The following is a 461,373-nucleotide window of genomic DNA, read 5'->3' as shown; positions in this document are numbered from 1 at the left end:
TGGCACAAGCCGGTGGTGTTTTGGCATTTAAAAGCACAACAGATGAAGATTTAAGCGAAAAAGTTGTTTATTTTATGAGTATCGATAAGGCTAAATTTAGAAAACCTGTCCGCCCAGGAGATAGACTAGAATACAAAATCAGTGTTATCAAACACAAAGGTAGAATTTGGGTGCTTAAAGGCGAAGCCTATATCGACGGCGTTTTAGCCACAGAAGCTGAACTTCAAGCGATGATAATGGATAGATAAAATGAAACAAATTCACAAAATGGCGATTGTCGAAGACGGAGCGATTTTAGGTGAAGATTGCGTAGTCGAAGCCTATGCTTTTGTAAGCAAAGACGCTAAAATCGGCAATAATGTTTGTATAAAGCAAGGCGCTAGGATTATCGGCGATACCACTATCGGCGATAATAGCACGATTTTTTCGTATGCGATTGTCGGAGAAATTCCACAAGATATGAGCTTTGAGATCGGCGAAAAAACAGGGCTTATAATCGGCAAAAACGCTACAATCCACGAATTTACAACCATTAGCTCTGGCTCTCACAAGGGGGACGGCTACACGCACATAGGCGATAATCTTTTTATGATGTCATATTGCCACATAGCGCATGATTGTATCTTGGGGGATAATATCATTATGGCAAATTGCGCTACACTAGCAGGGCATGTCCAAATGGGCGATTATGCTGTTATTGGCGGACTAACGCCTGTTCATCAATTTGTCAAAATCGGCGAAAGCTGCATGATAGCAGGAGCTAGTGCTTTAAATCAAGATGTGGTGCCGTTTTGTTTAGCAGAAGGCAATCGCGCTTATATCAGGGGATTAAATTTAACAGGACTTCGCCGTAGATTTGATAGAGAGCAGGTTGAGATCATAAATAAAGCTTATAAATTTTTGTTTAATACTGGCGGGGATTTGAAGTATCAAGCAGGTGTTTTGCTTAGTGAAACAAAAGATGAAAATGTCAAAAAAATGTGCGAATTTATACTAAATACAAAACGGGGAATTCCGCTAAATAAAGGTAGGGATTAATGGAGAAAATTTGCAGTTTTTGTAATGTTTCAAGTAAAGACGGAAGACGAATTTTTCCTAACGAAAAAGAGAATTCTTTCATCTGCGAATACTGCGTAGATGCAGCTTATGAAGTGCTTCACGGCGGAGAAAATGCAGAAAATTTAACGCAAAAAGAAAATATAAGCGAAATAAATTATGATGATATAAAGCCAAAAAAACTAATGGAAGTTTTAAATAACTATGTTATCGGGCAAGAAAGAGCCAAAAAGGCTTTTAGCGTGGGCGTTTATAACCACTACAAAAGAATTTTTAAACAAAATGAAATCAAAGACGATGATACAGAAATCGCAAAATCAAATATCTTGCTAATTGGTCCCACAGGAAGCGGAAAAACGCTTATGGCTCAGACTTTGGCAAGATTTTTAGATGTTCCAATCGCCATTAGCGACGCAACCAGCCTAACAGAAGCAGGATATGTCGGCGAAGATGTGGAAAATATCCTAACACGCCTACTTCAAGCAGCGGGTGGCGATGTCAAAAAGGCGGAGCGGGGAATAGTTTTTGTCGATGAAATCGATAAAATTTCTCGTATGAGCGAAAATCGCTCGATTACAAGAGATGTTAGCGGTGAAGGCGTGCAACAAGCGCTTTTAAAAATCATCGAAGGAAGCGTAGTTAATATCCCGCCAAAAGGCGGCAGAAAACATCCAAACCAAGATTTTATACAAATCGATACGACAAATATTTTGTTTGTTTGTGGGGGTGCGTTTGACGGATTAAATGAGATTATCGCTCATAGAATCGGCAAAAATGTTCTTGGTTTTGGGCAAGAAAAACGAAGCAAAAAAGAAAATGAGAATTTGCTTTTTATGGTTGAGCCTGATGATTTGGTTCATTATGGTTTGATACCAGAACTCATCGGCAGACTTCATGTAACGGCAACTCTTGAAGCAATCGATGAAGCAAGTATGGTTAAAATTTTAACCGAGCCAAAAAATGCTATTTTAAAACAATACCAAAAACTTTTTGCTATTGATGGCGTGAATTTAAAATTTGATGATGAAGCTTTAAAAGCAGTAGCAAATTTAGCGATAAAACGCAAAACAGGAGCTAGGGGCTTACGAAGCATAATGGAAGATATTATGACAGATATTATGTTTGAGTTGCCTGAACTTGCAGGTTATGATGTTATCATTTCAAAAGATGTCGTTTTAAAGACGGCAAAACCGATTTTAGTAAAACTAAGTGCTTAATAAAGGAAAAAAATGTTGTTAGATTCAGTTTTAGGACTATTTTCAAGCGATATGGGGATAGACTTGGGGACGGCTAATACTCTGGTATTAGTCAAAGACAAAGGTATTATCATTAACGAACCAAGCGTTGTAGCTGTGCAAAACGAAAAATATGGCAAACAACGAATTCTTGCAGTCGGTCATGAAGCAAAAGAGATGGTCGGAAAAACTCCGGGCGATATAGAAGCTATTCGCCCTATGAAAGACGGCGTTATAGCGGACTTTGATATGACTGAAAAGATGATTAGATATTTTATTGAAAAAACGCATAAACGCAAATTTTTTATCAGCCCACGCATTATCATTTCTGTTCCTTACGGACTAACACAAGTTGAGCGAAAAGCCGTCAGAGAAAGTGCGATGATAGCAGGAGCAAGGGAAGTTTTTTTAATCGAAGAACCTATGGCAGCGGCAATTGGTGCAGGACTTCCTATAAAAGAGCCAAAAGGATCGCTTGTGGTTGATATTGGCGGTGGAACGACCGAAATCGGCGTTATTTCTCTTGGCGGACTTGTTATTTCAAAATCTGTTCGCACAGCAGGTGATAAAATCGATAGTAGCATTGTAAATTATGTAAAAGAAAAGTATAACTTGCTTATCGGTGAAAGAGTCGGCGAAGAGATAAAAATCAAAATAGGAACAGCAATTCAACTTCCAAAAGAGCTTGAAATGAGCGTAAAAGGACGCGATCAAGTGCGCGGTCTTTTAAGTAGAATCGACATAACTAGCGAAGATGTTAGAGAGGCTATGAGAGAGCCTTTAAAAGAGATAGCCGATGCCTTAAAAACAGTATTAGAAATGATGCCGCCTGATCTTGCAGCCGACATCGTAGAAAACGGCGTTGTGCTAACAGGTGGTGGGGCTTTGATAAGAGGAATTGATAAATATCTAAGCGATATAGTTAAACTTCCTGTTTTTGTCGCAGATGAACCGCTTTTAGCAGTCGCAAAAGGAACAGGCAAGGCGCTTGAAGAAATAGGTTATTTAAAACAACTAACACATGAATAATATAAAGCCGCTTTTTATAGCCGTAGCTTTTGTTATTTTATCGCTTGTTTTCGGATCGCAGATAAGAGGTAGCGTGGTTGAATTTTCCGGTTTTGTTATAAATAAATATTACGAAACAACCGCTTTTATAAAAAATACGATAAACGAGCATTTTAGACAAGCCGAAGAGATAAAAATTTTAAGAGAGCAAAACAAAGAATTAGAAAAATCCGCCGCTTTGCTCTCAACTTTTGCTTGGGAGTTAAATCAAATTTTAATAGATAAAAATTCATCTAAATTTGCTCCCGATGTAAGGCTTGTAAAAATTTTAAGCTACGCCCAAACGAGCGATTATAATAAATTTTGGGTTGAATTTCCCGAATTTAAGCAAGATAAAGTCTATGGACTTATTAGCGAAGGTAATACAGCAGGGATTTTGCTAAATAAAGATAATAAGCCCTTAGCGATTTTGCAAAGGGACGAAAAAAGTGCTTTTTCTGTATTTGTAGGAGAAAATAAAATTCCCGGACTTGCAAACGGAAATTCAAATGGTATAAGTGTTAAATTTATACCTCAATGGTTAGAGCCAAAAGTAGGAGATGAGGTCTTTACTAGCGGACTTGATGGTGTATTTTTCGCAGGAGTGCCGGTTGGAAAAGTAAAAGAGATAAAAGATGAACAGCTATACAAAAGTGCCGTCGTTGAGCCGTATGCAGGGCAGAGTATGCCGACATTTTTGTATGTTGTTACAAAGGATAAATAATGCCAAAAAGAAGCGATATTAAAACAATTTTGTTGATAGGTTCTGGTCCTATCGTCATCGGTCAAGCGTGTGAATTTGATTATAGCGGAACGCAGGCTGCTAAGACACTAAAAAATTTAGGTTATAGAGTAGTTTTGATAAATTCAAACCCGGCTACCATTATGACAGATCCTGATTTTGCCGATGCGACATATATCGAACCGATAACAAAAGAGAGCATTTTGCGAATTATCGAAAAAGAAAGCGTTGATGCGATACTTCCTACTATGGGCGGTCAGGTTGCGCTTAATGTCGCAATGGAAGTCTATGAGAGCGGAAAACTAGGTGATGTTAAATTTTTAGGCGCTAAGCCAGAAGCCATTAAAAAAGGCGAAGATCGCGTAGCTTTTAAAGAAGCGATGATAAAAATCGGTATGGATTTACCAAAATCAAAATATGCTTATAATATCGAAGAAGCGATGAATGCTGCTAGTGAAATTGGCTTTCCTTTGATAATTCGTGCTAGTTACACGCTAGGCGGAGCTGGTTCAGGTGTGGCATATAATATAGATGAATTTAAAGAAATCGCGCAAAACGGCATTGATATAAGTCCGATTCACGAAATTTTGATTGAAGAGAGTTTGCTTGGCTGGAAAGAGTATGAAATGGAAGTTATCAGGGATAACAAAGATAACTGCATTATCGTTTGCTCTATCGAAAATTTAGACCCTATGGGTGTGCATACGGGCGATAGCATTACGATTGCACCGGCTCTAACTCTTACAGATAAAGAGTATCAACGAATGCGTGATGCAAGTTTTGCGATTTTGCGTGAGATTGGCGTTGATACGGGCGGTAGCAATGTCCAATTTGCCATAAATCCAAACACCGGTCGTATGATAGTAATTGAGATGAATCCGCGTGTTAGCCGTAGCTCAGCCCTAGCTAGTAAGGCCACAGGCTATCCGATAGCCAAGGTCGCTACCATGCTAGCTGTGGGATTTAGCCTAGATGAGATTAAAAACGACATCACGGGAACTCCTGCAAGCTTTGAGCCTGTGATTGATTATATCGTTACAAAAATTCCGCGTTTTGCGTTTGAAAAATTCCCGGGTTCAAATCCATATCTTGGCACTGCGATGAAAAGTATCGGTGAAGTAATGGCGATAGGTCGCAGTTTTAAAGAGAGTATCCAAAAAGCCTTGTGTTCTATGGAAAAGAGTTTTTACGGATTTATCGAGCTAAATTTAAGCAAAGATGATTTGATTTTTGGGCTTAGAAACGCACAGGAAGCTAGAATTTTGTATATCGCACAAGCTTTTAGAAATGGTTTTTCGCTTGATGAGGTCTTTGAATTTACAAAAATTGACCCTTGGTTTTTACGCCAAATTCACGAAATAGTTGAATTCGAAAGCAAAATCGATATGGATATTATAAATAACCCTGAGTTGCTTAGAAGGGCTAAAACTATGGGCTTTTCAGATCGTATGATAGCGTATTTGATAAATAAAACAGATAATGTCGAGCTAACGCAAAATGATATTTATTTTGCTAGAACTAAGCAAAATATCACTCTTGAATATAACGAAGTCGATACCTGTGCGGGAGAATTTAAGGCGCTTACGCCATATTTGTATTCTAGCACAAATATAACGGCTGGGATTCCAAGCAGAGTGGTTGATAGCTCAAATAAAAAAGTTTTAATAATCGGCGGCGGACCAAACCGCATAGGACAGGGCATTGAGTTTGATTATTGTTGTGTTCATGCAAGTTATGCGCTAAAAGATATGGGTATTACAACCATTATGTATAATTGCAACCCTGAAACGGTTTCAACTGATTATGACACTAGCGATATTTTGTATTTTGAACCTATTGATTTCGAGCATGTTAGAAGTGTAATCGAAGCAGAAAAGCCTGATGGTGTAATTGTGCATTTTGGTGGTCAAACTCCGCTTAAATTCGCAAAAAGACTAAATATAATCGGAGCTAAAATCATAGGAACTAGTGCAAGAACAATCGACATGGCAGAAGATCGCAAAAAATTTAGCGAATTTATAAATAAAATCGGCGTAAAACAGCCTAAAAACGACACAGCTATAAGCGAAGCCGAAGCCATAGAAAAAGCTAATGCTATTGGCTATCCGGTATTAGTAAGACCAAGCTATGTGCTTGGCGGTAGAGCGATGAGAAGAGTGCATAATGAAACCGAGCTAAAAGCCTATATGAACGAAGCAGTAAGCGTTAGCTACCACTCGCCTGTGCTAATCGATAAATTTTTACTTGATGCCGTTGAGCTTGATGTCGATGCTATAAGCGACGGAAAAGATGTCTATATCGGCGCGATTATGGAGCATATCGAAGAGGCAGGAATTCACTCAGGCGATAGCGCTAGTATCTTGCCGCCGATGAGTTTAAGCGAAGACATGATTGATTTGGTAAATCGCCAAACAAAAGAAATCGCCATAAATTTAGGTGTTGTGGGGCTAATGAATATCCAGTTTGCCATTTATGAAAACGAACTTTATATGATAGAAGTAAATCCTCGTGCTTCTAGAACCGTGCCGTTTGTAAGCAAAGCAACGGGAATTCCTATGGCAAAGGTCGCAACGCGTGTAATGTGGCAAGGAAATTTAAGAGAAGCCTTGAAATTTTACGATCAATTTGGCGTTCTAAGCGAAGAAAAGGGAATTTTAAAACCAAAAATCAAAAACCATATCTGCGTAAAAGAAAGCGTTTTTCCTTTCAATAAATTAACGGGAGCGGATTTGATTTTAGGACCCGAGATGAAAAGCACTGGCGAAGTTATGGGTATCGGCGAGAATTTTGCTAAAAGTTTTGCAAAAAGCCAAATCGCTGCAAACAATGTCTTGCCAAGCGACGGGCTAGTATTTTTGTCTTTGGCAGAACATGACAAGCTTAGAGCCGTCGAACTTGCCACTGCTCTAACCAAAATCGGCTTTAAAATTTGCGCTACAAGCGGAACGCACAAGCTTTTAACTGCTAACGGCGTTGAGTGCGAATTTGTTTATAAGATTAGCGAAGGCAGACCAAATATCGAAGATAGGCTTAAAAACGGCGACATTGCGTTAGTGATAAATACAAGCGACAGCAAATCTAGTAGTAGCGATGCAGCTAAAATTCGCCAAAGCGTATTAAGATTTAAGTTGCCGTATTTTACGACGGTCAAAGCTGCCCTTGCTGCGACACTTTCTGTTTGCTCTATGCAAGATGGCTCTGCACTAGAAGTAAAAAGTTTGCAAGAGTATTTAGGTCAAAAATAAACTCACAAATTCGGCAAATTTGCGTGAAATTTATGCTAAATTTGCCGAAATTTTATAAATTTAATTCAATTAATATGAAAACGCAAAGTATAATTTTTGGAATTTTCATAACACTTCTTGGCGGAATTTTTTGGGGTTTTAGCGGGGTTTGCGGTCAGTATCTTTTCGAAGTAAAGGGCGTGAGCGCAAACTGGCTTGTTCCGTATCGACTTTTTTGCGCTGGCGTGGTTTTGCTTTTTTATTGTGCATTTCGTTTGCGCGATAAAAGATTTTTTGCACCGCTTAAAGATAAAAGACTTTATCCGCAGTTTTTAGCTTTTTCGCTTTTGGGTTTAATGCTAACGCAATATTTTTATTTTTATTCTATCGAGCTTTCAAATGCCGCAGTCGCTACCGTGATCCAATACACAGCACCAGCTATGATTTTAGTGATTGTATGCGTGAATGAAAGACGATTGCCAAAAATCAGCGAATTTATCTCTTTGATTTTAGCAAGTTTGGGTGTTGTGATTTTAGCTACGCACGGAAATTTAGACTCACTTGTTATTAGTCAAAAGGCACTTATTTTTTGTTTGCTTAGCGCAGTTTGTGTTTGTGTTTATAATCTTGCACCAAAAAAACTAAATCAAAAATATCCTGTTGTGCTAAATTTAGGTTGGGGTATGGTGCTTGGCGGAGTAGTTTTGGGTTTGTTTTTGCAAGTTTGGAATTTAAAAGGTATTAGCGATTTTAGCGGATTTTTAGCACTTATGGGCGTTGTGTTTTTTGGAACGGTTTTAGCATTTAGTTTTTATATGATTGGCGTGAAATTGATCGGCGCACCAAAAGCAAGCCTAATCGCAGCGATTGAACCAGTTAGCGCAGCATTTTTTGCACATTTTTGGCTTAAAACGCAGTTTGTGTTTTTGGATTTTGTTGGCTTTGTTTTGATTATTTCGTGTATATTTTTGTTAGCGAAAAAGGGTTAAATTTACCAAATTCGGTTAAAATTATCTAAATTTTAATTTTTCAAGGAAATTTTTTGAAAACTATCGGACTAATCGGCGGAATGAGCTGGGAAAGCACGGCTACTTACTATAAAATCATAAATGAAGAGATAAAGGCTCATCTTGGAGGTTTGCATAGTGCAAAAATTCTGCTTTATAGTGTGGATTTTAGCGAGATCGAAGAGTGCCAAGCAAAGGGAGAGTGGGAGAGAGCCGGTCGTATTTTAGCTAGTGTCGCTAAAAATTTAGAAGTCGCAGGAGCCGATTTTATCGCTATTTGCACCAACACAATGCACAAGGTTGAAGCACAAATAAAAGCAAATTTGCAAATTCCCATTTTGCATATCGCCACAGCTACCGCTGATGAGCTAAAAGCCAAAAATATCGATAAAACCATACTTCTTGGCACGAAATACACGATGACGCAGGATTTTTATAAAGAAAAATTAATCGAACAAGGTATAGAAATTTTTATTCCAAATGATGACGAGATTGAATTTATAAACTCGGTCATTTTTAATGAGCTTTGTTTAGGAAAAATATGGCCATCTTCAAAAGATAAATTTTTAAAAATCATCGATAGACTTGCGAATTTAGGGGCAAAAAGTGTGATTTTAGGTTGCACAGAAATCGGACTTTTGATTTCGCAAAATGATTTGGAAATTCCGGTATTTGACACGACGATAATCCACGCTAAAAAATGCGCCAAAATGGCGTTATAATGGGATTTTAATCTCCCATTATAAGCTTATTTGTGATTATATATTTGATCTTTTGGCGATTTAAATTTGAAACAGGATCGAATTCACCCTCATAAATTTCATCGAAATTTTCGTCCAAATACCTAGTGTAAATTTCGCCGATTAACTTCGTCATTTTTGCTGCCACAGACGAATTTATAAGCCCGTCAGTTAGCAAGTCATTAAACGGCGCAAGTCGTACAATATCGCCGTCGATTGATTTTATTTCAAATCCAACGCCGATAATACGGTCAAATTCAGAGAGAATTTTTAAAATATCTTCCCTTGAAATTTCTAGATTATAAATCGAAGTGATATACTCTATCATATACATTTGCACCGGCAAAAGTAGCGCAATATCCGAAAATGCGATATTTTCAGCCGTCATACTGGCTGCTAAGACTGAGTGTTTTAGCGTGATTTCAAGCGCAACCGTTTTTTTAAGATTTTTATTATAAGTTTGAAATTTGGCAAACATAACCTTTTTGCTTGCCGCAAGGCGTTGAATTTCAAAAGTTTTTGTAATCAAATCATCAATGCCGCTGATTTTTTTAATAATACCGTCATCATCTTCGATTTCTAATGCTCTAACTCGTTGCAAAATCGAGCTTGAAATTTCCAAATTTGCTTTTACAATATCTGAAAATTTTTCTCCGTTGTAATCTTTGTCTTGTTGAGCTTTTGTGATAACGGCTATGATTGGTATATTTTTATCTTTTATCATATTAAATAGGCGTTTTTCTTTAACTTCCAAACGCCTACCGCTTTCGGCGATACAAAACCAAACTATATGAATAGGATCTCTTGAATGGGCCTTTTGCTCTATAAAGCTTTTAATATCTTCAAGCGTAGCTTCAAAATTGCTCATTTCAAGCCCTTTTGTGTCATAGATACTAAAAAATTTGTTGATTTTAATTTCAACGATTTTTTTAGTAATAGGTTCGCCTGAACCAGTCCTAACAACATTTCGTCCAAAAATCGTATTTATAAGTGTGCTTTTCCCGACACCAGTTTTACCGACAATAAGAACATTTAATTTGTCAAGTTTTTTTTGATTTTGGATTAGAAGTTTGACTTCCATAGGAACTTTTTTTTCGATTTCATTTAAATCTACAATTATATCTTCAACGCTCATTTTACACCTCTTAAATTTTTCATATAATTTTATCATAAAATAAAAGAAAATTTTAAAAATTAATATTAAATTAACAAAATTTAGTTAAAAAATAGATTTTTTTTGAAATTTTATAAATTTATTTAACAAAAAATTTATAAGTAAATTTTTGATGATATAATTACTTTTCTATCAAATTTCGCACTACAAAACTAGCGATAAATAGCCCAAAACTAGCCGTTACGCCCATAAAAGAACCTAGTTTTTCGCAGTTTGGCTCTTCTTCTGAAAAAACGCAAGGAAAATCGCCTTTAAAGCCAGATTTTTTAAGCTCATAACGAAATTTTCTAGCAAACGGGTCGCTGTGGGTTTTCCAAATAGAAGTGATTTTAATTTTACTAGGATTTAGGCGTTTTGCCGCTCCAAGCGAGCTAATAAATTTGATATTTTTTTCGCTGCATTTAACGGCAAGTGCAATTTTAGCGCGAATATCATCAACGGCGTCAATAACAAAATCAAATTTGCTAATATCAAATTTTTCTAAAAATTCATCATCTATTTTAGCAAAAATAGGCGTTACTCCGTCAAATTTTTTCGCAAAAACTTCGCATTTTTTTTCACCCAAATTTTCGCTTCCAAACTGCCTGTTTTGATTTGTAATATCAAATTTATCGCAATCAATAATGCTTAAATTTATTACGCCTGAGCGATATAGACATTCTATGGTAGCGCCGCCTACGCCGCCACAGCCACAAACCAAAACTTTTGCATTTTGTAGTTTTTTAAAACTTTCGCCAAAAAGCCAACGAGAGCGGGTAAATCTATCAATGATTTCCGTGTTTTGGCTTGAATTACGAAGCGATTTCGAGCAGGTTAAATCATCTATAATAGCCATTTTTCCACACTTTTTAGCTCATTATGTGCTGTTAAATTTAGATTTATTGGCGTTAGCGTTGCATATCCTTCGGTAAGTAAGCCAATGTCGGTATTTAAATTTAAAGATTTATCAAAATTAAAATCCGTTAGACCTAACCAGTGGTATTCCCAGCCACGCGGATTGCGATTTGTTTGGGCGTCGGTGGAGTAAAATTTATCGCCACAAGGAACGACCTTTAAGCCCTTAAATTCGGCTTTTCCCACAGCCGGAAAGTTTAAATTTAAAAATTGTTTTGACGGCAACGGAAAGCCATTTTTAAAGATTTTTTCCACCAAATTTAGCGTAATTTCACAGGCTAAGTCAAAGCCGTATCTATCTAGGCTATCGTTCATATAAAATTGACTTACCGCTAATGAAGGAATTCCTTGTAAAACGCCTTCCATAGCACCACCACAAGTGCCGGAGTAGGTTATGTCTTGGGCTACATTTGCGCCGTGGTTTATGCCCGAGATGATGAGATCTGGTTTTTTTGCGTTAAAAAGCATTTCTAAGCCCAAATAAACGCAATCTGATGGCGTAGCGTCATCAAGCTTAAAAAATCCGTCATCAAGCTTGATAAATCTAAGCGGTTTTGTCAGTGTCAAAGAGTGCGAACAAGCCGATTTTTCCGAGCTTGGAGCTACGATTGTAACATTTGCGATTTTTTTTAGCGCCTTGGCAAGTTCGAGCATTCCCCTTGCTTCGAAACCATCGTCATTTGTGATTAAAATTTCCTTCATTTATAAACCTGCTTTAACGCAAACTTCTTCGTTTATGTCTATATTAAAAAGGTGGTTGTCGGCATAACTATAAAAATAGCTATGAACTTCGCTGACACCTTTTCTAAACGCTATGCGATTTGTCGGCGTTGAGCAACTTTTGCTAATCAAATCAGTTTGCAAATATTTTAAAAATTTCTCTTTTTCTTTGTTTGGCAAACCCGCCCAGCCAGAACTCAAAGTGTAGTTATAAACGACCTTGTTTTCGTTTGCGTAAATTTCTTCAAAGTATGTATATTGGGCGACTTTTTGGTTAAATTTAGTCGAGCCGTATTTGTTTGCAAAGTCCATAACCATAGAATTTGCAATATCTTTTGATGACTTTCCATTGACGGCAGAGTTGAAATTTGCGATTTCTGCATTTGTTTGTTCAATATCGATTTTTTGATATTTTGGCTCATCATCAGCACAGCCCGCCAAAATAAGGGCAAAAATCATAAAACTAAGAATTTTTCTCATAAACTTTCCTTAAATTTAAAATTTAGCAATTTTAGCATATCTTTGCTATAATTTCCGTAAAAAATTTGCAGGATTTATATGAAAAAATACCTTGTTTCTTGTTTGGAAGCTTCGGCAAATTTGCATTTTGAGCAGGTTTTAAATGAGCTTGGCGAGTGCGAAATTTGTGGAATTTTTGATAAAAAATTTGAAAAATTTGGCAGTGCGATTTATGATAGCAAGGAATTCTCTGCAATGGGCTTTGTAGAAGTCTTACCGCTTATTTTCAAAGCAAAAAAAGCGATGAAAAAAATGGTGGAATTAGCGGGGACTTGCGACGGAGTTTTGCTAATCGATAGTCCTGCTTTTAATTTACCCTTAGCGCAAAAACTTAAAGAGCAAGGTGTAAAAACGCCGATAACTTATTATATTTTACCGCAGGTTTGGGCGTGGAAAAAGGGCAGGGTCGCAAAAGTGGAAAAGTATTGCGATAACTTGGCTTCAATCTTGCCTTTTGATAGCAAATTTTATAATCGCTCGACTTATGTTGGGCATCCGCTTTTAGATGAGATTAAAATTCAAAAAAATAGCTACGAAAAAAACGGAAATTTGGTTTTTATGCCGGGTTCTCGTAGAAGCGAAATCACGCGTTTAATGCCGATTTATAGGGAGCTTTCTCGCAAATTTGCAAATCACAAAAAAACACTTGTGGTGCCGAAATTTTTAATGCCAAATTTGGCTGAAATTTACGGTGATACTAGCTTTTTTGAGATTTCAAACGATACGATAAATTCGCTAGTAAATGCCGAATTCGCCTTTATTTGCTCAGGAACTGCCACGCTTGAAGCCGCGCTAATTGGCACTCCGTTTGTGCTTTGTTACAAGGCAAAGGCGATTGATATGTATATCGCTAGAAAATTTGTGAAGCTAAAATTCGCTGGTCTAGCAAATATTATTTTTGATTTTATGGGCGAAAAACCACTTCATACCGAGCTTTTGCAAGATGAAGTAAGTGTGAAAAATCTGTATAATGCGTATAAAAATTGCGATTATGAAAAATTTAGTCGCGCATGTGCCGATTTAAGGGAGTATTTGAAATTTGGCAGTGCAAAAAATGTTGCAAATTTGCTTAAATTTAAACAAGAAAAAGTATAATTTTAAAAAATTTAATAAAGGAAAATTTATGGAACAAACCGAACCAATGACGCTTTATGGTTATGAAAAAATTACAGCTGAACTTAAAGATTTAAAAACAGTTCAACGCCCAAAAATCGTCGAAGACATCGACATCGCTAGGAGCCACGGCGATTTGAAAGAAAACGCAGAATACCACGCAGCAAGGGAAAAACAAGCCTTTATAGAAGCTAGAATTGCCGAAATCAGCGATATAGTGGCAAGAGCAAAAGTTATTGATCCTAGTTCATACGAGCATGATAAGGTTAAATTTGGCTCAACCGTTACATTTATGGATATTGAAACCGAACTTGAAGAAACCTATGTCATAGTCGGTTTTAGCGAAGCCGATGTTTCAAGACGGCTGATAAACATAAACACACCGCTTGCAAAACAGCTTTTAGGCAAGAGCGAGGGTGATGAGATAACGCTAAATTTGCCAAACGGCAGAAAAGATATAGAAATTCTAAGCGTTTCTTATAAGCCTATCAAATTTGCATAAGGAAAAATGATGAAAAAAGTCGGAATTATCGGAGTTAGCGGTTATACGGGCTTGGAGCTTATAAAAATTTTACTTCGCCACGACGAGTTTGAAATTTCTTATCTTGCAGCCACAAGCGAAAGCCAAATTTGTGAAATTTTCCCGCAACTTAGCGGTGTTTTGGATATGAAAGTCGAAATCGCCGACCCAAAAACGGCGGCGCAAAAATGTGATTTGGTTTTTTTAGCCTTACCACATGAAAAAGCAATGGAATTCGCACAGGCGATTTTGGAATTTGGCACGACAAAAGTTGTGGATTTAAGTGCGGATTATCGCCTTTCGCTAGAACTTTATGAGAAAAATTATACGACACATTTGGATCCAAAAAATTTAGCCCATGCTGTTTATGGTTTGGTTGAGCTTAATCGCGAAAAAATCAAAACGGCAAATTTGGTGGCAAATCCGGGCTGTTATCCGACTTGTTCGATTTTAGGGATTGCGCCGTTTTTAAAATTTATGGATAATAAAATCGGTGTTTTTATCGACGCTAAAAGTGGCGTAAGTGGCGCAGGAAAGGGCTTAAAAGCTACAAGTCATTTTGTTAGCGTAAATGAAAACGCAAATGCTTACTCGCCAATTTCGCACCGCCACGCAGATGAAATCAAAGAACAACTTTCAATTAGGGCAAATGCCGAATTTAACACGATTTTTGTGCCAAATTTGCTTCCATTAACGCGCGGAATGCTAGTTAGCGCATTTGGCGTTTTGAAAGAAAAAATCGACACAATGGAAATTTTAAAAGAATTTTACAAAAATGAAGAATTTATCCGCGTTAGAAACGAACCAGTGCTTATAAAAAATGTCGCGGGAACGCATTTTTGCGATATTTTTGTAAAAACTGACGGGGATAAAATTTGGATAAATTCAGCCATTGATAATTTACTAAAAGGCGCTTCAAGCCAAGCTGTGGCAAATGCGAATTTAATGCTTGGCGTAAGCCAAAACATGGCAATGCCAAAAATCTCTCACGGAATTTAAAGCGTGGCAAGAATTTATAAAATTAAAAACGGTGCGATTTTTTTAAGCGACGCTCACGCAAATACAAACAGAGCGAATTTTCGTGCATTTTTGCAAGAGTTAAATTCGCTTGAAAATGAGAATTTGCCAAGCCAAATTTTTATGCTTGGCGATATGTTTGATTTTTTGGCAAATACGACATATTCGCAAAAATTTTATGAATTTGAGATAAATTTGATAAATGAAATTTCAAAAAAATGCGAGATTTTTTATTTTGAAGGCAACCATGATTTTAATCTAGCAGAGATTTTTCCGAGCGTAAAAGTTTTTAGCCACTACGACCAACCGACTTCATTTAAAACCGAATTTGGCGAGATTTTGCAGATTTCTCACGGCGATATTTTTCTGCCAAAGATAACGCAAATTTCACTTTTGTTTTTGCGAAATAGACAATTTTTAAAATTTATGAATTTTATCGATGAAATTTGCAAATTTAAGATTTCAAAAGCCATTTTAAAATCGCAAGAAGATAAAATTTTGTATAAAAAGGCTGAAAATTTTATGAATTTTATAAAACCAAAAATTCATAACTATAACGCTAAAATCGTCGTCGAGGGTCATTATCATCAAGATGAAATTCTAAAATTTGAAAATCAAACATATATAAATTTAAATTCATTTGCCGTTACGCAAAAAATTTATAAATTCGACGCAAAAAGCAATAAATTTGATGAATTTTGTCTAAATTTAAATTTAAAATAGTTATAATAAAGCTTTTAAAAGGAAAAATATGATTAAACTTTGTGTTTTTGATTTTGATAGCACACTTATGGACGGCGAGACTATAACCGAGTTTGCTAGAAGTGTCGGAAAAGAAAAAGAAGTTGCCGATATTACAAGAAGAGCAATGGCGGGCGAGCTTGATTTTTTTGAAAGCTTGGTTGAAAGGGTTGCGTATTTAAAGGGCGTTAAGGTAAGCGAAATAGAAAAAATCGCTAAGAATTTGCCTTTCATCACAGGCGCAAAAGAGCTTATAGCTTATCTAAAATCAAAAAATATCAAAGTCGTTGTTTTTAGCGGCGGCTACCACATAGCAACCGATCATGCCAAAAAAGTTTTAGGATTTGATGCTAGTTTTGCAAACATTTTGCACGAAAAAGACGGCGTCCTAACGGGACTTGTGGGCGGAGAGATAATGTTTGGCTACTCAAAAGGGGCGATGTTAAGAGAGTTAAAATCGCTTTTAAATTTAAAATCTGATGAAGTTATGTGCGTTGGGGACGGCGCAAACGATGTTTCGATGTTTCGTGAAGCTGGTCTAAAAATCGCATTTTGCGCTCACGAAGTTTTGAAAAAAGAGGCAACGCATTGTGTGGATACAAAAGATTTAAGGGAGGTTATGAAATATGTATAACGAAAAGGTTAAATTTAGCCTTTGGTGCGACTTTTTGGAGCGTGATTTTATTGACGGCGAATTTAACGAGCTTATAAAAAACGGCACGATTAACGGAGCGACTTCAAATCCGTCTATTTTCAAAAACGCTTTTTTAAATTCCCCTGCTTACGCAGAAGCAAAGGAAGAATTTAAGAAAAAAGAGCCAAAAAAACTTTATGAAATTTTAGCTACGCAAGATATACGAAGTGCAGCAGAAAGCTTACTTAAAAACTACATAAACGCAGATGACGGCTTTGTTAGTATCGAAGTCGATCCAAATTTAAGCAACAAAGCAGAAGCCACATTTAAAGACGGCAAACATCTCTACGGTGCAATCGGTATGCCAAATGTTATGATAAAAGTCCCTGCCACAAAGGACGGATATGAAGCGATGAGCGAACTAATACGCAAGGGCATAAATGTAAATGCGACTTTGATTTTTTCGCCTGAGCAGACTAAAAAATGCCTTGAAGCCTTTGAAGAGGGCATTGCAGGATTTAAAAGATACTTCCCAAAAGCAAATTTACCAAAAGCGGTTATTAGCATTTTTGTTAGCCGTTTTGATAGAATGCTTGATGAAAAAATGGCTAACGCAGGTCTGCCAAAAGCAAAAGTGGGTATAATTAATGCTATGAAATGCTACAATATCATAAAAGAAGCGAATTTAAGCTTCGTTAAACCGCTTTTTGCTAGCACGGGCGTTAAGGGCGATGAGTTACCAAAAGATTATTATGTGAGCGAACTTTTATTTGAAAACTGCATAAATACCGCTCCGCTTGATACAATAAAAGCGTTTATAAAAACCGAAAATTCGCCAAAGGTGCCACTAACAAACGAGCAAATCGACGAATTTTTCGAAAAGGTCAAAAACGCAGGAATTGACATGAAAAAAGTTTATAAAAAGTTGCTTGATGACGGATTGGAACAATTCATCATCGCATTTGACGATATAATCAAAGCTTTAAAGAAAGGATAAAATATGCGAGGACTAGAAGGAAACGAGAGCGTTGATTTAAACAACCTAAACTACGCTCAAAGGGATAGATTAAACAAATATCTTGATTTTTTGGTTCAAAACGGCGGTAGCGATTTGCATATCAAATCAGGCAGCGTGATTCGCGGTCGTATTAACGGAGAGCTTGTCAAATTTAGTAAAAATGTTTTTACACAACAAGACGGCATTGAGCTTTCAAAAGTGCTTCTTAGAACGAGATTTGAAGAGCTTTTGAAAAACAAAAGCGTGGATTTTACTTATGCGTTAAATGAAAATTATCGCTTCCGTGTAAATATTTTCTTTCAAATTGACGGCATTAGCATGGTTTTTAGAACGATTCCTGTTAAGATTCCTACTATTGACGAGCTTGGACTTCCTGAATCGATTAAGAAAATTTGCGATGAGACAATGCGTGGTATTATTTTGCTAACAGGACCAACTGGAAGCGGTAAAACAACTACAATCGCAAGTATGATAAATAGAATAAATCAAAGCAGAACAAGCCATATTGTAACTATCGAAGACCCGGTAGAATTTGTTTTCAAAGATGATAAATGTGTGATAAACCAACGAGCTATCGGCGAAGACTGCAACACTTTTGCCGATTCAATTCGCGCCGCGTTACGGGAAGACCCTGATATTATTTTCGTAGGCGAGATGCGGGACTTAGAGACTATCGAAACAGCGCTTCACGCAGCTGAAACAGGACACCTTGTGTTTTCGACACTTCACACTGTCGATGCAAAAGAGACAATCGGTCGTATCATAACTATGTTTGAACCAAGCGAACAAGAACGGATAAAAATCACCCTTGCTGCGGTTATCGAAGCGGTTATTTCTCAACGCTTAGCCAAAACAACGGACGACAAGCGATGCGCGGTTGTTGAGATTATGCGAAAAAATACTCGTATCAAAGATATGATTTTAGAGGGTCGCGACGGCGAAATCCCTGATGCGATAGCCGATGGACGATATACTTACGGCATGCAGACATTTGACCAACATTTGCTAGATCTTTATGATACCGGCGTGCTTACGAAAAGCGAAGCGCTAGATAAAGCTTCAAAACGAAGCGACCTTGACTTGATGATGAAAAATGCCGATTTAGCCAAAAAACAAAAGGCAAATTTGGAAGCAGGGCAAGATATAAATGCCGGTATGGAAGACGAAGTCGTTCAATTAAAAGAGTTATAGAATTGAATTCAGCCTAGCTTTCGTGTGATTCGTCGCAAAACTAGCTCAAACAGGCAGACGCCTAGTTTTTCGCTTGTTTTGCTCGAAAACACACGAAATCGTCGGCATTTGTAGTTTAAATTTGATATTGAACTATTTGAAAATTTAAATTTTCTATCCATTGTCATTGCGAGAATTTTCGCAGAAAAAATCGAAGCAATCTCTAATTTAAAAATAACAAATTTGTAAAATGCAAATTTAAAAACTTTCGTATCGCAGGTAACTGATACGACCTGAATTTGCTAAAATTTGTCATTGCGAGAAGCGAAGCGACGAAGCAATCCAGCAACGCCGACAGGCGTTTATTATTTGCAAATTTGCTTTTTAATAAACGGCTTTGCCGTTTGACTGGATTGCCACGACCACTTCGTGGTCTTGCAATGACGAGAAAATTTACAAAAAGGATTAAAATTGGAAAACGATATAAAACAAAGAGCCGAGCAGTTAAAGAAAAACGCAGAAGCCAAAATTCAAAAAGCACAAATAAAAGAACAAAAATATCAACAAGATTTAGAATTTCAAAAGAAAAATAATCCAAATTTTAGGGATTATGATAAAGACCCGCTCATTATACAAAGCTATGAAGAATTTTTTGTATTAACTTTACTTGTTTCATCTTTTATTTTTGCTTGTATTTTTGCAGGGATATTACAAGAATTGCGTTGGGGTAAAGTTCCACAAGAATTGCTTTGGTTAAGTTTGATACCAGTAAGTTATATTATCATTATTGCTGTTCTTCAAAAATTTAAATTTAAAAATCATAAAATCAAATTTACAAATCATTACATAGAATTTTATGATTACGGAAAGTTAAAAAGAAAATGTAAAATTTCACATGATGAATTGGCAAGAACCTTTTTTGTCGGAACTGGTCATTTTGAAGATTTTCCTATCTATTTCAAATGTTTTTTATTTATTATCTTTATTTTATTTGTGATAATAGCTTTTTTGCCATCAATACTATTTTGCTTTATAAATTTAATAATTAAATTTTTATCTTATTTTTTTATAAATTGTAGTTTAAAAGGATTTAAAATTTTTCCTTTTTTAAGAATTGCAAAATCACACCACACTGTGCCTATGTATGGTGCATTGTTGTCGGCTAGATATTTTATGATTTATCTATATAGTGATGAAATTTATAAAGAAGTCAAACAATATTTTTTGCAAAAAAATATAAATATTGACCATATTAAAAAAAGTTACGAATTAATTTAATAACAAATTTTTTTAAAGGAGAGAACCATGAGTTCAACAAACAGCAGAATAGCGAAAGCTAATCAAATTTTGGATAGAGCAGTTCGTAAAGCTGGCATCCTTGCCTACCATAATAGTTGCGTAGCTTCGCAATGACAATGCAAATTCATCACAACGACAAACAAAACCAAACCACATTAAATTCAACTTGTTTTTATAAATTTTTCGCTATACTCTCAGCCTATTTTTTACGAAAGGACAACGATGTTAGAAGGTATCGTTAGAGAGAGTATCGGTAAAAGGTCTTCAAAAGCCTTGAAAAGAGATGGTTATCTAATCGCAAACATTTACGCGAAAGGATTTGAAAATATAAACGCTGCGTTTAAATCAAATGATTTTATAAAAGCAGTTAGAGCCAAAACTACACTTCCTTTTGAAGTAAAAGTTGGCAAAAAAACCTACAAAGTTGTTATCCAAGAATATCAAAAACACCCTGTAACAAACGCTTTGTTGCATGTTGATTTGCGTGTTGTTGATGACAAAGAGGTCAGCAAATATCTAATCCCTGTTAAAGTCGTAGGTATCGCAAAAGGTCTTAAAAACAAAGGTGTCTTGGTGCAATCAAAAAGACGCCTAGCCGTAAAATGCGCAGGAAAAGATATTCCAAATGATTTCACGCTTGATGTAACTGAGCTTGATGTGGGCGATTCTATCCTAGTTAGAGATATTGTGCTTCCAAAAGGCGTTAGCATTATCGAAAAAGAATCAGTCGCAGTTGTCGGAGTTTTGACAGCTAAATAAGGCGTAAAATGATACTTATCGTAGGTTTAGGAAACCCGGGAGATGAGTATAAAAATACAAGGCATAATGTAGGATTTATGCTGATTGACGAGCTTATAAATGACGGCGGTTTCGACGCCGTCGGAAGCCCCTCAAAATTCAAAGGCGAACTTTATAAAAAAGGTTCGCTTCTACTTTTAAAACCACAAACTTTTATGAATTTAAGCGGAAATTCGGTAAAAGCAGTTAAAGATTTTTACAAACCCGAACGCATTATCGTTATTCACGACGACATTGATTTAAAATTTGGTGCTATGAAGTTTAAATTTGGTGGGTCTAGCGGCGGACACAACGGCATAAAGTCAATCGATAATCTAATCGGTAACGAATACGAGCGAGTTCGCATAGGCGTGGGACGAAGCGAAAATTCTTTGCCGAATTCGGCGAATTCCGTGAATTCAAAAAATTCAGCAAATTCTCCGCTTTCACAAATTTCAAATTTATCAAATCTAAATTTGCCAAATTTCAAACCAAACACGGCAAATTTTGTCTTATCAAATTTCAATGCAAACGAAAAAGAGTGTTTAAAAGAGATTTTAAAATATGCCAAAAATGGGCTTTTAGAGCTGATAAAATCAAATATTAACGAAATTTCGGCAAAATTCAACACGAAAAACTGCTTGAAGGATTAAGTTTGAAGCTTTACTCGCGATATGTAGGCTATGTTTATTTTAAATATGTCGTTATTTTGTTTATCGCATTGGAGTGCTTTTATGTCGGCATTGATGTGCTAACAAATTTAAAAGACTTCCCGCAAAGCGCAAACACAGCTCTTTTATATATCGCATTAACCGCGAGTGTAGCTGTAACCTACACGCTTCCTTTAAGCCTGATTTTTGCGTTAATCATCACAGCTTTTAATATGATTCGTAGCAACGAATTTGTTAGTTTTTACGCGCTTGGAGTTAGTAAAAATTCATTTATAGTTCCGCCATTTTTGATAGCTTTAATCATAACGCTTATTTATATCGGCTTAAATAACACCCCGTTTGCATACTCGCTCCGTTTTCAAAAGAATTTGACGAATTTCTCGCAAATTTGGTCGCTTAGCAATGATATGTTTTTGAAATTTGAAGGCAAATATATCTACATAAAAGAGCTAAATCCGGGGGCAAAAGCCGCAAGTGATATTGCATTTTTTGAAGTTAAAGATAATGCTTTGATTTCAAAATCAAGTAGCCAAAAAGGCGTTTATGAAGATAAAAAATGGCATTTTAGCGAGTTAAATACTACCATTTTGCCGAGCGAATTTGAGCTTGGAAAAGATGGTTTGAAATATGAAATCCAAAACGACATAACCGCTCTTGGCGGATTTGATCCAAATACAATCGAAAGCGTTTATGATTCGGCAAATGTTTATACCATTTCAGAAGCCATAAAATCGATAAAAACCTTTAAATCACAAGGCATAAATGTCGGCTCAATCAAGGCAAATTTATACAATATGATTTTCTTTCCGCTTTTTGCACCGCTTATGGTTTTGATTTTGTATTATTATCTGCCGGTTACCGGACGATTTTTTAATCTTGCACTTTTAAGCTTTGGATTTTTTATCGCTACACTTTGCATTTGGGGCGTTTTGTTTGTTTTGATTCGTTTTTCTCTTAACGGCGTGATTATGCCTGAACTTGGCATTATTTTGCCGATTTTTGCTATATTTTTGTTTGCATTATATCTCGTTTTTAAGCATCGTTAAGCTTTTTTCGCTAGAATTTATAACTTTTTATTTTCAAGGAATTTTATGAATTATAATGAAATAGCCACTAAATTTGGCACACCGCTTTATGTTTATGATTTTGACGCGATAGAAAAAAACTATTTAGCTCTAAAAAATTCATTTAACGCAAGAAAATCGCTCGTTTGTTTTGCCGTAAAAGCAAATTCAAATTTAAGCGTTTTAAAGCATTTAGCAAATTTAGGAAGCGGATTTGACTGCGTTAGTATCGGCGAAGTAAAACGCGCCCTAGCAGCAGGAGCAAATTCTTATAAAATCGTATTTTCAGGGGTTGGCAAACAAGATTTTGAGTTAAAAGAAGCCTTAGAAAACGATATTTTGATGATAAATTTAGAAAGCTATGCTGAAATGCTTCGCCTTGAAAGCGTGGCAAAAGAGCTTGGCAAAGAAGCTAGAATTTCAATCCGTGTAAATCCAAATGTTGATGCCAAAACGCACCCGTATATCTCAACAGGTCTAAATGAAAATAAATTTGGCGTTAGCATTGATGAAGCAAAAAAAATGTATATTTATGCAAAAAATAGCGAATTTTTAAACCCTGTTGGAATTCACTTTCACATAGGTTCGCAACTAACCGATATTGCCCCTATTATCGAAGCTAGCGGCATTGTAAGCAAACTTTTGCGAGAGCTTTTGGCACTAAAAATAGAGATTAAATTCTTTGACATTGGTGGAGGAATAGGCATAAAATACCAAAGCGAAGAAGAGATAAATTTATACGATTACGCACAAGGAATTTTAGCTAATCTTAGTGGTCTAGATGTAACAATCGTATGCGAACCGGGGCGATTTTTGGTAGGAAATGCCGGAATTTTCCTAACAAAAGTTTTATATGAAAAGAAAAATAACGAAAAACGCTTTGTCGTGGTCGATGGTGCGATGAACGATTTAATAAGGCCAAGCTTATATGGCGCTTACCACGAAATTTCTGTTGTAAATTCGGCTAGTTCGCAAAATTCGCCTTGCGATATAGTTGGTCCTATTTGTGAAAGCGGAGATTTTTTGGCAAAGGGCGTGGAGCTACCAAATTTAAATAGTGGCGATTTGCTTTGCGTAAAAAGTGCAGGGGCGTATGGCTTTACTATGTCGAGTAATTACAATTCTCGTGGCAGAGCCGCAGAAGTCGCCGTGCAGGGTGGCAAAGCTAGACTTATTCGCAAACGAGAGAGTTTTGAAGATTTAATCGCACTTGAAAAGGAATATTTGTGAGCTTTTTGATCGATGTTCAAGGAACTTTGCTTAGCGATAGCGACAAAAGTCCGATAAAAGGGGCAAAAGAGCTAATAAATTTTTTGAACGAGAAAAATTTGCCCTATGTGGTTATCACAAATAACACAAAGGCAAAAAGCGATGATTTTTTAGCGAATTTAAGGGGTAAGGGGCTAGATATAAAGGACGGCTCTTACCTTGATCCATTTTGCGTTTTAAATCGCTTTATAGCTCCATGCGATGCGGCACTTTTTGGGGCGGACGAATTTAAACAAACTATGCAAAATTTGGGTTTTACGCAAAATTTAAAATCAAAAAATGCAGTCCTTGTGGCAAGCTGGGACGATTTTAAATTTAGCGAATTTGCAAATATGATTGAGCTTGTTTTGGGTGGAGCGAAATTTATCCCGCTACATGAAACTAGCATTTACAAAAAAAACGGACGGCTCTATCCGGGCGTGGGTGCGGTCGCAAATATGATAAAAACAGCCACAAACTGCGAATTTAAGGCAGTTGGAAAGCCAAGTTTGGCATTTTATGAAGAGGCGTTAAGACTATTAAATTTACAAAAAAACGGGCTTAAATTTAGCGATATAACTATCATTAGCGATGACGCGCTTGGCGATTTAAAAGGCGCAAAAGCGCTTGGTATGAAAACGGCTTTGGTGCTTAGCGGAAAAGTTGAAAAGGTGGAAAATTCCGGCGTTGAGCCTAAAATTTTGGATTTTGTTTTTAAAAGTGTAGATGAGTTTTTAGGAGCGATAAGTGCAAAATATTGATGATTTGAGAAATTGCATAGATGAAGTCGATATGCAAATTTTGGAACTTCTTGATAAAAGAATGGATTTTGTCAAAAAAATCGGCGAGTTAAAAAACTCAACAGGAACGGCGATTTACAGACCTGAACGCGAAAGGGCGATAATTTCTAGGCTAGGAAGCGCAAAAACAAAAAATTTAAGCAAAAGTGCGATCGAAGCGATATTTTTTGAGATTTTTTCGGTTTCAAGAAATTTGGAAAAACCGCAAGTTGTCGCATTTTTAGGACCTTTTGGAACGCATACTCATCAAGCAGCGCAAAGTCGTTTTGGCGCGGTTAGCTCGTATCTGCCACTTTCAAACATAGAAGCAGTTTTTAAAGAGCTTATAAACGGCGGTGCTAAATACGGCGTCGTGCCGATAGAAAACAACACAGAAGGCGCAGTTGGCGTTACGCTTGATTGTTTGCGAAAATACGATAGCGTGAAGATTGTGGCTGAAATTTATATGGATATTCATCACTCATTTGCTAGTAACTGCACCGATATTGGCGAGATTAAGACGATTTTTTCGCACCCGCAAGGCTATAATCAATGTCGCAAATTTTTAGACGATCACAATCTAATAGGGGCTGAATTTATCCCTACAAAATCAACGGCATTAGCAGCTAAAACAGCTTCTCAAACGCCAAATTCGGCGGCGATTTGCTCAAAAATAGCGGCGAATTTATATGATCTTCCGATTGTTTTTGAAAAAATCGAAGATAATTCGGCAAATCGAACTAGATTTTTTGTGTTAAGTGATTTTAAAAATCAAAAAAGCGAACACGATAAAACAAGCATTTTGGCTAAAACTGACGATAGACCGGGTGGTCTAGTCGAACTTCTTCAAATGTTTAGAAACGAAGGTATAAATTTGACTAAACTTGAAAGCAGACCGGAAAAAGCCAAAAATTTTAGATACGGGTTTTACATAGATTTTGAAGGTCATATCGATGATGAAAAGGTTAAGCGTGTGCTAGAAGATGCGCACAAAAGGGGTCACGAAATATCGTGGTTAGGAAGTTATATAAACGGAGAGATACAATGAAATTTAACGAATTTGTAGAAAATTTAAGTAATTACGAAGCAGGAAAGCCGATTGAGCTAGTCGTGCGTGAATTTGGCATCGACAAAGATGATGTTATCAAACTAGCAAGCAATGAAAATCCAATGGGAACTAGCAAAAAAGTTCAAAAGGCGATTGAAAAAAATGCACGAAATGCGCATTTATACCCTGATGATTCTATGTTTGAGCTAAAAGGGGCGTTAGCTAAATTTTATAATGTTGGCGAAAAAAATATCATCATCGGTTCAGGAAGCGACCAGATAATCGAATTTGCACTTCATGCAAAAACGAGTGCGAAAACTGCCATTTTAACGGCAGGAGTTACATTTGCGATGTATGGAATTTACGCGGCTCACTGCGAAAGCAAAGTTTATCGCACAAAATCGCAAATGCACGATTTGGCTGAATTTTTAGAAATTTATAACGCACACAAAGATGAAATCGGCGTGATTTTTCTTTGTTTGCCAAACAATCCGTTAGGCGAGTGTTTGGACGCAAAAGAAGTTTATGAATTTATTCGCAAAATCGACGAAAATGTGCTAGTTGTCATCGACGGCGCTTATAACGAATTTGCGACATATAAAGATAAAAATAAAGAGATTAGACCTGAATTTATCGTTAAAAATTTCAAAAATGTTCTTTATCTTGGCACTTTTTCTAAACTTTATGGTTTAGGGGGCATGCGTATAGGATATGGCGTAGCAGATGAAAATATCATAAATGCTCTTTATAAACTTCGTCCGCCGTTTAATGTAACAACTATCAGCCTAGTTGCGGCATTAGCTGCGCTTAAAGATGAAAAATTTGTAAAAGAGACTTTAAAAAACAATTTCAAAGAGATGAAAAAATATGAAAAATTTGCCGACGAAAACGGCATAAATTTCATAAATTCATATACGAATTTTATCACTTTCGTTTTTGATGAGATGTTTGATAGCACGGCTATTTCAAATGCGTTACTTAAAAAAGGCATAATCGTGCGAAATCTAAAAGGCTATGGCTTAAACGCAATTCGCATTACCATAGGGCTGCCAAAACAAAACGATAAGTTACTTAAAACGCTTGAAAAGTATTTGTAATGGATATTAAAAACTATTCGCTAGATGAGCTAATCGAGCTTTGCGAAAAAATTCGCTCTCGCATTTTAGAAGTCGTTAGCACTAACGGCGGTCATCTAAGCTCAAATATCGGCGCAGTCGAGCTAATCGTGGCTATGCACTTCGTTTTTGATGCTAAAAATGATCCATTTATCTTTGATGTTAGTCATCAAAGCTACGCTCATAAACTTTTATCGGATCGCTGGGATAGTTTTGAGAGTTTGCGTAAATTTGGCGGTATCAGCGGTTATACAAAGCCAAGCGAGAGCGAATTTGACTATTTTATCGCAGGGCATAGCTCGACTTCGATTTCACTAGCTCTTGGAGCAGCAAAAGCCATAAAACTTAAAAACGAAGATCGAATTCCTATCGCATTTATCGGCGATGGTTCGATGAGTGGCGGGATCGCGTATGAAGCTATGAACGAGCTAGGCGATTTAAGACTTCCTTGTATAATCCTTTTAAATGATAATAAAATGAGCATTTCTAAGCCAATCGGGGCTTTAAGTAAATATCTAAGTCAGGCTATGGCAGGGGAAATGTATCAAAAATTCAAAGGCAAAGTTACGCAAATTTTATCTCACGCGCCAAAAGGCGCAACCTATATGGCTAAAAAATTTGAAAATTCTTTGCGTCTAATTATGCCCGGAATGTTTTTTGAAGAGCTAGGTCTTGAATACATTGGCCCAATCGACGGGCATAATTTGGTTGAGATTATAAACGCTCTTGAAGCGGCAAAAGCGATGAAAAAACCTGTGGTGATTCATGCTCAAACCATAAAAGGCAAAGGGTATGAAAAAGCCGAAGGTTACGAAGTATCGTGGCACGGCGTGGGACCTTTTGATCTGCAAAGCGGCGAATTTAAAAAAGGCGAAAGCCTAAAAAAAGCGACTGATATTTATAGCGAAGCTTTGTTAAATTTAGCTAAAAAACACGAAAATGTCGTAGGTGTAACGGCTGCTATGCCAAATGGAACAGGCATTGATAAGCTTATGGAAGCTTTTCCTGATCGTTTTTGGGACGCAGCAATCGCAGAGCAACACGCAGTTGCTTCAATGGCGGCGATGGCAAAGGAAGGCTTTAAGCCTTACATTACCATTTATTCGACATTTATGCAAAGAGCTTATGATCAAGTGATCCATGATTTAGCTATTATGAATTTAGATGCAGTTTTAGCAATGGATAGAGCAGGAATCGTCGGCGAAGACGGCGAGACGCATCAAGGCGCATTTGATATAAGCTTTTTAAATGCGATACCAAATATCTCGATGTGCGCTCCAAGGGACGAGCGAAGTTTTCATGCTTTAATGGAGTATTCTTACGCACATAAGGGCGTTTTGGCACTTCGCTATCCGCGGGGAAGCTTTATTTTGGACGAATTTAAAGATAAATTTGCGAATTTAGAGATTTTGGATTTTACAAAAGCCTGTTTTTTGCAAGAGAATAAAAACGCAAATGTCGCTCTTATTGGTTATGGCAACGCTGTGGGTAAGGCCTGCAAAGTGGCTTTAAATTTAGAAAATAAAATTTCTTGCGATGTTGTGGATTTGGTTTTTGCTAAGCCATTAGATAGCGAATTTTTACTAAATTTAGCCAAAAAAGATAAAATTTGGTATGTTTTTAGTGATAGTGCGAAAAAGGGCGGTATCGCTGAAATGCTCAGCGGATTTTTACAAGATAATAAAATTTATGATATAAAAATTTATAGTTTTGAATATAGCGATAAATTTATTCAACACGGCAATACTAGCGAAGTTGAAGCGAATTTAGGACTTGATTACAATACTATCACAAATTTTATATTAAATAATAAAAAATCTTAATTAATATAAGACAAGTTTAAACTTATTTTTGCTATTATTCTTACGAAAATTATAAATTTAAGGAAAATTTAATGGATCACATTGATTTGCTGAAAAATTGCGGTTTAAAAGCTACTCCGCAAAGACTTTGCATTTTAAAGGTTTTGGCTCATCACGAACACCCAAGCATCGAAAAACTTTATGAAGATATTAAAAAAGATTATCCGTCTATCTCGCTTGCAACGGTTTATAAAAACCTTAACACTTTACTTGATGAAGGCGTTGTGGTCGAAGTAAATGCGCCAAATCAAAAAAGCAGATTTGATATTTATGAAAAACCGCATATTCATGTAGTTTGCGAAAAATGCGGAAGTATCGAAGATTTGGGTATGGATGATGATACTTTAATCAAAGCAAAAGAAGAATTCGAAAGAAAAGCAAGAAACATTATCAAAAAATTCAATGTAGTTGCGACCGTTAGCGACTGCGAGTGTTGCAGATAGTTTGAAATTTAAGCTCTATTTTGGTAGGATACTCCACCTTATTTTTTGGAGTGGAGTATGCAAATAGAGCGTAAATTTTTGTTTAGCAAGACTGAATTTTTAGCTCACGATACTACAAAATTCCAAAAAGATAAAACACAAAAATTTTATATCTCATTAAATCCACAAATTTGCTATATCAAAAGTTCTAACGGCTGTTTTTTATCACATAAAAAAGAGAATTTGCAAATTTTTACGATCTCAAAAGATGAATTTAAAATCGCACAAAAAGATAAAATTATTCCAAGCTTAAAATATGACGCATTTAAATCTCAAAATGCTGAATTTAGAATTTACAAAGGCGAACTTAGCGGAGTTTGCATAGCAAAAGTGCTTTTTGAAAATGAAAATTTAGCGAAAGAATTTGATACAAATTCGTTTTTTAGCGATATGAAATTTAGTGAAATTTCAAATTTAAGTGAATTTGATGAGTTAAATTTAGCTCTTTTTGGAACTCCGTTTGGCGAATTTGACACGAAAAAAGCATGGCAAATTTTACGCAAAAATAAAAATTTAACCTTTAAAATTCCTGCATATTTGGATAGTTTTGAAGCTATTATTTTAATTTTACGATTGATTTTTGATGATATTAAAAACTTTAAAAATGAGTTTTTAAATGACAATGGTGGCGAGAGTTTGCATAAATTTAGGATTTCTCTTAGAAAATTTAGAGCCATTTTAAAACAAAGCAGAGAGCTTTTTGAGCCCAATTTTTGCAATGAAATTTTAAAAATTTTAAAAATCATCGCAAACAAAACAAACGAAAAAAGAGATTTGGAGATTTTTCATAAAAAATTATCTTTTTTAAATACGCCAAATTTGTTACTTCAAACGCTAAAAACTAGCGAAGAAAAGGCTAGTGCTAGGTTAGAAAATTTCTTTAAAAGCGAGAATTTCGAGCTGTTTTTAAAAACCCTTGAAGCATTTTTGAGCGATGAAAATCGTCGTTTTGGCGTCAAAGAGTATGAAAAAAGGGCGAAAAAATTCATTGCAATTTTGCTTTTAAACGATATAAAAAAATTAAAAACTGCACTAAAAAATCTAAATGAAAATTCGCAGAATTCGGACTTTCACGCCATAAGAATAAAAATAAAACATTTAAGATACGCACTTGAATATTTTACTTCAACTTTTAATCAAAAATCTCTAAACGAACTTTCAAAAATATCAAAGCGTTCGCAAGAGATTTTTGGAAATTTGCAAGATATTGATTTATGGCTAAAATTTATACAAATTTATCAAAATTCGCTGAAAAACCAAAATGAAATTTCTGCATTTTTATGCAGTTTTGAAAGACTGATTTTAGGGCATAGTGTAAAAATAAAACAAAATATTTTGGAGAATAAGGCAAAATTTATTACAATTTTAAACAAAAATATTAAATTTTTAAAAATTTATAAGGAAATTTAGTGGAAAAGCAAGAAAAAATCGTAGAAATGTTTAACGAAATAGCCCCTACTTACGACAAAGCAAACAGGGTTATTAGTTTTGGGGTTGATGTTTCGTGGCGAAAAAAAGCGGTCAGGGCGGTGCTAAAAAAATTTAAAAATCAAAACATAAAAATCGTCGATGTCGCTTGTGGCACAGGCGATATGATGGGGACTTGGGCGAATTTGGCAGATGATTTTAGCGTTAAAATCGATGAAATTATCGGCATTGATCCAAGCACAGGAATGCTTGAAGTGGCAAAGGAAAAGTTTAAAGATTTTAAATTTATCACAGCAAGTGCGACTGAAACGACGCTTTCAAGCGAGAGCGCTGATATTTTAAGCATAAGTTATGGCATACGAAATGTTGTCGAGCTTGATAAGGCTTTGGTTGAATTTAACAGAGTGCTTAAAATAGGCGGTTATTTAGTCGTTTTGGAATTTACAAAAAGTAGCAAAAAAAGCCTAGTTTTTAGAGCAAGAGATTTTTATGTGAATAAAATTTTGCCTAGTCTTGGCGGTTTTGTTTCAAAAAACAAGGAAGCTTACGAGTATTTGCCAAATTCGATAGGAAATTTTTTAGATACAGCTGAATTTAAACAAAAGCTCGAAAACAACGGTTTTGAAGTGGAGATTTCAAAAGGTTTTAGCTTTGATGTTACTACGCTTTTTGTCGCAAAAAAGGTGCGTTAAATGACCGTTAGCGAACTAAACGAACAGGCAAAAACGCTTTTAGAGACATCTTTTTCGTTCGTAGAAGTTGTCGGAGAGATCTCAAAATTTACCAAAAACGCAACCAGCGGGCATTGGTATTTTACGATAAAAGATGAAAAAAGCGCGGTTGATTGCGCTATGTTTAAGTTTGCAAATTCAAGACTTAAATTTCTTCCAAAAACCGGCGACAAGGTGGTTATCACGGGCAAAGTTAGCCTTTATACGCCAAGCGGAAGTTATCAAATCATCGCTTCAAATTTGGTGCTTCAAGGGGACGGCGAACTTGAAATCGCCTTTGCAAGGCTTAAAGAAAAACTAGCTAACGAAGGGCTATTTGAGCTAACACAAAAAAAACCGCTACCAAAATTTCCTAAAAAAATCGCTTTAATCACAAGCCTAACTTCGGCAGCATACGCAGATATGAAAAAAATCGCATTTGATAAAAGGGCTTTTTGTCAAATTCACGCCTACGGCGCACTAATGCAGGGTGAAAATGCGCCATTTAGCATTATAAATGCCCTAAAAATCGCTGATAGTAAGGATTATGATGCAATTGTTATAGCCAGAGGCGGTGGTAGCAAGGAAGATTTATGGTGTTTTAATGATGAAAACTTGGCTCGTGCGATTTTTGCGGCAAAAACGCCCGTGATTTCAGCAATCGGACATGAGATCGATTTTAGCATTAGCGATTTTGTTGCCGATCACAGAAGCCCCACACCGACGGCTGCGATGGTTGATTTACTGCCTGACGGAAATGAGCTAATGCAAAATTTAGATAGCTTAGATAGATATTTTAACGATTTTATAAACGATAAAATTGTAAAATCAAAAAATTTAATAAATACGCTAAATTTGGAGTTAAAAAGCAAAGCCGTAGGCGAAAAAATCAAGCGTTCGCTTTTAAATTTAAATGCTTTAAAGCTTAAATTTGATAACGCCATAAATTTGAAATTTACAAATTTAAAAGCTGAAATCAGACTAAAAGATGAAATTTTAGCCGGGAGAGCGAAATTTTTTGAGATTACAAAAGATTTGGTTGCGGTTTTTAAAGACGGAAAACTTACAAATTTAAGCGATTTAAAAAGCGGCGATAAAGTCATTTTATCATCGCAAAATACGCAAAAACAAGCAACGATAGAATAAAAAAGGAGAAAAAATGCAAAGAGTTATAAATTTTAGCGCAGGTCCTAGCACGATACCGCTAAGTGTCCTAAAACAGGCACAAGACGAGTTTTTGAACTATCAAGGACGCGGATATTCGATTATGGAAATTTCGCATAGAACGAAAGTTTTTGAAGAGGTCTTGCACCAAGCTATGGATAGAGTAAAATCACTTTACGGATTTAGCGATGATTATGCCGTGCTTTTTTTGCAAGGGGGCGCTAGTTTGCAGTTTGCGCAAGTGCCGATGAATTTATGCAACGGCGGTGTCGCAGAATACGCAAATACGGGCAACTGGACAAATAAAGCGATTAAAGAAGCCCAAATCTTGGGGATAAATTACAAGGTCGTAGCAAGTAGCAAAGAGAGTAAATTTGATCATATCCCTGTGGTTAAATTTAGCGACGATGCCGATTACGGCTATATTTGCTCAAATAATACGATTTACGGAACGCAGTATAGTGAGCTTCCAAAATGCAAATGCCCGCTAGTCGTCGATAGTTCGAGCGATCTTTTTTCTCGCCCTGTGGATTTAAGTAGCGTTGGACTTTTTTACGGCGGAATTCAAAAAAACGGCGGCCCGGCAGGCGTAACGCTTGTGGTGATTCGCAAAGATTTGCTTGATCGCGTGGAAAATACAAAAACGCCTTTGATTTTGCGATATAAAACGCAGGTTGAAGCCGATTCTATGAGCAACACGCCAAATACTTTTGGCATTTATATGCTAAATTTAATGCTTTCTTGGATTGAAAATTTAGGCGGGTTAGGCGAAATTCACAAACGAAATGTAGCAAAAGCCGAGCTTTTATACGGCACGATTGACGAGCTTAGCGATTTTTACAAAGGTCATGTAAAAAAAGATAGCAGAAGTCTTATGAATGTGGTTTTTAATATCGCAAACCCTGAACTTGAACCGCTTTTTGTCAAAATGGCAGAAGCTAACGGCATGATAGGACTTAAAGGGCACCGCGTTTTAGGCGGAATTCGTGCTTCGATTTATAATGCTATAACGCTAGATAATGTCCAAACTCTTTGCGAATTTATGAGAGAATTTGCGAAGAAAAATGGGTAGATTACTATACTAAATGGGCTTAAATTCGCGCTTTATAGGCTTTGCACACACAAACCAAGTGTGCTTTGCTTAAAAGCGTGAATTTTTTAATTACTACGCCTATAAATTTACAAACTTCACAATTTAAATATAATCTAATTTTAAAAATTTACAAAACTTAAATGTCTGGCTAAATTTGTATAAATTTAGCACAAAACTAGCAAAAAAATTACGCTTAAATTTACAATTCTTTTTGAAAATAATTTTTATTTTATCAAGATAAATAAATTTATTGATTTTAATTATTAATTAAGATTAAATTTGATAAATTTTTGCAATTTTAAATTTTAAATCATTATATATAGTTATTTTAAATTTTATATTTGATTATAATTATTATTTAATAAAGGAGAATTTATGCTAAAAAAAGTTATTTTTTTTAGTGTGTCGGCTAGTTTAGCTTTGGCAAATTCAGTTGAATTTGATGAGATTGTCGTAACGGCAACCGGATTTGAAGGAAAACTAAGCGATGAGGTGCGAAATGTCTATGTTTTGGGCGAAAATGAAATCCAAGAACGCGGATATAGAAGCATAAAAGAGGCATTAGAGAAAATTCCTAGTGTTGAATTTATCAACACAGGCGGTATCGGAAATAAAATCGATATGCGTGGTCAAGGTGCTCGTGCAAATACTGCCGTAAAGGTGCTTATAAACGGCGTTCCTATGAATATGATTGATTCGGCTCACGGAATCGTGCCTTATGAAATGATAGCAATCGAAGATGTCGAGCGCATAGAAGCTATGCCGGGCGGCGGAGCCGTTCTTTATGGAAGCGGCACGAGAGGCGGCGTTGTAAATATCATCACAAAAAGAACCCCGCGAGATTTTTACGCAAATATCGGCACAAAATGGGGCAGTTATGATTATAAAGATTTTACGACAAATGTCGGCGGAAATGCAAGTGAAAATTTGTTTTTGAAATTTGGAGCCAAAGTCTTTGATACGGATGGCTATACGCGTGATTTTCACGAAAAAGGATATTTTCTAAACGGCACGATGGATTGGCAAATCAGCGAAAATCAAAGCCTATTTTTTATGCCAAGTTTTTACAAAGGCAAAATAAATTCGCCGTTTGAAGGGCTAACATTGGCACAAGTTTTACAAGATCGCCGTGCAAATCCGTATCCAGGTTTTACGGGCGATGAAGATATGAAAAGAGTTGATTTGACATTTGATTACAAGGCTAAAATCGGCGATAACTTTACGCTAAATGTTTTGCCGTATTATCAAAGAGTAAAGATTAAAAATAATAGCGATTATGCCAAAGCCTACGGAAGTCCATATTTAGCCTATGAAACTAACGGATTGTTTGGCGACACAAAATACGGACTAAATATAAAGACAAAATTTGATTATGATAGCGGGGAGTTAGTCTTAGGGTATGATTATATTTTAAATAAAGGCGACAGAGAATCTCACACATTTTACAAAATCGATATGGGTAGAATGCAAATGTCTCATCATATTGACACGGTTTTGGGGCTAGATAAAACAACACATGCCTTTTATTTTATGGAAAAACAAGAATTTGGCGATAAATTTGATCTAAATTTTGGAGCGAGATTTGAAAGGGCTAAATTTGATATAACTAGAAACACAGCCCAAGAGATGAGCGCTACTATACCAATTCCTGCGATGAATACCAAAACAAATGCAATCCATACCCAAAAATCAAACCAAAACAACTACGCACTTGAAATCACGCCAAATTTCAACTATTCATCTAGCGGAAATATCTATGCGAAATTCGAAAGGGGCTATGTTTCGCCATCGCCAAATCAACTAACCGATAAAAATCCAACCACAAAAGAGTATAGTTTTAACGGGATTGATAGTGAAGTTTATAAAACCTATGAAATCGGCTTAAAAGATGAAATTTTTGGCTCATTTGTGAGTGCGACTCTATTTTACACAGATTCAAAAGATGAGATCATAGAAGTGATGCTTGGCGGTCATGGCGATGGTTGGCGATACTACAACCTTGATAAAACTCGCCGTTACGGGGCTGAGCTTTTTGCAAGTCAAAAACTGTTTGATAAATTTAGCATAAGCGAGAGCTACTCTTTTGTCGATAGTAAAATCAAAGAAGGCAATAACGCAGGAAAAGAAGTTCCGTTTGTCTCTAAACATAAATTCGTTCTTGGAGCAAGTTATGAGCCGATTAAAAATTTGAAATTTTGGAGCGATGTGAAGTATTATTCGAAAAAATTTGATAGTTATTATGAAAGAATTCCTGCAAAAACGATTGTAGATGCAGGATTTAACTACAAATTTGCAAACGGATTTAGCGTAGGTGCTGGTGTAAAAAATCTTTTCAATAAAAAATACTACGAAGCACAAAGCGTAAAGCAAGATAGTTATTATCCTGCCAATGAGCGAAATTACTATGCCGAATTTAAATACGATTTCTAAATTTAGCTTTATTTCGGCTTTTTTGTTTGTGATTTTAGCGTTCCTATCTTTGATGATAGGAACGGCTAATATAACTTTTAGCGATATTCTCGCCTGTATTAGCGGTAACCAAATCGATGAGATGAAAAAGGTAATTTTATTTCAAATGCGGCTTCCGCGCCTAGTAATGGGCTTAATCGTTGGTATGCTACTAGCGACTTCCGGCGTGGTTGTGCAAAGCGTGTTTTTAAATCCTGTTGCAGATCCTTATATCATCGGTATCGCTTCGGCGGCTACTTTTGGAGCGGTGATAGCGTATTTGCTTAAAATGCCAGATATTTTTTACGGAATTTTTGCATTTTTTTGTGCGGCAGGTTTGTCGTTAGTTATTTTTAAACTTGCTAAAAAAAACCGAAGTATCGCAACGCTTTTGATTATCGGTATGGCAATTTCAGCTTTTCTTGGTTCATTTACGGCATTTGCGACATATCTCATCGGCGAAGATAGCTTTAAAATCACGGCATGGTTAATGGGATACATAGGCTCAGCTTCGTGGAGCAAAATTTTGATTTTGCTGCCGCCTTTAATGGTCGTTATGATATATTTTTACACAAAAAGGCATGAACTAAATATCATTTTAAGCGGCGATGAAGAAGCCAAAAGTCTTGGCGTAAATGTAGAAAAGAGCAAGAAAAATTTACTCATCGCTTCATCTTTACTTATCGGATTTTCGGTCGCATTTACAGGTATGATAAGCTTTGTTGGCTTAATCATACCGCACACTTTAAGAATGCTACTGAAAACTTCGAGCAACGCTATTTTAATCCCGACATCTGCCGTTGCCGGCGGGATATTTTTGATATTTTGCGATTTGATTGCAAAAAATATTTTAAGCCCAATCGAAGTGCCAATCGGCGTTGTAACTGCATTTTTTGGTGCGCCGTTTTTTCTATTTTTAGCGTTAAAATCTGTTAGGGGTATAAGATGAGCGTTTGCGTTAAGGATTTGAAATTTGGATACGGCGCAAATTTAACACTTGATGGCGTAAATTTGGAGCTAAAAAAAGGCGAATTTGTGGGAATTCTAGGACCAAATGGCTGCGGTAAATCAACGCTTTTAAAAAACATAATGCGAATTTTGGATTTAAAAAGCGGTTATATCGAAGTAGTACAGAAAAATTTAAAAGAGTATAGCCTAAAAGAGTTAGCCAAAATTTTGGGCTTTGTTCCGCAAAAAACAGCATTAAGTGTGCCACTTAGTGTGGAAGAAATTTTGCTTATGGGGAGATTTTGTCATTTAAAAAGCGAATTTAGTGGTTATGAAAAGCAAGATTACGAAAAAGTTAGCGAAGTTATGGAGCTTTTAGATATTTCTAAATTTGCAAAGCGAAATGCTTATGAGCTAAGCGGTGGTGAATTTGGGCGAGTTTTGATCGCAAGAGCGTTAGTTAGCGATCCGCAAATTTTGCTTTTAGATGAGCCAACGAGCGCACTTGATTTAAATTATGCATTAAACATTATGAAAATTTGCAAAAAACTAACTAAGGAGCTAAATTTATTAAGTGTTATGGTTATTCATGATTTAAATTTAGCGGCACTTTTTTGCGATAAAGTTTTTATGCTACGAAGTGGCAAAATTCGCTATCAAGGTAGTCCAAAAGAGCTTTACACAAAAGAAATTTTGCGTGAAATTTACGATTTAGAGTGCGAAATTTTATATCACAAAAACGATCCATTTATCGTTTTATCAAAGGATTGAAGGAAACATTGTAAAAATGTTTGCGATAGTAAACAAGTAACTTTTAGTAGTATGATATTAGTTCGCAAAGCCATAGCCGTGCGCTTTTGGCACGGCTATGATTGCTTTGCTCAGGTGCAGGGAGCGTAGCTCCCGCTCGTAAAGACCGGCTTTGCCAGTCTGCGAAATTAAAAAGGAGTAAAAATGAAAAAAAATATCCTAGTTTCAGTTTTTCTTGCCTGTGTTTTAGGGGCAAAAAATTTAGTCGTGCTTGATCCTGCGGCAGTGGAAATTTTATATATGCTTGAAGCAGAAAGCCAAATTTCAGCCATTTCAAGCACAACGATGTCAAAAATTTACCCAGAAGAAAAAACGGCAAATTTGCCAAGCGTAGGAACTTACATAAAGCCAAATTTGGAAAAAATCGTTGAACTCAATCCCGATTTAATCATCACTAGTTTTCACTCGGCAAATGCAGGAAATGATTTGAAAAATCTAAATTTTCCCTCAATGGAGCTAAAAGCCGACAGTCTAAATCAAATTTGCCAAAATACAAAAAAGCTCGGCGAAATCACAGATAAAAGTCAAAAAGCAGACGAGCTTTGTGCGGGTATGGAAAAAATCTTTGAAAATAAAACAGCTTTAAAAGATAAAAGTGCGATTGCCTTTTTTTCGGCAAATCCGATGATGGCTTTTACTGATACGACCTTGCCCGGTGATATTATCGCTAAATTTGGTATGAAAAATCTTGCAAGCTCACTTCAAGGCTCTACGCCGATAATTTCGAGCGAATTTATACTTTCGCAAAATCCCGATTTTATCATTATGGTTGGCTTAAATTCGGACTTGGATAGCTTTTTAAAAAATAATCCCATTTTATCTCAAAGCAAAGCCGTAAAAAACGGTAAATTTATAGTCGTTCCTAGCACGATACTGCGCGGAAGCCCTAGAATTAGCATTTTAATAGAGCAAATTTATGGAGAGCTTACAAAATGAACGGCGAAAAAAACGGCTTAAATTTGGCAAATTTACCACAAGATATTCGTGAAAAACTTGAAAAAAGCGGTATGGATTTAGAAAATTTGCCAAAAGCCATGCTAGAAAAACTACAAAAAATGTCTTCGCATAGTGGCGGCAAAGAGATAAACATGGATAATGAAAATCCGTTTAAAGAGCGCATAAAAACGCACCATAATGAGCGAATTTTTCCGCCTGTGCTAGCAGACGAAAATGAGCTATTTAAAGCGTTAAATTCGCCAAGTGGCAGCGAAGATTGCGTGATTTATTTTCATATACCATTTTGTGACAATATCTGCTCGTTTTGTTCGATGAATCGCACGAAGTTAGCTGACGAACTTGATAGTTACACTGAATTTTTACTCGGCGAAATCGCTAAATTCGGCAAGACGGAGTATCTAAAAAGTAAAAAAATCAAAAGTATTTATTTTGGCGGTGGCACACCGACAACGCTAAAAGAAAACCATTTTGAGCGAATTTTCGCTGCGATTTTTGAGAAATTTAGCGTCGATGAAACCTGCGAAATCAGTTTAGAAAGCACTTTGCATAATCTAAGCGTAGAGAAAATAAAATTTTTACAAAATATCGGCGTAAATCGTTTTAGCATAGGGATTCAAACTTTTAGCGATCACGGACGAAAGTTTTTAAACCGCGTTTATAACGGCAAAGGAGCGATTAAAAAACTAGCAAATTTGCGTGAGAATTTTGACGGACTTCTTTGCACCGATATAATCTACAACTATCCAAATCAAAGCTTAGACGATGTTAAATTTGATGCAAAGCAAATTTTGGGTTTAAATATCGATAGCACGAGCTTTTACTCGCTTATGTATTTTGACGGCGCAAAGCTTTCAAAAGACGGCAAAGAATTTGAGTATGATTTGCAAACCGATTTAAATTTGCATAACGAATTTGCAAAAACTCTGCTTGAAAGTGGGGAATTTGAGCTTTTGGAGCTTACAAAACTTGCTAGAAAAAATCGCGATACTTACGAATATATTCGCCATACGCACAAAGGCACGGATATTTTGCCTTTGGGAAATGGCGCAGGTGGTAAGATAGCTGGTTTTGGTATGTTTGGTATGGCAGGGCGAAAAATGATAAGCAAAATTTCGCCAAAACAGGCTGAATTTGAGAAACTTTGTAATCTTTTTCAATATGATTGCCTAGATTTGAGCGAATTTAAAAATTTGAGCGAACAAACCTGCAACGAGCTTTTTGAATTTTTAAAAAAATGCGAAAATTTAGGTTTGGCAGAGCTTTTTTGCGGCAAATTTAGACTAAATTTAAACGGAGTTTTTTGGGGAAACAATATCGCAGTAAATTGCGCAAATATCATTAAAAAGGAGTTTATAAAATGAGTAAAAAAATTATTATTTATTCATCACTTACGGGAAACACGGCAAAAGTTGCAAACGCAATCGCAGAAGAAATCGGTTGCGAGAGTGTGAGTTTTAGCGAATTTAAGGGAAATTTGGACGAATTTGATTTTATCGGCATTGGTTTTTTTGTCGATAAAGGCGGAGCAGATACAAAATTTACTAAATTTTACAAAGAAAATATCAAAAACAAAAAAATCGGCGTTTTTATGACTTTGGGGGCAGAACCCAAGAGCGAACACGCTAAAAAATCTTTGCAAAAAGTAGAAGACGAGCTTATGGAAAACGGTTGCGAAGTCCTTTGTGATTTTGCGTGTCAAGGTGCGATTGATCCAAAACTAATTGAGATGATGAGAAAAATGGCAGAAAAAGGAAATTCGCCCCACCCCATAACTCCCGAGCGCGAAGCAAGGTGGGCAAATGCGGCTTCTCACCCTGATGAAGCCGATTTAGCCAACGCAAAAAAGGCATTTGAAAAGATAAAAAATTTATAAATTTAGGAATTTAAAATGGAAATTTCATTTTTATCGCTTTATCAAAATGCTCATATAGTCGTTAAAATCGTTATTTATATTTTAACGCTTTTTTCGATTATTTCATGGTGCGTTTTTGTTGCTAAGGTTATTGGCTATGAAAGACTTGCAAAAAGCATAAAAAAACAAAGGCAAACGGCAAAAAACCTAAAAAGCTTATCAAATGCAAATTTTGAAAAAAACAGCCTTGGCGAAGCTTTTGTCAAAGAGATAAAAAGCGAAATCGATATGTCTATGCCGAATTTGGATTTGGATATAAAAGAACGGATCAAAAATCGTTTGGAGATAAAAACGGCGTTATTTGTATCTGAGTCTAAATTTGGAAGCGGAGTTTTAGCTAGTATCGGTTCATCAGCCCCTTTTATAGGGCTTTTTGGCACGGTTTGGGGCGTTATGGATAGTTTTATCGGCATTGCTTCGCAAAATAGCGCTAGTTTAGCCGTCGTAGCTCCCGGAATCGCAGAAGCACTTTTTGCTACTGCCATCGGCTTAGCAGCTGCGATTCCTGCGGTGCTTTTTTATAACTACATCATCAAAAAAAATGCAAATTTGAGTGTCAAAGTGGGTGAAATAGCAACGCTACTTTTAATCACCGCTAGTAGGGATATTTCAAGGGCAAAAAATGATTAAGGTAGAAAATGAAGTAGAGCTTAGCGATATAAATGTAACGCCGTTTATCGATGTTATGCTTGTTTTGCTTGTCATTTTTATGGTTGTTACGCCGCTTATGACAAGCTCTGTTAAGGTTGAACTTCCAAAAGCAACAAATTCAAAACAAGACATAGAAGACAAACCGATAATTTTATATCTAAACCAAGACGATGAGATTATCATTTCGCAAAAGGTTGTAAATTTGGAGCAAATCGGCGAAAATTTGGACGAATTATCGCAAAATGATAAAGAAAAAACGATTTTTTTGCAAATGGATAAAAGCACAAATTACGAAAGATTAATGCAAATCGTGCAATCGGTCAAGCAAAGCGGATACAATAAAATCGCACTTTCAATGGAGATTAAAAATGAATAATACAAAAATTTGGTCATTTTCTCTGGTGTTGTCGTTTTTGTTTCACAGCAGTGTTTTTGCCTTTTTTTTGATAAATAAAAAGCCAAATGAGAATTTTTTAGACGGCATTAACGCGCAAATCGGCGAATTTGCAAGTGTAAATTTTGTGGCAAATGTGCCTGTGGGTGAGCTAAAAACCATCTCCGAAGAAAGCATAGAGCAAGTCGTTGAAGAGACGCCAAAAGAGATTATAGAAGAAAAAATTTTAGCACAAGAAGATATTCAAAGTCCTGTGGAGATAAAAAAAGAAGAGATTGTAGAAGAAAAGCCAAAACCCATAAAAAAGCCAAAACCCGTGAAAAAACCGGCAAAAATAGCGAAAGAAAAATCCGAGCAAAAAGTTCAAAGCACGGCTAGTGCGCCTGTTTCTAGCCAAAATGTTGGCGAATTTAAAACCCAAGTGCAAGGAAATGAAGCAAAAGCTCTAAAAGCTAGTTGGCAAGGGCTAATAAAAAGACATATAAATAAATTCAAAAAATATCCACAAAAAGCGCGTAGAATGAGAAAAGAAGGCATTGTTACGATAAGCGTAAGTATCGATAAAAACGGAAATGTTTTGAGTGCAAGTATCAAAAAAAGTAGCGAATTTGCCGATTTGGATGAAGCAGGACTTGAACTTTTTAAAAAGGCTTCCCCGATACCTGCACCGCCTAGCGAAATAATCGGTATGAATTCGCAAATGACATTTAATATGCCGATTAATTATAATTTAAAAGATCGTTAAAAAATAGTTTTTAAATAAATTTAGGGCGTTTTGCCCTAAATTATTTTTCCATTTTGTGTGGCATTTTTCCGCCGACGCGAGAGATGACTTTTAGGGCGTCTGTATCGAACGCAGCGCCAAAGCCATTTACAAGGCGACCTTTGCCAAGAGCGAATTTGACAATATGAAAATCGCTCATTTTTTTAATCATTTCAAATGCGCTTTCGTTTTTAAATTTTTCTTCGAATTTAGCTAGAATTTCATCGTTTTTTGGGGTAAATTCGGCACTAGCGTTAAAACTAACTCTACGCCTTGCAAAAATCGTTTTGGCTTCATTTTCATTTTGCAAGAAAAGAATTTGCACCTTATTTGGCGCATTTTTTATCGATTTAAAATGCTCTGCAATCTCAGAAAGCAAAACAAAAATTTTATCTCCAACCCGCACAAACGGCGCATACGAAGCGGTGCAGTGTTCGCCAAGGTCGCTAGAAATGATAACGCTTTGAAAGCTATCGATAAATTCAACCATTTCCGAGCTTATTTTTTCAAATTCATCGCCTAAATTTAGACTTTTTAAAACTTCCATTATCGCAAAGCGGTAACCTTCGCCTTGTGTGTTTGCAGGGCGTAAAAATGGCACTTTTACTACGCCTTTATCGCAAGAAATTTCCATGCCGTTTTGATTTATTGCTATAAGCTTGACATTTTGTGGATTTTTAAATTCGCTAAAATGTTTGCAAAATTTTACTAAAATATCGTGACGATCTGCGTTCATGTGGTCTATTGCTCGTTTTTCCATTGTAAATTCCTTGAATAAAATTTTGCGTAATATTATCAAAAAAGATTTAATACAAAATAAATCTTAATTAAAATAAAATTTGCAAATTTAGCTTAAAATTTGAACGAATTTAACAATTCGCTTTGCAAAATTTAAGTATAATTACCTTATGAAAAATCCATTTTTGTCGCTAAAATATCGCAATTTCAGAATTTATTGGGTCGGAATGAATTTATCCTTAATCGGCTCGTGGATGCAGGTCATCGCGCTTCCGTGGCTGACGCTGATTATCACAAATGACCCATTTAAAGTTAGCCTTGTAGCGACCTTGCAGTTTGCACCGGCTTTGCTTTTTACACTTTTTAGCGGTGCGATTTTGGATAGATTTAACAAAAAAGCGGTTTTGGCGTTCGCACAAATCGGTATGATGATAATCGCTTTTATTTTTGCATTTATGGTTTTTACCGATTCTTGTTCGTTTGAGCGAATTCTCATTTTTTCTTTTATCAACGGCGTTTTTAACAGCATTGACGCGCCAAGTCGCCAGTCGATGGTTTATGATCTCATTGACGATAGAGAAAATTTGCCAAATGCGATTGCGCTAAATTCGGTATCTTTTAATACCGCGCGAATTTTAGGACCATCTTTGGCTGGGATTATAATGGCTGTTTTTGGCGTTGGGTATTGTTTTTTATTTAACGGCGTTAGTTTTTTTGCGATTTTAATCTCGCTTTATTTTATCAAGTTAAAAACCGAGCAAAAGACGCAAAATTCGGAGCCTTTGCACATTTTTAAATCGATTAAAGAAGGCTTCATTTATGTTTTACACAAACAAATTTTAAGCGAAGTTTTGCTGATTTTGCTTATTATCGCCACTTTTGTGCCAAATTACAATATCACGGTTTCTGCCTTTGTCAAATTTGTTTTGCAAGGCGGCGAAAAGACATTTGGTTATATGATGGCGTGTTCGGGTGTGGGTGCGTTTGTAGGGGCGTTTTTCGTGGCTAGTTTTGGCAAATTTGAGATAAAATATATAAGAATTTTATCTGTTGTTTCAGTCCTTTTGCTAAGCTGTATCGGGCTTGTTAGCAACTTTTATTATGCCTGTTTTGTTCTGGCTTTAACCGGATTTGCCTTTCTTTTGACAGCCTCAAACATCAACTCGACCTTGCAGCTAAATACGGCAAATGAATTTCGCGGCAGAGTGATGAGTATTTACACGCTTGTTTTTCAAGGAAGCACGCCGTTTGGTGCTTTGTTTGCCGGGTATTTTACCGATAAATTCGGTGCGAAATTTGGTTTTATTATGTGCGGCGTTGTGGCTGCAATTTTACTTTTGGTGCTTTTTAATCGAAAAAGATTAAGAAGAAAAATCAAAACTCGCTTAAATTAAACAAATTTCTTTTTCAAATTTGCATTTAAAATCTCGCAAAATTCGTTAAAATTTGGCAAATTTAGATCTGCATTTCGCTGTTTTTTGCCCCACATGCTCTCAGGGAAAAAACTATCGTTTTTAAAACGAGCTTGGATATGAAAATGCACCCTTGGGACATAGTTTGCAAAACTTGCGATATTGATTTTATCGGGATTATAAAAACTTCGCATAGTTTTTTCGCACTCTAAAATCGTTTCAAAAAGCCGTTTTTGCGTCGCTTCGTCGCAATCACTTAGCTCTTTGAATTCGGTTTTTGTAAAGATTTTTATCCATGGAATTTCGGCAGTTTCAGGCTCGATAAAAATCAAATTATCTTCGTAAATCATAATTTTTCCTTTGTTAGATTTGATTAAATTTTAAAGCAAATTTGATTAAAATCAGCTCAAAAAAAGGATAAAAATGCGCATTGCGATTGTGATTTATGATAAATTTTCTTTGTTAAATTTAGCTATGATTTGCGAAAAACTGCACAAAATGAGCGAGTGTGAGATAAAAATTTGTTCATTAAATGAAAGCGTAAAAGATAAATTCGGTTTTTTTGTAAAACCTGATATTTATTCTGCTAGCTTAGACGGATTTGACGGCGTGATTTTATGCGACGGAGAAAATGAAAATATAATTTATGATGAGATTTTTTTAGGTTGGATACGAAGTGGTTTTTTTGCAAAAAACAAAATTTCTTTTGGCAAAAGCGGAGAAATTTTTTCCAAAGCAGGATTTGAAAATTTCACAAATTTAAACGAATTTGACGAGAGCAAATTTACGCAAATGCTATCTTTTTAACTTGCACTTTCCCTAAATAAAACAAGTTTAATCGTTTTTAAAATAATAACGAAATCCATATAAAGTGTCCAGTTTTTGACATACCAGATATTCATTTTTACTCTATCGCCAAATTCTGATTTTTCTCTATCGTTGATTTGGGCTAGTCCGGTGACACCTGGTCGAACCATCAAAACAATGTCTCTTTCATACACCGTCGCATCTCCCATCTCAAACTCTTTGGCTAACACAGGGCGAGGACCAACGATGCTCATATCGCCTTTTAGGACATTTATGAGTTGCGGGAGTTCGTCTATTGAAGTTTTACGCAAAAAATTTCCAAGTTTTGTTATGCGAATATCGTTTTCATATTTGTGATATTTTTGATAATACTCGATTTCTTGCGGATTTTCTTCAAGGTATTTTTTAAACATTTCATCGCAATTTTCTCTCATCGAGCGAAATTTCAAACAACCAAAAGTCTTGCCATATCTGCCCATTCTAGGGTGAGAGAAAAAAATGCTTCCTTTTGGTTCATTTATTTTCATCGCCACAATTACGATAGCGAAAATCGGCACAAGCAAAGGCATAGCAAGGATTATCATAGAAATATCAAAAAGACGCTTTGTAATCCTATTTATCGGCTTTAAAAGCGAATTTTCTAGCATAAATAAATTCGTGCGAGAGTTAAAAAGGCTGAAAATTTCGCCATTTGAGTAGTCATAACCTTCCAAAGCAGGGGTGAAAACCACTTCTTTATGTGTTAAGATATTTTCCTCTACAAGCCGATCTAGCTTATCTAGCGTTATGTTGTTGCGATTTTGGATAAAAATCGTTTCGTAGTCGTTCCCGCGAGTAAGCTTGTAACCCAAGTATGTATTTTTAAAAATTTCTCGTCTAAATTCGCGTGTGCCGTTTATGACTTTTACCTTTTTTTGCCAAAAACCGGCTTTATAAAGCAGTTTTTTTATAAAAAATTTAGAAGTCGGTATCAAAAAAGCCATAATAGCAAAGCTTAAAATCATTGCCATACGAGAATTTGTTATATTTTTATTCAAAGCTAAATAGCAAAATACCAAAACACAAGCAAAAACGCACGAGCGAAAAATCAGCAAACTTTCATGCCAAAAGTCGTATCTTTTTGTGTAAATTCCGTTGTAAATGAAAGAAAATATCAAAACAAAATAGATAAAATAAAAATTTACATAGTTTGAATAATACTGCGGTGAATTTGGAAAATTTGGAATTTCGACTAAATTTCGTATCCAAACAGCAGCCAAAAGCGATAAAAATATGCAAAAAATATCACACACAAGCAGAGTCAAAACTGAAATTTGTTTTTTCATATAAATTCTTTCATTTTTTTATCAAATTTTCAAACAAATTATATTAAGATAAGATTTAAAATTTGCTGATATAATAGTAGTTTTAACAAAAAAAAAAAAAACGATTTTTTTGTGAATTTTATCTGCAAAATTTTGGGCAAAATTTGGGAGAAATTTTTGAAAAGTATAAAACGCGTCATAGCTTACGGCACATTTGATATGCTTCGATGTTTTTCAAAGCACTATTTTCAAAACGAACATCTAAAATTCCAACAACATAGATAAAAAAAGATTTAAAAGACAAGGAAAACAAATGAGTGAAAATTTAATGAATTCAGCCAATTTGCAAAACGATGAAATCGATATTTTCGAGTTACTAGGCAAAATTTGGAAAGGCAAATTTAGCATTGCTATGATTACACTAGCGTTTTTCGCGTTAGGTGTTTTATATACCATAATCGCCACGCCGTGGTATAGTGCAAAGGCTAGAATTTCGGTGCCTTACTACAAAAATATAAGTGAAAACAAAAAAGAGCTTTTTGCTAATGCGGATATGATAATAAATAAAATTCAAAGCAAATATATCGACGCTCTTAAAGGTCAGCCAAAAGAGAGTGCATTTGTAGAAAAGATAGCCCCTGCTAAAATGAGCGGCACAAAAAACAACCTAAGCGATTTTTTTGATATAGAAGTTATGGGCAAAAGTAACGACGATGCTGTCGCTTTGATAAATCAAATCGTTAAAGAAGAGCAAGAAATTTATAAATCAAACATATCTTTGCAAGAAAGTCGCATTAAAAACGCTCTTTATAATGCAGATGTGAAAATAAAAACTTTGCAAAATAGTCTAAAAAATAGCGAAATTCAAATAAGCCATATCCAAAATATGCAGCTTCCAAAACTTGAAAATCGCATAAGACAGATAGAAGAAATTTTTATGCCAAACAAAGACAAGGAAATAGCAAATTTACAAAATATAGTCTTGCCAAATGACAAAAAAGCTTATGATGAGCTTATAAATAATGTAATTCCGAAACTGGACGCAGAAATTCAAAGCATAGAAAAAGAGCTAAAAAATCCAAATTTAAATCAAAATAACGCAATAGTTCTAAAAGAGCGACTAAATGATTTGCGAAATCGCTATATGAGTGCGACCACGACGACAAAACAAAAATTTGAGCACGATTTGCACGATAGTGAATTTGTAAAAATTCCTAATCTTTTGAAAGATAAAGAAAATTTGCTTGTATCACAAACGGATTTGCAAAATCAAATTCAGACTAAAAACGACGATATAGTTAAAATTCAAAACTCCATAGATGAGAAAAAAGATGAAATTTCAAAACTAGAAAATCAAAAAGAGATTTTAAAGGCGAGTTTAGAAAAACAAAATTTAAGCAATGTCATCATAAAAGATGACATTATCATAACTAGCAAATCCCCTGTGAAGCCTAAAAAACTTTTAATCGTAGCAATCGCTACATTTTTAGGTGGCATTTTGGGTGTATTTTGGGTTTTGCTAAAAAGCGAAATTCAAGCGAGAAAAAATCTAAAAGCCTAAAAAATTTTAAAAAGCGATAAAATGGCGATAAACCCTAAAATAGTAAAAAATATAGCTTGGCTTTTATGCGAACACGGAGTTAGAATAGTAATGGGATTAGCTGTTACTATGATTTTAGCTCGTGTGTTAAGCGTAGAAGAGTATGGGAATTTTCAGTATATTTTAGGACTTGGTGTTATTTTTTCTGCTCTTTCGTATATAAATCCAGCTGAAATCGTTGTTCCGCGCCTAACAAATGCTGATGCCGCAGAACGCAAAATAATAATGGGAAACGGCTTTGTTATAAGGTTTGTTTCGTCGGTGGTTGCGTATTTAGCGTTGCTTTTGTTTGTATTTTTTACAGATGACATAAAGATATTTTATTTAAGTATTGTTATGGCTTCATCTATTTTGGTTAATGAATCTTTTGGCATAGTAACTGCTTATTTACAGTCGCAAACTATGATAAAGTATCGCGCTGTTTTGGTGATGATAACTCACATAATCAAGCTTATAATGTTTTTGGCTTTATATTATCTTGGTGTTAAAAATATCTACGCTTATGGTTTTGTAATGGCATTTGAGTTATTCTTGATAGCATTTGGACTTTTGGTAGTTTATAGAAATTTAACAAAAGAGTGGTTTTTTACCTGCGATAAAGAGCAAATTTATAAATTCTTAAAGTTAGGCTTACCATTTTTTGCTGGGATTATTTTGATGATAGTTTGTAAGCGGGTTGATTTTGTTTTTTTAAAACATTTGGGCGATGAATTTTCACTAGGGCTTTATACTTCTGCCATATCGCTTCTAAATATCGTAATTGCGATTTCACCGATAATCGCAATCTCATTTGCGCCACTTTTTGTTTATAAATTTGACGATATAAAAACTATAAAATCAAATGTCTTAAAGCTTAGCTTTGGTATGTTTGTTTTGGCGATTTTAACGGCAGTTATTTTGTATTTTTTAGCACCATTAATCATAAATTTGATTTTTGGAGTCAAATTTAACGGCGCAATTCCTGTATTTAAATTTCTGCTTTTTACGCTACCTTTTATATTTTTAAACGAAGCTTTAAACATCTATATCATCAAAATGCAACTAGGCAAAATTTTGATTTACAAATGGGCATTGGTTTTGCTATTTTCGACTCTGTCTTATATCGTCTTTATACCAAAATTTTCAGCCTATGGCACGGTTGTAGGATATGGCGTGGGATATTTAGTAGCGTGTTTGTTTGGATTGTGGGTAATGTTTAATAATAAAAATTTAAAGGTTGTAAATGGAAAATAAACCCTTAATTGCAGTGATGGTTTCCTAAATTTATAAAAATTTTCCAAAAAGTAAAGAAAGGTAAAATATGCAAATAGATTTTGTAATTCCTTGGGTAGATGGGAGCGACCACGAGTGGATAAAGGAGTTCAATAAATATTGCCCCCAAGATAAACAAATAGATACAAGCAATATTAGATACAGAGATAACGGATTGTTAAAATATTGGTTTCGCGGTGTGGAAAAATTTGCTCCATGGGTTAGAAAAGTTCATTTTATCACAAACGGCCAAAAGCCAGAGTGGCTAAATTTGCAAGCACCAAAACTAAATTTCGTTAAACATAGTGACTATATTCCAAAAGAATACTTGCCAATTTTTAGCTCCCATCCAATCGAACTTTATATGCATAATATAAAAGATTTATCTGAACATTTTGTATATTTTAATGATGATACTCTTCTGACAAATTTCATAGAACAGGAATTTTTCTTTAAGGATGGTTTGCCGTGTGATTGTGCTATATTAAATGTAAATGCACCAAAATATTTTGCACATATTTTGCTAAATAATTGTATCGAAATAAATAAAAATTTTAATTTTTATAGTGTTATAAAAAATAATTTTTTTAAATGGTTTAATTATAAATATGGCTTTGATATGCTAAGAACTATATTTTTATTACCATATCCAAGATTTAACGGTTTTATAGATTGGCATTTTGCACAACCATTTAAAAAATCCGTAATAAAAGAAGTTTGGGATAAATGCGACGATGTTTTATTGGATACAATGAATTCAAAATTTAGAAATATTACAGATGTAAATCAATATTTGTTTAGATATTGGCGACTTTGCAAAGGTGAATTTCATCCAACAAATTTCGGAAATAAAAAATATTTTGATTTTGGTTATAAAAAAGCATCAAATGTAGATGAACTATGCAATGCAATTAAAACTAAAAAATATAAAGAGATTTGCATAAATGACGGCGAAATAGAAAACTATGATGATATTATGCAAAATGTCCAAAAGGCTTTTGATAGTATTTTGCCAGAAAAATCAAAATTTGAGTTATAGGACAAACAATGAAACCATACGCAGTTAGTATAATAGTTCCTATTTACAATGTAGAAAAATATATCGCCAAATGTGCTACAACGCTATTTGAGCAAGATTTTGACAGTATTGAGTATGTTTTTGTAAATGACTGTACGCCCGATAATAGTATGCAAGTTTTGCAAAGCGTTATAGAAAAATATCCAAATAGAAAAAATGATATAAAAATCATAAACAAACCACAAAACGAAGGTTTGGGTCAGGCTAGGAAAACAGGCTTTGAAAGTGCGACTGGCGAATATATTTTGCATATCGATAGCGACGATTGGGTTGAGCTTGATATGGCAAGCTCTTTATATAAAAAAGCGAAAGAAGATGATGCAGATATTGTATGTTGTGATTATTTTATAAATTATGAAAATAAAGAAATTCATCATAAAGAAAATTATGAAAAAGCGCAAATAAATTGGCTAAAAGCGGTTTTAATCGATATTATTCACTCTTATGTATGGAATAAAATGTGTAGGCGTTCATTATATCAAAATACTACATTTCCAAAATTTTCATATCTAGAAGATTGTTTTATTTCAACACAATTGTTTTATTTTGCCAAAAAAATATCATTTATACATAAACCATTGTGTCATTATCGCAAATTTAATGCTTCATCTTTAACATGTAATAATTACTCAGAAAAATTATCTAATGATCTAAAACAATTATCTATTTCTATGAATAATTTTTTTATTAATCATAATGTAGATAACGAATACAAAGAATATTTTTATGAACGAATACTAGTTCCAATAATTTTAGCAATCAAGGGAAATTTAAATAAAAAAGTAAATTTTATTTGCCCAGAGGCGAATCATATAAAATATATATTTAAAAATGATTCATTATCTTTTATAACAAAATTAATCCTTGCAACAGCTTTTTTTAAAATGGATTTTATTCCAGTATTTTTCAAAAATATATACAAAAAATTAAAAGGATTTAAATGAATTTCTCTGTTTTAATCAAAGATTATAATTTTTATTTAACTCAAATGTATGGCAATTATATGAAATTTCCGTCGATTGAAAAACAAAAACTAAAACACAAAGAGATTAGGTTCATAAAATGAGCAATAAAAAATATATAGTTTTGTTTTTACTTATCGATTTTATTTTTATGTTTTTTATAATGTCGCAGTATTTACTTGACATAGGATATAGTAAAACTTATTTTAAAATTTTAGAATTTCAAAATATATTTTTATCATTATATGCTATTGCAACGATTTACAAAATAAATAAAAATTGGTTTAGTTTAGAAATTTTATTTATAGGTTGTTTTAATATTTTTTTAAATATGAGAAATATTTTAAATTTCTTTTTTCCTGATATATATGAAGCTTATGAGGAAAGTTATCGACTTGCAAATTTTATTTTTTCAGATAATACTTTTTTAGAGTTAAATTTTATACTTTTATTTACAATGCTATCTATTCATATCGGAATGATGCTGGGATTTGCAAAATATAATAAATTTATAAACACAAGTATCCCAAAAGCAAATTATATTTTTAATCTCAAACTCGGATATATAATGTTTTTTATAGGTTTATTTGCATACTTAGTTAAAACGGTTATAAATATAAAAATAATTCTATCTATGGGATATGAAGCAATATATACAACCAATGCAGTTCCTTCGATAATTTCAATGTTGGATAATTTTTTCCTTTTAGGTTTTATTTTTATTATGATTAATAAAATCGAAAAACGCAAAGGCAAAATCTTTTTTTTAATCTTTGTATTGATATCGCTAATAAGTCTCGCAAGTGGAGCTAGGGCTACATTTTTTCTATATTTATTAAGTGCGTTGTGGCTTTATACAACTGTATATTCGTATAAGATAAAATTTAAAACACTTTTAGTTCTTGTTTTTTCTTTATTTTTATTAGCCTCTATGGTTCAGTTTATTCGACACGCAGATACAGACAACATAACTTTTGCAGAAGTGTTTAAAATCTTTTATTCACAAGGAATAACCATTTTAGTAGTAGGATTTGTTGTAGAATTTAAAGATTATTTTACAACGAGTATAAATCAACACACTGGTTTTTTATTAAGTCCATTTTTTGGTCTTTTAGATGTTATGTCGGGTAATATAATGAAACAGGACATGAGATTAGAAGTAGCTCATCCACATTTAGCCGATGTTTTATCATATTTTTTATTTCCAGAAAAATTTTTAGAAGGACATGGGCTTGGCGGTTCGTTTGTTGCAGAAATATGGCTTTTTGGTGGTGGCAGTATGATAAGTGTTGTATTTTTTTCACTGATACTTGGGTTTTTTATATCTTTTGTGCAAAATAAACTTATATATACCAAATATGGACTATTTGTTGCAGCAAATATAGTAATGTATATCTTGTTTGCAAATAGAAATAACTATTTAACGATTTTTACTTTTTTTGTCATGATGTTTTGTTTTGTTTTGTTATTGAGAATTTTATTTTCTATCTTAAATTCATTAGAAATAATAAGTAAAAAATCACAAAGGAAATAAAAATGACCTTTTCTGTCCTGATGTCCGTTTATATCAAAGAAAAAGCTGAATTTTTAGATCGTGCTCTAAAAAGCATTTATGATGAGCAAGAAATTAAGCCTAGCCAGATAGTTTTAGTCGAAGATGGTGAGCTTACAGATGAGCTTTACGAGATGATTGAAATTTGGAAAAACAAGCTTGGTGAAATTTTAGAAGTTGTGAAACTTGAAAAAAATATGGGACTTGGTGATGCTCTAAAAATCGGACTTGAAAAGTGTAAATTTGAAATGGTAGCTAGAATGGATAGCGATGATGTTGCTATGCCAAATCGATTTAAAAAACAGCTTGAAGCTTTCGAAAATAATCCAAATTTGGATATTTGCGGCTCAACCATAGGCGAATTTGAAAATGATGAAAATAAAATTTATAGTTTTAGAAAACTTCCACAAAATCACGACGACATCATCAAATTTGCCAAAACCAGAAGCCCGTTAAATCACCCAAGCGTAATGTTTAAAAAAAGGGGCGTTTTAAAAGCTGGAAGTTACCAAAAAGCATTGATGACAGAAGATTATTTTTTATGGGTTAGAATGCTTTTGGGTGGAGCGAAATTTTACAATATCCCTGAAATGTTAGTAAAAATGCGAGCAGGCAAATCACAACTAAGCCGTCGTGGTGGCCTAAAATACGCTATTAGCGAATTCAAAGTTCAAAGAGAATTCTACAAGCTTGGGTTTTTAAATTTTTATGAATTTGCACGAAATGCTAGTGTAAAATTCATCGTTCGTTTGCTTCCAAAAGCGATTTTATCAAAAATTTACTCACTTTTACGAAGCAAAAATTAGTTTCATTTTACGATATTTGCAACACTTTCAAAAACGCCAACTGCGAAAGAGTGATAAAAACTTTGCAAAATTTAGGGATTGATTTGCAAATTTTTAAGTGTAAAATTTAGCTTTTATGAAACAAAAGTCGAATTATGTAATTCTAATTTAATTACAAAATTACATTAATGGAAAATCACATAAGTTTAAATAAAACTTAAAAAAATAAATTCTGTTTTTTCAATTAAGTGAAAATTTATGCACTATTGTCAAAATGAAATATTTTGAAATCGGGCTTTTGCATTAAATTTTTCTATAAAAAAATTTTATCTTTAAAAATAAAATCAATTTTTAAAGTATAATTTGATAAAATTCCCAAATTAGGACTATTAAAAGGAATTTTATGAAACTTGGTGAGCTTTACTCCGTGATTTGCATTATTTTTGCTACAAATTTTAAAGGAACGATAAACGAAGAAATTTTGCGAAAACTCGGTAAAAACTGGATTATCGTAAATCAAAATGAAGAAAATGTTGCAGGTCAAAAGCTTTGGAAAAATGCTTTAAATGAAGATATTTCGGTTATCCAAAGCGATTTTGAAAATTTAAAAAACGCTTTTGAAATTGATTTTTTTAAGCTTATTAGCGATACGGATTTAAAACTATTTTTTGAAAAAATTCGCTACCAAAAGCCTTTTGGCGAACTCAAAGCTTCGCATAGCGCAAATATGCTTGGTTGCTTGTCTGCGATTTTTAAGCAAGATACAAACGAAAAATCTCATATAATGTTAGGGCTTTATTTGACCGATTATTTTATGCCGTCATTTAGGGCTTTGGCGAAGTATTTGCAAGAAAACGCAAAAAGCGATTATTACAAATCTATGGGCTATTTTTTGGCGGATTTTTGTCTTGTTGTAAAAAATAGTTTGGGGCTTAAAATTTGAGTTATTGGAACGAAATTTACTCGCATTTTGACCCCGTTGCGTTTAGAGTTTTTGGGCTTAGTGTGCATTGGTATGGCATTATGTATGTTTTAGCCTTGCTAATCGCACTTTGGATAGCAAAATGGTTTGTAAAAAATGATAAATTTCCATTTAGCAATGCAACCTTGGAAAGCTATTTTATTTGGGTTGAAATAGGCGTTATTTTAGGGGCTAGACTAGGTTACATTTTGATATATTCGGGAGAGCAAATTTATTATTTAACGCACCCGTGGCAAATTTTTAATCCATTTGCAAACGGCGAATTTGTCGGAATTCGTGGTATGAGTTACCACGGCGCGGTTGTAGGATTTGTTATTGCCACTATTTTGTTTTGCAAAAAATATAAAACAAATTTGTGGCTACTTTTGGATTTGTGTGCTTTAAGTATCCCGCTTGGCTACATTTTTGGGCGTGTGGGGAATTTTTTAAACCAAGAGTTGGTGGGTCGTGCAACTGATGTTAGCTGGGGAATTTTAGTTGGTGGCGTTTTAAGGCACCCTAGCCAACTTTATGAAGCATTTTTAGAAGGGTTTGTTATATTTTTGATTTTGTTTTTTTATCGCAAATTTAAAAAATTTGACGGCGAGTTGATAGCGTTATATGCTATTTTATACACTTGTATGCGTTTTGTGAGCGAATTTTTTAGAGAACCTGATACGCATATAGGATTTTTGGTTTTTGGTTTTAGTTTGGGACAAATTTTATCGATTTTTATGTTTGTTGCCGGGGTTAGTTTGATGTTATACCTAAAAGCAAGTGCCAAATTTGAAACAAACAAGACGCCTGTTTAAGGCTTAATTGGCTATAATGATAGTTTTAAGTTAGCAAATTTTAATAGAAAGGAGCTTTTTTTATGGATAAAATTGAAGGTTTTCTTGGAAAAAGCGTAGAAGGCAAAAAAAGTCGCGTTCCTGCTCGTTTGGATTTAATCCAAAGTGGCACAGGGCTGTTTTTAGGGCTTTTTATGTGGCTTCACATGCTTTTTGTATCTACAATTCTTATTAGTAAGGAAGCATTTGACGGCGTTGTGGCTATGTTTGAGCTTAGATTTATTTCTGATTCTCATTTCATGAGCTATTGCACATTTGTTGTGGCGGTTGGCGTGTTTATTATTTTCTTTATTCATGCTGCACTTGGCATGAGAAAGATGCCTATAAATTTCAGACAATGGCAAGTTTATAGAGCTCACACAATTAGAATGAAACACGAAGATACTACGCTGTGGTGGGTTCAGGCTTGTACTGGATTTATTATGTTTTTTCTTGCTTCTGCTCATCTTATTATCATAGCAACTAGCCCTGTGCTAAGTGCTGATGTCAGTGGAAACAGAATGTTTACGCACCTAATGTGGCTATTTTACTTAGTTTTACTTTTTAGTGTAGAACTTCACGGTGGTATTGGTCTATATAGACTTTGCGTTAAATGGGGTTGGTTCGAAGGCAAAAACTACAAAGAGACAAGAGAAAAACTAAAAAAAGCAAAATGGGTTTTGAGCGGATTTTTTATAGTTTTAGGACTTTTAAGTATGGTTGCTTTCCTAAAAATAGGCTACCATAACTTCACCGCTATGTAGGATTGGGAGTTAAATATGAATGTAAAATATTATGATGCATTAGTAATCGGTGGTGGTTTAGCAGGTCTAAGAGCAGCCGTCGCCGCAGGAGAAAAGGGTCTAAGCACCGTAGTTTTGAGCCTTTGTCCTGTAAAAAGAAGCCACTCAGCAGCCGCACAAGGTGGTATGCAAGCAAGTTTAGGAAATTCTAAAATGAGTGAAGGCGACAACGAAGATGTGCATTTTGCCGACACCGTAAAAGGAAGCGACTGGGGTTGCGATCAAGAAGTAGCTAGAATGTTTGCACAAACTGCACCAAAAGCTATTAGAGAACTAGCTAGCTGGGGCGTTCCTTGGACTAGAATTACAAAAGGTAAAAGAAGCGCTGTTATAAACGCTCAAAAAACAACTATTGAAGAAAAAGATGAAGTCCATGGGCTTATCCATAGTCGTGATTTTGGCGGAACAAAAAAATGGAGAACCTGCTTTACAGCCGATGCAACAGGTCATACGATGCTTTTTGGCGTAGCAAACGAAGCTTTAAAACACAATGTTGAAATTCACGACAGAAAAGAAGCGATTGCTTTGATACATGAAAATAATCGCTGTTATGGTGCTGTTGTGCGTGATTTGGTAACCGGCGAATTAACTGCCTATGTCGCAAAAGGCACACTTATCGCCACAGGCGGATATGGTAGAATTTACAAACACACCACAAACGCCGTCATCTGCGAAGGAATCGGTGCTGCGATTGCTCTTGAAACAGGCATTGCAAAACTAGGCAATATGGAAGCAGTTCAATTTCACCCAACTCCGATTGTGCCAAGCGGAATTTTGCTAACTGAGGGTTGTAGAGGGGATGGCGGAATTTTACGCGATGTTGATGGATACCGCTTTATGCCTGATTATGAGCCTGAGAAAAAAGAGTTGGCAAGTCGTGATGTCGTAAGCCGAAGAATGATGGAACACATTAGAAACGGAAAAGGGGTAAAAAGCCCTTACGGTGAGCATGTTTGGCTAGATATTAGTATTTTAGGACGCGAGCATATCGAAAAGAATTTACGCGATGTTCAAGAAATTTGCCAAATTTTCAACGGCATTGATCCGGCTGATGAAGGTCCAAAAGGTTGGGCGCCGGTTCTTCCTATGCAACACTACTCAATGGGTGGAATTCGCACAAAACCAACAGGCGAAAGCCCAACTCTGAGTGGTTTATTTAGCTGTGGCGAAGCTGCATGTTGGGATATGCACGGATTTAATAGACTTGGCGGAAACTCGGTTGCTGAAACAGTTGTAGCAGGTATGATTGTAGGTGATTATTTTGCAGATTACTGCAAAGATCATCAAATCGATGTTAAAACCGATACTTTGGAAAAATTTGTTAATAAAACTGCAAATTATCTAAAAGAACTTACAGAGAAAAACGGCAAATATAATGTTTTTGAAATTAAAAATAAAATGAAAGACATTATGTGGGAACATGTTGCGATTTTTAGAACAGGCGAAGGTCTAAAAAAAGCCGTTGATGAGCTTGAAGAGTTATATAAAGAATCTACAAACATCAATCTCAAAAATAAAGATCTCTCCGGCGGTAACCCTGAACTAGAAGAAGCTTATAGGGTTCCTATGATGCTAAAACTAGCTCTTTGCGTTGCATGGGGTGCATATTTAAGAACCGAGAGCCGTGGGGCACATTATAGAGAAGATTTCCCTAAACGAGACGATCTTAACTGGTGCAAACGAACGCTAACTAGCTGGAAAGACGGCGATACAAGACCTGTTGTAGAGTATGAAGAGCTTGACATTATGAAAATGGAAATGCCACCTGCTTTCCGTGGTTATGGCGCTAAGGGAAATATTATCGAAAATCCTTTGTCTGCAAAACGCCAAGAAGAAGTCGATAAAATTCGTTCAGAAATGGAAGCGGCAGGAAAAGGTAGATATGAAATTCAAGAAGCCTTAATGCACTATGAATTACAACCAAAATATAAAGCTAAAAATGAAAGGGTAGGTGTAGGCTATGAGTAGGAAGATTAAAATAAAAGCATTTAAATACAATCCGTTAAGCAAAATTAGTAAGCCACATTTTGCCGAATACGAGCTTGAAGAAACAGACGGAATGACACTATTTATTGCTCTGAGTGTGATTAGAGAAAAATTCGATCCGGATTTGCGATTTGATTTTGTATGTCGTGCTGGAATTTGCGGAAGTTGTGGTATGGTAGTAAATGGTGTGCCAAAACTTGCTTGTAGAACGCTTACAAAGGACTATCCTGACGGTGTTATCGAGCTTATGCCACTTCCTGCGTTTAAGCTTTTAAAAGATTTAAGCGTTGATACGGGAAATTGGATGAATGCGATGAGTAAGCGAGTTGAGAGTTGGATTCATACTTCAAAAGAAACCGATATTTCTAAAATGGAAGAAAAAGCAGATCCAGAAGCTATCCAAGAGACTTTTGAGCTTGATCGCTGTATAGAGTGCGGAATTTGCGTAGCAAGTTGCGGAACTGCACTGATGAGACCTGATTTTATCGGTGCTGTTGGTTTAAACAGAGTTGCTAGATTTAAAGTTGATCCGCTTGATGAGCGAACCGATGAAGACTTTTATGAGCTTGTCGGCGATGATCAAGGCGTGTTTGGTTGTATGAGTTTGCTAGGTTGCGAAGATAATTGCCCTAAACATCTACCTTTGCAAAGCAAAATCGCATATATGCGTCGAAAACTTGCAACTATTGATTGTTGTAAAAAATAATAAATTTAGGCGAATTCTTTCGCCTAAATTTAACTTTGTTGAACTCTCTAAATTTTTAAAAAACCAAATTTAAAGTAAATTTTGGATAGAATTTAGCATTAAATTTATAAAAATTCAAGGAAATTCTATGCCAAACGAAAATAAAAAAACTATCACTATTATCGATACTTTCGGCTTTTTTTTCAGGTTGTATTATGCGATGAGTGGCTTAAAAAGCAAGGATGGCAAACCTAGTGGTATGGTTAGTGGATTTGCAAATTTTATCGCAAATTTAAAAAATGAATTTGCAAGCGATTATATAATTTTTGCACTCGATAGCAAGGGAAAAACTTTTAGAAGCGAGATTGATCCAAATTATAAAACAAATCGCCAAACCCCACCCGAAGCACTTTTAGAGCAACTTCCTGTTTGCATAGAGATGATAGAAAAAATGGGGCTTTACTCATTTTCAAAAGAGGGCTACGAAGCCGATGATGTCATCGCAAGTGCCGTAAAAAAGCACAAAAACGACTTTTTAATCAACATCGTAACGCACGATAAAGATTTGTATCAGCTAATAGATGAAAATGTTCGCATTTACAGCCCTGCAAAAAAGGCACTTTACGACCGCGATGGCTGTTTTGAGAAATACGGCGTTTTCCCTGAGCAAATTCGCGATTTCCTAGCTATTTGTGGCGATAGTGCCGATAATATCCCCGGCGTCAAAGGTATCGGCGATAAGGGCGCAAAAAAATTGCTTGATGAATTTGGAAGTTTGGAAAAAATTTATGAAAATATCGATAAACTCCCACAAAATAGGCAAAAAGAGTATCTCATTGCTGACAAAGATAACGCATTTTTGAGTAAAAAATTAGCTACGCTTTATGATGAGCTTGAAATTCCGCCTTTGGAAATGGCGAAATTCCCGACTTCAAATCCGCTTTTAAATATTAAGGAAATTTTGAAAGATTACTCGCTAAATCGACTTTTAGACACGCTTGATTTACAAAATGAAAAAAAAGATTTAGCTTTTCAAGCCGTTTTGGTTACGGACGAAGATGAACTTTTGCGTTTGGTTGAGGGCATTGACGAGCAGACTATCGTTAGTTTTGATACCGAAACAACCGGCGTTGATAGCAAAAACGCTAAAATCGTGGGCTTTTCGTTTTGTTTTAACGAGCAAATGGCGTATTATGTGCCGTTATCGCACAACTATCTTGGTGTGCCAAAGCAAATTTCGCTAAATGTCGCAAAAAGCGCAGTAGAGCGAATTTATGGCGGTTTTGTCGTGGGACAAAATTTAAAATACGATTTTCGCATAATCCAAAATAATCTTGGCTTAACGCCACCAAAAAACTACGCCGATACGATGATAATGGCGTGGCTAATTAACCCTAGCGAAAGTGTTGGCATGGACGCTCTTGCGCTTCGTTATTTCAACTATAAAACGATTAAATTTGAAGATGTGGTTAAAAAGGGCGAAAATTTCGCAAGTGTCGATGTGAAAAATGCCACAAACTATGCTAGTGAGGACGCTTGGATAACTTTGAAATTTTATTTTAAATTCCAAAATTTGCTTGATGAGAATTTGCTAAATTTGGCAAAAAACCTTGAATTTCCGTTTGTTAAAGTGCTTTTTGAAATGGAAAACGAAGGCATTATGGCGAATAAATTTAGGCTAAAAGCGATGATTGAGAGCAATGCCGAAAAACTGCGAAGCTTGACTGCCGAAATTTACGAGCTGTGTGGTGAAAATTTTAATATAAACTCCACAAAACAGCTTGGAGAAGTGCTTTTTGAAAAGTTAAAGCTTCCTAGCAAGAAAAAAACCAAAACAGGTTATAGCACCGATGAGAGCGTTCTTTCGGAGTTACTTGACCTGCACCAGGTTATTGCCAAATTGCTTGATTATCGCGAAATTTACAAACTTCAAAGCACATATTGCGAGCCTTTGCTAAATTTGGCTATGCAAGATGAAAATAACCGAATTTATTCAAATTTTTTGCAAACCGGCACCAGCACGGGTCGCCTTGCTAGTAAAAATCCAAATTTGCAAAATATCCCTGCTCGTGGCGCGATGGCAAAAGATATGCGAAACTGCTTTGTCGCAAAAAGCGGATATAGCCTGATTTCGCTGGATTATTCGCAGATTGAGCTAAGGCTTCTAGCGCATTTTAGCAAGGATCCTGCCTTGATAAAGGCGTTTGAAAACGATGAAGATATTCACGCAAGGACAGCCATTAGCATTTTTGGAGAAAGCGATAACGGAAAAAGGGCGATTGCAAAAAGCATAAATTTTGGACTGATTTACGGCATGGGAGCAAATAAGCTCTCAGCTGAACTAAAAATCCCACGAAACGACGCAAAAAACTATATCGAAAGATACTTTGCGGCATTTTCGACCATTAAAAATTTTTTAGAAAATATCAAAAATAACGCCAAAAACGACGGCTTTACAACTACGCTTTTTGGCAGAAAACGCTACTTTGATTTTGCCGGTGCTACGCCAATGCTACTAGCTACTTACGAGCGAGAAGCGGTAAATACGAAGTTTCAAGGTTCGGCAGCAGATATTATCAAAAAAGCAATGTTGGAAATTTCGCCGTTTTTGGGCGAAAGTGCGAGTATGATTTTGCAAATTCACGATGAGCTGATTTTTGAAGTCAAAGACGAATTTGTAAATACTTTTAGCCAAAAAGTGCAAACGATAATGGAAAATGTGGTTAAGCTAAATGTTCCGCTTAAAACAAGCCTAAGCGTAGCCAAAAGCTGGGGCGAGTTGAAGTAAATTTAGGAAATTGAACTTAGCCTAGCTTTTAATTCCCCGAACTTGACGGATTAAATTAAAAAATTTTGTGGTTTTTGCAGTTACGCACGACAAAGTGCGCGCCTTTAAAACCACAAAATTTTTTAAATTACTACGCTTATTTCGTCTTGAATATTTTTATAAAATTAAACAAATTTACAAATTTACTCCGCCATACACTATGTGAGAAAATATCGTTGTCGTGGCAGTTTGGCAAATTTTAAATCCCGTTTTCCTTTTTTTCGATGATTTTTTTAATATTTTTTAAAAGTTGTAGTGAAGCTTCGATTTCGACTTTTCTAGTGCTAACACTTTCGACATTTGCGCCCACACTTACGCCTTTTGCAAGGGCGTATTTATATAAAAAATCAAACATTTCAGCGCACAACGCAACCGAGCTTTGCAAAATATCAACGCTGTTTTTAAGTCGATTTTCCAAAAATGACGGCACCGAAATGCCAAGCCATTTCATAAATTCAAGCGTTTTTAGACTTCCGCACGGTGTAAAAGTAAAGATTATCGGCACTTTTTTTGCATTAAGTTTTGCATAATCATCTATAAAATTTTTAGCATTTTCAGCGTTATAAACTGCCTGAGATATGAAAAATTCGCACCCTGCGATACTTTTTTGAGCTACTTTTAAATGCTCGTTTTGTTTTTTCTCATGGCGTTCGGGTATGCAAATTCCACCTAAAATCAAATTCGGAGCAAACTCATTTTTGATTTTATACGCTTCATTTAGCGGTGTAGAAATTTCTTGATTTTTTGAACTAGCACCTACAAAAACGCTTAAATTCGCACCGGAATTTGATAAAATTTGTTTTAATTCATCTTTGCTGTATTTTCCCACAGCCCTGTAAATAACGCTATCAACGCTAGTTTTTAAATAATCTTCATAATAAATTTGTGGATCAAGCGTTTTTATAAATTCAAATGTCCGTTTCTCGCCGGTTCTAGCACTTTCATCTTGTAAATCATAAATCACAACCCCGTCAATGCCTAAATTCTCAATGCGGTTTTTATGAATTTGCGAAATTCGCTCTATTTCGTTAGTGCTTAAATTCGCTTTTGGCGGAACGATTCCGTAAAGTAAAATTCCGCTTTTATTCGCTTTTATTTTCTCTTTTAACATAAAAATTCCCAAAAAATTTTTGGCAATTCTATCAAATTTAAAATTAAATTACGAAATGTTATAATTACAAGTTTGAATTTGCGAATTTAAGGAAAAACCATGAAAACTCTACAAGAAAATCTAAAAGTATTTTATCTAGGCACTGAGGGCGATGAGCCATATTTGTATAAAAACAAAGATCTAACAACCCACGCACTTATCATAGGAATGACAGGAAGCGGTAAAACAGGTCTTGGCGTAACGCTTTTAGAAGAAGCTTGTATCGACAATATCCCTTCAATCATCATCGACCCAAAGGGCGATTTGACAAATTTGGCTCTAAGTTTTCCAAATATGCAACCAAGCGATTTTGAGCCCTTCATTGACCCAGATGAAGCAGCAAACAAAGGTCAAAGCGTGAGCGAATTTGCTGGTGCGACTGCAAATTCGTGGCGTGAAGGAATTGAAAATTCTTACCAAGATTTGGATCGTGTAAAACTTTTTAAAGAAAGTGCCGAAGTGCGAATTTACACGCCAAAAAGTAGCGCAGGGCTTGGTGTGAGTTTGCTTAGCGATTTTGAAGCACCACGGGATTTAGATGATGAAGCCCTAAATAATTATATTTTATCAATCACAAGTGCCGTTATGTCGCTTGTAGGGCTAAAAACTGATGATATGAACTCGCCTGAGAGTTTGCTAATCCAAACAATTTTTTTGACAAATTTTAAAAACTCAAAAGGCGTAAGTATCGCTGAGCTCATAACGCAAATCGCAAATCCGCCGTTTGAAAAAATCGGCGTTTTTGATGTAAATTCGTTTTTCCCAAGCGATAAACGCATGAATTTAGCTATGAAAATAAACGCACTAATCGCAAGTGCGTCATTTTCGCAGTGGCTACAAGGCGAAAAATTGCAAATCGGCAAAATGCTTTTTGACAAGGACGGCAAGGCAAAATGCAATGTCTTTACGATTTCGCATTTAAATGATAGCGAGAGAATGTTTTTTGTAACACTTTTGCTAAATGAGATAATAAACTGGATGCGAACGACCACGGGGACTAGCTCACTAAGGGCGATTTTGTATATGGACGAGATTTACGGCTTTTTCCCGCCGACAGGCAATCCGCCGTCAAAAAACCCGATGCTCACACTTCTTAAACAGGCTCGTGCTTTTGGTTTGGGCTGCGTTTTATCTACGCAAAACCCTGTGGATTTGGACTATAAAGGTCTTTCAAACATCGGCACATGGTTTATCGGACGCCTTCAAACAGCGCAAGATAAAGAGCGAGTGATTTCAGGACTAACTGGCGTTGATGCAAATTTAGACAAGGCTGAAATAAATGAGCTTATATCAAATTTAGGCAAACGAAAATTTTTGGTTAAAAATATCAACGAAGACAAGCTAAGTGTGATAGGAACGAGATTTGCGCTTAGTTATCTAAAAGGACCGCTTAGTAATGATCAAATTTCGCTTTTGATGAAAGATAAAAAGTCAAATTTGGAGCAAAATTCGCCAAAAACTCACGCAAGTTCAAACTCTGTAAAACCTGTGATAAACTCAGAAATTCCTGAATTTTATGATTTAAGTGGCGGTGATGAAGTAAGCCCATATCTTTATGCTACTGCAAGCGTAAAATTTGCAGATAAAAACGGCGAATTTACCAAAGAAATCGGGCTTTTGTTTGATTTGTATAATGCAAAAGAGATTAATTGGGACGACGCAAGTAGTGAGATTTTGCGAAATTTAAGCGACAAGCCAAAAGACGGACTTAAATTTAGCGAGTTGCCAAGCTTTATAGCAGGGGCTAAAAATTTCAAAAACTATGAGCGAGATTTGAAAGAATTTATTTATAGAAATGAAAAGATGACTGGGTATTGTGCATTTGGCATAACTTCAAATTTCGGCGAAAGTAAGGAAGAATTTTTCGTGCGTTTGAGTGATAAAACAAATGAGATTTTAGAAGAGCAAAGTGAGAAAATTTTAGAACGCTTTAACACGCAAAAAGGCAGACTTGAAACGCAAATTCGCAGAGCAGAAGAAAGAGTAGCCAAAGAAAAAAGCGATGTTACGAGCAAGGGCATCGATACGCTTATGAGTATCGGTTCGGCTGTGCTTGGCGGACTTTTTGGCTCTCGCAGTAGCGCAGCCACAAAAATCGGTAAAACAGTAACCGCTGCAAAAAGTGCAGGTAGGGTTCTAACTGAGCGAAATCAGGTCAAAAATGCAGAAGAAAATTTGCAAATTTTGCTAAATGAACTTGATGAAATGACGCAAAAATGCGAAGATGAAATCGCAAATTTAAAAGAACAATATGATGTCAAAAGTGTGAAAATCGACGAAAAAGAGATCGCGCCTAAAAAAACAGATATTTTTAACGAAAAAATCGTTTTGGTATGGAAAGGTTAAGCGAATTTGGGATATAATCTCGCTTTTAAATTTAAAGGGAAAAAATGGAAATTACGCTATTTACGATATTAAAAAACATTTTTTTAAGCCATAATGTTTGGTGCTATTTGACGGCTTATCTTATAGGGGCGATTCCAAGCGGACTTTTGATAGGCAAATACCTTGCAGGTGTAAATATCAAAGAAAGCGGAAGCGGTAGTATCGGCGCTACAAATGTTTTAAGGGTCTTAAAAGAACAAAATCCAAAAAAGGCGAAAAAACTTGCGATTTTAACGATAGTTTGCGATGTTTTAAAAGGCGTCGTGCCGATTTTGATAGCTAAATTTTTAGGATTTGATCCAAATGTGCTTTGGGCGATGGCTGTTTTTGCCGTTTTGGGGCATTGTTTTTCGCCGTATTTGGGCTTTGAGGGCGGAAAAGGCGTGGCAACTGCGGCAGGAGTTTTGGCGATTTTTATACCGCTTGAATTGCTAATTGCCGTTATCGCATGGTTTATAAGCGGAAAGACGATTAAAATTTCAAGCGTGGCTTCATTTATCGCTATAATCGCACTTGTGATTGCGATGTATATAATTCACCCACAAATGCCACATATCAACACTCACGCGCCTGTTTTTATAATAATCTTTATCATTATTTATAAGCATATTCCAAATATCGTGCGTTTAATCAAAGGCGAAGAGAAGAGAGTTATATGAGAATTTTGATTGAAAATTTGGAGTTTGAGTGTATTATCGGAATTTTGGATTTTGAGCGAAATTTGCCACAACTTGTGCGAATTTGCGCTAAATTTGAAGCCGATGAATTTATTGATTATGCTAAAATCTGCGCCGAACTTGAAAAAATTTTCAAAGAGCAAAAATTTGAGTTGATTGAAGATGCTTTAAATTTTTGCAAAGTCAAATTTAAAGAAAAATTTCCAACTCTAAAATATTTTTATATGAAAATTTTAAAGCCTAAAATACTCCCAAATGCCGTCGTTGGCGTTGAGTTAGAAACGATTTATTAAATTTTTTTTAAATTTCCTTGAATTTAAGCTTAAATTATGCTACAATTCACGCAAAATTTTACTTTAAGGAAAAATAAATGCGAATTTTGATAGTTGAAGACGAAGTTACGCTAAATAAAACAATCGCCGAAGGACTTGGCGAATTTGGTTATCAAACCGATAATTCAGAGAGCTTTAAAGACGCTGAGTATTATATCGGCATAAGAAATTATGATTTGGTTTTGACTGATTGGATGTTGCCTGATGGAAGTGGGTTGGAGCTTATAAATTTAATCAAACAAAAATCTCCTAGAACTTCGGTTGTGGTTATTTCTGCAAAAGATGACAAAGAAAGCGAAATCAAAGCACTAAAAGCAGGAGCCGATGACTATATCAAAAAACCTTTTGATTTTGACATTTTAGTTGCAAGACTTGAAGCTAGACTTCGCTTTGGCGGAACAAATGTTATCAAAATCGACGATCTTACTATCGACCCAGATGAAGAAAAAATCACTTATAAAAATCAAGAAATCGAGCTAAAAGGTAAGCCTTTTGAAGTGCTAACTCATTTAGCTAGACACTCAGATCAAATCGTTAGCAAAGAACAACTGCTTGATGCTATTTGGGAAGAACCAGAACTTGTAACTCCGAATGTAATCGAGGTTGCAATCAATCAAATTCGCCAAAAAATGGATAAACCGCTGAATATTTCTACAATCGAAACAGTTAGACGACGCGGATATAGATTTTGCTTTCCCAAAAAAGCCTAAGGACTAGATTTGTAATCCAATTAGCATCTGCTTCGGCGATGCTAATTCTTATTTTTTCGGGTATGCTTTACCACTACATTAAAATTACTATTTTTGAAAGTTCGGTTCAAAGCATGGTGCGTGTAGCCGAAACTATCGCAAAAACAGATAATTTGACAACTCAAAATTTATCCGTGTATTATGCAAATTTTATGCGCGATTCTTATATAAAAATAGAAAACGGCGAAAGTCTAAGCAAACCGAAATTTCGCCAAAGTGAAGAAAACGCAAAGACTTTTTTAACGCTTCATTATCCTTATAGAAGCGGCAAATTTATTAGTATCAAAAAAGATACGACCATTTATAATGAGATTGTCAAGCAAATTTTAATCGATATTATAATTGTAAATGCCACGATGATATTTTTGATAATTTTTTATGCAATGTTTTTATCAAGAATGCTTTTAATGCCGATAAAGATGATAAGTCACCGACTTTCAAAGCTAAATGAAAATTTTCTTCGCCCAATCGGCGAGAGAGAAATTCCTGATGAATTTAAGCCGCTTTCAAATAGCATAAATCGTTTGATTGAACGAATTCAAACATTTATGCTGTATCAAAAAGAGCTATTTATCGGAGTTGCGCACGAGCTAAAAACTCCTTTGGCTGTGATGAAAACAAAAAATGAAGTAACACTCATAAAAGAGCGAGAAAGCGACAGATATATCGAAGCTTTGCGTTTAAATAATGCAGAAATCGATAGTATGAATAAAATGATAAGCTCTATCCTACAAATCGGTCGCCAAGAAGGAGCTCAGTTTGAAGAGCCTGAAAATATCGATATAATAAATTATATAAACGAGCTTTGTTTGAATTTTAAAATTCTAGCCAGAACCGATAATAAAGACATTTCGATAAATTTATCGCCAAAAGAGCTTTTTGTATTGATTCAGCCAAATTTATTTTTGCATGTTATCCAAAATTTTGTTCAAAATGCCATTAAATTTGCCGAGCCAAATTCAGTTATAGAGATACGAAGCAAAATAATTGAGCAAAATTTAGTAGTTGAGGTTCTAAACCAAGGCGAAGAGATAGATGAAAAAATAGATTATTTTGCGCCGTTTAAACGCTTTGGAAATAAAAGCGGAGCAGGGCTGGGGCTATTTTTAGCTAAAAATGCCGCAAGTGCAATGGGCGCTAAGATTTCCTTGCAAAATAGAACCGATGATAAAAAAGGCGTTATTTCGACTTTTATACTTCCGATATAAATTTAAAGCTCTTTAAATAAAAATTTCTATGATTTTTTATTCATCATATAAAAAAAAGTATATAAAAATTGAAAAAAATCATTAAAATATCGCAAATTTAAAAGTTTTCAAAGTTTTTATATAGTATAAATGCGATTATTTTTTATACAAAGGTATTTTAATGGCTTTAATGATAACCAAAGATTGTATCTGTTGCGACGCTTGTCGTGAAGAGTGTCCTGACGGAGCGATTTTCGAAGACGATCCGATTTATATGATTGATCCTGATCGTTGTTGCGAGTGTGTAAATGATTATTCTGAACCTGCCTGTATCGTGGTTTGCCCTGTCGAGTGCATAGTTGCAGACCCTGATAATATCGAAACCCTTGAAGAGCTAAAATTCAAATATAACCACATTTCGGATATGTAATGCCAAAAAGAGTTGCCGTTATCGATCTTGGTTCAAATTCAATGCGTTTAGCAGTTTTTGAACGCACAAGCAGATACGGCTTTTTTATCGTAGCAGAACATAAAATCAAGGTAAGACTAGGCGAGGGCGCTTACGAAAATGGTGGATTTATCCAAAATAACGCTATGCAAAAGTGCCTAAATGCTTTTGGCGAATTTAAAAAAATCATCAAATCTTACGGCGCAAATAGAGTTCTTTGCGTGGGAACTTCGGCTTTAAGAGACGCTCCAAATTCAAATGAATTTATAAATTTAGTTAAAAAAACTCACGGATTTAATATTAGACGGATTGACGGCGACACGGAAGCTCATCTTGGCGGGATTGCGGCGCTGAATTTACTAAGCGATTTTAAAAGCGGACTTTGCGTTGATATAGGCGGCGGCTCGACTGAACTAGCTAGAATCCAAAATAAAAAAGTGGTCGAAAAAATCTCGCTAAATCTTGGCACCGTGCGTTTAAAAGAGCTGTTTTTTGATAAAGACAATATAAAAAAAGCCAAAGAATTCGTTGATGAAGCGTTAAATCAAATTCCAAATAGTTTTAAAAGCGATAATCTAATCGCCATTGGCGGGAGTTTGCGTGCGATTTCAAATTCGATTATGAGTTTGCAAAAATATCCGCTTAAAATCGTGCATAACTTTTCGTATGAATTGAAAGATTACGAAGAATTTATAAGCAAAATCATAAATGCAAAACAGAGCAATTTAGGTAAATTTGGCATAAAAAAAGAGCGATTTGATACGATTAGAGAAGGTGCTTTTATTTTCAAAAAAGTTGCCGAAAAAATAGAAGCAAAAAGCGTCATTACAAGCGGCGTAGGTGTGCGAGAGGGCGTGTTTTTGACTTCGATTTTAGGTAAAAACGCAAGATTACCGGAAAATTTTAATGTAAGTCTAAAAAGTTTGCAAGATAGATTTAGCGTGAAAAATCGCTCAAATTTGGCCAAATTTGCAAAGGAAATTTTTGATAAATTATCATTTTGGCACGGGCTTGATGAAAAATATCTGTCTATTTTAATAAATTCGGCAAAGCTCTGTACTTTGGGCGAGAAACTTGGATTTTATGCTATGCATAATAATTCGGCGTATTTTGTGCTAAATGCCCTAAACTACGGCTTTTCGCACGAGCAAAAGGTTTTGATAGCCTGTGTTATAAAATTGCACGGCAAAAATGAATTCGATGATGAATTTGCGAAATTTAAAAATTTACTGCCACACAAAAGCGTTGTTATTTGGCTTAGTTTTATGCTTGAAGTTGCCAAAATTTTGGATAATTTGGCATTTGAAAAACTTAAATTTGAATTTAGCAACCACGCACTTAAAATTCACGGCACAAACGGCTCGTTGATGGTGCAAGAAAGTATAAAAAAACTGCAAAAACCGGTCGAATTTGAACTTATTTTAGTCTAAAATTTTCAAATTTAAAGTTGATTTTCGTTAAATTTTGTTACAATTTTGTGATTTTTTGTTTTAGAAAATTTAATTTTTGAAAGGTTATGTTATGAATTTTGATGAAGTATTTTCTACCGAACCGCAAAGACCAGCCGAAGTTCCATACGCTGATTTGAAAAAGAAATTTTATATAGCGTTTGGGCTTATAGCGGCAGGAGCTTTGATTTCCGTGATTTTTGGACCAGCCGGTGGATTATTAATTTTGATAGGATTTATCGTAAAAATTTTAGCCGTTATTCAAACCAAACAAATCGCTTCAAGCGATAGATTGTTGTTTAATTTTTTGATAAGCGTTATCGCTCTTGTTATCGGCGTGATTTTGCTAACGCTTGTGAGCGATATGTCGATGAAAAGCCTAGTAAGTGGGATAAATTTTTCGGTTATTCTTTTGGCATTGGTAGCACTTGCTTTGGCAATGGTTTCGCTTGTTTTTTCATTTAGATACTACCAAGAATTTGCCGATATTACGGGCATTAAACTCTTTATCTATGTTTTTGCGCTTTTTATCGTAGGCGGTTTAATCGATAAGTTATCTCCGGCACTTGCAACGCTAGTGCAACTAGTCGCCGTTGGTCTTGAAGCTTATGCAGTTTATCTCATCACGGATATTCGAAAATCGGCTTATATTTATAAATTAATGCGAAAAGAACCAAAAATTTTAAAGCCACAAATCGATGAAAGTTTAGAAGATTTGCATAGATTAAACTCAAATTCAAGAGAATTTTGATAAAATAAAAGCCAATTTTTTTTGAAAGGTGGTGAGGATATGCCTGGCGTTAAGGTGCATCCAAACGAATCATTTGACGAAGCTTATAGACGCTTCAAAAAGCAAACTGACCGCAACCTTGTGGTTACGGAAGTTCGCGCTAGAAGATTTTTTGAGCCGATGACTGAAATTCGCAAAAAACAAAAAATTTCAGCTAGAAAGAAAATGCTTAAAAGATTATATACGCTTCGACGCTACGAGTCTCGCTTGTAGCACTAAAAACTCGGTGGTTTTACCACCGAGTTTTTTTAAATTTTATCCATTGAATTCAGCCTAGCTTTTTTGAGAGTTTGCAAATTTCTCCTTCGATAGGCAAACAGCCTTATCTCAGTCGAAATTTGCTTCACAACTCAAAAAATCGTCGGCATAACACGATCAAATTTAGAATTAAAAGCAACTTCAATTCTATGACAAAATATTCAAGACAGAGTAGGCGTAGTAAAGCCCAAATTTGAGTAATTTCAAGCGAAGTTACCTTTGTGTGGTAATAAGCGTAGGAATTGCTCAAATTTGGGCTTTAATCCGTTCAAGTATGGGGAATTAAAATAGTCCCAAATCAATCGCAAAAATCTTTTTTAGGGTAAGTAAAATCATCACTACATACAACACTAAAAACCACTTTTTCTGCTCTTCTTTGCTGATTTTATGCGAACTTTTTGTGCCAAAATAAACCCCAACTAGCCCACCAAGCCCTAGCAAAGCGCCTTCTAAGTAGTGAATATTTCCGTTATATGCCATACTTAAAAATCCGCTAAATGAGCTAAAAATAACGAAAAATAGGCTCATGGATACGGCTTTTTTAATATCCACGCCAAGGAAACCAACCAAAATCGGAGTTAAGAAAATAGCTCCGCCAACGCCCATACTAATGGCAACGGCACCGATACAAAAGCCGATTACAAAAAGCAAGAAATTTGAAACGCTTTTTGGCTCTGCTGCGACATTTGTCTTAAAAAGTTTAAAAAGTGCGATAAAAATTGTAGCCAAAAGCCCGATTTCAAGGACGATTTCAGGCGTGTATTTGACGATAAAGCCAGACAAGGAAGCTCCGCAAAGTCCCCCGACACCCACAAAAATGCCATTATCAAGGCGAAGTTTTCCGCTTTTGTAGTTGATATAAGAGCCAAAAATGGCGCTAAAAAGCATTTGCATGATGGAAATTCCAACAGCTGTTTTTATATCGTATCCAAAAGCAAGCATTACAGGCACCACAATCAGGCCGCCGCCTATGCCAAAAAAACCTGAAATAAAACCGACCAAAATGCCAAAAAACGGCAAAATATATAAAACAAATTCGCTCATTTTAGCCCCTTAAAAAACAAATTTTATTAAAAAAAAGCTAAATTTTCAACACTAAATTTTTTAACTTTTTCAAAGTGCATTTTTTATATAATTTTTTCTTTAAATTTTAAAGAAGGCACCATGTTTTTAAAAGATCCCATTTTTTATTTCAAAAATATTTTATCTAGGTTTCCAAACTCCTATCTCGCCGAAGACGGCGGGCAGATCATCATCGGTATTGACTGCGAATATTTACAAGGCGATGACCTTGATAAACTCAAATTTGCTTTGCAAAACACCACGCAAATTTGCGAATTTGCAGGGCTTTTTGGAGTGCTAAGCTACGAAGCAGTTTATAAATTTGAACGCTTGGGAGATATTAAGCCACGCCTTTATGATTTTCCGACATATTTTTACGCAAACGCAAGGGCGTATCTGCACTACGACAAACAAAGCAAAATTTACAGCTTTTATGGCGAAGGAAAATATTTTGAAAATTTGGAAAATTCCAGCGATACTGCGCCGAAATTTGGAGGCGAAAAATTTTATAAAATCAAAACCGATTTAAACGCCGAAAAAAGCGACGCCGAGCGTATTTTTAAAAAAGCAAAAGAATATATCAAAAGCGGCGATATTTTTCAGGTCGTGCCGTCTCAAACACTGCAAATTTACTCAAATTTAGACCCTTTGGAGTTTTATGAAATTTTAAAACGCCAAAATCCAAGCCACTATATGTATTTTTTCCCGACACCTTACGGCGTGGTGGCTGGAAGCTCCCCTGAACTCGTGCTTCAAATCAGAAATAACGAAATTTTTGTCGCTCCCATAGCTGGAACAAGACCTCGTGGCAAGGATGCAAACGAAGATGAAGCCCTAAAAAACGATCTTTTGAGCGATGAAAAAGAGATGAGCGAACACAAAATGCTAGTTGATTTGGCGCGAAACGACATTGGCAAATTTGCCAAAAAAGGAAGCGTGAAAGTGCGAAATTTAGCCCATGTGCAGTTTTTTGAAAGCGTTATGCATATAGTTAGCGATGTGCGTGGCATAAAAGATGAAAGCAAGGATAATTTTGATGTTTTGGGTGTGGTTTTTCCTGCCGGAACACTTAGCGGAAGCCCAAAAATTCGCGCTATGCAAATTATAAACGAATTAGAAAGCCACGCTAGGGGAATTTACGGCGGCGGGATTGGCTTTTGGCATTTTAACGGCGATTTGCAAATGGCGATTTTAATCCGTTCTGCGATTTTTGTAAAAGACAAAGCAAACCCCGAATTTAGCGATGTTTTCGTGGGGGCAGGATACGGGCAAGTTTTTGATAGCGTGTTTGAAAACGAATACGCCGAAATTTGCAACAAACGCAAATCTTGCCTAAAAATTTTTGAAAAAACTTGCAAGGAAATGCAATGATTTTAATGATTGATAACTACGATAGTTTCGTATTTAACATATATCAATATGTGTTAGAGACCACAGGTGAAGAGATAGTTTGCAAACGAAATGACGAAATCACGCTTGAAGCGATTAAATTTTTATCGCCAAGCAAGATTATTTTAAGCCCGGGTCCAAAGCACCCAAAAGATAGTGGAATTTGCCTAGAAATTTTAAAGGCAAATTTAGGCATACCTATTTTAGGCGTGTGTTTGGGACACCAAGCCATAGGATTAAGCTTTGGCGCGAAAATAAAAACGCTAGAAGTGCCAAAACACGGCAAAACTAGCGAAATTCGCGTAACAGGCGAAAATGCCGTTTTGGCAGGCTTGCCTAGCAAATTTGAAGTTATGCGTTATCACTCGCTTTATGTAGATGAATTGCCACCGTGCTTAGAGATTTCAGCCGTGAGCGAAGACGGCGTCATAATGGCGATGAAGCACAAAGAACGCGAAATTTACGGCATTCAGTTTCACCCTGAGAGCTATTTCACGCAGTATGGCAAAAAAATCATTGAAAATTTTGTAAATTTAAACAAACCCCAAATCAAGGAGAAAAAAGTGAGCAATTTCGCCCCGTTTATGATAAAGCTACAAAAGGGCTTCCCGCTCGAAGGCGGCGATTATGAAGAGATTTTTAGTGCCGTTATGGCAAAAGACTATGACATTGTCCAACTAGCTGGTTTGCTTGTGCTAATTAGCGAAAAATCGCTCTACCCAGATAGCCTAAGTGCGCTTGTGCGAAGCGTTTTGAAATACTCCAAAACTTACAGCGATGATAAGCCTATGCTAGACATCGTAGGCACCGGCGGAGACGCGCTAAAAACAATAAATATCTCCACAACCTGCGCGTTTATACTCGCTTCTCTTGGCGTCAGGATCGGCAAACACGGCAACAGCGCAGTATCAAGCAAGAGTGGATCGAGCAATATCTTTGAAGCTTTGGGAGTGCCGTTAAATAGCGATTTGGGCGAACTTAGAGCGCTTATGGATAAGACAAATTTGGCATTTTTTCATGCGCCGTTTTTTCACAAGGTTACAGCCGAAGTCAAAGAAGCGCGAACTCGCCTTAAAATCGGCACTTTCTTTAATATTTTAGGACCTTTGCTAAATCCAAATTTGACCCTTTCGAACCAAGTCGTAGGCAACTACCACGAAGAAGTCAATGAGCTTATAGCGCAAACTTTGCAAAAACTAGGTCGAAAGCGCGCCCTAGTCGTGCATGGCATGGACGGCATGGACGAGATCACGCTGTGCGACGAGACGCTCGTGCATGAAGTGCGGGGCGAGAAAATCATCGAGTATAAAATCACGCCTGAGCAATTTGGCTTTAACCGCGCCTTTCACACCGACATCGAAGGCGGAGATAGCAAATTTAATGCTGAAATTTTTAAAAGCACGATTAAAGGCGAGTTAAAAGGACCTAAACGCGACATTGTCGTGCTAAATGCGATGTTTGCTTTGTATGCGGCTGACTTTGCAAAAAGCCCAACCGAAGCCAAAGAGATAATCGAAAATGCCATTGATAGTGGCAAGGTGTGGGAATTTTATCAAAATTATATTAAGAATTTTGGGTAATTAATGCAAAAAGAAAACGAAAAATATCTAAGCGAACAGTTAATTAGTTATTTAGGAAATAAGCGTTCGCTTCTTGGGGCGATAAATGGCGTTATAACGGACATTAAAGCAAATTTGGGGGCTGAAAAAATCGCTTTTGCCGATGTTTTTAGTGGCAGTGGCGTGGTAGCAAGGTTTGCCAAAGCACACTCAAATTTGGTTTTGGCAAATGATTTAGAAAAGTATTCTTTCATCATAAATTCGTGCTATTTGGAGAATTTAACGCCACAGTTGAAAGCAAATTTAGCTAAATTTCATGCCGAAATTTTAGCGAATTTTAAGCCTTGCGAGAGCTTTATCAGCGAACTTTACGCCCCAAAAGACGATGAAAAAATCAAAAAAGGCGAAAGGGTTTTTTACTCACGCCAAAACGCCCTTATTTTGGGGGGACTACGTACTGCAATCAGCCAAATTCCAAGTGAGTTTCAAAAATACTTCATCGCTCCGCTTTTAAGCGAAGCTTCTATCCACTCAAACACAGGCGGCGTTTTTAAGGGCTTTTACAAGGACAAAAACGGCGTGGGGAAATTCGGCGGAAGTGGTGAAAACGCGCTATCTCGCATTTTGGGCGAGATAAGTTTGCCGTTTCCGGTTTTTTCAAATTTCACAAGCGATTTTCAGGTTTTCCAAAGCGATGCTTACGAGTTTAGCAAACTTGCTCCAAGCGTGGATATAGCGTATTTTGACCCGCCGTATAACCAGCACCCTTACGGCTCGAATTATTTTATGTTAAATTTAATCGCTGATTTTAAAGCACCAAATTTAGGGGATTTAAGCGAAGTAAGCGGTATTCCAAACGGCTGGAACCGCTCGAATTACAACAAAAAATCTCGTGCCGCAGATGAATTTTTCACGCTTTTGGCTGAATTTAGGGCGAAATATTTGATAATCTCGTTCAACTCAGAAGGCTTCATCAGCGAAGATGAGTTTTTAAAAAATCTCGCTCTCATCGGTAAAGTGGGAAAAATCCAGATAAAATACCCTGCGTATCGTGCTTCTAGAAACTTGCGAAACCGAAATTTGCATGTAACCGAGTATCTTTATATCGTTAAAAAGGCATAAAAATGGGCGCTATAAAACCAAAAATCAAAATTTGCGGGATTAAAAATTTAGCCGAAGCAAAAAGCGTTTTAGAGTGCGAATTTAATGGCGTTAGAGTGGATTTTTTAGGTTTAATTTTTGCCAAAAGTCCAAGAAAAGTTAGCCCCCAAATCGCAAAAGAAATTTCAAATTTGGTGCGTGAAAACGGGCGAAAAAGTGTCGGCGTTTTTACCGATACGGGCGATGATGAAATTTTAGAGATTTGCAAATTTGCAAATTTAAATGTCGCTCAAATTTATAAAGAAATTTCGCCAAATTTAAAGCAAAATCTAGCAAACATCGGCGTAGAAGCGTGGCAGGTCGTGCGCGTGAAAGATGAAATTCCAAGCCTAAAAAATCTAAATTATGATAAAATTTTGTTTGATTACAAAGGCGAAAAAATGGGCGGAAACGGCGAGAGTTTCGAGTGGGAAATGCTAAAAAATTTGCAAATTCCATTTATCCTAGCAGGCGGTATCGGCGCAGAAAACGCGAAAGAAGCCTTAAATTTAGGGGCTTTTTGCCTTGACATAAATAGCAAAGTAGAAAACGAAAACGGCATAAAAAATCCGAAAAAAATAAACGAAATTTTAAAAATAATCGCCGTTGCTTAGATTGTGATTATTTTCAAATTTAAGTTTAACAAACTAGATTTAAATTTGTCAATTTGTTTGATTTGTCATTGCGAGAGCCGAAAGACTCGAAGCAAAACAAGCGTAGCGATGCGAGTGCGTAGCACGAAGCAGGTTTGGACGAGCGACAGCGAAGTCAATCCAGAGAATTAAACAATGTTTGATTTTAAAAACAGCTTTCGCTGTTTGACTGGATTGCCACGACCACTTCGTGGTCTCGCAATGACGGAAAATTTAAAAGGATTGAATTTGAATAACGAAAAAATAATGCGAGAAAAAGCAGAACAAATGGCTAAAAATGCTGAAATGAAAATTCAAAAGGCACAAACAAAAGAAGCTAAATATCAACAATGGCTAGAAAACAAAAAACAAAACGACCCAAATTTTAGGGATTATGATGAAAATCCACTCATTATAAAAAGCTATGAGAAGTTTTTTGCTTTAACACTATTTATATCATCATTATGTTTAAGTGCTATACTTTTTTATTTTATAATGAATTTGTTTTATAAAGATTGGTATGCAAACGGTTTAGAATTTTTGTCTATTGCAGTAGTAGCCTATATCGTGATTGTTTATATTATCCACAAATTCAAATTTAAAAATCATAAAATCAAATTTACAAATAAATATATCGAATTTTACGATGACGGAAAATTGAAAAGACAATGCGAGATTGTGCGAGACAAATTAGTTAAATCATTTTGTATGGCTACTGGCACACATAGAGAATATTTAATTATAAAAATTTCAGAGTTAATATTTTTATTGGGAATTATAATTTTAAGTAAGGGAAAATTTATTCTAATTATGGCGATTTTTTATTTTTCAATTTTTTTATTTAAATTATTTTTTTATTTCTTTATAAATGTAAGCTTAAAAGGCTTTAAAATATTTCCTTTCATTAGGGTTGCTACGGCTAACATAACTATTGCCACAATGTCTGAGAGATATTTTATGATTTATTTATATAGCAATGAAATTTACAAAGAAGTAAAACAATATTTTTTACAAAAAAATATAGATATTGATAAATTACCAAAAGATTATTGGATTATTTAGCTATCAAATTTTTGATAAACATTTTAATTAAAGGAGCTCAAATGAGTAGAGAAAGTATTGCGAAAGCAGAACTAGACAAGGCAGAAGCAGATTTTAAAAACTTAAATTCATAAATTCAAGTAAAAATTTGTGAATTTTTATAAACAGCATTTTACAAAGCAAAAAAGTTTAAATTCACAAAGTTTGTAAATTTGTAAATTTCGCTATCACACGAAACAAGGTGTAAATTTCAAAGCAACTTTTAACGCTATTTTAGATATAATCGGCAAATTTTTATTTTAAGGCAAAAAATGAATACAAAAGCATATTTTGGCAAATTTGGCGGTCAGTTTGTCCCTGAAACTGCGATGTTTGCACTCGAAGAGCTTGAAGAAGCTTACAACACCATTGCGATGACAAAAGAATTTAGAGATGAGCTTGACTATCTTTTGCGTGAATACGCAGGTCGCCCGAGCCCACTTTACTACGCAAAACGCCTAAGCGAACACTACGGACACGACATTTACTTAAAACGCGAAGATTTAAATCACACCGGTGCACATAAAATCAACAATGCCCTAGCTCAGGCGCTACTAGCAAAAAAAATGGGTAAAAAGAAGGTCATTGCCGAAACGGGAGCAGGTCAGCACGGCGTAGCCACTGCCACAGCGGCGGCACTTTTGGGGTTAGAATGTAGCATTTATATGGGCGAATGCGACGCCGCTAGACAACAGCTAAATGCCTTTCGTATGCGACTTTTGGGTGCAAATTTAGTTACCATTAGTGACGGCTTAAAAACGCTAAAAGAAGCCACAACAGCGGCAATCCAAGCGTGGGTAAATGAGATTGAAGAGGTATTTTATGTCATCGGTTCTGCTGTCGGTCCGCACCCGTATCCAAAAATGGTAAAAGATTTCCAAAGCGTAATCGGCACAGAAGCCAAAGCACAACTCAAAGAAAAAGGCGTTAAGGCTGATTTCGTCATCGCCTGTGTGGGTGGCGGCAGTAACGCAATCGGCATTTTTAGCGGATTTTTAGACGATGAAAGCGTAAATTTGATCGGCGTTGAAGCAGCAGGACTTGGCATAGATACACCGTATCACGCTGCGACCATGACAAAAGGAAGCCCCGGCATAATTCACGGCATGAAAACTATCGTTTTGCAAGATATTTACGGACGGATAGATCCGGTTCATAGTATTTCAGCAGGGCTTGATTATCCGGGCGTTGGTCCGGAACACGCTCATTTGCTTGATATTAAAAGAGCGCAGTATGCTGCCGTAACGGACGATGAGTGCGTAAATGCGTTAAAACTTTTATCTCGCCTAGAAGGGATAATACCAGCAATTGAGAGCTCTCACGCTTTGGCGTATTTGGAAAAACTATGTCCTAGCCTAAATGAGCGAAAAACAATCGTAGTAAATGTAAGCGGTAGGGGCGATAAAGATATGAACACCGTTATGAACTACAAAAAAGGAACGATTTATGGATAAGATAAAAAAAGCATTTGATAATAAAAAGGCAAACATCGGCTACATAGTCGCAGGTTTCCCAAGTGTAGAGCATACAAAAGAGCTGATTTCAAATTTAAATGATAGCAAACTTGATATTTTGGAAGTCGGAATTCCATATTCTGACCCGATAGCTGACGGCAAAACTATATCAGAAGCTAGTTTTAAAGCCGTGCATAGCGGTGTTACGACCGATACGGTGTTTGATATTTTGGGTGCTGTAAAAACAGATAAAGCACTTGTTTTTTTGGTTTATTATAATCTAATCTTTGCTTACGGCGTTGAAAAATTTGTCGCAAAAAGCAAGGAAGTGGGGATTTCAGGCTTAATCATACCTGATTTGCCTTACGAAGAAAACGAAGAAATTTTTAATCTTTGCCAAAAAAATGGCATTGCTTTGATACCGCTTATTAGCATTACTAGCGAACACAGAGCGCCACGCTTGCTAACTCGCTCATCCGGTTTTATCTACGCTATCGGCGCTCTTGGCGTTACAGGCACAAAGCAAAGCCCGTTAGAGCGAAATAAAAATATGGTCGGAGATCTGCATAAGATGAGCGATTTGCCGATAGCTCTTGGTTTTGGAATTCGCACAAACGAAGATGTTCGCCTTGCCAAATCTTACGCAGACGGCGCGATAATCGGCACGAGCATAGTCGAGCTTTGTTCTAAATTTAACGGCAAAGAGCTTATTGGCGAAATTGACAAACTTTTTGCAGAGTGAGTAAATTTATGAAAAAGATTATTTTTGCAGTTTTAGCGTTTGCGAGTTTTAGCTTTGGCGTTAGCCTTATGAATTATGAATTTTTCGATAAGCAAGACAATATCGATATAGTTTTGTCTTTCGATAGTGCTTATAAGCCTGATATTACAAGGCGCGAAGGCGAGAATTTGGTTATCGTTTTAAAGGGTGTAACAAGCGAAGAAAAATCTACAATTTCTATAAATTCGCCAATTTTAAGCGAATTTGAAATCGTTCCGCACCCAAATGCCACGCATGTTATCTTTATAAACGGCGCTAAACTAAATATCGAAGCTGTGCAAAAAGATAAACTTTCGCTTACTTTGCGTGTGAGCGATCCAAACCAAAAGCCGATTTCGCTGACTCAAAATGAAAATGGCGAAAAAGAAAAGACGAATTTTACGCCGTTTATAATGATACTTTGCGTTTTGGTTTTGCTTGTTTTGGTCTATTTTTTGACAAAAAAATTCGCACGAAAAAAACCTAAAAAAAGCGTTGATGATACTTGGGACGCATTTGAAAATATCGATAATAACGCAACTATGGCTAAATTTGATGAGGTCAAAGACGAAAGTGTTGCGTTTAAATCAAATGAGAAATTTGAAATTTTTGATGACTTAAATTTCGAGAAAAAAGAAGCCGAATTTAGCGAATTTGAGTATAAAGAAGAACCAAATTTAAACGATGACGAGCCTGAATTTATTTCTGAAAAACCGCAAGAAAAATTTGAAGAAAATAACAATAAATCAAGCAAAATTTCAAAAATTTTAGAAGAAGAAAGCGACGATAGCGAAAATTTTGGCGATGAAATAAAAGTCGTTTTAACCAAAAAAATAGATACCAATAAACTTGCCGTAGTGCTAAAACACGGCGAAAATACTCATTTAGTCGTGCTTAAAAACTCAAATATGATTTCATAAATCCTGCTTTTTAGCAGGATTTTTTTAAATTAGAATTTGCAAATTTGCAGAATAAAAACAACCAAATTCTAAATTTAACCACTGGCGATTGCTTCGTTTTTTCTGCAAAAAAATGGAAGGCTTAGAATAACAAATGCCGACGATTTTTCGCAAGACAGGCATAAGATAAGACTTGCTTCGTCTATCGTTGCCAGTCTTGCGAAAAAGCTAGGCTGATTTCAATTTCCTAAAATATATTAAAACGCTACATGATTTATTAGTGCTATCAAGCACAAAACCAACGCCAACGGCACATAAACAAATCTACCTATATAATACCACGCATTGCCGTATTTTTTCTTGCTTCCTGTATTGATTTCATCAAGCAACTCATCTTTTTTGAGTATCCAAAACCATGAAATCGCACCCAAAACAGCACCGATTGGGATAATATAAATCGACACTAAGTCCATCCAAGGTCCCCAGTTTGTGGTATTTATGGTAAATGCACTGCTTGCAGCTGCGATTTCTGCTGTCGGTGCGATTGTTTCCATATTTACGCCAAATCCAAAGCAAATCACGCAAAGAGCGATTAAAACCCAGCTTCTTTTTAAATTTGGAAATTTATGAAGCACAGATTCAGCCACCGCTTCAAACATATTTTGCAAAGATGAAATTCCGCCAAAAATAACAGCCGTAAATAAAATAATGGCAAAAATTTGACCGCCAACCATATCTTGCAAAATTTTTGGCAAGGTTACAAAAAGCAGTCCCGGACCAGCTGCTTGATCCATATTATAAGCAAAAAGCGCAGGGATCATCACAAACGCTGCTACAAGAGCTGCAATGGTATCAAAAAACGCCGTTTTCTTAGCAGAATCGACTATATCTTCTTTTTTGGATAGATACGCACCATAAACTAGCATTCCTGAACCCGTAATCGAGAGCGAGAAAAACGCCTGTCCCATAGCCGTAATCCAAACATTATAATCACTAAGTTTGCTCCAATCGGCACTTGCCATAAATTTATATCCGGCTCCTGAACCGTCCAGTGTCGCCACACGCACTGCTAAGATCGCAAACAAAATAAAAAATAACGGCATCATAATTTTGTTTGTTTTTTCGATACTTTTTGCCCCAAAAAACAGCGTTAGCAAAGTCCCTGCAACTACGATGAAGTGGTATGGGATTACAGAATACTCACTAAAAGCAAACGAAGCAAACCAAGTGTTGGTATCAACGCTCATTAACGAGCCGGTAATCGCCTGAGTAAGGGCTTTTAGCACATAAGCGATGATGACAGCGTATCCGATAGCGATACACATTGATCCTGCTAGCGGAAGCCAACCTAAAATTTTGCCGACAATGCCAAGACGGCGAGAATTCCAAGCATATTCATAAGAGCCTAGTGTTCCTGTTTTTGCGCGTCTGCCGATAGCGTATTCGGCTGAGAGTGCGACATACGAAAATAGGGCGATAAAAAATATGTAGATCAACAAAAACGCCCCGCCGCCGTTTGCGCCGAGCTTATACGGGAAGCCCCAGACATTTGCCATGCCCACAGCCGAGCCTACACAAGCTAGTATAAAAGCCCAACGACCGGTAAAACTTTTGTGTGAATTTTGCATTGTTGTCCTTTTTTTGAAAAATAAACTTTGTGATTATAGCGAATTTATTTATAATTTATTAAATTTTTGTATAAATTTTGACAAAAAGTAAATTTGATGAAATTTGGATAAAACAAAGAAATCTATGTGTGTAGATTTTACACACATAGACATTTAAATTTTTATATGCATTTTGCGACAGCTTCTTTTAGGTTGATAACATAACCTTCATCATCTGTTATAAGATCTCTATCGCAGCAGTTTCGCACAGGCACTTGTTTGCAATCTTCTCCGACACATTGCTCTCTATAAACGCCTGTATCTTTGCAGTTTTTCCAGATGTAATGTTTAATATTATCATCGTCGATAAATGCGTTATCAGGGCGTCCCCAAGTCGATACAACCGTATTTATATGAAACATATTTTCTCTATCTTGCGGTTGTTCGATTTCGATTTGTGTTCCGCCGATAGTTTGACCATCTTGCATGGTGTCTTCGGGTTTTACCGGTTCTTGGACTATGTCCGGAGTTTGAGTATTTTGACCGTTTTGAGTTGTAGGTTGGTTATTGATATTCCAGTTTGAGTAACCGCAACCGCCAAAAAACGCCATAATGCAGACTAAAAACAATACTTTTTTCATAAAACTTTCCTTACACAAAAAAATACTCCGTTATGGTAGCAAATTTAAAATTATTTTTAAATAAATTTGCCTAAAATAGGAGTTAATTCTTCTCATTTAATATTTTAATTTTGTAGATAAAATTTATCAATTTGTTTAAATTTTTAAGCGAAATTTTATTTAGTAAAATTTATAATTTGATTACAATTTATTTAAGGAGAGCGTAATGAAAATGAAATTTTTATTGCTTAGTTCAGTAGTTGTTGCAAGCACTATGTTTGCAGCTGATGATTTGGCAAAATTAGCCAAAGATAGCGGTTTGGTAGCACTTCCAAAAAGCCCGGCTGAAATAGCTAAACTTGCCGAAGCTTCTGCGCCAGATGCAAAAGAATTCCCAACAACTGAAAAAAGAGTTGAACTTGGTAAAAAATTGTATTTTGACCCAAGAATTTCAAGAAGCGGCATCATTAGCTGTAATACCTGCCACAACTTGGCAATCGGTGGAACTGACGGTGTTCCTGCTTCAACAGGTCACAAATGGACTCCAAACCCACACCATATAAATGCACCTACAACACTAAACTCAGTATTTAACTCAGCACAATTCTGGGATGGTCGTGCAGCTCACCTAGCTGAACAAGCAGCAGGTCCAGCAACAGCAGCTCCTGAAATGGCTGCAACTCCTGAGAGTGTAGAACAACTATTAAATTCAATTCCTGGCTATGTTAAAGAATTCAAAGAAGCTTATGGTGAAAATACAAAAGTTACATTTGATTTATTTGCTACAACAGTAGGAATTTTTGAAAGAACTCTTGTAACTCCGTCAAGATATGATGATTTCCTAAACGGCGATGCAAACGCTCTTAGCGCAACAGAAAAAGAAGGTCTAAAAACATTTATCGATAAAGGTTGTGCAACTTGCCATAACGGAATCAACCTAGGTGGCACAATGCAACCGTTCGAAGTAGCAGGCAAATACGAATTCGCTAATGTTGGCGATTTCAAAGGCGATGCTAACGGTATGGTTAAAGCACCAGTTCTAAGAAATATTGTTGATACAGCTCCATATTTCCACAATGGCGCAATCTGGTCACTAAAAGATGCAGTTAAAGCTATGGGTAGCGTTCAACTTGGTATCGAAATCAGCGATGATGAAGCAAACAAAATCGTTACTTTCTTCAACGCTCTAAGCGGAAAACTACCTGATGCAGCTCTAAAATACCCAGTATTGCCAGCTAGAACAGATGCTACACCAAAACCAGAACTTGACTACTAATAAGTTTTGATTTTGATAAATTCTCCTTTTGCCTATCCGAATTTTTCGGATAGGCTTTTTTATTGTTTAATTTAGAAAATCTACTTTTTATATAAAATATTCAAGACAGAATAGGCGTAGTAAAGCGTAAATTTGAGTAATTTCAAGCGAAGCTACCTTTGTCGGTAGTGAGCGTAGGAATTACTCAAATTTACGCTTTAATCCGTCAAGTATGGGGAATTTAGATAATATCGGTTCAACTTGCGATACACAAAACATAAGCTTAAATTTATAAATTTTTCAGTATAATCCACCTTTTACAACCAAAAACGGCTCCGTAAATTTTTAAATTGGTAAATTTAAAATGCCTTTTTGGACTACCAAATTTAAAGGAAAGCTTGATGTATGCTATCATCAAAAACGGCGGCAAGCAATACAAAGTAGAAGAAGGTAACTACCTAAATCTAGATCATTTTGCTGCTGAGCCAAAAAGCAAAGTCGAAGTTAGCGAAGTTTTGGCTATCAACGACGGCGAATTAAAGGTAGGCGCACCATTTGTTAAGGGTGCAAAAGTTGTCTTAGAAGTGGTAAATGAAGGTAAAGACAAAAAAGTCGTAATCTTCAAAAAACGCAGAAGAAAAGACTCAAAAGTAAAACGCGGTTTCAGACGCCAATACACTCGCGTCAAAGTCGTAAGCATAAACGCCTAAGGAGTAAAAAATGGCACACAAAAAAGGTCAAGGTTCAACCCAAAATAACCGTGATTCTATCGGACGCCGACTAGGTGTGAAAAAATTCGGCGGCGAGTTTGTTAGAGCGGGAAATATCATCATCCGCCAAAGAGGCACTGCTACGCATCCGGGCAATAATGTCGGTATGGGCGTAGATCATACGATTTTTGCTTTGATTGACGGCTTTGTTAAATTCGAACGCAAAGACAAAAACAGAAAAAAAGTCTCAGTTTATCCTGCGGCTTAAAACTTCGTGGTTGCCCGAATTTGGGCGACCTTTCTTCTTAAAATAATTCAAGGTCAAACAAAATGTTTGTCGATAATGTAAAATTTAGTGTAACTTCGGGAAAAGGCGGCGCGGGTTGCGTTAGTTTCAGACGGGAAAAATTTGTCATTTTAGGAGGTCCAGATGGCGGAGACGGCGGAAGAGGCGGCGATGTTTATGTAAAAGCCGATAAAAATACGCACACGCTTTCATTTTACAAAGGAAAAACCAAATTTAAGGCTGAAAACGGCGCACCCGGAGAGGGTCGCAAAAAAACGGGTAAAAGCGGCGAAGCATTGTATCTTATCGTGCCACCCGGAACTGCCGTGTATGATGATGAAACAAAAGAGCTTATTTTTGATTTGCTAAATGACGGCGAAACAAAACTTTTGCTAAAAGGCGGAAAAGGCGGTCTTGGCAACACGCACTTTAAAAATTCGGTAAATCAACGCCCAGATTACGCGCAACCGGGTATCGCAGGTGAAGAAAAAAATATTCGCTTGGAGCTAAAACTCATCGCCGATGTAGGTCTTGTGGGATTTCCAAATGTCGGAAAATCTACGCTCATCTCAACCGTATCAAATGCAAAACCCGAAATCGCAAACTATGAATTTACCACAATTACGCCAAAGCTTGGCATTGTAAATGTCGATGAGTTTTCAAGTTTTGTTATGGCGGACATCCCGGGCATAATTGACGGTGCAAGTGAAGGCAAGGGACTTGGAATCCAGTTTTTAAGGCATATTGAGAGAACAAAAATCTTGCTTTTTATGCTTGATACGATAAATTACCGAAGTCTAGGCGAACAATTTAGCACACTAAAAGCCGAACTTGCCAAATTTTCGCCTGTTTTAGCCGAGCGAAATTTCGCTATTGCGCTTACAAAATGCGAAGCGTGTGAGAATTTAGAGCAGATTCAAAGCGAATTTTTAAATGAATTTGGCTTTGAAAAAATGCAAAATTTAGACGAATTTGACAAAAGCAAACCATATTTTGTTATGCCGATTTCAAGTGTAACAAATTTTGGTATAAAAGAGCTAAAATTTGCTCTTTTCGAGCTTTTAAAAGAGAATTTAAAAGGCGAAAAATGAAAAGAGTTGTCATAAAAGTGGGCTCTCATGTCCTAAGCGATGAAAACAAAATCAGTCAGGCAAGAATCGCAAATTTGTGCGAATTTTTGGCACAATTAATGAGTAAATTTGAAGTTATTTTGGTAAGTTCTGGCGCGATAAATGCAGGAAGAATAAAATCCAATATCGAAAAAACTTCTGTGGTAAATCGCCAAATGCTTGCAGCCATCGGACAGCCATATTTGATGGAAATTTACGAAAAATCAATGGCTAAATTTGGCATTTTGACGGCTCAAATTTTACTAACTGCAAGTGATTTTGACTCACGCAAAAGCACAAACTACGCCAAAGGGCTAATCGACGGACTTTTGCAAAATAAAATTTTACCTATTATAAATGAAAATGACGCCACAGGCATAGCAGAAATCGTCTTTGGCGATAACGACAGGCTAAGTGCGGGTGTGGCAAACTATTTTGGTGCTGATTTGCTCGTGATTTTAAGCGATATTGACGGATATTATGATAAAAATCCAAGCGTTTGTAAGGACGCAAAAATTAGAAGTGAAGTAAATTTTTTAAGCCCAGATGAACTTGCCGTGCCGCAAAATGCAGGTTCGAAAATGGGAACGGGCGGCATCGTAACTAAGCTAAAAGCTGCAAATTTCTTGCTTGAAAACGGCAAAGAGATGTTTTTATCTAGTGGATTTGATTTGAGCGTGGCAAAGGAATTTTTGCTTAATGGCAAACAAACGGGCGGCACGATTTTTCGCAAAAAGGCAAAATAATGAAAATCGTTTTTATGGGGACGCCTGATTATGCGACGCAGATTTTAAAAGGGCTTTTGGGGGCCAAATTTGAAATTTGCGCAGTTTTTACCCAGCCAGATAAACCTGTTGGCAGAAAGCAGATTTTAACGCCACCAAGCGTGAAACAATTTTTACTTGATGAGAATTTGCAAATTCCTATTTTTCAGCCAAATTCGCTAAAAGAAGTTGGCATAAAAGAGCAAATTTGTGCTTTTAAGCCTGATTTTATCGTAGTTGCAGCATACGGGCAAATTTTGCCTAGTGATATTTTGGGTATTGCGCCTTGTATAAATTTACACGCTTCGATACTGCCTAAATACCGCGGTGCAAGTCCGATTCAAAGTGCGATTTTGTGTGGTGAAAAATTTAGCGGCGTAACGGCGATGAAAATGGGTGCTGGGCTTGATGATGGCGAAATGCTCGGATTTTCGTTTTTGGATATTGCAAATTTAAAATCGAGCGAAATTTTTGATCAAATGGCAAAAATCGCTTCAAATTTAATAGTAAAAATTCTAAAAAATTATGAAAATTTAGCTCCGATTTCCCAAATTTACGCACTCTCAACCAAATGTTCTAAAATAAAAAAAGAGTTTGGTTTGATTAAATTTAGCGACGATATTGATGAAATTTTGCGTAAATTTAGGGCTTTTGATTTTTGGCCAAACATTTTTTTAGATGACGGCACAAAACTTTTGGAAGTGGCTAAATTTAGCGATAAAATTCATAGCAAGAGCGAATTTGGAAAAATCGTCGCGATAAATAAAAATAGTTTTGTCATTGCTGTGTGTGGTGGCGAATTAGAAATCACAAAAATCCAAGAAGTCGGCAAAAAACCGCTAAATGCATATGATTTTATCAACGGCAAAAGGCTGAAAATTGACGATAGAATTTGTTGAGAGTTGCGATTCGACCCAAACTGGGATCATTTCAAATTTAAAGCTTGGCGTTATCAAACCGCCATATTGTTTGGTCGCAAACTCACAAAATGCAGGGCTTGGAAGCAGAGGAAATGCGTGGGAGAGCGTGAGCGGAAATCTATATTTTTCATTTTGCGTGAGCGAAAGTGCCTTGCCAAGCGATTTGCCGACAAATTCGGCTAGTATTTATTTTGCATTTTTGATGAAAGAGTATTTGGCAAATTTAGGCTCAAAAATTTGGCTAAAATGGCCAAATGACTTTTATTTGAGTGAAAAAAAAATCGGCGGTGTAATCACGACAAAAATCAAAAATGTTTTTGTCTGCGGTATGGGTTTAAATTTAGCTCACGCGCCCGAATTTGCTGGAATCTTAGATATAAAAGTAGAGCGAAATAGCCTAATTTACGGCTTTTTTGAAATGTTAGAAAAAAAACCTTCATGGAAGCAAATTTTTAGCAAGTTTTCGCTAGAATTCCCTTTGTCGCAAAAATTCGGCACCCACAATGGGTGCGAGATAGTATCTCTCGAAAATGCCGTGCTTTGCGATGACGGTTCAATCCTAATAAACAACAAAAAGGTGTATAGTTTAAGATGAGCGAAGTAATAACTATTGCTAATCAAAAAGGCGGTGTCGGCAAGACGACAACTGCGATAAATTTGGCGGCAAGTTTAGCTATTGTCGGAAAAAAAGTTTTACTAATCGATCTTGATCCGCAGTCAAATACGACAACAGGGCTTGGTTTTAGTAGAAGTGATTATGAATTCAATATCTATCATGTTTTAACTGGTAGAAAAACAATATCTGAAATCACGCTCGAAACGGAAATTCCTGAACTTCATTTAGTTCCGTCAAATATCGGTCTAGTTGGCATTGAGCAAGAATTTGCCGACAATGACAAAGATAGTAAAATGATTTTAAAAAGGAAAATTGCCAAAATTTCTTCAAAATATGATTATATCATTATTGATTCGCCACCTACTTTGGGAAATATCACCGTAAATGCACTAAGTGCAAGTGATAGTGTTATTGTACCTGTTCAGTGTGAATTTTTGGCACTTGAAGGGCTAAGTTTGGTTTTAAATACCGTTAAAATCGTGAAAAAAAGCATAAATCCAAATCTTAAATTTAGAGGATTTTTGCCTACAATGTATAGCAAAAATAATATTTCAAAAGAGGTTTTAGCAAATCTTAAAGAGCATTTTGAAGATAAGCTTTTCAAAAGTGACAGAGATGAAAACGGCTTTGTTATAATTCCTAGAAATGTAAAACTTGCAGAATGTCCAAGTTACGGCAAACCTGTGATTTTATATGATATAAAATCATCAGGAAGCGTTGCGTATCAGGATTTGGCAAATTCGATTATGGAGTAAATATGGCAAAAGTAAAAAAAAGTGCGTTAGGACGGGGACTTGGTGCCATTTTAGATGATGTTGAAAATGCTTACGCAAAAGAGTTAGAAAGCGGAAAAAAAGATTTAGTTTTAGAAATCGAAATTGATAAAATCAAACCAAATCCATATCAGCCAAGAAAAAAATTTGATGAAAATGCTTTAAAAGAGCTTAGCGAAAGTATCGCTAGGCACGGGCTTATCCAGCCTATAATCGTTGTTGCGAAAAATGATGAGTATATGCTGATTGCCGGCGAGAGAAGATTTCGTGCTACAAAACTTTTGGGTGAAAAATATATCAAAGCCATAGTTGCTGATTTTGGCTCACAAAATTTAAGGGAACTAGCGCTAATTGAAAATATACAAAGAGAAAATTTAAATCCTATTGAACTTGCAAATTCATACAAAGAGTTGATTGATGAATATAAAATCACGCAAGAAGAATTGGCTGGAATCATCAAAAAATCGCGTGTGCAAATTACTAATACTTTAAGGCTTTTAAGCTTAACTAGCGAAGTTCAAAACGCAATTAGCGAAGATAAAATTTCACAAGGTCATGCAAAGGTTATAGTAGGACTTGATGAAAAAGATCAAATTTTGGTTTTAAATACGATAACAGGGCAAAAACTAAGCGTTAGAGAAACCGAGAATTTGGTAAAAAAAATAAAAGATAAAAAAGATAAAAAATCGACAAAAGAAAAGGTTGAAAAATTTGAAAATTTTGAGCCAAAACTTTTGGAATTGAAAGAAAAATTAGATAAATTTGGAAAAATAAAGATAAAAGATAGAAAAATTTCTGTTGAATTTGATGAAATTTCAAAAATTGATGAATTTATTAAGAAGTTAAACTGATTTTTTAATCTAAATTTTTAAATTTATATTGTAAAATATTAATTTATTTTGTAAAAATTAATAAGGAGGGTTAATGCTCGAAATTAGTTTGCCTGCTCTGATCTTCACTGTTATCGTATTTTTGGGGCTCGTCTACATTTTGAATATCATGCTTTATAAACCACTGCTTTCTTTTATGGACAGCAGAGAAGCCATGATACAAAAAGATGCCGAAGAAGCCAAGCAAAATGCGCTAGATGTCGATTCTGATAGAGCCGAGATAACAAAAATTCTAGATGAAGCAAGATCACAAGCAGCTAAAATCAAACAGCTATCTTTGGATAAAGCAAAAGAAGATTCCGAAGTAGTGATAGCGGCTAAAAAATCGGAATTAGAAGCCGATTTTGACAAATTTGTTAAAAAGCTTGGTAAAGAAAAAACTGAGCTTAAAAAAGATCTTCAAGATAAAATTCCGGAATTTAAGAGTAGCCTTAAAAGCGCTCTTGCCAAGATTTAAGGAGAAAAAATGAAAAAATATATATTTTTAACACTTTTTCCGATTTTGGCTCTTGCAGACGGACATGGCACAAACTATGATATAGTTTGGAGAACGATAAACTTTTTAATCTTTTTTGGGATAATGTATTATTTGCTAAAAGGTCCTTTAAAAGCTGCTTATGAAAATAGAATAAATTCGATAGCTTCTAGACTTGAAGCAAATCAAAATTTATTAAAAGAATCAAAAGAGCGAAAAGAACAGGCTAAAAAAGATGTAGCAACTGCTAAAATTCAAGGTGATTCTTTGGTAGAAACAGCCAAAAAAGAGGCAATTTTTGCAGAAGAAAAAGTTAAAAATGCTACCGAATTTGAGATAAAACAACTTCAAAAAGCGTTCGAAGAGCAAAAAGAATTTGAAACTAGAAAAGCGAAAAAAGATGTCGTAAATGAAATTTTAGAAGAAATTTTTGACAAAAATAGCATAAATTTAGATCAAAATGAACTTATCGACATAGTTCATAAAAAGGCTGTGTAATGATAGACAATACCGCTAAAAAATATGTTAAAGCTTTAATAGAAAGCTATAAACAAGATGAGCTAAAAGGCGTTTTGGAAATTTTCAAATCCCTATCTTTGGCTTTTGAAACTGAGAAATTTAACGATATTATCAACTCTCCTGCTATAAAAGATAATGCAAAAGTTGATTTGATTTTATCTTTTATAAAAAAACCTGATGAGAAAATTTCAAATTTGATAAAGCTTTTGGCAAAAAATAGACGAATAAATTTAATTCCGCAAATTTTTGAAGGATTGCGAAGCAATATCGCAGCTGCAAACAACGAATTTTACGGAAAAATTTACTCTTCAAAAGAGATTGAAAAATCAAAACTTAAAGAGCTAGAAGCGCAAATTTCTAAAAAATTCAATGCAAACATCAAATTAGAGCCGGTTATTGCTAACTACAACGGCGTTAAAATCGATGTTGAAGATTTGGGTTTTGAGATTAGTTTTTCTATTGATAGATTAAAAAATAAAATGAGCGAATATATATTAAAAGCAATTTAAAGGAGTAAAGCGTGAGTGCGAAAATTAAAGCAGACGAAATTAGTAGCATAATTAAAGAACGAATTGAAAGCTTTGATCTAAGCGTAGATGTCGAAGAAACAGGTAAAGTTGTATCTGTTGCCGACGGTGTTGCCAGCGTTTATGGCTTAAAAAATGTTATGGCTAACGAAATGGTTGAGTTCGATAACGGCGTAAAAGGTATTGCTCTTAACCTTGAAGAAAGCAGTGTCGGTGTTGTTATCTTAGGCGAAACAGCCGGTATCGTTGAAGGAAGTAGTGCAAAAAGACTTGGCAAACTTCTAAGAGTTCCTGTTGGGGACGCTATGATAGGACGCGTTGTAAATGCACTTGGTGAGCCAATCGACGGCAAAGGACCAATTGAAGCGAGTGAAAGTAGATTCGTTGAAGAAAAAGCAAAAGGCATTATGGCTAGAAAATCAGTTCATGAGCCGCTTCAAACAGGTATTAAAGCAATCGACGCCCTTGTTCCAATCGGTAGAGGTCAAAGAGAGCTAATTATCGGCGATAGACAAACAGGTAAAACAACGGTTGCTGTTGATACTATTATCAACCAAAAAGGTCAAGATGTCGTCTGTATCTATGTTGCCGTAGGTCAAAAACAATCAACCGTAGCACAAGTTGTTAAAAAACTAGAAGAATACGGCGCTATGGAATATACCATCGTAGTTGCAGCTAATGCTAGTGAAGCGGCTGCTCTTCAATACCTTGCTCCATATTCAGGTTGCACAATGGGCGAGTATTTCAGAGATAACTCACGCCATGCTTTGATTATTTATGATGATTTAAGCAAACACGCTGTTGCTTACCGCGAAATGTCATTGATTTTAAGAAGACCACCGGGTCGTGAAGCTTATCCGGGCGATGTTTTTTATCTTCACTCTCGCTTACTTGAAAGAGCTAGTAAGCTAAGCGATGCACTAGGAGCTGGTAGCCTAACAGCGCTTCCTATCATTGAAACACAAGCAGGCGATGTTTCAGCATATATCCCTACAAATGTTATTTCGATTACAGACGGACAAATTTTCCTTGAATCAGGTCTATTTAACTCAGGTATCCGCCCTGCGATCAATGTCGGTTTGTCGGTTAGCCGTGTTGGTGGTTCAGCACAAATCAAAGCTATTAAAAAAGTTTCAGGCACACTTCGCCTTGACCTTGCTCAATACCGCGAACTTCAAGCATTTGCTCAATTTGCAAGTGATTTGGACGAAAGCAGTAGAAAACAACTAGACCGTGGTCAAAGAATGGTTGAAGTTCTAAAACAACCACCTTATAGCCCACTTCCTGTTGAAAATCAAATTGTTATCATTTTTGCAGGTAGCAAAGGTTATTTGGACGATGTTGCACCAAGCGCAATCGGTAAATTTGAAGCTGAACTTTATCCGTTTATCGAAGCTAAATATCCTGAAATTTTCGAACAAATCAGAACCAAAAAATCTTTGGAAAAAGATATAGAAGAAAGTTTAGCAAAAGCATTAAATGACTTTAAAGCGACATTTTCAGCGCAGTAAGGCTAAATTATGGCAAATTTGAAAGATATTAAGTTAAAAATTAAAAGCGTCAAAAACACTGAAAAAACCACAAAAGCGATGAAGCTTGTGTCTAATGTAAAGCTTAAAAAAGCAAAAGACGCAGCTGTTCAATCAAGCGCTTATGCGATTAAAATCAATGAGGTTTTAAGTGAGATTGCGGCTAAAATTTCTGATAATATCTCAGATGTGCAAAATAGTAAAATTTTCGATACAAAAAAAGAGCCAAAAATAGTTGATATTATTTTTGTTACTGCCGACAAGGGGCTTTGTGGCGGATTTAATATTCACACAATCAAAAAAATAAAAAGTTTGATTGAAACTTATAAAAGCAAAGGAATTAAAATTCGTTTGCGTGGCGTAGGCAAAAAAGGTATCGAATACTTTAATTTTCAAGGTATGGAGCTTTTAGAAAAGCATGTCGGCGTTAGCTCATCTCCTACCTATGAAAAAGCACAAAATATTATCAAATCGGCCGTTGATAGCTTTTTAGCCGGTGAAACCGATAAAGTTATTTTGGTTCATAATGGATATAAAAATATGATTTCGCAAGAAATTCGTGTTAGCGATGTAGTTCCAATTGAACCGCCTGTTGTTGATGAAAAGCATTTAGCAAATTTAGGTTCTGCTGTTGAATTTGAACCTGATGAAAATGCAAAAGCATTATTAGATGAACTTGTCAAAAAGTATTTAGAATACAGCATGTATTACTCTTTGATAGATTCACTAGCTGCCGAACATAGTGCTAGAATGAACGCTATGGAAAATGCGACAAACAACGCAAAAGAGCGCGTTAGACAGCTAAATTTAGAGTATAACAAAGCAAGACAAAGTTCTATTACCACTGAGCTTATAGAAATCATCAGTGGCGTTGAATCAATGAAGTAAAGAAATAAGTGAAAGGAAAATAGATGAAAGGAATAATTTCACAAGTAATGGGTCCTGTTGTTGATGTGGATTTTAAAGATTATTTGCCACAAATCAACGAAGCCCTAGAAGTTAAATTTGATGTCGAAGGCGATGCTAGACGACTTGTGCTAGAAGTCGCAGGTCATCTTGGCGATAACCGCGTTAGAACGATTGCTATGGATATGAGCGATGGTTTGACAAGAGGCTTAGAAGTAGTTGCACTTGGTGCTCCTATTAGCGTTCCTGTTGGCGAAAAAGTTTTGGGCAGAATTTTCAATGTTACAGGCGATTTGATCGACGAAGGCGAAGAAGAAAATTTCGAAACTCGCTGGTCAATCCACAGAGATCCGCCAAGCTTCGAAAATCAAAGCACAAAAAGCGAAATTTTTGAAACAGGTATTAAAGTCGTTGATTTGCTAGCTCCTTACGCAAAAGGTGGAAAAGTAGGTTTATTTGGCGGTGCCGGGGTTGGTAAAACCGTTATTATTATGGAGCTAATCCACAATGTTGCTTTCAAACACAGCGGTTACTCTGTATTTGCGGGCGTTGGCGAACGAACAAGAGAGGGAAACGACCTTTATAACGAAATGAAGGAATCGGGCGTTTTGGATAAAGTTGCCTTAACCTATGGTCAAATGAACGAACCACCAGGAGCAAGAAATAGAATTGCTTTGACAGGTCTTACAATGGCTGAGTATTTCCGTGATGAGCTAGGATTAGATGTTTTGATGTTTATCGATAACATTTTTAGATTTTCTCAATCAGGTTCAGAGATGTCAGCACTTCTAGGACGAATTCCAAGTGCCGTTGGTTACCAACCGACTTTGGCTAGCGAAATGGGTAAATTGCAAGAGAGAATTACATCGACTAAAAAAGGCTCAATTACATCAGTTCAAGCTGTTTATGTTCCGGCTGATGACTTAACTGACCCTGCTCCTGCAACGGTTTTTGCTCACCTTGATGCGACAACCGTTCTAAACAGAGCGATTGCAGAAAAAGGAATTTACCCTGCGGTTGATCCGCTTGATTCAACTTCAAGAATGCTTGATCCTCAAATCATCGGCGAAGAGCATTATAAAGTAGCTCGTGGTGTTCAAGCTGTTCTTCAAAAATATAAAGATTTGCAAGATATTATCGCGATTTTAGGTATGGACGAGCTTAGCGAAGAAGATAAACTTGTGGTTGAACGAGCTAGAAAAGTTGAAAAATACCTTTCACAACCTTTCTTTGTTGCCGAAGTTTTCACAGGAAGCCCGGGCAAATATATCAGCCTTGAAGAAACTATCGCAGGATTTAAAGGAATTTTAGAGGGTAAATATGATGATTTACCTGAAAATGCTTTCTATATGGTAGGAAATATTGACGAGGTAGTGGCAAAAGCCGAAAAAATGAAGGCTTAAAAGGAAAAAATAATGGAAAAATTATTTTTAGAAATCGTTACGCCTGAGGGAAGAGTTTTCTCGGGCGAAGTTAAATCTGTTCAACTACCCGGAAGCGAAGGCGAACTAGGCGTTTTACCACGCCACGCAGCACTTGTAACGCTTTTAAGATCTGGTGTAATTGAAATAGTAAATTTAAACGATAAAAAAGAATTAGTAGCGATAAACTGGGGCTATTTGAAAGTTGATGAAGAAAAAACAACCGTTTTAGCAGACGGCGCTGTCGTCGTAGGCGGCGATAGCGAAGGTGCTATTGCAAAATCACTTCAAAAAGCAAAAGATTTAGTAGCTTCTATGAGTAGTGAAACATCTGCTTATGCCGCAACTATCGCCAAAATCGATGATCACGCAAGGCAAAAATAGAGTATGATTGATATTATTCTTAGTTATTTTTCAAGAAGCACATTTATTACGATATTTGTGCTTTCTTGGTTATCTTTTTATTTCATATTGACTTTTACGATTTTGATTTCTAGGTTTGTAGGGCTTTCTTCTTGGTATAAAAAAGAAGAAAAAGCCCTTGAATCTCTGCTTATGGGGGCGAGAATTTCAAATACAAATTCTGTTTTGAAAAAAGTAGCAAGTGGTAAAATCACAAAAGAAAAACTAGCAGTTTCGCTAAGTATGTCCGAGCGAGATTCTACAAGTGGGCTAACTTGGCTCTCTATCATCGCTTCAACTTCGCCTTTTATAGGGCTTTTTGGAACGGTTGTTAGCATACTTGATACTTTTTCCAAAATGGGTGCAGGAAACGCTAGTATCGCTACGATTGCACCAGCCATTAGCGAAGCTTTGGTTGCTACGGGAGCCGGAATTTTCGTTGCAATCCCTGCTTATACATTTCACTTACTTATAAAAAGAAAATCGTATGAGCTTATGAGTATTATTAGGCGCACAGGTGATATTTTGCTTCACATAACAGGCGATAGCGTATCAAATTTAAAAGCGGAAACAAAATCAAATGTTTGATTATGATGAAAAACCTGAGCTAAATATCACGCCTTTGGTTGATATTATGCTTGTGTTACTTGCTATTTTAATGGTTGCAACCCCTGCGATAATCTATGAAGAGAAAATTCAGCTTCCTGACGGTTCAAAAACGCAAACTTCGCAAACCACAAAAGAGCTTATGATAGTTCGTATAACCGAAGATAAGCAAATTCATATCGATCAAAGTAAAATGAATTTTGTCGAATTTGCCGATAATCTACTTTTATTAGCAAATTCAGGCAAATACGACAAGGATAAGCCCGTTTTTATCCAAGCCGATAAAAAGCTACTTTATGATGATGTTATGTTTGTTTTAAAAACTTTAAAACAAACTGGTTATTTAAAAGTAGCACTTCAAACGAACGGATAGGCTTTGCGAAGTAGTTCGTATGTCGGCGTGAAATACGACAATTTCACTTCGTTTTTGATTTCGCTTTGTATCTATTTTTTGGCTGGATTTTTCCTGCTTTTTAATGCTATAAGAGACCACGAACTAGCACTAAAATACACAGACGATCCAAATGCTTATATGGATATTATTGTGGATTGGGAGATTGACGATAGTGCGCCAAAAGCACCTGATTTAGCCAAAGAAGTTCCTGTCCAGCCACAAGTTGAAGAAAAACCAAAAGAGATAGAAAAAACAGAAGAGCCAAAGCCTGAGCCACTGCCTGAATCAAAACCTGTTGAAACTCCGATTGAAGAGCCAAAACCGGTTGAAGAGCCAAAGCCTGAACCAAAACCAAATTTAAACGATCTTTTTGCCGATACCACAAAAGATAATAAAAAACTTCAAGAAAGCACAGAAAAAAAAGAAGAAAAACAAGAAAGCGGTTCTAAAAATGCCGTTCAAAAAGATGATAAAAAATCAGGCAAATCACAGATGACAGGGCAATATAATGCTTATATAGGTCAAATAAACAAAATTTTACAACAAATTTGGACTTCGTATAATCCAAAATCAAATGAAGTTGCTAAAATAAGTTTAAAAATTGATAGAAATGGAAAAGTTGTGGAATATGAAATTTTAGAACTTACTTATAATTCTGAATATAACCAAAAACTTAGAGATTTTGTTTATAGTTTAGAAAGTAGAGAATTTCCAAAACCACCTGGAAATGAAATTTTAAATATAACATCAATTACAATAACACCAAAAAAATAAAGGAGCAAAAATGAAAAAACTTTTTTTAATTTTTATTTTTTGTATAAATTTGTTTGCTATTGATGCAACAATGACATTAACAAATGACGGTGCTATGAATTTGCCAAAAATCGTAGTGCAAAACGCTTCGGAGTTGCCAAATTCTGAATTTAACAACAAATTTTTTAAACTTATGGTTGGAGATTTAAAAGTCGGTGCTGTTTTTGAAGTAAGCGATGATTATTTAGAAAGCTCTTATGACGGCGATTATACTACAAATTTAGGTATAAGCGGCGCTCCTGCTTTGATCGTTCGCTATGCAGTTAGCGCTCAGGGCTCACCTATGAATTTAAAAGCCAAAGTTTTAGACGCAAGTAACGGCAAAGTAGTTTATGAGAACGAATTTAGCATAGCAAACGGCGAAACATATCCGTTTTTAGCACACATGGCAGTTTCTGAAATCGTTAAAAATTTGGGCTATTCAAATGTCGATTGGATGAGACAGATGATTTTGCTTTCTCGCTATACTTCGACAAAACAAAGCGAAATTTTAGTTGCTGATTATACTTTAACTTATCAAAAAGTCGTAGTTAGCGGTGGTCTAAACATTTTCCCAAAATGGGCAAATAAAAATCAAACCGAGTTTTTCTATACATATTATGTAAATAAAAATACTCCTGCGATTTTTAAATATAATCTTTCTAGCGGTGCAAAAACCAAAATTCTAACAGGACAAGGCATGACGATAGCAAGTGATGTTAGTAGCGACGGACGAAAACTTCTTATCACAAATGCGCCAAAAGATCAGCCTGACATTTTTCTTTATGACTTAGCAAGTGGCAATATGAAGCAAGTTACAGATTATCCTGGCATTGATGTAAATGGAAATTTTGTGGATAACGATAGCAGAGTGGTTTTTGTAAGCGATAGACTTGGTTATCCAAATATTTTCGCTCAAAGTCTTGGTGGCGGTAATGTCGAGCAAATGGTATTTCAAGGAAAAAATAATAACTCGATTACGACAAACGGAAGTTATATAGCTTATTCTAGCCGTGACGGCGGCGGAAGCTTTAATATCTATATGATTTCAACGCAAACAGATTTAGTTCGCCAACTCACAGCAGACGGAAAAAATATGTTTCCTAGATTTTCTCATGACGGCGGAACTATAATGTTTATAAAAAGCGGTAGTGCAGTCGGCATTATAAGGGTAAATGAGAACAGAAGTTTTCAATTTCCGTTAAAAATCGGTCAAATTCAATCACTTGATTGGTAAAAAATCAAATTTTTTATGCTATAATGCAAAAAATCTTATTTGGAAGGTGGAAAAATGAAACATTTAGTTTTAACATCAGTTGCAGTTGCTGCTCTACTTTTGAGCGGTTGTTCTAAAAAGAACCCAGAAAATATGGGTGATTCATCAATGGGTGGCGATCTAGCTTCAAGAATTCAAAGCGAAGTTAGCAATGTTTATTTTGATTATGACAAATTTAACATTAGAGCTGATCAACAAGGTTCAATCAACAACAACGCTGCATTATTCAACCAAGCAGGCGCAGAAGCTTTGACAATCAAAGTTGAAGGTAACTGCGACGAGTGGGGTAGCGATCAATACAACTACGCTCTTGGTCTAAAAAGAGCAAAAGCTGCAAAAGATGCTTTGGTTAAACAAGGCGTAAGTGCAGATAGAATTTCTGTTGTAAGCTATGGCGAAAGCAACCTTGTTTGCACAAGCAAAACAAAAGAGTGCGACGCTCAAAATAGACGCGACGAATTCAAAGTTGGGTTCTAATTTGATTAATAAAAAATTTATAGTTGCGGCGCTTTTTGGTGTCGCAACTTTTTTAAATGCCGAAGTTTCGGTTTTCGATGCCGGAAATGTAAATTCTGAAAATCCTTATGGTCTAACAGAAAACGAGCAGTTTTTGCTAAAAAATAGACAACAAGCAGATAGTATTCAAATGAATCTTGATGACACAAAAGAAAATGTCGAAGGTCTTAGAACTGTCTTAGAAGGCACAAATGCTCAAATTTCAAAACTTGAAAATAGGGTGGCAGATTTAGAGATTAGAACAAGCGGCAAAGCTCGTGGCAGTAGCGAACTAGATCAGATGAAAAAAGATATAGCTTGGCTAAAATCTCAAATCAACGAAATCAATAAAAAACTAGGTAATGGCGGAAGCGTAAAAAAAAACAGTGAAGTAGGCGCACCTGCGAAAACTTCAAACGCAAATTCTGCAAATTCTAGTTCAAATTCGTTCAAAGACAAGGATTTATCTGCTATTTTAAAAGAAGCCGATGAACTATTTGCCAAAAAAGATTACGCAAATGCAAAAGAACGCTATGAATTTTTGGTTTCAAAAGGTCATAAACCGGCGAAATCTAGCTTCATGGTTGGCGAGAGTTTGTATTTTCAAGGTAAATACGGCGAAGCTATAAATTCATACAAAAAAAGCATTTCTTATAACGAAAACGGCGATTATACGCCAAAACTACTTTATCACACAGCGATTAGCTTCGATAAAATCGGCGATAAAGACAGCGGAACTAAGTTTTATAACGCTTTAAAAGCTTCTTATCCTGATTCCGAAGAAGCAAAAGCATCACCTAATAGAAATTAAATTTTATTTATGCTAAAATCCCTAGTTTAATTTAAAATTAGGAGAAAACTATGGCACAAAATCGTGTTATTAAAATGTATTATGAGCTAAAAGACGCTAAAAACGGCGAAATTTTAGAATCAAATTTTAACGCAAATCCGATTGCGTTTTTAAGCGGAAAAAATCAAATTTTACAAAAACTTGAAGATGAAGTTTTAAATTTGGGCGAAGGCGAAAGCAAAATCATCAAAATTTTACCACAAGACGGCGTTGGCGAATATGACGAAAACGCAGTTCAAACGCTTCCAAAAGAGCAGTTTGCAGGGATTGATTTGCAAATAGGAATGGAGCTTTTTGGCGAGGGCGAAGACGGCTCAGTCGCAAGAGTTATAGTTAAAGAAATTACCGATGAAAGCGTGAGTGTTGATTTTAATCACCCTTACGCAGGAAAAGAGCTTGAATTTAATGTAAAAATCGTCGAAAACAGAGAAGCGACAGAAGATGAAATTTTAATGGGAGCACCTGAGGGCGAACATAGTTGTTGTTGCGCTGGACACGGCGAAGAACACGAGTGTTGCGGTGGCGGACATCACCACGATGATCACGAGTGTTGTGGCGGACACGGACACGGCGAAGACGGCGGTTGTTGCGGCAAACACAATCACTAAAATTTAAAAGAGAAAAACGATGAAATACGCATTTATTTTCCCAGGTCAGGGTTCGCAAAGTGTCGGCATGGGCAAGGAATTTTATGAAAATTTTACCAGTGCCAAAAAACTTTTAGACGAAGCTAGCGAATTTTGCGATATCGATTTTAAAGAACTTTTGTTTGAAGCCAATGATAAGCTTGATATGTCCGAATTTACGCAACCTGCGATTGTGCTAAATTCATTTATGGCTTATTTGGCGTTAAATGAAAAACTAAATTTAAAGCCTGAATTTGCATTAGGACACTCTCTTGGCGAATTTAGCGCACTTGGCGTAAGTGGCGGAATCGAATTTAAAGAAGCGATAAAAATCGTAAATTTGCGTGGCAAACTTATGCAAAAGGACTGCCTTGGCAAAAACGCTTCTATGATGGTTGTTTTGGGGCTTGATGACGCAAAAGTCGAGCAAATTTGCCAAAACGCAAGAGAGCAAGGAAAAAAAGTTTGGGCGGCTAATTACAACTGCGACGGGCAGATTGTGGTCGCAGGAAATAAAGATGATTTGTCTAGTTTGGAGAGCGAATTTAAGGCTAACGGCGCAAAAAGAGCGATGCTACTAAATATGAGCGTGGCTAGTCACTGCCCGATTTTGGAAAATGCAAGTAACGAGCTAGTAGCGGCGTTGCAAGATAAGCTAAATGATAGCTTTTCAGCCGTTATCGCAAATGCGACGGCTAAGGCGTATTCTAGCAAAAATGAAGCTCTAAATTTACTAAAAGCGCAACTTGTAAGTCCAGTTTTATACAAACAAAGCATAAAATCAGTTGAGAGCAAAGTTGATTGTTTTGTCGAATTTGGCGCGGCTGTGCTAAAAGGGATAAATAAAAAAATCACCGAAAAACCGACTTTTAGTATAACAAATTTATCAAGCCTTGATGAATTTATAAATTTCGCAAAGGAAAACGCTTGAAAATCGCAATTTTAGGTGCAATGCCGGAAGAAATCGAACCGCTTTTAAAAGAGTTAAATCCAAAAAAAATAGAATTTGCAAATAACAAATTCTATTTTGCAAATTTTGCAAACCACGAGCTAATCATCGCCTACTCAAAAATCGGCAAGGTAAATTCAGCCCTAACTGCCACGCTGATGATAGAAAAATTTGGTGCCCAAAAATTGCTTTTTACAGGCGTTGCAGGTGCATTAAAAAACGGCTTTAAAATCGGCGACTTGCTGTATGCGACAAAAGTCGTTCAACACGATCTCGATATAACGGCGTTTGGGCACCCTTATGGCTTCGTGCCTGAAAGTCCAATTTTTGTGGAAACTGATGAAAATTTAAATAAAATCGCCACGAAAGTCGCAGCAAATTTAGGCATAAATTTAAAAAATGGCATAGTTGCAAGCGGAGATCAATTTGTCTGCGATGAGAGTCGTAAAAGCTGGATAGAACGGACATTTGACGCAAGTGCCGTTGAAATGGAAGGCGCAAGTGTGGCGCAAGTCTGCCATGCCCTGCACACGCCATTTTTCATGCTAAGAGCTATTAGCGATGAAGCAGGAAGCAAGGCTGAGTTTGATTTTGACGAATTTATGGTAAAAAGCGCAGAAATAAGCGCAAAATTTGCCCTAAAAATGGTTGAAAATCTGTGATAGAAATCAGCAAAAAACTTTTGCGCGTGGTGGGTCAAACCAACGCAAAATACAAAATGTTTGAACAAGGGGATAAAATTTTACTAGCCCTAAGCGGGGGAAAAGATAGTATGATTTTATCTCACATTTTAAAACATTTTTCAAGTGTTAGCCCATTAAACTGGGAGTTTCACACCGTGACCGTAAGCTATGGCATAGGCGAAAATTTCACAGAACTTAAAAAGCACTTCGCCACGCACGGTATCACGCACGATGTCATCGATACAAAAATTTTTGAATTTGGCAAAGAAAAAATTCGTGCAAACACCACATTTTGCAGTTTTTGTTCTCGTATGAGACGAGGTTATTTATATACTTACGCGCTTGAAAACGGTTTTAACAAAATCGCCATAGCGCACCATTTAGACGACGCTGCGGAGAGTTTTTTTATGAATTTGACCTATAACGGCGCTTTAAGGACACTAGCACCAAAATATACAGCCGAAAACGGCATTGTGATTATTCGTCCGCTTATTTTGGCTAGGGAACGGCAAATTAGGGATTGTGCTATTAGAAATGAAGTGCCTATAATGAACGAAGAAGAAAGCTGTCCTGCTAAACAATACACAGGCAAAGAACCACGCGCCAGAGCCGAGACTAAGGCAATGTTAGCGAATTTAGAAAAAGAAAATCCAAAATTTTTTATATCGCTTCAATCAGCATTTGAAAATATCCACAAAGATACATTTTTTTAAAAATTTACCAATTAAATTTGACCGATTTAAAAAATAACAATATAATACGAAATCGATTCGAAAAAGTCGATCGAAAATAAAAATAGGAGTTTTACATGAAAACTAATGCACCTAGAATGATAACTTGGGTTATCGCGGCTGTCCTTTTGATAATCGGACTTGTTGGTCAATTGACAAACACTATTCCGTTAATCGATAAATATGCTTTTTGGTGGGCATTTTCAGGCGGTGCTTTAAGCCTTTTATCAAGTTTATTCAAAGGTCTTTAATCCTAATTTAGCGGTTTTTTAACCGCTAAAACTCTTTATAACAATACAAAATTATAAATTTTTGAATATTAAATTAAAAATACGAATGCATATTTGAAATTTGATATAATTTTCGTAATTTTTCATAAATTCAGGGCAAAAAATGGATAAAGAGAGTTTTGTGATTTCTAAATTTGAGAATTCATTTAACGGTGATGACGGCGCAGTGGTCGGAAAATGGGTATTTAGCAAAGATTTATTTTCTGAAAATATCCATTTTAGGCGTGATTATATGAGTTTGCGTGAGATTGCCGTAAAATCGATGCTTGTAAATATTTCTGATGCGATTGCGATGAACGCAAAGCCTAAATTTGCGCTTTTGGGACTTACTCTGCCAAAAAATATCACAGAGAGTGAAATTTGCGAACTTACAAACGGTTTTAATGATACTGCGCGTAAATTTGGTATCAAAATCATCGGCGGAGATACGATTTGCGGCGAAAAAATAGACATTAGCGTAACCATAATCTCAAAAACAAAAAAAGCAGTTTTTAGAAAAGGTGCGAAAAATGGCGATTTTATCGCATTTACGGGGAAGCTTGGAAGCGTAAAAAAAGAATTTGAGTATTTAGAAAATTTACGCGAAAAAGGGCTTAAATTTAATGAAATTAGAAACGAATTTGATAAAAAATTTGTAAATTCAAAGTTTATAAAACCAAATTTGCGTGGAGATTTTTTTTATAAAAGTGCCAAATTTATTCGCTCGGCGATGGATTTAAGCGACGGGCTTGGTGTGGATTTGGATAGATTTTTACGCATAAATGCTCTTGGAATTTCGTTTTTAAAGGAAATTTCCAAAGGCGAATTTGCAAGCGGCGAAGAGTATGAAATTTTGTTTGCATTTTCGCCAAAAAATAGAGATAAAATTTTAAAAATCGCAAAAGAATGTGGCGTTGAAATCACGATTTTTGGGCGTTTAGAAAAATTAAACGAAAAAACGAAATTTATAAATTCGGTTAAAAATCATCATTTTTAAAACCCTTGCAAAACGATATTATATAGCGAATTTATCATCTCGTCGTCTAAATTTGTCGTTTTTTTGGTAGAGAAAAGCTCTTTGATTTGATTTAGGTTAAAGCCGTTTCGATTTACACAATACTCGTGTGCAGGCAAAAAGGCTCTGCCAAGAGCGATAAAATCAGTAATCTCATCGTCGCAAATAAAGCAAATTGGCTCACTATGGAGCCTACCTTCAAATTCCAAAATTTGCAGATAGCTTTCGATGATTATGCGTTTTGGGTTTTGTTTGCCAAATTTAACGGCGGCGTTTTCAAGCAGGTTAAAATAGAATTCATCGATAAATTCGGCATCTTTTAAGTGCGCGTGAAAAAGTCTGATAAATTGCTGCCAAAAAAGCAGTTTTTCTCTTTGCGTAAGCCACTCAAAGCCTAAATGTAACGCACCTCTAAGTTGTGGCAAAAAATTCATACTAGAAATTAGTTCAAAATCTATTTTATAACCTTGCGTGATATTTGAATGCCTTGCACCGTAAAAACGATACGCTTTAACCAAGCTTTCTCGCGTTAAAATATCGACTATACAGTCTTCTTCTTTGACTTTTGTAATCTTTAAAATATAACCTTGCATTTGTGGATTTTACTAAATTTGAGTTTTACAATAGATAAAATTTGCTAAATTTTTACCAAAAATAAAATTTTATAAGGAAAAATAAGCTATAATCACAAGATTTACAAATATATTAAAAGGAAAAAATATGAATTTCGGTGATATTTTTTCAAAAATGCGACGCAAACAAGCAGATCCTAGCGAAGCACCTACGCACTGGGTGAAATGTCAGGGCTGTAACGCGCTTATGTATTATAAAGAAGTAGAATCGTGTTGCGAAGTATGCCCAAAATGTGGCTATCACATGCGAATTTTACCTATGGAAAGAATAAAATTAATCTGCGACGAAAATAGCTTTATTGAAGAAGATAATGCACTTGAACCGATAGATCCGCTAAAATTCGTAGATAAAAAATCATATAAAAAGCGAATTTTAGAAGGCGAAGAAAAAACAGGCACTAAAAGTGCCGTCGTGGCAGGTGAGGGCAAGATAGACGGAAAAAGCGTCCAGCTTGTGGTTTTTGATTTTCGTTTTATGGGCGGAAGTTTAGGCTCAGTCGAGGGCGAAAAAATAGTTAGAGCCGCAAATAGGGCGATAGAAAAAAAAGAGCCTTTGATAATCATTAGCGCAAGCGGTGGCGCAAGAATGCAAGAAAGCACATTTTCGTTAATGCAAATGAGCAAAACAAGTGCAGCGATGAAAATGTTGGCAAATGCAAAAATTCCTTATATTTCGATTTTAACCGACCCGACTATGGGCGGTGTTTCGGCCTCGTTTGCGTGGCTTGGCGATATAATCATCGCTGAACCGGGAGCCTTGATAGGTTTTGCAGGGCAAAGAGTCATCAAACAAACCATCGGAGCCGATTTACCGGAAGGCTTTCAAACGGCTGAGTTTTTGCTAGAACATGGACTAATAGATGCTATCGTTCCACGAAGCGAACACAAAAAGTTTTTAAGCAATATGATAACCTATCTAACGCACAATGACAAAGTAAATATTGGCGAAGTAGGGGACGACATTATCAGCGAAGATTTGGAAGAAAAGGAAGAGTAGTGGTGCAAATTTTTGTGAATTCGATACAAAAAACGGCTGAATTTAAAGACGAAATAAAAGAATATATAAAAATGTCTAGCAAATTTGCCGTTATAAAAGATGAAATTTACTTTAATTCTAGTGTCGCAAAAGCCCAAACGATTTCAAGAGAACAGGCATTAAAAGCCTATGATGAAATTTATGAAAATAAAGCAAAAGGCTATTGCATAGCGCTTGATGAAAATGGCGTTATGTGCGATAGCTTTGAATTTGCGAATTTACTAAAATCAAATTCGCAAATTTCGTTTTTTATCGGCGGGGCGTATGGGCTAAGTGAAAATTTTAAGGCAAAAATGGATAAGGTTGTAAGTCTTACAAGGCTTACATTAGCACATAAAGTCGCAAAACTGGTGCTTTTTGAGCAAATTTTTCGTGCTTTGTGTATTAATGCAAGTCATCCATATCACAAATAAAGGAAGAAAATGAAAAAAAACGAGTTGAAATTTTTTAAGAAGCTTTTAGAAGAGAGAAAAGAGCAAATCATTAAAAATATAAATAAATCTGCTGATGAAATCGCAGAACTTCGCTCGAATGGCGCTGTTGATGATTTTGATGTGGCTAGTGTAAATACTGATTCAAATTTAGAGTATGCCATCAGCTTAAAACAACGCATTGAATTTCAAAAGATTGAAAAAGCTTTGAAAAAAATAGAAAACGGAAATTATGGAATTTGCGAAGAGTGCGAAGAACAGATAAATTTAGAACGCCTAAAAGCAAAACCGCACGCTAGTCTTTGTATCTCATGCAGGGAAATTTCTGAAAAACGACAATAATTTAAGGAAGTAAAATGAAAACCAAGCAATTTTTTCTTTATTCGATTATTTTTATCGCAATTATCGCAGTTAGTGTATTTTCGCAAGTCAGCGGAAGCTATGCCTTAGATCTTTTTGGATTTGAGCTAAATTTGCCGATTGCGGCTTGGTTTGTTCTGCCACTTGTGCTTTATATGCTTTTGACGATTTTTCATTTTGCATATCATAGTTTCTGTTTTTATCGCACAAAAAGGGCGATTTCAAAAGATTTAAGCACTTATGAAGCGATGAGTAAAGATGTTTTATTGGGACTTGATACAAATAAAGATTTCAAAACCGAATTCTTTAAAAATCCAAGCTCTATTACAAAGGTGCTTTCACCATGGTATGATAGTAGCGATATTGTGGTTGATAACCCTGAAATCAAGGCTATCATCGATACGATCGAAAAGGTTAAAAAAGGCGAAGTTGTGGATTTGAAAAAATTTAAACTTCCAAAAGACAACGGGCTTTTTTTGCAAAATGAGTTAAATCGCCTTGATACAGATCCAAAATATGCTCATGAAATTTTAAAAGCAAAAGGTGTTTATAGCCAAGATTTTATAAATAAAGCGTATAATGAGCTTTTGCAAAGCGAAACTTATTTGGAAATCAAAAAATACGGCATCCCAAGTGAGCTAAGTGAAGTAAATTTGGTAATAGATAGATATGTTAAAAAAGATATTGAAATTGCGACAAATGATCTATTTGAAATGCTAAATAATGAAAAATTTAGCGAAGCAGATTTTATAAATTTTGCAAAAAAACTTCAAGTCGTAATGGCGCCTGAAAGCTATAAAGCGTTTTTTGAACGACTTAAAAATGAGAATTCGAACGCAACCGAAGCCTATCTTTACGCACTTTATGAGCTTGGTATGATTGATGAGCTAAGAGAGCAAATTGGTCTAAGTGACGGCGACGAATACGAAAAATTTAATCTTTTGCTATTTTTAAAAGACAACGGCAAAAATGTCCCTGCTTCTTTGATTTTTTAATGTTTAAAAACAATCCTTTATTTTTAGCTCCGTTGGCGGGTTTTTCAGATCCGCCACTTCGGGGCGTTGTTAAACAATTTGGCTGCGATGTAACCATTAGCGAGATGATAAGCTCAAATGCGCTTGTTTTTGGCGGAGAAAAAACGCTAAAAATGCTAGAAAAAAACGAATTTGAAAGCCCCTTTATCGTCCAAATCGCAGGAAGCGATGAAGAAGTTATCAAAAAAGCAGTTTTGATTTTAAATGAGTTTGATGGCATCGACGGCATTGATTTAAACTGCGGTTGTCCCGTGCCAAAGGTCGTAAAGCAAAATGCTGGTTCGGCATTGCTACTAAATTTAGACAAGCTTTCACGACTAATCGAAACCATAAAAAAGCACTCAAATAAAAAATTCACAAGCGCAAAAGTGCGTTTGGGATTTGATGAAAAAATCCCTGAAATTGTGGCAAAAGCGGTAGAAAACGCAGGGGCTGATTTTATCGCTATGCACGGACGCACTCGCAAGGGCGGATACAGTGCAAAGGTTGATTACGAAGCGATTGCGTTGGCAAAAAAAGCTGTGAAAATTCCGTTAATCGCAAACGGAGATATAAATTCGCAAAACGCAGAGCAAATTTTTAAATTTACAAACGCCGATGCTTTGATGATAGGACGCGCAAGTATCGGCAAACCATGGGTTTTTTACGAGATAAAAACGGGCAAAAGCGTGGATATGGAAACTAAAAAAAAGATTATTGTATGTCATTTTGATGAGATGATAAAATACTACGGAACGCACGGCGTGGCGATATTTCGCAAACATTTACATGAGTATTCAAAGGGACATGAAAATGCCGCAAATTTTAGAGAAGAGATAAATCATATAAATTTGGGCGAAATTATGCGAGATAAAATTTGCGAATTTTTTTAAATTGTATTTCGCAATGACTTAATTCACAGCAAATTTAATATTAAATTTGCTGTGAATTTGGAGTTAAGAAAGCTTAAAATCTTGCACCGATATTAAATTCGAAACTATTTGTTTCGTCGTTTGGTTTTTTATTTAACGGTTTAACTAGATATAGTTGAAGTGGTCCGATTGGCGTCATCCATTCCAAACCACCACCTGCACTATAACGAATTTCTTCATCCCAACTATCATTGCCTATCATACCATAGTCAAAAAATGCAACCAAACGCATTTTTAGTCTATCAATTAGCGGGAAGCTTAACTCAAATGAGTTGTTAAAGCTTTGCATACCGCCTGTTTCAATAAATTTACACTGATTCGCGCCAATGCAGACTTCACTTTTTGGTATGCTTCTACTATCATAGCCTCTTATACTTTTCATACCGCCCAAAAATAGCTTTTCGTTAATCGGAAGTTTGCTTTTGTCATTATTCCAAATATAACCTGCTGCGGCTTTATATCTAAAAATAATATCCCAATCAATATAATCTTTCATGCCAAAATACCAGTTTAGATTTGCTCTTGCTTTGGTAAATTCTATGTCTCCGCCAAGTCCCGCATATTCTAAACTGGCACTTGCAATTGCACCGCTTCTAGGTAGATAATAATCATCCGTGTTGTTAAAAGTAATAGATGGAGTTAAAGAGCTTTTTATAGTTTTTCCGTTTCTATAACCTGCTGCTGCATAATAGGCGTCCAAACCTTCGATTTCAGTTCTTTCTAATATATATGTTAAACTAGCTTGTGTATATCGTCCAATTCTTCGACCAAGTGTGCCTGTAAAGCCGATTGATCTCTCGCTATAATCGTCCCATTCATAATCATTTGCATAAATGGTTCCGCCAAGACTATATTCGCTATCAAAGATTCTAGGATTTGTCAGCCCAATACGACCACTAAGTGAATCTTCACTTTTTTCAATAGCAAATTCGCCTTTTAATCCGGTTCCGAATACATTTCTATCACTAATGCCAGCACTTAGTAAAACGCCGTCGCTACTACTATAACCCACACCACCTGTGATGGAGCCAGTCGGAGCTTCTTTGACTGCGACTTCTAGGTCGATTTCATTATCGCCTACTCTTGTTTCTTTGATTTCAACATCTTCAAAATAGCCCGTTCGTTTTAGAGCATTTAGCGAATCTACATAGTCGCTTCTACTGTATAAATTTCCTTCTGTCAAATACATCTCGCGACGAACGACCTTATCTGCTGTTTTATCATTTCCTGAAATGGTAACATTTCGTATATAAACTTTTTGCTCAGGAATAACTACATATTTTATATCAACAATGCTATTTTCTGGATCTTGTCTAGTTTGAGGTAAAACCCTAACATAGGCAAAACCTTGATCGGCAACAGCTTCTTCAAGTTTTTTCATATCGCGGCGTAAGAATTCCGAATTCATCTTATCTCCGGATTCTAGTTTGAAACTTTTTATCATTTTTTCTTTATTGATTTCAACTTCATCTGGAGCTTCTATATCTACGCTACCTACCTTATAACGATTTCCTTCTGTGATATAATATGTCAAATCAGCCGTGTAGCTATTTATATCGGCATTTAAAATTGGATTTGAAACTTCTGCATCTAAATAGCCTTTTTTGTAGTATTCTTCTTGAATTCTAGCTGCATCGTTTGGAAGTTCAAAGCTTTTGACTTTTCCGTCATTAAATCCCCAAAGCCAACCAAACACTTCTCTTTGTTTATTTGCAACCGCAGGTTCAATGTCGCCATAATCAAGTTTATCTGCACCTACTAAATTTACCTTTTCGATGATGATATTTTCGCCACGATTTACCATAAATACGACTTGGACCGATTTTTGATTTTCATGCACAGGAAGTGCCTTTGTCTCTACAACCGTATCAAAAAAACCTTTTGCTTCGTAATATTGTTTAACCCTTTCTTTTGCTCTTGAAACAGCAACTTCATCATACATTTGTCCTGCTTTTATTCCTATTAGTTGTATGATTTGATCTCTATCGTTAGTAACGACATTTTCTATATCGACTTTTGCGATTGTAGGTTTTTCATCGACTACTATTGTTACATTTCCACCACTTTCTTTGACATAAATATCGTTAAAATAGCCTTGTGCGAATAAATTTGAAATGGCAGCGTTTGTATTTTCGCCTGTGATGACATCGCCGACTTTAAGTCCTGAAATATCCTGTGCAACCTTTTCGGACAAGTAGTTTAAACCTTCGAAATTTACGGATTTTATCTGTGTTGATAGTGCCACAGAAATACTTGTTAAAAGTAAAAAAATATTTTTTTTCATATAATTACCTAAAAAAAAATTAATATAACTTGCGTATAATACCATAATTAATTTAAAATTACAAAGAATTTAAGGAATTTTTATGAAAATCGGTATCATAGGTTTGGGTCTTATCGGCGGTTCTTTGGGACTTTGTTTAAAAAGCACAAAAATCGTAAGTAGCGTTAGCGGCTTTGATTTATCAAAAGAAAACGAGCAGGCTGCCCTAAATTTAGGGCTTGTACATGAAATTTTAAGTATCAATGAGATGAAGCAAAAATGCGATGTTATTTTTTTGGCAATCCCCGTTGAAGCCATTATCTCAACCTTGCAAAATTTGAAAGATTGCAAAAGCGATACTACGATTATCGATTTAGGTAGCACGAAATTTAAGATTTTAGAGAGTTGTCCGAGCGAAATTAGGTCAAATTTTATCGCTGCTCACCCTATGGCAGGAACGGAAAACTCAGGTCCAAAAGCTGCTTTTAAAGAGCTTTTAAAAGACGCCGTTGTAGTCATTTGCGATGATAAGGACGCCGGGGAAATGCACATGAAAAGAGCGGTTGAAATTTTTTCTTTTGTCGGCATGAAAATCGTATTTATGAACGCAAAAAGCCACGATCACCATGTAGGTCTAATATCGCATTTACCGCACGCCATAAGCTATTCGCTAGTCAATAGCGTTTTAAAAGAAGAAAATCGCAGAAATATCATAAATTTAGCAGGTGGAAGTTTTACAGGAATGGCAAGAATCGCTAAATCAAGCCCTGAAATGTGGGTTGATATTTTCAAGCAAAATAAATCAAATTTGTTAAATTCGATTGAAAATTTTGAAAAAGAGTTAAAAATTTGCACCGATATGATAAAAGATGAAAAATGGGACGATTTGCAAAAATGGATGTATGAAGCAAGAAAACTGCGAGATATTATCTAAATTTTTGCGAAAATTCACTAAATTTGGCACTTAAATTTGCCAAATTTACCGATAATTAAACTAAGTTTTGTAAAATCACACGATTAAAAAAATAAGGTATTTTTATGAGAAGAAGTTATAGACGAAATGACGGAAGTAAATTTAAATTTGTTGCGCTTTTGGCACTTTTAGGGTTGGTTGTTTTTGGAATTTTTAAAATTTTTACTTCACCTTTGTTGGAACAAAATCCGCCTAAAATCGAGCTTGAAAATCAAATTTATTGGAATTTGACTTCGCCTTTGAAATTTAAAGTTAGCGACGATACTGGCATAAAAAAAGTAGTTGTAAATTTGATAGATAATGATAAAAAAATCGCTTTAAAAGACGAAGAATACGGCATTACGCAAAAAGAGTTAGAAATTTCGCTTGAATTTCCAAAAAATTTAATTTTAAATAATAATGCCAACTATGACCTAGAAGTCGCTATTAGCGATATTAGCAAGTGGAATTTCACGCTTGGCAACGAAAGTAAAGCAACTTCAAAAATAATCGTCGATAATAAAAAACCAACAATCAGCATTATAAACCAATCTTATAAAATCACAAAAGGTGGTGCTGCGGTCGTGGTTTTTAAGGCTGGCGATGAAATGCTAGATCGCGTTTTTGTGCGCACAAATTACGGAAAAGAATTTTCTGCCCTGCCTTTTGAAAAAGACGGATTTTACGCTGCTTTGATAGCGTGGCCGGCAAATTTGGACGAATTTAGAGCAGATGTCGTTGCTACCGATAAGGCAGGAAATCTCTCAAATTCGCAAATTCACTATTTTTACCAAGATAAAAATTATAAGGTCTCAAATATAGCTTTAACGCAAAAATTCATTGACGGAAAAGTTAGCGAACTAGTCGAAATTTACGCACAAAACCCTAGCAAATTAGAAGGGATTGATAAATTTAAATTTGTAAATGAAGTTTTGCGTGAAGAAAACGGCAAATTTATCAAAAAAGCAACTTCGAAAATCCATGAAAAAAAATTTGATAAATTTGAAATTCGACCATTTTCACCGCTTAAAAATGCAGCAGCCGTGGCAAGTTACGGCGATCATAGAATTTACTCTTGGCAAGGGGAAAATTTAAGCGAATCGTGGCACATGGGGCTAGATCTTGCTAGCACGGCGGCAGCTCCTATCATAGAGAGTAATTACGGCGTGGTTGTAGAAACGACAGAAAACGGAATTTACGGGCTAAATATCGTTGTTTATTACGGATTTGGCTTGTATGGAATTTACGCTCACTGCACAAGCTCAAATGTCAGCATTGGAGATCAGGTAAAACCGGGCGATATTTTGGGAAATACCGGCGCAACCGGCTTTGCTTTTGGCGATCATTTGCATTTTGGAACTATCGTTCAAGGCGTTGAAACTAGACCAGAAGAGTGGATGGATCCAAAATGGATGAAAGATAATATTTTTGATATTTTAGAAAATGCGAAAAAAACTATAAATGGCGAAAAATAATTTATTAACCAAATTTTGGTATAATGTTTGGCGAAATTTTTAAAAGGAAACGAAATTTGAAACAAATCACCATAGCTAAGCGAGTTGAAGGCGTTGGAATCGGTCTTCACAAAGGCGAACCTATAAAACTTATTCTTGAACCGCTCGAAGCTGATAGTGGAATTGTATTTTATAGAAGCGATTTGGGCGTTAGTTTCAAAGCCGCACCCCAAAATGTCGTAAATACGCAAATGGCGACGGTCGTGGGAAATGAAAAAGGCTTCGTTTCGACTATCGAGCATATTTTAAGTGCGATAAATAGCTACGGAATCGACAACATAAGAATCATTGTCGATGCAAATGAAATCCCTGTTATGGACGGAAGTGCGATAAGTTTTTGTATGCTACTTGATGAAGCAGGAACGAAAAAGCTTGACGAAGATAAAAAAGCAATCATTATAAAACAAAGCGTAGAAGTAAGAGAAAATGATAAATTTGTTAGGTTAAGCCCAAGCAAAAATCCTAAATTTGATTATACGATTGAATTTTCGCACCCGCTAATCGGAAGACAAAATTTCGTTTTTGAATTCGGCAAAAAAAATTATCTAAAAGAGATCGCCAGAGCTAGAACTTTCGGATTTTTAAAAGATGTTCAAATGCTTCGCTCGATGAATTTAGCACTTGGTGGAAGCCTAGAAAATGCCGTTGTCATCGATGATACAAGAATTTTAAACCCAGAAGGGTTGCGTTTTGAGAACGAATTTGTCCGCCACAAAATTTTAGACGCTATCGGCGATTTATCTTTAATGGGCGCACCGATTTTGGGCGATTATACAGCTTACGCAGGAAGTCATGATTTAAATCACAAGCTTACAAAAGCCGTATTTAGCGACGCTAAAAACTACGAAATCGTAAGCTTGAATGAAGAAATCGTTAGAGCCTACTCAAAAGTTTTTGCATAAGGTCGCACTCATAAAACAAGTTGAAATTCTCGTTGTTGCCCTTACAACGCCCGTTTTGATTGGAATTTACGAAAACGGAAATTTAATCCAAAAATTTGTTAGCGATGAAAACGAAAAAGCAGGAGATTTTCTAATCTCTAAATTTGATGAAATTTTGCAAATTTATGAGATTAAAAGCGTGATTTACGCAAACACTCCGGGTAGTTTTATGGGGATAAAACTAAGCTATGTCATCTTAAAGACACTCTCGACTGCGCTAAATTTTCCGTTATTTGCGATTAGCGGATTTGAATTAAATAATTTTAGCCCCATTAGAGCAAATAAAAATTTAAGTTTTGTATATCATGACGGCGAAATCGTGCTAGAAAAATGTGAGCCAAAAGCGTTTGAGCTACCACAAACTTTATCAAATTTAAATAAAAATAGTGATATACTACCAAATTACATTATCGGTGCCGTTTAGGAGAGAAATTGATTATCAAAATTCCAGCTACTAGTGCAAATTTAGGACCGGGATTTGACGCCCTTGGTCTTAGCTTAGAGCTTTTTAATGTCGTTGAAATTACCGAACAAAAGGTAACTTCTGTTTCACTTTGTGGAGAAGGAAGCGAGAAAATTTCGCTTAGAAAAAACAACTCTTTTTTGAATATTTTTAGAGAAATTTATTCAAAACTTTCGTCAAATCAGGCAAATTTTCGTTTTGTTTTTCAAAATAATATCCCATTTTCGCGTGGTCTTGGTTCAAGTTCAGCCGTGATTGTCGGAGCTATCGCAGCAGCACATGAGATGTGTGGATTTAGCGTAGATAGAAGTAAAATTTTAAATCTTGCCTTAGAATACGAAAATCACCCTGATAATATCGCTCCTGCCGTGCATGGTGGTTTTGTAAGCTCTATTGTTGATAACGGCAAAGTTTATTGCCAAAAATGCGAAATTTCACCTGATATAAAAGCGGTTGTGGTAATCCCAAATAAGCCTATGAGCACAAACGAATCTCGCGGAAAATTGCCTAAAAATTACACGATGAAAGAGTGCGTTTCGAATTTAGCTCATGCTTCGTTTTTAACGGCTTGTTTTATGAAACAAGATTATAAAATGCTTCGCCTTGCCTGTATCGATAAAATGCACGAAGAAATTCGCATGGCTAGTTTGCCTGAGCTTTTTAAAGTGCGTGAAATCGCATACAAAAATGGCGCTTTGATGAGTTCGCTCTCAGGTAGCGGATCATCGTTTTTAAATTTGACGCTTAAAGATAATGCAGATAGACTAAAAAAAGTTTTATCGGAAAATTTCACTGAATTTAGAGTTGAAATTTTGGATATTGATAACGGCGGATTTAAAATTAACTAAGAAAAAAAAAGATATAATTAATGTTTAAGGATCATAAACCGATAAGAATGTGTGTGATTTGTAGAGTTAGGCTTGAAAAATCCGAGCTTAGCAAATTTGCTGTGAAAAAAGAAAGCGGTAGAAGTTTTTATATCTGCAACACATGTATAAATCAAAAAGACAAAAATAATAAAAAAAGACTATCAAAATTTTTAAATTCGATAAATTTTGATGATGATGATTTGAAGGAGAAGCTTTTAAATGGGGAATGTTAAGATTTCAGAGATAGCTGATGAACTTGGATATGATTCAAAGGAAATCATACAAAAAGCTCAGGAAATGGGCTTTAAAAAGATAAAAGCCAAAACAAATGTCGTAAGCGATGAAGAAGCTGCTGCGATTTATGAGTATATACAAACAGGGATTTTGCCACAAAGTGCCACAAAGCCAAAGGCGCCAAAAGCTGAAAAAAGTGCAAAACCAAAAGAAAAAACAGAAGAAAAAAGCGCTAAAAAAAGCACAAAAGATGAAAAACCTGCAAAAGATAAGGCTGAAAAACCAAAAAAAGAAGAAAAGCCAAAAGAGAGCAAAAAAACGGCTAAATCTAGCCAAAAAGTTGCTAAAAAAGATGAAATCAAAGCAGAAAAAAAGGTCGAAAAAGTAGAAGAAATCCAAATTCCTAAACCGCAAACCCAAGAAAAAAAAGAACCTGAAATAACCCCTGAAATAAAAGCCGAAAAACCAGAAATTCAAAAAGAAGAGCCAAAAATCGATCCAAAACCAAAAGCCGACATTTTTGAAAAAGGCGAGAGCCTAGCTATGGAAAGTCTTAAAAAACGCCGTGGGTTAGTGATAGTAAAAAAGAAAAAAGATATTGAAGAAGAAAATATTCCATCAAAACAACCACAAAGTGTCGAAAAGCCAAAAGCTGAGAAAATCACGGCAAATTTAGAAGCGATTTTTTCAAATGCCGAGATGAATTTGAAGAAAAAGAAAAAAGAGAAAAAGCAAATTCAAGCCACAAAAAAAGAAGAAACACAAAAAATCGAGCTTGTAAGTGATCACGAACTAGCCGATATAGTCATCGATGATGATGAAGATATGGTAGTTTTGCCTGATCTTACGGTTAAGCCTATCCAAGTAGAAAACAAAACAAAAACCAAAAATCAACCAAATATCTACAAAGGTTCGCAAACGCAGTTTTACGGCAATGATACAGGCATTAGTCGTGGAAGTCGCAAAAAACATAAAAAAGTCGTCAAAAAAGATGACGAGCAGAGCGTAACTTCTGTAAATATCCCAAAAGAAATTCGTGTTTATGAATTTGCCGAAAAAATCAAAAAACAGCCTAGTGAAATCATTTCAAAGCTATTTTTGCTTGGTATGATGACGACTAAAAACGACTTTTTGGACGAAGATGCGATTGAGATTTTGGCAGAAGAATTTGGCATTGAGGTAAATATCGTAAATGAAGCAGAAGAATTCGATTATGTCAAGGCTTATGAAGATGAAGTAGTTGAAGAAAATTTAACCACAAGAGCGCCAGTAATTACCATTATGGGACATGTCGATCACGGAAAGACTAGTTTGCTTGATTTCATTAGAAATTCACGCGTCGTAAGTGGCGAAGCAGGCGGTATCACGCAACATGTGGGTGCGTATATGGTCGAGAAAAACGGACGAAATATCACATTTATCGATACCCCTGGACACGAAGCATTTACATCTATGCGTGCTAGAGGTGCGGAAGTTACCGACATTGTTATCATCGTGGTTGCGGCAGATGACGGCGTAAAACCGCAAACAAAAGAAGCCGTAAATCACGCCAAAGCTGCCGGTGTGCCGATAATCATCGCTATCAATAAAATGGATAAAGAAAACGCAAATCCTGATTTGGTAAAAACAGGACTTGCGGAACTTGATATAATGCCGACCGAGTGGGGCGGAAGCTATGAATTTGTGCCGATTTCAGCTAAAACAGGTATGGGAATTGAAGATTTACTTGAAATCGTCTTGCTTCAAGCCGATTTGCTTGAATTAAAAGCCGACAAAACTCGCCAAGCAAAAGCAACCATTATAGAAAGCTCACTTCAAAAGGGTCGTGGTCCGGTTGCTACCGTCATTGTCCAAAACGGCACACTAAAAGTGGGTGATACGGTCGTAGCAGGTGTGGCGTATGGAAAGGTTAGAGCCCTAAATGATGATAAAGGCAAAAAGCTAAGCTCGATTGCTCCGGGTGAGTGTGGTGTCATCATCGGTCTTAGCGAAGTTCCAGAAGCCGGAGAAACGCTAATTGGCGTAAATAGCGATAAAGAAGCAAGAGAGTATGCGAGCCGAATTTACGAGCACCAACGCCAAAAAGAGCTATCAAAATCTACAAAGGTTACAATCGACGAGCTAAGCGCAAAAATCGCAGAGGGCGAGTTAAAATCGCTTCCTGTTATCGTAAAAGCCGATGTGGTGGGCTCTCTTGAAGCTATCAAATCAAGTTTAGAAAAACTTCGCAACGACGAAGTTAAGGTAAATATCATACACTCAGGCGTTGGCGGTATCACGCAAAACGATGTGGGGCTAGCAAGTGCTAGTGAAAACTGTGTGATTTTGGGCTTTAATATTCGCCCGACAGGCGAAGTCAAAGAAAAAGCCAAAGAACGCGGCGTTGAGATAAAAACTTACAATGTCATTTATAACTTGCTTGACGATGTTAAGGCGATTTTAGGCGGATTAATGAGCCCGATTATCAGAGAAGAAGACCTTGGTCAAGCTGAAATTCGCCAAGTCATAAATGTGCCAAAAATCGGACAAATCGCAGGTTGTATGGTTACAGAAGGCTCTATCCAAAGGGGTGCTAAAATCCGCGTAATCCGCGACGGCGTGGTGGTTTTCGAAGGAAACATAAGCTCACTAAAACGCTTTAAAGATGACGCAAAAGAGGTGGCAAAAGGCTTTGAATGCGGTGTTGGCATAGACGGATACAATGATATGCGCGTTGGGGATTTCATCGAAAGCTTCAAAGAAAAAGAAGAACAAGCTACGCTATAAAGGTGATTTATGAACGCTCACGAAGTTAGACGACTACGAACCGCAAGTGTCCTAAAAGAGCTGATTCCACAGGCTTTATCGCAGCTTGATGATGAGTTTTTGCACGGGCTTTGCGTAACCGATGTCGAGTGCAAAAGAGGACGCTATGATGCCTTTGTATATCTCGATAAAATGGGCTTAGACGAAAGGGAGCAAGAGCTAATCTTGGCAAAACTCAAAAAAGTAAGCCGTTTTATCCAAAACCATTGCATGGAAGCTGAGGGCTGGTTTCGCTCACCTGCGCTTCACTTCAAATTCGACGATAGGCTCGAATACCAAAACAAAATGGACGATTTGTTTGAAAAAATTAGTAAGGATTTAAATAAAAATGGTTGATTTAAACGCCCTTGCCAGCGAGTGTGGGCTGGAATTTTACGATTGCGAAACAGCTAGCGAAAACGGCAAAACGATTTATAGAGTTTTTGTGACTAAGCAAGGTGGCGTGAGCTTGGAAGACTGCGAAAGACTAAGTCGCATTTTATCGCCGATTTTCGATGTCGAACCGCCTGTTTCGGGCGAGTATTTTTTAGAAGTATCAAGCCCGGGGTTAGAGCGCAAACTAAGCAAAATAGAGCATTTTAGCAAAAGCGTGGGCGAGTTAGTCAAAATAACCACGAGCGAAAAAGATAAAATTTGCGGAAAAATCCTTAAATTCGAAGATCAAAATTTATACTTAGATACTACTGACGGCGAAATTTGCATTAAATTTAGCGATATAAAAAAGGCGAAAACTTATATTGAGTGGTAGAGCTTTGTTATAAAATAAAATAATGGATAATATTTTGTTTGGTAAAAGTATAAAAAAGCAAATATTAGAGCAAGCATTTACAAAGAAAGAATATTTTTTATTTTTATCGTTAATGATTTTTTCTTTTATTCCCAGCATTAATCAATTAGTAATCGATAGGCTTATTAGTAGTATAGGTGGAAATGAATTTAGTATTGCTAGTCAAATAGAGTGGTTTGATCTTTTCAATGAAACAATTTTGGCTTTTTTGACAGTGCCTATGTATTTTGTATTTAATAAGGCAAAAGATAATATCGAGATGTCTAGTAGAATAAATACGACTTTTATAATAGCTTTTATTTTATATCTTTGTATTTCTGGTGTTATATATTTTTATGCAACAAATTTAATTTCATATATGAATGCTCCAAAAGAAAGCATAGATTATTTGAAATTAGAAACATTTGGTTTTATTATAGGATTTATTAGTTCATATATATATATCATTTTTGTAGTAAAAGGAAAATATGAATATTTCGTAACATTACTAATTATAAAAGTCATTATGTTGTCTATTGGTAATATTTTATTAATTCCAAATAATGGTGCAACTGGCGTTGCCATTACAAATATTTTAGTTAATTTTATTATCTCTATTGTATCAATTTTCCTTTTATACAGAGAAAATTTAATTAAATCTTGGACTGGAATAAATAAAGAAGCAATAAAAGATTGGTTTAAAACAGGAATATTTTCTGGAATGCAAGTATTTATTGCAAATTTGGTTTATATTGCAGTGGTTATGAAAATGGTCGGACAGGTTTCGCAAATGGGAAATTTTTGGTTGGCTAATAATTTCATTTGGGGTTGGCTTCTTATTCCTGTGATGTCAATGGGTGAAATGATAAAAAGAGAGTATTATAACGGCTATAAAAGAATTTGGAATTATATTATTTTAGCAATATTAATTATTTTATTATGGTTGATTAGCATTCCATTGTGGAAATTTATGTTCGAATATATTATTAAAGCAAACGAAGTAGATATTATTTTAAATATTATATATAAAAGCTTACCTTTCTATATTTGTTATGTTTTTTGTGTGCTTATTCAATCCATTTTAATTTCAGTAGGTAAAACAAATTACATTTTTTACGAATGTTTAATAGTAAATTTTATCTATTACGGAGTGGCATATATTTTGGTAACAAAAGGAATTTTTTTAGTTTCAATGGATTTTATAATCTTGCTTTTTGGTTTTGGCTTGATTGTTAGCCTGATTATAGATATATATTTATATCAGTATTCTAAGAAGCATTTATTAACAAATTATAATTAGGTAAAAAAATGACTAACGAATTTTATATGCGCTTGGCTCTAAATGAAGCGTGGAAATATCAAATTTTAACCTTTCCAAATCCTGCTGTGGGGTGCGTGGTAGCCGATACGCACGGCAAAATTTTAAGTATAAATTCTCATAAAAAAGCTGGACTCTTACACGCCGAAGCAAACGCTGTTTTTGTCGCACTTTGCGAGATAAGCGATGAATTTTTAAATAAATTTTTGCAAATTTATGAAAGCGAATTTGGCGTCAATTTGAGCGAAATTTGCAAAAATTCGCAAAATCTAATCTACGGCGATTTTTTCGAAAATTTCGGTGCAGTATCCGCAAAATCACACTTTGCAAATCAAATTTTAGAGTTCAAAAATCTAAATGCAAATTTCGTTTATGAATTTATCCTAAAAAATCACGCAAATTTACTTAAAAATGCCACTGCTTTTGTTACGCTCGAACCCTGCGCCCATATCGGCAAAACGCCATCATGTGCCCTTTTACTTAAAAATTTAGGCTTTAAAAAAGTCGTAATCGGCGTGGCGGATTTAAACGAAAAAGCTAGTGGCGGTGGCGAAATCTTAGCGCAAAGTGGCGTGGAAGTGGAATTTGGTGTTTTAAAAGACGAGTGCGACGCGCTTTTAAAGCCGTTTTTGCAGTGGCAAAATGGCGGGAATTTTAGCTTTTTTAAACTCGCATTTTCTGCAAACGGCGTGATTACGGGCGAAATTTCAAATTTAAAATCTCGCACATTTTCGCACTATTTACGCAATGTTTGCGACGCTTTGCTTATCGGCGGAAATACCGTGCGCACAGATCGCCCGAAGCTCGATACTAGGCTGATTTTAAGCGGAAAAAATCCAGATATTTTTATCTATTCTAGGCAACGAGAGTTTGATAAAACTATTCCGCTTTTTGGCGTTGCGAATCGAAATGTGCAAATCACAAATGATTTGAAAACAGCCTTAAATTCAGGCTTAGTGATGATAGAAGGCGGGCAAAATTTGCTAAATGAAATCGCCGATAAAGTAAATTTATTTCTGTTTTTCCGCTCAAATTCGCTCAAAACTGGCGAAAATTTTAGAAGCGATTTGAAATTTAAGCCACTTTTCACAGCCAAATTTGATAGCGACGAATACGGCTGGTATGAGCTAATTTCCCATACCTGACGGATTAAATTAAAAAATTCCACGCCTTATAAGCTTACGCACGAAAAAGTGTGTTACGCTTAAAAGCCTGAAATTTTTTAAATTACTACGCCCACTCTGTCTTGAATATTTTTTAAAAATCACTTCGCCATTATTTTTGCGCTCAAAAGCGACCTTATCATCATTTCGCCTTTGGCTGTGAGCTTATTTAGCATTTTTTCATACGGTGGCAGCTCCTGCCAAATCGGCAACGCAACACCGCTTAATTTTTCAAGTGCGATTTTTGCTTCTTTGTGGCTTGAAATTCCGTCGATCAAGCCCAAATGCAAAGCATCATCAGCCAAAAACACCCTTGCGTTTGCCCACTCGTCGCTTTTATTTGCGTCAAGTTTTCTAGCACTTGCCACTTCGCCAACGAAAAATTCATAGCTTTTATTAACCAAATTTTGCAAACTTTCGCGCTCTTTTTCGCTCCATTTTCGCATCATTGTTCCTGCTTCTTTAAACTCACCTGCCTTTACGACTTGTTCGCCGACACCGATTTTGTTAGCCAAATTTGAAATGTCAAATCCTTGCATAATCACGCCGATTGAGCCGATGAAGCTCCCTTTGTTTGCATAAATTTTTTCTGCCCAAATTCCACTTAGCAAACTCCCGCTTGCCATTGTTCCACTTGCGTAGGCTACGACGGGCTTTTGCGAATTTAGCGATTTTATCGCTTCTGAAATTTCTACGCTTGGACTAAGTGCGCCACCGGGACTATCGATATTTAGCAAGACACCCTTTATAGCGTCATTTTTACTTGCTTCGTCTATTTTTTCTAAAATTTCAGTAGCGTCGATAATTTCGCCTTTTAACTCTATCTCAACCAAATTTGCGTTTGAATTTTGAACGCTTTCGCCCGAAAAGAAAATGATATAGACAATCAATAAAAATAGCAAAGCCTTAAAATGTTTGCCGATAAATGTGAGTGTCGCCGTAATCGGGGTGAAAATTTTCTTTAAAAATTGCATTTTTGTCCTTTAATAAATAGTTCTTTTGCGTTTTTGCTTTGTAAGATTAGTTGCAGTGGAAGTTGGCTTAAATTCGCCACTTCAAAGCCCTTAAAAATTGCGAAATCTGCGATTTTGCCTTTTTCGATACTACCTAAATTTAGTCCAAGAGCTTTTGCACCGCCGTTCGTGGCGCAGTAGAGCAAAATTCGCGCTAGTTTTTCAATGGCGATATTTTCGTGCATAAATAAATTTGCTCTTAATTCGTCTAAAAAATTTAGGCTTAAATTTGAGCTAAGCCCGTCCGTGCCGATATTTAGATTTAAATTTGAATTTAATATTTTACTTAAATTTAGTCTTTTTTTACTAAGAAGTCTATTTGAGCGAACGCAAGTCGTAACCGAGTGCAGGGCAGGGTCAAAATGCGAAAAATCATCAGCCCAAACACAATGGGTAAAAAGCGTTTTAATGCCCTTAAAATGGGCGATAAATTCGCTAGGCGTATAAAATGGTTTTGGATTTTTGTTAAAATTTAAAAGCCATTTTTTAAACTCGCCCGTGCCGCTTTCAAGCCACTTTTTCTCGTGCGAACTCTCTAAAAAATGGGTTGAGATTACCAAATTTTCACGCCTAGCAAATTCGCAAACTTTTTTAATTAAATTTGGGTGTGTGGAGTAGGGCGAATGCACTGAAACAGCAGGAATAAACATATCGCTTTTAAATTTTTGCGAATTTTCAAATCTAGCCATAAAATTTGCAAAATTCGCTTCTACGACACTTTCATTTGCTCCCAAAGCTTCGTTAAAAAAGACAAATCTTGCCCCACTTTTAGCGCAAATTTCAGCCTCTATGCCAAAGCTAGAAATCTCGCCGATAGTGCCGACGCCGCTTTTTTGCATGATTTTGATTTGCTTTGCAATCAAATTTTGCGTTGCTTTTTTCGAAAGTTTTGAGCGGCTTTTAACAATACTGCCGACCCATTTTATAAAATCGCCGTAAATCAAAGTCGTGGCGTTTGCGCTAAATTCCAAATGCGTGTGCGTGTTGATAAAAGCAGGAAGCACAATGTCATTTGAAAAATCGTAAATTTGCGAATTTGGATATTTTTTTAACGCTTCTTTGAATTCGCAAATTTCGATGATTTTTTCGTCAAAAACGACTGATTTATCTTGTAAAATCGTAAATTTTTCATCGCATAAAAGTAGATATTTTGCTTTTAAAATTTTCATTTTTTACTCCAAATTGTGATTATAGCAAGAATTTAGTTAGCTTTGGCTATAATCGCAATAAATTTTTTCAAAAAAAGGACACAAAAATGAAAGTTATGGTAATTCAAGGACCAAATATCAATATGCTAGGACTTAGAGAACCAGGAATTTACGGCAGAATGAAAATGGAAGATATTCACAAACAAATGAAAGCTGCCGCAGATCAAGCAGGGATTGAGATTGAATTTTTTCAAAGCAATTTCGAAGGCGAAATCGTGGATAAAATTCAAGAATGCCTTGGCACGGCTGACGGTATCATTATAAATCCTGCTGCTTATACGCACACTTCAATCGCCATTAGAGACGCTATTTCTGCGGTTGCACTTCCTACAATCGAAGTGCATATTTCAAATATCGCTAGAAGAGAAGAATTTAGAAAAGAAAGCCTTATCGCACCTGTTACGGCTGGTCAAATCATCGGCTTTGGGCCTGTTGGATACCACCTTGCGTTAATGGGAATGTTTCAAATTTTTGAACAAATAAAAGCACTTCAAGCTGCACAAAACGAAGAGAAATGAATTATATTTTAAAGGACGAAAACGCCGTATTTTACGAATGCGGTTATAGTTGCGATAACGAAATTTTTTTGCGAGTGGGCGAAAAGGCGTTTTTTTTGACCGACGCAAGATACGGCATAGAAGCAAGGGAAAACATCGCTAATGCCGAAGTTATCGTAGTCGCTCGTCCTTTGATAAAAGAAGCTAGGCTCTTGCTTAGGCGGTTGGGCGCAAAAAATTTAGTTTTTGATCCAAACGATTTTAGCTATGCTGATTTTAAACTTTTAAGCGAAAATTTGCATATAAAATTCACGCCAAAGCCTTTTTTTAGCAAAGAAAAACGCATTATCAAAAGTGCCGACGAAGTTGAAATTTTAAAAGGGGCGGCTAAATTTGGGGCTGAGTGTTTTGACGAATTTGCAAATTTTTTGAATAAAAACGGCGAAAATTTAAGCGAAAAAGAGCTTTTTTACAATGCAAATTTGATTTTTACAAAAAAGGGCGAACTAGGGCTTTCTTTCGAGCCGATAATCGCTCTTAATAAAAACGCCGCAAAGGCTCATGCTCTGCCTTGCGGGGACGCTTTAAAAAAAGGCGATTTGCTTTTGCTTGATGCGGGGGTTAAGCTTAAAAGATACTGCTCTGATCGAACTAGAACGGCTTTGTATGACGGAAATTTAAAATTCTCAAAAGAGCAGAAATTTACAAATTCAAAAATGCAAGAAATTTATGAAATCGTCAAAGAAGCGCAAAGCTTAGCCATAAAAGCGATAAGACCGGGAATTTTAGCTAACGAAGTGGATTTTGCCGCAAGAGAATTTATAAAAAAATGCGGATTTGAAAAAGAGTTTTTTCATAGCACGGGGCACGGCGTAGGTATCGATATACACGAATTTCCTGTGATAAATTCAAAAAGCAAGACTATTTTGCAAGAGGGCATGGTTTTTAGCGTAGAACCGGGGATTTATCTGCAAGATGAATTTGGCGTAAGAATCGAAGATGTCGTCGTGGTTACGAAAAATGGGTGCGAGATACTATGAATTTAACTATCAAAAATAACGATTTTTACGAATTTAGCGATGCGATTAAATTTATAAAAAGTTCGTTTTTTCCATTTTTTAGGGCTAAAAAACGCTATTTTAAGGGCGAATTTGTGCTTGGAATCGGCGGAAATATCGGCAATGTAAAAAAGCGTTTTGAGAAATTTTTTATGAATTTAAAAAACGACAAACGATTTTTTGTGACGCAAAACTCAGTGATTTTGAAAAACAGAGCTTTTGGCTACACTAAGCAAGATGATTTTTTAAACGCCGTTATGTTTGTGCAAACTTCGCTAAGCCCGAATACGACGCTAAAAATCATGCAACGATATGAGCTTAAATTCGGTCGCAAAAGAAGCTTTAAAAACGCCCCAAGAACGCTTGATTTGGATATTTTGTATTTTGATAAAAAGGTTAGAAAATCGCCAAGGCTTATTTTACCGCATTACGGCGTAAATGAGCGAATAAGCGTAATTTTACCGCTAGGACTTATGAGATGACGAAAATAATAGCTTTAACAAGCGGCAAAGGCGGAGTCGGAAAAAGCCAAATAGCTGCAAATTTAGCTTACATTTTATCTGAAAATGGCTACAAAACGGCACTTTTGGAAGTTTCAGATTTGCCAAATTTAGACATAATAATAAACGCAAAAAATAGTTTAAATTTATCAAATTTTTTATTAGGCGAGTGCGAATTTGAAGATATTTTTGATGAAATAAAGCCGAATTTATTTTTTGTTGCAACGGGCGGAAGCGAATTTGATAAATTTGCAGATGAAAATTTCGCAAAAGAGTTTTTTTCAAATTTTAGCGAAAGCGGAATTTTTGATTTTCTTATTGTCGATATGGCAAGTGGAATTTCGCAAAGTGTGCTAAATGGCATGAAATTTGCCGATGAAAATATCGTGGTTACGCTAAGAGAACCGGCGGCCATAAGCGATGCGTATTCGATGATAAAATTGGGATCTAAATTCAAAAACGATTTTGTTTTTATAGTAAATTCGGTCAAAAATGAAGAAGAGGCGGTTTTGATTTTCGAAAATATAAAAAAAGTAGCCAAAAACAACATAAAAACATCTTTAAATTTAAACCTTTTAGGCTTTATTAAAAAAAGTAGCATTGTGCCGATTTGCGCTCAAAAAAGGTCGTTAATGTGTGAAGAATTTGAGTATTCAAACCCAAGTTTTGAGTTAAAGCAAATCGCTTCTAGGTTGCTTATAAAAATGGGTTTTAAAGGGCTTGATATAAGAAAATCAAAAGGCATAAAAGGTCTTTTGAATAAACTAAGCAATTTGGTATAGAAAGTTTAAAATGGAAGTAAAAAAAATTTTAAAAGATATAAAAAGCGTAAATGAAATTTTAGATTTTACGCACAAAAGTGTTACTATTTTCGGTTCTGCTAGGTTTGACGGACGAAATCGCTATTGCAAAGATGCTAGAAAGTTAGCAAGTGAATTTGCGAAGATGGATTATGCCGTTATGACTGGTGGTGGCGGCGGTATAATGGAAGCTGCCAATCGTGGCGCTCATGAAATTAATCCTGAGCTTAGTTATGGTTTAAATATATTTTTGCCGTTTGAACAAAGCAGCAATAAATACGCCACGAAAAATATTCAGTTTTCGGCATTTGCGTTGCGAAAATATGCACTTATGAATAAAAGCAAGATTTTTGTCATTTTTCCGGGCGGATTTGGGACGATGGATGAGCTTTTTGAGCTTTTGGTTTTGATCCAAGTCGGTTTTAAAAGCAAATGCAAAATTTATCTATATGACACTGAATTTTATGCGCCTTTGGTAGAATTTTTCAAAAAGTCGTTTTTGAAACACGAAACCATAAGCGAAGAGAATTTGGAACTTTTTAAGCTAGTTGATAGTGTAGAAGAAATCATTAGTGATGTTAAACTGGCGTTAAAAAAAGAAGAAATTTAACGGCTTGTCTTTTTTGCTCTTTTCAAGGAAACCTGCGACTGCGTCGCACCGCTTCGCTTGTTTTCCGAGAGTTCGCTAAAATCACGCTACGGCAGACTTTATTGTCTAGCCTTGTGTGATTTTAGCTTCACAGCTCGAAAAATAGCTAAAAAATACTTCGCCTTAGTTTTTTGTTTTTCAAATTTAGATAGTTTTTTAAATTTATGGTTTTTGCAAATTTTGTAAATTTGCAAATTTAATATACTTATGCCGACGATTTTTCGAGTTGTAAAGCAAATTTCGACTGAGATAAGGCTTGTTTGCCTATCGAAGGAGAAATTTGCGAACGCTCGGAAAAGCTAGGCTGAATTCAATACCAAAAAAAAAGGAAAAAAAGTGAAAATTCTAGTTGCTCTTAGTGGCGGCGTCGATAGCTCCATTACCGCAAAAAAACTCCAAGACGCAGGTCATGAAGTCGTTGGTGCGTATATGAAACTGCATAAAAACGAAGCTTACCACGAAAAAAATATCGCAAAAGTGCGAAAAGTGGGCGAATTTTTAGGGATAAAAACGCATATTTTGGATTTACAAGGGGAATTTGAAAAAAGCGTTTTTATGCCATTTATCGAAGCGTATAAAAATGGCAAAACGCCAAATCCGTGTGCTTTGTGTAACCGACATATAAAGCTTGGAAAACTTTTGGAATTTGCTCGTTTGCAAGGTTGCGAAAAACTAGCCACAGGGCATTATGCAAGGCTTGAAAACGGGCTTATTAAGGTTGCGCTTGATTTAAGTAAAGATCAAAGCTATTTTTTGGCAAATGTTGATCCAGATGCCTTAAAATCGATGATTTTCCCGCTCGGAGAAAGCCTAAAAAGCGACATAAAAAACGAAGCTAGAAATTATCCCGAGCTTAGCGAAATCGCAGGAGCAAAGGAAAGTAGCGAAATTTGCTTTGTGGAAAATAGCTATATCGATATTTTAAAGGATTTCATGCAAACAGATTTGCCGGGCATGGTTTTAAACTCAAATGGCGAAATCATCGGCACACATAGTGGTTATATGCACTATACGATTGGCAAAAGACGGGGTTTTCGCATTGACGGCGCACACGATCCGCATTTTGTTTTGGGGATTAATTCGCAAAAAAATGAAATCATTGTCGGCAAAAAAAATGAGCTCGAAAGCCACGAATTTAGCACGATAAATTTCAATAATTTTTTAAGTATCGATGAAATTTTAAAAACCGATGAAATTTTCGTCAAAATTCGTTACCGAAGCCCTAAAATTCGTGCAAATTTGCAAATTTCGGGTAGCTGTGAAAACGGCGTAAAAGTTTATTTAAACGAACCTGCAAACGGCATCGCAAGTGGTCAGTTGGCGGTATTTTATGATAAATTTGACAGAGTCATCGCTAGTGGATTTATCGCGTAAAAAAAATTGAAAATTTTAAGAATTTATAAATGAAAAATTGTGTAAAATCCCAAAGTATTTTTTCAAAAAAAGGAAAAGCAATGGCTTGTCCCATGTTGCAAGGCTGCAAAAGATTTTAATAAATTCGTTCGTTCAGGCGGAGTTTTTATAACCAAATTTGATTTTTTTATTTCACACATTTTCTTTGCACTTACTCTTGGCGGGGCATTTCACTGCAACTGCGTTTTCAAAAATCGCACTTTGGGTTGCCTAAGAAGACACAAAATTCCAAAAATTTCTGCATTTTCTTTTAATCATGCGAATTTAGAACCACCACTACTTTTCTACGAAATGCGTTTTTAGGCTTTTTACGGCTTGTCTTTTTTGCTCTTTTCAAGGAAACCTGCGACTGCGTCGCACCGCTTCGCTTGTTTTCCGAGAGTTCGCTAAAATCACGCTACGGCAGACTTTATTGTCTAGCCTTGTGTGATTTTAGCTTCACAGCTCGAAAAATAGCTAAAAAATACTTCGCCTTAGTTTTTTGTTTTTCAAATTTAGATAGGTTTTCAAATTTGTGTAAATTTTATGTTTTTTTGCAAATTTACGAATTTAAATTTGCAAATTTTATATACTTATGCCGACGATTTCGTGCGTTTTCGAGTGTAAGCGACTGAGACGCACTTGCTGTGCGTCGCAAGGAAGCGAACACGATGAATCGCACGAAAGCTAGGCTGATTTAATTTTTAAAGGAAATATTATGAAAAGTTATGTAACTGGCTTTCCTCGCATCGGCGAGCAAAGAGAATTAAAAAAAGCATTAGAGAGCTTTTGGGCAGGAAAGTGCGAACTGGGCGCACTAGAAAAGGTCGCAGACGAACTAAAAGATCGTCACATAAAATACCAACTTGACGCATGGACGGGCTTAATTAGCGTAAATGATTTCTCGTTTTATGATTTAATACTCGATAATAGCGTGCTTTTTGGCGCAGTGCCCCAAAGATTTGCATCTTTGAGTGGCGTGGAGCAGTATTTTGCGATGGCGCGTGGAAACAAAGACGCCGTGGCAATGGAAATGACAAAATGGTTTAACACAAACTACCACTACATCGTGCCTGAAATCAGCAAAAACACAAAATTTAGCCTAAATGCAGACAAAATTCTAAACGAATACAAAGCAGCTAAAAACAACGATTTTAAGGATAGTTGCGCGTTAAAGATAAATTTAATCGGACCGATAACTTATCTAGCACTTTCAAAAAGCACGGACGGAAGCGAACCACTAGCCAAACTTGATGAACTAGTAGAAAAATACGCCGAGCTTCTAGGCAAGATTTCAGCCCTTGATAGCGAAGTCGTCGTTCAAATCGACGAGCCGATTTTCGTAACCGATAGGGGCGTGGAGCTAACGGGAAAAATCGCACCTGTTTATAACAAGCTAAATTCGATCGCTTCAAATATAAAAATCATCTTTATGACATATTTTGAACATGCCACAGAAGCGTTGAAAGAAGTCGTTAAAACGGACATTTGGGCTGTGGGGCTTGATTTTGTTTATGCAAGTAAGGAAAATATCACAGCCGAGCTTGAAATTCTTAAAAACGCCAAAACTACGCTATTTGCAGGAGTTATTGACGGACGAAATATTTGGAAAAGCGATATTGATAAAAAGCTAGAATTTTTGGAATTTATAGAGCGATATGTTCCAAAAGATCGCCTTTATGTGGGAACTTCGTGTTCGCTTTTGCATGTGCCATTTAGCCTAAAATACGAGGAAAATTTAAGCGATGAGATTAAATCGTGGCTAAGTTTTGCGTGTGAAAAACTCGAAGAAATTTGCATTTTAACGCATTTGTTCTTTAAAATTCCAATCTGCAATAGCGGTATCAAAAAATATGAAGAGAATCAAAAATCAGCCAAAACACGCCTAAATTCGCCTTTAATCCACGATACAGCGGTGCAAAATCGCGTGAAAAATTTAACCAAATTTGAGCGAAGTGATAAATTTGAAGACCGCATTAAAATTCAGCGCGAAGCCCTTGCTTACGGCGATTTGCCGACCACGACGATAGGCTCTTTCCCACAAACAACCGAACTTCGCCAAGTTCGCAACGCCTACAAAAAAGGGCTAATTAGCCGCGAAGCCTACGAAAAAGACATAAAAGCCTATATTGATGAGTGTGTGGCGTTTCAAGAAGAGATTGGGCTTGATATTTTAGTCCATGGTGAGCCTGAGCGAAACGACATGGTTGAGTATTTTGGCGAACAGCTCAAAGGCTACGCATTTAGTGCAAACGGCTGGGTGCAAAGCTACGGCAGCCGCTGCGTAAAACCGCCACTTTTATTTGGTGATGTTAGCCGTCCAAAGGCGATGACTGTGGAGTGGATAAAATACGCGCAAGGCAAAACAAGCAAGATTATGAAGGGTATGCTAACTGGTCCAGTAACTATTATGAACTGGTCGTTTGTGCGTGATGATAAGCCTAGAAGCGAGGTTGTCAAGCAACTTGCTCTTGCTATTAGTGATGAAATTTCTGACTTGCAAGTTGCAGGTATTAAGATAATCCAAGTCGATGAAGCAGCCTTTAAAGAGGGCTATCCGTTACGCAGGGAAAATATCAGCCAATACAAAAATTTCTCGGTGGGTGCGTTTAAACTAGCCGTCTCATCGGCGGAAGCGAAAACGCAAATTCACACTCACATGTGCTATTCTGAATTTAACGATATTATTAAAACCATCGAAGCGATGGACGCTGATGTCATCAGTATAGAAACGGCGCGTTCTGGCAACGAGCTACTTAAAATTTTTAAATCGGTCGGCTACAAACAAGAAGTAGGTCCGGGTGTGTATGATATACATAGCCCTCGCGTGCCAAGTGTGGAGGAAATGGTAGCGCAAATCAACGCACTTTTAGAAGTTTTACCAAAATCTCAGCTTTGGATAAATCCTGATTGTGGGCTTAAAACTCGCAAATGGGAAGAGGTGAAGCCAAGCCTTAAAAATATGGTCGAAGCGGTGAAAATTGTTAGAAATAGCTAATTGTTTGGGCTTAAAAGCCCAAACAAATTCCCCATACTTGACGGATTAAGGTGCAAATTTAGGCAATTCCTACGCTCATTACCGCCCATAGGTAACTTCGCTTGAAATTGCCTAAATTTGCACCTTACTACACCCACTCTGTCTTGAATATTTTATAGAAAATCAAACAAATTTAAAAAATCGTAGTTTAAATTTGAAATTGAATTCAGCCTAGCTTTTGAAATAAATTTGCTCGAATAAACGAATTTAGTCTTATTTTTCGCAAATTTGTTTCAAAATCGTCGGCATTTGTTATTAAATTTACGCATATTAAAATCATCTAAATTTTATTTTTAGAAATTTAAATTTCACTTGCGATTTATCCTAAATTTGCTAAAATTTGGCAAATTTAAAATTCATAAAAAAGGAAAAATTATGAGTAAAACAGCATTTATCACAGGGGCGACTTCCGGTTTTGGTTTGGCGAGCGCCAAAGCTTTTGCAAACGAAGGTTATAACTTAATTATTCTTGGTCGCAGAGCAGAGCGACTTGACGAGTTAGCAAAAACTATCAACAATGTTAAAATTCACAAAATCGCCGCCGATGTCAGAGATAAAAAACGCATTTTTGACGAAGTGGCAAATTTACCAGACGAGTTTAAAAATATCGAAATTTTGGTAAATAATGCAGGACTAGCTCTTGGGCAAGAAAGGGTCGAAGAGGCAAATTTGGACGATTTTGAAACGATGATAGATACAAATATCAAAGGCTTACTTTATGTTACAAAGGCGGTTTTACCGATAATGAGTGCGAAAAAAAGCGGCTATATTTTTAATATCGGCTCGGTTGCTGGAAGCTGGCCGTATCAGGGCGGAAATGTCTATGGCGGAACAAAGGCATTTGTGAAGCAGTTTAGCCTAAATTTACGAAACGACATAAAAGGAAGCAATATTCGCGTTACAAATATCGAGCCGGGTATCGCTAAAACCGAGTTTTCGCTCGTTCGTTTTAAAGGCGATAGCGCAAAGTCTGATGCGGTTTATGATGGCACAAAATATCTTACAGGCGATGATATAGCGCGAATTATCGTGGATTTATCAAAGCTTCCTGCGCATGTAAATATAAATTCGCTTGAAGTTATGGCGACAACGCAAAGCTGGGCAGGATTTGCATTTGAGAGATAAAATTTAGCCGAATTTTAGCAAATATTATTGTTTGAAAAATATTTAAAGGCAAGTTATGCAAAATAAATTTTCTTGGAGAGAAATTCTTAAAGGTGCCGTTTGTTTGCCGTTTTTTAGTGCTTTGATATATTCTGTTTTATCTACCATAAAAACGCCACAAGAGACGATTTTTGCAAAGATACTTGCTTTTATACTTACATTTCCGTTAAATCTTGGCGTTATTTTTTTATCAGTCGGTATTCAAAGCCTGATTTTATCAGCGATACTAGCAAATTTACGCAAAGATAGATTGTTGCAAATAATAATTGGATTTATTGGTATCATCATAATCCCGCTTACATACAAATGCACGAAAATGACGCAAGTTAGCGTTTTTATGGGTGGGGCTATAACGCTTTATATTTTGATTTATAGACCTGCCTTTATGGAGAAAATTTTCAGTAAAATCGGATAAAAATTTGCAAATTTTAAAAATATACAACTTAAATTTGGCAACCAAATGCCGACGATTTTTTATCAAAATCAGTGCAAATTTTGATAAATTTATGCCGACGATTTTTTATCAAAATCAGTGCAAATTTTGATAAATTTATGCCGACGATTTTTCGAGTTGTGAAGCAAATTTCGACTGAGATAAGGCTGTTTGCCTATCGAAAGAGAAATTTGTGAACACTCGGAAAAGCTAGGCTCGTTTAAACTTGCAAATTTATAAAAATCAAAGTCCGCCAAATAGGGCTTTTAAGTCTTTTAATCCCTCGCCAGATTTCTCAGCCTTATCGCTTTCGATTAATTCAATTTCATATCCAGTTAGCGTGGTAGCTAGGCGGATATTTAAGCCGTTTTTACCGATAGCTTTGCTTTTTTGGTCTGAATTTATATAAACAATCGCTTTGTTTCCGTCGATTTTAACCGAATTTGTAATCGCAGGACTCATCGCGCGAGATACGAAAATTTCAGGCTTATTTGAGTATTCGATTGCGTCGATATTTTCATCACGCAACTCTTTGCTTATAGCATTTATGCGAACGCCTTTTGTGCCCACGGTCGCTCCGACCGGATCTACGCTAGGGCTAAGGGCAGATAAAGCAATCTTTGCTCTTTGTCCTGGGATTCTAGCGCACGCTTGAACTACGACGCTTCCGTCGCGAATTTCAGGAACTTCTGAAATAAGCAAAGCTTCTAAAAATTTTGGGCTTGTGCGAGAAAGCTCCATTTTTATGCCTTGATTTTTTTCGGTATAAACTCGCCTTATAACGGCTCTAACGGTGTCGCCGACTTTAAAGCTTTCGCCTTTTATGCGATTTTTTCGTGGGATAAACGCCTTAAAATCTTCGATTTCTATAAAAGTTGTTTCTTCGTGATCGATTTTTGTAACCGTGCCGTGGATCATCGTGCCGACTTTATCTGTGTAGTTTTGCAAAATTTTCTCTTCCAAAAGTCTTTGTATGTGGTAGTTTAGCTCCCTTGAAAGCACCATAGAAGCGGTTCTGCCGAGATTTTCGATATTTATGTCATAGCTGATTTCATCGCCGATTTCTATATTTTTATCGACTTCTTTTGCTTGTTTTAGGCTCATAAATTTGGCATTATCGCTTATTCGCTCATCGTCATCGGCGACAACTTGCACTTTTTGATAAAGTTTGATTTTTTTTGTTTGCGGATCGATAACTCCATCGTATAAATACTGCTCGCCAAAAAGCTGTTTTGCAGTTTGGATAAAGGCAAGTTTTACTCGCTCTTTTACTTCTTCGATCTCTAAACCTTTTTCGTTTGCGATAGATTCGATAATATCGGTAACTTTTTCCATAAATTTTTTCCTTATTTTTAACAATACAAAATTTTGGGATTTTTAAAATTTTGAAAGTGGAAAATTATACTAAATTTACTCTTTTGTTTTGTTTAAACGAATTATTATGTAAATTTTGCTAAACTCACAAATTCTAAAATAAATTGAAAGGATTGGCATGGCAAAAAAATCATTATCGTTAAAACTTGCTAGAACAGAGCTTGGTAGCGAACCTGTGAGCATTGAGATTGATAAAATTGAAGAAGAAGTCAAAAAAAGCGGTCAAAAAATTTTCTATTTTGACAGAGATAATTCGCACAAAGATTTGATTGCTTTGGTTGAATTTTTTGAAAATAAAGGTCTAAGCGTATATCATCGCTCCGTAAAATACGGACTTGGCGAAAACGAGTATATGTATGAGGTGCATATACTTTGAGCAAACTGCTTTTTATACAAACTCTTGGCTGTGCGATGAATGTGCGTGATAGCGAGCATATCATCGCGGAGCTAAAAAAACAAGACTACGAAATCACACAAAATTTAGAAAATGCCGATCTAATTTTAATAAACACCTGTTCTGTGCGTGAAAAGCCTGTGCATAAGCTTTTTAGCGAAATCGGAGCGTTTGATAAGGTTCGCAAAAAAGGCTCTAAGATCGGAGTTTGCGGCTGCACGGCTTCGCATTTGGGAAGCGAAATTTTTAAAAAAGCGCCGTTTGTGGATTTTGTGCTGGGGGCTAGAAATGTCTCAAAAATCGGCATTGCGATAAATTCGCCAAAATTTATTAGCACCGACATCAACTACGACGAGAGCGAATACGCATTTGGCGAGTTTCGCACAAGCCCGTATAAGGCATTTGTAAATATTATGATAGGTTGCGATAAAAAATGCTCTTACTGCATAGTTCCGCAAACTAGGGGCGATGAGATTTCAATTCCTGTTCAGATTATTTTAAACGAAGCCAAAAAGGCGACACAAAATGGTGCAAAAGAGATATTTTTGCTCGGTCAAAATGTAAATAATTATGGAAAAAGATTTTCAAATTCACACGAAAAAATCGATTTTAGCGATTTGTTAAATAGGCTTAGTGAAATTTCAGGTATCCAGCGAATTCGCTTTACAAGCCCGCATCCGCTTCACATGGACGATAAATTTTTACGCACATTTGCCGAAAATCCAAAAATTTGCAAATCAATCCACATGCCTTTGCAAAGCGGTTCAACCAAAGTTTTACGCGATATGAAGCGTGGTTACACCAAAGAGTGGTATTTAGATAGAGCATTAAGACTTCGCGAACTTTGCCCAAATTTAAACATTTCTACCGATATAATCGTGGCATATCCGACTGAAAATGATGAAGATTTTAACGACACTATGGAAGTGGTTGGAAAGGTGCGATTTGAGCAAATTTTTAGCTTTAAATTTAGCCCACGACCACTAACGCCAGCTGCGAATTTGCCTTTAATTGACGATAAGATTGCTAGTAAGCGATTAACTCACTTGCAGTCTTTCCATAATGAAATTTTAGATGAAATTATGGCAGAGCAAAAGGGAAAAATTCACGAAGTTTATTTTGAAGAGTTGCGTGAAAACGGGCAGGTTGCAGGGCGAAGTTTTTCAAATTTTTTAGTTAGCGTTAATGGTAGCGAAGAACTGCTTGGCAAAACAAAAAAAGTTTTGATAGAAAAAACGCAAAGAATGGTGCTTTATGGAAGAGTTACCGATTAAAAAACGAATTTTATTTTTCGTAACCGAATACCTACTTTTAGGCGTTTTATGGCTTATTTTTTTAACTTGCAAAAAAAATTATAACGATAACAAACTTCCGCCTTATCCTTGTGAAGTGCTTTTTTGGCACAATCGTCTAGCTTTTATGTGCTTTGCGTATAAAAAATGGTGGAAGAGTGAGCGAAAAAGGGACGGTAAGGTTATCATATCAGATCACAAAGACGGCGAGATAATCACTCGCATTGTTAGCCACTTTGGTATCGGCGCAGTTCGCGGAAGTAGTTCAAAAGGCGCATTTAAGGCATTAAAAGGCGCATTTAACGAGATAAATAACGGAATTGATATTATTATCACACCGGATGGCCCACGCGGTCCGCTTCATAGCGTGGCTGACGGAGCAGTGGTAATAGCTCAAAAAAAAGATTTGGAAATTTATACGCTAACTTATGAAGCCGATCGATTTTGGGAATTTAATAGTTGGGATAAAATGCGACTTCCAAAGCCATTTTCAAGGGTAAATTTTGCAATGAGTAAGCCATTTAAAGTAACAGATATGGAACTTGAAGTAGCAAAAGAAAAAATCAAAAACGAGCTTTTTAAGGCAGAAAATGATAACAAATTTTAATAAATTCAGTTTAAATTTGTTACAATTTTGAATTATTTTTTAGGAGAAAAAAATGGGGCTTTTCTCGCCTGTAAAATCATTTCTAAGCGTGGTTTTAAAAGATAATATATGCAAATTTTATTATAGAAAATTAAGCGGTAAAAAAGTCGTTGATGAAAAAGTCGAAAAAATCGATCTAAAAACGAGCGAAGAAGAGGCTAGTGTGATTTTGGCTAAATTTGCTAATCTTGGCGAAAAAAGGCTCACAACCAGCTTTTTAATTGACAGCAAAGAGCAAAAAGCGATTTTAGGCGAAGTGGAAATCAAAGAAAATTTTGCTTATCAAGAGGTCGATAAGGGCTTCACGGTCGAACTCCCGCAAGAAATCATAGAAAAAATGGACGAAAAATTCGGCATTAAATTTGATTCGCACACCAGCCTTTTTAAGGTTTTGTATTTTTTGATGAAAAATCAGCACTTTGGCGAAACTGCAATGTTTGTGCTTAAATTTAGCGATAAAATCACCTTTATCGTTGGAAATCAAGAAAAGGTAGCTTACGCAAATATCGTTTCGATGAAAGATTATTTCGAAGTCGATCTTGGCGATGAAGATGAGATGTTTTATGAGATTTTAAAGGGCGAGATTGACAAATTTTACACAGAACATGAAAGTGACTTTATAAATAGCATTTTTATCTACAACGACGGAAGCCTTGGCAACGAGATCGGCTATGTGATTTTTAGCAGGATTTTTGTAAAAACGAGCTTGACATTTGTGGATTTTGTCGATTTTATCAATAAAATTTCCATTAAAGAAAGCGTTAGACGCAGGTAAATTCGCGCTCTTTTAAGATTTCTTGGTGGGTGTAAATATACGGACGCACGAGTGGTGGAATTCGCAAAATTCGGCACTTTTCTTTGAATTTTTTATCCATTTTTGCTTTCTCAAATGGTGCGACGAAGTAGAATTTTTCGTTTTTGCAAACGCAAATTTTGCCCGAAAGGACGCAATCTGTTTTTTGGATTTCTTTTCGTTGATTTTGGCTTAAAACTACGCCTAAAATTTTACACGCTTTATCGATTAAATTTAGGCTTTTTTGCGAATTTTCAAGCACAAAAAATTTATCTTTTTGATAGATAAATTCGCCCATTAAATTTGCTTTGTCGATTGATAAAAACTCAAAACTTTTTGCTAAATTTAAAGCGTATTTTTCTACGAATTTATCGCTAAATTCAGCCCTTACGGCGTTTCTTGCAAATTTGGTATTTTCGTTTGAAATGTCGTTAAAAAATTTGATTTTATTTTCGCTTAAAAACTCTAAAATTTGCGTTTTGCTGACATTGTAAAAAGGTCGCACGATAGCGAAATTTGTGCGATTTTCGATTTTTTCAAAGCCTAGCAGATTTGCTAGACCTGCGCCTCGTCCAAGTTGCATTAAAAACCACTCAAATTTATCGTTTAATTGGTGCGCTGTGATAAGGTTTTCGTAGCTAAATTTAGCGCAAATTTCATCAAAAAAATCGTAGCGAATTTTGCGCGCAGTATTTTCGAAATCGCCTGAATTTTCTAAATTTAGTGGAGCAGCTTTGACAAACAAATTCACACCAAATTTATCGCAAAGCTCTTTTGCAGAAATTTCTTCTAAATCGCTATTTTCGCGGGTTTTGTAATTCACAAAAGCACAATCAAATTTAACGCCCAAATTTAAAAGTGCGTAAAAAAGTGCCGTGCTATCGCTCCCATGCGAAAAGGCAAGTAGATTTTTCCTATCACGCAAAAAGTCCAAAATCTCATGGTCTATATTTAAAATTTGCATTTTTATTTAGCTTGTTTTGTAATTTTCCCTATGAGTTTTCCGCCGATGAATTCGCTAATCTCGCACTCATATAGCTGTCCGATTTGCAAATTTTCAATCTCGCTTTCGTTGATTAAAATCTCGCCGTCGATGTCTTTGTCCCATAGGGCAAGTTTTGCGCCGTAAAAAAACTCGCCCTCTGAGCTAATGCCCGTGATTTCCACGCTTTGTGTGGTGCCTACAAGCCCGGCGAAACTCGCCAAAATCGCTTTATCCACGATTTTTTCGATTTTATTTAGTCGTTTTGTGATAACGCGAGTTGGAATTTGCTCCATTTCGCAACTTGCCGTGTCTTCTTCTTTGGAGTAGGCAAAGGCTGAAATTCTATCAAATTTAAACTCGCTTAAAAACTCGCAAAGCTCGTTAAATTCGCTCTCGCTCTCGCCCGGGTGTCCGATTATCACGCCGGTTCGCAAAAACGAATTTGGCGCCAAACGCATTAAATTTAGCAAATTTAAAATCTCTTTTTTGCCGTTTCCGCGTTTCATAATTTTTAGCATTTTATCGTTTATATGTTGGATTGGCATATCGAAATAATTCACAAAAACGCTCGAATTTATGATAGTTTTAATCAAATTTTCGCTCGTCGTGGTCGGATAAAGATAAAGAATTCGCGCAAATTTTACGCCGTCAATCTTTTCGATGCGATTTATAAGCGCGATTAGCCCGTCTTTTTCGCCCCTATCTCGCCCATAAGAGCTCGTATCTTGCGCTATAAAGCTAAAATCATAAAAGCCACGAGCCACAAGCTCTCGCACTTCGGCTTCTATGTCATCTAAACTGCGACTTTTCAAACGCCCTTTGAAGCTTGGAATCGCACAAAAACTGCATTTTTGGTTGCACCCTTCGGCGATTTTAATGTAAGCGTGAAAATTTGAGCCAGTAATTACCCTTTTTTGCGTGGTTTGCAAGTAAGTATTGGGCGAAAATAGATTTTGTTTTTTTAAAATCATCTCATCTATTTTATCGTAGTCGCCGACACCGCTGAAAATATCGACTTCGGGAAGCTCACGCATAAGCTCGTCTTTGTAGCGCTCCATCAAACAGCCAGTTACAACCAAAACGCCGTTTTTTTTCTTAAATTCTGCGAGTTCTAGGATTGTGCGGATACTTTCTTGCTTCGCAGAAGCGATAAATCCGCAGGTATTTACTATCATGACATCGGCGTTTTTAGGCTCTTGAACGATTTCGTAGTTTTGCAACCTACCTAGCATAATCTCGCTGTCGACGAGATTTTTATTACAACCAAGGCTTACTAAATAAAGTTTTGGCATTTTTACAACCAAATATTATCGATTAGGCGTGTTTTGCCGACATAAGCAGCGATTAGGATTATCGAATTTGAAAGTTCGATTTGCGAAATTTCGTTAAATTCGCGATCGACAAAGGCGATATAATCGACTTTTAAAGGCTCTAAAATGTTTAACATTTGCGGTTTTATCGATTTGACATCGAATTCGCTATCTTTTACTAGATTACTAGCTTTTAAAAGTGCGCGTGAAATTTTCAACGCCATTAGTTTTTCTTCTTCGTCTAAATAAACATTTCGTGAGCTAAGAGCCAAGCCGTCGCTTTCTCTAACGATTTCGCAAGGCTCGATATGAATATCTAAAAACATTGATTTAACCATATTTTTAACGATTATTAGCTGTTGAGCGTCTTTTTTGCCCATATAAACATTTTTTGGGCGAACGATATTAAAAAATTTATTTAGCACGGTTAAAACGCCGTCAAAATGCCCTGGTCGCGTGGCACCTTCTAAAATGGTCGAAAGCTCTAACGGAGCTACGACTTTTGGCTCGATACTTGTATAAATTTCATCTGCTTTTGGGATAAACATCGCATCAACGCCCAAGCTTTCGCAAATTTTAATGTCGGCTTCTTCGTTTTTTGGATATTTTTCAAAATCTTCGTTTGGCAAAAATTGCGTAGGATTTACAAAAGTTGAGACAAAAACGGCTTCGTTTTCTTCTCTACATTTTTTAATCAAACTCGCATGTCCTTCGTGCAACGCTCCCATAGTCGGCACAAAGCCAACGCGCGAATTTAAAGAGTTTCTATAAACTTTAAGATCTTTTATACTTCTAAAAATTTGCATGATTTTTCTCTCGCTTTGAAATTTTTTGAACTAAATTATAACTCAAAATTTCTGAATTTTAAATTTTCAAGTTTATTATAAAGGTTAAAATGCTATAATTTCGCCAAAAGGGGATAGATTTTGGATAATTACGAATACACCGAACTTTTAAAAGATTTAAAAAATAAGATTAACAATATAGCCTTGATTATCAAGCCTGATGAGATTATTTCGCGTTTAGATGAGATTGCGAAAATCGAAAGTGATCCTAGTTTTTGGGGCGATGTCAAAAAAGCTACTCAAATCGGCAAAGAAAAGACGAAAATTTCATCGATTTTAGACAAATTTAAAAAAGCAAAAGGCGAACTTGACGACGCTAGTGAAATTTACGATCTTGCAAATGAAGAAAATGACGAAGCTACGATAAACGATCTTTTTGATACTGCGCCGAATTTGCAAGAATATATCACAAACCTTGAACTTGCGATGATGTTAAACGGCGATGATGATAACAAAAATGCTATTATTACAATTCACCCAGGAGCCGGTGGCACTGAGAGCAATGACTGGGCGAGTATGCTTTATCGTATGTATTTGCGTTTTTGCGAAAGAGAAGGCTTTAAGGTCGAAGTTTTGGATTTCCAAGAGGGTGAAGAAGCTGGTCTAAAAGATGTCAGTTTTATCGTCAAAGGTGAAAATGCTTACGGATATTTAAAAGCCGAAAACGGCGTTCATCGCTTGGTGCGAACAAGTCCGTTTGATAGTGCAGGTAGAAGACACACAAGCTTTTCAAGCGTAGTTGTAAGCCCTGAGCTAAATGATGATATAGAGATAAGCGTAGAAGAAAAAGATCTTCGCATAGATGTTTATAGAGCTAGTGGCGCAGGTGGTCAGCATGTAAATAAAACAGAAAGTGCCGTTCGTATCACGCATATACCAACAGGCATTGTCGTGCAGTGTCAAAACGATAGAAATCAGCATAAAAACAAAGAAACGGCGATGAAAGTGCTAAAATCAAGGCTTTATGAGTTAGAGCTTGAAAAACAGAGACAAGCCGATGAAAATGCACCAAAAAGCGAGATCGGCTGGGGTCATCAAATCCGCTCTTATGTGCTTTTTCCGTATCAGCAAGTAAAGGATTTGCGTAGCAATATCGCATATTCGCAAACGGACGCCATACTAGATGGCGATATTAAAAAAATAATTGAAGGTGTTTTGATTTCACAACAAAAATAAACTTTTATGAAAGGATAAGATATGAGTGAAGATGGAATTCTAATCGCACTTGGTTACAGCGTAAATGACGCCACTACGGCACAACTTAGAGGGATACTCTCAAAATGTGATTTTAACACAACGGAGTTAGATCATATAGTTACGCTAAATGACAAACTAAAAATTTACGGAGCGTATATAGCAATGTCAAATTCAAATCCGTATTTTAAAATCAAAAACGAAGCTGCTACCGAAGAGAAAAGAGAAGCGGTTAGAGATATGATTTTTGGCTGGTCTGATAAATACAAACTTCGCCTTGAAAAGGTAAGCGGAAAAGAAACTTACTATATAAGTGGCAGATTTTAAGGAATTTAAGATGAAAAAATTTATTTTAGCATTAAGCGTGTGTGCGTTTTTTGTGGGTTGTTCTGGCACTAGCGGGGGACCTGCTCCGACTGTTACGCAAACTTCAACTACAAGCATGGATAATAGAACATTTGATAGTATCCAAGCAGGAGTTAATGAACAAAGCAATATAGAAGGTAAAGCTGTCGTAAGCGATGCTTGTAAAAGCGGAAATGTTTCTATGTGTCGAAGCTTTGCAGATTCTATGTATTCAAAAGGCGATTTTGCTTCTGCGATTAATGCTTATAATATCAACTGCGCCCTAGCGCAAGATATTCCGTCATGTGTGCGTATGGCATATATGTTTGAAAAAGGCGAAGGTGTAGCAAAAAATATCAACAACGCAATTGATATTTTTATGAGAGCATGTTATGGTGGTCATGCGCAAAGCTGCAAAGAAATGCGACGACTAGGATATAAAGGCTAAATTTAAACGATAAATTTGCAAATTCTGCACTAAATTTTGCAGAATTTGCATTTTTTTTGTTTTATTATGAATTTATATAAATTTTTAAGCTTTCAAAGACTAAAATTTCATAAAATTTTTATAAGGACATAGAGATGAAAACTGGAATTTTAGGACTATCTATTGGTTGTGTGCTTTTGCTAGGTTTTGGCGGTTGTGCTCTAAATCAAACTAATGAGCCACCTAAAAAACAAGAAGTGATTATCGAAAAAGAACCACCTAAAAAAGTTGTAAAAGCCACAAAGAAAAAACAAGCTAAACAAACTATAAAAGTAGGGCAAGATAAGGCTACGGTTCAAGCCGAGCCTACGCAAAATACCCAAAAAACAGATACAAATGAGTCGTATAAATATACGATAATCTTAGATTAATTAAATTAGTAAATTTGGCACCAAAAAGTGCCAAATTTACGCTTTTTGCCATAGAATTTATCTTTTTCTTAAAATTTATTTCAAATTTATTAAAAAACTCATCACAAAAATTTAACGCCGTGCGAATAAAATTCTCGTAACTTTTCATAAAGGATTGACAATGAAAACTAGAATTTTGCAGATTGCTACACTTTGTGTTGTCGGACTTGGTTTTAGCGGTTGCGTTGTATCACATGGCACCCATGCGCATGTAAGTGGCGGAATTTATGCGACAAGCGGGGATTATTACGAAGATCGCTACTACCGCGTTCCAAGAGAACGAGTGGTTGTTGTCCCGCAGCAAAAAGTGGTCGTAGTGCCACAAAAAAGAGTTGTACTCGCTCCACAAAAAAGGGTTGTCGTAGCGCATCGTCCTGCTGTTCGCCCTGTTGCTAGGGTAGTGCCAAAACACGGCATAGAAGTTCCGCCACGCCGCGATATGAAACCACACCATAGCTTTGTAAGAAAAGATGGCAAAATTCCGCCACGAGCAAAAGATAGAGCATTTTCGTCACACCAAGTGAAAAATCAAAAAGTAGCACCGCCAAAACCGCATGGTGAGCGCGAAACCACAAAAAGATATGCAAAAAATTTGCCACCACGACCACAACACAGATAAGATTAATTCGGTAAATTTAGTCTAAATTTACCGAATTTAACCATTAAATTTAGCAAATTTAGGCTCATAGCTAATTTACCACTTCCAAAAGCTCCAAGCAGTTAAATATTGCTTGGAGCTTTATATCTTAAAATATGTTTTTTCAATATAATCTATGTTTATATTTTTCTTATCTAAAAACCATTGTTTAATGTCGTCGTATTCTTGTTTATCAAAAATACACACCATGTAAAATTTTCCACGCAAAACATTTATATTATAAGCCCAACCATTTTTTTGTGGTTCATCAATTATGAGTGCTGGAAATTGTAAAAAATTGAAATTTCTTTTTATAATTAAATTAAAACAGCCTTTTAGGAATAAATTTGCTAAAAAATAAAAAACTATAAAAAGTAATCCAACGAATTTAAAAGCAACAAGTGCAATAATGCAGTTCATAATAATAGTCCATACTATCCCGTCTTTTTCTGTATCTTCCAACCAAAACGGCTTACAAATAATATCTCTTAAATTTGGATTTGATGAGTTGTGCTGTAACTTTCCGAATTCATAAAATTGTATAAATTTATTTGTAAAATGAATTTCTGCTTTTCTGCGTATTATAAAAATATAATAACTAACGATGAAATAAAATAGCGAAATAAAAATTACTATTGCGTTAATTGTAATTATATGATTTCCTACTTCTTTAATTAATTTATCATTAGTTGTATTTAGTAAATAACTATAAATAAAAATATATAAATTTAGTAAAATCGTAAAAGCGATAAACGCAGAAAACCACGATAAAACCGAATTAAAAATTTGATGATAATCTTTTATAATTATCGGTTCTTTGTCATAATCTCTTTGCATAAATTTATAATCTTATCGCCCTAGACATTGCGTTTAAAATCAAATTTTCATTAAATTCGTTGTCGTAAAAAAGATTAAAAGCTAGTACTGCTTGATAAACTAGCATTTCTTTGCCGTCTTTGACTAAAAGTCCGTTGTCTATCGCTAATTTTAAAAACGGCGTAATCTTGCCGTAAATGGCGTCAAATGCGAATTTTGTTTCTTTAAAAACAGCGTCTAGTATTTGGGTTGGAGCTGGCAAAAAGTCATCTTTAAGCCCCGCGCTTGTGGAATTTACGATTAGGTCGTATTTGGTGAATTTAAAATCAGCGTGAGTATAGAAATTTTCGCATTTAAAATTCTTATCTGATTTATCGCTACGATTTAAAATATCGAATTTAACGCCGTTTTTATGCAAAATATAGCTCATCGCTCTTGTTGTGCCACCAGCTCCTAAAAGCAGAGCATTTTTGATTTCGCCAAATTCGCAAATCGCCCTATAAAAGCCAAGCGCGTCGGTGTTATAGCCATAAAATTTGGAATTTTTATAAACAAGGGTATTAACCGAGCCGATTTCTTTGGCACTTTGGCTTAAAATTTCGCTAGTTTCGTAAGCGTCAAGCTTAAAAGGCACGGTTATATTTGCCCCTTTTAAGCCTAAATTTAAAAATTTTTCCTTTAAATCACTTCCGTTTTCAAGCAAAACTCGCCCGTAATAGGCGTCTAATCCTAGCTCTTTTATCGCCAAGTTATGCAGTCTTGGCGAAACTGAGTGAGCTATCGGATTGCCAAAAACGGCGAATTTATCCATTATTTTACCCGATAAACAAAAGCTTCATTGTTAAGCGTTTTTACATCGCTCATAGCTTTGCTTAACTCGTCGTTGTTTTTAAAAGGACCGACCAAAATGCGCGTTAGATTACCTGATTTATGCGCAATCGGAGTATAACCCTTTTCTGATATTTTTTTGATACTAGGTGCATTTGGATTGTATTGTGAAAGGGCATGAACTTGGATATAAGTTCCACTAGCTAAATTCGCGACATCTTTTATATTGCCGCCTTTTGGTTGCGTTTTTACAGGTTCGCTATTTTTAGGTTGTTCTTGTTTTTTAGGCTCTTCTTTTTTTGGTTCAGGTTTTTTGGTTTCTACCTTTGGTTGTTCCTTTTTAGGTTCAGGTTTTGGTTGGACTTTTGGCTCTGTTTTTTTAGGTTCTATTTTTTGAGCCGTTTTTACAGGTTCTGTTTTTGGTTGTTGAATTTCTACTTTTTTAGGTTCAGGCTGTTTTTGAACTTCTTGTGGTTTTGGTTCGTCTTTTATGACGATTTGCTCCACACTTTTTGGTTCTTCTTTTTTGATTTCTATTATTTGCTCTTTTACATCGACCTTTACTTCTTCTTTTTTGATTTCAAATTTAGCGTCGTTTTGTGGTTCGCTAGGCTCGATTTTTGGTTGTTCAGGCTTTTTTACTTCGACTTTTGGCTCTTCTTTTTTAGGTTCAGGTTTTGGAGTTATGACAATCGGTTCTAGCTTTGGCGCTTGCTCTTTTTTTGCAAGTTCAGCTTCGCTTGGCATTTGCAAATTTGCGCTAGTATCGATATTACCTTTATTTATGAATTTCATTATAATCAAAACAATCAAAAATAAAATTATCAAAATCGCAATAGCAGTTAAGATTTTTTTCACACTTGCACTTTTATCATTTCCGTTTCGATTTAAAACTATATCGTTAATGTCTTCCATACTGTATGGATTGTGATTCATAAAGCTTCTCCTATAAATTCAAAATCTATTTTGCGAATTCTACCATAATAAAATTCGCAAAATAGATAAATTCGGGCAAATTTGCCCGAATTTTAATACATTGCTCTATCGTAAATGATAAATTTATGCGCTAAATCTGTAACTTCTTTTTTAACTTTTGCTTGAAGTTCGGTATTTGTTATATCATTTAGCACATCTGCGATTTTATTTGCGATAAACTCAAACTCAGCTTCCTTCATACCACGAGCTGTAAGAGCTGGGCTTCCTACGCGAATTCCGCTTGTTACAAATGGACTGCGAGTTTCGCCCGGGACTGTGTTTTTATTTACGGTGATTCCAGCGTTTCCTAGGGCTATATCAGCGTCTTTTCCACTAAATTCTTTATTTAAAAAGCTTACTAAAATCAAATGATTATCCGTGCCGCCGCTTACTAGATCAAAGCCTCTTTTTACCAAAGTTTCGCCCAAAATTTTCGCATTTGCTTTAACTTGTTTTGCATAAACTTTCCATTCATCGCTCAAATTGTGTTTAAAGCCGACAGCCTTTCCTGCGATAACATGCATTAATGGACCGCCTTGAATGCCCGGGAAAATAGAGCTGTTGATTTTTTTAGCGAATTCTTCATCGTTTGTCATAATGATACCGCCGCGTGGTCCGCGAAGTGTTTTGTGAGTGGTAGAGCTAACTACATGGCAGTGTGGGAACGGATGAGCGTGCTCGCCAGCTACAACTAGACCTGCGATGTGAGCGACATCGGCAAACAAAAAAGCTCCAACGCTATCAGCGATTTCTCTAAATTTAGCAAAATCTATCTCTCTTGTGTAGGCACTTGCACCGCAAACTATCATTTTTGGTTTTACGATGTTTGCTATGTCGGCTACGCGGTCGTAGTTTATGCGACCATCTAGCTCTACGCCGTATTCAAAGCTCTCATAATACTTTCCGCTACTTGAAACCTTTGCACCGTGCGTTAGGTGTCCGCCGTGGCTTAGCGACATACCCAAAATTTTATCACCCGGTTTTAAAAACGCTCCATAAACGCCCTGATTAGCTTGTGAGCCTGAATTTGGCTGAACATTTGCAAATTCGCAACCAAAAAGTTTTTTACATCTTTCAATAGCGATAGTTTCGATTTCATCGACAAATTCGCAACCGCCATAATATCTTTTGCCGGGATAACCTTCTGCGTATTTATTCGTTAAAATCGAACCCATAACAGCCATGACTTCTGGGTAAGTGAAGTTTTCACTTGCAATCATCTCCAAATGGTCGCATTGACGCGCCAACTCTTTGTTTGTTAAATCAAAAATTTCTTTATCAAAATTTTCTAACATTTTTATTCCTTTTCTGAATTTATCGGCTTCATAGCCGGAAATAAAATAACATCGCGAATCGATTTTTTATTTAGCAAAATCATCACAAGCCTATCGACACCTAGCCCCCAGCCAACAGTCGGTGGCATAGCATAGCTTAGGGCTCTAACGAAATCTTCGTCCATTTCGTGCGCTTCGTCATCTCCTGCGTTTTTAGCATCAATTTGCGCTTTAAAGCGTTCATATTGATCAAGCGGATCGTTTAGCTCGTTAAAAGCGTTCGCTAGTTCTCTACCTGCGATAAATAGCTCAAATCTCTCTGCGATCTCAGGGTTTTCGTCGCTTCTTCTTGATAACGGCGAAATCGAAATCGGAAAATCGATAACAAATGTCGGATTTATGAGCTTATGCTCGACATAGTTATCAAAAAGTTCGGCTTGTAAATGCCCTAAATCCAAATTCTCATTTGCTTCAAAATTATCGGCTTTGAGTTTTTCTATGATTTTTGCTTTATCGTTTATGATTTCGCTTGAAATTCCGCCGATTTGCGTGATAGCGTCAAGGTATTTTATGCGAGTAAATGGTTTTGAAAAATCCACGCTTACTTCGTCAAATTCGATAACTTTTGGCAAATTTAACTTTTGCAAAAGTGTCGCAAAAAGCTCTTCGGTTAAATCCATAGCGTCATTATAATTATGCCAAGTCCAGTAAAACTCAATGCTGGTAAATTCAGGATTGTGCGTTAAATCCATGCCTTCGTTTCGGAAATTTCTATTGATTTCAAAAACAGCTTCCATACCGCCTACGATTAGGCGTTTTAGATAAAGTTCAGGTGCGATTCGCAAAAATCTATCCACATCAAGAGCGTTGTGGTGAGTGATAAAAGGCTTTGCGTTTGCGCCACCTGCGATTGGGTGCATCATCGGAGTTTCGACTTCTAAAAAGCCCTTTTTCTCAAAGAAATTTCTAATGGTGCTAATGATGATGGATCGTTTTATAAAGTCATCTCTAACTTCTGAATTCATTATCATATCAAGGTAGCGTTGGCGGTATCTCATTTCTATGTCGGTTAAGCCGTGAAATTTTTCAGGCAAAACTGAAATGGACTTTGAAGCAAGAGTTAGGCGGCTAACATGAATACTAAATTCGCCAGTTTGCGTAACAAATGCGTAGCCTTTGACTAGGATAATGTCGCCGACTTCAAGATTTTTCTTGAATTTAGCGTAATCTTCTTCGCCGATACTATCGCGTGAATAATAAATTTGGATTTTTCCGCTTTCATCTTCGATATTTCCAAAAGTCGATTTTCCCGCAACTCGCTTAAATTTAAGGCGACCTGCTATGCTAACTTCCTCTGTGGCTTTTTTCTCTTCTAAATCCTGTATAAAAGCAAATTTATCTCTAAATTCTTTTATACTCATATCCTTAACTAAAAAATGCGGATAAGGATTTACTCCTAAACTCCGCAATTCATTTGATTTTTCTATTTTTTGAATTTCAAGCTGGTTGTCAAACACTATTTATTTCCTTTTTTTAGCACAATCGTTGCAAATTCCGTAAAGTTGCATAAGATGTCCTGTGAGAGTAAAGCCATTAGCTTTTGCTATATTTACCTGTTTTTTTTCTATGCTGTGATCTTCAAATTCAACGATTTTATTGCAGTTTTTGCATATAAGGTGATCGTGGTGATCTCTGTGAGCAAGTTCAAATTTTTTGCCTTGTGCGCCAAAAGAGATCGAAGTCGCCATGCCTGAATCTTCAAGCAAATTTAGTGTTCTATAAACAGTTGCTATGCCGACATTTAGCTTTGGAAATTTTGCTTTTACTTCGGCGTGTAGGGCTTCTGGTGTGAAGTGAAGATCGCTGTTGTAAAGAATTTCAAGCAAAACTTCTCGTTGCTTTGTGTATTTAAGCCCGTTTTCTCTAAGAGCTTTTTTAAATTCGTCCATTATCTGGTTGAAATTTAAATTTTGGATATTTGTTTTCATATTTCGTTTCCTTGCGTTTGATTTATATCGTTTAAATTTAATTCATTACTTAAATTTGAGTCTAAATTTAGACTGCTATTTGTATCAGAAATTTTGTATTCGGGTTCGCTTATAGCTTCATTTATTGTTTCCTGCATGGCATTTATATTTTCTTTTACGCCTGGATCATCTTTCATTTGCATTATCCAGTCGCCGACATTTACTAAATGCGGATAAACTGCACTTGTGCTAAAAAATCCCTTTGTTTGTTCGTTTAATAAAGCAGAACCTTTTATCATCGTGGCAACTACGGCAAAGATTAAGAAAATTTTAGCCGAGCTAAAAATAAAACCGCCAAGTTTATCGACAAAACCTAAACCGCTCCATTTAAAGAATTTTGAAATTATCTCGCCTAAAATCAGACAAATAATCCAAGTTCCAAATAAAATAGCCAAAAATCCAGCTAAAAGCTCGGTAGAATCGCCACTTAAAACACTAGTTGCAGATTTTAGATTATAAATTTTTTCACTAATCCAAGCCCCTGCCATAGCCTTATAACGAACTGCCAAAATAAGACCGCCGATAAGCCCTAAAATTCCAAAAATTTCTTTTATAATGCCGTTTGCAAGACCACGCAAACCAAAAAGCACAATCAAAGCGATAACAACAGCATCAAACCAATTTATACCTTCAAGCATCACTCACCTACTATACCGATTAGCTCTTGTAAATTTGTTGAATATCTAAGAGCGTTTTCTTTTGATATGAAATTTGAGCGAATTGCTTTTACCATAGCTTGTGTTTGGGTTACCATGCCTGTTTGTTGTTGGTTAAGTTGCATTTGTGAGTAAATTTGATGAACTTTGTTTTCGCGGATTAGGTTTGCAACGGCGTTGTTGTTTATCAAAATTTCATGTATCGCGATACGACCACCGCCAAGCTTTGGAAGCAAAGATTGCGAAATAACCGCAGTTAGCGAAACTGAAAGCATGTTTCTAACTTGAAGTTGTTCGCCGCCGTCAAAGCTATCGATGATACGGTTGATTGTTTGGATTGCTGAGTTTGTGTGTAGTGTTCCAAAAACCAAGTGTCCCGTTTCAGCCGCAGTAATCGCGATAGAAATAGTCTCACGATCCCGCATCTCACCGACTAGGATAATATCAGGGTCTTCACGAAGTGAGAATTTCAAAGCTTGTGCATAAGAGTGTGTATCTGTTCCTATGTTTCTGTGAGAAAATAGAGATTTTTTATTTTGATGCACGAACTCCACAGGGTCTTCAACCGTGATAATGTGTTTTCGCTCTTTTTCGTTGATTTCATTTAGCATAGCTGCTAGGGTTGTTGATTTACCGCTACCTGTCGGACCGGTAACAAGTATCATACCTTTTTCGCGTTTGACGACTTCTTTAAAAATATTTGGTGCTCTTAAATCATCAAGGCTAGGAATATCGATAGGAATAATACGAAACGCAGCAGCCAAATCGCCGTTCATCGTATAGTAGTAGTTGCCCCGAAAGCGTCCGATATTTGGCAATTCAATCGCAAAGTCAAGCTCTTTGTTTTCTTCAAGTTCGCTTTTTTGCGCATCGGTGATTAACGCATAGCAGATATACTCAATATCCGTTCCTGTTAGCGGGTCCATTGCCAAAGGACGCAAAGTTCCGTCAATGCGAATTTGCGGAGCACTTCTTGAAACTAGGTGTAAATCCGAAGCTTTGTTAAAAACAACGGTTTTTAACATCGTTTCGATGTCAATTAATTTTTTTTGATTCTCTTCCATAAAAACCTTCCTTATTCTATGATTTTAGGGACGACAAAATAGCTTCCGTCGCTGTCCGGTGCGTGTTTGATAATCGTATCAATCACATCGCTTTTGCTAGGCACATCTTCTCTAAACGGCGTCCCGCCCTTTAAAGTGGTGATAGCCACCTGAGTATCGTCCAAATTTAACTCATTTAAAATTTCGACGAAATCCACGATATTATTTAGTTGATTTTTAATTTCATCACGCTTATTTTCAGGAATTTTTAAAGCGCTTAGTTTTTCAAGTTTGTTTAAAATGACATCGTCAATTATCATTGATTTCCTTTTTTTGATAAATAAAACGAGACATTATATCATAATTTATCTTGATATTAGTCGCTTTTAAATATTTTATGCTACAATTATGCGAAATTTAATTTTTAAAAAAGGATACAAAATTGGCTTTAAAGGACGATATTGCAGGTATCAAACAAGAAATAGGCACAGAAGAGCAGTTTTTGGAAAGTATCATCAAAAGCGAACTTTTCATTAAAAAATACAAAAAACCTTTGCTGGGACTTGTTGCAATTTTAGTTTTGGGCTTTGTGGGATATTATGGAAATTTGTTTTTTGAAAACAAACGCATTGACAGCGCAAATGCACTTTATAACGAACTTTTGAAAAATCCAAATGACAATGCAAAAAAAGATGAGTTAAAATCAAAAGATATAAATTTATATGCAGTTTTCGAGCTAAAAAATTCGCTTAAAAACGGAGATAATGCAAAACTTGATGAGTTGGCAAATTTATCAAATATTGATCCTTTATTGAAAGAGATTATAAATTTGCAAAACGGAAAACAAGGTGTCTTGCTAGAAGATTACAACAGTTTCATCAACGGATACGAGCTTTTAAAAAGCGGTAAATTTGATGCTGCCGAAGTTGAATTTAATAAAATTCCTGCCGATTCGCCGTTTAAACAAATGGTTGTAAATTTAAAACACTATAATGGATAAAAAATGAAAAAATATGCACTTATTTTAACGATTTTGGTCTCAGTTTTTTTTGCAGGTTGTTCGACAAAAAGGCAATATTTCGAGCCGTTTGATGAAAATGTCGCAGGAAAAGTTAGTTTTGAAGGAAATCTACCTTCAAAAATCATCGCTTCAAATTACAATGGTGCAACACTTGCTAATGGTAATGTCGTCTCTAAAATGGGCGTAAATTCAAATTTCAAATTAGCAAAAAATGAGAAATTTTTAGGCGAATTTGAAGGCAAATTTATAAGCACAAACGAAAAGGGCGCGTTAAAAGTTAGCGATGAAAGTGGCAATTTATTACTTGATACATATATCGATACTCAGGCTTTAAGTGCAGCTATAAACGGCGATGATTTGGCTGTTGTAGGCTCAAATAATACAATTTATCTAATCAAAATTTCATCAAATTCGGTTGTAATGAACCAAAAACTAAGACAAGCCTATGCGGTTGATTCTAGGGTTGCTTCGCCTATTTTTGTCGAGCAACTTGTCGTCTATCCTAGTCTTGATGGGCTTTTGGTTATAGCAGATAGATACAACGGTCGCATTATACGAGATATGGTTATAAGTGATCAGCCGTTTTTTAACAATGCTATTGACTTAAAAGTTTTGGGCGATAATATGTATGCAACAACGGCTTCAAAAATCATGCTAATCTCTCCTATGGGAAATAAATCTTACAACGGCGAAATTCGCTCCGTGCTTTTTGGAAATGACAGAATTTACGCATTTTTAAAAGACGGCGTGGTTGATATGCTAGATTTAAATTTAAATAAAATAAAATCTAAAAAATTCACATTTGCGTTGTTTGCAGGTGCAGGAATCGCAGGAAATTCGCTAAATATCGTTGAGAAAACTGGTTATTTGATTAAAACAGATTTAAATTTAGAAAATGAGCAAATTTTTGAGCTAAATGATGAAATCGACGAGAAAACTTTTGTGAATTCTAGCGCATTTTATCACGACGATAAATTTTTAAATTTTAACTAAAATGCAAAAACAAATTTCGGAGCTTTTGCGTTCAAAAAAGCTCCTTTTAAAAAATTTCAAAACGCTAGATACCAAAGAATTTAGCAAAAAACGCTCGTATGAAATTTATTTTGGCGTGGATTTGGACGGCTTTTTTACGCTAGTTTTCGTGCGAAATGCAAAAAGCAGATTTATTAGTAAAGACGCAAACGAGCTTTTAAGTTTAGATAAAATCGTGCAGGAAAAGCTAGGTAAAATCGTCAAAAAAAGAGTTTTGTTTTACAACTCGCAAATGTGCAGTAAATCTAAAAAAATCTTAGAAGAAAGCGAATTTATATTTTATGACTTTGTGTGATATAGGCAATACTACGGCTAAATTTTATAAAGACGGCGTTGTTAGATATATGGAAAATTCGCAGTTTGAAAGCTACGAACCAAGCGAGCGAATTTATTTTATAAGCGTAAATGCCAAATTTAAAGAAAAACTTGAAAAAAATGAAAATTTTTTTGACTTAGAGCCGTTTTACGAGCTAGATACCGAATATAAAGGGCTTGGTATAGATAGGGTCGCAGCATGCACCGAGATCAAAGACGGCGTCATCGTCGATGCAGGAACGGCTATAACGCTTGATTTAATGGAAAATTCACGCCACAAAGGCGGCGTTATAATGCCCGGAATTTACACATTTTTAAATTCATACGCCGAGATTTCGCCACGCCTAAATGTCGTGCTAAATACGCAGATTGATTTAGAAAAACTGCCAAATCGCACGGTCGATGCAGTAAGCTACGGGCTTATTAAAAGCGTGATTTTGCTTATTAAAGATTTTGCAAAAGATAGAAAAATTTATTTTACGGGCGGAGACGGGCATTATTTGTCGCAGTTTTTTTCAAATTCGATTTATGATAGAAATTTGATTTTCCGTTCAATGCTAAATTTGCTAAAACAAAAGGATATAAAATGATAACCGTTGCACTTCCAAAAGGTCGCATTGCCGATGATACTTTGGCGATTTTTAGAAAAATTTTCGGGCTTGATTTTAAATTTGAAGATAGAAAACTCATTATGAGCGAAGGAAATTTTAAATTCCTTTATGTGCGAAACCAAGATATACCGACTTATGTCATGGGAGGCGCAGCAGACATCGGTGTAGTGGGGCTTGATGTGCTTGAAGAACACCGCCCTGATGTGCTAAGACTGCTAGATTTAAAAATCGGAAAATGCAAGGTTTGCGTTGGTATTAAAAACGAAACTGAGCTAAATTACGGGGTGCCCGGCATAAAAATCGCAACAAAAATGCCAAATATCGCAAGGGAGTATTTCGCTCAAAAGGCGATTGCGGTAAGCATTATCAAACTTTACGGCTCGATTGAACTTGCGCCTTTAATCGGTCTAGCGGACGCTATCGTCGATAATGTCGAAACCGGCACAACGCTAAAACAAAACGGACTAAAAGTCGCCGAGACGATAATGGAAAGCTCAGCGCATTTAATCGCAAATCGAAATAGTTTTGTTATCAAGCGAGATGAAATTCTTGACCTGCGAGAAAAAATCGCTAAGGAAATCGGTTTATAAAATCAAATCAGCCTAGCTTTTTCGTCACGCGAACTCGGACAGACGAATTTGGTTAATCAAATAATTAAAAATGATAAAATTCAATAAATGTAAAATTTCTGTGGGCAAGAATGCCCACTCTGCGGTGCTTTATTAAAAATAAGGAGTAAAAAATGCTATTGTTTTCTGATTCTTCTTTGGCTTATGAAATGGAGAAATTTGCTGATGAGGAAGCGAATTTAGTTCTGGTTTCTAAAAAAGTTAAAAAGTTATTTGGTTCTTATCAAGAAAAGTTATTTGGTGGTTATAAATATGGATTGATTGATTTTAATACTAAAAAAGTTATCCTACCATTGAAATATGATAACCACATTACTTTTAATGAAGGATTAGCTTTGGTTGAAAAAAAGGGATTTATAGGTAAAAAAATAGGATTTATAGATAGAACTGGAAAAATAGTTATCCCTTTTAAATTTGATTGGGCTGGGAATTTTAGCGATGGGTTAGCAGTAGTTAAGCAAGGAGAAAAATGGGGCTTTATAGATAAAAAAGGAGAAATAGTTATCCCTTTAAAATTTGATTATGCTTTGGGTTTTATTGGAGGATTAGCAGCAGTTAAGCAAGGAGAAAAATGGGGCTTTATAGATAAAAATGGGGAAATAGTTATCTCTTTTAAATTTGATAATGCTATGTTTTTTAGTGAGGGGTTGGCAGCAGTTAAGCAAGGAGATAAATGGGGCTTTGTAGATAAAAATGGGGAAATAGTTATTCCTTTTAAATTTGATAGTGCTTGGGTGTTTAATGAGGGATTAGCAGCAGTTGAGCAAGAAAGAAAAATGGGATTTATAGATAAAACAGGGGAAATAGTTATCCCTTTTAAATTTATTCACACTAGCATACCTTTGTGTGATTTGCCATTTCTACCGCATTTTAACGAAGGATTAGCAAAAGTTCAGCATGATGAAAAATGGGGCTTTATAAATAAAAAGGGAGAAATAGTTATTCCTTTAAATTTTATACAAGTTTCTAATTTTAATGAAGGGGTAGCGATATTTGATTTTCATTGCGGAGCTATTGATAAAAAGGGAAATGAAATTCTTTCCAAAGATTATATTATAGTAAGATTTTTTGGAAAAGGAATGCTTAAAGTTATGAAAAAAGTTGTAGAGAATAATAAATGGATTGATAAATGGAGTTTATTTGATATTAAAACCGGGAAAGTTATTGATTTATATAATAAATAAAGGACGGGTATCCTTGCTTACCATAATGGTTTAATTATCGTAGGGTGGCATCCTTGCCCACCAAAAATAACACAAATATTACTCATTATATAGATTAATTATTTCATTATCAATCAAGTTTTCATAATTAGCCACAAAAAGTATCATAAAGTGGGCGTTCTTGCCCGTAAAATTTAACAAATATAAATATAATTTTAAAACCAAATTTGCCTAAATTTAGGCAAATTCATTTCTTTTTAATTTTTCCAAAAACTCTTCGATATTGTATTTTGCGCGGTAGCGTTCGTCCATTAAGTGAATTATAATATCGCCCAAATCCACAACGCTCCACTCATCGCTACTTTCGATAGCCAAAAACTCTTCGCCCAAAGGTTTTAAAACGCTTTTTAACTCATCGATTAGCGCTAAGCCATGACGGCCTGTCAAAGTGGTAGCAATGACTACAAATTTAGCGATATAATCTTTCTCGCTCATATCGATGATTTCGACATTTTCGGCTTTTTTGTCATTTAAAATTTCTGCGATTTTTTCGGCTCGTTGTTTTGCTGAATTTTCACTCATTTTTTGATCTCCGTAAAATTTTATAACTTCATCTTTTATCAAATTTGGAATTTCACCTTTCAAATTCGACCTAAAAAACGATGACGACATATTAACATTTAAATCCATTTTTTGCAAATTTACGCCGTGAATTTGGTTCGGAATTTGCACGCCACCACGAGCAAAAACCACAAATTTAACCAAATTTTTAAGTTCGTCAAATTTGTGCCATTTGTCTAAATTTGCCAAATTATCGGCTCCGATGATAAGATAAATTTCACTTTTTGGATATTTTGAAAGCAAAAAATTTACACTTTTTATGCTCGGCACTTTTTCATTTTGCAAAATTTCAAAATCGCAAATTTGCACTTTTTCTAAATTTCCCCAAAGTTTTTCTACCCATTTTAGCCTTAAATTCGGCGGTGCAGAAAATTTTTCTTTAAACGGATTTAAAAATGTCGGCATTATAACAAGCAAATCGATATTTAAATTTGCTAAAACCGAGCGAACTATTTTCTCGTGTCCGGTGTGTGGCGGGTCGAAACTACCGCCAAATAGTGCTATTTTCATATTTTTTACCCGTTTAACCTAATTTAAATTCCAAATTTAGTAAAATTGCGTGAATTATACCTAAAAGGATATTATATGGCACTAAAAGTTGCAATAAACGGCTTTGGACGAATCGGCAGGTGTGTGGCTAGAATCGCACTAAATAGAGACGACATCGAAGTTGTCGCTATCAACGATACCGCTAAACGGGAAGTTACAAGATACTTACTTCAATACGACACCGTGCATGGCGAATTTAATAAAAAAGTTGAGGTTATAGATGATGATTTTATCGCAGTTGATGGCAAAAAAATCAGAGTTTATAGCACAAGAGACGCAAATGAGCTTGATTACGCTGGACTTGGCGCAGAAGTGGTTTTAGAATGCACCGGAGCTTTTTTAACAACCGAAAAATGCCAACCTTTCTTAAATAACGGCATTAAAAAAGTGGTTATGAGTGCTCCTGCAAAAGACGATACGCCGACATTTGTAATGGGCGTAAATCACGAAACTTACGCAGGTCAGGCTGTCATTTCAAATGCAAGTTGCACCACAAACTGCCTTGGACCTATCGCAAAAGTCCTTGATGACGAGCTTGGCATAGAAAAAGGGTTGATGACTACAATCCACGCTTACACAAACGGACAAAGCTTGGTTGATGTTAAGTGCCGTGATTTCCGCAGAAGCAGAGCAGCAGCTTGTAATATAATCCCTACAACAACAGGTGCTGCAAAAGCCATAAATTTGGTGCTTCCGCAACTAAAAGGCAAAATGCACGGACAAAGCGTGAGAGTGCCTGTGCCAAATGTTTCTATGGTGGATTTAAATGTCGTTACCAAAAAAGAAACAACGGCGGCTGAACTTAATGAAATTTTTAGAAAATATGCTAATGGCGCTATGAAAGGCATTTTGCTTGTTGATGATGATCAAAGAGTTTCGACTGATTTTTGCACGAGTGCCTATTCAAGCATAGTTGCGAGTGATTTAACGCAAGTGATTTGCGGAAATTTGATAAAAGTTATGAGCTGGTATGATAATGAATGGGGTTATAGTCACCGACTAATCGACCTTGCGATGTATGCAGCTAAAAAATAAGGACCCAAGATGAGCGAAATTCTATCAATCAAAGATTTAAAGCTAAAAGCAGGGGATAAGGTTTTTATTAGGTGCGATTTTAATGTGCCTATGGACGAGTTTTTAAATATCACGGACGATCGCCGAATTCGCTCGTCGATTCCTACGATAAAATACTGCTTGGACGAAGGTTGTAGCGTGATTTTGGCTAGTCATTTGGGTCGTCCAAAAAACGGCTTTGAAGAGAAATTTTCACTTCGTCCTGTGGCAAAAAGACTTTCAAGATTTTTGGATCGTGAAGTTAAATTTGTAAATGACATAGCAGGATATGACGCTAAAATGGCGGTAAATTCGCTAGAAAAGGGCGAAGTTTTGTTGCTTGATAATTTGCGATTTGAAAAGGGCGAAACCAAAAACGATGAAGAATTAGCCAAAAAACTTGCCGAATTTGCCGATTTTTACATAAATGACGCATTTGGCGTTTGCCACAGAGCGCACTCTTCTGTGGAAGCTATTACTAGATTTTTTGATAAAGAACACAAGGCAGCAGGATTTTTGCTGATGAAGGAAGTGCAGTTTGCAAGAGATCTTATCAAGCGACCTGCGCGTCCTTTCGTAGCTGTAACGGGCGGTAGCAAGGTAAGCGGAAAGCTTCAAGCTTTAAAAAATTTGCTACCAAAAGTCGATAAACTCATCATCGGCGGCGGTATGGCATTTACATTTTTAAAAGCCGTAGGATACGACATAGGAAATTCGCTTTTAGAAGAAGATTTGATCGAAGAAGCAAAAAATATTTTGCGAAAAGGCAAGGAATTGGGCGTTAAAATTTATATTCCTGTCGATGTAATCGCCGCTCAAAGCCCTTCGCAAGATGCGGTTATGCGTTTTGTAACCGTGCAAGAAATTCCAAGCGGTTGGATGGGGCTAGACATCGGTCCCGCGACCGTTGCGCTTTTTAAAGAAGCGTTGGAAGATGCTCAAACTATTTGGTGGAATGGACCTATGGGCGTTTTTGAAATCGATAAATTTGCGCGTGGCAGTTTTAGAATAAGCCACGCAATCGCCGAAAGCCACGCTACGACGGTCGTTGGCGGTGGCGATACTGCCGATGTCGCTCAAAGAGCAGGGGATGCTGATGAGATGACATTTATCTCAACGGGTGGCGGAGCAAGTTTAGAGCTAATCGAAGGAAAAGAGCTTCCGGGCGTAAAAGTTTTAACTACGGAAGAATAAAACATGATACTAGCGGCAAATTTAAAATGCAACCATACAAGGGCTAGTTTTGGCAAGTATTGCGAATTTTTAAATGCAAATTTGGACGATGAAATTTTATCAAAACACGAAATTTTGGTATTTCCACCGGCTACGGCTCTAAATTTAGCAAAGCATAAATTCACGCAAGGCGCACAAAATTTCTATCCGTGCGAAAAAGGCAGTTTCACGGGCGAAATCGGCAAAGAAATGCTGAGTGAATTTGGCATTTCTTGCGTTTTAATCGGACATAGCGAAAGACGCGAAATTTTAGGTGAAACAGACGAGCTAATCGCAAAAAAATTCGAATTTGCAAAATCGCAAGGCTACAAAATCATCTTTTGCATAGGCGAGAGCGAAGCTGTTTATAAAAACGGCAAAACAAAGGAATTTCTAAATTCGCAACTAGAAAAAATCGATTTAGATTACCAAAATTTGGTTATCGCTTACGAGCCGATTTGGGCGATTGGCACTGGAAATACTGCAACTAGCGAAATCATAGATGAAATTTTAAGCTTTTTGCGAACTAAAACAAAGGCGCCTTTGCTATATGGGGGAAGCGTAAATTTAAAAAATATCGCTGAGATTTCGCAAATTTCAAGTTGCGACGGCGTTTTAGTGGGAACTGCTAGTTGGAGTGCAGAAAATTTTATAAATTTAATCAAGGAAGCAAAATGATATTAAAAGGTAAAAAAGGGCTTATTGTCGGCGTTGCAAATAATAAATCTATCGCTTACGGGATTGCGAAAATTTGCCACGAGCAAGGGGCACAGTTAGCTTTTACATTTTTAAATGACGCTCTTAAAAAGCGTGTTGAGCCGATTGCAAATGAGCTAGGAAGCGATAAAATATATGAGCTAGATATCAACAACGACGAGCATTTGGCGAATTTGCGAACTAGCTTAGAAAAAGATTTTGGCAAATTTGACTTTGTGCTTCACGCTGTGGCATTTGCGCCAAAAGAAGCGCTTGATGGCAAATTTATTGACACTACAAAAGAAGCCTTTAATATCGCTATGCAAACTTCGGTTTATTCGCTGATTGCTTTAACAAATGCGGTTGAACCTTTACTAAATGATAATGGAGCGATTTTGACTCTTAGCTACCTTGGAGGCGTGAAATTTGTGCCACATTACAATGTCATGGGCGTAGCAAAAGCTGCACTTGAAAGCTCAGTTCGCTACCTAGCGCATGATTTGGGCGTTCGCGGAATTCGCGTAAATGCGATTTCGGCAGGTCCAATCAAAACTCTCGCAGCTAGTGGAATCGGCGATTTTCGTATGATTTTGCGTTGGAACGAGCTAAATTCGCCGTTAAAGAAAAATGTAGATATTTTCGAAGTCGGCAAAAGTGGCGCATATTTGCTTAGCGACTTTGCCAGTGCAGTTACGGGCGAGATTCACTATGTCGATTGTGGTTATAACATAATGGGCATGGGCGACATCGCCACCGATGAAAACGGGAATACCATTTTAGCGTGGGATAAAAAGTAGATTTATAAAATTGCTTGATAGGGCTGATTTATGAGCGAGTATATTTGCGTTTTTGATTGTGAAACTATCCCTGATGTAGAAACTCTTAGCAGAGTTTTAGATAAGGACGAATTTAGCGAGTGCTGGGAAGAAATTCCAAAAGAAAACACAGATAATCTTTTTGGCAATGAATTAGAAGCAAATGTAGTAAATGATGGTAAAAATTTGGAATTTGATAAAAACGCAGATTTAGGGCAAAATAGTGAAAAAAACATTAAATTTTGGGGCGAAAATAAAATTTATAGCGACGATAAAACAAAAATTTTAAATCCACTAAAACTTAGCAAAAAGGCACAAAATTTGCAAAAAGAAAAAACAGGGAGCGAATTTTTGCCCGTTTGTTTTCACAAAGTGGTCTGCATAAGTGCCGTTATGGCGGATAAATTTGGCAATTTCATGCGGGTTTCGACCTTGCAAGGCAAAAACGAAAAAGAAAAAATCGCTGAGTTTTTAAAATTTATAAATTCGCACAACCCTCGCCTTGTAAGCTTCAACGGACGGGGCTTTGATCTGCCGATGATTATGGTTAGGGCGATGAAGTATAATTTAGATGCTAATTCGTATTTTGAAACTAATAATGTAATTATGAATAAAAGCAAATGGGAAAATTACCGAAGTCGCTACGACGGGCGTTTTCATTTGGATTTGCTCGATCACATTAGCGATTTTAGGGCTGTTAGCGGTTTGAAGCTAGATTATTTATGCACGGCTTTGGGGCTGCCCGGAAAATACGATGTTAGCGGCGATCAAGTGTTAGATTTGTATTATGCGAATAAGCAAGAAAAAATCGATGAGTATTGCCAAAGCGACACGCTAAATACCTACTGGCTTTTCCTAAAATACGAGCTTTTGCGTGGAAATTTGCAAATTAGCGATTATGCGAATTATTTGACAAATATGCAAAAATTTTTAAACGAAAAGTGCGAAAATATGAGCTACACGGCAGTTTTTAGCAAATTTATTGATAAAGAGCTAAAAGGGCTTGAAATTTGATAAAAAAGCTCATTTTATTAGTTTTCTTTTTAAATTCTTTGCTTTTTTGTAAAAATCACGAACCTATGCTTTTAAATGTTTATAAAGGTGATGAAAATATCGCAGGTTGGGTTATCAGCGAAAAATTTGACGGGGTTAGAGCCATTTGGGACGGAGCAAATTTGCGTAGCCGAAACGGCAAAATCATAAACGCTCCAAAATTTTGGACGGAAAATTTTCCGCCGTTTGTGATTGACGGCGAACTTTGGACGAAGCGAGAAGATTTTGAAAATTTATACTCTATCGTCGCTGATAGTAAGCCAGGCGATGAGTGGGAAAGTGTTAAATTTTTGATTTTTGATGTGCCAAGTGTTAATGGCGATTTGTTTTCTCGCCTAGCAAATTTGCGTGAATTTTTAGATAAAAACGAAATAAAAAATATTGAAATTATCGAGCAAATTCCCATAAATTCGCACAAAGAATTAAAAAAATTTTTAAATTCCGTTTTAGCTAAGGGCGGTGAAGGTGCGGTCGTAAGAGATCCAAATTCGCCATATATAAACGGACGAAGCGATAAAATTTTAAAAGTTAAAAAGTTTTTAGATAGCGAGTGTGAAGTTTTGCAAATTTATGACGGAAAAGGCAAATTTAAAGGCAAAATGGGCTCACTTTTGTGCCGTGATATAAAAAGTGGCGCTGAATTTAGGCTTGGGTCGGGTTTTAGCGATGAAATTCGCTCAAATCCGCCAAAAATCGGGCAAATTCTAACCTATAAATTCCAAAATCTCACAAAAAACGGCAAACCAAGATTTCCCGTTTTTATTCGGTTTAAAAAAGAATTGTAGTATAATAATTAATTTTAAGGAGCAAAAAATGAAAATTTTAATCACAGGCGGAGCAGGTTATATCGGAAGCCATGTAGTAAAGGCGTTGCTTGAAGAAGGCGGACATGACATAGTCGTCGTTGATAATCTTTGCAAAGGGACACAAAAAGCGATTGACGCTCTTAAAAGCGTGGGTGCGTTTGAGTTTGTCCAAATGGATTTGGAAAATATAGCAAAAATGGACGAAATTTTTAAATTTAATAAATTTGAAGCGATTATCCATTTTGCGGCGTTTATCGAAGTTTTTGAAAGCATGAGTAATCCTTTGAAATACTATCTAAACAATACGGCAAATGCGATAAATTTGATAGCACTTTGTCAAAAATACGGCGTGAAAAATTTCATTTTTAGTTCGACGGCGGCGACTTATGGGGAGCCTGAAACCGGTGTAGTTAGCGAAGAAAGTCCGCAAAATCCGATAAATCCTTATGGTAGAAGCAAACTTATGACCGAGTGGGTTTTAAAAGACGCTGCTGCGGCAAATAGGGATTTTAAATACGGAATTTTGCGTTATTTTAATGTAGCAGGTGCTTCATCTGACGGACTTATCGGGCAAAACTATCCAAATGCAACGCATTTAGTCAAAGTGGCAACTCAAACAATCGTCGGAAAACGCGAAAAAATGAGCATTTTTGGCGATAATTATCCGACGAGTGATGGAACTTGCGTAAGGGATTATATTCATGTGGAAGATTTGGCTCAGGCGCATTTATCGGTGCTTAGATACTTGCAAAATAACGATAGTAGCGTGTTTAATGTAGGTTATGGCACCGGTTTTAGCGTAAAAGAGGTTATCGAGTGTGCTAAAAAAGTAAGCGGGGTTGATTTTAAGGTTGAAAATGCACCGCGTAGGGACGGCGACCCGGCAAGGCTAATCTCAAATGCAGATAAATTAAAAGCTAAAACTGATTGGACACCAAAGCATAATAATTTAGAAGAAATTGTTGCAAGTGCGTTAAATTGGGAAAAGAAGAATTAATGAATATTATTAAACGCACTATTGTAGAGTTAATGCCAAAATCATTTTGGGATAGTGAGTTATATTTAAAATATTGGCAATGTTTTAAGAATAAAAAAAATTTATCTATTACGCATAAGCATTACGAAAGCGTTATAGAAAATTTTAAAAAACGAGAAAATAAGAAAATCCGTTTTGCAAGCTATATTATGTCAGATTCGATGTTTGGTGCGATAAATTTATATGAACTTATGCTTAAAGAAGGGGACAAATTTGATTTAAAAATTGTTGTGATTCCAGACATTTCAAGAAGTAAAGAGCATATGATAGAAAAATATAATGGCGCAAAAAATTTCGTTTTGCAAAAATATGGTATTGAGATGTTGCTTGATGGTTATGATGAAAAAAATGATATATTTTTAGATCATAGCGATAAATTTGATGTTGTGTATTGTGCTAATCCATACGACGGTGTTGTAAATATGGTTCATTCTATGCAGTATTTATCGAGTAAAAATATTTTACCTTTTTATATACAATATGGATTTTCCCATTTTCAATATGGGGACAATTATATAACTACGCAGCTTGGAGTAAATTTATGTTGGAAAGTTTTTTTAAATAATAAATTTGAGCTTGACGGGTTTAGGAAATTTGCTCCTTATATCGGAAAAAATGCAGTAGTAACAGGCTATGCAAAAATGGATAATTTTAAGATAAATCAAAAAAAAAGTGAAACAACAAAGACTATTTTAATAGCTTCACATCGCTCTACATATGGTGATATAATAAAAATTTCAAATTTTTTGTATTATTATGATTTTATTTTGACATTGCCACAAAAATTTCCAAATGTTCGTTTTGTTTTTCGTCCGCACCCTGTTTTATTTGAAGATTTAGTGCAGAGCAAAACTTGGAGCAAAGAGCAAGTAAGTGAGTATTTAGAAAAAATAAAAAGCGTTATGGAATTTTCTAGCGGCGGGGATTATTTGGATATTTTTAACGAAGCTGATGGCATAATAAATGATTGTGGTTCGTTTATTTCAGAGTGGCTTTATAGCGGTAAAAAAGGCTGCTTTGTATCTTATGACGGATTAGTATTTGATCAGCTTACAGAGTATGGTAAAATAGCTTTAAACCACTACTACATAGCCAAAAATGAAAACGATATTATTTCATATATAAGCGATGTTATCGATGAAAAAACCAAACCTTTGGATATGGGAAAAATAAAAGATGAAATTATGCTAAATTATCCAAATGTTTCGCAAAAAATCTTAGATGAAATCAAACAAACGCTAGGAGTTAAATGATGATTATAGGCTACACAACGGGAGTTTATGATTTATTTCATATAGGTCATTTAAATTTACTCAAAAATGCAAAAGGTATGTGCGATAAGTTGGTTGTCGGCGTAACCGTCGATGAACTCGTGGCATATAAAGGCAAAAAATCAATGATTCCTTTTGAAGATCGTATCGAAATAGTAAGAAGTTGCAAATATGTCGATGCTGCCGTGCCGCAATATGATATGGATAAACTTGAAGCTTGTAAAAAATTAGGTGCTTCGTATCTATTTGTAGGAGATGATTGGTATGGGACAGAGAAATGGCAAAATTATGAAAAAGAATTTGCTAAATTTGGTATAAAAATCGTATATTTTCCATATACAAAAAATATCTCATCTACGCAGATTACAAAAGCGCTAAATGCTGTGCGTCAAGATAATTTAGAAGATTTAAAATAAGGAGAAAAAATGGTAGATAAAGATTTTTGTTTAAGTTCGTATATAGCGTATCGCTATATTTTTAAAGACGGCGTTGAATTTTACGATGGTTTTAAGCACAAAAATATACAACCTGTGCCAAAAAATGAGCAAATTTCTGTTAAAAACGCAGATGAAATCGACGCGGCTATAAAAAAACAATTTGATGAACTTTATGAAAAATATGATTCGATTGGAATTTTACTATCAGGCGGTATGGATAGCGCAAATTTGGCTTCATATCTAAAAAAAGGAAGCCACGCATATACCTTTACTTCTGATTTAGATGAAGTTTTTAACTTAGATGCCAAAAGAGCAAAAAAATATTGTGAAAAATTTGGCTTAAATCATCATTTGATAAATATAAATTTTGATGATTATAAAGAATTTACCGAGCCTGTTATGAAAAATAAATGCGCTCCCGTGCATTCAATAGAACCACAAATTTATAAAGCTGCCTTGGCGGCCAAAAAAGACGGCGTAGAGCTAATGATTGTCGGAGAGAGTTCGGACTTGATTTTTGGCGGTATGGATAAACTTTTAGCAAAAGATTGGGATTTTGATGAGTTTAAAAATCGCTACACATTTTTAGAACCAAATTTAGTTTTAAAAAATCCGGTTGATGTTTCTGAGCTTTTTGAAAAATATAGACAAGGTGAAAAAATAGACTTTATGCGTTTTATGGACGATGTTTTTGCCATAGAGAGTTCAAGTTCTTATTTAAATGCTTTTGAAGTTGCAAATCTGCCATATTACGACCCTTACGCTAAGCTTGTTATGAGCGAACCGCTTGATTTGCATAGAGTGCGAAACGGCGAACCGAAATATTTGGTTAGAAATTTATATGCAAAAATTTATCCTGAATTTGAAATACCAAATAAAATTCCTATGCCACGCCCTGTGGATATGATTTTTAAAGATTGGAAAGGTCCAAAAAGAGCAGAATTTAGAGATGATATTCCTATGGAAAAATTAAGCGGAAATCAAAAATGGCAACTTTGGTGCGCAGAGTTATTTTTAAATTTAAATGAAAAATAATTTTTAAATTTTGGAAAATTTGTGCAAGAAAACATAATTCAAAAAACCAAATTTGGAATTTTATGGAACTTATTTGAACGCTTTGGGGTTCAAGGGCTTGGTTTTATTTTCGGCATTATATTAGCTAGAATTCTATCGCCAAATGATTATGGAACTATTGCGCTTTTAACGGTTTTTATCGCGCTTAGTTCCGTTTTTATTGAAAGCGGTTTTTCTAAGGCTTTAATACAAAGACAAGACAGAGATGAATATGATTTTTCAACTGTTTTTATTTTTAATGTAGTTGTTGCGATAGTATTTTATTTAATTTTATTTTTTGTTGCTCCATTTATCGCAGAATTTTATAAAATTCCGGAACTTACAAATTTGGCAAGAGTTTTGTTTGTGGTTTTAATCTTGCAATCATTACGAATAGTGCAAACAGCAAAATTTCAAATAAATGTTGATTTTAAGAAAATCGCTTTTATAAATTTAATCTCTATTATTATCGGTTGTCCTTGCGGGTTAATTTTTGCATTAAATGGATTTGGTGTTTGGTCGCTTGTTTGGCAAAATATTATATCGCAGAGCGTAGCAGTTGCGTTATTTTGGTATTTTGGTAAATGGATACCAAAGACTGGATTTAGCAAAAAATCATTTAAAAAACTATTTAGTTTTAGTGTAAATTTGACCGTAATCGGAGTTTTAGGAATTATATTAAACAGCATTTATATTCTTGTTATTGCTAAATTTTATTCTACAAAAGATTTAGGTTTTTATAATCAAGGAGAAACTTGCACTAGCAGTATTTTTGGAGCTGTAACAGGTGCTATTGTAGGGGCTACTTTTCCGCTGCTTTCATCTTTGCAAAATGATAAAGATGAGCTTATAAGGATATTTAAAAAACTTCTTAAAATTATCTCTTTAACTACAATTCCTGCAATGTTTGGTTTTGCTATGATAAGCGAGAATTTTATTTTAGTATTTTTGACAGAAAAATGGATTGAAGCGGCACCTCTATTTTTTTGGTTCTCTTTGGCATTTATTTTTACACCTTTAAGTGGTGCGAATTTGAATTTACTAGAAGCTATTGGAAGGACAGATTATCGTTTAAAAATCGAAATAATCAAAATGTTTTTGCTTTTTATCATGATGGCCATAACATTTCCTATAAGCATAAAAGCAGTCGTTATAGGTAGGGCAGCAATGGGTTTTTTATCGTTTTTTATAAATACCTACATCATAGGTAAATACTATGGCTTTGGTGCATTTAAACAACTTGGCTATATTTGGCACAGTTTTGTAGCATCTTTTGTTATGGTTTTTGTAATTTTTTGTATTGATTATTTCATATCTAGTCCTTTATTAAGTTTGATTTTATCGATACTAATTGGCATAATAGTTTATATTTTTACTCTTTGGATTTTAAAAGAAGAAGAATTTTTTATATATTTTGATAGAATGAAGCTTTTATTTGGTAGGCTTGTAAATTTGGAGAAATGATGAATAAAAGTCCATTAATTTCAATAATAATCCCTGTTTATAATGTCGAAAAATATATCGCCAAATGTGCCACAACGCTATTTGAGCAAGATTTTGATAGCATTGAGTATATTTTTGTAAATGATTGCTCGCCTGATAATAGTATGCAAATTTTACAAAGCGTGATAGAAAAATATCCAAATAGAAAAAATGATATAAAAATCGTAAATAATGCTCAAAACAGCGGTTCTAGCCTAACTAGAAAAAATGGCTTAGATAATGCTAGTGGCGAGTATATACTTTTTATAGATAGTGATGACTGGGTAGAACTTGATATGGTAAGTTCTATGTATAAAAAAGCAAAAAACGATAATGCTGATATTGTGTGGTGCGATTATTATTTAAATTATGAAAATAAAGAAATTTATTGCAAAGAAAAATATGATGAAATAAAAAATAATGATTATTTAAAAGCTTGTTTGAGTGGGTCTATAAATTCTTACATTTGGAACAAATTAGTAAAAAATAAACTATATGAGAATTTGGAATTTCCAAAATTTTCACTTTTTGAAGATACTTTCATTATAACTCAACTTTTCTATAAAACTAAAAAAATTTCATATTTACCAAAAGCATTTTTGCATTATAATCAAATGAATTTAAGCAGTATAGTGTCATCTAATTCGATAGAAAAAAAGATAAATGATAGCAAAGAGATGTATAATAGCGTTTGTAATTTTTTAATACAAAATAATATCTATGATAAATATATCAAAGATGTTAAAATGCGTATTGTTTGGATTGTGCTTGTGGTAGCAGATAACGACTATATAAATAGGCTAAAAAACATAGATGAAAGCCTTGTGGATATTAGATTTGTTTTGCAAAATCCATTGATTTCAAAATTTAAAAAGATTTTTTACACTTTGCCGTTTATTGGATTGGAGTGGTGTTTTACGATACCAAGAGACATATATAGAAATATAAAAGCGATTATAAAAGGAAAAAATTTATGAAAAATTGTTTAGTTAGCATAATAATCCCAGTTTATAATGTCGAAAAATATATCGCCAAATGTGCCACAACACTATTTGAGCAAGATTTTGATAGCATTGAGTATATTTTTGTAAATGATTGTTCACCCGATAATAGTATGCAGGTTTTGCAAAGCATTATAGAAAAATATCCAAATAGAAAAGATAATATAAAAATCATAAACAATACTCAAAATAGCGGTTCGAGCCTAACTAGAAAAAATGGCTTAAATAGCGCAAATGGCGAGTATATACTTTTTATAGATAGCGATGATTGGGTAGAGCTTGATATGATAAGTTCTATGTATAAAAAAGCAAAAGAAGATGGTGCAGACATTGTAATATGTGATCTTTACAGCAGTTTTGAAAATAAAGAAATATATAGTAAAGAAAAATATGATTTTATAAAAACAGATTCCGAATTTTCAGATAGTTTGCTTGGTGTTACCAATGGCTTTTTACCAATAAAATTAGTATCCAAAGAGCTGTATGATAAAATCGATTTTCCTAATTTTAGTTTGTTTGAAGATGTTTATATATCGTTGCAGTTATTTTATTTTCATCGAAAAAAAGCATATCTTCCGTATGCTTATTATCACTATAACCAAATAAATTTATCTAGTATTGTTTCTGGTGACAAAGTTATTATGAATGAAGAAAAAATAGATTGTTTTAGATTACTTTACAACGCAATATTAAATTTTTTAATTGAGAAAAAAATCTATGAAAAATATAAAATTTTTTTAGATATGAGAATAATGCATCTTGTTATGATGTCTTATCCTACCGATACTATAAAATATTTAAAACTTATCGATAAAAATTTAGCAAACATCAAATTAATTTGGTGTAATCCAAGTTTATCATTTAAAACAAAAATAAAATATTCTTTTCGTTTTTTAGGACTTGAAAAAATAAATGAGCTATTGATAGTTATTTATAAGAAGATTAAATAAAGGAATTTAGATGATACCAAAGATTATTCATTATTGCTGGTTTGGCGGGAATCCTTTGCCAGAGTTAGCTTTAAAATATATCGAAAGCTGGAAAAAGTATTGCCCTGATTATGAAATTATTGAGTGGAATGAAAGTAATTTTGATGTAAATGCGTTACAATATACAAAAGAAGCATACGAAGCCAAAAAATACGCCTTTGTTGCAGATGTAGCAAGACTTAAAGCTTTGTATGAATTTGGCGGAATTTATATGGATACCGATATGGAACTTTTAAAAAATATCGATGATTTGATGAATGATAAATTTTTTCTTGGCTTTGAAAGTTCTGAATATGTAAATTTGGCGATTTGTGGCAGTGAATCAAAGTCGGATATTTTGCAAGAAATGCTAGATTATTACAAGACACATAAATTTATGCTAGAAAACAATCAACTAAACACAACGACCATTGTAACGATAATGACAAATATACTATCTAAATATGGTTTGAAACTAAATGGCGAGTTGCAGACTGTGGCTGGTTGTAGGGTTTATCCAGCTGATTATTTTTATCCAAAAAATTTTTATACTAATAAACTTAATTTTACAAATAATACCTATGGCATTCATCATTACGATAGCAGTTGGCTTGATGAAAAAGAAAAATTTAAAATAAAACAAAGAGATTACTATGTAAATAAATTTGGAATTTTTTTTGGTAAATTTATCTATTTAATAAATAGATTTTTTTATATTTTGAAACAAGATGGCATAGGTAGGATATTTATGTTAATTAAAATTAAGCTTGGGTTCAAATAATGAAATTTTATGCAGTTAGCATAGTAATCCCAGTTTATAATGTCAAAATATATCTAAAAGAGTGCCTAAATTCAGTTATAAATCAATTATATAAAAATTTAGAAATTATAGTGGTCGATGACGGAAGCACAGATAAAAGCCCACAAAATTTCAGACACGAAGAATTTAACGAAGTTTTGGCTTTTAAATATAGATTCTGTTGAGCTAAACAAATTATAGTATAATGCAAGTTTAAAAATTAAATTCAGAAAGGATAGTTTATTTTATGAAACCAAAAATTTCTGTGATTATTCCTTGTTACAATCTTGGAGAAAAAATAGAGCGATGCCTAAATAGCGTTATAAATCAATCGTTTAAAGATATAGAGATTATCGTTGTAAATGACGGCAGCACTGATAACTCGCTTCAAATAATTCAAAAATTTAAAGATGATAGAATTGTAATCGTAAATAAAGAAAACGGTGGTTTGCCAAGTGCTAGAAAAGCAGGCTACGAAGTAGCAAAAGGCGAATACATAAGCCATATCGACGGCGATGATGAGGTTTTGCCAAATTTTTTAGAAAGCCTATACAGGGGTGCTAGCGAAAATAATGCAGATTTGGTTTTAAGTGATGCTATTTTTATACGAGACGGCATAGAAAGTATCCACAAAGATAGCTTGCAAAGTGGTGTTGTAGATAAAAAAAAGTATTTAGATGATATATTAAACGCTAGATATGATAGAGTTTTAACTTCGGTTGTAAATAAATTATACAAAAAAACTTTGCACGATAGGGTTGAATTTCCTGTTGATATTAGATTTTACGCAGAAGATAGGTGTATAATCCCAAAAATAGCATTTTTTGCAGAAAAAATTTACAAAGTAGATGATACATTTTATAGATACTATCTAAATCGAAAACAGATGACATTTTTAAAGCTCAAAGATAATTTTATTGTAAATGAAAGCTTGACGAATTTTTTCACTAAACAAGGCTTTAACGACGCAGAAACAATATTTTGTAAAGATAGTATGCGAGTTGTGTTTCACTATTTTTTCATCTCTACCCCTTTTGATAAAAATGACATAAAACAAACTTTAAAAGAGTATAAAAGCAAAATTTGCGAGATAACAAAAAGTAGCGAATTTAAAGATTGTAGCTTGGAAAAATATAAAAAATTTATGCTTTCTATTTTGATAAGATTGCCAAATTCTGTTATTTTAAGTATTTGTGCCATGTCAAAAACTTTGGCGAAATTTGCTATTTTTGCTAGAAATTTATTTTTAAGGATTAAAAGTTGCAAATAGTTTTGAATTTACATTATCATAAATAAATGTGGAAAAGGTATTTTATGAAACCAAAAATTTCTGTGATTATTCCTTGTTACAATCTTGGAGAAAAAATAGAGCGATGCCTAAATAGCGTTATAAATCAATCGTTTAAAGACATAGAGATTATCGTTGTAAATGACGGTAGCACCGATAACTCGCTTCAAATAATTCAAAAATTTAAAGATGATAGAATTGTAATCGTAAATAAAGAAAATGGCGGTTTGCCAAGTGCCAGAAAAGCTGGTTACGAAGTAGCAAAAGGCGAATACATAAGCCATATCGACGGCGATGATGAGGTTTTGCCAAATTTCTTAGAAAGTTTATATAATGGTGCAGTTGAAAGTGAGGCTGATTTAGTAGTTGGCGATGTTATTTTTGTAGTTGACGGCAAAGAGATTATTCATAAAGATATTTTACAAAGTGGTGTTGTAGATAAAAAAAAGTATTTAGATGATATATTAAACGCTAGATATGATAGAATTTTAACTTCCGTTTGGAATAAATTGTATAAAAAAACTTTGCACGATAAGGTCGAATTTCCTGTTGATATTAGATTTTACGCAGAAGATAGATGTATGTTTCCAAAAATAGTGTTTTTTGCGGAAAAAATTTATAAAATAAACAATGCAGCCTATAAATATTATTTTGAGCTAAAACCAATTACATTTGATAAAATAAAAGATGATTTTGAAAAAAGTGAAAATTTGTCAAATTTTTTCACTCAAAATGGATTTGAACATGCAAAAATGATATTTTGCAAAGAAACATTGGAACTTTTATTTCGCTATTTTTTCGTTTTGTTACCTTTAAATACAGATGATATGAAAAAAACTTTAAAAATTTACAAAGATAAAATTATCAAGATAATAAAAAGTAGCGAATTTAAAGATTGTGGTTTGAAAAAATATAAAAAAATCGCATTGTCTATGCTGATGAAATTACCCGATTTTTTGATATTTCCTATATGTCGTGTATCAAAAGCTTTACTAAATATGCTAATAAGGATTAAAAAATAATGAACGCTTGTCTTGTGATAGCTACAAACTCTTATAGTGGTGCTGTTAGGGTTGCGAGATTTGTCTATGATATTTTAATTGATATGAAATTTAATGTCAAAGTTTTAAATACCTATCATGACGAAGAGGGCTTTTTTAGTGACATAGAACGCGATACTATGAATTTTACCGCAGGAGAGTTTGTAAAACCATATTGTGAATTACGAAAATATTTTTCTAAAAATAAATTTGATTTGATATTAGGCTTTGCTGGATATATGAATTTTATAATTGCCCTATTAAATCCAAAGGCAAAACTTATTATTTCAGAACATGGAAATCATACGGCTTATGTGCATTTTTTGTATAAACCACTAATTTTTTTAGCATACAAAAGGGCTGATTTTATCACATTTTTGAGCGAATTTGATTACGATTTTTACAAAATAAAAAAATCTCAAATCATGCCAAATCCTTTTTTTATGGATATTTCAGATGAAAAATTTGAAAAAGAAAATATTATTTTATTTCCGTCAAGAATCGATAAAAACAAACGGCTTGATTTTTTGATAAATGCTTTTTGTCTTGTTGATGAAAAAGTGCGAAATTCTTATAAAATCGTTGTTTGCGGAAATGGCAGCGAACGAGATAAGTGTATAAAACTAGCCAAAGAAAATGGCGTGAATTTAGAGATTATTAGATTTACAAAAGAGATAGATAAATTTTATAAAAGAGCAAAAATAGTAGCACTTACTAGTTTAAGCGAAGGTTTTGGTATGATACTCATGGAAGCTATCTTTTTTGATTGTGCTAGGATTTCAACTGATTGTATTAGCGGTCCAAGATATTTGATAAAAGATGGCGTTGATGGATTTTTATCTGGTATAAACGATACTGCCGAATTTGCTAAAAAACTTGAAATTTTAATGAGCAATGAAAAACTAAGACTAGAATTTTGCCAAAAAGCAGGGGAGCGCAAGAGTAAATTTGAACCATATAAAATATCACAAAAATGGAAAAATTTAATCCAAAAAGTAATGAATAAAGATATAAAGGACTGATTATGATACCAAAAATTATACATTATTGTTGGTTTGGCGGTAAGCCGCTACCACAAATGGCACTAAATTGTATCGAAAGCTGGAAAAAGTATTGCCCTGATTATGAAATTATTGAGTGGAATGAAAGTAATTTTGATGTAAATGCGTTACAATATACAAAAGAAGCATACGAAGCCAAAAAATACGCCTTTGTTGCAGATGTAGCAAGACTTAAAGCTTTGTATGAATTTGGCGGAATTTATATGGATACCGATATGGAACTTTTAAAAAATATCGATGATTTAATGAATAATAAATTTTTTCTTGGTTTTGAAAGTGCCGAGTGCGTAAATTTAGCAATCTGCGGTAGTGAAGCAAAATCAGACATATTGCAAGAAATGCTAAATTATTACAAAACACACAACTTTATGCTCAAAAACAATCAACTAAACACAACAACTATCGTAAAAATAATGACAAATATATTGGTCGGGCGAAATCTTAAACTAAACGGCGAACTTCAAAAAATAGATGATTGTGTTGTTTATCCGACCGATTATTTTTATCCAAAAAGCCTTGTAACAAATACTACCAAAATCACAGACAATACATACGCAATCCATCATTATGACGGCAGTTGGCGAAGTGAATTAGAAACAAAAATATTTGAAAAAAGAGCGTGGTTTATAGATAAATTTGGAAATAAATTTGGCAAATTTCTGTATTATTCTTATTTTGTGATACAAAATATAAAAACTTACGGAGCAAAAGAGGCTTTTTATAAGAGCATAAACAAATATAGAGCAGCCAAAGGAATATTTTAATTTTTTGCTTATAAAAAACTAAAAATTTGTAAAAATTTATGAAAAAAAGGCTAAAATAAGAGCCGAATTTTTTAATAAAAATAAAATTGCAAAAGATTTGATAAAAGATTTAAAGGAAATTTATGCAAAATGATGAAAATTTAGCAAATTTGCAAAGCAAAAACTCACAAAAAGAGCCCATTAGCGGCTTTACTATCACGGAGCAAGAGAATTTGCAAACAAACAAATTTGATTTTAGTAAAATTTTTAAATTTATAAAAAACTATGAGCTTTCAAAACATCTGCTTTTGATGATTATTTTGGCGTTCATTTTTAGTGTTGGGCTTCGAATTTACTGGGTTTATTGGGCGAGTGATTATCCGCAGTTTTTTTGGAACGATCAGCTTATGATAAACACAAACGACGGATATGCCTTTGCCGAAGGGGCTAGGGATTATTTAGCAGGATTTCATCAGCCAAATGATTTAAGTTATATTGATTTTCCCCTAGCTAAGCTAACTGCGTGGCTAAAAATGATTTTGCCGTTTAGTTTTGAAAGTATTATTTTATATCTGCCTACGATTTTATCATCTTTGATTGTAGTGCCTATTTTGCTGATTTCAGCTGAATTTAAATGCCTTAGAGCAGGATTTATCGGTGCTTTGATTGCTTGTGTCGCTCATAGCTACTATAACCGCACGATGAGTGGGTATTATGATACCGATATGCTAAATATCGTTTTTGCGATGTTTGTGTTATGGGGGCTTATTCGAATTTGCACCAAAGGCGATAAAATTTCGCTTATATTAACGCCCATTTTTATTAGTCTTTATCTTTGGTGGTATCCGTCAAGCTTTACGCTAAATTCGGCATTTTTAGGGATTTTTATAGTTTATACATTGATTTTTCAGCGAAAAAGAGTTGTAAATTATGAAGCAATGATTTTGCTAATTTTATCGATTACTTGGATTTCTATTTTCCTTAAATTTGGACTTATTTTTGCACTATTTTTCTTTTTTATTTATAAAAAAGAGCTTGTAAATTGGCATATTTTAGGCATTATCGGCATTTTGGTTTTGGCACTTTTTATTATAAAAGGCGGATTAAATCCGATTTGGTTTAATCTTAGATTTTATATCTTGCGAGATGTCGCCGACAACGCGCACAATGCAAGTGCGATTTTTCACTATTTTAATGTCAATCAAACGATTCAAGAATCTGGCATCGTTCCACCAAAAATCTTTATGGAGCGCATTAGTTCGCACACTATCGTTTTTGTAATCGCGCTTTTTGGGTATGCGCTTTTATGTTTTAAGCACAAGGAATTTTTGCTTTCATTGCCACTTTTGGCACTTGGATTTTTGGCAAATAAAGCAGGCCTAAGATTTACCATTTACGCTGTTGGCGTTATGGGGCTAAGTTTTGGTTATATTTTGTATTTTGGTATCAAAAATTTAAATATGCCAAAATTTTTGCAAAGAATTTTGCTTTTTGGTGCGACACTAGCGGCGTTGTATCCTGCTTGGACGCATATTAAAGAGTATAAATCCGATACGGTGTTTTTTAGGAGCGAAGTTGAAATTTTGGATAAATTAAAAAATATCGCAGGTCGCGAAGATTATGTTTTAGCGTGGTGGGACTATGGCTATCCGATTAGATATTATAGTGATACCAAAACGCTAATCGACGGCGGAAAGCACCTAGGCGATGATAACTTTCCTGTTAGTTTTTCACTTTTTAAAGATCAAGTTAGCGCAGCAAATATGGCGCGTCTTGCCGTGGAATATACTGAGCGCAAATTTGAAGAGAAATTCGGTGGCGATATAATGCAAAAAGCGATTAAAGATTATGGTGTTAGCGATATTAACGACTTTTTGCTCTCTTTGAGACTAAAAGATTTTACTCCGCCAAAAGCTAGTAGATATGTCTATTTTTATCTGCCTGATCGCATGAATAACATCTTTCCTGTTATTATGCAGTTTTCGAATTTGGACTTAAAAACTGGCAAAAAATTTGTTGATCCGCTATATTATAGTGGTGGATTTTACGGCAAAGATGAATACGGCATAAATATCGGTGCGGGGGTGATTTTACGCAATGATTTGCTTGTTGCTAAAATCGGTGGCAAAGAGTATAGCATAAATACATTTTATGAAACAAGTTACGACGCAAACGGAAAACTAATCGTCAAAGAAATCGCAATAGATAGTAGTGCTGGGCTTTTTGTGATTTTTATGAAAGATTATGGCAGATTTATCTTGCTTGATAATAGTGCCTTAAATTCGGCGTATGTTCAGCTTTTTATACTTGAAAAGTATGATAGAGAGCTTTTTGAACCTGTGATTTTAAATCCGGCAGCAAAAATTTATAAATTAAAAAGGTAAATTCGGTAGAATTTGATTTAAATTTGCAAATTTGTAAGGTTGATTAATGGCTAAATTTGGTTTCCTTTCGCACTCTGATATGAGTATTTATTTTTTCAGGGTGCCGATTATGCGTGAGCTTAAAAAACGCGGACACGAAGTTTATGCTATTGCCCCAAAGGGAAAATATACACCAAATTTAGAAAAAGAATTTATTAGCGTTAATTATGATTTAGATAAAGCAAGTCTTAATCCTTTTAAAGTATCGCAAAATACAGCAAATTTGACAAAAGTTTTAAAAGAGCTAAATTTAGATTTTTTGCAAACTTCGGCCCATAAATCAAATGTTTTTGGCACAATTGCGGCTAAAAACGCAGGAATTCGGACGGTTATAAATCTTATTGAAGGTTTAGGAAGCTTTTACGTCGATAATGATTTAAAAAGCAGAGCTGTAAGATTTGTTATGGAAAAACTTTATAAAAAATCTTTTGCTCTTGCTAACGGCTGCATTTTTGTAAATCACTCCGATCCGCGCTATATGGTTGATAAAAATTTGATTACAATCGATAAGGTTTTTTGCATAAAAAGTGTAGGTGTGGATAGTAAGCTATTTGATGAAGAAAAATACCTTGACGCAAAAATGAGCCATAAAAAAGTGGTTTTGATGATAGGCAGGGCGCTTTGGCATAAAGGAATTCGCGAATTTTACGAAGCGGCGGATATTTTATCAAATCGCGATGATGTGCAGTTTGTATTTGCGGGAGATACTTTTGAAGGAAACAAAAGTTCGGCTAGTAAAGAATTCTTAAAAAATCCGAATGTCCTTTGGCTTGGCTGGTGCGAAGATGTTTTTTCGCTTTATAAAAGTGCGTATATGATTGTTTTGCCAAGCTATAAAGAGGGTTTTCCAAGAACCATACTTGAAGCTATGTCTATGAGTCGCCCTTGTGTGGTAAGCAATGCAGATGGTTGTGTAGAAGCTGTCGAAGATGGACACACGGGATTAATTTGCCAAATGAAAAGCTCGGTTGATTTAGCTAGAAAGATTAAAATTTTGCTAGATGATGAAAATTTAGCACGAAAAATGGGATATTACGGTAGAAAGGCAGTTTTAGAAAAATACGACGAGCCGATAATCACACAAAAATATTTGGACATTTATAGGCAGTTTTTATATGTATAGAGCGTTTTTCAAACGATTATTGGATATTTTAGGTGCTTTGATTTTAATTATTTTAAGCTTGCCTTTTATGATAGCAACTCATATTTTAATCAAAAAGCACATTAGCAAAAACACCATTTTCACGCAATCTCGCCCGGGGCTGAACGAAAAAATTTTTAAAATTTATAAATTTAAAACTATGAGCGACGAGCGAGACGAAAACGGCGAACTTTTAAGCGACGAACTACGCCTAAATGAATACGGCAAAAAAATTCGTGCTTTAAGTTTGGACGAACTACCACAACTTTTCAATGTCCTAAAAGGCGATATGAGCTTCATCGGACCTAGACCTTTGCTCGTAGAATACCTGCCGCTTTACAACGAAGAGCAAAAACTTCGCCACAGCGTGCGACCGGGCATAACGGGGTTGGCGCAAGTAAATGGGCGAAATGCCATTAGCTGGGCGAAAAAATTTGAATTCGACAGCTTTTACGCTAAAAATTTAAGCTTTTTGCTAGATTTAAAAATCGCATTTTTAACCATAAAAAAAGTTATTAAAAAAGACGGCGTTAATAAAGAAGGCATGGCGACAACGGAGAAATTCAATGGAAAAAACTAAAATTTATATTTACGGCGCGAGCGGTCATGGCAAGGTCGTGTGCGATGTCGCAAAAAGTGCAGGTTATAAAGAAATCGTTTTTTTAGACGACAAGGGTGAATTAAAATTTAGCCCTGATTTACCGAAATTTCCCGTTATAATCGCAATCGGCGATAATAAAATAAGAGCAAATTTGCAAAAAAAAGTTAGCGAAGCAGGATTTGAAATAGCCACACTTATCCATGAAACTTCTGTGATTTCGCCCACAGCTAAAATCGGGCGTGGCGTGGTTATCATGCCAAATGTCGTGGTAAATGCAGATGCGATTATCGGTGACGGGGTGATTTTAAATTCAGCTTGTGTGATAGAGCATGATTGTGTGATTGGCGAATTTACTCATATCAGCCCAAATTCAGCCCTTGCAGGTGGCGTGGAAGTTGGAGAATTTAGCCATATCGGCTTAGGTTCGAGCGTAATTCAAAAGGTCAAAATCGGTAAAAATTGCGTTATCGGTGCAGGCAGTGCAGTGATAAAGGACATCGACGAAAATTGCGTAGCCGTCGGTGTTCCTGCGAAAGTTATAAAAAAATTAATATTAAAGTGCTAAAATAAATGTTTTTAAATTTTCAAAATTAGTAGATAATTTAGAAAATAGCGTGTTTGCGAATTTAATCACTGGCGATTGCTTCGAATTTGCTTTGCAAATTCTCGCAATGACAATAAATGATTTGCAAAGTAATTCAATGTAAATTTGAATAACAAATGCCGACGATTTGTATAATTTCAAATTCGAACGGCTTATGCCGACGATTTGTCGAGCTGTGAAGTAAATTTCGAGTGAGATAAGGCTGGTATGCCTATCGAACGAGAAATTTATGAACTCTCGGCAAAGCTAGGCTGATTTCAATTACGAAAGAAAGAAAAATGGGGAGAATTTTTTTAAGTCCGCCAAATATGGGTGGCAACGAATTAGAATATATTAAACAAGTTTTCGAAAGCAACTATATCGCACCTTTGGGCGAATTTGTAAATAAATTTGAAAATAGCGTTGAAAACTATTGTGGCGTTAAAAGGGCGTTGGCATTAAATTCAGGCACGGCTGGACTTCATTTAGCATTGCGAGTTTTAGGCGTAAAGCAAGATGATATAGTGTTGGCTTCAAGCTTTACATTTATGGCTAGTGTTAATCCTATATTTTACGAAAAATGCACTCCGATTTTAATCGATTGCGATGAGAGTTGGAATCTAAGCCCGAATTTACTAAAAAAAGCGATAAAAATCGCTCCAAAAAAACCAAAAGCCTTGATCGTAACGCACCTTTATGGACAGGCTGCAAAAATGGACGAGATAATGGAAATTTGCGAAAACGAAAATATCGCCGTCATCGAAGATGCAGCAGAAGCACTTGGCGGGTTTTACAAAGGAAAAGCTCTTGGGGCTATCGCTAAATTGGGGGTTTTGAGCTTTAACGGAAATAAAATCATCACCACAAGCGGCGGCGGAATGCTAATTTCAAATGATGAAAATTTAATCGCAAAAGCTAGATTTTACAGCACACAAGCAAGAGAGCCGTTTTTGCATTATGAACACAACGACTACGGACATAACTACCGACTTAGCAATGTTTTGGGGGCTATTGGCGTAGGGCAAATGGAAGTTTTAGAAAAACGCGTCCAACGAAAAAGAGAGATTTTCGCACTTTATAGTGAGCTTTTGAAAGACTGCGCCGAATTTATGCCTGAAATTCCAAATTCGCGCGGAAATAGGTGGCTAACAACCCTGCTTTTTAAAGAAAAAAATGCGCACTTGCGCGTAATAGACGCACTAAATAAAAAAGACATCGAAAGCCGTCCTTTATGGAAACCAATGCACCTACAACCTGTTTTTAAAGGTGCATTAAGCGTAACGGACGGCACTAGCGAAGATTGTTTCAGTCGCGGAATTTGTCTGCCAAGCGGTAGTGATTTAAGCGACGAAAATGTCGAAAAAGTAGCGAAAATCGTGAGAGAAAGTTTATGAATTTAAAACCGACTAAATTTAAAAGATTTACATTTTTTCTTTTTGTGGATATTTTGATCTCCATATTTTCGGTTTATATCGCCTTTGTGTTGCGTTTTAGCGGCGATATTCCGAACGAATTTTACAAAGGGCTTTTACTTAGCATATTTTGTATAACGCTTATCAAAATTTGCTTGATTTGGTTTTTTAAAATTTATATGGTTCCGTGGCGGTTTTTTGGGCTTTATGAAGCCAAAAAACTATTTTACGCACACATTTTAACTATCATTGTTTTTGCCGGAATTTTTACCATTTTTGATGATATTTTAAATCCTTTTCCAAGAAGCATTGTTTTTATCGACGCGGCGATTTCGTATATTTTAATAGGAGCCGTGCGAATTTCAAAACGCATGTTTTTAAACGGCAGCAAATTTATCTCAAACAACGAGCCGTGCATAGTTTTTGGCGCTACAAACAAAGCCGTTCATATCCTAAAAGGTATGCGCCAACAATACATAAACTACTATCCGGTTGCCATCGTCGATGGAAGAGATGAGCTAGTAGGAACTTCGTTTGAGAATTTCACCGTCAAAGCAAAAAATAAAATTCCTGAAATCATAAAAGAAAGCGAAGCAAAAACCGCTATAATCGCACTTGCATTAGAGCCGAGCGATTTAAAAGAGCTTTATGACGAGCTTATTGCTTATGGGCTTAAAGATATAAAAATTTTCTCATTGCTTGAAAGTGAAAATGACAAAATTCGTAACATTTCTATCGAAGATTTGCTCGCACGAAAGCCAAAAGACCTTGATAGCACGGCTGTTGAGCGATTTATCAAAGACAAAATCGTCCTTGTTACAGGTGCTGGCGGCACGATAGGAAGCGAAATTTGCAAACAATGCTTAAAATTTGGCGCAAAAAAACTTATCATGGTAGAACACAGCGAATTTAATCTATATCAAATCAACGAAGCCACAAACGCAGACGCTAGAAACGAACTAAAAATGGTAAATATCGTTTATGAGAGCGAATTTGAAGCCGTTTTTAGCGAATTTAAACCACAAGTCGTCGTTCATGCAGCAGCCTACAAACATGTTCCGCTTTGCGAATATAACCCGCATTTGGCAGTCAAAAATAATATCATCGGCACAAAAAATGTGGTTGATTTATCTAAAAAATACGGCGTGGAAAAAGTCGTCATCATCTCCACCGACAAAGCCGTCAGACCAACAAATATAATGGGAACAACAAAGCGAATTTGCGAACTTTACGGGTTAAATTCGAGCGATGAAAAAACGCAAATCGTCGCCGTTAGATTTGGTAATGTGCTAGGTAGCAGCGGAAGCGTAATACCAAAATTTAAACGCTTAATCGAAGAAAACAAGCCCCTAAGCGTAACGCACCCGGAAATCGTGCGTTATTTTATGCTAGTTAGCGAAGCTTGTCAGCTGGTTCTCCAAGCAGCTTCGATTGCCAAAGGTGGGGAGCTTTTTGTCCTTGATATGGGAAAACCTATTAAAATCGCAGATCTTGCTAAACGCATGTTGCAACTTGCTTCAAAAGAGCATTTAGGTATCGAATTCACAGGTCTTCGTCCCGGCGAAAAGCTTTACGAAGAGCTTTTGATAGATGAAAACGACAAAGGCACGGAGTATGAAAGTATCTTTGTAACGCACTCTGATAGCTATGATTTAAATTTGCTAAATCGTCAAATCGCCGAACTTTTAAGCGTTAGCGATGATGAAGTTGCAACTAAATTAAAAGAAATCGTGCCTGAATTTAACCATAACAAGGGATAAAATTTGATAGGAATTATTGATTATAACGCAGGAAATATAAGAAGTGTTAAAAACGCACTTAGCTTTTGTGGGGCAAAATTTGAGCTAGTTAGCACGCCTGAACAGGTTTTAAGAAGCGACAAAATCTTACTTCCGGGTGTCGGAGCTTTTGGCGAAGCAATGGCTAAGATAAAATCGGCAAATTTAGACGAAGCGATAAAAGAATTTGTCGCAAGCGGGCGGTATTTTTTGGGAATTTGTCTTGGTATGCAACTTTTGTTTGATAAAAGCGAAGAATTTGGCAGTAGCGACGGGCTTGGGCTTATTAGCGGAAAAGTTATCAAATTTGATGAGAGCAAATTTGGTGCTAATTTAAAAATCCCGCACATGGGCTGGAACACGCTGGAATTTACAAGGCAAACACCGATAAATTCGGGGCTTGAAAGTTCGGTTTATGCTTATTTTGTTCATTCTTATCACGCCGTTTGCGACGATAAATTCGCCTTAGCAAAGACCACTTACGGGTATGAATTTGTAAGCGGGGTTTGCAAAGAAAATGTTTTTGGCTTTCAACCACACCCCGAAAAAAGCCATGAAAACGGTATAAAAATAATTAAAAATTTTACGGAGCTATGATGGAAATTTTACCTGCGATTGATTTAAAAGATGGTTTTGCTGTGCGCCTTAGCAAGGGCGAAATGGATAGTGCGAAAATTTATTCAAAAGCCCCTTGGGAACTAGCAAAAAAATTTGAAGATTTTGGTGCAAAATACCTGCATTTGGTTGATTTAGACGGAGCGTTTGCGGGGGAAGCGATTAATTACAAAACGATAGAAAAAATCGTAGCTTCGACAAATTTAAAGGTCGAAGTGGGCGGGGGAATTCGCACCGAAGAGCGAATAAAGGAGTATCAAAATTTGGGCGTTTATAGATTTATTTTAGGCTCGGTTGCACTAAAAAATCCAAATTTCGTCCGTGAAGTCGCCCCAAAATACAATATCGTCGTAGGAATTGATGCCAAAGGCGGTATGGTGGCAACCGAGGGCTGGGCGGAAGTATCAAACATAAAAGCCACCGAACTAGCCGCACTTTATGCCGACGCAGGAGTTGGGGCGATAATTTGCACCGACATTGAAAAAGACGGAATGCTTTGTGGCGTAAATGTCGAATTTACGGAAAGCATTGCCAAAGCGAGCAAAATCGATACAATAGCAAGTGGCGGAGTAAAGGATATTTCAGATATAATCGCTTGTAAAAATAGTGGGAAAATTGCAGGAGTTATTGTAGGGAAGGCGTATTACGAAGGGACGCTAGACCTAAAAGAAGCGTTTTCTTTGATATAAATTTGGCATTGAATTCAGCCTAGCTTTTCAAGGAAACCTGCCACTTCATGGCACCGCTTCGCTTGTTTTCCGAGAGTTTGCAAATTTCTCGTTCGATAGCCAAAACAGGCTTATCTCACTCGAAATTTGCTTCACAACTCGAAAAATCGTCGGCATTTGTTATTTAAATTTATCACCAATTGTCATTGCGAACGAGCGAAGCGAAGTGAAGCAATCGCCACTGTTTAATACACGATATAATTTAATCTTGTTATCTAAATATGAGAGCGTCAAAGCTTAAATTTATATCTTATTTATCTTTCATAAGCAAATTTTGAACTAATTTTTTGTAAAATAAAACTTTTTATATCCAAATTTAAAGGTTCAAAAAGGATTATGAAAGATTTTTTTTATGAAATGATTATCAAAACAAACGCAATAGAATTTTTTAAAGAATTTGCGTTTGAACTCGGTATTTCTTGTATCGAAGAGAGAGAAAATTCTTTTATTATCCGTGATGAAGATGATTTATCGGATTTTGAATTTGCCTTTTTGGAGTATAAAAAAGCACTTGAAAATTCGCTAAAAACCAAGATAAATTTGGAAATTTCGGTTGAAAAAAAGCCAAATTTAGACTGGATAAATGAGTATAAAAAAGGCGTTGAGCCTATCGCTGTGGGGCGATTTTTCGTGCGACCTAGCTGGTGCGAAAAGGCTGATTTAAAAGACGAAAACGGGGGGTATTTGATTGACATTATCATTGATCCTGCACTTGCTTTTGGTTCGGGTCACCATGAAAGCACAAATATGTGTTTGAATTTGATCTCAAAATATGCCGATGTAAATTCGCAAAAAACGGCTCTTGATGTGGGTTGTGGAAGCGGAATTTTAAGTGTAGCCTTGGCTAAGCTTGGCATAAAAGTTAGCTCTTGTGATACCGACGAACAAGCCGTTTATGCCACAGAGCAAAATGCGAAAAAAAATGGTGCAAAAATTGATGAAATTTGGGTCGGCTCGATTTCAAATTTAGAAAAAAAATACGACATTGTGGTAGCAAACATAATAGCCGATGTCATTTTAATGTTACAAAACGATTTGAAAAAAAGCGTTAAAAAAGGCGGAATTTTGATACTTTCAGGGATTTTGGAAAAATACCTTGACAGAATCAAAAACTCATTTAGCGAACTAAATTTGCTTGAAGTTAAGCAAAAAAATGAATGGGTAAGTTTGGTATTTAAAAAATAAGGAAAAAAATGGATTATAATCAAAACAATAGAAACAATCAAAACGGCGGTAACGGCGGCGGCGGAAACAATTTTTTTAATAAAAATCCGATTGGTGCGTTTATCATTTTTGCTTTGATTGTGATTGTGATTTTTAGGGCAATGTCGCCTAATGACGGCGGTTTTGGCGAAGGTATGATGAGTAATGGTGGTGTTGGCGAACTAAAAAGTATAAAATACTCTGAATTTAAAAAAGAGCTTGAAAGCGGACAAATTTCAAGTGTAAATATTGCTCAAAGCACCATAAAAGCGCAAGGAAACGGCGTTGTTTATACCGTAAAGAGAGTTGAAGACCCTGAACTCATACGAATTTTAGAAGCCAAAGGAATTCCTTACGGCGCATACAATGAAACAAATTTGTTAAGCGAAATCATTTTTAGCTATGTTTTGCCGTTAGCGTTATTTTTTGGAATTTGGATGTTTTTGGTTAGCCGTATGCAAAAAGGTGCGACTAGCTTTTTGGGCGGTGGCACGAAAAAGCTTATAAATTCGGAAAAACCAAGCGTTAAATTTAGCGATGTCGCAGGGGCAGAAGAGGCAAAAGAAGAGGTTAAAGAGATCGTTGATTTCCTAAAAAACCCTGATCGCTATATCGCTTTGGGAGCAAAAATTCCAAAAGGCGTTTTGCTAGTAGGGCCTCCGGGAACCGGAAAAACGCTTTTAGCAAAAGCAGTTGCCGGTGAAGCAAATGTGCCGTTTTTCTCAGTTGCGGGATCTAGTTTTATAGAAATGTTTGTCGGCGTTGGCGCTAGTAGAGTAAGAGACCTTTTTGAAATGGCAAAAAAAGAAGCCCCTGCGATAGTTTTTATCGATGAAATCGATGCCATAGGAAAAAGTAGAGCAGCAGGGGGAATCGGCGGCGGAAATGATGAGCGAGAGCAAACGCTAAATCAACTTTTAGCTGAAATGGACGGCTTTGATAGCGATAAAAGCCCTGTTATCGTCCTAGCAGCGACAAATCGCCCCGAAGTCTTAGATGCTGCGCTTTTGCGTCCTGGTCGTTTTGATAGACAAGTCGTGGTCGATAGACCTGATTTTGACGGACGGGTTGCGATTTTAAAAGTGCATATGCGAGATGTTAAATTTGCAAATGACATTGATATTGAAGAGATTGCCCGTTTGACCGTGGGTTTTGCAGGAGCTGATCTAGCCAATATCATAAATGAAGCTGCACTTTTAGCAGGGCGTGAAGCCAAAAAAGCAGTCGAGCAAAAAGATTTGCTTGAAGCCATTGAACGCGTGGCGATTGGTTTAGAGAAAAAATCGCGCCGTGTAAATCCACTTGAAAAACGCATTGTGGCGTATCATGAAAGCGGTCATGCACTTTTGGCTGAAACTACAAAAGGGGCTTTGGCAGTTACGAAAGTTACCATTGTGCCGCGTGGCATAAGTGCTGCCGGTTATACGCTAAATTCGCCCGAAGAAAACCGCTTTTTAAAACAAAAACACGAGCTTATGGCAGAAGTCGATGTTTTACTAGCAGGCAGAGCAGCAGAAGAAGTCTTTATAAAAGAGATTTCAACAGGAGCAAGTAACGATTTAGAGCGAGCAACGGATATTATAAAATACATGATTACGCAAGTGGGAATGACCGATGTAGCAGGGCTTATGGTTCTAGAAAAACGCCAAAATTTATTCTTAACAGGCGGTCAGAGCTTAAAAGATTATAGCGAAGATATGGCGATTAAAATCGATACTTTTACAAAAGAGCTTTTAAATGAACGCTATAATGCCGTAAAAGAGCGACTTCAAACTTATAGCGGTGCGATAGAAAATATGGTAAAAGCACTTTATGAAAAAGAGACGATTGAGGGCGAAAAGGTGCGAGAGATCATCGCTGAATTTGAAAAAGAAAATGATTTGCCAAGCCGTCTTACACGAAAAGGTGCAAATGACGGAGAAAACGGCGAGAATTCGCAAGAACAAATTTAAAGAGTAAAAAATGAGCGAAGAAAGAGATAAATTAATCTATATTTTGCCAAATTTATTCACCGCAGCTAGTATATTTTTTGGCGTTATAAGCATTATTTCTACGCTTAATGGCAACTTTACAAAGGCGATTATTTTTATATTTTTGTCTTTGGTTTGCGATGGTCTAGACGGGCGTGTGGCAAGGCTAACAAATACGGCTAGTAAATTCGGCGTGGAATTTGATAGCTTGGCCGATATTATCGCATTTGGCGTGGCACCTGCGTTTTTGTTTTATATCGTTATCGGAAAGGAATTTGGGCGCGTGGGTTCGCTTTTAACGGCGATTTATATCATTTTTGGAGCGATTAGACTAGCTAGATTTAATGTTACCACAGGCACTTACGATCCTAGCGTTTTTATTGGACTTCCGATTCCTACGGCTGCGATTTGGCTTGCGGTTATGGTTGGTGTTTATTTAGAGTATTCGTTTTTTATGAATTTACAAGTGCTTTATTTGTTGGCTGTCGGCGTGATTTCGGTGCTTATGGTTAGTAATGTTAGATTTCCAAGTTTTAAAAAAATCAATCTTAAAAAGATGAATTTTTATAAAGTCTTAATTGCGCTTGTTATAATTTTTTCACTTTTATATATCAGACCGCTTGAACTTACGGCTGTTTTGACAAGCGGTTATATTTTATATGGCATTGTAAGGGCGATTTATTATTTTTACGATAGAAAAATTCGAAAAAAAGTTAAGGACGAACAATGAGTTTTGACGGCGTTATAAAGGCGATTAAATTTTTACCAAAAATAGAGATAAAAAACCTGCTACTGGGCAGTTTGAGATAAAACAAATTTGCAAATTAAAAGTCGGATTTGCAAATTTAAATTTGAACGACTTTGCGACGAATTTAAAATTCGGCAATTTAAAAAATAAAAAATAAAATGAAAGGCGAAGTATTTAAATACTTTTTGTTTATTTAATAAACGGCTTATGCCGACGATTTGCGGGGTTTTCGAGTGTTTGCGAGAGAGTGAAGGCTGGTATGCCTAACGAACGAAGCAAACACGACGAATCCCCGCAAAGCTAGGCTGAATAAATTGTAAAATAAAAATTAATAAAGGAAATTTAAAATGGATAAAAATAGAATTATTATATTTGACACTACTTTACGCGACGGCGAACAAAGCCCCGGCGCTTCTATGAACATAACCGAAAAGGTTACTCTTGCATTGCAGTTGGAGCGACTTGGTGTCGATGTCATCGAAGCAGGTTTTGCTGCGGCAAGCCCTGGTGATTTTGAAGCGATTGAAAAAATCGCAAACGCAACAAGCAAGGTTAGAGTTTGCTCTCTTGCAAGGGCAGTTGAAAATGACATAAAAGCCGCAGGTAACGCGATAAAATCTGCAAATTTTCAAAGAATTCACACATTTATCGCAACAAGCCCGATTCACATGGAATTTAAGCTAAAAATGAAACCTGATGAGGTCGTAAAAAGAGCAGTTGAAGCAGTAAAATATGCTAAAACTTTTTGCGAAGATGTTGAGTTTAGCTGCGAAGATGCAGGACGAAGTGATATTTCGTTTTTAAAAGAAATTTGCGATGCAGCCGTTAGCGCAGGTGCTACAACTATAAATTTACCAGATACCGTTGGTTACAGGCTTCCAAACGAGTTACAAAATATGATAAAACAAATGGTTGAATTTTTAGGGGATCGTGCGATAATTTCAGTGCATAATCACAATGACTTGGGACTTGCGGTAGCAAATACTCTATCTTGCATACAAGCAGGAGCAAGGCAAGTAGAATGCACCATAAACGGACTTGGAGAGCGAGCGGGAAATGCTTCTCTTGAAGAGATTGCTATGGCGATACGCACTAGAAATGACATTTTTGCGCCACTTTATACAGGTATAAATCACAAAGAAATTTATCCGTCAAGCCGTTTGGTGGCAAGTATCACAGGAATCGAACCACAACCAAATAAAGCAATCGTGGGCAAAAATGCTTTTGCTCACGAAAGCGGAATTCACCAAGACGGCGTTTTAAAACATCAAGAAACTTATGAAATAATGAAAGCAGAAGACATCGGACTTGATAAAAATTCACTTGTCCTTGGCAAACACAGCGGACGCCATGCTTTCAAAGATAAGTTAAAATCCCTTGGATACGAGCTTGATGATGAAAAATTGCAGATTGCATTTGAGAAATTTAAAGTTTTAGCCGATCATAAAAAAGAGGTTTTTGATGAGGATTTGCGTGAGTTGGTTGCCGAAAATATGACAAAAATTCAAAAAACCTTTGAGCTAGTTACGCTTAGTTCAAATACCTGCAACAAAGGGCATTTTAGCGCAGCTCTTAGCCTAAAACATAATGATGATATTTTAAGTGATACAGCACTTGGAAACGGCGCAGTGGATGCGATTTTAAAAGCTGTTGATCGCATTAGCGGGATTAATGGTGTGTTAAAAGATTATCAAGTCAAAGCCGTTTCACAAGGCAAAGATGCCCTTGCTAAGGTTATTGTAAAGGTTGAATTTGAAGGAAATTCAGCTATTATCGGACATGGACTTGATCTTGATACAATGCTTGCTACCGCAAAAGCGTATGTGGGTGCATTAAATAGCTATATGAGTATGAAAAAAGTTTAAAACAATCAAATTCGGCAGATTTTTAATTTGCCGAATTTGATAAATTTGCCTATATTCAACTAAATAAAAGCAAATTTCAGGTAAAATAACCAATTCGAAAACTTGTTTTAGTTTTGAAAAATCTTTAAAAGGAAGACTTTATGAAAAAAGTTCTTGTATTGTTTTTAGCTCTTGTAGGTGTAGCTTTCGCAGATGACGGTGCTACTCAAATCGCTTCTTTCTCAGCTCTTGGCGGTGGTTTGCTACTAGGTCTTGGAGCTCTTGGCGGCGCTATCGGTATGGGTCATGCTTCAAACGGTGCTATTACTGGTATCGCAAGAAACCCAAGCATTGCTAACAAATTAACAACAACTATGTTTATTTGTCTTGCGATGATTGAAGCACAAGTTATTTATACGCTTGTTTTCCTATGCGTATTGCTATGGGCTAACCCACTATTAGGTTAATTTCTTTATTATAGTTGCGAATTTTCGCAACTATTTCTCTCTTTTTTTATTTTTTTTTGCGACCGTGGTGGAATTGGTAGACACGCTATCTTGAGGGGGTAGTGCGCTTCGCGTGTGCGAGTTCAAATCTCGCTGGTCGCACCATAAACAAAACAGGAAAATATATGAAAAATCTGATTTTATCGGCTTGTATCACGCTGGGTGCGGTGGTTTTGTTTTATTTGATAAATTTTAATCTGTTACAAAAAGAAAAAACGCTACACTCGCAAGAGACGCAAAATTTACAAATTCAGATAAAGAATTTGCAAAACAAAATAGCAAATTTAGAAGCAAATTTGCAAAATTCGCAAAATGAAAATCAAGAAATCAAAGTCAATGCAAACAAAGCAAAAAGCGAGATTAGTGATGAATTAAACAAAAAAATTTGGGATTTAGAAAACGAAAATCGCAACCTAAAACTTGAAAATATCACGCTAAAAGAAAGGCTAAATTTAGCCAAACCCAGCGATAGCAAATTTGAAAATCAAAGCCTAAGCATAGAGATAAATTGATGATTTGGATTTTTTTGACCACGTTGATACTTTTTTTTCTTATTTTTTCGCTGTTAAATTCATTAAATTCAAAGGAAAAAATCGAGCTTGATTTTTCAAATTTGGATAAGCAGGTCGTATCGGACGAAAGCGAAAATTTAAGCGAATTTGAAGATGAAATAGAAGAATTTGTCGAATTTAGCGACGAAGAAAAGGGTTTAAATTTAGAAGAAATTTACAAACGAAATAAGCAAAAAGGCGACGAATACGAGTTTTTCGTGGCAAATCTCTACAAAGATGACGGCTATAAAATCTATATGAACGGCTACAACAAAGGTGTCAAAGACGAAGGTATCGATATAATCGCCCACAAGGGAAATGAAGCATTACTAATCCAGTGCAAAAACTGGAAAAATCCGCCAAAACAGCGGGATTTGAAAGTTTTTATCGCAGATTGCGATTTATATATCCAAAAAAATCAAAAATATCTAAAAAACAAAAAAATTAGAAAAATTTTTGCGACAAGTTGCCCCCAAATGGACGGCGGCGTGGGCGTTTATTTGCAAAAATACAATGCCATGAATGCCGTAAAAATCGAGTATAAACAAATTTTGTATAATTCAAAGTTATAATAATGAAAAAATTTATAATAGCGATTTTAGCGATACTGGCGGCGATTTTTGCGGTTTTATATTTTAGCAAGGAGCGAGTAAATTTAAGCCAAGGTGGCGATAACGGCGAAATTATCGGGCAAGAAAAATCAAATTTGAAAGAAAATTTGGAATATTACGGCAAAAAAATTATAAAAAAAGCTGATGAAAAATTTGACGAAGCAAAGCAAACCCTAAAACACGAGCAAAAATACCACGAACAGCTCAAAAGCGAAGCAAATCGTGATGTTAAAATTTTTGAGCCGATTTATAAAAATGAAAAAAAATTGCCAAATTCTAAGAAAAATCAAAATTTGCAAAATTCAGTGCAAATAGGTGGCGAAAATGTGCAAAATTCGCCAAATTCAGGGCAACAAAAATCACAAAATCCAAACCCACAAAACAAGAAAAAAATCGAAATCGAACTAAATTAACCTTATTTGATTAAATTTAAAAGTGATTTTTTGTATTATTTGGAAATTATTTTTCAAAAAAGGATTTCCTATGCAAGAAATTATGAAAAGTCGTTATAGTTGTCGCAAATTTAGTGGCGAAAAAGTGGGCGATGAAGTTATGCGAGAAATCGTGGATTTGACGCGATTAAGTCCTAGTTCGTGTGGTTTGGAGCCGTGGAAATTTATGGTTGTTTCGAACGGCGATGAGTTGCAAAAATTAGGCGAAATTTGCAATAACCAACCGCAGGTTAAAAATTGTTCTCATGCCGTGATTATCATCGCTAGAAATGATTTGAAAGTAGGTGAAGCATATTTGGATAAGTGCGTTCGCCGTCGTGCTACCACGAGCGAAAAATATGATGCTGCAATGGCGTATTTTAGGGATAAATTTAAAGATATGGACGAAAAAGCGATGACAAATTATGCTTCAAAGCAGTGCTATTTGGCGTGTGCAAATTTGGTAAATATCGCCGAGAGCTTTGGCGTGAAAAGTTGTATTATAGCTGGTTTTGATAAGGAAAAATTGACAAAATATGTCAGAAATGAAGCAAATTTAAATGAAAATTTTACGCCGATTTTAGTCGTCGCTCTTGGCAAAGGCGAAAATATCAAATTTCCACATACAAGACACCAACTAGATGATGTTTTGATTTGGAAGTGATTTTGTAAATTTGCCGAATTTAGCTTAAATTTGGCAAATTTATCTATACCAATAAAATATTCAAGACAAAAACAGGCGAAGTGGTACGCGACGAAGTCGCAGGTTTCTTACGGAGCAAGAGCAAAGCAGAGCTAATGCCGACGATTTTTCGCAAGACGAGCAAAAGATAAGACTTGGTTCGTCTATCGTTGCTTGTCTTGCGAAAAAGCTAGGCTGAATTCAATGGCAAATTTGATAATCAAAAAAAGTTAAATAAAATCTATTTATCTAATAAAACTTCGTCAAGGCGAATAAATTTAAATCCATTTTCCAAAAGCTCTTCTAGTCCCATCGCTACGCCTTCGCCGCTCTCTTTTTCCGGGTGATTTGCGTGAGCGATTATAATATCGCCGTTTTTTGCCGTGCGAAAAGCTTTTAGGACATTTTCCTTGCTTAAAGTCGCTCCTGCGTCGCCTAAAACGCTAAATCCCACAGGTGCAAAACCCATATCATAAATTTGCGAAACGGCAAATTCGTCATAATACGCCGTGCCGGAGCGATAAAATTTAGGGCGAGTGCCTGTGATTTTTTCTATCAAATCTGCATTTTTCGCCACTTCGTCGTATAATTCGCTAGAATTTGCCGTGCCTTTTATGCCGTAAATTTCAGCTCCACTAAGCGAAGCAGGGCGGTGCAAAAAGCCGTGATTTTCGATTTCAAAAAGTGGATTTTTATAAAGTCTTTCAAATTTAAGCGGGAATTTTTCTATCCAGCGAGAATTTACAAAAAAAGTCGCTTTTATCCGTTTTTGTTCCAAAAATTCGACAATGCGTTCGTCTAAATCATCGCTTTTTGAGCCACATAAATCAAGCGTGAGTGCGACAACCTTTTGGCTAGTTTGAAAATTTTCAATCACGCCGTTTAAACTCTCGCCCCATTTTTGTGGTTTTGCGTTTTGGTATTTTTGCAAAATTTGCTCTTTTGTTAAAATTTGAGTTTGTAAATTTGGCAAATTTTCTGCCAAAAGAGTTGTGGTAAAGGCGCAAAAAAGCGATAAAAATATATTTTTCATAAATTTTTCTTTCCAAATTTTTTGAAAAATTATAGCCAAATTTATTGTCATTGAAGCAAATTTTTAAATTAAAAGTAAATATAAAGTTTTAAGATTAAATTTGATAATATTGCACGATTTTTTTATTCGGGGAAAAATATGAACGAGAAATTTACTAAAATCGGCTTTATCTTAGCCGTCGCAGGAAGCGCGGTAGGTCTTGGAAATGCGTGGAAATTTCCAACTCTTGTAGGCGAAAACGGCGGAAGTGCCTTTATTTTGCTTTATCTGCTTTTGACGATGCTTTGCAGTTTTGTCATTTTTTTGGGCGAAATCGTCATCGGTCGCCTTGGCGAGTGCGATGCCGTTAGTGCGTATGAAAAACTAGCACCTAGCAATAAAAAATTGTGGAGAAATGCCGGATTTTTTATGATTAGCGCGTTGCTGATTTATTCATTTTACAGCGTTGTTATGGGTTGGATTTTAAAATACACGATTACAAGTGCGTTTGCTTTGCCAAGTTCGATAGAACAAAGCGGTGCGGCGTTTGGGAATTTGCTTTCGCAAGAGATATTTGTAAGCATAATTTGCTACACAATCGCTTCTATTTTTTGCTTTTATATCATTTCAAAGGGCGTTAAAAACGGCATAGAAAAGCTAAATTTATGGATGATGCCAACGCTTTTCGTTTTGATTTTATTTATGGCGTTTTACTCGGCAGTGGCGTCAAATGCAGGTTTCGTGCAAAGCTTGAAATTTCTTTTAGTGCCTGATTTTAGCGCACTTAGCAGCGATAGCGTTTTAAAGGCTCTTGGATTAGCGTTTTTTACTCTTTCTTTGGGCGTTACGACCATCATCACTTACGCAGCAAGTCTTCCGCCAAAAACAAACATTTTAACTTCGAGCCTAAGTATCGTTTTTATAAATGTTTTAATCGGCGTTTTTATGGGACTAACCGTTTTTACATATATTTTCGAATTTGGCGCAGACCCTAGCCAACAAGGTCCGGGGCTGATTTTCGTTTCACTTACCGTGCTTTTTGGTAAGCTTGGCATTATCGGCAATATTTTAGCGTTTTGTTTTTTCTTGTCGCTTCTTTTTGCGGCGATTACATCGGCTGTATCGATGATAGAACCAAGCGTTTTTTATCTTGTAAATTCAAAAAATTTCTCACGCAAAAAGGCGTGTTTTGCGATTTTTATTTTCACTTATATTTTGGGAATTTTTTGCATTTTAGGATACTATGGCGCGACGGCTGATATTTTCAACTTTTTTGGCAAGAGCTTTTTTGATCTGCTTGATTTTGTTACTTCAAATATTTTATTGCCGATAGGCGGAATCGTTGTTGCGATTTTTGTCGGTTTTGTGATAAAAAAAGAGCCTGTAAAAGAGCTTTTGGTGCCGTATATGGGCGAATTTGGATATAAAATTTGGCACAATGTGCTTTTAAGATTTGTTGCACCGCTTTTTGTGATAATAATTTTGCTTGATCAGTTTGGCATAAAAATTTTAGGCTAATAAATTCCTTATAACGGGCGGATTAAATTAATAATTTCGCTATTTTAGGTTACACACGACAAGTGTGTTTCCTTATAATAGCGAAATTTTAAAAAAATAAATTTTGCGAATTTGAAGTTAAAATAAATGACAGAAAATGGTTAATTTGCAAAAAAATATATTCAAGATAGAACAGGCGTAGTTACGCACAAATTTAGGCAGTTTCGAGCGACGCTACCTTTGTCGGTAGTAAGCGATGAAATTGTCTAAATTTGTGCGTAAATCCGTCAGGTTTGGGGAATTAAAGCTAGGCTGATTTTAATTAATCACATCCACTCCAAAACCTGCGTTATCTCTGTTGCATGAAATATTTTTAGCCCTTGCGAATTTTGCGGTTTTATCGGAGCGATTGCGTTTTTAAATTTTTGCATACTAGCTTCTTTTAGTCTTGCTTCAAGGTTAAAAATCTCTCTAATCTCGCCGTTTAGACTAACTTCGCCGATAAAAACGCTTTCTTTGCTTATCGGACGATTTTTAAAGCTACTTACAATCGCCGCTACAACAGCCAAATCACACGCCGTTTCGGTGATTTTAACCCCGCCGATGACATTTACAAAAACATCGTATCCCCCAAGTCCTATTTCAAGCTTTCTATCCAAAAGCGCTAAGAGCATATCTAGGCGGTTTTTATCATATCCTGTGGCTGAGCGTTTTGGATACGAACTAGGGCAGACAAGAGCTTGAATTTCTATAACTAACGCACGAGAGCCTTCCATTGTTATGGTGATTGCCGAGCCGCTGACGGCTTTTCCGCGAGTGAAAAATTTACTAGCTAGATTTTTTGCACTTACTAACCCTGCGTTTGTCATCTCAAAAATTCCAACTTCGCTTGTGGCGCCAAAACGATTTTTAAAACCACGCAAAATTCGCAGTTCCTTACTGCTATCGCCCTCAAAATATAGCACCACATCGACCATGTGCTCTAAAATTCTAGGACCTGCTATCGAGCCTTCTTTTGTAATATGACCGATGATAAAAATGCAAATTCCTTTTTCTTTTGCAAGTCGCATTAGCTCAAAAGTTATCTCGCGCACCTGTGTAACCGAACCCGGAGCAGAAGCGATTTTATCGCTAAAAAGGGTTTGTATGCTATCTATTACGATGACTTTATAATCCCTTTTTTGTGTTTGCGCTAAGATATTTTCAAGGTTAATCTCGGTTAGCAAAAAAAGGTTTTCATTTACGGCATTTAGGCGGTCTGCTCGCATTTTGATTTGACTTGCGCTTTCTTCGCCGCTAACATACAAAACGCTTCTTTGAGAACTAGCCAAATTTGAAGCGATTTTAAGCAAAAGTGTTGATTTTCCGATGCCGGGACTTCCGCCGATTAAGACAAGTGAGCCTTCTACTATGCCACCACCTAAGACCAAATTTAGCTCATCGTCCCCGCAATCAATGCGTGAAATTTCTTCTATTTTTATCTCATTTATCGCCTTTGCGTCCAAATTTGGATTATCGCAAGTGATTTTTGAAATTTCTTTTAGCGTTTTGATTTGTTCGGCTTTTAACTCTACAAAACTATTAAAAGCACCGCAATCAGGGCATTTACCAAGCCATTTAGTTTGCTGATTTCCGCAGTGTTGGCACTCAAAAAGTGTGGATTTTACTTTTGCCATTTTTTCTCCAAAATTCATAAATTTTAGTAGCAAAAAAACCTATGCAAATGCCGATAAAATCGGCAACTATATCCAAAAAAGAAAATTCTCTATTTGGCAAGAAGCTTTGCACGATTTCTATTTGCAAACCAAAAATAATTAACCAAAAAATTATCCAAATTTTGCGAATTTTAAAAGCAAAATTTGCCAAAATAAACAAAACAAAAAAAGCAAATGCGTGGTTTATTTTATCCCAAAATAGCCCATTTATCGCCACTTCCCTTGAAGTGGTAGCTAAAAATTCAATCGCAATCAAACAGGCAAAAAATGCAAATTTAAAAACATTTGGGCTAAAAATTTTAGGCATAAATTCCTTCTACTAGCGTATCTACAAACTCATCTGCCCTAAATTCGACCAAATCGTCCATATTTTCGCCTACGCCGATATATAAAATCGGAAGCTCCAAATCCCTTGCAATGCCAAATAACGCTCCGCCCTTTGGCGTTCCGTCAAGTTTTGTTATGATTATGCCATCTAGCTTAACGATTTCATTAAAAGCTTTTGCTTGGATTACGCTATTATTTCCTTGTGTGCCATCAAGCACGATGATTTTTCTATGTGGCGAATTTGGCATAGCACGGTCGCAAATTCGCACGATTTTTTCAAGCTCGTTGGCGAGATTTTTTTGATTTTGCAGTCGTCCTGCCGTGTCGATTAAAACTCTATCGATTTTTTTTGCAATCGCCGAACTTACGGTGTCAAATGCGACGGCTGCTGGGTCATGACCTTGCTCGGTGGCGATGATTGGGATTTCTACTTTTTGCGACCAGCGACGAAGTTGTTCGATGGCACCTGCTCTAAAAGTATCACAAGCCCCAAAAATCACGCTTTGGTTATTTTTTTTGTATAAATTTGCCAGTTTTGCAACGGTTGTGGTTTTTCCTGCACCATTTACGCCTAAAATTAGCTCGACAAATGGCGAAACCTTTGGTAAAGGCTTGTTTTCATACATAAAATAAGTTTTTAAAACTCGCTTTAAATCATCTTTTTTAACTTCATTTTGTGGCGGTAGATAATACAAAATTTCTTCTACGATTTCATAACTTACATCGGCTTCAAGTAGCATTTCTTCCAAATTTTCTTTTGTGATTTTATTACTAGAATTTGCCGATTTCATCGCTTCGATTGTTTTATCAAAACCTTTTTTGAAAAAATTAAACATTAAAAAATCCTTTGAATTTCGGTTGTTAAAATTTCTTCCGGAATTATTCCAAAATATTGCGAAAAAAACCTTCCTTTTTCATCATAAATAACGATAAACGGGACTTCGCTAACGCCACCAAGTGCGTTTGCGAAAAAGTTATTTTCGCTTCCTTGCGAAATTTTATATGTTACATTATTATCAATCGCAAATACCTTTGCGTCGTCGTTTGTCAAATTTTCACCGACTAAAACACCGATAACTTGGAGTTTTTCTTTAAAATTTTCTTGGATATTGTTTAAAATCGGAGATTGGACTTGGCACGGCGGACACCACGGCGAGAAAAATGCAAAAAGTGTCGCAGTGCCGTTGTTATCGATTTTAAAGCCGTTTTTATTTTTTTGCATTTTCAAAATAGTTCCGTCCGTAAAATGCAAAGAAAACGGTGCAGTATAATCCTGCGTAAGAACGGCTTCTTTTTCCGTTTTTATATCTACTTTTTCTTCGTTATCGCTTTTTTTGTCGCAACCTGTTACGAAAAGTAACATAGTAATAAAAATAATAAAATTCACAAATTTCATACAAAATTCCCTAAAAAATATTTCAAAATTATACAAAAACTAGATAAAATAAGCGTTAAAAAAATAAAAGTGTGAAAATGGATAAGCAAATTTATCGAAAATTCGCTAAAAAGGCTTTGAAAGATGAAGCTAAATTTAGCGCTAAATGCAAACATTACGGCATTATTTCGAATATTATTAAACTCATAAAAATAACAAATTCGAAAAAAGTTTTGATTTTTCTGCCGTTATCTTATGAGCCAAATTTACAAATTTTAAGACAAAAATTATCACATAAAGTAGAATTTTTTGTTCCGTTTATGTTAGATGTTAGCTTTAAAATGGTAAAATTCAGACGACCTTTTGTAAAGTCTAAATTTGGCGTTAAAGAGACGCTAAATCAAAACGAATTCAAAGGAAAAATTGACCTAGCCGTTGTTCCGGTTATCGGAGTAGATGGAAATATGGCTAGAATCGGGCATGGGAAAGGATTTTACGATATGTTTTTTTCAGCTCTAAATTATAAACCGATTATCGTTTTTGTTAGTATTAAAGATAATTTTACAAATTCAATAATATCTCAAAAACACGATATAATCGGTGATTTTTATTTTACTCCGAGCAAAAATTATTTTAAAAAGGGAAAATATGATAGATATTGTAGTAGCATTAGCAGAGGTCGCAGTCGGTGCGACAATAGGTTATTTTATCGCCAAAAAGATTAACAACGCAAATTTTGACATTTTTTTAGAACAGGCAAAAGCAAAAGCAAAAGCGATAGAATTTGAAGCAGAAAGTATTTTGAGAAACTCAAAAATCACAGTTCAAGAAGCCGAATTTGAAGCCAAGAAAAAATATGACGACAAATCAGCAAAACTTCAAAAAGAATACAATCAAAAATTTGATGAACTAACAAAAAAAGAGCAAACACTATTAAGCGAACAAGAAATTTTAAACGGAGCAAAAAGTGAGCTTGAAAAAAGCAAAGAAGAAGCCAAATTTATGTATGAAGAAGGCGTTTCGTTAAAGAAAAATTATGAAGAAAAATTGGCTGAGAGTTTGAAAATTTTGGAGCGAGTTGCCGGTTTTACGCAAGATGAAGCTAGAAGCGAAGTTTTGCGAAAAGTAGAAGAAAAAAGTAGAGCAGACATCGCTCATATCGTGCGAAAATATGAAGAAGAAGCTAAAAAAGAGGGAAAACGAAGAGCAAATTATATCCTAGCGCAGGCTACGACTAGATTTGCGGGTGAATTTGCAGCAGAACGCCTTATAAATGTCGTAAATATCAAAAATGACGAGCTAAAAGGCAGAATTATCGGCAAAGAAGGGCGAAATATAAAAACCCTTGAAATGGTGCTTGGCGTTGATGTTATCATTGACGATACGCCAAATGCGATTATTTTAAGCTCTCACAACCTTTACCGAAGAGCAATCGCAACAAGAGTAATCGAGCTTTTGGTTGAAGACGGACGAATTCAACCTGCACGAATCGAAGATATTTACAAAAAAGTCTGCGACGAATTTGAAGCTAGTATCCAAGAAGAAGGCGAAAATGTCGTTATGGATTTAGGTTTAAATAAAATGCACCCTGAGATTATAAAACTAATCGGAAAGCTTAAATTTAGGGCTAGTTATGGACAAAATGCTTTGATACACAGCCTTGAAGTCGCTCACCTTGCAGCAATCATCGCAGCCGAGACTGGCGGGGATGAAAAACTAGCTAAAAGAGCAGGGCTTTTGCATGACATCGGTAAAGCTTTAACGCATGAATTTGAAGGAAGCCATGTGGATTTGGGCGGTGAAATTTGCAAACGATACAAAGAACACCCTGTCGTAATCAACGCTATTTACGCTCATCACGGACATGAAGAAGCGCTAAGCGTCGAAGCAGCCGCAGTTTGCGCAGCGGACGCTCTAAGTGCAGCTAGACCGGGAGCTAGAAGAGAGGTTTTAGAGAGCTTCTTAAAGCGAGTTAGCGACATAGAAAATATCGCCACTTCAAAACAAGGCATAAAACAAGCCTACGCGATAAATGCAGGACGCGAAATTCGCGTTATAGCTAATGCCAAGCTAATAAACGATGATGAAGCGGTTTTGGTCGCAAAAGAGATCGCCGAAGAAATTCAAGATAAGGTTCAGTATCCGGGCGAAATAAAAGTAAATGTCATAAGAGAGACTAGGGCGGTAAATTACGCCAAATAGGAGTTTTGCATGAAAAAAATTCTATTTTTATGTTTAATGATATTTGGTTTTGCAAATTTTGCAAATGCAAAAGACGAAACGATTTTAAAAAGCGCAAATGCCTTTGCCGTTGTTATGCGAGATAATCCTAATAAAGCGGCTTTGGTCGCAAACGCAAAGGCGATTTTGATTTTTCCAAGCGTGAAAAAGGTTGGTTTTGTCATCGGCGGAATGTATGGAAGCGGCGTTGCGGTCTATAAAAACGGCGAAAACTACACGATTAACGGCGCAGAAATCACTAATGCAAGTTTGGGTTTGCAAATCGGATATGAAGATAATTATCTAATAATTTTTGTAATGAGCGATAAAATCGTAGATAATATGCGAAAATCAGAAATCAAACTAGGCGGTGATGTAACGGCTCTGGCTGGAAATGCAAGTGCAAATTTAGGCACACTAAACGCATTTAGCAAAGATATGTATGTTTATACAAATAAAAGCGGCGTGTTTTTGGGTGCTAGTCTTGGCGGAGTGGTACTTAGCTCAAATAACAGCGTGGTTTATGAACCGCACTCGTATGGATTTGAAAATTTGATTTCGGTTATAAATAAGGCAAATTAATGGAGGAAATGTTTAGCAAACTCTCCACTTATGGCTATTTAATACTATTTTTATATACTCTTGGCGGCGGTATGATAGCGCTAATCGCCGCCGGTATGCTTAGCTTTATCGGTAAAATGGACATTACGCTTTGTATCGTGGTTGCTACTATTTCAAATTTCATCGGCGATACGATTTTGTTTTGGCTCTCTCGTTACAATAAAAAAGAATTTAGCCCGTTTATCAAAAAACAACGGCGAAATTTAGCCCTGTCGCAAATTTTGTTTAAAAAATACGGCGACAGGATTATTTTGGTGCAAAAATTTATATATGGACTAAAAACGCTAATTCCCATTGCGATTGGGCTTACGAAGTATTCATTTGCAAAATTTAGTTTTTTAAACGCTTTTAGCTCGGCAATTTGGGCGATAACGATTGGTTTAGTAAGCTATTTTGCCGGTGATTTTGTCTTGCAAATTTATGAAAAAATCAAAATTTATCCGTGGCTAACACCGCTCGTGTTGGGAGTTATCATTGCTTTAATCGTGATTTATTTTAAATTCGCTACAAAACGCAGAATAAAAATGTAAATTTTTGTATCGAAATTTATAAATTTAACACCTGTATTCGCCACCGACGAGTTTTATTTTATCTTTGTTTTTTGCGATATTTTTGATTGAGTTTATCAAATAATCAATATCATCTTTGCTATGCGAAAAATTTAGGCTAATCCGCAAAAATGCAGGTTTAATGCTCAAATTTATATCATTTGGCAAATTTAATAAATCTCTACCATAGCTTCCTGCACACGCACACCCTGCGCGAACTTGGATAAGGTATTTTTTACTTAAAATTTCGGCAAAAATAAACGGGTCAAGTCCTTTTAAATTTATCGCAAAAATCGGCACTCTTGGCACTTGCAAATTGCCGTAAATTTCGATTTTATCTATTTTTGAAATTTCATTTAAAAAATACTCACTAAGCTCATTTTCGTGTGATTTTATATTTTCAATGCCTAAATCATGCCTAAATTTATAGGCTAGATAGCCCCTTAAAAACTGCGTAACTCCGGGCGTTCCTGCTTCTTGGGCGCGTTCAGGGTCAATATAAAATCTTTGAGTTTCGTTATCACTATATGCCAAAGTTCCCCCGCCCCCAAATGTCGGCTCGTCGCAGGAAAAAAGCGAATTTTTTATTACCAAAATTCCACTGCCGCCGACACCGCCTAAGAATTTATGCGACGAAAAAACCGCCGCGTCGCAAAAGTTAAAATCAATCTCATCATGTGGCGCAAAAGCACAAGCGTCTAAAATCAATCTTCCGCCGTGCGATTTTATCATCAAATAAAGCTTTTTATAGTCTGTTTTGACGCCTGTTAAATTTGAAGCCATGCTAAAAGAAGCGATAATCTCGCGTCCTTTGTTTGTTTTTAGTAAATTTGCCAAAAAATCAAAATCAATCAATCCTTGCGAATTTAAGGGCGTTCGCACGACTTCACAAAGGCAGTATCGAAGTGGAATTTCATTTGAGTGGTGTTCATAAGGCGAAACTATCACAAGGGGCAAATTTTTTAAGCTTTCTTTTTTTAAATTTAGCCTTTTTAAGCTCATCGGCGGGATATAAATGCCTAAAATTTCCCATAGTTTTTTCAAAGCCCAAGTCGCTCCAAAACCACAAGAAATAAGCGAAAATTTATCATCAACCCTTAGCAAATTTTTAAATTTAGCCCTAGCATTTTCGTAATAATTTTGCGTTGTAATGGAGTTTGAGCTGGTTTTTGAGTGCGTATTTGCATAAGTTTGCAAAATTCGCAAAATCTCATTTTCCACGCTTTTTAACGCCAAAGCAGAAGCTGCAAAATCAAAATACTTTATGCCGTCTTGCAAAATAATATCATTTTTCAAATTCTCTAAATTTATCATAAACTCTCTTTGATTTTTTGGCAAAATTATATAAAAAATTTGGTAAAATTCGGCAAAAAAATAGGAGCAAAAAAATTTTCACACTCAAAGATAGCGCTTACAAATTCGCAAATTTGCCGATTGACGAGCTTTTGAAATTTCATTTTGTCTTTGATGAAATCGAAATTTCAGCGCATTATAACGACATTTTTGAAGCTATTGATAATGAAATTTTAAGAGATTTTGAAACATTTAGAGATAAATTTGCTTTTGATAGTCCTTATGAAAATGAAATCAAAAAAGCACTTATGAAATTTGCAAAATCAGATCGCAAAAAGCTTGGTATTTCAAAGATACTACCGCGTTTTAAGGCGCAAAAAGTGGTCGATGAGTTGCTTAAAATTCAGTTTTTAAAACTCGAAAAAAGTAGAGAAACAAAGCCAAAACCAAATCACAAAAACGAGAAATTGCCAAAAAATTTACGCCGTTATGTAGTGCATGATAAGGTCCATTTTAAAAGCAATTTCGCAAGATTTTACTTCCGATTTATCGAGCCAAATTTACGCCGTTTGGAATTTGGCGAAAATGAAAAAGTGCTTGAAATGATAAAAGCTGATTTTGATAATTACGCTAGTTTGTGTTTTGAAATTTTAAGCAAAGAACTTTTAGCAAAATACCTAAATATCGGCGTTGGCGAGATTAGCAGTTTTTGGAATAACGAGATAGAAATCGACATTTTTGCCAAATTTGAAGACTTTTGCGTTGTCGGCGAGTGCAAATACAAAGAGCGAAAAATTTGCAAAAGCGTTTTAAATTTGCTTCACTCAAAGTGCGAAAAAATCGCCTTAAAACCAAATTTAATCGCACTTTTTTCAAAAGGCGGTTTTAGCGAAGAGCTTTTGAGTTTAAAAAACGAAAAAATTCTACTTTTCGATACTAACGATTTTGAAATTTTGCTAAATTAAAATTTAAATATTTTTTTGTTAAAATCATCTTTTTTATTTGTTTAAGGAGAAAATATGGCTTATTCAATGGGCGATCTAAAAAAAGGTCTTAAAATCGAGCTTGACGGCGTTCCGTTTAAAATCGTAGAGTATCAACATGTAAAACCGGGCAAAGGTGCGGCGTTTGTTCGCGTTAAAATCAAATCATACATCGACGGCAAAGTGCTAGAAAAAACTTTCCACGCAGGCGATAAATGTGAAGCTCCAAATTTGGTCGATAAACAAATGCAATATCTTTATGATGACGGCGAGTATTGCCAATTTATGGATGTCGAAACCTACGAGCAAGTCGCTATCAGCGATGAAGAGGTCGGTGAAGCGAAAAAATGGATGCTAGATGGCACTATGGTCGATGTGCTTTTCCATAACGGCAAAGCTATCGGTATCGAAGTTCCGCAAGTCGTAGAGCTTAAAATCGTAGAAACTGCTCCAAACTTCCGTGGCGACACACAAGGAAGCAACAAAAAACCTGCCACACTCGAAACTGGCGCGGTTGTGCAAATCCCTTTCCATGTGCTTGAAGGCGAAGTTATCCGCGTAGATACCGTGCGTGGCGAATATATCGAAAAAGCAAATAAATAATTTTAACTACATTTAAAAGCCCGAGTATTCGGGCTTTTTGCATAAATTTCAAATTTTTATCTCAAATTTGTTACAATAAGTAAAAATTTTTTACAAAGGATTTTTATGAAAAAAGTTGCCGTAATGTTAGCTAACGGATTTGAAGAGATCGAAGCTTTAAGCGTGATTGACATTTTGCGCCGAGCAGAAGTCGAAGCTCTTGGCGTAGGGCTAGAAAAACGCCTTGTTACGGGCGCTCACGGCGTTGAGATAAAAGCCGATATGGTGCTAGATGAGCTAAAAGTTGTCGAGTTTGATATGATAGTTTTACCGGGCGGCTTACCGGGAGCCGAGCATTTGGCAAAAAGCGAAAAGCTAGGCAAAGTTTTGCGTGATTTTGACGCAAATAACGCTAAAATCGGTGCGATTTGTGCTGCACCTTGGGCGCTTAGCACAGCAGGTGTGCTAAAAAATGCCTATACTTGCTATCCCGGATTTGAAGGCAAAGTCGCACATGCCGGATACCGCGCGGCAAATGTGGTAAAAGATCAAAATATCATCACTTCTGCCGGACCCGCGACTGCAATGGAATTTGCACTTGAAATCGTGCGTGAGATATGCGGGGAAGCGAAATACACAGAAGTTAAAAACGGGCTTTTGTTTAAAGCTTAGAAAATTCCCCATATCGGAACTATTTACTGAGATTTTTAATCGTTTACTTCGGTCGATAGGCGACCAGCCTTATCTCACTTGTAAGCGTTAAAAATCTCAGTAACTAATCACACTCTGTCTTGAATATTTTTTGGAAAATTAGGCAAATTTGCCAAATCTGTCATTGCGAGAATTTTTGTGAAAGCAAAAATTCGTGGCAATCGCCAAATTTTAAATAATCAAAATCCAAATTCGCAAATTCTTGATTTAAACATTGGCGATTGCTTCGTTCGTTTCACTCACCCGCAATGACAGATTAGGCGTCATTGCGAGAAGTTATGAGTAAAATTATAGGCGTTGCTTTAATTCTTCTATAACTTGTTTTAAAATTTTAACATTATTATCATCGTCAAGCATTTCATATATATTTAAAGCTTTTGAACAATAATCTATTGCTGTGCTATAATCTTCAAGAAAGTCATAACAAACCCCTAAATCAGTATAAACAGCAGCAGTATCTAGATGATTTTCTCCAAAGATTTTTTTTCTTATTTCAAGCGCTTTTAAAAAATATTTTATTGCTTTATCGTAATCTCCAAGAGAACCATAAAAAGTTCCTAAATTATTATAAGAAGCAGCAGTATATGGATGATTTTCTCCAAAGATTTTTTTTCTTATTTCAAGCGCTTTTAAAAAATATTTTATTGCTTTATCGTAATCTCCAAGAGAACCATAACAACTTCCTAGATTATTATAAGAAGCAGCAATATCTGGATGATTTTCTCCAAAGATTTCTTTGGTTATTTTAAGTGCTTTTAAATGATAATTTATCGCTGTGTTATAATCTTCAATATGACGATAACAAATTCCTAGATTATAATAAGAATTGGCAATATCTGGATGATTTTCTCCAAAGATTTCTTTGTTTATTTCAAGTGCTTTTAAATGATATTCTATTGCTTTGTTGTAAATTCCAAGAGAAATATAACAACTTCCTAAATTATTATAAGAAGCAGCAGTATCTGGATGATTTTCTCCAAAGATTTCTTTTCTTATTTCAAGTGCTCTTAAATGATAATTTATCGCTGTATCATAATCTCCAAGATAGCAATAACAATTTCCTAGATTGTTATAAGAAGCAGCAGTATCTGGATGATTTTCTCCAAAGATTTCTTTGTTTATTTCAAGTGCTTTTAAATGATAATTTATCGCTGTATCATAATCTCCAAGAGATGAATAGCAAATTCCTAGATTGTCATAAGAAGCAGCAGTATTTGGATGATTTTCTCCAAAGATTTCTTTGTTTATTTCAAGTGCTTTTAAATGATAATTTATCGCTGTATCATAATCTCCAAGAGAGCGATAGCAAATTCCTAGATTACTATAAGAAATAACAATATTTGGATGACTTTCTCCAAAAATTTCCTTGTTTATTTCAAGTGCTTTTAAATGATAATTTATCGCTGTATCATAATCTCCAAGAGAATCATAGCAAGCCCCTAAATTACCATAAGAAGCAGCAGTATTTGGATGATTTTCTCCAAAGATTTCTTTGTTTATTTCAAGTGCTTTTAAATGATAATTTATCGCTGTATCATAATCTCCAAGAGAGCGATAGCAAATTCCTAGATTGTTATAAGAAGTAGCAATATCTGGATGATTTTCTCCAAAGATTTCTTTGTTTATTTTAAGTGCTTTTAAATGATAATTTATCGCTGTATCATAATCTCCAAGAAAGTCATAACAATTTCCTAGATTACCATAAGAAGCAGCAGTGTTTGGATGACTTTCTCCAAAAATTTCTTTGTTTATTTTAAGTGCTTTTAAATGATAATTTATCGCTGTATCATAATCTCCAAGAGAGCAATAGCAAATTCCTAGATGGTCATAAGAAGCAGCAGTATTTGGATGATTTTCTCCAAAGATTTCTTTGTTTATTTTAAGTACTCTTAAATGATAATTTATCGCTGTATCATAATCTCCAAGAGAGTCATAGCAAGCCCCTAAATTACCATAAGAAGCAGCAGTATCTGGATGATTTTCTCCAAAGATTTCTTTTTTTATTTCAAGTGCTTTTAAATAATATTCTATTGCCTTAGTGTAGTTGGCTATATTGGCGTATGCAAGACCAATATTGTGAAAAATATCCACCAATTTATAATCAATATTTCTATTCGCTAAATTTAATAAAATATCTATGAAATGAAATGAAACACCAGCTTCTAAATAAATTTCAAATTTCTCCAAAAGCCAGTCTATTGCTTTTTCTATGCCCTCAATGTTTTCTTTGTGATAAAATGCTTCGTTTATAAATTCTATATAGTAGCCACAAGCTGTTTGGACGCTAAGGTCGCTAAGTTTGGCGTTAAAATAGTCGAAAAGCAATTTATGAACTTCGCTTTTTAACTCAGTGTCGCACTGGTTTTTTAGGCACTCCTTCATAAGCCTTTGTATATAGTATCGTCCATCGTTTTGTGAAATAAACGAAAATTTGGCTAGTTCGTTTATCATCGTAGCGGGGTAGCCAGTGGAAAATTTATCTATGATTAATTTAAAAATTTCCTTGTCAAAGTAGTTTGCTACCGATAGTAACTCCAAAGTCGCTCTTTCGCTTCTATCAAGGTAACGCAAAAGTCTTTCTGCGACCTTATTTTGCTTTAAATTTTCAAAATTTTCAGCCCCGTTATTGCTCTCGTAAATTTCAACGCAAATATCTAGATAAAATGGCACTCCACAGCTACATTTTATGATATTATCTTGGATTTTAGTATCTGTGATACCGCAATTATTTAGAAAATATCTACAATCATCACTGCTTAGCTCTTCTAATATATGCTGGTCTAAATATTTATTCCACTCATTGCCATCTTCATCGTCTAAATCCCAGATTAGCCTTTCTCTGCCGCCTATTACAAATAAAATTTTTTCATTTTGCGCTATGAAATTTCTAACCCACTCATCTTGTTTTAGTGTGTAGCCGTCATTTTTCTGTTTTTTGCATAAAAGCTCGTAAGTATCGAGAAATATAACGACCTTTTTGTCGGGATTTTTCTCTTTAAATTGCTCTAAATCATAGGCGAAAAATCTAGGAAGCTCTTGCGCGATTTCGTAGTGTTCTTTGATTTCTAGTTTTTCTAATTCCGATTTTAGTGTGGGGTTTATAATATCTGCGAATTTTTTATACAAATATCCCACAAGCTTGGTCGCTAGTTCAGCCACGCTACCTGCATTTTCGCTTAGAAACATAACTGCGCTTGAAATAATATCGCTCTCTTCTAAAAACGGCAAAGTTTCTTTTTTGAACTCAAAATTTGGATTTTGTTTTTTGAGATAAATCAAATACGCCAAAGAAAAGGCGCTAAATTTGACTTTAAAATTTATGCTAAATCTATCTGCTAGTTTTTTATACACTTCGCTTGGTGTGAAATTTTGGTCTTTTTCAAAATCATAATATGAATAAATTATTTCGTTTTTTAGCTTTTCATCTTTTTGTATCATATCCCAAAAATGCTCTTTTAAGCCAGTTTTGCCGATACCACCGACACCATAAAAGGCTAAAACAGAATAATCTTTTTGGTTTAAATTTTCCAAAGCTTTTAAAAATGCCTCTTTTGGCTCTACCCTGTCTGTGAAAATTCGCTCAGCTCTTGGTTTGGGATTATCACTTCCGATTTTATTTGATTTTAGCATTTTCAAATCCTTTCACGCTTTTAAAATCTTAAATTAAATTGTATCGTTTTTTTTCTTACTGAAAAATATATAAAAGTTATAAATTTAATCAAATTTATTATTTGTAAATCAAAATTTATAAAATTTAAGCCACATTAAAGCTCAAATTTGGCGAATTTAAAGCCCGAATTTGATACAATTTTTCATTAAATTTTAATCCAAATTTACGAGAAAATTATGAGCGAATTTACACATTTACACCTGCATACTGAGTATTCTTTGCTAGATGGCACAAATAAAGTCGGCGAACTAGCCAAAGTGCTTTCCGAGCGTGGTACAAAAAGCGTGGCGATTACCGATCACGGAAATATGTTTGGTGCGATTGATTTTTATAAAACTATGCGAAAGCACGGCATTAAGCCAATCATCGGTATCGAAACCTACATTCATAACCACGACGAGATAAGTGATAAAAGCGACAAACAGCGATTTCACTTGATTTTGCTAGCCAAAAACGAAGAGGGCTATAAAAATTTGATATATCTCAGCTCACAGGCGTATCTGCACGGATTTTACTACAACCCACGCATAAACAAAAAGCTCTTAAAAGAGCATAGTAAGGGTATTGTATGCTCGGCGGCGTGTTTGGCAGGGGAAGTTAGCTTTCATCTAAATCAAAGCGAGAGAAACCTAAAACGGGGTGCAAAAGGCTATGAAGCCGCAAAAGCAGCAGCCCTTGAATATAAAGAAATTTTTGGCGATGATTTTTATTTGGAGATTATGCGACACGGATTTGGCGATCAGCATAATATCGACAAGGATTTAATCAGGCTCTCCAAAGAAACAGGCATAAAGCTAGTTGCCACAAACGACGCCCACTACACCTACAAAGATCGCGCCGAAGCGCAGGACGCGTATATGTGTATCGCCACGGGCAAGTTGCTTGATGATAAAGATCGCTTAAAACACAGCGTTCATGAGCTTTATGTAAAAACTGATGATGAGATGAAAGCGATTTTCGCCGATATTCCCGAAGTCATCGCAAATACGCAAGAAATCGCAGATAAATGCAATCTGACATTTAAATTTGATGAAAAAGATTATGCGCCGACACCGCCGAATTTTAAATTTTCTATCGAATTTGCCAAAGAATTAGGCATAAATTTACCAAAACCTGACGATAGATATAATTTCGAAAATGACGATTTTGTTTTTGAGTATGCGTGTAGAGCAGGACTTGAAAAACGGCTTGAATTCGTTGATAAAGACAAACACGAAATTTACAAAAATCGCCTTGAAACAGAAATTCAAATCATCAAAAAAATGGGCTTTTCAGGCTATATGCTTATCGTGCAAGACTTCATAAACTGGGCGAAACGAAATGATATTCCAGTAGGTCCCGGTCGAGGTTCGGCAGCAGGAAGCTTGTGTGCGTATTCGCTTCGCATAACCGACATTGATCCGATACCTTATAACTTGCTTTTTGAGCGATTTTTAAATCCGTCAAGAATATCAATGCCTGATATTGATGTGGATTTTTGCCAAGAAAAACGGGGCAGGGTCATCGAGTATGTAACAAATCAATACGGCAAAGACAATGTCGCGCAAGTCGCCACCTTTGGTAAGCTTCTTGCAAAAGGCGTCATACGCGATGTCGCAAGGGTTTGTGATATGCCGTTAAATCAAGCTGACGCTATGGCAAAGCTAATACCAGATGTGCTAGGAATTTCGCTAAAAGAAGCTTACGAGTTAGAGCCAAAAATCGTAGAGCTTGTAAATTCAGACCCCTTAGCAGCAAAAGTGTGGAAATATGCGCTAAATTTAGAAGGGCTAAATCGCAACACAGGTATGCACGCAGCAGGTGTGGTAATATCAAATGAACCGCTTTGGAATAAAGTTCCTTTATTTCGCCAAACCGCCAAAAAGGACAAAGAAGACGACAGCGGACAGTATATAACGCAATACACAAAAGATTATCTCGAAGATGTTGATTTGATTAAATTTGACTTTTTGGGCTTAAAAAACCTTGACATCATCGATAGCACGATTAAGCTTGTTAAGATGAGATACGGCGTGGATATAATGTGGGAAAATATCGATTTTAACGACCCAAAAACCTACAAGACTATTCAAAGCGGAAACACTCTTGGCATATTTCAAATCGAAGGCGGCGGTATGCAAGAGCTAGCAGCTAGTTTAAAGCCGGATTGTTTTGAAGATATTATTGCGATGATTGCGCTGTATCGCCCAGGTCCAATGGATCTAATCCCTGATTTCATCGCTAGAAAGCAAGGCAGAGCAAAAGTCGAGTATATGTTTGATGAGATAAAAGAGTATTTAGAAGCCACTTACGGCGTTATCGTTTATCAAGAACAAGTTATGCAAATCGTGCAAAGAGTTGGCGGATTTTCTTTGGGGGACGCTGATTTGGTGCGTAGGGCTATGGGTAAAAAGGACGAGAAAAAACTCGCCCACATGCGAACGCAGTATCTTGACGGTGCTAAAAATTTAGGCTTTGATGTCAAAAAAGCAGAAGAGCTTTTTGATATGATTATGAAATTTGCTTCGTATGGATTTAACAAATCCCACGCTGCGGCGTATTCGATGATTACATTTCAAACGGCGTATTTAAAAACATACTATCCGGCTGAGTTTATGGCGGCTTCGCTTTCTTTTGAAGAAGGAAATGCAAAAAAAGTTGCGATTTATATCGATGAAGCAAAACGGCTTGGCGTGGGGCTTTTGCCACCTTCTATCAACGCTAGTTTAAGACAATTTAGCGTCGTCGAAGATAAAAATTCGCCCTCAGGCAAAGCTATTATTTACGGGCTTGGGGCGATAAAAGGCGTAGGCACGGGCGCGATTGATAATATCATCGCCCTTAGAAGCGAAAAAGAGTTTGAGAATTTAGACGATTTTGCAAGTAGGGTGGATAATTTTCAAGTCAATAAAAAGGTCATCGAAGCCCTAAATTTCGCGGGTGCGCTTGATTGTTTAGGTAAAACTCGCTTAGCTATTATCCAAAATATCGAAAATATCCTTGAAACTATGAAAAAAATCGCCACGGTCAAAAAAGAAGCGGCAAATTCGCTATTTGGCGAAGATGAAACGACCGAGGGCATAGTGGTGGAATTTGTGGAAAATGAAGCCGAATACCCTACAAAAGAGCTTTTAAAACTTGAACTTGATAGCTTGGGAATTTACATTTCAGGGCACCCGTTGCAAGATTATAAAGATGAGATTGACGCTATTTCGCACATTAGTTCTAGCGATTTTGACGAGATTGAAGACAACAGCGAGATAATTTGTATCGGTAAAATCGAAGAGATAAAAACGATGATAACCAAAAAAGGCACCAAAATGGGGCGTTTAAAGATTTTGGATTTTGGCGGAAGTTTCGAAGCCGTCGCGTTTGACGCCTTTGCTAGTATCGATAAATTTAGCCAAGATGAGCTTGAAGCGCCACACGCTTTTAAGGCGAAATTTACCAGACGCGCAGAAGGCGGGGCGTATCAGCTAACCATTTATGATGTTTTTAGCCTTGAAGATGCCAAAAATGGGAATTTTAAAGCCAAAAGCGAAAGCAAATACCGCAGAAACGATAATGGAAATTTTAAAAACGGCAGTGGTTTTAACGGTGGCGAAAACGGAAATTTTAATGGTGGTGGCTACAACGGCGGGTATAACGGCTCTCGCAAATTCGCAGAAAAAGAGAGCGAACGAAGCAAAAACGCAAGGGATTATGAATTTGAGCTAAATTTAAACGAGCTAAATAAAGAAAAGATAAATTTAATCTACAATCTAGTTCATAACGAATTTAAAAATCCAAAGAATTTTAATCGCCTAATCTTGCGTGTCAGGGACGATTCGCAAGTGTTTGTTTATGAGACAGATTTTTTTGTCGGGGACGATTTTAACGCCAAAGTTAGCGAGATTTTATCGGCGTAGGGTTTTTATAAATTTAAGTTTTTTATGATTTTGGTGGGCAAAATGCCCACCATACGATACTGGTTGTACCGCAGCGGGCTTGACCCGCTGTCGGCTACGAACCTTTGTTATGTGATATTATAAATAATAATCTCTCAAAACTTTTGTATTATTATAAGCTTTCGTAAAAAACAGTTCTGTTTCTTCGTTTTTATCTTTTGGTATTAAATATGAAGTTTTTATATTTAAGTATTTCATAAATTCCATTATAAACATTCTTGTTATATCTGTAACAAGAATTCCGTTGACTCTATAATTACAATCTACTCCTGTGATTTTCAGTACTCTTAAAATCCAATTACTTAGTTTAATGAAATGAGGTATTTGCTTTAATTCCTCTAATTGAACAGTATTATTTCCATTTTGGTTTTGTTCAATTGGATTCATATCTAGCATTGCATCAATAATTGACGATTCAATTATTGAAAATTCTTTGAAATCTTTTTTATCTATGCTTATTTCAACTTTTTTGATTTCTCCAAACTCTTTATGATAGGCTACATCTTTTCTTCCTGTTTTCTCAAATAGAGTTCTTCGATAAAACTTTTTATTAATAAAATATGTTAAATCTCCAAAAATATGAGACAAATCATTTGAAATTGCATCTCCAATACTTATTTTATATTTCTTTGTTTCATGCTTAAAATTTTTTATTGATACATGAGTCCAATATCCAAATTTTTCCCAATAAATGGCTATTAATAATGGTAAATTATTGGCAATTGCATAATTCTGAAGTGTTCTTATCTGCTTTGCCATAATCTCACAGGATTGTTTTTCTTGAACTGACTTTACATCTACTAAAACAGGAAATGTATTTTTTTGAGAATTTTCTATTGTTACTAAATAATCAGGTACCTGATAATTCTCTTTTTCATCCTTTTCTTGTTCTTGTTTTAATCCATTTATATTTTTAACCCATGGCATTACTGTATAAACTAATCGATAATTATCTTCTACTTTTAATCCCCTGGCAATTCTTTGAAAATTTTGTTTAAGATTAGCATCTGTTATTTGAGATAATAATTCATTTAATAATTCTTCTGATACTGTAAATGCTTCTTTTAGAGCAATTACACGTTGAACTTTTTCCATTTCAGTCATTTTTTACCTTCCTAAAGCGCCCCAGTGCGGGCGTCCACATAACAACTGGTTGTACCGCAGCGGGCTTGACCCGCTGTCGGCTACGAACCTTTGTTATGACAAAAATATTTCTTATACAGAATTATATACCTTAAATCATTTATTCTTTAAGAAGATTCTGTATAACCATTTGAAGCGTATGCTTCTTTATTTTTTGAGCGGCGTAAAGCCGCGTTTTTACTGCTACATTGTTTTGCCCTAAAGTTCTATTTTATTTAATAAAGCAAGCTCGACTTGCTTTATTAAATATTCTTTTTCTATAACCGCTTCTTTGCGTAAACCCTAAAGTATCTTTCGTTTTACTTTGTCATTGCAAATTTAACCTTTGGCGATGACAAAGTGGCGCTAAATTTGCAAATTCAAAAAATAAGAAAGTGCAAAATTGGATTTTACCTATAAATCCCCGTTGCGTTGCGAATTTTATCCATTAAATTTACGGCGTGAGCCTTAGCTTTATTTGCGCCAAGAGCCAAAATTTCGTCCAACTCGCCCTTGTGTGCCATGTAGTATTCAAATTTTTCTCTTGCTTCTTTGAAATATTCGCTAACAAGCTCATTTAGATACATTTTAAAGTGTCCATGACCTTCGCCACCCTTTTCGTAGCGAGTTTGCAAGGCTTTTTGCCCGTTTTCGTCTAAGAAAAGTTTTGCGATATTATAAACATTGCAAGACTTCCACTCTTTTGGGGCTTCGAGTGGCTCAGAAGTCGTTACTATCGAGCCGATTTGCTTTTTAAGCTCTTTTGGAGAGCTAAAAATATCAACGGTATTTCCGTAGCTTTTACTCATTTTTGCGCCGTCAGTGCCAGGAACCACGGCGACATTTTCATTAACTCTTGCTTCTGGAAGCGTTAAAATTTCGCCAAAAGCGTTATTGAATTTAATCGCAATATCTCTTGCGATTTCGACATGCTGAATTTGGTCTTTTCCCACAGGAACGACATTTGCAGAGTATAGCAAAATGTCAGCCGCCATCAGCACCGGATAAGAAAACAAATCGTGCTTTGTCTCAAAGCCCTTTGCGACCTTGTCTTTATAAGCATGAGCGCGCTCTAACAGCCCCATAGGCGTGTATCCGCTTAAAATCCAGTAAAGCTCTAAAACTTCTTTCACATCGCTTTGCACCCAAAATGTGCTTTTTTGCGGGTCAATCCCAAGCGATAAAAACGCAGCAGCTGCTTCGTAGGTCGAATTTCGCAGTTTTTCGCCGTCCCCGACAGAAGTCATCGCGTGGTAGTTTGCGATAAACATAAAAAGCTCTTCTCCTGCATTTTGTGCATCTACCATTTGTTTGATACTTGCAAAATAGTTGCCTAAATGCAGTTTGCCAGATGGTTGAAGTCCTGTTAGTGTTCTCATTTTTTACTCTCTTTTTTTATGATTTTTTGAATTTTTTTAACGATTTGTTCGGCGCTTAAATTTTCTACTTCCACGATAAAATCAGCCTTTTTAGCGTATTTTTCGTCGCGCTCGGCGTGAAGAGATTTTGCTTTGTCTAAATCTTTTAAAAGCGGTCTTTTTGCGATTTTTTTCTCACTATTTTCGCTTTTTGAAATTCTTTCATAAATCGCTTCAAAGCTTGATTTTAGGTAGATTACTGTGCCGATTTTATTTAAATTTTTAACGGCAAAAAAACCACCACCTGTTGAGATTATGGCGTTTTGGACATTTTTTTCTAAAAATTTGGCTAGTTTTTTCTCTATTTTGCGAAATTCGCTTTCGCCGTCATCTTCAAAAATTTGCTTTATTTTTTTGTTCGCATAACTTTCGATTAAATCATCACAATCTATGCAAAAAAGTCCTGTTTTTTTGGCTAACGCCCTTGCAACCGTGCCTTTGCCAACGCCCATAAAGCCGATTAGTATAAAATTATTTTTCTTCATTTTCCGAATTTTCTCCCCTAGGTCTAGGTAGTAGCACAAGCGGTGTGCCAAGCAGGTCAAATCGCTCTCTTAGCTGATTTGCCAAATATCTTTTATAGCTAAAATGAAGCGCTTTTGGGCGGTTCATAATTAACGCGATTTTTGGCGGCGCAAAGCCAAACTGCACGGCGTAGTAAATTTTTACGACCTTGCCCTTTTCGTGTGGCAACGGGTGGGCTTTTGTCGCTTCGGCGATAGCTTCGTTTAGCTTTGAAGTTTGAATTTTTTGCGTGAAATTGCGATAAACTTCGAGTATAAGCGGATAAATTTTGTGAATTCGCTTTCCGCCGGTAGCCGAAACGCTGATAATCGGCGCATAAGCAAGAAATTTAAATCTATCTCTGATTTGAAAAGCTAGTTTATCAAAATCCTCTTCGCTTTTGTCCCATTTATTTAGCACGATAATCACGCCAAGCTCGAATTTAGAAGCAAGACCCGCTATGCGTTCATCAAGTTCGCTAAACGGATCAGAGCTATCTAAAACCAAAAGCGCAATGTCTGAATTTTCTAAAATTTTCTCGGTGCGATTAAGCGCGAATTTTTCGATTCCTTCGATTTTACCGCGTTTGCGAATTCCTGCTGTATCGACAAATTCAAACACTCTATCTTCGTAAATAAAACTCTCATTTACAGGGTCTATCGTCGTTCCTGCCACGCTACTAACCACTGATCGATTTTCTTTTACAAGAGCGTTTAAAAGGCTTGATTTACCGACATTTACACGCCCTATAATACCGACTTTTATAGGTTTATTTTCAAAATCTTCTTCGCTGAGATTTTTTTCTTTTATAAATTCGCCGTTATCGTCTAAATTTTCTAAAAAATCATCAAAACTTTCGTCGTCGTCGCTTTTTAGCTCATCATCTAAAAATTTATAAATCCAGCTTTTTAGCTCGTCAATGCCGCTGTTATGGCTAACTGAAATGTTAAAACTCTCAGCCCCAAATTCGTTAAATTCCCAGCTTCGCTCTTCATCTTTTTTGCCGTCGATTTTATTTATGACAAGAGCTGTTGGCTTATCTAGCTTCAAAAGTGAGTAAAAAATTTGCCTATCTTTGGTATCAGGCATAAATTTGCCATCGACCATAAAGACGATAATATCGGCGTTTTTAGCTTCTCCAAGCGTTTTTTCTTGCACTTTGGCAAAAAGCTCGGTTGTGTTATCTAGCCCACCGCTGTCGATTAAAACGGCGTTTCTATCAAAAATTTCAACTTGCGTTTTGTTTGTATCGCGCGTAGTGCCTGCAACTTCGCTAGTAATGGCAATGCGTGAATTTGCCAAGCGATTAAAAAGCGAACTTTTGCCGACATTTGGGCGACCGATTAAGATGATTTTTTTCACGAATTTCCTTTAAAAATGTTGATTATAACAAATTTTATATAAAATGAAAATTTTTTAAAATTTATTTCTCTTTTGCGATTAAAATTCCGCTTATAATAATAACGCAAATTCCACAAAGTCCTAGCAAATTTGGCAGTTTATCGCCCAAAAGAAGTCCAAGAGCTAAGCTAAATAAAATTTCCGTATAGCCTATGGCAGCTGGGATTCCAGCTTTTCTTGTGGCGGCGTAGGATTTTGTAAGATAAAGTTGAAACAAATATCCGCCAACGGCGATTAAGCCCATATAAAGCCAACCTTTGGCGCTTGGAAAGACGAATTTAACGGGCGTTATATCAAATTCGCCAAGCAAAAGCACAAGTCCCATTATAACGCTACCGCTTAGCATATATGAAAGCACGATTGTGTTTGCCGAGTAATATTTTCGCAGTTCATGCACACTAACTAGCGCTAAACCACTGCATAAACCGCCCACGATACCGACGATGTCGGTGGTTTTTATGCCAAATTGCGGTTGGACTATCATCGCAAAGCCGACAAAGCCTAAGATTATCGCAAACCATGCAAGATTGCTTAATTTTTCGCCGAAAAAATATGCCGCTATTAACGCCGTCCAAACAGGTGCAGTTTTATAAAGTGAAAAAGCAGTTCCAAGATCGGTATTTGCGATATTGTAAAAAAATGCACTCATACCACAAAGCCCGATAACGCCACGAAAAATGAGAAAACCCAAATGCCCGCCGCTAAAAAAGTTGCAATCTTTTTGTTTAAAAAGCACCCAAATAACGATGATTAGCCCAAAAAAGTTACGAAAAAATACGATTTCAAAACTACTCATTTCAGAGCTTAAAAGTTTGCTAATAACGCCAATTAGCGAGTTATAAAACGCCGCCATTAGCGAGAAATAAACGCACAAATGCGTTAAGAAAAAAGGGTTAAATTTGGTGCGTTTTTGTGGAAAAAATTTCATTATTTCTCTTTTGCGATCAAAAGTCCGCTAAAAATAATCGTCGCAATTCCCAAAAGCGCGACATTATTTGGCAACGCATCGCCAAGAAGTAGCCCTAAAATCATACTAAAAATAATATCCATATAGCTAATAGCAGCTGGAATTCCTGCTTTTTTGGTCGCAGCGTAGGCTTTTGTGAGATAAACTTGATAATAATACCCGCCAAGCCCCACAAGAGCAATCAAAACCCAGCCAAAAAGGTTTGGAAATACAAATTTAAACTCGCCAATGCCAAATTCGCCCAAAACAAGTAAAACACTCATCGTCAAAACGCCAAAAAACATAAACGATAAAATTATCATATTTGCAGAATAGTATTTGCGAAGCTCCCGCACACTAGTTAGTGCCATACCCATGCAAATTCCCCCGCCAATGCCGATAAGATCGTTTGCTGTGATACCGATATTTGGCTGAACCACTAACGCAATGCCGATAAATCCAAGTATAATCGCACTCCAACCAAGTGCGCTTAGCCGTTCTTTAAGCAAAAAATATGAAAATAGCGCGATATAAATCGGCGAAGTTTTTTGAAATGTAAAAGCCGTGCCAAGATCGATATGAGCGACATTGTAGAAAAATAGCAAAAGCCCAATCGAGCCAATTACGCCACGAAAAATAAGCAAAACAGGCTTTCCGCCGTGACCGAAATTTCTATCTTTATTTAATGCGATTAAGATGATGATTAGACCGATTAGATTGCGAAAAAATACGATTTCAACGCTGCTCATTTGTTCGCTTAAAATTTTTGAAAGCGCCCCCAAAGTCGCAAAATGAAAACAAGCAAGCAACATAAAATAAATCGATAAATGTCGCATTATAAAGGGGTTATAGGGCATAAATTTTTCCTAGAATTTGATAAATTTAAGCGGATATTCTATCACTTTTTTGTTTAAAGTTTTGTTTGGCGTTTTATTAAACTAAATTTGGCTATAATCCCTAAAAAATTTTGTAAATTTAAAGGATAAAAAATGGTTTTAATAGCAGGTCCGTGTGTGATAGAAAGCCGTGAGCTAGTCTTTGCAGTGGCAGAAAAACTTCGCAAATTTAATGAAATGAGCGAAATCGATTTTTATTTTAAGAGTAGTTTTGATAAAGCTAATCGCACGAGTATTTCGAGCTTTCGCGGTCCGGGTTTAGAAAAAGGTTGCGAAATTTTAGCAGAAGTGAAAAGCAAATTTGGTTTTAAAATTTTAACCGATATTCATGAAAGCACCCAGGCTGCACCTGTTGCCGAAGTGGCTGATGCGTTGCAAATTCCAGCTTTTTTGTGCCGTCAGACTGATTTGCTAGTAGCTGCTGCCAAAACAAAGGCGATAGTAAATATCAAAAAAGGGCAGTTTCTCTCGCCAAATGCGATGAATCATAGCGTGAAAAAAGTCCTTGAAACGCGTGGTGTGAAAAGCTCAGGCTTTACAGCTGCCAAAGAAAACGGCGTGTGGCTGTGCGAAAGGGGAAGCACCTTTGGATATGGAAATTTGGTCGTAGATATGCGAAGCTTTCCGATAATGCGTGAGTTTGCGCCTGTGATTTTCGACGCTACTCATAGCGTGCAAATGCCAAGTGCAAATGGTGCGACAAGTGGTGGCGATTCTAAATTTGTGCCGTATTTGGCAAGAGCGGCGGCAGCTGTGGGGGTTGATGGATTTTTTTACGAAACTCACTTAAATCCATGCGAAGCACTATGCGATGGTCCAAATATGCTAAATTTGAACGAATTAGAAAAAAATATAAATGAAATTTTGGCGATTAAAAAGGCTTTGAATTTTGAAATTTAATAAATTTAAGCAGTAAGGTTTTGAGTTTTTAGATTAATAAATTTTTAAAAAGGATAAAATATGGCTATCAAGGTAAAATCAAATAATTCAAATTTAATGATTGCAAAAGAGATTTTAGAAAAGGCAAAAGAACCGTTAAATCCAAATCGAATGTATGGTTATGCTATTGATTTTGGACTTGACGATAAACTTACTTACAAAGGTAAGACTCCATTAGCTAGTTTTGCCAGAGATATTTATATGGATGTAAAAGAAAATGAAAATACTATGTTTGAAATCGTTCAAACGAAACCAAAATTACTCATAAAATTAAAAACACAAAATTTTAAAGAAGATATACAATTTGACATCAAACCAAACCAAACAAACGAGCCAAAAACGGCATTTAATGAGCGAGATTTACACCCATTCTTAGTGAATTTTATATTTTCAAATGAAAATTTCAGAGCTAATGCAAAAACAATTTTTCACGAAGAAAGTAGAAAATCACAAAAAGGTATGGATAAATGGCTATATCCCGATATTGTAGGAGTAAATTTTGAGTATGGAGAATTTAGTGGAGAAGTCGGTAAATTTATATCCAAATTTGATATTTTGCCTATTAAAATTTTCTCTTTTGAAATGAAAAAAGAGCTAAGTGTCGGTAATTTTAGAGAATATTATTTTCAAGCAGTCAGCAATAGTAGTTGGGCTAATGAGGGTTATTTGGTTGCTTGTAATATTGATGAAAATGATGAGGAATTGCTTGGTTTAATAAAGCGTTCAAATCAATCTTTTGGTATAGGCGTTATAAATTTAAATTTGAATGAACCAGCACAAAGTGTAATTTTAGCACAAGCCGAATTCAAAGAAAAGTTAGATTATACGGTTATCAATGAACTTGCAAACAAAAATCCAAATTTTAAAAAATTTTTAGAAACAATCCATGATTACGACCCAAAAAATGGGGCTAGATTTAAAAACGAATTTGATAAAATTTTAAAAGATGAAGAACTTGAAAATTATAAAAAAGAGAAAAAAATTAAGTAGTTAAAAATTTTATTTTAAATTTTTGGCGAATTTAAATACTCATAAATTCGCCAAATTTTAATAAATTTAAATTATTTTTTTGCAGGTTTCATCTGCGGTAGTATCGCTCGGACGATGTCGTCTGGCTTTATATTGTTAGCTTTGGCAAATTCGTTTATGCTGAGATTTAAATTCGCATTAGCCAAATTTGCGTTTTGCAAAAATTCGCTAAATTTGGCTTCGTCTGTTTTAAATGCCATCTTGGCTTCGCTCACGCTTAAATTTAAAACCGCAGGATATAGCATTTTTGCCACAGGGGCTTTGCCGTTGCCACCACCAAAACTCACAAAACAAAGGGCGATCAAAATCACGCTAAATGCAGTTATCAAAATGCCTTTTAAGCCTTTGAAATAGTTTGTAAAAGCCTTGAAATTTACGATTATATGAAGCACACAAGCGATTATCATCGCCGCTCCGACATATTCGTGGATAAGTTTTAGGTTGCCACCACGAAGTCCAAAAAATAGTGCCGCACCGCTAACAGCCATAACGGCAAATGTCGCCACCGTCGCACCCGTGCCAAAAGTTCTAAGATTTTTCATATTTATTCCTTGATTAAAATAAACGCCGAATTATAAAAAATTCGAGTGAAATTTTGGTTAAATTTTTAAAATTTATTATTTAAAATTTACAAATTCTAAATTTAACTTTTGGCGATTGCCACGAAACGGCTAATGCCGTTTCTCGCAATGACAATTGAAGCAAAATTATTGCCAAAACAAAAATAAAGCAAAAATTTGCTAAATTTACAAGTTATGTAAATAAAAAAATTGCAAATTTTTAGCATTTTTGCGTAATTTTAAATTTATGCACGGCGTATGCCGACGATTTTTCGTGTTGTGCCGTAAATTTCGAGCGAGATAAGGCTTAAAACGCCTATCGAAGCGAGAAATTTACAAACTCACGAAAAAGCTAGGCTGGTTTGATTTTAAATTTGGTTACGAAAATGCTAAAAATGGAGCAAGGAAAAGGAAATTTAATATGAAAGTTATCGAAGGAAATTTAAATTTAAAAGGTAGCGAAAAAATCGCCATCATCGCAAGTCGCTTCAACCATATCATCACAGATCGCCTTGTCGAGGGCGCCAAAGACGCATTTTTACGACACGGCGGAGACGAAAAAAACCTAAGCCTAATCCTAGTCCCGGGAGCTTTTGAAATCCCAATGGCGTTGCAAAGTGCCTTAGAAAGTGGTAAATTTGACGCAGTTTGTTGTGTAGGAGCGGTCATCAGGGGTAGCACACCACATTTTGACTATGTGAGCGCAGAAACCACAAAAGGAATCGCTTCTATCACCCTAAAATACGGCAAACCTGTGGCTTTTGGCGTTCTTACAACCGACACTATCGAACAAGCAATCGAACGAGCAGGTTCAAAGGCAGGAAATAAGGGCTTTGAAGCGATGAATTCGGTTATTGAGATGATAAGTTTATACAAAAACTTAAAGGCATAAAAATGGCAACAAGACATCAAGCCAGAAGTGCCGTAGTATCGCTACTGTATGCCGGGGAAATGGGTAGCGAGATGAACGAATTTAAGCACGAATTTTTAGAAGAGAAAAAAATTCGCAACGAGCAAAAAAACTTTTCTTTGGGGCTGTTTGAGGGCGTAAATGCGAATTTAGAAGCGATAGATGAAAGACTTAACGAGCGATTAAACGAGCATAAACTTGCCGAAATCGGCGCAATCGAAAGGGCGATTTTAAGGCTTGGGGCTTATGAATTACTTTTTAGCGATACGGATAAAGCCGTCATCATCAACGAGTGCGTAAATTTGGCAAAAGAGCTAGCCAGCGATACTGCGCCGAAATTCATAAACGGCGTTTTGGAGAATTTAAAATGAAACTTTGCGTGGCACTTGACCTGCCAAGCCGCGATGAGTGCGTGAATTTAGCTCGTGAGTTAGCTCATTTTAAAGATTTATGGCTAAAAGTGGGGCTAAGGGCGTATTTGCGAGACGGAGCAAATTTTATCGATGAGCTTCGCAAAATAGGCGATTTTAAGATATTTTTGGATTTGAAAATTTACGACATACCAAACACAATGGCTGATGCGTGTGAAGTGATTTCCAGCGTGGGGGCAGACATGATAAACCTGCACGCAAGTAGCGGAAAACGCGCGATGAGCGAAGTTATGGAGAGACTTACAAATTTGCGTGAGCGACCTTTGGTTTTGGCAGTTTCTGCGCTGACTAGCTTTGATGAAGCCGAATTTAAGGGCGTTTATAACGCTAATATCAACGAAGCCGTGCAAAAAATGAGCGTGGGAGCTTTTGAAAGTGGGCTCGACGGCATGGTGTGTTCGGTTTTTGAAAGTAAGCTAATCAAATCTTGCACGAGTGAAAAATTTATCACTTTGTGTCCTGGAATTCGTCCTTTTGGCGAGAGTGTGGGCGATCAAAAAAGAGTAGCAAATCTGCAAACTGCAAAAGAAGCAAATGCTGATTTTATTGTGGTTGGGCGACCGATTTATAATGCAGTTAATCCAAGCGAAGTGGTTGAGAAAATTTTAAACGAAATTTAGTAAATTTATATGTCGCAAAAGGATAAATTTATTAAAAATACACATAAAGTTTAAAGCTATGCTTATAAGTTTTAAAACAAACAAAATATTAAATTTAAAAAATTTCTTGGCAAATTTATAAAATTTGCCAAGAGCGGGTTTTAGTTATTTTCTATCCATTTTAGTGCTATTCGCACGGCGTTTGTAGCAGCTCCCACGCGAATTTGATCGGCACTGCACCACAAATGCAAGATTTTATCATCAAAGTTATCCCTGCGAATTCGCCCTACAAAAGTTTCGTTTGTATCGCTTGAAATGGTTGGCATTGGGTATTTTTTGTTTTCAGGGTCATCAACCAAAACAACGCTTGGCGCAGTCGAAAGTATAGAGCGAACTTTATCTAAATCAAAATCTTTGTTAAATTTGATTGTGATTGCTTCGCTGTGGCTTCTAAGAACTGGCACCCTAACGCAAGTTGCTGAAAGCGGGATATTTTTATGCAAAATTTTGCTTGTTTCATTTACCATTTTCATCTCTTCTTTTGTGTAGCCGTTTGGTTGAAAAACATCGATATGCGGGATAACATTCATAGCGATTTGGTGCGCAAAAACCTTTGGTTCGCACTCGTCAAGTTTGAAAGCAAAAAACGCTTGAAGTTGCTCGACTAGCTCAGTCATACCTTCTTTTCCTGCACCGCTTGTGGCTTGATATGTGCTAACATCGACACGCGCTATGTCAAAAGCGTCATCAAGCGGTTTTAAAATTTGCACCATTTGGATTGTCGAGCAGTTTGGATTTGCGATGATTCCTGTTTCTTTCCAGTGTTCTATGTCGCTTGGGTTGCACTCAGGCACGACTAACGGAACATTTTCTTGCATTCTAAAATGGCTTGTGTTGTCGATGACAACAGCGCCACTGGCAGCGGCTAACGGCGCAAAGTGCGCTGAAATCGACCCGCCTGCGCTAAAAAACGCAATGTCGATTTCATTTTCGTCAAATGTGCTATCGGTTAGCTCTTTTACGACAAATTCTTTGCCCCTAAATTCGATTTTTCCACCTGCGCTTCTTGAACTAGCTAGTAAAAGCAGGTCTTTTACCGGAAAATTTACTTCATCTAAAACATTTAAAATCTCTTCGCCAACTGCACCTGTGGCACCGACAATAGCGATATTATAACTATTCATTATTTTCTCCTTGTGAATTTTCATTATTTTCATTTTGCGAATTTTGCGAATTTTCTTCGCCCAAAAGCCCTAAATTTTCGCCATTTTCTTGGGCTTCTTCGCTATTTTCTTCTACTTTTGGACAAAGGGCAATGCTAACGACTTCATCGTCTTTGCTTTCGACTTTGACGACGATTACACCGCTTGTGTTGCGACCAGCTTTGCGTATGCTTTGAATGTCAGTGCGTATCATTTTTCCTGTCGTAGTTAGCGCCATAAGATCGCTTTCTTCATCTACCATAACTACGCCGATTAGATCGCCTGTTTTTGGCGTAAGTTTCATACAAATCACGCCTTTTCCGCCACGATTTGTCAAGCGATATTCGTTCGCTTCGGTTCGTTTGCCAATACCCTTTTGGCTAACGCTTAAAATCTCTTCATAATCGTTTTTGATAAAGGCAGCACCGACTACTTCATCGCCTTTTTCTTTAAATTTAATGCCCGTTACGCCGCGCGTTACTCTGCCCATTTGGCGAATTTTTTCAAGCTTAAATTTGACACACATACCTTTTTTGGTAACGATTAAAAGCATATTTTCGTTGATTTGCTCTTCGCCCGCGTTTTCTTCTACTACTTCAACGACTTCGTTTTCAACTACGCTGTTTTCGGTATTTTCAGCGTTTTCGCCGTTTTCATCGCTTGGGATAAAGACTTCATTTTCGCCGTTTGCAACGATTAGCGCGGTTACTAATTCATCATCTTCATCAAGCTTAATCGCTTTTACGCCGATTGAGCGGATATTTTTAAATTCGCTCAAATTTGTTCGTTTTACGATACCTTTTTTAGTGAAAAATGCCAAAGATTTGCTCTCGCAAAAATCGCTAGTAGGGATTATCGCTTTTATTTTTTCGCCGTCTTGAAGCGAGATGAGATTCACAACCGCTTTGCCTTTTGCCGTGCGTGAGCCTTCCGGAATTTTATAGACTTTTAGCCAGTAAAGTTGTCCTTTATCTGTGATAAACATAAGCGTGTCGTGCGTGTTGCTAGTAAAGAAATTTTCGATGAAATCATCATCGTAGGTAGTTACTGCGACCTTGCCCTTGCCGCCGCGTTTTTGTTTTTCGTAAGTTTTGCTTGGAACTCGCTTGATATATCCGCGGTGCGTGATAGTTACGACCATATTTTCATTTGGAATCAAGTCTTCAATGTCAATATCATCGTAATCATCGACAATCTCGGTAATGCGTGGGCATTTAAATTTATCTTTGATTTCCAAAAGTTCATCTTTAATGATTTTTTCTATCAACTCTTCACTTTTTAAAATCGCGTCAAGGCGTTCGATTTCAGCCAAAATCGCTCTTAACTCTTCTTCGATTTTTTCGCGTTCTAAGCCTGTAAGTTTGCTTAGTCGCATATCCAAAATCGCATTTGCTTGAAGCTCACTTAGACCAAATTTGCTCATCAAGCCGTCTCTTGCGGCTGTGGTATCGGCTGAGTTTTTGATAAGTTCGATAACTTCGTCTATGTTATCAAGTGCGATTTTTAGACCTTCTAAAATGTGCGCCCTAGCTCTTGCTTTTTGAAGTTCAAAAATCGTTCTGCGAATAATAACCGTTTTTCGGTGATTTAAGAATAAATTTAAAAGTTCAATTAGATTAAAAACTTTTGGTTCTTTATTTTCAATAGCTAACATTATAACGCCAAAAGTCGCTTCCATAGTGGTTTGTTTAAATAAATTATTTAAAACTATGTCGCTCATAGCGTCTCGTTTTAGCTCTATAACAACGCGAATTCCATCTCTATCGCTTTCATCTCTGACTTCGCTAATGCCTTCGATTTGCTTCTCTTTTACAAGCTCGGCGATTTGCTCTATAAGACGAGCTTTGTTGGTTTGATACGGAAGCTCGTCGATGACGATGACATCTTTGTTTGGTTTTTTCTCAATGTGAGTTTTTGCTCTTAGTTTTACTCTGCCTCGACCTGTTTTGTAAGCATCAATTATCCCTTTTTTACCAAAAATAAGCCCGCCTGTCGGGAAATCAGGACCTTTGATATAATGCATAATCTCTTCTAAACTTGCGTTTTTATTATCAAGCAAAAGCAAAAGCCCATCAACTAGCTCATCAAGGCTGTGTGGTGGTATGTTTGTCGCCATACCAACGGCGATTCCGCTTGAACCATTTAGTAGCAAATTTGGCACACGAGCCGGCAAAACATCAGGCTCATTTAGACTTTCGTCATAATTTGGCACGAAATCAACCGTTTCTTTATCTAAATCTTCAAGCAACTCTTCTGCTAGTTTTGTCATTCTAGCTTCGGTATAACGCATAGCAGCAGCTCCGTCGCCGTCTATTGAGCCAAAGTTTCCTTGACCATCGACAGCAGGAATTCGCATAGAAAAGCTTTGTGCCATACGAACAAGCGCATCATAAACGGCGATATCGCCGTGTGGGTGGTATTTACCGATGACATCGCCTACTATACGAGCCGATTTTTTATATGGTTGGCGAGAGCCGACACCTAGCTCGTTCATAGCGTATAAAATTCGCCTATGAACGGGCTTTAAGCCGTCTCTTGCATCAGGAAGCGCACGACCTATAATAACGCTCATTGAATAATCTAAATAGCTTGTTTTTATTGATTCTTCTACATCAATTTCAACGATTTCTTGATTGTCAAAAATACTATCTTGCATATTATTCCTTATTGCAAATTTAAACTTTTGATTATACCAAAATAAACTTTTGCATTAGCTAAAATTACAGAATTATTTTTTCAAATAAAAACATTTCGTGGCAAATTTCATTTCCGTTTTCATCAAATTCGGCTTTGGAATTTGGGTCTTTGTTAAATTTATTATAAAATTCAATGATTTTAAAACCACAAGAGTGCAGGTAAAAATGGATATTTCGCTTTTCAAAATATGGCGTGCAAGTTTGCCAAATTTTGATCTCAGGGTGCATTTTTTCGATTTCTTGCCATGCTTTTTTGCCAATTCCTTTTGAGTGAAAATTTGGGCTTATAAACAAAAGCTCCAACTCGCCAAATTTTGCTTGTTTATCTATTTTTAGCACCACGCCGCCGACTTTTTTGTTTTCAAAAAATATGCGATATGCCGTGCCGCTTTTAAGCGAATTTTCAATCGTTTCGCGTGAGATAATCTCTCCGTTTTCTTCGTAATGCTCGTCCCTTAGACCAAATTCGATCGTAGCTCCGTAAAGAAAAGCTTCTTGATTATCTTTTATAAACTGCTCTTTATCGCTATTTTCAAGCGGTTTTAAAACTACTTTTTGCATATTTTTTCCTTTAAATTTCGGCATTTGCCAAAACTAAACCAAATAAAACTTCAATTCCGTTTTTTTCGCAAATTTCTTTGGCTTCATTTATACTGCAACCTGTCGTAACTATGTCATCGACCAAGATTACCGGGTTTTTAACAGGCTTTAAAATCTCAAAATCCCTTCTGTTTTTAAGGCGAAATTCTAGTGATTTTCCACTATATTTTACCGAATTTTTTGCTTTTATAACGCCGAATTTGGGTTTTATAAATTCGCTTTTTAGTGAATTTGATAAAATCGCCGTGTGCGAATATTCGCCGTTATCGGTCGTATCATCTAGCCCCAAAGCAAGGCAAATTTCGCTATATTTAAACTCATTAGCAAATTTTTTAAAACTTAAATTTGCTAGTTTTTTAAAGACAAATTGTCCGTATTCGTGGTGTTTGGAGTGGATTAAGTGTTTGATCTCGCTATATCCGTAAAAATAATAAACGCTAAATTCGCCAAATTTTCGCTCACACAAGCGAAATTCGCTTAAAATTTTGGCACAATTTTTGCAAATTATGCCAAATGAAAAAGCTTCGCAATTTACGCACTTCATTTTGCGAAATTCGGCGAATTTGCCAGTTTAAATTTGCAAATTTAGAGCGAATTTATGATTTGCTCGGCACTTTTTGCGACCAAGTCATTTAGTAACTCTTTTACAAACGGTGTCAATGCCCCGCCCGTGCGGATCGGAGCAAATTCGCTTTGGGTTTGTCTTACCTGTCTAGTAATCGTTTCGTTGCCTTTGTAAATGGTTATAAAAATTTCACCATAACCGCTCATATTTTCTTTTGAATATCCTTCGATTTGCGCCCTTAGTTTGCCGATTTCGATATTTACTTTGCTTTTGGCACTCTCATCGATGCTTACGCCACGAGCGATAAGTTCTTGTTTTATAGCGTCGCTAAACCACGCAGAAAGGCTGTTTTGAAGCGTTATATATTCCATCACATTGCCGTTGCCGTCTTTGACCGTGGCGATTGTGCTTTTGTTTTCTCTTTTATCTTGGACGCTGTTGATACTTACGCTGTTTGGATTTTTTGTTTTTATGCCGTGCGCCATGTATGGATCGAGTGTCAAAACACTACTAGTTTGCGAACAACCGACAAAAAATAGTGCTAAAATCGCTGTTAAAATAGTTTTTTTCATAAAAATTCCTTTGTTTTAAATTTGCTAAAAGTGTGATTTTAGCTAAATTTTGTAAATTTTTATTACATATATTTTTCTAAAACTTTTGGAATTTCGATAGTGCCATCAGCGCGTTGGTAGTTTTCCATCACAGCTATTAGCGTTCGACCCACTGCCAAAGATGAGCCATTTAGCGTATGCACTAACGCATTTTTCTTATTTTCATCTTTATAGCGAATTTTCGCGCGTCTAGCTTGAAAATCACGACAATTTGAAATCGAGCTAATCTCTCTATATTTATTTTGTCCCGGAAGCCAGACTTCTAGATCAATTGTCTTTGCCGCACTAAATCCGAGATCCCCGCTACAAAGCACCATGTGGCGGTGCGGTAAGCCCAAAGAAGCTAGTAAATCACTAGCGCAAGAGACCATTTCATCTAGCATTTTTGCGCTATCTTCTGGCTTCGTAATCGCCACAAGCTCGACCTTTTCGAACTGGTGCTGACGAATCATGCCCCTAGTATCGCGCCCAGCACTCCCTGCCTCTTTGCGGAAGCAGTGGCTGTAACTCGTAAGCTTTATCGGCAAATTCGCGCTTTCGATAATCTCATCGTTGAATAAATTCGTCGCTGTAACTTCGCTAGTAGGTATGAGATACAAATTTAGCTCGTCGCTATCTACTTTGTAAAGATCGTCTTTAAATTTGGGTAGCTGTCCCGTGCCATAAAGTATCTCATCACGCACCAAAAATGGCATATTTACAAGCTCAAAACCACGGCTATTGTTAAAATCAATCATGTAGTTAATCAGCGCCATATTTAGTTTCGCACCAAGCCCACGAAGTGCGGTAAAACGGCTACCGCTAAGCTTCACGCCTCGTTCGAAATCTAGCCAACCAAGGCTTTCGCCTAGCTCGAAATGCTCTTTTGGCGTAAAGTCAAATTTACGCGGTTCTAGCACGGTTTTTACGCAGACATTTTCGTTTTCATCTGCGCCAAATGGGACATCATCATCGATGATATTTGGCACGATGGCTGCGATAGTATTTAGCTTTTCTTCGCACTCGCCGACCACTGCGCTGAGTTCCGCGATTTTTGCTTTGTTTGCGTCAAGCTCGGCTTTTAGGGCTTTCATGTCGCCACCTTGTCTTGCTATGACGCCCATTTCTTTACTTTTGGCGTTTTGAACGGCTTGCAAATTTTCCAAATTTGTCTTTTTTTCTTTTAACTCATTATAAGCGTCAAGTAGGCTTTTTAGCGTGTCTGCGGGGACTTTTTTGGCGATTAGTTTTTTATTAAATTCGTCAAAATTTGTTTCGATTAGTTTTAAATTTATCATTATTTTGCCTTGTAAATTTTTTAATAAACTTTAATTTTATCATAAATTTCCTTTAATAAAATAAAATTTTTATTTTGATAATACGCAAAAATTTTAAGTAATAATTTAAACTTTTTTAGGCATAATTTCGCAGTAATATTTTTAATTAAAGGATAATAAATGAAAAAGAAATTTATTGTTGCAAGTTTGCTTTGTGCAAGTTTTGCATTTGCCCATTTTGGCGTTATTTTGCCAAGCGAAAGCGTAGTTGAAGATGAAGCAAATTCGAAGCTAAATTTAAAGCTTGAATTTACTCATCCGTTTGAAAAAATGCCGATGAATTTAGAGCTTCCAAATGTAGCCGAAGTCGCCATTAATGGCGAGAAAAAATCGATTTTGCAAGATTTAAAAGAGCAAAAAAACGGCGAAAATGCTTTTTACACAGCCGAATTTGAAGTAAAAGAACCGGGAATTTATCAATTTTACTTTGATCCAAAACCATATTTTGAACCGGCAGAAGAGAAATTTATTCGCCATATCACAAAAACGATTGTCGATGCTTACGGATACGGCGATGGCTGGGACGAAGCTATCGGCACAAAGGCTGAGATTATTCCTTTAACTCGCCCGTTTGGTTTATACGCAGGAAATTTATTTAGCGCAAAAGTCCTTTATAAGGGAAAACCTGCCGCAAATGTTGAGGTAGAGGTCGAATTTTATAACGATAAAAATTTAAAAGCTCCAAGCGAAGATCATATCACGCAGGTTGTTAAAACCAACGAAAATGGCGAATTTAGCTTTGTTATGCCACTTAGTGGCTGGTGGGGATTTGCGGCGCTCATCGACGATGATGAGAGTATCGAAAAAGACGGCAAAAAATACCCTGTCGAGCTTGGCGCTGTGATTTGGGTCGAAACGAAAGATTATTTAAAATAACAAATTTAAAATCGGAAAATTTAGTCTAAATTTTGAAATTTTTTGCTAAATTTTCCCTTTATTTTTGATTTTTCAAGGATTTTTATGCATATTAGCGAAGGGGTTTTAAAGCCTGAGATTTTGCTTCCGTGCTGGGTGGCGAGTGCCTGTGCGGTAGCGGTGATAACATATAAATTAAAAACCGAGCAAATCCCTAAAATAGCCTGTTTGAGTGCGATTTTTTTTGTAGCTTCGTTTATTCATTTTCCATTAGGTCCTACTTCGATTCATCTAGTTTTAAGCGGATTTATCGGCGCTATTCTTGGCTTTGAAGCGATTTTGGCGATTTTTGTCGGGTTATTTTTACAAGCGTTATTTTTTGGATACGGCGGACTTAGCGTTTTGGGCGTAAATACCTTAATTATCGCATTTCCTGCGGTTTTAAGCTTTTATATTTTAAAGCTGGTTTGCAAATTTCAAAAGCAAATTTCGTTTTTTTTGGCAGGATTTGTGCCGATTTTGCTGTCGTCATTTTTTCTTTCGCTTGTTTTAGCACTAAACGGCGATGAGTTTTTTAAAGTCGCAGTTTTGGCATTTGGCGTAAATGCAGGTTTAGCGCTCATCGAAGGTGTGATTTCGCTTTTTGGGCTTAGTTTTATCTATAAAGTAAAAAAGGAAATTTTGCCACGATGAGAATTCTTATTTTATGCCTATTTTGCGTTTTTGCCAACGCCCACTCACTAAAAGTTTTTGCCAAAGAAGAAAACGGCGTTGTAAATTTGAAGTCGTTTTTTTACGGAAATTCGCCCTGTAAAGAGTGCGAAGTTTCGCTAATAAAAAACGGCGAAATCATACAAACGCTAAAAACAGATGAAAACGGAAAAGCAAGTTTCAAAGCCATATCAAGCGAGTTTGAAATTCAGGTAAATGGTGGTTTGGGGCATGGAAAAAGTATAAATTTTAAAGCTCAAAAAAAAGAAAACGAAAAAGAAAATTCGCAAGAAAATTCGCAAAATTTAGAGAAAAAAAGTAAAACAAAGGCTGAAAATTCAACAAATTTAAATGAAAATTCTACTCAAAATGAAAATGCCGTTTCAAAGGAAAATTTTACGCAAAACTCAGCAAATTCGTTAAAAGAAAATTCATCGCCAAATTTGGCGATTTCTGATGATTTGCAAGATGATGAAGCAGGGGAGAGCGAAATTTTCAAATTTGCTCTTTCGTTTTTGATAATCTTTGTCTTTTTTGGCGTTTTGTATTTGGTTAAAAAACGATGAAAAACTGCGCCATAATGCTACTTTGCTTTGCTATTTATAGCTTTGGTGTTGCGCTTTCTTCGCATATTTATTATTTATTTTTCCTGCCTGTGCTAATTCTTTTGGCTTTAAATTTTGATAAATTTAAAGAGATTTTCACAAGGCTTGTTTATCTAAATTTTTTCATTATTATTTTGGTTTTGGGCGTGGTTTTTGAAGGAAATTTCACGCTTGGAATTTTGATTTTTTTGCGTTCAAATTTGATAATACTTTTTGGGATTTTACTTTTTATAAATTCGCAAACGAGTGATATTTCGCAAGGTTTTTATAATCTAAAATTTGGCAAAAAAATCTCTGCGTTAATCTATTTTTGCTTAAATTTTATAAATTCGCTAAAATTGGAGTTTGAAAGGCAAAAAAAAGTTTTACAAGTGCGTGGTTTCGTTCCGCAAACAACGATATTTACATATAAAATTTATGCAAATTTAATCGCGCTTTTGTTTTTATTTGCCCTAAAAAAAGCAGAAGATTTGCGAAAAACTATGATAGTTCGTGGTTTTGACGGGATTTTTTATCACACGCAAAAAGAAAAAATCGCCAAAGCCGAAATCGCATTTTTGGCAATCGTGGCTTTTTGCGTCATCTTTAAATTCGGAGTTTTGATTTGAGTTGCAACCTAAAAATAACCAATCTTTGCGCTAAAATGGGCGAAAGGGTGCTTTTTGAGAATTTAAATTTAGAGCTTTCGCATAAACAAAAAGTCGCCATTATCGGACCAAACGGCTGTGGCAAGACCACAATGCTTGAAATTTTAGGCGGTTTGCGTGAGAAAAACGGCGGCGAGATCGAAATTTTTCATCACAAAATTTCAAATTTAAGCGAATTTGCCAAATTTAGGCGAGAAATCGGCTTTTTATTTCAAAATAGCTTTGAGCAATTCATCGCCCCAAAAGTCTTTGACGATGTCGCATTTGGGTTGTTTGCGCGAAACGAAGCCCTGCAAAAAGAGCGAAAAAATTCTAGCATCGAAAGCGAACTTGACAAACATTTACGAGAGCATCATTTTTTGAAACGAGAAATTCTAAGCAAAGATGAAATTTATGAAAAAACGCTTGCGGTGCTTGAAAATTTGGGAATTTCGCACTTAAAAGATAAAATCGTTTTTCATCTCTCTGGCGGCGAAGCAAAGCTTGTCGCACTTGCCGGAGTGCTGGTCTGTGAGCCACAAATTTTGTTGCTAGATGAGCCTACAACGGGGCTTGATGAAAAAATGCAAGAAAACTTGGCAAAGATTTTAAAAGGGCTTGACCTTAGCCAAATCATCGTTTCGCACGATAAAGAATTTATTTCTAGTGTGGCGAAAAAAATTTATTTTCTTACCCCAAAGGGGCTTTGTGAGTAGAATTTGCGTTGGACTTAGCGATACTGGCGAGCCTTGCACGATTCGAACGATGCGTTTCTGCATTGAGGATACAGCGTCCTGGGCCACTAGACGAAAGGCTCATAAAGGCGAAATTATAACATTTCAAAACAAAATTTTAAATAAAATTCGTATCTGTGGATACGACCTGTGAAAATAAAAGTTTTGATTTTAAAATTCGTGGTGGTGGGCTCACCAGGACTCGAACCTGGGACCATCCGGTTATGAGCCGGATGCTCTAACCAACTGAGCTATGAGCCCGAAAGTTAAAAAAGAAATACAATTTTACTTAAATAATCTTAAAATGCGTTAAAATTCGGGGAATTTTGATTTTTATTAGAATTTTTGTTTCCATTTATAAAATATATTAGTAGTAATATAAATAGACATTTTAAAAATGGTTTGTATGATATTTTTTCTTTATATTCTTTCATAGCTTTTTCATAATCATACATGCCATCGTAACCCTCTATAAAATTTCCACTTTCATCTGCTATTTTATTGGCGTGTGCTTCGGTGTCAAATATCAACCAAGTATCAGAATAATATGGTGGTAATTTAGAATAAATAGTTACTTTTTTACCTTTTAAATATTGGCTTCTTATTTTTTCATTTTTTTTATTAAAAGTAAAATTGATTGTTTTATTATTGTCTGTTAATATGGTAATGATTGGTCCGCTACGATATTTACCAAAATCATTTAATTTATAAATTCCATCTACAATTCCAACTGTTTTATACCACTGGTTTTCGGACAACGGTTTATAGCGTGTTGCTGTTAAAAAAGTAGTATATAATATATAAAATATAAAAAAATACAACAATATATTTACAAAACTTATTGCTTTACCTGTAAGTAAAGCTCTCCCAATAAATCTTTGATAAATTTCAGAATTTTTAATTTTATTAAATCTCTCCATATTTGTTTTTGAAAATTTAATTTTCTTTTTGTATATCAAATTAATCAAAATGAGAAAAACAAACAAAGCTAAGTAATATACAATAAATTCCAAAGGCGATTTATCCATTTGCATACTCTTTAATTACAAAATTTTTCAATTTCAATCCTTTAAAGTAAATTTCTTTTGCAAATTCAAATTCAGGTCGTATCGATTATCTATGATACGAATTTATTTAAATTTGCGATTTTGCAAATTTGTTATTTAATTTTTGGCGATTGCTTCGAATTTGCTATGCAAATTCTCGCAATGACAAATCAAACAAATTTGCAATATAAAAATTACAAATTCTCGCTTTCTTGGTCGTATCCTAGCAAATTTTGCGAATTTTGCTCGTTTGAATTTAGCTCGGCAAATGCCTTTTTCATCGTAGGATTTTTATGCGTTAGTTTTTTGATTGTCAAATCTTCGCTAGATTTCCTATTTGCGGTATCTAGCCATTTCATCGACTTGATTAATCTCTCTTTTGTATCTTGCAAATTTTTTATGGCTTTGTCGATTTCTTCGATAGCCCCGTCGAAATTTTTTGCTGCATTGTCGCAGTTTTTGGCAAAACTATCTCTAAATTTGATAAGTTTTTCTTCAAAATTTGTAATGTCGATATTTCTATTTTTTTCAAATTCTAATGCTTTTTTGGCTGCAAAGCTCGTTAAATTCGCATTTCGTAAAATGCTAATAAGCGGTATAAAAAACTGCGGACGAATAACAAACATTTTTTCATATCTATGCGAAATATCGACGATTCCTGCGTTATAATACTCATTATCAGGTTCTAGCACACTAACCAAAACCGCAAATTCGCAGTTTTTCTTTTTTCTATCTTTATCAAGCTTATCCAAAAAATCTTCATTTTTCTTTTTATTTGCGCTTAAATCAGCTTCATTTTTCATCTCAAACATAATCGAAATCACTTCCACGCCGCTTTCATCAAGCTCTCGGTAGATAAAATCGCCCTTAGTGCCGTCGATTATTTCATTATCTTTTTCAAAATAAACGCTCATCGGAAGCATACTTCTTACTTTGTTAAATTCGACCAAACAATGCTGTTCTAGGCTCTCGCCAAGAAGTTTTATGCTTTGTTTAGCTTTAAAATCTTTGTAAAAATCAACTTCGTTTTGCTTTAAATTTACTTCATTTTTCAAGCTTTCTATTTTGGCATTTAATGCAGTTTTTTCTTCGCTAAATTCGGCATTTAGTTCATTTTGAATTTGCAATCTTGCATTTTGAATTTCAACGCTTTTTAAATTTAATTCGTTTGATAATCTATTTTTCAAATTTGAAATCTCTTGCCTTAGATTTGCGATTTCATTTGCGTTTTGTTGCGTTATTTTTAGCTTTTCGTTTTCGATATTTGTATTCATTTGAGTTTGCAAATTCGCATTTTGGTTTTGCGAAATTTGCAAATCGTTTTTTAAATTTGATATTTGTTCGCTAAATTCGCTATTTAGCTTTGTTTTTTGCGAATTTAGCTTTTCTTGGAAAATGGCGTTTAAATTCGCTTTTTCGATTTCTAATCTTCTTTGAAGCTCATCTTTAAACGCGCCGTCTCGCAGTTGCGAAAAAATTCGATTAGCGTTATCATTATCTAGACTAAATTTTTCGCCACAATGCGGACAGATGATATTTTCCATAATTTTTCTCCAAATTTATTCGTTATTTCGTTTTTCCATTTTATCAAATTCGGCACTTATGACTTGCGAATTTGGCTCGTCTGCCATTTTGTTTAAAACTGCGTTGTAGCGATTTACTAGCAAAATCGCAACGGCTGAGAAAACAAATCCCGGAAGCAGTTCATAAACTACGCTTGAAAGCCCTGATAAAATCCACACGATGACGGTTATTCCGCCCACTAGCATACCGATAAGTGCAGAAAGTGCGCTCATATTTTTTGAATACAAACTAAATAAAAGCACAGCTCCAAAACTCGCACCAAACCCAGCCCAAGCGTTTCCGACGACATTTAAAATGGTATCATTTGACATAAAAGCTAAAAAACTAGCCACGATCGCCACGACGACGACAGCCAAACGGCTAGAAAGGGCTTGTGTGCTAGGGCTAACTTCTTTTTTGTAAAATGCGAAAATAAAGTCTTTTGTAACTGAACTTGCACTTACTAAAAGTTGGCTTGAAATGGTGCTCATAATGGCAGCCAAAACAGCCGAAATAATCACGCCAACGACAAACGGGTGAAAGAAAATTTTACCAAGCTCCAAAAATACTTTTTCAGGGTCGCTTAACGGAATTCCTTTTTGGTTAAAATATAAATACCCTATCATACCACTTGCCACAGCGCCAACAAGCCCTAAAACCATCCACGAAATGCCGATTCGTCTAGCCTGATCTAGCTCTTTTGAACTGCGAATCGCCATAAAACGCACGATGATATGTGGCTGACCAAAGTAGCCCAAACCCCACGCCATAAGCCCTAAAATGCCTAAAAAGCTTTGGTTATAAAAAAGGTCGAAGTGGTGGTCGCTAAATTTAGACATTTCAGCCACAAACGAGCTACCAGTAGGAATATCAAGCGCTAAATACGCAGAAATCGGTATTAGCACAAGAACTAAAAACATTAGCGTTCCTTGAAAAGCATCTGTTATACAAACGGCTTTAAAACCGCCAAAAAATGTGTAAAAAACAACGATACAAATGGTCGCAATTGCCCCTGTGGTAAAGCTTAGCCCAAAAAAGCTCTCAAATGTTTTGCCCCCTGCGATGATACCGCTTGAAACATAAAGCGTGAAAAAAATCATAATCAAAAGCCCTGAGATTATGCGTAGGGCTTTGGTTTTGTCTTTAAAACGATTTTCTAGGAAATCAGGTATTGTGATACTATCACTCGCAACTTCTGTGTAAATTCGAAGCCTTTTTGCTAAAAATTTGTAGTTGCACCACGCACCGATACTAAGCCCAATGGCTATCCAAATGCTACAAATTCCGGTTGCATAAAGCGCACCAGGAAGCCCAAGTAGCATCCAGCCACTCATATCACTAGCTCCTGCTGAAAGTGCCGTTACAAGCGGATTTAAGCGACGATTATCAAGTAAATACTCGCTCATATTTGCGTTTTTATTGTAATAATAACGCCCCACAAAAATCAAAAACAAAAAATACATAGCAATGGCAATATATGTCCAAACACTCATAAAAATTCCTTTTGTAAATTTAAAAAATAAACTCGCTATTTTACACTAAAAGATATAAAATTTGACTTTGTGAATTTTATGAAAAAACTATATTCATAGAAACGCAAAATGTTTATAAATTTAATTTTTTTCTTTTAAGGGGGAAAGGGGCTGACTTGCGAAGCGCCCCTTTCCCCCTTAACAACCCCCATACCCTGCACGCTAGAAGTGGCAAATTCAAAAAGCATTTCAATGCTTTTTGAATTTGCGAATTTTTTTATGTAAAAATTTGCTTTGCAAATTTTTAAGCGAAATGATATTAAAAATTTAGTATTCTTTTAGCTTGATTAAATTTAAGGTTGAAAAATTGAACGAAAAGGTTTTAAAAGTTCTTGTTTTCATTGTTATCATCTGCGTTGGGCTTTATTTTACTTACCCTGAAAATTTAAATGATGCTCGTAAAATAGCTTATGTCAAGGCTTACGGAACTACTTTGACGCTGACTTTGGGCGGTGTTTTAATCGGCATTATTTTGGGTTTTATTTTGGCATTTATCAAATTTTTAGGCATAAAACCGCTAAATTTCATCATCGACGAATATATCGACATAATCCGCGGAACGCCGATAGTCATACAACTTATGATTTTTGTTTTTGTTATTTTTGCGACTTGGCAAAACAATGTCATAGCCGCCATTTTCGCACTTGGCTTAAATAGCTCAGCCTATGTCGCCGAAATCGTGCGAAGCGGAATAAACAGCGTAGATAACGGACAAATGGAAGCAGCAAGAGCTATGGGGTTGGATTATAAAACTTCGATGAAGGAAATCGTTTTTCCACAAGCGATAAAAAATATCTTACCTGCTTTGGCAAACGAATTTATCGTGCTTTTTAAAGAAACTTCGGTTGTGGGTATGGTTGCCATTATCGATGTTACGCAGTTTTCAAAAAGTTTGCAAGCTACGATGTATTCTGTTCAGCCGATACTTTTTGCAGCAGTCATTTACTATGCTAGTGTAAAATTCTTTTCGCTTTTGGCAAAATTGCTAGAAAAAAGGCTAAATAGACATGATTGAAGTTTCAAATTTAACCAAATTTTACGGAGATTTGCAGGTTTTAAACGACATTTCGGTTAAGGTTAATAAAGGCGATATTGTCGCAATCATAGGTCCAAGCGGTGGCGGAAAAAGCACATTTTTAAGATGTTTAAATTTGCTTGAAACTCCAAGCGGCGGGACTATTAAGATTGACGGAAAAGATATTTTACAAAAGGGCGTTGATATAAACAAAATTCGCCAAAAAGTCAGCATGGTTTTTCAGCATTTTAATCTTTTTGCAAATAAAAGCGTTTTGGATAATTTAATTCTAGCGCCCGTAAAAACGGGACTTTGCAGCAAAGAAGAAGCCGTAGAAAATGCAAAAGTTTTATTAAAAAAAGTTGGATTACTTGATAAAATCGATGCCTTTCCGCACAAGCTTTCAGGTGGTCAAAAGCAAAGAATAGCTATTGCAAGGGCATTAGCGATGAATCCGGAAGTGATTTTATTTGACGAGCCGACTTCTGCATTGGACCCTGAGATGATAGGCGAAGTGCTTGGCATTATGAAAGAGGTGGCAAAAGAAGGCATTACAATGCTAGTTGTTACCCATGAAATGGGATTTGCAAAAAATGTGGCAAATCGAATTTTCTTTATGGACGGCGGTAAAATAACCGTCGATGATACGCCAAATTCGGTATTTAGCCAACCAAAAAATGAGAGATTAAAAGAGTTTTTAAATAAGGTTTTAAACCATTGATAAGGAGAAAAAAATGAAATTTTTTAAATTTCTACTTGCGACTGCTTTAATGTTTGGCATTGCAAACGCAAAAGATGTTTTAGTTCTTGGCACAAATGCCGAGTATCCGCCGTTTGAATTTGTCGATGAAAATACGACTATTACGGGCTTTGATATGGAGTTAGTTGCTGAATTAGCAAAAAGAGCCGAAGTAAAATACGAGATTTTAAATATGAGTTTTGACGGGCTAATTCCTGCGTTAAAATCAGGCAAAATCGACTTTATCGCTTCTGCTATGAGTGCGACTGATGAACGCAGAAATGCGGTTGATTTTACCGACGCTTACTATTCGACAGAGAATTTATATGTGAAAAGAAAAGCTGATTCTAGCATAAATTCAAAAGACGATCTAAAAGGCAAAAAGGTCGCCGCTCAGCTTGGCACGGTTCAAGAAGCCGCAGTTAGGGATCAAGGCTTAGATGTTACGACAAATGAAAATATGACGATTTTGTTTATGTCGCTTAAAAATAGCAAAGTCGATGCGATTTGCGTTGATTCGTCTGTGGGCTATGAATACCTAAAACAAAACGATGATTTGGCTGAGTTTTTTACTGAACCAGACGGCAGCGAAGGCTTTTCATTTGCGTTTGATAAAGGCAAATACCCAGAAGTCATCGCTAAATTTAATGCCGCACTTGAAGAAGTCAAAAAAGACGGCACTTACGATAAACTTTTGGAAAAATATAATTTGAAATAATCTTTTTTGCGTTAAATTTGGTCAAATTTGACCGAATTTGACGCATTTTTTAAAGGAAATTTTTATGAAAAAATTTGTTTTTTTATTTTTTGCGATTTTTTTGGGAGCTACTTTTGGTGCTTCAAACGATAAAAATTTGCAAAAAGTTATGCAATTTACGAAATTTTTTGACGACAGATATTTTGCCTTTAAAATCAATCCTATAAGAGAAATCGCTTGTGAATTTAGCGATTTAAGCGTTATTTCTATACGAAATAAGCCAAGTTGTATAAGTGATAAAAAAGAGCTTGAAAAATTTGAAAAAGAGCATAAAAGTGCGGTTGAGCGAATTTTGCAGCCGGGGCGAAATTATTTCATAAAAATTAACTCTTCAAAAAGCAAAGATCATTTTGGTTGTGACATTAGCACCGATAAAAAGAATTTTCGCTTAGTGCTAGTCAAAGAGGGCTTTGCCGTGCCAAGCAAAAACGCTCACAAACTTTTGCACGAAGCTTACGAAGATGCTGTTAAAAACAAAAAAGGTATGTTTAGTGCTAAATTTGAAAGCGTTACAGAGTGCATTTTGGGTGAAATTCCAAATTCCAAGAAAAAAGAAGAGATAAAAGAAGAGCCAAAAGCACAAACGCCACAAGCACCACAAAAAAATGAAAATAAAATAAAGATAGAAATAAATTAATGAGCCAAATTTACGCATTAACCGATGATAATCTAACGCCAATTTCTACCATTTTTTCGCAAGTGCGTGAAATTTTAGATAGTGGCGTAAAATTCGTGCAGTATCGTTCTAAAACAGCGTTTCAAGATGAAAAAATAATTGCTTCGTTGATTTCACTTTGCGAAGATTTTAACGCAAATTTGATAATCAATGACAATGTGGAAATGGCAAAAAAACTGGGTGCGCATGGCGTTCATATCGGCAAAGATGACGGCGAAATAAAAAATGTGCGTGAATTTTTGGGGGCTGATAAAATCATCGGCGTAACTTGTTATAGCGATTTAGAACGGGCAAAATTCGCACAAAATAATGGAGCTAGTTATGTCGGTTTTGGCGCAATGAGATCAAGTCATACAAAACCAAACGCACCACTTTGCGAAGAGCAAATCATAATAAAAGCAAAAGAGATTTTACAAATTCCGCTTTGCGTTATCGGTGGTATAAATGCTAAAAATTTAGCCGAAATTTTAGAGTTAAAGCCTGATTTTATCGCACTTGTGGAGGCGATTTATAAGCCAAATTCGATTTCGCAAAATATTTCAAATTTAAAAGGTATAATAAATGAACGCATTTGACGCCGTGATTTTAGGCATAGTGGAAGGCTTGACCGAATTTTTACCTGTTAGTTCAACAGGGCACATGATTTTAGCGTCGCATTTTTTGGGTTTGGAGCAGACAGATGTGCTAAAATGCTTTGAAGTCGTAATTCAACTAGGCTCGATTTTAGCGGTAGTTTTTATGTTTTTTGAACGCTTAAAACAAGATTTTTCGCTTTGGGTTAAGCTAATGGTCGGATTTTTCCCCACAGCAATCATCGGATTTTTGATGTATAAGACGATAAAATCGCTATTTTCGCCTGCAACGACGGCGTATATGCTTGTCATTTGGGGCGTGATTTTTATCGTGGTCGAGCTACTTCGCAAGAAAAATCCGCCTAAAAGTGAAAGCGAACATTTCAGCGAAATTTCATACAAACAGGCCTTTATAATCGGGCTTTCGCAGTGTTTTGCTATGGTGCCTGGCACTTCTAGATCGGGAGCGACCATTATCGCAGGGCTTCTTTGTGGGCTTAGCCGAAATTTAGCGGCCCGATTTAGCTTTTTACTAGCGATTCCTACGATGTTTGCGGCGACTTTGTATGATACTTACAAAAACCTTGACACCTTCGCGCAAAATTCGCAAAATATTTGGATTTTTCTGCTTGGTGGCGCGGTTGCCTTCGTGGTCGCGCTAATTGCAATCAAGCTGTTTTTGAGCTTTGTTAGCAAATTTGACTTTATCCCGTTTGGAATTTATCGCATTATCGTAGGAATTTTGTTTTTGGTTGTAATTTTATAGTAAATTTTGCTAAAAAATTAAATTAATTTAATAATAAAAATTCTTATTAAAGCCCATTTTTAGGGAACTCATTGTAACCATATCACATAAAAATTTGTAAAAATTATGATAGAATTCAAAAAAGAAAGTTAGTCATAACTTAAATTTTTTTATGCAAAGGAGAAAAAAATGAGTGTTGCAAAATTTGCTACAAAATTAAGCGCAGTGGTTGCTTTAACTTCTTGTTTATTTGCTTTGGATTTACCACAAAACAAGGTTGTTGATGTCGAGTGGTTAAAAGCAAATTTAGCCGATAAAGATTTGGTTTTGATCGATCTTCAAGAGGGCGAAGGATATGCAGCAGGTCATATTAAAGGTGCGATTGCATGGAAAGAAGCTGATTTTAGAGAGGCAAGAGGAGAAATGCCGGGATTTATCGCTTCTCCGACAACAGTTGAGAGATTATTTCAAAAAAGCGGTATCAAAGATACTAGCGCGGTAGTTTTCTACAACGACGCAAAAGCGGCTCCTGATTATACGCTTTCGACTTTGGCAGTATTTGTATCTGAATACTATGGATTTACAAATACAGCTATATTAAATGGTGGTATTGATGCTTGGAAAAAAGCAGGTGGCGAACTTAGTACAGAAGCGAGTGCGCCTGAAAAAAGCGACTTTAAAATTACTAAATTTAACACAGATATAGTTGCTTCTGTTTATCAAATAGACGAAGCTGTTGTTACAAATAATATGGCGTTAATCGATGCTAGAAATGACGCATTTTATAACGGCGAAAAAGCTCACCCAAAAGCCGATAAAGGCGGACATTTAGAAGGCGTTGATGGACAAATTTTCATTGGTAAAATTGCAAAAGAAAATGACGGAATTTTCTATATAAATACTGATAAAGATGCGCTTGGTGAAGTTTATAAAGGCGCAGGAGTTGATCCGATGGCACCGCAAATTTGGTATTGCAACACTGGTTGGCATGCAAGCGGTGGTTGGTTTGCGACAAAATATATCATGGGAAATGACAAAGTCAAAAACTATGAAGGTAGTATGGTCGAATACTCTAAACTTTCAAAAAGAAAAGTTTTAAAAGGCGATGAAAAATAATAGGGCTCTGATTGATTGCCTAGATTTGTGTGCTGATTTGTTTGCTTTTCCGGAGCAGAATTGGTGCGAGAGATACTTTGAACTCGGTGAATTTGCAAACGGCGAATTTGCCGAGTTTTTTGACGAAAATTCAAATGTCAAATTTAAAGATTTAAAAGTGCCAAATTTAGATGAGATTATTAGTGATTATATAAATTTTTTCGACCTAAACTCAGCTAAATTTGGCACTTCATTAATGGCTGGAATTTGGCTAGATAAAAAAATGTTTGGCAAAAACCACGATGAAATTTGCAAATTTTATGAAATTTGTGGCTACAAAGTAGAAAAAAACTGCGATCATATATCAAATTTAATTGCATTTTGTGCTATTTTAGTTGAAAACGGAGAAACTCAAAAATTTAATGAATTTTGCAAATTTTTATCGTGGATTGGGGATTTAAAAGCAAATTTGGCAAATTTACCAAATTTAGTTCATTTTGAGTTTATTTTGTGTTTTTTTGAGTTTTTGATTGCGAATTTAAAGGACAAACAATGACAACAATCGCTAAAAACAAGGATTTTAGGCTTCTTTTTGTTGCACTGGCACTTTGCTGTATCGGACTAATCGGCATTGCATTGGTATTTTTCAACGGACAAGAAGCTAGTTATGGTGTAAGCAGGGAGATTCCGTTTGGGCTTTTGCTTATGGGATATGCCTTTTTTGTGGGCATTAGCGTAGGAGTTGCCACTATCGCTACGGCTGATCATCTCTTTGGATTTCACGCATTTTCTAAAATTTCACGCCATTTACAGCTTTTGGCTATTAGCGCGCTTTTAGCGGCATTTTGGCTGATTTTTTGGGAGCTTGGAAGCCCTTTTAAACTGCAAGTTTTGCGCTTCGTGCGATATTACTTTAATTTCGCGGTAGAAAGCCCGATTTGGTGGATGAGCACTTTTTATCTTATCGAAACTCCGCTTTTAATAATCGAGCTAATTTTAATGCTAAAAGGCGACGAAAAATCAAGTTTCCTAGCAGGAATTGTCGCATTTATAATGGGAATAGTCGCTTTTAGCACACTATCAATGGTCTTTGCCGTAAATTCAGCTAGACCAATCTGGCATACGCCAAGCTTTACTATTTCATTTATTTTTGGAGCTTTGATTTGCGGCATAAGCGTGATTTTTGCCTTTGTAAATTTAAGCAAAAAAGCCCTAAATGAGCGAATTTTGCGAAATTTGAATATTTTTATGTTTTTGATACTTTTGGCTGTTTTATTTATAAATTTTTGGGGCATTGTGATTTCATCGTATGGAAGCGGAAGCTATCTAGCCAAAAATTTTGAAGTTTTTACAAACGGAAATTTGTCGTTTAATTTCTATTTTTTCGAAATTTTAGTTGGAATTTTGCTTCCGATGATTTTGCTTATTTTGTCTAAATTTCAAAATTTAAAAATTTCATTTTTGGCTGGAATTTTAGCCATTATCGGCGTATTTTTTGCTAGGTTTGACGGCATTGTGGGTGGTCAGCTTGTGAGGGTTGAGAGCGAGATTTTGGGCAAGATAGAGTTTGGCTCATACTACCCGAGCCTTGCAGAAATCACTATTTTTATCTCAGGCATTGGCGTAATGCTCTTTATTTACGCACTTGGAAAAACATTTTTAAATTTGGAGAGTGAAAAATGAGAGAGCTTAAAATAACAAGACGAAATTTCCTAAAAATGGCTTCTAGTGTCGCAGTTGCCAGCACGGCAGGTATCACAGGGCTTCCAAATCCACTAATGGCAAAAACGCACAAAAATTCGCCCGAGCTTTCAAATTTATTAGAATACGACGAGGGCGTAAAAACTCCAAATTACTGCGAAATGTGCTTTTGGAATTGTGGCGTAAATGTTTTCACAAGGGACGGCAAAATTCACAAAATCGAAGGAAACAAGCTAAATCCATACAATTACGGCACGATTTGCGCTAAGGGAAATGCGGGGGTTTATTCTACTTACGATCCAGATCGCTTAAAATACCCGATGATTAGAGTTGGCAAACGGGGCGAAGGCAAATGGAAAAAAGTCAGCTGGGACGAAGCGTTTGACTTCGTGCATGAAAATTTAGAAAAAATCATCGACAAATACGGCGCAAAAAGCATTGCAGCCTTTGCTCATGGAAGCTGTTCGAGCTATTTTCACAAATTTGCCACCTTACTTGGCACTCCAAATGTAAGCTATGCTTCATTTTCAGAGTGTCGTGGCAGTAGAGCGATTGGCTGGTCTTTGACATTTGGCGGTGGCGGTATCGGCGGACATGAAAACTACGATATGGCAAACACCAAATATATGATTTTATTTGGCAGAAATATGGCAGGAGCGATTCAGGTTAGAGAAGCAAGAGATTTTATGGAAGGCCTAGCAAACGGCGCAAAACTCGTCTATGTAGATCCACGCCAGAGCGAAAGTGCGATTAGAGCGCACAAATGGCTTCGCATAAAACCGGGGTGCGATATGGCACTAGCACTAGCGCTAATCCATGTCATAATTAGAGATAATCTAGCAAATATGGAATTTATCAATAAATACTGCTACGGCTTTGATAAACTTGCTCGTCATGTCAAACAATACACCCCAAAATGGGCGGAAGAAATTTGCGGTATAAAAGCCGAAGAGATAGAAGAAGTAGCGTGGGAATTTGCGAAATTTGCCCCACATGTCCTAGCTATCGCACCGCGTAGATTTTCAAGATACGCAAACGACACACAAACAGCAAGAGCGATTGCGATTTTAAATGCGATTATGGGAAATTACGGCATAAAAGGCGGAACTTGGGTAAATCAAAGTATAAATTTAGCTAAGCTCCCAAAAGATGATGAAGCACCAGCCGTAAATGAGCCAAGAGCTGACGGCGTTGGGGTTAGGTGGCCGTTTAACCCTGCAAATTTAGGGCTAAGTGGCGAAATTTATCGCGCGACTTTAAGCGAACAGCCATATCCGATAAAAGCGTGGCTGACCTACGATACAAATCCGCTAGGACACACGGCAGTCGAAGCAAACGGCGTTATGAAATCTATCGAAAAGCTAGATTTTTTAATGGCAATCGATACGCAGATGAACGATTTTTGCGCGTATTGTGATATAGTTTTGCCTGAAAGCACATATTTAGAAAAAGACGACGGGCCATATATCCAAAAATACGATGTGCCGTTTGTGGCTGTAAGAAAGGCGGCAATCAAGCCACTGCACGATACTAAGCATGTTTTTGACATAGTGCGTGGGATTTGCAAACGCTTTGATATGGACGAGTATTTCACCATTTCGCCAAGCGACGCGATAAATAATTTCGTAAATTCACTCAGCCCCGAAGATAAAGAAAAATTTGAAAAAGACGGCATTTTGTGCGATTATTTAGCCGATGCGTATCCGCAAAATAGCGGTAAGCCACTAAGCTTCCCTACTAGCACGGGCAAAATTCATCTATACAACCCAGATATGGAAAAAATGTATGAAGAATACGGTGATGTCTGCGCACCGCTACCTACTTGGGTAGCACCGCCACAGCCAAAAGAAGGCGAGCTTAGACTGCTTTTTGGTAGAGGTCCAGCACACTCACATGCAAGAAGCCAAAATAACAAGCTCTTACTCGAACTTGAAGATGATAGCCCGATTTGGATAAATCCTAATGACGCGGCAAATTTAGGTTTAAAAACTGGCGATAAAGTCATAATGATAAATGCTAAAACAGGGCTCAAATCAAAACCACAAAATATAAAAATCACAAAGCGAATAACTGAGGGAAATGTCTTTATCCACCACGGCTTTGGGCATGTTAGCAAAGAGTGGAAGAGCGGCTTTGATAAGGGCATTAGCGATGTTTATTTTTGTAGTAATGACATTGATCCGGTAAGTGGTTGTAGCGGCTTAAACAACGGCTTTGTTAGACTTGAAAGGGCGTAAGATGAACTCACTAATAAATAAAAATCACAAAAAAGAAAAAAACCTAGCTATGGTGATTATCGGCGATCGCTGTATCGGGTGCGATGCGTGTTATGTAGCGTGTAAAACCGAGTGGGAAGTGCCGCTTTTCAAAGAAGCGTATCGCACAAGGGTTTTTGAAGTCGAAAACGAAGATAATGCAGGAAATCCGATTTTAAATTTCTTGCCTGTTCTTTGTAACCACTGCGAAAATTCCCCATGCGTGGCTGTTTGCCCGACAGAAGCTAGTTTCAAGCGTGAAAAAGACGGCATCGTCATCGTCGATCCGTCCCTTTGCATAGGCTGTAAGGCGTGTATGGTAGCCTGTCCTTACAACGCCAGATATTACGACGAACACAAACAAAGCGTCGATAAATGCACATTTTGCGCCCCAAGAGTGGATAAAGGTTTGCTTCCGGCTTGTGTAACCACCTGCGTGGGCAAATCGCGAAATTTTGGCGATTTAAATGACCCAAATAGCGATGTTTCGCAAATTTTGGCTAAGGCGACAAGTATAACTCGCTTAAAAGAGAGCGACGGGCTTGAACCAAATGTTTATTATGTGACGATAAATTCATAGGAGAAAATGATGAAAAAGATAATTTTAAGCATGGTTTTACTTTGCAGTTTTGGTTTTGCGGAAAATTTGCAAAGCTACAATACTTCAAAAGCGCAGGCGGAACATTTTGTAAATTTATCACGCGAAGCTGTGGCAAAAAACAATCTCACACTTGCTAGGGCATACGCAAAAAAGGCAATCCAAGCAGACGCTTACAACAAAAAAGCATGGGAAAGCTATGATGATGTTATTCAACGCCTAGCCGATGAAGGTATGATAGACGAATTTGGCGCCAAAGCCGATGAAAGCGAAGTAAGCGCTCCAAAACCGACGGGCGGAGCGCAATTTGAAGGTTGCTAAGGGGATTTTAGCGATTTTGATTCTAAGCCTGTGCGTTTGGACGGGCTTAGAATTTTTTGATTTCAAATTTGCTTCACAAAACGCTTCAAATTTGATAAATTTGGCAAATTCTAGCGTTAAAAATCATAACTCAAATTTGCCAAATTTATCAAATTTATGTCTAACTTGCCACGAAAATTTCACTTCCCCAAGCCCGTCGCATGATGATTTAAGCTGTATAGATTGCCATGATGGCGTAAATTCAAATAACGAAAAAATCGCTCATTTAAATTTGATAAAAAATCCCGCAAGCCTAGTAAATGCGAAAAAAAAATGTAACTCTTGCCATGCAAATCAAATAGCACGAGTTTCGATCTCTCCGATGCAGTCGCAAAGCCCAATTCGAGCGAATTTAATCGAAGATTGGGTAGAAAAATCTACAAGCCATGATTTAAGCAAGGCTGAGCTAAAAGCCCTAGCTAATAACCATTTTCAAAGGGCGTGTAATGCTTGTCATATCGATCAAAAAAGAGAAGTTTTTGAGAACAAAGATTTAGCCAAAGGCGGTGGTTGCGTGGCTTGTCATGGCGTAAATTTGGCAAATTTAGAAAACTCAGTAAATTTAGAAAACCTGTCAAACTCAAACACTGCAAATTTAGAAAATTCGCCAAATTTAAAAGCTTCACACACTAAATTTACAACACAAATTCCAAGCTCAAACTGCACTCAATGTCATAATCGCTCAGCCCGTATCGGGCTTTCGTATTTTGGCAAATTTGAAAGCGAAGGCGTAAAAGCCCCGTTTGACCGCGCTCACACACTCGCTGACGGACGCCATTTTTACGAGCTTGAAGCTGATATTCACCACAAAAAAGCAGGACTTGATTGCGTTGATTGCCACACAAGCTACGGCGTTATGGGCGATTTAAAGGCACACAAAAATATGCGAGAAGCTGTTGATATAAGTTGTGTTGATTGCCATGAGCCTAAATTTGACACCCCGAACGAAACGGCAAAAAAACTAGCAAATTTAAATCCAAATTTGCAAATTTTTGATGAAATCGCTTACACTCGCAAAAAAAACTCTCCGCTTTACAATGTCGCAAAAAACGGCGATAAAACGCTCATTTATCGCAAAAAGGACGGCAAAAGCTATGAAATTGTGCCGCTATCAAATTTACCCTATCACAAAAGCGAAATCCACGAAAATCTAACCTGCCAAGCCTGTCATTCACGCACAATGCCAAGCTGTTATGGTTGCCACGAGCAGTATTTTAAGGATTCCACGCAATATAACTGGCACAAAAAGGAATTTCAAAGCGGCGAGTGGCAAGAAATGCGAAGTTTTTTGCGTTTTGAAAGCCCTGCACTTGGAGAGCGAAATGACGGCAAAATCGCACCTTTTGCACCCGGCTGTCAAGTCATCGGCACAGTGTATGATAAAAATGTCAGCAAATTTTACTCTATGAGTATGGCTAGTTGGGATCCGCATACGACGGGGGCTGCAAAAACCTGCGTGGAGTGCCATTTTAGCTCTACTGCACTTGGTTTTGGGCGTGGAAATTTGGAATTTGAAAACGAAAATTTGAAATTTAGCCCGTATTTTGAAGCAAATGCAACTAAATTTGGCTTTTCGTATTCGATTGATGCGTTTGTGGAAGCAAACGGAACACAAAATCAACACGCCTCAAAAAATGATAAAGCTTTAAATAAAACGCAAATCCAAAAAATCGTAAATGCCTACAAATGCGTCATTTGCCACGACAAATGGGAAGATAAAATTTATGAAAATTTTGAGCTTTCAAAAGATAAATTTAATCAAGGACTAACAAAATGTATGGATTAAATTTATTCAAATTTGCTCTTTTTTGCGTGATTTTTAGCGTTTTTTTAAACGCAAATTGCACCGAGTGCCATGAAAAAATCGAAAAATTTGACGCAAAAAACCACGATTTTTCATGCCAAACTTGCCATCTAAAAAAAGCCGATATTTTAAGCACAGATCACGCTAAAATCATCGCTCACCCGGCTTCAAATGAAAATATGAGCGAATTTTGTGGCGAGTGCCACGAAAGCCATATAAAATCCTACAAAAACTCAAATCACTTTACGCACAAAAACGAAATAAACACGATTTTAAAGGCATTTGATATTGATAAAAATGCTAGCATTTTAGAATTTGCAAATTTACAAAAAGAAAATTTAGACGATACGCAAAAACTTGCCATTGAAATAATCTCTCAAAAATGTCTAAATTGCCATACGAGCGTTCAGGGTCAAAACGGCGCATTTAGGGGGCTAGGCTGCATGGCGTGTCATACGCATTATGCAGACAATGGAAAGTATCAAGGTAAAGACGAGTTTGCCGGGACAAACCTGCACTCCAAAACGCACGAGCTAAAAAAGGCTGATAACGGGGTTTGTCAAAGTTGCCACAATAAATTCTTTGTGGGGGCTGATTTTACGGGGCAATTTCCAATTGATGCTCACAAAGATTTTCGCACACCATTGGGTATTAACGGAAATTTTCCTAGTAAATTTCACGGAGATTTTTATCATCAGTTAAGCCCTGATATTCACGCGAATTTGGGCTTTTCGTGCATTTCTTGCCACACTTCACACAAGCAAAATTCTAGCGATAAATTTGACGAATTTTTTGCAAAAAAACAGAGTGATTTTGAGCTAAAATCTTGCGAAAGTTGCCACGAAATAAAACCAAATTTTGCTCACGCAAATTACCATGACAAGCTTTCTTGCGTCGCTTGTCATGCGAGCTGGCAAGGTAGTTTTTATGAGCTAAATTTGATAAAAGATGAGAGTAAAGACGAGAAAAAATGGCAAAATTTAATCGAATTTGATAAAAATACAAAAAAATATCACGCTGTTTTTTCGCTAAGTAGGTTTGAAAATTTACTTTTGCTAAATGATTTAAATAGCGGTAAAATCGCAATTTCAAGACCGATTTTTCAGTATAATTTAATTCATTTTTCAAAAGACGGCAAGCAAATTTCGCCGTTAAAGAATAAAAAATTTGAGATTTTTGCTCCATTTAGCCCACACACCATAGGCAAAAAGGCTAAAAACTGCGAACTTTGCCACGAAAATCCTTTGCAACTAGGCAAAAATTATGGTGGTATTAGCGAATTTTTTACACCAAGCAAAGAAAGCAAATTTTTAAATTCCACCCCGCTAAGCGAAGAGCAGTTAAACCGTCTAAATTCGCTATTTTATAAAAAAACAAGAGCCAAAATGATAATTAGATAAGATAGTAAGATATTTTATAGAATTTGCTACTAGGCAAATTCTATAAATTTCAGATTAATTCATTTCAAAGGTTTTTAGTTTTTGATAAAGACTCATGCTATGGAATTCTTTACAAATTTCTTTCTTATGATTTATATCTGTAGTTTCCATTATGTATTTGGAACCATTCTTCTTTAAAATCATTTCGGCACACCATTCCATATTTCCTTTTGATTTAACACCTACTCCAAATTTTATCGGTTTGCCGACTTCTATTTTATCATTTAAGACACTATCTTCAAACTGCCTAACGGTCGTCATCGAACGAAGATCTCTAAATTCACCGCGTAGGAAAAAATCCTCTTTGATTTGCTTTAAAGCCGTTTCAAACTCTTGCGCATAGGCTATTCCAAGAGCACCGTCTTTTACAGAATTGATTTTTGGTATAACTACTTTAAAAAGAACAATAGCAATAATAGCTAAAAAAACTATTCCTCCGACACTAAAACCTTTTTTCATATCTCTTCCTTTCCGCAACTTTTTTGCGTTTCTTTTTCAAATTCTTCAATTTCTTTTATTAAAGTAAAATTTTCGTAACTCTTTTGGATATATGCTTCTAAAAGCTCTCCTGCATCTAAAAATTTTTCGCCCTTGCTCAGTCGTTCCCAATCTTTTTCAAAAATTTTGGCAAATTCATCTTCTAAATTGATAGTATAGGTTTTAGCGAGAGATTTGCCAGTAAATTGAACGACTATCTCTTTCATTACTCTTCCAAAACGCTTTGGATTTGTTGAAGTAGATCGTTTTCGCTTAAATTTGCCGCTGAAATTCCATCTTCAAGTTTGCTTAAATTCATGCACAAAGCTTCATTTTGTGCCTTTAATTCGACTAATTCGTTTCTAAGCTCTTCATTTTGAAGTCGCAAGTCTCTATATCTTTTGATAAGTTCGCCGACTTTTTGGCTTAAAGCTGAATTTTGTCTAATCTCGTCCATTTTTACACCTTTTTTAATATAATTCTGCTATGCTAACATATTTACGCTTAAATTTAAAGGAAAGTTTTGAAAAAGTTTGAAATCAAAAGCAAATTTAGTCCAAGCCCAGATCAAAAAAACGCGATAGAAAAAATCGTGCAAGGAATCAAAAACGGCGAAAAATATCAAACGCTACTCGGTGTTACTGGAAGTGGAAAAACCTTTACCATGGCAAATATCATCGCAAAGTTGCAAATTCCAACTCTCATAATGACACACAACAAATCCCTTGCAGCGCAACTTTATAGCGAATTTAAGGGCTTTTTTCCGCAAAATCATGTCGAGTATTTTATCAGCTATTATGATTATTATCAGCCAGAAGCCTACATTCCGCGCCAAGACCTTTTTATCGAAAAAGATAGCTCCATAAATGACGAGTTAGAGCGCCTTCGCCTCTCAGCGACGGCTAGTTTGCTTAGTTTTGACGATGTCATTACGATAGCTTCGGTTTCGGCAAACTACGGCTTGGGCGACCCTGCTGAATACAAAGGCATGGTGCTTCATTTAGAACTTGGTCAAAGTTTTTCTAGCAAATTTTTACTTCGCAAACTCGTCGATATGGGTTACAAACGCAATGATAATTTTTTTGATCGTGGCGATTTCCGCGCTAACGGCGATACGATTGATATTTATCCGGCGTATTTTAACGACGAAGCCATAAGGCTAGAATTTTTTGGCGACGAACTTGAAGCGATGTATCATTTCGATGTTTTGGAAAATAAAAAAACAAAAAGTGTGGCTAAATTTATCCTTTATCCCACAAGTCAGTTTATCGTCGGCGAAAATCGCCTAAAAACGGCGATTAAAGGCATTGAAGAAGAGCTTGGTGAGAGATTAAAATTTTTTGAAAATGAAAATAAACTCGTCGAAGCCCAACGCCTAAAACAGCGCGTGGAATTTGACCTTGAAATGATGAGTGCAACTGGCATTTGCAAAGGGATCGAAAATTATGCGAGATATTTAACAGGGCAAAATGCCGGAGAAACGCCGTATTCGCTGTTTGATTACTACGAAAGCAAGGGACAAGACTACCTAGTCATCGTCGATGAAAGCCATGTTTCTTTGCCGCAGTTTCGAGGTATGTTCGCAGGCGATCGAAGTCGCAAAGAAACGCTCGTAGAATACGGCTTTCGCTTGCCTTCCGCACTTGATAACCGCCCTTTGATGTTTGATGAATTTATTAGCAAAAAGGGCAAATTTTTATTCGTTTCAGCCACGCCAAATGAATACGAAGTGAATTTAAGTGGCAGAAAGGTTGTGGAGCAAATTTTGCGTCCGACAGGGCTTTTAGACCCCGAAATTCTCATAAAAGATAGCGACAATCAAGTCGAAATCCTGCACGACATGGCAAAAAAGGTCATAGCTAGAAACGAGCGAATTTTAGTAACCGTGCTAACAAAAAAAATGGCAGAAGAGCTTAGCAAATACTACCTTGAACTCGGTATCAAGGTCAAATATATGCACTCAGACATCGACGCAATAGAGCGAAATGAGCTGATTCGTGGGCTAAGATCAGGCGAATTTGATATGTTAATCGGTATAAATTTATTGCGCGAAGGGCTAGATTTGCCCGAAGTTAGTTTGATTGCCATTTTTGATGCCGATAAAGAAGGCTTTTTGCGTTCGCAAACTAGCCTAATTCAGACAATGGGACGGGCTGCTAGGAATTTAAACGGGCAGGTTGTAATGTTTTGCAAAAAAATCACTCGCTCAATGCAAGAAGCGATTGACATAACCACCGCTAGACGCAAATTTCAAGATGAGTATAACAAAACTCACGGTATAACGCCACACTCGGCAACCAGAAACATAGAAGAAAGCCTAAAAATTGATGATAACGCAGAAATTTTAACCAAAGCGAAAAAGTTAGAAAAAATGCCAGCCGCTGAACGCGCCAAAATCATAAAAGAGCTTCGCAAACAAATGCTAGAAGCCGCTGCTGCGCTGGAATTCGAAAAAGCCGCCGCATTGCGTGATGAAATCGCAAAGATAAAAAATTTGTAAATTTTGGCTTAAAAATCTGCTTTAAAATATCAAATTTGAAGCTCCAAATTTTATCATTAGCGAAATAGTGATTAAAACGGCGATTCCTGCAAAAAATCCGGCTAGTATATCATCGCTCATAACGCCAAGTCCGCCTTTAACGCTTTTATCGACTCTGCCGATGATAGATGGTTTCCAAATGTCAAAAATTCTAAAATATACAACCGAAAGTATCACGCCAAGCCATGAAATTCCGTTAAATCCCGCCACAAGTGGGGCAAAATTCAAAGAAAAAATCTCGCCTATCGAGCCTGAGATTGACATAGCTATCCAAACTCCTGCAACTTCGTCGATGACGATTTCTGAGTTATCATGAGAGCCACATTTTTTTTCATATTCGTTTATAATGCTAATTGAGATTAAAAAAAGCAAACAAGAAACCAAAAAAAGCGTATTTACGCCCAAAAATATCAAAATCGGCAGTGCGACAATAGCCCCTGCAATGCTTCCCCAAGTGCCGGGAGCCGGCCTTAAAAGTCCAACGCCAAAAAATGTTACAAAAAGTTTTTGCATAAATTTCCTTAAATTTTTAAATATCAAAAGTGCTATTATACTTAAATTTTTCAATGATTTTTACTATTTATTTTTATTGCAAATTTAAACTATTTTTTAAGGGGGAAGTGGGCTGACTTGCTCTGCTTCGCTACGCTTCGCAAGAAACCTGCTTCGTGCTTCGCACTCGCACCGCTTCACTTGTTTTGCGAAGCGCCCCCTTCCCCCTTAAAAACCCCCAACCCCTGCACGCTAGAAGTAGCAAATTTTGAAAAAGCTTTTGCTTTTTCAAAATTTGATTTTATAAAAATTTGCTTCGCAAATTTTTATATTGATATTTTATGATTATTTAAATTTTATTTGAGTGAGCTTGTTTGATATAAATTCATAAGCTCTTCATAAAATTCTTTTTCATCATGTGCTTCCAAGATGCCGTTATTTGGGAAAAGGTCGTTGTAAATTTTTTGCAAATTTTCAAAACGATTTGGAAAAAGTTCGCTCAAAATCATAGCTGAAATTTCCTTGCGCATAAAGATTGACGGCGGCATAATGCCCTGCCTTAAAAGTGCTTTTAGCGTTTGTGTGTGGTATTTTGTGTGATGATGAGGTCCATGCGGACAGCTTTTGGTGCTAACAAGGGTTTTGCACTCGTTACAATATACAAACTCAGGCATTACTAAAATTTCCATATCGAAACTATTTTTGTAGCTGTCTAAAATAGTGTGAATTTTATTGGAATCAAAAAACGCTCCGATATGCTCATGGTTTTGCCCCAAAACAAGCTTATTTGCCCCAAAATTTCTGGCGACGATACATTCTAGTTCAGGGAATTTATGTTCAGTAAAAATGTGCGTATTGTGAAGCGGGACGATAGATATGCGATTTGTCGGCAAAAATGTTTTTACAAAATATTCAAGCGTTTTTTGGCGAAGTTCATAAGGGAGTTTATCTGTTTTTTGACTTCGTATGAGAAAAATAATTACAAAATCAGCTTTGTCTATCGTTAGTCTAATAAGCCTTTCATGGACCCTGTGAAGCGGATCTGCGGTCAAAAAAAGCGCCGTTATTTTTTGAGCATTAAGAGTATTTTTAAGATTATTTATGTTTTTGAGCGAATTTGCTAATTTATCTTCAAAAATGTTAAATTCGCCGCTAAGTGCTAGTTTGCTGTGAATTTTATTTGTCATTTTTTTCGGGTTACTAATATCAAAAATACTAACAACATCATCAAACTCTTTGGTCTCAAAAACAGTTTCGCAAATAATTTCGCCTACGATTTTTTTACCTAAATAAAGCGGAATTTTCTCATTTTTTTTGGCATTTTTTATCGTCTCTTGGCTAATTTCATCATTTGGCGCAAACATAAAAACAAACGGCATTGGTTCATTTTGAAATTTATTATCTATTAGGCTTTGCGAAATTTGCTCTTTATTCATCAGTTTTGTAAATTTCCCCAAAGCACCGTTTTTTATAAGACAAAGTGTGCCAAAAATCTCTTGATTTAGGATTATTTTATTTTTTTCTTGCGATACCATATTTTTTTCTCTTTTCCCATAGTGATTTTCGTGTCATACCAAGCTTTTGCGATAGCTCGGTATCAGGAAGGACATTTTGGTATGTCGATATTACAAATTTGATATAACCATCAACGCTCATTATCTCTTTTAGACCAAAATCGGCTTCGCTAGAAGCGATGTTTAGCGTTTCAAAAGGAAATGTGTCTGTTAAATCTGTTGTCGAGATTATAACCATTTTTTTCGATATTAGATTAAAAATTTTTTCTCGCTCACTTGGCGGAACTAACTGAAAATTTTGCAGATAAAGTGCCGACATACTGATTTTTTCTTTTATTAGTTCAAAAGCGTTTTCGTTATCCATAGATACAATACCAAAACTTCTATCAAATTCTTTCATCGTAGAAAATACAAATCCGTCGGCATAAATTTGCTTTGCAGTGCGTATTACAAGCGGAAATTTAAGCTTTTTTATATCGTAATTTGGGGTTTTTATGGCTGCGAAATTTGAATTTATATAATCCATACAGGTTTTATTCATTATTTTTAGGGCCTTGAATTCCTTAAAATGTTTGATTTTACGAACTAATTCTTCAATCATAAACGGCTTTTGTATATAATCATCGGCTCCTGCTTTTATCGGGTTTGAAACTGTGTCATTGCTGATATACGAAATGAGCAAAATGATAATCGAATTCTTAAATTTTTCGATAATCGGGTAGATATTTTGTCCGTTTAGACTAGTTGAAAGCAAAACTGCATCGATTGAATTTTTCGTATTTAGAGCGTCTTTTACATTGCTTACGATTTCGCACTCATAGCCTTCTTCGCTTAATTTACTAGCGATACTTTGGGCTAGATAAATTTCGTTTTCGACTATCAAAACTCGCATAATTTTTTCCAATCAAAATATTTTAAATTTACATTTGCTATGACGGCAATGCCCTCGCTTCGCCCTACAAAGCCTAGTTTTTCGGTTGTGGTCGCTTTGACATTTACCTTTTTTGTGCCTAAAATTTCGCACAAAGTTTTTCGCATTTGCTCTTTGTATGGGCTTAGTTTTGGTTTTTGTGCCATTATTGTAATGTCGGCATTTACGATTTCAAAGCCGTAAGAATTTATCTTACCTGTTACTTTTTGTAACAAAATTTTTGAATCAATCCCTTTATAAGCGTCGTCCGTGTCAGGGAAAAGTTCGCCTATATCGCCGATTCCTGCTGCCCCACACATTGCATCAATTAACGCGTGAATCGCCACATCTCCGTCGCTATGAGCTATAAGCGAATACTCGCACGGGATTTTCACACCACAAAGTGTGATAAATTCGCCGTTTTGCATGGCATGGACATCAAAGCCATTTCCGCAAAAAATATCTTTTGAAGTAGGTGTAAAATCAAAATTCGCTAAATCTGAAATTCGCGTGATTTTTGCAGCCGAAATTTCGCCTTTTACAAAGCCCAAAGTCCCGCCCATGCTTTTTATAGCTAAGCTATCATCTGTGAAAATTTTCTCGCTTTGTAAGGCTTTTTTTAACAAATTTGTGCGTGAAAGCTGTGGAGTTTGAATTAGCTTAATCTCATCTCTTTTTATCTCATTTTCGCCCAAATACGCCGTATCATTTACGCTTAGATATGGGCTTACGCAGTCAAATTTGCCTAAATTTTCAAGTAGTGAGTTTATCAAATTTGATGAAATCTTAGCCCTTGCAACATCGCTTACTAAAACAAATTCGCTAGTTACTTTTTCAAGCGCATTTTTAAGCGAAATTTGGCGTAAATCACCACCAACTGCAAATTCAAATTCATCGCTAAATTTACGCATATAGTCTAAATCTGCTTCATTTGCGACGATTATGATTTTTGCGAAATTTGCTTTTTTTTGCAAATCTTTTGCGACATGTAACCAAAGTGGATCGTCTCCTATGCGTAGCCACTGCTTTTTTACGGGGCTAGCAAAGCGAGTTGAATTACCTGCTGCAAGTAAAACGAGTGATATTTTAGCCATTTTGTTTTCCTAAAATTTTTGAAAATGTTACGAAATTATACACTTTAAAACTAAAATCGTCATAAATTAATGCTAAATTTAAAATTTTTAAGTTTAAATTTAATATAAAAATTACAAATTTACATTTTTTTTAAAATTTTTTTTGAAACGATGTTACAGAAATAAACACAAAAAAAGAGTAAATTTTGGTTTTTTATTGTAGTATATCAACCGAAATTTTATAAAAGGTAAAAAATGGATTGGAAAGATAAAATCAAAAACGACAAAACGCCTACACAGCTGTATTACGCAAAAGGGGGTGTAATCACTCCGCAAATGGAATTTGTAGCCAAAATCGAAGGCTTGGAAGCTGAATTTATCCGCTCGCAAATCGCAGAAGGAAAACTAATAATCCCTGCAAATATAAACCACGCAAATCTTGTTCCCATGGGCATTGGCAGGGCATTAAAATGCAAAATCAACTCAAATATCGGCTCATCGGCCCTAGCTAGCGATATAAACGAAGAGATTGAAAAATTAAAAATCTCTATCAAATACGGTGCCGATACGGTTATGGATCTAAGCACGGGCGGTGATTTAGATGAAATTCGCCGTGCGATTATCGCAAATTCAACCGTTCCTATCGGCACGGTGCCGATTTATCAAATTATCCATGATATTAAAGATTTAGACAATCTAACGCCGCAAATTATGCTTGATTGCATTGAAAAACAGGCTAAGCAAGGCGTTGATTATTTCACTATTCACGCTGGATTTTTGCTTAAATTTATGCCGCTTGTTGCCAAACGCAAAATGGGAATAGTAAGTAGAGGCGGCTCTTTGATGGCTAGTTGGATGATGAAACACCACAAAGAAAATCCGTTTTATGAAAATTTTGACGCTATTTGCGATATTTGCGCTAAATACGATGTTTCGCTCTCACTGGGCGATAGTTTAAGGCCCGGTTGCTTGTATGATGCCACAGATGAAGCCCAAATGAGCGAACTTGCCGAGCTTGGCAAACTTGCAATTAGAGCAAACGCAAAAAATGTTCAAGTTATGATTGAAGGCCCCGGTCATGTGCCGTTTAATCAGATTGAATTTAATATGAAGGAAGAGCAAAGACTTTGCAACGACGCTCCGTTTTACATACTTGGACCGCTTCCGACAGACATCGGCGCAGGGTATGATCATATCACAAGTGCGATTGGTGGGACGATGGCAGCATTTCACGGAGCTAGCATGCTTTGCTATGTTACGCCAAAAGAGCATTTGGGTTTGCCAAACGCAAAAGATGTCAGAGATGGCATAATCGCCCATAAAATCGCAGCTCATGCAGCAGATGTCGCACTTGGCAAAGCCGGGGCGATAGAGCGAGATCACGCTATGAGCGACGCTAGGTATAAATTTGACTGGAACAAGCAGTTTGAACTAGCACTTGACCCTGAAAAAGCAAGAGAGCTTCACGATGAAAGCCTTCCGCAAGAAGTTTTCAAAGAAGCCGAATTTTGCTCTATGTGCGGGCCAAAATTTTGTGCTTACAAGATTTCAAAGCAAATCGCAGAGCAAAATTGCGAACACTTTCCAAAAGAGAATAAATGAATAAAACTGCCTTAATCACCGGAGCCAGTAGCGGTTTGGGCTTGGAATTTGCGTGGATTTGTGCTGAGAGCAGATATGATTTGGTTATCACAGCGCGAAATTTAGCAAATTTAAATGCCCTAAAAAGCGAAATCGAAGCTAAATTTGGCGTGAGAGTTTTTGTGATAGGGGCAGATTTAGCTAAATCCCAAAGCGTGGAGCAAATTTGCAAATTTTGCAAAGAAAACGACCTAAAAATTGACATTTTGATAAATAATGCAGGTTTTGGCGACCACGACGAATTTAGCAAATGTGACATAAAAAAACAAAACGAAATGATAGCCGTGAATATAACAAGTTTTCTAAATTTAACGCACTATTTTTTAAATTTAATGCTAAATAATGGTGGCGGAAAAATTCTAAACATCGCTTCTGCCGCAGCCTTAACGGCAGGTCCAAAAATGAGCGTATATTATGCTAGTAAAGCATTTGTGAGAAATTTTAGTGTAGCTCTTAGTGATGAGCTTCGCGGGAAAAATATCAGCGTTACGGCATTTTGCCCAGGTCCGGTTGCTACAAATTTTGGCGAAAGGGCAAATGTAAAAAACGCAAAAATTTTTGCACGAAGCGATGACGCTAGTGCCGTGGCAAAAAGGGCTTTTGAAGCCATGCAAAAAGGAAAAACGCTAGTGTATGACGGCAAATTTATGCTTTTAGCAAATTTGCTAACTAGGCTCGTGCCAAGCACTTTTTCAGCCAAAGTTACAGGCTATTTAAACGGCTAAATTTGATAAAATTTAATAGAAAGTGAGAAAAAATGAATAAAAACGAAGTTTTAGAAAAACTTAAAAGTGTGATTTATCCGGGCTTTGAAAAAAGCATTGTGGATTTTGGTTTTGTTAAAAATATCGAAGTCGGCGATATGGTTTTTGTGGAAATTGAAATTCCAAGTTCAAATCCACAGATAGCAAACACGCTAAAAAGCGATATTTCAAAGGTTTTAGGCGAGTGTGAAATCGTCATAAAAACGCCAAAAATCCCGGAAGAACGAAGCAACTCACGAAGCGGTAAAAATATCGCTCCGCAAATCAAACATTTTGTGATGATAAGTAGCGGTAAAGGTGGCGTTGGTAAAAGCACGACTACGCTAAATTTAGCTATTAGTGCAGCTAAATTGGGTAAAAAAGTAGGCGTTTTAGATGCTGATATTTACGGACCAAATATGCCACGAATGCTAGGCGAAGAAAACACACAACCAACAATCATCGGACAACACTTAAATCCTATTTTAACTCACGGCGTTGAGATGATGAGCATGGGCGTTTTGATTGAAGCGGGGCAGGGGCTTATTTGGCGAGGTGCTATGATAATGAAAGCAATCGAGCAACTTTTAAAAGATGTTGCGTGGAGCGATTTAGATATTTTATTTATCGATATGCCACCAGGAACCGGCGATGCGCAAATCACACTAGCTCAAAGCGTTCCGGTAAGTGCTGGAATTTGCGTAACCACGCCACAAATCGTAGCACTTGATGATAGTGCTAGAAGCCTTGATATGTTTGAAAAACTGCATATTCCGATTGCAGGAATTATCGAAAATATGAGCGGATTTATCTGCCCTGATAACGGCAAAGAATACGATATTTTCGGTCGTGGCGGTGCGGCGGAGTTAGCTAAAAAATACAAAATCGAAGTAATAGGGGAAATTCCAATCGAAATCGCAATCCGTGAAGGTGGCGACAAGGGTAAACCAATCAGCTTCTATGAGCCAAATTCGGTTAGCTCAAAACGCTACGAACAGGCTGCAAGAGCTTTAATATCAGCATTAGAAAAAATCAAAAGAGAAAATTTAGCTGATAACTCTGCAATCCAACCGCAAATGTAAATTTAACCAAACGGCGAATTTTTCGCCGTTTGCGTAAGATAAAGGATAAAAATGCCACTTATAAATGTAAAAATGACGATCGAAGATGGCGGTTTGAGCGTGGAACAAAAGCAAAATTTAGCTAGGGAATTAACAAACGCTTTTGTGAAAGTCGTCGGCCGTGGTGAGAAAACCTGCGTCGTCATCATCGATGAGCTTAGCACCGATAACTACGCAATCGGCGGCGAGACGATAACGAATATTCGAAAAAAGCAAATTTGATTAAATTTGGCATAAATTTAGTTGATTTGGCAATGATAAATTTAAAAACAAAACTTAGCAAAACCGAGTTAAAAAAGATAAAAACGCTTTATAGGCGTTCTTTTCCAAAATGCGAGAGAAAGCCGTTTGCGATGATTTTGCGATCATGTGCCGAGCAAAAGGGCGAAATTTATGCCGTTTATAAAAATGCCAAATTTGTGGGGCTTTGTGTTAGTTTGATTTCATCTGGTGCTGTGTTGATTGATTATTTGGCGATTTTGCCAAAATTCAAAGCACAAAAAATCGGCGGGACAGTTTTGTCAAATTTAATGCAAATTTATAAAAACAAAGCTATTTTTTGCGAAATCGAAAGCACCGAAAATGTCTCAGAAAATTCGCTCAAATTTAAACGAAAAAGATTTTATCTTAAAAATGGATTATTTGACACAGGCATAAAAATAAGCCTTTGGGGTGTAAAAATGGAACTTTTAAGCAACCACAAAAATGCCAAATTTGATGAATATTTTAAAATTTATACCTATGCTTATGGTGCGAATTTTAATCCAAAAATCAAGCAAATTTAAATTTTACTTTATCAAATTTAAGATATTTTTGATAAAATCACTAAAAAAATTTAAGGAAAATAGGTGCAAATCCCTGAAAAGATTATCAGCAGAGATAAGATTATCTTAAAAACAAGCATTATCGGCATTATTACAAATGTGATTTTATCGGCGTTTAAGGGTGCGATTGGATTTTTTACAAATTCGATTGCGATTATGGTTGATGCTATAAATAACATAAGCGACGCTCTAAGCTCAGTGATTACGATTATCGGGCTTAAACTTGCCGGAAAAAAGCCGGACAAAGATCACCCTTACGGGCATGGCAGAATCGAGTATCTCACAGCGCTTACTATCGGCGTAATTATCCTATATACGGGCTTTACGGCGGTTATTAGTTCGGTAAAAAAAATTATTTCGCCGGAGCTTCCTGAGTATGATAATGTTTCACTTATTATCATCGCTGTGGCGGTGGTTGTGAAGCTATTTTTAGGAATTTATACGCAGAAAATGGGCGTTAGAGCAAATTCAGATTCGCTAATCGCTAGTGGTGTTGAAGCTAAATTTGATACTTTGGTTTCATTTTCTACGCTAGTGGCTGCTTTTATTTTTATATTTTTTGGCGTAAGTTTGGAAGCGTATTTGGGCGTGATAATTTCGCTACTGCTTATCAAAACGGCAGCCGAAATCCTAAAAGATACGATAAATAAAATTCTCGGCACTCGTCCGAATTTGGAAACTATCAAGGCGATTTATAAAGAAATTCGCTCCATTGATGGCGTTTTGGGTGCGTATGATTTGATGTTTCACGACTATGGTCCTGATAAAATGCTAGGAAGCGTTCATATCGAAGTGGTAGAAGATATGACCGCAGGTGAAATAGATACGCTTATTAGGCGAATCCAAAGAGAAATTTTTACCAAATTTAGCGTTGTTATTGACGCGGTTGGTATTTATGCGCTAAATTTGAAAAATCCACAAGTAAAAGAGATCCACAGAGCCATAAAAAAGCTGGTTTTAGATAATGAATTTGTGCTTCAAATGCACGGATTTTATGTGAATTTGGACGAAAAAATCATTAGTTTTGATATGATTATCGACTTTGATGCGCCAGACCGCGACGAGCTATATCGCCAAATCGTAGCAAAAGTGGCAAATGAATTTAGCGACTATGAGGTCTTAATCGCGTTGGATAATGATTATAGCGGATAAGTAGGAAATTTTAGCCTTTTTTTGTATAATTAAGATTTTAAATTTCAAAAGGACAAAAATGATAGAAATCAAAGATTTGACGCATAGATTTGGCAAACAGCTTTTGTTTGAAAATGTAAATTTAAGCCTTGATAGGTCGCACAGATACGGGCTTATCGGCGCAAACGGCGCAGGAAAATCGACTTTCCTTAAAATTTTAAGTGGCGAAGTCGAACACACAAGCGGCGAAATCGCCGTCGATAGTGGCTTGAAAATCGGGGTTTTGGGGCAAGATCAGTTTGCATTTGAAGAATTTACGCTTAAAGATGCCGTGCTTTATGGCAACAAACGCCTCTACAACGCCGTCAAAGAAAAAGAAAAACTCTACGAAAGCACCGAATTTACCGACGAAATCAACAATCGCTTGGCTGAGTTAGAGATGATTTGCGCCGAAGAAGACCCAAGCTACGAGTATGAAATCAGGATTGAGAAAATCCTTAGCTCACTTGGGCTAAATGAATTTGATAAAAAAATGAGCGAGGCCGAAACTAGCGATAAATTCAAGGTCTTACTCGCGCAAGTTTTGTTCCCAAAACCTGATATTTTGTTTTTGGACGAACCGACAAACAACCTTGACATTGAAGCGATTTCGTGGCTAGAATTTGAACTAAACCGCCATGATGGCACTCTCGTGGTCATCAGCCACGACCGCCACTTCCTAAACCGCGTTTGCACGGACATTTTAGATGTGGATTTTCGCAAAATTCGCAAATTTAGCGGAAACTACGACGACTGGTATATCGCGGCAAATTTGCTAACCAAACAAGCCCAAATGGAGCGAGACAAACAACTTAAAGAAAAGGCTGAGTTAGAGAAATTTATCGCTCGTTTTAGCGCAAACGCAAGCAAAGCCAAACAAGCCACATCAAGGCAAAAACTGCTTGAAAAGCTCGATATTAGCGAGATTGCGACTTCATCTCGCAGAGATCCGAGCATTTTATTTAAGCTGGGTCGCGAGATCGGCAACGAAATTTTGGAGCTTAAAGGGATAAATAAAAAATTTGGTGAAACGATAATTTGTAAGGATTTTGATTTTAAGCTTGAAAAAGGCGACAAGGTCGCTATTATCGGCAAAAACGGCGTTGGCAAAACGACACTTTGTCGTATGATAAACGGCGAAATAGGGCAAGATAGTGGGACGATTCATATCGGAGCGACCATTGAAAGTGGCTATTTCGCACAGGATACGAACAACAAAATTAAGGGCGATTTGAAGCTTTATGAGTATTTGCAAGACGCCAAAAATAAGGATTTAGACGAAATTCGCAAGTGCCTTGGGCGAATGCTTTTTAGTGGCGCTGAGCAAGAAAAAAGCGTGGGTGCGTTAAGCGGTGGCGAAAAGCACCGAGTAATGCTAAGCAAACTAATGCTAACTAAACCAAATTTTTTAGTGCTTGATGAGCCAAACAACCACCTTGACCTTGAAGCCATTATTGCTCTTGGCGAAGCGCTGTATAACTTCGCAGGAAGCGTGATTTGCGTTAGCCACGACCGCGAACTCATAGACGCTTTTGCGAACCGCATTTTGCATTTAAAGGGAAACGGCGAGATTGTGGATTTTCGTGGGACTTACGAAGAGTATCGTGCGAGTTTGGGAGAAGAGTGATGATAAAAGTGCGTGTAAATGGGCGTGAGTGCGAATTTGACGCCGATATGAGCGTGGAAGAATTTTTACACTCGCAAGGTTATGAGCTCAAATTTATCGCTGTGGAAGCTGACGGCGAGATTTTGAGTAAAACACTTTGGGAAACTACGCAAATTTCAAATTTCAAAGTTTATGAAATCGTTGAATTTGTGGGTGGGGGCTGATCGTGGAAGTTAAAAATTTAAAAAATGAAAGCGAATTTAGGGCTGAAATTTTTACGCGAAATCCAAAAGGAACGGCTGAGATTTTACGAAATGCAAGAGTTTGCATACTTGGAGCTGGTGGGCTTGGCTCAAATGTCGCTATAATGCTAGTTCGAGCTGGAATTGGTGAGCTAAAACTTATCGATTTTGATAAAGTGGAAATTTCAAATTTAAACCGCCAACACTACGCCTTAAAACATTTAGGACGCCCAAAAATAGAAGCTTTAAAAGAGCAAATTTTAGAAATTAACCCTTACGCAAAAGTGCAAATTTGCGGCGAAAAAATCACTAGTGAAAATGTGCGTGAAATTTTACGGGACGAAAAAATCATCTGCGAGTGCTTCGACGGAGCCGAAAATAAGGCGATGATAGCGAATTTATCGGCTGAGTATAAAGATAAAATTTTTGTTTGCGCTTCGGGTATGGCTGGTCTTGGGGGAGCAAATTCTATCCAAACTCGCAAATTTGGAAGCAATCTTTATATTTGTGGCGACAGCACAAGCGGTGCAGGGCTTGAAAATGGATTAATTTCGCCAAGAGTAATGCTATGCGCCGCCCACCAAGCAAACGCTGTTTTGCAGGAAATTTTGCGTTGAGCTGAGCCTAGCTTTGTGGCGATACTTCGTTTTTACTTCGTTCGATAGGCATACAGCCTTATCTCACTTGTAAAAACTCGTAAGCCCCACAAATCGTCGGCATTTGTTATTCAAATTTGCGTTGAAACTAGCCTAATTTTATGGCTATATTTCGTTAGTTTTTGGTTTTTGCTTGAAATCTTACAATGAATTCAGATTTAAAATGTATAATTTCACTTAAAATTTAAAAAATCAAAAGGAAATTTCAAATGGATAAATTAGTTTTGGGTGGTAAGGAATTTTCATCTCGCTTCATAATGGGTTCTGGCAAATTCGACCACGAAATGATAGAAGCCTGTGTCCATAACGCTGGGTGTGAGATTGTAACACTCGCACTTCGCAGGGTAAGCGAGAGCAAAGACAGAAATATTTTAAATTTCATACCAAAAAGCGTTACGCTTTTGCCAAATACAAGTGGCGCCAGAAACGCAGAAGAAGCCGTGCGTATCGCAAAACTAGCAAGGGAGCTAGGCTGTGGGGACTTCGTCAAAATCGAGATTATCACAGATAGCAAATTTTTATTCCCCGATAATTACGAAACCATTAAAGCGACCGAAATTTTAGCAAATGACGGATTTATCGTGCTTCCGTATATGCACGCTGATTTAAATGTGGCTCGTAGCCTAAAAAACGCAGGAGCAGCCGCTGTGATGCCGCTTGGTGCGCCCATTGGCTCAAATCGTGGGCTTATGATGAGAGATATGATTGAAATTTTAGTCGGCGAAGTGGATTTGCCGATCATCGTCGATGCGGGAATAGGGCGTCCAAGCCAAGCGTGTGAAGCCATGGAAATGGGGTGTGCGGCTGTCATGGTAAATACCGCAATCGCCACTTCTAGCGATTTAGTCCAAATGGCAAAAGCCTTTGCAAATGCGATAAATGCAGGGCGAGACGCCTATAATGCCAAATTTGGCGCCGTGCGAAATACTGCCGCGGCAAGTTCGCCACTAACAGGCTTTTTAAGGGACTAAAATGGAAAAAATAGACCACATGAAATACCTAGCGCACATGCAAGAAATCGATGATGGCTTAATGCAAAAAGTGCTAAATTTAAGGCAAAATTACGACCCAAACGCTTATAATGAAGCCGATGTTTTAAGGGCGATAGAGAAAAAAAATAGAAATTTAGACGATTTTGGCGCACTTTTAAGTGTAGTCGGGGCGAAATTTTTAGAAGAGTTAGCAAGGGCTAGTATGAGTGAAACAAGGGCGAAATTTGGCAATAATATCTCGCTTTTTACGCCGATTTACATTTCAAATTATTGCGATAATAACTGCGTGTATTGCGGATTTAGCAAAAAAAATCAAATTAAAAGAGCCAAGCTTAGCGATGATGAGCTAATAGCCGAATACGAAGCGATAAAAAAGAGCGGACTTGAAGAGCTTTTGGTGCTAACAGGCGAGAGCAGGGTTGATAGCGATGTGAGCTATATCGCTCATGCGTGTGAAATCGCCAAAAAATATTTCAAGGTCGTAGGCGTGGAAATTTATCCGTTAAATTCGGACGAATACGCTACCCTGCATAACTCAGGCGTGGATTTTGTAACCGTTTTTCAAGAGACATACAACACAGAAAAATACGCAAAACTGCATTTAGAAGGCAATAAGCGAATTTTCCCGTATCGTTTCAATGCCCAAGAAAGGGCGATAATGGGCGGTATGCGCGGAGTGGGCTTTGCGGCACTTTTGGGGCTTGATGATTTTCGCAAGGACGCCTTTGCTACGGGCGCGCACGCGTATTTGTTGCAACAAAAATACCCGCACGCCGAAATCGCCTTTTCGGTGCCAAGACTTCGACCGATAATAAATAATAATAAAATCAACCCGCGAGATGTCCATGAAAAGGAGCTTTTGCAGGTGATTACGGCGTATCGCCTACTAATTCCTAGTGCGAATATTACGATTTCGACGCGCGAAAGGGCTGGTTTTAGAGATGAAGCGATTAAAATCGCCACAAATAAAATTTCAGCAGGAGTTAGTGTCGGTATCGGCGGACACAGCCAAAAAAAGGGCGACGAGCAGTTTGAGATAGATGACGGACGAAGCGTGGCTGAGGTTTGTGCTGCGATTAGGGGTGCGGGGTTAGCGCCACTGATGAGCGAGTATATTTATCTGTAAATTTGCGAAATTTGGAGCAAAAAAGTGAAAATCACGGCGATTTCAAATTTAGAGCTTTGTGGCGGAAAAGAAGCGTTGAAAGAGAAAATTTCACGCCTTTGCGAAGCCGGGATTAGCGAAATAATCTTGCGTGAGAAAAATTTGAGCGTGAGCGAATACTGCGCGCTTTTTTGCGAAGTTTTGCAAATTTGCGAACGCTTTGGCGTTCGCCTTTTTTTGCATAATTTTTTGGATTTAGCCTTTGATTTGGAGCATAAATTTATCTGGCTTCCTTTGGGCGTGTTGCAAAATTTCAGGCAAAATTCTAATCAAAATTTAAGTAAATTTGAAAAAATCGTAGTTTCGGCTCACAGCACAGATGAAGCTAGGTTTGCCCTAAATTTGGGCGCAAACGCACTTTGTTTAAGCCATATTTTTCCGACAGATTGCAAAGCAAATTTAGAGCCAAAGGGGCTAGATTTGATTCGCAATGTGCGTGAATTTTGGGGTGGCGAAATTTATGCCCTTGGCGGGATAAATTCTAGTAATTTCCACTTTGCGATTGAAAGTGGAGCCGATAATATCGCCATAATGAGCTCTGCTATGACATGCGAAAACGTAAAAGAATTTGTTTTAAATTTTTTGGATTAAACCAAGACTGCTTTCGTTTTTTTAAATTTTAATATAGCTAAATTTGTAAATTGAAAAATTTTTCGTATCGTCTTTGGCGATACGACCCGAATTTGAATTTGCAGGGAAATTTTTTAAAAGGAAAAAAATGATTTTTTTTAAATCTTTTGCCAATGCTTTTTATATGGTAATTTTAGCATTATCCCTTTATTATTTATTTTTTATTACTTTTGAGTTAAATTTGCTTACTACAAGCAAAGATTTACTCGTGGATAATAAAGGCGAAGCCATTATAACTGGTGCAAAAATAATTTTTACATTTGTTTATTTATTTTTGTTCTTTTTTATTTTAAATTTAATTATTTACAATATCATAGATAATGCTAAATTTGATAATTTTATGTATTGTATCAAAAAAATTTCAGCATATTTATTCGTGCTTCCTATGATATTTATGTTTTTTTTGGTATATTTTTCATCAATGTTAGATACTGCTTTAAAAAGACTTATTTTTTCTTTAATTCCAAATTTATACGCACTGAGCGTTTTTTATTTTACTTTGAAAAAATCTAATTTTAGGAGATAATATGAGTATAGAAAATAGTTTTGTCGGTTCAAAACCGATTTTTGAAAAAGATGGTGTTACGCCTATCAATATTCAAGCACATATTGATGAAACTAGCTTCGTAGGGTGGGCATTCTTGCTCACCGAAAATAATGTAAATTTCTTTTTATCGCCCTATTATGTTTGTTGTTGCAAGAGAATAAATTCGTTATGGTAATCTGTGAGCCAAAAATTTACAAACAAATTCTAAAAAATAAAATTTAGCTAAAATTCGGAATTTCGTTAAATTTAATACTTTCGTTTTGCAAATTTTGGATAAATTTGTTTAAATTTTCAAATTCATTTTGTGTTATTTCGCCTTTGAAATTTGCGCCAAGCTCGTTAAATTCGGCATTAAATTTTAAATTTTGTTTTGAAAAAAAGTGTTCAAATTTTGAAATCAAACTAAACGGCACAAAAAATTCGCAAGATTTTTTAAATTCAAAAGGCGTAAGTGTTGCCGAATTTATCGCTAAATTCACGCTTGAAGCATACGCTCTTACAAGTCCGCCTGTGCCTAGCTTTATCCCGCCAAAATACCGCACGACTAAAACTGCCGTATTTATAAGCTCAGCCCCACGCAAAGCATTTAAACAAGGCGTTCCGCTTGTGCCTTTTGGTTCGCCGTCGTCTGATTGATTTTCCACTATTTGATTAAATTCGTTTAAAATTCGATATGCCCAAACGATATGCGCTGCTTTTGGGTGCTCGTTTTTTAAGTGCGATAAAAGTGCGTCAAATTCGCTAAATGGCGTTAAAAATGCGATAAATTTGGATTTTTTTACTTCATTTGAAATCTCAAAAATTTGCGTTATTTGTTGCACTTTTTACCTTTTGCAAAATATTTTTTTGATATAATACAAAAATTTTGATTAAATTTAAGGATTTAAAATGATACAAACTTGTCTTTTTCCTGCTGCCGGTTATGGCACGAGATTTTTACCTGCGACAAAATCTTTGCCAAAAGAGATGTTGCCGATTTTAACGAAGCCTTTGATTCACTATGGCGTTGATGAAGCCTTAGAGGCCGGTATGACAAATATGGCGTTTGTCAGTGGTCGCGGAAAAAGGGCATTGGAAGATTATTTTGATATTAGCTATGAGTTAGAACACCAAATTTCTGGCTCTTCAAAAGAGTATTTGTTGCAAGAAATTAGAGATTTGATGAATACTTGCACATTTTCTTTTACTAGGCAACGCCAGATGAAAGGTCTAGGTCATGCCATTTATACAGGCAGAACGCTTGTCAGAGATGAGCCGTTTGGCGTGGTTTTGGCTGATGATTTATGCGTAAATGAAAACGGCGAGGGCGTTTTAGCGCAAATGGTGAAAGTTTATGAAAAATATCGCTGTTCGGTTGTTGCCGTTATGGAAGTCGAACCTAACCAAGTTTCAAGCTACGGCGTAGTTAGTGGCAAATTTATAGAAGATGACTTGATGATGGTTAGCGATATGGTCGAAAAACCCGCACCTGACGAGGCTCCATCAAATTTGGCAATCATCGGTCGCTATATCCTAACGCCTGATATTTTTGAGATTTTAGAGCATACCGCGCCCGGTAAAAACGGCGAAATTCAAATCACTGACGCGCTTTTAAATCAAGCCAAAAACGGCGTTGTAATCGCGTATAAATTTAAAGGCAAACGCTTTGATTGTGGTTCTGTTGATGGTTATGTCGAAGCGACAAAATATTTTTACGAGATGATGAAAAATGGTAAAAAATAGTCTTTTTTTTAAAAAAGCCGAATTTAGCGAGATAAAATCCTACGCAAAACGCTTAAATAGCGAGAGTGAGAGTGGAGAGATCGGGTATTATGATTTGCCGAATTTTGGCGATGAAATCATCAAAGAAGCCGAAGATTTTTTCAAAGATAAAATTTACGATAATATCGTGCTAGTTGGAATCGGCGGTTCAAGTGTGGGCGTGAGAGCCATTTTAAGGGCTTTAAGAGCCAAAAAAATGCGAGCAAGGCTTCGAATTTTAGATAATATCGACGGATTTAGATTTGATACAATCACACAAAGTATCGAATTTGATAAGACGATTTTTATAATCTCGTCCAAATCGGGCACGACGGTTGAGACGATTTCGATCTTTAAGGCGATTTTGGATTTTTACAAACCAAGCGATATTAGCAAAAATTTCATTTTTATCACCGATAACGGCTCAAAACTCGAAAAATTTGCAAACCAAAACAATGCAAAGGTTTTTAATATCCCAAAAAATGTCGGCGGTAGATTTAGCATTTTAAGTGCGATTGGGCTTGTGCCTATGGTAGCGCTAGGTCTAGATGCAAAGGCGCTTTTGCAAGGCGGCGCCCAGTGCAAGGCTGATTTTTTTGATGAAAAAGATGATACTCTTTTGCAAAAAGCCTATCATTATGCCACGCACAAATACGCCAAAATAAATGTTTTATTTAGCTACTGCGATCGTTTGGCAGGACTAAATGACTGGTATGTTCAGCTTTGGGCTGAAAGCTTGGGCAAAAAGCTTGGTCATACGCGTTTTGGGCTAACGCCGATAGGGCTAGTAGGAAGTAAGGATCAGCACTCATTTTTACAGCTCATAATGGACGGCACGCGTGATAAAACAGTATCCTTCATAAAAATTTTAGATCAAAACAGCGAGAAAAAAGTTCCAAATTTAAGCCTTGAAAATTTAGATGATTTGGATTTTGCAAACGGCATTTGCATGAGCGAGATTATAAATTTGCAGTGTGATGCGACCATGCACGCGCTCATAAATGAAGGAATTAGTGTCGATTTGATCGAAGTTAGCGAGTTAAATGAGCGAAATTTAGGATATTTGTTTTATTATTTTGAGCTTTTAACTAGTGCTGTTGGTATTATGTTTGGCGTAAATACTTACGATCAGCCGGGCGTGGAAATTGGTAAAAGAATTTTAAAATCTTTGATTTTAAAAGAGCAAATTTGAGACTTAACGATTTCTTTATGAAATAAAACTATAATTTTTCAAATTTTTTCTTAAAGGATAAAAGATGAAAAAGGTAATTTTAAGCTTAGCATTAGCCTGTGCTACGGCATTTGCCGCTAACGGCGGTTTTGCCGGTGCAGAACAAAACCACGCTCAAAAAGGCGGTTTTGTCGATAACGCAAAAATTTCAGTTATGAGCGTAAAAGAAGCGCTAAATGCAAGAGATGACACAAGGGCAGTTTTACGCGGAAAAATCGTGCGTGAAATAAAACACGAAAAGTATGAATTTACAGACGGAAAAAGTCGAATTTTAGCCGAAATCGATGATAAAATTTGGCAAGGCTTAGTCGTAACTCCAAACGATTTTGTCGAAATCGAAGGCTATATCGACAATGACCCGTTTGAGCGAACGGAAATCGAAGTTTATCGCATTATTAAATTAAAATAACAAAAATCACTGCTTGGCGATTTCATTATAAAAATCGCCAAATTTTTATAATTTTTACTAATTAATAAAAATTATTAATTAAAATAATTTATTTTTAAGTTTCATTTGCTATAATTTCATAAATTATTTCATAAGGAGAAGAAAATGAAAAAGGTTATCGAACAATTAAACAAACTCCAAGCTGACGCTCATGCGTTATTTGTTGCATTTCATGATTATCATTGGAATGTAAAAGGTATGGATTTTTATCAAATTCACGCCTACACAGAAAAAGCTTATGAAAATATGGCGACTTTATTTGATGATATGGCAGAAAGAGCGTTGCAACTTGGCGGAAAGGCAGTTGTAAAGGTCGATGAGCTTACAAAACTAGCAAAAGCTCCGACTATAAGCAAAGCAAGTTACAAAGGCGAAGAAGTGTTAAAAGCTGTGTTAAAAGCAGATGAATATCTAATCGCTGAGTTTAAAAAACTTGAAAGCGAAGCCGAAAAAGCAGGCGATGCTACAACCGTCGCAATCGCACAAGGCGAGTATGCTAAACTTGAAAAAGAAGTTTGGATGCTAAAAAATACTTTGGCGAAATAGTTTTTAGAAATTTTGGTGGGCAAGGATGCCCACCCTACGGTGCTAGGAATTTTTAAAAATAATAAGCATCAATATTCAAATTCTTAATTTGTTTGTTTTATCTAAAAAATCTCTCGGAGTTAGTATAAAATCATCTTTTGGAAATTGTTTCATATTACCTGTAATCAAAAAAGTATTGATTTTCTTTTTGTTAATGAGAAATCAAATAATTTTAATATCTGATTTCTCTAAAACAGAGTTTTATTTTTTTATAAATATAATTATATTATAATAAATTTATAATTAAATTAAATATTTATTACGGACATAATATTACTTGTTTTTTACTTTTCTTAGTTGAATCGCTTGAAGTTTTTTTCTTTTGATTCAACTTCTTTTTCAATTGCTCATTCTCATATTTTAGTTTATCGTTTTCTTCCATTAGCTGATCAACAGCCTCTCGCCATTCTGCATCATTTTTTGCAAGTTGTGCTTCACAACTATCTGCCATAGCAAATGAAGCAGAACCCATTAATAAGCCTAATGCTAAACCAACTTTTACAAAACTTTTTGTCATTTTTGACTCCTTGTAGAAAATTTTATAAAAAATTATCCGTAATTTTACCCCCCCCCCCCTAATAAAAACTTAAATTTTCAATTTTTTTTGAAAAAAATGAAAAATTTGATGATTTTTTCTAAATTTTGATAAAAAAATAGAGAATTTAAAAAATATTTTGTGTTTTTTTTGTCAAAGAAGTTTATGAAATAGATTTAAAACGAATTCTCTCAATAGGTTTTTCGATGAATTTATAAGCTAAAAGTCCGAATAAAACCGAGCAGATTATGACAAATGGTATATTTATTTTATCAAAATGCCACAAAGAAATATAAATAAACAAAAGATGATTTAAAAAAATATGATAGCTCAAAGCTCCACAAAGACCATTAAATTTGGCTTTAAATTTGGGTTGTGAAAGCTTATATACAAGCGGAATGCCAACTAGCACAGCAAATGGTAATTCAAAAGCATAGGCATCACAAAGATATATATTTGCCACTACAACTACAAGCAAAGCTAACCACCAAATTCTAAGTTCTTTTAGTTTCTTTTCTCTGATTAATTTGCCTATATAAAAAACAAAAAACACTCCCCAAAAATATCTATAATCCCAATTATAAATTATTTCATTATCTATAATCACTAAATTTGATATGGCAAAAATGATAAATGAAATAATGGCTAAAATTTTCATAAATTTCTCTTTTTTCAGGGCAAATAAAAGTGCAAAAATTAGATAAATTTGAACTTCAAGTCCAAGTGAAAATGCAGGAGTGAAAATAACGCCTATTCTGTAATTTATTACTTCAAGATCAATTAGCTCAAAATAATTTATTGGGATAAGTGCAAAATATGCTAGTGTTTTTGCAAAAGTTGTTTCAAATTCCAAAAAACCACTAAAATAAAAAAATAAAAATGCTAAACTTATATAAAGGAAAAACACAGGATAAATGCGTAAAAATCTATCTTTAAGATATTCTTTTGGAGAGTATAAATTTAGTAATTTTGTGCTAACAGAACCTGCCAAAATGTAAAATATTATCACACAAAACGGACCAAAAAGTATAAAACTATCGATAAATATGTGATATAGCATTACACCACAAGCTAAAATAAGTCGTAAATATCCTATCATCTTTTTAAAAATCCTTTGTGAAATATTACTTTTTGAAACTTAAAAATTATTTATATTAAAGTTGCTAACAAGTTTAAAATTTTTTGTAGTGAGAATTTGCCACACGGCAAATTCTCAAAATTTATTTGTGATTAAAAATTATCTTTTGTATTTGGGTCTCTAAAATGCCCCCATGCGAGTTTTGTGCCGCCTAAAATGTGAAAATGTAAATGCGGAACTTCCTGTCCGCCGTTTTCGCCACAGTTTGAGATAAGTCTATACCCTGTTTTATCTAGCCCCATTGTTTTGGCGACTTCTTGGATAAATTTTGTCATCTCGCCCATAAGCTCGGCGTCCATTACCTGAAAGCTTTCATAGCATTTTTTTGGGATTGCTAAAATGTGGATTGGCGCTTTTGGATTTATATCGTGAAAAGCTAGGAATTTATCGGTTTCAAGGACTTTGTTGCATGGAATTTCACCTGCGACTATTTTTTCGAAAATTGTCATTTTTTGCTCCTAAATTTTAAGATATTTTGTGCGTGAAAATTATACTAAAATTTGCTAAATTCTAGGCAAATTTTTTAAATTTTACCTTGTTTTTATCATTTTTTTTATACAATCTAGCGAAAATTTTTACTAAGGATTAGACTTTGCAAGAGTATGAAGCGAAAATCAAAAATGCCGAAAGCCTTGATGAGATTGAAAAAATCAGACTTGAACTTTTTGGCAAAAAAGGGCTTATAACCGAGCTTTTTAATAATCTCAAAAATGTTCCAAACGAACAAAAAAGAGAATTTGCACAAAACGCAAACAAACAAAGAGATTTTTTTGGCGAGTTAATCAGCGAAAAAAAGGCGATTTTAGAAACAAAAGCGCAAAAAGAAGCGATGAAAGCAGAAGCCATCGATGTTACTATGTTTAACGAAAACGCTGCAAACGGCGCATTGCACCCTGTAATGGCGACTATGGATAAGATTATTGAGTATTTTATCTCACAAAATTTTAGCGTCGAAACAGGACCGCTTATCGAAGATGATTTTCATAATTTCGAAGCGTTAAATTTACCAAAATACCACCCTGCGCGCGATATGCAAGATACATTTTATCTAAATAATTCAAATTTGCTTCGCACTCACACAAGCGGCGTTCAAATTCGCACAATGGAAAAATTTGGCAAACCGCCGATTCGCATGATAGCTCCCGGTGCTGTTTTTAGACGGGATTTGGATTTAACACACACGCCTATGTTTCATCAGGTTGAAGGTCTTGTGGTAGAAGAAGGCGACAAAGTAAGTTTTGCAAATTTAAAAGATATTTTGCAAAAATTTTTAGTTTATATGTTTGGCGATGTCAAGGTTCGCTTTCGACCTAGCTTTTTCCCATTTACGGAGCCTAGCACTGAAGTTGATATAAGTTGTATTTTCTGTAAAGGTGCAGGTTGCAGGGTTTGCAAACAAACAGGTTGGCTTGAAGTGCTAGGAAGCGGCGTGGTTGATCCAAATGTTTTTAAAGCTGTGGGCTGGAAAAATGTCAGCGGATACGCTTTTGGGCTTGGCGTGGAGCGTTTTGCAATGCTACTTCACCGCATACCTGACTTGCGTTCATTATTTGAAGGCGATATTAGATTATTGGAGCAATTTAAATGATAGTTACAAGAGAGTGGTTACAAGAGTGGATTGATATTTCAGGCGTTAGCACCGATGAGCTTTTAAAAACGCTAAATTCGATAGGCTTAGAAGTTGATAGTTATCGCAAGATTGAAATCCCAAAAAAGGTCGTGGTTGGCTTTGTAAAAAGCAGAAAAGCTCATGAAAATTCAGATCATCTAAGCGTTTGCGAAGTTGATATTGGAAGCGAAGTTTTGCAAATCGTATGTGGCGCAAAAAATGTCGCAGCGGGGCAGTTTGTGGCTGTGAGCCTAGTCGGAGCCGTGCTTCCAAACGGACTAGAAATAAAACCTGCCAAACTTCGTGGCGTAGAGAGTTATGGTATGATTTGCTCGGCAACTGAGCTAAATTTGCCAAAGCTAAATGACGGCATAATGGTGCTTGATAGCAGTATAGGCGAACTAACTCTTGGCAAAGAACTTTGTGAATTTAAAGCTTTTAGCGATGATGTTATCGAAGTCGATCTTACGCCAAATAGAAGCGATTGTCTAAGCATTAGGGGCGTTGCAAGAGATTTAAGTGCTGCGCTTGATTTGCCGTTGAAAGATAGAAAAATTTACGAAGAACAAGACGGGCTTTTAGGCATCGGAAGGTTGCTTTCGCTTCACAGCGACGATAAAATAAATGCCAAATTTGCGTATCGTGCGTTTGAGATAAAAGAAAAAGTTTCGTTTGATTTGTTGCGTTCGCTTCGTTTGGGTTTTGCGGATTTATTAGGTGCAAATTTTATCGCAAATTTGATAAATTATGCCGTGCATACAACGGGGGTTTTAATAAGGGCTTATGATTATAATAAAATTTGCGAAAAATGCGATAAAATCGCACTTAAAATCAATCAAGAAAAATATGGAAATTGCGGAATTTATTGCTGTGATAAGCAAATTTCCTTAGCCGGAATTTCGCAAAATGCCGAATTCAAGGCTGATGAAAACACAAAAACCGTCTTACTTGAAGCAAATTATACGCTTCCTGAGATTATCGCAACAGCAACAGGCGAAGATAAAAGCCTAAAAGGCGACGAGCAACTTTATCGCTCGGTCAGGGGAAGTGAGCCAAATTTAGAGCTAGGACTTGATTTGATTTTTGCAAATTTGGCAAAAAACGAAAGCATAAATTTGTATGCAGGAACGCAAAAAATCGCCCCGCAAAGCGAAGTAAGCATAGTAAGCTTTACAAATAATGAAATCAATAAAAAAGCCGGAATGGAAATTTCGCCAAGCGACATTGTAAAAATTCTAAAAAGGCTTGGTTTTGAGATAAATTCGCAAGGCGATTTAATCAGCGTAAAAGTGCCTGAATTTAGGCATGACATAGCAAATTCGCAAGATATTTGTGAAGAGATTGTGCGAATAATCGGCATTGATAATATTCAGGCAAAACCGCTTGAATTTGTTGAGAGCAACCGATTAAATCAAACATTTTTTGATTATAAAAATGCAAAAAATTTACGCCAAAAAGCAGCCGATAACGGCTTTTTTGAGTGCGTTCATTATGTTTTTGACGATAAAGAAAAACTAAGCGAATTTGGCTATGCACCTTGCAAAATCGAAATTTTAAATCCGATAAACAACGAGCTAAATACGCTAAGACCGACACTTATAAATCATTTATTAAGCAGTGCCGAGCGAAATACGAAAAATTCAAAAAGAGCGATTAAGCTTTTTGAGCTTGGAAGCGTTTTTGACGCGGGCGGAGTTCAAAGCCAAAAAATTTCATTTATCGCCAGTGGTCTAAAAAACGAGCAATCGCTTTTAAATTCGGCAAAACCTGCGAGTGTTGATTTTATATATTTTGCAAATTTAATTCAAAATGTTATCGGTAAATTTAGTTGCGAAGTTCCGCAAACGCTTGTGCCTTTCCTAAGCGAATTTGAACAAGCAAACATCGTGCAAAATGGCGTTAAAGTGGGCTTTATCGGCAGAGTTGATAATGCTTTTGAAGCTAAGCGAGATTTGGCTAAAACTTATGTTTGTGAGATTGATTTTTCTGCTTTAAAATTTGAAAAAATCGAAGCAAAAGCATATTCTAAATTTCCAAGCATTAGTAGAGATTTAAGCCTAGTTGTGCCAAAATCTATGCGTTTTGAAGAGATTAAAAAATGTATAAATTCGTTAGAAATTGCGAATTTAAAGGAATTCTTGCCGATTGATATTTATAAAGACGAGAATTTAAAAGATAGCATTTCTTTGACAATCAAATTCAATTTCCAAGATATGGAAAAAACGCTTGAAGATGATGATATAGCCGGTATCATGGATAAAATTTTAAAAGCATTAAATGAAAAATTAGGACTAAATTTAAGATGAAAATTTATGCTCAAAGCTCTGCTTTTAAGGCAGAGATTTCAAATATCGCTTCGGATAAATCGATTTCGCACAGAGCTGCGATTTTTTCGCTACTCTCAGGCGGAACGACGAAAATCAAAAACTATCTTTTTGCCGAAGATACAAAATGCACTCTAAAAATCGTTGAAAATTTGGGTGCAAAGGTTGAAATCAAGGACGATTGTGTTTGTATCACGCCGCCTGAAAAACCAAAAGAGCCAAACTGCATACTCGAATGCGGAAATTCAGGCACTGCTATGCGCCTTTTTATGGGACTTTTAGCTAGTTTGGATGGCTTTTTTGTACTAAGCGGCGATAAATATCTAAACGAAAGACCGATGAAGCGAGTAGGCGATCCTTTGGCAAAAGTCGGAGCTAAAATTTACGGACGAAACGGCGGTGATAAGGCTCCATTAGCCATACAAGGCGGAAAGTTAGAATATTTTGAATATGAGAGCAAAATTTCATCAGCACAAGTTAAAACTGCCCTTATTTTGGCTGGCTTAAACGGCAATGGTTGCAAATTTAGTGAGCCTGAGCTTAGTAGAGATCACACAGAGCGAATGCTAAAAGGTATGGGAGCTGAAATCAGCGGGGACGGGCTAACTCTAAGCGTGAAACCTTTGCAAAAACCACTCAAACCGCTTGAAATTTTTGTGCCAAATGACCCAAGTTCGGCGTTTTTCTATGCCGTGGCAGCGTGTATTATTCCAAATTCAAAAATTGTTTTAAAAAATATGCTTTTAAACAAAACTCGCACTTACGCTTATGAAATTTTACGCCAAATGGGAGCCGATATAAAATTTAAAAAAACTAGCGAAATTTACGAAGAAATCGGCGATATAGAAGTTAGCTATGCTCCGTTAAAAGCTGTGAGTGTTAGCGAAAATATTCCGTGGCTGATCGATGAAGCCCCTGCGTTAGCGATTGCATTTGCATGTGCGAACGGAAAAAGTAGCCTAAGAAACGCAAAAGAGCTTCGTGTCAAAGAGTGCGATAGAATCAGTGTCATGGTTAAGGGACTAAAAACTTGCGGCGTGGAAATAGTGGAGTTTGAAGACGGCTTTGAAATCACGGGCGGTTGCCAGTTGCAACCTGCCATCATCACACCATGCGGCGATCACCGTATTGCGATGAGTTTTGCGATTTTGGGCTTAAAAAGTGGTATGATTATCGAAGATGACGAGTGTATCGCTACTTCATTTCCAAATTTCAAAGATATTTTAAGACAAATCGGAGCAAAAGTTGAAGATTGAACTTGCTAGTAGTTGTGGATTTTGTTTTGGCGTAAAAAGAGCCATAAAAATGGCTGAGAGTGCAGGAACTGCCGCAACTATCGGCGAACTAATCCACAACGCAGAAGAGATAAAACGGCTAAAAGATAAATTTGGCGTCAAAACCCTTAGCGGAATTTCTGAAATTACCGATGAAAATAAGTTAATCATACGCACACACGGCATCACAAAGGACGATTTGGAAATTTTAAAATCACAAAATAAAGAGCTAATCGACGCAACATGCCCATTTGTAACCAAACCACAACAAATCGTAGAAGAGATGAGCGAAAACGGCTATGATATAGTCATTTTTGGAGATACTAACCACCCCGAAGTAAAAGGTGTGAAATCTTATGGCAAAGACCAAAGCAGGGTGTTTGTGGTTTTAGATGAGAGTGAGCTTGAAAATATCAAATTTAAAAGCAAGGTTGCCGTTGTTTCGCAAACGACCAAAAAAATAGAAAATTTTATGAAAATAGTTGATTTTTTAGTTAAAAAAGTCCGTGAAGTTCGCGTTTTTAACACGATTTGTAACGCTACACTTGAAAACCAAGAAGCCGCCAAAGAACTAGCCGAAAGAGCCGATATAATGATAATCATAGGCGGAAAAAATTCATCAAACACAAAGCAACTTTTTTTGATTTCGCAAAAATTTTGCAAAGATAGCTACCTAATAGAAAATGAAAATGAACTAGAAATTTCGTGGTTTGAAAATAAAAATTTGTGCGGGATTAGTGCAGGGGCTAGCACACCGGATTGGATTATACAAAAAGTTATAGCAAAAATAGAAAATTTTAAATTTTGAATTTGGGATTGAGATGAGCCTAGCTTTGTGGCGATTGTTCGTGTTCGCTTCATTGCGACGCACAAACAGTGCGTCTCATTCGCTCACACTCCAAAGCCCCACAAATCGTCGGCATTTGTTATTCCTTTCTGTAACGCACCATTTCGTCATTCTGAGCGAAACGAAGTGAAGCGAAGAATCTCAAACCCAAATTCGCAAAGTAACACAAGAAAAATTTTTAGAATATCATCATAAAATTTAGCCATTTCTTTTTATAAAATATAAAGTAAATTTGCAATATAATTATAAATCGTGCTTTTTTTAAAAAGCGCAAATCATTTTAAAAGGAATAAGATGCCTAAGGTGAACGAAAAAGTTCAAGATAACGCAGAATTCGAAAACGAAGATTTTGCGGCAATGTTGGAAGAGTCTTACAAAAAGACTGAAAGAGATGAAGTTGGCGAGGGTAGAATCGTCGCTATAAAAGACAGCGAAGTATTTGTCGATGTCGGTAGAAAATCAGAAGGTGTTTTAGAAATCTCTGAAATAACTGACGAAAACGGCAATTTGCTTTTTAAAGAAGGCGATTCTATAAAAGTTGCTATCACAGGTAGCAGAGGCGGTCGTCCGCTAGTGTCATACAAAAAAGCACTTAAAAAAGAAAAAGTTAAAGAATTTATCGAAAAATTCGATGAAAATGCAGAAAATATTTTCGATGTAAAAATCGTTTCTTTTAACAAAGGTGGCTATGTATGCGTAAATTCCGACAGTGTTGAATTTTTTATGCCTCGTTCGCAAAGTGCATTTAAACACTCAAATTCAGTAATCGGCAAATCATATAAAGTAAAAGTTATTAAAATCGACAAAGACGAGCAAAGCGTGGTTGTTTCTCGCAAAAAACTTTTAGATGAAGACAGAAAAGTCAAAAAAGAAGCGATTTCAAAAATCGTTGAAAATGACGGCGTCATCGAAGGTGTCGTTAAAAAAATTACAACTTATGGTATGTTTGTTGATGTCGGTGGCGTAGATGGGCTAGTTCATTACAGCGAAATTAGCTACAAAGGTCCTGTTAATCCAAATTCGCTTTACAAAGAAGGCGACAAGGTTCCTGTAAAAGTTATCAAATATGACAATGACAAAAGACATTTATCACTTTCAATCAAAGGCGCAATGCCTGATCCATGGGACGAAATCAAAGATAGCTTAGAAGTCGGCGATACTATCCAAGTAACAGTTAGCAACATAGAGCCTTATGGTGCGTTTGTTGATTTGGGAAATGACATTGAAGGCTTTTTGCATATCAGCGAAATTTCTTGGGATAAAAATATCAAAAATCCAAAAGACTTCATTTCAGAAGGCGATGAAATCGATGTCGAAGTCGTTGAAATCAACGCAGCAGAAAGAAGATTAAGAGTAAGCCTTAAAAATTTATTAGCTAAACCATTTGACGAATTTAACGAAGCTTACAAAGTAGGCGATGTTGTCAAAGGCGTAGTGACGACTATCACAAATTTTGGTGCATTTATTAAAATCGGAAGCGTTGAAGGTCTTTTGCATAATGAAGATGCTTCTTGGGATAGAAATGAAAAATGCAAAAATTTATTCAAAGTCGGCGACGAAGTAGAAGTAAAAATCATCAAAATCGATAATGAAACGCAAAAAATCTCTCTAAATCGCAAAGATTTAGCCGATAGCCCTGTAAATGAGTATGCAAAATCTCACGCACAAGGCAGTATCGTAAAAGGCAAAATTCGCGATATTAAAGATTTTGGTGTGTTTGTCGAACTTGGCGATAATGTCGATGCGCTAATCCGCAAAGAAGATTTAGGCGCGATTGATCCTGCGAATTTGAAAGTAGGCGATGAAATCGAAGCTGCGATTGCATTTATCGATGAAAAGAAAAATAGAATTCGCCTAAGCATTAAACGCCTTGCAAAACAAAAAGAGCGTGAAGATTTAGATAAATTCAACAGCGAAAGCGACGATAAAATGACGCTTGGCGATCTTATCAAAGATCAACTTGCAAATTAAATTTAAAGCCCGTAAATTCGGGCTTTTCTCCCTTTAAAGGATACTTTATGAAGACTATTATAGTATGCGATGCAATTCACAATATTGGTTTTGAAATTTTAGGTAAAGAAAAAGATATTAAAGTGATTGACGCTTCAAGCGTGGAAAAAGACGAGCTTTTAGGTATGCTTGGCGATGCCGATGTTGCTATCACAAGAAGCCCGACGCCTGTTGATGAAAAATTCCTTGAAGCAGGAAAAAATTTAAAAGCCGTCGTTAGAGCTGGGGTTGGTGTCGATAACTGCGACATTGACGCTTGTTCGAAACGGGGAATTATTTTGATGAATGTCCCTACGGCAAATACCATTGCTGCTGTTGAGATGACTATGTGTCATCTGATAAATTCGGCACGAAAATATGTAAATGCTTGTAATGATTTAAAAATCAACCGAATTTGGAAACGCGAAAAATGGTATGGCATAGAGCTTTATAAAAAAACGCTTGGTATTATTGGCTTTGGAAATATCGGCTCTCGCGTTGGCGTTAGAGCGCTTGGCTTTGGTATGAATGTCATCGCGTATGACCCTTATATCGACCCGTCAAAAGCGACAAATGTCGGCGTGAAATATACAACGAATTTCGAAGATATTTTATCATGCGATTTTATTACGATTCATACGCCAAAAAACAAAGAAACTATAAATATGATTGATGAGCCTGAAATCGCTAAAATGAAAGACGGCGTTCGTTTGATAAATGTCGCTCGTGGTGGGCTTTATAACGAAAACGCGCTTATAAACAACCTTAAAAACGGCAAAATCGCATATCTTGGTATCGATGTTTTTGATAAAGAACCGGCAAATAACCACCCGTTTTTGGATTTTGAAAATGTAACCGCGACGGCGCATTTAGGGGCTAATACGCTTGAATCTCAAAGCAATATCGCAGTTGAAGCTGCCGAAGCAGCCATAAATGCAGCTCGTGGAATTTGTTATCCAAATGCGCTAAATTTACCGATTCGCACAGAAAATTTACCACAAGAGATTGAGCCTTATATAAATTTGATTTCAAAAATGGCGTATTTTGCTGCGCAAATCAACAAAGGTGCGATTAAATCAATCAAACTTGAAGGTAGCGGTAAAATCGTAGAATATCTAAATTCTATGCTTATTTTTGCGATTGTAGGTGCCTTGCGTGATAGTGCAGGGGATTTGATAAATTATGTAAATGCAAAATTTATTGCCGACGAAAAGGGTATAGTTTGCGAAGCTAACGAAATTCACAGCACAAGTATCAAAAACAAAGTTCGCGTTAAAATCGTAACCGACAAAGATGTCGCCACTATCGACGGAACGGTTTTTGATGAGAGTGAAGGTCGCATTATCAACATAAACGGCTTTAAAACCGACTTCAAGCCAAAAGGCAAAATGATAGTTTTCAAAAATACCGATGTTCCGGGCGTTATCGCTAACATTAGCCGAATTTTGGCTGATGCAAAAATCAATATCGCTGATTTCCGTTTGGGTCGTGGCGAAGACGGCAACGCACTGGCTGTTATCTTGGTCGATCAAGATATAACAAAAGAGATATTAGATAAGCTTGGTGCGTTAGAAGCGTGTTTGATGGTTCGATACGCTGTTTTATAATATTTTGGTGTAATTGAAATTAACCTAAGCTTTTAATTCCCCAAACTTGAACGGATTAAATTAAAAAATTTCGCTATTTCTGCGGTCACTACCGATAAAGGTAGCTCCCTTGAAACAGCGAAATTTTTTAAATTACTACGCCTATTCTGTCTTGAATATTTTTTAGAAAATTAAGCAAATTTGTCATCGCAAGACTTGCCGTAAGCAAGTCGTGGTAATTCACGAGTAAAAACAATCAAAATAATTCAAATTTAAAATCTAATTTTTCTATAAAATTTTATCAGTAATCGTATAAAAGAGAATAAATTTAAAAACCCCTTGCGAATTTGAAAATTCACAAGGGTTATGAGATTAAGTTCGTAATTATTTTCTAAGTTCTTTGATTTTAGCAGCTTTACCGCGTCTTTCGCGTAGATAGAATAGTTTTGAGCGTCTAACGCGACCTCTTCTTAGCACTTCGATACCTTCGATACTTTCGCTAAAAATAGGAAAAATTCTCTCAACGCCGACATTGTTTGCGCCGATTTTGCGGATAATAAATGTTTCGCCTACGCCACTTCCGCGTCTAGCTATACAAACGCCTTCAAAATTTTGAACTCTGCTTTTGTCTCCTTCTCTAATGCGAAGAGCGACTTTTAGCGTATCGCCTGCACGAAATTCAGGCACAGACTTACTAGCGATTTGAGCGTTTTCAAATGCTTCGATGTATTTATTTCTCATAGTTTTCCTTTTTGGCGATACTTGATTTTGCGGAACATATCGGGGCGAAAGAACCTTGTTTTTGAGTTCGCCATACTAAATTTCAAAGCTTGTATTTTAGCGTGATTTCCCTTTAAAAACTCTGAAATTATACTCAAATTTGCAAAATTATCAGGTTTTGCAAACGACGGTGCTTCTAAAAGTTCGTTTTCAAAACTTTCGATTTCAAGCGAACTTTCATTTCCCAAAACGCCTTTTATGTTTCGTGCGATACTATCGCACATACAAAGTGCCGGTAACTCGCCACCCGTTAGCACAAAATCGCCTATGCAAAAAACTTCATTGATATATTTTTCGATAATGCGTTCATCGATTCCTTCGTATCTGCCACAAATAAAGCATAAATTTTGCTCCTTGCTTAGCCGTTTTGCGTCATTTTGAGTGAATTTTTTACCCACAGGCGTAAGGTATATGAATTTTACATTTTCAAATTTAGTTTTTACTTTTTCAATCGTATTCGCCAAAGGTTCGCACTGCATAAGAAGTCCGGCTCCACCGCCGATCATATACTCATCGACTTTTTTATATCTGTTTGCGGTAAATTCGCGTGGGTTAAAAAAATGTGTTGAAATCAAATTCTTTTCACATGCCCTTTTTAAAATAGAATCCCCAAAGTAGGGCTTTACAAGATTTTCAAAAAGTGTGATAAAGATAAAATTCATGAATTTTCTAAAATCGCTTTTGCGTTTTTGGTATGAATTTTGCCTTCATCAAGGCAAATTTTTTCTACAAAATTATCGATATAAGGGACAAAAAAAGTTTTTGGCAAACCATTTTGGGTTAAATTTTGCGAAGTTGTTACTTCAAAAAGATAGTTTGCGCCGGTTTCTATTATATCGCTAACGATACCTAAAATTTGTGAATTTTCGCAAATTTCAAGCCCCATAATATCAAAATAAAAAAACTCATCTTTGTTTAGTTTGCACGATTTTTTTGTAGCTTCTTTACTTTGATAAAGTGTTTGATTTACGAGCATTTGCGACTTTTCGATACTATCAAAGCCGACAAAGATAACGCTAGAATTTGCACTAGAAAAAGATAAAATTTCTAAAATTTCGCCTGTGCCAAGAAAAAATTTAGCACCTTTTTTAAACTGCTTAGGGAAGTCGCTTTTATCGTGGAGTTTTAAAGCTCCTTTTAGACCGATAGTTTTGCCGATTTTAGCGACTTCTAAAAGCTCATCAGGCATCTGCTGCTTTGACCGTGATTTTGTATTGAGTAGGATCTTTGGCTTTGTAGCCTAAAATAACCGTTTTTATGGCGTTTATCATTTTGCCGTCTTTGCCTATGAGTTTGCCTGTGTCGGCTTTATCGGCATAGATAATAATTTCCGTAAATTCTTCACTCACATTTTTTTCTGTGCGAACAGAATTTGGATAATCCGCAATCATTATTGCGTATTGTTTTAAAAAATTTTCAACCATAATTATTTACTTGTGATTTGAGCAACTCTTTGGCTAAGTTTAGCACCTACGCTTTTCCAGTAAGCTAGTCTTTGGGCATCAAATTTAACATCAACGCCTTCGCTCATAGGATTGTAAAAGCCGATAGTTTCGATGAAACCGCCGTCTCTTCTTTTTCTGCTATCTGTAACAACTATACGATAAAAAGGTCTTTTTTTGCGACCGATTCTTGTTAGTCTAACAACTGTCATTTTTTTCTCCTTAAAAATGTTTAAATTTAAAGTTTTAAAATGTCCGCCGATACAGACATTTTAAAGCCCTAAATCTAATTAGGGTAACCTTGCTTTGGCATAATCGAAGCAAGACCTTGCATACCGCCTTTGGCTGAAAATTTCTTTGCTAACTTAGCTGCGTTTGTAAATTGCTTTAAGAAATGATTTACTTCTACTTGCGAAAGCCCTGCACCCTGAGCTAGTCGGCGTTTGCGTGAATTGTTTAACAAATCAGGGTTTTCTCGCTCTTTCGGCGTCATAGAATTTATCATCGCTTTAATGTGAATAATCTCTTTTGAGTTATCCAAATCAATGTCATTTATTTTATTTGCCATGCCTGAAAGCCCCGGAATCATGCCGATTAAATTCTTCATATTTCCTAGTTTTTTAACGCTTTCAAGCTGATTTATAAAATCGTTAAAGTTAAATTGTCCTTTTTTAATCTTTTTATTTAAAATTTTTGCTTCTTTTTCGTCAAACACGGCTGCTGTTTTTTCAACCAAAGTCGCCAAATCGCCTTCGCCCATAATGCGACTTACAACACGGTCCGGAATAAAACCTTCTAAATCAGCCACTTTTTCGCCTGTTCCTATAAATCTAAGCGGTATATTTAGCTGTTTTGCGATACCAAATGCAACGCCGCCTTTTGTATCGGCGTCAAATTTAGATAAAATAACACCTGTAATGCCCAAAACTTCGTTAAAAGCTCCTGCTGATTTCACGCCGTCTTGACCGCTCATCGCATCGGCTACATAGAAAATTTCATGCGGGTTAATAGCTTTTTTAATCTCGCTAATTTGATTCATCAACGCTTCATCTATGGCAAGTCGTCCGGCGGTATCTACGAGTAAAACATCGTATAAACCAGAATTTGCTTTATTTAAGGCTTCTTTTGCCACTTTTATCGGATCGCTTTCGCCGTCAATGCTAAAAAGTTCAAGCTCGTTTGTCGCACAAAGCTGTTTTAGTTGCTCGACGGCTGCTAAGCGTTGCAAATCGCAAGCTGCGATTAAAACCTTTTTTTTGCGAAGTTTTAGATAGTTTGCAAGTTTTACTGTTGTGGTTGATTTACCGCTACCTTGCAAACCTGCCATTAAAACGACAGTCGGGTTTTTATCGGCAAATACAAAGCCTTGATTTCCGGGTGCTGTTAAAATAGTGGTTAAATTTGATTTTATAGCGTCTAAAAATTGTTTTTGTCCGATTCCTGTGGCTTTTAGTTCAAGTTCGACTAAATTTAAAAATTCTTTTGTTACTTTGTGATGAACATCGGCTTTTAAAAGTGCTTTTTTTAGGGTATCAAGCGCATTTTTAAGCGCTTTTTCATCATCTATGATTCTAAGTTTATTAACGGCACTTTTAAACGATTCGCTTATAACTTCAAACACTTTTAAGCCTTTCTAAATTAAATTCTAACAAAACGCTTATATTAGCAAAAACTATCTTAAAACTCATTGAATTAAATATTTTTTGGCACTTCAAAGCCAAATTCGTTAAAGCTTTTATCTAAATTTGCTTTAAATTTAAGTCCCAAAATTTCGGTTTCATAAGCATGCAAAAACATTCTTTTGTTACGATTTTTTCCATATTTTTCATCACCGATTACGGCGTGATTAATGCTTGCTAAATGAACGCGAATTTGATGAGTTCTGCCTGTTTGGATATTTATTTTTACAAGCGATTTTTTACCGCTTACCATAAGCGGGAAAACTTCCGTAATCGCCGTTTTGCCGTCTTTTGAAATTTTCGAAATCGCTCCTGTTTTAGTTTTTAGCGTTAAAATCGGACTATCGATTACGATCTCTTCGCTTACAATCCCATTAACAATCGCCAAATAGGTCTTTTTGACTTTCATATTTTTAAACTCTTTTATCGCAATTTCCCTAAATTCGTCATTTTTGTAAAGCAAAATCACACCGCTTGTCTCTTTGTCAAGTCGGTTTAACAAATTTGCGTTAAAAATTTTCTCTAAACTCTCGCTGGTTACGAAGTTTGGCTTATTTGCGGCGATTAAATTTTCATCTTCGTAAATTTTCACAGGCTTTGCTATTTTCTGCACGACGAATTTTGTATTTTCGCTCATAAGCTCTCTTGCCACTTTGATTTTAACGCCCTTTGCACTTACAAGTCCGTCGTCTATGAGAGCCTTTGCTTCGTTGTTTGAGATATTTTCTTGAATCGCCAAAAGTTTATAAGCTTTTTCTTGCATTAGATTTTTTCCTTTAATAAATTTATGATTTTTTCTAAATCACAAATTTGCGTGATTTTTGTCGGTTTTGGGTTTTTTAAATGCGAATTTATTTCGCTGGCTTTGCAAATTTGCAAATTTTCAACCAAATTATAAAGTGCTTTTTGGTTATGAAAATACTCGCCACTTACGATAGGAACGCCAAATTGTGCTATTTCTATCGGATTGTGTCCGCCGATTTTAGGCACAAAACTACCGCCTAAAATCACGGCATCTGAAATAGCGTAAAAATTTATAAGTTCGCCAAGTGTGTCAAGGACGATAAAATCGCTTTTCAAGCCTAAATTTTCGCTAAATTTTTCAAAACTTAGATTATGTTTTTTTGCAAAATTTTCGCAAATCCCAGCTACTTTTTCAAATCGTTCAGGGTGGCGTGGAGCAAGGATATATTTGCAACCACTTTGTGGCATTAAATTCGCTAAAATCAGCTCTTCTTCGCCTTCATGAGTGCTTGCGATTGTGATTAGTTTTTTATCAAATTTTGCATAATTTTTGTTTGGCTTGGCTAAATTTGCACTTTTTATATTTCCGCAAATTTGGATATTTTTCGCTCCAAGCTCGGCTAATCTAGTGGCGTCTGTTTGGCTTTGAGCTAAAACTAAATCAATATTTGCAAAAATCATCTTGTAATAAAATTTAAATCTTAGATAATTTTTATAAGAATTATCAGAAATTCGTGCATTTAATAAAACGACAAAAGAGCCGTTTTTCTTTGCGTAGCGAACCAAATTTAGCCAAAGTTCTGCTTCAAAAATAACGCAAATTTTTGATTTTTCTAGCCAAAAAGGAAGCAAATTTTCAAACGGCAAAAAACGCGAATTTGGCGTGATTTTTTTTGCCGCCGCAAAACCTGTCGCCGTCGTTGTGGTGATAGCGACATTTTCAAATTTGCTTACCAAATTTGAAATAGCATTTACTTCGCCAAGGCTACAAGCGTGAAAATGTATATCACAAGGTGCAAATTTGGGATTTTTAAATAAAAAAAACCTAGCAGGTAGGCTTTTTGTGTATTTTGATTTAAAGCTTAAAATAAAAATAAACGGCAAGGATAAAATCCAAGCCGTCCAAGCCAAAAGATTGTAAATCACTCAGCTTCTTTGTATAAAATTCTACCGCAATACGGGCATGTTACGATGTCATCGCTTCTAATAACCGATGAATATGTTTTGTCGTTTAATTTCATAAAACAGCCATAACATGCTTGTTTTTTTACAGGTATTACTGCCGTATTTCCTGCCCATTTGCGAATTTTTTCGTAAAATGAAAGCATTTTTTGGTTCATGCCGACGACTAGTTTGTCTCTTTTTGTGTAAATTTCAGAGCGTTCTTTTGCGATTTCTTCGATTTGAGTTTTTAGACTTGCTTCAAGCTCGTCAAATTCGCCATTTAGTGCTTTTTCTTTTTCTTGTAACTCTTTTTGAGTTTGCTCTTTGTTTGCAACGATTTTTTCAAGCCTTTCGATTTCATCGTTTGCAGCTTCTAGGCTCTCTTTTGCGATTTCTTCTTCGACGCTTAGAGCTTTTATCTCTTTTTCAGTTTTTGCGGCACTGCTTTTTTTGCTTGAACTTTTGATTTTTGATGAAAAGTTGCTGATATGGGCGTTTGTTTGCGAAATTTGAGATTTAAGCTCGGCGATTTCGCCCGTTAAATTTGCGATTTCAGCCGATACGCTTGAAATTTCATCTTTTTTTGAATTTAGACTTTTCTCTACACTAGCGATTTTTGGTTTAAAGCTATCAAGTTGCTTGTCATATTCGCTAAGTTCAACAAGTTGTGTAAGATATTTATTCATTTTTTTCCTTTTTCTAATAATACTTAAATGGATTTATTGAATTTGTTATTATAACTTCAATTTGATTTTTTTGCAAGAAAGGTTGCAATGAAGCCCCAAAATAGCGTTCGCTCTCAAAGTGGTTAATGTCTATCAAACTGACATTATTTTCAAAATTTTCTAACGCCGTGTGGTATTTTAAATCGCCTGTTAAAAAACAATCCACGCCTAAATTCGCGGCAAATTCGCTACCACTTCCCGTGCAAAGTGCGATAGTTTTGATATTTTCTTTGGTTTTTACGGCTCTTAAATTTGAAATTTGCAATTTTTCTTTAATATCACTTGCTAAATCATCAAATTTCATATCGATTTTCATAAAAACAATAAAATCTTTAATATCCGTAATCTCGTATTTTAGGACATTTTCGGCTACAAATTTATTTAAAATGTGCTTGTCGTAATTTGTATGAAGCGAAATCAAAGATATATTTTTTTGCACCATTTTATAGATTAAATTCGCAGGATACAAACTCGGATTTAGCGATTTTAAACCTTTAAAAATGAGCGGGTGGTGCGTGATAAAAAGCGAATTTGGCTTTGCCTTTTCCACCAAAGCACTATCTAAATCAAGGCTAAGATAAATTCGTTCAAATTCGGTGTTAAAATCTCCCAAAATAAGCCCGGAGTTATCCCAACTTTCTTGATCGCAAAATGGTGCGATTTCGTCTAAAATGGCGTAAATTTCAGATATTTTCATAGGCTCTCTTTATAGGCTAACGCGCAACTTTTAGCTAACTCGCGAATTTTTAAGATATAATCTTGCCTTTGCGTTACGCTGATTGCGCCACGCGCGTCAAGGACATTAAAAGTATGAGCCGCAAGCATACAATAATCATAAGCAGGAAGCGCTAAAAGCGTTTTGCTTTTGCCACTTTCAAATTCAGCTCGACCGATTTCAAGGATATTTTTGCACTCATCAAAGGCGTTTTGAAACTGATTAAAAAGCATTTTTGTATCGGCGATTTCAAAATTATACTTTGAAAATTCATACTCGCTTTGTTTATGAACATCGCCGTAAGTGGTAACTTGACCATCTTTTTCGTCCCAAATAATGTCATAAACATCATCTTTACTTTGCAGATACATAGCTAGGCGTTCCAAGCCGTAGGTAATCTCGCCGCTGATTAACTCGCACGGAATTCCGCCTACTTGCTGAAAATATGTAAATTGCGTTACTTCCATGCCATCAAGCCAAACTTCCCAGCCAAGCCCCCAAGCACCAAGTGTAGGGCTTTCCCAGTTGTCTTCAACAAATCGAATATCGTGTTTTTTAAGATCTAAGCCCAAAACTTCAAGGCTTTTTAGATAAAGTTCTTGGATATTTTTTGGGCTTGGTTTTAAAATCACTTGAAATTGATAATACGAACCTAGGCGATTTGGGTTTTCGCCGTATCTGCCGTCAGTAGGGCGACGGCTAGGGGCTACATACGCCACGCTCCAAGGCTTATCGCCCAAGCTTCGTAAAAATGTCGCTTGATGATAAGTTCCAGCCCCTGCTGGCATATCGTAAGGTTGCACAAGCAAACAGCCTTGCTCGTGCCAGTAGTTTTGAAGCGCCAAAATAATCTCTGAAAATGTCATTATTTTCCCTTTTTTACAAATTTTATTAAAACCTTGAATTTAACCATAAATTTTTAAATTTGGCAAGGTTTGCGGGTTATTAAATGCAAAAATTTAAATTTGCAAAATAATTCCATTGTCATTGCGAGAATTTGCCGTAAGGCAAATTCAAAGCAATCGCCAATAGTAAATTCGCTACTTGTTTTTTTGCAAATTTGGTTAATTTTATTAAATTTTTCATTTTAAATTTTGTCTATATTTATATTTAACCTACTTAAAAAATACTCTTTAAGTTCGTTGTATTCGTTATTGTTTGCAATTACGACAAAAATGACTTCATCTTGTGTTTGAATTTCAAGCGTATCATTTAGCCAGTTTTTCAAGCCACCACTTTTAATATGGTAAATAAATTGTGGAAGTAGAAAATATATAATTATAAAAATTAGTATTGAAAAGATTATCAATAAGCCAAAAGGGTCTTTTCTTACAACTAACAATCCAAAAACATATATGAAAATAATCAAAGAAATTCCTACGATAGCAAATATTTTTCCAAAAGTTCCACTTAATAAATTTCCTTGTTTTTGTCCGTAAAATGTTCTTCTTGCATCTTCATTAAATATTTGTTTTATTTTTTTGATTTCCAAAATTTGATATAAATTGATTTTTATATTGATATTTCCGTCATTTGTCTGCCTTATAAAATCTTTTGAAAATATGAATTTGCTGTTTTTATGGGTTTTATAGCGTGTAAGGCTGGATTGCAAAAATGGCAACCAAAATATTATGGCATATAGTTTTGAGTGCCAATTATCAATAGGGACAATAAGGTTTATCACAATAAATACAATTATGCTAATAGTCCTGATAAATTCGATACTCACATCGTGGTTTAATAAAACAATCGGTTCTAAATCGTAGTTTCTTTTAGCGTTATTTAAATTTTTATCAAATTTCTTTTTATTCCAATTTTCAAAATTTTCCACATTTAACCCTTTATTTCTTGTTATTGCAAGATTTACGAAGTCAAAAGGAATAACCAAATAACGCATGGTAGCGTTTTTTGGATTTGCAAATTTTCAAAGCAAAACTTCGATTTCTTTTGAATCTTTTTCAAGTGAAATTATCGCTTCTTCTCGCATGTCAAGCAGTTTTTTTGCGATTTTTTCATCTGAGAGAGCCAAAATTTGCATTGCCAAAAATGCCGCGTTTTTTGCTCCTGCTTTGCCGATAGCAAGGGTCGCAACAGGCATACCGCTTGGCATTTGCACGGTCGAATACAACGCATCAACGCCGCCGCTTACGCCGCCACTCATAGGGATTCCGATGACGGGTTTAGTCGTATTTGCCGCCACAGCACCTGCAAGGTGAGCTGCCATACCTGCTGCACAAATGAAAACCTGCGCTCCCTTTTTTTCGGCATTTGTAACATATTCGCTTGTGCGTTTTGGGCTTCTGTGGGCTGAACTTATTATCATTTCATACGCAACGCCGTTTTCTTTTAGGATTTTTGCCGTTTCATTTACGACTTCAAAATCGCTTTTTGAGCCCATTATGATTGATACAAATTTCATTTTATTTCCTTTCGCAAAAAACTAAATTCAGGCAAATTCGCGGGGAGTTTGATTTCATTTAAATTTCCGCTGTGAATTTCACTGAATTCTTTATTTGTTTTTGATAATAATTTTTTAAATTTAAGGCAAAATTTGCCGTTATTTTCATAAATTTGTCCGATTTCATTATCGCAAATTTCAATTTTCGAATTTAACGGAGCAAAAATTTCAAATTCGTCATTTGGAGCGATTTTATCTTTTACACTTATAAATTCGCCATCATTTGAAATAGCGCTTACTTGGTGCGTTCCGTCTTCTATGCTAGTATCTAAATTCTGCGTGTTATCTCGCTCGTAAGGTTTGTGGATCAAATATCCGTCGGTAAAACCGCGACTTTTTAGCGTATTTAGTTCGCTTTCATAAATTTCAGCCCTAAATTTGCCGTTTATGGCGTCATCAATCGCCATGCGATAAGTTCGCGTTGCACATGCTGCGTAATATTCGCTTTTCGTGCGACCTTCGATTTTAAAGCTATCAATTGCACCGGTGGCGATGATTTTTTCGATATGAGAGCTTAAATTCAGATCTTTTGAATTCATTATATAAGTGCCGTCGTTTTCCTTTTCTTCAAGGCGAAAAAGTGTGCCGTTTTCTTCATTTTTGGCATAAAGTTCATATTTAAAACGGCAGTCGTTCGCACAGCTTCCGCGATTGCTAAAACGCCCGCTTTGCACCGCTGAAATCAAGCACCTACCGCTATAAGCAAAGCACATTGAGCCATGCACAAAAATTTCGATTTCTAAATTTGGCAAATGCTCTTTTATCAAAACGGCGTCTTTTAGGGTCATTTCACGGGCTGCGACTATGCGAGTTGCGCCTAAGCTTTGATAAATTTCAGCGTCCATATAATTTAGCACATTTGCTTGGGTTGAAATGTGGATTGGGATCTCAGGGGCGATTTTTTTGGCTAAGCTCATTACGCTTGGCGTGGCGATGATAAAGCCATCGACACCGACTTCTTTTAAAAATTTAATGTGGCGTTCGGTGGGTTCTAGTTGGGCGTTAGTTAAAAAGCCGTTTATGGTCGCATAGAGTTTTTTGCCGAATTTATGGGCGTAAGCGACACCTTCGGCGAAGCTATCTTTGTCAAATTCTTTCGCACTTCTTTGGCGAAGCGAAAATGCACCAAGACTGGCATAAACGGCGTCTGCTCCGTAATTAACAGCGATTTTTAGTTTTGTTAGGTTTCCTGCCGGGCTTAAAAGTTCGGGTTTCTTCAAATTCTTTCCATAATTTTAAAATTTTTAAGCGTGATTTTACTAAAATTATCCTAAAAAAGAGTTTTAAAGGATTAAAATGGTTGATTTACACAATCACACATATCTTTGTAACCACGCCACAGGCACGGCAATGCAATACGCAAAAAAGGCTTACGAAAATGGCATTAAAATTTACGGATTTTCAGATCACAATCCTATGAATTTTGATGAAAAATATCGTATGGATTTTTCGCAAATGGATTTTTATGAAGATATGATAAATGAAGTAAAAGCCGAATTTAAGGGCAAAATGGAAATTTTGCTAGGCTATGAAGTCGATTTTTTAGAAAATTTTATGAGCGATGAAATTTTTAAGCGAAAAGTTGATTATTTTATCGGTTCGGTGCATTTTTTAGATGGTTGGGGTTTTGATGACCCTGAATTTATCGGCGAGTGGAAAAATAGGGCAGTAGATGATACTTACGCTGAATATTTTGAAAAAATCGCTTTGCTTTGCAAAAGCGGAAAATTTCAAATTTTAGGGCATTTTGATTTGATAAAGGTTTTTAAATTTTTACCGAAAAAAGATGTGCGAGTGTTAGCTAAAAATGCCCTAAAAGCGATAAAAGAAAGCGGTATCGTGGTTGAGTTAAACTCAGCAGGTCTTAGAAAACCCGTGGGCGAAATTTATCCAAGCGATATTTTGCTTGAAGAAATCGCAAATTTAGGCGTAAATATCACGCTTTCTAGCGACGCTCACAGCGTGGAGCAGGTTACGCAAAACTACGAAAAATTGCTAGAAAAAGCAAAATTTTTTGGATACTCAAAAGTTGCATATTTTAGGCAAAAAGATATTGAATTTATAAATTTGGATTAAAAATTTAGTAAAAAGGGCAAATTTGCCCTTTTTACCGAGTGTTTTTATATTTTTTGTGGAGTTCTTAACATTACTCTTTTGCGGTAAATGTTTGAAACTTCCGTTGCATCGCCGACAAGTAGTGCATTTGTGCAGCAAATAGCAGCACACATAGGCACTTTGCCTTCTGCGATACGATTTTGTCCGTAAAGCTCTCGCTCAATGTGAGAATTTGTCTCTTCTGGACCGCCTGCGCACATTGTGCATTTATCCATAGCGCCTTTTATACCAAAAGCACCATTTCGTGGGAATTGTGGCGCACCAAACGGACAAGCATATAGGCAGTAGCCGCAGCCGATACATTTGTTTTTATCGTGCAATACAATTCCGTCGTCACGGATATAAAAGCAATCTACCGGACAAACTTGCGAACAAGGCGCGTCCGTGCAGTGTTGGCATGCAAGCGTGCTAGCAAATTCTTTCTCTTCAACTCCTTCGTTTATGATGACGACTTTTCGGCGATTTACGCCTACTGGGACTTCATGTGCATTTGAACATGCCACTTGACAGCCGTAACATGCTATACATCTATCATTATCTACAAAAAATTTCATTCTAGCCATATCTTACCCCTTATGCCTTTTCCAATCTACAAAGACCAGCGTTAAACTCAGAAATTTGAGTGTTAATGTCAAAGCCGTAGTTTGTGATGATATTTGAGCTTTCGCCGATAGTATAAGGCTTGGTGCCTTCCGGATAGCGATCGCTTAAATCAACGCCTTGGAAAATTCCTGCAAAGTTATAAGGTAGCACGATACGATCAGGCGTAACTGAGTGCGAGTAGATACATTTTACTTTTATTTTTGTGCCTTGTGGGGCGTGTATCCACATCATTTCGCCGTCTTTTATGCCGTGATCTGCTGCTAAGCTTGGATTTACATGAGCAAACATCTCAGGTGTAATCGCTGCAAGATATTTGCTAGTTCGTTCTAACATACCTGCACCGCTTAAATTTACAACCCGAAGCGAACTCATGATGGTCGGGAATTCCTTACTCCAATCTTTCTCTTGTTGTTCGCTTTTGAATTTTGTAGCAACACGGAAATTTCGTGCTTGATCGTCAAATGACGGATATTTTTGCACTAAATCCCATCGTGGAGAGTGGATAGGCTCTCTGTGAAGCGGAATAGGATCAGCAAATTCCCAAACTTTCGCCCTTGCTCTTGCGTTTCCACACGGACAAATTCCAAATTCTCTACATTTTTGGTTGATAATACCGCTGTAATCATCGCTCCAAGATGAGCCGATTTTTGCCTTTTCTTCTTCGCTTAAAGTAATACCTAGAATTTGCTCGATATTATCTTTTGTGATTTGAGCGTGACCGCCTTTAACCTTTGAATTCGGCAAAGTTATGCTTTCATCGGCAAGTTGTGAAACGCCGTTGTGCTCTAATCCAAAGCGATTTCTAAATCCCATACCACCTTTTTCATAAGGTTTAGTCAAATCATACATAATCGGCGTTCCAGGGTGTTTTGTATCCCAGCACGGCCATGGAAGTCCGTAGTATTCGCCTTTAACATCTCCGCCGATTCCCATAAGCGTATCAGGATCGAAGTTGTGCCAGTTGGCTTGATGACGGCGAAGTCTTTCAGCTGTTCTACCTTGATTTCCGATACTATGTCCGCATCTAGCAATCTCATCTGTCGCATCATCAGGCCATACGAAATCATCTTTAACTTGTTTTAACTCGCCATCGACGATTCCCATTTTCATACCCTTGACATACTCATCGTAAAAACCAAATTTTTTAGCAAACATAAACATAATCTCTTGGTCTTCTTTACTTTCAAAAAGTGGTTTTATGACTTGTGTTCGCCATTGAGCCGAGCGGTTTGTGGCTGTTACATAGCCTTCGCTTTCAAACTGAGTGCAAGCTGGAAGCACATAAATTCCGTCTTTTCTGTCGCTTAAAATAGCAACTTCGTTTAAGAAAGGTTCAACCACAACAAGCATATCAAGTTTATCTACGGCTTCTTTGATTTTGGTTTGATGAGCCATAGATGTGATTCCTGTTCCTTGAACCCAAAGAACGCGTAAATTTCCGCTTGTGTAGGTTTTTTCTTCTTTTAGCACGCCTTGCCACCATTTAGCTAGTGAAAAGCCCTTTTCATTTCGCCAATTTCTATCTTCTGGATTATTTGCATCGTGATAGAAATACTCTTTGAAATTCGTTCCTTTTACTGCTTCGCCGAGTTTTTCTCTTGGTTCTTTAACAGAAGTTGCAAATCGTTTTACAAATTCGTCAAATTCAACGCCCCAGCCCTTGCAGTAGTGTTTCCAAGCGCCATCAGCCAAACCATAATACATAGGCAAGGTATCGGCTAGGTTGCCCATATCTGTTGAGCCTTGAACATTATCATGTCCGCGGATAATGTTTGTTCCGCCGCCCGGTTTGCCCATATTTCCTAAAACTAGTTGTAGGATTGAAAGAATTCTTGTATTTGAGCTACCGACTGAGTGTTGAGTGATACCAAGTGCCCAAATCAAAGTAGCAGGTTTAGTCGTAGCAAACATTTGCGTAAATTGGATTAGCAAATCTTTATCACAGCCCGTTACATCGGCAGTTACTTCCGGTGTCCATTTTTCGGCTTCTGCTCTAATGTCTTCGATTGCGTAGCTTTGAGTTTCGATGACTTTTTTATCTTCCCAGCCGTTTTTGAAAATCAAGTGTAACATACCATAAATAAATGCAATATCCGTTCCCGGGCGAATTCTAATGTATAAATCAGCTTTTGCCGCAGTTCTAGTGTAGTTTGGATCTACAACTACGATTTTTGCGCCGTTTCTATCTCTGGCTTGAAGTCCGTGTTTCATACCACCCACAGGGTTTGCAACGGCTGAATTTGCACCTATATAAAGAATCATTTTAGAATTTGCTGCCATATCGCCAAAGTGATTTGTCATAGCACCATAACCCCAAGTATTCGCCACACCGGCGACTGTTGCGCTATGTCAAATTCTGGCTACATGGTCGATATTATTCGTGCCCCAAAAAGCCGCAAATTTTCTAAAATAAAATGATTGTTGGTTTGAAAATTTAGCTGAACCTAAAAATTCAACACTATCAGGACCGTCTTCTTCACGAATTTTCAGCATTTTTTCTGAAATTTCATTGACGGCAGTTTCCCAGCTTATTCTTTCCCACTTGCCATTAACCTTTTTAAGCGGATATTTTAGACGCATTTTTGATTTTGTAAGATCGATTTGATCGATACCTTTACAGCAATGGCTACCTTGTGAAATAGGGTGGTCAATCGCCATATCTTGTCTTATCCAAGTATTTGTGCTTTCATCAACTTCTGCTACAATACCGCAACCAGCCGAGCAAATAGAACAAATGGTTCTTTTTTTGACCGAATTTGGAAACGGATTTTTAACTTCATCGGCACTAGCATCTCGCAATGTTTCGTTATTGCCAAATGCGCTAACGCTAGTTGCGCCAAGAGCAGCAAGTTTCAGAAAGCTTCGCCTTCCGATTGTTTTGTCCATCATTTGCTCCTAATATACCGTTTTGTAGTATTTTTCCCAAGCTTCACTTTTTTTGTAAAGCACCTCTTTTTTCTTTGATTTTCCCTTTGCAACACCATTTGATGAGCTAACTTCATCGTTGGCTAAAATGGTAGTAGCGCCGACAACTGCTGTAGTTGCGGCAGTGAGTTTAAGAGATTTTTTTAAAAAATCCCTGCGATTTGTCTCCATAATTTTTCCTTCACTAGGCAAAATTTTCTACTTAAAATCTAGGGATTTGGGCAACCTTGCCCCTTGATAGACTTTAAATTCTTTGAATTTTATCAAAAACATACTAAATTGAATATTTAAAATAAAAGTTTCTTAAAAAATTTTAGTTTATTTTAAGAAATTTAGCAAAATGCGTTATTAGATTATATATTAAAATATATAATCTAATAATATTTTATTACATTTATTAAATTTTTATTTATCAAGCTTGAAAACATTTCTTGGGTTTTTAAAACGATTTTCATAAGGAAGTCTTGCTAAGGCTTCTTTTGCGACACTTTTTTCAAATTTAGGCGCATCTACGGCTAAAAGCGATCTTTCCAAAGCAAAAAAACTTTTCATCAAATTTGCTAAATTTTTAAAAAAGTTTGTGCCTTTGTGTTCTAACAAAAGAGATATAAATTCATCTATAAATTTATTTATAACATTGACAAAAAGCTCGGTAGAAAGGAAGTTTGAACCGCGTTGCAACTCATCTTTTAAAAGCGAACTCATAAAATAAAAAATAAATCCGATGAAATCTTCGCTATCTTTGCAAAATTCATTATTTCGTCTAAATTTGCTCTTTTTAAGAGTATTTAAAACCAGAATTTTCATCGCCCCTTCGTCTCTGCCTTCATCGTAAAATGACGCACTCAGTGGAACATTTGCATAAGAAAAATCAAACAAAGCCGTGTTTTGTTCTGTTTTAAACTCATCAAAACTAAATTTTTCCAAATTTGCAAAAAATTCATTATCTTCTGGCGTTATAGCTGAATTTTTAAGCACGGCAAGTTGGTCTTTCCAAACTTCAAATTTAGTTTCATTTTCATAGAAAAAAAACGGAATCGCAAAAAATTCGTAATAATAACTTCTAGCTTTTATGATATTAATATCCATTTATATATCCTTTTGTTCGTGCATTTTTTGTATCATTATTTTTGCCTTGCAATCCCCACAACAATATAGCGTTTTTTGCGTAACTGGATCTGAAATTTTACTCATCATCATCTCGGCGATTTTCATAACTGCCTTGCTTGGGGCAAATTCTTTGCCACACTCGATACAGGCGAACAAGCTATCTTTTGCTAAAATTTGGTGAGAAAAATATTCAGGTTTTAACTCGATTTGTCCGGTTTGCAGATTTATCGTATCTTTTTCGGCGCAACTTTTCACGCAGTATCCACACGCCGTGCAAAGTGAAGCGTTGTATTTGAGCGAATTATCATTTGCATCGGCAAAAAGTGCGCCCGTATTACAGGCTCCCGCACAGCTTAAACAAAGCGTGCAAGAGTTTTCGTTTATGGAAATTTTGCCGTGAGTTATAAATTTACCGCTTTTTACAACACCCAAATTCTCATTTCCGACTAAAAATGATAATCTTTTTGAGAAAATTTCTAGTTTTGAAAGATTTGCTTCTACAAGGTTAAATTTGGAATTTTCGATAAATTGCAAATTTGATAAAGCACTTTCAAGCTCGTTTTGGTTTTGTATAAGCGATACTGCGCGAGTTTTGAATTTAAGCTCATAAATTTGATTTATAATATCAATACTTTCGCAAAGTGGCTTATCTGCGCTATTTTGCGAATCAAAAATCGCCAAATTTGCACCGCTTGTTTGCAAAAGTGTTAAAAAGTGCGTTAGGCTTAAAAAATTTAGCGCATAAAGGCTCAAAATCAGCGTATTTTGGGGAAGTTTTACGCTTAAATCCTGCAAATCTAAATTTTGTGGAATTATCAAAATCTTTTTATTTTCATAAAGCTTTGCGACTTGCAAAAAGGCATTTCGTGGCATTTTTGCGCTATCAATCGCACCTGTGGGGCAAATTCCTACACACCTGCCACAGCCGATACAATCGATATGCGAAAAAACAAGCTCTTTATTTTCGTCGTCTTTTAAAATGGCAACTGTGGGGCAAATTTCAGAACATTTAGCACAAATTTCATCTCGTCTGTGATGATAATCGCAAATTTGCGAATCGTAAGTTATGGAATTTTTATAGTTAAATTGTGGTGAATTTTGTGTTAAAATTTTTAAAATTTCATCATCATTAAGCCCTGAAATTTCGTAACAACCACTTTGGCGAAGCATAAAATCTTTTGCATTTTCTATGAGCGCAAAATCAGCCGTAACTTCGATTTCTTCGCCATTTTGCAAAATTTGCACTACGATTTCGCCAACTTGCCCGTAAAGAAAATTAACTTCGCTATGATTTAGTAAAATTACCTTAAATTCGTGCTTTTTTAACAAATTTGCTAAATTTTCTCTTTTTTCATCGCTTATTAAAATGATATTTTTGCCAACGCTTTTTTGATAATCCAAATCCTTTGCCAAATCAAAGCAAACCGCCCTTGCTTCATACATTAAACTTACGCTTTTTGATTTTTGCAAAAAATCATCGCTTGAATTTTTTATATAAAAATCGATTTGTGGTGCGTAAATTTGAGCCTTGATTTTTGGCGAATTTGATACCAAAAAAGTCGGTAAATTTTCCGGAATACAATCATCAAAAATTTCGATTTCATCGCCTAAGACGGCATCTTTTATATCGCCTTTATAAAATGCAAATTCTTTCATTTTTTACCTTAAATTTTTTTAAACGGCAAATTATATCAAATTTTGTTTTTTTATTTCTAAATTTTTACTTTAAATTATTATTAAATTTTTTTATTCATATTAAAATTTAGCAAATTTTTAAAAGCACAAAGGTATAATATTGTGTTTTAAAATTAACCAAAATTAAAGGTATTTTGTATGAAAAAATTTTTACTTTTTCTAGCCTGTTTTGGCTTAGCAAATGCCCAAAACTACGCAGATATAGTTCAAAAAAATTCAAATAATATTTGGGGAAATGCAAGATTTGAAAATGCAGGACAAACTTACGAAAGTGGATTTGCGCCGATTTTTATGTATATGCAAAGCAATGATTATTTTGCATGGCTTGCAGCATTTGCTATTATGGCAGTAGTTTTTGCGTTTGTGTTGCATTATGTCATCGTCGGTCCAAAGCACTTTTCGCACGCTCACGGCAAGATTTTAGCGTTTAATAAATTTGAGAGATTATTTCACTTAGTAGCTGCTATCTCGTGGGTGATTTTGGTTCCAACTGGTCTTATAATGATGTTTGGCGATGTCTTTGGTGGCGGATTTTTTGTAAGAGTTTGTAAAAATTTACACGGGCTTGCGACTGTAACATTTGCTTTTAGTGTTCTTCCTATGCTATTTTGCTGGTTTTATAGAATGCTACCTGCACTTTATGATATAAAATGGATGATGATTGTCGGTGGCTATTTAAGCAAGAAAAAACGGGCGATTCCGGCAGGTAAATTTAATGCAGGTCAAAAAGCGTGGTTTTGGATAGCAACACTTGGTGGTCTTGTGATGATAATCACAGGTGCTGCGATGTATTTTCTTGATTTTAGTGCGATTAACGCTAGTGCGATTTTTGGCATTTCTCAAATCGAGTTCTTACGCGCAAGTGTCATCGTGCATAATGTGCTGGGCGCGATTTGTGCAGTATTTTTATGTGTCCATATCTATATGGCAGTTTTTGCGATAAAAGGTGCGATTCATTCTATGATTTCAGGTTACAAAGAAGAAGAAGAGGTTTATGTTTTGCACCACTACTGGTATCGCGAGTTATTAGATAAAAAGAAAATCGAAAAATCAGAATTTGAAGAAAAATACGAAAGATTATAAAAAACGGGGCAAATTTAACAGAATTTGCCCTTTAAATTTAGCTTTGAGGTTCAAAGATACTTTAAATTTAAGGAAATACAATGCAAGTTGATTGTAGAAATTTGGCTTGTCCTGCACCTGTTATCAAAACAAAAGAAGCTTTAAAAAGTGCTAAAATAGGCGAAAGTATAGAAATTATCTTAAACGAAACGGCTGCGATAGAAAATGTCAAAAGATTTTTGCAGACAAACGGATACGAACCCAATATCACGCAAAACGGCAGTGAAGCGACTTTTAAAATCCAAAAAACAGGCGATTTGAAAAACGAAAATGCAGAGGATTTTTGCGACATAAACCATAAGAAATCAAAAGTTGTTTTTTTAAATGAAGAAAGTTGTGGAAGTGGCGCAGTAGGCAAAAGTTTGCTTAGTAAATTTTTAGGTTCCATCGCAAATTTACAAGATAAACCAAAAATGATAATTTGCGTAAATAACGCCGTTTTTATGACGACAAATAGATCTCACGAAAGTTTTGGGGTGCTTAAAAATTTGGAAATTTTAGGCATAGAAATTCTTAGTTGTGGAAGCTGCTTGGAAGCCTATAAACTTGTCGATAAACTTGCGATCGGTCGCATGTCAAATGCACTTGAAATCATGGAAATTTTGAGCGAAAACGAAGCGATAAAACTATGAATTATCGTAATTTTAGCCTTACAAAATTTGCTTCATCATCTGGCTGTGCTGCCAAGCTAGAACCTAGCGCAATCGATAAAAATTTAGCAAATTTGATCGAACCACACCCAAATTTGCTCTCGTCAATCACCAGCAACGAAGATGCCGGAATTTTTAAGATAAATGATGAATTTGCACTTGTGCAAACGCTTGATTTTATGACGCCGCTAGTCGATGATCCTTACATTTTCGGTCAAATCGCTGCTGCAAATGCCATTGGCGATGTTTTTGCTATGGGCGGTGAAGCGATAAGCGCGATGAATATCGTTGGATTTGATAACTTTCATTTTAGCGATGAAATTTTGGTTGAAATTTTAGAAGGCGGAAAGAGCAAAATCGCCGAAAGTGGTGCAGTCCTAGTCGGTGGCCATACGATAAAAACGCCTGAAATTTACTATGGGCTTAGCGTTACGGGCAAGGTTAGCCCAAATAATTTTTGGAGCAATAATACAGCACAAATCGGCGATGTTTTGATTTTAACAAAACCACTTGGCACGGGGATAATATCGACTGCGATTAAAGCTGATTTTTTGGAATTTAGCGAATTTAAGGAAGCATTAGAACAGATTAAAATGCTAAATTTATATGCAACCAGAGCTGTGCGTGATTTACAAATTCACGCAGCCACCGATATAACAGGCTTTGGGCTTTTAGGACATGCTAGTGAGATGATAAATGATAGCATTTCGTTTAAATTTTATGCAGATAAAATTCCATTTTTCGAAAATGTGCAAAAATGCGTTGATAACGGGTTTATTCCTGCTGGAAGCTATAAGAATTTGGAATTTACGAAAAAAAATGTAAATATAATGCCTGATATTAAATTTTGCGATGCACAAACCAACGGCGGACTTCTTTTATCCGTTAGCGAAAAAGATGCTGATATTGCCATAACTCGCTTAAAAGATGCAGGTTATAAACACGCTAGTATCATCGCAGAAGTCATAAAAAAAGATGAGTTTAAAATTTATATTTAGCAAATTTGTTAATTTTAATAGTATTTTGATACAATACAGAGTTTGGAGAGTATGACGACTTGGTAGCGTCCGCGGACTTCAAATCCGATGAAAGTGCGATTGATCGTGCTTTGGAAGGTTCGATTCCTTCACTCTCTCGCCATAAAATTAAAAGGACTTAGTTAAAGTCAAACGCAAAGGTATAAAATGGAAATCTCTTTACCAAAAATCGATAAAATCGCAAATTTGAAAGAATTTGCTAGTTGCAATAAAAACAAAATTTTATCACTTGCAAAAGAAATTATCGCAAAAGAGCGAAGAAAAGCTATGCAAAACAAGCCATATTTGGGCGAAAATGAGATTATTCAAAAAATCAAAAATGAGTATGAAAAATTTGAAAATCTTGCCTTAAAACCACTTATAAATGCAACAGGCGTGGTGATTCACACAAATCTTGGCAGAAGCGTGATTTCGGCTGAAATTTTAAAACGAAGTGAAAAAAATATCACAAATTATTCGAATTTAGAATTTGATTTAAACACAGGCAAACGGGGTAATCGCTACGATTTCATCGGGGCAAGATTAGCAAATTTTTTTGGATTTGAAGATGCGCTTGTAGTAAATAATAACGCAAGTGCCGTATTTTTGGTCTTTAACACTTTTGCAAAAGGATTTGAAGCCATTGTTAGCAGGGGCGAACTAGTCGAAATCGGTGGTAGTTTTAGAGTGCCGGAAGTCATGGCTAGTTCTGGTGCGATTTTAAGGGAAGTTGGTACTACAAATAAAACAAAAATTTCAGATTACGAAGCAAATTTGAACGAAAATACAAAAATGCTTGTCAAAATTCATCGTTCAAATTTCGATATTGTCGGATTTAGCGAAGAAACGGACATTTTTGAAATTTCAAATTTGGCTAAAAAACACAAGTTGATTGATTATTTTGATTTAGGAAGTGCAGCTGCGCTAAATTTAGGCAAATTTAGCAAAAACGAAGTAAATATCAAAAAACTAGCTAAAAGTGGGGTTTCGCTTATTAGTTTTAGTGGCGATAAGCTTTTTGGCTCGGTTCAGTGTGGCATCATTTTAGGCAAAAAAAAGTTGATTTCGCAACTTCGCAAAAATCAGCTTCTTAGAATGCTAAGGGTTGATAAAATCACCATTTCACTGTTAGATGAGTGTATAAATGCTTATGAAAATGGCGAAATAAGTCTAATACCAACTGTTTTTCAAATTCAAAAAAGTATAAATGAGCTTAAAAAAAGTGCCGAATTTGTTCAAAAAAATATCAAATTTAAAACGCAAATTTTGCCTTCGAAATCTTTTGTCGGCGGCGGGAGTTTGCCAAATGTAAGCTACGATACAGTAGTTTTGGCTTTTTGCATTGATAAAAGGGCTACTATTTTGCAAAGCGAATTTAGAAAATTAGGAATTATCGGTCGCATTGAAGATGATAAATTTTGTCTTGATTTTCGCTCGATTTTTGATAAAGATTTGCAAATTTTAGTTGAAAAAATCAACTCTTTACAAGGATAAGCATTGCAAACTGTTATAATAGGCACCTCTGGACACATAGATCACGGAAAAACAGCGTTAATAAGGGCGTTAAACGGCTTTGAAGGCGACGAACTGCAAGATGAAAAAGAACGGGGCATTACCATAAATTTAAGTTTTTCAAATTTAAAGGGTGGCGAAAACAATATCGCATTTATCGATGTTCCGGGTCATGAAAATCTCGTTAAAACGATGATTAGCGGGGCGTATGGTTTTGATGTTTGTATGCTTGTTGTAAGTTGTGATGACGGACTTATGCCACAGAGTAAAGAGCATATTGCGATTTTGTCGCTTCTTAGTATTAAAAGCATTATTTTGTGTATCACAAAGTGCGATTTATGCGATACTGCACGAGCAAATGAAGTTTTAAAAGAGTGCGAAAATTTCATCAAAAATTTCTCAAATTTGCAAATTTTGAACTCATTTTTTCTAAGTATAAAAGATCAAAACAGCATAAATGAGCTAAAAAACTACCTTTTTACACTAAATCCAAAACCAAGAAATGCCGATGGAATTTTTCGTTATTATATCGATAGGGTTTTTTCTATTGACGGGGCAGGAACTATCGTAACTGGGAGCTTAATCAGTGGTCAAATCGCAAAAAACGATAAGATTTATAACTGCGATTTGGACGAAATTTACGGCGTCAAAAATATCCAAATTCACGATGAAAATGCCGAATTTGCAACCTCTCCAAATAGAGTAGCGCTAAATTTAAGCGGTGCAGATAAAGCTAGGCTAAAATCCGGGCAAATTTTAACTAAAAAAGGTTTTTTTAGGGGATTTAATAGCATTGATTGCAAATTTTTTGGTGATATTTCGCATAACGAAAATGTCCTATTTTGCGTAGGTTCAAAGCAAATTTCGGCAAAATGTTTGATTTTAAAAGATAATAAAGCCAAATTTGAAGAAAATTTTGATTTTTCAACCCCAAAAATTGTTTCTTTTAAATTTGAAAAACCTGTGTTTTTGATGTTTGATGAGCCTTTTGTTGTGCTTAAAAATTCCCGTTTGTGTGGTGGCGGAACCATCTTAAACTCAGTTAGCGAACCATTAAAAAAAGAGCCAAAACTCTCTCTTTTAAAATCGCTTTTAAATGGTGATTTTTTGGAAGCATTTAAAATTTTAAGCTCATTTCATAAACACGGATTTGGGCTTTATTCGTCTTATCAAAGATTTGGAATTTCGTGTGAAGCTGCCCTGCAAATAGCACGAAATTTAAAAGGCGTTTTTTTGGACGAAGAGAATTTTTGCGTTTATGATTTAGGGGCTATTAGCGACATAAAAGAATTTGTTAAATTTATTATTTCTAAAAACAATCTTGCCGTATTTTCCGGCGCAAGTATCGCTTTAAAACTTCCTTGGGCAAGTGAAAATTTGGCAAATTTTGCGCTAAATGAGTTAGCAAATGACGGTATTATTGCTAAATTTGGCGGGGTTTATATCAAAAACGGGATTGATTACGAGCAGTTGTCGCAAAATTTAGAAAATCGAATTTTTGAAATTTTGCAAAAAGGTGGCATTGCGCCGCTTGCGCCGTATAACATTTATGACGAGCTTGAAATCGATCGCAGTAGTGGCGATAGTGCGCTAAAAAAACTTACAAAGGCAAAAAAGGTTATTCGCTTAGAGCATAATCTTTTTATAACTTCATTTAACCTTGATTTGGTTGTAAAAAAGTTTTATGAAATGATTAAAAATGACGGATTTATCGATGTCGCAAGTGTAAAAAATCATTTTGGATTAAGCCGTAAATTTGCCGTTTGTTACCTTGAATATTTGGATAAATTTGGCGATATTGAAAATATCGAAAATAAAAGATTTTTGAAAAAATAATCGGCGTTAAATTTGAACTAAATTTAACGCCAAAATTTGTTAAGCTTTTCGTTGTTTAAGCCCTACAAAAACACAGAAAATAAAGCCCAAAGCAAGAGCATAAGGTGCGTAAGGCGTTATGCCTTTTGCCGAACTTGCTAGTAAAAAGTTATGTGCTATGGCTGCACCACACGCCATGCCCATGACAAAAATGGCTGAGCTTAAATTTCCTGCACCTGTTTGGATTAGGTGTTTTCCAGGACAACCCTCAGCTAACGAAAAACAAAAGCCAGAAAGTGCCATGCCAAGGAAATTCCAAAGCATTTGATTGTGAGCGATTGGTTGATTTTCAAAGCCGAAGTTGTATTGAGAAAATGCCAAATTTGCGATAGTTGCACTTGCTACGACTGCAACTATACCAAAAAACATAGTAAAATCTTTATCCAAAATTCGGCTCAAAGCTCCGACTGAGCAGAATTTTGAGCGTTGCATAGCGATGCCTATGATGATTGCTAGTCCAAGCGAGATAAAGATATTTGCGTGTTTTGAACCCGGACCATCAGTCGAGCTAAACAAAGGCGCATTTTCGCCAAGTTTAAGCCCAAAAATCAAAGCACATAAAAGCAAAATAGCGATGATTAAAGGTAGGGCTGAAATTGCCTTATTTACGCTTTTTACTTCTTCAAGCGCATAACCTTTTGATTTAAAAAATCTACCACAAAGCACACCAGCAAAAAGTCCTAAAACGCCAAGAAGTGCCGTCATATCGCCACCGCCTAGTCGTAAAAACGCACGCCACGGACAACCCAAAAACACCAAAGCCCCAATCATAGCAAAAATTCCTAAGAAAAATCGCACAAACGGCGATGAACCGCTAGTTGGTTTGTATTCTTTTGCAAATAAAGAAGCGATAAATCCGCCGATAATCAAACCGATGATTTCAGGGCGGACATACTGCACAATTGCAGCCCTATGAAAGCCAAGCGCTCCGACCGTATCACGCAAAAAACAAGCAGCGCAAACGCCCATATTTGCAGGATTTCCAAAATAAACCAAAACGGCACCAAAAAGCCCCAGACAAACGCCTGAGATGATATTTAATGTAAGTTTAGACATAAAATTTCCTAAATTTCGTAATAATCCACACGGGATTCTAAAAAACGAGCGAAATTCTAGCAAAAAAATTTTTTAAATTTGCTAAATTCCGGCTTTAAATTTAGCAAATTTATATATTTTTATTAGGCAGAAAATTTTCTTTTAAAAAGCCCAAATTTAGGTTAAATTTGCATTTTTATCAAATCTTAATGCGAAAAATACTAAAATCCTTAAATTTTATTTTTTTAAAAATCACAAGGAGATAAAAAAATGGGTAAATTTGTTAGCGGTGTTGATGAATTTTTCAAATTTTGCGATGAACACGAAGTTGCGTTTGTGGATTTTAGATTTACGGATTTAAAAGGCACTTGGCACCACATGTCTTATAACTACAAAAGACTTGATAGAAATTTTGCAGACGGAATTCCATTTGACGGCAGTAGCGTCGATGCGTGGCAGCCGATCGATAAATCAGATATGATGTTAAAGCCTGATGTCGATACGACTTTCTTAGACCCATTTACAGCTGATGTTACGGCTGTGGTGATTTGCGATGTTTATGACATTTACAAAAACGAACTTTACGAAAAATGCCCTAGATCGATAGCAAAAAAAGCAGAAGCTTTCTTAAAAACAACAGGTCTAGGTGATACCTGCTATTTTGGCGCAGAGAACGAATTTTTCGTATTTGACGATGTTAAAATCGTCGATAGTATGAACTGCGCTATGTATGATGTCGATACGGAAGAAGGCTCATGGAATAGTGGTAAAAAATACAAAGACGGCTTTAACTCGGGTCATCGCCCTGGCATAAAAGGCGGTTATTTCCCTGTTGCGCCGATTGATACTATGGTTGATTTAAGGGCTGAAATGCTTCAAGTTTTAGAGCAAGTTGGCTTGGAAACTTTCATTTGCCACCACGAAGTAGGTCAAGGTCAGGGCGAAATCGGCGTGAAATTTGGCACTTTGGTCGAAGCAGCCGATAATGTGCAAATTTACAAATATGTCGTAAAAATGGTCGCTCACCTAAACGGCAAAACGGCTACTTTCATGCCAAAACCGCTTTACGGCGAAAACGGAAGCGGTATGCATGTGCATCAATCAATCTGGAAAAACGGCAAAAATATATTTTACGGCAAGGGCGGTTACGCGAATTTAAGCGATGAAGCTAGATGGTATATCGGCGGCGTTTTAAAACACGCTAGAAGCGTTGCCGCTTTTACAAACCCAAGCACAAACTCATACAAACGCTTGATTCCGGGCTTTGAAGCGCCAAGCATTTTAACTTATTCGAGCCAAAATCGCTCAGCTTCTATCCGTATCCCTTACGGAAGCGGCGAAAAATCAGTTAGGGCTGAAATGCGCTTCCCTGATAGCACAGCTTGTCCATATTTAGCGTTTGCAGCTATGTTAATGGCAGGGATCGATGGTATAAAAAATAAATTTGAACCGGTCGGACCAATGGATGAAGATTTGTTTAAGCTTCATTTGGACGAAATTAGAGAGCGTGGTATAGAGCAGCTTCCGCACACTTTGCGTGGTTCGCTTGAAGCGGTCATTCGCGATAATGCTTACTTGAAGCCGATTATGACTGACGAATTTATACAAACTTATCAACATTTTAAATTTGAAACGCAGGTGTGGCCGTATGAGTGCAGACCGACGCCGTTTGAATTTGCTACTTGTTATTCTTGTTAGGCGTGTTTAACTGAGCCTAGCTTTTGCGTGATTCGTCGCACTCATTAAGCTCGACGCACAGCAAGTGCAGTCTCGCTTATTCGTGCTCGAAAACACGCAAAATCGTCGGCATTTGCAGTTCAAATTTACGAAATTAAAAATTTAAAGTGAGAAAATTTGAATATTAACGAGTTAGAAAATTTGCGACTTGGGATTTTAAAAGAAGTTGATAAAGCAAAGCCTTTGGCTATGCTATCTACTTTTTTTATCCCAATTTCATCATTTTTGGCTTTTTATTATTCTGGCTACGATTTAGATATAAGTATGATTTATATTATTGCCATCTGCTTAATGCCGATATTTCTTTCAATATACGAAATATTTGAAATGGAAAAAATTCCGCAAATCAAATATGATGTTTTTGCTAGATTTGCGATAATGCTTCCTGTCTTTTTTTTGATAAATTTCGTTGAAAAATATAAAACGCTTGGTTTTATTGGAACTCTTTTTTTGATAAGTTTTTCTATGTTTTTTGCTTATAAATTGATTGTAAAAGAAATAAAAATAAAAAAAGCAAAAAAATATAAAATAGAATTCAAAAATCAAGCTTTGACACCGTATATATCGAGTCTTGGTTACAAATACTCGCCTAATGGCAGGTTAGAATCAATGTATATAAAGCATAGCAAATTATTTAGAGAAGATATAAATTTTGATTATGACTATACAAAAAACGGCGATGATAAAATTTGGGGCAATTTTGACGGCGTGAAATTTACATTTACGGATATTTTGCTTGTTGATAATATTAAAAATTATGCAATTTATGGTATATTTTTTCACGCAACTTTTAATAAAAATATTAAATCTACAACCTTTGTCGTATCAAAGGACGCTGTTTGTGATAATACCAAAAAACTAAAACAAATCACAATGGACGACACCAAATTTAACGCTACTTTTAATGTTTATTGCGATGATGTGCAAAATGCAATGTATATTTTAAGTCCTGCTTTTATGAAGCGACTTTTGGATTTAAAAAGACGACTAAATTTCCCAATCAGCGTTAGTTTTGTGGGAGATAAAATTTATATATTTTTAGATACAGGAAAAGATAATTTCGAGCCAGACATCGATAAAAGCGTTTTACACGCAAACCCTGCATTTACCATAAAACTGGAACTTTCGCAGTTTTTATCAATCATAAAAACGCTAAATTTAAACACAAGAATTTGGAAAATTTAAAATTTTAAATTTGCAAACTATTGCAAATTTAAAAACCGAATGCCGACGATTTTTCGTGTGGCAAACACAAGATAAGACTTGTTTTGTCTATCGGTGTTTGCCACACGGAAAAGCTAGGCTCATTTCAACTTATTAATAAACTCAATACAAATTCCTTCTCTAAGTCCGTCATCAACTACGATAAATTCGGTTTTCGCAAAATCCTGCAAAAGCGATTTTAAAAGCATAATCCCCGCAATCATCAAATCTTTTCGATTTTCGCCAAGCTTCAAAATGGCTTCTTTGTCGCTAAAATTTAAAATCCTTTCAAGCCAAAAATCAAATTCGCCAAACTCCAAATTCTCGCCATTAATCAAATCGCTTTGATAGCTTTCATACGAGAGATTTTTTCGCAGAGCAACCATCGTCGTCGGCACTCCCGAAGTCAGCACGATTTTATCAAATTTAAGCGAATTTATAAAATTTCTAGCTTCGCTCACAATCAAATTTGCATTTTTAATTTTATCGTTAAATTCGCTAAATTCGTTACAAAATCTCACAATGCCAAATTTAAAACTTTTTGAGCGTTCATTATTTGAAATCTCGGTGCTAGCCCCGCCAAGATCGATACAAAGCGGATTTTTCGCATTTAAATTTAAAAGTTTTAAACGATTTAAAATCCCCAAACGCACAAATTTCGCTTCATCATCTCCGTCTATGATTTTAAATTCTACGCCAAATTCACGCCAAATTTCATCAAAAAATTCAGCCGAATTTTTTGCCATACGAAAGGCTTCTGTCGCCACGCACACGGAATTTTCACACGATTTAAAATCAAAAATTTTATCCATTTTTTTTAATGCCGATTTTATGCGTAAAATCGCGTCAATGTCAAGGTCGCCACCAGCTTGCAAATTTCTAGCACTTCCTACGATAAATTCGGCGCTTTTAAGGATTTTGCCATTTTTGTTCATCAAAACGCCACGCAAGGTATTTGAACCAAGGTCAATCCCAAAAATCATATTTTTTCCTTTGCTAAATTTAGCTATAATTTTACCAAAAAATTCTAAGGAGAGAAAATGTTACTTGGCGTAAATATCGACCATATCGCTGTTTTAAGGGAAGCTAGAAGAGTAAATGACCCTGACATTTTATTTGCAATGTATGAAGCTATTTCAGCAGGAGCCGATCAAATCACAATCCATTTGCGAGAAGATCGCCGTCATATCAACGAAAACGATGCAAAAGACATTATCGCTCACTCGAAAGTGCCTGTAAATTTGGAGTGTTCGATAGATGAAGAGATAATCGACTTAGTTTGCAAATTTAAACCATCTCGCGCCACGCTCGTGCCTGAAAAAAGGGAAGAGCTGACAACCGAAGGGGGGTTAAATTTAGAAAACGAAGGTGTAAAAAATGCTATCGAAAAGCTTCAAGACAGCGGGATTGCCGTTTCGCTTTTTATCGATCCAAGTAGAGAAAATATCGATTTAAGCGCAAAACTTGGGGCGAAATTCGTCGAGCTTCACACGGGGGCGTATTCGAATATGTTTGCAATGCTAAATTCGAATTTAGCCAAAACCTGCTACGCTGTGAAAGAATTTGACAAACCGCAGGAAAAACTAAGCGCAATGCTAAAAGATGAAATCACGCGAATTCGACACACAAGTGCCTATGCAAAGGGGCTTGGACTAGCCGTTGCAGCAGGGCATGGGCTAAACTATCAAAATGTCTCAGCCGTCATTAAAAATTCAGAAATTTTTGAGCTAAATATCGGGCAAAGTATCGTTGCAAGAGCCGTTTTTGTCGGGCTTAAAAATGCTATTAAAGAAATGAAAGAGCTAATAAATTTATAAATTTAAGGCGTAAAAATGGGTAAAAAAAATAGAAAAAATTTGCAACACCAAAGCGTAAAAGAAAATCAAAATTCAGGCGAAAAAAGTGCCGAAAATAAACCCAAAATCGCCGTTAGTATCGGTGATATAAACGGAGTAGGGCTTGAAATCGCCATAAAATCGCACGAGCAAATTTGCAAAATCTGTGAGCCAATTTATTTTATTGGCGGAGAGCTTTTAAAGCAGGGCGCAAATTTGCTAAATTTGAGTGTTCCAAAGGATTTTAAGTGTGTAAGCGTTGGTGAGAGTTTTGAAATTCGTCCCGGAAAAGTCGGCAAAAAAAGCGGTAAATTTTCGTTTTTATCCTTTGTAAATGCCCTAAATTTCGTCGCTGCCAAAAAAGCCGTCGCGGTCGTAACGCTACCTGTAAATAAAGAAGCGTGGAAGAAAGCTAAAATTAAATATGTCGGTCATACCGAAGTTTTAAGTGATTTTTTCAAAAAAAAGGCGATTATGATGCTAGGTTGCGAAAAGCTTTTTGTCGCACTTTTTACCGATCATATCGCACTTAGCAAGGTCAGCAAAAAAATAAAATCAAAGCCTTTGAGCGAATTTTTGCAAAATTTGCATAAAAGTTCAGGTTTTTCTCGTGTCGGCGTTTTGGGCTTTAACCCACATGCTAGTGATAACGGCGTCATCGGCGGAAGCGAAGAAAAGCAGATAAAAAAGGCGATAAATTTGGCAAATTTGGCTTTGAAAAAAGAAGTTTTCTTTGGACCTTTGGTGCCCGATGTCGCATTTAACCCTATCTCGCTAAAAAACTGCAACAGGCTTGTTGCGATGAACCATGACGCGGGACTTGCGCCTTTAAAAGCGTTATATTTTGATGAGAGCATAAATGTAAGCCTAAATTTGCCGATAGTCCGCACAAGCGTAGATCACGGCACGGCGTATGACATCGCCTACAAGGGCGTTGCAGAAACAAAAAGCTATATAAATGCCGTTAAATCGGCACTTGAATTTGCAAGTGTTAAATTTGGTAAAAATTTAGAAACCAAAAAATGATTTTACATATTGATTTGGATTGCTTTTTTGTCGCGGCGGCTAGGATAAAAAATCCTAGCCTAAACGGCAAAAAAGTCGCCGTCGTGGGTGGCGGAAATGGGACTATTTTTGATGAAGTAAATTCGCAAAAAAATTCAAATTTGTTAAAAAATCCAAATTCGCAAAATCAATCAAATTTGCAAAATAGTCTGAATTCGCAAAATCAATCAAATTTGCAAAAAAATCAACCAAATTCACAAAAAGGCGTGATTTTAAGCGCAAGTTATGAAGCAAGAAAATTTGGCGTCAAATCTGCAATGCCCGTAAAAACGGCATTGGAGCTTTGTCCTGATTTAACGCTTGTGCCTAGTGACCATAGATTTTACTCTGAGCTTTCAAACTCGCTTTATAAATTTTTATATACTTTTACGCCAAGCATTGAAAGATTTAGCATTGATGAGTTTTTTTTGGATTTAAAAGGGACGAAATTTGATGAAAATCCGTTTGAATTTGCTAAATTTTTGCAAAGCGAAGTTTTAAAAAGATTAAATTTGCCGTGCAGTATCGGAATTTGCAAAGCTAAATTTATCGCAAAACTTGCAACAGATTTGGCAAAACCATTTGGAATTCGCCAGATTTGCGACATTAAAAATGAGCTAAAAAGCGTTGAAATTTCTAAATTTGCAGGAATTGGTAAATCTACACAAAAAACGCTTGAAAAATACGCTATTTTCACTATCGGCGATGCATTAAAACATAAAGAAATTTTTGAAAAACTCGGCAAAAACGGCGAAAAACTTTTTGCAAGATTAAGCGGCGAAGCAGATGATAAAGTCGAAATAACTAGCAAACGCAAGAGTATCGGCTTTGGACGGACATTTTCGCCATGTGCAAACAGAGACGAGATAAAACGAAAAGTTTTGATAATGTGTCGCCATTTGACACACGATACACTAAATTTAGGACTAAATCCGACAAGCTATGAGCTAAAAATTCGCTACCGAACAAGAGCCGAGAGTTCTAAAAGAAAAACGCTAGATAGGGATTTTTCTTTAAATTTGCTAAGCGAAGTTATGGCAGAGCTTTTTGAGAATTGCGATATTCATAAGGATTTTGAGATTATTCATATTAGCCTAAATTTGACGAATTTCAAAGACGGAAAAGAGTGTGAAAATTCGCTTTTTTCCTTAAATGAAGATAAAAAACAACATAAACTTGATAAAACAATCAATAAAATTTGGGAAAAATTTGGACTAGATAAACTAAAAAAAGCAACAGAGATTTAGATATTTGGAAATCGAATTTGCAAATTTTGCAAATTCAATTTTTTATAATTCAGGTGCATTTTCCGGGACGATAACCGGCTATTCATTTGGCAAGGGCGAAGTGCGCGTGTAATATTCGCTTTTTCCTGCGTAATTACGCGTATAAACTCCGCTTGGAACGCTAAATGTGCGTTTTGTTTGCGGGTATTCTTCGATATAGCTTTCTAAAAATTTAGCAAACACAGGTGCAGCCGTTCGTCCGCCTTGCTCAACACTTCGCATAGGCTTATAATCGTCATTTCCATACCAAACAATCGCTTGAATTTCAGGCGTAAAGCCGCAAAACCAAACATCAATGCTATCATTTGAAGTGCCTGTTTTACCCGCGATTTCTATGCCTTTTACGCGCGCTCTTGTGCCGGTTCCAGCACTTACGATATTTTTCATAAGTGTTGTCATAAGATAGGCTTGTTCAGGCTGTAAAATGCGTTTTCGTTGAGGTTGGAAAACAAGCGTTTTGCCGTTTTTATCTGTGATTGAGTTTATAAATTTAGACTTTGTGCTAACTCCAAGTCCTGCAAAAACAGAATAAATACTAGAATATTCAAGCGGCGAAATACCATAGCTTCCAACCGCGATTGAAAGCGCAGGCGGGACATCTTTAAATCCAAATTCGTTTAATTTATTTAATGCTCTTTGAAGTCCGATTGCGTGTAAAAGGTTGATTGAAGCGAGATTTCGCGATTTTTGCAAGGCTTCTTTTAAGGTTATGTAGCCTGTAAAAGTTTTATCAAAATTCTTTGGCGTCCATGATTTGTTGCTTCCGTCATCAAATTCTCTTGCGACATCTGGAATTTCGCTCATAGTCGAATATCCCATATCAAGGGCGATTTGATAGATAAATGGCTTAAAACTAGATCCCGTTTGGCGTTTTGATTGTGTGGCTCTGTTAAAGTTGCTTTTAGAGTAATCAACCCCGCCAACGAGAGCTAAAATTTCGCCGTTGGTTGGATTTGTAACGATTATAGCGCCATTTACATTACTAGCATTTGCGTCTTTATCTCGTTTTAAAATTTCGTTGTAGCCAAACGAAAGAGCCTCTTCTGCTAAGCTTTGAGTTTTTAAATCCACGCTAGTTTCGATCGTATAACCGCCTGTTTTTATATCTGGAAAAATTTTTGTAGCTTCTTTGACGACTTCATCGACGACATAAGGGGCTTTATTTTGCGTTAGTGTTTCGTTATAAATGGCAGGAGTTTCTGCCATTGCGATTTCATATTCGCCTTTATTTATCCAGCCAAGTTCATACATTCTAGATACGACATTGTTTGCACGGCTTAATGACAAATTTAGATTGCGCGTAGGATCAAACTGGCTTGGAGCTTTTGGCAAACCAACCAAAATCGCCGTTTCTTTTAAGCTTAGCTCGTCTAATTCTTTTTTGAAATAACCCATAGCGGCGGTTTTTATGCCGTAGTATTGGTGTCCAAAATATACTTCATTAAAATACCTTTCCAAAATTTGCTCTTTGGTGAGTGCATTTTCGATTTTTAATGCCATAATCATCTCTTTGATTTTTCGATCTATCTTTTTTTCACTCGTTAAAATCATATTTTTGATAAGTTGTTGAGTTATGGTAGAAGCACCTTCGACAAATGCCATAGCCTTTATATCTTTTACCAAAGCCCTAAAAATAGCTTCTAAATTTATCCCGTCATGCTCGAAAAATGCAGTATCTTCGATAGCTACAAGTGCTTCGATGATACGACCCGGAATATCTTCATATTTAACAAAAACTCTGTTTTCTTCATCAAAAATATTTGCGACTAAATTTCCGTTTCTATCGTAAATTCTAGTGGTTAATTTTGGTTTATATTCGATAATGCTGTTAGATTCTATTCTAACTTGCGAATAAAAATATAAAAAAACTCCACCTGCTGCAAAAATGCAAAGTGTCAAAAAGCTAAATAAAACTCTTACCATAAATACCTCTTTAAAATTTCAACGCTTAGTCCCATAGCAGTGCTGGTTAGACCACTTTGAGAGATGATATATTTTTTATTAAAACCTTCTATCGTCATAGCTCCTGCTTTGCCGACATAATCTTTTTTTGCGATGTATTCACGCAAATCATCATCGCTAAATTTAGCAAATTTATATGTTGTAATAGCTGAATTTACAAAATTTATCTTTTTTGAAACAAAAATCATCGCCGTAACAACGCTTGAAAAGTTATCGCTTTGTGCTTTTAGCATAGTATAAGCCTCATCATCACTACTAGCTTTACCAAAAATTTGGTTATTTACCACGACCGAGCTGTCGGCAAAAAGCACTCTGTCAATATCTTTGTAAATTTTAAAAAATTGCTCTTTTTTTGCATTTGCCACTTTATAAGCATAGGTATAAGGGTCGCTAAAATCAATGCCACTTTCATCAAATTTAGTGCAAATTTGCTCAAATTTAATGCCGTGATTTTTCAAAATAAGCGCTCTTGTGGGTGAAGATGAAGCTAGATAAATCATCAAAACTCACTTATAGTAACGCCTAAATAAACGCAAATCAGCGATATTGCGATATTTAGCGGAATAAAATATTTTAAAATTATGATTAAATGCTCGTTTGCTTCGATTTCGTTTTTAGCCAAAACCGCCTTTTGAAACGATAAAATTTTGTAGTGAATATAGACAAAATTTAGCAAAATAAACATCGAAGCAGCCCAAAGTGTCGTTATGATGCCTGTTATCATAGGATCTGCAAATTTATAGTCATTTCCGATAGAAATAAGATAACCGCTAATGATAATAACGGCAAAATATAACAAAAAAAAGCGTTCGTATCTGCTAAAATGCGACTTTATTTTATCGCAGTTTTCGCAAATATTTTCGCTTTTTTTGTAAATTCTAATGATATAAACACAGCAAATTTGAGCATTTATAAAAAAAATAACTGCCAAAATGTGAAGTAAGGGCAAAATTTGTGTTGCCCTTGCAAAACCAAATTCGTTCAAATTTCGCTCCTAAATTTGCAAATTTTACTTTTCGAATTTGTTTGTTTTATCATCAAATTTTCGCCTTTATAAATTCATTTGCAAATGCAATCGCTTGGCTGATTTTGCTTATATCTTTTCCGCCGGCTGTGGCAAAGTCATCTCTACCGCCGCCTCCGCCGCCAAGAATTTTTGCTACTTCTTTGACGATTTCTCCTGCTTTTGCGTTTGCACCTTTTACGCCACAAGCGATTTGGACTTTTTCGTTTTCTGGTTTGAAAAATAGGGCGATGATTTTTTCATTTTGATTTTTTAGCTCGTCGATTTTGGCTTTTATATCGCCGTCAAATTCGCTGATTGCGACTTTTACGCCATTAATTTCGTTTAATTCGATAGCTTTATTGCTACTAGCTTTGCTAAGCTCGGTTTTTAGTGATTTTATCTCGTCTTTTAGCTTTTTAATCGCCGCTATCGGTTCATTTGTTTTGAGATTTTCATTTATTTGTGCAAGTTGCAAACGTAAATTTTTAGCATAATTTAACGCAGATTTTGAGCAAATAGCTTCGATTCTACGCACTCCTGCGCTTACGCCACTTTCTTTTACGATAAAAAAGCTTCCGATTTCGCCTGTATTTTTGACATGTGTCCCGCCACAAAGCTCTTTGCTATCGCCTATGCTTACCACTCGGACATTATCGGCATATTTTTCGCCAAAAAGTGCCACAGCACCGCTATTTTTGGCATCATCAATATTCATAATATCGGTTTTTGTGGAATTTGCGCGAGAGATTTGATCATTTACAAAATTTTCTACTTTTTCGATTTGTTCGCTACTCATCGCCTTTGGATATGTAAAGTCAAATCGCAAACGAGTGGCTTCCACAAGGCTTCCTGCTTGACTTACCATATCGCCCAAAATTGTGCGAAGTCCTAAATGAAGTAGGTGAGTCGCACTATGGTGTCTTGCGATTTCGCTTCGCTCGCTACTTACTTCGCACTCCACTTCATCGCCGATTTTCAAATCCAAACTAGCTTCAACTTGGCTTAAATTTAGCCCAAAAAACTTTTGCGTATCTAAAACGCTACTAGTTTTATTTATCACGCCTGTGTCGTTGCATTGACCACCGCTTGTAGCGTAAAATGGAGTTTTATCAAGTAAAATCCAGCCGATATTTCCTGCTTTTAATTCTGAAATTTCTTTAAATTCATCGTTTAAAATGGCTAAAATTTTGCTTTTGCTTTGCGTAAATTCATATCCGATAAACTCATTTTCGCCAAATTTTTCAAGCAAAGCCTTAAAATCGCCGATAGCAGTGGCTTTATCGCCACTTCCTTTCCATGCGGCTTTGGCTCTTTGGCGTTGTTCGCTCATAAGTTCGTCAAATTTTTTCTCATCGATTTTGATATTTTTTTCACGCAACATATCAGCAGTCAGATCAAGCGGAAAGCCGTAAGTATCGTATAATTTAAACGCAACTTCGCCGCTAAAAATATCTTTTGTTTTTTCTAGTTCGTCGTTGAATAAATTTAGACCTGCCGAAATAGTCGCAAAAAAGCGTTCTTCTTCAAGTTTGATTAGCTCTTTTATATTTTCTTTTTTCTCGTTTAAATAGCTATAATGTCCGCCCATGACTTCGCACAATACTTCCACAAGTTTGTGCATAAACGGCTCTTTTATGCCTAGCAAATATCCGTGTCTGACGGCTCTGCGGAGAATCCTGCGTAAAACATAGCCTCTGCCTTCTTTGTCAAAATTTACGCCCTGAGCCAATAAAAACGAAACCGATCTTATATGATCTGCGATTACTCGGTAACTTGCTCCGCTTTCATAAACATAAGTTTTGCCACATAATTTTGCAACTTCGCCAATAATTGGCATAAAAAGCGAACTATCGTAATTGCTAAATTTGCCTTCTTTTATCGCTACAACGCGCTCCAAGCCCATGCCCGTGTCGATTGATGGCTTTGGAAGCGGGGTTAGTTTGCCGTCAATTGATCGTTCGTATTGCATAAAAACTAAATTCCAAATTTCTAAAAATCGATCGCCGTCTCCGCCCATATAGTCTTCTTCGCCACTAAAATGCTCTTGCCCTTGATCGTAAAAAATCTCGCTACACGGCCCACAAGGTCCCGTATCGCCCATAGCCCAAAAGTTATCTTTATCGCCAAAGCGATAAATTCGCTCTTTTGAGATATGTTGCTGCCAAATCTCATACGCTTCATCGTCGCTTGTATGAACCGTAACATAGAGTTTTTCTTTTGGAAGTTTTAAAATTTCGGTTACAAACTCCCACGCATACGCAATTGCTTCTTTTTTGAAATATTCGCCAAAGCTGAAATTTCCAAGCATTTCAAAAAATGTGTGGTGGCGTGCTGTGTAGCCGACATTGTCTAAGTCGTTGTGTTTGCCGCCTGCTCTTATGCAGGTTTGACAACTAGTGCGAATCGGCGGATTTGGGCGTGGCACCGCACCTGTGAAAATGCTTTTAAACGGCACCATTCCTGCGTTTGTAAATAAAAGTGTCGCATCATCAGGCACTAAGGGTGATGAAGCGATAATCTCATGACCTTTTGAAGCAAAAAAATCCAAATAGGCTTGTCTAATATCCATTTTTGTTTTCCTAAAATTTCGTAAATTTAAGGGTTGATTTTATCCAAAATTTTGTTTAAAACTTCTGAATTTTTGCAAATTTATAGATTTTGAAAATAAATTTGTAAAGAATTTTTAACAATATCTAGCATTTCAAAGCGTTTTTTATACATTGAGCGTTTTTTGCTTTGAATTTCTTCTAAACTTTTTCGTTCGATATTAAGCGGAATTTCGTAGTATTTTTCGCCAAATTTCCCGCCGTTTTCACGCCAAAATTCATCATAATCAAAAAGTAATCGCGAGTGATCGTTTCGCCTAAATTTGGCTTGATTTTCTTTTGGAATTCCAAGTAGCGAAAAATTTTTAATCTCGCAAATCATCTTAAAAACATTAACAATCATAAAAGCTGGGCGAATTCCATGCATTTGTTTTGTGGCTTGTTTGATGAGATCCGGCGTGTTTGGTTCGTTTGAGCCCTGCATAGAAGAGATCAAAAGCGAATTTGGGGTAATAAAGCTAAACGAAGCATCATAAATTTTTTCATCTTCGGTTTGTATATTTATCGAAAAAAAACCTTCTAGCGGGTCGATATTGTTTATATTTAGATAAAGAAACAAATTTTCGTCAAATTTAAAAAGCAAAATTTTCTTTTTTTCTAGCAGTTCATTAAGTTTTTTTTCGCCTAAAAAAGTTTTTGCTAAATTGAAATTTTGAATTATCATTTCTAGGCGTTCTTTTTCGTTTAGTCGATTGTCGCAGTATCTGTATAAAATCGTATTTGCGCGGTAAAAATTCGAGCTAAATAATTTTTCCCAAATAGGATTTTTATTTATAAAATTTTCAAATTCTTTAATCTCGTTTTTGCATATATTTGTCGCAAGATGATAACGAAAATACTGACGAAATCGCTTTAATGTGCGGATTTCATCTTTATACATTTGCTTAAAAGACGGAAATTTAAACAAAACGAAAGACCTCTTAAATTTGAAATTTGGCGTAATTTTATCTAAAATATTTTTGAAAATATATAAATTTTGGATAAAAAATAACTGAAAAATAACTTTCAGCATATATTTGCTATAATGGCGACGATTAATTAAATTTTTAAGGTTCGTTTATGTTTTCTGAGAAGAAAAAGATTGCGATTATCGGTATGAGTGAGCTTGGGCACAAGCATTTTAGCGAATTACGAAGAAGCGATTTTTTTGAATTAGTAGGAATTTATGATGAAAAAAGTAACGAAAATTTCGGTAAAGTAGAACTTTATAGAGATTTAGAAGAGCTTTTTGATAAAGCTAAACCGCAAGCTGTTGTTATCACAAGTTCGCAAAAAAATCATAAAAATCTTATTTTAAAAGCTTCAAAATATGTTCAAAATATCCTTATAGACGCACCTCTTGCTCTAAATCTTGAAGAAAGTAGAGAGATAAGATATAGCCTTGCCAATAACGATACAAATTTAGCGATTTTTTATAAAAATAGATTTAATGCAACTATAAATTCGTTATTACGGGAGTTTTCAAAAGGCGATCAAATTTATACTATGAATTTCATAAACGGCAAAAATAGTGAAAATAGTTGCGATATAATGCAAAATTTACTTTTAAAAGAGCTTGATTTAGCAAGAATTTTGTGTGGTAGCGAGATTTCGTCATTTTCTAGCAAAACCGTAACTGCCCCAAACAGCAAAGAGATAATCGCACTTTCGGCTCTTGGCAAAAGTAAAAATGATATTTTGCTAACTTTTGTTTGTTCAAATGTTTATCCGACATTGCGACATACGATACAAATATCCACAAGTAGCGGTGTTTATATAGCAGATCTTTTAAATTTCACTCTTCATAAAATCGCTCCAAGCGGCAATATAAATCTAAAAGTTGATAATGAAGATTATTGTTGTAGAAACGGATATAAAGAATTTGCCGAATTTTGTAGTGGCGGTATGCTAAAACGCCTTGCAAGTATCGATGAATCCATAAAAATAAGAGAAATTTTACAATGAGTTACGATAATAAAAATTCTAGCCAAAATTTGGCTAAAAAAGTTATTTTGCTTTTGAATATGGGCGGACCAAATGATTTAAGCGAAGTTAGTGTTTTTTTAAAAAATATGTTTAACGATCCTTATATTTTGAGCGTAAAGTTGGATTTTTTGCGAAAAATTTTAGCAAATTTGATAACAAAAATGCGAACAAATTCGGCAACGCAAAACTATATCAAACTTGGCGGAAAATCGCCTATAAATGATATTACAAAATCTTTGTGTGAAAAAACTAGAAAATTTGCTAACGAGCAAATTTGCGTCGATTTTATTATGAATTATACTCCGCCTTTTGCCGATGAAGTGGTGCAAAAATATGCCAAATTTGATGAGATTTTTTTGCTTCCGCTGTATCCGCATTATTCGCAAACGACGGTTAAATCGAGCTTGGAAAGCACCGAAATCGCCCTAAAAAAACACGGCATAAAAAATTATAAAATTTTGGATATTTTCTATCAAAACGGGCAATATAATGAGATTATTTTAAATTTAATTAAAGAAAAAATTGCAAATTTAAACAAAGATGAAATTTCGCAGATTTCTTTGATTTTTTCGGCTCACTCACTTCCACAAAAAATCATCGATAATGGCGATCCTTACGAAGCGCAAATGAAAGAACACGCGCAAATTTTATCAAATTTACTCGAACAAAACGGCATTAAATTTAAAGAGATTATTTTAGCGTATCAATCCCGTTTGGGACCTGTAAAGTGGCTTGGACCAAATACGGCAGAAGTTTTGGAAAATTTAAGTGGCAAAAAAGCGCTTATTTTTCCGATTGCATTTTGTGTGGATAACTCTGAAACTGACTTCGAACTTAGCATTTTATATAAAGAGTTAGCACAAGAAAAAGGATTTGAGTATTACGAAGTTTGCCGTTGTCCAAACGATAGCGACGAGTTTGCTAAATTTATTTTGGATTACGCAAAATAGGGTAGAGTTTTTAAATTTGCTCTAAAAATTTTTAATCCTTAATCTCGTCTAATTTTTCATCTTTGATGACGACTTTTTCTTCGCTATTTGGCGTTAGATAGCCGTTTTCTACCAAAATATCAACTACTTTTTTAAAAACAGGCAAGGCGTTTTGTGCGGCATAAAAACTGCCTTGTTTTGGCTCTCTAACAAAAACGCCGATTGTGTAGCTATTTTTTTCATCATTTGCAAAACCAAAAAACGAGCTATTATACGCTTCGACATAAACTCCTTTTTTGGCGATTCTAGCCGTTCCTGTTTTGCCGCCTACTTCTAGACCAGCAGTTCTAGCTTTTTTCCCTGTGCCGTTTTCGACCGTTTGGATTAAAATTTCTTTCATTATATCTGCTGCTTCTTTGCTTATGACGCTTTTTGCTTCGCTTTGGCTTGTTTTATAAAATTTTCCGTTAAGCTCTAAATTTTGCAAAATTTTTGGTTGAAGCATTATTCCGTCGTTATTAAATACGCTGTAAGCACTTAACATCTGAATAAAAGTGGCTTGAAAGCCGTATCCGTAGCTCAAAACGGCCTTATTTGTCGGATTTGCCAAAGTGCGGGTATTAGGCAAATTTCCCTTTTGCTCGTAAGGTAAATCAATACCTGTTGGTTGGGCTAGTCCAAATTTTAGCAAACCTTCACGCAATAAATTTGCTTCTAAATTTTTTGAAATTTCTATCATGCCGATATTTGAAGAATGCATTATAACTTCTGTTGCGCTCATTGAAGCTGCCGGGTGGGTATCTTTTATGGTTCTACTAGCAAGTTTGTATGCGCCGTTATGTGTGTTTATTATATCTTTTGGTTTGACTTTTCCGGCCTCATAAGCCACAGACCAAACAAGCGGTTTTATGATAGAGCCCGTTTCATAGGCATACTCGGTAGCACTTAAATTTAAATTTGAAAAATCTTTTTTTCTTATTTCGTTTGGATTGTATCTTGCATTTGTCACCAAAGAGAGAATTTGCCCTGTTTTTGAGTTCATTATCCCTACGACAATCTCTTTTGCATCATAGGCTTTGGCGCGTTCATCAACCATTGTTTCTATCGTTTTTTGAAGTCTTAAAGGGATACTGATGTGCAGGTTGTATCCGTCTGTGCGAACGCTTTTTTTGCTAGTTTTTTCTAAAATTATATTTCCGCCGATGTCGCGAGAGCCTTTTATCATCTCGTCATTTACGGGATTTAGGTAGTATTCATAAAATTTTTCCACGCCCTTTACGCCGCTTACCCTTGTGATGCCATTTACTTCATTTTTTTTGATATAACCGATTATCGGAGTTAGTGAATTTTCTGCTGAATATGTGCGTTTTTCGCCACTTTGAGTTACGCTCATACGAATCGGCGGATTTGATTTGCCGTTTGGGCTTTTAAAAGATATAAAAACTTTTTTCAAATTTAGTTTTCTTGATAGCTCTTTTAGATGAACGGCAGTTTTGGCATCTATGTTGTATGATAAAACAATCGTTCCTTTTTCATCTTTCATAGCTTCTTTGATACTTGCTTTTACTCTTTTTTCGCTATCGCCTGTGTAAATGCAGTAAAGTTTAACAAAAAGATCAAGTTTGTGCTTGTCAATGCTTCTTGAATCAATACTTACTTTATAAAGTTTGGTTGAATTTGATACGATATATTCATCTTGTGTGATGATTGCGCCACGGATTGCGCTGTTTGTCTCTACGGTGTGAAGTCTAGGCAGCTTTCTATCGGTATTTGCCCAGTGATACACGGCGCCCAAAAATATAGCTAACAAAATAGGTGCAAAAATAAAAATAATAAAAATTGAGCTTATTTTTGTATCTTTTTTCTTGTTTTTCATTATTTTATTAAATCCTTAAATTTGCTAAAACCGCTATTTTGTGCCGATAAATTCGCAAACATTTGCAAGAAATTATCTCGCGAAATCTCTTTTGCACCCATAAATTTCAAATGATCGTTGAAAACTTGACAATCAATCAAAAAGCCAAATTTATCTAAAACTTCGCAAAGCCTGATTAAAGCGACTTTTGAGGCGTTTGGTTTCATGCTAATCATACTTTCGCCACAAAAAACTTTTCCAAAAATCAGCCCGTAAAGTCCGCCGATAAGCTCGTCATTTTCATAGACTTCCACGCTATGAGCTATGCCAAGATCGGCCAAATTTGTATAGGCTTCTACGATTTCATCGCTTAGCCATGAGCCTTCTTTTTGGCGTTCAATTTTACATAAATTTATTAAATTTTTAAAATTTACATCAAATTTTACGCAATATCTGCGTAAAAACGGCTTTATGCTTTTGTGAATTTTGATTTCATTTGGAAATAAAACAGCGCGTGGGTTTGGCGACCACCATAAAATGGGCTCGTTCGCCATAAACCAAGGAAAAATCCCCTTTTTATACGCACTTATTAGGCACTCCACGCTTAAATCACCGCCCATACAAAGCGGTGCAAAATCGGGTGCGTGGCGTGGGTCAGGGAATTTATATAACATTATTTTTTCATCTTAAAATTTTCAAATTTTTCGTTTGAATTTTTTAAATTTGAAATTTGTGAATTATTGTTTTTCGAATTTAAATTTATAAATTCAAATTTCAAATTTTCACCATCAAATTCAACATTTACAACTCCGCCGTTTTTGAGTTTGCCAAAAAGTATCTCGCTACTTAGGTTGTCTGAAATTTCAGAATTTATCACTCGTTTTAAATTTCTTGCGCCAAATTCGGCACTATAACCTTTTTTTATCAAAAATTCTTTTGCGTTTTTGCTTAAATTTATAGTTATGTTTTCTAGTTTATTCTGCAATTCACTCACGCTTTTATCCACGATTTTTTCTAAAATTTCGTTATTTAGTGGGTTAAAATTTATGATTTTGTCAAGGCGATTTCTAAATTCTGGTGCAAAAAAGCTTTTGACGGCGTTATCGATTTTATAGCTTTCATCTTTTTGAAAGCCGATTTGTGGGGCTTCTTTTGTGCCTAAATTTGATGTCATTATGATGATTGTATTTTTAAAATCCGCACTTTGCCCTGTGTTGTCGCTTAGAGTTGCGTTATCAAAAATGCCTAAAAATATATTCATCAAATTTTTGTTTGCTTTTTCGATTTCATCAAATAAAATCACGCTATAAGGGTGTTTGCGAACGCTATTTGTTAAAATTCCGCCGTTTTCAAAGCCGACATATCCGGGCGCTGAGCCGATTAGCTTTGAGACGCTGTATTCTTCCATATATTCGCTCATATCGTATCTATCAAAATACACGCCAAGATTTTTTGCTAAAACTTTGGCAAGTTCGGTTTTGCCCACGCCGCTACTGCCGGTAAATAAAAACACGCCGATTGGGCTGGTGTCATTTTTAAGTCCTGCATAAGAGCGAAATAACGCTTTGCAAAGGCTTTTAACGGCTTCGTCTTGCCCGAAAATTTCTTTTTTTATGTTGGCTTCTAAATTTAAAAGCAAAGTTTGATTATCTTCATTTTGAGCTAAATTTGAGATATTTGCGATTTCGCCAAGCGTGTTTAAAAGGTCATCTTTGCTTACTTCGACCCGTTTTTCATTTTTTATCCAAAAACTAGCTCCCGTTTCATCAATCAAATCAATCGCGCTATCTGGTAAAAATTTATCGCTAATGTAACGTTTTGCTAAAACCACAGCTTCATGCAAAATTTCATCGCTAAATTTAACGGCGTGAAAATCTTCATAATGCCCTGCAACTCCTTTTAAAATTTCAACACTCTCTTCAATGCTAGGTTCGGAAATATCGACTTTTGAAAAGCGTCGCATTAGGGCTTTGTCTTTTTCAAATTTGCGAAACTCAGCGTAAGTGGTTGCGCCTATGCAAGAAATTTCGCCATTTGCAAGAGCGGGTTTTATTATACTAGCTAAATCACTAGCGCCGCCCTCGCTATCTCCTAGTCCCATTATGGTGTGAATTTCATCGATAAAAACGATTGCGTTATCTTGATTTTTTAGCCAATCAATCGCAGCTTTTGCTCGCTCTTCAAACATTCCCCTTAGCGTAGTTCCTGCTATGAGCGCTCCCGTATCAAGAGCGTAAATAACCTTGCCTTGCAGCTTTGCCGGGACTTTATTTTCTACTAATTTTAGAGCTAGTCCTTCGACGATAGCGGTTTTTCCTACACCTGCTTCGCCAAGGAGCATAGGATTATTTTTCTTTCTACGACAAAGTGTTTGAAGTATTTTTGCGGTCTCTTTTTCGCGTCCGATTAACTTATCAAATTTGCCTTTTTTAGCCTTTTCGTTTAAATTTATCAAATATTCATTTGGATTTATTGCGCCTTGTTGTTCATTCTGTGTTTTTTCGTCATCAAATATATTATCTGTAAATTCTTCCATTACTTCATAGTTTTGGTTTGGATTGTATAGATATGTCTGTTTATTTTGCGTTTCAAGTGGCGGTATTCGCTCATAAGTAGCAATAAATTCTTTCCTAGTAATGCCATTTTTTTTAAAAATCATAACATAATCTTCTAGCGAAAGGGTTCCAAATGGCTTAATATCGACATTTTTGCCGGTTCTGTTGGCAAAAATTGTGCGACAAAGTAAATCGGAAGCATTTAAAACAAACATACCGTTGTCTAAATATCTTTTTATATTTTCCATATCATCGCTAAATTTAGGTATGTAGCATTCCAACATAGTTTCGGTAAATTCTTCAATACTATCAAATTTCAAATCTTCTAAATCAGTTACAAATATGCCGTCTTCTCCTTGGTGTAATGTCGTGTAATCCGGTGTAAAATTTCCGGCACATTGCGTAACATAGTCTTTTAAATCTTTTATAACTCCGTCAAGTTCAACTTTTTCAATTTTCCAATATTTAGTAATATTTCCGTCAAATCTCGTAAAATGGTTAAAAATACAAAGCACGCCTTCATCTTTTTGCAAAATTTCGATTAGTAAATGTCCGAAAATAAAGTATGCATTTTTGTAATTTCTTGCCAAATCTATCGCGTTAAAAAAATGCCTTTTAAGTGCTTCATCAACCATAATTTATTCCTCTTCTAATATGCATTGTAGCGGAAAACCTGCTTCTTTTGCTGCATTTATAACAGCATTTTGCTTTGTTTTTGCGATTTCTTTTATGTAAATTCCAGCAACCCCGCTTCCTGTTTTATGAATTTTAAACATTATATCTACTGCATCTTGAACTGATTTTTCAAAAATTTTAACTAAAATAGCAACGACAAAATCCATCGTCGTAACATCGTCATTTAATAAAATAACCTTATAAAACTTCGGGCGAAACGGCTCTTTTTTGATCTCGGTTTTGATTTGGGTCTTAGTTGCCATTTTGAATCCTATCAAAATCTTTTGTGATAACGGCGGTAGAAACCTGTCCTAGATAGTATTTTACACCTTTTGGATCATTGTCATTTATGTCGGTTAAAGTTTGATAAACTCCGTCTTTAAAAACCACTTTAAAGGGAATAGACAAGGCTCTTTTGTAATCAATATCGCTTAGAATTTGCTTTACAATGCGTTCGTTACTAGGCGAATTCGCGATGAAATAATAAGCGTTATATTTTTTTACGAAATTTTCTATTATCTCTTTATCGGTGATATTTTCAAAGTGAATTAGCCCTACAAGCATAAAATTTTCACTATTTTTCATACTAAAATCCATAAGGTGTGGTGCTTCTGCTTTGCACGGTTCGCAGTAAGTGCCAAAAATATCAAGCATTAAAATTTTATTACTTCCGTCAAGCTTAAAGCCTTTTTCGGTGCGAACTAGCGTGATTTCATTTCCGACAACGCTTTTTAAAACGATTTTTTCGCCTGTTTTAAAAGGCTCAAATTTAGCCGATTCTACGACACTTTTTTGTTCATCGCCACAACCAACTACAAAAAAACTTAAAACAACTGCTAAAATAAATTTAATAAATTTCATATTTTTTCCTTTAATTTTTTTATTATACAAAAACTTTGTCATTCTGAGCGAAACAAAGTGTAGCGAAGAATCTAAAATTTCATCAATTTATTATGAGATTCTTCGCTACGCTCAGAATGACAAGTTGCAGAGTAAATTCTGCAACTAAAAATTATACATACTTTTTCATTGCGCTTCTAGCTTCTCTGTCGGCATCTTTGCGTTTTAGGGCTTCCCTTTTGTCGTGCAAATTTTTACCCTTTGCCAAAGCGATATTTGCTTTTACGATATTTTTATCGTTTAGATAAAGCGATAAAACCACGAGCGTAAGCCCTTCTTTGGTTACGCTTCCAAGAAGCTTATCTATCTGTTTTCGGTGCATTAAAAGTTTTCGCGCAGCTCGTTCATTTGGACGAAAGTGCGAATTTGTCGTCTCCAAATAGCTAATGTGCGCATTTAGCAAAAAAAGCTCACCTTTAATCACACGGCAAAAGCTATCTTTTAAATTCGCTCTTCCGGCGCGAAGCGACTTTACTTCGCTACCTTTTAGCACGATTCCTGCTTCAAATTTTTCTAAAATCGTAAAATCGTGATAAGCTTTTTTATTTCTAGCTAACTCTTTCATTTTGCCACCTTAAAACACGAGCTTCCGCTTCCGCTTAAAAACTCGTCTTTGCAAATTTGCAAATTTGGATACAAGCTCAAACACGGACGAAGCAGGTCGTTTAACTCATAATTTTCAAACTCGTTTAGAATATCGCAACTTTTTAAATTTAAAAGCGAATTTGCAAATTTTGTATCGAATTTTAAGAAATTTGCCCTAAATTCGCCATAAACTTTTGCCGTATCGCAAGAGATATTTTTAAGCGAAAGCTTAAAATTTGGAACTTCATCATCGAATTCAGTGATTTTTTCGCCGATTCCTGCGACATTTGCAGCTTTAAATTCGCTTAAAAAAAACGGCACATCCGCACCGATTTTAGCTCCGATTTTAGCTAAATTTTGGCTGTTTATTTTTAAATTTGCTTTTTCGTTTATCATTTTTAAAAACGCAGCCCCGTTTGAGCTACCGCCACCCAAACCGCCACCCATAGGGATATTTTTTTCTAAATTCACAAAATGGTTTGCAAAAAATTCTTTTAACTCGTTTTTAAAACCTGCTTCGCAAAGCATATCGTAAGCTTTTTCGATTATATTTTTGCCTTTAATCTCTTTGTTTGAGCGAATTTGCAAATTTCCGTCGCCGTTAAATTTAACAAATTCAATCTCATCATAAATATTTTCTAGCAAAACAAAACGAGAAGCCAGTTCGTGGTAATTTCCCCTAAGTCCGGTGATTTTTAAAAATACATTTATTTTTGCAAAACTTTTCAAACTCTAACCTTGTTTAAAAGATATTTTACGCCACTTTCGTCAAATTCTAAAATAGCAAATTCATTTTCCAAATGCACGATATAGCGTCCAAATTCGCTAAATTTAAAATCGTGTGAATTTAATTTTTTGCCAAGTTTTATATCGTTAATTTCGCCGTTATAAAAATTTTCTTTCAAATTTAGATAAATAAGCGGATTTAAGGCTTTTTCGTTTTGGAATTTAAACTCGCCTTCGCTTAAACGCTCTAACGCCGAAAGTGTCGCATTTACGCCTAAATTTTTGGCTAAAATTTGCCCAAAAGAGCGGATATATCCGCCTTCGCTAACGGCGATTTCAAAGGTTAAAAACGGGTGCATATAGCTTAAAATTTCACACGAAAAAACCTGCATTTTTTGCGTTTTTAGCTCGAATTCCACGCCGTTTCGTGCCATTTCGTAAGCTCTTTTTCCGTTAATTTTTTTTGCGCTAAATTTTGGCGGCGTGTAGGTTATCTCGCCAACTAAATTTGAAATTTGTTCTTTTAAAAAACTCTCGTCAAATTTACTTAAAACTTCCACATTATCGATATTTTCGTTATCTTGGCTAATGCAACTTGCCCCTAGCCACAAAGTCGCCCTATAAACCTTTGGTTCTTTTTTAAAAAAGCGAAAGAAACGCGTAAAGCTTCCAAAAGCCACAACCAAAACACCACTTGCAAAAGGATCAAGTGTGCCACTAAAACCGGCACTTTTAATGCCGTATTTGCGTTTTAATTTTCCTAAAAATTGATTTGAGCTAATACCGCTTGGCTTATATGCGACAAAAAGTCTATTTGAATTTTCGCCTAAATTTGCCGAATTTTTCGAATTTGCTAAATTTACAGAATTTTCGCCGTCCAAAACAACGCCCCTTAAACGGCTTTGGAAACAAAATTTGACATAATCTCGCGTTCGATTCCGCCAAAATTTATTTTTAGCTTCTGCTCGTTTCGCACCTTTGTAACGCTTATGACGCGTCCGATACCAAAAAGCTTATGTTTGATTAAATCGCCTTTTTTGTATTCGCTTTTGCTTTGGATAACCAAAGCGCCGTCGCTCACGCCGATTTCGTTTAAAAATCTACTTTTTTCAAGCCGTTCTCTTTTGCCTTTGTAAAATCTGCTTTCTACTCTGCTTAAACTCAGGCTTTTTTTGGCTCTTGTGAGTGCTACATACGCTAATCTGCGTTCTTCTTCTATGTCGGTGCCGTCTCCGATGAGTGGAAAAAAGCCCTCTTCAAGTCCGATGACAAAAAGGTGTTCAAACTCCAAGCCCTTACTCGCATGAACGCTCATTATGGAGATACTTTCGCCACTTATGCCGTCTTGTTCGCTAAGTAGCGTGGTTTCGTTTAAAAATTCTTCTAAGTCAAAATTTTCTTTATTTAAAGCTTCGTCTTTTAAAAGTGCGTAAAATTCGTTAAGGTTTGCGATTCTTTCGCTTCCGTCAGGCAAACTTTCGTAATAATCTTTCAAGCCAAAAGCCTTGTCAAATTCGTTTAAAATATTATAAATTCCGTCCATTTGCCTAGTTTCTTTTAATGAATTTGCAAATTTTAAAAGCTCAGCGTGGCTTTTTTTACTAACATCGCCGCTACTTAGCAAATTTATGGCATTAACTAAGCTGATTTTGTTATCATAGGCGATTTTTTCTAGTTTGGCTAGACCTACTTTACCTAAGCCCCTTTTTGGGCGATTTATAATGCGACGAAGCGAAAAATCGTCATTTTCGTTTAATATTAAACGCAAATATGCAATCGCATCTTTGATTTCGGCTCGTTCGTAGAATTTTACTCCGCCGACCATTTTGTATGGAATTTTGGCTTTATTTAGTCCTTCTTCGATACTGCGTGAGAGCGCATTTACGCGGTATAAAATGGCGATTTCGCTAGGATTTACCCCTTGCGAGATAAGAAGCTGAATTTTGGCTGAAATTTTATTTGCTTCATAAGTTTCATCGCCTGATTCCATTAGCTCTATCTCGTCGCCGCCTCCTTTAACGCTTTTTAGATTTTTACCTAAGCGATTTCGGTTGTGATCGATTAGCTCGTTTGCGGCGGCTAAAATTTGAGTTGTCGAGCGATAATTTTCTTCAAGGCGAATTACCTTTACGCTTTCAAACTGATCTTTGAAATTTAAGATATTTTCCACTTTTGCGCCACGCCAACCATAAATACTTTGATCATCATCGCCGACAACGACCAAATTTTCGTGGCATTTGCAAAGAAGTTTTAAAATTTTAAACTGAATATCGTTTGTATCTTGATATTCATCGACCGTGATATATTGATAACGGCGTGAAATTTCATCGCATAAAGCTTCATTTTTTTCTAAAATTTTATAGGTTAAAACAAGCAAATCATCAAAATCGACTAGATTATTTGTTTTTAGATATTCTTCGTATTTTTTGTAAATTTCAGCCGTTTTTAGGTAAAAGCCTTGCGAAATTTTGCCGATTTCTTCTGCGATTAAATTTGCATTTTGCAAGACATCTTCGTAATCTAGGAGCGAATTTTTGTATTTTGAGATTTCATTTGCGAGTGTGGAAGTAGGCAAATCGCTCTCAAATGACTTTATAATGCGTTTTTTATCATCTGTATCGATGACAGAGAAGTTATTTTTGCGACCAAGTTCGTTAATGTGAAATTTTAAAAATAAAAGCCCAAATTTGTGAAATGTGCATAAAAGCGGCGTTGTGTTAAGTTTTAAATTTTTTATCAAATTTAAGGCTCTTTGACGCATTTCGTTTGCGGCTTTATTTGTAAAAGTGAGCGTCAAAGTCGAAGCCGGATCAATGCCGTTTGCTAGTAAATATGCAAGGCGAGTTGTGATGGTTTTGGTTTTTCCGCTACCGGCTCCTGCTAAAATCAGCATCGCTCCGTCTATGTGCGTGGCGGCTTTTTTTTGACTGGGATTTAAATCGTTTAAAATTTCCATGTTCTCTCTTTGGCAAAATTTAAAGCTAGATTTTACCAAAATGGTTATAAAAATTTGATTAACGCCTAATTTTAGGGAGCAATGGAATATTTTTTTTGTAAATTTGCAGATTGAATTTTTTTTAAATTTAATTATTCAGAAAGTTGCCTTTTAAGGGGGAAGGGGGCTGACTTGCGAAGCGCCCCCTTCCCCCTTAACAACCCCCAACCCCTGCACGCTAGAAGTGGCAAATTTAAAAAACTTTCGTTTTTTAAATTTGCGAATTTTTTTATTATTTACTAAAAATATTTTTCGATTTTTCTCTTTTCATTTTTTCGGTATCAGGGATACTAAAATTTATTAAAATCGGCATATTTTCAAGTGTTATTTGAATTATCGCAAAAAGCGGAATACTAACGGTTGAAGGAAAATTTTCTTCACCAAAACCAGCTTCAAAGCAAAGTGCGTTATTTTCGATTTTTGCACTTTGAAGCGTGTAATTTGCAAGTTCAAATAAAATCACTTCGCTTTTAAAATTTTGGGTTATATGTTCCGGTAGGGCAGGGTTAAATTCGGTAAATTTCAAATTTGATAAAATGCCAAATTCAACACCTTTTTCAAATAAAAAATTTATGCACTCATTGATATTTTTTATCATCATTTTATTAAAATTTTCATCTTTTAAAATCGAATCTTTCATATTTAATCCTTTAAAAATTCATCTACAAGAGTGCGAATTTCATCTATGCCGATTTGCCAAAATTCGCTATTTTCTATATCAAGTCCAAATTTAGCTACCATTTTTTTTGGTTCCATGCTTCCGCCAAGGCTTAAAAATTCAGTATAAATTTGCACGAAATTTTCGCATTTCCCGCTTTTATAAAGCCCGTATAAAGCCAAAACCAAAAGCTGAGCATACCCGTAAGAGTAGCAGTAAAACGGGCTATGTATGAAATGCGGTATATAGCTCCACCAAATTTTGTAATAATCGTTTAAAATGAGCTTTCCGTCAAACATTTTTGCCGATTCTTCTAGCCAAATTTTATTTATTTCTTCTACGCCTAGTTCGTCTTTTGCGGCGTGAATTCGGCGTTCAAAGGTTGTGAAATTTATCTGGCGATAAAGCGTGGCAAAAATGTCTTCGATTTTGGCTGCAAGCATTGGTTTTAAGTCGCCGTCGCCGTTTTTTCGCATATAATCAAAAACTAACATTTCACAAAAAACAGAAGCCGTCTCAGCCGTCGTTAGCGGCGTAAATGAGTTAAAAAATCCTACGCCATAGGCTAAATACTGATGAATCGCATGACCTAATTCGTGCGCAAGAGTAAAAACATCTCTACGCCTTGAAGTGAAATTTAAAAGCACAAACGGGTGGGTGTCGCTACTAGCAGAGTGCGAAAATGCCCCACTTTGCTTATGTTCTGCCGGGAAAACATCAATCCAGTTTTGGCTAAAAGCTTTTGTGGCGATTTCGCCAAATTTAGGGCTAAACTCATAAAATGCTTTTAGCACGATTTGCTTTGCTTCATCAAAACTAAACTCGCTATTATCGGCATTTAATGGGGCGTATCTATCATAATCATAAAGTTTTTCGTAACCTAAAATTTCTCGCTTTTTCTCATAAAATTTGCCGACAATGTCAAAATTCTGTTCGGTTGCTTTAATCAACGCATCGATGCTGGATTTTGAAATTTGATTATTTTGGTGCATTATCTCTTCGCCAAGCTCGTAATTTCGCAGTTCGCACGAAATTCGCAAATCGGTTTTAATCATATTGTAAATAAATCCAAGCAAGTGCAGATTTTTTTCAAGCGTAGCACTTAGGCTAAGAGCTGCTTTTTTACGCACTTCACGGTCGCTGTCGTGGAGTTTGCTTAAAATTTGTTCTTCGCTTAAAAACTCGCCGTCAAATTCAAATTTTAAATTTGCCATAGTTTCATCAAATAGCCTTGAAAAGGCACTTCCGCTTACAGGTGAAGTTTTTAGCAAAATTCGTTCTTCTAAAAAACTTAGCTGATGAGATTTTTGTTTTTTAAGTTGTGTTAAATAATACTCAAATTCGTGTGAATTTGCGATAAATTCGTCTTGTTTTGCACTTTCAAGCTCATTAAATTCAAGTTCAAAAAATAGCAAATTTTCTGAAATTTCGTTGCAAAGAAGTTCTATTTTGGCTAAATTTGCCCCTTTTGTCGTATCTTTTGCAAAATCTAAATGCGTAAAAGATAAAATTTTTGAAATTTGCTCGTTGATTTTTTCGTAAGTTTTTAGGCTCTGCAAAAATTCGTCCGCATTTAAATTTGCTAGCTTGCCCTTGAATTTAGCGTTAAATTCGATACTTTGTTTTTTTGTTTTTTCGCAAAATTCGTTAAATTCTGCTTCATTTTTAAAAAATTCATTTAAATTCCAAGTCATAGTTTTCCTTTTATTTTTTGGCGTAAGTGTAGCAAAAAATATTAAAACGCAGTTAAATTTGGTTTTTAGACATTAAATTCGTTTCCATTGTCATTGCGAGAAGGCAACGCCGTCGAAGCAATCTAGTGAATTTAAATAATGTTTGATTAAAATGCCTATTGGCGTTTGCTGGATTGCTTCGTCGCTTCGCTTTCTCGCAATGACAAAAAATAATTCAATTCAAATTTGATATGTGTATGCCGACGATTTTACGCCGAATTTGCATAAGATAAGACTTGTTTTGTCTATCGTTGCAAATTCGGCGTAAAAGCTAGGCTGAGTTCAACTTAAAATTTTACTTTAATAATTTTTTAAATGTAGCCACTCCATCAAGCTTTTCCCACGGATAACTTGGATTTCCCACTTGCCCAAGGGCTGCGACATTTGCATACAAAAATGTATCAGCACTAGGTTTGTCTAAGCCAAATTTTTCAGTTATCCAGCGAGGCGTGAGAGCGAAATTTTCCATTACGAAATTTGATAACATTTCATCATCTATCCCGTCGCTGTATGTCCCCATGGTATCGACGCTCACAGAGGTTGGTTTTGCGACGCCTATTGCATAGCTTAGCTGAACTACGCATTTTTTAGCAAGTCCTGCTGCGACTATATTTTTGGCTATCCAACGCCCCGCATAAAGCCCAGAGCGATCTACCTTTGTGTAGTCTTTGCTTGATTGTGCGCCGCCACCTATCGGAGAGTATCCGCCAAAACTATCGACGATTAGTTTGCGTCCAGTTAAACCGCTATCGTGCAGTGAGCTGTGATTTACATAGCGACCTGTCGGATTGATATAAATTATCGTTTTTTCTTTGTTGTATAAATTTGCAGGAAGTCCCGCTTCATCGATTAATCTGCCGATTAGTGCGCGAACTGTATTTATATCCATGCTCTCCACGCAAGGTGCGCTAACTACGATAGTGTGTATGCTTTGTGGGAGGCAATTTTCGAAGTTGTCTTTCGTGCCGTAATCAATCGTAACTTGCGTTTTAATATCTACGCCAAGTTCGTGCGGATTTGCCTTAGCGTAGGCATAAACTTTATCGCAAAGAAGCCTTGCGTAAGTAATGGCAGCCGGCATTAAATTTTCGCATTCGCAGCTTGCAAAACCAAACATTATACCTTGATCACCTGCGCCGATTTCGCCGCTTTCTTGATCTACGCCTTGATTAATATCAGGGCTTTGTTGATTTACGAAGACATCAACTTGCAAGTCTTGCGGGTGCAAGCATTGCTCTCTTGTGAAATATGGATTGTCAAAATAGCCGATTTCAGCGAGTGCGTTTTTGACGATATGGCGATAATCATCATGTGTAAAATCGACTTTGGCATTGACTTCGCCGCCGATGACGACATGTTTTCCTGCTACGAAAACTTCTGTGGCAACTCTGCCGTTAGGATCTTGCATTAAAATTTTATCGACTATGCTATCTGCGATAATGTCGGCACATTTATCAGGATGTCCCGGGCTTACAACTTCGCTTGTAAATAAATACATAAATTTTTCCTTTGTTTTTTAAAAATTCTTTGCAATTTTAGCATTTAACTTTTAAATTCGGATAAAATTTAAAAGCAAATTTTAAAAATTTAATGTCAAATTTAAATAAAACTTTAACCAAATTTTGATATATTTCAAACCGAATTTTTTCTAAATAAGGATGCATTATGAATATGAAAAAAATGTTCGATAGCTATAAGGATAAAAGCCTTATAATGCGTATTATCGTCGGTTTGGTTTTAGGTGCTATTCTTGGCGTTGTGGCACAAGGTGCTAGTAGTTCGTTTTTAAACGCCCTTGTAGGTTTTGCAGGGCTTTTAGGAAATCTATTTGTAGGTGCATTAAAAGCCGTTGCACCGATTTTAGTTTTTATCTTAATTTTAAGTGCGATTATAAATAAAGAATTTAGTTCAGGTGCAACAGGGCTTAAAAAAGTAGTTGTTTTATATATCGTAGGAACTCTTTTAGCTTCTGCTACGGGCGTTGCATTTAGTTTTATATTTCCAACCGAACTTGCACTTAGTGGTATCGAAGGGGCAGATAGACCTGCGCCTGTGAGCGTTTTGGTTGTGCTTAAAGATTTGCTTTTTAAAATCGTTGATAATCCTTTAAATGCGATTGTAACGGGAAATTATATCGGCATTATCGCTTGGGCTGTGGGACTTGGGGTTACATTAAGATATGCAAAAGGCGAAACAAAAAAATTCTTTGGCGATATAAGCGAAGCACTTACAAAAATCGTGCAATTTATAATCCAACTTGCTCCGTTTGGAATTTTTGGTTTGGTTGCTACTACTGTGTATGAAACAGGTTTGCAAGCCCTAGCGGGATACGCTAGAATCGTAGTTGTTTTGGTTGCTGCTATGGCTTTTGTAGCTTTGGTTATAAATCCGCTCATAGTATTTGTAATGACAAAGAAAAATCCTTATCCATTGGTTTTAACCTGCCTTAAAGAAAGCGGAATTACGGCATTTTTCACTAGAAGTTCGGCTGCAAATATACCTGTAAATTTAAACCTTTGTAAAAAACTAGGCATTAATGAAGAGCTTTATCCGATTTCTATACCTTTGGGTGCGACTATAAATATGGGTGGAGCTGCGGTTGTTATCGCTATAATGGCACTAGCTGCTGCAAATACTCTTGGCATTACGCCTGATTTTGGCACGGCACTTTTGCTTTGTGTTGTAGGAGCATTAGGAGCTTGTGGAGCTAGTGGAGTGCCCGGCGGTTCGCTTTTGCTTATTCCATTAGCGTGTGGGCTTTTTGGAATTTCAAATGATATTGCTATGCAAGTTGTTGCGATTGGCTTTATTATCGGTGTTATTCAAGATTCAGTCGAAACTGCGATAAATAGCTCAACCGATGTTGTATTTAGCGCTGTTGCGTCAGGGGTTAGTGAACCGAATTTAGAAAAATAAAACGAGCCTAGTTTTCGCACTAAATCGCAACGATAATAAATTTATGCGAATTTGGTGCGAAATCGTCGGTATTTGATTGGCAAATTTAAGTTGAATTTATGAATATAATTTTTTAAGTTTAGTTTGAAATATATTAAGGAATTTTATGAATATTGCGATTGCTACGGATAATTTTAAGCCATCAGGTGGAATGGAACGCTATGTTTTTGATTTGGTGCAAGGTTTTTTAGCCAAACAAATCACGCCAAGCGTTTTTAGTATGAAAATTTCGCCAGAATTTGCTAAGTTATGTCCTACGCATAAAATTTCACAATTTCCAATTTCGCAACTAAGATATGCTGTTTTTAACGCTATTTTGCAAAAAAAATTACCAAAAAATCATAAATTAATCGCCACAAGTTTAGTTGATAATGCAGATATTTTATTTTGTGGCGGAAATCATTTAGGCTTTTTAAAAGGCATTAAGCGACAGGCTACGATAAAAGATAAAATGACGATTAAACGCGGATTTTCTGCTTATAAAAGTGCAAAAAAAATCGTCGCTCACTCGCAAAAAATGACAGATGAGTTGGTAGAATTTTATGGCGTAGAAAAGGATAAAATTTTTACGATTTACCCACCTGTGGATACTGAAAAATTTTATCCAATGCCAGATGAAAAACGAGCAAAATTGCGTAAAAAATTTGGCTTTAACGAAAATGAAAACATATTATTATTTCCTTCTGGTGACCACCAAAGAAAGGGTTTGCCGTTTATTTTAGAAGCTGTTAAAATCGTCAATTTAAAGCTAAATTACAAGATAAAAATCGCTGTTTGTGGAAATAAAAAAGTGCAAAATGATAGCATTATAAATTTGGGCTTTATAAAAAATATGCCAGATCTTTACAATGCTGTTGATTTTTCTATTTTAGCTTCTCTTTATGAGCCTTTTGGGTTAGTTGGTGTTGAAAGCATTTTGTGTGGAACAAAAATTATTTTTGCAAATAGCTGTGGTTGTTGCGAGATTATTAAAGATAGCGATGGTCTATTTTTTGATAAAAATAATTTAGAAAGCCTTATAAATTCGCTTATTTTAGCCGATCAAATGAAATCAAGTAATCAACATAAAATCAATAACCCACAAGAATATATTGCATATAATCCAAAACTTGCTTATCATATCGATGAGTTATTAAAATTATTAGACTAATTTTTACCCTGTTTTAGCTCATAAAACCGTGCGTATTTTGTCATCGTATAAAGATAATGATTTACCGATAAAATCCAGCCGATTTTGCCGTCTAAAAATCCTAGTTGAATAACATAAACCTTAAAAAACGCCCAAATAGGACGGATAATAATATCTCTAAAAAAATTAACCGATTTGTTTTCATCTTTATATCTAATAGCTGATAATTTAGTATATTTATCAAATTTACGCCAATATGCGTCCCAGTTATCGTAAGTATAGTGAAGCATATAGTTTTTGAGATTTTGCTCAGGGTATGGATAATGTAGTTTTGGATGAACTTGCCCTGTAAGATAAAAATCTTTTTTTGGTAAAAGTCTAGTTACGAAATCTGGGTGCAACACTCCAAAACGCACTATTTTGCGATTAAAGTGATTAAGGCGTTTTATGCGATAAGCGATTAATTCATCGCTTTGAAGCTTTTGCTTAATTTCTTGCGCGAGTTCTGGCGTGATTCTTTCATCAGCATCTATCAGTAAAATCCAATCATGCGTAGCTTTTTCGATAGAGAAATTTTGTTGCGCACTCCAATCTCCGTTCATCGCTCTTTGAAATACTTTTGCACCCAAAGAAGTGGCTATTTCTACGGTTTTATCAGTAGAATAATCATCAATCACAATAATTTCATCGGAAAATTCAACGCTTTTTATGCACTCTTTGATATTTTTTTCTTCATTTTTTGCGACAATCAAAGTAGATAATTTATTCATTTTAGTCCTTTTTTACTACTTTGTTTATTTACTTACAAACTGATTTATCCATACTAAACTGAAAATATTTACTGCCGTTTCGAAGTTCAAAATTATAGTTAAATGTAGCTCCTGCATTTAGTAAATCTCGGCTCATTTCAGAAGCACAAAGCGAATTTTTGACATTTGTTTTAATGTCATTTAAAAATTTATCCTTGCGATCTTTTTTAAATTTGCTAAGCACAAAATCTTCATCATCGTTTAAAATATAATAATATTTTAGAATATTTCCCTTAGAAGTGGCTCTATCAAAAATAGTTACAAAATCCAAGCGTTGTGGTAGTGTCGAATTTGTCGCCATTGCGAGTTGAGCAAGTGCGATATGGATATTTTCAGGAGTTATCGGAACACTTTGTGTGGCATTGGTTTGATTTTGGTTATTATTTATGGTTACGGTTTGGCTAGGTGTTTGTGCCAACAAAAGTGCTACTCCGATACATAAAACTGAGATTACCTTTTTCATTATTTAATCCTTAAAATAAAAATTTGACTTCAAATTCTATCTGAATTTAGCTAATGCTTTGCTTATCCAAAACTCTTTTGGCGTGATTATCTCGCTTTTGCTTCCATTTACGGCGTGATATATCGTAGCTCCGCTAAGCGTGGCGTAGTATCGCATTAAAAGTCTTTGCAAATTTGGCTCGTGCGAAGGCATAAACCAGCCGTTATTTGAAATAGCTACCACGATTTTTGGAGCGTTTTTGTAAATTTCAGGACGAGTTGCTTCGTAGCAGATTGCATTTACGATTTTTACGCCGTTAATTTCATATTCGCTGTAATTTTGGGCTTTTGAAAAATCTTTTGCGCCACCTAAAAATGTGTTATTTATAAAATCTTTTGCGAAATTTGGAAGTGGAACTTCTTCGCCAAAAGGAACTAAAATAAATTTATCAAATCTTTGCATTTCTCCGTTTTTAAAAAGATACGCCGAGTTATAAAATTCGCCATTTTCTTGGGCTTCTGAGCCTAGCAAAATAGTGATTTTTTGCGATTTTTCTTTTAGATGATTTATCAAATTTGGCTGTAAATTTAATCTTAGCGCAAACGCGCTTTCCGGGAAGATTATAAATTTTTTATTTTCGGCTATGGCTGTGTCGATTTTTTCTAAATTTGCATTTATTTGCGAAAATATTTTTTCTTTTTCCCAAACATCGTGTTGTGAAATTTGCGAATTTACAATTTCGGTTTCAAAAGGCAAAAAATTTGGCTCATTTTGCGAAAACTGCAAACCAAAAATCAAAAATATAAAAAAGAAAGCTTTTTTGTAATATTCCAAATGATAATATGCCAAAATTCCTGCCATTACGGCTAATAATGCCCGTAAATTCGGCTCAAAAATGCCGTAAGAAAAAATCAAATTTAAATTTAGCCAGTTAAACGAAAACGGGTGGATAAAATTTATAAAAATCAAAAAAAACGCTTTTAAAAATTTATTATCGCTGATAGCACAAATTCGAAATAAAATTCCATAAAAAAATGCAATTCCTAAAATTTCAAACGGAATTAAATAACTTAAATCAAAATAAATAAGGCTAAAACTTATCCAGTAAAACCAAAATAATCCTACAAAAAATCCGCACCAAAAAAACACCTGTTTGTTTTCTTTTATCAATAAAAAAAGTCCGTAAATAGCCACAAACGGCGAGATAAATTCTAAAAATAAATTTGGCGCAAACGATACAAAAATAAAATTTGATAAAAAAAACGCACAACAAAAGCCTTTATTTATATAATTTAAGGTAAAATACTCGTTTGTTAAATTTTTTACAAAGGATTTACATGGAACAAAGTGCTTTTGGAACATTACTACCCCTTATCGTTATGATTGCGATTTTTTATTTTTTACTTATAAGACCGCAACAAAAACAAGCAAAAGAGCATAAAGCTATGGTCGATGCACTTGCAAAAGGCGATGTTATAGTTACCAACGGTGGCTTAAAATGCACAGTTGTAAAATCAAACGATGATTTTATCACAGTTAAGCTTAATGATGAGACTTTGGTCGAGCTAGATAAAAGATTTGTGGCTAGAAAATTAGATGCGTAGTAAAATTTCATTTAAGCTTATTGCTTTTATTATTGCTGCGGTGTTTGGGCTTATTTTTTCTGCGCCGTCACTTTTTCAGAGCGAAAGCGGAAGTAAGATAAATTTAGGACTTGACTTACAAGGTGGTCTTCACATGCTACTTGAAGTCGAAAGTGATGAGGCTATCGCTTCGAAAATCAAATCGATTGCTTCAAGTGTGAATTATTCGGCAAAAAAAGATGATTTGTTTGTAGAAAAATTTAGAATAGAAAAAAATCATTTCGAATTTAGCATACTTGACCCTGACGAGGCGCCTAAATTTGACGCTATTTTAAATGCGATTCCGGGAATTGAGATAAAAAAAGATGCTCAACAATATAGTGTAAATTTAACAGCCGAAGAAGAAGCTTCAACAAAAGAGTATGCCATTTCTCAGGCGGTTGAGACCATTAGAAACCGTCTTGATCAGTTTGGTTTAGCAGAGCCAACCGTGGCTAGACAAGGAAAAGAGTATATTTTGGTTGAGCTTCCGGGCGTTAAAAGTCAAGAAGATGAGCAAAGAGCCAAAGATTTGATTGCAAAGGCTGCTCATTTGCAACTTATGGCACTTGATGAGGTTAGACAAGATAGGGCTCAGATTATGAGTGAAGCCGAAGCTAAAAGCTACGGCGATGTTATTTACCCTGATGTAAAACAGCCTGAATTTAAGTATTTAATCAATGAAATTCCGGTGCTTGACGGCAGTATGCTAATCGACGCGAAAGTTGCATTTGATCAAAATACAAATCAACCAATAATAAATTTCACGCTAAATTCAGAAGGTGCGAAAATTTTTGGCGATTTTACAGGCGAAAATGTCGGCAAACGCCTTGCTATCGTGCTTGACGGACAGGTTTATTCGGCTCCGAGAATAAATGAGCGAATCGGTGGTGGAAGCGGACAAATCAGCGGTGGATTTAGCTTAAATGAAGCCCACGATGTGGCTATTGCTCTAAGAAGTGGTGCGTTGCTAGCACCTGTAAAAATGTCAGAAACTAGAAGCATAGGACCAAGTTTGGGACAAGATAGTATCGACAAAAGTATGAAGGCTTTGATTGCTTCTGCTATTGCGATACTTATTTTTATGGTATTTTACTACGGCATGGCAGGTGTTTTTGCGGATTTAGCTCTAATCGTAAATATTTTGTTTTTGATAGCTTGTATGGCACTTTTTGGTGCTACTTTGACACTTCCGGGTATGGCTGGAATCGTCCTAACCGTCGGTATGGCAGTCGATGCAAATGTTATTATAAATGAACGGATTAGGGAAGTTTTGCGAACGGGCGCTAGTATAAAGCAGAGTATCCAAAAAGGCTATGATAACGCTATGAGTGCTATTATCGATGCAAACATAACTACGCTTATAACTTCGGCGGCACTCTATGCTTATGGAACAGGTCCTGTTAAAGGCTTTGCCGTAACTATGAGTATCGGCATTATCGCTTCGATGATAACGGCGATTTTAGGCACACACGGAATGTTTGAACTTTTTGTAGATAAAATCGAAAAGAGCAAAAATACGCCGTTTTGGTTTGGTTATAAAGTAAGAAAGGGCAAATAATGCAAATTTTTGATAAAGATAAAATTTATGAATTTATGAAATTTAGGTATATTGCATTTGCCGTTTCGCTTATTTTGGTGGTTGGTTCTTTGTTTTTGTTTTTTTACAAAGGGTTTAATTACGGCATTGATTTTAGTGGCGGAACGCTTATTCAGGTTAAATATGACCAAAAAGCACCGCTTGATGTAATTAGAGCTAAATTTAACGAAACCGGTAAATTTACGGGCGTAAATGTAACCGAATTTGGAAGCGATAGCGAAGTTACCATTAGATATGCTAGTGCAACTAGCTCACTTGGCGAAAGTCCGGGTCTAATGGCACAAGAAATTTTAAAAGGCACGGGAAATTTTGAAATTCGAAAAGTCGATATTGTCGGACCAAAAGTCGGCGACGAACTTCGCCAAAAGGGCATTATGGCAGTAACCATTTCGTTTATTTTGATTTTGATTTATATCGCCATTCGCTTTGAGTGGAGATTTGCCTTAGCTGCTATTGTCTCAGAATTTCACGATATTATCATCGCTGTTGGAGCTATAATTTTATTTCAAATCGATTTTAACCTTGAAATTTTAGCGGCACTTCTTACGATTTTGGGTTATTCGCTAAATGATACCATTGTCGTATTTGATAGAATTCGCGAAGGTGTTCGCACTTCAAAGGCAACCGATGTAGCAAAAGTAATCGATGAATCTATCTCACATACTCTTTCAAGGACGCTTCTTACATCTTTTACAACTTTAATGGTTGTTATAATTTTGTTTGTTTGGGGTGGTGAGATGATACACGGATTTAGCCTTGTTATGCTTGTTGGTGTAATTATAGGAACTTATAGTTCTATTTTTATCGCTGCACCTATGCTAATTTTCTTTAAATTCGATGTGGTAAAATATAGAAATTTCTTAGCCGAAAAACAAAGACGGGTAAGAGAAAAAGAAAAAATTCGCGCTATGTATGAAAAGGGCGCAGTATAAGGAGCAAATATGAACTGGGGAAAGGTTGTTTATATATTTTTCGCTCTTATGAGTTTGACTACGATTGCAGGGTTTTTATACGAAAGAAGCGAAATTTTGCTTTTTGTAGCGGCTAGTGTAAATGCGATTTCAACTCTTTTAAAAGTAGGCGTGCGAAATTTGCTCTCAGCCGAACTTTTTGCAAGTTCTTTGGTGGCAGATTTGCACTTGATTCCTGCTTTTATTTTTATGCTCGTAAAACCGGGTGATCTTTCAATCATAACTTCACTTGCAATCGGAGCAGCCATTGCAAATGTATTTTCACTTGTTTTGATTGTGGTTGAATCAGCAAAAAGCAAAGATGAATTTTAAGGAAATTTAAATGTCTTATGATAGTAAGGAAATAGAACTAAAATGGCAAAAAAATTGGGATAATGAAAACGCTTACGAGCCAAAAGATGACTATTCTTTGCCAAAAAAATATATTTTATCAATGTTTCCATATCCTAGTGGGCGAATTCACATGGGGCATGTGCGAAACTACGCTATTAGCGACGCATTAGCTAGATATTATAGAAAAGAAAATTTTAATGTCCTACACCCAATCGGCTTTGATAGCTTTGGAATGCCAGCTGAAAACGCTGCGATTAAGCATAAAACTCACCCAAAAAGCTGGACTTATGAAAATATCGATTATATGACAAATGAACTTTATCGCTTAGGATTTTCATTTTCACGCCGTAGAATGCTAGCAACCTCCGATCCGCTTTATACAAAATGGGAGCAGGAATTTTTCATCAAAATGTATGAAAAAGGCTTGATTTACCGAAAATCTGCGATTGTGAATTGGTGCGAACATGACGGCACGGTTTTAGCTAACGAGCAGGTTGAAGAGGGTAAGTGTTGGCGTTGCGGCAATGAAGTCGTGCAAAAAGAAATGCCCGGATATTACCTAAAAATCACAGCTTACGCACAGGAACTTCTTGATTGTCTAAAAGATTTAGAAGGCAATTGGCCAAATCAAGTCTTAACCATGCAAGAAAACTGGATTGGGCGAAGCGAAGGTTTGGAATTTGGCTTTAAATTTGACGAGCATAGCAAAATTTTACTTGACGGCATGGACGGATTTAGCGTATTTACCACTCGCCCTGATACGATTTATGGTATGAGCTATGCAGCCGTTGCACCAGAACACGCAGTCGTCAAAAAACTTTTAGAAAAAAATTTACTTGATAGTAAAACCACAGAAAAAATCAAAGAAATACTAAATCAAAGCCCAAGAGAACGCCAAGCAAAAGACAAAGAAGGCGTTAATTTAGGCGTTTTTGTTTTGCACCCATTAACGGGTGAGAAAATTCCTGTTTGGATGGCAAATTTTGTCTTAGCTGAATACGGAGGCGGCGCTGTTATGGCGGTCCCTGCGCATGATGAAAGAGATTATGAATTTGCTAAAAAATTTGGTCTTAGCATTAAACAAAGTATCGCACCAAAAGACGGCAATGCAAATTTAGAAAATTCCGCCTACACAGAAGGCGGAATTTTAGTAAATTCGCACGAATTTAACGGGCTTGATAACGAAATAGCAAAAACTAAAATCATTGAAAAATTTGAAAATGAAAAAATCGGCAAAAGAGTTGTAAATTTCAAACTTCGCGACTGGGGAGTTTCACGCCAACGCTACTGGGGAGCGCCGATTCCTATGGTGCATTGCGATAGTTGCGGTTTGGTTTGTGAAAATTTATCAAATTTGCCTGTGGCTTTGCCTGATGATGTTGAAATCACAGGTCTTGGAAATCCGCTTGATAAACACCCAAGCTGGAAGCACTGCAAATGCCCAAAATGTGGTAAAAATGCCGTGCGTGAAACAGATACGCTTGATACATTTTTTGAAAGTAGTTGGTATTTTGCAAGATATGCAAGTGATGAAAAATCGTGGCAAGAAAAAGCATTTGATAAGACAAGTGTGAATTACTGGATGAGCGTAGATCAGTATATCGGCGGTATCGAACACGCCATTTTGCACCTACTTTACGCTAGATTTTTCCAAAAGGCGCTAAGAGATTTGGGTTATTTGCGCGATAACGAGCCATTTGCTAGACTTTTGACACAAGGCATGGTCTTAAAAGACGGCGCAAAAATGAGCAAATCAAAAGGCAACACGGTCGATCCTGATGATATTATCGCTAAATACGGCGCCGATACGGCTAGACTTTTTATTTTATTTGCTGCACCACCGCAAAAAGAATTAGAGTGGAACGATAGCGCAGTCGAGGGCGCTTATAAATTTTTAAATCGTCTTTATGATAGAAGCGAAAGTGTTGTTAAAACTACGCAAATTCCGCAAATTTCGCACGAAAATTTGAATAAAGATGAAAAATATGCAAGACTTAAAGTTTATGAAGCGCTTAAAAAATCGCACGAAGTTTATACAAAAACTTTTGCTTTTAATACCTTAATAGCTGCGTGTATGGAAGCCTTAAATGCGCTAAATTCGCAAAATAACAAAGAAGTTTTTACCGAGGGCTATTTTGTGATTTTAAATTTGCTTGAACCAATCGTGCCGCACATTGCTAGTGAATTAAGCGAAAATTTATTCAAAAGAGCAAATTTTACAAAAATTAAAATTTGCGAAGAAGTTTTTGTAAAAGATAGCATCGTCCTAGCCGTTACGGTTAATGGCAAAAAACGCTCTGAAATCGAAGTTGGAGCTGATTTAAGCGAAGATGAAATTTTAAAAACTGCCAAAGAAAGCGTAGCAAAATGGCTTGAAGATAAGAGCATAATAAAAGAAATTTATGTCAAAAATAAACTTGTAAATTTGGTTATCAAGTAGGAAAAAATGAGAAAAATTTTAACTATTTTTTGTTTGGTTTTCGTTGTAGGTTGCGGTTATAAGCCGACTTCAAAGATAGTTAATGACATTATGCCAAATTCCGTTTTTGTCGATGTTGTTATGAGTAAAACCGATCCGCAAAATACGGTTGCGATTAAAGATGCCGTTAAAACTGGTATCGTGCAACGACTAGAGCGAAATTTGGCTGATAAAAAAAGTGCCGATACGCAAATCATAGCTAGTATTAAAAAGCTCTCTTTTTCTGCTTTGGCTTACGATCAATTTGGCTATATTACGACATTTCGCACAAATTTAACGCTAAATTTTAAAACAACGCTATCTAATGGCGAAATTTTTAGCAAAGATTGCGTAGGGGATTACGATTTTAAGGTTAGCAAACTTGTAAAATCCTCACGCGATACGATGAGCGTTATTAGCGATAAAGATCGCTATGAAGCGATTGAAAATTCATCTCGCCAAGCATTTGACGAGTTTATTTCGGCTTTGGCGGTAAAGGGCTTAAATATTGCAAAAACTAGATAACTATCTAAAAAACAAACCGATTTTTTACAAAAAGATTGATTATGCTAGGTTTCCAAGAGCTTTTGAAAGCGTAAAAGAGTATTTGGGTTTAAAAAATGTCGTGCAGGTTATAGGAACTAACGGTAAAGGAAGCACGGGCAGGTTTTTAGCGCAAATTTTAGAAACCACCGGTGCAAAAGTAGGGCATTATACAAGTCCGCACATTTTTAAATTTAACGAGCGATTTTATTTAAATGGTTGCGATGCGACAGATGCCGAGCTAGAAAACGCTCACGAAGTTTTGCAAGAAATTTTAAGCGATGAATTTAAAACTAGTTTGTCGTATTTCGAGTATGCTACTTTGTTAGCAGGAATTTTGTTTAAAGAGTGCGATTATTGCATATTTGAAGCAGGTATGGGAGCAGAATTTGACGCCACTTCGCAGTATGAAAAAGTCTTATCGCTTTTTACGCCGATCGGCACCGATCATATTCCAATGCTTGGGTCAAATTTAGAAGAAATCTCACACACAAAACTTATAAATATGGCAAAAAACGCCATTTTAAACGACGATATGAACGAAGTTTCAGTTAAAATAGCAAAACAAATCGCCGAAAAAAACGGAGCAAATTTGAAATTTGCTAATGAATTTTTAAGCGAATTTGATAAAAATGAAGTTAAAAAATATATCAAAAAACAAGGATATGCCGATTTTCAAATTTCAAATTTAACCCTTGCTTACGCAGGAGCAAAATTTTTTAATAAAAATATAAATTTAGCAAATTTAGAAAAACTAAAAATGCACGGCAGACTTGAAAAAATCACGCCAAATTTAACTATCGATGTAGGGCATAATGAGCTAGCTGCCGAAGCGATTTTAAAGGAGTTTGCAGGGCAAAAAGTAGTGCTAATCTACAACGCTTTTGCAGATAAAGATATAAGGGCGATTTTTGAGATTTTAAAACCTATCGTAAAAAGGGTTGAAATTTTTGATTATGATAGCGATGAGCGCGAACTTGGCGGCGAAAAAATCACGCAGGTTTTGGATGAATTTAAAATTCAGCACACAAAATTTACAAATTTGCAAAAAGATGAAAATTATCTCGTTTTTGGCTCGTTTTATCTAGTAGAAAATTTTTTAAAATTCTATAAAAAAGGTAAATTTTGAAAAAAACAAAGATAACTTTTAGCGGAGTAGGCGGCAAAAAAACTTATAGTTTTTCCGAAAATTTCGGCTTTCAGATTAAAATTTTGATTGCTTTTTTTGTCTTTTTTTTGATAATTTTAATCTATGCGATTTTTAATTTATATTCAAAAAACAAAGAACTTTCAGAACTAGCAAAAACTTTATTTGCCCAAAATACCGAGCTTTCGGCACAAAATTTAAAACTTCAAAGCGAAGGTAGTGAAATCATAAAATCGCTTGATGAAAATAATGAAAAAATAGCAAATTTGCAGATTATGGCGGCTTTAAATGAAGCCAAAAACGAACTTGCAGCTAAAAAAACAGCGAATTTAAATATAGCCACAAATCAAATCGATTTTATTTTAAGTGCCGTTCCTAACGGGCTTCCGATAAAATATAAAGGTGTTACAAGCCAATACGGAAATAGAATTCACCCAATCAGCAAAACCGAAAAAATGCACCACGGCATTGATTTAAGGGCTAGTGTGGGGACTGAAATTTACGCAACCGCCGACGGATTTGTCGAATTTGCAGGAAATTCAGGCACGGGATACGGACATTTGGTCATTATTTCGCACAACTACGGCTTTAAGACTTATTACGGGCATTTATACGCTCAAAGCGTCGTAAGTGCAGGAAAATGGGTCAGAAAGGGCGAGATTATCGGTTTTAGCGGAAATACAGGTTATAGCACGGGACCGCATTTGCACTATGAAGTAAGATTTTTAGGTCGCACGGTAAATCCTGCAAATTTTATGGCGTGGAATAAAAATAATTTTAGCACAATCTCATCTCTTGAACCGACCGTCTCATGGCAAGAACTAGCCAACGCAACGGCTAAAATAGGCAGATAATGCAAGATAAAGTTTTTGAATATTTTAGTTTAAATTCCAAACAAATTTTGGTTTGCGATGATGACAAAGAAGCCTTTTTATGTGGAGAAGTTACCAAATTTTTAGGCTTTAATACCTATATTTTGCCCGATTTTCGTGCAAATTTTGGCGACGATTTGCGAAGTTTTTATGACGAATTGGTTCAAATCAGCAGTGTATTATCTAGCTTTTACAAAGATAAAAGCGATAAAAAAATCATCATTTCTCCCATTAGAACGCTTTTAAACAAGCTTCCAAGCGCACAGCATTTAAAATCATTTAGCATAAAATTTGGCGATGAAATCGAGCTAAATGCAGTGCAAGATGAGATTTTACGGCTTGGTTATAGTATCGTTGAAATCACTAGCACAAAAGGCGAAGCAAGTTTTCGTGGCGAAATCATCGATATTTTTCCTTTAAATTCGGAATTCGGCGTGAGAATTTTGCTCGATGATAATTTGGTTGAAAGTATTAGATATTTTGATCCGCTAACTCAAAAAAGCGAAAAAGATGAGCTAGAAAGTATCGAAATAACGCCGTTTTTGGCGAATTTAAACTGGAGCGAATTTGAAAAAGTCGGCGAGAAAATCGCAAATTTTAAAAGCGATAATCTAATAAATGATTTAAATTCACTCGGCTTTTGGTTTATTGACGGATTTATCGATTATTTCGAAGTTTTTGAGTGCATTTTAACTCGCAAATTTGACGAAAACGAGATTTTTACCGAGAGAAATTTAGATTTTTTAAAAAGCTTAGCGATACTGCCCGAAGCTAAAAAATATAAAAATTTAAGCATTACGCCAAGCAATGAATTTTTTGAATTTCACAAAAATACAAAAATCAAACTAATCGCTCGAAATCAGGCACTAATAGAACCTTTTGAAATCAAAAAATATGAAAATATCGAGATTATAAACGCTGAGTATATAATAAATTTAATCTCGTCTGATGAAATCATCATTTCACTAAACAAACAGGGTGCTAAAAAGCGAATTCGCAAGTCGAATTTAGCCGTCGATGAGCTTAATATCGGCGATTTTGTCGTGCATGAAGACTATGGTATCGGCAAATTTGCAGGACTTGAACTAATCACCGTGCTAGGGCGAAGTAGGGAGTTTGTAAGCATTATTTACCAAAATGACGATAAGCTTTTATTGCCTGTCGAACACCTTGATAAGATAGACCGCTATATCGCCAGTGGTGGTGTTATAAGCGTAGATAGGCTCGGCAAGGCAAGTTTTGCAAAAATCAAAGAAAAAGTGCGTGAAAAACTTTTTGTAATCGCTTCAAAAATTATCCAAATGGCGGCAAAACGCGAGCTAGTTAAGGGCGTGGTTATAAAAAATAGTGATGAAAATTACGCAAATTTTATTGCCAAAAGCGGTTTTGAATACACAAAAGACCAAGAAAAAGCCGTTAGCGAGATTTTTGCCGATTTAAAAAGCGGAAAGGTTATGGATAGACTGCTTAGCGGCGATGTCGGTTTTGGCAAAACAGAAGTTGCCATGAACGCCATTTTTGCCACCATTAAAAGTGGCTATTCTGCGTTATTTTTCGTGCCGACGACTTTGCTTAGTTCGCAACACTACGCGACACTAAGCGCTAGATTTAAAGAATTTGATATTCCTGTTTTTAAACTTGATCGCTTCACAACCACAAAACAAAAAAGCGAAATTTTAAAAAAAATTAGCGAAAAAACTCCGCTCGTTTGCGTAGGAACGCACTCGCTTTTAAATTTAAACCCAAAGAATTTAGGACTTATTATCATCGACGAAGAGCATAAATTTGGCGTTAAACAAAAAGAAAAATTAAAAGAAAAATCGCTAAATTCGCACCTTTTATCAATGTCGGCAACCCCGATTCCAAGAAGCCTAAATATGGCTTTGAGTAAGATTAAAACTTATAGCACACTTCTTACACCACCGCTTGATAGGGTTGATGTTAGAACTCTTGTTAAAGAATATGACGAAAAAATCATCAAAGAAGCGATTTTAAGGGAGCTTCGTCGTGGCGGTCAGGTCTTTTTCGTGCATAATCACATAGCAACGATTGAAAAAACAAAAAAAGAGCTTTTAAAAATTTTGCCGAATTTGCGAATTTTGGTGCTTCACTCAAAAATAGATCCAAAAACAACAGAAGATGAAATTATAAATTTCATGGATAAAAAATATGATCTAATGCTTTGCACCAGTATCGTAGAAAGCGGAATTCACATGCCAAGCGTTAATACGATTATCATCGAAAGTGCGAATAAATTTGGCATTGCCGACTTGCACCAGCTTCGTGGCAGGGTCGGACGAAGCGACAAACAGGGCTTTTGCTACTTTTTGATTGATGATAAATCTGAGCTTAGCTCGGACGCGCTTAAACGCCTTGTGGCATTAGAGAGCAACTCATTTTTAGGAAGCGGTTCGGTTCTAGCCTACCACGACCTTGAAATCAGGGGTGGCGGAAACCTAGTAGGCGAAGCGCAAAGCGGACATATCGAAGCTATCGGATATAGCTTGTATCTAAAAATGCTCGAAGATGAGATAAATAAGCTAATGAACCAAAAAAATGTGGCTAGTGAAGTTGAGCTTAAAATTTCGGTAAATGCCTTTTTAAATTCGGACTTTATCCCGCATGATAGGCTTCGCCTTGACATTTATCGTCGTCTTAGCAAGTGCGAAGATACGGCTGGTGTGTATGAAATTTTTGGCGAGATTGAAGATAGATTTGGTAGGGCTGATACTTATACTAAACAATTTATAGATTTGATGGTGATTAAAGTTTTAGCTCAAAACTGCGGTATAAAGGCGATTTCAAGTATTGACGAAAATATTTTAATCACGCAAAGTAACGGCGAGAAAATTCGCTTAAAGGCTAGGACGCGCGATGATGATGATGTGCTGGACGAGACCCTTAGTTATCTGCGAAAGTGTGAAAAAAGTGTTTTGAATAAAATTTAGATTTTGGTTTTCTTTTTGTAGATTGAAATGAGCCTAGCTTTCGCACCAAATTTGCAACGATAGACGAAATAAGTCTTATCTTATGCAAATTTGGTGCGAAATCGTCGGCATAAGTCGTTCAAATTTAGGTTTAATTGTTTTGTAAATTCAAATTTGCTCCCATTGTCATTGCGAGAATTTTTGCGATAGCAAAAATTCGTGGCAATCGCCAGTGATTAAATTTACGATATAGCTTAATTTGTTATCTCAAAAATTCGCAAATTTTAAAAATTTATGATTATAATGCTAAAATGCGTAAATTTAAAACAAAAAAGGCAAAAAATGTTAAATTTAAAAATCGATTGGGAAAATACCAAAGCAGCGGCATTTCGCTCGAATTCAAATTCGCTAAAAGCTATTAGCGACATTGATTTTGTTGCTCTAAATTCGCTAGTTGGCATTGATTTTCAAAAAAACGCACTTTTGAAAAACACAGAGAATTTTTTGGCTGATAAAGGCGGAAACCACGCACTTTTGTGGGGCGAGAGAGGGTGTGGGAAATCTAGCCTTTGCAAGGCGATTTTCACCGAATTTTTTGATAAAAATTTGCGTGTGATTGAGATTTCAAAAGGCGATTTGCAGTTTTTGGTCGATATACTTGACGAAATTCGCAAAATTCCGTTTAAATTTATCATTTTTTGCGATGATTTGAGCTTCGAAAACGGCGATGACAGCTATAAATATCTAAAACCAATGCTAGAAGGAAGCCTAGAAAAAGCCCCTACAAACGCGCTTATGTATGCCACTTCAAACCGCCGTCATCTGCTAAGCGAATATGTCAAAGACAACCAAGAAGTAAGTATCACGCAAGATGAAATTCACTACGGCGATGCCGTAAATGAGCGAATTTCGCTAAGCGATCGCTTTGGGCTTCAACTTAGTTTTTATCAGGGCAATTTTGATGATTATTTGCAAATTGTGGATAATTATTTTAGCGAATTTAAAGGCGATCGGACTGCCCTGCACGAGAGCGCAAAGCAGTTTTCTATGCTTCGCGCAAGTAGAAGCGGTCGGGTCGCAAAGCAGTTTTATCTAGCCTATAAAAGCGAGTTTTTGTGATGACTAGCACCGAGCTTTTTGGGGCACTTTTTGATTGCACCGAATTTAGCGATTTTCGCTGGTGGAAAGGTTTTGGCGAATTTAAAGTCGTTGTCGGAGCGATTTTGATCCAAAACACAAACTGGAAAAATGCCGAACTCGCACTTGAAAATTTAAGGAAATTTGGGCTTTTGGATTTGCAAAAAATCGCAAATTTAGAAGTGGCAAATTTGGCAGAAATTATCAAATCAAGCGGATTTTATAATCAAAAAGCAAAACGGCTAAACTCGCTTTGCAAGGCGATTTTAGATGAATTTGGCGACTTTGAGAGCTTTAAATTTGGTGTTAGTAGAGAGTGGCTGATACGCCAAAAAGGCATAGGCGCAGAAACTTGCGATGATATTTTGTGCTATGCGTGTGAAAAACCCGTAATGGTCGTCGATAGCTACACGCTTCGAATTTTAGGGTATTTTGACTATGAATTTGAGTGTTATGACGAGTGCAAAGAGTGGTTGGAAAGCCTAAATTTTGGCGAAGTTTTTGAACTAGCAAATTCTCGCTATGATAATTTTTCAAACGACGAAAACGGCGCATTTGCACTATTTCACGGACTGATAGTCGAATTTTGCAAAGCACACTTAAAAGGCAAAAAATTCGATGAATTTGCGATAAATTTGTTTGAGAAGTTGAAGTAAGTTTTATTTGTGATTATTTTTTAATCTTTTTTATCAAATTTTTTAGCGATTTTGCAGAGTTCGTCGTGGTTTTGTTTGCTTTTAGCGATAATATCATCAATCGCCAGTCCTTGCATAATAATTCGGTATAAATTCGGTCTAGTCTTTTTCCAGTTTCGCAAAGTCTGCACATTTACACCAAGAAAACCAGCAATATCTCGTTTTGTCATTTTTCACCTACTTTTTTTGCGAAAAGCTTATAAAAAATGTTTTTAAAATCTAACAGCATAATATTTAGCTATTTTTATTTTAAAAAGCATAAATATTATGTTTTTTAAAATATTTGTTGTATAATAATTAAAAATTTCTATAAGGGAGCAATAACAATGGAGTGTGATAAATTTTATCCGTATGAAAATAGCGATGATTTTTACTCGTTATATAAAAGTAGTGAATTTTATGTTGTTTGTGGAGTGGCGGAAGGGCAAATGCCAGAAGATGAAAAACATTCTGTTGGTATTCATTGGTGCATTACAAAAAAAGGCAATCCTAGTAAAGTAGGCTATCCAAGCAAAAGATATGTCAGAATTCCTGATATTTTTGCAATAGATTTTTTGAAATCTTTGCTGAAAAACGATAAAAAGCATTGTGATGAAGTGAAAATAAACAAAGTTATTAAAATTTTAGAAAAACAAAATTTAAGGTGATAATTTATGGAAGATTTTGATAGTTTTTTATTCACTGGGGCTAGTAATCTTATAAAAATAATTGAAGAAACAGACAAACATTTAGCCGAAGACATTCTTCCGTCTGATATAGTTGATATTGTTAAATTTCACGCCAAAGGTGCAACTGCTGCTAGCGTAGCTAGTGGTTGGATACCCGGTGTCGGTGGTGCTGCGCTTGTGGTAACCTGTGTTGGGTTTATTTGGAGCATGTATGCAAGAATAAATGATAAATTAGGTTTGAAATTGTCAGATAATATCTTAAAAACATTGGCTTCCGGAGTAGCCACAAATATAGCTGGATATGCCGTGGGTAGTGTAATTGTAACTGGCGCACTTTCTTTTATACCATTTATTGGTTCGGTTGGTGCAAGTGTAATAGCTGGTGCAGTTGCATATGCTTTAACATTAGTTAGTGGATATGTTTATTTGCAAATTATGACAAAAATTTTTAGAAGCGGTAGAAAATTGAATAGCTACAAAACCAAAGAATTAAAAGATTTGGCAGATAATGTTATCAAAAATGAAAATATAGACAAAATGTTAAAAAAGGCAAAAAAGGGATATAACAAAGAGAGAAATGTTAAAAATGCAAAAGAAAAGGTCAAGAAAGAGACCTTAAAACTTGATAAAGCAAAATCAAATGCCCAAAACAGCAAACCTGTAAAGAAAATCAAAAAAGTAAAAGATAAAGCAACAGAATAATCCATCGCAATACTGCACTGAGAATTTACTAAATTTATAAATTCTCGCTTGGCAGAGTCTTTGGTAAAACCACCGACTTTGCCGTTTTGCTAAATTGGATTAAATCGGTAGTGGTTTGCACGCTCCACGGGATTTGCGTTAGGGCGTGTTTGAAAATTTCATAGCACGAAACGGCGTCGCTGTAAGCCCTGTGGTGCGTATTTTGAACGCCCAAAAGCTCTTTTAACGCACTTAGTCCGTATCTCTGTGACGGAATCGTCCGTCTAGCTAAATCAATCGTGCAAATTCGTAAATTTAGAAGCATTCCAAAGCCCAATTTTTCAAGGCTGTGGCTAATAAATCCGTAATCAAATTTTGCATTGTGTGCTACGAAAACTGCTTCGCCCAAAAACAGCCTAAAACTCTCCAAAACACTTGCCAAATTCGGTGCGCCTGCTACATCTTCAAGCGTAATGCCCGTTAGCTCGGTTATGTTTTGGGGTATCGCTTCGGCTTTCACAAAAGTTTCGAATTTGCCGATTATATCGCCGCCACGCACTTTTAAAGCACCGATTTCGATGATTTGCCCGTCTTTTGTGCCGCCCGTGGTCTCAATATCGACAAAACAAAATGTCTCATCGCAAATGTCCGTTTCACGGCTTTTTAGCGTGATTTTGCCGTTATCAAGCTTCATCACAGGAAGCCCTAGCGTGTGCCACATAGAAAAATCTTTTGGGTCAAAAAGGTTTTTTATATCATCAATGCCGTTTGCAATGCCGATAAAATCGTGATAATTTATGCTTTTTGAAGCGATTAAATTTATCAAATTTTCTATTTTTTGGTTCAAATTTGCTCTTTCGCTCAAATTTTTAACGCTTTTATCGCTTCGGCGTAGTCATTTGATGAGAAAATGTAGTTTCCTGCCACCACGATGTCGGCTCCTGCTTCATCGATTTCAGCGATATTTAAGCCGGTTACTCCACCATCAACTTCGATCATACATTTTGAATTTGTTTTTTCTATCAAATTTCTAAGTTCTGAAATTTTTCGCAAGACCGACGGGATAAATTTTTGCCCCCCAAAGCCCGGATTTACGCTCATTAAAAGCACCATATCGACTTCGTTTATGATGTATTCTAGGCTAGAAACGCTCGTGTGCGGATTTAGCACGATGGCTGGACTTACCCCGTTTTTACGAATATAGTCAATCAAGCGAAGCGGGTGTTTTTCTTCTTCGATATGAAAGCTTAAAAATTTAGGTTTTAACGGCAAAAAAAGGTCGGCAAAAAAAGTGTTATTTTGCACCATTAAGTGAATATCAAGTGGCTTGGTTGCGACTTTGGCGACGGATTTTACAACAAGCGGTCCGATTGTGAGATTTGGCACAAAATGTCCGTCCATGACATCGACATGGATAAGGTCGGCTCCTGCTTCGCAAACTTTTGTAATCTCTTCGTTTAATCTCCCAAAATCAGCCGATAAAATGCTAGGAGCTACATACATAAAATTTCCTTATTTTTAAATTTTTGCGTAATTTTACCTTTACAAGGCATAAAATTCAATAAAATTTAAAATTTGCGAATTTAAAATCGCAATTGTTTTTAAATTTGCAAATTTACTACGGCTTTGTTTAAGTAAATTTTGAACTTTTTTTGGCTATAATCCCCGTTTAACTTAAATTCAAAAGGAAAATATCATGGCAAGAAGATGTGCTATCACAGGAAAAGGCGCGCAAGTAGGCAACAGCGTAAGCCACGCAAACAATAGAACAAAAAAGAAATTCCAAGTAAATTTACGCACAATCCGCGTAACTTTGGAAGACGGAACAACAAAAAGAATTAAAGTTGCTGCATCGACTTTAAGAACGATGAAAAAACAATCTAAATAGTGCAAAAAAGAGGAAACTATGTCTTTTGCAGACAAAGTTAAAAAATTCCTCAACTGGTCCGGCTCTACTAAGCCGGACATTGACTTAAATTCAGAAATTTACGACCAATTAAAAGCTTTTAGACTACCTTTAATCCTTATAATCTTAATGATGTTAATCGGAACTTTGGGTTATATTTTTATCGCAGGGTTTTCGTTAGCAGACGCTTTTTATCAAGCAGGTATGACATTTACAACCGTTGGTTTTACCGAAGTCGCTCCGATTTCAAATGCAGGGCGAATTTTTACCATAGTTTTTATTTTAATGGGCTTTGGGACTTTTACATTTTGTCTGGGTGTCGTTGTTGAGGTTATCCAAAAGGGAATACTTTTAAACTTAATTAGGGAGAGAAATATGATAAATAATATCGCAAGGCTAAAAAATCATTTTATCATCTGCTATGACAATATTTATTCTGCTGAGCTTGCAAAAGAATTTAGAGCAAATCATATTCCTTTTGTGGTAATCGACAATAATCCAAATTTGGCGCAAATCGCCGAAGAAAACAGCTATCCGTATTTTATCATCGGCGAACCACACATGGAAAATACGCTTTTAAAAGCTCACCTTTCAAGTGCAAAATGCGTTATAACTCTAAGTCCAAATTTAGCCGATAATATCGCTATAATCTCGGTTGTTAGGCTTTATGAAAAAGAGCTTGGCAGGACGCCATATTTCATAATGACTAGTGCAGATACGCAAAATGATATAGAAAAACTTAAAAAACTTGGTGCAAATTCAGTCGTATCGCCGTCAAAACTAGCCGCACAACGCCTTTCAGCTGTTAGCGTTCGCCCGGATATGGAAAATATTTTGGAGAGATTTTTGTATCAAAAAGATTCGCCGATTGACATTGAAGAGATCGAAATTCCTGAATATTCGTGGATTCGTTTTAAACGCCTAAAAGAAACAAAACTTAGAGAGATGACAAATGCCGATGTCGTGGGAATCAAAGAGCCAAATAATAAATTTACGCCTATGCCAAACGGGGATTACTTGATAGGAACGGGCGTGAAGTTTTTAGTTATCGGTACGGCTGAGGGCATTATGGCGACAAAAAAACTCATAAACAGCAAGTATAAACCGCAGGAGATGAAATATGTTTGATATAATTTCGCTAAAAGGGGGGCTTGAAAATGTGCAGGGCTTCTTTTTTGACGGCGTAAATTCAGGCTTTAAAAAAGAAGGAAACGATTTAGGATTTATTCGCTCTGACGAGCCTTTTAGCGTGAGCGCGATTTTTACGAGCAATAAATTTGCCGCTGCGCCAATCAAACATTTTAGAAAATATCCAAAAAATTTCAAATCAAATTTTATTTTACTAAATTCAAAAAATGCAAACGCAATGACAGGCGAAAACGGAGTTAGCGACATTGACGAGCTTTTTGCAAATTTGGGAAAAAAGATAAATTTAAACAATCCGATTATGAGTTCAACGGGCGTTATCGGTTATAGACTAAAAAAAGATAAAATCATCGCTGCGTTTGATAAATTCGATTTTAACGCACGAAATTCGCATAATGTCGCCACTGCAATAATGACAACCGACACTTTCAAAAAAGAACTCGCTTTTAGCGTGGAGCTTGAAAACAAAGAGAAATTTTGCATAGCAGGAATTTGTAAAGGAGCAGGTATGATAAACCCGGCTCTTGCTACAATGCTTTGCTATATCACAACAGACGCTAAAATTCCGCAAAGCGATATGGACGAGCTTTTGCGTGAAGCAGTTGAGCAAAGCTTTAACTGCGTAAGTGTCGATGGCGATACTAGCACAAACGACACTGTTATGCTACTTTCAAGCGGGCTCAAAAGTTACGACAAAACGGCGTTTAAAACAGCTTTAAATATGATTACAAAAGAGCTTTCTTTGATGTTAGTCAAAGACGGTGAAGGGGCAAATAAAGTCGTTTGCTTTGAAGTAAGTGGTGCAAAAGATGACAATGAAGCAAGAATTGCTGCAAAAGCGTTATCAAATTCGCCGCTTGTTAAAACTGCGATTTTTGGCGAAGATCCAAACTGGGGGCGAATCGCTTCTACTATCGGAGCCAGTGGTGTAGAGTGCGATGAGTTAAAACTGGTTATAAAATACGACGATGTGCTAGTTTATGATAAATTTAATACCGAGCTTACGGCTGAAAGGGAAGAACAAGCACACAAAGTTATGCAAAAAGATAGTTTTAAAATAAGCTGTGATTTGGGCGTAGGGCAGGGCAAATTTAGTGCTTACGGGTGCGATTTGAGCTATGATTATGTAAAAATCAACGCAGATTACCGCTCATAACTATCTTTTAAGTGCAAATTGGATAAAATAAGTCAAATTTAATGAAAGGATAAAAAATGTTACACGAATACAGAGATTTAATCACTGAACTAAAAGGCAAAGATGCGCACTTTGACGCACTTTTTAAAAGACACGACGAGCTTGATCATAAAGTTGCTGACATAGCAGAAGGAAGACTTCATGTTAGCGATTTTGAATATGATTCGTTAAAAAAAGAAAAATTGCGTGTAAAAGATGAAATTCATGCATATTTAGCTAAATACAGAGCTGAAAATAGCAAATAAATTTACAAATTCTAAAAACAAAAAAAGGCGAAGTGAATTTAAATTTATCACTTCGCCTTTTTTAAATTTTTTAAATAATAAAATCAACCTTGAAATTTATCCACATCTAGACTGTGAAGTCTTTGAAGTCCTATTTTTAGGTATTCGTTCATTTTGTCATTTATGGTTGTCAAATCTTTATAATAAGACTTTGCTTTTTCTAAATCGACTTGGCTCGGTTCAATAAATTTGATTTTTTTGCCAAAAAGTCCGCTACTTACTACAAAAAAAGTATCGTAAATTCTTTGACATTTTGATAAGCCGTCTTGTGCGTAGCTTAAAATACTATTATAGGTTAAAGTTCCAAGCAGATTTAAAAGATTGTTTTCCGGTGATTTTAAAAATTCAATAAATTGTTCAAACGGCACTAAAATTTGATCCAAGTTTTTTGCTCCGTCATCAAAAACTCCTTTTTTAATGCGAAGCATAAGCATATCTTGCGAATTCATAAATTTTTCAACCGTTCGTATCGTCGTATCTTTTGTCAAAGCGGGCCTCCTCTTACGACTGATAAAAGTATCCTTGAATTTTAGCATACTTTTATAAAAATATGCTAAAATTGCGACGAAAAATTTATTTACATCATAAAAATTACAAGGAGTTTTTTATGGTAAGACCGCAGCCTAAAAATGAAGAGATTAAACTTGATCCAAAAAAGATTATTATCTCCAAAACTGACGATAAAGGCATTATCACATATGCAAATGACTATTTTAGCGAAGTTTGTGGCTATTCAAATGAAGAGTTAATGAATCAGCCACATAATATAGTTCGCCATCCAGATATGCCAAAAATCGCATTTAAGCTGATGTGGGATCGCATAAGCGATGGAAATAATTTTAAAGCCGTTGTGAAAAATTTGGCAAAAGACGGCAGATATTACTGGGTTATTACCGATTTTGAGCCACATTATGACCGTGCAACAGGCAAAATCATAGAGCATACTGCATATCGTATGCCAGCTCCTAGAAAAGCAATAGAAGCAATGGAGCCAATCTATGCAAAACTGCTTGAAATCGAAAAAGAACAAGGTATGGACGCTAGTTTGGTATATTTAAAAGGGTTTCTTGAAGCAAATAACATTACTTACGATGAATTTGTGCAAAAACTTTACGAAAGTGCAGGAGTTTGGACTAAAATTTACCAAGCACTTAAAAAAGTTTTTGGTAAAAAAATATTCTAAATTATATTTTAATTAAAAAATACGCTCTTAAACAAGAGCGTATTTTAATACATCTTCGATTTTTTCTACCGGGTAAATTTTCATTTCATCTTTTACTTCGCTTGGAATTTCGTCCAAATCTCGCTCGAAATTTTTCCTTGGGATTAAAACTTCTTTAATTTTAGCTTTGTGTGCCGCAATCAGTTTTTCTTTTAAACCGCCTATGGCTAAGACTTTTCCGCTAAGTGTGATTTCGCCGGTCATGGCTAAATTTGCTTTTACTTTTCGTCCGGTTAAAATGGACGCAATCGCCGTTGTCATGGTGATACCTGCGCTTGGTCCGTCTTTTGGCGTGGCACCTTCTGGGACATGCAAATGTATATCAAATTCATTGTAAATTTGCTCTTTTTTATCTTGCGAATTTGCAAATTTGATTTTTTTGTTATCAAGCAAAACCTTTGTTACGCTAAATGCGATTTGGGCTGATTCTTTCATAACATCGCCTAAATGCCCTGTTAGCGTTAAGCTTCCTTTGCCTTTGATTTTTATTGCTTCGATTTTTAGGACATCGCCACCGACACTTGTCCATGCCAAGCCGTTTGCGATACCGATTTCATCGTGTTTTGACACTTCATCGATCTCAAAAACTTTTTTATCTAAAAATTCGCTCAAATTTTTAGTTGTAACCGTAAATTTTATAAATTCCTTTTCTTTTAGAATTTTTACGGCGATTTTACGGAAAATATTTGCGATTTGGCGTCGCAAATTTCGCACTCCGCTTTCGCGTGTATATTCTTGTATGATTAGTTGCAAGGCTGATGCGTTTATCGTAGCTTCGTTTGGTTTTAGTCCGTGTTTTTGCAACTCTTGTGGAATCAAATAGTTTTTTGCGATTTGAAATTTCTCTTGTGGCGTATAAGAACTAAGCTCGATAAATTCCATTCTATCGCGCAAAGCAGGTGGAATCGATGAAATATCATTTGCCGTTGCGATAAAAACGATTTTGCTTAAATCGATATTAAAATTCAAATAATAATCTCTAAAATTTGAGTTTTGCTCGGGATCTAAAATTTCAAGTAAAACTGCCGTCGGATCGCCTTTATATGAAGTTGAAACCTTATCGATTTCATCAAGCACCATAACAGGGTTCATCTGTTTTGCTTCGATTAGACCTTGCACTATGCGTCCTGGCATCGCACCTATGTAGGTTCGTCTGTGTCCCCGAAGTTCATTTACATCTTCAAGTCCCCCAAGAGCGATACGGATAAGCTCCCTTTTTAAGGCAACTGCGATCGAATTTGCTAGACTTGTTTTTCCCACGCCCGGTGGTCCATAAAAGCACAAAATCGCACCATTGTTGATTTTTTTATCTATTCCACGCATTTCAAGCAGTTCTTTTAAAGCAAAATACTCTTCAATGCGTTCTTTTGGCTTTTCAAGCGAATAGTGATCTTTATTTAGCTGTTTGCTAACATCTTCGATAGAAAGTTTTTTAGCTGAAAGCTTTTCAAACGGCACTTCAAGCGCCCAGTCAAGGTAGCTTTGCGAAACTCCCGCGTCAGCAGAATCGGGATGAACTCTTGCAAATTTATCGATTTGTTTTTTTATTTCTTTATAGGCTTCGTCGTTTAAAAATTTCTTTTTTGCTTCAAGTTTATTGCGATATTCTTCGATTTCGACTTCTCTATCGGCGTCTGAACCTAGCTCTTTTTGAATTTGCCTTAACTGCTCTTTTAAAAAATACTCTTTGTTGTTTTTGTCGATTTTAGAATGAACCTTGCTTTTTATCTCTTTTTCTAAGCGATGAGTTTCGATTTCATCGTTAATGTAGTCAATCAGGCTAAAAATTCGTTTATCTAAATCTTTTTCTACAAAAAAAGTGTAAGCAACTTGCTTTTTAAGGCGTAATGCACTGCAAATCAAATCGCAAATTCGCACAGCGTCGCTGCTTTCTTCAATAGTTTTAAGCAAATCATTTGGAAAAAAATGAGTAAGCGTTGATAGTGTTTTGGTTTTTTCTTTTAAAACGCTTAAAAGTGCGTCGATTTGCTGATCGCTTGGTCTTTTTTCGTGTATTATATCAACGGTTGCTATAAGCGGATTTATGCCGATAGGAGTTAGAATTCTACCTTTTGACGCCCCTTGAAATAAAATTTTAATTCTCCCGTCAGGTAGAGAAACTTTTCTTATGATATTTCCGATAACACCGGCATCATAAATTCCATCAAAGTTTCTTTGTCCCTTAAATTCGGATTTTGAGCTAACTATCATAACCATAGTTTTGTTTGACATAGCATAATCAAGCGCATCTGCGTTTTTATCATCGCTGATAAAAATCGGTGCTATCATAAACGGATATAAAAAAATGTCATCTTCGACTATAATAGGCAAATCAGTCGGAAAACTTTGACTTGTTTTGATTTCCATTTAGGCTCCTACTCGAAAATTTCGCGATACCAAGGAAGTTTAGCACCAATCATATCGGTATCATCTAGACCTGAATTTTCAATTTTTTGAGCATAAATTTCAGCCGAATCGTCCCTGCCTGTGCGTTCGTAAAGCTCTTTTATCTCTTTATTTAGTTTGTGTTCTGCTAGTTTTAGTTTAACTAGCATAGTATCAGCTAATGGTCGATACTGCGATCTTGGATATTCAAAAATAAATTTTTGAAGCTCTCTTATGCTATTTTGCATAAGTTTTTGGTTGCGATTTGGTTTTGAAAATGAGTCAAAATTTGCTTTGATTTTTAAAAATTTAGCATATTCGATTTTTTCTTCGGTGCCGTATCGGCGAATATATTCGTCCAAATATAAATTTGCTTGTATATATTTTTCTTCATCGACATTTGCTTGTGCTAAAATCAGTGTGATTTCTTCTAAAAGTGGTGAAGCGATATGTTCGCTAGAAAACGAAATATAGTGTTTATCGGCTTCTTCTAGGTCAGCGTCTTTTATGTCTGCGATGATTTGTGAATACCACGCCTGTGGGCTAAGATTAAAAAGTTCGTCGCTTTTTTTTGTGCTACAACCACTAATCATCGCCGTAAATGCTAAAACTGCGATAAATTTATAAAATTTACTCATTTTTATTCCTTTAATTTTGATTTTTAAACCAAATATTTTATATGATTTTCGTAAATAAATGACAATTTTAACGCAAATTTGATTAAAACAAGCCAAAAAATGGTAAAATCATAGAAAAATTTAAAGGAAAAAAATGCAAATTTATATACTCGGAAACGGCGCAATGGCAAGTGCGATGGCGATTGGATTAAAAGATAAATTCGAAGTTATCGTCGTAGGACGAAGTGAGAAAAAGCTAGAAAATTTAGCAAATTTAGGTTTTAAAACTGAAATTTATGGCAGTTCGTATGACATAAGCAATAAAAATATAATTTTAGCTTTTAAGCCTTATGCTTTGGGCGATATGGCAAAAATTTTACGCGGAAAGGCACGAATTTGCATTAGCGTTTTAGCGATGAGTAATTTAGAAAAATTAAGCGTTATAAATAGTGAAAAAACCTGCGTTTGTATGCCAAATATCGCCGCTAAATTTAAAAGCTCTGTTACGCCGTATTTTAGCGAATGTAACGGCAAATTCGATGATGAAATTTATGAAATTTTAAGCACATTTGGAAAAGCCGTAAGAGTGGAAAACGAAAAAGATATGGCGTGTGCCGGGGTGCTAAGTGGCTGTGCGCCTGCGTTTTTGGCGATGGTGGCTGAAAGCTTGGGTAATGGCGGCGTAAAATGTGGATTAAAAAAAGAAATCGCTTCAAATTTGGTTAGTGGAGTTTTTGAAAGTTCGGCAAAGCTTTTGGAAAATATGCATCCAAGTTTGCTAAAAGAGAGTGTTTGCTCACCTGCCGGGACGACCATAGAAGGTGTTTTAGAGCTTGAAAAGCACGGCATTAGATCGGCTTTTGCTAGTGCCGTTGTAAAAAGTTTTGAAAAAAGTGTAAAATAAATTTTTAATTTAAGTTTAATAATAGTATAATTTAGCGAAGTAATGGCGTAAAATGAGTTTATGCCGTTAAAGAGATCAAGTTAAAGGAGAGCCTATGAAAAATGGTTTTACTATGATTGAGCTTATTTTTACCATAGTTATTCTGGCGATTACGACTATGGCGATACCCCGTATGGTGGCGCAAACAGCAGAGCTAAACATACTTGCTATACAGCAAGAGTTAGTTGCAAATGCAAAAACTGCTGTTGTTCAAGTAGCGAAAGCTCCTTGGGATAGTGCGTATGCGACAGTAGAAACTAGTTGCGCAAATATTGATTTAGATTGCAATGTGCCTATTAGAATTCATGAAGTGCCTACAACCAATGTAGGTGTTTTTGTTCCTACTAATAAGATTGCTATCGTAGATGAATCTGGAAATCAAAGAGCCACAACGTCAGCCCAGCCTACACCGAAAGCACGGTTTGGTTCTAGAGAGGATAATGCCAGTGCTACTTCGGTTGGCAGTGGCAAGTTTAATGATATTGATGACTATGATGTAAGTTTTGTCCAAACAGTCGGTCCTACAGAAGTAGGTGGTAATACAGGAGGCGATTTTATATTAAATACAAGGGTTAGTGTTTCTGTTAATTATATTAGCGAACCTAGTGTGAATTATGTAAATGGTAGCACTATCAATACAAATTTGGGCTTTGGAACAGCAAGTATAGCTGCAAATCCTACAAATATAAAGCTTGTTGAGATTACCGCGACTGATACAAATTCTACCGACCCTAACAGAAGTGTTGTATTGAGATACTATGCTTTTAATATAGGTATGCCTATAACAACTCTAAGATGAGGATTATAATATGAATAAAAATGGTTTTACACTTTTAGAGCTAATTTTCGTCATAGTTGTATTTGGTATTATATCTATGTTTGGGGCTGATTTATATACTAAAATTTACAGCTCTTACGCTCACACTAGGGCAGTTAATCAGCTTGAAGCAAGAACGATGAATGCCATTACCATTATATCATCACGATTAGAAGATCGCATAAAAGGGACGGTTATTGCTAGAAAATCGGATGATAATACATTTGTAGATATTAGATCTGCTACTCAAAATCATGACATAATAGAATGGATAGGTCAGAGCGTTGAGAGTAAAAATTTAGTGCCGACAGCAGCTAATAATCCAGCTAGTAGCGTAGGATGGAGTGGATTTGCAGATATTTATAATATGGATGCGCCTATACCTGCAGATTTTAATTTTACTTCGCAAGGTAGTCATTTTAATGGCGTAGGAACTGTAATTAGAAGCCTTAGAGGTAATGCAGATGCTAGTTTTGGTATAATATTTAAAGGCAGAATCGCAGTAGATGATGTAGCAAATGCGTATGGCTATGAATTGAGTGACTTTAACAATACCTTTATAGGAACAGCAAATGGAATAAATAATGAGACTGTAGAAATCAATTATCCAGTTAGAGCGTCAATATATGAACCTGGCATTTCAGAACAATACTATTTAGCACACTCTGCTTATGCTATTGTGCCTACAAATTTGAATGAACCTTACAATGGACCTAGCGGAAACCAAGTGGCAGAATGGAATTTTGACTTAGCGTTGCATTATAACTATGAGCCATGGAATGGTGAAGCATACAACAACGAAGCAAATACATCTATAATGGTAAGAGATGTAAGCTTGTTTAGGTTTAGAAATGATGATGGTGCGATAGCTTTAAAATTGTGTCTAAGAGATGCCGGTAGAAACTTTAACCCGGAAGAACTAGACCTTATAGTATGTAAATCACAGGTGGTGTATTGATGAAAAAGAGAGGATTTGCCTTAGTAGCAGCGATATTTTTTATAATTATAGTCGCAACGATAGCTGTTACTACACTATCTACTGCGACTATGACGGCTAGGGATACTGTAAATTTACATGCCAAAGAGCAAGCATTTCTTTTAGCTCAAAGTGCGACAGAATTTGCTATTATGGCTATGCAAACGCACCATTATCCAGACACTAATGTTTCTGTCCCTCAGATTGATGCTGCTACTGGATTGCCAGTTTTAGATCCTACTACTGGCAATCCGATTATGGTGAATAGGGCAGGTGCTGATTGTTTAGAACAGATAAATTTGACTTATCCTAATGCGGCTACCCCGTTATATAATATAAGAGTAGATTTATACTATGTAAATCGTCAATTGCGTTGCACTACTGCTAATAATATGATAGGCGCAACAAATTTAGTTGCTAATAGAACTCCTGGTGCTCATATGGCGTTAGTTGATGTTACTGTAACATCGACTCCTAACTTAGGTGGTATTCCTATTAGATATAATCGTAGAACTTTGCAAAAACCATAATTATGAAAGGAAAAATATGAACATAAGTATAGTCGGAAAGCAGTTTGAACTAACCGATCCTATCAAAAACTATATAGAAGAGGCGTTCGAGAATTTGAAAAAATACAATCTCGATTTAATCGCTGGTAGATGCGTAGTTTCAGCTGATGAAAAGCAGGGCAGAAAGGGCTTTGTGGTTGATTTTTCGCTAAATTTGGCTAAAAAAGATACGATTGTCATCAAGCATAAAGATAAAGATTTATATGCTGCGATTGATAGCATAGTAGATCGTGCGTCAAAAGTTTTGCGTAGATACCATGATAAAATGACTACGCACAAAAACAAAGATGACAAAAAACAAAATGCGCTTGATGATATTTTAGAAAGCGATTCGCCGAATTTAAACAGCGTAGATGAGATAGTCCCTACCGAGCTTGACATCTATAAGCCACTTGAAATCGATGAAGCTTTGGCGAAGTTAAAAGAAAGCACAGATCAGTTTTTGGTCTTTAACGATATGGACGCTAAAATGCGCGTTTTATATAAACGAAAAGACGGTAAATTTGGTTTGTTTTAGAATTTAATGTTTTTTATTTTGATTTTAACGAGTTAGAAATTTTCTAACTCGTTTTTTTATTACCATTTTAAACTTTCAACCAATAATAAGATTATTCCATAAGGCAAATTAGGTAAATCAATTAAACTGTCAAATCCTAAATTTGTAAATTTGGTATTTTTATAATTTAACCATCGATAAATATAGTGGAATTGATATATAATTTTATGATATTAAATAAAAGATAATTTTGATAACATTGATGTTAATTTTAGAAATAAAAAAGCCTATCTGATTTCTCAGATAGGCTAAATATGAAACTTTTACCAGTCCATACGACTACCGCTATTAAGATTTATATCCTTTGTATTTTTTCTTGGAGAAGTCCTATTTAAATCGTCGTCTGTAACAATAAAATTACCTACAACATCACCGTCGGATTTTCTTTTGCCGTGACCACCCCAATTACCTTGTATAGCAAATCTAAGTTTGAAATAGTTGTAGTATTGTGGTATTCCATTGGCATTAATACTATCTACAAATATTTGGGTATTAGAATCTGCCGGTGTATAAATCAGCCAAGGATTTGTTAAAACTCTAACTCTACCACTTACGACTTGTTGAGAGTTATAGCTTGTATTTTCAACACCACCTTGTGTAAATCCATCTCTAGCACTAGTTATAATACTAGATTCTGGATTATACGCAGAAACAAATTCACTAAGTATATTTGCAGCGGTATAATTATCATCTTCATTTATAACAAAGCCATTGGTATGACGGCTACCGTCAGTAAAGCCATTGAATAATGTTGTAACATTAACATCAGTGCAGTTATTGGCTTGACCGCAGTAAAGCATACTGTTAATAGGCATTGTTATAGCTGTGTTTATGAATGAACTATAAAGCGTCCCTCCGTCTGAAATTTCGTTTGCTTTACCATATACAAAATATGCACTAGAATTTGTAGCTCCTAAAATACCAATGCCATACTCATCTCTAACTTTTGCCATATATTTATTAGTTGTAAGCGTAACAGGATTTAGAGAATTTGTATGTGTTTCGCTATTTGTGGTATCTAGTAGATTATAAGTTGTATTGAAACTAGCAGGTGTTATAGTTTTATTGTTATCAGTGGCTTCTGTAACATTAAAGTCGGTACTAGCTATCACTAGCGGTCTATGTGGGCTCTTATGCATTCTGTCGAAATTTACATATATTCTCGCAGAATCACCAGCGATACCGGCAGAAGTATGAACAACGGTTCGACCTTGGTTAAATGCAGTAGCTAATAATTTAAAAGGATCTCTTTTTGGATTATAAAAACCACTTACGCTATCTTTCATATTTAACAAACCACTATTTTCGCTAATATCCGAGTATAGATTTAAGGCATGTTTAACCGGTAGAGGCAATTGAAACCCAGGACCAAGAGTAGCTTCTGCATTTAAACCTTTTGAATTTATTTTAAAACATCTACTATCAGAACCTATACTATTTTGATCACATTGCGCCTCGGTAAAGAACTGCGTAGTTGCCGGAATGTTGATACTAAAACGATCTAATGTGTCGTTGTTTTCTGCTCTTTTATTTTTAAAAGGCGTGTAATTATATGCTCCTCTATCATTAGCTAGCGTAGTAGGAACTACTGTAGCTGCTGCACACCTAGCGTCAGCAGGATTTGTTTGGCAATCAAAATTAAATGATATTTTTAAATCGAATTCGTTTGCAAAACCACATCTTGCCACACTTGTTCCATTTATATCTATTTTCTTGCCATCGTAAAGTGTAGCGATCACATTTGGATAGACTTTGCCTGATATATAGGCATCAGCACTGATATTTAAGTAAGCCAAATTTCGCAATTGAGCAGGAGCTAAAAGTGCTTGATTTATGGCGCCGTGAGAAGAATTTGCAACATCTGGTTGATTGAAATATGTAAATGAGAAAGCATTTCTGATATTTTCATCCGCTAGTATCGCTGTTCCATTCTCATCTGTATCAATTTGTTTTTTAGAATTATCTAGTCCGGCTATCGCAATTTCCATTTTCGCAGGCAAATATCTAAGGACAACATATTGATCATCTTTCATACCGACATCGCAACCGACTTTTCCAAATTCATCATGCTTGTTGCTTGTTGAGTTTATAACGCAAGTGCTACCCCAGTAGCCATCCGGTCCTTTTCGCTTATCAAAAGTTTGATCGCCATGCGCATCGGTCCAAGAGTTATCATATATACTTACTAATACATCGCCTACATTATAGTAGTTAAAAATTTCACCTTTAGGCTTATTATCACTACCAACTAATAATGCCGTATAAAGAGCTGCAGGTACTTTTTCTTTATCTTTTGGCTCTAAAAGACCTTGTGCTATTAACTCATTTTGAGAAAATCTCTTTAAGTTTGCAAATCCATCGCCTTGTATGTTTATATCTTTAAGACCAAAATCAGCAGTCAAGGTAACGGCAGTTTTATCCCAAATTTTTCTATAATACTCACCAAAAACTTGACCATTTATCTTACAACTTTCCATATATTTTCCAAATAAATCTCGTTTAGTTTTATTCCTGTCTTGTGTTATATCGTCAGTTTTATCTAATACATATCCGCCATTTTCGAATTTAAATCCATTATAAGGAGTAGGCGTATTTGCACAAGTTCCTAGTGTGCTATAAACTTTATCTGTTCGATTTTCTGGTTCTTTTTCTATATAGAAAGCGTGGTTATTTATACTGTTATAGCATTGATCTGATATAAAAGGTTTTAAATATGTTTTAACTTCCCTATATGCAGTTTCAACAATACTTGCATTGTTTTCTATACTTAAAGAATGCGAATCATAGCTATCTCTAATACGGAATCTAGAATATCCAGAATCCCTACCGATAACGGCATAGTAGTTAGGAACAGGGTTTCCTTGATTACTTGAAGCATAAAACATTTTACTTAAAACATCGATATTTTCGCTATAATCTCCGCCTACACGATAATTATGCTCGTGTTCAGTAGTATTTCCTTTGGTTAAATCATCTTTTGGATTAGCCTTGTTCATATCTATAAGTTTAGCATATTTATCAGCGGCACCCAAATCTGCTTTAAAATATGCCGGTCGCACAACAAAACTATCGCTATCGCAGACATGGAATGAGCCATCAGGCGACATTTCAACGCCAAAGAAAGCACTAGCATCATTGATTTCATCTTTTATAGTTTCTAATTCTTCGTCAAATTTCGCAATCTTGTCTGCATTGACAAAATTTCCGTCTTTGTCTTTTTTGAAGAATTCTCTGATAAGCTTTCTTTTATCATCTTCTGAAAGCGACATGCTATATCCCGGGATATATTTTTTATACAGCATCTGAGTTTGTAACCAAATATAATATTTTTCTATACTTTTTTCATCTTTTGGATCAAATTCTACTTCTACCCATGTATCGTTAGTTCTATTGTAATCGTAAGCTACCGTGCTATTCCAATCTCCTACAAACAAAGTGGTATTTGTATCAGGAGAACTTAGACCTCTTGGATAGTAGCTAAACATAAATGTTACGCCGCTAAATGCATCTTCAAATTCTACTTTTTCAATAGGCATAATTTTTTTCTTTTTACTTTCTTGATAACCCATAAAGCCTGTATCGTAATCTGTCATATATCGTGTGCCATTTATCTTAAACGGAAGTTTTAATCTATTATCTACATATTTACAACCACTACCGTTTCTAATAGCAGAAAGGTATAATTTACCAGGCAATGGAAAATTTTGAAGTGTGCCATCTAGTTCGCCTTCTTTGCCATAGTCTATTCCCCATGTTCCATCCGGTAGTTTTTTATATTTTTGTGCTCTACATTTAATTTCACCATCTATTTCAACCTTTTCAAAAATACCGGCATAGTTATCGCATATATCAAAGCTATCTGTGTGATAATTACTACATTTGCCTTCGCTATTTTCTTCTTTGCAGTATTTTTTAAATACATCGTTTATATCCGGTTTAAAAATAACATTTATATCAAACGGAAGCTCAGCAACCTGCGTATATAATCTATCATCTTGTGATAAGGTCTTGTTTTTATCGCTGGCAGTATCGCCGTAATCTTTAAAATTTTGATTTACTACTTTAAGACCGTTTAGAAGGGTGATTTTTACATTTTTTTCTTCTGTTTCGCAACGCTCCATTATACTAGTCGGTCCTTGTATTACTTTTCCAGCAAGATCCATAGCGTATCCGACAGTGTATTTAATAGGCGTGTAGGTAAATGTCCTACCTACTGTCGCATTAAATTCGATATATGCAGATTCGCCTTTGTCTAAATCACCGCCGATAGGTTCGCCACTACTTCCTATTTTTCCTGCGTCTTTGCCTACATAGAATTTTAAATCACGATCTTGGAAGGTGTTAAACTGTTTGCCCTTGTAAATTTCATCTACACCTACATCTTTATTTTCACCGTTTGCTCTATCAGCCTGTGTAGCAAAAACCCCTGGAGTATTATCTTGTAGATATACAAATTTGGCACTGTCTATACCGTCTAAGCCTGTTGATGTAAGGTTATTATCTATACCGGATGAATTTTCTACATAGTTATTGCTTTTGCCGGTATTTACTTTGACCCAAACCTTGCTTGCTTCTTCTCCAACATTTCCGTCTTTATCTATTTCTTGGTTTCTAATCTCCGTTCGATAATACAAATTTTCGCCGGTTACAACCTGAACATCTTCTACTTGTGCATGACCTGTGATAGGGGTTCCGTCTAGATTATAAAATCCTAGCCAACCTTGTGTATCATACATTTTTTGTTCGTAGCAGAGTTTTGGAATATAGATGTCGATTGAAACACCAAAAAATGGAACAAAAGCACGGTTAGATACCCATTGATTACTTGAATCTCTATACGGACTTGATTTTATTGCCATCGCTAACTGGGATTGTCCATTACCTAATTTATCCGATATATCAAACTCATCAAGGTCAAAACCTTGATGGTAACCACTTTTGCCTTCAAGTTCATATTTTCCATCATCATCTATTTCCAACCAACTTCTTGAGCCATTAAAGAAAGATCTATCCGCAGGATTATACTTATTGTTTGGTAATCTATTATTATTTACTTCTGCCATAGTTTTTGCCACAAATATACCATCGGTACTCATTATGTCTGCACCTTTAACATTACCTTTGTTGGCACCAAACGAAGCAAATATTAATTTACCTTGAGGTTTTTTGCTCTTAGGAGTAAAAAAACCTGTTATTTCGCGCTGAGCCTCGGCTGTTAAATCCGGCCTACTAGCTGTTGGTTCTAATGGCATATAGCCATCAAATAAAGTAATATTTTTTGGTTTAAATGCACTATCTATGTATTTATTAACAGCTTTTTTATCGCCCGATATGCCAGCACTTCTTGCTTTGGAGTATTTTACGCTATCTGGCACATTATCCGGGAAATCAAGTCCTTTAAGTTCAGCTTGTGAGCGCAAAGTTTTATCATAAACTAAAACTACATACCAACCACCAAATGGTAAAAGACGAGGATTGGTTTCCGAGCTAGCATCATAACCAGAATCTATATTTTTATCGGCACTAGCAGCACCTCTAGTCCATACAATATTACTACTAGTTGCAGCTTCTTTGGTAGCCTTTATGTCCCCTACGCCTATATCGATACTTTCATCGAAATCTTTAAATTTCTCTCGTACCTTATCGGTAATATCAGTAGAGCATACATATTTCATATTATATTTTTGGTTCATACCTCTTGTGGTTCCTTTGGCTGAGTTGTATGCAAGCTCACCTTCACAAATCTCTCTTTCTATCTCGTAACTAGTATCTCCTATTTTTAGTTTTACATTTTGATAGTTTTTGATATCTGGTATATTGAGTGTTGGGCTAAATCTTTTACAAGTAAGACTACCAGCTGCTCTTTTTTCTTCGGCACTACATATTTCTCGCAAAGAATCGCCCATTCCAGATTTGTCATACTTGTATAAATGACCAAACCAATAAACTCTTGCAAAAACTATGTCGTCTTTTGTTACACCTTTTGGGAGCCTGATTTGATCTACTGAACCATTAAAAGTTCCAACTCCACCATCGTTAATATAGCCACCGTTCCAAGATCCGCCAAGCGATTCGCCAAAGGTATCGCCAGACATAGGATTAATTATAGGTCCGCCCGCGGTCACTAAATCGCCAAATACATAGTAACCGTGTCCGCCAAGTCTCTCTCTAATACTTTTTGTGTTATCACTTAAATTTTTAGGATCATTATCATTAAAATTTATAAATTGTTTTTTTCCGTTTTCGCCATACCACCTACCATAACCATTTTCTTCGTGTGCGGCAAAATCCTTACTAAATGTTACTCCGTTTGTTCCGGTGCCACCGTACGATATATATCCTAAATAATCACCATGTATATTAGAAGGAATAATTCCACTATTTGGAATCTCGGCATCATCTACCCCTCTCTCACCATTAGTAGAGAGTCTTGGAGTTGATTTTTTAATCGACCCTACTATGGGATGCGAATTATCATAAGTACTAAGGTCAATACAGTCGTATTGAGATATATCACAAGCACCAGCTGCCCACGAAAATGTCCCTCCAAATAAAATCAAAACAGCAGATAAAACTCTGCAAAATAAATTTCTCCGTTTCATAATACGACCTCCGTCAAGTTATGATTACACAATTTTTCTCTATTTTATTATTAAATTGCTTAAAAGAAATATAAATTTAAATGAAAATTAAAAAGATTTTTTGTAAAAGTTAAAAAATTTACCAAATATATATCAAATTCCCAAAATTTGGAACTTATATAAAACTGAATTTTTTAATTTTTATATACACGAAATATTTAAGTTACTCAAAAATATACCTAAATTTAACAAAAATTTTATAAATTTTCTAAAAATTGAGCTTATGATTATGTTAATAAAATATAAAACTTTTGTTAATTTTTTATATTTTTATTGTTATTATGGGAGTTATAAAATAAAAATATATAAATCACAAAAAGCTAAATTTTCTGATTTTTTTGCAAATTTATAAATTTTTTTTAAAGCTTTTGAGATTTTTTATTTTTCAATGAAAAATCAAAATAAGAAAAATTTAGATGATGAACAAAATTTATAATTTTGTAATGATAAATTCTTAATTTTTTTGTCGCGTTGTGAGTATTGTCTGGTGGGCATCTCGCCCACCAAAGAGTATTTTGATTACATATTTTCAAAAGGGTTTGTAACTACATCTTTTCTATCAACGATGTAAGGGATAAGTGCTGCTTGGCGCGCTCTTTTGATAGCTTTTTCTACCATTTCTTGGTATTTTTTGCTAGTGCCTGTTAAGCGGCGTGGCATGATTTTAAATCTTTCACTTAGACAATTTTTCAAAAGTGCAGTGTCTTTGTAATCGATAAACTCTATTTTAGCTTCTGTAAATTTGCAGTATTTTCTTGAATATTTTCTTTTATCTGCCATAGTTTTTTCCTTTTAAATTTAAAATGGTATAGTTTCGTCGCCGTCGTATTTGTCGGCATCGACATCTACTTCTGGGATATTTTCACTATAATCTGCTTCTTTTGGCTTAGCATAATTATCATTTGGTTTTTGGCTTTGCGAATTTGCATTGCCGTATGAGCCGTAGCTATTTTGCGAATTTTGATTTCCGTAGGAATTATAGCTGTTTTGGTTGTAGCTATTTGCATAGCCATTTTGATTGTAACCACCGCCATTTCCGTAAGAATTTCCGCCGCCATTGTAGCCGTTTGAGCCATAGTTAGAATTTGGATTATTTTGATAATTTCCGCCTTGTTGTGAAGGAGAATTTAGCATTTCCATATTTTCTACGCTAATGCTATGTTTTGATCTGTTTTGTCCGTTTTGATCTTGCCATTGATCAAATTTTAATCTACCTTCAATAAGAACTTTTGAACCTTTGTGCAAATATTGATTTGCTACTTCTGCGGTTCTGCCAAAAAAATCAATGTCAATAAAGCATGTTTCTTCTTTTCTCTCGCCGTTTGCACCGCTATATTTTCTAGTAACAGCGATACCGCACTTGCCGATAGCTGTGCCACTTTGCAAATATCTTAACTCAATGTCTCTTGTTAAATTTCCTACCAAAACTACTTTATTAAACATTTTTTAGCCTTTTATTCTTGATTTTCTTCCTTAGCTTCTGTATTTTCTACTTCTGCAACTTTTTCTACTTTTTCAGCTTTTTCGCGTGGTTCTCGTGGCTCTCTTGGTTTTCTAGCAGGAGAAAGTTTCATGCCTTTGCTTAGTTTTTCCCAAGCACCAATCTCTTTTTTGTTTTCGTATTTAACTGTTAAAAATCTTATAATATCTTCGTTATATCGTAGATTTCTAACAAGTTCAGCGATTAAATTTGGCTCAGCTTTGAAATAGATTACAAAATAAACGCCTCTTTCGTATTTGTCGATTTTGTAAGCTAGTTTTCTAGCACCCATTTCAATAACAGAAGCGATCTCGCCGCCGTTTTTGGTAATGATTTCTTTAACGAAATCAACTTTTGTTTTGATTTCATCTTCTGTAAGCGTAGGCTTAACGATGAATAAAACCTCGTAATGTCTCATATAGTCTCCTTGTGGATTTATAGCTTGTAAGTAAAATTTTACAAGCAAGGATTTTGCATAAAAATGCAACTTGTGATTTTATTTAAAATTTACTTAATATTTGCTTTTATTCTTTTGCATATCGGCTAAAATTCGCTGAAATTTCAAAAGCGAAGCAAGTAAAAACTCTGTTTTTTCGATACTTTTTTTGGTTTTTAGTTCAAATTCGATTAAATTTAAATTTTTAAAAATTTCAAAAAATCCGTGCGTATCAAATGCTAATGCTAATGCCGACATTTTATTTTGCAAATTTATCGGCGGAGCGTAGCCGAAAATCTTTTTAAAATCTGGTGCGCCGTAATTTTTGATATAGCTGTGAATTTTAAAAATTCGATAAATATTTCTGTAAAAATTATTTATTAATTCGATTTCGTTATAAATTCCGTTTTGAGTGAGAGCAAAAAATTTAGCTTTAAAATTATCATTGTTGCGTTTTAGCGAAAAAACCTCGTCAAAAAGCTCGTCATAGCTTACTTCGCTAAGCCCTGTTACAAGGTTTTTTACATTATCTAAATTTAATTCGACCTGCAAATTTGCAAATTTTTCAATCTCATTTGCACTTAAATTTAAATTTTCGTTATGCAAACTATAAATTTTTTCAAGCGCAGCCGTATTTGGAAAAACTCCGCACATTTGGCATTTTTGCACGAGCAAATTTATAGCTTCGTTTGTGTTATTTGGTTTAAAAAATCTCACATCGTTTGAACCAAATGCGCTAGTAAAATCCTTTGCGGCAGATTTTTCTTCTTCGTTTAGTTCGTAAATTAGGCGATTTGCGCTATCTTTTTGGCACATTGAAATTAGCACTTTAAGCTCATCTTTTTTGATTTGCGAATTTGTTTTGATATATAGCGTGTTTTCGCCACCAAACAAAGACGGCTCGAAAAAGCTTTTTGCCACTTCAAAATCAAATTCGCTAAAATATAAACTCATAAAATTTTCGCTTTGCCAATACTCAATCAGCCTTTTTGCGTAAAGCTCATTTTGGAAATCGTCCTGTCCGCGAAGCAAGATGAAATTTGGAACTTTTTTGTTAAAAATTAGCGCATCTAAATCTTTTTTATACATCGAGTTTTTTTACCACTTTCCCTAAAATCGTGCCGCTTGCAATATTTGCTTCTATGATTTGCACTAAAACAGGCGTTAAAATCTCAGCCGTGAAGTTTAAAATGTAAATTTTTGCACCTTTAAATTTATCATCAAGCTTCGCAGTTACGGTGTTTGCGTTTTCATCTATATAGCAGCGAACCACTTTGCCTAAATTTTCCGCCGCCCACCTAGCAAATTTGCGATCCATAAAATCAAACGCGACTTTGTCGGCTTCTCGCTCTAAAACATTTAAATTTTCGCAAGTTTCTTCAATATTTAAAAGCAAATAGTTGTAAAATTTGGTGTCGCCTGACATATCGGCTTTTAAAAGTCTATGTAAAATCAAATCCGAATACCTTCTAATCGGACTTGTAAAATGCGTATAATGCTCAAATCCAAGCCCATAATGCCCCAAAGGTTCTACGCCGTATTCGGCGCGTTTTTGCGCTTTGATGATGAGTTTATCAACTTGCTCTCTAACGCCCAAATCATCAGCCAAAGCTTGAATTTTGCTAACCATTTTTGCTATATCGCTTTCATAAGCGACATCTATCCCAAAAAGTGCTAAATCATCAAGCAAATTTGCTATTTTTTTAAGATCTGCTGTGCCGTGATTTCTAAAAACGCCCTTGCTAATGCGTTTTGCGGCGGCTTTATTTGCTAGAAGCATACAATCTTCGATTAGCTTATGAGAGGGCGTATCGGTTTCAAATCTCGTGCTTTTTAAAAGTCCCATTTCATCGATACTCATACGCAGTTCTTGTGTGCGAAAATCAAAACCCTTTTTAAGGCGAATTTTGCGTAAATTTTGCGTTAGTTTATCTAACGGCAACAGCCACGATAAAATTTCATCTTCGCACTCTTGTTTGCCTTGTAGGATTTCATCGACTTCGTCGTAGTTAAAACGGCGCTTTGAAACGATTATGGCTTCAAAAAGCTCTTCATTTATGGCATCTAAATTTTCATCTAATGAAATTTTAAAAACAAACGCAAGTCGCGGTAAATTCGGCTTTAATGAGCAGATATTTTCGCTTAAAGCGCGTGGAAGCATAGGCACACTTTTGTGCGGAAAATATATGGAAAATCCACGAATTTTTGCTTCCTTATCTATGGGCGAATACTCGCTGACATACTCGCTGACATCGGCGATGGCGACATAGACTTCATTTTTTTCTTTGTCATAATAAACAGCATCGTCAAAGTCTTTTGCGTCGATTGGATCGATAGTAACAAATGGCAAATGGCTTAAATTTACGCGATTAGGATACATTGAAATATCAACGCTATCGCCAAAGCTTGTAGCTTGTTCCTCGCAAACATCGCTAAATTCGTCGTTTTTATTGTAGATTGCAAGTGAAATTTTCTCATCTACCCATGGGTCTTCAAGATTTCCTAAAACTTCCACAATTTCGTTTTTAAGGTTATCGATTTTTAAAAGTGTGTTTGGAAGTAGCTGTTTTAGGGACTTTTGCGTGGCTGCTAAATTTGACGCTAGACCTGTTTTAACATTTACGCCTAGTATTTCATTTCCAAATTTTTTGGTAAAAACAACGCTTGTTAAATTTGCAGGAACAACGCACATAAGCACTTTTGCGTGAATTCTTGCTTTTTTTGTGTTTATTATTTTTGCTAGGACTATATCGCCAAAGTGTGCTGCGTTTATATGCTTATTTTCGATAATCAAATCTTGTTTAAATTTTTCATCAAATGCCGATAAATAGCCGGTTCCGCCTTGCGAAATATCAAGTTTGCCAAATACAAAACTATCATTTAGATAAAATTTGCCTTTGTGGTTACTAATGGCGCCGATATTTTGCAAATTTCGCATTAACTCTTTTTGTTTTGAGTTTAAATTTTTTTCATCAACGCCTAAATTTAGGGATTTCAAAAATTCTTTCATTGTGCTATCTTTTTAACTGAATTTAAAAACGCTTCTTGTTCAAAACCAAACTCAACAAGCAAATTTAGCGTATGATCTGTGCTTGTTTCATCGACTCGGTGGTAGATATTTACGACCGTTTTGACGACTTTTATCATAGCGCACGGAATTTTTATATCAAAGTCCGCATCATCGATTAAGCTAGAAAATCTCGCTAAATACGCCATTTCATCAAGTCCTAAATATAAAAAAATCTTGCTTATAACGCTTTCTCTGTCGGCACTTGTGAATTCTTGCTCGACATCGGTGAAATCTTGCGGATACACGCAGGTTTTAACAAGAGATAAAAATTCATACTCTTTTTTATTTTTTTGCAAAAGCTCATCGATGAAAATTCGTCCAAATTCCATCAAAATAACAATGCTAAGTATGATTTTTGGGGAATTTGGATATGATTTTATCCACTCGTGCATTATTAAATTTCGCATAAGTGAAATCTCAATAAAGTGTTCGCTTGAAATTTTGTAACTTTTTAAACCTGTCGGCAGTATTTCGCAAAAAATGCAAAATAAAAAAAACGCCTTTATTTCGTCTTTTCCATAAAATTCAAAGGCTTCATTTAAATTTGAAAATTTTGTTTTTATAAATTTGTTGTTTGCGATTTTTAAAATTTTTTCATCGAATTTTTTATATGACAATTTTTTGCAAATTTTTTCATCATCAAATTTGTCAAAAGCTTCCAAAATTTCGACTATTTCATCATCAAATTTAGGCAAAGATTTTATTTTTTCGCTTATAGTTTTATTCATTTTTTTAAAATTCCTTGAAAAATTTTTGTATCATAGCAAATTTTGGCTTAACCTTAAAATTTTTCTTTTTTATCTAAGATTTATAAGAATTTAGCTAAAATCAGCAGAAATTTTTTCAAAAAGGACATAAAATGGCAATTACCGTTTATTATGACAAAGACTGCGATTTGAGCTTAATCAAATCAAAAAAAGTCGCTATGATCGGCTTTGGCTCACAAGGTCATGCTCACGCTGAAAATTTAAGAGATAGCGGAGTTGAAGTTATAGTAGGTCTTCGCAAAGGCGGAAGCAGCTGGAAAAAAGCCGAAGACAAAGGCTTTAAGGTTATGGAAGTAGGAGAAGCCACAAAAGCAGCAGATCTTATTATGATTTTAACACCAGATGAGCTTCAAAGCGAAATTTTTAAAGCTGAAATCGAGCCAAATTTAAGCGAAGGCAAAGCAATCGCTTTTGGTCACGGATTTAATATTCACTTCGGTCAAATCGTGCCTCCAAAAGGCGTGGATTGCATTATGATCGCTCCAAAGGCTCCGGGTCACACAGTTAGAAACGAATTTGTAAATGGCGGCGGGATTCCTGACTTAATCGCAGTCGCACAAGATGCCACAGGCAAAGCAAAAGATTTAGCTCTAAGCTATGCAAGTGCGATAGGCGGCGGTAGAAGCGGTATCATCGAAACTACTTTCAAAGCAGAAACCGAAACTGACCTTTTTGGCGAACAAGCTGTGCTATGTGGCGGTTTGTGTGCGCTTATCAATGCAGGATTTGAAACGCTAGTTGAAGCTGGATACGAGCCTGAAATGGCGTATTTTGAGTGCCAACACGAAATGAAACTAATCGTTGATTTGATTTTCCAAGGCGGAATGGCAGATATGAGATATTCTATTTCAAATACTGCTGAATTTGGCGATTATGTAAGCGGACCACGCGTCATCAACGAACAATCAAAAGCCGAAATGAAAAAAATCTTAAAAGAGATCCAAGACGGAACTTTTGCTAAAAATTTCATCTTGGAGCGAAAAGCAGGTTATGTCAAAATGAACGCAGAACGCAATATCACAGCAAATTCACTGCTTTCAAAAACAGGCGAAAAACTTCGCGCTATGATGCCTTGGATCGCAAAAGGCAAACTTGTAAATAAAGATAAAAACTAATCTTTAATGGCTACAAAAAAGACTACAAAGGGGCGCTCTAAAAAGCGTCCCGATTACGCTAAATTCGCTTTTATCGTTGTGCTTTGTTTTTTAAGCGGAGCTTTTTCGTATGGCGTTTTGGATTTGATTTTTTCAAAAAAACAGAATTTAGCCGAAGTTTCGATACCACAAGAAAAAGTGCAAAATTTGCCAAATTCGCAAAATAAAAACGAAAAAACTAAACAAATTTCACAAAAACCAAAGCAAAACGATACAAAAAGCGAAGCAAATTTGACATTTTTGACTTCAAATATACCAAATTTGCAGAACAAACCTTTAAATTCAGAAAATCATGCATTAAATTTAGAGCCAAAACAAGAAGAAATTTCAAATACTACTTTGCCGATAAAACCACCATTTGACGGGAAAAAACCAAAACTTGCGATCATAATGGACGATATTAGCGAAGCAGGTCAAATCGCAAAAATCAAAAAGTTACCCGTCGCCGTTACTCCGTCGATTTTCCCGCCAAGTGCAAAAAATCCGCACACTCCAAATCTAAGCAAAGGCTTTAAGAGCTTTTCTATACATTTGCCGCTTGAAGCGTTAAATTACACTGATAATCTAAAAACTATAAAAACAAATGCTAGTTATGATGAAATCGAACAAGCAGTCGCAAAATTAAGAGAAGATTTTCCAAATGCAAAATTTATAAATAATCACACAGGAAGCAAATTTACAGGCGATGAAAACGCTATGAATTTGCTAATTCGCGCACTTTTTAGATATGATTTTTATTTTGTGGATTCTCGCACGATAGGCAAAACCGCCGTCGGCGGGGCTGTGAGAAAATTTAATATGCGTTATGCTTACCGCGACATTTTTTTAGATAATATCGATAGCGTAGCAGAAGTGCGAATAAAACTAAAAGAAGCCGTGCAGGTCGCAAAGAAAAAAGGCTACGCAATCGCAATCGGACACCCAAAAAATGCAACATTTGGGGCATTGGCAAATTCAGGCGATATTTTGGACGAAGTCGAAGTTGTTTATTTGGACGAAATTTACGAGTATTACAAATGATAGAAAATTTGCTAAATTTAGATGAAATAATCGAATTTAAAAAATTAAAAAATTTGCCAAAAAAACTATATTTTAAGGGCGATTTATCGCTTTTGAAAAAACGAAAAATTTCAGTTGTTGGCTCACGCAAAATGAGTTTTTATACTAAAAATTTGATTTTAAATTTAACGCGTGAGATAACAAAAACTGGTAAGTTTTGCGTGGTTAGCGGGGCAGCACTTGGGTGCGATATAATCGCTCACACAGGAGCTTTTCCAAATACAATCGCTGTTTTTGGAAATGGACTAGATCAAATTTATCCAAAAGAAAATGAAAAAATGATAAGGCAAATTTATGAAAACGCTCTTGCCATAAGCGAATACGAACCTAATCAAATGCCTACAAAATGGAGCTTTTTAGAGCGAAATCGCCTTGTGGTGGCTCTTGGCGAAGCTTTGATTGTAGCTCAGGCTGATTTGCGTAGCGGTTCGCTTCAAAGTGCAAGACTGGCTAACGAACTTGGAATTCCCGTTTTCGTCTTTCCACAAAAAATAAACGAAAGCAAAGGAACAAATCTGCTTTTAGGGCAAAATAAGGCAAATTTGATTTATGATATAGATGAATTTTGTGCTAAATTTTTGAGCGAAAATGAAAAAAAATCGACAAATTTACAAAATGATGAAATTTTAAATTTTATTATGCAAAATGATGATTTTAACGCAGTTTTAGCCAAATTTGGCGATAGAGTTTATGAATACGAACTAGACGGCAAAATCGAAATTTTTGGCACGAAAGTGGTTGTAAAATGAGCGAAACGATAATCGCTATCGATGTTGGACTTAAACGCATAGGCGTAGCAATCTCACCTGATGCTAAAATCGCACTTCCTAGCACTCCCGTTTTGCGTAAAAATCGCAATCAGGCTGCAAACGAAATCTCGCAAATTTTAAAAACGCAAAACGCAAAAATTTTAGTCGTCGGTATCCCAAAAGGTGGCAGTAGCGAAGAAGAGATGAGCCGAAGAATTCGCCACTTTGTTTCGCTTTTGGAATTTGACGGCGAAATTTGTTACATTGACGAAAGCTTTTCAAGCTTCGAAGCTGATGAGTTGCGAGAATTTAGTACTCGCAAAAAAGACGGCAAACTTGATAGCCTTTCAGCGATGATAATCTTGCAAAGATATTTGGAAATTGTATAAAGCAAATTTAAAAAGCGTTATTGTTTAAATTTACAAATTTTTATGATTATTTTGTCGTCGCATTAATTTTTATGTAAAATTCTTAATCAAAATCGTTTAAATTTCCGCTTTGTTTAGCTCTTGAAATGATTTCGCAAAGTGCGTAAATATCGTCATAAAGATATGGCATTTTGAGTTTAAAGGCGTTAAAATTTATCCGTTTCATAAATTTAAAGTCCGATTTATTTCGCAAAATAAACACAAAAAATGCTTTTTTGTGTTTTTGAATATTGTTTAGATATTCGACATCTTTTTGATTTCTCAGGATTTCAGCGCTGATAAAAACAATGTCAGGCTTGTAGATAAAATCGTCCAAATGCTTTTTGATATTCGCCCAGGTCGAATTCGGTGCAACGGCACAGCCCATTTGAGCGAACAAAAGCGTCAAATCGTCAAAAATATTTGCGTTATTTTCGCAGATTAGGATATTGTAATCATATTTATTTTTGATAAAACCAAAGCGATTTGATTTATAAAAAACCAAATTTGAGCTAAAATCTATTGTAATTTTATTATTATCAGCTTCAAAATGCAAAAAAGCTCCGATTTTTTCGGCACTTTCTTTTGCTTTTATTAAATTTATATCATCGAAATTTTGTTTGTTGTCTAAAAAATTTTTAATTGAAAGAATTCTGCTTTGACTTAGAAATTTATCCGAATTTACCGATATATGCAAAAGAATTTTATTTTCGCTGACACGAAGCGATGAAAAATTTATACTTATGGTTGTTTTTTGGAATTCAAAAGCAAAAAATTTGCAAATATGATTTACGGTTTGCAAAACTCCGCTAACGGAGTTATCGTAAATTCTAGGCAACGATTTTGAAAAATTTACAAAAATCGTGTTATCAAATCTAGCACACTCTTCAAATAAAATTTCGCTTTGAAGCTTTAAAAGTTCAAACAAATCGATAATCCCTGCTTTTATCTCTTTTTGTTTTAGTTCTTTTTTTGGCGTGGGGGTTTGTGAAATTTGCGTGTTGTTTTCTTTTTTTGACTTAAAAAATAGCAGTGCCAAAACAGCCAAAACTATCGCTAAAATCGTTATCAAAGCAAAAATTGCATTCATATTATCAGCATTCCATCGCCGTAAGAGTAAAAGCGATATTTTTGTTCTACGGCGATTTTATAAATTTCAAGCGTCCTATCAAGTCCGATAAAACTCGCAACTAGCATTATTAGTGTTGATTTTGGCAAGTGAAAATTTGTAAGGAGATAATTTTGGCGAATTGGTTTATTATTTGGGTGCAAAAATAGTGTGCAAATTCCATCTCTCTCGCCGTTTCTAGCGTAGTTTTCAACCACCCTTGTAACCGTCGTTCCAACGCCCAAAATAGGCTTTTTGCTCTCCAAAAGCCCTGCCGTTTGGCTTGGGATAGAATAAATCTCTCCGTGCATTTTGTGATCATAGATGTTTTCGCACTCTACGCCTTTAAAAGTTCCTGCTCCCACATGAAGCGTAAGATAGTGAATTTTGTGCGATTTTTCTAACTCTTTTACCATTTTATCATCAAAATGCAAACTAGCAGTGGGAGCTGCAACCGCGCCTTGATATTTGGCAAAAATGCTTTGATACCAGCCTACATCTTCTCTCATATCGGCTCTTTTTATGTATGGCGGTAACGGCACATGCCCGATAGAGTTAAAAATATCAAAAATTTCATTTGTAGAGAGTTTTTTGCCGTTTTGGCTAAATTTAACCACTCTTAGCCCGTCGTCAAAAAGTTCGCAAACTTCGGCTTTCAAGCCGTTTGCAAATTCTAAATTTGTCCCTTTTTTAACGCTTCCTTTGATATAAACGCTAAATTTATTATCATTTAACGGCGAATTTAGTAAAAGCTCTATTTTTCCGCCACTATCTTTTTGTCCGTAAATTCGAGCCTTGACAACCTTTGTATCATTAAAAATAATATCACAAGGCGGTAAAATATCAGCCAAATTTGCAAATTTCAGGTGCGAAATTTTACCAGTATTTCGCTCATAAACTAACAATCTTGCGTTTTGTTTTGGCATGATTGGCGAATTTGCGATTAGTTCGCTAGGAAGCTCATAATCATAGCTTGAAACCAAATTTAGCTTATTCGTCGCCATTGCTTTCTTCTTTTTCGTCGTCGTCTTTTGTGGCAGGATTTACCATTTTTGCGATATAAATCGAAAATCCGTAAAGCACGATTAACGGCACGGCTAGTAAAAACTGACTTAATATATCAGGCGGTGTCATAACGGCTGCAAATATGAAAATAACGACGATTGCGTATCTAAAAAAGCCTTTTAAGCTTGCGTCCGTGACAAGACCGATTTTAGCTAGAAAAAATGTAACAATCGGAAGCTCAAAACTTATGCCAAAGGCTACAACTAGTTTTGTAAAAAATCCGACATATTCGCCGATTTTAGGCATCGCAACAAACTGCGAACCGCCGAAATTTATCAAAAAATTATAAGCAATCGGAATTACAAAAAAGTAGCAAAACGCAGCACCTAAAAAAAACATTACACTTGCACTTAGCACAAATGGAATTACATATTTTTTTTCGTTGTCATAAAGTCCGGGTGCCACAAAAAGCCATGCCTGCCAAAAAATAATCGGCATAGAAATCAAAAGTGAAGCGAAAAATGAAACTTTCATCGCCGTAAAAAAGGCTTCGGCGACTTGTGTAAAAATGACTTCGCTTCCTTGCGGCAGAACCTTTATGAGTGGTGCAGTCATAAAATTTAAGATAATTTCCCAAAATCCAAAGCAAATCACAAAAAGCACAAGTAGGCTCAAAACACAGATAATCAGGCGTTTTCGCAGTTCAGCAAGATGGGGTTTAAGTTCTTCAAACATCTTTTTTATCTTTCAAATTTGGATTTTCTTGCTCTTGCGAGAGTGTGTCGGCTTGAATTTCGGTTTGCGAATTTTGCGTTTCATCGTCAAAATTTGCCGAATTTAGCTTATCGATTGCGCTTTGATTTTGTGAAACTTCTTTTTTTTCTTGCGAATTTTGGCTAGTTTTATCTGAATTTGCTTTTTTATCGGTTGAAGTAGCCGCATTTAGGTCATTTTGCAGATCGCTTAGACCTTTATTTAGGCTATCTTTTGCTGAATTTAGATTTTTTTTGATTTCATCAAGCTCTTCAAATGTAAGCTTTTTGCGAACGCTATTTGTCGCGTTTTCGATACTATCTCTATATTTTTTCGCATCTTCTTTGAGTTCTGCGATTTTGACCTCTTGTTCGAAATTTGATTTTGCGTCATTGACTGCTTTTTTTATCACTTTAAAATATTTTGCTATCTCGACTAAGGCTTTTGGGAGTTTTTCAGGTCCCAACGCGATAACAGCGATAACCAAGATGAGAGTCATCTCGGGAAAACTAATGCCAAACATTAAAAATCCTAAAATAAAATTAAGGGATAATTTTAGCAAATTTAAATTTAACTTGTGATAAAAAGGGCGATTTCATCGGCAAGTAAATAGTTTTGATTGTAAAATATTTTTCCGTCAAATTTTAGTTTTTTATTTTTTGTTAGAACCCCAGCTTTTTCTAGTTCGTTTTGGTTTAAAATTTGCGAATTTATGCCTACGATTGATCTTGCGCCAAGAAATATCGCTTCATTTTTTTTATCAAATTTGCTTAAATTTTCAACTCTTTTTTCAAGTGGATTTTTGATATACTCGTTTAAATTTTGCGCTGAATAAAGCCTTTTTAAGCCGTTTGTGCCGACACTAAATGCGCCAAAACCTGCGTAATCTTTTCCTTGCCAATAAGCAAGATTGTGTTTGCAAATTTTATTTTTTTTGGCGAAATTTGAGATTTCGTATTGAAAAAAGCCTAAATTTTCTAATTTTTCAAAAAGAAAATTTGCCAAACGAACGCTATCTTTTTTGAAATTTTCTTTTCCAAAAAAGGGTGTTTTTTCTTCCAATGACAAAGAATACGCGCTCACATGCGAAATTTGCAGTTTTTCTAAATTTGAGATTTCAAATTCAATATTTTTTTTATCGTCAAATTTACTGCCGTAAATCAAATCTAAATTTATATTTTTAAACCCCGCTAAATTCGCATTTTGAACTGCTTTGTGAATTTGATTTGAGTTATGAACTCGCCCTAAAAATTTAAGTTTTTTTTCACTAAAACTTTGAGCGCCAAAACTTATGCGATTTAGCCCAAACTCACGCATTTGTTTAAGCCATTTTAAATTTGCCGAATTTGGATTTGCTTCGCTTGTGATTTCTGCAAATTTAGTGAATTTTGGTTTTAAAATTTCAAAAATCTTAGCGTAAAATTCGGCACCAACGCTACTTGGTGTTCCGCCGCCAAAAAAAAGAGTTGAAATTTTTAAATTCGGGTTATTTTGCAAAAAATTTGAAATTTCAAATTCCAAAGCGTTAAAATATTTTTGAACTAAGTCAAATTTATCGGTATATGAACCAAAGGCGCAATACGGACATTTGCTTTCGCAAAATGGAATATGAATATAAATATGCAACGCTTTTCCTTGCTTAAAATGTGATAAATTTAGCAAAAAATTCTAAAAATTTAGATAAAAATTTAACTCATTAATGTAGCTTTTAATTGTTTTTTGGTAGTATTTGCAGAATTTATTTAAAACAAAAAGCAAGGCAATGCAAGAAGAGAAAAAATATAGACCAAATGTCGCAGCTATCGTGCTTTCGCCGTCGTATCCTTTTAACTGCGAAGTCTTTATCGCTCAAAGAAGCGATATAAAAGGCGCTTGGCAGTTTCCACAAGGCGGAATCGACAAAGGCGAAACGCCCAGAGTTGCTATTTTAAGGGAATTAAAAGAAGAAATTGGAACCGATAAAGTAGAAATTATCGCCGAATGCCCACACTGGCATAGTTATGATTTCCCGCAAACGGTGGCAACGAAAATGAAGCCTTATGACGGACAGACGCAAAAATATTTTTTGGTGCGTCTAAAAAAGCTTGAAAATTTGGATATAAATACCAAAAAACCTGAATTTGATAGCTTTAAATTTGTTAATATTAACGAAGTTTTAAGCCATGTAAATCATTTCAAACGCCCGATTTACAGTGCTGTTATAAAATATTTTAAAGAGAAAGGATATATTTAATGCTAATCGTTCAAAAATACGGCGGAACAAGCGTAGGAACGCTTGAACGCATAGATAATGTCGCTGAACGCGTCATAAAAAGCAAAAAAGAAGGACACGATTTAGTTGTCATCGTTTCAGCTATGAGCGGTGTTACAAATAGACTTATCGAATATGCAGAGCATTTTTCTAAAAACCCTAGCACTCGTGAAATGGATTTGCTTTTAAGCTCCGGTGAGCGTGTAACAAGTGCGCTTTTGGCGATCGCTCTAACTGAAAAAGGCTATCCTGCGATTGCATTTTCAGGTCGCCAAGCAGGGCTTATAACCGACACTTTTCACACAAAAGCAAGAATAGCTTCGATTGAGCCAAAATTTATGCAAGATGCCTTAAAAGAAGGCAAAATCGTAGTTGTAGCAGGTTTTCAAGGTGTTGGTTTAGACGGAGATGTAACGACTTTGGGGCGAGGCGGAAGCGATTTAAGTGCCGTTGCTGTTGCAGGAGCATTGCAAGCTGATATTTGCGAAATTTATACAGATGTCGATGGCGTTTATACGACTGATCCACGCATTGAGCCAAAGGCGAAAAAACTAGATAAAATCAGCTATGATGAAATGCTAGAACTTGCCAGTATGGGGGCAAAAGTTTTACAAAATAGAAGCGTTGAGTTAGCCAAAAAATTAAATGTAAATTTGGTAACTAGAAGCAGTTTTAATTATAACGAAGGAACACTAATAACAGGAGAAGCAAATATGCAAGATATGGAACAAGCGTTAATCAGCGGTATAGCACTAGATAAAAATCAAGCAAGAGTAACTATTCGTGGCGTGGTTGATAAACCGGGCGTTGCGGCAAATATTTTTGGAAAACTAGCCGATGAAAATATAAATGTTGATATGATTATTCAAAACAACTCAAAAGAAGACGGCACTACAAGTATCGGTTTTACCGTTCCACAAAATGAAGCCGAAAAAGCAAAAAATGTAGTTTCATCTTTGGCAAAATCAGTCGATGTCGATAATGATGTAGTTAAAGTTAGCATCGTAGGTGTAGGTATGAAAAGCCACTCAGGAGTAGCAAGTCTAGCGTTTGCAACACTAGCAAATGAAGGAATTAATATCCAAATGATCTCAACAAGCGAGATTAAAATTTCAGTTATCGTCGAAGCAAAATACGGCGAATTAGCAGTTAGAGCATTGCATAAAGCTTATAATTTGGATAAATAATGCTCGATTTATTTAAGTGGAATTTAGAGCTTATAAGAACTCAGCCTTGTATGTCGTGGCTAGAAGATAGACGCGAAGAATGGACGCCGCTTCTAGCTTCTAGACTTAAATTTTTACTTGACGGACGGGCTTTTGTGATTATTTGCGATGACGAGACGGAGTGGTTTGGTAACTATATAGTTTCAAAAGTCAATCATACTGCAAATTCTCGTCCGCTACTTCCGTTTTTCACACTAAAATCGCTTTATAAAAATTATTCAAATATATCGACTATCGAAGAGATGAAACTAGTCGATGATATGCTAAATTTATCTTTTGCAAACGGCATTGTCTATTTTTATATTGGTAAGGGCGATTGCAGGCGTTCGCAAATCGCGAAAAACCACGAAGATAGCTATATGTGGCTAATCGATGAAAGAGCGCAAAATAGTTTTTATCTTAGCGGACAAGATGAAATGCTAGATATGAAACTTATCCAGCTTTTTTGGATATTTAACAAAAGCATTGATGCGGTGCTTTTTAACGAAGTCGTGCTATAAAAATGCAACGAATCAGCCAAATTATTTTAACAAACGATTATGAAAGCTTAAAAGAAAATTTGATTAACGAATTTGGCGTAAAAAATTTGCGTTTTTTTGAAAATGATGACTTCAAAGTTGAAGATGCAAAAGCTGTCATAAGCGAAGCATATATCGCAGAAAATTCGACTAAATTTATCGTCATAAAGGCTGAAAAATTCGGCGATGAAGCACAAAATTCGCTTTTAAAAATTCTTGAAGAACCGCCACGAAATATGGTTTTTTTTATCGTCGCAAGTTCAAAAAATTTGCTCTTACCGACGATTCGTTCTCGTTTGATGAGCCAAAATTTACTAGAAAAAAAAGAGCAAACAAAAACAGGCATAAACTGGCAAAAGCTTGATTTAAAGACACTTAGCGAATTTGTCGATAGCAAAATCGCATTAGAACGCACTGGCGAATTTGATAAATTTCGCTTAAAAGAGTTGATATGTGTTATCACAAAAGAGTGTTTGGCGCAAGGCGTAAAATTTAGCGAATTTGAGCTATCTTACATAAACAAACTTGTCGTTTTATGCGAACTAAACGCCAAATCCCACGCGGTTTTACTGCCGCTTTTACTGATGATAAGCGAGAAAAAATGAAAATTTTTAAAATAAACAGCGATACCGATTTTAACGCACTTTGCGATGATATAAAACCACAAATCACAGGCCGAAAAATAATGCAAAAAAAATCAAATTTGCACTTTTTTTATCTAAAAGATATAAAAGCTCCTGCTGCAAATATCTTAAAGCAAGATGCCCTTAGCGTGGGTGCCGAGCTGGTTTGCAACGATAGCGTGATTTTGGGACAGGGCGTATCAAATGCACTTTTAATCGCAAATGATAAACAAGTGGAACTTTTAGCCAAAAAAGAGGCCTTGCAAGATTTTGAGCTAAAAAATTTGGCGAAATTTTTAAATTTAAAATTTAAAAAACCTACAAAGCCCGAGATAATGGGTGTTTTAAACATAAATGATGACAGCTTTAACGCATCTTCTCGCATAAATTTAAATGACGGAATTTCTCGTGTTGAAGCTATGATAGAAAATGGTGCCGATATTATCGATCTTGGCGGGGTTTCAAGCCGTCCGGGAAGCGAGTATTGTGGCGAAAAAGTAGAATTTGAACGCATTGAAAAGATTATTAGCGAAATTTATCGCTTAAATTTGCACGAAAAGGTTAAATTTAGCCTTGATACTTTTAGTGGATACTGCGCCGAATTTGCCCTAAATCACGGCTTTTGCATTATAAATGATATTGCTGCAAATTTGGAGCTTTGCAAAATCGTAAAGCGATACGGGGCAACTTATGTTTTAATGCACATGCAAGGAAATCCAAAAACCATGCAAAATTCGCCCACTTACAGCGATTTGATTTTCCAAATCGATGAATTTTTTGCTTCAAATTTGGCTAAAATCGCCGAATTTGAGTTAGAAAATGTTGTTTTGGATGTCGGTATCGGTTTTGGCAAAACGCCAAATCAAAATTTACTTTTAATCAAACATTTAGAACACTTTTTGCACTTTGAAAAACCGCTTTTAGTGGGTGCTAGCAGGAAGAGTGTGATTGATTTTTATAGCCCAAGCAGCGTTGAAAATCGCCTTGCAGGAAGCCTTTATTTACACCTTAAAGCGTTCGAAAACGGCGCAAGTATCATCAGAACTCACGATGTAAAAGAGCACAAACAGCTTTTTGCATTAAATCGCGCAATGCAAAATATTAGTGTGTGGTAAATTTAAGTTGAAATCAGCCTAGCTTTGACTTGATTATTCGAAAAACTTGCTCGAATAGGCATTCAAGCCTTATTCTTCGCTCGTTTTTCTCTAAAACAAGCCAAATCGTCGGCATTCGCAGTCCAAATTTGATATTGAATGTGCTTTTGTCATTTTGTATCCTTCTTGTCAAACAAATTTTTACATAAATTCTTGCAATGACAAATTTATTTTTGGTCGTGTTATGCCGACGATTTTTTCACAGAAACCTGCCACTTCGTGGCACCGCTTTGCTGGTTTTGTGTGGCGAACGAAGGACTAGACTAAATTTGTCTGTCCAAATTTGCCACACAAAAAAGCTAGGCTGAATTAATTTTCAAATTTAGTGACTAAAATTCTTGCAAAATTTGCGTTAGTTTTTCCTTGTCTTTGCTACTTTCATAGCCTGAAATTTTTAGATTTTTAAGTTCCTTGCCGTTAGAAAAAAACGACAAAACAGGCGGAGAAAAAACGCTAAATTCTTTTTTTATTTCGGTATTTTGTGCGTTCGGATTTGTTAAATCTACCTTGATGAGTTCAAATTTGGCTAAATTTGAAGCGATTTTTTCATCGTTAAAGTCGCTTTCAAGCTCTTTGCATGTTTTGCACCAACTAGCCCAAAAATCGATTAAAACAGGTTTTTTAGCAGAATTTATTATTTCGTTTAATTCTTTCAAATTTGAAACTTTTTTAAATTTGTCGGTGGTAGAAATTTCGCTAGAAAAATTTTTCGAATTTTTTGTGATAGAAAAGTTTTCAAGTGGCTTAGCAAAGTCTTTTGCGCCACTTGCAAAGCCGATTAAAAGTAAGATCGAATATAACAAAACAAAAAGAGAAATGCCTTTTTTAAGCAAATTTGCACTTTTATCAAAAAGTCCCAAAAATACGGCAAAAACGCACCCTAGCGCCCCGTAAAGCAAAAGTGCAAAATTTTCGCCAAAAACGCGTGAGCCAAGCCAAATCGCCATAAATAAAAGTAAAAATCCAAATATTTTTGATACAAAATTCATCCACTCGCCAGGTCTTGGTAGGCTAAGCCCAAGTCCGATAGAAAGTAGCAAAACACCGCTTCCAAGCCCAAGTGAGAAAAGCGCACTAGCGCCAAGTGCGACATTTCCGCTAGTGGCGATATAAAGCAAGGCACCTGCTAAAACTGCACTAGCACACGGCGAGACGATAAGCACGGATAAAAATCCCATTATAAAAACATCGATAATACCGCCGTTTGCGTTTGTTTTATTTTTTAAAATTTGCGGAATTTTAATCTCAAAAAAGCCAAACATCGATAACGCTAAAATCACAAAAATCGCGCAAAACGCTAAAATAACGACCGGAATTTGCAAATAATCAGCCAAATTTGCACCAAAAAATCCCACACTAGCCCCGATTATAGCGTAAGCTAGTGCCATTGCAAAAACATAAACAAGGCTTATAAAAAAGCTTTTTTTGGTGTCGTTTTTTTGAGCTGTTTTTGCCACGATTATCGATGAAAGTATCGGTATAAGCGGGAAAACGCAAGGCGTAAGTGAGAGTAAAACTCCATACCCAAAAAATAGCAAAATCACGCCAAAAAAGCTTTTTTGCGAAAATGAATTTGCGATTTTTTCTTCTTGCGAAAATTCGTCAAATTCGGCGTTAAAATTCGATATATTTTTTTTGATTTTTAAAATTTGATATGTTTGATTTGACTTTGTAAATTTAAACTCAAAACTTTGTGGCTCGTAGCAAAACCCGTCAAATGTGCAGGCGTTAAATGAATTTTGTATTTCGAAATTTTCTAAATTTCCGCCGTTTCCGACAACTACGCCAAGCGGGATAAAAATGCTAAATTCACCGTTGTAAATTTGATAATGCTTATGTGGTTTTGGGGTTGGAAGATTTAAAATCGGCGTTATATCGCTATTTCCAAATTTAAATTTAATCTCATCTGCGTATAAATAAGTGCTTTCATCAACGCTAAATTTAAACTCGATTTGCGAATTTGAGACACTTGGTGTGATTTTGACAGCTTCATCGACACTCAAAGGCTCGGCAAAAATTTGAGTTAAAAAAATAAAAAAAACGATAAAAAATCTCAAAATAAAATCCTAAATAAAAACTCGCCAAATTTTAACAACAAAAGATAAATTTTGCATAAATTTGCAAAAAAATATTTGTTTTTAAAGTAAATTAGAATAAAATAATCTTTTTATTATTTTTTCAGGAGGAAGAGATGGAAGAAAAAAAGATGAAAACTGATGGCGAGAGCGTCGTTAAGGACGAAAAAGTAAAAGAAAAGGATAAAAAGAAAAAGGATAAAATGCCTTTAAAAGAGTATGAAGAAGAACTAGTCAAACTTCAAATTGAACTACTAAAACTTCAAAACTATGTCAAAGAAAAAGGTTTAAAAATCCTACTTATTATGGAAGGACGAGACGCAGCAGGTAAGGGCGGAACGATAAAACGCCTAACAGAACACCTAAATCCTCGTGGCTGTCGTGTGGTCGCGCTTGAAAAACCGAGCAATGTCGAGCAAACTCAGTGGTATTTCCAACGCTATGTATCGCATTTGCCAAGCGGCGGCGAGATAGCGATTTTCGATAGAAGCTGGTATAACAGGGCAATGGTCGAGCCTGTAATGGGATTTTGCACACACCAACAACACAAAGATTTTTTACGACAAGTGCCAAATTTTGAAGAAATGCTTGTAAATTCCGGCATAATTTTATTTAAATTTTATTTTTCTGTTTCAAAAGCAGAGCAAAAACGCCGTTTTGATAGCCGTAAAAACGACCCGCTAAAACAATACAAACTCTCTCCTGTCGATCAAAAATCGCAAGAGCTTTGGGAGCAATATACTTTGGCGAAATACTCAATGCTGTTAGCTTCAAATGCCGAATTTGCGCCATGGACGATACTAGTAAGCGATGATAAAAAACGAGCAAGATTAAATGCGTTTAAATGCATACTTTCACGCATTGATTATCCAAATAAAATCGACGCAAAAGAGCTTGCGGTCGATCCACATTGGGTGCGAAGTGGTTCAGAAGAGATTATTTTGATGGAAGAAAATCTCAAAAAAGAGGGACTTCGCAAAATGGAAAAACAAAACAAAAAAGATAAGAAAAAAGAAGAAAAGAAACAAAAAGAGCCAAATAACGAAAAAAAGTAGTTCGTAAATTTTGAGCTTGAAAATTGTGGCTCATAGCTAAAAATTGTCTAATTTTCACAAATTTGCGACCTTGTTGCAAACTTTGTGAAATACTTCACCGAATTTGTGAATTTTTGATTTGCAAATTCGGTTTTTTTATTTCCAAATTTTTAACATTTAAATTTTTTAGATTTTAAAAAAACAGGTAGTATCAAGTAGTGGCGGTATCTGCAATGCAAAAGCAATGCAAATACCACAAATTCGCGATAAAAGAATTATTTATCTCTTAAATTTAATTCGCTTACAAGTTTTGTATAACTTGCATAGTTGGTCTTTTTAAGATATTTCATCATTCTTTTTCTTTGACCGACTAGTTTAAGCAAACCTAATCTTGATGAAAAATCTTTCGGATTTGCTTTGATGTGATCTGTAAGATAAGAAATTCTGTTGCTTAGTAGAGCAATTTGAACTTCTGGGGAACCTGTATCTTTTTCTCCCCTAGCGAATTTCGCAACTATTTGTGCCTTTTGAGCCGAATCCAAAGCCATAATTGACCTCCTGACTGGTAAGATTAAAGTTTGCAATTATACTGAAATTTCCTTTTAAGCTACTTAAATTTAAATTTGGAAATAAAAAATTTCAAAAAGATAGCAGTTTAAGCTATTAAATAGCAAAACTTTTATACAATAAAAAGTTAAAAATTAAGATAAGGACTAAAATGCTCTTTACAAAAGCGAGTGAATATGCACTAGTTGCAATGATATGTATAGCCAAAAAAAGCGGTTCTTGCGATGTCGATACTTTGGCAAATGAACTTGGAATTCCAAAAAGTTTTTTGGCGAAAATTCTACAAAATTTAGCAAAAGCAAAACTTTTAAATTCTTTTAAAGGCGCAAAAGGCGGTTTTACGCTTGTAAAAACTCCCGATAAAATCACGCTCAACGAAATCATAACGGGTGCCGAAAAACGCCAAACTGCGGTTTTTGAATGCTCTATTGAAGGTAGTATCTGCCCGAGCGGAAAAGGCGATATTTGCCAAATTCGTTGCATTTTTGAGAGCCTACAAGATAAAGTCGATAATTTTTTAGATAGTATCACGCTAGAAGATATAATGAAAAGCAAAGTCTAAAAATGGCGATTTTTCATCTTAGCCATACCGATTTGGACGGCTATGGCGCTCAATTTGTTACAAATTTTTATTTTGATAATATCAAATTTTTTAACTCAAATTACGGCAAAGAGATAAACGAAAAATTCGCTCAAATTTTAAATTTAATCGACACCGAATTTGCAAATGAAACAAATTTGATTTTAATCACAGATTTGAATTTGACCTTGTCTCAGTGCTTGGAATTTCAAAATTTAGCCGGTGAAAAAAATGCAAGAGTTTTGCTACTTGACCACCACCAAAGCGGCGAAGAGTGCGCTAAAAAGCACGGCTGGTATCTTTTGGATTCAAGCCGTTGTGCGACAAAAATAACTTACGACTTTTTTAGCGACCTTTACGGCAAAAACGAAACGCTTGATAAATTCGTGCGGGTTGTAAATGCTGTTGATATTTGGCTAGATAAAGATAGCGAATTTGAGCTTGGAAAGGTCTGTTTGGGGCTTGTTTCTGGCGCAAAAGAGATAAACAAAGTTATGTTTGAAAAGGAAAGTTTTAGCTATATTCAGTTTTTAATTTCTGCTATTCCAAACTTTTTTGATATAGAAAATTCGCACATCGCCCTTGATAACGCAATCCACGGACTAAAAAAAGAATTTTTTAAAACCGAAAAAGATGACACGCTAAGCAATCTTATTTCGAATTTTGTCGTTGGCAAACTAAGCGCTCAAAAAGATAAATTTATCATCAAATTTGGCGAAAAGACGGGCATTTTGACCTATAATATCGGCAACACTTCTGTCATCGGCAACGACTTTTTGGTAAAAAACCCTGATGTGGATTTTTTCATCGATGTAACTTCGAAAAAAACGCTAAGTTTTCGTGCTAACGGCAACGCAAATGTTAGCGAAATGGCTAAAATTCTTGTCGGTGGCGGTGGTCATATAAATGCAAGCGGCGGTATGTTTGCGGGATTTAAAGATAGCAATTCGTATGAAAATATCAAAACGCAAATCGTAAATTTGATAGATAAAAAACTAAGCGAAACTAAGGAAAATCAAAATGAAAAATAACGCAAATTTCAAAAATAACGGACAGCAAAACGGAAAAAATTTTAATAAAAATTCTAATAAAAACAGCGAATTTGACTTCGAAGAAATGGCGTATGAAGTAAGCGTTTTACTTGAAGGAATGCTCTATTTTGCGGGAGTTAAAAGAGCAAATTTAGAAAAAGCAGCTGAAATTTACATAGAAAATATCGATGAAATTTTAGAAAATTTAGACGCTGAGGGCGTCGATGAGCCAATCGCCGTCGTAGAATACTTAAAGAAAAATCATAAAGAGTTGTTTGAGTAAGATTAAATTTTATGACACTTGGCGAACTTGAATTAATCAGAATTAAAACGCTTAAAAAAATTGCAAAATCTAAAAAGAGCGACCATATTGCTTGGCTGTTAATATTTATTGTTTGCTTAATAATAGGCACCATAATATTTTTGTGGCTTTTTGCTGTTTCAAAAGATGACGGCGACCAGCACGAATTTGTTGCAGTTCTTGTATTCTTGTTTGGTTTTCACTACATAGTTTATTTAAGACCCCGTTCATATAAATTACAAATTTTTATTTTACTAATAGCTATATTTTTTGTTTATAAAATATCAATTATTTTTGCAGCCATATATTTTGGATACTTAGCTTTTGAAATATTTTTTTATTCAGATAATGACAAAATAGAAATAACAAACGATGAAATGAGTATGGAATTTAGACGACTTTTTAAACAAAAACATATTTTGCCATATTTTGAAAAATTTGGCTACAAATATCAAATGTATTCGATGATTAGCACAAATCACATAATAAATAGCAAACTTTTTCCAAGATTTATAAAACATAATGGAAATGATAAAATCGAAGGAATTTATGAAGGTATTAAATTTGAATTTAGCGATATAGCTTTGACGGACAGAGAAGAAGGCGAAAACATAGAAATCTCGCCAGATAGTATCGGCATAAAAAATGCAAAAGGAATTTTATTTTATGCTGATTTTAACAAAAGAATAAAATCATCAACTTTTATTTTGCAAAATGTAAAACCACAAAATATGCAAAATTTAAAAACTATAACTATGGACGATAGCGAATTTAACGATAAATTTAAAGTTTATTCTAGCGACGCACAAAATGCAATGTATATTTTAAGTCCTGCGTTAATGCGACGAATTTTGCATTTTGAACGCCGTGTTAAATTTCCTATAAATATAAGTTTTGTCGGCACAAAAATTTACATTTTTATCCAAACAAATAAAGACAACTTCGAACCAAATATAAATAAAAGCGTTTTTAAATACGACCCCGCAAAAGAGATAAAAGAAGAGCTATCTCACATGCTAAGTATCGTAAGAATTTTAAAACTCAACCGCAAAATTTGGAGCGTAGAAAAATAAAAAAAGCCGAATTTGAAAATCGAAATTCACAAATTCGGCGTAGTTATCAAAAAAAGCTAATTTTTAATAAAAATAGGCAAAAAATAAATGCAAATTCGCACCAAATTTAGCACAAATTTACTCACAAAACTGCAACCAAGCCTAAGTCGCAGTTAAAATCAACTAAAAACCAAAAAGCTTTCTCAAAAATTCTCTAAATTTTGATTTTTTGGCACAAACAACTGAAAAAACCATGTCCAACTCGTTTCGCTCTTGCGTAGTGAAGCGTTGCATAATCACTCTCCTATCAGTTTTTTTATTTTACTCAAAACAAATGAGGCGTCGTCGCTATCAAGCTCACAAAGCATTTGAAACACGGCGAGCGCAGCCTGTGGCTTTGTCGTGCCTAAACGCCAGTCTTGATAGGTTCGCATAGAAACTCCCAGCTTTTTTGCCATTGTCGCATGGGAGATCTTTTTCCCCATATATTTGGATTCCACAGCATTGTGGAGAATATTAAAAATGTCGTTTGTTTCTACCATGATGAAATTATACAAATTCTTTCATTAACTATACATTAAATCGTATAAATATACAAGATTTTGTATAACTTATAATTAAAAATGGTTAAACAATCACTTTTAATGTTGAAATTATACAGATTTTTGCATAAAACGAACATTAAAAATTATAAAAAAAGCAAAAAATTTTATAAGGAAAATGGGTAAAATTTCGCCAAATTTACCTGTTTTTATAAAAATTTGAGAAAATATTATAAATTTTAAAAGTAGAATTTATAAATTTTCTAAATTTTGAGTTATGCACTTAAATTTTTATTTTTTTAAATTTTTGAACGCTGTCATCAAACAACGCCTAAATTCGCCAAATTTTGCCAAAAATTAAATTTTTATATAAAAAACCTTGACATTAATGCACTCAATATTGTATAATTCTTAGCAATTAAAATGAAAGAGTGCTAAAAAATGAAAATGAATAAACGAGATTTGATTTTAGAATCAATCATTTCGGCTTACCTTGATGACAACACGCCGATTGGCTCGTCTGAGCTTGGTTCGAGAATGCAAATTTCGATTCCGGCTTCGACGATTCGGGTTTATTTTAAAAAGCTAAGCGACGAAGGCGCTATCACGCAACTTCATGTCAGCGGCGGGAGAATCCCCACGGTAGCGACTATGCAAGAGTATTGGCAAAGCAAACTTCGCTTTGACAATGTTTTGCAAATCTCAAATTTGGAAAATTTAGCGCTTATTTTAAAGGAATTTGAGATTTATTGTATGATTTTTAGCTCTGATAATGAGCTTTTGCGTGAAGTTTTAAACTACAATAATCGCTTCATCGTGCTTGTTTTTGACGAAGATGAGATTATTATCAAATTTGAGCCTAGAATTTACAAATTTTTGCTGAATTTGGTCGGAATTTCGCTAAAAGATTTGGAAATGGCGAGTATTCAAGTTGGGCTTTCGGGGCTTCGCTCAAAGATAAAGGAACTAAAAAATTCAAAAATCGAGTTTTTGGCAAACGAGGTCGTGGCATATAAAATTTTCAAAGATGAGAGATTTAAAATCCTTTTAAATCCGTCGATTGCCGTAAATTTTGGAAAAAATTTGATTTTTTCGCCGTATTTTGAAAGCGGTTTTATGGGTATCAAACGCGCCGTCAAACTCGGCGACAAAGACGCTACGATGATTTGCGCAGGAAGCGTGTATGAAGACTATGATAAATTTTTTAATTATATAACGGAGGCAGCATGAACGAAGAGAAAGAAAATTCGCAAAACACCGAATTTGACGAAAACAAAGGTTGCGGTTGTGGCGGCGGTTGCGGGTGCGAAAGCCCGTTAGCAGACGACGGCGACGAATTCGCAGATGAGCTAGAAAACGAGCAAGAAAATTCTTGCGAGTGCGAAAATTCGCAAGATGACGAAATCGCAAATTTGCAACGCCAGCTAAATGAAATAACCGATAAATTTTATCGTGCAAATGCCGATTTTGACAATATCAAAAAGCGTTTGGAGCGAGAAAAAAGCACAGCCGTGGAGTATGCGGCGGAAAAATTTGCAAAAGATCTCTTGCCGATAATCGACGCACTCGAAGAAGCCGCTAAAATCGACATCGAAGACAACGAACTAGCCGATAAAATCGAAGAAGGCGTGAAGCAGTGCATAAATTTATTTTTAAAAACATTTGAAAAATACGGCATTACGCCGATTTCAACGGACGATGGCTACGAGAGCGAAAGCGGTAAATTTTACCCAATCCAACTCGTAGAAAAAGATGGTGCAAAAACGAACGAAATCGTTCAAGTTTTGCAAAAAGGTTACCTTTACAAAGAGCGAATTTTACGACCTGTAATGGTTATTTTGGCGAAGTAGATTTAAAATTTACAATTCGCAAATTTACAAAATTTAGAAAAAAATTTAATAAAAAGGATAAAACATGGGAAAAGTAATTGGAATTGACCTTGGCACAACAAATTCATGTGTCAGTATCTTTGAAAGGGGCGAAAGCAAGATTATTCCTAACAAAGAGGGCAAAAACACAACTCCGTCAGTTGTCGCATTTACCGACAAAGGCGAAGTTTTAGTCGGCGACAGTGCAAAACGCCAAGCCGTAACAAACCCTGAAAAAACGATTTATTCGATTAAAAGAATTATGGGTTTAATGATGAACGAGAAAAACGCGCAAGAAGCCAAAAAGCGACTTCCTTATAAGATAGTCGATAGAAACGGCGCGTGTGCGGTTGAAATCGCGGGCAAAGTCTATACCCCGCAAGAAATTTCGGCAAAAGTTTTGATGAAACTAAAAGAAGACGCTGAAAGCTTCCTTGGAGAGCCAGTTGTCGATGCGGTTATCACGGTTCCTGCGTATTTTAACGACAGCCAAAGAAAAGCGACAAAAGAAGCAGGAACAATCGCAGGGCTAAATGTGCTTCGTATCATAAACGAACCAACGGCTGCTGCCTTAGCGTATGGGCTAGATAAAAAAGAAGCCGAAAAAATCGTAGTTTATGATTTGGGTGGCGGAACATTTGATGTTACTGTGCTAGAAACAGGCGATAGCGTGGTTGAAGTGCTTTCAACAGGCGGAAATGCTTTCTTGGGCGGCGATGATTTTGATAATAGAGTGATTGATTTCTTGCTAAGCGAATTTAAAGCAGAGAGCGGAATCGACCTTAAAAACGATGTTATGGCTATGCAACGCTTAAAAGAAGCAGCAGAAAACGCTAAAAAAGAGCTTTCAAGTGCTATGGAAACGACTATAAATTTACCTTTCATCACAGCAGATGCCACAGGCCCAAAACACCTTATGAAAACACTAACAAGGGCTAAATTTGAAAGCATGATTGATGATTTGGTTGATGAGACTATCGATACTCTTAACCGCGTTGCCAAAGAAGCAGGGCTAAATATGAGCGAAATCAAAGAAGTCGTTATGGTCGGTGGCTCGACTCGCGTTCCTTTGGTGCAAGAGCAGGTCAAAAAAGCATTTGGCAAAGATTTAAATAAAAGCGTAAATCCTGACGAAGTCGTCGCAATCGGTGCTAGTGTGCAAGGCGCTGTTATCAAAGGCGATGTAAAAGATGTGCTTTTGCTTGATGTTACGCCACTTTCGCTTGGTATCGAAACACTAGGCGGCGTTATGACAAAGATTATCGATAAAGGCACGACAATCCCAACCAAAAAATCGCAAGTTTTCTCGACCGCAGAAGATAACCAATCTGCCGTTACAATTAATGTCTTGCAAGGCGAGAGAGAATTCGCAAGAGATAATAAAACTTTGGGTAACTTTAACCTTGAAGGCATTATGCCAGCCCCACGCGGTGTGCCACAAATCGAAGTTGAGTTTGACATCGACGCAAACGGCATTTTAACCGTTTCGGCAAAAGACAAAGCCACAGGTAAGGCTACCGACATTCGCATTACAGGTTCAAGCGGTCTAAGCGATGCTGAAATCGATAAAATGGTAAAAGACGCAGAGCTTCACAAAGAAGATGACAAAAAACGCAAAGAAGGCGTCGAAGCTAGAAACCAAGCCGACGGAATCGCTCATCAAACAGAAAAAACTCTAAATGAAATGGGCGAGAAAATCCCGGCTGAGCTAAGAGCAAACATAGAAGGCGCGTTAAATGACCTAAAAGCTGTGCTAAAAGATGAAAATGCTACAAAAGAGCAAATCAACGCAAAGGTCGAGGCCCTAAGCAAGGCAGCTGAGCAAATGTATAAACAAGCTTCGGCAAATCAAGGCGGCGCTAACGGCGGTTCGCAAAACGGCTCTGGCAACGGCGGCAAAAAAGCAGATGACGATGTCATCGACGCAGAAGTAGAGTAAAACATTAGCTTTTTGGCAAATTTTGGCGAATTGAACTTAAAAAATTCGCCAAAATTTTAAATTCAAAAATCCTTTTTGGTAACTTCGCAGTGTAGGTTTAAAATTTTTAAGCCTACATTGATTTTTGTAAATTTAATCGAAATTCTTAATTTTATTTGTTTTTATCGCAAATTCATTGTAAAATTTAGTGTTTATAAAATTTTAAAGGATAGAAAAATGCGTAAAATCGGTTTTGACATTGGAATTTCAAGTATCGGCTGGGCGGTAGTTGATACGGGTGAGAGTGATGATAAATTTGATATTATCGATTGTGGTGTGAGAATTTTTGAAAAAGCTGAAAATCCAAAAGACGGTTCGTCTCTTGCTTTGCCTAGGCGCGAAGCAAGAAGCGCAAGGCGTCGTCTTGCTAGGCGAAAAGCAAGATTAAATGCTGTTAAAAGGCTACTTTGTAAAGAATTTGATATTAAATTTAACGATTTTATTATGCAGGGCGAAAATTTGCCGAAGATTTTCGCTACTGATAAAAACACGCTAAACCCGTGGCAACTTCGCAAATTTGCGTTGGAGCGAAAACTAGATAAATTTGAACTTGCAAGAGTGATTTTGCATATCGCAAAACACCGCGGATATGATGATTTAAGATATTTTGGCGACAGCGATGACGCAGAGAGTAAAAAAGTCTTAGGTGCTATTTCAAAAAATAAAAAATTTACTGAGCGTGGTTTTAAAACAGCTTCTAATATGCTTTTAAACGATTTTGAAAAAAAGGAAATTTCAAGTATTCGCAATCGCGACAAAGACGGAGCTGGGAATTATGAAAATTCAATTCCACAAAGTCTAAACAAAGAAGAACTTACGCTAATTTTAGAAAAACAAGCCGAATTTGGCTATAAATTTAGCGAAAATTTTGCACAAAATCTCATACAAAAGGTCTTTTACTCTCGTCCATTAAAAGACTTTGAAAATAAAGTTGGCAAATGTATTTTTTACGAAAAAGAAAAAAGAGTGGCAAAATTCACGCCATTGGCGCAAGAATTTATCGCTTTAACTAAAATCATAAATACGCTCATAAATATTTACAAAGATACGGGCGAAATTTTGCAACAAGAAAAAATTATAGAAATTTTAAATCTTGCAAAATCAAAAGGCGAATTTAAATACAAGGATTTGGTAAAAGCACTGAATTTGCAAAATTACAAAATTAAAGGCTCAAAAAAAGATGATTTAAGCGATACTTTTATAGATTTTAAAAAATATAAAAAATTTACTCAAATTTGCTCTGAAAAATTTGGCGGTGAATTTTGCGATGTTTTTAATGATAAATTTAATGAAATTGCACGAATTTGCACTTATAAAAAGGATTTTGACAGCCTTAAAATCGCTCTTAGTAAGTATGAATTTGATGACGAGCAGATAAACGAACTTTTAAAACTAAAATTTAGCACAAATATCGAGCTAAGCGAAAAAGCGTTAAGGCAAATTTTGCCTTTGATGATGAGCGGCAAACGATATGACGAGGCATGTAAAGAAGCAAATTTAACTCTAAAAATTCGTGAAAAAAGCGAAAAATTACCACCGCTTTACGACACGCCACACGGAGCAAGTTTGACAAATCCAGTCGTAGCAAGGGCTGTGAGCGAATATCGAAAAGTTTTAAATTCTATTATCAAAAAGCACGGGCTGGTTCATCAAATTTATTTTGAGCTTACGCGCGAAGTCGGTAAAAATTTCGCCAGCAGAAACGAAGCGATAAAAAAACAAAACGAAAATTTTGCCAAAAACGAAGCCGCGAAAAATCGTCTAGAACAATACGGACTTGAAATAAACAGCGCAAATATCCTAAAAATGAAGCTTTTCATCGAGCAAAATGAGTTTTGCGCTTATAGCGGAGAAAAAATCACGCGTGAAGATTTTTTAGACCCTAAAAGGCTTGAAGTTGATCATATTTTGCCGTATTCTAGGAGTTTTGACGATAGCCAGAGTAATAAAGTTTTGGTTTTTATTTCACAAAATCAAGAGAAGAAAAACCACACACCTTTTGAGTGCTGGGGAAATACACCAAAATGGGAATTTATCAAAAATTTTGCCGAAATTCACTACAAAAAGGCAAATCCAGCCAAATTTAAAAAGCTTTTAAACAGTGATTTTAAAAGCCGTGAGCAGGGTTTTCGTGCGAGCAACTTAAACGATACTTCTTATTTAAATCGCCTTATTATGAACTATACGAAAGATTATCTGAAATTTTTGCCGATAAAATCCGAAAATTCTCGTCATGTTTATTCGATAAACGGCGGTTTTACTACGCCACTTCGTAGATTTTTAGGGCTTGAAGAAAAAAATCGAAACACTCATTTACACCACGCACAAGATGCCCTTATAGTCGCACTTTGCAACGAAAAAATGAATAAAGCGTTTAATGAATTTATGGGCCATATCGAAACCAAAAAACTTTTAGAGAGTTCAAAAGATGAATTTGGCGAATTTGACAAAGAAAAATATAAAGAAATTTTGCAAAATAGGCTCGATAAAGATGAGCGAACAAAGAAAAAACTTCGCCTTGATGATTTTATTCATTTAGAAAATTTTAGAAAAAATGTTGAAAATGCGGTTAGTAAAATTTTCGTTTCCAAACCACCACGAAAAAAGGTTACAGGGGCGTTACATTTAGAAACCGTCGCCCCAAAAGAGCAGATGATAAAAGAGTATAAAAGCGAAGCTGGATTTGAAATGGCGCTCAAAACAAGGCGAATTATCCAGCTTAAAAACGGTGGTTTTGTAAAAAATGATAGTATGCCACGAGTGGATATTTTTGCTCACAAGCAAACGGGCAAATTTTACGGAGTGCCGATTTATGCTATGGATTTTGCTCTTGGAGTTTTGCCAAATCGTGCGGCAGTTATAGGCAAAGATAAAAATGGCGTAATGAAAGATTGGCTAGAAATGGACGAAAACTACGAGTTTAAATTTTCACTCTTTCCAAATGATTTAATCGCTGTGCAAAAAAGTGGTATGGAAAATCCTATTTTGTGCTATTATGAAGGATTTGGAATTGCGACGGCTCAAATTCGAGTGGCAAAACATAGCAACAACAAAGCCGATTTAACAAGCGATGAGATTAAAATTTACGGAGATGTATCAAAAAAAGATAAAGTAGAACAACCTAGTCTTGGAATTCAAGGTTTGCAAATTTTTGAAAAAATGAAAGTTTCGCCACTTGGCGAAGTAGGTGCATGTAAATTTGAACCAAGACAAGGCGTAAAGCTAAAATCATCACCAAAGCGTAAAAAGGGCTAAATTTGGTGTAAATTTAATACAAAGGAGCTAAAATGGCAGGGTTTGATGAGAGTTTTAGAAGTTTTATGATAGGCACTCAGGCAAAACTCAGCCTAAAAAATGCAGCTTTTGCTAGGCGAAAATGATAAACAGATGAAAAAATCCAAGCCAAAACAACTTACGCTTTTTGATGATTTGGAAGATTTTTAAATTTGCACTGTAAAAGAAAGAAATCTTGGCAAATTTATAGATTTGCCAAAATAAAAAATTCGGTTTTTCTAAGGGATTTAAACCCTGCGGGAGACCGAAAACTCCCTTATTTTAGGCTCTTCTTAAATTCGTTTGTCAATTATACCAAAATTTAGATATTTTTGGCATAAAATTTGCGTTTTTTGCCTTTAAATCGGCTTTTGCTATTAGGTTATTATAGCAAAAACGAATTTAAGAAGAGCCTAAAACTCATCATCGCCCCCCCTTGTCTGTTTTGCTTATTATAGCAAAAACGAATTTAAGAAGAGCCTAAAACATCCTGATTATTTCAGTGTTAGTTCGCAAAATTATAGCAAAAACGAATTTAAGAAGAGCCTAAAACAATATCGCCAAAGAATTGTGGATTTTTCTCATTATAGCAAAAACGAATTTAAGAAGAGCCTAAAACCTAATGCGTTCGTGCAAGACGGATTTTTGTATTATAGCAAAAACGAATTTAAGAAGAGCCTAAAACCTATTTCTAGCCGTCTTCGCTCTTTTATTTATTATAGCAAAAACTAATTTAAGAAGAGCCTAAAACCAAGCAGTTCGAGCGTAGCGAAAACTGCTTAGACAAAAATTTTTCTTTGAGTTTAGTTTAAGAAATTCTACTTTTAAAATGTTTGAGCGATACTTTTGGATACAAAGCAGATGAATTTGTCGTAAATGAATTTTAGATTATATAGGTAGATTTAGTTGATTTTAATTTTAAATTTAATATACTTTATATAAACATTACAAAGGATAGAAAATGGAAGCAACACTGAGTAAATGGGGAAATTCTTTGGCTATTAGGATACCAAATTATATTTTAAAAAAATTAAATTTGGTAGAAAATTCGCCTATGAATATCGATGTGGTTGCCGGTAAAATCGTTTTGTCAAAACAAAAAAACAGATTAGAAACTCTATGTTCGGCTATCACAGAAGAAAATCTAAATATAGATGATAGTTTTGACGATACAAAGGGCAAAGAATGGTAAAATATATCCCGGAAAAAGGCGATATAGTATGGTTTGAATTTGACCCACAAAGCGGACATGAGCAAAAAGGTCTTCGTCCGGCACTTGCTATCAGCCCCAAAATTTACAATGAAAAATCAGGTTTGTGTCTATTTGTGCCGATAACTACAAAAATAAAAGGTTATCCGTTTGAAGTAGCGATAAACTGCGACAAAATTCACGGCGTAGCACTAAGCGATCAAGTCAAAAGCTTGGATTTTGTAGCTAGAAATGCTAAATTTTGCGATAAAATAGATACTAAAACCTTTGATAGAATTGTAGAAAAGATAGCACTACTAATCGAAAAAAATTGATTTATGATTTTAAATTGCGATTATATAATAAAACGCACTAGGTTTGAACCAAGCACTTTTAGCGTAGCAGAAAACTACTTGGTAGAAATTTTTATTTAAGATTATTTTTACTAAAATCAAAAACTTTTACAAATTCAGAGAAAGTTTTTAAAGTATTTTTTTTAGAAAATTTACTTCCTTGCCAAAAATACGGCGAAATTCGCCCATTTAAAGATAGTTTCTACGCTTTTAAAACCTGAATTTAAAGCCAAAGTTTTGTTTTCATCTTCGGTGTAAGGTATTAGCACATTTTCTAGTGCCTTGCGTTTTTCGGCGATTTCGTATTTTGAGTAACCCTGATTTTCTTTGTAATTTTCATAGATCTCAATCATCTCTTTGCTAAGCGTTTTATCGCTATATACGAGCTTTTCGCTAAAAATAAACACGCCGTTGTCGCTTAAATTTTCGCAAATTTTTCGCATAAATTCTGCCCGTTTTATCGGACGAATAAACTGCAAAGTGTAGTTTAAAATCACGCAATCAGCACTCTTAAAATCGCATTCTAATATATCTTCGCAAGAAAAATTTATTTTTGCGCCGTAAGCTGTGGCTTTTGCGGCGGCGATTTCTAGCATTGAAGGCGAATTATCCACGCCAAAAAGGTTTAAATCGTCTCTTTTTTGGTGCAAATTTAATAAAAGCTCAGCTGTCGAACAGCCCAAATCAACGCACTTTGCGTTTTGCGATAAAATGCGAGATAAAAGATCACAAATCAAATTTGAACTCTCCCTATAAAACGGCACCGAACGGCTTATCATATCGTCAAAAACACTCGCCACGCTTTTGTCAAATTCAAACTGCTTTTTTATGGGTTCTTTAAAAATTTCATCTTTCATTTTTCGCCTTTAAATTTGCTTTTTTCAAATCGTTTCGTTTTCAAGTGCCTTGTTTGCGTTTTCGATGTCGATTAGGATTTGTTGTTTTAGCTCTGTTAAGTCGTGGAATTTTTTATTTTCACGCAAAAATTTAACAAAATAAATAGTCGCGAATTTGAAATTTTCTTCGTTAAAATTGCCAAAAATGTGGCTCTCGACTGCAAATTCGCCATCAGCCGAAACTCGGTGTCCTATAAAAGAGACGCTTTTGTAAATTTTTTCATTGACACGCGTAAAAGTCGCATACACGCCATCGCACGGCAGAAAATACTGCCCAGTTTGCAAATTTATCGTTGCGACCAAGTCTTTTTTGCCGATACCCTGACCGCTTACGACTTTGCCCGAGATTTCGTATTTTCGTCCTAAAAATCGGTTTGCAGAAACTATATTTCCGTTTCGCAAAAATATCTTAATGACAGTCGTATGCACTCCCGTGCCGTCAATACAGACTTCGTCGATGATGGTTGTCGTGCCTTTGAAACGATTTTTCAAAAACTCGGTATCAAATTTACGATCCTTGCCGAATTTAAAATCATCTCCGACTACGATTTTAGTTAAATTTGGAAATTTATTGCGTAAAAGTGCGACAAATTCGTCACCTTCAAGGTTTTTTATGTCGTGCAAATCAAAATAAAAAATCGGCAAATCTGTAAATTTTTCCCTTGCTCGAAACGGAGTTAGCTTATAATAATCTTTCAAAATCACCACAGCTGCGCCATTTTCGCCGATATTTGCAAAAAGTTTTTTATGTCCTAGATGAATTCCGTCGAAGTTGCCAAGCGCAACAGTTGTGATATTTGCAGGATTTGCCGTTTGGATCTCGTCAAATTTGCCCTTGTAGCTCTCATACGGCAACAAAAGTTCGCAAAAATTATCTTCTTTTATCATTCGTGTGTCGTCCAAACGATTTTATCTGTGTTATAGCCCATTTTAGCGGCATAGCTGGTATAAACTGCCTTTATCATCTCAGGCATAGTTTTTGTGCGTGAAAGCATATAAAGCTCGCTCGTATCGCCGCCAAAAATGAGCGCATATTTATACTCATCATCGACTTTTACGATATTGTGAAATTTGTCTTTGATTTTCATCGAAGCCGTGTTGTTTAAATCAACGCGTTTTAGCTCATAAATTTCGTTAAAATCTTTATCATTTGTAAATTTGCCGTTTTTCATCAAATTTATCGTGCCGTTTTTATCGACGAAATATTCATAAGTTGTGTTATTTAGCGTAGCTTCAAACGGACTTTTCATTTTGCCGATTTCATACCAAAGTCCTGTGAATTTTTCGATTTGAAAATTTTGCGGATTTTGCAAATTTGACGGCAGTTTTGTGGCGACACAACCGCCCAAAAACGCACCTAAAATCACTAAAAATAAAACTTTTTTATACATTTAAATCTCCGAATTTGGTTTTTCGTAAAGGTAAAAAAACTCTTGGTTTCCGTTTTTACCTTTGATTTGACACTCTTTAAAAGCTAGTTTGATTAGGCCCATTTTAGCGCAATTTAGCTCGAAATTTGCTACCGATTTTTTGATAGCTTTTTCATCTTTTACTACGCCTTTTTTGTCTCTTTTTGCGTTAATGCCCACTTCAAATTGTGGTTTGAAAAGCAAAATTATATATTTTTTTGCTAAATGAAAAATATTTTCTAAAATGGAATTTAGCGAAATAAAACTCACATCGCAGGTTATTAAATCAAATTTTTCGCCTTTAAATTCCCTTATATCGGTATTTTCGCAAACTTTTACCCTTGCGTCGTCTCGCAAAATTTCGCTAAGTTGCATTGAACCCACATCAAGAGCCGTTACACTTCCCACGCCGTTTTCAAGCAAAATTTGCACAAATCCGCCTGTGGAAGAGCCAATATCAAGGGCGTTTAAGCCGGTTATCTCAAAGCCAAAATCATCTTTTAGCTCACGCAAAAAGCCTTTTAGTTTTAATGCCCCACGACTTACATAAATTTCGCTAGCCACCGAAATTTCGCCGTTTTCGACATTTTTCGCCGTATCATTGCAAATTTCACTATCAAGCAAAATTTTTTCATTTTTTATTAGCTCACTGGCTTGATTTCGACTGATATTTAGGGCATTTGCGACAAATTTATCAAATCTCAAAGTAATGCCTTAAATTCATCTTCGCTTAGCGTTTTAACACCAAGAGCGTTTGCTTTTTCTAGTTTGCTTCCTGCTTCTTCGCCGTAAATCACAAAATCGGTTTTAGCTGAAACTGAACTAGCCACCTTTGCGCCCATTTTAAGCAAATCGTTTTTGACTTCATCTCGTGAGCGAGATAGTGTCCCTGTGATGACGACGGTTTTGCCCGTGAAGGCGTTTTGGATAATCTCCAAATTTAGGGATTTTGGCGTGATTATATTGATTAAATTTAGGATTTTTTCCCTATTTACTTCGCAAAATTCGCAAAAGCTTTTTGCCATAGCTTCGCCAAATCCGTCCAAGCTTAAAACTTCATCAAAACTTGCTTCAAGCCACTTTTCGCCAAATGCAAGGGCGATTTTTCGTGCTGCGACTTCGCCGATATGCTCGATTCCAAGCGAAGTGATAAATTTATCAAGTGGCGAATTTTTGCTGTTTTGGATTGAAGTTAGCAAATTTGCGATTTTTTTCTCTTTAAAGCCGTCCAAATCGCTTAAATCATCAGCTTTTAAAGCATAAATATCGGCAACAGAAGCGATTTTGCCTTTTTCGTAAAGCAAATTTATTATCGATTCGCCAAGTCCGTCGATATTCATACATTTTTTCGAAGCAAAATAAATCAGCGAATTTATCGCTCTTGCCTTACAATCAAGGTTTTGGCAACGGATAAAAATGTCGTCATTTAGCACTTTTTGCCCACAGACGGGGCAGGTTTGTGGTCTTAAAATTTCACTTTGAGTACCATCTCTACGCTCTTTAAAAACGCCCGTGATTTTTGGGATTACATCGCCGCTTCGTATGATGCCGACAAAATCGTTTTTCATTAACCCAAGTCTAGCGATTTCATCGAAATTATGAAGCGTGGCGTTTCGCACGATTGCTCCGTCTATATTTACAGCTTCGACGACCGCCACAGGTGTGATAACGCCTGTCCTGCCAACTTGCAAATTTATATCAACTAGCCTTGTGATTTTTTCGATGGCTGGAAATTTATATGCTACCATAAAACGCGGAAATTTAACGGTATAGCCCAAATTTTCGCACTTTGCGAGTGAATTTACACGCACGACCATGCCGTCCATTAAAATATCTTTTTGATTTCTAAGCTCGTGCAGGTCATTATAAGCCCCACGAATTTCATCTAAATTCGCGCAAATTCGTTTAAAATCATCTTGCAAAAAGCCTAAATTTCGCACAAATTCCATAATCTCGCTATGGTTTTTAAATTCAAGCGAATTTGCACCTACGCCCCACGGGATAAACTGTAACGGGCGATTTGCCACGATTTTGCTATCTAGTTGCCTAAGACTTCCTGCGGCTGCGTTTCTTGGATTTGAAAATAGGCTTTCGCCTTTTAATGCTCTTTGTTCATTTAATGCGTCAAAATCGCTTTTTGAGATGACGACTTCGCCGCGAATTTCGATTTTTCCGTTATATGGAATTTGAAGCGGGATTGATTTTATAACTTTTGCATTTTGTGTTACATTTTCGCCGATTTTGCCGTCTCCACGCGTGGCGGCTGTTTTTAAAATTCCATTTTCGTAGGTTAAATTCAGACTTGCCCCGTCAAATTTTGGCTCACAATAAATTTCAAATTCGCCTTTTTCGCCACGCCCAAGCCACGCTATAAGCTCGTTGTCATCGAAAATGTCTTCCATAGACCACATAGCACTTTCGTGAGCTAGTTTTTCAAAACCTTCGCTTATCTCGCCACCGACTCGCAAAGTTGGCGAATACGCTAAAATTTCGCTTGGATTTTCTTTTTCGTAAGCCAGCACTTTATGATAAAGCTCATCATACTCTTCATCTGTCGCGATAGGCTTATCATCGGTATAATACGCTTTTGCCCACAAATTCAGGGTTTCAACGCTTTTTTTATATTCAAATTTGTCCATAAAATCGCCTATAAAAATGTTTTTATCGCTTTTTCGTAATCGCTTTGCGTATCAATGCCGATACTTTTGGTTGAAATTTCTAGCATTGCGATTTTTTCGCCGTTTGATAAAGCTCTTAGCTGTTCTAATTTTTCTGCATTTTCTAAAATGCTAGGCTTAAATTTGCAAAATTTAGCCAAATTTTTAACGCTATAAGCATAAATCCCAATATGTCCCAAATAGTCCTTAAAATCGCTTCTAGGATACGGAATTAGCGATCTTGAAAAATAAATCGCATCGCTAAAATCATCTAAAACAACTTTAACTAAATTTGGATCAAGGGCAGAGAGTTCGCTAATTTTTTTGTAGCAACTTGCCATAAATTTACCGTTTTGCGAGATTTGAAATTCGGCAAATTCTCTGAATTTTGCCAAATTTTCGCTCTCAAAAAACGGCTCGTCAGCTTGAACATTTATAATGATTTCATTTTCATCTAAGCCAAAATTTTTAACTGCTTCGTTTATTCGGTCAGTTCCGCTTTGATGATTTGGATTTGTTAAAATCGCGTCAAAACCATGCTCTTTTGCGATTTTTAGCACCTTTTCATCATCGACGGCGATTAAAACTCTATCCGTTTTTGAAGCGTTTTTTGCAGTTGCGATAAACATAGGCACACCGCCAATGTCGCATAAAATTTTGTTTTCAAACCTTGTTGAAGCTAGTCTAGCAGGAATCACTATCATTTTTTTATCCAATTTATGATTTCATTTTTGATTTCATCTTTTTCGACTACGCTTTTATGGATCGCTTCTGTTTCAAAAAGCCTTGAAATGCTCATTGGAACAGGGCTATTAAATTCCTTTGAAAGTGCGACCATTTCGTCTTTTTCGCCTAGTTTCATTTCGCCCTTGATTGCTTTTACCATTGACGGAGTAAATTTGATCCATTTTGCTGTTGAAACTACAAAATTTGTAGAATTTTCATCAATCATTTTAAAGCAAGTTGCCGTGTGTGGGTCGATTAAAACGCCTTTATCACTAGCATTTTTTATAAATTTAGCACACTCGCTATCATCACAAAAATCAGCTTCAAATTCGCATTGCAAGGCATTTAGCTCATCTTGTGTGAGTTTATAAAATTTATTTTCATTTAGGCTTTGCATTAACTCTTTTGTGCGAACATCGCCAAATTTATCAAAAAGCAATCTTTCCACATTTGAACTAATCAAAATATCCATTGCAGGGCTTATTGTATTTATTAGCGTTTTATTTCGCAAATCATAAATTCCTTTTGTAAAAAGCTCGGTTAAAATATTGTTTGAATTTGAAGCGATTTTGATTTTACCGATACTAGCTCCCATTTTTTTAGCATAATACGCCCCCAAAGCATTTCCAAAATTTCCGCTAGGCACGATGACGGAGAATTTTTTAACGCCCATTTTGGCAAAATAGATATTTGCGTAGATATAATAGATTATTTGAAATAAAATTCGCCCAAAATTCACCGAATTTGCCGCACTTAGGCTTAAATCATTTTTGGCTAACTCATCTTTAAATTTATCACTTGCCAAAAGCGTTTTTAAGGCTCTTTGAGCGTCGTCAAAGTTTCCTTTTATACCGATAGTTTTAAGATTTTTCGCTTCCACATTTACCATTTGTCGGCGTTGAATTTCGCTAGTTCCGCCACTTGGATAAAGGCAGACAACCTTGATATTATCTGCATTTGCAAAGGTTTCAAGGGTGGCTGGACCCGTATCGCCGCTTGTAGCGCACATTATTAGATAATTTTTATTTTGTTTTTTTGCTAATGCGCTTAAAATTTCACCAAAAGGTTGAAGCGCCATATCTTTAAAAGCAAGTGTCGGTCCGTGATAAAGCTCTAAAATGTATGAGTTTTGCCCAAATTTGCTAATGGGAGCCGGGCAGGTCGTATCAAATCGCTCATATCGTTTCAAAGCATTTATAAAAATTTCATCTTCAATATCAAATTCAAAACTTTTTATCACTTTTAAAGCAATATCTTTATAGTCCAAATTCTCGCATTCGCTCCAAAATTTTTCATCAAAATTTGGTAAGCGTTCAGGGCAAAACAACCCGCCAAAATTCGCACTTGGATTTAGCAGGGCATAGCTTAGATCTACTTTTTGGTTTTTATCTCTTGTTGAAATTAGTTGCATATTTTTCCTTTAAAATTTCTCTTTTATCAAACTTCCGATTCCGTCATCCGTGAAAAGTTCAAGTAGCAGTGAGTGTGGAATTTTGCCGTTTATGATATGAGCTGAACCCGCACCTGCCTTTACACACTCTAAACAAGCATCCATTTTTGGGATCATTCCGCCGCTAATGGTGCCGTCTTTTTTAAATTTGTTTATCAGTTTTTCATCTAGTTTGCTAATTAGTTTTCCTTCTTTATCCAAAACGCCGTCAATGTCGCTTAAAAATATCACTTTGTCTGCTTTTAAGGCACTTGCGACTTTACTAGCGCAAAGATCGGCATTTATGTTATAGCTTACGCCGTTTTCATCGGTTGCAAGTGGAGCGATAACCGGCAAATAGCCTTTTTCAAGCAAATCATTTATGAAATTTGTATTAACTTCATCTATCACGCCGACAAAGCCGTATTTTTTCTCATCTAAAAATTTAGCTCTTAATAAATCGCCGTCTTTTCCGCTAATGCCGATTGACGGGGCCCCGTTTTGATTTAAAAGTGCAGTGATTTCTTTATTTACCAAACCGCTTAAAACCATTTCGGTTACTTCAACGCACTCTTTGCTTGTAACTCTAAGTCCGTCTTTAAATTCGCTTGTAATGCCGATTTTATCAAGTGTTTCGTTGATTTTTTTGCCGCCGCCATGCACGACGATGATTTTAATGCCAACCATATGTAAAAGCACAATATCTCGTGCAAAATTTGCTTTTAAATTTTCATCTATTTGGGCTGCGCCACCGTATTTGATGACAAAAATCTTGTCTCTAAATTTGCGTATGTATGGAAGAGCTGAGATGATGATCTCTGCCGTTCTACTCTTTCTTATCATAATTTTTCCTTAAATTTTTATTTTATAAATTAAATTTGTTTTTTTAAGGGGGAAGTGGGCTGACTTGCGAAGCGCCCCCTTCCCCCTTAACAACCCCCAACCCCTGCACGCTAGAAGTGGCAAATTTAAAAAACTTTCGTTTTTTAAATTTGGTTTTTACTGACGGCTTCGCCGTCTTATCAATAATAAAGTCAAATTCTATGAATTTGTTTCAAACAAAAGAACTATTCTATCAAATTTTGCTTTATATAGCTTTTAATTTTGTCTTTAAAATTCTCACTTAGAGTTAAATTTAGCCTTATTATCGAAGTTGGCAAATCAAAATTTTTTATTTTTGCGTAGTCTTTTTCGGTGATTAAAAGGCTTGTGGCGTTGTGAATTTTTAGCAAATTTTCAAGTTCATCTTTTTTAAAATCATAGTGATCCGGGTAAAAAATTTGAGCTTTTGTTTGCGCAAAAAACTCTTTTAAACGCCATGGTTTAGCGATGGCTGAAACCAAAATCATATTTTTTGTAGGATTTAAAATTTGCGAATTTGCAAAAATATCGCCGTCGGCGGGAATAAAATCTGCAAATTTAGCAAAAAACAGCGGATAACGATATGCCGAGCTTGGAATAGTAAAAGGAAGCGTCGGCAAAGGGCGTGGCAAAAGTAAAATATCAAATTTCAAAATATCAAATTTGCCAAATCCGTCATCAAGCAAAATCAAATTTGCTCCCATTTGCTTAGCTTTTTCAATGGCGATTTTGCGATCTTCGCTAACTATGACATTTGCGTTATTAAGAGCCAAAGCATATTCCATTGCTTCATCGCCACTTTGAGTCGTATCGCATAGAATTTCGCCGTTATCGCAAACTAAAATCATACCTTTGCTTTTTCGTGCGTATCCACGCAAAATAATAAAAATTTTGTATTCGCTAGAAAATTTGTTAAAAATCGCCTTGCAAAGGGGCGTTTTACCGCTTCCGCCAAGTGTGAGATTTCCGACACTTATAATAGGAATTTTAAAATCCTGCGGTTTGGCAAAAAGCTTTTTTAGGCAAACTATTAAGCTATAAAGTGCCGAAAGCGGAAGCAAAAAAATCGCCAAAACTGCGCCAAACGGGCTTGGTTTCCAAAGAAATTTCTCAATGCCAAGAGCAAATTTATTAAACACGATTGACTGCTATTTCTTTTATTTTTTTGCAAATATAATAAACTTCATCATCGCTTAAAGCTGCGTATATAGGAAGCGATAGAATTTGCTGATAAACTTTTAGGGCATTTGGAAATTCATTTACTTTGTAGCCATATTTTTTCTTGTAATAACTAAGCAAGTGAATCGGTATATAATGAAGCGATACATTTATGCCGTTTTTTATCATTTCTCTGGCGAAATCATCGCGATTTTTATCGACTTTGATGATATATTGCGAATAAATATGCTCGTCATTTCCGACAGGAAGCGTGATGTGTGGGGTATCGCAAAGCTCATTTTGATAAATTTGAGCTATTTCTTTGCGACGAGCTATAAATTTAGCCGTTTTTTTAAGCTGAGATTTTGCGTAAGCTGCATTTATGGCGTTTAAGTCGTATTTAAGTCCTACATCTTCTATGTCATAAACATAGGTGATATTGCCGCTTTTATCAAATCCTTCTGAAATAATACCGTTATCTCGCAAAAGCACAGCTCTTTTGGCGATTTCTTCGTCGTTTGTAGTGAAAAATCCAGCCGAGCTTACGGCATTTTTGACTTGCGGATTTATCTGAAAACATGAAATCGCGGATTCTTTAATCGAGCCTAGTTTTTTACCTTTATAGGTTGCACCCATAGCTCTACTTGCGTCATCGATTATTTGAACGCCGTATTTTTTTGCAATGTCATAAATGGCGTCCATATCGGCACTTTTACCTGCGATATGCGTGATGAAAGCGCATTTTAGGTGTTTGTGATTGCCGTTTTTTAAGATTTTTTCGAATTCATCGACATTTATATTAAAATCATCTGTGTTTATATCACATAAAACAGGCGTTGCGCTTAACGCACAAATCGCACCAGCAATATGCGGAAAGGAATTTACCGAACAAATTACTTTATTTGCTTTTTTAACTCCTAATGCACAAAGTGCCAAATAAATCGCCGCTGCGCCGTTGTTTGTGGAAACTGCGCATTTCGTGTCGAAATATTTTTTTATATCAGTTTCAAAAGAATTTACAAATTTGCCTTCGTTGTCGCTTAGTGCTTCTAAAAGTAACTCTTCTTCTTTTTTGTCCGTCCATGCTTTAAAAAACGAAATTTCACGCATTATTCGTCCTTAAATTTTTTCTTATTTTTGCTATTTTTGGTTGAATTAGTTTAAATTTATTTGTTTTTATTCGAGTGGTTACAAAATTTACCAAATTTTCGCCAAATTTGGTTTTTAAATCATCTAAATTTACCTTATTGTCGTAAATTTGCGATAAAACAGCATCTAAATTTTTATATGAATACCCAAGATCCTTTTCGTCGCTTTGACCGTTCCAAAGGTCGGCACTCGGGGCTTTTTTGATGATTTTGTTATCTATTTTTAAAAATTTAGCAAATTCAAAAATTTCGGTTTTAAAAATTTCCCCTATTGGATTAAAAGCACACGCCATATCGCCGTAAATCGTGCCATAACCTAGTAATCGCTCACTTAGATTACTCGTTCCTACGACCACGCCGTGGTTTTTCGCACTATAATCAAAAAGCAAATTCATACGAATTCTAGCCGTAAAATTGCCGATTTCAAGTTTGGTTGAGTTTGGCTGAATTTTTAAATACTCATCTATAAACGGCTGAATTTGGATAATCTCGTAGGGAATTTTAAATTTATCGCAGTGCGTGGTTGCGTCTTTTAAATTTTTTGAATTTGAATATTTTGTAGGAAGTATAACTCCAAGCGTTTTTGCGTTTTTAACTTTACTGCAAAGTGCCGAAACAACGGCACTATCAAGTCCCCCGCTAATACCGATGATAAAGTTTTTTTGTTTTGTTTTTTTTAGGCTATTTTCCAAAAAAACAAGCAATTTTTTTTCTAAATTTTCGTAATCCATACTTTTTCCTACAAAATTCAATAATTTTAGCTCTTTTTTGATAAAATACTCATAAATTTAAAGGAAAAATTTATGGAAATTTTAAGCAAACCTTGCGGCGATTTTATGACAAATTGCTACATTTTAAAAGGAACAAGCGGAGAAATAGTAATCGATCCAGGTCAGGGTAGTTTTGCGTGGATAAAACAAAACACTAAAAAAATTTTAGCTGTTTTTAACACACACGGGCATTTTGATCACACATTTGATGATGAAAATTTGCAAATTTTAGGGCATAAAATTTATATTCATGAAAAAGACGCCTTTTTTCTTGAAAAAGATCCATTTGGGTATCTTGCAAACTGCGTAACGCCTGATATTTTGATAAAAGATGAAAACGAGTTTTTTCTTGGCGAAAATGATGAATTTAAGGTTAAATTCTTGCATTTTCCCGGACATACGCCCGGAAGCACTATGATAAAAATCAACGGCACTGTTTTTAGCGGAGATGTGCTATTTAAGGGAAGTATCGGCAGATATGACTTTCCGTATTCAAATGCAGATGATATGAAAAATTCGCTTTTAAAAATTTTACAAATCAAAGAAAATTTTGAAATTTATCCCGGACACGGACAAAAATCAAATTTAAACGATGAACGAAAAACTATTGAGTATTTTTTGAGATTTTTTAGATAAAAAAATATCCGTGCCAAAACAAATTTGACACGGATTTATAAATTTTTAAGTTCTTGTATTTTTTAATTAAATGATTTTGACGCCATCATTCTTCGTGTAAAACTCTCTCATAAGTTTTACAAGCTTTTTCGTGACCGCCGTCACAAGCTTTTTTTAGCCAAAGCAGGGCTTTATCGTGATCGTGTTCTGCGCCTTGGCCGACAGCATAAAAAAGTCCTGCCCTATAACAACCATTTAGATTATGTCCTGTTTCACAAGCATTTTCGTAAAGTTGGTGTGCTTTTTCATGATCTTTTTCTAATCCGTCTTGACCACGATAATATTTCATACCTAGCTCAACACACTTTTCCCAATCCCCGCCGTCACAGGCTGCTTGAAGTTCTGCGTTTGCAAAAACCGCACTTAAACTTGCTGCACAAAATGCTGCAATCAAAAACATTTTTTTCATTTTTAATCCTTTCGCATTTTCTGGATTTAACTTTTTAAATGCGAGTGCATTATACTCTGAATTTTTAAATATATATTTACTTTTTTAATTTATTGATAATTTCTATATGATATATCGTAAAAGTATAATTTAAATTTGCGTCCAAATTTACGGACGCAAATTACTTTTTATTATTCGTCTTCGTGCAAAACCCTATCATACATTTTGCATGCTTTTTCGTGATTTCCGTCACAAGCTTTTTTTAGCCAAAGTAGGGCTTTATCATGATCATGTTCTGCGCCCTGACCGATAGCATAAAATGCTCCTGCTCTATAACAACCATTTAGATTATGTCCTGTTTCGCACGCTTTTTCATAAAGTTGGTGTGATTTTTCGTGGTCTTTTTCTACACCGTCGCCTTTGTAGTATTTTATGCCAAGTTCGACGCATTTATCCCAATCTCCGCCATCGCATGCCTTTTGTAGCTCTTCGCTAGCAAACAAACTTGCTGCCCCTAACAACGCTAAGAAAACTAATTTTTTCATAACCTTGCTCCTTTTAAACAAAAAATTTCTCTTTTCAAGGGCGCAATTATACTCCAAATTTTTAATTTTGGAGCAAATTTTTTATAAATTTTTTGTTTTTTCACATAGTTTTTTTATAAAAATTATAAGATATTCTAAATCTGCCCTGTTTTAGGCATAGATTTGTAAATTCAAATGAAATTTTTTCTGAATTTTTCAGCAAATTTAGATTGAAATTTTAACATAAACCCTTTTTGGTGCGGGGTAGTTTTCGATCGTCAAATTTGGATTATTTGGATTTAGAAAATTTTCTAAACTTTGCCCTAAAATCCAATCCGTTTTGCGTTGCTCGTTTAGATCTGTCGGCTTAGTTTCTAGCACTTCAAAACTGCTAAATTTGGCTCTTTCGCACCAGTTTTGTAAAGCGTTTATGGTAGGCACGAAATAGATATTTGGAATTTTTGAGTAGGTATTTTTTGGCGTAAGTGCAAATTCACCGTCCCCGTCAATATACATAGTATCCAAAAAAACTTCACCACCATTATTTAGGCTCTGTTTTAAATCTTTGAGCATTTTTATCGGATCGCTTCTGTGATAAATCACGCCTAGACAAAAAATCGTGTCAAATTTATGCTCGTAATTACTCAAATCTTCCACGCCTTTAAGCTCGTATTTTATGGGACTTTTGGCAAATTTATTCAAAAAACTAAACTGCAAAAATGTCCGCATGCTCGGATCAAATCCAACTAGCTTTTTGGGCGAAAGTTCTAGCATACGAAACATATAGTACCCATTATTGCACCCGACATCTGCTACGACCTTACCTTGCAAATTTAGATATGGTTTTAGGATATTGAATTTAATCTGGCTTTGCCACTCGCTGTCGATAAATGTCTCAAAAATCTCAAAAGGACCTTTTCGCCAAGGGCGTAAATCCATTGCTAAATCATAAATTTGCTTTTTAAATTCAGCGTCTGCGTTTTGATTAAAAATTCGCACGACATCGCCAAAATCCAAATCTGCGTCCAAATTTGGCAAATTTTCAATTTTTTTTAAAAGTTTGGTTTGTATTTTGTCAAATTTCATAAATTTATCCTAAAATTTTTGTGTTATACTAGCGTTTTTTAAATTCCAAAAAGGTTAAAAATGCAAAAAATTATGAGTTATTTTAGGCAAATTTGCGAGATTCCGCATTTAAGTTACGAAACCGAAAAACTGCGCGATTTTTTAGTGAAATTTGCAAAAAAGCACGAATTTAGCGTGGAAGTTGATAACGCAGGAAATATTTATGTCTGCAAAGGTGAGCCAAAAATTTGCCTGCAAGCGCACTATGATATGGTTGGAGTAGGACTTGCGCCGCAAATCGAGCTAGTAGAGCAAGATGGCTTTTTAAGTGCAAAAAACTCATCGCTTGGGGCTGATAACGGGATTGGCGTAGCAATTATAATGGCGATGATGAGCGAGTTTGAGAACTTCGAAGCGGTCCTTACAAACAACGAAGAAGTGGGGCTCTGGGGCGTTAGAGAATTTAACGCAGATATAAAAAGCAAAAAAATGCTAAATTTAGACAGCGAAGATGAAAACGAAGTCATAATCGGGTGCGCAGGAAGTGCCGAAATTCGCGCTTTTTGCGACAGCGCGCGCGAGAAAAAAAGTGGCTTTTGCTATGAGATTTTTATCGATGATTTTCCAGGCGGTCATAGTGGAATCGAAATTCATAAAAACCTGCCAAATGCGATTAAATTTTTAGCCGAATTTGTCGCTAAAAACGGCGGTAAAATCGCCAAATTTAGCGGCGGCGAAAGGGCAAATTCAATCCCTGCAAAAGCTAGTGCGACTGCAATTTTTAAAAATGAAATTTCAAATTTTCCATATTTTATTAAACATAAATTTTTAGGGTTTAAAGAGTGCGAAATTTATGAAAATTCGGACAATATTTTAAATCTCATTTGCGAATTTAAGCAAGGCGTTAGGGATTTTAACGATGAGTTAAATTTGCCCGGGACTAGCATAAATTTATCTTTGGCTGGTGAAAAAAACGGCAAATTTGAACTTTTGTTTTACGCTAGATCGATGAGCGAAAAGGGCTTAAAAGGGGTGAAATATCAAACCAAAATGTCGGCTGAGAATTTTGGCTTGGAGTGCGTTTTTGACGAAACTAGTCAGCCGTGGCAACCGCAACGAAGCGAATTTAGCGAATTTATCTTAAAAAATTTGCAAAAATTTGTGCCAACTGCGAAGCTTGGTGCCGTCCATGCCGGATTAGAGTGTGGCGTTTTTATCACAAAAGATAGCGCTATACAGGTAGCTTCGATTGGTCCAAATATCATTTCACCACACAGCACGCATGAAAAAGTCGAGCTAAAATCTGTCGAAAAAATCCTAAACGCAGTGCGTGAGATAATGACAAACACGCAAAATTTATAAAATTTTATCCTTGCTTTTGCAAAGGTGTGCTAAAAAGCACTCTTTGCAATTTGGTTTTACAGCTTTGCAAGTATATCGCCCAAATAGCACCAAAGCTTGGTGCAGATAGTTTAAATCGCTTACAAATGCCTTTGTAAGGTCGTTTTCGGTAAGTTCTGGCGTTTTTGCGTTACTTAGCCCAAGCCTGTGCGAAACGCGAAAAACATGTGTATCCACGGCGATAAAATTCGCCCCGCAATGCTCGATTAGCACGACATGGGCTGTCTTTTGCCCGACCCCTGCAAGGCTAAGCAAATCCTTTTCATTTAGCGGGATTTCGCCACCGAAATTTTCCACCACAGACTTTGCCATTTTGATTAAATTTTGCGCTTTGTTGTTAAAAAAACTGCACGAATTTATCAGCATTTTAACTGTGCCTAAATTTGCATTTGCCAGCGAGTGTATGTCAGGAAACTCCCTAAATAGCGCAGGTGTGATTAAATTTACCCGTTTATCGGTGCATTGTGCGCTAAGCATAACGCAGACGATTAGCTCGTAAAGATTGCGAAATTTAAGCTCAGTTGTTGGCTCGCCAAAGTACTCTAACAATAAATTTTTAATCTCTTTTATATCTTTTTTCGTTCTCATAAGCACCATTTTACACTAAATTTAATAAAAATAATTTAATTATTAACCACATTTAGCTATAATTTTCGCGAAAATTTTTTTATTAAGGAATGTAAATGAAAAAGATTGTTTTTTCTGCACTTAGTTTGGCTGTGGCTGTAAGCCTAAATGCGACCGTTTTTGCAACCGTAAATGGCAAAAATATCACTGAAAATGAAGTTATTCCGATGTTAGCAGGTAGTGGTATAGCTCCAAACGAACTTGCTAATATGCCAGCAACTGCCAAAAAAGAGATACTTGATAGAGTTATTACTCAGCAACTTTTAGTCGATCAAGCTAAAAAATCAGGCGTAACAAATGACGAACTTTATAAAAAAGAGCTTGAAGTTCAAAAAGATATTTTGGCTGTCCGTGTTTGGCAGGCAAAACAAGCAAATAACATAAAAATAAGCGATAGTGAAGTTCAAAATTTTTATAACAAAAATAAAAGCAAATTCGTAGAACCGCCTTTGGTTCAAGTTCGCCACATTTTGGTTAAAACAGAAGCCGAAGCAAAGGGAATTATCGGCGAGTTAAAAGGTCTAAATGGCGCTGCTCTTACTCAAAAATTTGCTGAAACTGCTGCTGCTAAATCAATCGAACCGGCTGCTAAACAAACAGGTGGTGCGTTGCCTCCGTTCCCAAAAGAAGGCGCTATGGTTAAACCTTTTGCGGATGCAGCTTTTGCTATGAAAAAAGGCGAAATCTCAAAAAATCCTGTTAAAACTGAGTTTGGTTATCATGTAATCTTAAAAGAAGATGAAAGAGCGCAAAGACAAGTGCCTGTAAATGAAGCAAAACCTATTATCGAGGGTGTGATTCGCCAAGAAAAAGCAGCTGCAAATTTACAAAAAACAGCACAAGATTTGTTTAAAAAAGCAAAAATCGAATATAAATAATAAATTTTAGGAGGTTGGGCTATGGGAGTTTTAGATATTGTAAAGCCCGGAGTTTTATTTGGCGATGAAGTAAGCAAACTTTATAAGTACGCACAAAGCGAGGGTTTTGCAATCCCTGCTGTAAATGTTGTCGGAAGTCACTCTATAAATGCTGTTTTAGAAAGCGCAAAAAAAGCCAGTTCGCCTGTGATTATCCAGTTTAGTAATGGCGGAGCGAGCTATTATGCTGGCAAAGAGTGCGAAAACGGCGCTATTATGGGTGCAGTTAGTGGGGCTATGCAGGTTCATTTATTAGCTAAATATTACGGCGTGGCGGTAGTTTTGCACACAGATCACGCCGCAAGAAAACTGCTTCCTTGGATAGATGGCTTACTTGAAGCTAGTAAAAACTATAAAAAAGCTCACGGAGTGCCGCTATTTAGCTCTCACATGCTAGATCTTAGCGAAGAGAGTTTGGAAGAAAATTTAAGCACTTGTGAAGAGTATCTTAAAAAAATGAGTGAGCTAGGAATTTCCCTAGAAATCGAGCTTGGCGTAACAGGCGGCGAAGAAGACGGCGTAGATAATACAGGTGTGGATAACGCACTTTTATACACACAACCAGAAGATGTCGCTTTGGCGTATGAAAGATTATCAAAAATTAGTCCGAATTTTAGCATTGCAGCAAGTTTTGGAAATGTGCATGGCGTGTATAAACCGGGAAATGTCGTGCTAAGACCAGAAATTTTGCGAAATTCGCAAAAATTTGTAAAGGAAAAATTTGGTTTAAATGACGAAAAACCTGTAAATTTCGTTTTTCACGGCGGAAGCGGTAGCGAGATAAAAGACATTAAAGATGCCGTTAGTTACGGCGTGGTTAAGATGAATATCGACACCGATACGCAGTGGGCATTTTGGGACGGAGTAAGAGAGTATGAGCTAAAAAATAGGGCATACTTGCAAGGTCAAATCGGAAACCCAGAAGGCGAAGATAAACCAAATAAAAAATACTACGATCCACGCAAATGGCTAAGATGTGGCGAAGAAAGTATGGTAAAAAGGCTTTTAACGGCGTTTGAGAATTTAAATTGTATAAATAAAAACTAAGGCAAATTTCATGGAAAACAGAAGTAGCGAAGTTTTGGATTTAACACTGCCCGAAAACAACGAACGCTCCCAAATAGGAGTCTATCTAAAAATTGTTTTCGTGCCGATTGCGATTTTTGTGGTATTTTTGCTCGGATTTTTAAAAGTTATCGATTTTAAGGTCGAGCTTCACTCGATTGTGATGATGGCGGTTTTGCTTGTCATCGCGCTTATTTTGGCGCGTCATAACGCAGAATACGGTTGTTGCGCATTTGAAAGCAGGATCGATAATTTCAAAAAAGAGCTTAAAGAGTTCATTATGTCGCACCTTTTAGTCATCGCAGGTAAGAAAAAAAGCGACGCTAAATTTGAAGATTTTAGTGATGAATACGCACTAAATTTGCGAAATCCAAACTACGCTTCTGTTGCAGCAGGAATTTTCCCAATGCTAGGAATTTTAGGAACCTTTATCAGTATTGCCATTTCTATGCCGCAGTTTTCTTCAAGCGATATAAATTCGCTCGAAAAAGAGATTGCTCAGCTTCTTGGCGGCGTTGGAACGGCGTTTTATGTCTCTATTTATGGTATTTTTCTTGCACTTTGGTGGATTTATTTTGAGAAAAAAGGCATTAGCAAATACCAAAATTTGGTTACAAAATACAAATTCGCTACAAGAAACTTTTTTTGGCATAAAGATGAGATTATGCAAAGCTATTTGCAAGAAATTTTGGATAAAAATGAAAAAGTGGCAAAGCACTTCGAAAGTATGGCAAGTGGCGAATTTAACGAAAAACTTAGCAGGTCGATTGAAGAAAAATTCCAAAATTTTCAAAAGATTGTGAGCTTAGAAGAAGAGACACTTAGACTTACTTCTGCCGAGCTTGAAAAATCAAACGAAATGCTTGTAAATTCGAATATCACGCAAAAAAGAGTAAGCGAAAGCTACGCTGAGATTATTTCGATTTTAAAATCCGTTTCGCAAAATTTAGCCTATATCCAAAAGGGCGTTGCCGACGAGCAGGTCAAATTCGCAAATTTTACCACGCAAAAAACGGATAAATTTGAAAATATTGCAAATTCGTTATCACAAGAGTTAAAAAATTTGCAAAGTTCGCTTGGTTCGCTAAATTCTCAAATTTTGCAAAATAAAGAAATTTTAAATCAAAGCGTCAAAAGCGAAATAAAAACAATAGTCGATGATTTTAAACAAATTTTTAAAGACGAAAATATCGGTAAATTCGATAACTCCGACATTATCGAAGAGCTTAAAAAATCCCTTGCCGATATTGATTTAAAAGAAAAAGAAAATGAAAACTAACAACGAAGAAAGCTCATTTTGGGTCGTTTATGCAGACTTGATGGCTGGTTTGCTATTTGTTTTTGTTTTGCTTGTGGGCGGGATTATCGTTAAATATTTTTTAACTCAAACCAGCCTAGAAAGCACCGAAAGCGCCCTAGAACAGCAAAAAAAAGATTTCGCAAGTGCGATTTTAAGTCTGCAAAATGAAGAGAAAAAAACCGCCGAGCTAGAAGCGTTAAATAAAATTTTCAACGAACGACTTGAAGAGCTAAATGTCGAAAATGTCGATTTGCGTAAGCAAAACTCGATATATTTTATCCAAATCGAAGATCTCACCGAAATGGCAGAAAAGCTGAAAAAAGAGAATTTCGATATGAACGAAATTTTGCGAAACCTAGAAGCGCAAAAAAACGAAGCCAACGCGACAATCACACAAAACGAGCTTAAAATCGCATTTTTGCTCGATCAACTCAGCCAAAAAGAGAGCGACTTCAACCAAATTTTGCGTGATTTAAATGTTACAAAAAACCGAATTCGCAACCTAACGGGTATGAAAGTTAAGGTCATAGCCGACATAAAAGAGAAACTTAGCGATAAAATCAGCATTGACGAAGAAAGTGGCGCGATAAAACTTTCATCGCAAGTGCTTTTTGACAAGGGCGAAGCAGTCTTAAAAGACGAAATCAAAAACGAGCTTGAAACCACGCTAAAAAGCTACTTTGAAACGCTTTTAAACAACGATGAGATTAGAGCAAATTTAGATCAAATCATCATCGAAGGGCACACTGACAGCGACGGCGAGTATCTTTATAACCTTAAACTATCGCAAAATAGGGCATTGGAAGTGATGAATTTCATAAATTCATGGAACACCGACGAGCGACTTCGAAAATATCTCATCGCTAGCGGTAGAAGCTTTATGTCGCCTGTGCTAACTGGTGGCGTCGAAGATAAAGACGCTAGTAGGCGAATTGAGATCAAATTTACGCTTTCGAACAAAGAAGCGATGGAAGAAATTCGCAAATTTTTAGAATATGACGGAAACAAAACAGCAAACTAGCCTAAATTTCGGCACTTTGCGCGACCACGCCTTTGAATTTGAAAATCCAAAAATAGAGCAAATTTGCATTGACGGCTTTAAATTTTGGCTTTTGCGGGACGACCTGCTGGGCGTAATTAACGGCAACAAAGCCAGAAAACTGCACTACTATCTAAACGCCGATTTAAGCAAATTTAAAAAAATCGTCAGCTACGGCTCATCTCAGTCAAATGCGATGTATTCATTAAGCGTTTTTTCTAGGCTAAAAGGGCTTGATTTCGAGTTTGTAGTTGATCACATAAGCGAAAATTTAAGGCAAAATCCGTGTGGAAATTTCAAATTCTCGCTTGAAAATGGTATGAAAATTTATGAAAACAAAAATCGCCGCCAATTTGCGCTAAGTCTTTGCGATGATAGTGCGATTTTTATCGAAGAGGGCGTAGCGCAGGGCGAAGCTGAGTTTGGTTTTGCCGTGCAGGGCGAATTTATCGATAAATTTGCCACCACGCACGGGCGAGATTTTGACATTTTTTTGCCAAGCGGAACGGGGGCGAGTGCGTGTTATCTAGCAAAACATACCAAATTTAGCGTTTTTACCACGCCTTGTGTGGGCGACAGGGCGTATTTAAAAGAGCAAATTTTAGCCCTAGATAAAACTTCAAAAGTGCAAATTTTGCCCCCACCACGCAAATTTCACTTTGCAAAACCTTACGCCGAACTTTATGAAATTTGGGAAAAAGCCCACGCACAAACCGGCATAGAATTTGATCTAATCTACGACCCTGTGGGACTTCTCACGCTTTTAGCTAACCGCGAAAAATTCGCAAACGAAGTTTTATATATCCACCAAGGAGGAATTCTCGGCAACATTTCGCAACTGCAACGATACAAGTATAAAAATTTGATGGGCAAGGAATAAACTATGGTAACACAATTAAATAATATTACAGGTATTAAATTGCAAGGAAATAATTTTGATAGTGAAACTGTATTACAATTATTTCCATATAAAGTTCCAAAGGAAGAAAAAGAAGAAAAAAAAGATAAAAAGGAAATATCAGTAACAAGAATAAGTCTTATTTATGGTAAAAATGGTTCTGGTAAAAGTACCATTGCTACTTCATTTAATAAGATTAAAGGCGATGATATTCGAGATATTACTACGGCAGAACTTATCGACAAAGATAATAATGTAACTAACGATGATAAAAATAATATTTTTGTATTTGATGAAACATATATAGACAATAATATTCGTATCAAAGAAGATGGTTTAGATACCATTGTTATGTTAGGAGATATGGTAGATATTGAAAAGCAATTAAAAGATGAAGAAAACAAAAAAATTGAATTAGAAAATGAAAAAAAAGAACAAAAGAACAAATGTGATGATTTGAATGATGATAGAAATGAAAATTCGCCAAATTATTGGTTTAAAAAAATGATGAGCAACCTGAAAGGTCAAGATAATCAAGGTAATAAAAATTGGGCAGAAAGAGATTTTAAAATAAAACAGATTGCAGGTGAAAATCCACGCAGAGCGACTTCTGTTAGTGATGATAAATATAAAGATTTTATAAACTTATCTCCTACAAAATCACGAGATGCTTTGATTATAGAATATAACAAATTATTAGAAGAATTAAAAACTGTTCAAAGCGGTGCAAAACAGATTTCTGCCGAAGTGCCAAGCAATTTTTCTTTTACTTTTGATGAAAAGGGATTTATCGATTTATTATTAAAAAAAATTGAACAACCTAATCTTTCTGAACGAGAAAAATTTTTGCTTTCTATTATGAAAGAAAAACAAGAACGGCACTTACATGAGATTAAAGATTTTTTTGCGAATAATGAAAATGATAGATGTCCATTTTGTACACAAGAAGTTTCATCTACTCATAAACAAGAATTATTTGCAAGTATAGAAAAAATATTAAGTAAAGCCAACGAAGAACATAAACAAGAATTACAAGCATATAAAAGAGAAGAAATTACAATAAATTTTAATGATTTTTCTGTTTTAGATAAAACAGTTATTGAAGAATGTAGTACAGCATTAACACAATTTAATGATTGTGTAAAAATGATAAATAATAAAATTGAAGAAAAATCAGGAAATGTTTATCAACCTGTAACATTAGGATATACTGATATTCAAAATAAATTCGATACTCTTATATTAAAATTAAAACAGTTAGAAGGATTACGCCTTGAATATAACAACAACACTATTGATACAAATTCAATTAAAAATCAATTAAATGCTATAAATGATAACATTGCTTATTATGATATATGCAATGAATATAAAAAATTTCAAGAAAAAGAAACAATAAAAAAACAAGAAGATGATAAGTTAAAAAATGATATAAAAAATTTAGAAGAATGTGAAAAAACTATTAAAAAATTGATAGCAGATAAAAATAAAGTAGAAATTGCTGTTGAAGAAATTAACAAAGGATTGCAATATATATTCTTTGCAAATAATCGTCTTGAAATTGAATATCGTGATGAAAAATATTGCTTAAAATCTATGGGTAATAATGTTAAACCTAATAAAATTTCTACTGGTGAAAGAAATGCGATTGCTATGTGCTATTTCTTTTCTCAAACAATGAAAGATAAAGAGCAAGGAGATTATAGCAATCCATATTTATTGGTTATTGATGACCCTGTATCCAGTTTTGATATGGAAAATCGTATTGGATTATTATCCTTTCTACGCCATAAATTAAAACAATATCTTTGTGGTAATGAAAATACAAAAGCAGTTATTTTCACTCACGATATACAAACATATTTTGATTTACAAAAAGTAGCATCAGAAATAGTTGATTACTTTCCTAAAATTAGTGGATATAAATATATATATTCATTATTAGAGTTAAAAGGAAAAGAAATAGTAGATTTCCCTTTTAGAAAGCGACATGAATATACAAAATTACTTAATGAAATATATGACTTTGCATTAAAGATTGATGATAATTCATCACTAACTATTGGTAATGTAATGCGAAGAGTATTGGAAGCATACGGAACATTTATCTATAAAAAAGGTATAGAAGAAATTTCAACTAATAAAGAAATTCTATCAATTATTGAAGATAGTGAAATTTCAAAATATTTTGAAAATCTTATGTATCGTTTGGTGCTTCATGGTGAAAGTCATTTTGAAGAAAAAGCAAAATCAATGAGTTTTTTTGACTTTGTTCCAGATACAGAAAAACAAAGAACAGCAAAATCTGTTATATGTTTCTTATATTGCTTAAATAAACTTCATATTCTTACTCATTTAGGAGTAGATAAAGAAAATCAAATTAAACAATGGATAGAAGATATTAAACAAAATACAATATAAATAGCAGATTAAAATCGTAAAAATTTAGAATATTTATAAGTAATTTGTAAAATTTATTTTGGTTTTGGTGATTGCCACGATTTTTGCTAATGCAAAATCTCGCAATGACAAACGAAGTTCTGTGAAAACAAGCGAAGCGGTGCCATACACAAAGTGCGTGGCAGGTTTCTTGCGAAGCGAAGCGTAGCAGAGTAAATCAAACAAATTTGCAAATTTTATTAAATTCAAAACTAAATTATGCTATAAACTAAAATTTATAAAAAATTTAAAGGGTAAAAATATGAAAATTTTAAAATCAAACGAAGCGGATTTTAAAGCCGAATTTAAAAAGCTTGTCAATCGCTCCGATATAGATATGAAAAGCGTTATGCCGATAGTTACGGGCATAATAGATGATATAAAAGCTAGGGGCGATGAAGCCTTAAACGAGCAAATCGCCAAATTTGACAAATGGGAAGTGCAGGGCAATCTCGCTATCACGCAAGACGAGATGAAAAAGGCTTTTGATGAGCTCTCAAACGAGCTAAAAAATGCCTTACAAGTGGCGTATGATCGCATTTTTGCCTACCACGAAAAACAGCTTGAAAAAAGCTGGATCGAATTTGGCAAATTTGGCGAAATGCTAGGGCAAAAAATCACTCCTGTCGATCGTGCGGGGCTGTATGTGCCGGGCGGAAAGGCGGCGTATCCAAGTTCGCTTTTGATGAACGCAATCCCCGCAATCGTCGCAGGTGTGAGTGATATAACCGTCTGCACACCTGCTGTGGGCGGTGCTGTAAATTCGCTACTTCTTGCTGCCATGCATGTGCTAAAAATCAAAAAAGCCTACAAAGTAGGGGGCGCAAGTGCCGTCGCCGCGATGGCGTATGGCACGGAAACGATAGAAAAAGTCGATGTCATAACAGGTCCCGGAAATATTTTCGTAGCGACTGCTAAAAAGCTAGTTTTTGGCGATGTAAATATCGATATGATCGCAGGTCCTAGCGAAGTGGGCGTCCTAGCCGACGGCTCGGCAGACGCCTACCACACGGCTGTTGATTTGCTTAGCCAAGCCGAACACGACGAAATCGCAAGTAGCATAATGGTTACAAGCGATGAAGCGTTCGCAAACGCCGTGAAAGATGAAATTTATAAAATTTTGCCTACATTAGAGCGCGAGAGTATCGCTAGAAAGAGCATTGACGATAAAGCGGCGATTATCATCGCTAAAAATTTTGACGAAGCGATAGATTTGATGAACGATCTAGCCGTCGAACACCTTGAAATCGCCACCGACAATGCCTATGAGATACTACCACGCATAAAACACGCAGGGGCGATTTTCTTAGGACACTATACGCCGGAAGCTTTGGGGGATTATTTAGCTGGACCAAATCACACTTTGCCGACTGGTGGCAGTGCGAGATTTTTCTCGCCGCTTGGGGTTTATCACTTTATCAAACGAAGTTCTATCATAGCGATGAATAAAAAAAGTGTCGATGAACTGGGCGCAGCTTGTATGGCATTAGCCGAAGCAGAGGGCTTAACGGCGCATAAAAAGTCGGTTGAAATAAGATATAAGAAGTAAAAATTCGAATTTTGTTTAAAGGCAAAATTGCGTTTTTTTGTTTTTTTGTCATTCTGAGCGAAATGAAATGAAGCGAAGAATCTCGTAGGCTATGCGAGAATTTATAAATTTGCAAATTATCGTCAATGCGAGATTTTTTTCGTAGGAAAAAATCGTGGCAATTTCATTTTAAAACGCAAATTTGTAAATTTGTTTTTTTGTAATTTTTTTGAGATTCTTCGTTTCGCTAAGCTACACTCAGAATGACAAATTTTTTGGCAAACCAAAAAATTCATAAAAAATATTTGGTTTAATGATAAAATTTACAATTCGCTATCAAATTTAAAATTATCACCAAGATAGTATTTTCGCACATTTTCATCGTTTGCGACCTGTTTGGCTGTGCCGCTAGTGAGCAACTCGCCGTCTTTTATGACATAAGCTCTATCGCAAATCGCCAAAGTTTCGCGGACATTGTGGTCGGTTATCAAAATCCCGATGTCAAGCTCTTTTAGGCTTCGCACGATGTTTTGTATGTCGCTAACTGCGATAGGATCGACCCCCGCAAACGGCTCATCAAGTAATAAAAATTTCGGCGTTATCATTAGACTTCGCGCGATTTCGCAACGCCTTCTCTCGCCACCGCTTAGGCTCACGCCTTTTCGCTCCCTTATTGGCTCGATATTTAGCAAATTTAGCATTTCATCGACTTTCTCGGCAGCTGTTTTTTTGTCTTTATAGGTGATTTCAGCGGCAAGCATTAAATTTTCTTCTACGCTTAAATCCTTAAAAATGCTACTTTCTTGCGGCAGGTAACCAATGCCAAGTTTGGCGCGTTTGTGAAGCGGGACATTGCTAATGTCCTTAAAATCAAGAAAAATCGCACCGCTCGTGCTAGAAATAAGCCCACAAATCATATAAAATGTCGTTGTTTTTCCTGCGCCATTTGGTCCTAGCAAGCCCACGACTTCGCCGTTTTGCACTTCGAGCGAAACGCCTTTTATGATTTGCGTTTTTTTTATCGTTTTTGTTAAATTTTTAACTTCTAGTATATGCATTATTTACCTCGTATTTGCGTTTGTTGCCGTTGATTTCGATTTTTACGATACAAAAATCAAGCAAATATTTTTTTAACAGCTCGATTAAATTTTCATCTGCCCACTCGACGATATGAAGCCCCTCTTCAAAAAAATTCTCAAAAAGACCGTTTTTAAGTAGTCCTGACGAGCCGTCATTGTAAATGTCATAATGATAAATTTGCCCATATTTTTGCATAATCGAAAATGTCGGCGAATTTACGATTTTTTCGTCTATGCCGTGAAATTTGGCGATTGTCTTAACTAGCGTTGTTTTGCCACTAGCTAAATCGCCCATAAGCAGTATTATCCCTTTTTTTGGCAAAATTTCTGCGATTTGCGAAATTTCGCTAAGGCTAAGGACAAATTCGAACTTCTTTGACATATTTTTCTTGCTCACTTTTTGGCGTGTTTTTTGTAGTCGGAAAGCTCAAAACTTGATAACTTTTATCTTTTTCTAAAAATTTTATTGTGATGACATCGCCGATTTTAAGCATTTTACTAGCTTTTGCTAAAACGCCGTTTATATAGACAACGCCACTTTTACACATATCTTCGCTGACGGCTCTGCGTTTTGTGATATTTACTGAATTTAAAAATTTATCTACTCTCATAGGCGTTATAATACTAAATTTCATCTTATATTTTGCCAAATTTAGGTAGAATTTGGAGTTTTTAGTTTTTCAAAATGGGGAGATAAAATGGCTAGTGATAGAGAATTATTAAAATTCACACAAGAACAAAGAGAAATTTTAAAATCTGCTGTAAGTGAATTTGTAAGGATAATTGATAATCGTAAGGAAACAGATAAAACAACAGGAATACCACAACAAATAGAACCAATAAAAGAAAATTTGAAAACAAAATTTGATAATATTGTAGTGGATATTGGTGTTGGTAGCGGTAAGTTAAGTAAAACTCCAAATATTTGTTTTTGTAGAAAAGATATTTTGCAAAAATATTTGGTAAATACAGATAATTTCACTCAAAAAAAAGGATTTTATGTAATTTTAATATATAATCATAATGATAAAAAATTCTATACTATGATAGGTGGAGCAATAGCAAACGATATATATTGCAATGCTTATAATTTATTAAACCAACGAGATAAAAAAGAAAATTTCAAAGGTAAAAGAACGGCTTGGTATCAAAAAGAATTTAATGAAATATCAGATGATATGATTACAGAATTAGAAAATTTAATAAATATTTTTAATGAATTTAGTGTTGATGATTTTAGACCGATACAAAATACTAATCAAAATTTAAAAATACAACCAAATAGTGAAAATAAAGGGGAGAAAATGAAATTCCCACTAAATCAAATTCTTTACGGACCTCCGGGGACTGGTAAGACTTATGAAGTTGTAAATTTGGCTTTACAAATTTTGGGCGAAAGTCCTTCCGAAAATAGAAAGGCTAAATTTGATAAATATCGCCAAAACGGACAAATCGAGTTCATAACTTTTCATCAAAGTTATGGCTATGAAGAGTTTGTCGAAGGCATAAAGCCTGTGTTTGATGATAAAAATTCCCAAAGCGGCGAGTTAAAATACGAGATAAAAAACGGAATTTTTAAAGAAATTTGCGAAAGGGCAAATTCTATACAAAATTTAGACAAAGAAAAAACTTTATGGAGACTTTATACGCTTCCTAACGGCGAAAAAGAAAATGATTATTTTGATGAGTGTATAGAAAATAAGTATGTTTATACTTTCAAGAATTATGGCTATGATGAACTTAAAAATTCGGCTCAAAATGGACATTATATAGTTATCCCAACTTCTACAAATGGCAAAAGTAAAACAATACGAGCATTTGGCATTATAGAAAATATTATAAAAGAAGAAAAGGAAAAAATTTATAGAAAAATTAAGTGGCTTTGGTATGCAAAAGATACGGATAGCTATATAAAATTCGATGAAGTTAATTTTGGCATAAAAACATTTCAACAAGTAAAAACAAATAAAAATTTAATTATCGAAGCCATACAAAGAATTAAACAAGAGCCATATATCCTAATCATAGACGAAATCAATCGCGGAAATATCTCAAAGATTTTTGGCGAGTTGATTACGCTGATAGAAGAAAGCAAACGCATAAAAAATCCCGAAGAATTAAGGGTTGCGTTGCCGTATAGTGGCAAAAAATTTGATAACGGCAAAGGTTTTGGAGTGCCAAAAAATCTTTATATAATCGGCACTATGAATACAGCGGACCGCTCTATCGCCTTAATCGATACCGCTCTTAGAAGACGATTTGAGTTTGTGGAGATGATGCCAAAAGCTGAAAATTTAAGCGAAAATATCGACGGCGTAAATTTGCAAAAGCTTTTAAATGCGATTAACGAAAGAATAGAATTTTTGCTCGATAGAGAGCATACAATCGGTCATGCTTATTTTATCGGCGTTGCGAATTTAAGCGATTTGCGAAAAGCCTTTAAAAATAAAATTATTCCGCTTTTGCAAGAATATTTTTATGATGATTATGAAAAAATTCGAGCTGTTTTGAACGATAATGGTATGATAACCGACAAACCAAAGCCTAAATTTAACGGAGAATTTAGCTTTATCGATGATGGTAAAATGGTTTATCAAATTTGCAAATTTGATGAATTAAATGATGAAAAATTTATAGAAATTTGTAAAAATATTTATGAATAGTTTGCAAATTGCCGAGTGGCAAAGATTTGGCGAAAATGAAATATCTGGCGTAATTGGAAGCGAAAAAGCTAAAAAAGCCTTTGCTGAGCTTGTGGATTTCGCTCACGGCTACGGCAACGATAAATTTATCGGTTTTGTAAATTCGCATACCTTAAAAGCTAAAAATTTCGTCGGCTTAATCCAAACCAAAAGCGGTTTTGTTTTGGAGATTTTGCCAAAAATTTTTGAAAAAGATGATGAATTTGATAGCAAAAAATCCCGAGATTTGCTTTTTAAAATGCTAAAAACGCTTAAAAATTCGCCGTTTAAACGGACACAAATGGCAAATTTAAAAGCCAAAAACTTTCCGCTCTTAGAAATTTTTGCAATTATGTTCTTAGATGAACTTGATATAATCATAAAAAGTGGTATCAAAAACAACTATGTCGAAATCAGCCAAAACAGGCACTTTTTAAAAGGAAAATTACTTTTTAACGAGCATTTAAAGGCAAATTTAATCCACAAAGAGAGATTTTATACAAACGCCGATGAATTTATAGCAAATATACCTGAAAATCGCATTATCGTAAGTGCGTTAAATTTGCTTTTTAAATTTGGTTTTAGCGCTAAAACAACGGCAAGATTAGCAAATGCGAAATTTGTTTTTTCTGATATTTTAGAGAGCAAAAATTTAAGCGCAGATTTCTCAAAATGCCAAAGCTCACGCCATTTTAGCAGATATGAAATCGCCCTTGCGTGGTGCAAAATTTTCCTAAAAAACGAAAGTTTTACGCAGTATAGCGGAAGCGATAAGGCTTTTGCCCTGCTTTTTGATATGAATTTGCTTTTTGAGAGCTTTGTGGCGGACTATTTTAAAAAACATAGCGAATTTGAGATAAAAACGCAAAATTCGAGTAAGTATCTTTTGGCGGATAACGGCGGAGAGAATTTGTTTAAAATGCGACCCGATATTTTGGCGATTAAAGGCGAAAATACTATAATTTTGGATACAAAATGGAAAATCATAAAAAGCATAAAAGATGATATTTCGCAGAGCGATTTGTATCAGATTTTTGCTTATGCCGAAAAATATAAAAGTCAAAAAAATGTTTTGATTTATCCAAAAATAGGGAAAAAAGATGATTTAAAATACTTTTATAAAGCAAATAAAAAGGAATTGCAAATTTTGTTTTTTGAAATTTTTGATGAAAATGCGATAAATTCACAGATACAAAAAATTTTAAATACAGAAAAAATGTAAAAATTCCAATATTAATAAATTTCAGAAGTTTTAAACAAAATTTTGGCTAAAATAAGCAGTTAAATTTACTTAAAAGGTTTAAAAATGGCAGAAAAAAATAGCGTAAAAAAGGTAGTTTTGGCATATTCCGGTGGGCTAGATACTAGCATTATTTTAAAATGGCTTGGCGATAACTATGGTTGCGAAGTGGTTACTTTCACAGCAGACATCGGTCAGAACGAAGACCTAGCGCCCGTAAAAGACAAAGCCCTAAAACTAGGCATAAAAGCAGAAAATATTTTTATCGAAGATTTGCGAGAAGAATTCGTCCGCGACTATGTTTTCCCTATGTTTAGGGCAAATGCGATTTATGAGGGCGAGTATCTGCTAGGAACTAGTATCGCTAGACCGCTTATTGCAAAAAGACTTGTCGAAATCGCAAATAAAACAGGGGCTGATGCTATCAGCCACGGAGCTACCGGCAAAGGAAACGACCAAGTCCGCTTTGAGCTTGGAGCTTATGCGTTAAAACCTGATATAAAGGTTATCGCACCATGGCGTGAGTGGGATTTAAATAGTCGTGAAAAACTTTTAGCATACGCTAGCAAACATGGCATAGAAATCGTAAAAAAAGCAGGAAAATCGCCGTATTCGATGGATGCAAATTTGCTTCATATTTCGTATGAAGGACTAGTTTTAGAAGATCCAAACCACGCCCCGGAAGATGATATGTGGCGATGGACAACCGATCCTAAAAAAGCACCAAATGAGAGTGAAATCATCGAAATCGAGTATAAAAATGGCGATCCTGTCGCATTAAACGGCAAAAAACTAAAACCACACGAAATGCTAAATGAGCTAAATAATCTTGGTGCAAAACACGGCATAGGCAGACTTGACATCGTCGAAAATCGCTTCGTCGGTATGAAAAGCAGGGGTTGTTACGAAACTCCGGGCGGAACGATAATGCTAAAAGCTCACAGAGCGATTGAAAGTATTACGATTGATAGAGGTGCCGCTCACCTAAAAGACGAACTTATGCCAAAATATGCCGAGTTAATCTACAACGGCTTTTGGTTTAGCCCTGAACGCATTATGCTTCAAGCTTTGATAGATAAATCGCAAGAGTGCGTAAATGGCACCGTTAGGCTTGAACTTTACAAAGGAAGCGTAAGCGTAATAGGCAGAGAAAGCAAAAGTGATAGTCTTTTCAATGTCGATTTTAGCACATTTGAAGAAGATGCAGTTTATAACCAAAAAGACGCAGAAGGCTTTATCAAACTAAATGCTTTGCGTTTTATCATCGCAGGAAAAAGCGGTCGAAAATTCTAAATTTAAAAGGAAAATTTGATGAAAGTTTTACTTATAAAAGATGTCAAAGGGCTTGGAAAAGCAGGGGAAATCAAAGAAGTAAAAGACGGATACGGAAATAATTTTTTAATCGGAAAAGGCTTTGCACTGGCTGCTACAACCGAAGTTTTGCGTAAATTTGAAGCAGGAAAAAGAAAAGAAGCCGAGCTTAAACAAAGTGAAATCGAAACACTAAATTTGCTAAAAACTCAGCTTGAAAAAGTGCGTGTAAAGGTGGCAAAACAAGTCGGCGAAAATGGCGGACTTTTTGGAGCTGTTACCAAAGATGACATCGCAAATGCCCTAAAAGAGCAAAAAGGCTTTGAAGTCGATAAAAAAATCTTGGAATTTGGCACTATCAAAACCACAGGAATTTACGATGTGAGTGCTAAATTTAAACACGGCATAAGTGCTAAATTTGAAATCGAAGTGGTAGGTTTGTAATGTTTGAAGCTACAACCATACTTGCCTACAAAGGCAAAAATGCTTCTGTTATCGGCGGAGACGGGCAGGTTACATTTGGAAACACCGTTTTAAAAGGAAAAGCGACCAAAATTCGCAAAATAGGCAAAGATGAGAGCGTTTTAGCAGGGTTTGCAGGAAGCACGGCTGATGCGTTTAATCTTTTTGATATGTTTGAAAAATGCCTTGATAACGCAAAAGGCGAACTTTTAAAAGCCGTTGTCGAATTTAGCAAAGAGTGGCGAAAAGATAAATATTTGCGAAAACTTGAAGCCATGATGATAGTTATCGATAGAAAGCATATTTTCTTACTAAGCGGCACGGGCGATGTCGTCGAACCGGATGACGGAAAAATCGTCGCAATCGGAAGCGGTGGAAACTACGCTTTAAGCGCAGCTAGGGCTTTAGATAAATTTGGAAATTTAAATGAAGAAGAACTAGTCAAAGAGAGCCTAAAAATAGCGGCTGAAATTTGCATTTATACAAATGAAAACATTAAAACTTATGCAATCTGGGACAATAAATAAATGATGACACCAAGAGAAATAGTAAAAAATTTAGACGATTATGTAATCGGTCAAAGTAAAGCCAAAAAGGTTATCGCAGTAGCACTTCGCAATCGCTATCGCCGAATGCAACTAGATGATGAGATGAAAAATGAGATAATCCCAAAAAATATCTTAATGATAGGCTCGACGGGCGTTGGAAAAACTGAAATAGCGCGAAGACTTTCAAAGATGTTTGGTTTGCCTTTTATCAAAGTCGAAGCTAGCAAATACACAGAAGTCGGCTTTGTGGGACGAGATGTCGAATCTATGGTTAGGGATTTGGTAAGTGCAGCTATAAATTTGGTGCGAAGCGAAGAATTTGAAAAAAACAAAGAAAAAATCGATGAATATATAGAAAAGAAAATTTTAGAAAAACTTCTTCCGCCACTACCGCGTGGAGCAAGTGAAGAAAAAAACGCTGATTATGCTAAAAGTTATGAAAAAATGGCAACTAAATTTAAAAACGGCGATTTAGATGATTTGATGATTGAGATTGAAATCAGCGAAAATACATTTGAAGCAAATTCAAATTTACCGCCTGAAATGGCAAATATGCAAGAAAGTTTTATCAAAGTCATCGGTATAAGCAGTAAAAAAAGCAAAAAAGAGATGAAAATCAAAGACGCAAAAGTGGCTCTTAGAAACGAAGCAAGTGATAAAATTTTAGATATAGAGCGCATAAAGGCAGAAGCCGTGCGAAGAAGCGAAAATGAAGGTATTATTTTTATCGACGAGATCGATAAAGTCGCTGTGAGTGCAAATTCGGGCTCTCGCCAAGATCCTAGCAAAGAGGGCGTTCAAAGAGATTTGCTTCCTATCGTAGAAGGTTCGAGCGTTAGCACAAAATATGGAAATATCAATACAGACCACATTTTATTTATCGCAGCAGGGGCGTTTCATATAAGCAAACCAAGCGATTTGATTCCTGAGCTTCAAGGTAGATTTCCTTTGCGTGTAGAGCTTGATAGTTTGGACGAAAATGCGCTTTGTGAAATTTTAACAAAACCAAAAAATTCGTTAATCAAACAATATATCGCGCTTCTTGCCACAGAGGGTGTAGAGCTTGAATTTAGTGATAGCGGAATAAAAGCGATTGCAAAAAATGCCGCAAAAACAAACGAAAAAGTCGAAGATATAGGCGCTAGAAGACTTCATACGGTGATGGAAAAAGTGCTTGAAGATATTAGCTATGAAGCCGACGGATTTAAAGGTCAAAAAGTGGTAATCGATGATAAATTTGTCGATGAAAAGCTTGATGAAATCGTCAAAGATGAAGATTTAGCGAAGTATATATTATAATGAAAAGTGGATTTGTTAGTCTAATCGGTCGCACAAATGCAGGGAAAAGCTCATTTTTAAACTACATTTTGGGCGAAAAAATTTCGCTTGTCTCACACAAAGTAAATGCAACGCGCCGTAAAATCAACGGAATAGTTATGCACGGCGACGACCAAATTATATTTGTCGATACGCCGGGACTGCATGAGAGCAATAAAATGATGAATAAAATCATGGTTGAGGTTGCACTAAATGCGATCGGGGATAGCGATTTGGTGCTATTTTTAGCACCAATCCACGATAGCACTGAAAATTATGAAAAGTTTTTAAATTTGCATAATGGTGTAAATCATATCGTGCTTTTAACTAAGATTGATGAAGCAAATGACGAAAAAATCGTGAAAAAACTAAGTGAATATCAAAAATTCCAAGATAAATTTGGCGCAATAATACCTATAAATATTAAAAAAAATGTTTTCAAACGCCAAATTTTAGATGAAATTTGCAAATTTTTGCCAGAACATGAGTATTTTTATGACCCCGAACTCATAAGCAGCACAAATTTAAGGGATATTTATAGGGATTTTATCCTTGAAAGTATCTTTGAAAACACAAACAGCGAACTTCCGTATTCGACAGATGTTATCATAGAAAAAGTAAATGAAACTCCAAATTTAATTTCAATTTATGCCAAAATTATAACTGATACGCAATCTCATAAACAGATTTTAATCGGTAAAAACGGCGATACAATCAAGCGAATAGGCATAAAATCGAAAAAGTTAATTTCAGCTTTTTCTAAGGTTAAAATTTATGTCAAATTAAGCGTTTTTGTTAAAAAATCGTGGAAAAACGACGAAAATAGCATAAAAAGCCATTTTATCTATTGACATTTTGTTTGTTTTTGATTAAACTATAAGCAAATTTCTTTATAAAGTGGAAAAAAGATGGCTAAGAATAGTAGTAATGCAAACTCTATAGTTGCAATTAACAAGGTCACGCAGACCATATTCGGGTTAAGTGGCAACGAGATCTTTGAACACGATTTCGGAAGATCTAGCCGAGCAAAAGAGACTTACATCTCTTATATTCCTTTTAAAGACATTATAACGACAACCGTCGAGATTCCGCGATCTGTTGAAGATGCGGATTTGTTGGATGCTATCGTTATTAAGGTCTATGAAGAGCTTGGGCTTGATGCTACTTTGGATTACAAGATTACATATCTTGAAGTTGTCGGTGCAAGTAGCGACGAGAGAGCATTTAATGTTTTCGTCGTCGATAACCAACTTTTAAATACTCAGTTTGATGCGATTGCTGCACGAACTGGTTATCTTGATTATGTTGCGATTGCGCCTTTCTTGTATGAAAGTCTATATAGCAGAGGGCTTTTGACAAAAGAAGGGACAGATTGTTTTATCTATTTGCAACGAGAAGATGCGTTTTTGGTTGTGTATCAAAACGGCGAATATTTTCAATCTCGCCAACTAAGATACAATCTTAAATTTTTAAGTGATAAATTTGCAGAATTAACTGGAAGTAAGCTTGAAGAAAACACATTTAATATGATGTTATCCACTTACGGTGCAAATTTGGAAAGTCCGGCTGAACGAGATTATATGATTCAAATTTTTGATGATATGTTCTATTATATTAACGATATTATCAATTCTTTGAACAAAATTTATAATATCAGAATCCAAAATATATATTTTGGTAGTGATGTTGGTAAGATTCCAGGTATCGAAGTTTTTGTAGAAAATACGCTAAATTTAACATATAAAGAATTTAATTTTAGTGTTGCAAAAAATGCCAAAGAATTTGAGCTTACACAGCTTGATACTTTGATGTTTTTAACGGCTCAAAATTTCCTTGCCAATAAAGACGAAGAGCACAACTACTCTCCGTTTAAAAGACCACCGCCGATAACACAAAGAAATAGTGGTAAGCTTTTTGGTTATATCGCACTTGGCCTGTTGCTTGGTGCAGCTTATCCTTTGTATCAATATGGTCATGGGTACTACAATAGCTTGATTTCAGATCAAAAAGAAGCAGAGTATGCGCAAGTAAATGCTGAACTTAATAAAGTCAAGGGTATTGATGAAAATTTAAATAAACAAATTACGCAAACAAGAGAAGATTTTGCAAGAGAAAATAAAATATTGACAGATAGGCTTAGTTTGTTGGATGGAATTTTTGATAAAAAGATAAATTATGCGATGAAGGCAATTGCTATTCATGATTTATCGAATATGGTTGTTGGTAGTCAAGGCAATATTCAAAGCATCAAAACAGATGATAGAAACTTAACGGTAAATGTCAATACTAGAAATGATAAACAAATGACTGAGCTTTTGAAGAATATTAGTGAGACTAGACCATATTCTGTTTATACTAGATCTATTATTTTAAATGAAAATGAACATACAGTTGTTTATGACAGCAATGTTAGCGTGGAGGTGGAGTAATGAGAAAGCAGACTACACTTGATAAAATTGATTCTTGGTTTGAAAGCAAAGGAAGTAGTGCAAATACTTACTTGGTGTTAGCGTTATTTATTGCTGGCGCTCTTGCTTATTTGGCTCTATCGACTGGTTCGCAGGAATATTTTGATAGTGAGCAAAACAGGTTAAATAAAGCTACCAAGAATCTAAATGAGGCTACAAATAGTCTAAATGCTTTTGGACCATTGGGGAATGGAACTTATAGTCAAATTAAAAATAAAGAAACTGTATTAAAAGGCGAACAAGCAAGGCTTAATGAAACGATTGATTCTAATCAGTACGTTGACAATAAACTTAGAGAAGTTTCAAATGTTACATACAATAGAGAGAATTGGGCTGAGTTTTTAGATAGCCTAACAGAGATGGCTGTAAAAAGCAATGTTAAGGTTTTTGCTATAACTAGCGAGGAAAAGAATATAGACCAAAAAACATTAGTTTTAAAACCACAGGCTATGCTTGATGTAGGCGTTGTAATGGAAGGTACATATCATAATGTTTTGCGCTATATCAATGCTATTGAAGAATCAAAGATGATAGTTGATGTAAATAAACTGGATGTTAATAAATCTACGACTGACGGTAAGGTTGGTGGAACTATTGGAATATCTATATGGGGGGTAAGATATCAATGAAAAAGATAATTTTATTTTCTATGTTTTCCGTTTTACTGTGTTATGCGGAAGGTATAAATAAGGCTGCCTATGATGATAAATTTAATACCCTAAGTAAGCCAAGGATTGGTTTATCAGATGATAAAATTACAGCACTTAAAGATCCATTTTACCCATTAAAACCAAAACCAAAAGAAGGCGAAACACAAGTTGTAGTGGATAAAACATTTGATTTACAACTACGCGGAATTTTGGGAGATAAGGTTAAACTAAATGAGGCTTGGTACGAGATTGGGGATTATATAGGATCGTATCAAATCGTTAAAATAAACGAAAATAGTGTTTTAGTTGCAGACGGCGACAATAAAATTGAAATAAAAATGAATCAAGGAAAGAAAAATGTCATTATTTCATATAAGTAAAAAAGTTAGTATAGCGGCTTTGCTTGCTTTATCGGTGACAGCATCTAGTTTAGTTGCAGCGCCTGCAACTTCTTCGGATTGTGAGAGAAAAGCTCTTAATATCAAAGTTAATGAAACTGTTACACTAAATGAAATGTTATCTCAACTTTCAGATATGTGTAAATTTTCTTTTGTTGCAAAAGATGCTATGGCTTCGGAAGAACTTAATAAAGAGCTTCAAGGTATAAGTATAAAAGATATGTCTTTAAGGGAAGTTTTTAATCTTCTAATTTCTGAAAATAATTTAGATTATGAATATTCAAATGGAATTTTAAAGGTTTCTGCCTTGGATACTAAAACTTTTAAAGTTGATTATATAACTTCTGTTAGAGAGGGAACTGCTATTACTAAATCAAGTGTAGATTCAGCCCCTATTGAAGTTGGTAATGATATAGATGATGAAAAATTACAAGAAAATATGATTAAAACACAAGAAAAATTTGATTTTTGGGAAAAGATTAGTGAAGAAATTACTCTAATTTTAAATAACGGAACAGAAAAATATGTTGCCGTTGCTCCTATTATAAATCAAAATGCGGGTTTGGTAACAGTAACTGGTATGAAATCACAACTTAAAAGAGTTGAAGCGTATCTAAAAGGTATGCAAAAAAGGCTTAGTAGACAAGTTTTGCTTGATGTAAATATTGTCGCAGTTGAGTTAAACAACGACTACACTACAGGTATTGATTGGTCAAGATTTCAACTTGGTTTCTCATCTTATATTGGCAATCCATTAGGTGTAGCAAAAGATTTATCTACTGGAAGATTAATGAATGCAGACTATGCTTGGACTGGTTATAGCAATGGAGATTTTGGTCATCGTGGCAGACATACTGGCGAAAAGCATGATAGTGCCACTTGGACATTTGGTGCTGGTTTGAACTTTAATATCGATGGAATGATAAATTTCTTAGAAACAAAGGGTAAAACTAAGGTTATTTCTAGTCCAAAAGTTACCACTATGAATAATCAACCCGCTATTATCTCAGTTGGCGATAATATCAATTACCGTGTTTTAAAAGAAAGTACAAACAACAATACCATTAGTGGTCAAACTAGCATAACATATACTCAATATTCTACATTTATTGGAATTTTACTGAATATATTGCCTGAAATTTCCGATGAAAATAAAATTATGCTTAGAATAAATCCTAGCCTAAGCAGCTTCAAGTATGAAGATGAAAATGTTAGACAAACTGGTATTAGAGAGATTGCGCCAGATACTTTGCAAAAGAAAATTTCAAGTGTAGTTTGGGTAAATAATGGCGATACTGTTATTCTTGGTGGTTTGATTGGTCAAACAAAAACTAAAGATAATACAAGCGTTCCAATGCTTAGCTCTATTCCTTTGGTTGGCAATCTTTTTAAAAGCACACATGATAAGTTGTCTACAACCGAGCTAATTTTTGTTGTTACTCCTAGAATTATTGATGATACTAGTGTTCCTTTAAGCAAATCGCTTAAAGAACTTGGATATTCAAAATCGATTTATGAAAATGAGTAATACAAATAATTATACAAAAATAAAGGATATTTTTATCGAGGATAACGAAGTTACAAACTTCGTTAATCTCGATAAATCCACGCTTGCTTACCACAAGATTTTAAATGCTTTGCAAAAGCCGTTAAAGCTTATATTGTTTTATGGAAAGCCAGGATGCGGGAAAACTTTTTTGTTAAATAAAATAAAAGTTGATTTAGAAAAAAAGGTAAAAGTAGTTTTTTTGCCACAGCCATTTTTTGACGAAACAGAGTTTTTCTTAGAGCTTTATTTTCAAATTTTTGGTGGTTATCCTAATGAAAACATTGATAACTATGAGAATTTTATGCGAGCTTATAAGGAAAAAACGCAAATTTCTGAGAAAAATATTCCTAGCGTAAGTCAGGTTGTTATTTTGCTTGACGAGGCTCAGCTCTATCCGGGAAATTTAATAGAAAAAATTCGCCTTATGGCTGATACGAGATTGTTTAAATTTTTATTTACGGTTCATAAAACCGATGAAGAAGATAGGCTCGCGAAAGACTATTTTAAAACACGAATTTGGGAAAGTATTGAACTTCCAAATTCAAATTTGAGCGAGATTAAACTATATATTGAGAAAAAGCTTGTTTTTCAAGGCTTTCATCAATATTTTCTGATGTTTGGCGATGAAAATTTCGATTTGATTTTGGAACTAACGGACGGAAATTTAAGAAATATCAACAAACTTATGTACAAGATGTATGAGTTGTTTGAATATTACGAAGTTAATAAGCCAACTGAGATTAGTTTGTCTCAGATCAATAACAAAATTATAGAAATGGCAGCGATTAGTGCGGGGATTATAAATGCTTGAATATTATGAAGTTAGTGAATTAGAAAAACGCTGGGAAGAGTATGATAAAAAAAGGAGGCAGTTTTCTTTTTTAAAAAATAGTAAATCTAGCAATACTTCATTTAAATTTGATAAAACTATTTTAGCGCTTTTGCTTTTTATTTCAGTTGCAATTGGAGCTATTGTTTGGATTTTAAAAGATAGTAATGATGATAAGATTTCGATGGCGCAAATAAATCAAAATAGCGTTGAAGTTCAACCTGAAACTCAAATTCAATCGCAAGGTTCGCAAAATAGTCAAGTTGCTATTGCAAATCAAAATGAAAATATAGTATATACAAAATCTGACTTTAACATGAGTGCGCCGATTGCTTCAAATTCTAATGCTACAAATGCCGAGCGACCTACTTTAAATTTAAACGATGTAGGAATTCATTCTAGTGAAGATTCTGCGGGATTTAGTATTACAAATAATTACCAAAATAATAATTATCAAAATTTTCCACAACCGCAGTTTGTTCCGCAACAACAAAATCCTATTTTTAATTCGGTTCCACAAAATGAAATCATAGATTTCGGCAATGCTCCTGTATCGCCTAGATCAAATTCGGTTGCAAACACTCAGGCTGCTCCAAAACGGCCTACGAGTCCGATTTCAAGTAGAATTCAAATAAGCACTTCAAGGCTTGATCCTAATAAACAAAATTTGGAGAGCAAATTTTATGCTACAAAAAATATTGAGTATTCATTAGCCCTAGCCGAACAAGCTTACAATAAAAAAGATTACGACGGTGCTATTAAATGGGCTTTAACATCAAATGAGTTAAATAAAGATAATGTTCAAAGCTGGATGATTTTTGCTAAGGCTAATTATAAAAAAGGTAGAAAAAATGATGCTTTATATGCACTTGAAACATTTAATTCAAGGGCAAATGATAAAGATATAGCAAATTTGATTTCACAGATTAGAAATGGATCGTTATGAGATTTATAATTTCATTTTTAGTTTTTGTTGGTTTTGCTGTCGCTGTCGATATTGAAGATGTCAGAAATTGGGATCAAATTGGGCAATACAATAGAATTTGTCAAGAAAGTGTTCGAAATTTATTTATTGAGCAACAAAACGATTCGTTAGCAAATACTTATGCAAAAGCTTGTCTGAAAATGGATAAAATAAACGAGCTTATTATCCCGACTGTTATGCTTTATAAAAATAAAGAATCGCGCGAAAATGCGTCTTTATACTCGACAATTTTATTTCAAAAGAAAATGCTATATTTGGCACTTTGCGATAATGTTGATATAAGTTATATTAGAACGCCAAAGATTAATTATATTTTGTCTGAAATTTTTGATAAATTTGTAGAAAAAGATTATGTAAAAAAGAGTGATACATATATCTTTACTTTACAAAACGGAGACAGGGCTGAGCTTTTCATCAAAGATGAAGGTGGCATAAAAAAAATGGTTGTTGCCCTTTATGTTGATGACAAGGTAAATTCTATTAAAATGTATTGGTGATATGTATGACAAAAGTTGAAGAGTATATTATAAAAATTCTTATTAAAAACGGAGTTTTGACTCCCGATATCATTCCTGAGATTAGCGAAAAAATGGATATTGGGCTTACACTAGGCGAGGTTTTAATTGGTGATAACTATATTGATCAAGATCAATTTGCCTGTCTTTTGGTAGATATTTATAGACGAAAACAAATCACGCTTGAAGAGGTTAATGAAAAATTTTATATCGACACAAAGACTTTTTTGCAAAGTTTAGCTGGTAAATTTAAGATGACTTATATGAATCTTGACGATGTGGATGTAGATTTTAGAATTTCAGAAAAAGCACCTACTGCTCAGCTTAAAAAATACGGTGTTATTCCTGTTAAAGAAGATGATCTCAATATGTTTGTTGCATTTTCAGATCCTTTTGATATGGATGCGCAAGATAGAATTCAAGGAATTTTTAATAAAAAACTTGTAAAAATCGTAGTTGCTGACCCTAATCAGATCAAAAAATATCTTAATAAAATAGAGTTGTCTGATAGTATCAGAGGTTTGGTTAATGAAATTCGTAAGGAGCTTACAAATACAGGCGGTAGCGGTAAGGACGATGATAGTTCAGCTATTTTGCAACTTATTGAAATGATAGTTAAACAATCAATTATCTCTCGCGGTAGCGATATTCATATTGAGCCATCTGAAAATAACTGCGTCGTGCGAACCAGAATTGACGGTATGCTAACTGAAATTTTTATCTTTGATAAAGATATTTATCCGCCTTTGGTTTCAAGGCTCAAACTTCTTTCGAATATGGATATCGCAGAACGCAGAAAACCGCAAGACGGTCGTTTTAGTATGAAAATTTCCGGACGCGAGTATGATTTTCGTATTTCAACACTTCCTATTATCAATGGTGAATCAACCGTTATGCGTATTTTGGATAAATCAAAGGTTATTATTAGTCTTGAAAAATTAGGTATGCACCCAGAAAGCTTTAAAAAATTTAATAACGCAATGCATGCGCCTTATGGCGTTATATTGGTTACCGGGCCAACTGGTAGCGGTAAATCAACTACGCTTTATGCGGCACTTAATGATGTAAAAAGTGTTGATACGAAGATTATTACCGTTGAGGATCCTGTTGAGTATCAGGTAAATTTGATCCAACAAGTCCATGTTAATGAAAAAGCAGGGCTTACATTTGCTGCGGCTTTGCGTTCTATTTTGCGTCAAGACCCTGATATTATAATGATCGGTGAGATTCGTGACCAAGAAACATTGCGTATCGCGATTCAAGCGGCACTTACTGGACACCTTGTATTTTCAACACTTCACACAAATGACGCAATTAGCGCAATCCCTAGAATTGTAGATATGGGTATTGAAAGTTATCTTATAAGCGGTGCGTTAATTGCGGTTGAAGCACAACGATTGGTGCGAAAACTTTGTCCAAAATGCAAACAGCCAACAATGCTTCCAAAATCTATGCTAGATACTCTTGCGCCGTATCTACCTGAAAAATATACATTTTATAAACCTGTTGGTTGCGATGAGTGTGCTGGAACTGGATATGCAGGACGAGAGATGATAAGCGAGATTTTACCTATTAGTGATAGTATGCAAAGTTTAATAGCAAATGGTGCCTCTAAGGACGAAATGAAAGAGTTGGCTCTTAAAGAAGGTTTTATTGATATGTTCCACGATGGCGTGATCCGTGCGGCAAGGGGAGCAACAAGTATTGAAGAAATTTATAGGGTGGCAAAACAATGAAAAATTTTGAAGTAGAATATATTGCAAACGGAAAAAAACAAAAGATGTTTCTAAAAGCTGATAACAAAGTTGCGGCTAGAAATTTAATTAAGCAAAGAAACGGTGGCGTTATAACTAAGATTGGCGAAACACAAACTAGTAATGTTAGTGCTTCATTGGGAGATATTAAAACGCAAGTTACTAGACTTATGGGAGCCAGTAGTAGAGTTAGAATTCCTGCTCTTGTAGCTTCTATTAAACAACTTTCTGTTATGACAAATGCCGGTATTTCTATTCATGATTCCATTAAAGAGGTCGCAAATGCAACAGAAGATAGAAAATTAAAAGAGATTTTCTCTGCTATGAATGATGACCTTAATGCTGGTCTTAGCTTAACAGAATCTTCTGAAAAATTTAGAGGTGAACTTGGCGATGTCGTTATTGCGATGATTAGTCTTGGTGAAAGCACGGGTAATATGGCTGAGTCTTTGGCGAAACTAGCTCAAATGCTTGATGAGATTTGGGAAAACCAAAGAAAATTCAAAAAGGCTATGCGCTATCCTATGATACTTATGATAGTTATGGCGATTGCTTTTTCTATTTTGATGCTTTATGTTGTTCCTAAATTCCGTGAAATTTTTGAAGAACTAGGTGCTGATTTACCACTTCCTACACGAATTTTGTTAGGAATCGAATCTGTTTTGAGTAATTATGGTATATATGTTTTACTCGCGATTATTGGCACTATTGTGGCTCTTAAATGGGCGTATAAAAATAACGATGAATTTAAGCGAGGCTGGGATAAGGGAATTTTAAAAGTTTATCTATTTGGTAAGATTATTTTTTATTCTACTATGTCAAGATTTATGCTTATTTTCACTGAGCTAGTCCGAGCTGGTATTCCGATAGCAGATGCACTTGATACTGCTGTTTTGATGGTTGATAACGAAACGCTAAAAGAAAAACTCTCTACCATTAAAGTTGCAGTGCAACAAGGTGTTAGCTTAACCGATGCTATGCGAAATACTGGGCTTTATGAAAGTATGCTTATTCAGATGATTAGTGCCGGTGAGCAATCAGGAAGTCTAGATAAAATGCTAGGAAATGTAACTGATTATTACAAAGAAAAATTTGACGATATTATCGATAATATTTCAAGCTATGTTGAGCCGATTATGCTATTTTTTATGGCAGGTATGGTTTTGCTACTTGCGCTTGGTATCTTTATGCCTATGTGGGATCTTGGAAAAGCCGTCAAAAACTAATAACAAATTTAAACGCCCGAAAACTGAAAATTCGGGCGTTTTCAAATTAAATTTTAATTCTAAATTCGTTACAATGCTTCGTTTATAAATTTAAAAGGATTTATTATTTTAAGAGAATTTTATTTTATTATTTGCTCGGCTTTGCTTGTTTTTTTTGGACTTGCTACGATTGCTCCGGATTCTGCGTTAGTCGGTAGTATTGGAAATATCATACGCGCGTATAATACTGCACTTTTTGGTTATTTTGCAAATTTATATCCGTTTTTGCTTTTAATTCCGATTTTTATCGGTTATAAATATTTTAAAAAATTTGATCTACGCCTTGTCGAATTTATCGCAGGGATTATTTTGTTATTTTTTACTATTCTTTGCATACAAGGTGCTATTTTTGGTGAAAATGGTGGCGGTGCTATCGGCGCAGCTCTTATCGGCGAACTTCGCGCTATGATAGGTAGCGTTGGTGTTTGGATTTTTAATATTACTATTTTTATTCTTTCGCTTGTTTTGATTTTTGAAGATAAATTTACAAATATCGTCAAAAATTGGTTTATTATCCAACGCAAACCAAAAGAAGAAATTTATGAGCAACCGACCTTTTCGCAGCCACAAAAACCGCAAGAAACATCGACTAAAAAAACTCGTCTTGCTTCAAAAATGGCAAAAGAAAAGATAAATAAAGCACAAGAACGCATAAAAAAAGAGCAGGGCAAAAGTCTATTTGACGATGTCCAGAGCGACGATAGCGAAACACAAAGCAAAAGTAGCTCTTTAAAATCTAGCAAATTTGCAAATGTCGAGCATTTAAGAGAAGTAGCTGAAAATAAAATGCTACTTGACCAGCTCGAAAAAGGAAAAATCACAAAGCCTGATGATTTTATTTTGCCGCCTTTGGATTTTTTAAATTCTGCACCGAAAAAACGCACTAGCATAGACGAAAGCGAAATCGATAAAAAAATTTACGATTTGCTCGATAAACTTCGCAAATTTAAAATCGACGGCGATGTCGTGCGAACATACTCAGGTCCTGTGGTTACGACTTTTGAGTTTCGTCCTGCGCCAAATGTCAAAGTCGATCGCATTTCAAATTTGCAAAATGATCTAAAAATGGCTTTAAGAGCCGAAACGATAAGAATCCAATCCCCAATTCCGGGTAAAGATGTCGTTGGAATCGAAATTCCAAATAAAGACATAGAAACGATTTATTTACGCGAAATTTTTGAAAGCGAAATTTTCAAAACTGCTTCAAGCCCCTTAACTGTGGCACTTGGCAAGGATATTGTCGGTCAGCCATTTGTAGCAGATCTTAAAAAACTTCCGCATCTGCTCATCGCAGGAACCACAGGAAGCGGTAAAAGTGTCGGCGTAAATGCGCTTATTTTAAGCCTTTTGTATAGAAATTCGCCAAAAACCCTGCGTTTAATAATGGTAGATCCAAAAATGGTTGAATTTAGCGTTTATGAAGATATTCCGCATTTGCTAACGCCGATTATAACAGAGCCAAAAAAGGCGATTACTGCCCTTGGAAATGTGGTTGCTGAAATGGAACGCAGGTATCGCTTGATGGCAGATAATAAGGTTAAAAATATCGAAAGCTATAACGAAAAAATCGCAAAAGAGCACGGAGAAATTCTGCCTTATATCGTGGTTGTCATCGACGAATTTGCCGATCTTATTATGACGGGCGGAAAAGATGTTGAATTTAACATTGCACTTTTAGCGCAAAAGGCTAGGGCGTGCGGAATTCACCTAATAATCGCTACCCAACGCCCAAGCAAGGAAATTGTAACAGGCTTAATCAAATCAAATATGCCAAGTCGCATTAGCTTTAAAGTTCGCTCATCTATGGATAGCCGTATAATTCTCGATCAAATGGGCGCTGAGAGTTTGCTAGGGCGAGGCGATATGCTCTTTACGCCACCGACCGGAAGTGTTACTATTCGCCTGCATGCGCCGTTTGCGACAGAAGATGAGATAAATATGGTCGCCGAATATTTGCGTTCGCAACAAAGCGTGGTTTATGATGATAAATTTATCACCGAAAGCGAAGATGGCGGCGAAAACGGCGAATTTGGGCTTGATAGTAGCGAGATCGATCCTTTGCTTGATGAAGCAAAAGAGATTATATC

General features: G+C 35.7%; 459 protein-coding genes, 4 tRNA genes, 2 pseudogenes and 1 CRISPR repeat array (2 of these 466 cut by a window edge). Of the genes and pseudogenes, 318 read left to right on the top strand and 147 right to left on the bottom strand.

Going from position 1 to position 461,373, the window contains the following annotated elements:
* The 8 genes from fabZ to PF028_RS05095 all read left to right on the top strand — a co-directional run.
* Positions 1 to 248: the 3' portion of a 3-hydroxyacyl-ACP dehydratase FabZ gene (fabZ, locus tag PF028_RS05130; RefSeq protein WP_270860282.1), read on the top strand. Its footprint begins 190 nt before the window's first position; only the last 248 of its 438 coding nucleotides appear in the window; the start codon falls outside the window, past its left edge; its stop codon occupies positions 246 to 248.
* Between the two features lies 1 nt (position 249).
* Complete coding sequence (lpxA, locus tag PF028_RS05125) at positions 250 to 1,038, top strand: acyl-ACP--UDP-N-acetylglucosamine O-acyltransferase (RefSeq protein WP_270860281.1); 789 nt, start codon at positions 250 to 252, stop codon at positions 1,036 to 1,038.
* Positions 1,038 to 2,273, top strand: coding sequence for an ATP-dependent Clp protease ATP-binding subunit ClpX (gene clpX, locus PF028_RS05120; RefSeq protein WP_270860280.1), 1,236 nt, complete (start codon positions 1,038 to 1,040; stop codon positions 2,271 to 2,273). Before lpxA ends, clpX begins: the two co-directional genes overlap by 1 nt.
* 12 nt (positions 2,274 to 2,285) lie before the next feature.
* Entirely contained in the window at positions 2,286 to 3,320 is a 1,035-nt protein-coding gene (locus tag PF028_RS05115) for a rod shape-determining protein (RefSeq protein WP_270860279.1), read from the top strand.
* Positions 3,313 to 4,062 carry a rod shape-determining protein MreC gene (mreC, locus tag PF028_RS05110; protein ID WP_270860278.1) on the top strand — a complete coding sequence of 250 codons (750 nt, stop codon included), beginning with the start codon at positions 3,313 to 3,315 and terminating at the stop codon, positions 4,060 to 4,062. The genes PF028_RS05115 and mreC overlap by 8 nt, the downstream gene beginning before the upstream one ends.
* Positions 4,062 to 7,325 carry a carbamoyl-phosphate synthase large subunit gene (gene carB / locus PF028_RS05105; protein WP_270860277.1) on the top strand — a complete coding sequence of 1,088 codons (3,264 nt, stop codon included), beginning with the start codon at positions 4,062 to 4,064 and terminating at the stop codon, positions 7,323 to 7,325. The genes mreC and carB overlap by 1 nt, the downstream gene beginning before the upstream one ends.
* Before the next feature lie 74 nt (positions 7,326 to 7,399).
* Positions 7,400 to 8,293 (top strand): DMT family transporter, encoded by an 894-nt coding sequence (locus tag PF028_RS05100; protein ID WP_270860276.1) that lies wholly within the window; start codon positions 7,400 to 7,402, stop codon positions 8,291 to 8,293.
* Positions 8,294 to 8,346: 53 nt separating this feature from the next.
* On the top strand, positions 8,347 to 9,033 hold the full coding sequence (locus PF028_RS05095; RefSeq protein WP_270860275.1) for an aspartate/glutamate racemase family protein: 687 nt from the start codon (positions 8,347 to 8,349) through the stop codon (positions 9,031 to 9,033).
* 7 nt (positions 9,034 to 9,040) lie between these two features.
* Here the strand turns inward: PF028_RS05095 and PF028_RS05090 are convergent, their stop codons facing one another.
* From PF028_RS05090 to PF028_RS05075, 4 genes are all read right to left on the bottom strand, one after another.
* A complete protein-coding gene (locus tag PF028_RS05090; RefSeq protein WP_270860274.1) occupies positions 9,041 to 10,186 on the bottom strand; it encodes a GTPase in 1,146 nt (381 codons plus the stop codon).
* A gap of 160 nt (positions 10,187 to 10,346) precedes the next feature.
* Positions 10,347 to 10,997, bottom strand: a complete 651-nt coding sequence (locus PF028_RS05085; protein ID WP_270860424.1) for a tRNA threonylcarbamoyladenosine dehydratase — start codon at positions 10,995 to 10,997, stop codon at positions 10,347 to 10,349.
* A gap of 50 nt (positions 10,998 to 11,047) precedes the next feature.
* Positions 11,048 to 11,821, bottom strand: a complete 774-nt coding sequence (gene surE, locus PF028_RS05080; RefSeq protein WP_270860273.1) for a 5'/3'-nucleotidase SurE — start codon at positions 11,819 to 11,821, stop codon at positions 11,048 to 11,050.
* Entirely contained in the window at positions 11,822 to 12,319 is a 498-nt protein-coding gene (locus tag PF028_RS05075; protein ID WP_270860272.1) for a hypothetical protein, read from the bottom strand.
* Between the two features lie 78 nt (positions 12,320 to 12,397).
* Here PF028_RS05075 and lpxB point away from each other — a divergent pair, with 78 nt between their 5' ends.
* The 8 genes from lpxB (at position 12,398) to PF028_RS05035 (ending at position 19,849) form a co-directional block, all read left to right on the top strand.
* Positions 12,398 to 13,453 (top strand): lipid-A-disaccharide synthase, encoded by a 1,056-nt coding sequence (gene lpxB, locus PF028_RS05070; protein ID WP_270860271.1) that lies wholly within the window; start codon positions 12,398 to 12,400, stop codon positions 13,451 to 13,453.
* Positions 13,454 to 13,481: 28 nt separating this feature from the next.
* Complete coding sequence (greA, locus tag PF028_RS05065) at positions 13,482 to 13,973, top strand: transcription elongation factor GreA (protein WP_270860270.1); 492 nt, start codon at positions 13,482 to 13,484, stop codon at positions 13,971 to 13,973.
* A gap of 9 nt (positions 13,974 to 13,982) precedes the next feature.
* On the top strand, positions 13,983 to 14,990 hold the full coding sequence (argC, locus tag PF028_RS05060) for an N-acetyl-gamma-glutamyl-phosphate reductase (protein WP_270860269.1): 1,008 nt from the start codon (positions 13,983 to 13,985) through the stop codon (positions 14,988 to 14,990).
* Positions 14,991 to 14,993: 3 nt separating this feature from the next.
* Complete coding sequence (locus PF028_RS05055; protein ID WP_270860268.1) at positions 14,994 to 15,731, top strand: UDP-2,3-diacylglucosamine diphosphatase; 738 nt, start codon at positions 14,994 to 14,996, stop codon at positions 15,729 to 15,731.
* Between the two features lie 28 nt (positions 15,732 to 15,759).
* Positions 15,760 to 16,383, top strand: a complete 624-nt coding sequence (gene serB, locus PF028_RS05050; protein WP_270860267.1) for a phosphoserine phosphatase SerB — start codon at positions 15,760 to 15,762, stop codon at positions 16,381 to 16,383.
* Positions 16,376 to 17,380 carry a transaldolase gene (locus tag PF028_RS05045; protein WP_270860266.1) on the top strand — a complete coding sequence of 335 codons (1,005 nt, stop codon included), beginning with the start codon at positions 16,376 to 16,378 and terminating at the stop codon, positions 17,378 to 17,380. Before serB ends, PF028_RS05045 begins: the two co-directional genes overlap by 8 nt.
* 3 nt (positions 17,381 to 17,383) lie before the next feature.
* The gene (locus PF028_RS05040) at positions 17,384 to 18,592 is read left to right on the top strand and encodes a type IV pilus twitching motility protein PilT (protein WP_270860265.1); all 1,209 of its coding nucleotides are present in this window, start codon (positions 17,384 to 17,386) and stop codon (positions 18,590 to 18,592) included.
* 450 nt (positions 18,593 to 19,042) lie between these two features.
* A complete protein-coding gene (locus tag PF028_RS05035) occupies positions 19,043 to 19,849 on the top strand; it encodes a hypothetical protein (protein WP_270860264.1) in 807 nt (268 codons plus the stop codon).
* Between the two features lie 33 nt (positions 19,850 to 19,882).
* Here PF028_RS05035 and PF028_RS05030 read toward each other — a convergent pair whose 3' ends face one another.
* Complete coding sequence (locus PF028_RS05030) at positions 19,883 to 20,026, bottom strand: hypothetical protein (RefSeq protein WP_270860263.1); 144 nt, start codon at positions 20,024 to 20,026, stop codon at positions 19,883 to 19,885.
* Between the two features lie 66 nt (positions 20,027 to 20,092).
* Here PF028_RS05030 and PF028_RS05025 point away from each other — a divergent pair, with 66 nt between their 5' ends.
* The 22 genes from PF028_RS05025 (at position 20,093) to PF028_RS04920 (ending at position 42,176) form a co-directional block, all read left to right on the top strand.
* Positions 20,093 to 20,629: a 50S ribosomal protein L25/general stress protein Ctc gene (locus PF028_RS05025; RefSeq protein WP_270860262.1), complete on the top strand. Its 537-nt coding sequence runs from the start codon at positions 20,093 to 20,095 to the stop codon at positions 20,627 to 20,629.
* An 8-nt stretch (positions 20,630 to 20,637) separates the two neighbouring features.
* On the top strand, positions 20,638 to 21,300 hold the full coding sequence (gene pth, locus PF028_RS05020; protein WP_270860261.1) for an aminoacyl-tRNA hydrolase: 663 nt from the start codon (positions 20,638 to 20,640) through the stop codon (positions 21,298 to 21,300).
* Between the two features lie 2 nt (positions 21,301 to 21,302).
* A complete protein-coding gene (locus PF028_RS05015; protein ID WP_270860260.1) occupies positions 21,303 to 22,364 on the top strand; it encodes an LptF/LptG family permease in 1,062 nt (353 codons plus the stop codon).
* A 45-nt stretch (positions 22,365 to 22,409) separates the two neighbouring features.
* Positions 22,410 to 23,612, top strand: coding sequence for a diaminopimelate decarboxylase (gene lysA / locus PF028_RS05010; protein ID WP_270860259.1), 1,203 nt, complete (start codon positions 22,410 to 22,412; stop codon positions 23,610 to 23,612).
* Entirely contained in the window at positions 23,609 to 24,391 is a 783-nt protein-coding gene (locus tag PF028_RS05005; RefSeq protein WP_270860258.1) for an HAD-IIA family hydrolase, read from the top strand. The genes lysA and PF028_RS05005 overlap by 4 nt, the downstream gene beginning before the upstream one ends.
* A complete protein-coding gene (pheA, locus tag PF028_RS05000) occupies positions 24,378 to 25,457 on the top strand; it encodes a prephenate dehydratase (protein ID WP_270860257.1) in 1,080 nt (359 codons plus the stop codon). Before PF028_RS05005 ends, pheA begins: the two co-directional genes overlap by 14 nt.
* Complete coding sequence (gene hisC / locus PF028_RS04995; protein WP_270860256.1) at positions 25,454 to 26,554, top strand: histidinol-phosphate transaminase; 1,101 nt, start codon at positions 25,454 to 25,456, stop codon at positions 26,552 to 26,554. Before pheA ends, hisC begins: the two co-directional genes overlap by 4 nt.
* On the top strand, positions 26,554 to 28,395 hold the full coding sequence (gene dxs / locus PF028_RS04990; protein WP_270860255.1) for a 1-deoxy-D-xylulose-5-phosphate synthase: 1,842 nt from the start codon (positions 26,554 to 26,556) through the stop codon (positions 28,393 to 28,395). The genes hisC and dxs overlap by 1 nt, the downstream gene beginning before the upstream one ends.
* A gap of 71 nt (positions 28,396 to 28,466) precedes the next feature.
* Complete coding sequence (locus PF028_RS04985; protein WP_270860254.1) at positions 28,467 to 28,877, top strand: Fur family transcriptional regulator; 411 nt, start codon at positions 28,467 to 28,469, stop codon at positions 28,875 to 28,877.
* A gap of 57 nt (positions 28,878 to 28,934) precedes the next feature.
* Positions 28,935 to 30,326 (top strand): CYTH and CHAD domain-containing protein, encoded by a 1,392-nt coding sequence (locus tag PF028_RS04980; protein ID WP_270860253.1) that lies wholly within the window; start codon positions 28,935 to 28,937, stop codon positions 30,324 to 30,326.
* Positions 30,326 to 31,036: a bifunctional demethylmenaquinone methyltransferase/2-methoxy-6-polyprenyl-1,4-benzoquinol methylase UbiE gene (gene ubiE / locus PF028_RS04975; protein ID WP_270860252.1), complete on the top strand. Its 711-nt coding sequence runs from the start codon at positions 30,326 to 30,328 to the stop codon at positions 31,034 to 31,036. The genes PF028_RS04980 and ubiE overlap by 1 nt, the downstream gene beginning before the upstream one ends.
* A complete protein-coding gene (xseA, locus tag PF028_RS04970; RefSeq protein ID WP_270860251.1) occupies positions 31,037 to 32,200 on the top strand; it encodes an exodeoxyribonuclease VII large subunit in 1,164 nt (387 codons plus the stop codon). It begins immediately after the preceding gene.
* 13 nt (positions 32,201 to 32,213) lie between these two features.
* Positions 32,214 to 33,290 carry a phosphoserine transaminase gene (serC, locus tag PF028_RS04965; RefSeq protein ID WP_270860250.1) on the top strand — a complete coding sequence of 359 codons (1,077 nt, stop codon included), beginning with the start codon at positions 32,214 to 32,216 and terminating at the stop codon, positions 33,288 to 33,290.
* A 396-nt stretch (positions 33,291 to 33,686) separates the two neighbouring features.
* Positions 33,687 to 35,741 carry a TonB-dependent receptor gene (locus PF028_RS04960; RefSeq protein WP_270860249.1) on the top strand — a complete coding sequence of 685 codons (2,055 nt, stop codon included), beginning with the start codon at positions 33,687 to 33,689 and terminating at the stop codon, positions 35,739 to 35,741.
* Positions 35,701 to 36,708: a FecCD family ABC transporter permease gene (locus PF028_RS04955; RefSeq protein WP_443101094.1), complete on the top strand. Its 1,008-nt coding sequence runs from the start codon at positions 35,701 to 35,703 to the stop codon at positions 36,706 to 36,708. Before PF028_RS04960 ends, PF028_RS04955 begins: the two co-directional genes overlap by 41 nt.
* Complete coding sequence (locus PF028_RS04950) at positions 36,705 to 37,478, top strand: ABC transporter ATP-binding protein (protein ID WP_270860248.1); 774 nt, start codon at positions 36,705 to 36,707, stop codon at positions 37,476 to 37,478. Before PF028_RS04955 ends, PF028_RS04950 begins: the two co-directional genes overlap by 4 nt.
* Positions 37,479 to 37,661: 183 nt before the next feature.
* On the top strand, positions 37,662 to 38,453 hold the full coding sequence (locus tag PF028_RS04945; RefSeq protein WP_270860247.1) for an ABC transporter substrate-binding protein: 792 nt from the start codon (positions 37,662 to 37,664) through the stop codon (positions 38,451 to 38,453).
* Entirely contained in the window at positions 38,450 to 39,835 is a 1,386-nt protein-coding gene (locus tag PF028_RS04940) for a radical SAM protein (RefSeq protein WP_270860246.1), read from the top strand. The genes PF028_RS04945 and PF028_RS04940 overlap by 4 nt, the downstream gene beginning before the upstream one ends.
* Positions 39,832 to 40,347, top strand: coding sequence for a flavodoxin family protein (locus PF028_RS04935; RefSeq protein WP_270860245.1), 516 nt, complete (start codon positions 39,832 to 39,834; stop codon positions 40,345 to 40,347). Before PF028_RS04940 ends, PF028_RS04935 begins: the two co-directional genes overlap by 4 nt.
* A gap of 15 nt (positions 40,348 to 40,362) precedes the next feature.
* Positions 40,363 to 41,016, top strand: coding sequence for a MotA/TolQ/ExbB proton channel family protein (locus PF028_RS04930; RefSeq protein ID WP_270860244.1), 654 nt, complete (start codon positions 40,363 to 40,365; stop codon positions 41,014 to 41,016).
* Entirely contained in the window at positions 41,009 to 41,413 is a 405-nt protein-coding gene (locus PF028_RS04925; protein WP_270860243.1) for a biopolymer transporter ExbD, read from the top strand. Before PF028_RS04930 ends, PF028_RS04925 begins: the two co-directional genes overlap by 8 nt.
* Positions 41,406 to 42,176: an energy transducer TonB family protein gene (locus PF028_RS04920; protein ID WP_270860242.1), complete on the top strand. Its 771-nt coding sequence runs from the start codon at positions 41,406 to 41,408 to the stop codon at positions 42,174 to 42,176. The genes PF028_RS04925 and PF028_RS04920 overlap by 8 nt, the downstream gene beginning before the upstream one ends.
* A gap of 40 nt (positions 42,177 to 42,216) precedes the next feature.
* Here the strand turns inward: PF028_RS04920 and PF028_RS04915 are convergent, their stop codons facing one another.
* Positions 42,217 to 42,954: a HugZ family heme oxygenase gene (locus PF028_RS04915; protein WP_270860241.1), complete on the bottom strand. Its 738-nt coding sequence runs from the start codon at positions 42,952 to 42,954 to the stop codon at positions 42,217 to 42,219.
* A gap of 148 nt (positions 42,955 to 43,102) precedes the next feature.
* Between PF028_RS04915 and PF028_RS04910 the strand changes: the two genes are divergently transcribed.
* On the top strand, positions 43,103 to 44,326 hold the full coding sequence (locus PF028_RS04910) for an MFS transporter (RefSeq protein ID WP_270860240.1): 1,224 nt from the start codon (positions 43,103 to 43,105) through the stop codon (positions 44,324 to 44,326).
* Here the strand turns inward: PF028_RS04910 and PF028_RS04905 are convergent.
* A complete protein-coding gene (locus tag PF028_RS04905) occupies positions 44,323 to 44,694 on the bottom strand; it encodes an HIT family protein (protein WP_270860239.1) in 372 nt (123 codons plus the stop codon). The genes PF028_RS04910 and PF028_RS04905 overlap by 4 nt on opposite strands.
* A 73-nt stretch (positions 44,695 to 44,767) precedes the next feature.
* Between PF028_RS04905 and PF028_RS04900 the strand changes: the two genes are divergently transcribed.
* Positions 44,768 to 45,151, top strand: coding sequence for a hypothetical protein (locus PF028_RS04900; RefSeq protein WP_270860238.1), 384 nt, complete (start codon positions 44,768 to 44,770; stop codon positions 45,149 to 45,151).
* Here PF028_RS04900 and PF028_RS04895 read toward each other — a convergent pair.
* Positions 45,148 to 46,476, bottom strand: a complete 1,329-nt coding sequence (locus PF028_RS04895) for a sugar transferase (protein WP_270860237.1) — start codon at positions 46,474 to 46,476, stop codon at positions 45,148 to 45,150. The two genes, PF028_RS04900 and PF028_RS04895, sit on opposite strands and share 4 nt — an antisense overlap.
* Before the next feature lie 292 nt (positions 46,477 to 46,768).
* On the opposite strand from PF028_RS04895, the gene PF028_RS04890 reads away from it, so the two are divergent.
* The 13 genes from PF028_RS04890 to polA all read left to right on the top strand — a co-directional run bounded on the left by PF028_RS04890 (position 46,769) and on the right by polA (position 61,736).
* Entirely contained in the window at positions 46,769 to 48,016 is a 1,248-nt protein-coding gene (locus tag PF028_RS04890; RefSeq protein ID WP_270860236.1) for a Wzz/FepE/Etk N-terminal domain-containing protein, read from the top strand.
* A 21-nt stretch (positions 48,017 to 48,037) separates the two neighbouring features.
* Positions 48,038 to 49,288 (top strand): oligosaccharide flippase family protein, encoded by a 1,251-nt coding sequence (locus tag PF028_RS04885; RefSeq protein WP_270860235.1) that lies wholly within the window; start codon positions 48,038 to 48,040, stop codon positions 49,286 to 49,288.
* Between the two features lie 67 nt (positions 49,289 to 49,355).
* Entirely contained in the window at positions 49,356 to 50,345 is a 990-nt protein-coding gene (locus PF028_RS04880) for a Stealth CR1 domain-containing protein (RefSeq protein WP_270860234.1), read from the top strand.
* A gap of 8 nt (positions 50,346 to 50,353) precedes the next feature.
* Positions 50,354 to 51,328, top strand: coding sequence for a glycosyltransferase family 2 protein (locus PF028_RS04875; protein ID WP_270860233.1), 975 nt, complete (start codon positions 50,354 to 50,356; stop codon positions 51,326 to 51,328).
* Positions 51,325 to 51,450, top strand: coding sequence for a hypothetical protein (locus PF028_RS04870; RefSeq protein ID WP_270860232.1), 126 nt, complete (start codon positions 51,325 to 51,327; stop codon positions 51,448 to 51,450). Before PF028_RS04875 ends, PF028_RS04870 begins: the two co-directional genes overlap by 4 nt.
* A complete protein-coding gene (gene wzy / locus PF028_RS04865; RefSeq protein WP_270860231.1) occupies positions 51,447 to 52,880 on the top strand; it encodes an O-antigen polysaccharide polymerase Wzy in 1,434 nt (477 codons plus the stop codon). Before PF028_RS04870 ends, wzy begins: the two co-directional genes overlap by 4 nt.
* A gap of 2 nt (positions 52,881 to 52,882) precedes the next feature.
* Complete coding sequence (locus PF028_RS04860; RefSeq protein ID WP_270860230.1) at positions 52,883 to 53,704, top strand: glycosyltransferase; 822 nt, start codon at positions 52,883 to 52,885, stop codon at positions 53,702 to 53,704.
* A gap of 382 nt (positions 53,705 to 54,086) precedes the next feature.
* Positions 54,087 to 54,626, top strand: a complete 540-nt coding sequence (locus PF028_RS04855; RefSeq protein WP_270860229.1) for a hypothetical protein — start codon at positions 54,087 to 54,089, stop codon at positions 54,624 to 54,626.
* Positions 54,623 to 55,456, top strand: a complete 834-nt coding sequence (gene lgt / locus PF028_RS04850) for a prolipoprotein diacylglyceryl transferase (protein WP_270860228.1) — start codon at positions 54,623 to 54,625, stop codon at positions 55,454 to 55,456. Before PF028_RS04855 ends, lgt begins: the two co-directional genes overlap by 4 nt.
* 62 nt (positions 55,457 to 55,518) lie before the next feature.
* Positions 55,519 to 56,238, top strand: a complete 720-nt coding sequence (locus PF028_RS04845; RefSeq protein ID WP_270860227.1) for a fumarate reductase cytochrome b subunit — start codon at positions 55,519 to 55,521, stop codon at positions 56,236 to 56,238.
* A gap of 15 nt (positions 56,239 to 56,253) precedes the next feature.
* Positions 56,254 to 58,245, top strand: coding sequence for a fumarate reductase flavoprotein subunit (locus PF028_RS04840; protein ID WP_270860226.1), 1,992 nt, complete (start codon positions 56,254 to 56,256; stop codon positions 58,243 to 58,245).
* Positions 58,238 to 58,969, top strand: coding sequence for a fumarate reductase iron-sulfur subunit (locus tag PF028_RS04835; protein ID WP_270860225.1), 732 nt, complete (start codon positions 58,238 to 58,240; stop codon positions 58,967 to 58,969). Before PF028_RS04840 ends, PF028_RS04835 begins: the two co-directional genes overlap by 8 nt.
* A gap of 127 nt (positions 58,970 to 59,096) precedes the next feature.
* Positions 59,097 to 61,736 carry a DNA polymerase I gene (gene polA, locus PF028_RS04830; RefSeq protein ID WP_270860224.1) on the top strand — a complete coding sequence of 880 codons (2,640 nt, stop codon included), beginning with the start codon at positions 59,097 to 59,099 and terminating at the stop codon, positions 61,734 to 61,736.
* A gap of 238 nt (positions 61,737 to 61,974) precedes the next feature.
* On the opposite strand, the gene PF028_RS04825 is transcribed toward polA, so the two are convergent.
* Positions 61,975 to 62,886, bottom strand: coding sequence for a methylenetetrahydrofolate reductase (locus tag PF028_RS04825; protein ID WP_270860223.1), 912 nt, complete (start codon positions 62,884 to 62,886; stop codon positions 61,975 to 61,977).
* A gap of 99 nt (positions 62,887 to 62,985) precedes the next feature.
* Between PF028_RS04825 and PF028_RS04820 the strand changes: the two genes are divergently transcribed.
* From PF028_RS04820 to rpsU, 9 genes are all read left to right on the top strand, one after another.
* Positions 62,986 to 65,271, top strand: a complete 2,286-nt coding sequence (locus PF028_RS04820; RefSeq protein WP_270860222.1) for an ATP-binding protein — start codon at positions 62,986 to 62,988, stop codon at positions 65,269 to 65,271.
* Between the two features lie 44 nt (positions 65,272 to 65,315).
* Positions 65,316 to 65,969, top strand: a complete 654-nt coding sequence (gene plsY, locus PF028_RS04815) for a glycerol-3-phosphate 1-O-acyltransferase PlsY (RefSeq protein ID WP_270860221.1) — start codon at positions 65,316 to 65,318, stop codon at positions 65,967 to 65,969.
* Positions 65,966 to 66,280, top strand: a complete 315-nt coding sequence (locus tag PF028_RS04810) for a dihydroneopterin aldolase (RefSeq protein ID WP_270860220.1) — start codon at positions 65,966 to 65,968, stop codon at positions 66,278 to 66,280. The genes plsY and PF028_RS04810 overlap by 4 nt, the downstream gene beginning before the upstream one ends.
* 77 nt (positions 66,281 to 66,357) lie before the next feature.
* The gene (hsrA, locus tag PF028_RS04805; protein WP_270860219.1) at positions 66,358 to 67,029 is read left to right on the top strand and encodes a homeostatic response regulator transcription factor HsrA; all 672 of its coding nucleotides are present in this window, start codon (positions 66,358 to 66,360) and stop codon (positions 67,027 to 67,029) included.
* Positions 67,030 to 67,067: 38 nt separating this feature from the next.
* Positions 67,068 to 68,276 carry a sensor histidine kinase gene (locus PF028_RS04800; RefSeq protein ID WP_270860218.1) on the top strand — a complete coding sequence of 403 codons (1,209 nt, stop codon included), beginning with the start codon at positions 67,068 to 67,070 and terminating at the stop codon, positions 68,274 to 68,276.
* 160 nt (positions 68,277 to 68,436) lie between these two features.
* Positions 68,437 to 68,685: a YfhL family 4Fe-4S dicluster ferredoxin gene (locus PF028_RS04795; RefSeq protein WP_270860217.1), complete on the top strand. Its 249-nt coding sequence runs from the start codon at positions 68,437 to 68,439 to the stop codon at positions 68,683 to 68,685.
* Positions 68,685 to 70,133: a Ppx/GppA phosphatase family protein gene (locus tag PF028_RS04790; RefSeq protein WP_270860216.1), complete on the top strand. Its 1,449-nt coding sequence runs from the start codon at positions 68,685 to 68,687 to the stop codon at positions 70,131 to 70,133. Before PF028_RS04795 ends, PF028_RS04790 begins: the two co-directional genes overlap by 1 nt.
* Positions 70,134 to 70,224: 91 nt before the next feature.
* Positions 70,225 to 70,902 carry a hypothetical protein gene (locus PF028_RS04785; RefSeq protein WP_270860215.1) on the top strand — a complete coding sequence of 226 codons (678 nt, stop codon included), beginning with the start codon at positions 70,225 to 70,227 and terminating at the stop codon, positions 70,900 to 70,902.
* 39 nt (positions 70,903 to 70,941) lie between these two features.
* Positions 70,942 to 71,154, top strand: coding sequence for a 30S ribosomal protein S21 (gene rpsU, locus PF028_RS04780; RefSeq protein ID WP_270860422.1), 213 nt, complete (start codon positions 70,942 to 70,944; stop codon positions 71,152 to 71,154).
* Between the two features lie 327 nt (positions 71,155 to 71,481).
* Here the strand turns inward: rpsU and PF028_RS04775 are convergent, their stop codons facing one another.
* Positions 71,482 to 72,243 (bottom strand): sulfite exporter TauE/SafE family protein, encoded by a 762-nt coding sequence (locus tag PF028_RS04775; RefSeq protein ID WP_270860214.1) that lies wholly within the window; start codon positions 72,241 to 72,243, stop codon positions 71,482 to 71,484.
* Positions 72,244 to 72,363: 120 nt separating this feature from the next.
* On the opposite strand from PF028_RS04775, the gene PF028_RS04770 reads away from it, so the two are divergent.
* From PF028_RS04770 to PF028_RS04735, 8 genes are all read left to right on the top strand, one after another.
* Positions 72,364 to 73,632 (top strand): anthranilate synthase component I family protein, encoded by a 1,269-nt coding sequence (locus PF028_RS04770; RefSeq protein WP_270860213.1) that lies wholly within the window; start codon positions 72,364 to 72,366, stop codon positions 73,630 to 73,632.
* Entirely contained in the window at positions 73,629 to 75,230 is a 1,602-nt protein-coding gene (trpD, locus tag PF028_RS04765; RefSeq protein ID WP_270860212.1) for an anthranilate phosphoribosyltransferase, read from the top strand. The genes PF028_RS04770 and trpD overlap by 4 nt, the downstream gene beginning before the upstream one ends.
* A gap of 3 nt (positions 75,231 to 75,233) precedes the next feature.
* Entirely contained in the window at positions 75,234 to 76,331 is a 1,098-nt protein-coding gene (locus PF028_RS04760; RefSeq protein ID WP_270860211.1) for a DNA adenine methylase, read from the top strand.
* A gap of 2 nt (positions 76,332 to 76,333) precedes the next feature.
* On the top strand, positions 76,334 to 76,963 hold the full coding sequence (locus tag PF028_RS04755; RefSeq protein ID WP_270860210.1) for a phosphoribosylanthranilate isomerase: 630 nt from the start codon (positions 76,334 to 76,336) through the stop codon (positions 76,961 to 76,963).
* Between the two features lie 267 nt (positions 76,964 to 77,230).
* Complete coding sequence (locus PF028_RS04750; RefSeq protein WP_270860209.1) at positions 77,231 to 78,043, top strand: hypothetical protein; 813 nt, start codon at positions 77,231 to 77,233, stop codon at positions 78,041 to 78,043.
* 290 nt (positions 78,044 to 78,333) lie between these two features.
* Positions 78,334 to 79,515, top strand: coding sequence for a tryptophan synthase subunit beta (gene trpB / locus PF028_RS04745; protein ID WP_270860208.1), 1,182 nt, complete (start codon positions 78,334 to 78,336; stop codon positions 79,513 to 79,515).
* Complete coding sequence (gene trpA, locus PF028_RS04740) at positions 79,508 to 80,257, top strand: tryptophan synthase subunit alpha (RefSeq protein ID WP_270860207.1); 750 nt, start codon at positions 79,508 to 79,510, stop codon at positions 80,255 to 80,257. The genes trpB and trpA overlap by 8 nt, the downstream gene beginning before the upstream one ends.
* Before the next feature lie 8 nt (positions 80,258 to 80,265).
* Positions 80,266 to 81,195, top strand: coding sequence for a hypothetical protein (locus PF028_RS04735; RefSeq protein WP_270860206.1), 930 nt, complete (start codon positions 80,266 to 80,268; stop codon positions 81,193 to 81,195).
* Between the two features lie 236 nt (positions 81,196 to 81,431).
* Here PF028_RS04735 and PF028_RS04730 read toward each other — a convergent pair whose 3' ends face one another.
* Together PF028_RS04730 and PF028_RS04725 are read right to left on the bottom strand one after the other, a co-directional pair.
* Entirely contained in the window at positions 81,432 to 82,802 is a 1,371-nt protein-coding gene (locus tag PF028_RS04730) for a sodium-dependent transporter (protein ID WP_270860205.1), read from the bottom strand.
* A 161-nt stretch (positions 82,803 to 82,963) separates the two neighbouring features.
* Complete coding sequence (locus PF028_RS04725; RefSeq protein WP_270860204.1) at positions 82,964 to 83,422, bottom strand: hypothetical protein; 459 nt, start codon at positions 83,420 to 83,422, stop codon at positions 82,964 to 82,966.
* Positions 83,423 to 83,627: 205 nt separating this feature from the next.
* Here PF028_RS04725 and PF028_RS04720 point away from each other — a divergent pair, with 205 nt between their 5' ends.
* The 28 genes from PF028_RS04720 to PF028_RS04585 all read left to right on the top strand — a co-directional run bounded on the left by PF028_RS04720 (position 83,628) and on the right by PF028_RS04585 (position 105,171).
* Positions 83,628 to 84,677, top strand: coding sequence for a cytochrome-c peroxidase (locus PF028_RS04720; RefSeq protein WP_270860203.1), 1,050 nt, complete (start codon positions 83,628 to 83,630; stop codon positions 84,675 to 84,677).
* Between the two features lie 380 nt (positions 84,678 to 85,057).
* Positions 85,058 to 85,366 carry a 50S ribosomal protein L21 gene (rplU, locus tag PF028_RS04715; RefSeq protein WP_270860202.1) on the top strand — a complete coding sequence of 103 codons (309 nt, stop codon included), beginning with the start codon at positions 85,058 to 85,060 and terminating at the stop codon, positions 85,364 to 85,366.
* Positions 85,367 to 85,376: 10 nt separating this feature from the next.
* Positions 85,377 to 85,634 carry a 50S ribosomal protein L27 gene (gene rpmA, locus PF028_RS04710; RefSeq protein WP_270860201.1) on the top strand — a complete coding sequence of 86 codons (258 nt, stop codon included), beginning with the start codon at positions 85,377 to 85,379 and terminating at the stop codon, positions 85,632 to 85,634.
* 62 nt (positions 85,635 to 85,696) lie between these two features.
* The gene (obgE, locus tag PF028_RS04705; RefSeq protein ID WP_270860200.1) at positions 85,697 to 86,743 is read left to right on the top strand and encodes a GTPase ObgE; all 1,047 of its coding nucleotides are present in this window, start codon (positions 85,697 to 85,699) and stop codon (positions 86,741 to 86,743) included.
* Positions 86,740 to 87,507: a glutamate 5-kinase gene (gene proB / locus PF028_RS04700; protein WP_270860199.1), complete on the top strand. Its 768-nt coding sequence runs from the start codon at positions 86,740 to 86,742 to the stop codon at positions 87,505 to 87,507. The genes obgE and proB overlap by 4 nt, the downstream gene beginning before the upstream one ends.
* Complete coding sequence (fmt, locus tag PF028_RS04695) at positions 87,504 to 88,424, top strand: methionyl-tRNA formyltransferase (protein ID WP_270860421.1); 921 nt, start codon at positions 87,504 to 87,506, stop codon at positions 88,422 to 88,424. The genes proB and fmt overlap by 4 nt, the downstream gene beginning before the upstream one ends.
* A complete protein-coding gene (locus tag PF028_RS04690) occupies positions 88,405 to 89,040 on the top strand; it encodes a biotin--[acetyl-CoA-carboxylase] ligase (protein WP_270860198.1) in 636 nt (211 codons plus the stop codon). The genes fmt and PF028_RS04690 overlap by 20 nt, the downstream gene beginning before the upstream one ends.
* Positions 89,037 to 89,816 (top strand): ParA family protein, encoded by a 780-nt coding sequence (locus PF028_RS04685; RefSeq protein ID WP_270860197.1) that lies wholly within the window; start codon positions 89,037 to 89,039, stop codon positions 89,814 to 89,816. Before PF028_RS04690 ends, PF028_RS04685 begins: the two co-directional genes overlap by 4 nt.
* Before the next feature lie 2 nt (positions 89,817 to 89,818).
* Positions 89,819 to 90,685 carry a ParB/RepB/Spo0J family partition protein gene (locus PF028_RS04680; RefSeq protein WP_270860196.1) on the top strand — a complete coding sequence of 289 codons (867 nt, stop codon included), beginning with the start codon at positions 89,819 to 89,821 and terminating at the stop codon, positions 90,683 to 90,685.
* 73 nt (positions 90,686 to 90,758) lie between these two features.
* Positions 90,759 to 91,181 carry a F0F1 ATP synthase subunit B family protein gene (locus tag PF028_RS04675; protein ID WP_270860195.1) on the top strand — a complete coding sequence of 141 codons (423 nt, stop codon included), beginning with the start codon at positions 90,759 to 90,761 and terminating at the stop codon, positions 91,179 to 91,181.
* A gap of 9 nt (positions 91,182 to 91,190) precedes the next feature.
* A complete protein-coding gene (locus PF028_RS04670) occupies positions 91,191 to 91,697 on the top strand; it encodes a F0F1 ATP synthase subunit B (protein ID WP_270860194.1) in 507 nt (168 codons plus the stop codon).
* Positions 91,697 to 92,227 (top strand): F0F1 ATP synthase subunit delta, encoded by a 531-nt coding sequence (locus tag PF028_RS04665; protein ID WP_270860193.1) that lies wholly within the window; start codon positions 91,697 to 91,699, stop codon positions 92,225 to 92,227. Before PF028_RS04670 ends, PF028_RS04665 begins: the two co-directional genes overlap by 1 nt.
* Before the next feature lie 11 nt (positions 92,228 to 92,238).
* Positions 92,239 to 93,756: a F0F1 ATP synthase subunit alpha gene (gene atpA / locus PF028_RS04660; protein WP_270860192.1), complete on the top strand. Its 1,518-nt coding sequence runs from the start codon at positions 92,239 to 92,241 to the stop codon at positions 93,754 to 93,756.
* A 9-nt stretch (positions 93,757 to 93,765) separates the two neighbouring features.
* Complete coding sequence (gene atpG / locus PF028_RS04655; RefSeq protein ID WP_270860191.1) at positions 93,766 to 94,662, top strand: ATP synthase F1 subunit gamma; 897 nt, start codon at positions 93,766 to 93,768, stop codon at positions 94,660 to 94,662.
* Positions 94,663 to 94,685: 23 nt separating this feature from the next.
* Positions 94,686 to 96,083: a F0F1 ATP synthase subunit beta gene (gene atpD, locus PF028_RS04650; protein ID WP_270860190.1), complete on the top strand. Its 1,398-nt coding sequence runs from the start codon at positions 94,686 to 94,688 to the stop codon at positions 96,081 to 96,083.
* Positions 96,084 to 96,095: 12 nt separating this feature from the next.
* Positions 96,096 to 96,485 (top strand): ATP synthase F1 subunit epsilon, encoded by a 390-nt coding sequence (atpC, locus tag PF028_RS04645; RefSeq protein ID WP_270860189.1) that lies wholly within the window; start codon positions 96,096 to 96,098, stop codon positions 96,483 to 96,485.
* Positions 96,486 to 96,488: 3 nt separating this feature from the next.
* Positions 96,489 to 97,091, top strand: a complete 603-nt coding sequence (locus PF028_RS04640) for a MotA/TolQ/ExbB proton channel family protein (RefSeq protein WP_270860188.1) — start codon at positions 96,489 to 96,491, stop codon at positions 97,089 to 97,091.
* Entirely contained in the window at positions 97,084 to 97,482 is a 399-nt protein-coding gene (locus PF028_RS04635) for an ExbD/TolR family protein (RefSeq protein WP_270860187.1), read from the top strand. The genes PF028_RS04640 and PF028_RS04635 overlap by 8 nt, the downstream gene beginning before the upstream one ends.
* A 3-nt stretch (positions 97,483 to 97,485) precedes the next feature.
* Positions 97,486 to 98,277, top strand: coding sequence for a TonB C-terminal domain-containing protein (locus PF028_RS04630; RefSeq protein WP_270860186.1), 792 nt, complete (start codon positions 97,486 to 97,488; stop codon positions 98,275 to 98,277).
* A gap of 10 nt (positions 98,278 to 98,287) precedes the next feature.
* Entirely contained in the window at positions 98,288 to 99,532 is a 1,245-nt protein-coding gene (tolB, locus tag PF028_RS04625) for a Tol-Pal system protein TolB (RefSeq protein WP_270860185.1), read from the top strand.
* Between the two features lie 54 nt (positions 99,533 to 99,586).
* On the top strand, positions 99,587 to 100,048 hold the full coding sequence (locus tag PF028_RS04620; protein ID WP_270860184.1) for an OmpA family protein: 462 nt from the start codon (positions 99,587 to 99,589) through the stop codon (positions 100,046 to 100,048).
* A 1-nt stretch (position 100,049) separates the two neighbouring features.
* Positions 100,050 to 100,877 (top strand): tetratricopeptide repeat protein, encoded by an 828-nt coding sequence (locus tag PF028_RS04615; protein ID WP_270860183.1) that lies wholly within the window; start codon positions 100,050 to 100,052, stop codon positions 100,875 to 100,877.
* A gap of 50 nt (positions 100,878 to 100,927) precedes the next feature.
* Positions 100,928 to 101,524 (top strand): FKBP-type peptidyl-prolyl cis-trans isomerase, encoded by a 597-nt coding sequence (locus PF028_RS04610; RefSeq protein WP_270860182.1) that lies wholly within the window; start codon positions 100,928 to 100,930, stop codon positions 101,522 to 101,524.
* 19 nt (positions 101,525 to 101,543) lie between these two features.
* Positions 101,544 to 102,473 (top strand): ACP S-malonyltransferase, encoded by a 930-nt coding sequence (gene fabD, locus PF028_RS04605; RefSeq protein WP_270860181.1) that lies wholly within the window; start codon positions 101,544 to 101,546, stop codon positions 102,471 to 102,473.
* Positions 102,470 to 103,153 carry a 5'-methylthioadenosine/adenosylhomocysteine nucleosidase gene (locus tag PF028_RS04600; RefSeq protein ID WP_270860180.1) on the top strand — a complete coding sequence of 228 codons (684 nt, stop codon included), beginning with the start codon at positions 102,470 to 102,472 and terminating at the stop codon, positions 103,151 to 103,153. The genes fabD and PF028_RS04600 overlap by 4 nt, the downstream gene beginning before the upstream one ends.
* On the top strand, positions 103,150 to 103,887 hold the full coding sequence (locus tag PF028_RS04595; RefSeq protein WP_270860179.1) for a tRNA 2-thiocytidine biosynthesis TtcA family protein: 738 nt from the start codon (positions 103,150 to 103,152) through the stop codon (positions 103,885 to 103,887). Before PF028_RS04600 ends, PF028_RS04595 begins: the two co-directional genes overlap by 4 nt.
* Before the next feature lie 95 nt (positions 103,888 to 103,982).
* Entirely contained in the window at positions 103,983 to 104,156 is a 174-nt protein-coding gene (locus tag PF028_RS04590) for a hypothetical protein (RefSeq protein ID WP_270860178.1), read from the top strand.
* 142 nt (positions 104,157 to 104,298) lie between these two features.
* A complete protein-coding gene (locus PF028_RS04585; RefSeq protein ID WP_270860177.1) occupies positions 104,299 to 105,171 on the top strand; it encodes a thiamine-phosphate kinase in 873 nt (290 codons plus the stop codon).
* Here the strand turns inward: PF028_RS04585 and recO are convergent.
* On the bottom strand, positions 105,168 to 105,782 hold the full coding sequence (gene recO / locus PF028_RS04580; protein ID WP_270860176.1) for a recombination protein RecO: 615 nt from the start codon (positions 105,780 to 105,782) through the stop codon (positions 105,168 to 105,170). The genes PF028_RS04585 and recO overlap by 4 nt on opposite strands.
* Positions 105,783 to 105,909: 127 nt before the next feature.
* On the opposite strand from recO, the gene accD reads away from it, so the two are divergent.
* The 5 genes from accD to PF028_RS04555 are packed head-to-tail and all read left to right on the top strand — an operon-like array spanning position 105,910 to position 109,554.
* On the top strand, positions 105,910 to 106,818 hold the full coding sequence (gene accD, locus PF028_RS04575; RefSeq protein ID WP_270860175.1) for an acetyl-CoA carboxylase, carboxyltransferase subunit beta: 909 nt from the start codon (positions 105,910 to 105,912) through the stop codon (positions 106,816 to 106,818).
* A 2-nt stretch (positions 106,819 to 106,820) separates the two neighbouring features.
* The gene (locus PF028_RS04570) at positions 106,821 to 107,270 is read left to right on the top strand and encodes a 23S rRNA (pseudouridine(1915)-N(3))-methyltransferase RlmH (RefSeq protein WP_270860420.1); all 450 of its coding nucleotides are present in this window, start codon (positions 106,821 to 106,823) and stop codon (positions 107,268 to 107,270) included.
* Between the two features lie 9 nt (positions 107,271 to 107,279).
* Positions 107,280 to 107,630, top strand: a complete 351-nt coding sequence (gene dksA, locus PF028_RS04565; RefSeq protein WP_270860174.1) for an RNA polymerase-binding protein DksA — start codon at positions 107,280 to 107,282, stop codon at positions 107,628 to 107,630.
* 14 nt (positions 107,631 to 107,644) lie between these two features.
* Positions 107,645 to 108,643: a LapA family protein gene (locus PF028_RS04560; protein ID WP_270860173.1), complete on the top strand. Its 999-nt coding sequence runs from the start codon at positions 107,645 to 107,647 to the stop codon at positions 108,641 to 108,643.
* A complete protein-coding gene (locus tag PF028_RS04555; RefSeq protein ID WP_270860172.1) occupies positions 108,643 to 109,554 on the top strand; it encodes a tRNA dihydrouridine synthase in 912 nt (303 codons plus the stop codon). Before PF028_RS04560 ends, PF028_RS04555 begins: the two co-directional genes overlap by 1 nt.
* A gap of 73 nt (positions 109,555 to 109,627) precedes the next feature.
* Here PF028_RS04555 and bamA read toward each other — a convergent pair whose 3' ends face one another.
* On the bottom strand, positions 109,628 to 111,877 hold the full coding sequence (gene bamA, locus PF028_RS04550) for an outer membrane protein assembly factor BamA (protein WP_270860171.1): 2,250 nt from the start codon (positions 111,875 to 111,877) through the stop codon (positions 109,628 to 109,630).
* Between the two features lie 82 nt (positions 111,878 to 111,959).
* Between bamA and PF028_RS04545 the strand changes: the two genes are divergently transcribed.
* The 11 genes from PF028_RS04545 to ribD all read left to right on the top strand — a co-directional run bounded on the left by PF028_RS04545 (position 111,960) and on the right by ribD (position 122,863).
* Positions 111,960 to 112,790: a prephenate dehydrogenase gene (locus tag PF028_RS04545; protein WP_270860170.1), complete on the top strand. Its 831-nt coding sequence runs from the start codon at positions 111,960 to 111,962 to the stop codon at positions 112,788 to 112,790.
* 104 nt (positions 112,791 to 112,894) lie between these two features.
* Positions 112,895 to 114,283: a M23 family metallopeptidase gene (locus tag PF028_RS04540; RefSeq protein ID WP_270860169.1), complete on the top strand. Its 1,389-nt coding sequence runs from the start codon at positions 112,895 to 112,897 to the stop codon at positions 114,281 to 114,283.
* A 56-nt stretch (positions 114,284 to 114,339) separates the two neighbouring features.
* Positions 114,340 to 115,224, top strand: coding sequence for a UDP-3-O-acyl-N-acetylglucosamine deacetylase (lpxC, locus tag PF028_RS04535; protein ID WP_270860168.1), 885 nt, complete (start codon positions 114,340 to 114,342; stop codon positions 115,222 to 115,224).
* A 55-nt stretch (positions 115,225 to 115,279) separates the two neighbouring features.
* Positions 115,280 to 115,687: a glycoprotease gene (locus PF028_RS04530; protein WP_270860419.1), complete on the top strand. Its 408-nt coding sequence runs from the start codon at positions 115,280 to 115,282 to the stop codon at positions 115,685 to 115,687.
* Positions 115,688 to 115,695: 8 nt separating this feature from the next.
* Positions 115,696 to 116,574 carry a homoserine kinase gene (gene thrB / locus PF028_RS04525; protein WP_270860167.1) on the top strand — a complete coding sequence of 293 codons (879 nt, stop codon included), beginning with the start codon at positions 115,696 to 115,698 and terminating at the stop codon, positions 116,572 to 116,574.
* Between the two features lie 20 nt (positions 116,575 to 116,594).
* Positions 116,595 to 116,828, top strand: coding sequence for a hypothetical protein (locus PF028_RS04520; RefSeq protein ID WP_270860166.1), 234 nt, complete (start codon positions 116,595 to 116,597; stop codon positions 116,826 to 116,828).
* Positions 116,815 to 119,595, top strand: coding sequence for a translation initiation factor IF-2 (infB, locus tag PF028_RS04515; protein WP_270860165.1), 2,781 nt, complete (start codon positions 116,815 to 116,817; stop codon positions 119,593 to 119,595). Before PF028_RS04520 ends, infB begins: the two co-directional genes overlap by 14 nt.
* Positions 119,596 to 119,604: 9 nt before the next feature.
* Positions 119,605 to 119,970 (top strand): 30S ribosome-binding factor RbfA, encoded by a 366-nt coding sequence (gene rbfA / locus PF028_RS04510; protein ID WP_270859239.1) that lies wholly within the window; start codon positions 119,605 to 119,607, stop codon positions 119,968 to 119,970.
* Positions 119,963 to 120,382 carry a ribosome maturation factor RimP gene (rimP, locus tag PF028_RS04505; protein WP_270860164.1) on the top strand — a complete coding sequence of 140 codons (420 nt, stop codon included), beginning with the start codon at positions 119,963 to 119,965 and terminating at the stop codon, positions 120,380 to 120,382. The genes rbfA and rimP overlap by 8 nt, the downstream gene beginning before the upstream one ends.
* Before the next feature lie 22 nt (positions 120,383 to 120,404).
* Positions 120,405 to 121,700 (top strand): MATE family Na+-driven efflux transporter, encoded by a 1,296-nt coding sequence (locus tag PF028_RS04500; protein ID WP_270860163.1) that lies wholly within the window; start codon positions 120,405 to 120,407, stop codon positions 121,698 to 121,700.
* 8 nt (positions 121,701 to 121,708) lie between these two features.
* Positions 121,709 to 122,863 carry a bifunctional diaminohydroxyphosphoribosylaminopyrimidine deaminase/5-amino-6-(5-phosphoribosylamino)uracil reductase RibD gene (ribD, locus tag PF028_RS04495; RefSeq protein WP_270860162.1) on the top strand — a complete coding sequence of 385 codons (1,155 nt, stop codon included), beginning with the start codon at positions 121,709 to 121,711 and terminating at the stop codon, positions 122,861 to 122,863.
* Positions 122,864 to 122,982: 119 nt separating this feature from the next.
* Here ribD and sppA read toward each other — a convergent pair whose 3' ends face one another.
* Both sppA and mqnF read right to left on the bottom strand, forming a co-directional pair.
* The gene (gene sppA / locus PF028_RS04490) at positions 122,983 to 123,855 is read right to left on the bottom strand and encodes a signal peptide peptidase SppA (protein WP_270860161.1); all 873 of its coding nucleotides are present in this window, start codon (positions 123,853 to 123,855) and stop codon (positions 122,983 to 122,985) included.
* Entirely contained in the window at positions 123,843 to 125,063 is a 1,221-nt protein-coding gene (gene mqnF, locus PF028_RS04485) for an aminofutalosine deaminase family hydrolase (RefSeq protein ID WP_270860160.1), read from the bottom strand. Before mqnF ends, sppA begins: the two co-directional genes overlap by 13 nt.
* Before the next feature lie 86 nt (positions 125,064 to 125,149).
* On the opposite strand from mqnF, the gene aroQ reads away from it, so the two are divergent.
* The 9 genes from aroQ to PF028_RS04440 all read left to right on the top strand — a co-directional run bounded on the left by aroQ (position 125,150) and on the right by PF028_RS04440 (position 134,614).
* Positions 125,150 to 125,620 carry a type II 3-dehydroquinate dehydratase gene (aroQ, locus tag PF028_RS04480; protein ID WP_270860159.1) on the top strand — a complete coding sequence of 157 codons (471 nt, stop codon included), beginning with the start codon at positions 125,150 to 125,152 and terminating at the stop codon, positions 125,618 to 125,620.
* Positions 125,617 to 126,639: a M24 family metallopeptidase gene (locus PF028_RS04475; RefSeq protein ID WP_270860158.1), complete on the top strand. Its 1,023-nt coding sequence runs from the start codon at positions 125,617 to 125,619 to the stop codon at positions 126,637 to 126,639. Before aroQ ends, PF028_RS04475 begins: the two co-directional genes overlap by 4 nt.
* Positions 126,636 to 127,139, top strand: a complete 504-nt coding sequence (folK, locus tag PF028_RS04470; protein WP_270860157.1) for a 2-amino-4-hydroxy-6-hydroxymethyldihydropteridine diphosphokinase — start codon at positions 126,636 to 126,638, stop codon at positions 127,137 to 127,139. The genes PF028_RS04475 and folK overlap by 4 nt, the downstream gene beginning before the upstream one ends.
* Complete coding sequence (locus PF028_RS04465) at positions 127,136 to 127,939, top strand: P-loop NTPase (RefSeq protein ID WP_270860156.1); 804 nt, start codon at positions 127,136 to 127,138, stop codon at positions 127,937 to 127,939. Before folK ends, PF028_RS04465 begins: the two co-directional genes overlap by 4 nt.
* Before the next feature lie 10 nt (positions 127,940 to 127,949).
* Complete coding sequence (locus PF028_RS04460; protein WP_270860155.1) at positions 127,950 to 128,567, top strand: TIGR00730 family Rossman fold protein; 618 nt, start codon at positions 127,950 to 127,952, stop codon at positions 128,565 to 128,567.
* A 375-nt stretch (positions 128,568 to 128,942) separates the two neighbouring features.
* Positions 128,943 to 129,980, top strand: coding sequence for a tRNA 2-thiouridine(34) synthase MnmA (gene mnmA, locus PF028_RS04455; RefSeq protein WP_270860154.1), 1,038 nt, complete (start codon positions 128,943 to 128,945; stop codon positions 129,978 to 129,980).
* Between the two features lie 733 nt (positions 129,981 to 130,713).
* A complete protein-coding gene (gene metE, locus PF028_RS04450) occupies positions 130,714 to 132,996 on the top strand; it encodes a 5-methyltetrahydropteroyltriglutamate--homocysteine S-methyltransferase (protein WP_270860418.1) in 2,283 nt (760 codons plus the stop codon).
* Positions 132,997 to 133,410: 414 nt separating this feature from the next.
* Complete coding sequence (locus PF028_RS04445; protein WP_270860153.1) at positions 133,411 to 134,160, top strand: SDR family NAD(P)-dependent oxidoreductase; 750 nt, start codon at positions 133,411 to 133,413, stop codon at positions 134,158 to 134,160.
* Positions 134,161 to 134,215: 55 nt separating this feature from the next.
* Entirely contained in the window at positions 134,216 to 134,614 is a 399-nt protein-coding gene (locus PF028_RS04440) for a hypothetical protein (protein WP_270860152.1), read from the top strand.
* A gap of 261 nt (positions 134,615 to 134,875) precedes the next feature.
* Here PF028_RS04440 and nusA read toward each other — a convergent pair whose 3' ends face one another.
* Positions 134,876 to 135,967, bottom strand: coding sequence for a transcription termination factor NusA (gene nusA, locus PF028_RS04435; protein WP_270860151.1), 1,092 nt, complete (start codon positions 135,965 to 135,967; stop codon positions 134,876 to 134,878).
* 157 nt (positions 135,968 to 136,124) lie between these two features.
* Between nusA and PF028_RS04430 the strand changes: the two genes are divergently transcribed.
* The 4 genes from PF028_RS04430 to PF028_RS04415 are packed head-to-tail and all read left to right on the top strand — an operon-like array spanning position 136,125 to position 139,113.
* Positions 136,125 to 136,382 (top strand): HP0268 family nuclease, encoded by a 258-nt coding sequence (locus PF028_RS04430; RefSeq protein WP_270860150.1) that lies wholly within the window; start codon positions 136,125 to 136,127, stop codon positions 136,380 to 136,382.
* Complete coding sequence (gene miaB / locus PF028_RS04425) at positions 136,379 to 137,674, top strand: tRNA (N6-isopentenyl adenosine(37)-C2)-methylthiotransferase MiaB (RefSeq protein ID WP_270860149.1); 1,296 nt, start codon at positions 136,379 to 136,381, stop codon at positions 137,672 to 137,674. The genes PF028_RS04430 and miaB overlap by 4 nt, the downstream gene beginning before the upstream one ends.
* A complete protein-coding gene (locus PF028_RS04420) occupies positions 137,655 to 138,299 on the top strand; it encodes a lysophospholipid acyltransferase family protein (protein WP_270860148.1) in 645 nt (214 codons plus the stop codon). The genes miaB and PF028_RS04420 overlap by 20 nt, the downstream gene beginning before the upstream one ends.
* 52 nt (positions 138,300 to 138,351) lie before the next feature.
* Positions 138,352 to 139,113 (top strand): hypothetical protein, encoded by a 762-nt coding sequence (locus tag PF028_RS04415; RefSeq protein WP_270860147.1) that lies wholly within the window; start codon positions 138,352 to 138,354, stop codon positions 139,111 to 139,113.
* Here the strand turns inward: PF028_RS04415 and tilS are convergent.
* The 3 genes from tilS to panC are packed head-to-tail and all read right to left on the bottom strand — an operon-like array spanning position 139,100 to position 142,232.
* Positions 139,100 to 140,095 (bottom strand): tRNA lysidine(34) synthetase TilS, encoded by a 996-nt coding sequence (gene tilS / locus PF028_RS04410; protein ID WP_270860146.1) that lies wholly within the window; start codon positions 140,093 to 140,095, stop codon positions 139,100 to 139,102. The two genes, PF028_RS04415 and tilS, sit on opposite strands and share 14 nt — an antisense overlap.
* Positions 140,096 to 140,097: 2 nt before the next feature.
* On the bottom strand, positions 140,098 to 141,408 hold the full coding sequence (rimO, locus tag PF028_RS04405) for a 30S ribosomal protein S12 methylthiotransferase RimO (RefSeq protein ID WP_270860145.1): 1,311 nt from the start codon (positions 141,406 to 141,408) through the stop codon (positions 140,098 to 140,100).
* A 2-nt stretch (positions 141,409 to 141,410) separates the two neighbouring features.
* Positions 141,411 to 142,232 (bottom strand): pantoate--beta-alanine ligase, encoded by an 822-nt coding sequence (gene panC, locus PF028_RS04400; protein WP_270860144.1) that lies wholly within the window; start codon positions 142,230 to 142,232, stop codon positions 141,411 to 141,413.
* A 120-nt stretch (positions 142,233 to 142,352) separates the two neighbouring features.
* On the opposite strand from panC, the gene prfB reads away from it, so the two are divergent.
* The 5 genes from prfB to PF028_RS04375 all read left to right on the top strand — a co-directional run bounded on the left by prfB (position 142,353) and on the right by PF028_RS04375 (position 145,326).
* Positions 142,353 to 143,447: a peptide chain release factor 2 gene (gene prfB / locus PF028_RS04395; RefSeq protein ID WP_270860143.1), complete on the top strand. Its 1,095-nt coding sequence runs from the start codon at positions 142,353 to 142,355 to the stop codon at positions 143,445 to 143,447.
* A gap of 21 nt (positions 143,448 to 143,468) precedes the next feature.
* A complete protein-coding gene (locus PF028_RS04390; protein WP_270860142.1) occupies positions 143,469 to 143,792 on the top strand; it encodes a type II secretion system protein in 324 nt (107 codons plus the stop codon).
* Between the two features lie 10 nt (positions 143,793 to 143,802).
* The gene (locus tag PF028_RS04385) at positions 143,803 to 144,258 is read left to right on the top strand and encodes a hypothetical protein (protein WP_270860141.1); all 456 of its coding nucleotides are present in this window, start codon (positions 143,803 to 143,805) and stop codon (positions 144,256 to 144,258) included.
* Between the two features lie 134 nt (positions 144,259 to 144,392).
* Complete coding sequence (locus PF028_RS04380; protein ID WP_270860140.1) at positions 144,393 to 144,668, top strand: hypothetical protein; 276 nt, start codon at positions 144,393 to 144,395, stop codon at positions 144,666 to 144,668.
* 160 nt (positions 144,669 to 144,828) lie between these two features.
* Positions 144,829 to 145,326, top strand: coding sequence for a hypothetical protein (locus tag PF028_RS04375; RefSeq protein WP_270860139.1), 498 nt, complete (start codon positions 144,829 to 144,831; stop codon positions 145,324 to 145,326).
* 120 nt (positions 145,327 to 145,446) lie between these two features.
* Here PF028_RS04375 and PF028_RS04370 read toward each other — a convergent pair whose 3' ends face one another.
* The 9 genes from PF028_RS04370 to gatC form a co-directional block, all read right to left on the bottom strand.
* Positions 145,447 to 146,181, bottom strand: a complete 735-nt coding sequence (locus tag PF028_RS04370) for a hypothetical protein (protein WP_270860138.1) — start codon at positions 146,179 to 146,181, stop codon at positions 145,447 to 145,449.
* A 4-nt stretch (positions 146,182 to 146,185) separates the two neighbouring features.
* Entirely contained in the window at positions 146,186 to 146,971 is a 786-nt protein-coding gene (locus PF028_RS04365) for a shikimate dehydrogenase (RefSeq protein ID WP_270860137.1), read from the bottom strand.
* On the bottom strand, positions 146,971 to 147,924 hold the full coding sequence (locus PF028_RS04360; RefSeq protein WP_270860136.1) for an SPOR domain-containing protein: 954 nt from the start codon (positions 147,922 to 147,924) through the stop codon (positions 146,971 to 146,973). Before PF028_RS04360 ends, PF028_RS04365 begins: the two co-directional genes overlap by 1 nt.
* A 92-nt stretch (positions 147,925 to 148,016) precedes the next feature.
* The gene (locus tag PF028_RS04355) at positions 148,017 to 149,258 is read right to left on the bottom strand and encodes a serine hydroxymethyltransferase (protein WP_270860135.1); all 1,242 of its coding nucleotides are present in this window, start codon (positions 149,256 to 149,258) and stop codon (positions 148,017 to 148,019) included.
* Between the two features lie 2 nt (positions 149,259 to 149,260).
* A complete protein-coding gene (gene lysS / locus PF028_RS04350; RefSeq protein ID WP_270860134.1) occupies positions 149,261 to 150,754 on the bottom strand; it encodes a lysine--tRNA ligase in 1,494 nt (497 codons plus the stop codon).
* A 3-nt stretch (positions 150,755 to 150,757) separates the two neighbouring features.
* Positions 150,758 to 151,225 carry a Fur family transcriptional regulator gene (locus PF028_RS04345; RefSeq protein WP_270860133.1) on the bottom strand — a complete coding sequence of 156 codons (468 nt, stop codon included), beginning with the start codon at positions 151,223 to 151,225 and terminating at the stop codon, positions 150,758 to 150,760.
* Complete coding sequence (locus PF028_RS04340; RefSeq protein WP_270860132.1) at positions 151,222 to 151,902, bottom strand: CvpA family protein; 681 nt, start codon at positions 151,900 to 151,902, stop codon at positions 151,222 to 151,224. The genes PF028_RS04345 and PF028_RS04340 overlap by 4 nt, the downstream gene beginning before the upstream one ends.
* Positions 151,902 to 152,984, bottom strand: coding sequence for a type IV pilus twitching motility protein PilT (locus PF028_RS04335; protein WP_270860131.1), 1,083 nt, complete (start codon positions 152,982 to 152,984; stop codon positions 151,902 to 151,904). Before PF028_RS04335 ends, PF028_RS04340 begins: the two co-directional genes overlap by 1 nt.
* An 11-nt stretch (positions 152,985 to 152,995) precedes the next feature.
* On the bottom strand, positions 152,996 to 153,283 hold the full coding sequence (gene gatC, locus PF028_RS04330; protein WP_270860130.1) for an Asp-tRNA(Asn)/Glu-tRNA(Gln) amidotransferase subunit GatC: 288 nt from the start codon (positions 153,281 to 153,283) through the stop codon (positions 152,996 to 152,998).
* A 122-nt stretch (positions 153,284 to 153,405) separates the two neighbouring features.
* Here gatC and PF028_RS04325 point away from each other — a divergent pair, with 122 nt between their 5' ends.
* From PF028_RS04325 to PF028_RS04300, 6 genes are all read left to right on the top strand, one after another.
* Positions 153,406 to 153,963 carry a hypothetical protein gene (locus tag PF028_RS04325; protein WP_270860129.1) on the top strand — a complete coding sequence of 186 codons (558 nt, stop codon included), beginning with the start codon at positions 153,406 to 153,408 and terminating at the stop codon, positions 153,961 to 153,963.
* Positions 153,964 to 153,966: 3 nt separating this feature from the next.
* A complete protein-coding gene (locus PF028_RS04320; protein WP_270860128.1) occupies positions 153,967 to 154,977 on the top strand; it encodes an L-seryl-tRNA selenium transferase in 1,011 nt (336 codons plus the stop codon).
* 1 nt (position 154,978) lies between these two features.
* Positions 154,979 to 155,311 (top strand): hypothetical protein, encoded by a 333-nt coding sequence (locus tag PF028_RS04315; protein ID WP_270860127.1) that lies wholly within the window; start codon positions 154,979 to 154,981, stop codon positions 155,309 to 155,311.
* A complete protein-coding gene (locus PF028_RS04310) occupies positions 155,298 to 155,921 on the top strand; it encodes a type III pantothenate kinase (protein ID WP_270860126.1) in 624 nt (207 codons plus the stop codon). Before PF028_RS04315 ends, PF028_RS04310 begins: the two co-directional genes overlap by 14 nt.
* A complete protein-coding gene (gene hisG, locus PF028_RS04305) occupies positions 155,918 to 156,532 on the top strand; it encodes an ATP phosphoribosyltransferase (protein ID WP_270860125.1) in 615 nt (204 codons plus the stop codon). Before PF028_RS04310 ends, hisG begins: the two co-directional genes overlap by 4 nt.
* A gap of 152 nt (positions 156,533 to 156,684) precedes the next feature.
* On the top strand, positions 156,685 to 157,755 hold the full coding sequence (locus PF028_RS04300) for a WG repeat-containing protein (protein ID WP_270860124.1): 1,071 nt from the start codon (positions 156,685 to 156,687) through the stop codon (positions 157,753 to 157,755).
* Positions 157,756 to 157,971: 216 nt separating this feature from the next.
* Here the strand turns inward: PF028_RS04300 and nadD are convergent, their stop codons facing one another.
* On the bottom strand, positions 157,972 to 158,865 hold the full coding sequence (gene nadD, locus PF028_RS04295; protein WP_270860123.1) for a nicotinate (nicotinamide) nucleotide adenylyltransferase: 894 nt from the start codon (positions 158,863 to 158,865) through the stop codon (positions 157,972 to 157,974).
* Between the two features lie 75 nt (positions 158,866 to 158,940).
* Here nadD and gap point away from each other — a divergent pair, with 75 nt between their 5' ends.
* The 37 genes and pseudogenes from gap to PF028_RS04110 all read left to right on the top strand — a co-directional run bounded on the left by gap (position 158,941) and on the right by PF028_RS04110 (position 194,527).
* Positions 158,941 to 159,939 (top strand): type I glyceraldehyde-3-phosphate dehydrogenase, encoded by a 999-nt coding sequence (gene gap / locus PF028_RS04290; protein WP_270860122.1) that lies wholly within the window; start codon positions 158,941 to 158,943, stop codon positions 159,937 to 159,939.
* 9 nt (positions 159,940 to 159,948) lie between these two features.
* A complete protein-coding gene (locus PF028_RS04285; protein WP_270860121.1) occupies positions 159,949 to 161,151 on the top strand; it encodes a phosphoglycerate kinase in 1,203 nt (400 codons plus the stop codon).
* Positions 161,152 to 161,154: 3 nt separating this feature from the next.
* Complete coding sequence (locus tag PF028_RS04280) at positions 161,155 to 161,847, top strand: triose-phosphate isomerase (RefSeq protein WP_270860120.1); 693 nt, start codon at positions 161,155 to 161,157, stop codon at positions 161,845 to 161,847.
* Positions 161,844 to 162,662: an enoyl-ACP reductase FabI gene (gene fabI, locus PF028_RS04275; RefSeq protein ID WP_270860119.1), complete on the top strand. Its 819-nt coding sequence runs from the start codon at positions 161,844 to 161,846 to the stop codon at positions 162,660 to 162,662. The genes PF028_RS04280 and fabI overlap by 4 nt, the downstream gene beginning before the upstream one ends.
* Before the next feature lie 30 nt (positions 162,663 to 162,692).
* Positions 162,693 to 163,694 carry a 3'-5' exonuclease gene (locus PF028_RS04270; protein ID WP_270860118.1) on the top strand — a complete coding sequence of 334 codons (1,002 nt, stop codon included), beginning with the start codon at positions 162,693 to 162,695 and terminating at the stop codon, positions 163,692 to 163,694.
* The gene (locus PF028_RS04265; RefSeq protein ID WP_333720453.1) at positions 163,691 to 164,518 is read left to right on the top strand and encodes a DNA ligase; all 828 of its coding nucleotides are present in this window, start codon (positions 163,691 to 163,693) and stop codon (positions 164,516 to 164,518) included. The genes PF028_RS04270 and PF028_RS04265 overlap by 4 nt, the downstream gene beginning before the upstream one ends.
* A 28-nt stretch (positions 164,519 to 164,546) precedes the next feature.
* A complete protein-coding gene (gene galE / locus PF028_RS04260; RefSeq protein WP_270860117.1) occupies positions 164,547 to 165,536 on the top strand; it encodes a UDP-glucose 4-epimerase GalE in 990 nt (329 codons plus the stop codon).
* Positions 165,536 to 166,828: a hypothetical protein gene (locus PF028_RS04255; protein ID WP_270860116.1), complete on the top strand. Its 1,293-nt coding sequence runs from the start codon at positions 165,536 to 165,538 to the stop codon at positions 166,826 to 166,828. The genes galE and PF028_RS04255 overlap by 1 nt, the downstream gene beginning before the upstream one ends.
* Positions 166,825 to 167,262, top strand: coding sequence for an adenylyltransferase/cytidyltransferase family protein (locus PF028_RS04250; RefSeq protein ID WP_270860115.1), 438 nt, complete (start codon positions 166,825 to 166,827; stop codon positions 167,260 to 167,262). The genes PF028_RS04255 and PF028_RS04250 overlap by 4 nt, the downstream gene beginning before the upstream one ends.
* Before the next feature lie 9 nt (positions 167,263 to 167,271).
* Complete coding sequence (locus tag PF028_RS04245) at positions 167,272 to 168,318, top strand: asparagine synthase C-terminal domain-containing protein (protein WP_270860114.1); 1,047 nt, start codon at positions 167,272 to 167,274, stop codon at positions 168,316 to 168,318.
* A gap of 21 nt (positions 168,319 to 168,339) precedes the next feature.
* Positions 168,340 to 169,800, top strand: a complete 1,461-nt coding sequence (locus tag PF028_RS04240) for a lipopolysaccharide biosynthesis protein (protein ID WP_270860113.1) — start codon at positions 168,340 to 168,342, stop codon at positions 169,798 to 169,800.
* Entirely contained in the window at positions 169,800 to 170,795 is a 996-nt protein-coding gene (locus PF028_RS04235) for a glycosyltransferase family 2 protein (protein WP_270860112.1), read from the top strand. Before PF028_RS04240 ends, PF028_RS04235 begins: the two co-directional genes overlap by 1 nt.
* Positions 170,792 to 171,769 carry a glycosyltransferase family 2 protein gene (locus PF028_RS04230; RefSeq protein WP_270860111.1) on the top strand — a complete coding sequence of 326 codons (978 nt, stop codon included), beginning with the start codon at positions 170,792 to 170,794 and terminating at the stop codon, positions 171,767 to 171,769. The genes PF028_RS04235 and PF028_RS04230 overlap by 4 nt, the downstream gene beginning before the upstream one ends.
* 10 nt (positions 171,770 to 171,779) lie before the next feature.
* Positions 171,780 to 172,568, top strand: a complete 789-nt coding sequence (locus tag PF028_RS04225) for a glycosyltransferase family 32 protein (protein ID WP_270860110.1) — start codon at positions 171,780 to 171,782, stop codon at positions 172,566 to 172,568.
* Positions 172,568 to 172,729, top strand: a pseudogene (locus PF028_RS04220) (glycosyltransferase family 2 protein); the annotation flags it as partial. The gene PF028_RS04225 and the pseudogene PF028_RS04220, both read left to right, overlap by 1 nt.
* A 104-nt stretch (positions 172,730 to 172,833) precedes the next feature.
* The gene (locus tag PF028_RS04215; protein WP_270860109.1) at positions 172,834 to 173,856 is read left to right on the top strand and encodes a glycosyltransferase family 2 protein; all 1,023 of its coding nucleotides are present in this window, start codon (positions 172,834 to 172,836) and stop codon (positions 173,854 to 173,856) included.
* 44 nt (positions 173,857 to 173,900) lie between these two features.
* On the top strand, positions 173,901 to 174,896 hold the full coding sequence (locus PF028_RS04210) for a glycosyltransferase family 2 protein (RefSeq protein WP_270860108.1): 996 nt from the start codon (positions 173,901 to 173,903) through the stop codon (positions 174,894 to 174,896).
* A complete protein-coding gene (locus PF028_RS04205; RefSeq protein ID WP_270860107.1) occupies positions 174,896 to 175,936 on the top strand; it encodes a glycosyltransferase in 1,041 nt (346 codons plus the stop codon). Before PF028_RS04210 ends, PF028_RS04205 begins: the two co-directional genes overlap by 1 nt.
* 2 nt (positions 175,937 to 175,938) lie before the next feature.
* Positions 175,939 to 176,739, top strand: coding sequence for a glycosyltransferase family 32 protein (locus PF028_RS04200; RefSeq protein ID WP_270860106.1), 801 nt, complete (start codon positions 175,939 to 175,941; stop codon positions 176,737 to 176,739).
* A 290-nt stretch (positions 176,740 to 177,029) separates the two neighbouring features.
* Positions 177,030 to 179,102, top strand: coding sequence for an STT3 domain-containing protein (locus PF028_RS04195; RefSeq protein ID WP_270860416.1), 2,073 nt, complete (start codon positions 177,030 to 177,032; stop codon positions 179,100 to 179,102).
* 46 nt (positions 179,103 to 179,148) lie between these two features.
* Positions 179,149 to 180,264, top strand: coding sequence for a glycosyltransferase family 4 protein (locus PF028_RS04190; RefSeq protein ID WP_270860105.1), 1,116 nt, complete (start codon positions 179,149 to 179,151; stop codon positions 180,262 to 180,264).
* Complete coding sequence (pglC, locus tag PF028_RS04185; RefSeq protein WP_270860104.1) at positions 180,257 to 180,862, top strand: undecaprenyl phosphate N,N'-diacetylbacillosamine 1-phosphate transferase; 606 nt, start codon at positions 180,257 to 180,259, stop codon at positions 180,860 to 180,862. Before PF028_RS04190 ends, pglC begins: the two co-directional genes overlap by 8 nt.
* Positions 180,849 to 181,448, top strand: a complete 600-nt coding sequence (locus PF028_RS04180; protein WP_270860103.1) for an acetyltransferase — start codon at positions 180,849 to 180,851, stop codon at positions 181,446 to 181,448. The genes pglC and PF028_RS04180 overlap by 14 nt, the downstream gene beginning before the upstream one ends.
* 317 nt (positions 181,449 to 181,765) lie before the next feature.
* Positions 181,766 to 182,860, top strand: a complete 1,095-nt coding sequence (locus tag PF028_RS04175; RefSeq protein ID WP_270860102.1) for a DegT/DnrJ/EryC1/StrS family aminotransferase — start codon at positions 181,766 to 181,768, stop codon at positions 182,858 to 182,860.
* On the top strand, positions 182,857 to 184,638 hold the full coding sequence (locus tag PF028_RS04170; protein ID WP_270860101.1) for a polysaccharide biosynthesis protein: 1,782 nt from the start codon (positions 182,857 to 182,859) through the stop codon (positions 184,636 to 184,638). Before PF028_RS04175 ends, PF028_RS04170 begins: the two co-directional genes overlap by 4 nt.
* Positions 184,639 to 184,641: 3 nt before the next feature.
* Positions 184,642 to 185,253, top strand: a complete 612-nt coding sequence (gene hisH, locus PF028_RS04165) for an imidazole glycerol phosphate synthase subunit HisH (RefSeq protein WP_270860100.1) — start codon at positions 184,642 to 184,644, stop codon at positions 185,251 to 185,253.
* Positions 185,253 to 185,960, top strand: a complete 708-nt coding sequence (hisA, locus tag PF028_RS04160) for a 1-(5-phosphoribosyl)-5-[(5-phosphoribosylamino)methylideneamino]imidazole-4-carboxamide isomerase (protein WP_270860099.1) — start codon at positions 185,253 to 185,255, stop codon at positions 185,958 to 185,960. The genes hisH and hisA overlap by 1 nt, the downstream gene beginning before the upstream one ends.
* 375 nt (positions 185,961 to 186,335) lie before the next feature.
* The gene (locus tag PF028_RS04155) at positions 186,336 to 187,184 is read left to right on the top strand and encodes a 50S ribosomal protein L11 methyltransferase (RefSeq protein WP_270860098.1); all 849 of its coding nucleotides are present in this window, start codon (positions 186,336 to 186,338) and stop codon (positions 187,182 to 187,184) included.
* A gap of 8 nt (positions 187,185 to 187,192) precedes the next feature.
* The gene (ftsH, locus tag PF028_RS04150) at positions 187,193 to 189,154 is read left to right on the top strand and encodes an ATP-dependent zinc metalloprotease FtsH (RefSeq protein ID WP_270860097.1); all 1,962 of its coding nucleotides are present in this window, start codon (positions 187,193 to 187,195) and stop codon (positions 189,152 to 189,154) included.
* A 10-nt stretch (positions 189,155 to 189,164) separates the two neighbouring features.
* A complete protein-coding gene (gene pssA / locus PF028_RS04145) occupies positions 189,165 to 189,902 on the top strand; it encodes a CDP-diacylglycerol--serine O-phosphatidyltransferase (RefSeq protein ID WP_270860096.1) in 738 nt (245 codons plus the stop codon).
* A gap of 365 nt (positions 189,903 to 190,267) precedes the next feature.
* Positions 190,268 to 191,785 (top strand): 2-isopropylmalate synthase, encoded by a 1,518-nt coding sequence (locus PF028_RS04140; RefSeq protein ID WP_270860095.1) that lies wholly within the window; start codon positions 190,268 to 190,270, stop codon positions 191,783 to 191,785.
* Positions 191,786 to 191,925: 140 nt separating this feature from the next.
* The gene (locus PF028_RS04135; protein WP_270860094.1) at positions 191,926 to 192,231 is read left to right on the top strand and encodes a F0F1 ATP synthase subunit C; all 306 of its coding nucleotides are present in this window, start codon (positions 191,926 to 191,928) and stop codon (positions 192,229 to 192,231) included.
* Between the two features lie 58 nt (positions 192,232 to 192,289).
* Positions 192,290 to 192,375 (top strand) — tRNA-Leu (locus PF028_RS04130).
* A gap of 20 nt (positions 192,376 to 192,395) precedes the next feature.
* Complete coding sequence (locus PF028_RS04125) at positions 192,396 to 192,782, top strand: hypothetical protein (RefSeq protein ID WP_270860093.1); 387 nt, start codon at positions 192,396 to 192,398, stop codon at positions 192,780 to 192,782.
* A 23-nt stretch (positions 192,783 to 192,805) separates the two neighbouring features.
* Positions 192,806 to 193,393, top strand: a complete 588-nt coding sequence (locus PF028_RS04120) for a restriction endonuclease (protein ID WP_270860092.1) — start codon at positions 192,806 to 192,808, stop codon at positions 193,391 to 193,393.
* Positions 193,394 to 193,395: 2 nt separating this feature from the next.
* On the top strand, positions 193,396 to 193,845 hold the full coding sequence (locus PF028_RS04115; RefSeq protein WP_270860091.1) for a hypothetical protein: 450 nt from the start codon (positions 193,396 to 193,398) through the stop codon (positions 193,843 to 193,845).
* Between the two features lie 70 nt (positions 193,846 to 193,915).
* Positions 193,916 to 194,527 (top strand): nitroreductase family protein, encoded by a 612-nt coding sequence (locus PF028_RS04110; protein WP_270860090.1) that lies wholly within the window; start codon positions 193,916 to 193,918, stop codon positions 194,525 to 194,527.
* A 259-nt stretch (positions 194,528 to 194,786) separates the two neighbouring features.
* Here the strand turns inward: PF028_RS04110 and PF028_RS04105 are convergent, their stop codons facing one another.
* Positions 194,787 to 195,578, bottom strand: a complete 792-nt coding sequence (locus PF028_RS04105) for a polysaccharide deacetylase family protein (protein ID WP_270860089.1) — start codon at positions 195,576 to 195,578, stop codon at positions 194,787 to 194,789.
* Positions 195,579 to 195,716: 138 nt separating this feature from the next.
* Between PF028_RS04105 and PF028_RS04100 the strand changes: the two genes are divergently transcribed.
* Positions 195,717 to 197,075: a sodium-dependent transporter gene (locus PF028_RS04100; protein ID WP_270860088.1), complete on the top strand. Its 1,359-nt coding sequence runs from the start codon at positions 195,717 to 195,719 to the stop codon at positions 197,073 to 197,075.
* Positions 197,076 to 197,380: 305 nt separating this feature from the next.
* Here PF028_RS04100 and radA read toward each other — a convergent pair whose 3' ends face one another.
* Genes radA through PF028_RS04080 form a run of 4 tightly spaced genes read right to left on the bottom strand, consistent with a single transcriptional unit; the run spans position 197,381 to position 200,492 of the window.
* Positions 197,381 to 198,730: a DNA repair protein RadA gene (gene radA, locus PF028_RS04095; RefSeq protein ID WP_270860087.1), complete on the bottom strand. Its 1,350-nt coding sequence runs from the start codon at positions 198,728 to 198,730 to the stop codon at positions 197,381 to 197,383.
* Entirely contained in the window at positions 198,702 to 199,076 is a 375-nt protein-coding gene (locus PF028_RS04090; protein ID WP_270860086.1) for a VanZ family protein, read from the bottom strand. The genes radA and PF028_RS04090 overlap by 29 nt, the downstream gene beginning before the upstream one ends.
* Entirely contained in the window at positions 199,069 to 199,932 is an 864-nt protein-coding gene (gene ftsY / locus PF028_RS04085; RefSeq protein WP_270860085.1) for a signal recognition particle-docking protein FtsY, read from the bottom strand. Before ftsY ends, PF028_RS04090 begins: the two co-directional genes overlap by 8 nt.
* On the bottom strand, positions 199,932 to 200,492 hold the full coding sequence (locus PF028_RS04080) for a TlpA family protein disulfide reductase (protein WP_270860084.1): 561 nt from the start codon (positions 200,490 to 200,492) through the stop codon (positions 199,932 to 199,934). The genes ftsY and PF028_RS04080 overlap by 1 nt, the downstream gene beginning before the upstream one ends.
* 77 nt (positions 200,493 to 200,569) lie before the next feature.
* Here PF028_RS04080 and PF028_RS04075 point away from each other — a divergent pair, with 77 nt between their 5' ends.
* Genes PF028_RS04075 through PF028_RS04060 form a run of 4 tightly spaced genes read left to right on the top strand, consistent with a single transcriptional unit; the run spans position 200,570 to position 203,842 of the window.
* Complete coding sequence (locus PF028_RS04075; RefSeq protein ID WP_270860083.1) at positions 200,570 to 201,196, top strand: 5-formyltetrahydrofolate cyclo-ligase; 627 nt, start codon at positions 200,570 to 200,572, stop codon at positions 201,194 to 201,196.
* Positions 201,120 to 202,673: a ribonuclease Y gene (gene rny, locus PF028_RS04070; protein WP_270860082.1), complete on the top strand. Its 1,554-nt coding sequence runs from the start codon at positions 201,120 to 201,122 to the stop codon at positions 202,671 to 202,673. Before PF028_RS04075 ends, rny begins: the two co-directional genes overlap by 77 nt.
* A gap of 9 nt (positions 202,674 to 202,682) precedes the next feature.
* Positions 202,683 to 203,273: a lipid-binding SYLF domain-containing protein gene (locus PF028_RS04065; RefSeq protein ID WP_270860081.1), complete on the top strand. Its 591-nt coding sequence runs from the start codon at positions 202,683 to 202,685 to the stop codon at positions 203,271 to 203,273.
* A complete protein-coding gene (locus PF028_RS04060) occupies positions 203,273 to 203,842 on the top strand; it encodes a DedA family protein (protein ID WP_270860080.1) in 570 nt (189 codons plus the stop codon). Before PF028_RS04065 ends, PF028_RS04060 begins: the two co-directional genes overlap by 1 nt.
* A gap of 24 nt (positions 203,843 to 203,866) precedes the next feature.
* Here the strand turns inward: PF028_RS04060 and PF028_RS04055 are convergent, their stop codons facing one another.
* Positions 203,867 to 205,174, bottom strand: a complete 1,308-nt coding sequence (locus PF028_RS04055; protein ID WP_270860079.1) for an aminotransferase class V-fold PLP-dependent enzyme — start codon at positions 205,172 to 205,174, stop codon at positions 203,867 to 203,869.
* 17 nt (positions 205,175 to 205,191) lie between these two features.
* On the opposite strand from PF028_RS04055, the gene PF028_RS04050 reads away from it, so the two are divergent.
* The 3 genes from PF028_RS04050 to PF028_RS04040 all read left to right on the top strand — a co-directional run bounded on the left by PF028_RS04050 (position 205,192) and on the right by PF028_RS04040 (position 207,390).
* The gene (locus PF028_RS04050; RefSeq protein WP_270860078.1) at positions 205,192 to 206,118 is read left to right on the top strand and encodes a DUF234 domain-containing protein; all 927 of its coding nucleotides are present in this window, start codon (positions 205,192 to 205,194) and stop codon (positions 206,116 to 206,118) included.
* A 54-nt stretch (positions 206,119 to 206,172) separates the two neighbouring features.
* Positions 206,173 to 206,739 (top strand): elongation factor P, encoded by a 567-nt coding sequence (gene efp, locus PF028_RS04045; RefSeq protein ID WP_270860077.1) that lies wholly within the window; start codon positions 206,173 to 206,175, stop codon positions 206,737 to 206,739.
* A 105-nt stretch (positions 206,740 to 206,844) separates the two neighbouring features.
* Positions 206,845 to 207,390 carry a DJ-1 family glyoxalase III gene (locus PF028_RS04040; protein WP_270860076.1) on the top strand — a complete coding sequence of 182 codons (546 nt, stop codon included), beginning with the start codon at positions 206,845 to 206,847 and terminating at the stop codon, positions 207,388 to 207,390.
* 327 nt (positions 207,391 to 207,717) lie between these two features.
* Here the strand turns inward: PF028_RS04040 and PF028_RS04035 are convergent, their stop codons facing one another.
* The gene (locus PF028_RS04035; RefSeq protein WP_270860075.1) at positions 207,718 to 211,059 is read right to left on the bottom strand and encodes a tetratricopeptide repeat protein; all 3,342 of its coding nucleotides are present in this window, start codon (positions 211,057 to 211,059) and stop codon (positions 207,718 to 207,720) included.
* Between the two features lie 216 nt (positions 211,060 to 211,275).
* Between PF028_RS04035 and dnaE the strand changes: the two genes are divergently transcribed.
* A complete protein-coding gene (gene dnaE, locus PF028_RS04030; protein ID WP_270860074.1) occupies positions 211,276 to 214,986 on the top strand; it encodes a DNA polymerase III subunit alpha in 3,711 nt (1,236 codons plus the stop codon).
* Between the two features lie 117 nt (positions 214,987 to 215,103).
* On the opposite strand, the gene PF028_RS04025 is transcribed toward dnaE, so the two are convergent.
* The 6 genes from PF028_RS04025 to PF028_RS04000 all read right to left on the bottom strand — a co-directional run bounded on the left by PF028_RS04025 (position 215,104) and on the right by PF028_RS04000 (position 221,273).
* Positions 215,104 to 216,129 carry a hypothetical protein gene (locus tag PF028_RS04025; RefSeq protein WP_270860073.1) on the bottom strand — a complete coding sequence of 342 codons (1,026 nt, stop codon included), beginning with the start codon at positions 216,127 to 216,129 and terminating at the stop codon, positions 215,104 to 215,106.
* Positions 216,130 to 216,557: 428 nt separating this feature from the next.
* Positions 216,558 to 217,526 carry a tryptophan--tRNA ligase gene (gene trpS, locus PF028_RS04020; protein WP_270860072.1) on the bottom strand — a complete coding sequence of 323 codons (969 nt, stop codon included), beginning with the start codon at positions 217,524 to 217,526 and terminating at the stop codon, positions 216,558 to 216,560.
* On the bottom strand, positions 217,523 to 218,050 hold the full coding sequence (locus PF028_RS04015) for a shikimate kinase (RefSeq protein ID WP_270860071.1): 528 nt from the start codon (positions 218,048 to 218,050) through the stop codon (positions 217,523 to 217,525). The genes trpS and PF028_RS04015 overlap by 4 nt, the downstream gene beginning before the upstream one ends.
* Positions 218,037 to 219,431: a ribosome biogenesis GTPase Der gene (gene der, locus PF028_RS04010; protein ID WP_270860070.1), complete on the bottom strand. Its 1,395-nt coding sequence runs from the start codon at positions 219,429 to 219,431 to the stop codon at positions 218,037 to 218,039. The genes PF028_RS04015 and der overlap by 14 nt, the downstream gene beginning before the upstream one ends.
* Before the next feature lie 61 nt (positions 219,432 to 219,492).
* Positions 219,493 to 220,398, bottom strand: a complete 906-nt coding sequence (locus PF028_RS04005; RefSeq protein ID WP_270860069.1) for a DMT family transporter — start codon at positions 220,396 to 220,398, stop codon at positions 219,493 to 219,495.
* The gene (locus tag PF028_RS04000) at positions 220,398 to 221,273 is read right to left on the bottom strand and encodes a DMT family transporter (RefSeq protein WP_270860068.1); all 876 of its coding nucleotides are present in this window, start codon (positions 221,271 to 221,273) and stop codon (positions 220,398 to 220,400) included. The genes PF028_RS04005 and PF028_RS04000 overlap by 1 nt, the downstream gene beginning before the upstream one ends.
* A 132-nt stretch (positions 221,274 to 221,405) precedes the next feature.
* Here PF028_RS04000 and kdsA point away from each other — a divergent pair, with 132 nt between their 5' ends.
* On the top strand, positions 221,406 to 222,212 hold the full coding sequence (gene kdsA, locus PF028_RS03995; protein ID WP_270860067.1) for a 3-deoxy-8-phosphooctulonate synthase: 807 nt from the start codon (positions 221,406 to 221,408) through the stop codon (positions 222,210 to 222,212).
* A 60-nt stretch (positions 222,213 to 222,272) separates the two neighbouring features.
* Positions 222,273 to 223,241 (top strand): HrgA protein, encoded by a 969-nt coding sequence (locus tag PF028_RS03990; protein ID WP_270860066.1) that lies wholly within the window; start codon positions 222,273 to 222,275, stop codon positions 223,239 to 223,241.
* A gap of 71 nt (positions 223,242 to 223,312) precedes the next feature.
* Here the strand turns inward: PF028_RS03990 and PF028_RS03985 are convergent, their stop codons facing one another.
* Positions 223,313 to 223,822: a DUF4405 domain-containing protein gene (locus PF028_RS03985; protein WP_270860065.1), complete on the bottom strand. Its 510-nt coding sequence runs from the start codon at positions 223,820 to 223,822 to the stop codon at positions 223,313 to 223,315.
* 439 nt (positions 223,823 to 224,261) lie between these two features.
* Between PF028_RS03985 and ribH the strand changes: the two genes are divergently transcribed.
* The 3 genes from ribH to pyrF are packed head-to-tail and all read left to right on the top strand — an operon-like array spanning position 224,262 to position 225,801.
* Positions 224,262 to 224,732, top strand: a complete 471-nt coding sequence (ribH, locus tag PF028_RS03980; RefSeq protein WP_270860064.1) for a 6,7-dimethyl-8-ribityllumazine synthase — start codon at positions 224,262 to 224,264, stop codon at positions 224,730 to 224,732.
* 2 nt (positions 224,733 to 224,734) lie between these two features.
* Complete coding sequence (nusB, locus tag PF028_RS03975) at positions 224,735 to 225,121, top strand: transcription antitermination factor NusB (RefSeq protein ID WP_270860063.1); 387 nt, start codon at positions 224,735 to 224,737, stop codon at positions 225,119 to 225,121.
* The gene (gene pyrF / locus PF028_RS03970; RefSeq protein WP_270860062.1) at positions 225,118 to 225,801 is read left to right on the top strand and encodes an orotidine-5'-phosphate decarboxylase; all 684 of its coding nucleotides are present in this window, start codon (positions 225,118 to 225,120) and stop codon (positions 225,799 to 225,801) included. Before nusB ends, pyrF begins: the two co-directional genes overlap by 4 nt.
* A gap of 140 nt (positions 225,802 to 225,941) precedes the next feature.
* On the opposite strand, the gene PF028_RS03965 is transcribed toward pyrF, so the two are convergent.
* The 6 genes from PF028_RS03965 to serS form a co-directional block, all read right to left on the bottom strand.
* Positions 225,942 to 226,964 (bottom strand): aspartate-semialdehyde dehydrogenase, encoded by a 1,023-nt coding sequence (locus tag PF028_RS03965; protein WP_270860061.1) that lies wholly within the window; start codon positions 226,962 to 226,964, stop codon positions 225,942 to 225,944.
* Positions 226,957 to 229,638, bottom strand: coding sequence for a DNA gyrase subunit A (gyrA, locus tag PF028_RS03960; protein WP_270860060.1), 2,682 nt, complete (start codon positions 229,636 to 229,638; stop codon positions 226,957 to 226,959). Before gyrA ends, PF028_RS03965 begins: the two co-directional genes overlap by 8 nt.
* Before the next feature lie 64 nt (positions 229,639 to 229,702).
* Positions 229,703 to 230,239 carry a GNAT family N-acetyltransferase gene (locus PF028_RS03955; RefSeq protein WP_270860059.1) on the bottom strand — a complete coding sequence of 179 codons (537 nt, stop codon included), beginning with the start codon at positions 230,237 to 230,239 and terminating at the stop codon, positions 229,703 to 229,705.
* A gap of 10 nt (positions 230,240 to 230,249) precedes the next feature.
* Positions 230,250 to 230,822, bottom strand: a complete 573-nt coding sequence (locus tag PF028_RS03950; protein ID WP_270860058.1) for a ComF family protein — start codon at positions 230,820 to 230,822, stop codon at positions 230,250 to 230,252.
* Positions 230,823 to 230,863: 41 nt separating this feature from the next.
* Positions 230,864 to 231,415 carry a YajG family lipoprotein gene (locus PF028_RS03945; RefSeq protein WP_270860057.1) on the bottom strand — a complete coding sequence of 184 codons (552 nt, stop codon included), beginning with the start codon at positions 231,413 to 231,415 and terminating at the stop codon, positions 230,864 to 230,866.
* 62 nt (positions 231,416 to 231,477) lie between these two features.
* Positions 231,478 to 232,731, bottom strand: coding sequence for a serine--tRNA ligase (serS, locus tag PF028_RS03940; RefSeq protein WP_270860056.1), 1,254 nt, complete (start codon positions 232,729 to 232,731; stop codon positions 231,478 to 231,480).
* A gap of 159 nt (positions 232,732 to 232,890) precedes the next feature.
* Between serS and PF028_RS03935 the strand changes: the two genes are divergently transcribed.
* The 5 genes from PF028_RS03935 (at position 232,891) to PF028_RS03915 (ending at position 236,283) form a co-directional block, all read left to right on the top strand.
* Positions 232,891 to 233,646 carry a DUF4198 domain-containing protein gene (locus tag PF028_RS03935; protein WP_270860055.1) on the top strand — a complete coding sequence of 252 codons (756 nt, stop codon included), beginning with the start codon at positions 232,891 to 232,893 and terminating at the stop codon, positions 233,644 to 233,646.
* 84 nt (positions 233,647 to 233,730) lie between these two features.
* Positions 233,731 to 234,318 (top strand): cobalt transporter CbiM, encoded by a 588-nt coding sequence (gene cbiM / locus PF028_RS03930; RefSeq protein WP_270860054.1) that lies wholly within the window; start codon positions 233,731 to 233,733, stop codon positions 234,316 to 234,318.
* The gene (locus tag PF028_RS03925; RefSeq protein ID WP_270860053.1) at positions 234,315 to 234,902 is read left to right on the top strand and encodes a hypothetical protein; all 588 of its coding nucleotides are present in this window, start codon (positions 234,315 to 234,317) and stop codon (positions 234,900 to 234,902) included. The genes cbiM and PF028_RS03925 overlap by 4 nt, the downstream gene beginning before the upstream one ends.
* Complete coding sequence (locus tag PF028_RS03920; protein WP_270860052.1) at positions 234,899 to 235,549, top strand: energy-coupling factor transporter transmembrane component T family protein; 651 nt, start codon at positions 234,899 to 234,901, stop codon at positions 235,547 to 235,549. The genes PF028_RS03925 and PF028_RS03920 overlap by 4 nt, the downstream gene beginning before the upstream one ends.
* Complete coding sequence (locus tag PF028_RS03915; RefSeq protein WP_270860051.1) at positions 235,546 to 236,283, top strand: energy-coupling factor ABC transporter ATP-binding protein; 738 nt, start codon at positions 235,546 to 235,548, stop codon at positions 236,281 to 236,283. The genes PF028_RS03920 and PF028_RS03915 overlap by 4 nt, the downstream gene beginning before the upstream one ends.
* 24 nt (positions 236,284 to 236,307) lie before the next feature.
* Here the strand turns inward: PF028_RS03915 and PF028_RS03910 are convergent.
* From PF028_RS03910 to putP, 5 genes are all read right to left on the bottom strand, one after another.
* A tRNA-Glu gene (locus tag PF028_RS03910) sits at positions 236,308 to 236,384 on the bottom strand.
* 101 nt (positions 236,385 to 236,485) lie between these two features.
* Positions 236,486 to 236,562: transfer RNA gene (locus PF028_RS03905), tRNA-Ile, on the bottom strand.
* Positions 236,563 to 236,600: 38 nt separating this feature from the next.
* A complete protein-coding gene (locus tag PF028_RS03900; protein WP_270860050.1) occupies positions 236,601 to 237,329 on the bottom strand; it encodes a hypothetical protein in 729 nt (242 codons plus the stop codon).
* Positions 237,330 to 237,541: 212 nt separating this feature from the next.
* Positions 237,542 to 238,891 carry a DUF2130 domain-containing protein gene (locus PF028_RS03895; RefSeq protein ID WP_270860049.1) on the bottom strand — a complete coding sequence of 450 codons (1,350 nt, stop codon included), beginning with the start codon at positions 238,889 to 238,891 and terminating at the stop codon, positions 237,542 to 237,544.
* Between the two features lie 15 nt (positions 238,892 to 238,906).
* Complete coding sequence (gene putP, locus PF028_RS03890; RefSeq protein WP_270860048.1) at positions 238,907 to 240,403, bottom strand: sodium/proline symporter PutP; 1,497 nt, start codon at positions 240,401 to 240,403, stop codon at positions 238,907 to 238,909.
* 346 nt (positions 240,404 to 240,749) lie between these two features.
* Between putP and PF028_RS03885 the strand changes: the two genes are divergently transcribed.
* The 14 genes from PF028_RS03885 to PF028_RS03820 all read left to right on the top strand — a co-directional run bounded on the left by PF028_RS03885 (position 240,750) and on the right by PF028_RS03820 (position 254,159).
* Entirely contained in the window at positions 240,750 to 241,457 is a 708-nt protein-coding gene (locus PF028_RS03885; protein ID WP_270860047.1) for an amino acid ABC transporter permease, read from the top strand.
* Positions 241,450 to 242,178, top strand: coding sequence for an amino acid ABC transporter ATP-binding protein (locus tag PF028_RS03880; protein WP_270860046.1), 729 nt, complete (start codon positions 241,450 to 241,452; stop codon positions 242,176 to 242,178). The genes PF028_RS03885 and PF028_RS03880 overlap by 8 nt, the downstream gene beginning before the upstream one ends.
* A gap of 13 nt (positions 242,179 to 242,191) precedes the next feature.
* Positions 242,192 to 242,914 (top strand): basic amino acid ABC transporter substrate-binding protein, encoded by a 723-nt coding sequence (locus PF028_RS03875; protein ID WP_270860045.1) that lies wholly within the window; start codon positions 242,192 to 242,194, stop codon positions 242,912 to 242,914.
* 64 nt (positions 242,915 to 242,978) lie between these two features.
* Entirely contained in the window at positions 242,979 to 243,590 is a 612-nt protein-coding gene (locus PF028_RS03870) for a thermonuclease family protein (protein WP_270860044.1), read from the top strand.
* Positions 243,590 to 244,204, top strand: a complete 615-nt coding sequence (gene thiE / locus PF028_RS03865; protein ID WP_270860043.1) for a thiamine phosphate synthase — start codon at positions 243,590 to 243,592, stop codon at positions 244,202 to 244,204. The genes PF028_RS03870 and thiE overlap by 1 nt, the downstream gene beginning before the upstream one ends.
* A complete protein-coding gene (locus PF028_RS03860; protein WP_270860042.1) occupies positions 244,191 to 244,967 on the top strand; it encodes an undecaprenyl-diphosphate phosphatase in 777 nt (258 codons plus the stop codon). Before thiE ends, PF028_RS03860 begins: the two co-directional genes overlap by 14 nt.
* Before the next feature lie 168 nt (positions 244,968 to 245,135).
* Positions 245,136 to 246,062, top strand: coding sequence for a sulfurtransferase (locus PF028_RS03855; RefSeq protein WP_270860041.1), 927 nt, complete (start codon positions 245,136 to 245,138; stop codon positions 246,060 to 246,062).
* Positions 246,052 to 246,597 carry a molecular chaperone TorD family protein gene (locus PF028_RS03850; protein WP_270860040.1) on the top strand — a complete coding sequence of 182 codons (546 nt, stop codon included), beginning with the start codon at positions 246,052 to 246,054 and terminating at the stop codon, positions 246,595 to 246,597. Before PF028_RS03855 ends, PF028_RS03850 begins: the two co-directional genes overlap by 11 nt.
* On the top strand, positions 246,594 to 247,724 hold the full coding sequence (gene nrfD, locus PF028_RS03845) for an NrfD/PsrC family molybdoenzyme membrane anchor subunit (protein ID WP_270860039.1): 1,131 nt from the start codon (positions 246,594 to 246,596) through the stop codon (positions 247,722 to 247,724). The genes PF028_RS03850 and nrfD overlap by 4 nt, the downstream gene beginning before the upstream one ends.
* Positions 247,721 to 249,979 carry a molybdopterin-containing oxidoreductase family protein gene (locus PF028_RS03840; RefSeq protein ID WP_270860038.1) on the top strand — a complete coding sequence of 753 codons (2,259 nt, stop codon included), beginning with the start codon at positions 247,721 to 247,723 and terminating at the stop codon, positions 249,977 to 249,979. The genes nrfD and PF028_RS03840 overlap by 4 nt, the downstream gene beginning before the upstream one ends.
* 1 nt (position 249,980) lies before the next feature.
* Positions 249,981 to 250,577 carry a 4Fe-4S dicluster domain-containing protein gene (locus tag PF028_RS03835; protein ID WP_270858623.1) on the top strand — a complete coding sequence of 199 codons (597 nt, stop codon included), beginning with the start codon at positions 249,981 to 249,983 and terminating at the stop codon, positions 250,575 to 250,577.
* Positions 250,578 to 250,586: 9 nt separating this feature from the next.
* Complete coding sequence (locus PF028_RS03830) at positions 250,587 to 250,916, top strand: hypothetical protein (protein WP_270860037.1); 330 nt, start codon at positions 250,587 to 250,589, stop codon at positions 250,914 to 250,916.
* Positions 250,903 to 252,741 carry a multiheme c-type cytochrome gene (locus tag PF028_RS03825; RefSeq protein ID WP_270860036.1) on the top strand — a complete coding sequence of 613 codons (1,839 nt, stop codon included), beginning with the start codon at positions 250,903 to 250,905 and terminating at the stop codon, positions 252,739 to 252,741. The genes PF028_RS03830 and PF028_RS03825 overlap by 14 nt, the downstream gene beginning before the upstream one ends.
* On the top strand, positions 252,729 to 254,159 hold the full coding sequence (locus tag PF028_RS03820; protein WP_270860035.1) for a multiheme c-type cytochrome: 1,431 nt from the start codon (positions 252,729 to 252,731) through the stop codon (positions 254,157 to 254,159). The genes PF028_RS03825 and PF028_RS03820 overlap by 13 nt, the downstream gene beginning before the upstream one ends.
* A 54-nt stretch (positions 254,160 to 254,213) precedes the next feature.
* Here the strand turns inward: PF028_RS03820 and PF028_RS03815 are convergent, their stop codons facing one another.
* The 3 genes from PF028_RS03815 to PF028_RS03805 are packed head-to-tail and all read right to left on the bottom strand — an operon-like array spanning position 254,214 to position 255,132.
* The gene (locus tag PF028_RS03815) at positions 254,214 to 254,657 is read right to left on the bottom strand and encodes a hypothetical protein (protein ID WP_270860034.1); all 444 of its coding nucleotides are present in this window, start codon (positions 254,655 to 254,657) and stop codon (positions 254,214 to 254,216) included.
* Positions 254,654 to 254,902, bottom strand: coding sequence for a hypothetical protein (locus tag PF028_RS03810; RefSeq protein WP_270860033.1), 249 nt, complete (start codon positions 254,900 to 254,902; stop codon positions 254,654 to 254,656). Before PF028_RS03810 ends, PF028_RS03815 begins: the two co-directional genes overlap by 4 nt.
* Entirely contained in the window at positions 254,902 to 255,132 is a 231-nt protein-coding gene (locus PF028_RS03805; protein ID WP_270860032.1) for a hypothetical protein, read from the bottom strand. Before PF028_RS03805 ends, PF028_RS03810 begins: the two co-directional genes overlap by 1 nt.
* Positions 255,133 to 255,198: 66 nt before the next feature.
* Here PF028_RS03805 and uvrB point away from each other — a divergent pair, with 66 nt between their 5' ends.
* Positions 255,199 to 257,175 carry an excinuclease ABC subunit UvrB gene (gene uvrB, locus PF028_RS03800; RefSeq protein WP_270860031.1) on the top strand — a complete coding sequence of 659 codons (1,977 nt, stop codon included), beginning with the start codon at positions 255,199 to 255,201 and terminating at the stop codon, positions 257,173 to 257,175.
* 21 nt (positions 257,176 to 257,196) lie between these two features.
* On the opposite strand, the gene PF028_RS03795 is transcribed toward uvrB, so the two are convergent.
* The 4 genes from PF028_RS03795 to PF028_RS03780 form a co-directional block, all read right to left on the bottom strand.
* A complete protein-coding gene (locus PF028_RS03795) occupies positions 257,197 to 257,727 on the bottom strand; it encodes a phosphatidylglycerophosphatase A family protein (protein ID WP_270860030.1) in 531 nt (176 codons plus the stop codon).
* A gap of 335 nt (positions 257,728 to 258,062) precedes the next feature.
* Positions 258,063 to 259,241, bottom strand: a complete 1,179-nt coding sequence (locus PF028_RS03790) for a sulfate adenylyltransferase (protein ID WP_270860028.1) — start codon at positions 259,239 to 259,241, stop codon at positions 258,063 to 258,065.
* Entirely contained in the window at positions 259,219 to 260,112 is an 894-nt protein-coding gene (locus PF028_RS03785; protein ID WP_270860027.1) for a response regulator, read from the bottom strand. Before PF028_RS03785 ends, PF028_RS03790 begins: the two co-directional genes overlap by 23 nt.
* Positions 260,100 to 261,224 (bottom strand): bifunctional 2-C-methyl-D-erythritol 4-phosphate cytidylyltransferase/2-C-methyl-D-erythritol 2,4-cyclodiphosphate synthase, encoded by a 1,125-nt coding sequence (locus PF028_RS03780; protein ID WP_270860026.1) that lies wholly within the window; start codon positions 261,222 to 261,224, stop codon positions 260,100 to 260,102. Before PF028_RS03780 ends, PF028_RS03785 begins: the two co-directional genes overlap by 13 nt.
* Positions 261,225 to 261,458: 234 nt before the next feature.
* On the opposite strand from PF028_RS03780, the gene thiC reads away from it, so the two are divergent.
* The 14 genes from thiC to PF028_RS03710 all read left to right on the top strand — a co-directional run bounded on the left by thiC (position 261,459) and on the right by PF028_RS03710 (position 272,715).
* Complete coding sequence (thiC, locus tag PF028_RS03775) at positions 261,459 to 262,805, top strand: phosphomethylpyrimidine synthase ThiC (protein ID WP_270860025.1); 1,347 nt, start codon at positions 261,459 to 261,461, stop codon at positions 262,803 to 262,805.
* Entirely contained in the window at positions 262,802 to 263,569 is a 768-nt protein-coding gene (locus PF028_RS03770) for an SDR family NAD(P)-dependent oxidoreductase (RefSeq protein WP_270860024.1), read from the top strand. The genes thiC and PF028_RS03770 overlap by 4 nt, the downstream gene beginning before the upstream one ends.
* Positions 263,570 to 263,601: 32 nt before the next feature.
* A complete protein-coding gene (locus PF028_RS03765) occupies positions 263,602 to 264,669 on the top strand; it encodes an Mrp/NBP35 family ATP-binding protein (RefSeq protein ID WP_270860023.1) in 1,068 nt (355 codons plus the stop codon).
* A gap of 51 nt (positions 264,670 to 264,720) precedes the next feature.
* Entirely contained in the window at positions 264,721 to 264,930 is a 210-nt protein-coding gene (locus tag PF028_RS03760; protein WP_270860022.1) for a tautomerase family protein, read from the top strand.
* Positions 264,927 to 265,493 carry a GNAT family N-acetyltransferase gene (locus PF028_RS03755; protein ID WP_270860021.1) on the top strand — a complete coding sequence of 189 codons (567 nt, stop codon included), beginning with the start codon at positions 264,927 to 264,929 and terminating at the stop codon, positions 265,491 to 265,493. The genes PF028_RS03760 and PF028_RS03755 overlap by 4 nt, the downstream gene beginning before the upstream one ends.
* 63 nt (positions 265,494 to 265,556) lie before the next feature.
* Positions 265,557 to 266,684 carry a cation diffusion facilitator family transporter gene (locus PF028_RS03750; protein WP_270860020.1) on the top strand — a complete coding sequence of 376 codons (1,128 nt, stop codon included), beginning with the start codon at positions 265,557 to 265,559 and terminating at the stop codon, positions 266,682 to 266,684.
* A 58-nt stretch (positions 266,685 to 266,742) separates the two neighbouring features.
* Positions 266,743 to 268,329 (top strand): ABC-F family ATP-binding cassette domain-containing protein, encoded by a 1,587-nt coding sequence (locus PF028_RS03745; protein WP_270860019.1) that lies wholly within the window; start codon positions 266,743 to 266,745, stop codon positions 268,327 to 268,329.
* Positions 268,329 to 268,532: a sulfur carrier protein ThiS gene (gene thiS / locus PF028_RS03740; protein ID WP_270860018.1), complete on the top strand. Its 204-nt coding sequence runs from the start codon at positions 268,329 to 268,331 to the stop codon at positions 268,530 to 268,532. Before PF028_RS03745 ends, thiS begins: the two co-directional genes overlap by 1 nt.
* Positions 268,533 to 268,534: 2 nt before the next feature.
* Complete coding sequence (gene thiF, locus PF028_RS03735; RefSeq protein WP_270860017.1) at positions 268,535 to 269,167, top strand: sulfur carrier protein ThiS adenylyltransferase ThiF; 633 nt, start codon at positions 268,535 to 268,537, stop codon at positions 269,165 to 269,167.
* Between the two features lie 248 nt (positions 269,168 to 269,415).
* The gene (locus PF028_RS03730) at positions 269,416 to 270,177 is read left to right on the top strand and encodes a thiazole synthase (protein WP_270860016.1); all 762 of its coding nucleotides are present in this window, start codon (positions 269,416 to 269,418) and stop codon (positions 270,175 to 270,177) included.
* Position 270,178: 1 nt separating this feature from the next.
* A complete protein-coding gene (thiH, locus tag PF028_RS03725; RefSeq protein WP_270860015.1) occupies positions 270,179 to 271,324 on the top strand; it encodes a 2-iminoacetate synthase ThiH in 1,146 nt (381 codons plus the stop codon).
* Positions 271,325 to 271,348: 24 nt separating this feature from the next.
* Complete coding sequence (locus PF028_RS03720) at positions 271,349 to 271,954, top strand: thiamine phosphate synthase (protein WP_270860014.1); 606 nt, start codon at positions 271,349 to 271,351, stop codon at positions 271,952 to 271,954.
* 127 nt (positions 271,955 to 272,081) lie between these two features.
* Positions 272,082 to 272,519, top strand: a complete 438-nt coding sequence (locus PF028_RS03715; RefSeq protein ID WP_270860013.1) for a hypothetical protein — start codon at positions 272,082 to 272,084, stop codon at positions 272,517 to 272,519.
* Between the two features lies 1 nt (position 272,520).
* Positions 272,521 to 272,715: a hypothetical protein gene (locus PF028_RS03710; protein WP_270860012.1), complete on the top strand. Its 195-nt coding sequence runs from the start codon at positions 272,521 to 272,523 to the stop codon at positions 272,713 to 272,715.
* Between the two features lie 43 nt (positions 272,716 to 272,758).
* On the opposite strand, the gene PF028_RS03705 is transcribed toward PF028_RS03710, so the two are convergent.
* Complete coding sequence (locus tag PF028_RS03705) at positions 272,759 to 273,361, bottom strand: IMPACT family protein (protein WP_270860011.1); 603 nt, start codon at positions 273,359 to 273,361, stop codon at positions 272,759 to 272,761.
* A gap of 67 nt (positions 273,362 to 273,428) precedes the next feature.
* On the opposite strand from PF028_RS03705, the gene galU reads away from it, so the two are divergent.
* From galU to PF028_RS03685, 4 genes are all read left to right on the top strand, one after another.
* Entirely contained in the window at positions 273,429 to 274,262 is an 834-nt protein-coding gene (gene galU, locus PF028_RS03700) for a UTP--glucose-1-phosphate uridylyltransferase GalU (protein WP_270860010.1), read from the top strand.
* On the top strand, positions 274,249 to 275,472 hold the full coding sequence (locus PF028_RS03695) for a glucose-6-phosphate isomerase (RefSeq protein WP_270860009.1): 1,224 nt from the start codon (positions 274,249 to 274,251) through the stop codon (positions 275,470 to 275,472). Before galU ends, PF028_RS03695 begins: the two co-directional genes overlap by 14 nt.
* Positions 275,473 to 275,536: 64 nt before the next feature.
* On the top strand, positions 275,537 to 275,920 hold the full coding sequence (locus tag PF028_RS03690; protein WP_270860008.1) for a YgiW/YdeI family stress tolerance OB fold protein: 384 nt from the start codon (positions 275,537 to 275,539) through the stop codon (positions 275,918 to 275,920).
* Between the two features lie 144 nt (positions 275,921 to 276,064).
* Positions 276,065 to 276,505, top strand: a complete 441-nt coding sequence (locus PF028_RS03685; RefSeq protein ID WP_270860007.1) for a Dps family protein — start codon at positions 276,065 to 276,067, stop codon at positions 276,503 to 276,505.
* A 298-nt stretch (positions 276,506 to 276,803) separates the two neighbouring features.
* Here the strand turns inward: PF028_RS03685 and PF028_RS03680 are convergent, their stop codons facing one another.
* The 3 genes from PF028_RS03680 to PF028_RS03670 form a co-directional block, all read right to left on the bottom strand.
* Entirely contained in the window at positions 276,804 to 277,061 is a 258-nt protein-coding gene (locus PF028_RS03680) for a hypothetical protein (RefSeq protein ID WP_270866826.1), read from the bottom strand.
* A 181-nt stretch (positions 277,062 to 277,242) separates the two neighbouring features.
* On the bottom strand, positions 277,243 to 278,178 hold the full coding sequence (locus PF028_RS03675; RefSeq protein ID WP_270860415.1) for an acyltransferase family protein: 936 nt from the start codon (positions 278,176 to 278,178) through the stop codon (positions 277,243 to 277,245).
* A 131-nt stretch (positions 278,179 to 278,309) separates the two neighbouring features.
* Entirely contained in the window at positions 278,310 to 278,666 is a 357-nt protein-coding gene (locus PF028_RS03670; protein ID WP_270860414.1) for a histidine triad nucleotide-binding protein, read from the bottom strand.
* 143 nt (positions 278,667 to 278,809) lie between these two features.
* Here PF028_RS03670 and pheS point away from each other — a divergent pair, with 143 nt between their 5' ends.
* From pheS to serA, 6 genes are all read left to right on the top strand, one after another.
* Entirely contained in the window at positions 278,810 to 279,805 is a 996-nt protein-coding gene (pheS, locus tag PF028_RS03665) for a phenylalanine--tRNA ligase subunit alpha (protein ID WP_270863329.1), read from the top strand.
* On the top strand, positions 279,802 to 282,132 hold the full coding sequence (gene pheT, locus PF028_RS03660; protein WP_270860412.1) for a phenylalanine--tRNA ligase subunit beta: 2,331 nt from the start codon (positions 279,802 to 279,804) through the stop codon (positions 282,130 to 282,132). Before pheS ends, pheT begins: the two co-directional genes overlap by 4 nt.
* Positions 282,129 to 283,406: a 3-phosphoshikimate 1-carboxyvinyltransferase gene (gene aroA / locus PF028_RS03655; RefSeq protein ID WP_270860411.1), complete on the top strand. Its 1,278-nt coding sequence runs from the start codon at positions 282,129 to 282,131 to the stop codon at positions 283,404 to 283,406. The genes pheT and aroA overlap by 4 nt, the downstream gene beginning before the upstream one ends.
* Positions 283,396 to 284,232 (top strand): 4-hydroxy-3-methylbut-2-enyl diphosphate reductase, encoded by an 837-nt coding sequence (locus PF028_RS03650; protein ID WP_270860410.1) that lies wholly within the window; start codon positions 283,396 to 283,398, stop codon positions 284,230 to 284,232. Before aroA ends, PF028_RS03650 begins: the two co-directional genes overlap by 11 nt.
* A 333-nt stretch (positions 284,233 to 284,565) precedes the next feature.
* Positions 284,566 to 286,242: a 30S ribosomal protein S1 gene (locus PF028_RS03645; protein WP_270860409.1), complete on the top strand. Its 1,677-nt coding sequence runs from the start codon at positions 284,566 to 284,568 to the stop codon at positions 286,240 to 286,242.
* Between the two features lie 47 nt (positions 286,243 to 286,289).
* Positions 286,290 to 287,867 (top strand): phosphoglycerate dehydrogenase, encoded by a 1,578-nt coding sequence (serA, locus tag PF028_RS03640; RefSeq protein ID WP_270860408.1) that lies wholly within the window; start codon positions 286,290 to 286,292, stop codon positions 287,865 to 287,867.
* 363 nt (positions 287,868 to 288,230) lie between these two features.
* Here serA and rplS read toward each other — a convergent pair whose 3' ends face one another.
* The 14 genes from rplS to PF028_RS03570 all read right to left on the bottom strand — a co-directional run bounded on the left by rplS (position 288,231) and on the right by PF028_RS03570 (position 298,773).
* Positions 288,231 to 288,587: a 50S ribosomal protein L19 gene (gene rplS, locus PF028_RS03635; RefSeq protein WP_270860407.1), complete on the bottom strand. Its 357-nt coding sequence runs from the start codon at positions 288,585 to 288,587 to the stop codon at positions 288,231 to 288,233.
* Positions 288,584 to 289,288, bottom strand: coding sequence for a tRNA (guanosine(37)-N1)-methyltransferase TrmD (trmD, locus tag PF028_RS03630; RefSeq protein WP_270860406.1), 705 nt, complete (start codon positions 289,286 to 289,288; stop codon positions 288,584 to 288,586). The genes rplS and trmD overlap by 4 nt, the downstream gene beginning before the upstream one ends.
* Complete coding sequence (gene rimM / locus PF028_RS03625) at positions 289,285 to 289,815, bottom strand: ribosome maturation factor RimM (RefSeq protein WP_270860405.1); 531 nt, start codon at positions 289,813 to 289,815, stop codon at positions 289,285 to 289,287. The genes trmD and rimM overlap by 4 nt, the downstream gene beginning before the upstream one ends.
* Positions 289,808 to 290,050, bottom strand: coding sequence for a KH domain-containing protein (locus PF028_RS03620; RefSeq protein WP_270860404.1), 243 nt, complete (start codon positions 290,048 to 290,050; stop codon positions 289,808 to 289,810). The genes rimM and PF028_RS03620 overlap by 8 nt, the downstream gene beginning before the upstream one ends.
* Before the next feature lie 2 nt (positions 290,051 to 290,052).
* A complete protein-coding gene (gene rpsP / locus PF028_RS03615) occupies positions 290,053 to 290,280 on the bottom strand; it encodes a 30S ribosomal protein S16 (protein WP_270860403.1) in 228 nt (75 codons plus the stop codon).
* A 74-nt stretch (positions 290,281 to 290,354) separates the two neighbouring features.
* The gene (ffh, locus tag PF028_RS03610) at positions 290,355 to 291,689 is read right to left on the bottom strand and encodes a signal recognition particle protein (protein ID WP_270860402.1); all 1,335 of its coding nucleotides are present in this window, start codon (positions 291,687 to 291,689) and stop codon (positions 290,355 to 290,357) included.
* Positions 291,690 to 291,760: 71 nt separating this feature from the next.
* On the bottom strand, positions 291,761 to 292,510 hold the full coding sequence (locus tag PF028_RS03605; protein WP_270860401.1) for a pseudouridine synthase family protein: 750 nt from the start codon (positions 292,508 to 292,510) through the stop codon (positions 291,761 to 291,763).
* The gene (gene waaA, locus PF028_RS03600; RefSeq protein ID WP_270860400.1) at positions 292,510 to 293,637 is read right to left on the bottom strand and encodes a lipid IV(A) 3-deoxy-D-manno-octulosonic acid transferase; all 1,128 of its coding nucleotides are present in this window, start codon (positions 293,635 to 293,637) and stop codon (positions 292,510 to 292,512) included. The genes PF028_RS03605 and waaA overlap by 1 nt, the downstream gene beginning before the upstream one ends.
* Positions 293,634 to 294,341: a zinc ribbon domain-containing protein gene (locus PF028_RS03595; RefSeq protein WP_270860399.1), complete on the bottom strand. Its 708-nt coding sequence runs from the start codon at positions 294,339 to 294,341 to the stop codon at positions 293,634 to 293,636. Before PF028_RS03595 ends, waaA begins: the two co-directional genes overlap by 4 nt.
* Before the next feature lie 13 nt (positions 294,342 to 294,354).
* Positions 294,355 to 295,077: a Nif3-like dinuclear metal center hexameric protein gene (locus PF028_RS03590; RefSeq protein ID WP_270860398.1), complete on the bottom strand. Its 723-nt coding sequence runs from the start codon at positions 295,075 to 295,077 to the stop codon at positions 294,355 to 294,357.
* On the bottom strand, positions 295,074 to 295,961 hold the full coding sequence (gene glyQ, locus PF028_RS03585) for a glycine--tRNA ligase subunit alpha (RefSeq protein WP_270860397.1): 888 nt from the start codon (positions 295,959 to 295,961) through the stop codon (positions 295,074 to 295,076). Before glyQ ends, PF028_RS03590 begins: the two co-directional genes overlap by 4 nt.
* Before the next feature lie 221 nt (positions 295,962 to 296,182).
* Positions 296,183 to 296,926, bottom strand: coding sequence for a hypothetical protein (locus PF028_RS03580; RefSeq protein ID WP_270860396.1), 744 nt, complete (start codon positions 296,924 to 296,926; stop codon positions 296,183 to 296,185).
* A 93-nt stretch (positions 296,927 to 297,019) separates the two neighbouring features.
* Entirely contained in the window at positions 297,020 to 297,514 is a 495-nt protein-coding gene (gene purE, locus PF028_RS03575) for a 5-(carboxyamino)imidazole ribonucleotide mutase (RefSeq protein ID WP_270860395.1), read from the bottom strand.
* Positions 297,511 to 298,773 carry a peptidase U32 family protein gene (locus PF028_RS03570; protein ID WP_270860394.1) on the bottom strand — a complete coding sequence of 421 codons (1,263 nt, stop codon included), beginning with the start codon at positions 298,771 to 298,773 and terminating at the stop codon, positions 297,511 to 297,513. Before PF028_RS03570 ends, purE begins: the two co-directional genes overlap by 4 nt.
* Before the next feature lie 76 nt (positions 298,774 to 298,849).
* On the opposite strand from PF028_RS03570, the gene PF028_RS03565 reads away from it, so the two are divergent.
* Complete coding sequence (locus PF028_RS03565; protein ID WP_270860393.1) at positions 298,850 to 299,629, top strand: histidinol-phosphatase; 780 nt, start codon at positions 298,850 to 298,852, stop codon at positions 299,627 to 299,629.
* 44 nt (positions 299,630 to 299,673) lie between these two features.
* On the opposite strand, the gene fdh3B is transcribed toward PF028_RS03565, so the two are convergent.
* The 5 genes from fdh3B to PF028_RS03540 all read right to left on the bottom strand — a co-directional run bounded on the left by fdh3B (position 299,674) and on the right by PF028_RS03540 (position 305,962).
* Positions 299,674 to 300,231, bottom strand: a complete 558-nt coding sequence (fdh3B, locus tag PF028_RS03560; RefSeq protein ID WP_270860392.1) for a formate dehydrogenase FDH3 subunit beta — start codon at positions 300,229 to 300,231, stop codon at positions 299,674 to 299,676.
* Positions 300,232 to 300,241: 10 nt separating this feature from the next.
* On the bottom strand, positions 300,242 to 303,157 hold the full coding sequence (locus tag PF028_RS03555; RefSeq protein WP_270860391.1) for a formate dehydrogenase subunit alpha: 2,916 nt from the start codon (positions 303,155 to 303,157) through the stop codon (positions 300,242 to 300,244).
* A gap of 9 nt (positions 303,158 to 303,166) precedes the next feature.
* Positions 303,167 to 303,367, bottom strand: a complete 201-nt coding sequence (locus PF028_RS03550) for a twin-arginine translocation signal domain-containing protein (RefSeq protein WP_270860390.1) — start codon at positions 303,365 to 303,367, stop codon at positions 303,167 to 303,169.
* Positions 303,368 to 303,601: 234 nt separating this feature from the next.
* The gene (locus tag PF028_RS03545; RefSeq protein WP_270860389.1) at positions 303,602 to 304,285 is read right to left on the bottom strand and encodes a molecular chaperone TorD family protein; all 684 of its coding nucleotides are present in this window, start codon (positions 304,283 to 304,285) and stop codon (positions 303,602 to 303,604) included.
* Positions 304,286 to 305,962 (bottom strand): 4Fe-4S binding protein, encoded by a 1,677-nt coding sequence (locus PF028_RS03540; RefSeq protein WP_270860388.1) that lies wholly within the window; start codon positions 305,960 to 305,962, stop codon positions 304,286 to 304,288.
* Positions 305,963 to 306,139: 177 nt separating this feature from the next.
* On the opposite strand from PF028_RS03540, the gene PF028_RS03535 reads away from it, so the two are divergent.
* From PF028_RS03535 to selB, 6 genes are all read left to right on the top strand, one after another.
* Entirely contained in the window at positions 306,140 to 307,084 is a 945-nt protein-coding gene (locus PF028_RS03535; protein WP_270860387.1) for a formate dehydrogenase subunit gamma, read from the top strand.
* 80 nt (positions 307,085 to 307,164) lie between these two features.
* Positions 307,165 to 307,755: a sulfurtransferase-like selenium metabolism protein YedF gene (gene yedF / locus PF028_RS03530; RefSeq protein ID WP_270860386.1), complete on the top strand. Its 591-nt coding sequence runs from the start codon at positions 307,165 to 307,167 to the stop codon at positions 307,753 to 307,755.
* Positions 307,752 to 308,771, top strand: coding sequence for a selenide, water dikinase SelD (selD, locus tag PF028_RS03525; protein ID WP_270860385.1), 1,020 nt, complete (start codon positions 307,752 to 307,754; stop codon positions 308,769 to 308,771). The genes yedF and selD overlap by 4 nt, the downstream gene beginning before the upstream one ends.
* Before the next feature lie 44 nt (positions 308,772 to 308,815).
* Positions 308,816 to 308,913, top strand: a tRNA-Sec gene (locus PF028_RS03520).
* A 44-nt stretch (positions 308,914 to 308,957) separates the two neighbouring features.
* Positions 308,958 to 310,283 carry an L-seryl-tRNA(Sec) selenium transferase gene (selA, locus tag PF028_RS03515; RefSeq protein ID WP_270860384.1) on the top strand — a complete coding sequence of 442 codons (1,326 nt, stop codon included), beginning with the start codon at positions 308,958 to 308,960 and terminating at the stop codon, positions 310,281 to 310,283.
* Between the two features lie 3 nt (positions 310,284 to 310,286).
* Entirely contained in the window at positions 310,287 to 312,137 is a 1,851-nt protein-coding gene (gene selB, locus PF028_RS03510) for a selenocysteine-specific translation elongation factor (protein WP_270860383.1), read from the top strand.
* 39 nt (positions 312,138 to 312,176) lie between these two features.
* Here the strand turns inward: selB and yedE are convergent, their stop codons facing one another.
* Complete coding sequence (gene yedE / locus PF028_RS03505; RefSeq protein ID WP_270860382.1) at positions 312,177 to 313,232, bottom strand: YedE family putative selenium transporter; 1,056 nt, start codon at positions 313,230 to 313,232, stop codon at positions 312,177 to 312,179.
* Between the two features lie 249 nt (positions 313,233 to 313,481).
* Here yedE and glnA point away from each other — a divergent pair, with 249 nt between their 5' ends.
* Together glnA and PF028_RS03495 are read left to right on the top strand one after the other, a co-directional pair.
* Positions 313,482 to 314,909 carry a type I glutamate--ammonia ligase gene (glnA, locus tag PF028_RS03500; protein WP_270860381.1) on the top strand — a complete coding sequence of 476 codons (1,428 nt, stop codon included), beginning with the start codon at positions 313,482 to 313,484 and terminating at the stop codon, positions 314,907 to 314,909.
* 156 nt (positions 314,910 to 315,065) lie between these two features.
* Positions 315,066 to 316,133, top strand: coding sequence for a DUF3137 domain-containing protein (locus tag PF028_RS03495; RefSeq protein WP_270860380.1), 1,068 nt, complete (start codon positions 315,066 to 315,068; stop codon positions 316,131 to 316,133).
* A 119-nt stretch (positions 316,134 to 316,252) separates the two neighbouring features.
* Here the strand turns inward: PF028_RS03495 and PF028_RS03490 are convergent, their stop codons facing one another.
* Positions 316,253 to 317,134 (bottom strand): Ppx/GppA phosphatase family protein, encoded by an 882-nt coding sequence (locus tag PF028_RS03490; RefSeq protein WP_270860379.1) that lies wholly within the window; start codon positions 317,132 to 317,134, stop codon positions 316,253 to 316,255.
* Between the two features lie 57 nt (positions 317,135 to 317,191).
* On the opposite strand from PF028_RS03490, the gene PF028_RS03485 reads away from it, so the two are divergent.
* From PF028_RS03485 to PF028_RS03475, 3 genes are read left to right on the top strand one after another with little or no spacing between them, the layout of a single operon-like run.
* Positions 317,192 to 317,968: a pyridoxine 5'-phosphate synthase gene (locus PF028_RS03485; protein ID WP_270860378.1), complete on the top strand. Its 777-nt coding sequence runs from the start codon at positions 317,192 to 317,194 to the stop codon at positions 317,966 to 317,968.
* A gap of 15 nt (positions 317,969 to 317,983) precedes the next feature.
* The gene (gene pdxA / locus PF028_RS03480) at positions 317,984 to 319,012 is read left to right on the top strand and encodes a 4-hydroxythreonine-4-phosphate dehydrogenase (protein ID WP_270860377.1); all 1,029 of its coding nucleotides are present in this window, start codon (positions 317,984 to 317,986) and stop codon (positions 319,010 to 319,012) included.
* Entirely contained in the window at positions 319,009 to 320,277 is a 1,269-nt protein-coding gene (locus PF028_RS03475; protein WP_270860376.1) for a DNA polymerase Y family protein, read from the top strand. Before pdxA ends, PF028_RS03475 begins: the two co-directional genes overlap by 4 nt.
* 78 nt (positions 320,278 to 320,355) lie before the next feature.
* Here PF028_RS03475 and PF028_RS03470 read toward each other — a convergent pair whose 3' ends face one another.
* The 5 genes from PF028_RS03470 to PF028_RS03450 form a co-directional block, all read right to left on the bottom strand.
* The gene (locus PF028_RS03470; RefSeq protein WP_270860375.1) at positions 320,356 to 322,239 is read right to left on the bottom strand and encodes a transglycosylase domain-containing protein; all 1,884 of its coding nucleotides are present in this window, start codon (positions 322,237 to 322,239) and stop codon (positions 320,356 to 320,358) included.
* Positions 322,233 to 322,778, bottom strand: coding sequence for a septum formation inhibitor Maf (gene maf / locus PF028_RS03465; RefSeq protein ID WP_270860429.1), 546 nt, complete (start codon positions 322,776 to 322,778; stop codon positions 322,233 to 322,235). The genes PF028_RS03470 and maf overlap by 7 nt, the downstream gene beginning before the upstream one ends.
* Positions 322,778 to 323,263, bottom strand: coding sequence for a hypothetical protein (locus tag PF028_RS03460; RefSeq protein WP_270860374.1), 486 nt, complete (start codon positions 323,261 to 323,263; stop codon positions 322,778 to 322,780). The genes maf and PF028_RS03460 overlap by 1 nt, the downstream gene beginning before the upstream one ends.
* 52 nt (positions 323,264 to 323,315) lie before the next feature.
* A complete protein-coding gene (gene alaS / locus PF028_RS03455; RefSeq protein WP_270860373.1) occupies positions 323,316 to 325,853 on the bottom strand; it encodes an alanine--tRNA ligase in 2,538 nt (845 codons plus the stop codon).
* An 80-nt stretch (positions 325,854 to 325,933) separates the two neighbouring features.
* Positions 325,934 to 326,902 carry a VirK/YbjX family protein gene (locus tag PF028_RS03450; protein ID WP_270860372.1) on the bottom strand — a complete coding sequence of 323 codons (969 nt, stop codon included), beginning with the start codon at positions 326,900 to 326,902 and terminating at the stop codon, positions 325,934 to 325,936.
* A 47-nt stretch (positions 326,903 to 326,949) separates the two neighbouring features.
* On the opposite strand from PF028_RS03450, the gene PF028_RS03445 reads away from it, so the two are divergent.
* Together PF028_RS03445 and hemH are read left to right on the top strand one after the other, a co-directional pair.
* Positions 326,950 to 327,834 carry a Gfo/Idh/MocA family oxidoreductase gene (locus PF028_RS03445; protein WP_270860371.1) on the top strand — a complete coding sequence of 295 codons (885 nt, stop codon included), beginning with the start codon at positions 326,950 to 326,952 and terminating at the stop codon, positions 327,832 to 327,834.
* The gene (hemH, locus tag PF028_RS03440; RefSeq protein WP_270860370.1) at positions 327,831 to 328,805 is read left to right on the top strand and encodes a ferrochelatase; all 975 of its coding nucleotides are present in this window, start codon (positions 327,831 to 327,833) and stop codon (positions 328,803 to 328,805) included. Before PF028_RS03445 ends, hemH begins: the two co-directional genes overlap by 4 nt.
* A 31-nt stretch (positions 328,806 to 328,836) precedes the next feature.
* Here the strand turns inward: hemH and PF028_RS03435 are convergent, their stop codons facing one another.
* The 12 genes from PF028_RS03435 to metK form a co-directional block, all read right to left on the bottom strand.
* Positions 328,837 to 330,660: a peptidoglycan D,D-transpeptidase FtsI family protein gene (locus tag PF028_RS03435; protein ID WP_270860369.1), complete on the bottom strand. Its 1,824-nt coding sequence runs from the start codon at positions 330,658 to 330,660 to the stop codon at positions 328,837 to 328,839.
* On the bottom strand, positions 330,660 to 331,313 hold the full coding sequence (aat, locus tag PF028_RS03430; protein WP_270860368.1) for a leucyl/phenylalanyl-tRNA--protein transferase: 654 nt from the start codon (positions 331,311 to 331,313) through the stop codon (positions 330,660 to 330,662). The genes PF028_RS03435 and aat overlap by 1 nt, the downstream gene beginning before the upstream one ends.
* Positions 331,313 to 333,829, bottom strand: coding sequence for an AAA family ATPase (locus PF028_RS03425; RefSeq protein ID WP_270860367.1), 2,517 nt, complete (start codon positions 333,827 to 333,829; stop codon positions 331,313 to 331,315). Before PF028_RS03425 ends, aat begins: the two co-directional genes overlap by 1 nt.
* Positions 333,830 to 333,832: 3 nt before the next feature.
* The gene (locus tag PF028_RS03420) at positions 333,833 to 334,132 is read right to left on the bottom strand and encodes an ATP-dependent Clp protease adaptor ClpS (RefSeq protein WP_270860366.1); all 300 of its coding nucleotides are present in this window, start codon (positions 334,130 to 334,132) and stop codon (positions 333,833 to 333,835) included.
* Positions 334,122 to 334,730 carry a TlpA family protein disulfide reductase gene (locus tag PF028_RS03415; protein WP_270860365.1) on the bottom strand — a complete coding sequence of 203 codons (609 nt, stop codon included), beginning with the start codon at positions 334,728 to 334,730 and terminating at the stop codon, positions 334,122 to 334,124. The genes PF028_RS03420 and PF028_RS03415 overlap by 11 nt, the downstream gene beginning before the upstream one ends.
* 151 nt (positions 334,731 to 334,881) lie before the next feature.
* Positions 334,882 to 335,334: an SsrA-binding protein SmpB gene (smpB, locus tag PF028_RS03410; RefSeq protein ID WP_270860364.1), complete on the bottom strand. Its 453-nt coding sequence runs from the start codon at positions 335,332 to 335,334 to the stop codon at positions 334,882 to 334,884.
* The gene (locus tag PF028_RS03405; RefSeq protein WP_270860363.1) at positions 335,331 to 336,083 is read right to left on the bottom strand and encodes a 4-(cytidine 5'-diphospho)-2-C-methyl-D-erythritol kinase; all 753 of its coding nucleotides are present in this window, start codon (positions 336,081 to 336,083) and stop codon (positions 335,331 to 335,333) included. Before PF028_RS03405 ends, smpB begins: the two co-directional genes overlap by 4 nt.
* Positions 336,080 to 336,961 carry a tRNA pseudouridine(55) synthase TruB gene (truB, locus tag PF028_RS03400; protein WP_270860362.1) on the bottom strand — a complete coding sequence of 294 codons (882 nt, stop codon included), beginning with the start codon at positions 336,959 to 336,961 and terminating at the stop codon, positions 336,080 to 336,082. The genes PF028_RS03405 and truB overlap by 4 nt, the downstream gene beginning before the upstream one ends.
* An 11-nt stretch (positions 336,962 to 336,972) precedes the next feature.
* Positions 336,973 to 339,036, bottom strand: a complete 2,064-nt coding sequence (locus PF028_RS03395; protein WP_270860361.1) for an ATP-dependent helicase — start codon at positions 339,034 to 339,036, stop codon at positions 336,973 to 336,975.
* A gap of 271 nt (positions 339,037 to 339,307) precedes the next feature.
* Positions 339,308 to 339,715 (bottom strand): hypothetical protein, encoded by a 408-nt coding sequence (locus PF028_RS03390; RefSeq protein ID WP_270860360.1) that lies wholly within the window; start codon positions 339,713 to 339,715, stop codon positions 339,308 to 339,310.
* A 2-nt stretch (positions 339,716 to 339,717) separates the two neighbouring features.
* Positions 339,718 to 341,427: a M3 family oligoendopeptidase gene (locus PF028_RS03385; RefSeq protein ID WP_270860359.1), complete on the bottom strand. Its 1,710-nt coding sequence runs from the start codon at positions 341,425 to 341,427 to the stop codon at positions 339,718 to 339,720.
* Between the two features lie 334 nt (positions 341,428 to 341,761).
* On the bottom strand, positions 341,762 to 342,964 hold the full coding sequence (gene metK, locus PF028_RS03380; protein WP_270860358.1) for a methionine adenosyltransferase: 1,203 nt from the start codon (positions 342,962 to 342,964) through the stop codon (positions 341,762 to 341,764).
* A 167-nt stretch (positions 342,965 to 343,131) separates the two neighbouring features.
* Here metK and sstT point away from each other — a divergent pair, with 167 nt between their 5' ends.
* Positions 343,132 to 344,382: a serine/threonine transporter SstT gene (gene sstT / locus PF028_RS03375; RefSeq protein ID WP_270860357.1), complete on the top strand. Its 1,251-nt coding sequence runs from the start codon at positions 343,132 to 343,134 to the stop codon at positions 344,380 to 344,382.
* A 145-nt stretch (positions 344,383 to 344,527) separates the two neighbouring features.
* Positions 344,528 to 345,571: a glycosyltransferase family 4 protein gene (locus PF028_RS03370; RefSeq protein ID WP_270860356.1), complete on the top strand. Its 1,044-nt coding sequence runs from the start codon at positions 344,528 to 344,530 to the stop codon at positions 345,569 to 345,571.
* Here PF028_RS03370 and PF028_RS03365 read toward each other — a convergent pair.
* The 3 genes from PF028_RS03365 to PF028_RS03355 are packed head-to-tail and all read right to left on the bottom strand — an operon-like array spanning position 345,568 to position 348,163.
* The gene (locus PF028_RS03365; protein ID WP_270860355.1) at positions 345,568 to 346,320 is read right to left on the bottom strand and encodes a glycosyltransferase family 2 protein; all 753 of its coding nucleotides are present in this window, start codon (positions 346,318 to 346,320) and stop codon (positions 345,568 to 345,570) included. The two genes, PF028_RS03370 and PF028_RS03365, sit on opposite strands and share 4 nt — an antisense overlap.
* 28 nt (positions 346,321 to 346,348) lie before the next feature.
* Entirely contained in the window at positions 346,349 to 346,822 is a 474-nt protein-coding gene (locus tag PF028_RS03360; RefSeq protein WP_270860354.1) for a hypothetical protein, read from the bottom strand.
* 36 nt (positions 346,823 to 346,858) lie between these two features.
* Complete coding sequence (locus PF028_RS03355) at positions 346,859 to 348,163, bottom strand: apolipoprotein N-acyltransferase (protein ID WP_270860353.1); 1,305 nt, start codon at positions 348,161 to 348,163, stop codon at positions 346,859 to 346,861.
* On the opposite strand from PF028_RS03355, the gene yajC reads away from it, so the two are divergent.
* From yajC to PF028_RS03300, 11 genes are all read left to right on the top strand, one after another.
* Positions 348,139 to 348,405 carry a preprotein translocase subunit YajC gene (gene yajC / locus PF028_RS03350; RefSeq protein ID WP_270860352.1) on the top strand — a complete coding sequence of 89 codons (267 nt, stop codon included), beginning with the start codon at positions 348,139 to 348,141 and terminating at the stop codon, positions 348,403 to 348,405. The genes PF028_RS03355 and yajC overlap by 25 nt on opposite strands.
* A complete protein-coding gene (gene secD, locus PF028_RS03345; RefSeq protein ID WP_270860351.1) occupies positions 348,398 to 349,984 on the top strand; it encodes a protein translocase subunit SecD in 1,587 nt (528 codons plus the stop codon). Before yajC ends, secD begins: the two co-directional genes overlap by 8 nt.
* Positions 349,984 to 350,955, top strand: a complete 972-nt coding sequence (gene secF / locus PF028_RS03340; protein ID WP_270860350.1) for a protein translocase subunit SecF — start codon at positions 349,984 to 349,986, stop codon at positions 350,953 to 350,955. The genes secD and secF overlap by 1 nt, the downstream gene beginning before the upstream one ends.
* Positions 350,956 to 350,964: 9 nt before the next feature.
* Positions 350,965 to 351,306 (top strand): DUF6394 family protein, encoded by a 342-nt coding sequence (locus tag PF028_RS03335; RefSeq protein WP_270860349.1) that lies wholly within the window; start codon positions 350,965 to 350,967, stop codon positions 351,304 to 351,306.
* A 10-nt stretch (positions 351,307 to 351,316) separates the two neighbouring features.
* Positions 351,317 to 353,767 (top strand): leucine--tRNA ligase, encoded by a 2,451-nt coding sequence (gene leuS / locus PF028_RS03330; protein ID WP_270860348.1) that lies wholly within the window; start codon positions 351,317 to 351,319, stop codon positions 353,765 to 353,767.
* Positions 353,768 to 353,773: 6 nt separating this feature from the next.
* Entirely contained in the window at positions 353,774 to 354,310 is a 537-nt protein-coding gene (gene lptE, locus PF028_RS03325; protein WP_270860347.1) for an LPS assembly lipoprotein LptE, read from the top strand.
* The gene (locus tag PF028_RS03320) at positions 354,294 to 355,457 is read left to right on the top strand and encodes a Mur ligase family protein (RefSeq protein ID WP_270860346.1); all 1,164 of its coding nucleotides are present in this window, start codon (positions 354,294 to 354,296) and stop codon (positions 355,455 to 355,457) included. The genes lptE and PF028_RS03320 overlap by 17 nt, the downstream gene beginning before the upstream one ends.
* Positions 355,454 to 356,329: a M23 family metallopeptidase gene (locus PF028_RS03315; protein ID WP_270860345.1), complete on the top strand. Its 876-nt coding sequence runs from the start codon at positions 355,454 to 355,456 to the stop codon at positions 356,327 to 356,329. Before PF028_RS03320 ends, PF028_RS03315 begins: the two co-directional genes overlap by 4 nt.
* The gene (locus tag PF028_RS03310) at positions 356,329 to 359,295 is read left to right on the top strand and encodes a DEAD/DEAH box helicase (RefSeq protein WP_270860344.1); all 2,967 of its coding nucleotides are present in this window, start codon (positions 356,329 to 356,331) and stop codon (positions 359,293 to 359,295) included. The genes PF028_RS03315 and PF028_RS03310 overlap by 1 nt, the downstream gene beginning before the upstream one ends.
* A gap of 321 nt (positions 359,296 to 359,616) precedes the next feature.
* Positions 359,617 to 360,393, top strand: a complete 777-nt coding sequence (locus PF028_RS03305; protein ID WP_270860343.1) for an ATP-binding protein — start codon at positions 359,617 to 359,619, stop codon at positions 360,391 to 360,393.
* Positions 360,393 to 361,067 carry a 3-methyladenine DNA glycosylase gene (locus PF028_RS03300; RefSeq protein ID WP_270860428.1) on the top strand — a complete coding sequence of 225 codons (675 nt, stop codon included), beginning with the start codon at positions 360,393 to 360,395 and terminating at the stop codon, positions 361,065 to 361,067. The genes PF028_RS03305 and PF028_RS03300 overlap by 1 nt, the downstream gene beginning before the upstream one ends.
* Positions 361,068 to 361,087: 20 nt before the next feature.
* On the opposite strand, the gene PF028_RS03295 is transcribed toward PF028_RS03300, so the two are convergent.
* A complete protein-coding gene (locus PF028_RS03295; protein WP_270860342.1) occupies positions 361,088 to 361,276 on the bottom strand; it encodes a hypothetical protein in 189 nt (62 codons plus the stop codon).
* Positions 361,277 to 361,432: 156 nt separating this feature from the next.
* On the opposite strand from PF028_RS03295, the gene PF028_RS03290 reads away from it, so the two are divergent.
* A complete protein-coding gene (locus PF028_RS03290) occupies positions 361,433 to 361,753 on the top strand; it encodes a hypothetical protein (RefSeq protein WP_270860341.1) in 321 nt (106 codons plus the stop codon).
* Positions 361,754 to 361,759: 6 nt separating this feature from the next.
* Positions 361,760 to 362,476 (top strand): hypothetical protein, encoded by a 717-nt coding sequence (locus tag PF028_RS03285; protein ID WP_270860340.1) that lies wholly within the window; start codon positions 361,760 to 361,762, stop codon positions 362,474 to 362,476.
* 34 nt (positions 362,477 to 362,510) lie between these two features.
* On the opposite strand, the gene PF028_RS03280 is transcribed toward PF028_RS03285, so the two are convergent.
* Both PF028_RS03280 and rpe read right to left on the bottom strand, forming a co-directional pair.
* On the bottom strand, positions 362,511 to 363,302 hold the full coding sequence (locus tag PF028_RS03280; protein ID WP_270860339.1) for a 3'-5' exonuclease: 792 nt from the start codon (positions 363,300 to 363,302) through the stop codon (positions 362,511 to 362,513).
* 14 nt (positions 363,303 to 363,316) lie between these two features.
* On the bottom strand, positions 363,317 to 363,958 hold the full coding sequence (rpe, locus tag PF028_RS03275) for a ribulose-phosphate 3-epimerase (protein WP_270860338.1): 642 nt from the start codon (positions 363,956 to 363,958) through the stop codon (positions 363,317 to 363,319).
* A gap of 193 nt (positions 363,959 to 364,151) precedes the next feature.
* On the opposite strand from rpe, the gene rpmB reads away from it, so the two are divergent.
* Genes rpmB through PF028_RS03255 form a run of 4 tightly spaced genes read left to right on the top strand, consistent with a single transcriptional unit; the run spans position 364,152 to position 366,947 of the window.
* Positions 364,152 to 364,343: a 50S ribosomal protein L28 gene (gene rpmB, locus PF028_RS03270; RefSeq protein ID WP_270860337.1), complete on the top strand. Its 192-nt coding sequence runs from the start codon at positions 364,152 to 364,154 to the stop codon at positions 364,341 to 364,343.
* A gap of 18 nt (positions 364,344 to 364,361) precedes the next feature.
* A complete protein-coding gene (locus PF028_RS03265) occupies positions 364,362 to 365,489 on the top strand; it encodes a potassium channel family protein (protein ID WP_270860336.1) in 1,128 nt (375 codons plus the stop codon).
* Entirely contained in the window at positions 365,482 to 366,663 is a 1,182-nt protein-coding gene (gene argJ, locus PF028_RS03260) for a bifunctional glutamate N-acetyltransferase/amino-acid acetyltransferase ArgJ (protein ID WP_270860335.1), read from the top strand. Before PF028_RS03265 ends, argJ begins: the two co-directional genes overlap by 8 nt.
* A gap of 56 nt (positions 366,664 to 366,719) precedes the next feature.
* Entirely contained in the window at positions 366,720 to 366,947 is a 228-nt protein-coding gene (locus tag PF028_RS03255) for a YdcH family protein (protein WP_270860334.1), read from the top strand.
* Between the two features lie 83 nt (positions 366,948 to 367,030).
* Here PF028_RS03255 and PF028_RS03250 read toward each other — a convergent pair whose 3' ends face one another.
* Positions 367,031 to 367,474 carry a hypothetical protein gene (locus PF028_RS03250; RefSeq protein WP_270860333.1) on the bottom strand — a complete coding sequence of 148 codons (444 nt, stop codon included), beginning with the start codon at positions 367,472 to 367,474 and terminating at the stop codon, positions 367,031 to 367,033.
* Between the two features lie 119 nt (positions 367,475 to 367,593).
* Here PF028_RS03250 and PF028_RS03245 point away from each other — a divergent pair, with 119 nt between their 5' ends.
* Entirely contained in the window at positions 367,594 to 368,169 is a 576-nt protein-coding gene (locus PF028_RS03245; protein WP_270860332.1) for a PAS domain-containing protein, read from the top strand.
* Positions 368,170 to 368,196: 27 nt separating this feature from the next.
* On the opposite strand, the gene lon is transcribed toward PF028_RS03245, so the two are convergent.
* Together lon and PF028_RS03235 are read right to left on the bottom strand one after the other, a co-directional pair.
* Complete coding sequence (gene lon / locus PF028_RS03240; RefSeq protein ID WP_270860331.1) at positions 368,197 to 370,575, bottom strand: endopeptidase La; 2,379 nt, start codon at positions 370,573 to 370,575, stop codon at positions 368,197 to 368,199.
* 8 nt (positions 370,576 to 370,583) lie between these two features.
* Positions 370,584 to 371,231 carry an outer membrane protein assembly factor BamD gene (locus tag PF028_RS03235; RefSeq protein ID WP_270860330.1) on the bottom strand — a complete coding sequence of 216 codons (648 nt, stop codon included), beginning with the start codon at positions 371,229 to 371,231 and terminating at the stop codon, positions 370,584 to 370,586.
* 133 nt (positions 371,232 to 371,364) lie between these two features.
* On the opposite strand from PF028_RS03235, the gene PF028_RS03230 reads away from it, so the two are divergent.
* The 5 genes from PF028_RS03230 to hpf all read left to right on the top strand — a co-directional run bounded on the left by PF028_RS03230 (position 371,365) and on the right by hpf (position 375,032).
* Entirely contained in the window at positions 371,365 to 372,114 is a 750-nt protein-coding gene (locus tag PF028_RS03230) for a pyrroline-5-carboxylate reductase (protein WP_270860329.1), read from the top strand.
* Between the two features lie 94 nt (positions 372,115 to 372,208).
* Entirely contained in the window at positions 372,209 to 372,952 is a 744-nt protein-coding gene (locus PF028_RS03225) for a type II secretion system protein (protein ID WP_270860328.1), read from the top strand.
* Positions 372,953 to 372,962: 10 nt separating this feature from the next.
* Complete coding sequence (locus PF028_RS03220) at positions 372,963 to 373,928, top strand: type II secretion system protein (RefSeq protein WP_270860327.1); 966 nt, start codon at positions 372,963 to 372,965, stop codon at positions 373,926 to 373,928.
* Positions 373,925 to 374,476, top strand: a complete 552-nt coding sequence (locus tag PF028_RS03215; RefSeq protein WP_270860326.1) for a hypothetical protein — start codon at positions 373,925 to 373,927, stop codon at positions 374,474 to 374,476. Before PF028_RS03220 ends, PF028_RS03215 begins: the two co-directional genes overlap by 4 nt.
* A gap of 16 nt (positions 374,477 to 374,492) precedes the next feature.
* Positions 374,493 to 375,032 (top strand): ribosome hibernation-promoting factor, HPF/YfiA family, encoded by a 540-nt coding sequence (hpf, locus tag PF028_RS03210; protein ID WP_270860325.1) that lies wholly within the window; start codon positions 374,493 to 374,495, stop codon positions 375,030 to 375,032.
* Between the two features lie 302 nt (positions 375,033 to 375,334).
* On the opposite strand, the gene PF028_RS03205 is transcribed toward hpf, so the two are convergent.
* From PF028_RS03205 to PF028_RS03175, 7 genes are all read right to left on the bottom strand, one after another.
* The gene (locus tag PF028_RS03205) at positions 375,335 to 381,673 is read right to left on the bottom strand and encodes a hypothetical protein (protein ID WP_270860324.1); all 6,339 of its coding nucleotides are present in this window, start codon (positions 381,671 to 381,673) and stop codon (positions 375,335 to 375,337) included.
* A gap of 558 nt (positions 381,674 to 382,231) precedes the next feature.
* Positions 382,232 to 382,492, bottom strand: coding sequence for a 30S ribosomal protein S18 (rpsR, locus tag PF028_RS03200; RefSeq protein WP_270860323.1), 261 nt, complete (start codon positions 382,490 to 382,492; stop codon positions 382,232 to 382,234).
* 18 nt (positions 382,493 to 382,510) lie between these two features.
* On the bottom strand, positions 382,511 to 383,155 hold the full coding sequence (locus tag PF028_RS03195; RefSeq protein WP_270860322.1) for a single-stranded DNA-binding protein: 645 nt from the start codon (positions 383,153 to 383,155) through the stop codon (positions 382,511 to 382,513).
* An 11-nt stretch (positions 383,156 to 383,166) separates the two neighbouring features.
* Entirely contained in the window at positions 383,167 to 383,610 is a 444-nt protein-coding gene (gene rpsF / locus PF028_RS03190; RefSeq protein WP_270860321.1) for a 30S ribosomal protein S6, read from the bottom strand.
* Positions 383,611 to 383,703: 93 nt separating this feature from the next.
* Positions 383,704 to 384,717 carry a DNA polymerase III subunit delta gene (locus PF028_RS03185; RefSeq protein WP_270860320.1) on the bottom strand — a complete coding sequence of 338 codons (1,014 nt, stop codon included), beginning with the start codon at positions 384,715 to 384,717 and terminating at the stop codon, positions 383,704 to 383,706.
* Entirely contained in the window at positions 384,710 to 386,638 is a 1,929-nt protein-coding gene (locus PF028_RS03180) for an RNB domain-containing ribonuclease (RefSeq protein ID WP_270860319.1), read from the bottom strand. Before PF028_RS03180 ends, PF028_RS03185 begins: the two co-directional genes overlap by 8 nt.
* Positions 386,635 to 387,426 (bottom strand): hypothetical protein, encoded by a 792-nt coding sequence (locus PF028_RS03175; protein WP_270860318.1) that lies wholly within the window; start codon positions 387,424 to 387,426, stop codon positions 386,635 to 386,637. Before PF028_RS03175 ends, PF028_RS03180 begins: the two co-directional genes overlap by 4 nt.
* A gap of 131 nt (positions 387,427 to 387,557) precedes the next feature.
* Between PF028_RS03175 and ilvC the strand changes: the two genes are divergently transcribed.
* The 4 genes from ilvC to ruvX are packed head-to-tail and all read left to right on the top strand — an operon-like array spanning position 387,558 to position 390,816.
* Complete coding sequence (ilvC, locus tag PF028_RS03170) at positions 387,558 to 388,580, top strand: ketol-acid reductoisomerase (protein ID WP_270860317.1); 1,023 nt, start codon at positions 387,558 to 387,560, stop codon at positions 388,578 to 388,580.
* A 6-nt stretch (positions 388,581 to 388,586) separates the two neighbouring features.
* Positions 388,587 to 389,639 carry a divergent polysaccharide deacetylase family protein gene (locus PF028_RS03165; protein WP_270860316.1) on the top strand — a complete coding sequence of 351 codons (1,053 nt, stop codon included), beginning with the start codon at positions 388,587 to 388,589 and terminating at the stop codon, positions 389,637 to 389,639.
* Positions 389,636 to 390,427 (top strand): DNA-processing protein DprA, encoded by a 792-nt coding sequence (locus PF028_RS03160; RefSeq protein ID WP_270860315.1) that lies wholly within the window; start codon positions 389,636 to 389,638, stop codon positions 390,425 to 390,427. The genes PF028_RS03165 and PF028_RS03160 overlap by 4 nt, the downstream gene beginning before the upstream one ends.
* Positions 390,424 to 390,816, top strand: a complete 393-nt coding sequence (gene ruvX / locus PF028_RS03155) for a Holliday junction resolvase RuvX (protein WP_270860314.1) — start codon at positions 390,424 to 390,426, stop codon at positions 390,814 to 390,816. The genes PF028_RS03160 and ruvX overlap by 4 nt, the downstream gene beginning before the upstream one ends.
* Positions 390,817 to 390,898: 82 nt before the next feature.
* Here the strand turns inward: ruvX and PF028_RS03150 are convergent, their stop codons facing one another.
* Genes PF028_RS03150 through hemW form a run of 5 tightly spaced genes read right to left on the bottom strand, consistent with a single transcriptional unit; the run spans position 390,899 to position 395,326 of the window.
* The gene (locus PF028_RS03150; protein WP_270860313.1) at positions 390,899 to 391,924 is read right to left on the bottom strand and encodes a hypothetical protein; all 1,026 of its coding nucleotides are present in this window, start codon (positions 391,922 to 391,924) and stop codon (positions 390,899 to 390,901) included.
* Complete coding sequence (gene queA, locus PF028_RS03145) at positions 391,921 to 392,946, bottom strand: tRNA preQ1(34) S-adenosylmethionine ribosyltransferase-isomerase QueA (RefSeq protein WP_270860312.1); 1,026 nt, start codon at positions 392,944 to 392,946, stop codon at positions 391,921 to 391,923. The genes PF028_RS03150 and queA overlap by 4 nt, the downstream gene beginning before the upstream one ends.
* Positions 392,933 to 393,682 carry a twin-arginine translocase subunit TatC gene (gene tatC, locus PF028_RS03140; protein WP_270860311.1) on the bottom strand — a complete coding sequence of 250 codons (750 nt, stop codon included), beginning with the start codon at positions 393,680 to 393,682 and terminating at the stop codon, positions 392,933 to 392,935. Before tatC ends, queA begins: the two co-directional genes overlap by 14 nt.
* Positions 393,675 to 394,223 (bottom strand): Sec-independent protein translocase protein TatB, encoded by a 549-nt coding sequence (gene tatB, locus PF028_RS07760; protein WP_270860310.1) that lies wholly within the window; start codon positions 394,221 to 394,223, stop codon positions 393,675 to 393,677. Before tatB ends, tatC begins: the two co-directional genes overlap by 8 nt.
* Before the next feature lie 47 nt (positions 394,224 to 394,270).
* A complete protein-coding gene (gene hemW, locus PF028_RS03130; RefSeq protein WP_270860309.1) occupies positions 394,271 to 395,326 on the bottom strand; it encodes a radical SAM family heme chaperone HemW in 1,056 nt (351 codons plus the stop codon).
* 136 nt (positions 395,327 to 395,462) lie between these two features.
* Here hemW and PF028_RS03125 point away from each other — a divergent pair, with 136 nt between their 5' ends.
* From PF028_RS03125 to folP, 5 genes are read left to right on the top strand one after another with little or no spacing between them, the layout of a single operon-like run.
* The gene (locus tag PF028_RS03125; RefSeq protein ID WP_270860308.1) at positions 395,463 to 395,933 is read left to right on the top strand and encodes an RNA pyrophosphohydrolase; all 471 of its coding nucleotides are present in this window, start codon (positions 395,463 to 395,465) and stop codon (positions 395,931 to 395,933) included.
* Entirely contained in the window at positions 395,933 to 397,138 is a 1,206-nt protein-coding gene (locus PF028_RS03120; protein ID WP_270860307.1) for an aspartate kinase, read from the top strand. Before PF028_RS03125 ends, PF028_RS03120 begins: the two co-directional genes overlap by 1 nt.
* Complete coding sequence (locus PF028_RS03115; protein WP_270860306.1) at positions 397,138 to 397,677, top strand: HobA family DNA replication regulator; 540 nt, start codon at positions 397,138 to 397,140, stop codon at positions 397,675 to 397,677. Before PF028_RS03120 ends, PF028_RS03115 begins: the two co-directional genes overlap by 1 nt.
* Before the next feature lie 2 nt (positions 397,678 to 397,679).
* Positions 397,680 to 398,300 carry a DNA polymerase III subunit delta' gene (locus tag PF028_RS03110; RefSeq protein ID WP_270860305.1) on the top strand — a complete coding sequence of 207 codons (621 nt, stop codon included), beginning with the start codon at positions 397,680 to 397,682 and terminating at the stop codon, positions 398,298 to 398,300.
* The gene (gene folP / locus PF028_RS03105) at positions 398,297 to 399,433 is read left to right on the top strand and encodes a dihydropteroate synthase (protein ID WP_270860304.1); all 1,137 of its coding nucleotides are present in this window, start codon (positions 398,297 to 398,299) and stop codon (positions 399,431 to 399,433) included. The genes PF028_RS03110 and folP overlap by 4 nt, the downstream gene beginning before the upstream one ends.
* Positions 399,434 to 399,801: 368 nt before the next feature.
* Here folP and dsbD read toward each other — a convergent pair whose 3' ends face one another.
* On the bottom strand, positions 399,802 to 401,529 hold the full coding sequence (gene dsbD, locus PF028_RS03100; protein WP_270860303.1) for a protein-disulfide reductase DsbD: 1,728 nt from the start codon (positions 401,527 to 401,529) through the stop codon (positions 399,802 to 399,804).
* A gap of 134 nt (positions 401,530 to 401,663) precedes the next feature.
* Between dsbD and ppk2 the strand changes: the two genes are divergently transcribed.
* Positions 401,664 to 402,602 (top strand): polyphosphate kinase 2, encoded by a 939-nt coding sequence (ppk2, locus tag PF028_RS03095; protein WP_443101040.1) that lies wholly within the window; start codon positions 401,664 to 401,666, stop codon positions 402,600 to 402,602.
* A gap of 254 nt (positions 402,603 to 402,856) precedes the next feature.
* Here ppk2 and rpsO read toward each other — a convergent pair whose 3' ends face one another.
* Complete coding sequence (gene rpsO / locus PF028_RS03090; RefSeq protein WP_270860302.1) at positions 402,857 to 403,129, bottom strand: 30S ribosomal protein S15; 273 nt, start codon at positions 403,127 to 403,129, stop codon at positions 402,857 to 402,859.
* Positions 403,130 to 403,299: 170 nt separating this feature from the next.
* Here rpsO and PF028_RS03085 point away from each other — a divergent pair, with 170 nt between their 5' ends.
* The 4 genes from PF028_RS03085 (at position 403,300) to PF028_RS03070 (ending at position 406,133) form a co-directional block, all read left to right on the top strand.
* Positions 403,300 to 403,710: an RrF2 family transcriptional regulator gene (locus PF028_RS03085; protein ID WP_270860301.1), complete on the top strand. Its 411-nt coding sequence runs from the start codon at positions 403,300 to 403,302 to the stop codon at positions 403,708 to 403,710.
* A 2-nt stretch (positions 403,711 to 403,712) separates the two neighbouring features.
* Positions 403,713 to 404,759 carry a DHH family phosphoesterase gene (locus PF028_RS03080; protein ID WP_270860300.1) on the top strand — a complete coding sequence of 349 codons (1,047 nt, stop codon included), beginning with the start codon at positions 403,713 to 403,715 and terminating at the stop codon, positions 404,757 to 404,759.
* On the top strand, positions 404,749 to 405,042 hold the full coding sequence (locus tag PF028_RS03075) for a hypothetical protein (protein WP_443101039.1): 294 nt from the start codon (positions 404,749 to 404,751) through the stop codon (positions 405,040 to 405,042). Before PF028_RS03080 ends, PF028_RS03075 begins: the two co-directional genes overlap by 11 nt.
* Before the next feature lie 140 nt (positions 405,043 to 405,182).
* Entirely contained in the window at positions 405,183 to 406,133 is a 951-nt protein-coding gene (locus PF028_RS03070; protein WP_270860299.1) for a DUF3137 domain-containing protein, read from the top strand.
* A gap of 275 nt (positions 406,134 to 406,408) precedes the next feature.
* On the opposite strand, the gene PF028_RS03065 is transcribed toward PF028_RS03070, so the two are convergent.
* On the bottom strand, positions 406,409 to 406,654 hold the full coding sequence (locus PF028_RS03065; protein ID WP_270860425.1) for an XRE family transcriptional regulator: 246 nt from the start codon (positions 406,652 to 406,654) through the stop codon (positions 406,409 to 406,411).
* Between the two features lie 441 nt (positions 406,655 to 407,095).
* Between PF028_RS03065 and PF028_RS03060 the strand changes: the two genes are divergently transcribed.
* The 6 genes from PF028_RS03060 (at position 407,096) to mazF (ending at position 415,297) form a co-directional block, all read left to right on the top strand.
* A complete protein-coding gene (locus tag PF028_RS03060) occupies positions 407,096 to 407,884 on the top strand; it encodes an HrcA family transcriptional regulator (RefSeq protein ID WP_270860298.1) in 789 nt (262 codons plus the stop codon).
* Complete coding sequence (locus PF028_RS03055; protein WP_270860297.1) at positions 407,881 to 408,504, top strand: nucleotide exchange factor GrpE; 624 nt, start codon at positions 407,881 to 407,883, stop codon at positions 408,502 to 408,504. Before PF028_RS03060 ends, PF028_RS03055 begins: the two co-directional genes overlap by 4 nt.
* Before the next feature lie 64 nt (positions 408,505 to 408,568).
* Positions 408,569 to 410,461 (top strand): molecular chaperone DnaK, encoded by a 1,893-nt coding sequence (gene dnaK / locus PF028_RS03050; protein WP_270860296.1) that lies wholly within the window; start codon positions 408,569 to 408,571, stop codon positions 410,459 to 410,461.
* 216 nt (positions 410,462 to 410,677) lie between these two features.
* The gene (cas9, locus tag PF028_RS03045; RefSeq protein WP_270860295.1) at positions 410,678 to 413,755 is read left to right on the top strand and encodes a type II CRISPR RNA-guided endonuclease Cas9; all 3,078 of its coding nucleotides are present in this window, start codon (positions 410,678 to 410,680) and stop codon (positions 413,753 to 413,755) included.
* 402 nt (positions 413,756 to 414,157) lie between these two features.
* A CRISPR array of direct repeats spans positions 414,158 to 414,524; the repeat unit is 36 nt; unit sequence ATTATAGCAAAAACGAATTTAAGAAGAGCCTAAAAC.
* A gap of 210 nt (positions 414,525 to 414,734) precedes the next feature.
* The gene (locus PF028_RS03040) at positions 414,735 to 414,965 is read left to right on the top strand and encodes an AbrB/MazE/SpoVT family DNA-binding domain-containing protein (protein ID WP_270860294.1); all 231 of its coding nucleotides are present in this window, start codon (positions 414,735 to 414,737) and stop codon (positions 414,963 to 414,965) included.
* Positions 414,959 to 415,297, top strand: coding sequence for an endoribonuclease MazF (gene mazF / locus PF028_RS03035; protein WP_270860293.1), 339 nt, complete (start codon positions 414,959 to 414,961; stop codon positions 415,295 to 415,297). The genes PF028_RS03040 and mazF overlap by 7 nt, the downstream gene beginning before the upstream one ends.
* Before the next feature lie 170 nt (positions 415,298 to 415,467).
* Here mazF and cmoA read toward each other — a convergent pair whose 3' ends face one another.
* The 11 genes from cmoA to PF028_RS02980 form a co-directional block, all read right to left on the bottom strand.
* The gene (gene cmoA, locus PF028_RS03030) at positions 415,468 to 416,172 is read right to left on the bottom strand and encodes a carboxy-S-adenosyl-L-methionine synthase CmoA (protein ID WP_270860292.1); all 705 of its coding nucleotides are present in this window, start codon (positions 416,170 to 416,172) and stop codon (positions 415,468 to 415,470) included.
* Between the two features lie 24 nt (positions 416,173 to 416,196).
* Positions 416,197 to 417,099: a bifunctional riboflavin kinase/FAD synthetase gene (locus tag PF028_RS03025; protein WP_270860291.1), complete on the bottom strand. Its 903-nt coding sequence runs from the start codon at positions 417,097 to 417,099 to the stop codon at positions 416,197 to 416,199.
* Positions 417,096 to 417,602 (bottom strand): lipocalin family protein, encoded by a 507-nt coding sequence (locus PF028_RS03020; protein WP_270860290.1) that lies wholly within the window; start codon positions 417,600 to 417,602, stop codon positions 417,096 to 417,098. Before PF028_RS03020 ends, PF028_RS03025 begins: the two co-directional genes overlap by 4 nt.
* Positions 417,603 to 418,325 (bottom strand): 23S rRNA (cytidine-2'-O)-methyltransferase TlyA, encoded by a 723-nt coding sequence (gene tlyA / locus PF028_RS03015; protein WP_270860289.1) that lies wholly within the window; start codon positions 418,323 to 418,325, stop codon positions 417,603 to 417,605.
* Positions 418,322 to 420,259: an NAD-dependent DNA ligase LigA gene (ligA, locus tag PF028_RS03010; protein WP_270860288.1), complete on the bottom strand. Its 1,938-nt coding sequence runs from the start codon at positions 420,257 to 420,259 to the stop codon at positions 418,322 to 418,324. Before ligA ends, tlyA begins: the two co-directional genes overlap by 4 nt.
* An 8-nt stretch (positions 420,260 to 420,267) precedes the next feature.
* A complete protein-coding gene (kdsB, locus tag PF028_RS03005; protein ID WP_270860287.1) occupies positions 420,268 to 420,981 on the bottom strand; it encodes a 3-deoxy-manno-octulosonate cytidylyltransferase in 714 nt (237 codons plus the stop codon).
* A complete protein-coding gene (thrC, locus tag PF028_RS03000; protein WP_270860286.1) occupies positions 420,978 to 422,414 on the bottom strand; it encodes a threonine synthase in 1,437 nt (478 codons plus the stop codon). The genes kdsB and thrC overlap by 4 nt, the downstream gene beginning before the upstream one ends.
* Positions 422,415 to 422,423: 9 nt before the next feature.
* Positions 422,424 to 423,275 (bottom strand): acetylglutamate kinase, encoded by an 852-nt coding sequence (argB, locus tag PF028_RS02995; protein ID WP_270860285.1) that lies wholly within the window; start codon positions 423,273 to 423,275, stop codon positions 422,424 to 422,426.
* A 224-nt stretch (positions 423,276 to 423,499) separates the two neighbouring features.
* Entirely contained in the window at positions 423,500 to 424,432 is a 933-nt protein-coding gene (locus PF028_RS02990; protein ID WP_443101038.1) for a tetraacyldisaccharide 4'-kinase, read from the bottom strand.
* A complete protein-coding gene (locus tag PF028_RS02985; protein WP_270861258.1) occupies positions 424,425 to 425,561 on the bottom strand; it encodes a DegT/DnrJ/EryC1/StrS family aminotransferase in 1,137 nt (378 codons plus the stop codon). The genes PF028_RS02990 and PF028_RS02985 overlap by 8 nt, the downstream gene beginning before the upstream one ends.
* Entirely contained in the window at positions 425,554 to 426,330 is a 777-nt protein-coding gene (locus PF028_RS02980; RefSeq protein ID WP_270861257.1) for an NAD+ synthase, read from the bottom strand. The genes PF028_RS02985 and PF028_RS02980 overlap by 8 nt, the downstream gene beginning before the upstream one ends.
* Positions 426,331 to 426,402: 72 nt before the next feature.
* On the opposite strand from PF028_RS02980, the gene PF028_RS02975 reads away from it, so the two are divergent.
* Positions 426,403 to 427,005, top strand: coding sequence for an MBL fold metallo-hydrolase (locus PF028_RS02975; protein ID WP_270861256.1), 603 nt, complete (start codon positions 426,403 to 426,405; stop codon positions 427,003 to 427,005).
* An 85-nt stretch (positions 427,006 to 427,090) separates the two neighbouring features.
* On the opposite strand, the gene PF028_RS02970 is transcribed toward PF028_RS02975, so the two are convergent.
* The 3 genes from PF028_RS02970 to cmoB form a co-directional block, all read right to left on the bottom strand.
* Positions 427,091 to 427,453 (bottom strand): tetratricopeptide repeat protein, encoded by a 363-nt coding sequence (locus tag PF028_RS02970; protein ID WP_270861255.1) that lies wholly within the window; start codon positions 427,451 to 427,453, stop codon positions 427,091 to 427,093.
* Positions 427,454 to 427,623: 170 nt separating this feature from the next.
* Complete coding sequence (locus tag PF028_RS02965) at positions 427,624 to 427,977, bottom strand: tetratricopeptide repeat protein (protein ID WP_270861254.1); 354 nt, start codon at positions 427,975 to 427,977, stop codon at positions 427,624 to 427,626.
* A 204-nt stretch (positions 427,978 to 428,181) separates the two neighbouring features.
* The gene (cmoB, locus tag PF028_RS02960) at positions 428,182 to 429,042 is read right to left on the bottom strand and encodes a tRNA 5-methoxyuridine(34)/uridine 5-oxyacetic acid(34) synthase CmoB (protein ID WP_270861253.1); all 861 of its coding nucleotides are present in this window, start codon (positions 429,040 to 429,042) and stop codon (positions 428,182 to 428,184) included.
* 60 nt (positions 429,043 to 429,102) lie between these two features.
* Here cmoB and PF028_RS02955 point away from each other — a divergent pair, with 60 nt between their 5' ends.
* Entirely contained in the window at positions 429,103 to 430,383 is a 1,281-nt protein-coding gene (locus tag PF028_RS02955) for an aminoacyl-histidine dipeptidase (protein ID WP_270861252.1), read from the top strand.
* Here the strand turns inward: PF028_RS02955 and nth are convergent.
* On the bottom strand, positions 430,378 to 431,010 hold the full coding sequence (gene nth, locus PF028_RS02950; RefSeq protein WP_270861251.1) for an endonuclease III: 633 nt from the start codon (positions 431,008 to 431,010) through the stop codon (positions 430,378 to 430,380). The two genes, PF028_RS02955 and nth, sit on opposite strands and share 6 nt — an antisense overlap.
* Before the next feature lie 95 nt (positions 431,011 to 431,105).
* On the opposite strand from nth, the gene PF028_RS02945 reads away from it, so the two are divergent.
* From PF028_RS02945 to PF028_RS02920, 6 genes are read left to right on the top strand one after another with little or no spacing between them, the layout of a single operon-like run.
* The gene (locus PF028_RS02945; protein ID WP_270861250.1) at positions 431,106 to 431,927 is read left to right on the top strand and encodes a peptidylprolyl isomerase; all 822 of its coding nucleotides are present in this window, start codon (positions 431,106 to 431,108) and stop codon (positions 431,925 to 431,927) included.
* 21 nt (positions 431,928 to 431,948) lie between these two features.
* Complete coding sequence (fbaA, locus tag PF028_RS02940; protein WP_270861249.1) at positions 431,949 to 433,013, top strand: class II fructose-bisphosphate aldolase; 1,065 nt, start codon at positions 431,949 to 431,951, stop codon at positions 433,011 to 433,013.
* A 10-nt stretch (positions 433,014 to 433,023) separates the two neighbouring features.
* The gene (locus tag PF028_RS02935) at positions 433,024 to 434,310 is read left to right on the top strand and encodes a MotA/TolQ/ExbB proton channel family protein (RefSeq protein WP_270861248.1); all 1,287 of its coding nucleotides are present in this window, start codon (positions 433,024 to 433,026) and stop codon (positions 434,308 to 434,310) included.
* A complete protein-coding gene (locus PF028_RS02930; RefSeq protein ID WP_270861247.1) occupies positions 434,300 to 435,352 on the top strand; it encodes an OmpA family protein in 1,053 nt (350 codons plus the stop codon). Before PF028_RS02935 ends, PF028_RS02930 begins: the two co-directional genes overlap by 11 nt.
* Positions 435,327 to 436,250 (top strand): 1-aminocyclopropane-1-carboxylate deaminase, encoded by a 924-nt coding sequence (locus PF028_RS02925; protein WP_270861246.1) that lies wholly within the window; start codon positions 435,327 to 435,329, stop codon positions 436,248 to 436,250. The genes PF028_RS02930 and PF028_RS02925 overlap by 26 nt, the downstream gene beginning before the upstream one ends.
* A 3-nt stretch (positions 436,251 to 436,253) precedes the next feature.
* Positions 436,254 to 438,689: an AAA family ATPase gene (locus PF028_RS02920; protein WP_270861245.1), complete on the top strand. Its 2,436-nt coding sequence runs from the start codon at positions 436,254 to 436,256 to the stop codon at positions 438,687 to 438,689.
* Positions 438,690 to 438,722: 33 nt separating this feature from the next.
* On the opposite strand, the gene PF028_RS02915 is transcribed toward PF028_RS02920, so the two are convergent.
* The gene (locus tag PF028_RS02915) at positions 438,723 to 438,917 is read right to left on the bottom strand and encodes a hypothetical protein (RefSeq protein WP_270861244.1); all 195 of its coding nucleotides are present in this window, start codon (positions 438,915 to 438,917) and stop codon (positions 438,723 to 438,725) included.
* Between the two features lie 52 nt (positions 438,918 to 438,969).
* On the opposite strand from PF028_RS02915, the gene hisD reads away from it, so the two are divergent.
* Positions 438,970 to 440,256 carry a histidinol dehydrogenase gene (gene hisD / locus PF028_RS02910; protein WP_270861243.1) on the top strand — a complete coding sequence of 429 codons (1,287 nt, stop codon included), beginning with the start codon at positions 438,970 to 438,972 and terminating at the stop codon, positions 440,254 to 440,256.
* A 302-nt stretch (positions 440,257 to 440,558) separates the two neighbouring features.
* Here hisD and lptB read toward each other — a convergent pair whose 3' ends face one another.
* From lptB to PF028_RS02895, 3 genes are read right to left on the bottom strand one after another with little or no spacing between them, the layout of a single operon-like run.
* Positions 440,559 to 441,293: an LPS export ABC transporter ATP-binding protein gene (gene lptB / locus PF028_RS02905; protein ID WP_270861242.1), complete on the bottom strand. Its 735-nt coding sequence runs from the start codon at positions 441,291 to 441,293 to the stop codon at positions 440,559 to 440,561.
* Complete coding sequence (gene tsaE / locus PF028_RS02900; protein WP_270861241.1) at positions 441,274 to 441,696, bottom strand: tRNA (adenosine(37)-N6)-threonylcarbamoyltransferase complex ATPase subunit type 1 TsaE; 423 nt, start codon at positions 441,694 to 441,696, stop codon at positions 441,274 to 441,276. Before tsaE ends, lptB begins: the two co-directional genes overlap by 20 nt.
* Positions 441,668 to 441,925 (bottom strand): RNA-binding S4 domain-containing protein, encoded by a 258-nt coding sequence (locus tag PF028_RS02895; RefSeq protein ID WP_270861263.1) that lies wholly within the window; start codon positions 441,923 to 441,925, stop codon positions 441,668 to 441,670. The genes tsaE and PF028_RS02895 overlap by 29 nt, the downstream gene beginning before the upstream one ends.
* A gap of 678 nt (positions 441,926 to 442,603) precedes the next feature.
* Between PF028_RS02895 and PF028_RS02890 the strand changes: the two are divergent.
* The 17 genes and pseudogenes from PF028_RS02890 to PF028_RS02810 form a co-directional block, all read left to right on the top strand.
* Positions 442,604 to 443,977, top strand: a pseudogene (locus tag PF028_RS02890) (McrB family protein); the annotation flags it as partial.
* Positions 443,970 to 445,217: an McrC family protein gene (locus tag PF028_RS02885; protein ID WP_270861239.1), complete on the top strand. Its 1,248-nt coding sequence runs from the start codon at positions 443,970 to 443,972 to the stop codon at positions 445,215 to 445,217. The pseudogene PF028_RS02890 and the gene PF028_RS02885, both read left to right, overlap by 8 nt.
* An 84-nt stretch (positions 445,218 to 445,301) precedes the next feature.
* Positions 445,302 to 446,528 (top strand): argininosuccinate synthase, encoded by a 1,227-nt coding sequence (locus tag PF028_RS02880; RefSeq protein ID WP_270861238.1) that lies wholly within the window; start codon positions 445,302 to 445,304, stop codon positions 446,526 to 446,528.
* Between the two features lie 18 nt (positions 446,529 to 446,546).
* Positions 446,547 to 446,990, top strand: a complete 444-nt coding sequence (rplI, locus tag PF028_RS02875) for a 50S ribosomal protein L9 (RefSeq protein ID WP_270861237.1) — start codon at positions 446,547 to 446,549, stop codon at positions 446,988 to 446,990.
* Positions 446,990 to 447,535, top strand: coding sequence for an ATP-dependent protease subunit HslV (hslV, locus tag PF028_RS02870; RefSeq protein WP_270861236.1), 546 nt, complete (start codon positions 446,990 to 446,992; stop codon positions 447,533 to 447,535). Before rplI ends, hslV begins: the two co-directional genes overlap by 1 nt.
* A complete protein-coding gene (hslU, locus tag PF028_RS02865; RefSeq protein WP_270861235.1) occupies positions 447,536 to 448,855 on the top strand; it encodes an HslU--HslV peptidase ATPase subunit in 1,320 nt (439 codons plus the stop codon).
* Positions 448,855 to 449,724 (top strand): GTPase Era, encoded by an 870-nt coding sequence (era, locus tag PF028_RS02860; protein ID WP_270861234.1) that lies wholly within the window; start codon positions 448,855 to 448,857, stop codon positions 449,722 to 449,724. Before hslU ends, era begins: the two co-directional genes overlap by 1 nt.
* 57 nt (positions 449,725 to 449,781) lie before the next feature.
* Positions 449,782 to 451,302: a hypothetical protein gene (locus PF028_RS02855; RefSeq protein ID WP_270861233.1), complete on the top strand. Its 1,521-nt coding sequence runs from the start codon at positions 449,782 to 449,784 to the stop codon at positions 451,300 to 451,302.
* The gene (locus tag PF028_RS02850) at positions 451,302 to 451,970 is read left to right on the top strand and encodes a hypothetical protein (protein ID WP_270861232.1); all 669 of its coding nucleotides are present in this window, start codon (positions 451,302 to 451,304) and stop codon (positions 451,968 to 451,970) included. The genes PF028_RS02855 and PF028_RS02850 overlap by 1 nt, the downstream gene beginning before the upstream one ends.
* Positions 451,967 to 452,371 carry a hypothetical protein gene (locus tag PF028_RS02845; protein ID WP_270861231.1) on the top strand — a complete coding sequence of 135 codons (405 nt, stop codon included), beginning with the start codon at positions 451,967 to 451,969 and terminating at the stop codon, positions 452,369 to 452,371. Before PF028_RS02850 ends, PF028_RS02845 begins: the two co-directional genes overlap by 4 nt.
* A complete protein-coding gene (gene mshL / locus PF028_RS02840; protein ID WP_270861230.1) occupies positions 452,349 to 453,917 on the top strand; it encodes a pilus (MSHA type) biogenesis protein MshL in 1,569 nt (522 codons plus the stop codon). The genes PF028_RS02845 and mshL overlap by 23 nt, the downstream gene beginning before the upstream one ends.
* Positions 453,910 to 454,749: an ATP-binding protein gene (locus PF028_RS02835; RefSeq protein ID WP_270861229.1), complete on the top strand. Its 840-nt coding sequence runs from the start codon at positions 453,910 to 453,912 to the stop codon at positions 454,747 to 454,749. The genes mshL and PF028_RS02835 overlap by 8 nt, the downstream gene beginning before the upstream one ends.
* On the top strand, positions 454,742 to 455,713 hold the full coding sequence (locus tag PF028_RS02830) for a CDC27 family protein (RefSeq protein ID WP_270861228.1): 972 nt from the start codon (positions 454,742 to 454,744) through the stop codon (positions 455,711 to 455,713). Before PF028_RS02835 ends, PF028_RS02830 begins: the two co-directional genes overlap by 8 nt.
* Entirely contained in the window at positions 455,710 to 456,249 is a 540-nt protein-coding gene (locus tag PF028_RS02825) for a hypothetical protein (protein ID WP_270861227.1), read from the top strand. The genes PF028_RS02830 and PF028_RS02825 overlap by 4 nt, the downstream gene beginning before the upstream one ends.
* Positions 456,250 to 456,254: 5 nt before the next feature.
* The gene (locus PF028_RS02820; RefSeq protein ID WP_270861226.1) at positions 456,255 to 458,003 is read left to right on the top strand and encodes a GspE/PulE family protein; all 1,749 of its coding nucleotides are present in this window, start codon (positions 456,255 to 456,257) and stop codon (positions 458,001 to 458,003) included.
* Complete coding sequence (locus tag PF028_RS02815) at positions 458,000 to 459,247, top strand: type II secretion system F family protein (RefSeq protein ID WP_270861225.1); 1,248 nt, start codon at positions 458,000 to 458,002, stop codon at positions 459,245 to 459,247. Before PF028_RS02820 ends, PF028_RS02815 begins: the two co-directional genes overlap by 4 nt.
* Positions 459,248 to 459,388: 141 nt before the next feature.
* Positions 459,389 to 461,373, top strand: the 5' portion of a protein-coding gene (locus PF028_RS02810) for an FtsK/SpoIIIE family DNA translocase (RefSeq protein ID WP_270861224.1). 145 nt of this gene lie beyond the right edge of the window; only the first 1,985 of its 2,130 coding nucleotides appear in the window; its start codon is at positions 459,389 to 459,391; its stop codon lies beyond the right edge, outside the window.

It is taken from the genome of Campylobacter sp. CN_NE2 (assembly GCF_027797465.1).
In the GTDB taxonomy this organism is placed as follows: Bacteria; Campylobacterota; Campylobacteria; order Campylobacterales; family Campylobacteraceae; genus Campylobacter_B.
Note: the sequence above shows the minus strand (reverse complement) of the source record. Positions and strands in the feature narration are given on the sequence as shown.

Bases quoted from the DNA above. Each gene is read 5' to 3' on its own strand.
- PF028_RS03485 (WP_270860378.1), top strand. From the start codon at position 317,192: ATGTTACTTGGCGTAAATATCGACCATATCGCTGTTTTAAGGGAAGCT.
- PF028_RS04985 (WP_270860254.1), top strand. From the start codon at position 28,467: ATGGATCACATTGATTTGCTGAAAAATTGCGGTTTAAAAGCTACTCCG.
- PF028_RS03295 (WP_270860342.1), bottom strand. From the start codon at position 361,276: ATGACAAAACGAGATATTGCTGGTTTTCTTGGTGTAAATGTGCAGACT.
- PF028_RS02920 (WP_270861245.1), top strand. From the start codon at position 436,254: ATGGTAACACAATTAAATAATATTACAGGTATTAAATTGCAAGGAAAT.
- aat (WP_270860368.1), bottom strand. From the start codon at position 331,313: ATGTTATATAAATTCCCTGACCCACGCCACGCACCCGATTTTGCACCG.
- ilvC (WP_270860317.1), top strand. From the start codon at position 387,558: ATGGCAATTACCGTTTATTATGACAAAGACTGCGATTTGAGCTTAATC.
- PF028_RS03745 (WP_270860019.1), top strand. From the start codon at position 266,743: ATGATAGAAATCAAAGATTTGACGCATAGATTTGGCAAACAGCTTTTG.
- PF028_RS04880 (WP_270860234.1), top strand. From the start codon at position 49,356: ATGCAAATAGATTTTGTAATTCCTTGGGTAGATGGGAGCGACCACGAG.
- PF028_RS04280 (WP_270860120.1), top strand. From the start codon at position 161,155: ATGATACTAGCGGCAAATTTAAAATGCAACCATACAAGGGCTAGTTTT.
- yajC (WP_270860352.1), top strand. From the start codon at position 348,139: ATGGAACAAAGTGCTTTTGGAACATTACTACCCCTTATCGTTATGATT.
- PF028_RS04175 (WP_270860102.1), top strand. From the start codon at position 181,766: ATGGGGAGAATTTTTTTAAGTCCGCCAAATATGGGTGGCAACGAATTA.
- PF028_RS05100 (WP_270860276.1), top strand. From the start codon at position 7,400: ATGAAAACGCAAAGTATAATTTTTGGAATTTTCATAACACTTCTTGGC.
- aroA (WP_270860411.1), top strand. From the start codon at position 282,129: ATGAAAATTTATGCTCAAAGCTCTGCTTTTAAGGCAGAGATTTCAAAT.
- rplS (WP_270860407.1), bottom strand. From the start codon at position 288,587: ATGAGAAATAAATACATCGAAGCATTTGAAAACGCTCAAATCGCTAGT.
- putP (WP_270860048.1), bottom strand. From the start codon at position 240,403: ATGAGTGTTTGGACATATATTGCCATTGCTATGTATTTTTTGTTTTTG.
- PF028_RS03535 (WP_270860387.1), top strand. From the start codon at position 306,140: ATGAAAAAATTTTTACTTTTTCTAGCCTGTTTTGGCTTAGCAAATGCC.
- PF028_RS04885 (WP_270860235.1), top strand. From the start codon at position 48,038: ATGGCGATAAACCCTAAAATAGTAAAAAATATAGCTTGGCTTTTATGC.
- PF028_RS04065 (WP_270860081.1), top strand. From the start codon at position 202,683: ATGAAAAAAATTCTATTTTTATGTTTAATGATATTTGGTTTTGCAAAT.
- PF028_RS03805 (WP_270860032.1), bottom strand. From the start codon at position 255,132: ATGGACGAGATTAGACAAAATTCAGCTTTAAGCCAAAAAGTCGGCGAA.
- PF028_RS03185 (WP_270860320.1), bottom strand. From the start codon at position 384,717: ATGTATAAAAAAGATTTAGATGCGCTAATTTTTAACAAAAAAGTTCCA.
- PF028_RS03370 (WP_270860356.1), top strand. From the start codon at position 344,528: ATGAATATTGCGATTGCTACGGATAATTTTAAGCCATCAGGTGGAATG.
- PF028_RS02935 (WP_270861248.1), top strand. From the start codon at position 433,024: ATGGAAAACAGAAGTAGCGAAGTTTTGGATTTAACACTGCCCGAAAAC.
- PF028_RS02830 (WP_270861228.1), top strand. From the start codon at position 454,742: ATGCTTGAATATTATGAAGTTAGTGAATTAGAAAAACGCTGGGAAGAG.
- PF028_RS04675 (WP_270860195.1), top strand. From the start codon at position 90,759: ATGCTCGAAATTAGTTTGCCTGCTCTGATCTTCACTGTTATCGTATTT.
- PF028_RS04980 (WP_270860253.1), top strand. From the start codon at position 28,935: ATGCAAATAGAGCGTAAATTTTTGTTTAGCAAGACTGAATTTTTAGCT.
- hslU (WP_270861235.1), top strand. From the start codon at position 447,536: ATGATGACACCAAGAGAAATAGTAAAAAATTTAGACGATTATGTAATC.
- PF028_RS03835 (WP_270858623.1), top strand. From the start codon at position 249,981: ATGAACTCACTAATAAATAAAAATCACAAAAAAGAAAAAAACCTAGCT.
- gap (WP_270860122.1), top strand. From the start codon at position 158,941: ATGGCACTAAAAGTTGCAATAAACGGCTTTGGACGAATCGGCAGGTGT.
- PF028_RS04115 (WP_270860091.1), top strand. From the start codon at position 193,396: ATGAAAAAATTTATAATAGCGATTTTAGCGATACTGGCGGCGATTTTT.
- alaS (WP_270860373.1), bottom strand. From the start codon at position 325,853: ATGGATATTAGACAAGCCTATTTGGATTTTTTTGCTTCAAAAGGTCAT.
- nusA (WP_270860151.1), bottom strand. From the start codon at position 135,967: ATGGAAAAAGTTACCGATATTATCGAATCTATCGCAAACGAAAAAGGT.
- PF028_RS03265 (WP_270860336.1), top strand. From the start codon at position 364,362: ATGTCTTTTGCAGACAAAGTTAAAAAATTCCTCAACTGGTCCGGCTCT.
- fabD (WP_270860181.1), top strand. From the start codon at position 101,544: ATGAAATACGCATTTATTTTCCCAGGTCAGGGTTCGCAAAGTGTCGGC.
- PF028_RS03875 (WP_270860045.1), top strand. From the start codon at position 242,192: ATGAAATTTTTTAAATTTCTACTTGCGACTGCTTTAATGTTTGGCATT.
- PF028_RS03450 (WP_270860372.1), bottom strand. From the start codon at position 326,902: ATGCTGAAAGTTATTTTTCAGTTATTTTTTATCCAAAATTTATATATT.
- PF028_RS03150 (WP_270860313.1), bottom strand. From the start codon at position 391,924: ATGAATGCAATTTTTGCTTTGATAACGATTTTAGCGATAGTTTTGGCT.
- PF028_RS05090 (WP_270860274.1), bottom strand. From the start codon at position 10,186: ATGAGCGTTGAAGATATAATTGTAGATTTAAATGAAATCGAAAAAAAA.
- PF028_RS02930 (WP_270861247.1), top strand. From the start codon at position 434,300: ATGAAAACTAACAACGAAGAAAGCTCATTTTGGGTCGTTTATGCAGAC.
- PF028_RS03935 (WP_270860055.1), top strand. From the start codon at position 232,891: ATGAAAAAGAAATTTATTGTTGCAAGTTTGCTTTGTGCAAGTTTTGCA.
- PF028_RS03595 (WP_270860399.1), bottom strand. From the start codon at position 294,341: ATGAATAAATATCTTACACAACTTGTTGAACTTAGCGAATATGACAAG.
- smpB (WP_270860364.1), bottom strand. From the start codon at position 335,334: ATGAAAGAGTTAGCTAGAAATAAAAAAGCTTATCACGATTTTACGATT.
- xseA (WP_270860251.1), top strand. From the start codon at position 31,037: ATGACCGTTAGCGAACTAAACGAACAGGCAAAAACGCTTTTAGAGACA.
- PF028_RS05075 (WP_270860272.1), bottom strand. From the start codon at position 12,319: ATGAGAAAAATTCTTAGTTTTATGATTTTTGCCCTTATTTTGGCGGGC.
- ppk2 (WP_443101040.1), top strand. From the start codon at position 401,664: ATGGAAGAAAAAAAGATGAAAACTGATGGCGAGAGCGTCGTTAAGGAC.
- pth (WP_270860261.1), top strand. From the start codon at position 20,638: ATGATACTTATCGTAGGTTTAGGAAACCCGGGAGATGAGTATAAAAAT.
- trpB (WP_270860208.1), top strand. From the start codon at position 78,334: ATGAATACAAAAGCATATTTTGGCAAATTTGGCGGTCAGTTTGTCCCT.
- PF028_RS04870 (WP_270860232.1), top strand. From the start codon at position 51,325: ATGAATTTCTCTGTTTTAATCAAAGATTATAATTTTTATTTAACTCAA.
- galE (WP_270860117.1), top strand. From the start codon at position 164,547: ATGAAAATTTTAATCACAGGCGGAGCAGGTTATATCGGAAGCCATGTA.
- PF028_RS03840 (WP_270860038.1), top strand. From the start codon at position 247,721: ATGAGAGAGCTTAAAATAACAAGACGAAATTTCCTAAAAATGGCTTCT.
- PF028_RS04635 (WP_270860187.1), top strand. From the start codon at position 97,084: ATGTTTGATTATGATGAAAAACCTGAGCTAAATATCACGCCTTTGGTT.
- rpmB (WP_270860337.1), top strand. From the start codon at position 364,152: ATGGCAAGAAGATGTGCTATCACAGGAAAAGGCGCGCAAGTAGGCAAC.
- PF028_RS04235 (WP_270860112.1), top strand. From the start codon at position 169,800: ATGAATAAAAGTCCATTAATTTCAATAATAATCCCTGTTTATAATGTC.
- lpxB (WP_270860271.1), top strand. From the start codon at position 12,398: ATGAAAAAATACCTTGTTTCTTGTTTGGAAGCTTCGGCAAATTTGCAT.
- PF028_RS03920 (WP_270860052.1), top strand. From the start codon at position 234,899: ATGAAAAACTGCGCCATAATGCTACTTTGCTTTGCTATTTATAGCTTT.
- PF028_RS04005 (WP_270860069.1), bottom strand. From the start codon at position 220,398: ATGAAATTTTTTCCACAAAAACGCACCAAATTTAACCCTTTTTTCTTA.
- PF028_RS03820 (WP_270860035.1), top strand. From the start codon at position 252,729: ATGTATGGATTAAATTTATTCAAATTTGCTCTTTTTTGCGTGATTTTT.
- PF028_RS03160 (WP_270860315.1), top strand. From the start codon at position 389,636: ATGATAGAAAATTTGCTAAATTTAGATGAAATAATCGAATTTAAAAAA.
- PF028_RS04915 (WP_270860241.1), bottom strand. From the start codon at position 42,954: ATGGAAAAACGAGCAATAGACCACATGAACGCAGATCGTCACGATATT.
- PF028_RS04415 (WP_270860147.1), top strand. From the start codon at position 138,352: ATGGGGCTTTTCTCGCCTGTAAAATCATTTCTAAGCGTGGTTTTAAAA.
- PF028_RS03955 (WP_270860059.1), bottom strand. From the start codon at position 230,239: ATGCAAAAAGTAGTTTTAAAACCGCTTGAAAATAGCGATAAAGAGCAG.
- sstT (WP_270860357.1), top strand. From the start codon at position 343,132: ATGAATATGAAAAAAATGTTCGATAGCTATAAGGATAAAAGCCTTATA.
- ribH (WP_270860064.1), top strand. From the start codon at position 224,262: ATGAAAGTTATCGAAGGAAATTTAAATTTAAAAGGTAGCGAAAAAATC.
- gyrA (WP_270860060.1), bottom strand. From the start codon at position 229,638: ATGCAAGATAGTATTTTTGACAATCAAGAAATCGTTGAAATTGATGTA.
- PF028_RS03080 (WP_270860300.1), top strand. From the start codon at position 403,713: ATGGCGATTTTTCATCTTAGCCATACCGATTTGGACGGCTATGGCGCT.
- PF028_RS03060 (WP_270860298.1), top strand. From the start codon at position 407,096: ATGAAAATGAATAAACGAGATTTGATTTTAGAATCAATCATTTCGGCT.
- yedF (WP_270860386.1), top strand. From the start codon at position 307,165: ATGCAAGTTGATTGTAGAAATTTGGCTTGTCCTGCACCTGTTATCAAA.
- PF028_RS02955 (WP_270861252.1), top strand. From the start codon at position 429,103: ATGCAAAAAATTATGAGTTATTTTAGGCAAATTTGCGAGATTCCGCAT.
- PF028_RS04540 (WP_270860169.1), top strand. From the start codon at position 112,895: ATGAGAAGAAGTTATAGACGAAATGACGGAAGTAAATTTAAATTTGTT.
- serA (WP_270860408.1), top strand. From the start codon at position 286,290: ATGAAGACTATTATAGTATGCGATGCAATTCACAATATTGGTTTTGAA.
- bamA (WP_270860171.1), bottom strand. From the start codon at position 111,877: ATGAAAAAAAATATTTTTTTACTTTTAACAAGTATTTCTGTGGCACTA.
- PF028_RS03880 (WP_270860046.1), top strand. From the start codon at position 241,450: ATGATTGAAGTTTCAAATTTAACCAAATTTTACGGAGATTTGCAGGTT.
- rpsR (WP_270860323.1), bottom strand. From the start codon at position 382,492: ATGGCAGATAAAAGAAAATATTCAAGAAAATACTGCAAATTTACAGAA.
- rpsU (WP_270860422.1), top strand. From the start codon at position 70,942: ATGCCTGGCGTTAAGGTGCATCCAAACGAATCATTTGACGAAGCTTAT.
- PF028_RS04270 (WP_270860118.1), top strand. From the start codon at position 162,693: ATGAGCGAGTATATTTGCGTTTTTGATTGTGAAACTATCCCTGATGTA.
- PF028_RS04060 (WP_270860080.1), top strand. From the start codon at position 203,273: ATGGAGGAAATGTTTAGCAAACTCTCCACTTATGGCTATTTAATACTA.
- PF028_RS03305 (WP_270860343.1), top strand. From the start codon at position 359,617: ATGTTAAATTTAAAAATCGATTGGGAAAATACCAAAGCAGCGGCATTT.
- PF028_RS04475 (WP_270860158.1), top strand. From the start codon at position 125,617: ATGAATTATATTTTAAAGGACGAAAACGCCGTATTTTACGAATGCGGT.
- hisD (WP_270861243.1), top strand. From the start codon at position 438,970: ATGAAAATTTTAAAATCAAACGAAGCGGATTTTAAAGCCGAATTTAAA.
- fdh3B (WP_270860392.1), bottom strand. From the start codon at position 300,231: ATGGCTAGAATGAAATTTTTTGTAGATAATGATAGATGTATAGCATGT.
- PF028_RS04820 (WP_270860222.1), top strand. From the start codon at position 62,986: ATGAAAACTCTACAAGAAAATCTAAAAGTATTTTATCTAGGCACTGAG.
- obgE (WP_270860200.1), top strand. From the start codon at position 85,697: ATGTTTGTCGATAATGTAAAATTTAGTGTAACTTCGGGAAAAGGCGGC.
- PF028_RS03025 (WP_270860291.1), bottom strand. From the start codon at position 417,099: ATGATAAAAGAAGATAATTTTTGCGAACTTTTGTTGCCGTATGAGAGC.
- PF028_RS04770 (WP_270860213.1), top strand. From the start codon at position 72,364: ATGTTTTTAAAAGATCCCATTTTTTATTTCAAAAATATTTTATCTAGG.
- PF028_RS03690 (WP_270860008.1), top strand. From the start codon at position 275,537: ATGAAAAAGGTAATTTTAAGCTTAGCATTAGCCTGTGCTACGGCATTT.
- PF028_RS05045 (WP_270860266.1), top strand. From the start codon at position 16,376: ATGTATAACGAAAAGGTTAAATTTAGCCTTTGGTGCGACTTTTTGGAG.
- ruvX (WP_270860314.1), top strand. From the start codon at position 390,424: ATGAGCGAAACGATAATCGCTATCGATGTTGGACTTAAACGCATAGGC.
- proB (WP_270860199.1), top strand. From the start codon at position 86,740: ATGAAAAGAGTTGTCATAAAAGTGGGCTCTCATGTCCTAAGCGATGAA.
- rplI (WP_270861237.1), top strand. From the start codon at position 446,547: ATGAAAGTTTTACTTATAAAAGATGTCAAAGGGCTTGGAAAAGCAGGG.
- thiS (WP_270860018.1), top strand. From the start codon at position 268,329: ATGATAAAAGTGCGTGTAAATGGGCGTGAGTGCGAATTTGACGCCGAT.
- PF028_RS03310 (WP_270860344.1), top strand. From the start codon at position 356,329: ATGCAAGATAAAGTTTTTGAATATTTTAGTTTAAATTCCAAACAAATT.
- PF028_RS04090 (WP_270860086.1), bottom strand. From the start codon at position 199,076: ATGCCTAAAATTTTTAGCCCAAATGTTTTTAAATTTGCATTTTTTGCC.
- tatB (WP_270860310.1), bottom strand. From the start codon at position 394,223: ATGTTTGGCATTAGTTTTCCCGAGATGACTCTCATCTTGGTTATCGCT.
- nadD (WP_270860123.1), bottom strand. From the start codon at position 158,865: ATGAAAATAGCACTATTTGGCGGTAGTTTCGACCCGCCACACACCGGA.
- PF028_RS03300 (WP_270860428.1), top strand. From the start codon at position 360,393: ATGACTAGCACCGAGCTTTTTGGGGCACTTTTTGATTGCACCGAATTT.
- secF (WP_270860350.1), top strand. From the start codon at position 349,984: ATGCAAATTTTTGATAAAGATAAAATTTATGAATTTATGAAATTTAGG.
- PF028_RS04375 (WP_270860139.1), top strand. From the start codon at position 144,829: ATGAAAACTAGAATTTTGCAGATTGCTACACTTTGTGTTGTCGGACTT.
- mshL (WP_270861230.1), top strand. From the start codon at position 452,349: ATGTCATTATTTCATATAAGTAAAAAAGTTAGTATAGCGGCTTTGCTT.
- dnaE (WP_270860074.1), top strand. From the start codon at position 211,276: ATGAGCGAATTTACACATTTACACCTGCATACTGAGTATTCTTTGCTA.
- PF028_RS04925 (WP_270860243.1), top strand. From the start codon at position 41,009: ATGATTAAGGTAGAAAATGAAGTAGAGCTTAGCGATATAAATGTAACG.
- atpG (WP_270860191.1), top strand. From the start codon at position 93,766: ATGGCAAATTTGAAAGATATTAAGTTAAAAATTAAAAGCGTCAAAAAC.
- PF028_RS04155 (WP_270860098.1), top strand. From the start codon at position 186,336: ATGAAAGATTTTTTTTATGAAATGATTATCAAAACAAACGCAATAGAA.
- PF028_RS03795 (WP_270860030.1), bottom strand. From the start codon at position 257,727: ATGCAAAAACTTTTTGTAACATTTTTTGGCGTTGGACTTTTAAGGCCG.
- PF028_RS04945 (WP_270860247.1), top strand. From the start codon at position 37,662: ATGAAAAAAAATATCCTAGTTTCAGTTTTTCTTGCCTGTGTTTTAGGG.
- tolB (WP_270860185.1), top strand. From the start codon at position 98,288: ATGAAAAAACTTTTTTTAATTTTTATTTTTTGTATAAATTTGTTTGCT.
- PF028_RS04315 (WP_270860127.1), top strand. From the start codon at position 154,979: ATGCAAAAACAAATTTCGGAGCTTTTGCGTTCAAAAAAGCTCCTTTTA.
- PF028_RS03365 (WP_270860355.1), bottom strand. From the start codon at position 346,320: ATGAATAAATTATCTACTTTGATTGTCGCAAAAAATGAAGAAAAAAAT.
- rpe (WP_270860338.1), bottom strand. From the start codon at position 363,958: ATGTATGTAGCTCCTAGCATTTTATCGGCTGATTTTGGGAGATTAAAC.
- PF028_RS03950 (WP_270860058.1), bottom strand. From the start codon at position 230,822: ATGAAGTGCGTAAATTGCGAAGCTTTTTCATTTGGCATAATTTGCAAA.
- PF028_RS03355 (WP_270860353.1), bottom strand. From the start codon at position 348,163: ATGTTCCAAAAGCACTTTGTTCCATGTAAATCCTTTGTAAAAAATTTA.
- surE (WP_270860273.1), bottom strand. From the start codon at position 11,821: ATGAAGGAAATTTTAATCACAAATGACGATGGTTTCGAAGCAAGGGGA.
- fabI (WP_270860119.1), top strand. From the start codon at position 161,844: ATGATATTAAAAGGTAAAAAAGGGCTTATTGTCGGCGTTGCAAATAAT.
- PF028_RS03110 (WP_270860305.1), top strand. From the start codon at position 397,680: ATGCAACGAATCAGCCAAATTATTTTAACAAACGATTATGAAAGCTTA.
- PF028_RS03245 (WP_270860332.1), top strand. From the start codon at position 367,594: ATGGTAAGACCGCAGCCTAAAAATGAAGAGATTAAACTTGATCCAAAA.
- PF028_RS04015 (WP_270860071.1), bottom strand. From the start codon at position 218,050: ATGAAGAAAAATAATTTTATACTAATCGGCTTTATGGGCGTTGGCAAA.
- PF028_RS04180 (WP_270860103.1), top strand. From the start codon at position 180,849: ATGGAAAAAACTAAAATTTATATTTACGGCGCGAGCGGTCATGGCAAG.
- PF028_RS04055 (WP_270860079.1), bottom strand. From the start codon at position 205,174: ATGATAAATTTAGAGAATTTGAAAAATGATATTATTTTGCAAGACGGC.
- PF028_RS05030 (WP_270860263.1), bottom strand. From the start codon at position 20,026: ATGTGGTTTGGTTTTGTTTGTCGTTGTGATGAATTTGCATTGTCATTG.
- PF028_RS02850 (WP_270861232.1), top strand. From the start codon at position 451,302: ATGAGAAAGCAGACTACACTTGATAAAATTGATTCTTGGTTTGAAAGC.
- trpA (WP_270860207.1), top strand. From the start codon at position 79,508: ATGGATAAGATAAAAAAAGCATTTGATAATAAAAAGGCAAACATCGGC.
- PF028_RS04760 (WP_270860211.1), top strand. From the start codon at position 75,234: ATGCAAAAAGAAAACGAAAAATATCTAAGCGAACAGTTAATTAGTTAT.
- rpsP (WP_270860403.1), bottom strand. From the start codon at position 290,280: ATGACAGTTGTTAGACTAACAAGAATCGGTCGCAAAAAAAGACCTTTT.
- PF028_RS04800 (WP_270860218.1), top strand. From the start codon at position 67,068: ATGCTAATTCTTATTTTTTCGGGTATGCTTTACCACTACATTAAAATT.
- PF028_RS04790 (WP_270860216.1), top strand. From the start codon at position 68,685: ATGCCAAAAAGAGTTGCCGTTATCGATCTTGGTTCAAATTCAATGCGT.
- argJ (WP_270860335.1), top strand. From the start codon at position 365,482: ATGTTTGATATAATTTCGCTAAAAGGGGGGCTTGAAAATGTGCAGGGC.
- PF028_RS03565 (WP_270860393.1), top strand. From the start codon at position 298,850: ATGGTTGATTTACACAATCACACATATCTTTGTAACCACGCCACAGGC.
- gatC (WP_270860130.1), bottom strand. From the start codon at position 153,283: ATGATAATTGACGATGTCATTTTAAACAAACTTGAAAAACTAAGCGCT.
- cmoA (WP_270860292.1), bottom strand. From the start codon at position 416,172: ATGAAAGATGAAATTTTTAAAGAACCCATAAAAAAGCAGTTTGAATTT.
- PF028_RS02975 (WP_270861256.1), top strand. From the start codon at position 426,403: ATGGAAATTTTAAGCAAACCTTGCGGCGATTTTATGACAAATTGCTAC.
- nth (WP_270861251.1), bottom strand. From the start codon at position 431,010: ATGAGAACGAAAAAAGATATAAAAGAGATTAAAAATTTATTGTTAGAG.
- PF028_RS04640 (WP_270860188.1), top strand. From the start codon at position 96,489: ATGATTGATATTATTCTTAGTTATTTTTCAAGAAGCACATTTATTACG.
- PF028_RS04500 (WP_270860163.1), top strand. From the start codon at position 120,405: ATGGATAATATTTTGTTTGGTAAAAGTATAAAAAAGCAAATATTAGAG.
- PF028_RS02945 (WP_270861250.1), top strand. From the start codon at position 431,106: ATGAAAAAGATTGTTTTTTCTGCACTTAGTTTGGCTGTGGCTGTAAGC.
- PF028_RS02880 (WP_270861238.1), top strand. From the start codon at position 445,302: ATGGCAGAAAAAAATAGCGTAAAAAAGGTAGTTTTGGCATATTCCGGT.
- PF028_RS03415 (WP_270860365.1), bottom strand. From the start codon at position 334,730: ATGAAATTTATTAAATTTATTTTAGCAGTTGTTTTAAGTTTTTTTGTA.
- aroQ (WP_270860159.1), top strand. From the start codon at position 125,150: ATGAAAGTTATGGTAATTCAAGGACCAAATATCAATATGCTAGGACTT.
- recO (WP_270860176.1), bottom strand. From the start codon at position 105,782: ATGCAAGGTTATATTTTAAAGATTACAAAAGTCAAAGAAGAAGACTGT.
- PF028_RS04910 (WP_270860240.1), top strand. From the start codon at position 43,103: ATGAAAAATCCATTTTTGTCGCTAAAATATCGCAATTTCAGAATTTAT.
- PF028_RS03990 (WP_270860066.1), top strand. From the start codon at position 222,273: ATGGCTATCAAGGTAAAATCAAATAATTCAAATTTAATGATTGCAAAA.
- PF028_RS04035 (WP_270860075.1), bottom strand. From the start codon at position 211,059: ATGCTAAAATCAAATAAAATCGGAAGTGATAATCCCAAACCAAGAGCT.
- folK (WP_270860157.1), top strand. From the start codon at position 126,636: ATGAATTTAACTATCAAAAATAACGATTTTTACGAATTTAGCGATGCG.
- nrfD (WP_270860039.1), top strand. From the start codon at position 246,594: ATGACAACAATCGCTAAAAACAAGGATTTTAGGCTTCTTTTTGTTGCA.
- lysA (WP_270860259.1), top strand. From the start codon at position 22,410: ATGAATTATAATGAAATAGCCACTAAATTTGGCACACCGCTTTATGTT.
- PF028_RS03420 (WP_270860366.1), bottom strand. From the start codon at position 334,132: ATGGCAACTAAGACCCAAATCAAAACCGAGATCAAAAAAGAGCCGTTT.
- PF028_RS04335 (WP_270860131.1), bottom strand. From the start codon at position 152,984: ATGGAAGAGAATCAAAAAAAATTAATTGACATCGAAACGATGTTAAAA.
- PF028_RS04230 (WP_270860111.1), top strand. From the start codon at position 170,792: ATGAAAAATTGTTTAGTTAGCATAATAATCCCAGTTTATAATGTCGAA.
- PF028_RS03790 (WP_270860028.1), bottom strand. From the start codon at position 259,241: ATGGTATCGCAAGAAAAAAATAAAATAATCCTAAATCAAGAGATTTTT.
- pheT (WP_270860412.1), top strand. From the start codon at position 279,802: ATGATAGTTACAAGAGAGTGGTTACAAGAGTGGATTGATATTTCAGGC.
- ligA (WP_270860288.1), bottom strand. From the start codon at position 420,259: ATGGACAAATTTGAATATAAAAAAAGCGTTGAAACCCTGAATTTGTGG.
- era (WP_270861234.1), top strand. From the start codon at position 448,855: ATGAAAAGTGGATTTGTTAGTCTAATCGGTCGCACAAATGCAGGGAAA.
- PF028_RS04835 (WP_270860225.1), top strand. From the start codon at position 58,238: ATGAGTAGGAAGATTAAAATAAAAGCATTTAAATACAATCCGTTAAGC.
- atpD (WP_270860190.1), top strand. From the start codon at position 94,686: ATGAAAGGAATAATTTCACAAGTAATGGGTCCTGTTGTTGATGTGGAT.
- PF028_RS03020 (WP_270860290.1), bottom strand. From the start codon at position 417,602: ATGTATAAAAAAGTTTTATTTTTAGTGATTTTAGGTGCGTTTTTGGGC.
- PF028_RS04920 (WP_270860242.1), top strand. From the start codon at position 41,406: ATGAATAATACAAAAATTTGGTCATTTTCTCTGGTGTTGTCGTTTTTG.
- PF028_RS03435 (WP_270860369.1), bottom strand. From the start codon at position 330,660: ATGAAAAACAAGAAAAAAGATACAAAAATAAGCTCAATTTTTATTATT.
- PF028_RS03870 (WP_270860044.1), top strand. From the start codon at position 242,979: ATGAAAAAATTTGTTTTTTTATTTTTTGCGATTTTTTTGGGAGCTACT.
- cas9 (WP_270860295.1), top strand. From the start codon at position 410,678: ATGCGTAAAATCGGTTTTGACATTGGAATTTCAAGTATCGGCTGGGCG.
- hisG (WP_270860125.1), top strand. From the start codon at position 155,918: ATGATAACCGTTGCACTTCCAAAAGGTCGCATTGCCGATGATACTTTG.
- PF028_RS04855 (WP_270860229.1), top strand. From the start codon at position 54,087: ATGAAACTTGGTGAGCTTTACTCCGTGATTTGCATTATTTTTGCTACA.
- PF028_RS03785 (WP_270860027.1), bottom strand. From the start codon at position 260,112: ATGCGAGTTTTGATAGTCGAAAACGAAATTTATCTAGCCCAAAGTATC.
- PF028_RS04385 (WP_270860141.1), top strand. From the start codon at position 143,803: ATGAAAAAATTTATTTTAGCATTAAGCGTGTGTGCGTTTTTTGTGGGT.
- hsrA (WP_270860219.1), top strand. From the start codon at position 66,358: ATGCGAATTTTGATAGTTGAAGACGAAGTTACGCTAAATAAAACAATC.
- PF028_RS05115 (WP_270860279.1), top strand. From the start codon at position 2,286: ATGTTGTTAGATTCAGTTTTAGGACTATTTTCAAGCGATATGGGGATA.
- PF028_RS03710 (WP_270860012.1), top strand. From the start codon at position 272,521: ATGAGTATAGAAAATAGTTTTGTCGGTTCAAAACCGATTTTTGAAAAA.
- PF028_RS04225 (WP_270860110.1), top strand. From the start codon at position 171,780: ATGATACCAAAGATTATTCATTATTGCTGGTTTGGCGGGAATCCTTTG.
- PF028_RS04105 (WP_270860089.1), bottom strand. From the start codon at position 195,578: ATGAAAAATATATTTTTATCGCTTTTTTGCGCCTTTACCACAACTCTT.
- PF028_RS03490 (WP_270860379.1), bottom strand. From the start codon at position 317,134: ATGATTTTTGGGATTGACCTTGGTTCAAATACCTTGCGTGGCGTTTTG.
- PF028_RS04080 (WP_270860084.1), bottom strand. From the start codon at position 200,492: ATGAAATTTGTGAATTTTATTATTTTTATTACTATGTTACTTTTCGTA.
- lpxA (WP_270860281.1), top strand. From the start codon at position 250: ATGAAACAAATTCACAAAATGGCGATTGTCGAAGACGGAGCGATTTTA.
- radA (WP_270860087.1), bottom strand. From the start codon at position 198,730: ATGGCAAAAGTAAAATCCACACTTTTTGAGTGCCAACACTGCGGAAAT.
- PF028_RS03965 (WP_270860061.1), bottom strand. From the start codon at position 226,964: ATGAATAGTTATAATATCGCTATTGTCGGTGCCACAGGTGCAGTTGGC.
- PF028_RS03765 (WP_270860023.1), top strand. From the start codon at position 263,602: ATGAATAAAAACGAAGTTTTAGAAAAACTTAAAAGTGTGATTTATCCG.
- PF028_RS04370 (WP_270860138.1), bottom strand. From the start codon at position 146,181: ATGCAAAGAGATTATGACAAAGAACCGATAATTATAAAAGATTATCAT.
- serB (WP_270860267.1), top strand. From the start codon at position 15,760: ATGATTAAACTTTGTGTTTTTGATTTTGATAGCACACTTATGGACGGC.
- ftsH (WP_270860097.1), top strand. From the start codon at position 187,193: ATGGATTATAATCAAAACAATAGAAACAATCAAAACGGCGGTAACGGC.
- PF028_RS04825 (WP_270860223.1), bottom strand. From the start codon at position 62,886: ATGTTAAAAGAGAAAATAAAAGCGAATAAAAGCGGAATTTTACTTTAC.
- carB (WP_270860277.1), top strand. From the start codon at position 4,062: ATGCCAAAAAGAAGCGATATTAAAACAATTTTGTTGATAGGTTCTGGT.
- PF028_RS03225 (WP_270860328.1), top strand. From the start codon at position 372,209: ATGAAAAATGGTTTTACTATGATTGAGCTTATTTTTACCATAGTTATT.
- panC (WP_270860144.1), bottom strand. From the start codon at position 142,232: ATGCAAATTTTTAGAAGTATAAAAGATCTTAAAGTTTATAGAAACTCT.
- PF028_RS04345 (WP_270860133.1), bottom strand. From the start codon at position 151,225: ATGAAAACAAATATCCAAAATTTAAATTTCAACCAGATAATGGACGAA.
- PF028_RS03220 (WP_270860327.1), top strand. From the start codon at position 372,963: ATGAATAAAAATGGTTTTACACTTTTAGAGCTAATTTTCGTCATAGTT.
- folP (WP_270860304.1), top strand. From the start codon at position 398,297: ATGAAAATTTTTAAAATAAACAGCGATACCGATTTTAACGCACTTTGC.
- PF028_RS04520 (WP_270860166.1), top strand. From the start codon at position 116,595: ATGTTTAAGGATCATAAACCGATAAGAATGTGTGTGATTTGTAGAGTT.
- PF028_RS04320 (WP_270860128.1), top strand. From the start codon at position 153,967: ATGAAAAAATATGCACTTATTTTAACGATTTTGGTCTCAGTTTTTTTT.
- PF028_RS03670 (WP_270860414.1), bottom strand. From the start codon at position 278,666: ATGACAATTTTCGAAAAAATAGTCGCAGGTGAAATTCCATGCAACAAA.
- PF028_RS03925 (WP_270860053.1), top strand. From the start codon at position 234,315: ATGAGAATTCTTATTTTATGCCTATTTTGCGTTTTTGCCAACGCCCAC.
- PF028_RS04905 (WP_270860239.1), bottom strand. From the start codon at position 44,694: ATGATTTACGAAGATAATTTGATTTTTATCGAGCCTGAAACTGCCGAA.
- PF028_RS04795 (WP_270860217.1), top strand. From the start codon at position 68,437: ATGGCTTTAATGATAACCAAAGATTGTATCTGTTGCGACGCTTGTCGT.
- PF028_RS04285 (WP_270860121.1), top strand. From the start codon at position 159,949: ATGAGCGAAATTCTATCAATCAAAGATTTAAAGCTAAAAGCAGGGGAT.
- PF028_RS03065 (WP_270860425.1), bottom strand. From the start codon at position 406,654: ATGGTAGAAACAAACGACATTTTTAATATTCTCCACAATGCTGTGGAA.
- efp (WP_270860077.1), top strand. From the start codon at position 206,173: ATGGCTTATTCAATGGGCGATCTAAAAAAAGGTCTTAAAATCGAGCTT.
- PF028_RS03860 (WP_270860042.1), top strand. From the start codon at position 244,191: ATGAACGCATTTGACGCCGTGATTTTAGGCATAGTGGAAGGCTTGACC.
- lptE (WP_270860347.1), top strand. From the start codon at position 353,774: ATGAGAAAAATTTTAACTATTTTTTGTTTGGTTTTCGTTGTAGGTTGC.
- dnaK (WP_270860296.1), top strand. From the start codon at position 408,569: ATGGGAAAAGTAATTGGAATTGACCTTGGCACAACAAATTCATGTGTC.
- PF028_RS02835 (WP_270861229.1), top strand. From the start codon at position 453,910: ATGAGTAATACAAATAATTATACAAAAATAAAGGATATTTTTATCGAG.
- wzy (WP_270860231.1), top strand. From the start codon at position 51,447: ATGAGCAATAAAAAATATATAGTTTTGTTTTTACTTATCGATTTTATT.
- PF028_RS03605 (WP_270860401.1), bottom strand. From the start codon at position 292,510: ATGCAAGAAAAAGCTTATAAACTTTTGGCGATTCAAGAAAATATCTCA.
- PF028_RS03425 (WP_270860367.1), bottom strand. From the start codon at position 333,829: ATGGTTGATGAAGCACTTAAAAGGCATTTTTTTAACGCGATAGATTTG.
- argC (WP_270860269.1), top strand. From the start codon at position 13,983: ATGAAAAAAGTCGGAATTATCGGAGTTAGCGGTTATACGGGCTTGGAG.
- glnA (WP_270860381.1), top strand. From the start codon at position 313,482: ATGGGTAAATTTGTTAGCGGTGTTGATGAATTTTTCAAATTTTGCGAT.
- ftsY (WP_270860085.1), bottom strand. From the start codon at position 199,932: ATGTTTAATTTTTTCAAAAAAGGTTTTGATAAAACAATCGAAGCGATG.
- PF028_RS03335 (WP_270860349.1), top strand. From the start codon at position 350,965: ATGAACTGGGGAAAGGTTGTTTATATATTTTTCGCTCTTATGAGTTTG.
- infB (WP_270860165.1), top strand. From the start codon at position 116,815: ATGGGGAATGTTAAGATTTCAGAGATAGCTGATGAACTTGGATATGAT.
- PF028_RS04930 (WP_270860244.1), top strand. From the start codon at position 40,363: ATGGAAATTTCATTTTTATCGCTTTATCAAAATGCTCATATAGTCGTT.
- accD (WP_270860175.1), top strand. From the start codon at position 105,910: ATGAATTTCGGTGATATTTTTTCAAAAATGCGACGCAAACAAGCAGAT.
- PF028_RS04955 (WP_443101094.1), top strand. From the start codon at position 35,701: ATGAGCGAAATTACTATGCCGAATTTAAATACGATTTCTAAATTTAGC.
- PF028_RS03900 (WP_270860050.1), bottom strand. From the start codon at position 237,329: ATGGATAAATCGCCTTTGGAATTTATTGTATATTACTTAGCTTTGTTT.
- PF028_RS03180 (WP_270860319.1), bottom strand. From the start codon at position 386,638: ATGAAAGAATTTTTGAAATCCCTAAATTTAGGCGTTGATGAAAAAAAT.
- PF028_RS04380 (WP_270860140.1), top strand. From the start codon at position 144,393: ATGAAAACTGGAATTTTAGGACTATCTATTGGTTGTGTGCTTTTGCTA.
- PF028_RS04215 (WP_270860109.1), top strand. From the start codon at position 172,834: ATGAAACCAAAAATTTCTGTGATTATTCCTTGTTACAATCTTGGAGAA.
- hemH (WP_270860370.1), top strand. From the start codon at position 327,831: ATGAGTTACGATAATAAAAATTCTAGCCAAAATTTGGCTAAAAAAGTT.
- PF028_RS04555 (WP_270860172.1), top strand. From the start codon at position 108,643: ATGTTTAAAAACAATCCTTTATTTTTAGCTCCGTTGGCGGGTTTTTCA.
- galU (WP_270860010.1), top strand. From the start codon at position 273,429: ATGATACAAACTTGTCTTTTTCCTGCTGCCGGTTATGGCACGAGATTT.
- selA (WP_270860384.1), top strand. From the start codon at position 308,958: ATGGAAATCTCTTTACCAAAAATCGATAAAATCGCAAATTTGAAAGAA.
- PF028_RS03645 (WP_270860409.1), top strand. From the start codon at position 284,566: ATGCCTAAGGTGAACGAAAAAGTTCAAGATAACGCAGAATTCGAAAAC.
- ribD (WP_270860162.1), top strand. From the start codon at position 121,709: ATGACTAACGAATTTTATATGCGCTTGGCTCTAAATGAAGCGTGGAAA.
- PF028_RS03760 (WP_270860022.1), top strand. From the start codon at position 264,721: ATGCCACTTATAAATGTAAAAATGACGATCGAAGATGGCGGTTTGAGC.
- PF028_RS04895 (WP_270860237.1), bottom strand. From the start codon at position 46,476: ATGAAAAAACAAATTTCAGTTTTGACTCTGCTTGTGTGTGATATTTTT.
- PF028_RS04075 (WP_270860083.1), top strand. From the start codon at position 200,570: ATGGATAAGCAAATTTATCGAAAATTCGCTAAAAAGGCTTTGAAAGAT.
- PF028_RS04420 (WP_270860148.1), top strand. From the start codon at position 137,655: ATGGAAGAGTTACCGATTAAAAAACGAATTTTATTTTTCGTAACCGAA.
- PF028_RS03730 (WP_270860016.1), top strand. From the start codon at position 269,416: ATGGATAAATTAGTTTTGGGTGGTAAGGAATTTTCATCTCGCTTCATA.
- PF028_RS04135 (WP_270860094.1), top strand. From the start codon at position 191,926: ATGAAAAAAGTTCTTGTATTGTTTTTAGCTCTTGTAGGTGTAGCTTTC.
- PF028_RS04025 (WP_270860073.1), bottom strand. From the start codon at position 216,129: ATGACTGAAATGGAAAAAGTTCAACGTGTAATTGCTCTAAAAGAAGCA.
- trpD (WP_270860212.1), top strand. From the start codon at position 73,629: ATGATTTTAATGATTGATAACTACGATAGTTTCGTATTTAACATATAT.
- PF028_RS03620 (WP_270860404.1), bottom strand. From the start codon at position 290,050: ATGGTTGAAAATTTTTTAAAACAATACGCAATAATGATTGCGGATTAT.
- plsY (WP_270860221.1), top strand. From the start codon at position 65,316: ATGGAAATTACGCTATTTACGATATTAAAAAACATTTTTTTAAGCCAT.
- PF028_RS04720 (WP_270860203.1), top strand. From the start codon at position 83,628: ATGAAAATGAAATTTTTATTGCTTAGTTCAGTAGTTGTTGCAAGCACT.
- pglC (WP_270860104.1), top strand. From the start codon at position 180,257: ATGTATAGAGCGTTTTTCAAACGATTATTGGATATTTTAGGTGCTTTG.
- PF028_RS03445 (WP_270860371.1), top strand. From the start codon at position 326,950: ATGTTTTCTGAGAAGAAAAAGATTGCGATTATCGGTATGAGTGAGCTT.
- rimP (WP_270860164.1), top strand. From the start codon at position 119,963: ATGGTTGATTTAAACGCCCTTGCCAGCGAGTGTGGGCTGGAATTTTAC.
- sppA (WP_270860161.1), bottom strand. From the start codon at position 123,855: ATGCAATTTTTAAAGAAAATTTTCACCCCGATTACGGCGACACTCACA.
- PF028_RS04255 (WP_270860116.1), top strand. From the start codon at position 165,536: ATGAATATTATTAAACGCACTATTGTAGAGTTAATGCCAAAATCATTT.
- PF028_RS03165 (WP_270860316.1), top strand. From the start codon at position 388,587: ATGGCTACAAAAAAGACTACAAAGGGGCGCTCTAAAAAGCGTCCCGAT.
- pyrF (WP_270860062.1), top strand. From the start codon at position 225,118: ATGAAACTTTGCGTGGCACTTGACCTGCCAAGCCGCGATGAGTGCGTG.
- PF028_RS04465 (WP_270860156.1), top strand. From the start codon at position 127,136: ATGACGAAAATAATAGCTTTAACAAGCGGCAAAGGCGGAGTCGGAAAA.
- PF028_RS03770 (WP_270860024.1), top strand. From the start codon at position 262,802: ATGAATAAAACTGCCTTAATCACCGGAGCCAGTAGCGGTTTGGGCTTG.
- PF028_RS03685 (WP_270860007.1), top strand. From the start codon at position 276,065: ATGAAAAAGGTTATCGAACAATTAAACAAACTCCAAGCTGACGCTCAT.
- PF028_RS03470 (WP_270860375.1), bottom strand. From the start codon at position 322,239: ATGGTAAGAGTTTTATTTAGCTTTTTGACACTTTGCATTTTTGCAGCA.
- PF028_RS04205 (WP_270860107.1), top strand. From the start codon at position 174,896: ATGAACGCTTGTCTTGTGATAGCTACAAACTCTTATAGTGGTGCTGTT.
- PF028_RS04875 (WP_270860233.1), top strand. From the start codon at position 50,354: ATGAAACCATACGCAGTTAGTATAATAGTTCCTATTTACAATGTAGAA.
- rny (WP_270860082.1), top strand. From the start codon at position 201,120: ATGATAGATATTGTAGTAGCATTAGCAGAGGTCGCAGTCGGTGCGACA.
- PF028_RS03680 (WP_270866826.1), bottom strand. From the start codon at position 277,061: ATGACAAAAAGTTTTGTAAAAGTTGGTTTAGCATTAGGCTTATTAATG.
- pdxA (WP_270860377.1), top strand. From the start codon at position 317,984: ATGGGTAAAAAAAATAGAAAAAATTTGCAACACCAAAGCGTAAAAGAA.
- PF028_RS02980 (WP_270861257.1), bottom strand. From the start codon at position 426,330: ATGGATTACGAAAATTTAGAAAAAAAATTGCTTGTTTTTTTGGAAAAT.
- mqnF (WP_270860160.1), bottom strand. From the start codon at position 125,063: ATGAAAATTTTAAAAGCAAAATATCTACTTTTATGCGATGAAAAATTT.
- PF028_RS03395 (WP_270860361.1), bottom strand. From the start codon at position 339,036: ATGGAAATTTTAAACGATTTAAATCCCAGTCAAAAAAAAGCCGCCACG.
- PF028_RS04775 (WP_270860214.1), bottom strand. From the start codon at position 72,243: ATGAGCGAATTTGTTTTATATATTTTGCCGTTTTTTGGCATTTTGGTC.
- PF028_RS03285 (WP_270860340.1), top strand. From the start codon at position 361,760: ATGGAAGATTTTGATAGTTTTTTATTCACTGGGGCTAGTAATCTTATA.
- PF028_RS03230 (WP_270860329.1), top strand. From the start codon at position 371,365: ATGCAAATTTATATACTCGGAAACGGCGCAATGGCAAGTGCGATGGCG.
- PF028_RS02845 (WP_270861231.1), top strand. From the start codon at position 451,967: ATGAAAAAGATAATTTTATTTTCTATGTTTTCCGTTTTACTGTGTTAT.
- PF028_RS03855 (WP_270860041.1), top strand. From the start codon at position 245,136: ATGAGTGTTGCAAAATTTGCTACAAAATTAAGCGCAGTGGTTGCTTTA.
- PF028_RS04620 (WP_270860184.1), top strand. From the start codon at position 99,587: ATGAAACATTTAGTTTTAACATCAGTTGCAGTTGCTGCTCTACTTTTG.
- rpsO (WP_270860302.1), bottom strand. From the start codon at position 403,129: ATGGCTTTGGATTCGGCTCAAAAGGCACAAATAGTTGCGAAATTCGCT.
- PF028_RS03545 (WP_270860389.1), bottom strand. From the start codon at position 304,285: ATGGATATTAATATCATAAAAGCTAGAAGTTATTATTACGAATTTTTT.
- rpmA (WP_270860201.1), top strand. From the start codon at position 85,377: ATGGCACACAAAAAAGGTCAAGGTTCAACCCAAAATAACCGTGATTCT.
- PF028_RS03205 (WP_270860324.1), bottom strand. From the start codon at position 381,673: ATGAAACGGAGAAATTTATTTTGCAGAGTTTTATCTGCTGTTTTGATT.
- PF028_RS04245 (WP_270860114.1), top strand. From the start codon at position 167,272: ATGGTAGATAAAGATTTTTGTTTAAGTTCGTATATAGCGTATCGCTAT.
- PF028_RS04430 (WP_270860150.1), top strand. From the start codon at position 136,125: ATGGCAAAAAAATCATTATCGTTAAAACTTGCTAGAACAGAGCTTGGT.
- dxs (WP_270860255.1), top strand. From the start codon at position 26,554: ATGGATATTAAAAACTATTCGCTAGATGAGCTAATCGAGCTTTGCGAA.
- PF028_RS03360 (WP_270860354.1), bottom strand. From the start codon at position 346,822: ATGAAAAAGGTAATCTCAGTTTTATGTATCGGAGTAGCACTTTTGTTG.
- PF028_RS04560 (WP_270860173.1), top strand. From the start codon at position 107,645: ATGAAAACCAAGCAATTTTTTCTTTATTCGATTATTTTTATCGCAATT.
- trmD (WP_270860406.1), bottom strand. From the start codon at position 289,288: ATGAATTTTATCTTTATCACACTTTTTGAAAATCTTGTAAAGCCCTAC.
- PF028_RS03075 (WP_443101039.1), top strand. From the start codon at position 404,749: ATGAAAAATAACGCAAATTTCAAAAATAACGGACAGCAAAACGGAAAA.
- PF028_RS03475 (WP_270860376.1), top strand. From the start codon at position 319,009: ATGATTTTACATATTGATTTGGATTGCTTTTTTGTCGCGGCGGCTAGG.
- lptB (WP_270861242.1), bottom strand. From the start codon at position 441,293: ATGCATATACTAGAAGTTAAAAATTTAACAAAAACGATAAAAAAAACG.
- cbiM (WP_270860054.1), top strand. From the start codon at position 233,731: ATGCATATTAGCGAAGGGGTTTTAAAGCCTGAGATTTTGCTTCCGTGC.
- PF028_RS04390 (WP_270860142.1), top strand. From the start codon at position 143,469: ATGAGTGAAGATGGAATTCTAATCGCACTTGGTTACAGCGTAAATGAC.
- kdsA (WP_270860067.1), top strand. From the start codon at position 221,406: ATGGTTTTAATAGCAGGTCCGTGTGTGATAGAAAGCCGTGAGCTAGTC.
- PF028_RS04125 (WP_270860093.1), top strand. From the start codon at position 192,396: ATGAAAAATCTGATTTTATCGGCTTGTATCACGCTGGGTGCGGTGGTT.
- fbaA (WP_270861249.1), top strand. From the start codon at position 431,949: ATGGGAGTTTTAGATATTGTAAAGCCCGGAGTTTTATTTGGCGATGAA.
- PF028_RS03195 (WP_270860322.1), bottom strand. From the start codon at position 383,155: ATGTTTAATAAAGTAGTTTTGGTAGGAAATTTAACAAGAGACATTGAG.
- rimM (WP_270860405.1), bottom strand. From the start codon at position 289,815: ATGCCTGATGAGCTTTTAGAAGTCGCTAAAATCGGCAAAACTATCGGT.
- yedE (WP_270860382.1), bottom strand. From the start codon at position 313,232: ATGTCTAAACTTACATTAAATATCATCTCAGGCGTTTGTCTGGGGCTT.
- PF028_RS03255 (WP_270860334.1), top strand. From the start codon at position 366,720: ATGTTACACGAATACAGAGATTTAATCACTGAACTAAAAGGCAAAGAT.
- PF028_RS04810 (WP_270860220.1), top strand. From the start codon at position 65,966: ATGAGAATTTTGATTGAAAATTTGGAGTTTGAGTGTATTATCGGAATT.
- PF028_RS04840 (WP_270860226.1), top strand. From the start codon at position 56,254: ATGAATGTAAAATATTATGATGCATTAGTAATCGGTGGTGGTTTAGCA.
- PF028_RS04735 (WP_270860206.1), top strand. From the start codon at position 80,266: ATGAAAAAGATTATTTTTGCAGTTTTAGCGTTTGCGAGTTTTAGCTTT.
- PF028_RS03290 (WP_270860341.1), top strand. From the start codon at position 361,433: ATGGAGTGTGATAAATTTTATCCGTATGAAAATAGCGATGATTTTTAC.
- PF028_RS04725 (WP_270860204.1), bottom strand. From the start codon at position 83,422: ATGAAAAAAGTATTGTTTTTAGTCTGCATTATGGCGTTTTTTGGCGGT.
- PF028_RS05040 (WP_270860265.1), top strand. From the start codon at position 17,384: ATGCGAGGACTAGAAGGAAACGAGAGCGTTGATTTAAACAACCTAAAC.
- PF028_RS03390 (WP_270860360.1), bottom strand. From the start codon at position 339,715: ATGAAAGATTCGATTTTAAAAGATGAAAATTTTAATAAAATGATGATA.
- PF028_RS03040 (WP_270860294.1), top strand. From the start codon at position 414,735: ATGGAAGCAACACTGAGTAAATGGGGAAATTCTTTGGCTATTAGGATA.
- rimO (WP_270860145.1), bottom strand. From the start codon at position 141,408: ATGCCAAAACTTTATTTAGTAAGCCTTGGTTGTAATAAAAATCTCGTC.
- argB (WP_270860285.1), bottom strand. From the start codon at position 423,275: ATGATAAGAAAGAGTAGAACGGCAGAGATCATCATCTCAGCTCTTCCA.
- PF028_RS04685 (WP_270860197.1), top strand. From the start codon at position 89,037: ATGAGCGAAGTAATAACTATTGCTAATCAAAAAGGCGGTGTCGGCAAG.
- PF028_RS04170 (WP_270860101.1), top strand. From the start codon at position 182,857: ATGAATTTAAAACCGACTAAATTTAAAAGATTTACATTTTTTCTTTTT.
- PF028_RS02965 (WP_270861254.1), bottom strand. From the start codon at position 427,977: ATGAAAAAATTAGTTTTCTTAGCGTTGTTAGGGGCAGCAAGTTTGTTT.
- PF028_RS02985 (WP_270861258.1), bottom strand. From the start codon at position 425,561: ATGCGTGAAATTTCGTTTTTTAAAGCATGGACGGACAAAAAAGAAGAA.
- glyQ (WP_270860397.1), bottom strand. From the start codon at position 295,961: ATGACATTTTCAGAGATTATTTTGGCGCTTCAAAACTACTGGCACGAG.
- PF028_RS02855 (WP_270861233.1), top strand. From the start codon at position 449,782: ATGGCTAAGAATAGTAGTAATGCAAACTCTATAGTTGCAATTAACAAG.
- thiH (WP_270860015.1), top strand. From the start codon at position 270,179: ATGGAAAAAATAGACCACATGAAATACCTAGCGCACATGCAAGAAATC.
- polA (WP_270860224.1), top strand. From the start codon at position 59,097: ATGCCAAACGAAAATAAAAAAACTATCACTATTATCGATACTTTCGGC.
- tsaE (WP_270861241.1), bottom strand. From the start codon at position 441,696: ATGTCAAAGAAGTTCGAATTTGTCCTTAGCCTTAGCGAAATTTCGCAA.
- PF028_RS03945 (WP_270860057.1), bottom strand. From the start codon at position 231,415: ATGAAAAAAACTATTTTAACAGCGATTTTAGCACTATTTTTTGTCGGT.
- PF028_RS03985 (WP_270860065.1), bottom strand. From the start codon at position 223,822: ATGAAAAATCTTAGAACTTTTGGCACGGGTGCGACGGTGGCGACATTT.
- PF028_RS04935 (WP_270860245.1), top strand. From the start codon at position 39,832: ATGAGTAAAAAAATTATTATTTATTCATCACTTACGGGAAACACGGCA.
- PF028_RS04585 (WP_270860177.1), top strand. From the start codon at position 104,299: ATGGATAAAGAGAGTTTTGTGATTTCTAAATTTGAGAATTCATTTAAC.
- PF028_RS04360 (WP_270860136.1), bottom strand. From the start codon at position 147,924: ATGAATCACAATCCATACAGTATGGAAGACATTAACGATATAGTTTTA.
- PF028_RS04040 (WP_270860076.1), top strand. From the start codon at position 206,845: ATGAAAAAAGTTGCCGTAATGTTAGCTAACGGATTTGAAGAGATCGAA.
- rbfA (WP_270859239.1), top strand. From the start codon at position 119,605: ATGAACGCTCACGAAGTTAGACGACTACGAACCGCAAGTGTCCTAAAA.
- PF028_RS04310 (WP_270860126.1), top strand. From the start codon at position 155,298: ATGACTTTGTGTGATATAGGCAATACTACGGCTAAATTTTATAAAGAC.
- nusB (WP_270860063.1), top strand. From the start codon at position 224,735: ATGGCAACAAGACATCAAGCCAGAAGTGCCGTAGTATCGCTACTGTAT.
- PF028_RS04665 (WP_270860193.1), top strand. From the start codon at position 91,697: ATGATAGACAATACCGCTAAAAAATATGTTAAAGCTTTAATAGAAAGC.
- PF028_RS03590 (WP_270860398.1), bottom strand. From the start codon at position 295,077: ATGAAAATATCTGAAATTTACGCCATTTTAGACGAAATCGCACCATTT.
- PF028_RS04195 (WP_270860416.1), top strand. From the start codon at position 177,030: ATGATTATTTTGGCGTTCATTTTTAGTGTTGGGCTTCGAATTTACTGG.
- PF028_RS03055 (WP_270860297.1), top strand. From the start codon at position 407,881: ATGAACGAAGAGAAAGAAAATTCGCAAAACACCGAATTTGACGAAAAC.
- serS (WP_270860056.1), bottom strand. From the start codon at position 232,731: ATGATAAATTTAAAACTAATCGAAACAAATTTTGACGAATTTAATAAA.
- PF028_RS03175 (WP_270860318.1), bottom strand. From the start codon at position 387,426: ATGAATAAAACTATAAGCGAAAAAATAAAATCTTTGCCTAAATTTGAT.
- kdsB (WP_270860287.1), bottom strand. From the start codon at position 420,981: ATGATAGTGATTCCTGCTAGACTAGCTTCAACAAGGTTTGAAAACAAA.
- PF028_RS02820 (WP_270861226.1), top strand. From the start codon at position 456,255: ATGACAAAAGTTGAAGAGTATATTATAAAAATTCTTATTAAAAACGGA.
- PF028_RS04440 (WP_270860152.1), top strand. From the start codon at position 134,216: ATGCAAAATAAATTTTCTTGGAGAGAAATTCTTAAAGGTGCCGTTTGT.
- trpS (WP_270860072.1), bottom strand. From the start codon at position 217,526: ATGAGAACACTAACAGGACTTCAACCATCTGGCAAACTGCATTTAGGC.
- secD (WP_270860351.1), top strand. From the start codon at position 348,398: ATGCGTAGTAAAATTTCATTTAAGCTTATTGCTTTTATTATTGCTGCG.
- PF028_RS04610 (WP_270860182.1), top strand. From the start codon at position 100,928: ATGGCACAAAATCGTGTTATTAAAATGTATTATGAGCTAAAAGACGCT.
- tatC (WP_270860311.1), bottom strand. From the start codon at position 393,682: ATGTTTGAAGAACTTAAACCCCATCTTGCTGAACTGCGAAAACGCCTG.
- PF028_RS02895 (WP_270861263.1), bottom strand. From the start codon at position 441,925: ATGAGAGTAGATAAATTTTTAAATTCAGTAAATATCACAAAACGCAGA.
- PF028_RS03125 (WP_270860308.1), top strand. From the start codon at position 395,463: ATGCAAGAAGAGAAAAAATATAGACCAAATGTCGCAGCTATCGTGCTT.
- PF028_RS03235 (WP_270860330.1), bottom strand. From the start codon at position 371,231: ATGAGTAAATTTTATAAATTTATCGCAGTTTTAGCATTTACGGCGATG.
- rpsF (WP_270860321.1), bottom strand. From the start codon at position 383,610: ATGAGACATTACGAGGTTTTATTCATCGTTAAGCCTACGCTTACAGAA.
- tilS (WP_270860146.1), bottom strand. From the start codon at position 140,095: ATGCAAATTTTAAATATAGACCATGAGATTTTGGACTTTTTGCGTGAT.
- rplU (WP_270860202.1), top strand. From the start codon at position 85,058: ATGTATGCTATCATCAAAAACGGCGGCAAGCAATACAAAGTAGAAGAA.
- PF028_RS02885 (WP_270861239.1), top strand. From the start codon at position 443,970: ATGAATAGTTTGCAAATTGCCGAGTGGCAAAGATTTGGCGAAAATGAA.
- PF028_RS03830 (WP_270860037.1), top strand. From the start codon at position 250,587: ATGAAAAAGATAATTTTAAGCATGGTTTTACTTTGCAGTTTTGGTTTT.
- PF028_RS03550 (WP_270860390.1), bottom strand. From the start codon at position 303,367: ATGGAGACAAATCGCAGGGATTTTTTAAAAAAATCTCTTAAACTCACT.
- PF028_RS03715 (WP_270860013.1), top strand. From the start codon at position 272,082: ATGATTTTTTTTAAATCTTTTGCCAATGCTTTTTATATGGTAATTTTA.
- PF028_RS04900 (WP_270860238.1), top strand. From the start codon at position 44,768: ATGCGCATTGCGATTGTGATTTATGATAAATTTTCTTTGTTAAATTTA.
- PF028_RS03385 (WP_270860359.1), bottom strand. From the start codon at position 341,427: ATGACTTGGAATTTAAATGAATTTTTTAAAAATGAAGCAGAATTTAAC.
- PF028_RS04460 (WP_270860155.1), top strand. From the start codon at position 127,950: ATGGAAGTAAAAAAAATTTTAAAAGATATAAAAAGCGTAAATGAAATT.
- PF028_RS05025 (WP_270860262.1), top strand. From the start codon at position 20,093: ATGTTAGAAGGTATCGTTAGAGAGAGTATCGGTAAAAGGTCTTCAAAA.
- greA (WP_270860270.1), top strand. From the start codon at position 13,482: ATGGAACAAACCGAACCAATGACGCTTTATGGTTATGAAAAAATTACA.
- PF028_RS04670 (WP_270860194.1), top strand. From the start codon at position 91,191: ATGAAAAAATATATATTTTTAACACTTTTTCCGATTTTGGCTCTTGCA.
- PF028_RS04250 (WP_270860115.1), top strand. From the start codon at position 166,825: ATGATGATTATAGGCTACACAACGGGAGTTTATGATTTATTTCATATA.
- PF028_RS03895 (WP_270860049.1), bottom strand. From the start codon at position 238,891: ATGGAAAATATCATCTGTCCGCATTGTGGCGAAAAATTTAGTCTAGAT.
- PF028_RS04000 (WP_270860068.1), bottom strand. From the start codon at position 221,273: ATGCCCTATAACCCCTTTATAATGCGACATTTATCGATTTATTTTATG.
- lon (WP_270860331.1), bottom strand. From the start codon at position 370,575: ATGGAAATCAAAACAAGTCAAAGTTTTCCGACTGATTTGCCTATTATA.
- pssA (WP_270860096.1), top strand. From the start codon at position 189,165: ATGAGCGAAGAAAGAGATAAATTAATCTATATTTTGCCAAATTTATTC.
- queA (WP_270860312.1), bottom strand. From the start codon at position 392,946: ATGGCGACGAATAAGCTAAATTTGGTTTCAAGCTATGATTATGAGCTT.
- thrC (WP_270860286.1), bottom strand. From the start codon at position 422,414: ATGCAACTAATTTCAACAAGAGATAAAAACCAAAAAGTAGATCTAAGC.
- PF028_RS03675 (WP_270860415.1), bottom strand. From the start codon at position 278,178: ATGATAGGATATTTACGACTTATTTTAGCTTGTGGTGTAATGCTATAT.
- PF028_RS04940 (WP_270860246.1), top strand. From the start codon at position 38,450: ATGAACGGCGAAAAAAACGGCTTAAATTTGGCAAATTTACCACAAGAT.
- mreC (WP_270860278.1), top strand. From the start codon at position 3,313: ATGAATAATATAAAGCCGCTTTTTATAGCCGTAGCTTTTGTTATTTTA.
- thiC (WP_270860025.1), top strand. From the start codon at position 261,459: ATGGATTGGAAAGATAAAATCAAAAACGACAAAACGCCTACACAGCTG.
- PF028_RS03695 (WP_270860009.1), top strand. From the start codon at position 274,249: ATGGTAAAAAATAGTCTTTTTTTTAAAAAAGCCGAATTTAGCGAGATA.
- PF028_RS02815 (WP_270861225.1), top strand. From the start codon at position 458,000: ATGAAAAATTTTGAAGTAGAATATATTGCAAACGGAAAAAAACAAAAG.
- selD (WP_270860385.1), top strand. From the start codon at position 307,752: ATGAATTATCGTAATTTTAGCCTTACAAAATTTGCTTCATCATCTGGC.
- hpf (WP_270860325.1), top strand. From the start codon at position 374,493: ATGAACATAAGTATAGTCGGAAAGCAGTTTGAACTAACCGATCCTATC.
- PF028_RS03780 (WP_270860026.1), bottom strand. From the start codon at position 261,224: ATGGCTAAAATATCACTCGTTTTACTTGCAGCAGGTAATTCAACTCGC.
- dksA (WP_270860174.1), top strand. From the start codon at position 107,280: ATGAAAAAAAACGAGTTGAAATTTTTTAAGAAGCTTTTAGAAGAGAGA.
- PF028_RS04445 (WP_270860153.1), top strand. From the start codon at position 133,411: ATGAGTAAAACAGCATTTATCACAGGGGCGACTTCCGGTTTTGGTTTG.
- leuS (WP_270860348.1), top strand. From the start codon at position 351,317: ATGTCTTATGATAGTAAGGAAATAGAACTAAAATGGCAAAAAAATTGG.
- PF028_RS04545 (WP_270860170.1), top strand. From the start codon at position 111,960: ATGAAAATCGGTATCATAGGTTTGGGTCTTATCGGCGGTTCTTTGGGA.
- PF028_RS03810 (WP_270860033.1), bottom strand. From the start codon at position 254,902: ATGAAAGAGATAGTCGTTCAATTTACTGGCAAATCTCTCGCTAAAACC.
- PF028_RS02970 (WP_270861255.1), bottom strand. From the start codon at position 427,453: ATGAAAAAAATGTTTTTGATTGCAGCATTTTGTGCAGCAAGTTTAAGT.
- hslV (WP_270861236.1), top strand. From the start codon at position 446,990: ATGTTTGAAGCTACAACCATACTTGCCTACAAAGGCAAAAATGCTTCT.
- PF028_RS04730 (WP_270860205.1), bottom strand. From the start codon at position 82,802: ATGCAAAATTCACACAAAAGTTTTACCGGTCGTTGGGCTTTTATACTA.
- PF028_RS04950 (WP_270860248.1), top strand. From the start codon at position 36,705: ATGAGCGTTTGCGTTAAGGATTTGAAATTTGGATACGGCGCAAATTTA.
- PF028_RS04590 (WP_270860178.1), top strand. From the start codon at position 103,983: ATGAAAACTAATGCACCTAGAATGATAACTTGGGTTATCGCGGCTGTC.
- atpC (WP_270860189.1), top strand. From the start codon at position 96,096: ATGGAAAAATTATTTTTAGAAATCGTTACGCCTGAGGGAAGAGTTTTC.
- PF028_RS04140 (WP_270860095.1), top strand. From the start codon at position 190,268: ATGGATAAAAATAGAATTATTATATTTGACACTACTTTACGCGACGGC.
- PF028_RS04110 (WP_270860090.1), top strand. From the start codon at position 193,916: ATGCAAGAAATTATGAAAAGTCGTTATAGTTGTCGCAAATTTAGTGGC.
- metK (WP_270860358.1), bottom strand. From the start codon at position 342,964: ATGTATTTATTTACAAGCGAAGTTGTAAGCCCGGGACATCCTGATAAA.
- PF028_RS04960 (WP_270860249.1), top strand. From the start codon at position 33,687: ATGCTAAAAAAAGTTATTTTTTTTAGTGTGTCGGCTAGTTTAGCTTTG.
- PF028_RS04860 (WP_270860230.1), top strand. From the start codon at position 52,883: ATGACCTTTTCTGTCCTGATGTCCGTTTATATCAAAGAAAAAGCTGAA.
- PF028_RS04755 (WP_270860210.1), top strand. From the start codon at position 76,334: ATGGGCGCTATAAAACCAAAAATCAAAATTTGCGGGATTAAAAATTTA.
- maf (WP_270860429.1), bottom strand. From the start codon at position 322,778: ATGATTTATCTAGCTTCATCTTCACCCACAAGAGCGCTTATTTTGAAA.
- PF028_RS03815 (WP_270860034.1), bottom strand. From the start codon at position 254,657: ATGAAAAAAGGTTTTAGTGTCGGAGGAATAGTTTTTTTAGCTATTATT.
- PF028_RS03085 (WP_270860301.1), top strand. From the start codon at position 403,300: ATGCTCTTTACAAAAGCGAGTGAATATGCACTAGTTGCAATGATATGT.
- PF028_RS02825 (WP_270861227.1), top strand. From the start codon at position 455,710: ATGAGATTTATAATTTCATTTTTAGTTTTTGTTGGTTTTGCTGTCGCT.
- PF028_RS04785 (WP_270860215.1), top strand. From the start codon at position 70,225: ATGAATTTTGATGAAGTATTTTCTACCGAACCGCAAAGACCAGCCGAA.
- PF028_RS03115 (WP_270860306.1), top strand. From the start codon at position 397,138: ATGCTCGATTTATTTAAGTGGAATTTAGAGCTTATAAGAACTCAGCCT.
- PF028_RS04190 (WP_270860105.1), top strand. From the start codon at position 179,149: ATGGCTAAATTTGGTTTCCTTTCGCACTCTGATATGAGTATTTATTTT.
- thiE (WP_270860043.1), top strand. From the start codon at position 243,590: ATGAGCCAAATTTACGCATTAACCGATGATAATCTAACGCCAATTTCT.
- PF028_RS04890 (WP_270860236.1), top strand. From the start codon at position 46,769: ATGAGTGAAAATTTAATGAATTCAGCCAATTTGCAAAACGATGAAATC.
- PF028_RS04845 (WP_270860227.1), top strand. From the start codon at position 55,519: ATGGATAAAATTGAAGGTTTTCTTGGAAAAAGCGTAGAAGGCAAAAAA.
- PF028_RS04355 (WP_270860135.1), bottom strand. From the start codon at position 149,258: ATGTTAGAAAATTTTGATAAAGAAATTTTTGATTTAACAAACAAAGAG.
- PF028_RS04680 (WP_270860196.1), top strand. From the start codon at position 89,819: ATGGCAAAAGTAAAAAAAAGTGCGTTAGGACGGGGACTTGGTGCCATT.
- PF028_RS03850 (WP_270860040.1), top strand. From the start codon at position 246,052: ATGAAAAATAATAGGGCTCTGATTGATTGCCTAGATTTGTGTGCTGAT.
- hisA (WP_270860099.1), top strand. From the start codon at position 185,253: ATGGAAATTTTACCTGCGATTGATTTAAAAGATGGTTTTGCTGTGCGC.
- PF028_RS04365 (WP_270860137.1), bottom strand. From the start codon at position 146,971: ATGGATAAATTCGCCGTTTTTGGCAATCCGATAGCTCACTCAGTTTCG.
- PF028_RS03540 (WP_270860388.1), bottom strand. From the start codon at position 305,962: ATGAAAGAATTTGCATTTTATAAAGGCGATATAAAAGATGCCGTCTTA.
- PF028_RS04210 (WP_270860108.1), top strand. From the start codon at position 173,901: ATGAAACCAAAAATTTCTGTGATTATTCCTTGTTACAATCTTGGAGAA.
- PF028_RS04300 (WP_270860124.1), top strand. From the start codon at position 156,685: ATGCTATTGTTTTCTGATTCTTCTTTGGCTTATGAAATGGAGAAATTT.
- hisC (WP_270860256.1), top strand. From the start codon at position 25,454: ATGAAATTTAACGAATTTGTAGAAAATTTAAGTAATTACGAAGCAGGA.
- clpX (WP_270860280.1), top strand. From the start codon at position 1,038: ATGGAGAAAATTTGCAGTTTTTGTAATGTTTCAAGTAAAGACGGAAGA.
- serC (WP_270860250.1), top strand. From the start codon at position 32,214: ATGCAAAGAGTTATAAATTTTAGCGCAGGTCCTAGCACGATACCGCTA.
- PF028_RS03120 (WP_270860307.1), top strand. From the start codon at position 395,933: ATGCTAATCGTTCAAAAATACGGCGGAACAAGCGTAGGAACGCTTGAA.
- cmoB (WP_270861253.1), bottom strand. From the start codon at position 429,042: ATGAAATTTGACAAAATACAAACCAAACTTTTAAAAAAAATTGAAAAT.
- PF028_RS04340 (WP_270860132.1), bottom strand. From the start codon at position 151,902: ATGCTTGAAGGTATAAATTGGTTTGATGCTGTTGTTATCGCTTTGATT.
- mazF (WP_270860293.1), top strand. From the start codon at position 414,959: ATGGTAAAATATATCCCGGAAAAAGGCGATATAGTATGGTTTGAATTT.
- PF028_RS02925 (WP_270861246.1), top strand. From the start codon at position 435,327: ATGACGGAAACAAAACAGCAAACTAGCCTAAATTTCGGCACTTTGCGC.
- PF028_RS04100 (WP_270860088.1), top strand. From the start codon at position 195,717: ATGAACGAGAAATTTACTAAAATCGGCTTTATCTTAGCCGTCGCAGGA.
- PF028_RS04200 (WP_270860106.1), top strand. From the start codon at position 175,939: ATGATACCAAAAATTATACATTATTGTTGGTTTGGCGGTAAGCCGCTA.
- purE (WP_270860395.1), bottom strand. From the start codon at position 297,514: ATGAAATTTGTATCAATCATAATGGGCTCAAAAAGCGATTTTGAAGTC.